The organism is Leptospira tipperaryensis, from assembly GCF_001729245.1.
Taxonomy (GTDB): Bacteria; Spirochaetota; Leptospiria; order Leptospirales; family Leptospiraceae; genus Leptospira; species Leptospira tipperaryensis.
In genome coordinates, this window is sequence record NZ_CP015217.1 from 2,842,501 (window position 1) to 3,303,873 (window position 461,373).

Annotated in this window: 377 protein-coding genes, 3 tRNA genes, 11 pseudogenes and 1 riboswitch (2 of these 392 cut by a window edge); of the genes and pseudogenes, 179 read left to right on the plus strand and 212 right to left on the minus strand. The window is 42.7% G+C overall.

The features are described 5' to 3' along the window. The 3 genes from A0128_RS13330 to A0128_RS13340 form a co-directional block, all read left to right on the plus strand. On the plus strand, positions 1-1,156 hold the 3' portion of the coding sequence (locus A0128_RS13330; protein ID WP_245667250.1) for an APC family permease. It extends 251 nt beyond the left edge of the window; the window shows 1,156 of its 1,407 coding nt (coding positions 252-1,407); the start codon falls outside the window, past its left edge; its stop codon occupies positions 1,154-1,156. Positions 1,157-1,162: 6 nt separating this feature from the next. Next, positions 1,163-1,552, plus strand: coding sequence for a hypothetical protein (locus A0128_RS13335; RefSeq protein ID WP_069607970.1), 390 nt, complete (start codon positions 1,163-1,165; stop codon positions 1,550-1,552). A gap of 546 nt (positions 1,553-2,098) precedes the next feature. After that, positions 2,099-3,268, plus strand: coding sequence for an acyl-CoA dehydrogenase family protein (locus tag A0128_RS13340; RefSeq protein WP_069607971.1), 1,170 nt, complete (start codon positions 2,099-2,101; stop codon positions 3,266-3,268). Positions 3,269-3,519: 251 nt separating this feature from the next. On the opposite strand, the gene A0128_RS13345 is transcribed toward A0128_RS13340, so the two are convergent. After that, entirely contained in the window at positions 3,520-4,818 is a 1,299-nt protein-coding gene (locus tag A0128_RS13345) for a glycosyl hydrolase family 18 protein (protein ID WP_069607972.1), read from the minus strand. Positions 4,819-5,083: 265 nt separating this feature from the next. Here A0128_RS13345 and A0128_RS13350 point away from each other — a divergent pair, with 265 nt between their 5' ends. Next, positions 5,084-7,423: a sensor histidine kinase gene (locus A0128_RS13350; RefSeq protein WP_069607973.1), complete on the plus strand. Its 2,340-nt coding sequence runs from the start codon at positions 5,084-5,086 to the stop codon at positions 7,421-7,423. A gap of 61 nt (positions 7,424-7,484) precedes the next feature. Here the strand turns inward: A0128_RS13350 and A0128_RS13355 are convergent, their stop codons facing one another. The 4 genes from A0128_RS13355 to A0128_RS13370 all read right to left on the minus strand — a co-directional run bounded on the left by A0128_RS13355 (position 7,485) and on the right by A0128_RS13370 (position 10,036). After that, positions 7,485-8,123, minus strand: a complete 639-nt coding sequence (locus A0128_RS13355) for a hypothetical protein (RefSeq protein WP_069607974.1) — start codon at positions 8,121-8,123, stop codon at positions 7,485-7,487. Between the two features lie 183 nt (positions 8,124-8,306). Then, on the minus strand, positions 8,307-8,960 hold the full coding sequence (locus A0128_RS13360; protein WP_069607975.1) for a response regulator: 654 nt from the start codon (positions 8,958-8,960) through the stop codon (positions 8,307-8,309). Between the two features lie 133 nt (positions 8,961-9,093). Further along, entirely contained in the window at positions 9,094-9,216 is a 123-nt protein-coding gene (locus A0128_RS22455; RefSeq protein WP_282433203.1) for a hypothetical protein, read from the minus strand. Between the two features lie 154 nt (positions 9,217-9,370). Further along, entirely contained in the window at positions 9,371-10,036 is a 666-nt protein-coding gene (locus A0128_RS13370) for a cysteine hydrolase family protein (RefSeq protein ID WP_083244122.1), read from the minus strand. A gap of 158 nt (positions 10,037-10,194) precedes the next feature. Here A0128_RS13370 and A0128_RS13375 point away from each other — a divergent pair, with 158 nt between their 5' ends. Beyond that, entirely contained in the window at positions 10,195-11,055 is an 861-nt protein-coding gene (locus tag A0128_RS13375; RefSeq protein WP_069607977.1) for a LysR family transcriptional regulator, read from the plus strand. A gap of 16 nt (positions 11,056-11,071) precedes the next feature. On the opposite strand, the gene A0128_RS13380 is transcribed toward A0128_RS13375, so the two are convergent. Next, on the minus strand, positions 11,072-11,470 hold the full coding sequence (locus A0128_RS13380) for a hypothetical protein (protein ID WP_069607978.1): 399 nt from the start codon (positions 11,468-11,470) through the stop codon (positions 11,072-11,074). Between the two features lie 1,186 nt (positions 11,471-12,656). On the opposite strand from A0128_RS13380, the gene bcp reads away from it, so the two are divergent. Both bcp and A0128_RS13390 read left to right on the plus strand, forming a co-directional pair. Next, the gene (gene bcp, locus A0128_RS13385; protein ID WP_069607979.1) at positions 12,657-13,136 is read left to right on the plus strand and encodes a thioredoxin-dependent thiol peroxidase; all 480 of its coding nucleotides are present in this window, start codon (positions 12,657-12,659) and stop codon (positions 13,134-13,136) included. After that, positions 13,133-14,620, plus strand: a complete 1,488-nt coding sequence (locus A0128_RS13390) for a leucyl aminopeptidase family protein (RefSeq protein WP_069607980.1) — start codon at positions 13,133-13,135, stop codon at positions 14,618-14,620. The genes bcp and A0128_RS13390 overlap by 4 nt, the downstream gene beginning before the upstream one ends. 40 nt (positions 14,621-14,660) lie before the next feature. Here A0128_RS13390 and A0128_RS13395 read toward each other — a convergent pair whose 3' ends face one another. The 3 genes from A0128_RS13395 to A0128_RS13405 all read right to left on the minus strand — a co-directional run bounded on the left by A0128_RS13395 (position 14,661) and on the right by A0128_RS13405 (position 18,109). Continuing rightward, complete coding sequence (locus A0128_RS13395; protein WP_162274109.1) at positions 14,661-15,941, minus strand: response regulator; 1,281 nt, start codon at positions 15,939-15,941, stop codon at positions 14,661-14,663. A 438-nt stretch (positions 15,942-16,379) separates the two neighbouring features. Continuing rightward, positions 16,380-17,231 (minus strand): metal-dependent hydrolase, encoded by an 852-nt coding sequence (locus tag A0128_RS13400; RefSeq protein WP_069607981.1) that lies wholly within the window; start codon positions 17,229-17,231, stop codon positions 16,380-16,382. A gap of 227 nt (positions 17,232-17,458) precedes the next feature. After that, positions 17,459-18,109 carry a TetR/AcrR family transcriptional regulator gene (locus A0128_RS13405; protein ID WP_162274110.1) on the minus strand — a complete coding sequence of 217 codons (651 nt, stop codon included), beginning with the start codon at positions 18,107-18,109 and terminating at the stop codon, positions 17,459-17,461. Between the two features lie 199 nt (positions 18,110-18,308). On the opposite strand from A0128_RS13405, the gene A0128_RS13410 reads away from it, so the two are divergent. The 3 genes from A0128_RS13410 to A0128_RS13425 all read left to right on the plus strand — a co-directional run bounded on the left by A0128_RS13410 (position 18,309) and on the right by A0128_RS13425 (position 21,412). Beyond that, the gene (locus A0128_RS13410) at positions 18,309-19,142 is read left to right on the plus strand and encodes an SDR family oxidoreductase (protein ID WP_069607983.1); all 834 of its coding nucleotides are present in this window, start codon (positions 18,309-18,311) and stop codon (positions 19,140-19,142) included. A 20-nt stretch (positions 19,143-19,162) separates the two neighbouring features. Further along, positions 19,163-20,290 carry an MBL fold metallo-hydrolase gene (locus A0128_RS13415; RefSeq protein WP_069607984.1) on the plus strand — a complete coding sequence of 376 codons (1,128 nt, stop codon included), beginning with the start codon at positions 19,163-19,165 and terminating at the stop codon, positions 20,288-20,290. Between the two features lie 468 nt (positions 20,291-20,758). Beyond that, entirely contained in the window at positions 20,759-21,412 is a 654-nt protein-coding gene (locus A0128_RS13425; protein ID WP_069607986.1) for a lytic transglycosylase domain-containing protein, read from the plus strand. Between the two features lie 35 nt (positions 21,413-21,447). Here A0128_RS13425 and A0128_RS13430 read toward each other — a convergent pair. Both A0128_RS13430 and A0128_RS13435 read right to left on the minus strand, forming a co-directional pair. Next, positions 21,448-22,305, minus strand: a pseudogene (locus A0128_RS13430) (substrate-binding periplasmic protein); the annotation flags it as partial. A gap of 49 nt (positions 22,306-22,354) precedes the next feature. Further along, complete coding sequence (locus A0128_RS13435) at positions 22,355-24,337, minus strand: acetoacetate--CoA ligase (RefSeq protein WP_069607988.1); 1,983 nt, start codon at positions 24,335-24,337, stop codon at positions 22,355-22,357. Between the two features lie 130 nt (positions 24,338-24,467). Between A0128_RS13435 and A0128_RS13440 the strand changes: the two genes are divergently transcribed. Then, positions 24,468-24,872 carry a hypothetical protein gene (locus tag A0128_RS13440; RefSeq protein WP_069609293.1) on the plus strand — a complete coding sequence of 135 codons (405 nt, stop codon included), beginning with the start codon at positions 24,468-24,470 and terminating at the stop codon, positions 24,870-24,872. Positions 24,873-25,317: 445 nt separating this feature from the next. Here A0128_RS13440 and A0128_RS13445 read toward each other — a convergent pair whose 3' ends face one another. After that, the gene (locus tag A0128_RS13445) at positions 25,318-25,728 is read right to left on the minus strand and encodes a 6-pyruvoyl trahydropterin synthase family protein (RefSeq protein ID WP_069607989.1); all 411 of its coding nucleotides are present in this window, start codon (positions 25,726-25,728) and stop codon (positions 25,318-25,320) included. Positions 25,729-25,895: 167 nt separating this feature from the next. Between A0128_RS13445 and A0128_RS13450 the strand changes: the two genes are divergently transcribed. Together A0128_RS13450 and A0128_RS13455 are read left to right on the plus strand one after the other, a co-directional pair. After that, positions 25,896-26,123, plus strand: coding sequence for a DUF1858 domain-containing protein (locus A0128_RS13450; protein ID WP_069607990.1), 228 nt, complete (start codon positions 25,896-25,898; stop codon positions 26,121-26,123). Between the two features lie 282 nt (positions 26,124-26,405). Further along, complete coding sequence (locus A0128_RS13455) at positions 26,406-27,170, plus strand: hypothetical protein (protein ID WP_069607991.1); 765 nt, start codon at positions 26,406-26,408, stop codon at positions 27,168-27,170. Positions 27,171-27,177: 7 nt separating this feature from the next. Here the strand turns inward: A0128_RS13455 and A0128_RS13460 are convergent, their stop codons facing one another. From A0128_RS13460 to A0128_RS13495, 8 genes and pseudogenes are all read right to left on the minus strand, one after another. Continuing rightward, positions 27,178-27,978: a hypothetical protein gene (locus A0128_RS13460; protein WP_069607992.1), complete on the minus strand. Its 801-nt coding sequence runs from the start codon at positions 27,976-27,978 to the stop codon at positions 27,178-27,180. A 43-nt stretch (positions 27,979-28,021) separates the two neighbouring features. Beyond that, positions 28,022-28,242 (minus strand): annotated as a pseudogene (locus tag A0128_RS13465) (type II toxin-antitoxin system HicA family toxin). Continuing rightward, positions 28,232-28,438: a type II toxin-antitoxin system HicB family antitoxin gene (locus A0128_RS13470; protein WP_069609294.1), complete on the minus strand. Its 207-nt coding sequence runs from the start codon at positions 28,436-28,438 to the stop codon at positions 28,232-28,234. Before A0128_RS13470 ends, A0128_RS13465 begins: the two are co-directional and overlap by 11 nt. A gap of 107 nt (positions 28,439-28,545) precedes the next feature. Next, positions 28,546-30,051, minus strand: coding sequence for a rod shape-determining protein RodA (rodA, locus tag A0128_RS13475; RefSeq protein WP_069607993.1), 1,506 nt, complete (start codon positions 30,049-30,051; stop codon positions 28,546-28,548). Beyond that, on the minus strand, positions 30,038-31,987 hold the full coding sequence (gene mrdA, locus A0128_RS13480) for a penicillin-binding protein 2 (RefSeq protein WP_069607994.1): 1,950 nt from the start codon (positions 31,985-31,987) through the stop codon (positions 30,038-30,040). The genes rodA and mrdA overlap by 14 nt, the downstream gene beginning before the upstream one ends. 1 nt (position 31,988) lies before the next feature. Next, positions 31,989-32,501: a rod shape-determining protein MreD gene (gene mreD / locus A0128_RS13485; RefSeq protein ID WP_069607995.1), complete on the minus strand. Its 513-nt coding sequence runs from the start codon at positions 32,499-32,501 to the stop codon at positions 31,989-31,991. Then, on the minus strand, positions 32,498-33,607 hold the full coding sequence (gene mreC, locus A0128_RS13490; RefSeq protein ID WP_069607996.1) for a rod shape-determining protein MreC: 1,110 nt from the start codon (positions 33,605-33,607) through the stop codon (positions 32,498-32,500). The genes mreD and mreC overlap by 4 nt, the downstream gene beginning before the upstream one ends. Before the next feature lie 82 nt (positions 33,608-33,689). Beyond that, positions 33,690-34,712, minus strand: coding sequence for a rod shape-determining protein (locus A0128_RS13495; protein ID WP_010574148.1), 1,023 nt, complete (start codon positions 34,710-34,712; stop codon positions 33,690-33,692). Between the two features lie 190 nt (positions 34,713-34,902). On the opposite strand from A0128_RS13495, the gene A0128_RS13500 reads away from it, so the two are divergent. From A0128_RS13500 to A0128_RS13515, 4 genes are all read left to right on the plus strand, one after another. Beyond that, positions 34,903-36,465: a Ppx/GppA phosphatase family protein gene (locus A0128_RS13500; protein WP_069607997.1), complete on the plus strand. Its 1,563-nt coding sequence runs from the start codon at positions 34,903-34,905 to the stop codon at positions 36,463-36,465. Between the two features lie 93 nt (positions 36,466-36,558). Further along, entirely contained in the window at positions 36,559-37,059 is a 501-nt protein-coding gene (locus A0128_RS13505; RefSeq protein ID WP_069607998.1) for a hypothetical protein, read from the plus strand. Between the two features lie 287 nt (positions 37,060-37,346). Then, positions 37,347-37,880, plus strand: a complete 534-nt coding sequence (locus A0128_RS13510; protein WP_083244125.1) for a hypothetical protein — start codon at positions 37,347-37,349, stop codon at positions 37,878-37,880. Positions 37,881-38,118: 238 nt separating this feature from the next. After that, a complete protein-coding gene (locus tag A0128_RS13515) occupies positions 38,119-38,808 on the plus strand; it encodes a DNA alkylation repair protein (RefSeq protein WP_173662794.1) in 690 nt (229 codons plus the stop codon). Between the two features lie 64 nt (positions 38,809-38,872). On the opposite strand, the gene A0128_RS13520 is transcribed toward A0128_RS13515, so the two are convergent. From A0128_RS13520 to lepB, 18 genes and pseudogenes are all read right to left on the minus strand, one after another. Then, complete coding sequence (locus A0128_RS13520) at positions 38,873-40,018, minus strand: hypothetical protein (protein WP_069608000.1); 1,146 nt, start codon at positions 40,016-40,018, stop codon at positions 38,873-38,875. Between the two features lie 18 nt (positions 40,019-40,036). Continuing rightward, positions 40,037-41,458, minus strand: coding sequence for an MBOAT family O-acyltransferase (locus A0128_RS13525; protein WP_069608001.1), 1,422 nt, complete (start codon positions 41,456-41,458; stop codon positions 40,037-40,039). Between the two features lie 9 nt (positions 41,459-41,467). Next, positions 41,468-43,090: pseudogene (locus A0128_RS13530) on the minus strand (GAF domain-containing protein); the annotation flags it as partial. Positions 43,091-43,542: 452 nt separating this feature from the next. Further along, positions 43,543-43,705: pseudogene (locus A0128_RS22555) on the minus strand (GAF domain-containing protein); the annotation flags it as partial. A gap of 3 nt (positions 43,706-43,708) precedes the next feature. Further along, entirely contained in the window at positions 43,709-46,828 is a 3,120-nt protein-coding gene (locus A0128_RS13535; RefSeq protein WP_156781841.1) for a midas domain-containing protein, read from the minus strand. A gap of 9 nt (positions 46,829-46,837) precedes the next feature. Further along, on the minus strand, positions 46,838-47,119 hold the full coding sequence (locus A0128_RS13540; RefSeq protein ID WP_069608003.1) for an SLBB domain-containing protein: 282 nt from the start codon (positions 47,117-47,119) through the stop codon (positions 46,838-46,840). 83 nt (positions 47,120-47,202) lie between these two features. After that, on the minus strand, positions 47,203-47,586 hold the full coding sequence (atpC, locus tag A0128_RS13545) for an ATP synthase F1 subunit epsilon (protein WP_069608004.1): 384 nt from the start codon (positions 47,584-47,586) through the stop codon (positions 47,203-47,205). A 6-nt stretch (positions 47,587-47,592) separates the two neighbouring features. Continuing rightward, a complete protein-coding gene (gene atpD, locus A0128_RS13550) occupies positions 47,593-48,996 on the minus strand; it encodes a F0F1 ATP synthase subunit beta (protein ID WP_069608005.1) in 1,404 nt (467 codons plus the stop codon). Positions 48,997-49,020: 24 nt separating this feature from the next. Next, positions 49,021-49,881, minus strand: a complete 861-nt coding sequence (atpG, locus tag A0128_RS13555; RefSeq protein WP_069608006.1) for an ATP synthase F1 subunit gamma — start codon at positions 49,879-49,881, stop codon at positions 49,021-49,023. A 14-nt stretch (positions 49,882-49,895) separates the two neighbouring features. Continuing rightward, entirely contained in the window at positions 49,896-51,407 is a 1,512-nt protein-coding gene (gene atpA / locus A0128_RS13560) for a F0F1 ATP synthase subunit alpha (RefSeq protein ID WP_069608007.1), read from the minus strand. Next, positions 51,397-51,957 (minus strand): ATP synthase F1 subunit delta, encoded by a 561-nt coding sequence (gene atpH / locus A0128_RS13565; RefSeq protein WP_069608008.1) that lies wholly within the window; start codon positions 51,955-51,957, stop codon positions 51,397-51,399. The genes atpA and atpH overlap by 11 nt, the downstream gene beginning before the upstream one ends. Positions 51,958-51,960: 3 nt before the next feature. Beyond that, positions 51,961-52,482, minus strand: coding sequence for a F0F1 ATP synthase subunit B (locus tag A0128_RS13570; protein WP_069608009.1), 522 nt, complete (start codon positions 52,480-52,482; stop codon positions 51,961-51,963). A gap of 3 nt (positions 52,483-52,485) precedes the next feature. Further along, positions 52,486-52,785 (minus strand): ATP synthase F0 subunit C, encoded by a 300-nt coding sequence (locus A0128_RS13575; protein ID WP_069608010.1) that lies wholly within the window; start codon positions 52,783-52,785, stop codon positions 52,486-52,488. A gap of 40 nt (positions 52,786-52,825) precedes the next feature. Continuing rightward, positions 52,826-53,884: a F0F1 ATP synthase subunit A gene (gene atpB, locus A0128_RS13580; RefSeq protein ID WP_069608011.1), complete on the minus strand. Its 1,059-nt coding sequence runs from the start codon at positions 53,882-53,884 to the stop codon at positions 52,826-52,828. Positions 53,885-53,979: 95 nt separating this feature from the next. Further along, complete coding sequence (locus A0128_RS13585) at positions 53,980-54,309, minus strand: hypothetical protein (protein WP_069608012.1); 330 nt, start codon at positions 54,307-54,309, stop codon at positions 53,980-53,982. 210 nt (positions 54,310-54,519) lie between these two features. Then, positions 54,520-55,233, minus strand: coding sequence for a TPR end-of-group domain-containing protein (locus A0128_RS22135; RefSeq protein WP_245667158.1), 714 nt, complete (start codon positions 55,231-55,233; stop codon positions 54,520-54,522). Between the two features lie 197 nt (positions 55,234-55,430). Then, positions 55,431-55,688: an AtpZ/AtpI family protein gene (locus A0128_RS13595; protein ID WP_069608013.1), complete on the minus strand. Its 258-nt coding sequence runs from the start codon at positions 55,686-55,688 to the stop codon at positions 55,431-55,433. Between the two features lie 4 nt (positions 55,689-55,692). Further along, positions 55,693-56,694 (minus strand): signal peptidase I, encoded by a 1,002-nt coding sequence (gene lepB, locus A0128_RS13600; RefSeq protein WP_069608014.1) that lies wholly within the window; start codon positions 56,692-56,694, stop codon positions 55,693-55,695. Between the two features lie 86 nt (positions 56,695-56,780). Between lepB and A0128_RS13605 the strand changes: the two genes are divergently transcribed. The 3 genes from A0128_RS13605 to corA all read left to right on the plus strand — a co-directional run bounded on the left by A0128_RS13605 (position 56,781) and on the right by corA (position 59,666). Continuing rightward, positions 56,781-57,584, plus strand: coding sequence for an aldolase (locus tag A0128_RS13605; RefSeq protein ID WP_069608015.1), 804 nt, complete (start codon positions 56,781-56,783; stop codon positions 57,582-57,584). A gap of 2 nt (positions 57,585-57,586) precedes the next feature. Beyond that, entirely contained in the window at positions 57,587-58,138 is a 552-nt protein-coding gene (locus A0128_RS13610; RefSeq protein ID WP_069608016.1) for a TetR/AcrR family transcriptional regulator, read from the plus strand. A 508-nt stretch (positions 58,139-58,646) separates the two neighbouring features. Continuing rightward, a complete protein-coding gene (gene corA / locus A0128_RS13620) occupies positions 58,647-59,666 on the plus strand; it encodes a magnesium/cobalt transporter CorA (protein ID WP_069608018.1) in 1,020 nt (339 codons plus the stop codon). 345 nt (positions 59,667-60,011) lie between these two features. On the opposite strand, the gene A0128_RS13625 is transcribed toward corA, so the two are convergent. Together A0128_RS13625 and A0128_RS13630 are read right to left on the minus strand one after the other, a co-directional pair. Further along, positions 60,012-60,746, minus strand: coding sequence for a LytR/AlgR family response regulator transcription factor (locus A0128_RS13625; RefSeq protein ID WP_069608019.1), 735 nt, complete (start codon positions 60,744-60,746; stop codon positions 60,012-60,014). Next, positions 60,743-61,801, minus strand: coding sequence for a sensor histidine kinase (locus A0128_RS13630; protein ID WP_173662773.1), 1,059 nt, complete (start codon positions 61,799-61,801; stop codon positions 60,743-60,745). Before A0128_RS13630 ends, A0128_RS13625 begins: the two co-directional genes overlap by 4 nt. Before the next feature lie 223 nt (positions 61,802-62,024). On the opposite strand from A0128_RS13630, the gene A0128_RS13635 reads away from it, so the two are divergent. Both A0128_RS13635 and A0128_RS13640 read left to right on the plus strand, forming a co-directional pair. After that, complete coding sequence (locus A0128_RS13635; RefSeq protein ID WP_069608021.1) at positions 62,025-63,512, plus strand: hypothetical protein; 1,488 nt, start codon at positions 62,025-62,027, stop codon at positions 63,510-63,512. Between the two features lie 13 nt (positions 63,513-63,525). Further along, positions 63,526-64,257, plus strand: a complete 732-nt coding sequence (locus A0128_RS13640) for a FecR family protein (protein ID WP_069608022.1) — start codon at positions 63,526-63,528, stop codon at positions 64,255-64,257. A 192-nt stretch (positions 64,258-64,449) separates the two neighbouring features. Here the strand turns inward: A0128_RS13640 and A0128_RS13645 are convergent, their stop codons facing one another. The 6 genes from A0128_RS13645 to A0128_RS13670 form a co-directional block, all read right to left on the minus strand. Beyond that, positions 64,450-64,644: a hypothetical protein gene (locus A0128_RS13645; RefSeq protein WP_069608023.1), complete on the minus strand. Its 195-nt coding sequence runs from the start codon at positions 64,642-64,644 to the stop codon at positions 64,450-64,452. Between the two features lie 17 nt (positions 64,645-64,661). Then, positions 64,662-66,119, minus strand: coding sequence for an NAD(P)/FAD-dependent oxidoreductase (locus A0128_RS13650; protein WP_069608024.1), 1,458 nt, complete (start codon positions 66,117-66,119; stop codon positions 64,662-64,664). 385 nt (positions 66,120-66,504) lie between these two features. Continuing rightward, on the minus strand, positions 66,505-69,483 hold the full coding sequence (locus A0128_RS13655) for an Ig-like domain-containing domain (RefSeq protein ID WP_069608025.1): 2,979 nt from the start codon (positions 69,481-69,483) through the stop codon (positions 66,505-66,507). Positions 69,484-69,511: 28 nt separating this feature from the next. Continuing rightward, positions 69,512-73,057: a hypothetical protein gene (locus A0128_RS13660; protein ID WP_069608026.1), complete on the minus strand. Its 3,546-nt coding sequence runs from the start codon at positions 73,055-73,057 to the stop codon at positions 69,512-69,514. 281 nt (positions 73,058-73,338) lie between these two features. Further along, entirely contained in the window at positions 73,339-74,445 is a 1,107-nt protein-coding gene (locus A0128_RS13665; protein WP_069608027.1) for a TMEM43 family protein, read from the minus strand. Positions 74,446-74,787: 342 nt separating this feature from the next. After that, the gene (locus A0128_RS13670) at positions 74,788-75,447 is read right to left on the minus strand and encodes a TetR/AcrR family transcriptional regulator (protein ID WP_069608028.1); all 660 of its coding nucleotides are present in this window, start codon (positions 75,445-75,447) and stop codon (positions 74,788-74,790) included. Between the two features lie 126 nt (positions 75,448-75,573). Between A0128_RS13670 and A0128_RS13675 the strand changes: the two genes are divergently transcribed. The 3 genes from A0128_RS13675 (at position 75,574) to A0128_RS13685 (ending at position 81,068) form a co-directional block, all read left to right on the plus strand. After that, positions 75,574-77,598, plus strand: a complete 2,025-nt coding sequence (locus A0128_RS13675) for an oxidoreductase (RefSeq protein ID WP_069608029.1) — start codon at positions 75,574-75,576, stop codon at positions 77,596-77,598. A gap of 18 nt (positions 77,599-77,616) precedes the next feature. Next, on the plus strand, positions 77,617-79,365 hold the full coding sequence (locus A0128_RS13680) for an acyl-CoA dehydrogenase family protein (RefSeq protein ID WP_069608030.1): 1,749 nt from the start codon (positions 77,617-77,619) through the stop codon (positions 79,363-79,365). 101 nt (positions 79,366-79,466) lie between these two features. Further along, positions 79,467-81,068 (plus strand): DUF2079 domain-containing protein, encoded by a 1,602-nt coding sequence (locus A0128_RS13685; RefSeq protein WP_069608031.1) that lies wholly within the window; start codon positions 79,467-79,469, stop codon positions 81,066-81,068. Between the two features lie 93 nt (positions 81,069-81,161). On the opposite strand, the gene A0128_RS13690 is transcribed toward A0128_RS13685, so the two are convergent. The 7 genes from A0128_RS13690 to A0128_RS13725 form a co-directional block, all read right to left on the minus strand. Next, positions 81,162-82,052, minus strand: coding sequence for a tetratricopeptide repeat protein (locus A0128_RS13690; protein WP_069608032.1), 891 nt, complete (start codon positions 82,050-82,052; stop codon positions 81,162-81,164). Between the two features lie 141 nt (positions 82,053-82,193). Further along, on the minus strand, positions 82,194-83,942 hold the full coding sequence (locus A0128_RS13695) for a CocE/NonD family hydrolase (RefSeq protein WP_156781842.1): 1,749 nt from the start codon (positions 83,940-83,942) through the stop codon (positions 82,194-82,196). Positions 83,943-84,239: 297 nt separating this feature from the next. After that, a complete protein-coding gene (locus A0128_RS13700) occupies positions 84,240-85,331 on the minus strand; it encodes a helix-turn-helix domain-containing protein (RefSeq protein WP_245667159.1) in 1,092 nt (363 codons plus the stop codon). Positions 85,332-85,462: 131 nt separating this feature from the next. Beyond that, on the minus strand, positions 85,463-89,434 hold the full coding sequence (locus A0128_RS13705) for a PAS domain-containing sensor histidine kinase (RefSeq protein WP_069608033.1): 3,972 nt from the start codon (positions 89,432-89,434) through the stop codon (positions 85,463-85,465). A 140-nt stretch (positions 89,435-89,574) separates the two neighbouring features. Further along, complete coding sequence (locus A0128_RS13710) at positions 89,575-90,660, minus strand: Lcl C-terminal domain-containing protein (RefSeq protein WP_069608034.1); 1,086 nt, start codon at positions 90,658-90,660, stop codon at positions 89,575-89,577. 537 nt (positions 90,661-91,197) lie between these two features. Next, entirely contained in the window at positions 91,198-92,613 is a 1,416-nt protein-coding gene (gene sufB / locus A0128_RS13720; protein ID WP_069608036.1) for a Fe-S cluster assembly protein SufB, read from the minus strand. 636 nt (positions 92,614-93,249) lie between these two features. After that, a complete protein-coding gene (locus A0128_RS13725) occupies positions 93,250-93,831 on the minus strand; it encodes a peroxiredoxin (RefSeq protein WP_069609299.1) in 582 nt (193 codons plus the stop codon). Positions 93,832-94,424: 593 nt separating this feature from the next. Here A0128_RS13725 and A0128_RS22140 point away from each other — a divergent pair. Continuing rightward, the gene (locus A0128_RS22140) at positions 94,425-94,850 is read left to right on the plus strand and encodes a DUF1499 domain-containing protein (protein ID WP_069609300.1); all 426 of its coding nucleotides are present in this window, start codon (positions 94,425-94,427) and stop codon (positions 94,848-94,850) included. A 278-nt stretch (positions 94,851-95,128) separates the two neighbouring features. On the opposite strand, the gene A0128_RS13735 is transcribed toward A0128_RS22140, so the two are convergent. From A0128_RS13735 to A0128_RS13745, 3 genes are all read right to left on the minus strand, one after another. After that, positions 95,129-96,019 carry a heparin lyase I family protein gene (locus A0128_RS13735; RefSeq protein ID WP_156781843.1) on the minus strand — a complete coding sequence of 297 codons (891 nt, stop codon included), beginning with the start codon at positions 96,017-96,019 and terminating at the stop codon, positions 95,129-95,131. Positions 96,020-96,147: 128 nt separating this feature from the next. Continuing rightward, positions 96,148-97,872, minus strand: coding sequence for a methyl-accepting chemotaxis protein (locus A0128_RS13740; RefSeq protein ID WP_083244128.1), 1,725 nt, complete (start codon positions 97,870-97,872; stop codon positions 96,148-96,150). Between the two features lie 316 nt (positions 97,873-98,188). After that, positions 98,189-98,857 carry a transglutaminase-like domain-containing protein gene (locus A0128_RS13745; protein ID WP_069608039.1) on the minus strand — a complete coding sequence of 223 codons (669 nt, stop codon included), beginning with the start codon at positions 98,855-98,857 and terminating at the stop codon, positions 98,189-98,191. 358 nt (positions 98,858-99,215) lie between these two features. On the opposite strand from A0128_RS13745, the gene A0128_RS13750 reads away from it, so the two are divergent. The 3 genes from A0128_RS13750 to A0128_RS13760 are packed head-to-tail and all read left to right on the plus strand — an operon-like array spanning position 99,216 to position 101,274. After that, a complete protein-coding gene (locus tag A0128_RS13750; protein ID WP_069608040.1) occupies positions 99,216-99,644 on the plus strand; it encodes an LIC11213 family lipoprotein in 429 nt (142 codons plus the stop codon). Positions 99,645-99,664: 20 nt separating this feature from the next. After that, the gene (locus A0128_RS13755) at positions 99,665-100,207 is read left to right on the plus strand and encodes a YceI family protein (RefSeq protein ID WP_245667252.1); all 543 of its coding nucleotides are present in this window, start codon (positions 99,665-99,667) and stop codon (positions 100,205-100,207) included. Beyond that, positions 100,189-101,274 (plus strand): DUF5777 family beta-barrel protein, encoded by a 1,086-nt coding sequence (locus A0128_RS13760; protein WP_069608041.1) that lies wholly within the window; start codon positions 100,189-100,191, stop codon positions 101,272-101,274. Before A0128_RS13755 ends, A0128_RS13760 begins: the two co-directional genes overlap by 19 nt. Positions 101,275-101,285: 11 nt before the next feature. Here the strand turns inward: A0128_RS13760 and A0128_RS13765 are convergent, their stop codons facing one another. After that, positions 101,286-103,430 (minus strand): hypothetical protein, encoded by a 2,145-nt coding sequence (locus A0128_RS13765; protein ID WP_069609302.1) that lies wholly within the window; start codon positions 103,428-103,430, stop codon positions 101,286-101,288. A gap of 129 nt (positions 103,431-103,559) precedes the next feature. On the opposite strand from A0128_RS13765, the gene A0128_RS13770 reads away from it, so the two are divergent. Both A0128_RS13770 and A0128_RS13775 read left to right on the plus strand, forming a co-directional pair. After that, a complete protein-coding gene (locus A0128_RS13770) occupies positions 103,560-103,964 on the plus strand; it encodes a PaaI family thioesterase (RefSeq protein WP_000648186.1) in 405 nt (134 codons plus the stop codon). Positions 103,965-103,984: 20 nt separating this feature from the next. Beyond that, positions 103,985-104,068, plus strand: a tRNA-Leu gene (locus tag A0128_RS13775). Positions 104,069-104,749: 681 nt separating this feature from the next. Here A0128_RS13775 and A0128_RS13780 read toward each other — a convergent pair. The 7 genes from A0128_RS13780 to A0128_RS13810 all read right to left on the minus strand — a co-directional run bounded on the left by A0128_RS13780 (position 104,750) and on the right by A0128_RS13810 (position 114,329). Continuing rightward, on the minus strand, positions 104,750-105,139 hold the full coding sequence (locus tag A0128_RS13780; RefSeq protein ID WP_069608042.1) for a MauE/DoxX family redox-associated membrane protein: 390 nt from the start codon (positions 105,137-105,139) through the stop codon (positions 104,750-104,752). Between the two features lie 92 nt (positions 105,140-105,231). Next, a complete protein-coding gene (locus A0128_RS13785; RefSeq protein ID WP_069608043.1) occupies positions 105,232-106,008 on the minus strand; it encodes a hypothetical protein in 777 nt (258 codons plus the stop codon). Between the two features lie 49 nt (positions 106,009-106,057). Beyond that, positions 106,058-107,272 carry an EAL domain-containing response regulator gene (locus tag A0128_RS13790; protein ID WP_069608044.1) on the minus strand — a complete coding sequence of 405 codons (1,215 nt, stop codon included), beginning with the start codon at positions 107,270-107,272 and terminating at the stop codon, positions 106,058-106,060. 11 nt (positions 107,273-107,283) lie between these two features. Further along, positions 107,284-108,822: a hybrid sensor histidine kinase/response regulator gene (locus A0128_RS13795; RefSeq protein WP_069608045.1), complete on the minus strand. Its 1,539-nt coding sequence runs from the start codon at positions 108,820-108,822 to the stop codon at positions 107,284-107,286. Further along, a complete protein-coding gene (locus tag A0128_RS13800) occupies positions 108,815-109,273 on the minus strand; it encodes a response regulator (RefSeq protein ID WP_069608046.1) in 459 nt (152 codons plus the stop codon). The genes A0128_RS13795 and A0128_RS13800 overlap by 8 nt, the downstream gene beginning before the upstream one ends. 5 nt (positions 109,274-109,278) lie before the next feature. After that, entirely contained in the window at positions 109,279-111,957 is a 2,679-nt protein-coding gene (locus A0128_RS13805; protein WP_069608047.1) for a PAS domain S-box protein, read from the minus strand. A 65-nt stretch (positions 111,958-112,022) separates the two neighbouring features. Further along, complete coding sequence (locus A0128_RS13810) at positions 112,023-114,329, minus strand: patatin-like phospholipase family protein (protein WP_069608048.1); 2,307 nt, start codon at positions 114,327-114,329, stop codon at positions 112,023-112,025. 313 nt (positions 114,330-114,642) lie between these two features. On the opposite strand from A0128_RS13810, the gene A0128_RS13815 reads away from it, so the two are divergent. From A0128_RS13815 to A0128_RS13840, 5 genes are all read left to right on the plus strand, one after another. After that, positions 114,643-115,833, plus strand: a complete 1,191-nt coding sequence (locus A0128_RS13815) for a helix-turn-helix domain-containing protein (RefSeq protein ID WP_083244130.1) — start codon at positions 114,643-114,645, stop codon at positions 115,831-115,833. Positions 115,834-116,087: 254 nt separating this feature from the next. Next, complete coding sequence (locus A0128_RS13820; protein WP_156781845.1) at positions 116,088-117,191, plus strand: helix-turn-helix domain-containing protein; 1,104 nt, start codon at positions 116,088-116,090, stop codon at positions 117,189-117,191. A 175-nt stretch (positions 117,192-117,366) separates the two neighbouring features. Further along, positions 117,367-119,550: an Lcl domain-containing protein gene (locus A0128_RS13825; protein ID WP_069608051.1), complete on the plus strand. Its 2,184-nt coding sequence runs from the start codon at positions 117,367-117,369 to the stop codon at positions 119,548-119,550. A 13-nt stretch (positions 119,551-119,563) separates the two neighbouring features. Continuing rightward, a complete protein-coding gene (locus A0128_RS13830) occupies positions 119,564-120,160 on the plus strand; it encodes an Lcl C-terminal domain-containing protein (protein ID WP_069608052.1) in 597 nt (198 codons plus the stop codon). A 383-nt stretch (positions 120,161-120,543) separates the two neighbouring features. Beyond that, complete coding sequence (locus A0128_RS13840) at positions 120,544-122,187, plus strand: EAL domain-containing protein (protein WP_069608054.1); 1,644 nt, start codon at positions 120,544-120,546, stop codon at positions 122,185-122,187. Between the two features lie 8 nt (positions 122,188-122,195). On the opposite strand, the gene A0128_RS13845 is transcribed toward A0128_RS13840, so the two are convergent. The 7 genes and pseudogenes from A0128_RS13845 to A0128_RS13875 form a co-directional block, all read right to left on the minus strand. Next, positions 122,196-124,271: an adenylate/guanylate cyclase domain-containing protein gene (locus tag A0128_RS13845; RefSeq protein ID WP_069608055.1), complete on the minus strand. Its 2,076-nt coding sequence runs from the start codon at positions 124,269-124,271 to the stop codon at positions 122,196-122,198. A 111-nt stretch (positions 124,272-124,382) separates the two neighbouring features. Then, entirely contained in the window at positions 124,383-125,585 is a 1,203-nt protein-coding gene (locus A0128_RS13850; RefSeq protein WP_069608056.1) for an MFS transporter, read from the minus strand. A gap of 124 nt (positions 125,586-125,709) precedes the next feature. Beyond that, positions 125,710-126,234, minus strand: coding sequence for a hypothetical protein (locus A0128_RS13855; protein WP_069608057.1), 525 nt, complete (start codon positions 126,232-126,234; stop codon positions 125,710-125,712). A gap of 114 nt (positions 126,235-126,348) precedes the next feature. Next, positions 126,349-127,401, minus strand: a complete 1,053-nt coding sequence (locus A0128_RS13860) for a methyltransferase domain-containing protein (RefSeq protein WP_069608058.1) — start codon at positions 127,399-127,401, stop codon at positions 126,349-126,351. A 138-nt stretch (positions 127,402-127,539) separates the two neighbouring features. Beyond that, positions 127,540-128,682 (minus strand): alkane 1-monooxygenase, encoded by a 1,143-nt coding sequence (locus tag A0128_RS13865; RefSeq protein ID WP_218918949.1) that lies wholly within the window; start codon positions 128,680-128,682, stop codon positions 127,540-127,542. Positions 128,683-129,450: 768 nt separating this feature from the next. Continuing rightward, on the minus strand, positions 129,451-131,628 hold the full coding sequence (locus tag A0128_RS13870) for a copper-transporting P-type ATPase (protein WP_069608060.1): 2,178 nt from the start codon (positions 131,626-131,628) through the stop codon (positions 129,451-129,453). A gap of 57 nt (positions 131,629-131,685) precedes the next feature. Then, positions 131,686-131,984: pseudogene (locus A0128_RS13875) on the minus strand (polymorphic toxin-type HINT domain-containing protein); the annotation flags it as partial. 543 nt (positions 131,985-132,527) lie between these two features. Here A0128_RS13875 and A0128_RS13880 point away from each other — a divergent pair. Then, a pseudogene (locus tag A0128_RS13880) lies at positions 132,528-133,465 on the plus strand (integrase core domain-containing protein). A gap of 484 nt (positions 133,466-133,949) precedes the next feature. Here the strand turns inward: A0128_RS13880 and A0128_RS13890 are convergent. Further along, complete coding sequence (locus A0128_RS13890; protein ID WP_083244132.1) at positions 133,950-140,783, minus strand: RHS repeat-associated core domain-containing protein; 6,834 nt, start codon at positions 140,781-140,783, stop codon at positions 133,950-133,952. A gap of 298 nt (positions 140,784-141,081) precedes the next feature. Between A0128_RS13890 and A0128_RS13895 the strand changes: the two genes are divergently transcribed. The 6 genes and pseudogenes from A0128_RS13895 (at position 141,082) to A0128_RS13920 (ending at position 148,083) form a co-directional block, all read left to right on the plus strand. Next, positions 141,082-141,993: an LA_3334 family protein gene (locus tag A0128_RS13895; protein WP_083244133.1), complete on the plus strand. Its 912-nt coding sequence runs from the start codon at positions 141,082-141,084 to the stop codon at positions 141,991-141,993. Between the two features lie 38 nt (positions 141,994-142,031). Further along, on the plus strand, positions 142,032-143,435 hold the full coding sequence (locus tag A0128_RS13900; RefSeq protein WP_069609304.1) for an SBBP repeat-containing protein: 1,404 nt from the start codon (positions 142,032-142,034) through the stop codon (positions 143,433-143,435). A 38-nt stretch (positions 143,436-143,473) separates the two neighbouring features. Beyond that, positions 143,474-144,835, plus strand: coding sequence for a Kelch repeat-containing protein (locus tag A0128_RS13905; RefSeq protein ID WP_069608063.1), 1,362 nt, complete (start codon positions 143,474-143,476; stop codon positions 144,833-144,835). A gap of 2 nt (positions 144,836-144,837) precedes the next feature. Further along, positions 144,838-145,425, plus strand: a complete 588-nt coding sequence (locus A0128_RS13910) for a tetratricopeptide repeat protein (protein ID WP_069608064.1) — start codon at positions 144,838-144,840, stop codon at positions 145,423-145,425. A gap of 565 nt (positions 145,426-145,990) precedes the next feature. Next, positions 145,991-146,785 (plus strand): annotated as a pseudogene (locus A0128_RS21850) (tyrosine-type recombinase/integrase). A gap of 386 nt (positions 146,786-147,171) precedes the next feature. Then, the gene (locus A0128_RS13920) at positions 147,172-148,083 is read left to right on the plus strand and encodes a helicase associated domain-containing protein (protein WP_069608066.1); all 912 of its coding nucleotides are present in this window, start codon (positions 147,172-147,174) and stop codon (positions 148,081-148,083) included. A gap of 1,067 nt (positions 148,084-149,150) precedes the next feature. Here A0128_RS13920 and A0128_RS13925 read toward each other — a convergent pair. The 7 genes from A0128_RS13925 to A0128_RS13955 form a co-directional block, all read right to left on the minus strand. Further along, the gene (locus tag A0128_RS13925) at positions 149,151-149,918 is read right to left on the minus strand and encodes a hypothetical protein (RefSeq protein WP_245667160.1); all 768 of its coding nucleotides are present in this window, start codon (positions 149,916-149,918) and stop codon (positions 149,151-149,153) included. A gap of 414 nt (positions 149,919-150,332) precedes the next feature. After that, the gene (locus tag A0128_RS13930; protein WP_069608067.1) at positions 150,333-151,736 is read right to left on the minus strand and encodes an N-acetylmuramoyl-L-alanine amidase; all 1,404 of its coding nucleotides are present in this window, start codon (positions 151,734-151,736) and stop codon (positions 150,333-150,335) included. Then, complete coding sequence (locus A0128_RS13935; protein ID WP_069608068.1) at positions 151,736-152,503, minus strand: hypothetical protein; 768 nt, start codon at positions 152,501-152,503, stop codon at positions 151,736-151,738. The genes A0128_RS13930 and A0128_RS13935 overlap by 1 nt, the downstream gene beginning before the upstream one ends. Before the next feature lie 72 nt (positions 152,504-152,575). After that, positions 152,576-153,268 carry an O-methyltransferase gene (locus A0128_RS13940; RefSeq protein ID WP_069608069.1) on the minus strand — a complete coding sequence of 231 codons (693 nt, stop codon included), beginning with the start codon at positions 153,266-153,268 and terminating at the stop codon, positions 152,576-152,578. Beyond that, the gene (locus tag A0128_RS13945; protein WP_069608070.1) at positions 153,265-154,092 is read right to left on the minus strand and encodes an MBL fold metallo-hydrolase; all 828 of its coding nucleotides are present in this window, start codon (positions 154,090-154,092) and stop codon (positions 153,265-153,267) included. The genes A0128_RS13940 and A0128_RS13945 overlap by 4 nt, the downstream gene beginning before the upstream one ends. Continuing rightward, positions 154,092-155,534 (minus strand): M16 family metallopeptidase, encoded by a 1,443-nt coding sequence (locus A0128_RS13950; RefSeq protein WP_083244135.1) that lies wholly within the window; start codon positions 155,532-155,534, stop codon positions 154,092-154,094. The genes A0128_RS13945 and A0128_RS13950 overlap by 1 nt, the downstream gene beginning before the upstream one ends. A 20-nt stretch (positions 155,535-155,554) precedes the next feature. Beyond that, positions 155,555-157,138 (minus strand): M16 family metallopeptidase, encoded by a 1,584-nt coding sequence (locus A0128_RS13955; protein WP_069608072.1) that lies wholly within the window; start codon positions 157,136-157,138, stop codon positions 155,555-155,557. Between the two features lie 93 nt (positions 157,139-157,231). Here A0128_RS13955 and A0128_RS13960 point away from each other — a divergent pair, with 93 nt between their 5' ends. Together A0128_RS13960 and A0128_RS13965 are read left to right on the plus strand one after the other, a co-directional pair. Next, positions 157,232-157,930, plus strand: coding sequence for a hypothetical protein (locus A0128_RS13960; protein WP_069608073.1), 699 nt, complete (start codon positions 157,232-157,234; stop codon positions 157,928-157,930). Continuing rightward, positions 157,927-158,352: a lipoprotein gene (locus tag A0128_RS13965; protein WP_069608074.1), complete on the plus strand. Its 426-nt coding sequence runs from the start codon at positions 157,927-157,929 to the stop codon at positions 158,350-158,352. Before A0128_RS13960 ends, A0128_RS13965 begins: the two co-directional genes overlap by 4 nt. A 123-nt stretch (positions 158,353-158,475) precedes the next feature. Here the strand turns inward: A0128_RS13965 and mpl17 are convergent, their stop codons facing one another. The 7 genes from mpl17 to A0128_RS14005 form a co-directional block, all read right to left on the minus strand. Next, a complete protein-coding gene (gene mpl17 / locus A0128_RS13970; RefSeq protein WP_069608075.1) occupies positions 158,476-158,874 on the minus strand; it encodes a cell surface protein MPL17 in 399 nt (132 codons plus the stop codon). Positions 158,875-159,003: 129 nt separating this feature from the next. Further along, the gene (locus A0128_RS13975) at positions 159,004-159,573 is read right to left on the minus strand and encodes a Uma2 family endonuclease (protein ID WP_069608076.1); all 570 of its coding nucleotides are present in this window, start codon (positions 159,571-159,573) and stop codon (positions 159,004-159,006) included. 230 nt (positions 159,574-159,803) lie between these two features. After that, positions 159,804-160,295, minus strand: a complete 492-nt coding sequence (locus tag A0128_RS13985; RefSeq protein WP_069608078.1) for a YajQ family cyclic di-GMP-binding protein — start codon at positions 160,293-160,295, stop codon at positions 159,804-159,806. Further along, the gene (gene alaS, locus A0128_RS13990) at positions 160,292-163,057 is read right to left on the minus strand and encodes an alanine--tRNA ligase (protein WP_069608079.1); all 2,766 of its coding nucleotides are present in this window, start codon (positions 163,055-163,057) and stop codon (positions 160,292-160,294) included. Before alaS ends, A0128_RS13985 begins: the two co-directional genes overlap by 4 nt. Before the next feature lie 87 nt (positions 163,058-163,144). Then, on the minus strand, positions 163,145-163,543 hold the full coding sequence (gene rpsI / locus A0128_RS13995) for a 30S ribosomal protein S9 (protein ID WP_069608080.1): 399 nt from the start codon (positions 163,541-163,543) through the stop codon (positions 163,145-163,147). Positions 163,544-163,559: 16 nt separating this feature from the next. Next, a complete protein-coding gene (gene rplM, locus A0128_RS14000; RefSeq protein ID WP_069608081.1) occupies positions 163,560-164,009 on the minus strand; it encodes a 50S ribosomal protein L13 in 450 nt (149 codons plus the stop codon). Positions 164,010-164,749: 740 nt separating this feature from the next. Next, positions 164,750-165,379 carry a YceI family protein gene (locus A0128_RS14005; RefSeq protein WP_069608082.1) on the minus strand — a complete coding sequence of 210 codons (630 nt, stop codon included), beginning with the start codon at positions 165,377-165,379 and terminating at the stop codon, positions 164,750-164,752. 41 nt (positions 165,380-165,420) lie between these two features. Between A0128_RS14005 and thiL the strand changes: the two genes are divergently transcribed. Next, positions 165,421-166,344 (plus strand): thiamine-phosphate kinase, encoded by a 924-nt coding sequence (gene thiL / locus A0128_RS14010; RefSeq protein ID WP_069608083.1) that lies wholly within the window; start codon positions 165,421-165,423, stop codon positions 166,342-166,344. Between the two features lie 318 nt (positions 166,345-166,662). On the opposite strand, the gene A0128_RS14015 is transcribed toward thiL, so the two are convergent. After that, complete coding sequence (locus A0128_RS14015) at positions 166,663-169,611, minus strand: DUF1554 domain-containing protein (RefSeq protein ID WP_069608084.1); 2,949 nt, start codon at positions 169,609-169,611, stop codon at positions 166,663-166,665. A gap of 222 nt (positions 169,612-169,833) precedes the next feature. On the opposite strand from A0128_RS14015, the gene A0128_RS14020 reads away from it, so the two are divergent. After that, positions 169,834-170,643: an OmpA family protein gene (locus tag A0128_RS14020; RefSeq protein ID WP_245667161.1), complete on the plus strand. Its 810-nt coding sequence runs from the start codon at positions 169,834-169,836 to the stop codon at positions 170,641-170,643. Positions 170,644-170,679: 36 nt separating this feature from the next. Next, positions 170,680-171,855: a hypothetical protein gene (locus A0128_RS14025; RefSeq protein WP_069608085.1), complete on the plus strand. Its 1,176-nt coding sequence runs from the start codon at positions 170,680-170,682 to the stop codon at positions 171,853-171,855. A 63-nt stretch (positions 171,856-171,918) separates the two neighbouring features. On the opposite strand, the gene A0128_RS14030 is transcribed toward A0128_RS14025, so the two are convergent. From A0128_RS14030 to A0128_RS22150, 3 genes are all read right to left on the minus strand, one after another. Further along, positions 171,919-172,722, minus strand: coding sequence for a hypothetical protein (locus A0128_RS14030; protein ID WP_069608086.1), 804 nt, complete (start codon positions 172,720-172,722; stop codon positions 171,919-171,921). A gap of 219 nt (positions 172,723-172,941) precedes the next feature. Further along, entirely contained in the window at positions 172,942-173,502 is a 561-nt protein-coding gene (locus A0128_RS14035) for a DUF2878 family protein (RefSeq protein WP_069608087.1), read from the minus strand. 248 nt (positions 173,503-173,750) lie between these two features. Further along, positions 173,751-174,155 carry a hypothetical protein gene (locus A0128_RS22150; protein WP_156781847.1) on the minus strand — a complete coding sequence of 135 codons (405 nt, stop codon included), beginning with the start codon at positions 174,153-174,155 and terminating at the stop codon, positions 173,751-173,753. A gap of 1,277 nt (positions 174,156-175,432) precedes the next feature. On the opposite strand from A0128_RS22150, the gene A0128_RS14045 reads away from it, so the two are divergent. Next, positions 175,433-176,425, plus strand: a complete 993-nt coding sequence (locus tag A0128_RS14045) for an alpha/beta hydrolase (RefSeq protein ID WP_069608089.1) — start codon at positions 175,433-175,435, stop codon at positions 176,423-176,425. 83 nt (positions 176,426-176,508) lie between these two features. On the opposite strand, the gene A0128_RS14050 is transcribed toward A0128_RS14045, so the two are convergent. The 4 genes from A0128_RS14050 to A0128_RS14065 form a co-directional block, all read right to left on the minus strand. Further along, positions 176,509-177,042: a DUF773 domain-containing protein gene (locus A0128_RS14050; RefSeq protein WP_069608090.1), complete on the minus strand. Its 534-nt coding sequence runs from the start codon at positions 177,040-177,042 to the stop codon at positions 176,509-176,511. A gap of 51 nt (positions 177,043-177,093) precedes the next feature. Further along, positions 177,094-178,230 carry a nitrilase-related carbon-nitrogen hydrolase gene (locus A0128_RS14055; protein ID WP_069609306.1) on the minus strand — a complete coding sequence of 379 codons (1,137 nt, stop codon included), beginning with the start codon at positions 178,228-178,230 and terminating at the stop codon, positions 177,094-177,096. A gap of 187 nt (positions 178,231-178,417) precedes the next feature. Beyond that, a complete protein-coding gene (srp, locus tag A0128_RS14060) occupies positions 178,418-179,134 on the minus strand; it encodes a sigma factor SigX-regulated lipoprotein (protein WP_069608091.1) in 717 nt (238 codons plus the stop codon). 65 nt (positions 179,135-179,199) lie between these two features. Next, positions 179,200-179,988 carry an LA_0442/LA_0875 N-terminal domain-containing protein gene (locus tag A0128_RS14065; RefSeq protein ID WP_069608092.1) on the minus strand — a complete coding sequence of 263 codons (789 nt, stop codon included), beginning with the start codon at positions 179,986-179,988 and terminating at the stop codon, positions 179,200-179,202. Between the two features lie 236 nt (positions 179,989-180,224). On the opposite strand from A0128_RS14065, the gene A0128_RS14070 reads away from it, so the two are divergent. Both A0128_RS14070 and rsx read left to right on the plus strand, forming a co-directional pair. Beyond that, positions 180,225-180,764, plus strand: coding sequence for an RNA polymerase sigma factor (locus A0128_RS14070; protein WP_069608093.1), 540 nt, complete (start codon positions 180,225-180,227; stop codon positions 180,762-180,764). Positions 180,765-180,774: 10 nt separating this feature from the next. Continuing rightward, positions 180,775-181,842 (plus strand): LIMLP_03685 family anti-sigma factor, encoded by a 1,068-nt coding sequence (gene rsx / locus A0128_RS14075; RefSeq protein WP_069608094.1) that lies wholly within the window; start codon positions 180,775-180,777, stop codon positions 181,840-181,842. A 50-nt stretch (positions 181,843-181,892) separates the two neighbouring features. Here the strand turns inward: rsx and A0128_RS14080 are convergent, their stop codons facing one another. From A0128_RS14080 to A0128_RS14155, 16 genes are all read right to left on the minus strand, one after another. Beyond that, positions 181,893-182,288: a TIGR04452 family lipoprotein gene (locus tag A0128_RS14080; protein ID WP_069608095.1), complete on the minus strand. Its 396-nt coding sequence runs from the start codon at positions 182,286-182,288 to the stop codon at positions 181,893-181,895. Positions 182,289-182,394: 106 nt separating this feature from the next. Further along, entirely contained in the window at positions 182,395-182,868 is a 474-nt protein-coding gene (locus A0128_RS14085; protein WP_069609307.1) for a hypothetical protein, read from the minus strand. Positions 182,869-183,171: 303 nt separating this feature from the next. Continuing rightward, the gene (locus A0128_RS14090) at positions 183,172-184,089 is read right to left on the minus strand and encodes a hypothetical protein (protein WP_069608096.1); all 918 of its coding nucleotides are present in this window, start codon (positions 184,087-184,089) and stop codon (positions 183,172-183,174) included. 64 nt (positions 184,090-184,153) lie between these two features. Then, positions 184,154-185,104: a tetratricopeptide repeat protein gene (locus A0128_RS14095; protein ID WP_069608097.1), complete on the minus strand. Its 951-nt coding sequence runs from the start codon at positions 185,102-185,104 to the stop codon at positions 184,154-184,156. Positions 185,105-185,214: 110 nt separating this feature from the next. Next, positions 185,215-186,690 carry an NADH-quinone oxidoreductase subunit N gene (locus A0128_RS14100; RefSeq protein ID WP_069608098.1) on the minus strand — a complete coding sequence of 492 codons (1,476 nt, stop codon included), beginning with the start codon at positions 186,688-186,690 and terminating at the stop codon, positions 185,215-185,217. Next, positions 186,687-188,369, minus strand: a complete 1,683-nt coding sequence (locus tag A0128_RS14105; protein WP_069608099.1) for an NADH-quinone oxidoreductase subunit M — start codon at positions 188,367-188,369, stop codon at positions 186,687-186,689. Before A0128_RS14105 ends, A0128_RS14100 begins: the two co-directional genes overlap by 4 nt. Before the next feature lies 1 nt (position 188,370). Then, complete coding sequence (nuoL, locus tag A0128_RS14110) at positions 188,371-190,311, minus strand: NADH-quinone oxidoreductase subunit L (protein WP_069609308.1); 1,941 nt, start codon at positions 190,309-190,311, stop codon at positions 188,371-188,373. Between the two features lie 5 nt (positions 190,312-190,316). Then, a complete protein-coding gene (nuoK, locus tag A0128_RS14115; RefSeq protein ID WP_069608100.1) occupies positions 190,317-190,637 on the minus strand; it encodes an NADH-quinone oxidoreductase subunit NuoK in 321 nt (106 codons plus the stop codon). Then, on the minus strand, positions 190,634-191,260 hold the full coding sequence (locus tag A0128_RS14120) for an NADH-quinone oxidoreductase subunit J family protein (RefSeq protein WP_069608101.1): 627 nt from the start codon (positions 191,258-191,260) through the stop codon (positions 190,634-190,636). Before A0128_RS14120 ends, nuoK begins: the two co-directional genes overlap by 4 nt. Positions 191,261-191,273: 13 nt before the next feature. Continuing rightward, positions 191,274-192,314, minus strand: coding sequence for an NADH-quinone oxidoreductase subunit NuoH (gene nuoH / locus A0128_RS14125; RefSeq protein WP_069608102.1), 1,041 nt, complete (start codon positions 192,312-192,314; stop codon positions 191,274-191,276). Then, positions 192,311-193,618: an NADH-quinone oxidoreductase subunit NuoF gene (gene nuoF / locus A0128_RS14130; RefSeq protein WP_069608103.1), complete on the minus strand. Its 1,308-nt coding sequence runs from the start codon at positions 193,616-193,618 to the stop codon at positions 192,311-192,313. Before nuoF ends, nuoH begins: the two co-directional genes overlap by 4 nt. Before the next feature lie 14 nt (positions 193,619-193,632). Continuing rightward, on the minus strand, positions 193,633-194,112 hold the full coding sequence (nuoE, locus tag A0128_RS14135; RefSeq protein WP_069608104.1) for an NADH-quinone oxidoreductase subunit NuoE: 480 nt from the start codon (positions 194,110-194,112) through the stop codon (positions 193,633-193,635). Next, a complete protein-coding gene (gene nuoD, locus A0128_RS14140) occupies positions 194,112-195,329 on the minus strand; it encodes an NADH dehydrogenase (quinone) subunit D (protein WP_069608105.1) in 1,218 nt (405 codons plus the stop codon). Before nuoD ends, nuoE begins: the two co-directional genes overlap by 1 nt. A gap of 1 nt (position 195,330) precedes the next feature. Then, entirely contained in the window at positions 195,331-195,864 is a 534-nt protein-coding gene (locus A0128_RS14145; protein ID WP_069608106.1) for an NADH-quinone oxidoreductase subunit C, read from the minus strand. Then, positions 195,861-196,421, minus strand: coding sequence for an NADH-quinone oxidoreductase subunit B (locus tag A0128_RS14150; RefSeq protein ID WP_069608107.1), 561 nt, complete (start codon positions 196,419-196,421; stop codon positions 195,861-195,863). Before A0128_RS14150 ends, A0128_RS14145 begins: the two co-directional genes overlap by 4 nt. Then, the gene (locus A0128_RS14155; RefSeq protein WP_069609309.1) at positions 196,412-196,789 is read right to left on the minus strand and encodes an NADH-quinone oxidoreductase subunit A; all 378 of its coding nucleotides are present in this window, start codon (positions 196,787-196,789) and stop codon (positions 196,412-196,414) included. Before A0128_RS14155 ends, A0128_RS14150 begins: the two co-directional genes overlap by 10 nt. Positions 196,790-197,341: 552 nt before the next feature. On the opposite strand from A0128_RS14155, the gene A0128_RS14160 reads away from it, so the two are divergent. The 5 genes from A0128_RS14160 to A0128_RS14180 all read left to right on the plus strand — a co-directional run bounded on the left by A0128_RS14160 (position 197,342) and on the right by A0128_RS14180 (position 201,420). After that, on the plus strand, positions 197,342-197,980 hold the full coding sequence (locus A0128_RS14160) for a hypothetical protein (RefSeq protein WP_245667162.1): 639 nt from the start codon (positions 197,342-197,344) through the stop codon (positions 197,978-197,980). Positions 197,981-197,990: 10 nt separating this feature from the next. Continuing rightward, a complete protein-coding gene (locus tag A0128_RS14165) occupies positions 197,991-198,455 on the plus strand; it encodes a MaoC family dehydratase (protein WP_069608109.1) in 465 nt (154 codons plus the stop codon). A gap of 30 nt (positions 198,456-198,485) precedes the next feature. Next, positions 198,486-198,944: a MarR family winged helix-turn-helix transcriptional regulator gene (locus A0128_RS14170; RefSeq protein ID WP_069608110.1), complete on the plus strand. Its 459-nt coding sequence runs from the start codon at positions 198,486-198,488 to the stop codon at positions 198,942-198,944. Positions 198,945-198,961: 17 nt separating this feature from the next. Continuing rightward, the gene (locus A0128_RS14175; protein ID WP_069608111.1) at positions 198,962-199,387 is read left to right on the plus strand and encodes a DUF3995 domain-containing protein; all 426 of its coding nucleotides are present in this window, start codon (positions 198,962-198,964) and stop codon (positions 199,385-199,387) included. 77 nt (positions 199,388-199,464) lie between these two features. Continuing rightward, positions 199,465-201,420, plus strand: a complete 1,956-nt coding sequence (locus A0128_RS14180; protein WP_069608112.1) for a CASTOR/POLLUX-related putative ion channel — start codon at positions 199,465-199,467, stop codon at positions 201,418-201,420. Positions 201,421-201,562: 142 nt separating this feature from the next. On the opposite strand, the gene A0128_RS14185 is transcribed toward A0128_RS14180, so the two are convergent. The 3 genes from A0128_RS14185 to A0128_RS14195 all read right to left on the minus strand — a co-directional run bounded on the left by A0128_RS14185 (position 201,563) and on the right by A0128_RS14195 (position 205,671). Next, positions 201,563-202,219, minus strand: coding sequence for a DUF2461 domain-containing protein (locus A0128_RS14185; protein ID WP_069608113.1), 657 nt, complete (start codon positions 202,217-202,219; stop codon positions 201,563-201,565). Positions 202,220-202,297: 78 nt separating this feature from the next. Then, positions 202,298-203,938, minus strand: coding sequence for an HsdM family class I SAM-dependent methyltransferase (locus tag A0128_RS14190; RefSeq protein WP_069608114.1), 1,641 nt, complete (start codon positions 203,936-203,938; stop codon positions 202,298-202,300). A gap of 758 nt (positions 203,939-204,696) precedes the next feature. Next, positions 204,697-205,671 (minus strand): ankyrin repeat domain-containing protein, encoded by a 975-nt coding sequence (locus tag A0128_RS14195; protein WP_069608115.1) that lies wholly within the window; start codon positions 205,669-205,671, stop codon positions 204,697-204,699. Between the two features lie 156 nt (positions 205,672-205,827). Between A0128_RS14195 and A0128_RS14200 the strand changes: the two genes are divergently transcribed. From A0128_RS14200 to A0128_RS14235, 7 genes are all read left to right on the plus strand, one after another. Further along, positions 205,828-207,312 (plus strand): amidase, encoded by a 1,485-nt coding sequence (locus A0128_RS14200; RefSeq protein WP_069608116.1) that lies wholly within the window; start codon positions 205,828-205,830, stop codon positions 207,310-207,312. 490 nt (positions 207,313-207,802) lie between these two features. Further along, entirely contained in the window at positions 207,803-208,390 is a 588-nt protein-coding gene (locus tag A0128_RS14205) for a WG repeat-containing protein (RefSeq protein ID WP_069609310.1), read from the plus strand. A 229-nt stretch (positions 208,391-208,619) separates the two neighbouring features. After that, positions 208,620-209,876: a Gfo/Idh/MocA family protein gene (locus tag A0128_RS14215; protein ID WP_069608118.1), complete on the plus strand. Its 1,257-nt coding sequence runs from the start codon at positions 208,620-208,622 to the stop codon at positions 209,874-209,876. 11 nt (positions 209,877-209,887) lie between these two features. Then, entirely contained in the window at positions 209,888-211,609 is a 1,722-nt protein-coding gene (locus tag A0128_RS14220) for an ABC1 kinase family protein (protein ID WP_069608119.1), read from the plus strand. Next, a complete protein-coding gene (locus tag A0128_RS14225; RefSeq protein WP_069608120.1) occupies positions 211,606-212,154 on the plus strand; it encodes a lipoprotein signal peptidase in 549 nt (182 codons plus the stop codon). Before A0128_RS14220 ends, A0128_RS14225 begins: the two co-directional genes overlap by 4 nt. 4 nt (positions 212,155-212,158) lie before the next feature. Next, positions 212,159-212,686: a cyclic nucleotide-binding domain-containing protein gene (locus A0128_RS14230; RefSeq protein WP_069608121.1), complete on the plus strand. Its 528-nt coding sequence runs from the start codon at positions 212,159-212,161 to the stop codon at positions 212,684-212,686. After that, on the plus strand, positions 212,679-213,746 hold the full coding sequence (locus tag A0128_RS14235) for an AI-2E family transporter (RefSeq protein ID WP_069608122.1): 1,068 nt from the start codon (positions 212,679-212,681) through the stop codon (positions 213,744-213,746). Before A0128_RS14230 ends, A0128_RS14235 begins: the two co-directional genes overlap by 8 nt. Before the next feature lie 468 nt (positions 213,747-214,214). Here the strand turns inward: A0128_RS14235 and A0128_RS14240 are convergent, their stop codons facing one another. From A0128_RS14240 to A0128_RS14250, 3 genes are all read right to left on the minus strand, one after another. Then, on the minus strand, positions 214,215-214,733 hold the full coding sequence (locus tag A0128_RS14240; protein WP_069608123.1) for a YcxB family protein: 519 nt from the start codon (positions 214,731-214,733) through the stop codon (positions 214,215-214,217). An 848-nt stretch (positions 214,734-215,581) separates the two neighbouring features. Beyond that, a complete protein-coding gene (locus A0128_RS14245) occupies positions 215,582-216,301 on the minus strand; it encodes a carbon-nitrogen hydrolase family protein (RefSeq protein WP_069608124.1) in 720 nt (239 codons plus the stop codon). Positions 216,302-216,320: 19 nt separating this feature from the next. Then, entirely contained in the window at positions 216,321-218,192 is a 1,872-nt protein-coding gene (locus tag A0128_RS14250) for a hypothetical protein (RefSeq protein WP_069608125.1), read from the minus strand. Between the two features lie 121 nt (positions 218,193-218,313). Here A0128_RS14250 and A0128_RS14255 point away from each other — a divergent pair, with 121 nt between their 5' ends. Both A0128_RS14255 and A0128_RS14260 read left to right on the plus strand, forming a co-directional pair. Beyond that, positions 218,314-218,682, plus strand: a complete 369-nt coding sequence (locus A0128_RS14255; RefSeq protein ID WP_083244136.1) for an STAS domain-containing protein — start codon at positions 218,314-218,316, stop codon at positions 218,680-218,682. Continuing rightward, complete coding sequence (locus A0128_RS14260) at positions 218,679-219,422, plus strand: LA_1326/LA_4305 family lipoprotein (protein ID WP_069608126.1); 744 nt, start codon at positions 218,679-218,681, stop codon at positions 219,420-219,422. Before A0128_RS14255 ends, A0128_RS14260 begins: the two co-directional genes overlap by 4 nt. Before the next feature lie 894 nt (positions 219,423-220,316). On the opposite strand, the gene ileS is transcribed toward A0128_RS14260, so the two are convergent. From ileS to A0128_RS14310, 6 genes are all read right to left on the minus strand, one after another. Further along, entirely contained in the window at positions 220,317-223,061 is a 2,745-nt protein-coding gene (gene ileS, locus A0128_RS14280; RefSeq protein ID WP_069608130.1) for an isoleucine--tRNA ligase, read from the minus strand. Between the two features lie 7 nt (positions 223,062-223,068). Continuing rightward, positions 223,069-223,722 carry a leucine-rich repeat domain-containing protein gene (locus A0128_RS14285; protein ID WP_069608131.1) on the minus strand — a complete coding sequence of 218 codons (654 nt, stop codon included), beginning with the start codon at positions 223,720-223,722 and terminating at the stop codon, positions 223,069-223,071. A gap of 17 nt (positions 223,723-223,739) precedes the next feature. Further along, positions 223,740-225,977, minus strand: a complete 2,238-nt coding sequence (purL, locus tag A0128_RS14290; RefSeq protein ID WP_069608132.1) for a phosphoribosylformylglycinamidine synthase subunit PurL — start codon at positions 225,975-225,977, stop codon at positions 223,740-223,742. A gap of 243 nt (positions 225,978-226,220) precedes the next feature. Further along, entirely contained in the window at positions 226,221-226,703 is a 483-nt protein-coding gene (locus tag A0128_RS14295) for a hypothetical protein (RefSeq protein ID WP_156781849.1), read from the minus strand. Positions 226,704-227,007: 304 nt separating this feature from the next. Further along, complete coding sequence (locus A0128_RS14300; protein WP_069608134.1) at positions 227,008-227,487, minus strand: flavin reductase family protein; 480 nt, start codon at positions 227,485-227,487, stop codon at positions 227,008-227,010. A 167-nt stretch (positions 227,488-227,654) separates the two neighbouring features. Next, the gene (locus tag A0128_RS14310; RefSeq protein WP_069608136.1) at positions 227,655-228,029 is read right to left on the minus strand and encodes a DUF1304 domain-containing protein; all 375 of its coding nucleotides are present in this window, start codon (positions 228,027-228,029) and stop codon (positions 227,655-227,657) included. A 217-nt stretch (positions 228,030-228,246) separates the two neighbouring features. On the opposite strand from A0128_RS14310, the gene A0128_RS14315 reads away from it, so the two are divergent. Both A0128_RS14315 and yqeK read left to right on the plus strand, forming a co-directional pair. Continuing rightward, a complete protein-coding gene (locus A0128_RS14315; protein WP_069609312.1) occupies positions 228,247-229,278 on the plus strand; it encodes a DUF3089 domain-containing protein in 1,032 nt (343 codons plus the stop codon). Between the two features lie 65 nt (positions 229,279-229,343). Continuing rightward, positions 229,344-229,943: a bis(5'-nucleosyl)-tetraphosphatase (symmetrical) YqeK gene (gene yqeK, locus A0128_RS14320; protein WP_069608137.1), complete on the plus strand. Its 600-nt coding sequence runs from the start codon at positions 229,344-229,346 to the stop codon at positions 229,941-229,943. A 52-nt stretch (positions 229,944-229,995) separates the two neighbouring features. Here yqeK and A0128_RS14325 read toward each other — a convergent pair whose 3' ends face one another. The 3 genes from A0128_RS14325 to A0128_RS14335 form a co-directional block, all read right to left on the minus strand. After that, positions 229,996-230,385 (minus strand): hypothetical protein, encoded by a 390-nt coding sequence (locus A0128_RS14325; protein WP_069608138.1) that lies wholly within the window; start codon positions 230,383-230,385, stop codon positions 229,996-229,998. 202 nt (positions 230,386-230,587) lie between these two features. After that, a complete protein-coding gene (locus tag A0128_RS14330; protein WP_069608139.1) occupies positions 230,588-230,770 on the minus strand; it encodes a hypothetical protein in 183 nt (60 codons plus the stop codon). Continuing rightward, entirely contained in the window at positions 230,767-231,648 is an 882-nt protein-coding gene (locus A0128_RS14335; RefSeq protein ID WP_069608140.1) for an SDR family oxidoreductase, read from the minus strand. The genes A0128_RS14330 and A0128_RS14335 overlap by 4 nt, the downstream gene beginning before the upstream one ends. 146 nt (positions 231,649-231,794) lie before the next feature. Between A0128_RS14335 and A0128_RS14340 the strand changes: the two genes are divergently transcribed. After that, positions 231,795-232,745, plus strand: a complete 951-nt coding sequence (locus A0128_RS14340; protein WP_069608141.1) for a helix-turn-helix transcriptional regulator — start codon at positions 231,795-231,797, stop codon at positions 232,743-232,745. Here A0128_RS14340 and A0128_RS14345 read toward each other — a convergent pair. Beyond that, positions 232,730-234,646 (minus strand): adenylate/guanylate cyclase domain-containing protein, encoded by a 1,917-nt coding sequence (locus A0128_RS14345; RefSeq protein WP_069608142.1) that lies wholly within the window; start codon positions 234,644-234,646, stop codon positions 232,730-232,732. The two genes, A0128_RS14340 and A0128_RS14345, sit on opposite strands and share 16 nt — an antisense overlap. Positions 234,647-234,961: 315 nt before the next feature. On the opposite strand from A0128_RS14345, the gene A0128_RS14350 reads away from it, so the two are divergent. Then, on the plus strand, positions 234,962-235,756 hold the full coding sequence (locus A0128_RS14350; protein ID WP_069608143.1) for a dienelactone hydrolase family protein: 795 nt from the start codon (positions 234,962-234,964) through the stop codon (positions 235,754-235,756). Between the two features lie 91 nt (positions 235,757-235,847). On the opposite strand, the gene A0128_RS14355 is transcribed toward A0128_RS14350, so the two are convergent. Beyond that, positions 235,848-237,575: an alpha-glucosidase gene (locus tag A0128_RS14355; protein WP_069608144.1), complete on the minus strand. Its 1,728-nt coding sequence runs from the start codon at positions 237,573-237,575 to the stop codon at positions 235,848-235,850. A gap of 355 nt (positions 237,576-237,930) precedes the next feature. Here A0128_RS14355 and A0128_RS14360 point away from each other — a divergent pair, with 355 nt between their 5' ends. Together A0128_RS14360 and A0128_RS14365 are read left to right on the plus strand one after the other, a co-directional pair. Continuing rightward, positions 237,931-238,359 carry a MarR family winged helix-turn-helix transcriptional regulator gene (locus tag A0128_RS14360; RefSeq protein ID WP_069608145.1) on the plus strand — a complete coding sequence of 143 codons (429 nt, stop codon included), beginning with the start codon at positions 237,931-237,933 and terminating at the stop codon, positions 238,357-238,359. Between the two features lie 60 nt (positions 238,360-238,419). After that, complete coding sequence (locus A0128_RS14365; protein WP_069608146.1) at positions 238,420-239,169, plus strand: SDR family NAD(P)-dependent oxidoreductase; 750 nt, start codon at positions 238,420-238,422, stop codon at positions 239,167-239,169. A gap of 14 nt (positions 239,170-239,183) precedes the next feature. Here the strand turns inward: A0128_RS14365 and A0128_RS14370 are convergent, their stop codons facing one another. Together A0128_RS14370 and A0128_RS14375 are read right to left on the minus strand one after the other, a co-directional pair. Continuing rightward, positions 239,184-240,167, minus strand: a complete 984-nt coding sequence (locus tag A0128_RS14370; protein WP_069608147.1) for a UDP-3-O-acyl-N-acetylglucosamine deacetylase — start codon at positions 240,165-240,167, stop codon at positions 239,184-239,186. Positions 240,168-240,262: 95 nt separating this feature from the next. Next, positions 240,263-240,691, minus strand: coding sequence for a hypothetical protein (locus tag A0128_RS14375; protein WP_069608148.1), 429 nt, complete (start codon positions 240,689-240,691; stop codon positions 240,263-240,265). A 1,024-nt stretch (positions 240,692-241,715) separates the two neighbouring features. On the opposite strand from A0128_RS14375, the gene rplU reads away from it, so the two are divergent. From rplU to A0128_RS14445, 12 genes are all read left to right on the plus strand, one after another. Next, positions 241,716-242,030 carry a 50S ribosomal protein L21 gene (gene rplU / locus A0128_RS14380; RefSeq protein ID WP_069608149.1) on the plus strand — a complete coding sequence of 105 codons (315 nt, stop codon included), beginning with the start codon at positions 241,716-241,718 and terminating at the stop codon, positions 242,028-242,030. Further along, the gene (locus tag A0128_RS14385; protein WP_069608150.1) at positions 242,027-242,356 is read left to right on the plus strand and encodes a ribosomal-processing cysteine protease Prp; all 330 of its coding nucleotides are present in this window, start codon (positions 242,027-242,029) and stop codon (positions 242,354-242,356) included. Before rplU ends, A0128_RS14385 begins: the two co-directional genes overlap by 4 nt. After that, the gene (rpmA, locus tag A0128_RS14390) at positions 242,346-242,600 is read left to right on the plus strand and encodes a 50S ribosomal protein L27 (RefSeq protein WP_002629808.1); all 255 of its coding nucleotides are present in this window, start codon (positions 242,346-242,348) and stop codon (positions 242,598-242,600) included. The genes A0128_RS14385 and rpmA overlap by 11 nt, the downstream gene beginning before the upstream one ends. Positions 242,601-242,717: 117 nt before the next feature. Beyond that, a complete protein-coding gene (gene obgE, locus A0128_RS14395; protein ID WP_069608151.1) occupies positions 242,718-243,812 on the plus strand; it encodes a GTPase ObgE in 1,095 nt (364 codons plus the stop codon). 11 nt (positions 243,813-243,823) lie between these two features. Beyond that, positions 243,824-244,696 carry a glutamate 5-kinase gene (gene proB / locus A0128_RS14400; RefSeq protein ID WP_069608152.1) on the plus strand — a complete coding sequence of 291 codons (873 nt, stop codon included), beginning with the start codon at positions 243,824-243,826 and terminating at the stop codon, positions 244,694-244,696. Next, positions 244,693-245,943 carry a glutamate-5-semialdehyde dehydrogenase gene (locus tag A0128_RS14405; protein WP_069608153.1) on the plus strand — a complete coding sequence of 417 codons (1,251 nt, stop codon included), beginning with the start codon at positions 244,693-244,695 and terminating at the stop codon, positions 245,941-245,943. Before proB ends, A0128_RS14405 begins: the two co-directional genes overlap by 4 nt. Before the next feature lie 2 nt (positions 245,944-245,945). Beyond that, positions 245,946-246,554 carry a nicotinate (nicotinamide) nucleotide adenylyltransferase gene (gene nadD / locus A0128_RS14410; protein ID WP_069608154.1) on the plus strand — a complete coding sequence of 203 codons (609 nt, stop codon included), beginning with the start codon at positions 245,946-245,948 and terminating at the stop codon, positions 246,552-246,554. A gap of 580 nt (positions 246,555-247,134) precedes the next feature. Next, on the plus strand, positions 247,135-247,737 hold the full coding sequence (locus A0128_RS14420; RefSeq protein ID WP_069608156.1) for a hypothetical protein: 603 nt from the start codon (positions 247,135-247,137) through the stop codon (positions 247,735-247,737). A 733-nt stretch (positions 247,738-248,470) separates the two neighbouring features. After that, positions 248,471-249,871 carry a UDP-N-acetylmuramoyl-tripeptide--D-alanyl-D-alanine ligase gene (locus tag A0128_RS14430; protein WP_069608158.1) on the plus strand — a complete coding sequence of 467 codons (1,401 nt, stop codon included), beginning with the start codon at positions 248,471-248,473 and terminating at the stop codon, positions 249,869-249,871. Positions 249,872-249,922: 51 nt separating this feature from the next. Further along, positions 249,923-250,411, plus strand: a complete 489-nt coding sequence (gene purE, locus A0128_RS14435; protein WP_069609313.1) for a 5-(carboxyamino)imidazole ribonucleotide mutase — start codon at positions 249,923-249,925, stop codon at positions 250,409-250,411. Beyond that, positions 250,408-251,538: a 5-(carboxyamino)imidazole ribonucleotide synthase gene (locus tag A0128_RS14440; protein ID WP_173662774.1), complete on the plus strand. Its 1,131-nt coding sequence runs from the start codon at positions 250,408-250,410 to the stop codon at positions 251,536-251,538. The genes purE and A0128_RS14440 overlap by 4 nt, the downstream gene beginning before the upstream one ends. Positions 251,539-251,738: 200 nt before the next feature. Next, positions 251,739-253,664: an FG-GAP-like repeat-containing protein gene (locus tag A0128_RS14445; protein WP_069608159.1), complete on the plus strand. Its 1,926-nt coding sequence runs from the start codon at positions 251,739-251,741 to the stop codon at positions 253,662-253,664. Between the two features lie 763 nt (positions 253,665-254,427). Here the strand turns inward: A0128_RS14445 and A0128_RS14455 are convergent. Genes A0128_RS14455 through A0128_RS14475 form a run of 5 tightly spaced genes read right to left on the minus strand, consistent with a single transcriptional unit; the run spans position 254,428 to position 258,657 of the window. Continuing rightward, positions 254,428-255,738, minus strand: coding sequence for a UDP-glucose dehydrogenase family protein (locus A0128_RS14455; RefSeq protein WP_069608161.1), 1,311 nt, complete (start codon positions 255,736-255,738; stop codon positions 254,428-254,430). Between the two features lie 54 nt (positions 255,739-255,792). Beyond that, the gene (locus A0128_RS14460; protein ID WP_069608162.1) at positions 255,793-256,992 is read right to left on the minus strand and encodes an ABC transporter ATP-binding protein; all 1,200 of its coding nucleotides are present in this window, start codon (positions 256,990-256,992) and stop codon (positions 255,793-255,795) included. Continuing rightward, a complete protein-coding gene (locus tag A0128_RS14465; RefSeq protein WP_069608163.1) occupies positions 256,989-257,744 on the minus strand; it encodes an ABC transporter permease in 756 nt (251 codons plus the stop codon). The genes A0128_RS14460 and A0128_RS14465 overlap by 4 nt, the downstream gene beginning before the upstream one ends. After that, complete coding sequence (locus A0128_RS14470) at positions 257,738-258,436, minus strand: JAB domain-containing protein (protein WP_069608164.1); 699 nt, start codon at positions 258,434-258,436, stop codon at positions 257,738-257,740. The genes A0128_RS14465 and A0128_RS14470 overlap by 7 nt, the downstream gene beginning before the upstream one ends. Then, entirely contained in the window at positions 258,433-258,657 is a 225-nt protein-coding gene (locus A0128_RS14475; protein ID WP_069608165.1) for an LIC12298 family protein, read from the minus strand. Before A0128_RS14475 ends, A0128_RS14470 begins: the two co-directional genes overlap by 4 nt. 314 nt (positions 258,658-258,971) lie before the next feature. Between A0128_RS14475 and A0128_RS14480 the strand changes: the two genes are divergently transcribed. Together A0128_RS14480 and A0128_RS14485 are read left to right on the plus strand one after the other, a co-directional pair. Next, positions 258,972-259,952: a hypothetical protein gene (locus A0128_RS14480; protein ID WP_156781850.1), complete on the plus strand. Its 981-nt coding sequence runs from the start codon at positions 258,972-258,974 to the stop codon at positions 259,950-259,952. Positions 259,953-260,110: 158 nt separating this feature from the next. After that, complete coding sequence (locus A0128_RS14485) at positions 260,111-261,547, plus strand: hypothetical protein (protein ID WP_427854351.1); 1,437 nt, start codon at positions 260,111-260,113, stop codon at positions 261,545-261,547. Between the two features lie 473 nt (positions 261,548-262,020). Here A0128_RS14485 and pssA read toward each other — a convergent pair whose 3' ends face one another. The 9 genes from pssA to A0128_RS14540 all read right to left on the minus strand — a co-directional run bounded on the left by pssA (position 262,021) and on the right by A0128_RS14540 (position 272,052). Further along, positions 262,021-262,785, minus strand: coding sequence for a CDP-diacylglycerol--serine O-phosphatidyltransferase (pssA, locus tag A0128_RS14490; RefSeq protein ID WP_069608166.1), 765 nt, complete (start codon positions 262,783-262,785; stop codon positions 262,021-262,023). Then, positions 262,782-263,798: a tRNA (adenosine(37)-N6)-threonylcarbamoyltransferase complex transferase subunit TsaD gene (tsaD, locus tag A0128_RS14495; RefSeq protein ID WP_069608167.1), complete on the minus strand. Its 1,017-nt coding sequence runs from the start codon at positions 263,796-263,798 to the stop codon at positions 262,782-262,784. The genes pssA and tsaD overlap by 4 nt, the downstream gene beginning before the upstream one ends. Positions 263,799-264,254: 456 nt before the next feature. Further along, positions 264,255-265,652, minus strand: a complete 1,398-nt coding sequence (locus A0128_RS14505; RefSeq protein ID WP_069608169.1) for a S41 family peptidase — start codon at positions 265,650-265,652, stop codon at positions 264,255-264,257. After that, positions 265,642-265,932, minus strand: a complete 291-nt coding sequence (locus A0128_RS14510; RefSeq protein ID WP_069608170.1) for an LA_1448 family UV-C exposure upregulated protein — start codon at positions 265,930-265,932, stop codon at positions 265,642-265,644. Before A0128_RS14510 ends, A0128_RS14505 begins: the two co-directional genes overlap by 11 nt. 38 nt (positions 265,933-265,970) lie before the next feature. Further along, positions 265,971-266,582, minus strand: coding sequence for a transcriptional repressor LexA (gene lexA, locus A0128_RS14515; RefSeq protein ID WP_069608171.1), 612 nt, complete (start codon positions 266,580-266,582; stop codon positions 265,971-265,973). 92 nt (positions 266,583-266,674) lie between these two features. Then, positions 266,675-267,856 carry an efflux RND transporter periplasmic adaptor subunit gene (locus A0128_RS14520; RefSeq protein ID WP_069608172.1) on the minus strand — a complete coding sequence of 394 codons (1,182 nt, stop codon included), beginning with the start codon at positions 267,854-267,856 and terminating at the stop codon, positions 266,675-266,677. Between the two features lie 21 nt (positions 267,857-267,877). Beyond that, entirely contained in the window at positions 267,878-269,272 is a 1,395-nt protein-coding gene (locus tag A0128_RS14525; protein WP_156781930.1) for a TolC family protein, read from the minus strand. Between the two features lie 140 nt (positions 269,273-269,412). Beyond that, positions 269,413-270,012: a hypothetical protein gene (locus A0128_RS14530; protein ID WP_069608174.1), complete on the minus strand. Its 600-nt coding sequence runs from the start codon at positions 270,010-270,012 to the stop codon at positions 269,413-269,415. A gap of 468 nt (positions 270,013-270,480) precedes the next feature. Next, on the minus strand, positions 270,481-272,052 hold the full coding sequence (locus A0128_RS14540; protein WP_069608176.1) for a tetratricopeptide repeat protein: 1,572 nt from the start codon (positions 272,050-272,052) through the stop codon (positions 270,481-270,483). A 114-nt stretch (positions 272,053-272,166) separates the two neighbouring features. Here A0128_RS14540 and A0128_RS14545 point away from each other — a divergent pair, with 114 nt between their 5' ends. Genes A0128_RS14545 through A0128_RS14565 form a run of 5 tightly spaced genes read left to right on the plus strand, consistent with a single transcriptional unit; the run spans position 272,167 to position 275,618 of the window. After that, positions 272,167-272,691 carry an ABC transporter permease gene (locus tag A0128_RS14545; protein ID WP_069608177.1) on the plus strand — a complete coding sequence of 175 codons (525 nt, stop codon included), beginning with the start codon at positions 272,167-272,169 and terminating at the stop codon, positions 272,689-272,691. Continuing rightward, positions 272,688-273,353: an ABC transporter ATP-binding protein gene (locus A0128_RS14550; RefSeq protein ID WP_069608178.1), complete on the plus strand. Its 666-nt coding sequence runs from the start codon at positions 272,688-272,690 to the stop codon at positions 273,351-273,353. Before A0128_RS14545 ends, A0128_RS14550 begins: the two co-directional genes overlap by 4 nt. Then, positions 273,350-274,246 carry an ROK family protein gene (locus A0128_RS14555; protein ID WP_069608179.1) on the plus strand — a complete coding sequence of 299 codons (897 nt, stop codon included), beginning with the start codon at positions 273,350-273,352 and terminating at the stop codon, positions 274,244-274,246. The genes A0128_RS14550 and A0128_RS14555 overlap by 4 nt, the downstream gene beginning before the upstream one ends. Then, a complete protein-coding gene (locus A0128_RS14560) occupies positions 274,243-274,593 on the plus strand; it encodes a histidine triad nucleotide-binding protein (RefSeq protein ID WP_069608180.1) in 351 nt (116 codons plus the stop codon). Before A0128_RS14555 ends, A0128_RS14560 begins: the two co-directional genes overlap by 4 nt. 20 nt (positions 274,594-274,613) lie before the next feature. Further along, positions 274,614-275,618, plus strand: a complete 1,005-nt coding sequence (locus A0128_RS14565) for a lysylphosphatidylglycerol synthase transmembrane domain-containing protein (protein ID WP_069608181.1) — start codon at positions 274,614-274,616, stop codon at positions 275,616-275,618. A gap of 90 nt (positions 275,619-275,708) precedes the next feature. Here the strand turns inward: A0128_RS14565 and A0128_RS14570 are convergent, their stop codons facing one another. The 4 genes from A0128_RS14570 to A0128_RS14585 all read right to left on the minus strand — a co-directional run bounded on the left by A0128_RS14570 (position 275,709) and on the right by A0128_RS14585 (position 280,483). Further along, positions 275,709-276,644, minus strand: coding sequence for an alpha/beta fold hydrolase (locus tag A0128_RS14570; protein WP_156781852.1), 936 nt, complete (start codon positions 276,642-276,644; stop codon positions 275,709-275,711). Between the two features lie 375 nt (positions 276,645-277,019). Further along, complete coding sequence (locus A0128_RS14575) at positions 277,020-278,249, minus strand: WG repeat-containing protein (RefSeq protein ID WP_069608183.1); 1,230 nt, start codon at positions 278,247-278,249, stop codon at positions 277,020-277,022. Positions 278,250-278,477: 228 nt separating this feature from the next. Next, entirely contained in the window at positions 278,478-278,909 is a 432-nt protein-coding gene (locus A0128_RS14580) for an LA_2478/LA_2722/LA_4182 family protein (RefSeq protein ID WP_069608184.1), read from the minus strand. Between the two features lie 101 nt (positions 278,910-279,010). Next, positions 279,011-280,483, minus strand: a complete 1,473-nt coding sequence (locus tag A0128_RS14585; RefSeq protein WP_069608185.1) for an adenylate/guanylate cyclase domain-containing protein — start codon at positions 280,481-280,483, stop codon at positions 279,011-279,013. A 539-nt stretch (positions 280,484-281,022) separates the two neighbouring features. Here A0128_RS14585 and A0128_RS14590 point away from each other — a divergent pair. After that, a complete protein-coding gene (locus tag A0128_RS14590; protein ID WP_069608186.1) occupies positions 281,023-282,309 on the plus strand; it encodes a beta-ketoacyl-[acyl-carrier-protein] synthase family protein in 1,287 nt (428 codons plus the stop codon). A gap of 9 nt (positions 282,310-282,318) precedes the next feature. Then, positions 282,319-282,846: a SiaB family protein kinase gene (locus A0128_RS14595; protein ID WP_069608187.1), complete on the plus strand. Its 528-nt coding sequence runs from the start codon at positions 282,319-282,321 to the stop codon at positions 282,844-282,846. Here the strand turns inward: A0128_RS14595 and A0128_RS14600 are convergent. From A0128_RS14600 to A0128_RS14610, 3 genes are all read right to left on the minus strand, one after another. Then, complete coding sequence (locus A0128_RS14600) at positions 282,821-283,639, minus strand: PP2C family protein-serine/threonine phosphatase (RefSeq protein WP_069608188.1); 819 nt, start codon at positions 283,637-283,639, stop codon at positions 282,821-282,823. The two genes, A0128_RS14595 and A0128_RS14600, sit on opposite strands and share 26 nt — an antisense overlap. A 169-nt stretch (positions 283,640-283,808) precedes the next feature. After that, on the minus strand, positions 283,809-284,567 hold the full coding sequence (locus tag A0128_RS14605; RefSeq protein WP_069608189.1) for an SDR family NAD(P)-dependent oxidoreductase: 759 nt from the start codon (positions 284,565-284,567) through the stop codon (positions 283,809-283,811). Between the two features lie 30 nt (positions 284,568-284,597). Beyond that, complete coding sequence (locus A0128_RS14610; protein WP_069608190.1) at positions 284,598-285,470, minus strand: acyl-CoA thioesterase; 873 nt, start codon at positions 285,468-285,470, stop codon at positions 284,598-284,600. A gap of 606 nt (positions 285,471-286,076) precedes the next feature. On the opposite strand from A0128_RS14610, the gene A0128_RS14615 reads away from it, so the two are divergent. The 8 genes from A0128_RS14615 (at position 286,077) to A0128_RS14650 (ending at position 298,223) form a co-directional block, all read left to right on the plus strand. Beyond that, positions 286,077-287,864, plus strand: coding sequence for a CoA-transferase (locus A0128_RS14615; protein ID WP_069608191.1), 1,788 nt, complete (start codon positions 286,077-286,079; stop codon positions 287,862-287,864). Positions 287,865-287,897: 33 nt separating this feature from the next. Further along, positions 287,898-288,872: a ketoacyl-ACP synthase III gene (locus A0128_RS14620; RefSeq protein WP_069608192.1), complete on the plus strand. Its 975-nt coding sequence runs from the start codon at positions 287,898-287,900 to the stop codon at positions 288,870-288,872. 34 nt (positions 288,873-288,906) lie between these two features. Beyond that, a complete protein-coding gene (locus tag A0128_RS14625; RefSeq protein ID WP_069608193.1) occupies positions 288,907-294,261 on the plus strand; it encodes an AAA family ATPase in 5,355 nt (1,784 codons plus the stop codon). Positions 294,262-294,298: 37 nt separating this feature from the next. After that, entirely contained in the window at positions 294,299-294,853 is a 555-nt protein-coding gene (locus A0128_RS14630) for a SiaB family protein kinase (RefSeq protein ID WP_069608194.1), read from the plus strand. A gap of 2 nt (positions 294,854-294,855) precedes the next feature. Next, positions 294,856-295,230 (plus strand): DUF1987 domain-containing protein, encoded by a 375-nt coding sequence (locus A0128_RS14635; protein WP_069608195.1) that lies wholly within the window; start codon positions 294,856-294,858, stop codon positions 295,228-295,230. 27 nt (positions 295,231-295,257) lie between these two features. Further along, entirely contained in the window at positions 295,258-296,733 is a 1,476-nt protein-coding gene (locus A0128_RS14640) for an adenylate/guanylate cyclase domain-containing protein (protein ID WP_069608196.1), read from the plus strand. 74 nt (positions 296,734-296,807) lie between these two features. Beyond that, entirely contained in the window at positions 296,808-297,113 is a 306-nt protein-coding gene (locus A0128_RS14645; protein ID WP_069608197.1) for an ArsR/SmtB family transcription factor, read from the plus strand. Between the two features lie 147 nt (positions 297,114-297,260). Next, a complete protein-coding gene (locus A0128_RS14650; protein WP_069608198.1) occupies positions 297,261-298,223 on the plus strand; it encodes an LLM class oxidoreductase in 963 nt (320 codons plus the stop codon). 97 nt (positions 298,224-298,320) lie between these two features. On the opposite strand, the gene A0128_RS14655 is transcribed toward A0128_RS14650, so the two are convergent. Beyond that, entirely contained in the window at positions 298,321-298,779 is a 459-nt protein-coding gene (locus tag A0128_RS14655) for a VOC family protein (protein WP_069608199.1), read from the minus strand. A gap of 437 nt (positions 298,780-299,216) precedes the next feature. After that, a complete protein-coding gene (locus A0128_RS14670; RefSeq protein WP_069608202.1) occupies positions 299,217-300,296 on the minus strand; it encodes an endonuclease/exonuclease/phosphatase family protein in 1,080 nt (359 codons plus the stop codon). A gap of 134 nt (positions 300,297-300,430) precedes the next feature. Here A0128_RS14670 and A0128_RS14675 point away from each other — a divergent pair, with 134 nt between their 5' ends. Further along, on the plus strand, positions 300,431-301,441 hold the full coding sequence (locus A0128_RS14675; protein ID WP_069608203.1) for a hypothetical protein: 1,011 nt from the start codon (positions 300,431-300,433) through the stop codon (positions 301,439-301,441). Positions 301,442-301,456: 15 nt separating this feature from the next. Here the strand turns inward: A0128_RS14675 and A0128_RS14680 are convergent, their stop codons facing one another. Further along, entirely contained in the window at positions 301,457-302,398 is a 942-nt protein-coding gene (locus A0128_RS14680) for an alpha/beta hydrolase (RefSeq protein ID WP_069609317.1), read from the minus strand. Between the two features lie 257 nt (positions 302,399-302,655). Between A0128_RS14680 and A0128_RS14685 the strand changes: the two genes are divergently transcribed. The 3 genes from A0128_RS14685 to A0128_RS14695 are packed head-to-tail and all read left to right on the plus strand — an operon-like array spanning position 302,656 to position 306,078. Beyond that, the gene (locus tag A0128_RS14685) at positions 302,656-304,044 is read left to right on the plus strand and encodes an MFS transporter (protein ID WP_069608204.1); all 1,389 of its coding nucleotides are present in this window, start codon (positions 302,656-302,658) and stop codon (positions 304,042-304,044) included. After that, positions 304,045-304,758 (plus strand): acireductone synthase, encoded by a 714-nt coding sequence (gene mtnC, locus A0128_RS14690; RefSeq protein WP_069608205.1) that lies wholly within the window; start codon positions 304,045-304,047, stop codon positions 304,756-304,758. Between the two features lie 51 nt (positions 304,759-304,809). Then, entirely contained in the window at positions 304,810-306,078 is a 1,269-nt protein-coding gene (locus tag A0128_RS14695; RefSeq protein ID WP_156781853.1) for a tetratricopeptide repeat protein, read from the plus strand. On the opposite strand, the gene A0128_RS14700 is transcribed toward A0128_RS14695, so the two are convergent. Beyond that, positions 306,070-307,350: a PilZ domain-containing protein gene (locus A0128_RS14700; RefSeq protein ID WP_069608206.1), complete on the minus strand. Its 1,281-nt coding sequence runs from the start codon at positions 307,348-307,350 to the stop codon at positions 306,070-306,072. The two genes, A0128_RS14695 and A0128_RS14700, sit on opposite strands and share 9 nt — an antisense overlap. A 159-nt stretch (positions 307,351-307,509) precedes the next feature. Here A0128_RS14700 and A0128_RS14705 point away from each other — a divergent pair, with 159 nt between their 5' ends. Both A0128_RS14705 and A0128_RS14710 read left to right on the plus strand, forming a co-directional pair. Beyond that, complete coding sequence (locus A0128_RS14705; RefSeq protein WP_069608207.1) at positions 307,510-308,037, plus strand: hypothetical protein; 528 nt, start codon at positions 307,510-307,512, stop codon at positions 308,035-308,037. After that, positions 308,037-308,837: an enoyl-CoA hydratase/isomerase family protein gene (locus A0128_RS14710; protein ID WP_069608208.1), complete on the plus strand. Its 801-nt coding sequence runs from the start codon at positions 308,037-308,039 to the stop codon at positions 308,835-308,837. Before A0128_RS14705 ends, A0128_RS14710 begins: the two co-directional genes overlap by 1 nt. Here the strand turns inward: A0128_RS14710 and A0128_RS14715 are convergent. After that, positions 308,834-310,009: a putative glycoside hydrolase gene (locus A0128_RS14715; RefSeq protein WP_069608209.1), complete on the minus strand. Its 1,176-nt coding sequence runs from the start codon at positions 310,007-310,009 to the stop codon at positions 308,834-308,836. The genes A0128_RS14710 and A0128_RS14715 overlap by 4 nt on opposite strands. Positions 310,010-310,168: 159 nt before the next feature. Between A0128_RS14715 and A0128_RS14720 the strand changes: the two genes are divergently transcribed. The 5 genes from A0128_RS14720 to A0128_RS14740 all read left to right on the plus strand — a co-directional run bounded on the left by A0128_RS14720 (position 310,169) and on the right by A0128_RS14740 (position 316,213). Then, the gene (locus A0128_RS14720; RefSeq protein ID WP_069608210.1) at positions 310,169-311,110 is read left to right on the plus strand and encodes a histone deacetylase family protein; all 942 of its coding nucleotides are present in this window, start codon (positions 310,169-310,171) and stop codon (positions 311,108-311,110) included. Between the two features lie 67 nt (positions 311,111-311,177). Next, positions 311,178-311,690 carry a DUF1564 family protein gene (locus A0128_RS14725; protein ID WP_069608211.1) on the plus strand — a complete coding sequence of 171 codons (513 nt, stop codon included), beginning with the start codon at positions 311,178-311,180 and terminating at the stop codon, positions 311,688-311,690. A 133-nt stretch (positions 311,691-311,823) separates the two neighbouring features. Beyond that, positions 311,824-312,087 carry a hypothetical protein gene (locus A0128_RS14730; RefSeq protein WP_069608212.1) on the plus strand — a complete coding sequence of 88 codons (264 nt, stop codon included), beginning with the start codon at positions 311,824-311,826 and terminating at the stop codon, positions 312,085-312,087. An 89-nt stretch (positions 312,088-312,176) separates the two neighbouring features. Next, positions 312,177-314,207, plus strand: a complete 2,031-nt coding sequence (locus A0128_RS14735; RefSeq protein WP_069608213.1) for an NHL repeat-containing protein — start codon at positions 312,177-312,179, stop codon at positions 314,205-314,207. Then, positions 314,204-316,213, plus strand: a complete 2,010-nt coding sequence (locus A0128_RS14740; RefSeq protein ID WP_069608214.1) for a tetratricopeptide repeat protein — start codon at positions 314,204-314,206, stop codon at positions 316,211-316,213. The genes A0128_RS14735 and A0128_RS14740 overlap by 4 nt, the downstream gene beginning before the upstream one ends. On the opposite strand, the gene A0128_RS14745 is transcribed toward A0128_RS14740, so the two are convergent. Then, entirely contained in the window at positions 316,210-316,812 is a 603-nt protein-coding gene (locus A0128_RS14745; RefSeq protein WP_069608215.1) for a hypothetical protein, read from the minus strand. The genes A0128_RS14740 and A0128_RS14745 overlap by 4 nt on opposite strands. Between A0128_RS14745 and A0128_RS14750 the strand changes: the two genes are divergently transcribed. Next, complete coding sequence (locus A0128_RS14750) at positions 316,802-317,350, plus strand: SRPBCC family protein (RefSeq protein WP_156781855.1); 549 nt, start codon at positions 316,802-316,804, stop codon at positions 317,348-317,350. The two genes, A0128_RS14745 and A0128_RS14750, sit on opposite strands and share 11 nt — an antisense overlap. On the opposite strand, the gene A0128_RS14755 is transcribed toward A0128_RS14750, so the two are convergent. Beyond that, entirely contained in the window at positions 317,334-317,783 is a 450-nt protein-coding gene (locus A0128_RS14755; RefSeq protein ID WP_069608217.1) for a methylglyoxal synthase, read from the minus strand. The genes A0128_RS14750 and A0128_RS14755 overlap by 17 nt on opposite strands. Positions 317,784-317,931: 148 nt before the next feature. Between A0128_RS14755 and A0128_RS14760 the strand changes: the two genes are divergently transcribed. Then, entirely contained in the window at positions 317,932-318,735 is an 804-nt protein-coding gene (locus A0128_RS14760; RefSeq protein ID WP_069608218.1) for an FcpA-related putative periplasmic flagellar protein, read from the plus strand. A gap of 6 nt (positions 318,736-318,741) precedes the next feature. Here the strand turns inward: A0128_RS14760 and A0128_RS14765 are convergent, their stop codons facing one another. The 3 genes from A0128_RS14765 to miaB are packed head-to-tail and all read right to left on the minus strand — an operon-like array spanning position 318,742 to position 322,783. Continuing rightward, positions 318,742-319,572 carry a hypothetical protein gene (locus tag A0128_RS14765; protein WP_069609319.1) on the minus strand — a complete coding sequence of 277 codons (831 nt, stop codon included), beginning with the start codon at positions 319,570-319,572 and terminating at the stop codon, positions 318,742-318,744. A gap of 38 nt (positions 319,573-319,610) precedes the next feature. Further along, positions 319,611-321,437 (minus strand): LptF/LptG family permease, encoded by a 1,827-nt coding sequence (locus A0128_RS14770; RefSeq protein ID WP_069608219.1) that lies wholly within the window; start codon positions 321,435-321,437, stop codon positions 319,611-319,613. Next, positions 321,434-322,783: a tRNA (N6-isopentenyl adenosine(37)-C2)-methylthiotransferase MiaB gene (miaB, locus tag A0128_RS14775; protein ID WP_069608220.1), complete on the minus strand. Its 1,350-nt coding sequence runs from the start codon at positions 322,781-322,783 to the stop codon at positions 321,434-321,436. The genes A0128_RS14770 and miaB overlap by 4 nt, the downstream gene beginning before the upstream one ends. 107 nt (positions 322,784-322,890) lie before the next feature. Here miaB and A0128_RS14780 point away from each other — a divergent pair, with 107 nt between their 5' ends. The 11 genes and pseudogenes from A0128_RS14780 (at position 322,891) to A0128_RS14840 (ending at position 344,015) form a co-directional block, all read left to right on the plus strand. Beyond that, complete coding sequence (locus A0128_RS14780) at positions 322,891-323,520, plus strand: J domain-containing protein (protein ID WP_069608221.1); 630 nt, start codon at positions 322,891-322,893, stop codon at positions 323,518-323,520. Then, complete coding sequence (locus A0128_RS14785; protein WP_069608222.1) at positions 323,489-324,133, plus strand: hypothetical protein; 645 nt, start codon at positions 323,489-323,491, stop codon at positions 324,131-324,133. Before A0128_RS14780 ends, A0128_RS14785 begins: the two co-directional genes overlap by 32 nt. A gap of 289 nt (positions 324,134-324,422) precedes the next feature. Next, positions 324,423-325,607, plus strand: coding sequence for an Lcl C-terminal domain-containing protein (locus A0128_RS14790; RefSeq protein ID WP_069609320.1), 1,185 nt, complete (start codon positions 324,423-324,425; stop codon positions 325,605-325,607). A gap of 579 nt (positions 325,608-326,186) precedes the next feature. Then, entirely contained in the window at positions 326,187-327,293 is a 1,107-nt protein-coding gene (locus A0128_RS14800; RefSeq protein ID WP_069608224.1) for a slipin family protein, read from the plus strand. 994 nt (positions 327,294-328,287) lie between these two features. Then, entirely contained in the window at positions 328,288-332,700 is a 4,413-nt protein-coding gene (locus A0128_RS14810; RefSeq protein ID WP_069608226.1) for an LIC12048 family lipoprotein, read from the plus strand. Positions 332,701-332,751: 51 nt separating this feature from the next. After that, on the plus strand, positions 332,752-340,254 hold the full coding sequence (locus tag A0128_RS14815) for a SpvB/TcaC N-terminal domain-containing protein (RefSeq protein WP_427854352.1): 7,503 nt from the start codon (positions 332,752-332,754) through the stop codon (positions 340,252-340,254). Between the two features lie 4 nt (positions 340,255-340,258). Beyond that, positions 340,259-340,621, plus strand: a complete 363-nt coding sequence (locus tag A0128_RS14820) for a hypothetical protein (protein WP_069608228.1) — start codon at positions 340,259-340,261, stop codon at positions 340,619-340,621. 212 nt (positions 340,622-340,833) lie between these two features. Further along, positions 340,834-341,301, plus strand: a pseudogene (locus A0128_RS14825) (RHS repeat-associated core domain-containing protein); the annotation flags it as partial. A 664-nt stretch (positions 341,302-341,965) separates the two neighbouring features. Further along, the gene (locus A0128_RS14830; protein WP_069608229.1) at positions 341,966-342,355 is read left to right on the plus strand and encodes a hypothetical protein; all 390 of its coding nucleotides are present in this window, start codon (positions 341,966-341,968) and stop codon (positions 342,353-342,355) included. 374 nt (positions 342,356-342,729) lie between these two features. Continuing rightward, positions 342,730-343,749, plus strand: a complete 1,020-nt coding sequence (locus tag A0128_RS14835; RefSeq protein WP_156781856.1) for a hypothetical protein — start codon at positions 342,730-342,732, stop codon at positions 343,747-343,749. A 62-nt stretch (positions 343,750-343,811) separates the two neighbouring features. After that, positions 343,812-344,015: a 2-hydroxymuconate tautomerase family protein gene (locus A0128_RS14840; RefSeq protein WP_069608231.1), complete on the plus strand. Its 204-nt coding sequence runs from the start codon at positions 343,812-343,814 to the stop codon at positions 344,013-344,015. A 300-nt stretch (positions 344,016-344,315) separates the two neighbouring features. Here the strand turns inward: A0128_RS14840 and A0128_RS14845 are convergent, their stop codons facing one another. Together A0128_RS14845 and A0128_RS14850 are read right to left on the minus strand one after the other, a co-directional pair. Next, positions 344,316-344,936: an MORN repeat-containing protein gene (locus A0128_RS14845; protein WP_069608232.1), complete on the minus strand. Its 621-nt coding sequence runs from the start codon at positions 344,934-344,936 to the stop codon at positions 344,316-344,318. A gap of 323 nt (positions 344,937-345,259) precedes the next feature. Beyond that, positions 345,260-346,468 (minus strand): metallophosphoesterase, encoded by a 1,209-nt coding sequence (locus tag A0128_RS14850; protein ID WP_069609321.1) that lies wholly within the window; start codon positions 346,466-346,468, stop codon positions 345,260-345,262. A gap of 242 nt (positions 346,469-346,710) precedes the next feature. Between A0128_RS14850 and A0128_RS14855 the strand changes: the two genes are divergently transcribed. From A0128_RS14855 to A0128_RS14870, 3 genes are all read left to right on the plus strand, one after another. After that, complete coding sequence (locus A0128_RS14855) at positions 346,711-348,474, plus strand: GAF domain-containing SpoIIE family protein phosphatase (protein WP_069608233.1); 1,764 nt, start codon at positions 346,711-346,713, stop codon at positions 348,472-348,474. A gap of 286 nt (positions 348,475-348,760) precedes the next feature. Continuing rightward, a complete protein-coding gene (locus tag A0128_RS14860) occupies positions 348,761-349,045 on the plus strand; it encodes an LIC10816 family protein (protein ID WP_000991776.1) in 285 nt (94 codons plus the stop codon). 424 nt (positions 349,046-349,469) lie between these two features. Further along, a complete protein-coding gene (locus tag A0128_RS14870) occupies positions 349,470-350,120 on the plus strand; it encodes a DsbA family protein (RefSeq protein WP_069608235.1) in 651 nt (216 codons plus the stop codon). Here A0128_RS14870 and A0128_RS14875 read toward each other — a convergent pair. From A0128_RS14875 to A0128_RS14890, 4 genes are all read right to left on the minus strand, one after another. After that, complete coding sequence (locus A0128_RS14875) at positions 350,117-350,503, minus strand: phage holin family protein (RefSeq protein ID WP_069609322.1); 387 nt, start codon at positions 350,501-350,503, stop codon at positions 350,117-350,119. The two genes, A0128_RS14870 and A0128_RS14875, sit on opposite strands and share 4 nt — an antisense overlap. A 13-nt stretch (positions 350,504-350,516) precedes the next feature. Then, entirely contained in the window at positions 350,517-350,705 is a 189-nt protein-coding gene (locus A0128_RS14880; RefSeq protein ID WP_069608236.1) for a hypothetical protein, read from the minus strand. 135 nt (positions 350,706-350,840) lie between these two features. Then, positions 350,841-351,533, minus strand: coding sequence for a class I SAM-dependent methyltransferase (locus A0128_RS14885; RefSeq protein ID WP_069609323.1), 693 nt, complete (start codon positions 351,531-351,533; stop codon positions 350,841-350,843). 12 nt (positions 351,534-351,545) lie between these two features. Further along, positions 351,546-352,520, minus strand: coding sequence for a hypothetical protein (locus tag A0128_RS14890; RefSeq protein WP_069608237.1), 975 nt, complete (start codon positions 352,518-352,520; stop codon positions 351,546-351,548). A gap of 220 nt (positions 352,521-352,740) precedes the next feature. Here A0128_RS14890 and A0128_RS14895 point away from each other — a divergent pair, with 220 nt between their 5' ends. Then, positions 352,741-353,352 (plus strand): tetratricopeptide repeat protein, encoded by a 612-nt coding sequence (locus tag A0128_RS14895; RefSeq protein ID WP_069608238.1) that lies wholly within the window; start codon positions 352,741-352,743, stop codon positions 353,350-353,352. A gap of 288 nt (positions 353,353-353,640) precedes the next feature. Then, a complete protein-coding gene (gene leuA2, locus A0128_RS14900) occupies positions 353,641-354,942 on the plus strand; it encodes a 2-isopropylmalate synthase LeuA2 (RefSeq protein ID WP_069608239.1) in 1,302 nt (433 codons plus the stop codon). A gap of 12 nt (positions 354,943-354,954) precedes the next feature. On the opposite strand, the gene A0128_RS14905 is transcribed toward leuA2, so the two are convergent. The 4 genes from A0128_RS14905 to A0128_RS14925 all read right to left on the minus strand — a co-directional run bounded on the left by A0128_RS14905 (position 354,955) and on the right by A0128_RS14925 (position 360,925). After that, positions 354,955-355,569: a TetR/AcrR family transcriptional regulator gene (locus A0128_RS14905; protein ID WP_069608240.1), complete on the minus strand. Its 615-nt coding sequence runs from the start codon at positions 355,567-355,569 to the stop codon at positions 354,955-354,957. 125 nt (positions 355,570-355,694) lie between these two features. Next, positions 355,695-358,964: an efflux RND transporter permease subunit gene (locus A0128_RS14910; protein ID WP_069608241.1), complete on the minus strand. Its 3,270-nt coding sequence runs from the start codon at positions 358,962-358,964 to the stop codon at positions 355,695-355,697. A 525-nt stretch (positions 358,965-359,489) separates the two neighbouring features. After that, a complete protein-coding gene (locus A0128_RS14920; RefSeq protein ID WP_069608243.1) occupies positions 359,490-360,176 on the minus strand; it encodes an Lcl C-terminal domain-containing protein in 687 nt (228 codons plus the stop codon). Positions 360,177-360,190: 14 nt separating this feature from the next. After that, on the minus strand, positions 360,191-360,925 hold the full coding sequence (locus tag A0128_RS14925) for an LIC_13076 family protein (protein ID WP_069608244.1): 735 nt from the start codon (positions 360,923-360,925) through the stop codon (positions 360,191-360,193). Positions 360,926-361,123: 198 nt separating this feature from the next. Here A0128_RS14925 and A0128_RS14930 point away from each other — a divergent pair, with 198 nt between their 5' ends. The 4 genes from A0128_RS14930 to A0128_RS14945 all read left to right on the plus strand — a co-directional run bounded on the left by A0128_RS14930 (position 361,124) and on the right by A0128_RS14945 (position 365,630). Next, a complete protein-coding gene (locus A0128_RS14930; RefSeq protein ID WP_069608245.1) occupies positions 361,124-362,107 on the plus strand; it encodes a YheT family hydrolase in 984 nt (327 codons plus the stop codon). 151 nt (positions 362,108-362,258) lie between these two features. Further along, positions 362,259-362,750, plus strand: a complete 492-nt coding sequence (locus A0128_RS22560; RefSeq protein ID WP_162274111.1) for a DUF1564 family protein — start codon at positions 362,259-362,261, stop codon at positions 362,748-362,750. A 528-nt stretch (positions 362,751-363,278) separates the two neighbouring features. Next, the gene (locus A0128_RS14940) at positions 363,279-364,490 is read left to right on the plus strand and encodes an acetyl-CoA C-acetyltransferase (protein ID WP_069608247.1); all 1,212 of its coding nucleotides are present in this window, start codon (positions 363,279-363,281) and stop codon (positions 364,488-364,490) included. Positions 364,491-364,709: 219 nt separating this feature from the next. Then, positions 364,710-365,630, plus strand: coding sequence for a hypothetical protein (locus A0128_RS14945; protein WP_069608248.1), 921 nt, complete (start codon positions 364,710-364,712; stop codon positions 365,628-365,630). 157 nt (positions 365,631-365,787) lie between these two features. Here the strand turns inward: A0128_RS14945 and A0128_RS14950 are convergent, their stop codons facing one another. Then, positions 365,788-366,990 (minus strand): acyltransferase family protein, encoded by a 1,203-nt coding sequence (locus A0128_RS14950; protein WP_156781857.1) that lies wholly within the window; start codon positions 366,988-366,990, stop codon positions 365,788-365,790. A gap of 341 nt (positions 366,991-367,331) precedes the next feature. Beyond that, positions 367,332-368,351 carry a DUF2804 domain-containing protein gene (locus A0128_RS14960; protein WP_069609325.1) on the minus strand — a complete coding sequence of 340 codons (1,020 nt, stop codon included), beginning with the start codon at positions 368,349-368,351 and terminating at the stop codon, positions 367,332-367,334. Positions 368,352-368,477: 126 nt separating this feature from the next. On the opposite strand from A0128_RS14960, the gene A0128_RS14965 reads away from it, so the two are divergent. Next, a complete protein-coding gene (locus A0128_RS14965; protein WP_069608250.1) occupies positions 368,478-369,362 on the plus strand; it encodes an LIC_13029 family protein in 885 nt (294 codons plus the stop codon). Between the two features lie 46 nt (positions 369,363-369,408). Here the strand turns inward: A0128_RS14965 and A0128_RS14970 are convergent, their stop codons facing one another. Continuing rightward, entirely contained in the window at positions 369,409-369,999 is a 591-nt protein-coding gene (locus tag A0128_RS14970) for a DUF6962 family protein (protein WP_069609326.1), read from the minus strand. 133 nt (positions 370,000-370,132) lie between these two features. Here A0128_RS14970 and A0128_RS14975 point away from each other — a divergent pair, with 133 nt between their 5' ends. Next, positions 370,133-370,963, plus strand: coding sequence for an aldo/keto reductase (locus tag A0128_RS14975; RefSeq protein ID WP_069608251.1), 831 nt, complete (start codon positions 370,133-370,135; stop codon positions 370,961-370,963). A 115-nt stretch (positions 370,964-371,078) separates the two neighbouring features. On the opposite strand, the gene truD is transcribed toward A0128_RS14975, so the two are convergent. Beyond that, complete coding sequence (gene truD / locus A0128_RS14980; protein WP_156781858.1) at positions 371,079-372,311, minus strand: tRNA pseudouridine(13) synthase TruD; 1,233 nt, start codon at positions 372,309-372,311, stop codon at positions 371,079-371,081. Between the two features lie 93 nt (positions 372,312-372,404). On the opposite strand from truD, the gene A0128_RS14985 reads away from it, so the two are divergent. Both A0128_RS14985 and A0128_RS14990 read left to right on the plus strand, forming a co-directional pair. Further along, a complete protein-coding gene (locus tag A0128_RS14985) occupies positions 372,405-372,854 on the plus strand; it encodes a MarR family winged helix-turn-helix transcriptional regulator (protein WP_069609327.1) in 450 nt (149 codons plus the stop codon). Between the two features lie 199 nt (positions 372,855-373,053). After that, positions 373,054-373,497, plus strand: coding sequence for a DoxX family protein (locus A0128_RS14990; RefSeq protein ID WP_069608253.1), 444 nt, complete (start codon positions 373,054-373,056; stop codon positions 373,495-373,497). Between the two features lie 77 nt (positions 373,498-373,574). Here A0128_RS14990 and A0128_RS14995 read toward each other — a convergent pair whose 3' ends face one another. After that, entirely contained in the window at positions 373,575-375,278 is a 1,704-nt protein-coding gene (locus A0128_RS14995) for a GMC family oxidoreductase (protein WP_069608254.1), read from the minus strand. 105 nt (positions 375,279-375,383) lie between these two features. Between A0128_RS14995 and A0128_RS15000 the strand changes: the two genes are divergently transcribed. Both A0128_RS15000 and A0128_RS15005 read left to right on the plus strand, forming a co-directional pair. Beyond that, on the plus strand, positions 375,384-375,662 hold the full coding sequence (locus tag A0128_RS15000; protein WP_069608255.1) for a GNAT family N-acetyltransferase: 279 nt from the start codon (positions 375,384-375,386) through the stop codon (positions 375,660-375,662). Beyond that, positions 375,659-375,994, plus strand: coding sequence for a VOC family protein (locus tag A0128_RS15005; RefSeq protein ID WP_069608256.1), 336 nt, complete (start codon positions 375,659-375,661; stop codon positions 375,992-375,994). The genes A0128_RS15000 and A0128_RS15005 overlap by 4 nt, the downstream gene beginning before the upstream one ends. Here A0128_RS15005 and A0128_RS15010 read toward each other — a convergent pair. The 4 genes from A0128_RS15010 to A0128_RS15025 form a co-directional block, all read right to left on the minus strand. Then, the gene (locus tag A0128_RS15010) at positions 375,991-377,229 is read right to left on the minus strand and encodes a BaiN/RdsA family NAD(P)/FAD-dependent oxidoreductase (protein WP_069608257.1); all 1,239 of its coding nucleotides are present in this window, start codon (positions 377,227-377,229) and stop codon (positions 375,991-375,993) included. The two genes, A0128_RS15005 and A0128_RS15010, sit on opposite strands and share 4 nt — an antisense overlap. A 202-nt stretch (positions 377,230-377,431) precedes the next feature. Further along, positions 377,432-377,860: a DoxX family protein gene (locus A0128_RS15015; RefSeq protein ID WP_069608258.1), complete on the minus strand. Its 429-nt coding sequence runs from the start codon at positions 377,858-377,860 to the stop codon at positions 377,432-377,434. Between the two features lie 93 nt (positions 377,861-377,953). Beyond that, the gene (locus A0128_RS15020) at positions 377,954-378,451 is read right to left on the minus strand and encodes an OmpA family protein (protein WP_069608259.1); all 498 of its coding nucleotides are present in this window, start codon (positions 378,449-378,451) and stop codon (positions 377,954-377,956) included. Between the two features lie 78 nt (positions 378,452-378,529). Next, entirely contained in the window at positions 378,530-379,414 is an 885-nt protein-coding gene (locus A0128_RS15025) for a pirin family protein (protein ID WP_069608260.1), read from the minus strand. A gap of 71 nt (positions 379,415-379,485) precedes the next feature. On the opposite strand from A0128_RS15025, the gene A0128_RS22160 reads away from it, so the two are divergent. Both A0128_RS22160 and A0128_RS15035 read left to right on the plus strand, forming a co-directional pair. Then, positions 379,486-379,956, plus strand: coding sequence for an LIC13081 family protein (locus A0128_RS22160; protein WP_069609328.1), 471 nt, complete (start codon positions 379,486-379,488; stop codon positions 379,954-379,956). A 66-nt stretch (positions 379,957-380,022) separates the two neighbouring features. Beyond that, positions 380,023-381,717 (plus strand): GAF domain-containing hybrid sensor histidine kinase/response regulator, encoded by a 1,695-nt coding sequence (locus A0128_RS15035; RefSeq protein WP_069608261.1) that lies wholly within the window; start codon positions 380,023-380,025, stop codon positions 381,715-381,717. Between the two features lie 40 nt (positions 381,718-381,757). On the opposite strand, the gene A0128_RS15040 is transcribed toward A0128_RS15035, so the two are convergent. From A0128_RS15040 to ilvB, 4 genes are read right to left on the minus strand one after another with little or no spacing between them, the layout of a single operon-like run. Continuing rightward, the gene (locus A0128_RS15040) at positions 381,758-382,357 is read right to left on the minus strand and encodes an anthranilate synthase component II (protein WP_069608262.1); all 600 of its coding nucleotides are present in this window, start codon (positions 382,355-382,357) and stop codon (positions 381,758-381,760) included. Next, a complete protein-coding gene (locus A0128_RS15045) occupies positions 382,354-383,736 on the minus strand; it encodes an anthranilate synthase component I family protein (protein ID WP_069608263.1) in 1,383 nt (460 codons plus the stop codon). The genes A0128_RS15040 and A0128_RS15045 overlap by 4 nt, the downstream gene beginning before the upstream one ends. Next, a complete protein-coding gene (locus tag A0128_RS22215; RefSeq protein ID WP_083244142.1) occupies positions 383,654-383,980 on the minus strand; it encodes a hypothetical protein in 327 nt (108 codons plus the stop codon). Before A0128_RS22215 ends, A0128_RS15045 begins: the two co-directional genes overlap by 83 nt. A gap of 27 nt (positions 383,981-384,007) precedes the next feature. Continuing rightward, positions 384,008-385,690 carry a biosynthetic-type acetolactate synthase large subunit gene (gene ilvB, locus A0128_RS15050; protein ID WP_069608264.1) on the minus strand — a complete coding sequence of 561 codons (1,683 nt, stop codon included), beginning with the start codon at positions 385,688-385,690 and terminating at the stop codon, positions 384,008-384,010. A gap of 492 nt (positions 385,691-386,182) precedes the next feature. Here ilvB and tpx point away from each other — a divergent pair, with 492 nt between their 5' ends. Further along, complete coding sequence (tpx, locus tag A0128_RS15055) at positions 386,183-386,698, plus strand: thiol peroxidase (protein ID WP_069609329.1); 516 nt, start codon at positions 386,183-386,185, stop codon at positions 386,696-386,698. Between the two features lie 53 nt (positions 386,699-386,751). Here the strand turns inward: tpx and A0128_RS15060 are convergent, their stop codons facing one another. From A0128_RS15060 to A0128_RS15070, 3 genes are all read right to left on the minus strand, one after another. Further along, positions 386,752-387,651, minus strand: coding sequence for an alpha/beta hydrolase (locus tag A0128_RS15060; protein WP_069608265.1), 900 nt, complete (start codon positions 387,649-387,651; stop codon positions 386,752-386,754). A 149-nt stretch (positions 387,652-387,800) separates the two neighbouring features. Then, positions 387,801-388,895: a zinc-dependent alcohol dehydrogenase gene (locus A0128_RS15065; RefSeq protein WP_069608266.1), complete on the minus strand. Its 1,095-nt coding sequence runs from the start codon at positions 388,893-388,895 to the stop codon at positions 387,801-387,803. Positions 388,896-389,285: 390 nt separating this feature from the next. Next, positions 389,286-390,767: an aldehyde dehydrogenase family protein gene (locus A0128_RS15070; protein ID WP_069608267.1), complete on the minus strand. Its 1,482-nt coding sequence runs from the start codon at positions 390,765-390,767 to the stop codon at positions 389,286-389,288. Positions 390,768-391,368: 601 nt separating this feature from the next. Between A0128_RS15070 and A0128_RS15075 the strand changes: the two genes are divergently transcribed. The 7 genes from A0128_RS15075 (at position 391,369) to xrtN (ending at position 400,933) form a co-directional block, all read left to right on the plus strand. Then, positions 391,369-392,895, plus strand: coding sequence for an HDOD domain-containing protein (locus A0128_RS15075; RefSeq protein WP_069608268.1), 1,527 nt, complete (start codon positions 391,369-391,371; stop codon positions 392,893-392,895). A 223-nt stretch (positions 392,896-393,118) separates the two neighbouring features. Continuing rightward, positions 393,119-394,402, plus strand: a complete 1,284-nt coding sequence (locus tag A0128_RS15080; protein ID WP_069608269.1) for an LruC domain-containing protein — start codon at positions 393,119-393,121, stop codon at positions 394,400-394,402. 88 nt (positions 394,403-394,490) lie between these two features. Continuing rightward, entirely contained in the window at positions 394,491-395,549 is a 1,059-nt protein-coding gene (locus A0128_RS15085) for a sensor histidine kinase (RefSeq protein ID WP_069608270.1), read from the plus strand. Then, the gene (locus A0128_RS15090; RefSeq protein ID WP_069608271.1) at positions 395,546-396,214 is read left to right on the plus strand and encodes a response regulator; all 669 of its coding nucleotides are present in this window, start codon (positions 395,546-395,548) and stop codon (positions 396,212-396,214) included. Before A0128_RS15085 ends, A0128_RS15090 begins: the two co-directional genes overlap by 4 nt. A 145-nt stretch (positions 396,215-396,359) precedes the next feature. Beyond that, the gene (locus A0128_RS15095; protein ID WP_069608272.1) at positions 396,360-396,698 is read left to right on the plus strand and encodes a hypothetical protein; all 339 of its coding nucleotides are present in this window, start codon (positions 396,360-396,362) and stop codon (positions 396,696-396,698) included. Between the two features lie 257 nt (positions 396,699-396,955). Further along, entirely contained in the window at positions 396,956-399,589 is a 2,634-nt protein-coding gene (locus A0128_RS15100; RefSeq protein WP_069609330.1) for an XrtN system VIT domain-containing protein, read from the plus strand. Between the two features lie 21 nt (positions 399,590-399,610). Continuing rightward, positions 399,611-400,933, plus strand: a complete 1,323-nt coding sequence (gene xrtN, locus A0128_RS21880; protein ID WP_083244144.1) for an exosortase N — start codon at positions 399,611-399,613, stop codon at positions 400,931-400,933. A gap of 515 nt (positions 400,934-401,448) precedes the next feature. Here xrtN and A0128_RS15110 read toward each other — a convergent pair. The 5 genes from A0128_RS15110 to A0128_RS15130 all read right to left on the minus strand — a co-directional run bounded on the left by A0128_RS15110 (position 401,449) and on the right by A0128_RS15130 (position 407,446). Continuing rightward, positions 401,449-402,204 (minus strand): DUF1554 domain-containing protein, encoded by a 756-nt coding sequence (locus A0128_RS15110; RefSeq protein ID WP_069608273.1) that lies wholly within the window; start codon positions 402,202-402,204, stop codon positions 401,449-401,451. Beyond that, entirely contained in the window at positions 402,201-403,019 is an 819-nt protein-coding gene (locus A0128_RS15115) for a fibronectin type III domain-containing protein (protein WP_069608274.1), read from the minus strand. Before A0128_RS15115 ends, A0128_RS15110 begins: the two co-directional genes overlap by 4 nt. A gap of 4 nt (positions 403,020-403,023) precedes the next feature. Continuing rightward, positions 403,024-404,625, minus strand: a complete 1,602-nt coding sequence (locus A0128_RS15120; protein ID WP_069608275.1) for a hypothetical protein — start codon at positions 404,623-404,625, stop codon at positions 403,024-403,026. Continuing rightward, entirely contained in the window at positions 404,622-406,856 is a 2,235-nt protein-coding gene (locus A0128_RS15125; protein WP_069608276.1) for an adenylate/guanylate cyclase domain-containing protein, read from the minus strand. The genes A0128_RS15120 and A0128_RS15125 overlap by 4 nt, the downstream gene beginning before the upstream one ends. 152 nt (positions 406,857-407,008) lie before the next feature. Beyond that, a complete protein-coding gene (locus A0128_RS15130; protein ID WP_245667163.1) occupies positions 407,009-407,446 on the minus strand; it encodes a YHS domain-containing (seleno)protein in 438 nt (145 codons plus the stop codon). A gap of 105 nt (positions 407,447-407,551) precedes the next feature. Here A0128_RS15130 and A0128_RS15135 point away from each other — a divergent pair, with 105 nt between their 5' ends. Both A0128_RS15135 and A0128_RS15140 read left to right on the plus strand, forming a co-directional pair. Further along, entirely contained in the window at positions 407,552-408,598 is a 1,047-nt protein-coding gene (locus tag A0128_RS15135) for a mechanosensitive ion channel family protein (protein ID WP_069608277.1), read from the plus strand. A 183-nt stretch (positions 408,599-408,781) separates the two neighbouring features. Continuing rightward, positions 408,782-409,624: an LA_0991 family prenyltransferase-like protein gene (locus A0128_RS15140; protein ID WP_173662796.1), complete on the plus strand. Its 843-nt coding sequence runs from the start codon at positions 408,782-408,784 to the stop codon at positions 409,622-409,624. Here the strand turns inward: A0128_RS15140 and A0128_RS15145 are convergent. Next, positions 409,593-410,321 carry a fatty acid desaturase CarF family protein gene (locus A0128_RS15145; RefSeq protein WP_069608279.1) on the minus strand — a complete coding sequence of 243 codons (729 nt, stop codon included), beginning with the start codon at positions 410,319-410,321 and terminating at the stop codon, positions 409,593-409,595. The two genes, A0128_RS15140 and A0128_RS15145, sit on opposite strands and share 32 nt — an antisense overlap. A 63-nt stretch (positions 410,322-410,384) precedes the next feature. Between A0128_RS15145 and A0128_RS15150 the strand changes: the two are divergent. From A0128_RS15150 to A0128_RS15165, 4 genes and pseudogenes are all read left to right on the plus strand, one after another. After that, positions 410,385-410,851, plus strand: a pseudogene (locus A0128_RS15150) (DUF2721 domain-containing protein). Between the two features lie 145 nt (positions 410,852-410,996). Then, positions 410,997-411,803 carry an SDR family oxidoreductase gene (locus A0128_RS15155; RefSeq protein ID WP_069608281.1) on the plus strand — a complete coding sequence of 269 codons (807 nt, stop codon included), beginning with the start codon at positions 410,997-410,999 and terminating at the stop codon, positions 411,801-411,803. A gap of 21 nt (positions 411,804-411,824) precedes the next feature. Next, the gene (locus A0128_RS15160) at positions 411,825-412,733 is read left to right on the plus strand and encodes an alpha/beta hydrolase (RefSeq protein ID WP_069608282.1); all 909 of its coding nucleotides are present in this window, start codon (positions 411,825-411,827) and stop codon (positions 412,731-412,733) included. A 91-nt stretch (positions 412,734-412,824) separates the two neighbouring features. Then, positions 412,825-413,775 (plus strand): fumarylacetoacetate hydrolase family protein, encoded by a 951-nt coding sequence (locus A0128_RS15165; RefSeq protein ID WP_069608283.1) that lies wholly within the window; start codon positions 412,825-412,827, stop codon positions 413,773-413,775. A gap of 521 nt (positions 413,776-414,296) precedes the next feature. Here the strand turns inward: A0128_RS15165 and thiC are convergent. After that, the gene (gene thiC / locus A0128_RS15170) at positions 414,297-415,865 is read right to left on the minus strand and encodes a phosphomethylpyrimidine synthase ThiC (protein WP_069608284.1); all 1,569 of its coding nucleotides are present in this window, start codon (positions 415,863-415,865) and stop codon (positions 414,297-414,299) included. A 127-nt stretch (positions 415,866-415,992) separates the two neighbouring features. Continuing rightward, a riboswitch (TPP riboswitch) is annotated at positions 415,993-416,089 on the minus strand. Between the two features lie 560 nt (positions 416,090-416,649). Between thiC and A0128_RS15185 the strand changes: the two genes are divergently transcribed. Together A0128_RS15185 and A0128_RS15190 are read left to right on the plus strand one after the other, a co-directional pair. Next, a complete protein-coding gene (locus A0128_RS15185; RefSeq protein WP_069608287.1) occupies positions 416,650-417,606 on the plus strand; it encodes a porin OmpL1 in 957 nt (318 codons plus the stop codon). Positions 417,607-417,759: 153 nt separating this feature from the next. Continuing rightward, on the plus strand, positions 417,760-418,731 hold the full coding sequence (locus tag A0128_RS15190) for a porin OmpL1 (protein ID WP_083244145.1): 972 nt from the start codon (positions 417,760-417,762) through the stop codon (positions 418,729-418,731). 572 nt (positions 418,732-419,303) lie between these two features. Here the strand turns inward: A0128_RS15190 and A0128_RS15200 are convergent. Beyond that, positions 419,304-421,004: an acyl-CoA dehydrogenase family protein gene (locus A0128_RS15200; protein WP_069608289.1), complete on the minus strand. Its 1,701-nt coding sequence runs from the start codon at positions 421,002-421,004 to the stop codon at positions 419,304-419,306. 449 nt (positions 421,005-421,453) lie between these two features. Beyond that, positions 421,454-422,119 carry a protein-L-isoaspartate O-methyltransferase family protein gene (locus A0128_RS15210; protein ID WP_069608291.1) on the minus strand — a complete coding sequence of 222 codons (666 nt, stop codon included), beginning with the start codon at positions 422,117-422,119 and terminating at the stop codon, positions 421,454-421,456. 94 nt (positions 422,120-422,213) lie between these two features. On the opposite strand from A0128_RS15210, the gene A0128_RS15215 reads away from it, so the two are divergent. Further along, positions 422,214-422,286: transfer RNA gene (locus A0128_RS15215), tRNA-Phe, on the plus strand. 15 nt (positions 422,287-422,301) lie between these two features. Here the strand turns inward: A0128_RS15215 and A0128_RS15220 are convergent. Next, entirely contained in the window at positions 422,302-422,544 is a 243-nt protein-coding gene (locus tag A0128_RS15220) for a hypothetical protein (RefSeq protein WP_069609334.1), read from the minus strand. 294 nt (positions 422,545-422,838) lie between these two features. Between A0128_RS15220 and A0128_RS15225 the strand changes: the two genes are divergently transcribed. Both A0128_RS15225 and A0128_RS15235 read left to right on the plus strand, forming a co-directional pair. Then, the gene (locus A0128_RS15225) at positions 422,839-423,270 is read left to right on the plus strand and encodes an AAA family ATPase (RefSeq protein ID WP_069609335.1); all 432 of its coding nucleotides are present in this window, start codon (positions 422,839-422,841) and stop codon (positions 423,268-423,270) included. Between the two features lie 626 nt (positions 423,271-423,896). Next, positions 423,897-425,069, plus strand: a complete 1,173-nt coding sequence (locus A0128_RS15235) for a DUF1577 domain-containing protein (RefSeq protein WP_069609336.1) — start codon at positions 423,897-423,899, stop codon at positions 425,067-425,069. Positions 425,070-425,156: 87 nt separating this feature from the next. Here the strand turns inward: A0128_RS15235 and A0128_RS15240 are convergent, their stop codons facing one another. The 5 genes from A0128_RS15240 to A0128_RS15260 form a co-directional block, all read right to left on the minus strand. After that, positions 425,157-426,443, minus strand: coding sequence for an NHL repeat-containing protein (locus tag A0128_RS15240; RefSeq protein ID WP_069608293.1), 1,287 nt, complete (start codon positions 426,441-426,443; stop codon positions 425,157-425,159). A gap of 12 nt (positions 426,444-426,455) precedes the next feature. Further along, on the minus strand, positions 426,456-427,547 hold the full coding sequence (locus tag A0128_RS15245) for a helix-turn-helix domain-containing protein (RefSeq protein WP_069608294.1): 1,092 nt from the start codon (positions 427,545-427,547) through the stop codon (positions 426,456-426,458). A 420-nt stretch (positions 427,548-427,967) separates the two neighbouring features. Beyond that, on the minus strand, positions 427,968-428,405 hold the full coding sequence (locus A0128_RS15250) for a hypothetical protein (protein ID WP_069608295.1): 438 nt from the start codon (positions 428,403-428,405) through the stop codon (positions 427,968-427,970). 58 nt (positions 428,406-428,463) lie between these two features. Beyond that, positions 428,464-430,095 carry a methyl-accepting chemotaxis protein gene (locus tag A0128_RS15255; RefSeq protein WP_069608296.1) on the minus strand — a complete coding sequence of 544 codons (1,632 nt, stop codon included), beginning with the start codon at positions 430,093-430,095 and terminating at the stop codon, positions 428,464-428,466. A 68-nt stretch (positions 430,096-430,163) separates the two neighbouring features. Further along, a complete protein-coding gene (locus A0128_RS15260) occupies positions 430,164-430,577 on the minus strand; it encodes a globin family protein (RefSeq protein ID WP_069608297.1) in 414 nt (137 codons plus the stop codon). Positions 430,578-430,904: 327 nt separating this feature from the next. On the opposite strand from A0128_RS15260, the gene A0128_RS15265 reads away from it, so the two are divergent. The 7 genes from A0128_RS15265 to A0128_RS15295 all read left to right on the plus strand — a co-directional run bounded on the left by A0128_RS15265 (position 430,905) and on the right by A0128_RS15295 (position 439,065). Further along, on the plus strand, positions 430,905-431,309 hold the full coding sequence (locus A0128_RS15265) for an STAS domain-containing protein (protein ID WP_069608298.1): 405 nt from the start codon (positions 430,905-430,907) through the stop codon (positions 431,307-431,309). Positions 431,310-431,525: 216 nt separating this feature from the next. Further along, entirely contained in the window at positions 431,526-433,208 is a 1,683-nt protein-coding gene (locus A0128_RS15270; RefSeq protein WP_069608299.1) for a GGDEF domain-containing phosphodiesterase, read from the plus strand. 2 nt (positions 433,209-433,210) lie between these two features. Then, positions 433,211-433,663 carry a hemerythrin domain-containing protein gene (locus A0128_RS15275; protein WP_069608300.1) on the plus strand — a complete coding sequence of 151 codons (453 nt, stop codon included), beginning with the start codon at positions 433,211-433,213 and terminating at the stop codon, positions 433,661-433,663. Positions 433,664-434,255: 592 nt separating this feature from the next. After that, entirely contained in the window at positions 434,256-436,787 is a 2,532-nt protein-coding gene (locus A0128_RS15280) for a hypothetical protein (RefSeq protein ID WP_069608301.1), read from the plus strand. A 213-nt stretch (positions 436,788-437,000) separates the two neighbouring features. Further along, positions 437,001-437,624, plus strand: coding sequence for a dephospho-CoA kinase (gene coaE, locus A0128_RS15285; RefSeq protein ID WP_069609337.1), 624 nt, complete (start codon positions 437,001-437,003; stop codon positions 437,622-437,624). Next, positions 437,621-438,364, plus strand: a complete 744-nt coding sequence (locus A0128_RS15290) for an SPOR domain-containing protein (protein WP_069608302.1) — start codon at positions 437,621-437,623, stop codon at positions 438,362-438,364. Before coaE ends, A0128_RS15290 begins: the two co-directional genes overlap by 4 nt. A gap of 53 nt (positions 438,365-438,417) precedes the next feature. Continuing rightward, entirely contained in the window at positions 438,418-439,065 is a 648-nt protein-coding gene (locus A0128_RS15295) for an FFLEELY motif protein (RefSeq protein WP_069608303.1), read from the plus strand. A gap of 472 nt (positions 439,066-439,537) precedes the next feature. On the opposite strand, the gene A0128_RS15300 is transcribed toward A0128_RS15295, so the two are convergent. From A0128_RS15300 to A0128_RS15325, 6 genes are all read right to left on the minus strand, one after another. Continuing rightward, the gene (locus tag A0128_RS15300) at positions 439,538-440,503 is read right to left on the minus strand and encodes a hypothetical protein (protein ID WP_069608304.1); all 966 of its coding nucleotides are present in this window, start codon (positions 440,501-440,503) and stop codon (positions 439,538-439,540) included. Continuing rightward, on the minus strand, positions 440,472-441,884 hold the full coding sequence (locus tag A0128_RS15305) for an MBOAT family O-acyltransferase (protein ID WP_069608305.1): 1,413 nt from the start codon (positions 441,882-441,884) through the stop codon (positions 440,472-440,474). Before A0128_RS15305 ends, A0128_RS15300 begins: the two co-directional genes overlap by 32 nt. 285 nt (positions 441,885-442,169) lie before the next feature. Further along, positions 442,170-442,484: an OsmC family protein gene (locus tag A0128_RS15310; protein ID WP_069608306.1), complete on the minus strand. Its 315-nt coding sequence runs from the start codon at positions 442,482-442,484 to the stop codon at positions 442,170-442,172. A gap of 624 nt (positions 442,485-443,108) precedes the next feature. Next, positions 443,109-443,190: transfer RNA gene (locus tag A0128_RS15315), tRNA-Leu, on the minus strand. Between the two features lie 126 nt (positions 443,191-443,316). Beyond that, positions 443,317-443,712, minus strand: coding sequence for a Cu(I)-responsive transcriptional regulator (gene cueR / locus A0128_RS15320; protein WP_069608307.1), 396 nt, complete (start codon positions 443,710-443,712; stop codon positions 443,317-443,319). A gap of 24 nt (positions 443,713-443,736) precedes the next feature. Further along, entirely contained in the window at positions 443,737-444,021 is a 285-nt protein-coding gene (locus A0128_RS15325; RefSeq protein WP_069608308.1) for a 2Fe-2S iron-sulfur cluster-binding protein, read from the minus strand. 181 nt (positions 444,022-444,202) lie between these two features. Between A0128_RS15325 and A0128_RS15330 the strand changes: the two genes are divergently transcribed. Both A0128_RS15330 and A0128_RS15335 read left to right on the plus strand, forming a co-directional pair. Then, positions 444,203-444,412 carry a heavy-metal-associated domain-containing protein gene (locus A0128_RS15330; RefSeq protein ID WP_069608309.1) on the plus strand — a complete coding sequence of 70 codons (210 nt, stop codon included), beginning with the start codon at positions 444,203-444,205 and terminating at the stop codon, positions 444,410-444,412. 12 nt (positions 444,413-444,424) lie between these two features. Then, complete coding sequence (locus A0128_RS15335; RefSeq protein ID WP_069608310.1) at positions 444,425-444,832, plus strand: hypothetical protein; 408 nt, start codon at positions 444,425-444,427, stop codon at positions 444,830-444,832. A gap of 248 nt (positions 444,833-445,080) precedes the next feature. On the opposite strand, the gene A0128_RS15345 is transcribed toward A0128_RS15335, so the two are convergent. Together A0128_RS15345 and A0128_RS15350 are read right to left on the minus strand one after the other, a co-directional pair. After that, positions 445,081-445,791, minus strand: a complete 711-nt coding sequence (locus tag A0128_RS15345) for an IspD/TarI family cytidylyltransferase (protein ID WP_069608312.1) — start codon at positions 445,789-445,791, stop codon at positions 445,081-445,083. After that, positions 445,769-447,037, minus strand: a complete 1,269-nt coding sequence (locus A0128_RS15350) for a diaminopimelate decarboxylase (protein ID WP_069608313.1) — start codon at positions 447,035-447,037, stop codon at positions 445,769-445,771. The genes A0128_RS15345 and A0128_RS15350 overlap by 23 nt, the downstream gene beginning before the upstream one ends. Positions 447,038-447,112: 75 nt before the next feature. Here A0128_RS15350 and A0128_RS15355 point away from each other — a divergent pair, with 75 nt between their 5' ends. The 6 genes from A0128_RS15355 (at position 447,113) to A0128_RS15385 (ending at position 455,773) form a co-directional block, all read left to right on the plus strand. Then, positions 447,113-448,189 carry a zinc dependent phospholipase C family protein gene (locus tag A0128_RS15355; RefSeq protein ID WP_069608314.1) on the plus strand — a complete coding sequence of 359 codons (1,077 nt, stop codon included), beginning with the start codon at positions 447,113-447,115 and terminating at the stop codon, positions 448,187-448,189. 6 nt (positions 448,190-448,195) lie between these two features. Then, entirely contained in the window at positions 448,196-450,685 is a 2,490-nt protein-coding gene (locus A0128_RS15360; RefSeq protein ID WP_069608315.1) for a penicillin-binding protein 1A, read from the plus strand. Between the two features lie 70 nt (positions 450,686-450,755). After that, the gene (locus A0128_RS15365; RefSeq protein WP_069608316.1) at positions 450,756-451,166 is read left to right on the plus strand and encodes a bactofilin family protein; all 411 of its coding nucleotides are present in this window, start codon (positions 450,756-450,758) and stop codon (positions 451,164-451,166) included. Positions 451,167-451,219: 53 nt separating this feature from the next. Further along, complete coding sequence (locus A0128_RS15370; protein ID WP_069608317.1) at positions 451,220-452,338, plus strand: M23 family metallopeptidase; 1,119 nt, start codon at positions 451,220-451,222, stop codon at positions 452,336-452,338. Positions 452,339-452,790: 452 nt separating this feature from the next. After that, positions 452,791-453,858 (plus strand): alpha/beta hydrolase, encoded by a 1,068-nt coding sequence (locus tag A0128_RS15380; protein WP_069608319.1) that lies wholly within the window; start codon positions 452,791-452,793, stop codon positions 453,856-453,858. Positions 453,859-454,393: 535 nt separating this feature from the next. Continuing rightward, positions 454,394-455,773 (plus strand): histidine kinase dimerization/phosphoacceptor domain -containing protein, encoded by a 1,380-nt coding sequence (locus A0128_RS15385; RefSeq protein WP_069608320.1) that lies wholly within the window; start codon positions 454,394-454,396, stop codon positions 455,771-455,773. Between the two features lie 222 nt (positions 455,774-455,995). On the opposite strand, the pseudogene A0128_RS22565 reads toward A0128_RS15385, so the two are convergent. Next, positions 455,996-456,121 (minus strand): annotated as a pseudogene (locus A0128_RS22565) (LIC12628 family protein); the annotation flags it as partial. A 113-nt stretch (positions 456,122-456,234) separates the two neighbouring features. Between A0128_RS22565 and A0128_RS15395 the strand changes: the two are divergent. Beyond that, positions 456,235-457,062, plus strand: coding sequence for a crotonase/enoyl-CoA hydratase family protein (locus A0128_RS15395; RefSeq protein ID WP_069608321.1), 828 nt, complete (start codon positions 456,235-456,237; stop codon positions 457,060-457,062). On the opposite strand, the gene A0128_RS15400 is transcribed toward A0128_RS15395, so the two are convergent. Beyond that, positions 457,063-457,242: a hypothetical protein gene (locus tag A0128_RS15400; RefSeq protein WP_069608322.1), complete on the minus strand. Its 180-nt coding sequence runs from the start codon at positions 457,240-457,242 to the stop codon at positions 457,063-457,065. It lies immediately after the preceding gene. 114 nt (positions 457,243-457,356) lie between these two features. On the opposite strand from A0128_RS15400, the gene A0128_RS15405 reads away from it, so the two are divergent. The 3 genes from A0128_RS15405 to A0128_RS15415 all read left to right on the plus strand — a co-directional run bounded on the left by A0128_RS15405 (position 457,357) and on the right by A0128_RS15415 (position 460,620). After that, entirely contained in the window at positions 457,357-458,205 is an 849-nt protein-coding gene (locus tag A0128_RS15405) for a tetratricopeptide repeat protein (protein ID WP_069608323.1), read from the plus strand. Between the two features lie 303 nt (positions 458,206-458,508). Continuing rightward, complete coding sequence (locus tag A0128_RS15410) at positions 458,509-459,672, plus strand: hypothetical protein (RefSeq protein ID WP_069608324.1); 1,164 nt, start codon at positions 458,509-458,511, stop codon at positions 459,670-459,672. Between the two features lie 60 nt (positions 459,673-459,732). Then, positions 459,733-460,620, plus strand: a complete 888-nt coding sequence (locus tag A0128_RS15415; protein WP_069608325.1) for a DUF2167 domain-containing protein — start codon at positions 459,733-459,735, stop codon at positions 460,618-460,620. 425 nt (positions 460,621-461,045) lie between these two features. On the opposite strand, the pseudogene A0128_RS15420 reads toward A0128_RS15415, so the two are convergent. Next, positions 461,046-461,373, minus strand: a pseudogene (locus tag A0128_RS15420) (hypothetical protein) (its annotated part continues 917 nt past the right edge of the window); the annotation flags it as partial.

Sequence of the window (461,373 nt, forward strand, 5' to 3'; positions counted from 1 at the left end):
CGCATCCATCTCACTTTCTGCATTAGCATTTTCTAAATCGTTTTTTTCACTTATCAATCCGTCCTGGGACATCTACTTTTTCGAATTCCCTTTCTTCGGATTAACGATCTCAATCGGAACGGCTCAGATGCTCGCGATGGGAGCGATTCTTCTTTTTACCATTATTAATTTTTTTGGAATTTCTACGGCTTCGAGAATTCAAAATCTTTTCACCGGAGTAAAAATATTAGGACTGATCGCCTTTGTCATCTTAGGATTCACGATCGGAAACTATGAAACTTCCCGATTTCAGTCTTTTGATTTTTTTCCATCCAGCCTAAGCGGAATGGAACTCCTTCTCGCAGGAGTGATTCCCGTGACTTATTCTTATCTTGGATGGAATATGATCACTTATGTTGCGGAGGAAGTAAAAGACCCGGATCGGAACATCTACAAAGCGGTTCTCTATTCCTGTGCGTTAGTCACCGTTCTCTACATTCTTATGAATTTTCTTTTCTTGAGTTCGGGATCCATCAACGAACTTTCGGGAGATAAGATCGGGATCACGGCCTCTTCCGCGCTTTTCGGACCCAAAGCCACGATCTTTATTACGGCGTTTATCTGTTGGGCATTCTTAGGATCCATCTCCGCTTACATCATCGGAGGCTCCAGAATTTATTTTGCGATGGCGAGAGACGGATTTTTCTTTCCGAGTATGGCCAAACTCCATCCAAAACACAAGAGCCCTTATACTTCCCTCGCATTTCAGTGCGTTTATGCTTGTTTGTTTTGTTTTGTAAAGGAGATCGAAAGTCTTCTCTATCTCATCACTTGTTCGACTCTTCTCCTCGCAACGATCACGGCCTATACGCCGATTCTTTTTGAAAAAAGACATTACAAATTGAAGTTTAGAATACCGGGATATCCTTATACAACGTATCTCTATATCTTTTCGAATGTAGTCATCATAGCAACCTTGGTATGGAACAAACCGACGGAAGCCTTCTGGGGAATCAGTTTCACCCTTCTCTCCGTTCCTATGTATTACTATTTTAAAATTACAAAGAGTTCTTCACGTCCGATTACGATTCCTCTCGATGCAGATTCTCCAGAGATAATGGCGACGAGCTTGCTTCCAGAAAACGAACCCGTTCCGGTCGCGAGCGGGGAACCGTAGAGAAAATTGTTTCGCCTCAAAGCAAAACAAAGACTTAAACTTCATTCCTATTTGGGAATCTCTTCGATTCTCCTTTTGACTTTAAGAATCTTTCTTCCCCTCTTCTCTTCATTCTTCCTTCTCTCGGAAGAAATTTCCTTGCTTTCCGGGAGAATCGGAATCTTCCTCGGGCTCTTTGCCTTTCTTACGGGATCCGGTCTTGGAAATTATACCTTCGTTCAGAATTCAAAATACGCCGAGCTTCACGTCATTCTCTTGCTTGCGGGTTTAGCGCTACAGGTTCCCGGAATCAGCGCCAGCCATTCGGAAATTTTAGCGATCGCCGCGGCGTGGACTGGATTTCCCTTACTCGTTGCAGGCTGGCTTTACGGAAGAAAGATTCGAAACCGAAGATAGTCATTGCCGAATTTACTGCTCTCACTGTTCCCATTTCATTCCACAACGATCCATCCAGTCGCTTTTGTTTGAGAAGAATTACCGGAGATCTTTCCGTGATTTGATTTCAAACGATCCAACCGATCCTTTTTTTAAGCGTTCGTATCTCAACAAGATTCAACTCCTGTGTCTTTCAAGAGCAAAAGAGAATCCAGTAATAAAAATAAACTTCTTGTTTATAAAATAATTAAGAATAATATAATTCTATAATATATTTATTAACACGGGAATCAAGAGAGCAGAACCCGAACTCCTTGCAATTCCAAGAAGATTGAAAACAAAATAAGAATGCATGAACAAAATATCATAAAAGAAACGACTAAAAAACAAACCGATTCCTCAAAAGAAAAAAGAAATTCATCTCTTCGTTTTCCTCCGCGAAGAATCAGAATTCTTCATCGGAATGTTTTGGTAACAGAAGGTTCGATTTTCTTTTCTAAAACGATTTAAAATCCATTGCAAAAAAAGGAATGAGGAGAATATTCGCATCAGCTTTGCGGAGGCTTCATGGACTTCAAGTTATCAGAAGATGAACTAATGTTCATTAATTTATTTTCCGATTTCTGTAAAAAAGAAATCGAACCCTATGCGGAAGAAGCGGATAAGAAAAAAGAAATTCCAAAATCTCATTTTCATAAACTTGCTCAGATCGGCTACATAGGACTACCTCACGAAGAAGAATACGGCGGTCAAAATGCGGGAACCTTTCGCTCTTTGCTTTCCATGCAAACCTTAGGAAAGGCTTGCGGTTCGACTTTTTTTTCCGTAGGAGCTTCCGGAGGACTTTTCGGACTGCCTATTCATCATTTTGGAAAGGAAGAACAGAAAAGAAAATACTTACCCGAGATCAATCAAGGAACCAAAATCGGTTCTCTCGGAATTACGGAACCGGATTCCGGCTCCGACGTCTCAGCGATTAAGACGGTCGCGAAAGAAATTTCCAAAGGTGTCTATCATCTTTCGGGTCAGAAAACTTATATCACAAACTCTCCAATCGCGGATTATTGCCTCGTTCTTTCTCGAGTTCAAGATCTCAATGGAAAAGAAAAAGGTCTGACTCATTTTTTCGTGGACCTGAATTCGAAAGGAGTTCAGAGATCGGCTCCGATGGAAAAACTCGGACTCAAAGGGTCTCAAACGGGAGCTCTCTTTTTTGAAGACGTAGAAGTTTCTTCCGAAGACATCCTCGGAACTCTCGGAAAAGGTTTTCGTCAAACGATGCAGACATTCAACATGGAACGTCTTTCTCTGGCCGCTTGGTCGATAGGACTTATGGAAGCGTGTTTGGAAGAATCTAAAACATTTGCTTCCACTAGAAGAAGTTTTGGGAAACCGATCGCACAACACCAGTCAGTCGGAAATCTTTTAGCGGAAATTTATACAAAATTAGAAGCTTCTCGTTGGTTTACATACAATGTCGCTTGGGAAATGGGAGAAGCCGATAAATTAGGAAAAGGGAATATGCATCTTTCCGGGAAATGTGCTTCCTGTAAACTATTTGCAACCACTTCCGCAAGAGAAGTTACCAATCTCGCCGTTCAAATTCATGGAGGCGCCGGTTTTATGGAAGAATACAAAGTGGCCAGACTCTATCGAGACGTCCGCCTGGGAGAAATCGGCGGAGGAACGAGCGAAATTCAAAAGCTGATCATCGCGGGAAGCATTATGAAAAAATAATATACCGTTAAATTTTTCGAAGGTCTGTGTTTAACCGTTTTTGCTTTTTTATAGGAGTTCCTACAAAAAAAACATCTTAGAATCTGCTTGAAAAACGGAATTTTTCGTGATAGAGAGAAAATCACAAAAAGTCCCACGAGGCCCGCCTCCTCCACCCAATGAGGGTGGGGGCTTTTTTAAATTTCACTGAAAAATTGTCGTAATTCAGACAACGGGGCCGAACTCGGAAAGAAAAAAGAAGATCTTAACTTCTAATTCTTCTCCGGGGCTTCGATCATTTCTTTCAGATAGGAATGGATTTCCGGATCATTGTCTTGAATGAGTTGCCAGAACGAAAACCCGCGAATCTTAAACTTTTTAAGAAGATTCATCTTTGTCTCAAAAGATCTTCGGTTCATATAAAAGGCAACTCGATCACAACCGCCTAACGTATACCAAAGAGAAGGATCGTCATAGACGTGTCCCTCGTGTCGATAGAGATACGGCCTTAGATAAATCCAATCTCCGGACTTTCTTGCTTCTTTATAAATTTTTAAAACATCGGTGGGCTCCTCTTCTCGGGGCTTCCAATTCTTTTTGATATACTGAGCTCTCGAATAAAAAACAGCTTTCGAAGGAATATCACAATTTAAAGGCCAGTCGTATCCGTATGTGGGAATGGCCATATAAAGTTTCTCTTTAGGAATTCGTTTTGTAGAATATTCTAATATTCTTTCGATCCACCAAGAAGGGGCCTGTGGACCCGGTCCCGGAAACGCATTCTTTCTAGGATGAAGTTCATACGCCATAATTTTTACCTTATCGGCAATCTTTCCCAGAAATTCGTAGTCATGAGTAAGTTGTCCCCGGTAGGCTTCGTAAAAATCGACCGAGATCGGATCCTTCAACCCCTTACATACATACTCCGACTTTTCCTCCGCCAATGTTTTTGGATGAATCGCAACGGACAAAAGTTTATTCTTCTTTTTTAATTCTCCGGAGAGCAAGGTTAAGAATGTTTCAAAACTTTCCTTTTTCTCACAGGTCATCCCTTCATAGTCAATATCGATTCCATCAAAATCGTATTTTTCGATTTCTTTTAGAATTTGTTCTATGTGATAGTCTCGAATCTTTGTATTTCCGTTGAGGCCGATCGCATCGGAGATTTTTTCAAAGTCATTCTCCCATCGAAAGATCGTAGGAATGATTTTTGTTCTTGGAGAAATTTTCTTTAGCGCCCAGATATAAAATTCCTGAGCCTGTGGATTCCATACGGATTGAATGTTTCCCGTATTACTTCTTCCTCCCTCCAGAGTATAGAGAAAAGGATGGATCTCGTCATACAAACGTATGTTTTCAGTCATCGCAACGATATCGGACGACCAAGTAGAAGCCAAAAATTCTTTTTCGGCTCCGGTTTCTCGTTCCCCTTCTTCGACCTGAAAAAGTTGCAAGCCGGGATGATTAGAAATATCTTTCCAGTTTTTCCATATTACAAATATAGCAATCAGAAAGATCGAAAATAGAATGAGAAGAATCAGTTTTATTTTGGTAAGTTTAAAGAATTTCATGGGAAGTTTTTTTCTGTCATCAAATACAATGTCTTTTGAATAGGAAAGTGAAAAGAATTCTCTCCTATTACTTTCTTAAAAATCATATCATCTTATATAGTCGTTTTTATTTCTCAAAATGATTTTATAGATCGATATTATTTCCGAGTCTCCGGCCGACTTTCGTCCTATCTTTTCCTTTGACAATTTTGATTCTTTTCAAGATAAATCCTATCTTTTCCTATTGACCGTCGCTCCGATTTCGGCTTTCTTTGTGGAGAAATCTATGTTCCGTTTTGTTCGCATTAATTTTTTGATTCTCTTTCTTTTATTTTTCTCAGGCTGCACTTATTTGAGCCTTTACAGTGAAGAGGCTCCCAGAGCCAAAGACGGGGTTTTAAATCTAACACAAGTAGATTGGAATACTCATAAGAGTATAAATCTCTCCGGAAAATGGAAATTTTATTGGAGTCAACTTGTTTCTCCGACTCAAAATCGGTCGGCGTTGCCTGAAAAGAATCGATTTGTTCTTAATGAAGCTCCTTCCGTTTGGAATGGAATCGACTTTTTTGGAGAGACCGTACAGAGTTACGGCTTCGCTACATACGAGCTCAAGGTTCTAATTCCGCAGGGAATCACAAACCTCGCTCTTTCAATTCCCGATGAAGGAACAGCTTACAACCTTTATGCGAACGGCCAACTCATCGCGAGCGCCGGAACGTTCGGTCTGACAAAAGAAACTTCCTCCGCAAAATACAATCCTCAAATCGCCTCTCTTCCGGACTCTAACGAATTGAATTTAACGCTTCATATTTCCAATTTTCAAAATCGCTGGGGAGGCTATTGGTATCCGATCAAAATCGGAAGACTGGAAGACGTGCTGAAAGAAAATCAAATCAAGAACAACATCAGCTTCGCGGTTTGTATCTCCGCGGCCATCATGGCGGTCTATAATCTTTTGTTTTTTCTCTTTCGAAGAAAAGACCCCACTCCTCTCTTTTTTGCGATTCATTGTACTTTGATATTTATTCGCGCATTGACCACCGGAGAAAGATTCGGTCATCAACTGTTTCCGAATCTTTCTTGGGAATTATTAAACCGACTAGAATACATTTCGGTTTATTTATCGGCGCCGGTTTTATACGCATTCTTATATCGTTTTTCCCCGACCAAATTTTGGGAAAGATACGGAGCCTATCTCAACTTTCCGATTTACGCCGCCTCCGTCGCGGTTTTACTCCTTCCAAATCAAATCTATACGCTCACATTATTTCCAACACAGATATATTGTTTTTTGACAGTAATTCCTTGCTGGGCGATTCTTCTCATCTATGGAATCACAAAAAGATACGAAGGAGTTTGGATTCTTTTTATAGGTTACGTCGGAGTTATGTTTTGCACGATAAACGACATCGTCTTAACGACCAGTGTCACCAATTCAGGGTATCTAATTCCTTACGGTCAAATTTTTCTGATCGCTTCGCATTCTATTTTGATTTCGAGACGTTTTTCCACTTCGCTTAACAAATCTGAAAATCTTTCGCACCAGATGAAAACTCTCGTTTCTTCCACGAGAGAGATCATGTCCTCTTCTTCATTTGCGTCCGCAACCCAGGTCGCTCTTGAAATTCTTTCAAAAAATATCCGGAAAAATCAGGAACTCTTTATCTATCTTCCGGAACAGAATTCTTCCAATTGGAAACAATATTCGATCGATACCGAAAACGGTCTTCGCGTAAGAGAAGTTTCAGGGCTTCTGTCGCACAATACCGTAGAAGTCAATTTATCTTCCTTGTCCACTCCGTCTTTGTTAAACGACCGACTTCTTCTACCGGTTCAGAGCGCTCAGACAAACTTTGTAATCTTAGATCTTCCGATACAAGGATTTCTAAATCTCGATTCGGAGATGGATTGGGTGCAGGGAATCGCCTATGCATTGGCTCTTTCGATCCAAAACTTACTGAGACAAGACAGGGATAAATTGGCGGTTATCGGCGAACTTTCAGCGGAAATCGCTCACGACATCGGACATCACGTTATTCTCATTCAAAAAATTCTAAAGAATATGAATCAAAACGGAAAGAACGATTCTCATATCGGCATCGCGCAGGCTAAAAAGGAAACGGAAGCCCTCGCAAACCTCTCCCTGGATATATTAGAATTTTCTAAAAAACGCATCATCCTGGATTTAAAATCTGTCAACATCGGAGAATACTTCAACGGCGTCAGAGAAGATCTGGAACTTTTTTTCGAAGGAACGGGAATTCTTCTTACTTTCGAAATTCTCGCCGATGGAGAAGTAAAATTGGATCCGCTTCGTATCCGAAGATTGGTTTTAAACATCGCAAAGAACGCAGCCGATGCCGTCGGTGAAAACGGAAGTTTTTCCGTTCGGATTGAAAAAGAATCTCAAACCTTATACATCATATTCAAGGACAACGGCCCTGGACTGAGTGAAGATCTCAAGAAAGCATTTTACGGTTCCGTAATAGAAACAAAAAAACCGCAAGGAACCGGGCTTGGTCTTTCGATCGTGAGAAAAATTGCGCTCGCTCACGGAGGAGAAGTTTTATTGGATTCTTCTCCCGGTAAAGGCAGCAGATTTACGATTCTACTGCCTTGCTAATTGAAAAAGACTCTTGTCGCTTATCAAAAAAGAGATTATAGAATCATTACAAATTTATAAACTATTCGCAAATAGATACGGATCCTATGTTTTCGGCAGTCGTCGGATTTCCAAAACCGAAATCCACCTTAGTTCCCCAACCTTTGGAATCATAAGTATATGTAAATGCACCGTCCGCCGAAGTTGTAGGAATCGTTGCCCCCGCCGCATACGTATAGACTAAATTTTGTGCAGATGAATTCGTTTTAGGAAATCCATTGGCGTCATAATTAGAATAGGTAACGACCGCAGGCGAAGCGACCGCCGTTAGTTGTTTCGAGCTGTTATAGGTAAATGTATTCGTGGTCCCGCCTTCAACTCGGCTCGTGAGACCTCTTTGCGCGTGCAAATTGGAATATGGAGGTGGATCCACAACTCCTAATTTACCGGCAGTAGAGGAAGAATAAGTTCTTACAACCGTGTTTCCACCGCCGACAGGAACACAGCTATAAACCTTGCCTACGACTGCACAATTGTATGTAGAAGTTTGCGCGGAGTTCCCATCCTTTATGATCACTTGTTGCGGAAGGTTAAAACAATTTCCGCTCGCGAGCGCGACCAGTCCTGCCAAGAGAGTGGTATCATCTGACTTATCCTTCTTACAAGCGTTAATAAAAAAAAGAAATAGCGCCAAATTCATACTGATTAAAATTTTTTTCATCTTTGTGACTCCGAGTGTATTTAAGAATCGAATGAAGATTCCAAAGTAACAGTATCACCGAAGAGTAATTTGCGAAACTTCGGGAACTACTTAGAAAAAAAGAAACTATCAGTAGTTCTTATTAGAACTTTATTAAAAAATGAATTTTACTGAATAAAAGCAGGTTGGAATAGAAAACAGAAATTAGATCATACCGGATGATTTTAGTTGAATGAGGATTTTCCCAAGTTCTATGATATTTTCCGTTTCCAGTTTTTTAAAGATCGAAGCCCGATGTGTCTCAACCGTACGAACGCTTAACTCCAATTCGTCGGCGATTTCACGATTCATCTTTCCTTCGGCTAAGAGATTCAGGATTTCTCTTTCGCGTTTTGTAAGTCGTTTAACAATATTTCCGAGTTCTTCCTTAACTTCCGCTTCGGGTCTGAAATTTTTGACTTCCTCGGGAAATACCTTTCCTCCGGCTAAAACGGTCTTTAACGCACTGATGATGGATTGGGTGGATTCGCTCTTTAGAAGATATCCGTCCGCTCCTAAGGCGAAAGCTTTTTGAAGATAAGTCCAATCCCGATGCATCGTCAAAAAGACGATTTTGAGTTCCGGAAATTTAGATTTGATGGTTTCAATTTCTTGGATTCCGTTCTCATCCTGCAGAGAAACGTCGCTTATCAAAAGATCGGTCCTGGAAAAACCCATCTTTCGAATCCCATCCTTGACAGAACTCGCAGAACCCGCGAATATAAAATCGGGATCGGATTCTATCTCAGACTGCAATCCTGAACGCACAACGGGATGATCGTCAACGAGAAAGATCGTATATTTTTTCGCCTGGGCCATTCTACCAAAGGTTATCCGGACTGGATTCTCTGTAAAATAATTTACAACAAAATCTTTGTTAGGTTATTAGCCCGGAGTTCAATCTTTAAATTCGAGAAAAGAAAGAAATGGGATTGCGTGGATGGAAAAAGAATCATCGTTTACCGTTGGGAACCGGAAATGCCTTTTTTAGATTTGGATCCCTATCACAAGGAAGAATCAACTTGCCGAGTGAAAACGGAATTTGAAAGTAAGAATGGGATTTTGCCGATCCCATTCAAAAATGAATTCCTTTGATTTACCCGCGTTCGCACTAAAACTGAAACAATACTTTAGTATTTTATAAAAATATAAATTTCTATTTCATCCCCGCTCCTATATTCGTAAATAGAACGAACCGAAAAAGGTAGTTTTTCAAGAATCAGAATGGTCTAAGAATTCTTACCCAATTCTTCTTTTATAAATTCTGAAGCGGTCAATATTTTTGCAAAGATATATCCAAGCGCCGATAAGAAGGAGCCGTGGACTTGTTCGGCCGGTATAGAATCCGATTCAAATTTCAGGGAACGAGTAGCCGAAGCGTCGGAAATGACTACGATATCTTTAAATCCAAGATCAAACGCCGAACGTACCGTAGAATCCACCACCATGTGAGTCATCATTCCAAAAATTACAAGACGCTTTACATTTTTTGAATTCAATTCATTTAGGAGATTCGTATTTAAAAACGGATTTACAGTATGTTTTACGATGATCGTTTCTCCGGGAACGGGTGTATGACTGGAATGAAATTCAACTCCGGGAGTTCCGGGAAAAAAGAAAGTGGCCCCTTTCCTGGTAGATACGTGTTGAATATGAAAGACCGGGAGTTTTTTCTCCCGAAAGTATTTCAGCACGCTCTCCCCTTTAATTGCCGCCTTGTTTGCTCCTTCCAGTTCAAATTTTCCGCCCGGAAAAAAATCCATCTGAACATCCAAGATCAGAAGAGCGGTAGTTCCCGTTGAAGACGGCGTAGAAACTCTCACGTTCAAAGGGCCGGAGCAGCTCCAAACGATCAGAAGAAAGATTATTAAAAGTGTTTTCCGATATTTTTTCATAGATTCCTCTCAAAAATTCTTAGACAAAGTTTTCGATCGGATTTAATTCTACACTTATAATATCATTTTGAATAATGATATTATAAGATATATAAAATCACTATTTATGATGAATCTTATTTTTTGCTTTCTGATAGATTTTCCAAGAAGAGACGGACATGGATATTCCTTCGTTAATAATTTTTAGAGAAGTAGTAAGAGAAGGAAGTTTTACGCGCGCCGCGGAAAAATTACATTTCGTACAATCCAATGTGACCGCGAGAATTCAAGTTTTAGAAAGGGAACTCAAGGCAAATCTATTTCAGAGATCAAAGAACGGAGCCTCTCTGACCGCAAAGGGAAAGATTTTATACGATTACTGCGAGAGAATATTGACCCTTACTGAAGAAGCGGAAAGAGCCCTTTCCGAATCTGGAACGCCGGAAGGACCGCTGGAGATCGGCTCGGGACAAACGACTGCATCGGTAAGACTTCCGTCGATTCTCTCTAAGTATCATAATAAATTTCCTAAAGTTCAACTTTCCTTGAGACAAGGAAATACGGATGAGTTGGTTCGAGCCGTCTTGGAAAAAAGATTGGATGGCGCCTTTGTCTACGAAGGATTTTCGCATTCTCCATTTTTGGAGACGCCGGCTTTTACGGAAAATCTTGTAATCGTGGCGCCGAGTTCGATGAAAAGAAACGAGATTATATCTTCTTGGAAACAATTATCGATTCTTACGTTTAAAGCTGGTTGTACGTTTCGAAACAGACTCGATCAGTGGATCCAAGAACAGTCGCTTCCGCCCGGAAAAAGAATCGAATTTGAATCCTTGGACGCGATTCTTTCTTGCGTAATTTCAGGAATGGGGATTTCGCTTTTGCCGGAATCGTATCTGAATGAAAAGAAACAAAAGAAATTTTTAACCATTCTTCCTTTACCTTCTAAGCTAAGGAGAATTCGGACCGTCTTTATTAGGAATCGAGAATTACAACCGAGGAGTTCGTTAAACGAATTCGTGAAGATGTTTGAAAAATAAAAAAAGGGACGACTTGTTAAACCGAAATCCCCTTTTTCTTTAGGATATCAAGCGCCGTCTGACGTAAGAGAGGATGGATTTGAAATTCGGATGCGTCCGGAAAACTCGAAGATGATTCTCCAGCTTGGAGTGGGTCCGCCGGTGTCGCTTTAAATTTGTCTGCGCCGATCCACTGACTGAGCGCCCACATCATTCTTTGGAAAATTTCATCGATTCGTTTTTGATATCCTGCTTTTTTATAATATCCATAAGCAAGAAGAGGCATCTTTTTCTCATACATAAAGTGATCTCCAAGACGTATGAGACCGTCCTTGTAATCGGCTTTGATAAAAAGATCTCTGGCTTTTCGAATGTCGCCGTCGTTAAAGGCTCTGTTCCCTTCTCGAATCGTCTCTGCCCTTTCTCTGGAGTCCATACTCAAAGGATCGGGTATTTTTTTATTTTTCGCAAGTGAAAAACGCGAAATTTACGACCTCTCGAAGACCGATTCGATCTCCTCCCCCAAAGGGTTTCGTTAATCAGTAGGTCGGCGTTTAGGCGAACTTCGCGTAATTTCGATTACGGAGCGGGGAATCCGTTTATACGAACTCCGTGTAAGTATGATTTGCGAAGAAGAATCAAGAGGGATTTCTCTGCGTTTAGACGAAGTTCGTATAAGCGCGATTTACAATGAAGAATCAAGAAAGTTTTCGGTGTTTATACGAACTTCGCGTAAGTGCGTTTTACAATGAAGAATCAAGAGAGTTTTCGATGTTTATGCGAACTTCGCGTAAGCGCCACTTAAAGAGAAGAATCAGGAGAGTTTTCGGTGTTTATGCGAACTTCGCCTAAGCGCGATTTGCAAAGAAGAATCGAGGGAGTTCTTCTGCATTTAGACGAACATCGGGTAAACGCGATTTACGAAGAAGAACCAGAGAATTCTCCGCGTTTATGCGAACTTCGTGTAAATGCATTTTGAAAAGAAAAATCCTGAGTGTTTCCGCGTTTAGGCGAACTTCGTGTAAGTGCGTTTTGAAAAGAAAAATCCTGAGTGGTCTCCGCGTTTATGCGAACTTCGCGTAAGTGCGTTTCGAAAAGAAGAATCGAGGGAGTTCTCCGCGTTTAGGCGAACTTCGTGTAAGTGCGTTTTGAAAAGAAAAATCCTGAGTGGTCTCCGCGTTTAGGCGAACTTCGTGTAAACACGACTTGAAAAGAAAAACCAAGCGAATTTCCGTGTTTAGGCGAACTTCGCCTAACGCGACTTGGCCTCTAAAAAATCCCTTCTTTCACTTCGTATCGTTGCACTTCCGCGAAATCCTCTTCTTCTCCAATCTTAGCCAAATTCTCCTTTTTCACTCTGGAAATCCTCGATTCTCTTTTAGAAGACCTTTCCGAATTCTCCGCCATCGTCCTCAAACTTCAAAAGGCCTCGTTTTTTCAAGGGGCGTTCTTTGATTCTACTTTCCATCGAGAAATAGATCAAAAAGTAGAAAGTTTTGAATGTTCAAGGTCGAAGTTCCGTCCACTTTTGTTTCAGAAATTCATTCTTTTTTTAGAACTCCTGGAAAAGACTGACATCTAAAAGAAAAAGAATTCTTAAATCTTATCCAAAGAGGCATTCCATGACTGAACTCAAAGTTGGTTCCAAGGCCCCCAGTTTTACGGGGCTCAACGAAAAAGGCGAAAAAGTAAAACTCTCCGATTTAGCGGGCGCAAAGGGAACGGTCCTCTATTTTTATCCTAAGGACCAAACCCCGGGTTGTACCACGGAGGCCTGCGACTTCCGAGACAACTTTTCGAGAATCAAAAAGACGGGATTCAACGTGGTCGGAGTTTCGAAAGATACCGTAAAATCACATCAGAAATTCGTTGAAAAGCAGGAGCTAAACTTCACGCTGATCTCGGACGAGGATGGAAAGATCTGCGAAGCCTTTGACGTCTGGCATCTCAAGAAATTTATGGGAAGAGAATCGATGGGAATCGTTCGCACTACCTTCCTCATCGGGGCCGACGGAAAGATTCTAAAGGTTTACCCGAAGGTCAGCGTAAAAGGACACGTGGATGAAATCCTCTCCGATATCAAAGCTCTGGAGAAAAAATGAAACTGGATAAGAATAAGATCCAAATCTCGATCGGCAAAAATACTTCTAAGTCTTTCTACAAATTACAGGTTCTCTTCAAAGATCATTTTCCGGAGAATCTAAAAACAAAGTTCTCTCTTCAGACTTCTTCCGGAATCTTTACCGGAGATTATGGACAAACGTTTTCCGATGAAGCCGAAAAGATTCTCTATCTCGGATTGGGTGATTCTTCCAAAATTAAAATCAGAAGTGTGGCTCAGCTTTTCTTTCCCTTCGGAGAAAAACTAAAAAAATGGGACGGGGTGGGACTTGAAATTCATCTTCCAAAAATTCTTACCACTTCGCTTCCAGCCGACTTACTCATCTATCAAATCGTAAATTCTCTGGAACAAGGCGCGTTTGCGATCAACGTCTTATCTAAAGAATTTCGTGAGAATTCAAAAAAGACAGGAAGTGTTTCCTTTATCCTTCAAGACGCCGCAAAAGCAAAGGAAGCCGAAAAAGGTCTGAAACGTGGAAAGGTCGTCAGTCGTTATATCAACGGGGCCCGTTATATCGCTCACCTTCCTGCGAATCATTTTACTCCGGAAGAATTTGTTTCCCGCTCTAAAGAAATAGCGAAGGACAACGGACTGAAGATCACCGTCTTTGACGAAGCCCAGCTCAAAAAAGAAAAGATGGGTGGGATTCTCGCGGTCTGCGAAGGCTCCGATAAAAAAGCAAAGATGATCATTTTGGAATATACTCCGGCGAAACCTAGCACAAAGAAAAAACTCGCGATCATAGGCAAAGGACTCACTTTCGATTCCGGTGGAATCAGCATCAAACCCGCTCAGGACATGCACGAAATGAAATACGATATGTGCGGAGCCGCGGCGGCAATTCACGCAATCGGAGCAATCGCCGAACTTGGATTAGGTGTTCCGGTTATCGCAGCCATCGGGGTCGCGGAAAATATGCCGGACGCAGCCGCTCTCAAACCGGGCGACGTTTATACGGCTCACAATGGAATTACAGTAGAAGTTCAAAATACGGACGCGGAAGGTCGTTTGGTTTTAGGAGACGTTCTCTCTTACGTAGGAAAAAAATTCAAACCGGACTATATGCTGGATCTTGCAACTCTTACGGGAGCGATCATCATATCTCTGGGACACGAAGCCGCCGGTGTGATGAGTAACTCCGAACCTCTCACGACACTTTTGAAAGAAGCTTCCCAAACTTCGGATGAAAGAATCTGGGAGATGCCTCTCTGGGATGAATACGCGGACGAACTCAAAAGTGATATCGCCGACATTCGTAACATCGCAAGCAGAGCCGGTGGTTCTCTTTCGGCCGCAAAATTTTTAGAAAAATTTGTCGATTCGGGAATCGCTTGGGCTCATATCGATATCGCCGGCGCGGCTTGGAGAAAAAAAGGTTCCGGAACTCAGATTGGAAACGGGCCTACGGGTTACGGGGTTCGATTGCTCGTAGACCTCGCCGAAAAAATAGGAAAGAAAAAATAGACAAAACCGTTCGGGAAGTCAAAAGATTTCCCGAATGGTTTCAACAAACCGGTAATGTGATCGCGGCGAGAACCACCGTTTCCGGTTTGTTGGAGATCGTATGATCGGATACATTTTTGATTCCGAAACTTCCGCCGTGTTTTCTCGCGATGATATCCACAAGCGTAAGTCCCAATCCCGAAAACACGCCTTCCGTCTTTACGCTTTCATCTAAGAATTTCGCCAAACGATAAAAAGGTTGTTTTACTAGCGCTTCTTGTTCGGCGGTAATCCCGGATAAATAATTAGAATCGAAATTATTTTTTACATAGAGATTGAATAAACCCGACTTCGAAGAAAAGTAGATATCGATTTCCCCGCCCTTATCTGAATATTTCAGTGCGTTTATCAAAACCTCGTGAAAGATTATCAAAAACGAATCTAAATCCACAAAAACGGAATCCTGATATTGATTCGGATTTGCCTTCGGCATTCTAAAATTAAGATCCTTCGCTTCCAGATATTCTTTTTCATTCATCGTAAACTTTAAAAAGTGTTCCGAAAGTTTTGCGATCAATTCCGAAACTGGAATTTTTTTAAGATGAGGTTCAATTTCCCTGTGAAGCAGATTCAGACTTTCTTCCAGACGATTTATATTTTTTTCGATATAATCCCCGTTTTCAAAGAGCATATCCAACAAATCTCCGGATATTACATATTTTGAATCTACCTTTTCCGCGGAACCTTTGATCATCTTTATAAGACTGATGAGAGTGCCGATCCCACCTCCGCTCAGAAGCGCGTATTTGATATTGTTCAGGGTTGTTCTTGAAAGTTCTATCATAGAATCCAAATCCGTAACCCGAGAACGTTTGTAAGAAGCCCAACCGAGTTGTTCTTTGAGGCGATTCGCCGATTCGTCTTCGAAAAGTTGAATTACCTTTCTTCTTTTTAACTCCACTGAAATTTCTTTTAGAAGACTTTCGTAGTTATGAGAATCGATAGGTTTTAAGATATAATCAAATACTCCCAAATTCATGGTCTCAATGATCGTTTGCGGTTCGGAATGAGCCGTCATTACCACGAAGATAGAATCCGGGCGGACTTCTTTCATTTTAGAAATAAATTTTTTGCCGTCCATAACCGGCATCTCTAAGTCCACAAAGTAAACGTCCGGCTTGAATTCGTCTACGAGAGCGAAAGCTTCGCTTCCGTTTTGGACTTCGCAGTATTCCAAACCGATCTTCTTAGACATATAAACCATGGTCTTTCTCAGGAGTTCTTCATCTTCTAAGATCATGACTCTCGGATAGGTTTTTTCTGCTACTGCTTCTTTACTCAAGTTGGAACTCCTGAAAAAACATGAATACATTCAGTTATTAGAATATATTATATTTGTTTCTTAACTCTGAATTAAAGGACGAAGGAAATCAAAAGGGAACTCTCGGAATGAGGATAAAATTAATAAATTTCCGTTTTTATTGCAATACTCGATTTCCGCTCGAAAAAATCGATCGATCAAATTCATCATTGCTTAGGAGATAAGGAGTCTAATCCCAGCTAAAAGGTCTTAAAACGGCCCATAAAGTCGGTTCGTCTTCCTTACTCAAAAAAAAGGTAAAATCCCGATCTAAAAAGAGTTGGAAGAGTCGAAAGGACGGGAATCTCTTATGATTTAAAAGCTCGAACATCTTTGGATCTCAAGATTCTTAGGAAAGCCGAAAAGACACATTCTCTGTGTTCGATAAAACACAGAGAACAAAGATAAATTCTAAAATTCTTATATAGTCCCAAGGGCGCTGTTGGCGAGATCGTATCCGCCTGTTTGGGCCGGATGAAAACCGGGCTTTAAGTAGAGAAAGAACGCCTTTGCCGTCTCCACAAAAAGAATTCTTCCGAAAGGTCTTGAGGCTTTTAGATCCCGAAAATATTTTTTGAAATCGACGTTCGGATCCGTGATGATAAACCAATGTTGAAAGAAAACGACGTATCCCCAAAAAATCCAAGACGCTAAGAAGAATCCGAAAATTCTCAAGAGATAACTTTTCGAAACGGTCTGAAGAACGTCATACGCAACCGCTTTGTGTTCTATCTCCTCGCACGCGTGCCAAAGAAGTAGATCTCTCATTTCTCCATAAGCGTGTTCGTGAAATCCGTGCCTGAGCGTAATTTCACCCATAGTCGCTGTGTAGTGTTCCATTCCTGCTGTTACGGAAAGTTTTAATTTTTTTCCGAAGAAGAATTCAAAAAAAGGAAGCATGACACGAAAAGCGCTCCATTCAAAAAAACGAACAAAACGTCCCACAGGTTTTCCCTGTTTTGCGAGCACTTCCAATACTTTCTCGTGTTCCTTTCCGTGTTGAACTTCTTGTCCGATAAAGGCTTTGATCGAGGTTTGTAGCTTCGGATCCTTTACTTGGTCCGCAAAGGCCTTCACGCTTTTTATAAAAAATCTTTCCCCTTCGGGAAAAAGAATGTGATACGAATTGATGATATGCGTGATAAAAGAATTCCCCGCGAAATAATGATCGGGGAGATCTCCCATTTTTTCAAAGTCCATCTTTCGGACCGTGGGTTGACTTGCGTCGATCGGTTTTAAATTCCTCTTTTTCGGTTTTGTTTCAACGGTCATTTTTCACTCCTTCCAGGACGCTTTTGTTTGTAACGATCACTATAGAATATTTTAAAACAAAGCTCGCGCCGATCTATGAAAAGCTCTGACCGATTTCGAAATCAGTAGAGAAAAACGGAGTTTCACAGTGATTCTTGGACGGAACTCCGGCCGCTTTACGGCTTTAGAGAAGGATTTTGATTTTTAGAAAGGGCGGATCTTTTTTTAAAAAGTAGGAACTCTTACTTTTAAGAATCTTTCTGAGAACCCAAGAGCAACGCGCGAATTCCCGATTCTAAAGTCTGGAAAAAATCGATCTGAAAAACCACAAAATCGGGAGAAGAATTGAGAACTTTCGAAACGATCGGAGCCGGTTCCGCGTGGTGCCAGAGACCGACGATGAGCGCGTGAAGATGTGTGAGAAAAATCAAAGCGTCTTCGGATCTTTTCCATTTCAGAACCCGACAAATCTCCGGAACAATTTCAAGAACGTGTTTTCGGACCGAAGTTTTCAGTTGAAGAGCGCTTTCAAAGGCGACGTTTTTTTCCAGAAGTGCGGAACCGATCGCCATCAAACGTACGACTCTCTGGTTTTCTCTCAGAGATTCCGTAATCCAAGTAGAAAGCTCTCTCGCACTCGTTCCCGGTTTTTTGGAGCGAAGAAACGTCTGGAAAGAATCAAACCAGATCTCATAATCCATTCTATGAATTTCTAAAAAAAGTTCTTCTTTCGTTTTAAAATAAAGATAGAGGGTTCCCTTGGCTACTCCCGCCTTTTTGGCGATCTGATCCATGGAAATCTTTTCAAAAGAGGATTTGTTAAATAAGGCGATAGCGGCCCGAATCAAAAGTTCCTTTTTGACTTTCTTGTCGTCGTCTTTTACGGCTCGGGTTTTCATTCTATTTTTTGACTCAAGGGAGAATTTTAATTCTTCCGATTCTTCTATTTCCATCTATCAAAACGCTCGCCACAAAAACAATCTCCTTTTCGATTTCAAAGTTTCACTTTTCGGGATTGACAATGACTTGAAGTCATTTACATATGACCCAAGGTCATTTTAAAGTGACTTTGGGTCATTAAAAAGGAGTAATCTAAGAATGAAACGAAAAACCGTATTGATCACAGGAAGTTCTTCCGGAATCGGAAAAGCCGCGGCGAAACACTTTCAAGCAAAAGGCTGGAACGTCATCGCAACGATGAGAAGTCCTGAAAAGGAAAAAGACCTCCAAAACCTTCCGAATCTAATCTGCCTTCAATTGGATGTAACAAAATCGGAAACGATTCAAAAAGCGATCCAGGAAGGAATCAAACACTTTGGAGAAATCGACGTTCTCGTAAACAACGCGGGCTACGGACTTGTAGGGCCGTTCGAAGGCGCCGACAAAGAACAGATTCAAAGACAGTTTGATACGAACGTTTTCGGAGCGATGGAAGTGATTCAAAAGATTCTTCCTCATTTCCGTAAGAATAAAAAAGGACACATCATCAACGTAGCTTCGATGGGAGGAAGAATCACCTTCCCTCTTTACAGTCTCTATCACGCCACCAAATGGGCCTTGGAAGGTTTTACGGAATCTCTTCAATACGAATTGCAACCCTTTGGAATCCGAGTCAAACTCATTGAACCCGGTGCAATCGCCACCGACTTTATCGGGCGTTCATCGGATTCCACTTCCGAAAAGTCTCCAGCGGAATACAAACCGTTTGCCGAAGCGGTCTTCGGAAATATGGAGAAGGCGATGATGACGAGTACTTCGGAAGCGGTCGCAAAGGTGATCTATAAAGCCGCGAACGATTCTTCCAAACGTCTTCGTTACGTGATAGGAATGGACGCGAAGTCTCTTTTAGGATTGCGTAAATTTCTTTCCGACGGAGTCTTATTCGGAATTATGAAGTTGGCATTATTGAGATCTACGAAGGCAGCTGCTTAAACAAATCTTAGGAGTCCTTTATGTTTGGAAATCGTATTCAAAAAGTTTCACTGGCGTCCTTGATCCTTCTTTTAGGATTCACTTCTTTAGTTCTTTTACAGACTGCTTGTCTGAGTTCCTTCGGAGGAAACCCCGAAGGGAAGAGAGTGGAAAGAATGCAGACTTCCAAAATGTATAAGGACGGTAAATTTGAAAACGAACCTTTCGTTCCTATGATCCTTCCCGGTTCTTATTCCAAGATGATCTGGAGACAACTCTTCGGAAGCGAACAAAGAGTTCCCCCTTCTCCCATCCCCGTTGTCTTTCCGAACGCAAAGAATTTTCCGGAAACTCCGGGACCAGGACTCAGAGCGATTTGGTTTGGACACGCTTCCGTTCTTGTTGAGATAGACGGGATCAGAATTTTTACGGATCCCGTTTTTTCGGATAAGGTTTCCCCTTTCACGAGCATCGGACCGGGACGATTTTTTCCTCCTCCGATTCCTCTCGAACAACTTCCGAAGATCGACGCCGTCGTGATTTCTCATGATCACTATGATCATCTCGATATGCTGACTGCGAAGTATCTCGCTTCCAAAGGGACAAAATATTTTGTTCCACTCGGAATTGGCGCGCACTTAGAACGTTGGGGCGTTCCCGAGAATCAAATCGTAGAATTGGACTGGTGGGAAAAAGGCAAGGTCGGCGAAGTTGAAATCGTCTGCACTCCCGCCGTTCATTATTCCGGACGCGGACTTACAAATGGAAAATCCACTCTCTGGTCTTCTTGGAGTGTGGTAGGTCCTACGAATCGTTTCTTTCATAGCGGCGACACGGGTTATTCTTCTCACTTTTTGGAAATTGGAAAACGTCTGGGCCCTTTCGATCTGAGTTCGATCAAGGTCGGAGCTTACGACGAAACCTGGGAAGGGATTCACATGAATCCGGAAAAGGCGGTCCAAGCACATATCGATCTTAAATCAAAACGTATGTTCCCGGTTCACTGGGGAACCTTCAATCTTGCGATTCACGACTGGGAAGAACCGATCCGAAGGACCTCGGAGGCGGCCAAACTTCTCAAGGTCGACCTTGTCACTCCGAAACCGGGGGAAACTGTGGACGGAAGAACGTCCTTTCCTTCCGAATCCTGGTGGGAAAAGGTGAAATAGCGTTTAAGGCAAAGTAGAATCGGGAGAATCTTTTGGAAAAAGGATCTTCCCTGTTCCACTCTTCGCTTCGTTGTTCCGTCCCGGAGAAAGTTTTTTCGACCTTCTTAAAAGTAGGAACTCCTTCTTTCAGATCCAAACCTCATTCTTCTCAAAAGAATCTCTTCGAAGACGCTCTTATTTCTGGTTTTTGATAGGTTCTGTCGAAAATCCTTTTCGTTTTTCGAATCCGGTTTCTTCCGAAAAGCAAAACGTGGACGGAACTCCGGACAAAAACTCCTCAGGGTGAAATGGATTCTCCTGAAAACAAAGAAAAGTAGGAACTCCTTCCTTTTCCCCTCCACAAAAAAGCCGAATTCTGTCCCCTAAGCCCATCTTCGAGACAGCGAGAATTCCTTGACCTATGGTGCGGCGCCAAAAAACTGGTCATAGATTGTGCGTTGCACAAATTTGAATCTACGGAGGCATCCAGTGAATTTTCGCAAGATGACCCGATTTCGTTTTCGCTATCTCCTTTGGTTGCTCTTACCTTTGAGCTTCCAACTTGTTCTCGCACCGCTTGCCGGAGCATTGGGTCAAAAGACGACCCTTCTCGACGAAGAAACCGTTGAAATCCAAGCCATTCAGGCTTATATCCTGGAGGTCCGACCTTCTCTTTCCAAGGAGCCTCTCCAAAAACTTTCCCAGGTCATTCTGCAAGAATCTCGAAGACTCGATCTGGAATCCTGCACCTTTCGTTGTTCCGACACGGACAAAGTAAGCCTTCTCATCGGACTCATTCATCTTGAATCCGAATTCAAGGCGACCGCCCGTTCCCCAAAGGGCGCACGCGGGTTTATGCAGATCATGCCGAGCACGGCAACTTGGCTTTCTAAAAAGGAAGGCTGGAGAACTTCTGCGGAAGACCTTCACAAACCGGAAGTGAACATTCACTTGGGGGTTTCCTACTTAAACGACCTCTTAGATCTCAGAAAAGGAGATACGGAAAAAGCGCTTCTCTCCTACAACGCGGGCCCCGGCGCCGTAGACCGTTGGGGAGGAGTTCCCGAATACAACGAGATCATTCTCTCCAACCAATCTCGTTATTTAGAATTGAGAGAAAAGGTCGCAAACTCTCTTCGATAAATTAAAAGTCCTTGGGAGTTTTCTTAAGAATGCTCTCAAGGAACCCAATCCGATTTATTAAAATACTTATCTTCCAACTCTCTCAACGCTCCGGAGCGGCTTAGCTCTGAAATGAAATAATCGAAATTCCGAACAAAGACGAGATCCGCGAGAGGAAAAGCGGCGCTGATATCCTCTCTCTGGACTTGTTCTAAGAGCGGACGAAAATTAGAAGCGATCGATTTTTCTTTCAGGAGAATTCCCTTGATATAAAAAGAATCGGCTACGAGACAATTCGCAGTTCCGTTCTTCACCGCTTCCCATGCCGAAGGAGTATCTCCGTAAGTAAAGATTCGGTTGTTCTTAAATTTTTTGAGAAGATATTCGTGACGATTGGAGAAAGAACGCACCGCAAAGGTCACTCCGCTTAAATCTTGTAAGTCGAGAATACTTCTAAAACTCTGAGTTGTAATGATACTTCCCTCCGGAGGCGGAGGAAGCGCGGTTTTTCGGATCAAAGCCGCAGGCGTAGAAATCAGATAAGCGGAACTAAAACGAACCTTCTTGGATCTTTCTAAATTACTCGAGATTCCGGATAACGCGATATCCGCGTCCTTCTTTTTGATCGCCTCCGCGTATTCGGCAAACTCGGGATAAGAAATGAATTTGAATTTGACCCCGAGAAAATCCGCGTAGGCCTTTCCCAATTCGTAATCAAAACCCGGATATCCTTCCTTCGCGTTGGGAACGTAAAATGGTTCATCGGCCTGATTTCCAGCGACTTTCAATTCTCCCTTTTCTAAAATTTCCTTCAATCGAGAAGAATTATAAAATTTGAATGTATCGTCTTCCGCATCGATGGAATTCAGATCGGTCTGATTCCAAAGAAAAAACGCGCCCAGAAGAATCAAAAATACGACACGTTTTTTTAGAATTCCCTCAACCATTTTTAAGACCTCGATTTTAATCTTCCCGCAACTCTTTTATAGTTTTATAATATTCTAAACATTCGGGGTTGCTCAGGGCTTCCTTGTTGGTCACGGCTTCTCCCTGCACCGTCCTCTTGACCGCAATCTCCACCTTTTTCATATTGATCGTATAAGGAATATCGGGAACCGCAACGATCTTAGAAGGAACGTGTCTCGGAGAAACCTTGTCTCGGATTTCTTTTTTTAGAATTTGGATCAGAGAATCTTCCAAAGTTTTTCCGTTCGCCATCTTAAGAAACAAAACGATTCTCACGTCTTCTTTCCAGTCCTGACCGATGATCACGGAGTCCGCAATTTCGGGAAACGTTTCGATCAAACTATAAAGGTCCGCCGTTCCGATTCTTACGCCGCCCGGATTGAGGGTCGCGTCCGAACGTCCATAGACGACGAGGCCTCCGTTTTTTTTAAGCTCCGCAAAATCCCCGTGGCACCAAACTCCGGAGAATGTTTCGAAATAAGCGGACTTGTATTTTTTACCTTCCGGATCTTTCCAAAAAGAAAGGGGCATCGATGGAAACGGTTGTTTGCAGACGAGCTCGCCCTTTTCTTCCATCAAGGATTTTCCCGATTCATCCCAAATCTCCACGTCCATTCCGAGACCTCTGCACTGGATTTCACCCGCGTGAACAGGAAGGATCGGATTCCCAAGAGCAAAACATCCGTTGAGATCGGTTCCTCCGGAGATGGAAGAAAGTTGAAGATCCGACTTCCAATTTTGATAGACGTATTGAAAACCCGAAGAAGTCAGAGGAGAGCCCGTGGAAAGCACCGCTCTCATAGAAGAAAGATCCAAACCCTTAGGTTGAAATCCCGACTTCTCCAGCGTAAGAATGTATTTCGCTCCGACTCCGAAGACGTTCACCTTTTCTTCGGCGACGATCTGAAAGAGAATCTCAGGACCCGGATGAAACGGATTTCCGTCGAACAAAACCACCGTAGCTCCGACCGACAAAGAACTCACGAGCCAGTTCCACATCATCCAACCGCAAGTCGTATAATAAAAAATCCTTTCTCCTTCCTTGAGATCGGTATGAAGAACGAGTTCCTTCCAGTGATTGAGAAGAACTCCCGCGCCTTGAACCATACACTTCGGAAGCCCTGTCGTTCCGGAAGAATACATGATATAAACCGGATGATCCATTCCTACTTGATAAAACTCAGGTTCCGCACCGAAATTCTCCTGAAGAATACTTTCTAAAAATTGAATATTCTTTTGTGGATAATTTTCGGGCAATACCGTCCGAGTCTGATTCTTAAAATGAAGAAATCCGTTTTTATAATCGGAAACGATGACCGCTTCCAGGGACGGAATCGAAGAAAGAATCTGGGTCAGATTCTCAGCAAGTGAAAGATCCTTTCCTTTAAAAGAATAACGATCCGTTGTGAAGAGGACTTTCGGTTCAATCTGTCCAAAACGATCCAAAACTCCCTTAGCGCCAAAATCGGGAGAACAGGAACTCCAGATCGCTCCGATCGAAGTCGCGGCGAGCATTGCGATGACGGTTTCCGGGACGTTCGGCATGAGTCCCACGACACGATCTCCGGGAACCACTCCTCTTTTTCTGAGATCCTTTGCAAGAGCTCCTACATAACTTCGCAGTTCCGCATAACTTACTTCTCTTCTCGATCCGTCTTCTCCTCTGTAAATCAGAGCCGGAAAGGAATCCTTTCTTCGCAAAAGATTCTCCGCAAAGTTGAGTTTGGCCCCGGGAAAAAAACGAGAATCCACAAAATTCTCGGCTTTCTCGTAAGCCTTCTCAAAGGTTTGAGAATGAACGAGACCGGAGAAATTCCAGATGCTTTCCCAGAAAGCTCCTACATCCTTTACGGACCAGGAACGAAGCTCTTCAAAGTTCGCAAAGGTAAGTCCTTTCCCTTCTTTTAAAAATTTTTGATAACGGTTTAAATTGGAAGATTCAATTTGTTGAGAGGAAGGCGCCCATAGCTCTTGATACATGAAAAATCTCTATTCTTTATTTTGTGGACTCTATTACATTTTTTTCGAAAGGTCGGGTCAACATGAATTTTGATTGAGGAACAAGGACGCCTCTGTAGGTTTAGGAAAAAATAAATCCGAGAATACTCCATTGAACTCATTTGAACATATCCACGCGGCCGAAATCATTCTCATCGTCTCCGGAATTCTCTATACACTTCACGGCCTGATTCATCAATTGATCGTCGGAGCCGCCGTCGGATTCTTTCAATTTCCCGATGAAAGACAATCCCGTTTAATTCTTATGATGTGGATCACGACCGGCGCCTTTATGAGTTTTTTGGGATTTCTCCCTTCGATTCTGATTTTATTTTACGGCCCGCAACCAGCGGTAGTCGCCACCTTGATCACGGAAACGGTTGCAATCGGCTTTCTTACCTTGCATATTTTTTTGTCAGGCTACAGGACCCACACACAACCGGTAAAAATCGGATTCTTCTTTAGCCTTGGATTTACGGTCATTCTCGCGGGCTATCTCCTCTCTCTCAGATTCTAAACTGGAGAATGGGGTAACACTTCGAGAAGGACGATGATTTCTCAACTCCGTTGGGAACCAACGGCAACGCTCCGCTTCTCTATTTTTGCCAATAGCTTAATGTAGGGAGAAACCTTCCTCTGCTCACTTGAATCTTAGGAAGAATCTGTCGGAAGTCCGACAACTCTTCTGTGAAAACGGCGCGCCCCCGCCCTGAATGGGTGGAGGTGGTGGGCTCGTGGGAAAAAATCGGAGGATTTTTCTCTATCAGAAAAACCTTATCTTTGCAAGTAAAAGAATTCCTGCCACTTTGTAGGAACTCCTGCAAATATTCCTATTCGGATCTTCTTGATTCTAAATGGCTTTCCAATTGGTAAGTGCGATTATACTTTACGGGGACGATGATTTCTCAACTCCGTTGGGAACCAACGGCAACGCTCCGCTGCCTTTTGGCAACATCCGTCCCTTACGGGGACGATGTTGGCTCGAAATAAGCGAGGTTTTCCGGGCCTTCGTGGATGACAATCCGATCCACCTGACCACCCGCAGAATGGACGCTTTCTTTGAGATAGTGGTAAAACCAACGGGCGATATTCTCCGAAGTCGGGTTGATTTTTTTAAATTCTTCCAGATCGTTGATGAGAATGTGATCGAGTTTTCCGACGAGTTCTTTCAGCTTTTGTTTAGAAGTGAGAAAATCAAAGCTGATCCCGTCTTCTCCGATGTTCTTTTTTCCGGAGAGAAAAAGTTCCACCTTCCAGGAATGTCCGTGGATCGGTTCGTCGGAACCATCCGGAAAATACCGGTAAAGGTAATGAGAGGATTCAAATCTTTCCTCGATACGAATGTAAAATCTTCCGGTTTCTTCAAAAAACATAGCTCTTGACTTTCTTTCCCAGGTCTATATATTGGAAGCTACTGCACTGGAGAGATGGTTTCGTGAAAGAAACGAGATTCCCAGCCGGTGATTGCGCCGTTTAGCAGGAGCAAAATACTTCGCGAAAATAGTTTCCCTGCGAGTATTTTAGTGATAGGAGATATTCAATGACAGAAGTGGTCAAGCCAAGATTTTATAAGGAAATGACAGTGGGTGAAGCCATGTCCGTTCACCCGGAAGCAGGGCTTGTGTTTTCAAGCTATCATTTGGGAGGATGCTCTCACTGCTCCATCAACGAACTCGAAACAATCGAGCAAGTTTGTATGGGATACGGTGTGGAAGTAGAAGTTCTTGTGGAAAGCTTGAACAACCTTCTCGAAGATTCGGAAGATTAAAATCTTTCTCCCGGAGAATTTTTGTTCTCCGGGATTTCGTTCTTCTCGCCGTTTTTCCCTACTCTACTTTTCCCCCTCGATTCAAAAGATTTTTCTAATTCCTTTTTTGTTCTGAACTCGCTTTTAACGACTCGGAATCGAAAGTAAACTTCAGTTAAACTCAGGATTTTACCCGCGGAGAATATCCCTTTTTTCTAATAGATCCGATTCTTTTGTATTTTGCATGATAGTCAGAAACATTCCGAGAGAACTTTCCCTCTCTTTGTTGTTGTCTTGGATAACATGAAAAAACGATTTTCAACTTGGAAAATGCAATTGAACTCTTCTTGGTTTTTTGGATTTTTTCTTTTCTTATCTTCGACCGTCTCCTCCATCGAAGCCTTTACTATAGAAGTTTTTGTTCCTCTTTGCAACGGGGCACAACTCGCGTGCGGCAAAGGAAAGGCGGGAGATCCCCGATCCTTGGATGGAAATTTATATTGGGGCGCCTCCTTCGGAGCGGAAACATTCTTAAAAAGGGCGAAGGGATTTCGAGTCGTGGAACGAAAGGACGGAACAACATCCTCTGCAATCTTAAGGGATCTGGTTTTAGAAAGGACTCCGAAAAAAGGAGAAGAGAAAGTCACTCTTCAAATCCATGCGTATGCGGGAGAAAGAATCGACGATGCGTTAGTCGACTTCTTAAACGCATCCGGAAGTTCCGATTCGGATCTACTGGTGTGGGTCGGCCATGATCGTCTTATGGATCGATTTCCACCCGAATTGGAAAAGCAAAAACGCAGATTCTCCAGACCCGTGGTCGTCCTTGCTTGTGAAAGTGAAAAGTATTTTGGGCCCGTCCTCAAGTCCTTGAAGGTAACTCAAGTGGCGATGACAAAAACTTTTATGGCTCCGGAAGCTTATCTTTTGGAAGCGTTAGCCGGCACAGTCGCAAAGTCAGGTCTCAAAGATAAAAAAGCGATTCGCTCCTCTCTCGTAGAAGCCTATGCAAAGTATCAAAGAATTTCCATCCGGGCCGCCGGGACCGTTTTTTCAAAGTTAGAATGAAGACTTTTTAAGAGGAAATGTAGTAGTAACGAACTCCGGCTTTTCGAAAATAATTTCGGATTCTACTTTCTTTGCCGAATACTTCCGTGTTTTCAAGTGGTTTTAGACCTTTTCGAAAGGTTCCTTCGTTGAGCTGAACTATTTCGCCTAACGCGTCGAAACGATAAAACTCCAGACCTCCTTCTCTTTTGAGAGCGAGAAGGCTCATGGTCAGAAAACTTTCGGTTCTGTATTCTTCTTCTGAAAGTCCGTAGACAAAGGGACTCGGGAAAATTCTGTGAACAAAACCTTTGTATTCCACCGTATTCTTTCTTCGATCCAGATCTTTGAGAATCGTGTAAGGAGAATGATCCGTAATGAAGTAAATCGTTCCACAACGAAAGGTGATATATTGTTTTCCCTTTTGATTTGTGGAAGAAGGAAGTACAACTCCCGAAGAAATCATATCTCCGGGAGAATAATGATTCCCTGCGATTTTTTCGAGACGGTTCTTGAGCGTCTCATCTAAGAATTCCACCGAATCGGTTCGTTTCATCTTTCCGAGTTGATGGAAGATTCGATCGAATTCATTTTTCTCGTAACCTTTGTTTTTTACAAAGGTATCCAATTGTTTTTTTAAGGATTTGAGTCGGATCTGAAAGTATGGAGAATCGTTTTTTCCGGCGAGACTGAACATCTCGTCCCAGAGAGTTTCCAATTCCCGGATCTCATCCTTTTGGTCGAAGGTCTTCTTTTCGACTTCTTCCAATATAGATTCGAATTTGTGTTTTAAGTCAAAAAAGAATCGAGAGTCTTTAACGGGATCCATAGGAGTATCTTTATTATCGGACGATTAACGGATTTTTCGAGACTTAGAAATTCTCAAAATCCTCGACTGAAATTCGAGCCTGTCTTAAAATACTTCGTAAGTTCCGATCGCGATTTCTTTATGAACCGGAACAATCGTAGTCAGGGTGCCAACTTCGGTAGTTTTAATGAATTTTATGTGACTTCCCTTTTGGGAGACCTCTCGAAATCCGGCAGCTTCTAATTTTTTTTTGACTTCTCGAAATGAGAGCGATCTAAGCGACACTCACTTCCGCCTGAAATTTTTTGATTTCCGGAAGAACCGTAGCGATCGGTGTTTCAAAATGTAATTCCATCGCTTCTTTCAAATTGACCAATGCTTCTTCCTCAGTTTCTCCTTGGCTTGCTATATCTACTTCGAGGCACTGAGCAACGAATAAACCCTCTTCTTGCCAAACGCTTGCTGTAAAAGATTGTTTCATATCACTAAAATAGAAACCGATTTGGCAAGATTGTCCAATCTTTTTCCCCTTCGACACGCGTCTTCCGATGTGACAACTCAAGCGAAAGCCTCCCTATCGAGAGGAGATCAGTTTGCGTGTTTCCGACTTTTGATCGAGAGAATAATTCCAACCGCGGTCATGGACATGATCAAGTGCGATCCACCGTAACTCATAAACGATAAAGGAATTCCGGTGACGGGCATAAGTCCGATCACGATTCCGATGTTGATCGCCATGTGATAGAAAAGAAGCGCGACGATTCCCGACGCGAGCAAGGATCCGAAACGGTCCTTACTTTCATAACTGATTTGAAGACCGCGTAACGGAATCGAAAATAAAAAGAATAATAAGAATACGGATCCTAAAAATCCGGTCTGTTCCGCCCAAGACGCAAAGATAAAGTCAGTGCTCGATTCCGGAACATGAGGAATTCTTCCTTCGGTCATTTCCGCGTTCATCAATCCTTTTCCAAAAAATCTTCCCGAACCGACCGCGGGTTTGGACGCGCGCAGTTGATAACCGGCGCCCTGTTTGAATTCTTCAGGATTTAAGAATGCGGTCAATCGTACGACCTGGTTTTCTCGGAAGGGAACTGTCTTCATCACGACAACGGCTGAAATCAAACTGATCCCCAAAATCCCAAGAGGAATATAATATTGTCTTAATGTTCTACTTCCTCTCGCGATTCGGATTCCCACCATCACGAGACTCGCGAGTAGAAAAATTCCCCCGAAGGTAAGGAGCAACTTCTGATTGGAAAATATCTTAAAGAAAAATCCGCCTTCCAGTTCCACGACCTGATCCACGACTTCCCGAAGCGCGTTTAACGTCTTCGGTGTGAGGTTCGCGGCTTTCAGATCCTTTCCGTCCAACGCGAGCCAGATCTTTCCTCCGAGCCGGTTGACCACCGATAAAAGATCGGTCTTTCCCGTTCTCTGTAAGAAGTCGGTGATATCGTTGATAAGAGTCAGCCTGGAATATTCCACGAACATAGGAATCATCAGAGTGATTCCTCCTAACGTCAAAAGAGATCCTATGTGAAGGATGTCCGCTCCTCCGAGAAAGAGCATCGTAAAAAGAATCGGCAAAAAGGAAACCGCGGTTCCAAAGTCAGGTTGCAGAAGAATGAAGATCATAGGAACGATCACGATCACGAAAGGAATCGAAAGAACTGCGATATTCTTCATATCCTTTTCTTTCAGAACCATAAACTGCCCGAGAAGAATCACCGTGGATAACTTCGCAAACTCGGAAGCCTGGATCCCGATCGGTCCAAGCTTCAACCAAGAACGCGCTCCCCTTCCGGATGGCAAGTGACCGATCCCGGGAATCAGAGTGATCATCAAAAGAAAAACCGTAAACACATAGATCACGAGAGCATAAGCACCTAACAACTGATAGTTGATCCGAGATACGAAATACATGATCACGAGACCGATGATAAAATAAGAAAGTTGTCTATACCATTTTCCCGGTCCGTCTTCGAAGTTGACTTCCTGGCTGTAAAGGGTCAACACGCTGCAAAGAACGACGATGACGACGGAGATTACTAAAAAGTAATCTATCTTTTCTATGGACTTATCTGGCTTCAAGAGGTCCCTCCTGTCCTGCCGTCGGCGAAGAAGGCGGAGCTACGTCCTGCGATTTTTTAAAAGTTCCCGGAGGAAACGCCGCGTGAAACATTTCTCTCGCGACGGGCGCCGCACCTGCGGCTCCACCGACTCCGTATTCAACGAAAACTACGATTAACACCTGTTCGCTGGCGGGCGCGTTTGCGGGCGCGTAACCCACAAACCAAGCGTGGTTGGATCCGGAAGCGCCTCGTCTTCTGGTCTGAGCCGTTCCCGTTTTTCCCGCGATATCGGGTAAGAATGGTTTGTTCAACACGTAAGCCGCCGTCCCGCTTTTTACGACGAGCTTCAATCCTTCTTTGATCGCTTCCGCAGAAGACTGATTGATCGGAATGTCCTTTAAGATTTGAGGGGTTGTTCTGTTGATGATGGAGTTATCCACCGGATCTCGAATCTCGCTCACTACATAGGGTTGATAGATCTGTCCTCGATTGAGAAGGCCCATGTAGAACATCGCCATTCCCATCGGCGTCGAGGAAATGAATCCTTGACCGATCGATAAATTGATCGTATCTCCGTCGAACCACTTCGTTCCGTATGTTCTTTTTTTCCACGCGGAAGAAGGAACAAAGCCCGTGATCTCTCCTGGAAGATCCACCTTGGACTTACTATCCAATCCAAAAAGTCGAGAGTAGTTTAGAATTGCGTCGGATCCCAGTTTGTATCCGAGATTGTAAAAATAAACCGAACAGGATTTTTGAAGAGCGTGTGCGAGGTCGTTGGTCCCGTGACCTCCCTTCTCCCAACACATAAAAACTTGATCCGGAACTCCGGCAAAGGTCGACTTTAAAACAAAACTTCCGTTGCAGGAGTAAGAAGTCTCCGGAGTATATCCGATCTTGTGTTGGCTTTCCAGAGCAGCAAGAGCGACTAACGTCTTATACGTGGACGCCGGGGGAAACTTGGATTGAATCGCAAGATTTAAAAATCCGCCGTTGTCCTTGACTCGTTTAAAATGACTGGTTCGATCCGCCTTATTCTTTCCCGAAAGAATGTTCGGATCGTAGCTCGGATTGGAAGCCATCGCGAGAATTTCTCCCGTCGCAACCTTGACCGCAATCGCGGTTCCCCTACTTCCTTTGAGAGCCTTGTGAGCGGCGATCTGGATATCTTTGTCGATGGTAAGGATTAAATTGTTTCCGGGAGAAGAATGTTCTACGACTCTTTCTTCTTCGATATTACCTTCGGAACTTCTTTTCTGGATTCTAAAACCGTCCAGACCTCTGAGTTCGGAATCGTATTCTAATTCCAATCCGTTCTTTCCGAGATACTGATACGATTTGATTTCTCCCGCGACTAAATCGTCCCGAGTCGGCTTTCCGATATAACCCGTCACGTGTGCGAGAGCGGGCCCCATCTTGTAGATTCTTCTCGGAGACGGAAGAAGAATGATGTATTTGGATATATTATCGAATACTGATATTCTTTCCTGTTGAGCGGTCGTGATCCCTTCCAAAAGAACGATCGGCTTTTTCGACTTTAGGTTTCTAGAAAATCTGGGTTCTATGAGTTCGTCTTCGTAATACGAAATCGGAATCGAAAGGGTTCTCGCAAATTCGTGGATAAACGCTTTTACCGTCGCCGGATCGTATTTAAAAAGAGAAGTATTTAAGATCGCGTCCAAGGAAGAATAATTCGAAACGAGCGCCATAGAAGTTTCCGGCGTGAGAAAGTTTCGGTCGAACATCTGTCCCCGAGCCGCCGGCATGATCTCGCTCTTTCTTACAAACTTCTCCGCTTTGAGTGCGTTGTCGGTTCCGTTGAAGATCTGAAGATTGAATAATTGAAAGATAAACGCGGCTAACGTAAAAACGACGAGCCCCGAAAAGATATACAATCGAAGACGGAAATTTCTCTCAAGACGGTATTCCGTCGCGGACTGAGCTCCGCCTAACAACTTACGCGTCCCCCATGTGATCCAGTTGATAGATCCAGGTCAAAGCGTAAAAAAATGCCGGAGCGATGAGCGCGTTGAAGATAGAAGTAAAAAATAAGGAATAACTCATATTCTCATGAAAGAAAATGGAGAATAGGTAATACGTCGCAACTCTTGTGATAAACGTGATGAGCAAAGAATAGATCGTGATGGAAAGATAATTCTCGTGATACGCGGAACGCGCAAACTTTCCAACCAAGTATCCGATCAGACAAAATGTCAAAGAATGAAGTCCTATCTTGTATGCCACCACGTTCCCCGAAGTGATTTCTCCTCCGAGTCCCGAGTCCGTCAAAAGTCCTCCGAAAAATCCGATCCAGAGTCCGTAGAGGGGGCCCCTTCTCAGAGCAAAGAACAATACGAGAAGAATCATAAAGTCGGGTTTGATCGCGGATCCGATCTCGAAAAGATTCGATCCGTTTAAAAAGTGTGCGATCAGAATTCCGACTGCGATAACGAGTTTTTCTAAGATCATTGCAAATCATCCTCGCTCGGAGGAAGGGACGGATTTTTAGGAACGTTCGTCTGCGGCTTATTCCCGTTAGGCGACAATGGGTTTTTGGAAGAATTCTCTTTGAGAACTTTTTCCTCTCCCGGATAATTGAGTTCCCCGAAGTAAGGATTTTCGATCGTGATATTTTGTCCTTCCGGCCAAGTTTCCAGCCATTTTTCGGGAAGTTTCAAAAGGATCGTCACACTTTCAAGCATTTCAAAACGAACAAAAGGTTTTAGATACGCGCTCTTAAAACTTCCGTTACGCGGTCCTTCTTCCGTGATCACTCCTACCGGAATTCCCGCGGGAAAAACACCGCCGCCGCCCGAGGTATAAACTGGTTTCCCGATCTTACTCAAGGATTCCGTATATTGAATCATCTCGTTCGGGCCCATCGGATATTCTCCAAAGACCCTCGGATCGATGATGATTCCGCTATCGATATAATTTAAAAGAGCTTCGGTTCCTCTTCCTGAGTTTCCGGAAAGATTGGCCCAGAGATTTGTATCGGGCATCGAAATTCCCATGTTGAAGTTGGAGTTGATCAGAGGTTGAACGACCGCGGATCCGCCGGTGACTGCGATTACCTTTCCGACTAACGCTTCTATGATCGCACCCTTTTGATCCACGGCCCTTGCGGTCACGGGCATATACGGTTTGATTCCCGCGTCGGATCCTTTGTCGATGATGATGGTTCTATAGATGGAGTTCAGACGAACCGATAAAACTTCGGCTTTGAGACTTGAGTATTTCTGACGACTCTGGAAACGAAGTTCTTTTCGAAGAGTATCGTTTTCACGATTTGCTTTTTCCAAATCCTGAGGAAGAAGTTTATAGTCTTCCATGACCGCAACGCAAGAATCCCTTTCCTTACGAACGGTTTCAAAAGATTCTAACTTATTGTATGCGCCTTTAAAAAATCCACCGAAGGAATCGATGGATCCGGAAACGATATCGCCCACTCTTTGGAAGCTTGCGATTCCTCGAACGATTACGTTACTTCTGAATGTTAGGGAAAGAATGGAGAATAAAACACAAAAGAGGAGTGAGACCGTCTCTTTGCTTCGGCTGAGTTGAAACCATAACATCGAATCTTCTTTTGCACTCCCGGCTTTTGTTCCGGAACAAAAAATCGTTCCGGATTTTTAGGCGCGTTCTTCTTGGAATTTCTTAGCGAATTCCCGGTTTGATGTATTTCAACTCGTCGAGATACTTTCCGGTTCCGAGAACCACACAGGTCAACGGGTTCTCCGCGCGGAAAACCGGAACTCCGGTTTCTTTGGAGAGATAGGTTTCCAGTCCTCGGAGGAGACAACCACCTCCGGTGAGAACGATTCCTCTTTCCACGATATCCGATGCGAGCTCGGGCGGAGTTCTTTCCAGAACTCGTTTGATTCCGTCTAAGATTTCGTCTGTCGGCTCTTTGAGGGCCTTTCTGATTTCGTTGGATTCCAATTCAAGAGTTCTTGGAAGTCCCGAAATCGCGTCCCGACCACGAACTTCCATCGTCTCCGCTTTCTTTTCAGGATATGCGTTTCCGATCGTAAGCTTGATATCTTCCGCGGTTCTTTCTCCGACGACCAGATTGTATTGGTTTCTAAGATATTTGATGATGGCTTCGTCAAACTCGTCTCCACCCGTGCGAATGGATTCTGCGATTACCATTCCCCCGAGAGAGATTACCGCGATTTCTGTGGTTCCACCGCCGATATCCACGATCATGTTTCCTGCAGGTTCGTTGATTGGGATGTTCGCTCCGATCGCCGCGGCCAACGCTTCTTCAATTAAGAATATTTCTCTCGCGCCCGCTTGTTCCGCAGATTCACGGACGGCGCGTCTTTCCACCTCGGTGATTCCGGACGGAACTCCGATCACGATTCTCGGTTTTACAAAAGTTGTGCGGTTATGCACTTTCGCGATAAAATAGCGGATCATCTTTTCCACGGTTTCAAAGTCGGCGATCACACCGTCTTTCATCGGACGGATGGCAACGATCTCACCCGGGGTTCTACCCAACATCCGTTTTGCTTCCTGCCCTACTGCGAGCACCTTTCCGGTCGCTGCGTGAACCGCAACAACCGATGGCTCGGAAAGAACAATCCCTTGTCCTTTCACGTGCACCAGTGTATTTGCCGTCCCCAGGTCAATTCCCATATCATTGGAAAACAGGGCATAGAGATTATCAAATATCATTTCGTGTACCTTTCAACCGCGGAGGTTATTTATCTTTATTATCTGTTAAAACCGGGAATTCCTGCAGAACTTTCCTATTTGAACGGTTTCAATAATTTCAACGGTTGGGTTCCCGGCAACTGCAAAACAAAAAAATGAGAAAACAAATTAAGCTGGATTCGATTTTAGCAGGAAAGCAATCTGTTCAACCATGGTTCAGGAAAAACCTCTCGCCGCTATCGATCTAGGCACCAATTCATTCCACATGATCATCGTTCGAGTTCGGGCTAACGGTACTTTTGAAGCCATAGCCCGAGAAAAAGAATCGGTGCGCTTGGGCAATCGTCTGCAAGAAGGAGGAGGTATAGACTCCGAATCCTTCAAACGAGGTATCGATTGTCTCAAACGTTTTAAGGTCCTCGCGGAAAACGCAGGAGCCGAGATCAGAGCGGTTGCCACGAGCGCACTCAGAGAAGCTTCCAATCAGGAAGAATTCTTAGAAGCGGCTTATCAACAAGCCGGCATATCGATCGACGTAGTGAGCGGTTATGAAGAAGCCCGTTTGATCTACTTCGGCATCCTCCAAGGCATCCCCGTTTTTGATCGTAAGATCATGATGATCGACATCGGCGGAGGTAGCACGGAATTGCTCGTCGGACACAGAGGAAACATACTCTTCTCCAAAAGTTTTAAGTTGGGCGCGATTCGTCTGACCGAAAAATTCTTTAAAGAAGAAACGTTGTCCAACTCGGACATCCGAAAGTGCAGACTTCATATCGAAGAAATGCTTCTTCCGTTTCGAAAGATTCTCAGAGACTTAAAACCGGACCTCGTAGTCGGTTCGTCCGGAACGATCCAAGCGATCGCGGGAATGATTCTCGCATCCCGTGGGGAAACCGAAGAGATCAGCTTGAACAACTTCGAATTCTCAACTCCTGAATTTAAAAAGATGAGAAACCTCATCTTAGAAGCGGACACTTCCAAAAAAAGGGCCAAGATCCCCGGTCTGGACGCGAAACGTTCGGACATCATCGTAGGCGGAACTCTGATCTTAGAAGAAATTTTTGATCTCGCGAACGTGCAGAGTCTTACGATTTCGGAATTTGCGCTCAGGGAAGGGATCGTCTATGACACGATCCGAAAATGGGAACACTTTGAAAACACAGAACACTCCAAACACTTGGATGATATCCGTCAGACTTCCGTTCACAACTTTATGCGCGCGTTTTCAAGGGACGAAGAATACTCAAGACACGTAGCCGATTTGAGCCTTCAGATTTTCGATCAGTTGAAAGGACTTCACAAATTAGGACAAGAACAGAGAGAACTTTTGGAAGCCGCTTCTCTGCTTCACGAAATCGGACAATCAATTTCGCATTCGGCGTATCACAAACACAGTTATTATATGATTCGAAATTCGGAAATGCTTTTGGGATTTACGTTTTTAGAAATTGAAATCATCGCACTCACGGCGCGTTACCACAGAAAAAATACTCCTCGAATCAAACACAGGGAATACAGCCGACTTTCGGAAAAAAATCAAACTCTCGTAAGACAACTTTCCGCCATCTTAAGGATCAGCTCCGCTCTGAATCGGAACCGAGGAGGGCTTGTTCCAAACGTGATCTGTAAGATCGAAAAAAATCAGATTCGATTCTTATTAAAAACGAGCAAAGGATACGATCCTTCTTTGGAAATTTGGGCCGCCGAAGAACAAAAATCCGCGTTTGAAGAAACTTACGGTTACACCGTACAATTCGTCGCGGCACCTTAAGTTTTCGAATTTGGAATTCTGGAAGAATCCTTTGTGAAAATAAAAACTTTCTTCAGAAAAATAAGAATCGAGGATTGTTAGAATGGCATAAAGATGATTTCAAATAAAATCGACGATCTTGAAATTCTAAAAACCGAATCCGGAATCGTTCTGATTCATAAGAAATTTCAAATCACTTCGATCTTTCTGATTGGAATGATAATTCTTTTTTTGTTCTTCTTGGAAGATGGATTGAAGATGAACTCTCTCTTCGATACGATTCTTTCTTTAACCATTTTTGGGATTCTCGGATTCGCCATTTACACGATTTTTCGTCATTCATTCAATTCTACGAAAGTAAAAATCGATTCCGAGTTTGTCGAAATTCTACAGAGTCCGTTTCCCACAAGACCGACGTTCAGAATTCCAAAACAAACCATAGCACAAGTAGAAATCAAAACGGATTACGAGTCGGAAAGTCCCGCCGAATTTTATTCCATTCTATTGAAGTTGACCGATTCTAAAAAAGTAATCGTCTTCGAAGATTTGAATTCCTGGGAAGAAACACAGAATCTTAAAAATCATATCGAAGAAACATTACGAAACATCGTATAAATTTTGAAATTAAAATCCGAGTCGTAAAAATCGAAAACTTTCGAGTTGCGAAAGATCGGATTCCTTGTGCTACGATCCAACTTTTTTTTAGAAATCGATACCAACTTCACCGCATTCGCGTCGGCGCGTTGGAATTTCGAAAAAATAATCCGTCTTAAACAAAAGTAGAGAATGAAGATCTATAAAAAGAGAATGAGCTACCGAAAAGAAACCTTGAATTCTAAGGAAGAATTCCGAAAACTTGTAGTTCGAAGATCTTTATAGGTCGTTGAAGAATATTCAAAATAATGAATTCAATCATTCCCGAAAAATTATCGATTCATAAAAAAAGAAATAAGACCGTCCTTTCTTACGATAAATACGATCATTCTTCCCTCGCCTTGTTACCGGTTCTTCTTTATGTAATGGGAACCATCTTTGTGGGAATGTTGGATTTCAAATCCATAGAAGAACTTTTGACCGCACTTCTCATTCTCGCGATCCCGGGATACGGTTTATACGTGATCGCGGATCATTCTTTCAACTCGACAAACATCGCGATGGATCCAAATCGTTTTGTGATCTATGACACTCCGATTCCGACTCGTTGCAGACAAGTCGTAAATAAAAACGAGATCAAAGCGGTTTCTACAAGAATCTATACGATCGTTTCCTCCGAGTTTCCCTCTTCGGATTATTACAGCGTCTCCTTGGTTCTTTCGGATTCGAAAGAAATTACGATCCTTGAAAAGATCGTAAACAAGGTTCACGCAAAGGCCATTCAAAAAATCTTAGAGGAAGAATTGAACACTTCGAGAGAATTTGTTCAAGAATCCGTTTAACAAAGATCGAAAAAAAATCTAAACCTTAGTTCCGTTTATTTTTCCGATCGACTCTTTTGTTCCTATTAACTTTCTTCCTGAAATTTGAGTTGAAATCGGACCTCAAGTCCGGTAAGAGTAAAATTACGGGTTTACATTTTTTAAAAGAAGAATCACGGGGAGAAATTTTTCTCAATCCTCTTTTGCAACACAATTCCAATAGAAAGAAAGGACAATCAAAGTGAACACAGCAGAGATCATGAAAGAGTTGGAATCGATGGGTTCCGAAGGAGTGAAAAAAATTTTTATCAATCACGGAGCGAAAGAACCGCTCTTCGGGGTAAAGGTGGGGGATCTTAAAAAGATTCAGAAAAAAATCAAAAAGAACAATTCGCTATCATTAGAACTTTATAAAACAGGAAACGCTGATGCGATGTATCTCGCCGGGTTGATCGCCGATGAAAAAGAAATTCAAAAAAAAGATCTTCAGTCTTGGGTCAAGACCGCGGCGTCTCCCATGATTAGCGAATGCACAGTAGCGTGGATCGCCGCCGAAAGCAAATACGGTTGGGAGCTCGCTAAAGAATGGATCGATTCCCCGAAGGAAAGTATCGCCTCCTCCGGTTGGAGCACATTCTCCAGTTTGCTTTCCATCACCACGGACGAACAAATCGATTCTCAAGAAATCCTCAAACTCTTAAAAAGAGTGGAATCTACGATCCACAAGTCTCAGAACCGCGTGAAGTATTGTATGAACGGCTTTGTAATCGCAGTCGGCGGATTTTATCCGAAGCTTACGGAAGAAGCTCTGAAAGTTTCCCAAAAAATCGGAACCGTAAACGTAATGACCGGTAAGACGGCGTGTAAGGTTCCGGACGCGGAAGAATACATTCTTAAAATGAAGAAGATGGGAAGACTAGGAAAGAAAAAGAAAGAGGCTCGTTGTTAAACGAAGTGCCGTTTTTTAAACAAGGCCTTCAACTTCTTAGTTCTGGGCCGACCTCCCCTTCGGATTAGAATGCGGAAGCTCGCAAATTTTTAGAAATTCCCTCCGCCAAGGGAGGAAGTAATTTTTTCATTCCGCAAGTATTGAAGTGAGTATAATCTCCGAAATCCTCTTTAGCAAAATAGGGGCCACCTAATTTCCAATAAGGAACTTCCTCTTCTATAAGAATCGATTCCCACTGCGACATCTGCGGTAAAGAATTCAAACGTGAATCAAAATCAGGACGAAAAGGAAGTGCAATCGCCAGAATAGCAACTCCTCGGGACTTCAAATAACGAAACAATACTTTCCAAGCCTCTAAGGAAGAAGATCTCGTTTTTTGCAAAGCGAGTTCGGCGTTCGGAGGCAAGGGTTGAAGTTGAGAATTGGGAACGCAGACTCCGTCGTAAGTTTCGTATCTTGCCCAATCCATGTATCCCTTGTTTTTTGAATATTCTAAATTTAGAAACTGATTTCGCTTCCGGTTCGCGGCCCATTTCCGAAACGGATTTCCGGAAATCAGACTCTCCATCTTCTTTTCCGAATAACTAAATTCATCCCCTTCTCCTATAATTTTGACCGAGGTCGACATGGACGCATTCAGACGAAGAAAAGGAAACACTCTTCCAAAAATATAAAAAAGACCGGAGGAAAGATTTTTTAGATAAAAGTTTCTCAGAGTCGAATTGAAAAAAAGCGCAAGATGAAAGGAATCATAGTTGAGCACAAGACTTCTATGAGCGCTCGCAACATCCATCTCCGATAAGGAAAAGACGGAACCGTTGACGACTACCAGAGCCGGTTTGATCCCGATTTTTTTTTCGTATTCCTTATATCGTAAGAGCATCCCCTCGGGTTGTTCCGAAGGCCTAGGAAGAAACCAGATCGGACGGGACAAGATAGATCCGAGTTCCTTTGGATGGACCCCGGAAAGAATCTGACTGTCTCCCAAAAAAACGATCGGCGCGTTCTTTTTAGAATGTTCCGCATCCGTATAAAGACTTTCATCCATATAAGAAAGACGTTCGTAGAGAAATGAATTTTTTTCCTGAAAGTCTACGAGAAACGGAAAAATAAGAATCTGAAAAAAAGAACTGAGTATAAAAAAGAGAGCAACGACTAACAGCGTCTTTACGGTCGATCTCGGTATTCTATCTTTCCATGAAATTTTCATTTTTATACCGGGCTTATTCTAAAATTGAAAATAAAAGAATTCTTTCTTTTCAAAAACTCCGAAAAGACAAAACAAAACAGCTACTCCGAAAGAAAGCGGAATCCATCGTGTCGGTCTGGTTACGATCTTTTCCAAAAAGGAGTCAGTACCTCCGGAAAAAACCATCCAAGGTTCGACGATCATAAGAGGAAGCAGAAGAAACAAAAGTTTCGCGGCAAAGACGGAGTTCCAATAAAATCCTCCGGACGCGTTTAAAACAAAATCCCAGAGTTCACTCGGAGAATGGACTTGGAATAAGAGCAGCCCGAGCGCAAACATCCAAAAAGTCAAAAGGACGCCGGATAGTTTTAAAACCCATTCTAAAATTTGAATATTCAAAGGAAGGAATCTAAGAACGTATTTCTGAAAAAGATTGTATCCGACCACTTGTAATCCGCAGTAACAACCCCAGACGAGATAACCGTAAGTGGCCCCGTGCCAGAGTCCCCCGAGAATCCAGACGATCATCAAATTTACGTTTTGTCTAAAAATGGAAACTCGATTTCCGCCCAGAGGAATGTAGAGATAATCCCGAAGCCAAGTCGATAGGGAAATATGCCAGCGCCTCCAAAACTCGGAAGGGCTGGAGGAAATAAACGGAAAATTAAAATTGAGCGTTAGACGAAATCCAAGCATCTTTGCGAGTCCCCGAGCGGCGTCCGTATAACCGCTAAAATCGGCGTAGACCTGAAACGCAAAACAAAACGCGATCCAAAAGATCATCCCCGGAGGAAGTTCCATCCCCGACTCCATCGCCTTTCCGGTAAAAAGCAGGAGATGATCGCCGATAAAAACTTTTTTAAAAATTCCCCAGAGGAATAAAATGATCCCGGATAAAAAACCGCTTTCGGTGACCTCACGATCGTTTTCGATCTGAGGAAGCAGAGAATCCGGTCTTTCGATCGGACCCGCGAGCAACAATGGAAAGAAAAGGTCGTAAACTCCGAAACGAATAAAATCAGCGCAAGGAAGAATTTTTCCGGATCGAATATCCGAAAGATAACTGATATTGTGAAACGTATAAAAAGAAATTCCTACTGGAAGTAGAATCTCAGGAAGAACAACTCCGCTCTTCGGATAAAAGACACCTAACGTGTCGTTCCAAATACTCAATAAAAATAGAATGTATTTAAAGAAGATTAGAATTCCAAGATTGAGAGAGATGAGGGAAACAAGGATTCTTTTTTGTTTATTCCCGCTTTCTTTTCCAAGATAAATCCCGCCCGCAAAGTTGAATGCGATGCAGAACAAAAGAAGAAGAACCATTTCCGGTTTCCAAAAACCGTAAAAGAAAAGACCTCCGAAAAATAAGAGACGGTTTTGTCCGAGTTTACCGAAACGAAAGTAACAAAGGAGAAAGACTACAAAGAAGACGAGAAAATTCAGAGAATTGAATAACATTCTCGAACATCAGGATTCTTCGAGCAATTCGAGAATTCTTTCCTTTTCCTTTGTATCCGCCGGATAACAGAGAGTGTGTTGGATAACGGACGTCTGGAAATCTTTGGTTCTTCGATCCGTATCGTTCAGTTTGTTTTTGATCTTTCGAATGAGAATCTGAGTTTCTTCCCGATCCTTTCCGTCGAGGATGATCGCATACTTTCCTTGACCGATTCTATACTGAAAATCGGATTCGGAAAGATTTTCCTGGATCGCCTTTCTGAGTTCTTCGCTGTAAGAGGAGAAAAACCCGGAACCTTTTAGTTTCACCATCCGGGATACATTCTGAACTTTGAATATAGTAAGACTAAACGAACTTCCCAGTCTTGCGGCCTTTAAGATCATATTCTCGATTTTTTCTTCCACGGGACTAAACGGATCCTTGAACACGGAATCTCTTTCTTGTATGAGAAGAAGACTGGAAAAAACGGGGGCCAAAACCTCCGAAATACCGACTGCGGTCTCACGATCGCTATCGGTCCAAGGAACGTCCGTCTCGTGTATGATCAACATTCCCACAAGCCAGTGAAGATTGATAAAAGGAATCACGATAAAATCGGACATGAGCCCTAATTCGTCGTTCGAAAGTTTTTGCATGAGTTCGGGATGTTTTCTAAAATTTTCGATTCTAAAAACACCGGGAATGTTTGAGACGATTCCCACGATGGAACTTTCCAGAGGAAGCGTAAAACTTCCCACGTGTTCGGGAGTCAGTAAATTAGATGCAAAAACTCTAAACTCATTTTTTGTATGCCCGTCCAAGATCATAAAGGTAGCTCTTCGGACTTTTAATTCTTCCTTAAACGAGGAGATCAATTTGTCATAGGCTTCGTCGATGGTGCGTATCGCGCCGAAATCCCGAGCGAGGGAAATGATCAGCTCGTTCGCGCGGATCACTTCCTTTAGATTTATATTTTCCTGATGAAGCTGTTCCGTGTCGTAGATTCTACGATAGACGGAACCCGCGATTTCACCGATGATCTTTAAGAACTCAAGATCCTCGATCGTATAGTCTTCTCCGCTGATCGTTTTACTGAGGACTATGATTCCGAAAAAATCATCCAAGTAACGAATCGCAACGAGAAGCTCGGCTTCGGATTGTTTTAAAATTTCCTGTTCCTTCGCGGGGAGCGCCGGTTTCAAAAGTTCTTTTGCATACAAGACCGAACCCGCGTTATGCACCGCGTGATAGATTTCATCTTCCGAAGAAATCGTCCACTCTTGATTAAAACCTTCTCCCTGATATTCTTCTAAGCGGAAGAATTCGTTGTCCCCGTTTTTGGAAGAAAAGATACCGATCGATTCGGTGCCGATCTGTCCCATTATGGAAAAAAGAAGATTTTCAAAGAAGTTCGCAAAATCAGTGGAAACTCCGATCTCTTTGCTGATTTCAAAAACCGAAATATAGTTCTCTAATTTTTTTCGAGATGCGATCTGTAAATCGATCGGAGACGTAGTAAAGTTAGAATCGTCGTCAAAAAGAAAATCGGCTTTTTCCGCGGAAGCCGCCTTTGAATCGGCTTTCGAAGGGGTACGATTCGCTTCCTTTTCGGCTTCTTTTACCCAATCTCCGAAAGGATCTTCCTCTAGGACCGCGGGAGACTCGCTCTTCTTTTCAGATTCTTCTTTTGCCTTCGGAACCGGAACTTCCGAATCTGTCGTAGGTTCCTCCGGAGATTCTTCTCCAAAGAGTTCATCTAAAGAAAAGTCGTCTTCGGGTTGATCCTCGGCCGGCACGGATAAGGAAGTAAAAGGATCTTCGTCTAACTCTTCTTTGACGGTTCCTTCGGGTTCGACGAGATCATCCGGAAGTTCGAGTAGATCGCCGCTATCAAAAGAATTCTCTTCTCCGGTTTCAAAAGTAGAATCCGGAAACTCAACTTGTAAGTCTTCCGCGTTAAAACTCGGAGCGTCTCCATCCAATTCGGGAAGAGAAAAGTCCTCGGATAAAGAAGAATCGGATTCGAAGTCAGGTAAGTGTTCTCCGACTTCCGGCATAGAATGATGATCGATAATGGGTTCGGAGGAAGCGTGAGTCTGCGGAGATTCGCTCCTCATACCCAAGGCTCTCTGGAAAAAACTTTTTTTACCTTTGAGGGCTTCCGATTTTTTGAGTAAGGATTTTTTTTCTTCCGTAGAAGTCGACAAAGAGGGCGTGCCTGGAGAATCGGATTTTACTAACTTGCTGACCCTCTCTAACAAACCCATGAATCATACACCAATTTGCTTCATTAGTTTTTTATAAAGTTCGAAATAATCAGATTGTGAGAATTCTCGAATGAGATCGTCCGGAAGATTTCCGAGGAGTTCGTCCAGATAAGTCATAATACGTTTCATTTCTTCTTTGGAAGGAGTGGTTTCTCCTGTCTCGCCCGCGGAAGGTTGAGACACGATTTGATCCGGAGTTTTCCGCACCTCTTCCATCGGAGAAAGTTCTTCTTCGTCCGCATACTCGTCTAAGACGATGATCATTCCGTCGTCTTCCACGGTCTCCGCAGTCGGAATGATAGTCTCGGCGGAAGAAGAATCCAGTTGTGCGAGCGGAACATCCTCGTCCAAAGAACCGAATGCATCGAGATCGGAGGATGCGGGAAGTTCGCCTAAGATATCGTTTAGGTCCTCACCCTCTTCTGCGGGAGCTTCGACATCGGAGAGTAAGTTGCCAAGTTCGTCTTCGGACAATGCAATCGGCCCCTCGTCTTCTTCTAAAGAAGTCGCGGTCGTGTCGTCGGTAAGAATGTGATCGAGTTCATCGGTGGAAAGAGCGATCGGTTCTTCGTCTTCCAACGGAACTTCGCCGGGTTCGGAAAGAGGAGCGTCCCAATCGATCTCGGAAGCCGCGCCCGGAAATTCTTCCTCCGCGCTCGTTTCTTCGTTATCGGTAAGAAGATGATCGAGTTCATCCGTGGAAAGAGCGATCGGTTCTTCGTCTTCCAACGGAACTTCGCCGGGTTCGGAAAGAGGAGCGTCCCAATCGATCTCGGAAGCCGCGCCCGGAAATTCTTCCTCCGCGCTCGTTTCCGCGTCGTCTGTTAGGAGATGATCCAGTTCATCCGTAGAAAGGGCAATCGGTTCGTCCGCGTCATCGGCGTCCAAGATGGATTCTTCTTTTGGCTCAAAGTCAAAAGAAGAATCTTCCGATTCCGGAGCTTCGGTAGATAAAAGATTTCCAAGCTCTTCATCGGAAAGTGCGATCGGACCATCCTCATCGGAATCCAAAATCGAAGTTTCGCTCGGTTCAAAGTTAAAAGAAGAATCTTCTGATTCCGGAGCTTCGGTAGATAAGAGATTTCCAAGCTCTTCATCGGAAAGAGCGATCGGACCGTCCTCGTCGGAATCCAAAATCGAAGTTTCGCTCGGTTCAAAGTTAAAAGAAGAATCTTCGGCTTCGCCTTCTTCGGTGGATAAAAGATTTCCAAGTTCGTCGTCCGAAAGTGCGATCGGACCATCCTCGTCTTCCAAGGAAGAAGAATTAGGAGATTCTAAAGCGTCGAGATCGTTCGTCGGCAATTCGAAGTCGTCGAGCGCAAATGCGTCGTCTTCAACCTTGGTGGTTTCCGAAACTTCGCCTAACTCATCCAACTCGTCTACGGGTAAAGAAATGAGATCGTCTTCTTCCGAAGCTGCCTCGTCGAATAAGGATTGGGTTGTTCGTTCTTCCCTATCGTTGGAAAGAAGATTTCCCAATTCTTCCTGTGAGAGTGCGATCGGCTCGCCGTCTTCGGCGTCGTCCGATTCCGTTACGGAATCGCTCGGCTCAAAAGCAAAGTCGGAATGGTCCGGAAGGGATTCTTCATCCAATCCGAATTCGTCCGGTTCGCCTAAGTCTTGTTCTACGGGAAGAGTAAAAGAATCGTCTCCGCCGAACATGGAACCGGAATCTTCCGGTAAAGTATTGTCGTGTAAAAGATCGGAAAATCCGTCCCCGCTTTCCAATGCTTCCGATCCCGAATCGTCGGAGAGAAGATTTCCGAGTTCTTCTTCGGAAAGAGCGATCGGTTCGTCGTCTTCCGATTCCAAAGCTGATTCTTCGACCGGAAGATCGAAATCCATGTCACCGAGAGAAGCCGACGAGCTTTCGTCTAACGTCGTTGCGTCGGATTGAATGTTATCGAGTTCGTCGAGAGAAAGAGAGATCGGCTCCTCGCCTTCCAAGTCGAGTGTAAAGTCCGGAACGGAGGATGTCGATTCTTCTGCTCCTATATTCAAATCGGGAAAAGAACCCAGAGGTTCGTTCGAATCCTCCCCCGAGTTGTCAGCGAGAAGATTTCCCAACTCGTCTTCGGAAAGCGCGATCGGTCCTTCGTCTTCCGTTTCTTCTTCGTCGTGATGTGTAATAAAATCGGGAAGTTCGTCTTCTTCGGAAGTCTCGCCCGTCGGTTCGTTGGGAGAGCTAAGAATGTCGTCCAGTTCGTTCCCGCTCAAAGAAATGGGGCCGTCTTCTTCAAGATCGTCTAACGTGTCGAGCGCCGGAGAACCCCAATCGGTCTTGTCGTCGGTGTCTAAAATTCCGTCGAGTTCAGAACTAGAAAGAGCAATCGATTCTTCTTCTCCCGCGTCGGGATGAGAAAAATCCGCAAGAGGGGCTTCCGTCGCTCCGATCGCTCCAAGCTCGTCTTCGGAAAGGGAAATCGGGCCTTCTTCTTCGTTTAAAAAATCGTCTTCGTCAAAAGAAAGATCTCCGTGATCAAGTTCTTCCTGCGGTTCGTCTTCCATGTGAAAGTCTTGTAAAGAGAAGTCGGGTTTGACTCCTTGCAGATCGTCTTCGTGAAGAGAGATCGGACCTTCGTCGTCTAAATCCGTTAAACCGAAATCATCCAAATCGTCCAATTCTTCTCCGAAGCTGATTGCGTCCGGTTCTTCCGTGAGATAACTATCGAGTTCGGAAAAATCCTGATCGGAAGTTTCATTCTCATCCGCCGGTACAAAAAAGGAATCGTCCGATTCCAATTGCGAAAGATTGGATTTGCTCGGTTTTGAGATTTCGCTGATGTCTAATAATTTATCTATTTCTGCGTCTATGAGTGGATCGGTTAATTCCAGATCCAGGGAATCGTCTCCAAGAGACTCGTTCGAAGAACTTTCTTCCGGATGAAAGGAGAAGTCGTTTTCAAAGCTGGTCGGATACTCTTCTCCGGAGCTCGCGATGAGGCTCGCTAAGGGATCGGCTTCAATCGACAGGTCGTCCAGTCCGCCGGAATGAGCAGAATCCGGTTCACCGGAAGCGAGCATAGAATCGATATCATCGAATTGTAATTCGTCCATACCGGAATTCTGGTCTCCTCCACCGGGAGCGTTATCGTCCTTTATCATGTCGTAGTCTTCCGCCATCTTCCTCTATCAGTCTTTCAGTTCAATGACCTGTCCGTCCAGGATTTCCCGGCTCAGGTCTTGTTTTGTCTGCGAAGGTTTTTTATATCCGCCCGCGATCTTCAACAAGTCTTCTAGGGTATCTCCCTGTTTGAGAAGATAAACTCCAGGTTTTTGAACGTTTCCGCGAATCGCCGCTGAAATACTCTCCGGTTCGAAGATACTTCGAACCCAGTCCTGGTTTCTTCTCAAAAGATAACCTACGCTTATAAATAACACCAATAAGCCGATGAGACGGATCGTTGTTTTCATAAAACTACCGATCCCTATTCTCCATTGTATTCGGAGAAAAGGGAATCTCTGCTACTATTTTCGGATCGGAGGACCCCTAAAAGTTAGCGCGATGCGACTAAAATTCGGGTTTTTGCTTTTTGGAGGAGAAGATTTTTAGAATCGGAAGGGGGAAGTTTTTCAACCTCTGCGAGATTTTTTTGCTCTGCCTGAAGATCGATGTCTTCCTTCAAAGCGCCGTGATCGGTAAGAATGCTGATAGAATTGTCTTTTACTTCGATAAACCCGCCTTCTACGGAGAGAATTTTCAGTTTCTCTCCTTTGCGAATTTCGAGGACTCCGATCCCAAGAACTGCGACCAGAGGCGCGTGATTGGGAAGGATTCCGAAGAATCCCTCGTTACCCGGAACAACCAATGAGTCGACCTCTCCCTTATAGAGAATCTTTTCGGGAGAGATTACGGATACGTTCAGTTTATTCGCGGACATTTCCGATTATCCTTTGTATCCTTTCGCTTTTTCGATCGCGTCGTCGATGGATCCAACCATGTAGAACGCTTGCTCAGGAAGGTGATCGTAGTTACCGGAAATCACTTCTTTGAAAGAGCGAACGGTATCGGCGAGTTTTACGTATTTTCCGGGAGCTCCGGTAAATACTTCCGCAACGTGGAAAGGTTGAGATAAGAATTTTTCGATCTTTCTCGCTCTCGCAACGAGAACCTTGTCGTCTTCGGAAAGTTCGTCCATACCTAAGATCGCGATGATGTCTTGCAAATCCTTGTATCTTTGAAGAATTCTTTGAACTTCGCGGGCAACCGCGTAGTGCTCTTCTCCAAGCACTTGTGCGTTCATCACGCGAGAAGTGGAATCCAAAGGATCCACCGCAGGATAAATCCCTTTGTCGGAGATCGCACGAGAAAGAACCGTAGTCGCGTCCAAGTGGGCAAACGCATTTGCAGGAGCCGGGTCGGTCAAGTCGTCCGCAGGAACGTAAATTGCCTGAACGGAAGTGATCGAACCTTTTTTAGTGGAAGTAATCCTTTCTTGAAGCGCACCCATTTCCGTGGAAAGAGTCGGCTGATAACCAACGGCGGACGGCATTCTTCCGAGAAGTGCGGATACTTCGGATCCCGCTTGAGAGAAACGGAAGATATTATCCACGAAAAGAAGAACGTCGGTTCCGATAGAATCGCGGAAGTGTTCCGCCATGGTAAGAGCGGATAACGCAACACGAAGACGAGCGCCCGGAGGCTCGTTCATCTGACCGTAACAGAGAACGGTCTTGTCGATAACTCCGGATTCTTTCATTTCTCTCCAGAGGTCGTTTCCTTCACGGGTTCTTTCCCCGACTCCGGCGAACACGGAGAAACCACCGTGTTGTTTTGCGATGTTATTGATGAGCTCTTGGATGAGGACCGTTTTACCAACCCCGGCTCCGCCGAAGAGTCCGGTCTTTCCACCCTTGATATAAGGAGCGAGAAGATCGATGACTTTGATTCCGGTTTCGAAAACTTCCGTTTTAGAAGTGAGTTCGTCGAAAGCAGGAGCCGGTCTGTGAATCGGTCGAGTTTCTTTTACGGTGATCGCCGGACCCTCGTCGATGGTTTTCCCGAGAACGTTAAAAATTCTTCCTAAAGTAACTTCTCCAACGGGAACGCTGATCGGTTTTCCCGTATCGGTTACCGCTTGTCCGCGGATCAAACCGTCCGTGGAAGAAAGTGCGATCGCGCGAACCGTATTTCCGCCGATATGAGTTTGCACTTCCGCGATGATGGTTTCTTTTTTTCCGGAAACGGGCGCCTCAATTTCAAGCGCGTTATAAATTTCGGGAAGTTTTCCGCCTTCGAACTCGATGTCCAAAACGGATCCGATGATCTGTTTGATTTTACCTTTATTCATCCAAGTCGCTCCAATACGATGTGATTAGTTCAGTGAGTCCGCTCCGGCAACAATCTCAGAAATTTCCTGAGTAATTTTTGCCTGTCTTACGCGGTTGTATCCACGAGTGAGCAGTTTTATCATTTCAGAAGCCGCGTCTGTCGCAGACTTCATCGCAATTCTTCTCGCAATCTGCTCGGAGCAATTGGCTTCGAGGATCGCTTTTAAGAATGCGGTCTTAACTACAAGAGGAAGCAAAGATTCAAGCACAAGCGCTGGGCTCGGCTCGTATGCTATCATGTCGTTTACATTTCCGTCTTTTGACACTTCAAAAGGAAGTATTCTAGTTACTTCCGGTTTTTGCGAAGCGGAAGAATAATAAACGGTGGATGCGATTTCTACCGCGTCCACTTCTTCCTTAGCGAATAATTCCAGAAAGAGGTTAGCGAATTCTTCGGCATCCTTGTATCCGGCCTTGTCGTCGATATGAGTGAAAGTTTTTTCAGCCTTCTCACCCGCAAATCGGAAAAAGGAAATCCCCTTCTTCCCGACGACAAAGAGTCTAACGTTGACCCCGAGTTTTTTCCATTCCGCAACCCTTGCTTTAGCAAGTCTGTTTACGTTGGAATTATATCCTCCGCAAAGACCTCTGTTCGCAGTGATCACGAGAAGCGCTACGGTTTTGATCTTGTCCGGTCTTCTTAAGTAAGGGCTGTGAACAACCCCGCTCAGAGACGCGAGAGAAGACACAAGTTCCTTGATCTTATTGGAAAAAGGATGAGAAGCGTTCACCCGGTCGCTGATCTTCTTGGACTTGGCCGTAGAGACCATTTCCATCGTCCGGGTGATCTTTCTCGTGTTCTTGACCGAGGTGATTCTTTTCTTTATTTCCCTTGGAGTTGCCAAAGCGAACCTCTATCTCAGTGCTTTCTTAAAAATTCGTCAGCGATTGCGCTCAGAACTTCCCCGAGTTTTTCTTCGTCGGAGATTTTCTTTTCTTTGCGGATCGCGTCCAAAACTTCTGTATATTTTTCTTTGATCGTGGTTAAGAGATACTTTCCGTATTCCTGAACTTTCGCCACAGGAATCTTATCCATAAAACCGCGAGTCACAGCGAAGATTTCCACAACTTGTTCTTCCACCGGGAACGGAGAAGACACCGGTTGTTTGAGCATTTGTACGATTCGATTCCCGCGATCGAGCTGAGCCTGCGTAGCAGGATCGAGTTCGGTTCCGAGCTGAGCGAATGCTTCCAAGTCGCGGAACTGCGCGAGTTCGAGTTTCATCTTTCCCGCTACTTGTTTCATCGCTTTGATCTGCGCCGCAGAACCCACCCGAGAAACCGAAATTCCCACGTCTACCGCAGGACGGTTACCGGATGCGAACAAGTTGGACTGAAGATAAATCTGTCCGTCCGTGATCGAAATCACGTTTGTAGGAATGTAAGCTGAAACTTCACCTTCCTGAGTCTCGATGATTGGAAGTGCAGTCAAAGAACCCGCGCCGTATTTGTCGTCGAGTTTCGCCGCTCTTTCGAGAAGTCTGGAGTGAAGATAGAATACGTCTCCAGGATACGCTTCCCGACCCGGAGGACGACGAAGAAGAAGAGACATCTGGCGATAAGCAACCGCTTGTTTTGAAAGGTCATCGTAAACAACGAGGGTCGCTTTTTTTTCGTTATACATAAAGTATTCCGCCATACTACATCCTGAATAAGGAGCGATGTATTGAAGCGGTGCAGGTTCCGCGGCAGTTGCGGAAACTACGATCGTATATTCGAGAGCGCCTTTGTTGCGGAGCATTTCCACGGTAGAAGCCACAGTGGAAGCTTTCTGACCGATCGCTACGTAAACGCAGACAACTCCGGTTCCTTTTTGATTGATGATTGTATCGAGCGCGATGGAAGTTTTACCCGTTCCACGGTCACCGATGATCAACTCTCTCTGACCGCGACCCACTGGAATCATCGCGTCGATCGCTTTGATACCGGTTTGCATCGGTTCAGCAACGGGTTGTCTCATCGCGATCCCGGGAGCTGGAGATTCTACCGGTCTTGTGAGTTTTGCGCTGATCGGACCTTTTCCGTCGAGAGGTTCCCCCAGAGGGTTCACAACTCTTCCGAGAAGTTCAGGACCCACGGGAACTTCGAGAATTCGGTTGGTTCTTTTTACGGTGAATCCCTCTTGGATTTCGAGGTAGTTTCCGTAAACAACCACACCCACTGAATTTTCTTCCAGGTTGAACGCCTGTCCGAAGATTCCGTTTTGAAATTCGACCATCTCACCGGACATCACATTCTTGAGTCCGTACACTCTGGCGATTCCGTCTCCGATTTCTAAAACCGTACCGACTTCTTCGACACTGAGATCTTTCTTATAATTTAAAATTTCCTGTTTGAGAACGGACGTGATTTCGTCTGTTTTAATTTTCATAGATGGCTCCAACCGGTAATTTCTTTTCCAGCATGGCTTTCTTGATTTCCCCCAGCTGGGAAGCGATTGACTTTTCGATTTTTAAGTCATTGAATTGTACGACAAATCCACCCAGAAGAGATTTATCTTCTGAAGCTTCCAGAATGAATTCTGATTTGAATTTTTCCGTAAGAATGGATCCGAGTTTGGTAATTTGAGAAGGTTCTAAAGAAGGATAACTTCTTACTTGCGCGCGAACTCTTCCTCTTTTTTTATCCAGCTCTTCCGTGAATTGTTTTTGAATCTCAGGAAGACTGATGAATCTTCCTTTTTTTAAAAGCACTCCGAGAAAATTCAGAATGATTTCCGTTACTTTCCCCCGGAGATTTTTTACAAGAATCGTTTCTTTTTCGTCGATCGAAACCGTAGGAGAAAGAAAGAAATTCCTGATTTTATCCTCTTGAAAAAGGAGCTGAACTAAATCCGCGAGTTCCTGTTCCACTTCTTCCGGAGCGGTTGTTGCTCCCAAAAGGGCAGACGCGTATATTTTCGAGACACCGGAGTCGTTCATTGTTTATGCGCTCAATTTTTTGAGTTGGTCTAGTTCGTTTTCAATAAAAGCTTTGTAGTCTTCCGCTTTTAATTGTTTTTCAAGAACCTTGCTTGCAACGGAGATACTCATCTCGACTATCTGTGATTGCAATTGTTCCAAAGCCTTTCCTTTAGCGAGTTCGATCTCTTTCACTGCCTGATCTTTCTGGGCTTTCACTTCCGAATTTGTCTCTTCGAGAAGTTTGGCCTTCAGTTTCAGAGCATCCGACTTGGCTTCCGCAACAATCGCGTTCGCCTCGTCTTTGGCAGAGTTCAACCTAGCTTCGTAATCCTTTAGGAGAGCTTCCGCTTCCGAACGGAGTTCTGAGGCCTTTTTGATATCATTCTGAACGGTTTCCGCTCTTTCATCGAGCGCTTTCAGAATCACATCCCAGGCAAACTTTTTCAGAACTAAGACTACGACTAGAAAGGTAACCAGAGTCCAGACTACCAGACCCGGGTTTACATCTAGGAGGCTTAATCCCTTAGCAGCTAAGAGTACCAAGTTTTACTTTCCTTTTTCTTCAGTAGCAGGTGCGGAAGCTTTTGTTTGGAATTCAACAGTAGCTTTCAAACCTTCGTTTAGAGTTCCCGCAGCTTGGAAAGCGATTACGAGAGCAAACAGAGCAGCGCCTTCAATCAAGGCTGCAGCGATAATCATTGCAGTTTGAATCTTTCCACCAGCTTCTGGTTGTCTTGAAATTCCTTCAGTAGCAGAACCACCGATTCTTCCGATTCCGAGTGCCGCTCCGAGAATTGCGACTCCTGCAGCGATTCCTACACCAATATATCCTAATCCAAATTCCATATTGCCCATTGCCTCCTGTGTTTATTGCAATATTCTACAATCAATGCCTATGCATGCTTAATCCAACGAATAAGGAAGTAAGCAATACGAAAATGTATGCCTGGAGAAAAGCCACAAAGATCTCCAGAACATAAATCAATCCGGAACCGATCACCGAAACGGGAACGATTCCCCAAGATTGAAACTGAAAGATAAAACCCATCAGAGCGAGAATGATAACGTGTCCCGCTGTCATGTTTGCCAAAAGACGCACGGTAAGTGCGAATGTTTTTGCCATTGGAGAAACGATAAACTCCAGAGGCCACATGATCAAATAAAGCGGAAGAGGAACTCCGTTTGGAACGGAATGCCAGATAAACTTTGGTCCTTGGTAAATAAAGCCGGCGCTGTAGATCAAAAGCATCGTAAGAAGAGCAAGAGTCATCGTTACCGAGATATCACCGGTAACCGTAATTCCACTCCAGAGTTTTGCTACGAGAGGCATGTTGTGGTGATCTACGTGGATGATTCCCGCAGATTCTCCCACGACAGCGAGAAGTTCTCCGACCGGAGGAACAAGTCCCATCAAATTACAAAAGAGAATAAAGAAGAATAACGTGAAGATGTAGTGATAATAGCCGTGACCGTGTCCGTGCATACTTTCATCCACGATGTCTTTTTTGAGAAAGTTTACAAAAACTTCCACAGTGTTCGCAAAACGAGACTGAACTTTCAGAGGATTCCTCGCGATGATTCGAGCCGCGGGAATAAAGATAAGAAAAAGAAGAAGAGCTACGATCCACATCATAGTTACGCGTTTTGTGATGTGCATATCAAAACCGCCGACGTAGTGAAAACGTTTTCCGTTTTCGTGATCGGTAAAGATCGAAGCGTTCTTTGGATCAAAGCCCGATTCTCCTTCGAACACCTGGACGCCGCCTAAGTTAAAAGGAAACTCAGGGTTATCCATCAAGTGATGGACGATGACTTCATTGAGATCGAAGGCCTTTTCTTTATGAGAAGATTCCTCGGACGCAAAGATAGGGAATTGAAGTAGTATAACTAAGAACGCAAAGAAGATTAACTTTTTTGTCATAAAAGAAGTCTGGTTTAGATTCATTTTTCGAGTCAATAGTGGATCGTTGTAACGAAAACCACCGGCACAGAATTGGCGACATTCCGGTTTTCTTTTTATTGCAACGGGATCCGGAAGATTCAGCTCGCGAATACAACTATTAGAAAGTGGCTGAAATGGGCAATAAAAAAACCAATTATAAAATCAGAACCATCGTTCTGTGAAACTCCTATCCAAAGACCGATTCCATTGCAAAAGAAAGAGACCGTCATTATGCCCATTTGAATATTTACTCCGTTTTTGGGATATTTGAGGATCGCAAAGATCTTAAGGAGATAAAAAGGAAAGAGTAAGAATAACGCGAGAATACTTCCGGAAAGAAATTTCCGTTCCGGAAAATAAACTCCGAAGACGACGACCAAAACTAGAGTAAGGACTCCAAGTCCGATGAGATATTTCTTCCAATTCATCACTGTTGTTTCCTTTTTGAAACGAGTTTATTCAAGAAAGGACAAGCGCTTTTGAGAAAGATATTAGAATTTTATTTCGAAGTTTAGAATGGTGTGAGTTCCTACTTTTTCGAGAATCGAAAGAACTTGCCTTTGGTCCGACAAAGGATTGCAACGAAATCGGAGGGAAAGGAAAGGAGTTCCTACTTTTCCAAACTCGGACGGACTCGCCTATTTCGATCTTTCCTCCGGAGGAATCAAAGACGGATCGAGAGCGGGGCCTTCCCAGAGCATTCTTATAAAATCGGGATCGGAACGAAAGGCATTGAAGTCGGAATCCTTTTCAAATTCTACGGATTCCTTTCCGAGAAAAAGCGCGATCTTCATATACTGAAGCATTTCTTGTTTGTTACCGTTGAGCGCGTGAAGACAGGAAAGATTGAAAGCGAGTCTTGGATCGCTGATCGGGTTGGGAATCATCTGAGTAATCAGAGAAAAAAATCGAAAATCCTTTGTTTGTCCCGAATAGGCGATGAGATCCGCGGCAAAGTATTCTCTCGCGGAATAGACGTTCTTCGATTTGATTCCTTCCACCGCGGCTTCTCCGATCCCGAGAACGGGAACCGTTTCGCTAAAAATTCTCGCGATCCAAGAAGCGCGTTCGAATTCTTTTTTGGAAAGAGAATCGTTGAATCTTCTCGCACTTTCAGAAAGAATAAAATTCCTAAGTTTCTCTCGGAGCTCCGCAGAATCCTCAACTAAAGATTCCAAAAAAAGACGGGATTTTTTTTCCCATTGATTGGCGATTTCCGGATTTGCGGATTCGATTCCGTTCATCACTTCCGTCCAGCGCTCCTCCCGGTCCTTCTTTGCAAAAGAAAGACAATTCCATTCCAAGAGAATGCAAAGAAGAAGGATAGAAGTTCGAAATGGGTTTATATACATAGGTCAGCCGTATTCCTATGACAAACCTTCCCAAAAATTTTCCTCTTTTTTTAAGCGGAGGATTTGAATTTGTCGAATGGAAGAAGTAAAAGTCTTCCTAAAAAAATTGGCCGGAGTTCCGTCCATGATAGGATTATAAGATAGAACTTTAGAAAAGAAGAATTTTCTGATATAGAAACGATTTCCCGTTCTACATTCTACTTTTTGAGAGTTGTTCGATAGATAATATAATAGATTCCGTAAGAGAATCCGAGTAGACAGGCCGCTAAAAGTCCGAAAGGAGAAGAATGAAACTTCCCATCCAGGAAATTTCCGAGATAAACGGAACCTACCACGATCAAACCGAATTCCATTCCCAAACCGGCAAATTCCCAAGGAGAAACTTCTTTCTCCGGAGGTTTGGATTCTTTCTGAAATCCGGACGAATCCTTAGGTTCTAAATTCTTCTCAGACATGAGTTTATCGTAGAATCGTTCCGATTCGATTCCAGCGAATTTCCATTCTCCAGAGTCGATAACGTACGGTTCTCTCGATCCAGCCCGCTTTGCTCTCTTCTCTCACGAGTCCGATCTCGGAAGGATGGCAATTTTTTACGAGGTCTTCGCCTTGATAACGTTCGGCGAATTCGGGCCCTTTTTCCGCGAGTTCTTTTCCGCTCTTGTATTCGCAGACGTTGTCTTTCCAATTGATGGAAAAATAAATCACGAGCGCTTTCCCGAGAATGTCTTCTCTTTTTACGAAACCCCAGGCGCGAGAATCGTGAGAATCGTCACGGTTGTCTCCGACGACCATGTATTGATTTTCCGGGATTTCACAACCGATCGAAAAATTACATTCGTATCCGTCGAGGCGCTTTCTATCTTCTTCGTAACCTTCTAAGACGAAGTGTTCAAAGCCCGGTTTTTTTTCTAAGAATAAGGATCGTGTAGGAGCGTAGAGATTGTCGAGATCTCCCAGCAATTCCCCCTCTTCCACTTCGACAGGGTCGTAACCTTGAAACGTATCCGAACCTTTTTCCTTGTATTCGATGACGGAATAGTTCACGTTTCCTTTTTTTGTGGAAAGAAATTTGGAACTGATTCGAATCGTGTCTCCCGGAAGTCCGATGACCCGTTTCACATAACGTTTCGCGAAAAATCCGTCGCGGGTATCTCCCAAATTGAGAGCTCTCTGCGGTGGCGCAAACGTGACGATATCTCCGCGTTTCGGGTTATCGATTCGAAAGAGTTCGGCTTCGGTAAAAGGCATTCGAATCGAATATCTCATCTTGTTTACGAAGAGAAAATCCCCGATTTTAAGGGTAGGAATCATCGATCCGGAGGGGATATTATTCGCGTCTAAAACCGAGGATTTGAAGGCAAATACCAGGATCACGATGAGAATAAAGGATAGAGTAGAGCTAATCGGAGATTCTTCCCCAATGGAGGAATCTTTTGATTTTACCTCGGGTTCCAGGTTCATAGGGAAAGCAAAAAGAATCTCACTTCAGTTGTCAATCCTGCCTTAAAAATTCTATCGGTTTTTCAAAAATCACCGATACTTTCTATGTGAAAGAGCAGATAGACCGTAAACTCATCGAAATCAGAAGAACCCTCGTTTCTCTCACGGATCAATATCCGATCTGCGGGTTAAAAGGCGGGACCGAAACCGAGGATATGGACGCGGATGAAATCCGAATTCTCCACCTGGCGGCCAAGGATATCATTCCGGTTACCGTGAAGATCGGCGGGCCCGAGGCAAGGACGGATATCCGGATGCTCGTCAAAGAAGAGATCGAAGGAATCTGCGCCCCTATGATCGAATCTTCTTACGCACTCAAAAATTTTATACAAACTCTCAAAAGTATGCTCACTCCCGTGAACTACGGAAAAATATCGAAGTCGATCAACTTGGAAACCATAACGGGTTATAAAAATTTGATCGAAATCGCGGACTCCCGCGCATTTCAAGACCTGGACCAAGTCACAGCGGCTCGCTCGGATCTTTCCGCGTCCATGGATCTGATCCCGGACGACGAAGAAGTGATGAGAGTCACAAAAAATATCGTCTATCTTTCGAGAGAACGGGGAAAGAGAACTTCCGTCGGCGGGACGATCACAAAATCGAACTTTAGAAAGATCTCCGAAATCATAGGACCGGACCTCATCAATTCCAGACACGTTGTCGTAAACGTCGCGGAAGCGATGAAAAAGAATCCGGAAGAAGTCGCAGAAGCGATGTTGTTCTTTGAGATCGAACTCTACGACCTCTTCTCCGTATTTAAACCCGAAAAGGCTTTTTCTTATAAGAATCGAATGGAAACCAATCGGGAAAGAATCGGTGCGAGAAAGGTCCTCTACTCGATTCGATAAGAATGGCGAAGGATACTCGAGACCTCATTCTAAAAACTTCCCTGAAACTTTTCTCCGAACAGGGATATCACGGAACCACGATGAGACAGGTCGCGTCGAAGGCTGGAATGTCTCTCGGTCTCGCGTATCGATACTTCGATTCCAAAGAAGCGATCTTGGAAGGAATCATCGAATCACATGATAAAATTCTAAAACGTTATATTCCGGACGAACTCGTCGCAAACGCTTCGAGAGAGGACGTGATCTCCCTCGTTTCGGAAAGTCTCATCACTCTCGTAAAAGAAAACGAGGATTATCTCCGTCTCTATTGGAATCTGATGTTACAACCAAAGATTCATAGACTAAAACGAAGAAACATCCACCTCGTTAATATGATCTTTTTTGAAACTTCCAAAAAAACAATCCGAGTAATCAAACCGAACTACAGCGAATTTGAAATCAAAAATCTCGCGTCGACTACGATCGGTTATATGATCAACTACCTCACAAACAAAAAAGAATTCACCCTTGACGACTTTAAGAACTACCTCGTCTATACTCTGAAGAATACCTAACGGAAGATTTGTCGTAGTTCCGACATTCACCGTGAAAAAGTTCGCGCCCCTCCCTGCGTAGCGACCCATCGGGAGCTACGCACTGAGTTTTGGGTGGAGGTTGGCAGGTTCGTGGGAAAAAGTGCGAGACTTGTCTTTAGCGCAAAAAAGCAAATTCTACGAGCGACATTTTTTCCTCTACAAAATTGTAGGAACTCTGACAAACCTTGCGGGACAAGTCCGCCCATTCTTTCTCAAGTCCGAGTTCTTCTTAAAAAAAATTGAATCCATCGAAGCTTTTGTCCTTCCGCCGATCTGACTCCAAACGGACTTAAAGTCCGATTTCAAGAAGATTTTACGGCGGATGGTTTGTCGGAACAATTAGTTCCAGTCATAAAAAAGAATTGCACATTCCAAATCTTTTCCCTCCCAGCGACCGACTTGTCCTGAGTAACATCGAAGACGCGTATCGGAGGATAATTTCCTTGCCAGAGAAACTTTCCAAGTTAGCCTCAGTCCGGGAAATCAATTGAAACGGATCTTATTTACAGAATTTTTTCCGGAAGGAAATTTAGAAAAATCCGTCTCGGGTCCTTGCGAGGCCTTACTCGAAGCCGGAGAAAAACCTCCCGGACTTCCGGAATTGGAATGGCTTTGTTCCAAAGGCCTTGTCTGGATCGACCTGGATTCCGCAGAAGGAAGCGATCTCGATTTTCTAGCGAGAGAATGCAATTTTCATCCGTTAGCGATCGAAGATTGTATCAATAAAAATCAAAGACCCAAGCTCGACGAATACGGATCGTATATTTTTATCGTTCTCCATCGTTTCCAATACGACGCGGAGAAAAAGATCCTTAGAAGCAACGAGATTCATATCTTTTTCAATGAGAAGTTCGTAGTTACCGTACATCAAAAAGAAGAACCTCTCATTGAACAACTCAGAGCACGTTGTATGTCACAGGGAAATCCCCTTTCCCGAGGAACGGATCAGATTCTCTATCTACTCTTTGATCAGACCGTGGACTCGAACTTTCCGATCTTGGATAAGATGAGTGAAGAAATCGTAAAAACCGAAACTCAGATCTTGGTCAACCAAGACAGCCAACAGACCATCGCCGGAATTCTCTATCTCAAAAGAAACCTCACCCGAATTCGAAGAGTCCTTTCCCCGCAAAGAGAGATCGTAAACAGTTTAATCCGAAGAGACAGCCATTTTTTAAGTCCGAAAATTCAAATCTACTTTCGAGACGTCTACGATCACCTCAGCCGTTTGTATGAAACAATCGATATGGATCGTGATCTTTTGGGGAACACGATGGATGCATACTTTTCAGTGATCTCTCAAAGAACAAACGACGTAGTAAAAAGACTCACTCTGATCAGCTTGATCTTTATGCCCCTTACCTTTCTCACCGGTTTTTTTGGAATGAACTTTACTGCGATTCCGTATGACAGCACTTTTTTTCTTTTCTGCACGGTCTTAGGAGCCAGCCTCATCCCACCCGGAATGATCTACTGGTTTCGAAAAAAACATTGGTTCAAGGGATAAGGTTTTTAAAAATCCAATCCGATTCCTAAAAACGAAATCAATTTGTGAGATAAGAATTTTTGTATTCCATTCTTAAAAATCTAAATTGTTAGGATTCTTTTTTAAAAATGACTCGAAGCGCCTCCGAAAAGAAAGCGCCCTAAAACAAAAGCGGGAATAGAAAATGCTCCCATTTTTATCTTAATATTTATACTTCTTTAACAAAAACGATACCAAAGAAGAACTTCGGATCGTATCCGAGCGACTTCTTTTTCAATTGGAATCGCTTGTTCCGACAAACCGATTCTTACAAAAAGAGGTTTGTATTTAAAGTTTGGACGTGAAGTTCCGCTAAAGTCTCGATGATCAAACTCCGTTTTCTCGAAATCTTTCTCTGAGGTTGGAAACGTATTCTCGACCGACGGGAAGAACCGTTTCGTCTTCGTCGTTCAAAAAAACCTCATAGCCGCCGCCCGCGTTCGACTTCATACCGGAAATATATTCTAAATTTAGAATATATTTTTTATGAATTCTTAAAAAACGATCGGAAGGAAGTTCGGCTTCCATATCTCCCAAAAGTTTGGAAGTTTCGTGATCTTTCTCCAAACTGTGAAGGACACACTTCTTACCGTTTGCGGTGAGATAAAGGAGTTTGGAAAGAGAAAGCCTATGTAAAACACCCGACTCTCGAAAAAACAAAAAGGATTCTACTTTGTTTCCTTTCTTTCGAACGGATAAAAATTCTTCAGCTCTTGTCATCGTTTCTCGAAATCGTTCTCTGGAATAAGGTTTGAGAAGATAGTCCAGAGCCCCTGCCTCAAAAGCTTGTAACGCGTGATCCCGATACGCGGTAGTAAACACAAGCGCCGGAGCCACCTTTCCCCTCTCTTCCAAAACTTGAATCCCTGATTTTTCGGGAAGATTCACGTCCAAGAAGATCAGATCAAAAGCCTTTCGATCTAAAATTTCAAGCGCCTGACGCCCGTTCCCTACGACGGCTTCAATCTTAAAGGAAGGCCATTCTTCCAGATACTTTCTCAAGAGTTCCCTCGCGGGAACTTCGTCTTCCACGATCAACACGCTAAAATTTGATTCGTTCATATTGAATACTCAAGGAGAACCGTAGTTCCTCCGGATTTCCCTTCTTCTAATTTCAATATAGCGTCTCTAAAATTATAGTCAAGCCTTGCTTGTATGTTTCTTAGTGTACTTCTTATCGCGCTCATTCCAAATCCACCTCCAGTGGGACTCGTATATTCTCTTTTGGATGTAGAGATGGTTCCGTTATCTTCGACGGAAATTCGGATTCTTCCGTCTCTGGTTATCGCTTTCACATAAATTTTTCTCTGAATGTTCGCGGAGCTTTCAGAATGTTTAAAACTGTTCTCCACAAGAGGTTGAATCGAAAGAGGAGGAATCGAAATTCCTGAAAAATCTCCGTCACTTTCCATCTTGAGTTCCATAAAATCCGCAAATCGAATCTTCTGAAGTTCGAGATAATTTTTTGTAAAATCCCATTCTTCCTTAAAGGAAACCAATCTTGCGGAATGCCTTTCCGTTAAAAATCGATACGAATCCGATAACAATAAAATCGCTCGGTCCGCTCTTACCGGATCGATTTCCAATAACGCGTGAATCGTATTCAAAGTATTGAATAGATAGTGCGGATCCATCCGAGATTGTAAGGCCGCATAGTGAAGATCTTTGAGAGCGCTTTCGGATTCTTTTTTCTTTTCGATGAGGATCTGCATCGACTTCTCCAAAACTGAAATAAAAAGCGCAAGGATCAAAGAGCTCAGAAGAATGTTATAAGAACCTCCGTGTTCTCTTCCGGGACTTTCATCGGAAAGAGCGATCGCGTGAAGAATTCCTCCTGCTGCAACTCCGATGATAGCCGCGAAACAAGAAGCGAGAAGCAAAGTGAATCCCGATTTTAAAAATCCGTGTTTATGACCGGAAGAATTCAGAGATTCCACGGTCATCTCAACGATCCCGCATACGAAATGAGTCGTAATCTGAGTCGCAAGAAAAACTTTCCAAAATGGAGAATTGGAATTGTGGGCGATCAGGAGAGAATTCATCGTCCCGATCACTGTGTTGATGGAGAACCAAAAGAATAGTTTAAACCAACGTATGCGACGGCCGGAGTTTATCATTTTCACCTGCTTAGCAGAGCATTTAAGCTCATAATTTATTTCTCGTCATTCCCGATTTGATCCCTTAATTCCCTAAAAAATGGAGTTCATTTCCAACACAGACATATTTTCAGGAAAAGAATTGCCTTTCTTCGTTTTTTTTAAGAAGAAAGATGAGGGATGAAAACACAGAAAAAATTGACGGAAAAAAGTTTTTTTTTCTTAGTAACGGTTCAGGGGAATCATGAAAAGAATTCAAATCTACCTCATTCTGTTTTTATCCATCTTTCTGGTCCAGACAATGAACGCTGAACAAGTGGTTACAACGAAAAAAGACGAACCGGACGCTTATTACGGCTTAGACGTAAGAGCCGTGATCTCGCCTTCTTACGGTTCTAAAATACAAAACGAACCAAACGCTATGGCTACAACGGGACTAAATGCGCCCGCAAATCCTTATATGAGCCAGAACGATAAATCCGGCTTTTCTACTCCTTGGACCTTGCTCATGATCTCGAAAACGTTTCAAGAAACCGGAATACAAACCGAGCTCTGGGGAGAATTGATCCGCAATTCTCAGCTAACATCGGATACACGAACGGACGGTGGAACAAAACAAAATCCTTATATTCTGAGCGTTCGTCGTGCGAGTGTTAAAAAAACCTGGGAAACATCCTTAGGAAGTTATACTCTTAATTTCGGAATGCAGGAACTTCCTCATACATATACGCAGTGGAGCAATTATTGGAAATGGAGATATATCGACCGCGCGCCTTTAGAATCCCTAGGATTTGCTCCGCAACCCGCCGATATCGGACTGAGCGCCACGGGAAAATGGTCGATCGTTAGCTCCCAGTTGATGGTGAGCAACGGAGAAGGTTATAGAGAGGCTCAAAACATCGGTTCTGCGGGAATGGACGTCTCGGCGAGATTGTCCGTTGAACCGCAGTTAGACGATAAAACAAAAGCCGGCTTTCATCTTTTTTACAGAAGAGAGAATGCATTCGGTTCCGCCGGTTATGAATGTTATGAAGGAAAGACCGGTTGTCTTCCGAACGACCTAAATCTAAACACGGTTCTCGTAAAAAATAAACGGACCTTACAATCGGATACAGCGGGTTCGGAAGTCAATTTTGTTTGGACCGGTTCTCTCAAATGGAATTTAGGATTAGGGGCTTTTTTCAAAAGACAAAACGGAGGAGAGATCAGAGATCGTATGCAACTCTATTCCACTCCTCTCGTTTACGGAAAGGATAGTTATGGAAGAAGCGCTTACGCGTGGCTTTCCCTCGGACTCGGAGACTTTTCGCTCTTAGGAAGATATGAAAGAGGAACAGGCAGCAACGGAACACTCGGAACTACGGAAACAACTCAGAAAGAATTGCTTCCCGGACTTGGAGTTCCAACTTCAAACGCACCGTTATCACCGCAGATTCAAAATGTTTTAACCGAAACGAATTCAAACGGGTATTCAAGCAAGAGTTCGTTTAGAAGAGTGAGTGTCTTTTTGGAATGGTTGGTCTCGCCTCAGTTTAAATTAGCATTGGGTTATGTTGAAAATAAAAACTTCGATTCAAACGGAGTCGGACAAAACGTATACATGGACCAAGCGGGAAACGCGAGGACTCAAAAAGATTATTTGGCGCAATTTAGCGGAGTTGGAAATTTCGGAGTAGTCGCCTACTCCGCATTAGACAGGTGGATTCTTTTAAGAGCTACCATAGAGTTTTAAATTAGGAGATTGTATGAATCACAAGGTAAAGATCGCGTCGATATTGATATCACTCACCATGACCGGGGGTTCGATTGTGCTCCTCAGTCAGGAAACAAAAACAGGCGATGCGAAAGTAGGCTTTTTATTAGGAAAAGCTCATGTTCAAAAATCGGGCAAGAGCGCCTGGGAACCTCTCAAATCCAATGACTTTGTGGACGAAGGAGATTTGATTTCTACCGGGAACGGATCCAGACTTACCGTCGTATACAAGGGTTCCGAATTTAAAATCCAGCAGAACAGCAAGATCAAACTCGCGAGCCTTCACGGAGAATCCAAAGACGGAAGAATCGAAGTGAACCAGGGGTTTGCTTGGTTTAAGGTGGTCGGACTAAAGGGAAGAAAGTTCAACGTTGCGACTGCGACTTCCACAGCCGGAGTAAGAGGAACGTCTTTCTCCGTGTTGTTCGATCCAAAGACAAAAGATTCTTCTTTTTGCACCTGTGAAGGAACGGTAGCCGTTTCCGATTCGGAAGGAAAGGAAATTCTTCAAGAGAAAGGAAAAGGAACGATGGTCGCCGCAAAAGATTCGGAGATGAAGAAAGTTGAATATGAAGGAATTATAAAGAAGTTAAAAGCCCTTTCCGGCTTTGAAGCGAGATTAAAAAAGAACGCTTCTCTTAAAAACTGTCTATCATGCCACACTCCGGAAGGATGGACTCCTCCCGACGACGTTCAAAAGGACGAGACTTACGGCAAACAGTAGTTTCTTAGAAGACCAGAACCACAACATTTGTTTCGGCCCGGTTTCCCCCCGGGCCTTTTTTGTGTTTTAAACGCCGACCGCATTTTCAAAAAAGAATCCCTTGGAAAATAAGATTTAATACGAAATCCTTTCACTTTCCCCTTATTCCTCTACGCTAAATACCGTTCTTAAAAAAGTATCTGGAATCTTATCTCAGTGATGCGACTTCAAAATCATCAGAGTCATTCTAAAGTTAATCCATATAAATCTCCAGAGTTGCCAGAGTAAGGCAGTTCTAAAATATCGAGTGATGCCGTTTGGAACCGATGTAAAATCGCCTTGGGTATAGGCGTCTCTTAATTTCTCGTTGCTATCGAGAACGAGTTCTGTCTCTTCTTGTGTCTCCATTCTTCCTTCTCCAATTCTTATTCAGGAATGATCCACCAACCGAATTTTCCTTTTGCTTTGTATAGAAACATATAGTGAAGAATCGTTTTGATCCAGTGACCGGCTAGACCAATCTCACCGGTCGTATACCGCAAAGACCTTCCGATTTTCGGGTATTTTTTGTAGTCTGGGACAATCGGATAAACCGTCATTGAAGCGGCGCCTCCGTCGAAGAATCCTTTGCCAGCTGAAGCAACACAAGCGGCGCCCATCTCCGCCATCGATGCCGTGTGCGTAGGAGTTTTTTTTCCTGAACGAATCATATCCGCAATACTCTTTGCCACCGCCTTCCCCATCGTTGCGGAAGGCATACCGGTTCGAGGGGGTGTAGGAGAAATCTGAGTTCCATCCTTCGTCTTCATGATTTTCGAAATTGGATGAGGCGGCGCAAAGGCAATCCCTATAGCAAATACGTTTGAATACAATGGACTCTGATAATTTTTCGGCCAATCGTTCGGATCCCATTTTTCAAAATTTTTCACGCCGTAGTCTGCATCTACCTTCATCATTCCGTTCGGAGCGAACATTCTTTCGGTGATATCCTCGCTCGATTTTGAAAACGCCTTTAACCCAACTCCCGCAAACGGAGGAATCAACATCGTAAAATCCGATTTTACGAAACCTTTTTCCCCATCCAATGTTACGAAATGAATTTTATCCTTTTCCACTCTGGTAACGTGAGCCTTTGTCTTCCATTGAACCTCTCTTTCCGCAAAGAGCGATTCAGTGAAAATTTTGCTACTTGTTATATATCCGCCTCGATCTAAATGCATTCCTCCCATACCAAAATCGCCTAACTCATATTCGTTGGACAACCAGAGAAGTTTTGCTTTATCCCTGACCCTTTCCTTTCTCAATTCATAATCGATATTAAATAAATATTCGAAAGCCGCGCCTTGACAGGTGCAGGTTCCATGTCCGGTTCCGATTACGAAATTCAATTCCTCTCCGGCTTTCATCCTCTGAATCGCGGCTTTTAGCGAAACCGCGGCATTCTCCGCGTGAGAATAAGTACAAACGGAATGAGAAAATCCGTTCTCTGGTCCAAGTCCCGGTGTCGCATTAAAATTCAATTTTGGGCCGGTTGCATTGACGCAAAAATCGTATGTAAGAGTACCGCTCGTACCCTCTTCATTTCCGGCGGTATGTTCGTATGTTACAAAGGGTCGACTTTCGTTCTTATCTCCCTCGGGATGAATGCTGAGCGCTTTTCCTTGGATAAATTGTATCTTCAACTTTTCGTAAACGGGTCTCAGAGGAAAGGTCACCTCTTCCTTCTTCATCGCTCCCACTCCGACCCATATATTTGAAGGAATCCAATTCCATTGTGAGTTCGGAGATATTACCGTGACTTCGTGCTTTTTACCCAAATACCGCTTGATAAGTGTCGCGGCGGTGTGACCGGAAACTCCGGCGCCTAAAACGATGATTCTCATGGGATACCCTCGGACGATTATCCTGGCTAGTTCTATTTCAAATCGGATCCATTCAGGAAATTGAATTCAACTTACCATTTTTAGAAAGAAAAGGAAGACATTTCCCTTTATCAAATCCATGGAATCGATTGATATTTCTCAATCATTAGTCGGGATACCTTTGAACAAACCGTTCGCTTTGCAGATCATCCTTTCCTCTGTCTTTTTTTCCTTTCTTTCGATTGAAACTTGAGATTTTTAGAATATACTCTTCCATTTCGAATAACTATTAAACGAAGTTGGCGGACTATAAAGGATCGGAAGATTACTTTTCTTTTGCGAATAGTCTTACAAAAAAGGCCGCTTTAAAAGCGGCCTTTAAAAATATTCTTATCGATTTTGAATATTAAGGACAGGTAATCAAAACTCCCGGATCGCTGATCGCTGGTCCGCCCGGATTGAGTTTGAGTCCTCCAAACACATACGGATACGGTTCCGTATCTACAATCGGCAGAGTCTGAAGAATCGAATGAGTCGTCTTCGCGATGATTCCGCAAGCGGTTCCGTTTGTCGGGTGCGTCAATGCAGGAAGAGAAATAGAAGGAGGAAGAGGAATCTCCTTCAATACGTTGTTAACAAGCGGAACGATCAAAGAAGGAACGAGCGGATCCACCACCGCTAAAATTCCCTTAGGATCCAAACCGAACGGATTCGGAGCCCCCGCTCCGGAAGAACCTTCCAAGATGTCTAACGTGTAGGAAAGACTCGAACCGTTCGAGATTACGATCTTCAACGCATTTAGATTTGCGTAAGCCGGATTGTTCGTCGGATTGGAAAAAGTTACGAAGTCGAAATCGGCAAGACCTTTCAAACTAGCCCTAGCAGTACTGATCAGATACGTGGAATTATCCGGTCTCTTTCCACGGATCGAAAGTTGAATGTCAGTAAAGTTGACTTCCAACTTCGGCTTTGCCGTTCCCACAACCGGTTTTAATACTCCGTTCGGCGCATGGATCGGACTCACCGAGATTACGATATCGTCGGTTCCGTTGATCGCAGGAACAAGAACGCCCGTCGTCGGATCGATTCCTATTAAGTTGTCTCTTCCCGGCGCTAGGATATTTACGATCGGAGCCACTTTGATCAAAGACTCGGTCAACTGAAACAAAGGATCCGTTCCGGCGTATTGTTTGATCGTATCAATAAAAAGTTTATCGATGGTCAAATCCAAGGCTCTGTTTTTCCAGAGATGATACGCGGCCTGAGTGATCGAATCCACGGTGAGAGAAAGCAACAAACCGGGGTTAGCCGCACTCTGAGAAAACTGATAGAGATTACTCATCGCTCCGTTCGGTTTTGTCACAACAAATCCGCTCATAACCTGGTGAGTTCTCGGTGATCCGATCGGATTCTTCGCCGAAATTCCAAGATCGATCGAACCTACGATTCCTCGATTGGAGCCAGTCACTCTCACTTGAGAATCCATACCCAACTTAATCTTGATGTTCAATGGGAAATTTGCAAGCGGGGCCGGCAAGTAAGAAGGAAGCGCGATGTCCACTCCGGGCGACTTCAAGGATCCGATGATAGAATTCAAAACGGAAGGAGCCACGTCTTCGATAAAGTTACGCAACATCGATCTCGTAATCAAAGGAGTCAAGGAAGGAACCATTCCGTTCGCGGCGCCTTCCGTTGTTCCCGCGAGCCAACCCGCAAGCCCGCTCGTGGTAGCTTCGAGTTTCACTTGATTCACTCTTCCGTCTCTGTCCTTTACCGTAAGATTGTTGGACCAATCGGTAGTATCAAAATTCGAAAGAGTCGTGATCGGAGTAAAGATGTTTAACGCAGTATCTCCGTTGGAATCGATCGTCAGACTCGCCTTACCGGTTGTGACCCTATCCGCAGGAGGAGAGTCGTTGTAATTCAAATACGCGGTCGTGGAAAATACGAATCTATTTCCGGCGCCTATGACGAGAAACAAAGAGCCTCGGCTCCTCGCGATCATCACCATATCGACTGCGAGAGTTTTTCCTTTAAATTGAAAACCCAATTCTCCCGTATTGTTTGCGACCATGCTGACGCCTATGTTTTTCAAAGCTGGAAAACCAGTCACACCGGTATAGATCGTAATTCCGGTGATATAAACGTCGATATCAAAGTCGGTACAACTCGTAAAGATCAGAGTCGCACAACCTTCCTGTGTAAAACCTCCCGGATTCTCACCCGAAGGTCCGCAGTAACCGTCTCCATAACCCGTGGCGGAATCTCCATAGTTTCGAATATACTGAGGCATCGCGAAACTTCCGATCCCATCATAGTCGATACAATAAGTAGACCTTCTCGCGTTCGTTTTTGGAGAATCCGCAAACTGATTGAATGTGTTTCCGTTTACCTTAAAATTTCCGGCTGTAAATCTTTCCAAGACTTTTGATAAGAACGGCATCGCCTGGGCCTGATCGAGAATGATCGAACCTCCGTTGACGATCATGTTATCCGGAGCCGTATTTACATTCCCATAATTGAATGTAGCAAAACGTTTGAAAATTTTTCCGGATGCTACTGTGATTTCGTAGTAGTAGACGTTCCCGCCTACGAACGGAGGAATCGCAGACGTCGTCAAGTTAGTGGTTAACGTGGTGTTCATCGGACAAGGAGGAGCCGCGCATATATCGATTCCGCTCGCGTTCGTATCGCCCATGTGTTTGAGTTTGATGGACTGAATCGAATTCGTTCCGGTCAGAGGATTTGTAAACGTAGAAGTCAGAGTCAAGGTCGGTGTGGTGGCCTTATTGAACGTAATGTCGTTAGTTCCGCCTAACGTGTTCGTTGTGTTGATCTTACTCGTCATCAAATAATCCGGTTCGGTCGTAAAGGACTGGGAATAACTCGTAAGATCCTGTCCATCGATCGTCTTGGAATTGTTAGTAAGGGAAAGAGTGTATTGTTCGTTGGTTTTAAATTCTCTATAAGGATCGAAGATCAAACGAGAACTGGAAGCCCAATAAAAGGTTCCTCCCTTTCCCGGACCGGCCAAAACTCCGGCGCTTGGAGACAAAATCAAATCCGCTTGTACGGTGGTTTTATTCATCGGGTGAGAGAATCTGATCTCGATACTCTTATATCGATCCACGTCCGTAGTGGATGCAATGAAAAGTGTTGCCTCGGGCGCCACCGCTCCGAAATTTGCGGGAAGACTCGTGGGAGTATCCGTCTCCGTATACGGAGCAACCACGTTAGCCGAAACCGTAGTATCCGTCGAAAGTCCAAAAAGAGAAAGAACGCTGTTGAGGGGAGAACCGGCTTTTTTATCCGAATTACAACCGGCTCCCAGAAAAATCATAACCGTTAAAATTACCGCCGAGATTGAATTTTTATTTTTGTTCATCTTTTTTTTACCCCAATCCTCTTTCTTTCTACTGCACCGAAAACATAAAGTTCATATCATCCCAAAGCGTCGACGTGGGCTGATCGTCGTTCCAATTGTCATACATATAAAAACCGACGGGGCTAAACTTTCTTCCCGCTTGATAGATGTCCGCCATCTGTTGAATCAGAGTTCCAGTCGCAAATAGGAAGGAACGATTCGTATCTTCTTTGTTTTGAATGACATTCGATCTTAAAAAATTCTTCAGATCGGAAAACAAATCCTTCGTTGTAAAAGCGGGATTCATAAACATTCTATTTTCTAAATAGGAAAAAAAGCCGCCGCTTGTCGCCAGATAGTAACCCGTTCCATAGAGCGGTCTTCCGTAAGGAGCCATCGCGTCCAAAACGGGAGGAAGGCTTTGTGTAAGAATGTTCGTAATCGTGTATGATCTCGTGTTATCCGGATTGTAAAAAAGAGAAGAAGCCAAGTTCAAAAGTTGAGTGATATCCGCGTTGCTCGGAGAAATATCCAAAAGAAGATCCAATAAAAAATCCAAACTCGCGACGATGGACCAGCCGGAACTTCTGGAAAGATAATCTTTGAAAAGATTGACGACGTCGTCGACACCGACCCAAAGCGGATCGAAGATATTGGTTCCGTTGACGGTCGGGTAGTTCGCTACTTTGTCTCTCCATTCCGTAAACTTGGTCTCGATGTTGAACTGAGTGACGGTCGGAGTTTCAGCGTTGAGTTTGATCTCTCCCATCACAAGTTTGAGTCCGTTAAAAACTTTTATCTTTACGTTTACGTTCGCCGGTTGACCCAATTGACCTAAGAATTTAACGAGCCCCGTAAGGAGTTGAGTTTTGCCGATTAGATTCAGAGCCCCGTCTTGAAAACGTCTCGTGTTTTCGGAAAGAATACTGATGATCGTTCTGTATTCTTGAGCTCCTGAATTTGTAAGAGGAAAGTATTCCATCGTGGAAGCGATCGGGTTTCTAAAACCGTCGGCCATTCCCACCGTACGAATCTGAGTAAAACTAGGAGGAGTGGGATTGGTCGGTAAGGTTGCCGTCGTATCCGGTCCAAAGAACACAAGAGGTCTGGAAAGAATCTCAGCGAGATCGGTAAGAATCGTATAAGGATTCTTAAAACCTGCGGTTTGTTGACCCGAGACTTGATCATCTAACGCCTTCGTCAAGGCGACGACCAGAGGAGTTAAAGTGTTTCTCTGAGCCCAGTTTGCGTTTACCTGATTCGGAATCACCTTTCCTACGGTTGTAAAGCCAAGTCTTTCCAAAACAGGAACGTTAAGCGAAATCACTGGGGGCAACATACCATAGATCAAATCGGGACTTGGAACGATCAAAGACCAAAGAGCCGGATAAACGAACGTAACCTGAAAGGCTTGTTGTCCGTCGGCGCCAAACCCCCAACCTTCCAAGAGCATTACGGAATCACCCGGAGTATTGGAAAGATAAGTAAGATCCGAACCCGCCGCGCTATAAGTTTTTACATAATTTCCATTGTCGATCGTCCATCTACCGTTATCCGTCGCGCAGGCGCTCGGCAAACAATTCGGTTTGAGGTTGAGCATTCCCACGAGACCGTTTCCGATACCGGTAATAAAAAGGGCTTCTTCAAATTGAACGGTTGCGGCTAACTTTGCGCGTACGGGAAGAATCGCCACAAACCGTTTTTCATATAACAACCACTGAAGATTTTTGTAAAAGGCTTCCTCGTCGCTATCGACTGAACGCTCCCCGTCGGTCTTTGGAATCTCGGTGATCGTATAATACGTATTCGGAACGTTCGCTCCATTTTGAAAGTTGCCTCTGAGGCCCACGTATTTGGTGTTGTTAGGCGCCGGGAGATTGAGTTGAACCTCGTATTTATGAGTATTCCAAGTGGGCTGAAATAGAGTTTCGGAAAGATTTGCATTGCGGGTAATCGTTCCGTCCGGAGAAAGAAAATTTCCCGATCCGTCTCTGCGGTTCTTATTGTAATAAGGGCCGTAACCACCGTAGGTAACACGTTTGATCCAGTTTAGAGCCCAAGGAAGCGTCTTGTTGTAAACTCGGTCAAAGTTAGCAGCGGCGGGATTTGTGACGGGAGCGGTAATACCACGAGCGTTGTCTTCCAAAAGGGAAAGAACCCGGCTATTGATGTCGAACTGATGAACTACCCCGTCTCGGTAGACTTTTCCGCTGTAGCCGCTTAAATTTGTAATATTCTTAAAATTGAATGAACTCGTGGAACCCATCACCGATTTCAAAGAATGAATCGCGTCACCGACGGTAAGTTCTCCTCCGGTTGTCCCGGAGATCCAATCGTTTTCACAATCCGTATTCGCGGGAGGCGCATCATAGTGACAGTAATTCGGAGTGGATCCCATCTTCCAGGTAAACCCGTAGTTATTTGCGATGGTAAGAACCACAAAAAGAGTTTCGAGAGCCGACATGGAACGGCTTGTTCCGTCATAGGCGCGGTCTTTACCGTCCACGTCGATACGAATGAGTTCCTTGAGAGAACCGTCTACGTTCGAAGGATGTGCCGCAAAATCCAAAAGACTTAAATTCTCCGCTGTCTTTTGTAAAAGATTTACGGGAGTAGCGGTAATCGTACCGGTATCGAGAAGAGTTCGAACGTTTTGAAAACTCTCCATCATAAAAGCTTTAAGTTCCGCGGGATGTAAAGGATCGCTATAATCGGGGTTATACTGTGCTCCACCTGCGGTAAAATACTTATCGAGATTGAATACGAGTTCCTTCATCGCGGTATTCGGAGTTTTAAAATCCGAAAAACCAGCTCTCTTAAACATCATCTCGCCTAAGTCGTAGATGATGGAAATAAAACCGTCTTTGAGGGATCGATCCGCAACCAAAACCGGATCAAAAAAACCGTTGAGAAGACTTTCCACACCGGCTCTTGCGTTTGTATTCGCGATCAAACCCTTGTAGGCGACGTCTTCGATTTCCACAAGAAGATCGTGAGTGCTCTGACTTTTCAGATCGTTGGAAAAATTATGAATCGATTGAGTGACTTGATCCTTGTTCTTAGAAAGATATTCCTGACGAATCGCGTTAGCCGAAATCGGAACCAAATTCCGAACCACCGGTTTCGGATAATAACGAATTTTTTCAAAGAGAGGTTGCACCGCGTCGTATGCGCCCGGGTTTGTGGTTTCCAACTTTTCGATCAAAGAAGCGGAATCGGTACTCAGAGCTTGAATGCTCGGCCGACTGACAAGGAGAGCCGATTGTGTGGCGCGAAGTGTTCCTAAATTGTCGTCTCTGGTAGCCTTTGCAAGGTTATCGCCCAAAGCCTTGTTGAAATCGACCGGTTCCAAACTCACAAAGAAACTTTTAAGAACCGGAAATCCGTTCAAAATCGTAAAAAGAGTGATTCCATCATAGGAATCAATATTATCAAAAAAAATCTTAGAATCGTATTTTGTGGATTGAGGCTTGCATCCCAGGGAAAAGAGAAAGAAGAGTGCAAAAGCCATTAGAATTCTATAAAATAGAATTCTACTTTTAGAAAGTGGCACAGCAAAGCTCGATTTTCGTTTTGTTTCGTTTTTCAAATTCATCCCTAAATCCTCTTCGTCGGTTTCCCTGGAGGTACTCCCCTGTAGCGATCGTTACGGGGTTTTATATATATACTAGATTCTAATTATTTTATAAATATATGCAAATGTTTTTTTATATCAATCGTTCAAATTTTATATCAATCGCTACACTATATGATAAGTTACTCGCATTTTAGATAACGATCGTTATTTTAAGAAGAATTGGAAGGCGGACATAAAAAAGGACCGGCCCTCATTACGAGGCACCAGTCCAATTCTAAAATCAAAATTGGATTCTAAAATTAAGGTCCGGAAGTCGCCGGCGCGTATTTTTTTTTGTAAATCGCGTAACCGATCGCTCCCAAGAGAAGGACCAGCCAGATATACCAGAATTTTACGAGAAGAATCGTGATCGCAGTGAGAACAAAAGCGATCACTCCAAGAACGACCTTGATCAATCCTCCTCCCAGATCTCCTACAAAAGGAATAAAACTTAAGAGAGAAGTAAGCGGTCCCGCCATTAGAGTAAAACTGCTGAACATCGCGAAAAATCCTATAAAACGTCCCACCCATTTCATGGTGTTATCGTCTGATTGAATGTCTTTCATCGTTTCGGAAAAGCCGCCGACGCTCGCGTTCAAGAATTTATTTCCTTCTTCCGATACGAACTTCCCAACTTTGGTTCCTTTGATATCGCCGATAAAAGTCATCTCACCTTCCGGGATCGGAGTTACGGAAACCTTTACCCTTTCGCAACCTTCTTTCTCCTCGTCCGCGCAGGCCTTGGAACTGAAAAGATAACCTTCTCCCAAAACAAATCCGTTCTTATTGATTTCGTCTTCGTTTGCGTCTCTGGAAGAAACCTGAGAAGTGAAATCGACGTCGGAAAGATTTACGGAATACGATTTTCCGTCGACGAGAACCGATCCACCGGAAGCGGAGTCGGATTCATCCTTAACTGACTTTCTATGGAACGCCTTGGAACGACATCCGGAGAGTTTGAAACTGGACGGATTTTCCGGAGAAGAAGTCCATTCGAGAACACAGTTCCGAACTTCTTTTTTATTACTTCCGGATCCTTCCGTTTTCACTTCTTCGTCCCAAGCATAGACTTCGGAGCTTACCGAATAAGAAATATAAGATCCGCTCTTAACAAAGTTTCCGCTAAGAGGACTTGCCTTTAAGGTTCCCGTAATGTAAGAAGGTTGTCCTTCTTTTGCGGATCCTGCGGGCGCCGCGTTCTTGAGAGCCGCGCTTGCTTGTTCACAGGTTTCTACGTTGTAGATGATGATAAACGAAACCGGTAACAACACGACTCCTGTGAGAATACTCTTAAAAGAATTTCCCATCTGTGATAGGAAACCTACACCTTCTGTTGAGGACATTCCGTCCGGGCTTTCAAACGCCATTGAACTTTCTCCTTTCTGAATTACAGCTTGCTCCAATCTGATCCTTATCTAATTCTCAATGACTAGTCGAACGATTTCGACAGATAGAAAGATAGGGATTCTAAGAGGCCTGGAGACTCTCCGGGAAATCAGAAGTTTGTAAATAATTTTTTATCTAATTTCAACTAAGAACTGAGGACATTTTAACCGGAGAAGCGGGAAAAGAAGAAAAGTTTCGTTGTTTTATAAAGATTCTAAACGTTCTGTCGTTGAGGTCGAAAAATCGGGAGTTCATTCCTCTTGTTGTTTTGATAAAAGAAGAGATAGATCTTTCGCCTAAAAGGAATTTGTTCGAATAAACATCTAACGCGGATTAGGCGGAGACGACACTGTCATTCCTATGTAGGTGTATTCGGTAACGGATTGAATAAATTCTTTCATCTCTTTGTCGGTCTTTTTTGGTTTGATTCTTCCTTCGAGAAAAAGCATCGCGATACCGTGAATCATAGACCAAGCCGCCAACGTTTTTTCCCGAGCGTGGCCCTGTCTGATCGCCCCTAAACCTTGTCCCATTCGAATGATCTCGTGCAACTGTCTGTAAGTCCTTCTGGAAACCGCAGAGAGAGCCGGATGTAGATCCACTCCTCCGAACATGATTCTCGCGAATTGTTGATTATTGAGAATAAATTGAATGTATGTCCAACCGAGCGCGCGCATTCTTCCTATAAAATCGTTGTTCGTTTTTTTGAGTTCTTTTTGGTAAGAAGAAAAATATTTCTGAAAACCTTTCTCGGCAACGGCGGCGAGCAGAGCATTCTTATTTTCAAAATGATGATACGAAGCGACATGACTTACTCCGGCATAAGCGGCCACCTTTCGAAGTGATATCTCCTCCAGCGGAGTGGTTTTTAAAAGTTCGGCGCCCGCCGATATCAAGTCCTCTCGAACCGTAATCCCGTCTTTTTTAAAAGGCCTGCCGACTCCGAGGTGTTGGCTGCGCGAACCCTTTTTCTTTGCTGGCATATCCACTATATATTACGGGAATTATTTTTCTGCAAGACTATAATTACCAGTGGTAATTTATTCCTTGCCTTGAATTCCAATTATATTACCACTGGTAATTAATAATAGGATCTACGGAGATCGATCATGGAAAAAGCGTTTCAGTCTGTTAAAATAGGTAATTCTACAATCCCCAATCGATTCATAATGGGGTCCATGCACCTCGGACTCGAAGGTAAGATCGGAACCGCAGAAAGAATGGCCGCGTTTTACGGAAAACGATTCGATGGAGGGGTTGGACTCATCGTCACGGGTGGAATCGGCGTAAACGAAGAAGCCAGAGGTTCCAAACATTTTTTCAATATTCAAAACGAAGAACACGCATCCGAGCTGCAAAAGATGAACTCACTTCTGAAAGGACAAGGGATCATGTGCGCTCAACTTTTTCACGCGGGTCGATACGCGTTTGATAGAAACTGCGTAGCGCCTTCCGCGATCCGCGCCCCCATCAACAGATACATTCCGCGCGCGCTCACGGAAGAAGAATGTTGGAAAACCGTGGAGGACTTCGGACTCGCCGCAAAACTCGCGAAAGAAACAGGCTTCGGAGCGGTGGAAATTATGGGAAGCGAAGGTTATCTCATCAATCAATTCTTCTCTGCCGTTACGAATCAAAGAGACGATCATTTTGGAGGCGACTCCAAAAGACGAATGAACATGGCCGTAGAAGTTCTTCGTTCCGTAATCAAAAATCTTCCGGATGGTTTTCCGGTTATTTTTAGAATGTCGGGAATCGATCTCATTCCCGGAAATCCTACTTTCGAAGAAGTATGTCTTCTCGCACAAACATTACAAAAAGAGAATGTTTCCGCTCTAAATATCGGGATCGGATGGCACGAATCCAGAATTCCCACGATCAGTCAATTGGTTCCGCGAGGAGCGTGGGCGAACATCGCGGGAAAAATCAAAGAACAAACTCCAGGCCTTCCCATCATCGCATCGAACAGAGTCAACGATCCGATCACGGCGCAAAGAATTTTTGAAAACAAGCAAGCCGATATCATTTCGATGGCGAGACCCTTTCTCGCAGACGCCAAGATCGTAAAAAAAATTCAGACTGGAATGTCGAATCGTATCAACACTTGTATCGCGTGTAATCAATCCTGCTTGGATCACGCGTTTATCGACAAATCGGTTTCTTGTCTCGTAAATCCACAAGCGGTCAACGAACTGGAATACGAAATCCATTCTCCGATAAAACCGCAAAAGGTCGTTGTGATCGGGTCGGGCCCCGGTGGACTGGAAGCGGCGAGAGCCAGCGCGTCTCTGGGACATAAGGTAATTCTAATAGAGAAATCGGATCAACTGGGAGGACAGTTCAATCTTGCTTCCAATATTCCCGGTAAATCGGAATTCAAAGAGACGATCCGTTATTTTCAAAACGAACTTCCCGCGCTCGGAGTCGAGATGCGCTTGAACACGGATTGTAATCTCGAATTGTTAAACGAAATCGATCCGGATGCTATCATCTTTGCAACCGGAGTCAAACCAAGAGAATTCGATCTTCCCGGAATCGGCATTCTTCCAACCGGAAACTATACGGATTATCTCACCGGAAAATTTAAACCCGGAAAAAAAGTTGCAGTGATCGGAGGCGGAGGAATCGGCGTGGACGTCGCACACAAACTAACGGAAGATCACGATCCTACGCTTGAGTCCTATTCTAAAAAATACAATATCGATTCTTATACGAACGCTGTCATCCAACCTCATAAATCAAAAAGGGAAGTCGCGATCTTTCGAAGAAACGGAAAACACGGAGCCGGCCTCGGACCTACTACGTTCTGGGCTCTCAAACAGGAACTGGAAGCTTCCGGTGTTGAATTCTTTCAAGGTTTAAACTACAAAGAGATCACGAACGAAGGACTCAAAGTGATTCTAAAAAACGGAGAGGAAGTTTTATATCCCTGCGATTCTTTAATCCTTTGTGTCGGACAAGAAAAAGAAAGCTCCCTTTACGAAACGTATAGGACCTTGTATCCTCAAAAACAAATCTTTCTCATCGGCGGTGCCAAGGACGCAAAAGGAATCGACGCCGAAAGGGCCTTTCTCGACGGATTGAACGCGGCGTTTAGCATCGGAAGAGAAAACAAAGTTTCTCAAACGGCATAAGGATCCTAATAAAAGAATATGATAGCTAACAATTATTTTACGGATGACGAAGATCTAAAATTATTTTTTGAACATCTGATCGATTGGCCTTCGATCGTAAAATCAACCGAAGGCGAAGAATTCTTTGATTATAAACACTATCAAAAGACGGCGGATCCGAGATTTGAAATGGCTCCGTCAAACGTACAAGAAGCGATCGATCTCTACAGATCCAGTTTGGAATCCTTAGGGGAATTTTTTGGAAAAGAAGTTTCTCAAGTTTCTCAGACCATGGATAAAAAACACCTTCGTTACGAAAACGGAAAAGTAATCTTTCCGGACGAAACGATATCCATATACGAAAAGTTTCGAGAAACGGGACTGATGTCCTATTCGATTTCGAGAGAAGCCGGAGGACTCGCGTTACCCGCAACCGTGGGCGCGTTTTTTGTAATGATCATGGCAAGAGGAGACGTTTCTTTTTGTATGACGATCACACTCCTAAATCTCGCTCAGATTGTAGCAAGATTCGGAACCAAAAAACAAATAGAAGAATTCGCCGCCAAAGCCGCATTAGGTGAAACCCTCTTTGCGATGGCTCTTACGGAGCCCGATTTCGGATCCGATCTGAATAACGTAAGAACTACCGCGACAAAAACTGAAAACGGAAGTTATCGGATCAACGGAACAAAACGTTTTATTTCTCAAGGCTGCGGACTCGGTCCTTATCCATCCAGTCTTTTGACTCTTGCAAGAACCGGAAAACAAAACGGAGGCGCTCGAGGGTTGTCCGTATTTCTTGTAAAAAGTTCCGAAGTAAACGTGGCCGGAATCGAAACCAAGATGGGAATTCACGCCTCCCCCACTTGTGAGATCGTCTACGAAAATAGTTCCGCAGAACTCCTCGGAGAAGAAGGACTCGGTCTCACTCGTTACACGGCCGGGATGACAAACTTCATGAGACTCGGAAGCGCAGCGGGTGGTCCCGGCGGAGGCGCGGGAGGATTTTACGAATGCAAAAAGTATGCGGAAGAACGAATCCAATTTGGAAAACCGATCTCGGAAATTCCTGCAGTTTCCGAAATGCTTCACAAGATCCAAAGAGAAGTCAATGCGATGAGACTTCTTACATTTGAAATTGCAAGAGTCGTAGATCTATATCAACACCATCAGGTCCGTTTGGAAAAATCCGACAAAGAAGATCGAGAGATTCGAAAAGATGAAAGAGTCAAGACCTGGGGGAATCTCGCGTCCATTCTTACACCCATTGCAAAATACTATTGTTCTGAAGAAGCTCATAAGTGCGCGAACCTCGCGATCCAAATTCACGGAGGCGCGGGTTATACGGAAGACTATGACGTATCGAGAATGTTTCGTGATTCCAGAATCAATACGATCTACGAAGGGACAAGTCAGATTCACGTAAGAATTGCAACAGGAGCCATCATCGCGGGAATGACAGCCGACGGAAATTTTAGAAAGTATCTGGAGTCGATTCGAAAAGAAGTGATAGAGCCGTCCAAATTTCTAACCGAACAATACAATCTACTTGAAATTGCGATCGCTCACTTTCGTTTGATCGGCAAGGACGACACCAAAGAGAGAGTTGCAGAAAATCTAATGATCATGACCGCTCGTTATCTCTGCAGTTTATTGTATGAAAGGGCTCTCACCAAACTCAGACAAACCGATTCGTTCGATCGTTGGACAAAGGACTGCAGGGCCTATCTGATCGATAGCACCGCGATTTCAAAAGCCTGCGTCTATCGGATCGAAAACGCGGAATAGACAAGAGCACGTTTCCATTCTAAGAACGATAGAAAACCGATATTACTTTCTTTTTTCGAGAGAATTTAGAATCGAAGAATTCATCTTGGACAGAAATCGATATGTCTTCTTTTCCCTTTCTTTATCCTTTTTTTTTCCTATATCTTCCCATTCAATACTGGATGGGAAGCAAGGGTTTCTCCGGTTATTTTCTATTCGGATCCTTATTGTTGGGAACGGTTTTATTCTGGTTTTTTAATAAACGGAAACAAAAATCTTTTAAGACGATTCCTCCCTTCGTCTGGCTTGTGTATTGGTCCTTGATCGTTTTTATAGAAGGAATCTTTTATACAAAGAACGCCCTCGATTCCTTTTTACTCGGGGACTTTGATTATACGGCGCAAGCGAGGATGATGTTCACCTTAGTCAAAGGAAACTTTTTCGAAACACAGTATTACGGTTTGCAGGAGAATGCAAATTTTCTTTCGCATCACATGGCGCCCGCCATTCTACTCTTGTCTCCGTTTCCGATTTTATTCGGATCCGAGCTTGGATTTGGGATCGGAGTTTTTTTCTTAAGCGCTCTCACGCTTCCCCTTCTCTATTTTTATCTAAGAGAATCCTTTATATCGGAAGAACTTTCTCTCAGCGCCGTTTTACTCTGGGCGGGCTCTTCCAGCTTTTATAGATTGGGACATTCTCTACACTTCGAAGTATTGATTCCTTTTCTATTTCTCTTGCTCTTAATCGGAATACAAAAACAAAAACCCTGGCTTTGGATCTTATCCCTCGTTTTGTTTTTAGGAATCAAAGAAGATCTTTCGATATACGCAGCGGGACTTTCGTCCATGCTAATTTTTACGGATACAAAGAGAAAAAAGGAATGGATCGGAGTCTTCCTGCTCTCCCTTATCTATTTTGGAATTTTACATCCGTTTCTAAATTCTTTTGTGGGCGACTCCGCCGGAAGAAATTGGAAAGAGTATTGGGGAAATGCGGAAACAAATCCGTATCAAACGATTCTCAACTACATTCAAAATCCGGAAAGTATTCGCCAATACGCAAAGGGCCTAAGAGATTTAAGTTTAGAATGGGGATTCTGGAATCTGATCGGCGGCTGGCTCCTTCTACCATTCTTAGGACTTTATTCCGTCTTTCGGCTATCGGTTCATCCTTGGGTAAGAGAAATGTACAGCTACTACATCTATCCGTTGATTCCCTTCTTGATTCTATTTTTAAAAAATGGGGCCGAAAGAATCCAGGGTTGGATCGAAAAAAAAGAGAAAATTCCTTTTTTCCCTTTTTCTAGAGAGGAAAAACTTAAGATTTTTCTAATATTCACTTTTTTACTTTCCGTTTATAGAAACGGAAAAGACGGACAATATCCGATCCAGCTCGCTCCTCAAAAAGAAAAAGCCTCGGAATTACGAACGATTCTAAAAGAGATTCCGGAAGGGAGTTTTGTTTCGGCGGGTTTTCATATCTCACCGTTTGTTTCCTTTCGGAATTCAGTCTATCCGATTCGGGACAATCGCGTTTTCAAGGAATGGATCGTCTTTGATCACGGATACAATTCTCCCTATGTATCCTCGGAAAAAATTCGAGAAAGAATTCAAGAGGAAAACAAAATCGGGAGAATCGAGCTCATTTCTAAAACAAAACACTTTAGCATTTATAAGAATCACTCGCAATCTTCGAATTACGAGCCTTTGAAACAGAAGTAGCCTTCCAATTCCTTCTTAACCTTTCCAAACAAAAAAACTAAGAATCAAATCTTGGTCTGCGTTTAAAAAGATCCGTGCAACGGATGAAAATTCTCATTCACAATATTCTTTTAATCTTTCTTTAGAATCCTCGTAACCCATATCGAACGACTTTTGAAAGTCCTTACAGGCCAAAGAAGTCTTTTTTAAAAAAACGTAGGCAAGCCCCCGATTATGAAAGGCCACATCGTCCTTCGGATTCATCTGAATAACTTTTGAATACGTTGCCACTGAGTCCGCATATTTTTTCAAACCGTATTGAGCATAAGCCACTTCAAAAAAACCGTAGGAATCTTTTTTATCCAGAGCGACCGCCTTTAGAGCGTCCTTTAATCCTTGGTTATAATCCTCTTCTCTGTTTTCGCAACGCGCTTTGAATTTATAGAGTTCGCCGTCTTTATTGTATCCCAAGTCGATCGCCTTCTGAAAATCTTCTATCGACTGCATACAATCATCCAACCTTTCGTGACTGTACCCCTTATACAAAAAGGCCGAGGCTTTTTTAGGATCCAATTCGGCCGCCTTTTCAAAATCATTCACAGCGTCCGAATAATTTTCCAAACGGTAGAACGCAAGACCGCGATTGTAATAACCGGAAGCGTCGCCAGGAACTCTTTTTAAATATTTGGAATAATCATCCGCGGCTTTCTGATATTCTCTCTTTCCATACTCGTCGTAAGCGCGATTAAAAATATCGTTCGGTTCTTCTTGGGGTTCGTTCGAAGGAGTTGAAGATTGATTTGTATCGGAACTCGATTTCACACTTTGCAGAAAGGATTCGATTCCTTCGGAGAACTCTTGAAAAAAAGTAGGCCCGTTCGTAGCCGCAGAAGCAGGATCCACCGCGTCGTCGGTCTTTGGAAAAAACAAACTTCCGATTAGAATCGCAATTCCAATGATAAAAGCCAAACCGAAAAAAAACGAATCCAGAGCCTTATTTTCCATCAGGCAATAGAAACGAATTTTTCTAAGAATTCAACTTTTTATTGATAAAAAATTTTGTTAAAACTCTGTCATTTTTTAGATTTTACAAAGAAAGAGAACGAGCCGAAACAAAGTTCGACTCGTTTTATGATTATCCGATTCTCATTCGGATTGAATGGAGAGTGTGGATTGTTTACTCGGATTGTGTTTCACGTCCAAACCGTAGACCAAAGCGGTTGGAGGCGCGTATTGAGGATCGAAAGTATCCAGAGCGATGGCGATACGATTTCCGGCGGGAACGTCATAAGCGACCGCATTGAGATCAACCGTAAGATCCGTCGTCTCAAACGCGGAGACGTAGATGGAAGCGGTTCCGTGAGTGATCAGTTTTCCGACTCCGTTACTTCCCACATCGTAAAAGTAAACATTTACATTCGCTTTTCCTAATGAAGAAGAAACCTGGCCCTTCCAGAAAATTTTACCTCTGATTTTCAGAACCGAAGAAAGAGAATTCGATTCGTAGACGATTCCGTTAATCCTGCTCAGCCAATCCAAAGAAGCAGTTACAGGAACTTCCAGATGAGAAGCCAAAATATCGGAAATCAAAGGGATCCCCGTGGTCGCGATCGTATCCGCGCCGGAAAGGATTCCTGTGTTCAGATTGTTTGTATTCTGAGTGGAAGAAATTTTTCCGTCCGTAAAAAGGGTTCTCGGTTTTAGGTAATAAGTTTTTTCCGAAACGGTAGAAGAAGGCCAGGAAGGAAGAGTCACTCTCGGTCCGTTGAATCTTTTCTGAAAGGTGACCGTCGGCTTCATCATAATTCCGTTGTTGATTCCTTTCAACCAGAAGTCGAACCAATCATAGGCGTTGTCCCAGATCGGATTGGAAAGTCCAAGTACACCGCCGATTTCCGCGGTTGCGTGGATTCCTTCGTTCATATCCAATTTTTTAGGAACGGTCAAAGAAGCAAAGTAGTCGAGCATCTGATTTGGATTGAATAAAAAATCTTCAAAGTTGCTCGAGATATAAACTGGTTTTCCGGATGCGTTCAGTTCGGAAACAAGACTCGCAGGAGAACGTTCCGCGGCCCAGGCGGTGACACCCGCGATATCGTTATGGGAAAGAAGTTTTGTAAAATTATCTGCGATGACTGGATCCATTCTTCCCGTAAAGTAACCGGCGCCGATCAAAATCAAACCCCAGACCAAACGAGGAGTATCGTTTCCATAGAGAGAACGTTTTAGATCCCCCCATCCGCTCATCGCAACTGCGGTTTTAATCCTAGGTTCAAAACTCACTCCTATAAGAGAGATCCCTGCTCCATAAGAAATTCCTGATATACCTATATTAGAAGAATCTACTTGAGTATTTGCCCGAAGCCAATCCAATACCGCAGACAAATCCTGACGATCCTTGATTCCGGCGGTATTGATCAGACCACCCGAGATCCCAAACCCCCGAGTGCTGTAGCTCAAAACGATGTAACCTTTTTTTGCAAGCTTTGCCGCGGGAACGATATATTCGTATTCGTTCAGAGCCCAGCTGTTTACAAAAATCACGGTCGGATATTTTTGACCCGATACGAGATTCTTAGGCTGAAAGAGATTCGCCGCAATCGAAGTTCCGTCGCCGGAACGAATCACGATCGAATCGTTAAAAGTAAAACTTCCGTCGTTCTCCGCTTGAAACGCGGAATCGATCTGCGAAGCTGTAATTCCCTGTTGGAAGGGACTCGCGGAAGCGTTCCCGTTTAAAAACGCTGCGGAATTACCGGGAATCAATGCCGCCAAGGCAGCGAGGTTTTTCTGCGAGGAATTTTCGTTTTCACTCCCGCAGCTCATTAAAAATAAAAACAGAAAGAAGGAAGCTCCTGTTTTTAACACACTTGTTGTTCGAAATCCAATTCTCATTTTTTCTCCTGAAATTTTCAGCGTAGTACGCATATTTCACTTATGGAGATGGAGTTTAACCTTGGTTTTGTTAGAATTCGCTTAAGATTCGGATTTGAGTCGAATAAAAGGTCTTAAATTTAAAATTAGGATGTTGTTTTCAACTTTTTGAAAAAGTAAGAGTTCCTACTTTTTTAAAAACTCAGTAAAAGATCCCCTTTTTCAAGGTCGGATCTCCGAAGGAAAAACCTTTTTCCAAGGAAAATTCAATCCTTTCTCCAACCGAGTCTGCACCGAAAATAATTTGCAAGTTATCGTCTAACTGGACCGACTCAATCTGGACTTCCTCAAATACTCTCTTGGAGAAGTTCCAAAAACGGATTTGAACGCAAGATTGAAAGTTGCCTTTGAGTTGAAACCGGATCGATAAGCCACGGAAAGTATGTTCGCTCCTTCCTCCGATTTGAGAATATCTGCGGCCTCTTGCACCCGATACGAATTGATAAACTTAGAAAAGTTCATTCCTTTTCTTGAATTTAAGAATTCCGTCAACTGATACGGTTTTAAATCGAGTCTTTCAGCGAGAGTGGAAAGATCCAAATCTTCTTGAAGAAATAATTTTTCCTGACTCATAAGAAGTGTTAGGCGGGAATCGACTACGGAAAGATCCACACTTTCCAGCCGCGAATTCTGATACGCTTCCTTCACCGCCGGTCCGATCTCGCCCAAGAGTTTCGGAGTTCTCTGGTGAGAAAGATAAGCGATCACACTGTAAAACGTAGTCGCAACTACGGAAGTATAGAGCAGATCCAATTCTCTTAACAAATACGCGGAAAGCAAAAGAAGAGTAACGCTCGCCCCGCCGCTTAGGATCAGCAAAAGAAGACGCCCTCCCGGCTCCGTCCTCAATTGAGAGATTCTAAAAAGAGAACGTGTGTCCCAAAAAATAAACGCGTAGTATCCTAAATTTACAAAGAAGCCCGAAAGAAATAAAATATCCCAGATGCTCGTAGTCTTCTTATAAAAAAAATCTTCCGGTCGATTTCCAAACCAATCGGGTTGGATCCAAGAACAGATCGGAATCAAAATCGTAAGAAACAAACCCGGAACGTACATCCATCGATCTTTTTTCCAGCTATAAGAATCTCGAACGGTCGCGGAAAAGAGGCTATACATTCCCGAGCCCAAAAACCAAGGCCAAGGAACATACATATAGTTTAAAAATCGAGTTTCAAAGTGAATGTCTTTCAAAAGAAAATAAACATAAAAGAATAATATAGATCCGCACGCGTTCAGGAGAAACACGAGCCGATTTTGGATTCCTGCGTTAGGTCGAAGAAGCGCTCCCAATCCGATCAATAAACCGAATACGGCTCCGAAAAAAACAGTCTCTGTCAGGATGGAGGACACGAGAAGAGATAGAACCGGAAGTTGGATTCTCAGTCCAGAATTTTTTGTGCTCTTCTTTCCACAAATTTAAACCGACGTTCATTTCCAAAAATAGAATATTACAAAATCAAGAACCGACGGAACAATGAGACTTATTCTTTCGGAAGAATGACGTGAAAGACTGTTTTTCCCGGTTCCGAGTTGAGTTCGATTCTTCCCTCGTGTTTTTTTATGATTCTTCGGGAGATATCCAAACCTAATCCGCTTCCTTCTCCGGGGCCTTTGGTGGTAAAGAAAGGATCGAAAATTTTCTCCTGCATCTCCAAAGGAATTCCGGGTCCATTGTCTTCGATAGAAACTCTTACTTCCTTTTCCGATTCCAAGGTGGAAATCCTTATCTTTCCCTTAAACTTCATCGCCTGAAGCGCGTTATAGATAAGATTGGTCCAGACCTGCACTAAATCATCCGGATAGGCTTTGATGATCGGACGCGTAGAAAACTCCAGTTCGAGTTCCACTCCGCTTTTGATCTTGTTGTGATAGATCGTGAGAACGGTTTCAATGTTTTCGGCGAGATCGGTTACGACCTTCCCTCTACTTTCTTCCGTATCGATATGAGCGTAGTTTTTAAGCGCATAAACGATCTTAGAAGTTCTATCCACCGCCAATCGTATCGAAAGAATGTTTTTATATGTTTGTATTTCATCTAACGCGAACTTTAGAAGAGGATAATGTACGGAATTGTCAAAAAGGGTCGGAAATTCATCCAATGCTTGGGGGATTCCGTTGTCTAAAAGCCGATCCGCAATATCGTGCGAGTTTTCAAATCCAAGAGTTTTCAAACGAGTTCGAAGTTCATTCAAAACGGTTCTTCGATTTTCTCGAGGAAGAATACTTTCCTTACTCTCGATTCCCTTTCGGATCAACTCGGAAAGATTGTGCACATAATCCCCGTTGACAGTGGAAAGTTCCGGGCCGAGCCTTTCCATTCGATCCGCAGAGGAATTTAGATACGCCCTCAATTCTCCGCTCAACGCCGAGATGGCGCCTAACGGATTGTTGATCTCGTGTGCGATTCCGGCTACGAGTTGTCCTAGGGCAGCCATTTTTTCGGAAAGAATCAGTTGTTCCTGGGTCTTTTGTAAATTCTCCAGAGCCTGTGCTAATTCGGAGGTTCTTACAAGAACTGCTTTTTCCAATTCTTCTTTTGCTTCTTTTCTTTCAGCGTTTAACAAAAGTTGTGTGACTTGTTCGGCGATCGTCAATACGAATTGTTTTTCGTAACCCTTCCACTTTCTCAACTCGCCTCTGTGTCCCAAACAGACGATACCTTTGATTCTTCCTCTTACGAAAAAAGGAACGTCGAGTAGGGAAACGATTCCCAAGGGAATGCTATAATCATTAGACAATTCGAAAGTGCGTGGATCGTTGATCACGTCGGTCGCATCCACAAATCGATCCCTGAGAATCGATTCGGAATAACGAGGATATAGTTTTAGATTCATCCGTATTTTTTCGATAAATCTTTGATCTCTTCGATCCCAGCCGGCGACTACGGACCAACTGCTCAAGTCATCATTGTCAAAAATCCAAATCGTTGCCCGATCACAATTCAAAACCTCCGCGGCCATAATCGCAATCTTTCTCGCTCCCGATTCTAAATTTCCGGAAGCGAATTCGGAATCTGTCGTCATCTCCATCAAAGCCTGCGCGTGTAATGCGATCTGTTTTGCCTGCTCCTCCTTTTCTAAGGTTGCGTTTTTGATCTGAGTAATATCCCGAGTGATGGCGATGGAAGTAGGAGTGTTTCCTAAATTGACAAGACGCGCCGAAAAAAGCGTATCGACCAGTTTGCCGTCCTTTCTTCGAAACTGAACTTCGTAGTCCCTTACGATTCCGTCTTTTTGCAATTTCTCTACGACGATTTCCCTTTCTTGCAGATCCTTCCAGATTCCGAGCTCCATCGCGCCCTTTTCCTTTGTCTCATCTTTGGAATACTGAAGCATTTCCGAAAAGTGTTCGTTTACCTTAATATACTTTCCTGTATGAAGATCGCTGAGTGTGATCGTGTCCGGATTCATTTCGAAAACCATTTCGAAAAGGTCCTTACTTTCCTGCATCTTCGCGAAGTATTCGTCTCTTTCGGCTTCCATTCTTTTTTTATCAGTTACGTCGATCAAAAGCGCGAGTAACATCGGTTTTCCGTTCCACTGGAATACGCGATTTCCGGATAACACGTGTTTAACGGTCCCGTCCGAACTTTGTATGCTCGCTTCGATCGGTCCGGTTCCGCCCTTCTCTTGCAATTGTTTTATGAGCGTCGCTCGGTCAATGGAAGTTCTCCAAATCCCCAGGTCGATGGATGATTTACCGATGATTTGTTCTCTCGAATAACCGATAAGATCGCAGTACGATTGATTGATCTGACGATAGATTCCCGTTTCGAGATCGGAAAGTGATACGGCGGCCGGATTGAGTTGGAATAGTTTTTCGAAAAGATCCTTGCTCAATCTAAGTTCTTCGTCCAAAGCCTTTCTTTCCTCTTCTGCGGCTTTCTTTTCCGAAATATCGGTCGCAAGAGAGATAACGTGTTTTCTTCCTTCGAGCTCGGTGATCCTTGCGGAATAGAGGATCGGAATTTCGGTTCCGTCCGAAGCAGTAAAAGTAGATTCTAAATTTTTAACTTCATCGTGTTTGGAAAGAGCATCGTAGACTTCTTTTCTAAAGTTTGCCGCGTTTTCCCAGACTTTGATTTCAGGAGTGGTCTTACCGAGAACTTCCTCTCTTTTGAGTTTTACCATTTCCAAAAATCTTTCGTTGACGTCGATGATCTTGCGGTTTTCCCAATCCGTAAGAACGAGTGAAGAAGGAATGAGCTGAAATAATTTTTGAAACAATCTCTTGCTTCGTTCCAATTCCATTGCGAGAGATTCTAATTCTTGAGCATAGGCTTTGATCTCTGAAATATCGTGTCCGATCGCGAGAATTTTTTTCTCTCCTAAAAAATCCAACATTCTCGCGGAAAAAAGAATGGTCCTTATCTTTCCGTCCGGAGTCCGTATTTTGACTTCCAGATTTCGAACAACTCCGTCTTTTTCGAGGCCTTTGATGATTTTTTCACGATCTCCGGTATCGTAGTAAGCTCCGAGTTCAACCGCGGTCTTACCCAGGACTTCCTCTCGCGTTTTTCCGAGATATTCCAAAAAGAGATCGTTTACGAAAAGATAAGCTCCATTCGATTTTGATAATGTAATTGCGGATGGATTGAGACGGAATATCTGATTGAGAATTTCTTCCTTTTCCCGAACTTCGTCTAAGAGTTTTTCTTTTTCCTTCTCTTCTTTGATACGATCGGTCATAGGAACCGTAATACTCAGAAGAACTTTTTCTCCCTTGTATTCGATCGCTTTCGCTGAAAACAAACCCCAGAATTCTTTTCCGGTCGTGGTTCGAAATGGCATTTCGATTCCGTCCACAAAACCGTCGCGTTTCATTTCGGAAAGAATCGTTTCTCTGACTTCCTCGGAAAACCAGAGGTTTAACTCCAAAGTTGTTTTTCCTATAATCTTCTCGATCGTAGATTCTACTTGCTCCGCGAACTTTTGATTCACTTCCAAGATTTTTCCGGTTTTGATTTCGGTAAGGGCCATCGGAAGCGGATTGAGTAAGAATATACTTTTGAGTGCGTCCCAGCCTTCCTTTGCTTCGTGATAAAGTTTTTGTTGAATACTTTCGTTTTTTTTCTGTTCGGAGATATCTCTTACGATTCCCCAGATCGCGATCGGTTTTTTAGAATCGTCCTGAATCACATAAGCCTTTACGCATATGGGAACGATCCTTCCGTCCTTACGAATGTATTCCTTTTCGATTTCCTGAGAATACCCAGTTGGAAGCAGATATTCTTCAAATATTCTTTTTTCGTTAGCGATCCAATGATCCGGTGTGAGAGACCAAAGTGTGATCTCGCGAAGTTCTTCGATAGAATAACCGGTAAGAGAAAGAAAGGCCGGGTTGGCTTCTAAGAAGGTTCCGTCCAGATTTGCGATTGCAATCCCATCTCTACTGGTTTCAAAAATTTGCCGAAAGAATTCGGAATTCAAGAGATGAGAATCTAGGGTTTCCATGTCGCACTCATAGTAAAAGACGGCAATTTCCTAACAAGATCCGAGAAAGGAAATATCATTTTACACTGAAACTAGGAAAATTTCGTACCTCGATAAAACGTCCTATCTACAATGTCGATCTTGGAATGCGAAATCTCGGCTTAAGGACCGGAAACACAACGATAATACCAGGCCGCGGCTTTTCCATTTCCGCCCATCAGACCGTTGTTAAAAAACACCGACCAACCGTATGTTAGATTGAAACGATCGGTGCCCGAAGCCCAATAATACTGAGAAGCGGTTCCGGGAAAGAACGTCCCGTTGATGGAAGGATTCGAAATCGAGTAATCGACGATGCTTTGCAGTTCGTTCAGGTTTGGAAGTCTCCAACTTAACCCCGCAAGATTCAATGCAGAACAAGTGCTCAAGGCTTGTTGCCAAGTGCCTGTGCTCGCTCCGGAACTCTGCCAAATAAGACCGGTTCGATTGTCCGTAATGGTCGTGTTCCCGTTATCCGTAAGAGAAGGAGATTGAAGCGAAGTTCCCGAAACACAACGGACGGCATAAGGCCCCGTACCGAAGTTCATCTGATCGTAAAACCCGTTGTTCATAAAAACATACCAACCCGTTGTTGCAGGACTGAGCAAATAGGGCGTGGAAGAATAAAAAGTCGTGGCCGGATTACCCGGAAAGTTTGCGGAATCCACACCGGTGGGATTTTCCGTATTTGCAAAACGTGAAAGTTCATAGATCGAAGGGAGTCTCCAGGTTTTGATTCCTGCGTAACCGCCTCCGGAGTTGAGGGAATTCAAAGCGGAACAAGCTCCGGGAGCCGTGGAGAATGTATAAGTATTCGCGCCTCCGATAGTACAAAGATTTCCGCTCAATCCTTCGGGACAGGTTTTCCAAATCAAACCGCGAATATTGTCCAATGTCGTATAATCATTCGTATAAACCGAATGAGAAGTGGGCCCCGTATAACTGCGCGCCGACGGAAGATTTACGAAATCCGCATCCTGACGCGGATAAGTTGCGTCCGAACAAGGAATGTTCGTAGTCGTATCGTAACAGAGTGTTTGTCCGGTGTCAGAGATCTTTTCCGGAAAGTAAACTCCTGTCGAATTGGGTAGAAACCCGGCGCATTCCGGTGTTTGCAAAAGAAGACATTTCAAAATCTCAGTATCTTTCCACGCTTGAGAATAAGGAACCGCGGGATTGTAAGGTTCCTTTCCGGGAGTGCAGAACATAAAAAAGGATAATGCAATTATAAATAGGAATACCCGGAACATACTCTATTGTAACAAACTCAAATTCAGTTTAGTCAAGAAATTTTCAAAACAAGGAAATTTTATAAAAAAACATTCTCGAAAAGCTTCCATTCTTTTGACCTTGGATCGACTTGCTTCACAAAATTTTTTGAAAGGGAACCCGTTTTTCGATGTCTGTTTAATACAAAGCAATGGATATAAAGCGAAAGCCGTTTCATTCTTTTCCAAAATCAAAAATAAGAATTTAGGGAATTTTGAATTCGTTTTGTAAAAAAGGAAGGGGCCTTGGATTCTTTTAGCAAAGGAACCCGGAAACAAGTTTAGGATTTGATTCGATAGGAAACTTTGAAAAAGAGAAAAATCGATTCTATAGAATGGAAAAGACCGGATTTCAGAAAAGATTCGATAGGCGGGCTTTCGAAAAAACGAAACGTAAGAATATCATATAAAATGAATATTCTTACGCAAAAAAAATATCGACGGAAAAACAAAATTCTCCGTCGTATCGTTTAGGTTTTAGGTTACTACGGATTCGTTGTTTTCCTGGATTACGTGCCCGTCTTCCAAGATCATACGAATGAGTCTCGTCATCTCCACTGAATATTCTACGTTCAGATGTTTGGTAACACCTTCACAGAATCCGTTGATGATGAGAAGTTTTGCGTCGTCTTCGGATAAGCCGCGAGACTGAAGATAAAAAAGTTGATCCTCGTCGATACGGGAAACTGTCGCCTCGTAGTTTAAGGTTCCGTGTTGTCCGGAAACGTCGTTATAAGGATACGCATGGGATTGAGAGCGATTGTCCATCATGAGACCGTCGCATTTTACGTGAGAATAGGAATTTTCCGAACCGGTAGTGAACTTTACGAGTCCTCTGTAAGAGTTAATTCCTCCGTCCAGAGAAACACCTTTTGCTAATATATTGCTTCGTGTGTTCTTCCCTACGTGAATGATTCTCGCGCCCGTGTCTTGGATCTGTCCCCCGCCCGCAAACGCGAGAGAAAGAATATCGCCCGTAGAATGATCCCCTTGAAGGACGATTCCCGGATATTTCACGGTGTTCGCGCCGATGTTCACGTCGGTCCAGGTGATATGCCCTCTTTCATGGCATAACCCGCGTTTGACGGTCCAGTTATACATATTCTTCTTCCAGTTCTGAATCGTTGTATAAAAGATCTTTGCGTTTTTGTGAGCGACGAGTTCGACAACGGCCGTGTGAAAGTTGGTTCCCTTGTCTTGAACCGAGGAACATCCTTCCGAATATTCTATCTCAGCGCCTTCATCAGCAATCAATAATGTTCTTTCATACTGCCCGGAGGAAGCTGCGGTAACTTTGAAATATGCCTGAAGAGGCATCGGAGTTTTTACTCCTTTCGGAACGTAAGCAAAAGATCCTCCGGAAAAAACACAACTGTTGAGAGCTGAGAATTTGTTGTCTCCCACGCTTACGACCGTTCCCAAATACTTTCTTACGATATCGGGATATTCTCTAATAGCTGTATCGATGTCGCAGAAAAGAATTCCGAGATCGGTCAATTCTTTCTTCACGTTTGCATAAACGGTTTCGGAATCGTTCATCGCTTCGATTCCAGCGAGATACTTTCGTTCGTGTTCCGGAATTCCGAGACGTTCGAATGATTTCAAAACTTCGGGATCGACTTCGTCCCAGGATTTTTTCTTCTTTTGGTTGGATCCGATATAATGAGTATAAGAATCGATGTCTACGTTGAAGTTAGGAAAGAATCCCCAGGTCGGCATCGGCTTTTGTTCGTAAATTTCGAATGCTTTGAGGCGAAATTCGGTAAGCCAGGAAGGCTCATTCTTAATATGAGAAATGGATTCTACAACCTTTCGGGTCAGACCTTTGGGGAAGTTATCGGCGCGATAAAACCGATCATCTTGATTGGCTTCTTTTTCCAGGACTTGTTCCATCTTCTTTGCCTCCGAAAGTTAGACTTGGATTGCGACACATAGGGAAACGATCCGCTGAGTTATTGCGACCTAATTTGCGACCCATAAGGGAGCAAATTACTGAGTTCTATTGCGAACTGAGACACGAATCGTGTTACGCTCAAGTTCTCGATATCCGTTGACCCAGAAGCTTTTCCTTACCCGCGCAAACTACGTGGAATCTCAACAAGAATTGTCGGAACTACGACGCTCACTCGTGAAAGTTCGCTGACCCCACCCTGAATTTGGGTGGCGGGGCGGGCGGTGGGAGTTTCCGGAGAATTTTCCTTATCACAAAATCATAATTTTGCAATGAGAAAGTTTCCCTAATTTTGTGGGAACTCCTACAAAATTCCGCATCGGCGATTTTCGTTTCCGTTCTCATTGAATGTTAGGAAGAACGGTTATGCCTAAGAGAGTTTTTTTCAAGTTTCTTCCGTGATCTAAAAAAGATCCATAAAGACCCCGACTCACTATAATTCTGGATCCGAAACTTCTCGGGACATTCTACCAAACGAAACGTAAGAGGAAGGACAATCCGGGTTCTTATCGCAAATCCGTGCTCTCAATCACTTAAGAACCATCATCCGCAGGCAAAGGCCTGCGGACAGGAAAAAATCAGTTTACTGCAGAGAAATAGTCTTTGGATTTTTGAGGATCCGCAACCATCGTTTTTTTACCTTCGTCCCAGTTCGCAGGACATACTTCGCCGTGTTTTTCAACGAATTGGAATGCCTTGAGCAAACGAATTGCTTCTTCGATATTACGTCCCACTGGAAGGTCGTTGATCGTAGCTTGACGAATCACTCCGGCTGGATCGATGATAAAGGTTCCTCTGAGAGCAACTCCTCCGTCCGTAAGAACGTTGTAGTCTCTGGAGATGGACTTCGTTAAATCAGCGATCAAAGGATACTTGATATCGCCGATTCCACCTTCTTTTTTCGGAGTGTTTTTCCAAGCTAAGTGAGTAAACGCGGAATCCACGGAAACACCGAGCACTTCCGCTCCGAGTTTTTTGAATTCTGCAAGTTGGTTATCGTATTCTATGATCTCAGTCGGGCAGACAAAAGTGAAGTCGAGAGGATAGAAGAATAGAACTACCCATTTTCCTTTGTAATCGGAAAGTTTGATTTCCTTGATTTCTTTTCCAAGAACAGCTTCTGCTTTAAAGTCCGGCGCTAGGGATGTAACCTGAGGCATTTTTGTTTCTCCTTTGTGAATTTGTTTTGAAACTTTAGACCCTCCCATAGTATCCTCCAACCCCTCCGAAGCAAATATTTTTTAGAATGATTCTAATTTTTTTTTAATTCTAAAAAATTTTGGACGGAACTCCGGCTGAAAGTCATGAGAAAGACAAATGTGTGAGTTCCTACTTTTCCAAAAAACAGGAGAACCCGCAAGAAAGAATCCTCGAAATCGGGGTTTGTATCCGGTAAGTTCCGTCTTTTCTGGAAAAGTTGTGGGAACTCCCCGACGTTCTTCTTCAAAAGTGGACATTCCCTAACCTTCCAAGGCAGAAAGAAACTGGCGAGAAGGGAAATCTTCGAGAAAAGGTGGAGTTCCTACTTTTACCACTCAAAGACCTTCTAGAGGAAAGCGAATTCTTCTTACACGATCCGCAAGAAAAGCGCAGTGGATTTTTTTTTCAAAACGTCTCCACTGCATTCATCAATCTCAAAACTTCTTACTCAAGGAACAAAAAAGTAGGAACTCACACATTCAAAAGAAACTTTAAAAAAATCGAAACTAAAATTACCTCGCAAAAGAGAATCCAATCTGAGTCGAATGAGTATATGGAAACAGCGCTTTTGATTCTCCTTTGTTGCACCACTCTCATCGGCCCTCGAACGGGAGTCTTTGAAGACGAACTCAATTATTGTTCCCCCCGACCGAACTGCGTTTCGAGTCAGAGTTCCAGCTACAACCCGATCCATCATATCGACCCGTTTCATTACAACGAAGAGAAGGAAGTTGCTTATCAAAAACTAAAAGAAAAGTTGGAGAAAGCGGATCGAGTAAGCGTTTTGGAAGAAAACGGAAATTATATCAAAACCCGATTTTATACGAGGGTCTTTCACTTTCCGGACACCGTGGAATTCTTATTTGAAGAAAAAACAAAAACGGTTCAAATCCGTTCCGAATCCATTCTCGGCCTTTTTGACTTTCTTGCCAATCGAAGAAGACTCAACAATCTCCGAGAAGAACTCGGCTGGGAATAAACTTTTTAGAATATTCATTTTTTAGAATATTCTGGGCGAGTCCTGCTATGACGTCTTTCAAAAAGAGGCGTAAGAAAAAGAGCAGGACCGGGCTCTTCGCTCCAATCTGCGATGGGAAATTCGATTTCCAAAAGCATCGCAGGATTTCCGCTTCGATCCCTCTCGCGGGTGCATTCTTACGACAAACCATTAGCGGTAAAAAATCCTTGCAAACGGACTTCAAGTCAGTTCTTAAATAAAATTGCGAAGATTCTTATCTTTTCCAAAAAGGGAAAGGCTCAAAGACTCCCGTCGATTTCTTCGATCTTCAGATCATCATTAAAAACCGAACCGGAAGAGATGGTCGGAGGTGCATAGAGACCAAAATGAAGTTGAGCGATCGTTTTTTTTCTGCAATAGACTTTCGCCTGAGAAACAAGAGTTCCGTTTTGCCAGACCTTCACAACACCTTCCGGATTTTGAAAATCCAAAAAGATCTTGAGTTGAACCCACTGAGAGTTTGGAAACGTAAGAGAATTATTTTGAAAGGAAGTAATCTTTTGGCCCATAGAAGGAACGTGCATCAGATGAACAAAACCGTCGTAACTCAAATTCACAAGGACGGGACTATTCCAAGCATCGGATGAATCGTTTGCAATCGTCGCGAAACTAAACCACTCATTCTCCGGAGACATCTTTCGCAGATTCATATCCAACCAAACGTTAAACGTAATCAAAACCGGAGTTACAAAACTTCCCCCTGAAGTTTTGTGAAGCTGAATCGTAGGATATCCTCGGTGATTGTTGTTGATCCAAGGATTGGTCGGGTTATAAGCCGAATAGATCCAACCCTTATGCGATTTTGTTCCGCTCAAAACCTGCTCAGTCGAAAGATCGTGAGACGCGCTCCCTTGATAGTTCTGAGGAACTATATAAAAATTGGAAAAATCATTCACGGATTCAAAGGAAGTAAAGAAGGTTCGATTGGCCTGTGTTCTCGCAAGATTTACTTCCGGAGCACACTGAGCTTGATCGTAGGCTCCCAAAAGAAACAAGGCCTGGGTTTGAATGTCTTCTTCCTTCTGACTACAGAAATTCAAAAGACCGATACAAACAAAAAGGAAAATTTTGATTCTCCATTTTGAATTCAATGAGCTTTGTCTGTAAGTTTGCATTGGGTTTCTTTTCAAGAATATTTCCGCGAGAGAAAATCAAATAACAAAACGATTTTTAACGCGCGTCTCATACTTAGGAACATACAATTGAAATCGAATTCTCTTCTTTTGGAAATTTATTTCCAAAAGAAGAGAAAAAAATCTCAGCCCTTCAGGAAACTCATCGTATCTTGTAAATTTTTTGCAATCTGCAAAAGACTCACGGCGCTTCCCGCGATCTCTTCCGAATTGGCGGCGCTATTTTGAACGGTGATGGAAATATTGGATACCGCGTTTGCTGTTTCGGCGATCGCTACCTTTTGTTCCTTAACTGAGTTTCTGATTTCTTCGGACTTCGCGTCGACTTGATCCACTCCGAAACGAATCTTTTCTTTTTTCTCTTGTTGAAGTTCCATCGTGGCAACGATTTGATTCGAGGATTCTTTTAAGTGTTCGAGTCCGCTCAAAATTTCCGCGTAGACGATTACGGAATTCTCAACGATTCTTCTTCCGGTTTCGATTTCTGCGTTACTCGTCTTGATCAGTTCTTCGATCGTCATCGCGCTCGAATCGGTCTGCTCCGCAAGTCTTGTGATTTCGCTGGCGACTACGGCAAAACCCCTTCCGTGTTCGCCAGCCCTCGCCGCTTCGATCGCTGCGTTTAGAGCGAGTAGATTCACCTTTTCCGATATTTCTTTGATGATAGCCGTGATCGATTGCATTTCCACAGAACTGTTTTCGATTTTCCCCATACTGTCCGTAAGATCTCCCATCGTCTTCTTACCGGAGTCGGTCTTGAGATACATCTCCGAAATTTTGTTCAAAGAATTCTTAACCGCTTCTCCGACTCGATTGATCATCCCTTCGAGTTCCCGCATTTCTCCGTTAAACGAAGAAATCAGAGCATACTGAGATTCCGCGTTTTGATTTACGTATTCCATTCCGGAACTGATCTCTTCGACGGAGGCGGAGATTTGCTCTACGGAAGCAGACTCGGATTGTGCGTTGGAAGAAAGATGATCCGCCGATTGAGAAAGTTGTTCGGAAGCCGCAACGATACTTTCCGAAAAGTTAAGAATCGTATCCAACATTCCCTTTACCTTGATTTGAAAAAGACGAAAGGCGATGAGCAAAAAGTAGAGTTCGTCTTTTTTCTTAGAATCCTCTTCCACATCCACCGGATGAGAAAAATCTGCGTTGTTGATCGCTCGACTCACAGAGTTCAACCCTTTGACGAGCTGAATCGAATAAACAATCGCGATCAAAAGAATATAACTCAAAGTCACACCCGAAAGAAAGGTAAAGACGATCCAGCTAAACTCGAATTCTTTTTCTGCTTTGATATAAATCTTATCCGTGATTCTCAACTGAACTTGAATCAGCTCTTCTATCTTCTCGGTCACGGGATCGATCTTCGGATACAATCTGTTTTCCGCAAAAAATCCTAAACCAGCAAAGTCTTTTGCCAGCATCAAAGCGCGAGCTTCTTCTACAGCGGAGTTGGAAGCGGCAAAAAGAGGATTCAATTCTTCAATGATAGTTTGTTCTTCCGGAACAAGATGTGTTGAACTGTAAGCGGCCCATTCTTTCTGTATTCCTGTGCTCGCCTTGTCTAAGTTGATCACTCCTTCTTCGGGAGTAAAAGCGCCGCTTCTTACTTTGTGAACGCAGTCCACGATATTGATCGCATAGAGATCGGAGATTTTTTTGAGTTGTTTTAGAGGAATGACTCGATCTTCGTAGATCGTCTCTATGTCCTCGATTCGATCTTTCGTGTTGATCAAAGCGAGCGCCACTAAGATTGCAATTGGAATCAAAACCGATCCAAAGAGGAGCATCAATTTTTTTCGAATGCCCAATCTTTGAATGAATCTATATATTGTTTTCATAAGTTTAAGGGCGCCAATCTTAATATAACTTAAGGGGTCAGTCAAGTGTTTTCATTTCGGTTTTTCTCTTAGGCTGTTCGAGATTATAAACTGAAATTAGAGTGAATTCTTAGAATGAAAAAGTAAAACCAAAGGAATTCGTTAAACCGAAATAGCAGGAAACATAAGAAGGATTCGATTCTATTGTATAAGTTAGGAAGGCGGCTTACGTAAGCTCGTTCAAAAACGACGGAAAACTCACGTTTTGAAAAAGAAACTAAAAGGAATTCTATATGAATTTCTTGGATTATCGAAAGCGTCCCGAGCGGAAATCGGATTAAGAAGCTGGTTTTTCGTTTCTCAGATCGCCTTTCAGACTTTTTCCAAAAACGTCCGGATAAAAATCTTTCAAACCTTGAATCACGAATTCAAATGGAAAGTCATCAAAAACCCCTCTTTGATTTACATATTCCATAAATTTCTTCCCTTTTCCGTCAAAGGAATGAAAGACGTTGTCCCGGGTTCCGTCAAAATCAAGAGGTTCCACTCCGAACTTTCTACAAAGATCCTGATCAAAAACGGGAGTGGCTTTGATCCAATTTCCGTCTATTAGAATTTCTGCATATCCATGATAAGCGAATGTTGTAGTTCCCAAAACTTTGATCAGACGTTCACTCGCAAGATGATTGACTACGTCCGCAAATCCGATCTTAGAAGGAAATCCTAACGTACGAGCTCCCGCCGCAAAGAGAAGAGATTTTGGAATGCAATAGTTTTGTTTACTCTCGGCGATCTTACTCGCTCGATACGATTCTTTTGAATCGGCGACCACGTAAGGATTGTATCGAATCTTATCTCTCACACCCAGATAAAATTCTTTCAGTTTTTCGAGAGGAGAATTGTCAGGACTTGTGCATTCTTCTATAAACTTGAGAACGGAAGCAGAATCGTGATCGAAATAATACGTAGAAAGTAAGTAAGAATCCAAGGATTGCATGATTTTCATCCCTAACCTTTTAAAGAAAGATTTCCTTCCCATCTTTTGTTATACAAACTTTCCGTCCACCGGGAATCGCATTCAAAAATGAAAATGGGTTTTCGAATCAATAAAAAAGAATCGCCAAAATTTTCAAGATCGCTCTATTGATTTAAAATCGATCAGCTTAAATAAACAACAAAGAATTGTCGAAAAGAACCAAATCGTTTTTATACAAAATCGATTACCTTCCAGATTATCGGGAGTTGGTTCCAATAAAAATAATTTCTTCAATTTTGATTTTTTGTAAAGGCCCTGCTACACAAATTTGGAAATGAAAATCAAAACTCTTTGCGAAACCTTCGCAAAGTAATCAAAGGAGAATTTTATGAATAAAATTCACAATCACGTTCGAATCGGAATCGTATTACTCTTTGTTTCTTCCATCTTTTGGAATTGTGAAAATCAAAAGAGTTCGGATAAAGAAGATTCTTTAAAAAATCTTGGTTTCCTTTTGGGTTCGACAACTCCCTTGAAGGAAGTTACGGACGCAGACTGTACGGATCCCGCTCCCGCATTCGCTACACTGGGAGTTGCCGGAACCACCGCCACATGTTCCACCTGTCACAGCGCGGGAAATGCAAACGCAGGCCTTGACATCACTTCTTACAGCAGCGTAAGAAACAGAGTCACCGTGGGAAATCCGAAAGGAAGTTTGCTTTTTATTAAAATCAATTCCGGATCCATGAGACTCTATAACAACAATTCGATCAACAAGGCCGTCTACTGCTGGACTCTCAAAGGAGCCAATCCTTGATTCCCTCTCAAACGAAAAGAATTTCGCTTCTTCTTGGGATCGTATTTACGATTTCTGCGACCGGCCTTCTTTCCGAAAAGAAATCGAAAGAACTGGTCGTAAAAGAAGCGAACATTCAATTTTTGAGCGAAGCGCCTCAGGAAACAATTCGTGGAACCGTTTCGAAAGCGGAAGGTTCCGCGAACTTGGATACGAAGAGAGTCGTCATTCGAGTCGATCTCAACGCGTTGAACGTTCCCAATCGATTGATGAACAATCACATGCACGAGAACTATCTCGAAACGGAACAACATCCGATCGCTTCCTTCGCAGGATTGATTACAAAATGGGATCTCAAAACCAAAACGGTAGAGATCGAAGGCGATTTCAGCTTACACGGAATTACAAAAAAGAATTTTAAAATTCAAGGAACGATCGAGGAAAAGGAAAAAGACTTTTTGATCCGTTCGAATTTTGAAGTGATTCTAACAGACTTTAAAATCGAAATTCCTAAATTAGTAATCTTGAAACTCAATGAAAAAATAAGAATCGAAACCAGCATCCTATGGCAGAGCAAAGAATGAATTACCGCGCTTTTCTTTTTATCGTCCCGTTTGTTTTTCTTACGTTTATTTCTCCGGTCTTTTCTCAAGAACAGAGAAAATCCGCATTCTTAGGAACCAGCTTGATCCACATGCCGAGCACGGAAGACGTTGGCAAAAACGGTCTCGACTTCCGATTCAATCACAGGTTTGGGGACGCAAAGTCCACTTCCTATGATTTTCTCGGTTTGGATAACGGAGCCAATACACAACTTTCCTTGGACTACGGAGTTACGGATCGAATCACCGTCGGAATCGCGAGGACTTCGTTTCAGAAGACCTATGAGGCAAGATCGAAGATTCGTCTTTTAACTCAAGATTCGAGTTTTCCCGTTACGATGAGTTTTTTTGGAGTGTTCGGTCAAGAGACTTCGAAACAAGAACAATTCTTCGGTCCTTACCTTCGTCCTACGACCGGAATTCCGACCGTCGATTCGAATTTAGAAAAACAGTTAAACACGTATGAACTCAGTTATCAGGATCGCCAGAGCACTCTCGCTTCTTTCCTAATTTCCAGAAGATTCAACGACGTCCTTTCGATTCAACTCTCTCCGATGTTCGTTCACAGAAACTACGTCAAAGACCATCTTTCCAACGATCGAACGGGTTTGGATGTTTCGTTCCGTCTCCATCTTTTTAAAAGAGTGGACTTTACGTTTGGTACGATTCTCACTCCGAAAAGAGATTACGTTGGAGATTCTTACAATACGGAAGATAGAAAGACAAAGATCGGCGGTGTGGAATATTCAGCTTCCGAAATAAACGATCTCATCGCGAGAGGGAAAACGATCGACGCCGCGGTGAACAACATTCTTCTTTCCAAACCAGTGGAATACACTTCGGTTCCTATGAGTTTCGGCGTGGACTTTGAAACGGGCGGTCACGTGTTTCAGTTTTTTGTCACCAACAGCCGTGCAATCGCGCATACACAACTGCTTCGCGGAGCCGACTTCAATTATGATAAGAAAGAATGGACGATCGGTTTTAACATCCATCGTCATTTTTCTCTGGAGAGTTCGGAAAAGCCGGCTTCCGAAAAAACAAATTAAAGAAGAAGGGTTTAACCGCCCTTCGCCATAAGATATTTTTCCATAAACTCGGTGATGTCCTTGATGTTTCGGTTGATCATCTTTCTGAGTTCCGGGGGGATATTTTGGGATTTGATGACACGATAGTAATTGAGAGCGTTCTTTAACATCTTTCTTCTCGCAAACTCCTGGGCTTTTACGAGCATCGGCTTGTATTTATAGTATGAGTATTCCATAATACTGTAATTTTTAGATAGTTTAAACGCGTGAGGAATTTTTCCAAAATCGTAAGTAAGAGTCAAAAACGGAGCGTCGTCCACTTCCGGAGGTTTGAGTTCCAGAATCCCGTGGATCATTCGAGGTTCTTCGTCTTTAGAACCTCCGGATTCCTCTCCTCCCTCTTCATTTCCCTGTTCGTCAAAAGGTTCGAGTCCACCTTCTAAAACTTCGATCTCGGGAGCTTGTTCTTCTCCTTGCGAAGACGCCGGCGCGAGATGAGGAATCTCGGGAGTCGATTCCGTGGTCTTTTGATATTCCGGATCGGGAAGACCTATATCAGGAAGTTCTAATGGTTTGACTTCCTTTTCCAGACCCTCGGAAGGAGCCGGAAGAGAATCGAATTTTAATTCTCCCAGTGGAGAAGGCGACGGCGCTTTCGGAGGTTCTTCTTCCGGACGAACGGTTTTATCGGTCGGATCGGGAAGTAGGATCGGAACGAGTTCGATCTTAGGAACTACAGGAGCTAAGAAGGGAGGAAGGTCGTCTCTCTGCGGAGCATCCGGCCAGTCATAGTCCGATAGTTCCGGAGCGCTCTCTTCTGGAGGCGCTTCTTCCCTCTCTTTTTTTTTCTGCTCTTCTTTTTGTTTGAGATATTCGTCTCGAAGTTTGAAGAGATCTTCTCTTCTTCGGTCGTCTCCGTCTCGGCGGTCTTTACGATTCGGATCCTGTCCTCTTCGATCTCCTCCGGACCTCCGACTTTCTCCCGTTCTTCGATCTACAAGGGGAAGATCTTTGAACTTTTCCCATTCTTCCGAAAAGAAAGTATCTTCGGGAAGATCCATCGCGTTCGGATCCAGATGTTCTCCGGAATCTCTTGCACCTGGACTTCCTCCACCACTGGAAGGAGAACCAGCGCTCCCACCGCCGGAACCTCCTGGAAAGCCGCCTCCACCTCCAGGGGAACCCGATCCTCCTGCAGAAGCTCCACCGCCTGAACCCCCGCCTCCGGAAGATCCTGGACTTCCGACACCCGCTTCACCGGGAATCCCAGCTCCTCCACCTCCGGAGGCACCGCCCCCACCACCTGAAGATCCGCCTCCTCCCGGGAAAGAAGGAATAAAACTAGTCGGAGCTCCGCCTGGAGAACCAGGACTTGGAGGTGGGATACTTCCCGGAGGAAGCGCAGGACCAGGACTGAAAATATGATAAGAGACCGGACCAGGTGTCAGATTTCCTGGAAGAGTCGGAGGACCGGGAATCGCTCCCGGATCCATGGGAGAAAGAGGTAGGGAAATCGGATTTCCAAATCCTTTTGAAATCGTATCGCCTAATGACTCACTGATGTCCTTGATCGCACGGACCAAATCACCAAGAGGAATCGGGGGGCCGTCGTAATTTTCGGGACGATAGACTTCCTCTTCGTCGCTCTCCAGGTGATTTTCGATCTGATCGATATTCTCCTGAATCTTTCCCTGGATCTCTTCGTCCGGAACTCGGCCCTTGGTTCTTTTATAAATTTCTAATGCACCGTTGTAACTTTCCTTATCTACGAGAGCTTCCGCGTTGATAAGTGGACGGCGATGATTCGCAAATTTGGAATTATTGCGGATGATATCGTCGACTTTATTCTTTAGATCTAATTTAGGTTTTTTGCGGAGACCTGGGAATTGCTCTTTGTGTTTTCTTGCATCCTCGGACCCAAGACCGGCTCCGGAAGAAGGAGCTGGGGTGCCTCCTCCCGAACCTTGGGGAGAACCAGCGGAGGAAGGAGAAGTCGGAGCTCCTCCGGACTGAGAAACAGGAATCTCCTTTCCTCTATCGCCTCTAGCGTTAGTCCCACCGCCTGGGCCTGCGCTTCCGGGAGAAGATTTTCCGGAACCGGAATCACCTTCTTTGGAAGGAGGTTTATCTCGAAAGAGAGTGTACGCGCCTGCCCCCGCGGATAAAAGGCCTAACATGAATAAGAGGAGTGTTGTCATTGGGAGAAGCTACTGTTCTTAAAATCGACAGAAGTGGGTGTCGATCTTGAACCCATTCGGCCTTCTTTTTGTAATTGACGCCATGGATGTATAGTATATTTCTGACTTATGAAAGCTTCGGTTCGGGCAAACTTAAGTTTTGGATCCAGTCCAGACAATCCGGACGGACTTCAATTGAAAATCACCTTTGATGAAGATACGCAGTCTGCTTATGGTGACTTCACTTGTCCGGAAAAGTTTCAAGGTCAGCCTGATGTAATCCACCCAGGAATTATATCTACGATCTTAGACGAAATCATGGTGAAAATTAACGAGGCCATGAATTTCAAAACAACCACTGGCGAACTCACGATTCGTTTTTTACAACCCGCTTTTGTCAATCAACCGCTCCATCTTCGCGGATGGTTTGTGAAGAAGAACAAAAAAGTAATTGAAAACAGAGCGGAAATCGAAAACGAGATCGGAAAGATCGTAGCCCGTGGAAAAGGCAAATACATCGAAGTAGACGACTGATCCTTCTTTGCAATCAAACCGCCGATGTGGTGAAACTGGTAGACGCAGTGGATTCAAAATCCACCGGGGGCAACTCTGTGTCGGTTCGAGTCCGACCATCGGCAAATTTTAGATTCTTACTTTTCTTTCCTTTCAAAATCCACCGGGGGCAACTCTGTGTCGGTTCGAGTCGCCCCATCGCCAAATTTAAGATCTAACTTTCCTTTCAAAATCCACGTGAGCAACTCTGTGTCAGTTCGAGTCGCCCCATCAGGCTAATTTTAAATTCTAACTTTTCTTTCTTTTTCAAAATCCGCGTGAACAACTTTGTGTCGGTTCGAGTCACCCCATCGCCAAATTTAAGATCTAACTTTCCTTTCAAAATCCACGTGAGCAAATCTGTGTCGGTTCGAGTCGCCCCATCGCCAAATTTAAGATTCTATCAGGCAGGATTCCTTCAAACCATTGGGGGCGGTTCCTGGAGTTTCATTGTAGAAAAGGCGATTCGCAGAGCTTGCAGGACCGGGCTCTCAGCTACGGTCAAGTGAAATCACTTGACCCCGCTTCGATCCCTACCGCGTTGAAAGGAAAAATTCTTTCGTTACAAAAAAGAAAAGTAGGAACTCACACTTTTTAAAAGAGATATCCATCTTAACCTTTTTCGATTCTTGTTTCACCGACAAAACTTTGTGGGAACTCCCTCAAAAGAAATTTCAGAAGAAATCTTTCGCGATAAGAATGAAAAATGAAAACCGCGTCTTCCACTTTGAAAAGTAGGAACTCATACTTTTCAAATTTTAAAAAACTCAATCCTGACCGGCAAAAATTTTCGTAAAGATCGGATTACGTTCTTTGCTCGCGTAGAGTTCGATGAGGCTGCAAGTGAGAACGACAAGAGCTAAAATAAAGGAAACGCCCGCGCCGCCTTGAAAACCTAACACGGAAATATGGGAACCGATGGCGCCGATCATAATGACACTTCCCAACATCGCACCCAACCAACTCGTCTGTGGAATCAGGAGAAGCAACACAACGGCCAATTCTGCAAAGCCGACGACGTAACGTCCGAAAGGCTCCGCATCCAACGCGGAAAAAGTCGCGATCGAACGATCGGCTCCGGAAAGTTTAAAATAAAAAGCGGGAATCAAAATGACCACCGCGACGATTCGTACTGTCCAATCTAATATTTTTTTCATAGACCTTACCTCGTAATAAGGCCCATATTCTAACAATTTCGAAAGCTACCCGCAAGGCATTTTCGTAAAATTATAAAAATGACAAAGGAATGTTAAACCGTTTTCGACGCTTCGAGCTTACCGTTTCTCCGAAGAGCGTCTTCAAAAAAATCGGTTTCAATCCTCTCGATCGCGGTTAAGATCATTTTCATCTCTTCGTCGGAAAGACTTAAGAAAAGTTCTTCTCCTTTTTGCAGGATCGATAGACCGAGGCGGATCCCTTCGACTTCTTCTTTTGTATATGTTTTTGTTTTGTGCTCCATCCTGGAAACGATCGCCTTCATCATCGTTACGATCTTTTGTAAAAGTTCTCTGTTGGAAAGAGTTCCGAACAATTTTACGATATCGTCTCGAAATTGGTCCGCTTCCTTTTTGGGGACCTGCGCGATGATTCTATCAAAGACGATCGGGTCCTCGGGGTTGTTTCCTTTTTTTAATTCTTCTTTTGTGAACTCGAACATCAGAGCTTCAAAATGTCTAGCGGTTAGATAAGAATTCAATGCGGCAAACCCTGTCTTAAACGCGGCTCCGAGATGTCTTCCAAAACTAAATGCCGCCGCACCGAGCGAACCGATCAGACCAAAAACCTTCGATGGGCTGTGAACAAAACCCGAGAGAGAATGGAACGCACCGTCAAGCAGAACCCTTCCTTCATACTCGGGATAGAGTAATTGCAGAAAGTATTGGAGTAGAGTATCGATGACAGGTCTTGGAATTTTTACGAGGTCGGAATAACGTTCTAAGTTGGATGGAGAATATCTTTGAATGAGAGAAGCACGATACGCACGGATCAAAATCGGAAAGTCCGGATCCTGAAGAATATTTTTCATACTTCCGGAAGAATCCGATTCTACTTTCTAGAGTAAACTAGAAAACGTATTAGGATTTGAAAGCCGCGAGATACTGAAGAGCCGCATCGGGAGGCATAGGCTTGCTGTAAAAATAACCCTGCCCTTTATCACAACCTTCCTTCTTCATCAACTCTCCGACTTCGGCGGTTTCGATTCCTTCCGCGACCACGGTCATTCCGAGTTTGTGTCCGAGATCAATCGCAGCCTGACAGATAAAGAGAGCTTCCTTATCGTAGGGAGCAACGCTTACAAAAGAACGATCGATCTTGAGTTCCGTAAAAGGATAACGATGAATTTGTTTCAAGGAAGAATAGCCGATCCCAAAGTCGTCCACCGAAAGGCCGATCCCCCGAATTCTAATTCTTGTAAGAATATCGAGCGTGGACGTTATGTTTTCCAAGAGTTGAGTTTCCGTAACTTCCACGATGAGCTGATTGTTTTTCAAACCGAAACTTTCGATCATTTTGGAGATTGTTTCCGGCAGGATCAATTTGTTCAAACTTACAGGAGAGATATTCACGGCGACCGCGATTCCCGGGAAGTCACGATTCCAAATCGAACACTGACCCAATGCTTGGAGAATCAACTTCTCAGTCATCGCATCCATCAGGCTTGGATAGGATTCTAAAGTGGGAATAAAAGAATCCGGAAAGATCAAACCTCGAACCGGATGATACCAACGAACCAAGGATTCAAAACCGGCGATCGCGCCCGTTTTAAAGTTAATCTTCGGTTGATAAAAAAGAATAAACTGTTCTTCCCGAATCCCCTCTTCGATTTCTTCGGGAGAAATGGCGGAGGAAGGTTCGGTCGCGGCTCTTTTACCCGTAAACGAAAGAGTCGCAGTTTCATTCTTCTTATCCGAGATCAATCCCGTTAGAACTCTTTGATATTCTTGAATACGAATCGGCTTTTCTAAAACACCCGAAATTTTTAGACCGTATTGAATCGCAAGGGCTTCCGCGCTTTGTAAAACCCTTCTATCCGCGCCGCTAATAAGAATCACGGAGACCGCCAATTTTTTTCCGGAGAGCATCCGCAAAACGTCGACCCCGTCGACTCCCGGAATCATCAGATCTAAAATGATATACTGAGTATCTTCATTTAACTTTTCAAAAAAATGACCGGCCTCGTGTGTGATCGTGACTTCGAAGCCGCATTGTTTCGCTAAATCGCCGAGGATTCCTGCGATTTCTTCTTCATCGTCGAGAATCAGGAGATGGGGTTGTGCGAGCTGATTCATGAATGCCTAATTTACAATTTGGCGAAATGATTCTCAAGAGATTTTCGAGAGATCGGCCAGTGGAATGCAAAAGATTTTTGAAAGACCTCCGAAATTTCGGAGGTTGAAAAATAATAAATTTCTATCATAGAATTGCTCCTCGCGGCTCTTATGGCAAACTCCTTCCATTCCAGGAAACGATTCTGCCAGGTTTCAGAAATCAAACAAGATTCTTTTTCTAAGATACGAGGATCCAAACCTAAGTCTTTAAGATCGGAAACCTTATGGACCGCATAACCCAGACTTCTTAGATAATACGAAATCCAATCGGCAAACGGACCTTCCGTATAGAAATAAAAAATTTCTCGAGTTGGTTTTTTGGAATTTTCAGACAACGGGGGTTCCGGCTTTAATTCAACGATGGGAAAGTAGAGATAGAATTCGGTTCCCATTCCCGGATTGGATTGAAAAAAAATGTGTCCCTTACTTCGTTTTACAAAACCGTAAACCATAGAAAGCCCCAATCCGGAATTCTTTCCTTTCGGCTTGGTCGAGTAAAAAGGTTCAAAGATCTTTTCTTGATCTTCGGGTTGGATCCCGACTCCCGTATCGGTAATCTTCAATAGAAAATAATTTCCATCTTCGAGTCCCGGAATCCCTTTTTGAAAATTGGAAACAATCCTCACCGTTTCCACTAAAATTTCTCCACCCGTAGTTTCTAATGCTTCCATCGCATTTTGCAAAAGTTGTCCAAGACAATTCGTAAATTCCAGACGATCGAGTAAACAACGGTCCCCGAAACCTTCGGGATCAAACGTGACTCGAACGTTCTCCGGAAAAATTTCCTGGGAATTTTTTAAAGAATCCAGAATCAGCACATTAGGATCGGTAGGTTCTTGGTGAAGAGATTGTTTTCTTGAAAAGTTTAGAAGTTTCTTATTTACTTCTGCGGCCCTCATCACCGCGTTTTGTGCGGACCGAATTCGGTTGATGATCTCCGGTTGTTCCTTACATTGCATTTCCAAAAGATCCAAATTGGCGATGATGATATTAAGAATATTATTAAAATCGTGCGCGATTCCGCCGCCGAACTGTGCGATCGTCTCCATTCTCAAAGCGCGAGCGGCTTCTTCCGAAAATCTTTTGATCGGAGATGATGTTTGTGTTTGATTTAGAATCTGAACGTTTAAAAACTCTTTGGAAAGAGCGCGTGCCGAAAAATTTCTTTTTTCTAGGAAACCTGCAAACCCGGATTCCATTGCGAGGGTTTCGATTTCGTCTCTGGAAAGTCCGGAAACCAAAATCGCCGGGACCGGACCGACCAGGGAACGAATGTCGCTTAACAAATCGATTCCATTCTGAGATCCCAAAAACTGATCGAGCACATAGATTTGATTTTTAGAAGGAACACCGGACCGAAGAGCCGTAAGCGCGCTCTCACCGTCCTTGTAATGAGTGACTACGTATTTTGGAAACGGAATATCGTTTAGATATTCTTTAAATAGAATCGCGTCTTCCTCGTCGTCATCGACCAGAAAGATCGCAACCTCGTCCGGAATCCGATCAGGCATTGGGAAGCTCCACGATCTCCAACCAGTATTCTCCGAGGGTCCGAATCGTTTCCATAAATGCTCCGAAGTCCACAGGCTTTCGTATAAACGAATTCGCTCCGAGATCGTATGTCTCCAACATATCTTCTTCCTCTCTGGAAGTAGTAAGAACGATCACTGGAATTTTTTTAAATTTGGGATTCGATTTGATCGTTTTTAGAACTTCCCTTCCGTCCATTTTCGGCATATTGAGATCGAGAAGAATAAACCCGGGACGGGGATACTTTCGAATATCAGAATATTCTCCTTCGTTCTTTAAAAAATCGAAAAGCTCTTCTCCGTCTTTTACGAAGTGAAGCGGGTTGATCAGATTGTTTTCGCGAAATCCATCGGTCATAAGAAGCCGATCATCGGGATCGTCTTCCGCGACAAGGATGTGAATGGAACTATGTTTTTTTGTTTCCGATTTCATACGATCTATTCCGTATTCAGAACGCCGGGAAGATCCACATAAAAAGTGGAACCTTCTCCGAGTTTACTCTGAGCGTGAATCCTTCCCCCGTGAAGTTCTATAATCTTCTTACAAACCGCGAGTCCGATCCCATTACCTTCAAAATCTTCGCGACCGTGAAGCCTCTGAAAGAGCGTAAAGATCTTCTCTTCGTGTTTTTTGTCAAAACCGATTCCGTTATCAAAAAAAGTAATTTGAATCCAATTCCGCTCCATGGGATGGGGAACACACTGAATGATCACTTCCGGGATTTTGCTCTTATTGAACTTCAAGCCGTTTTTGATCAAGTTTTGAAACACCATTCCGATCTGAGCGGGATCGCACCACGCAAAGCCTACGTTTGACTCGATCACCTTCGCATTTTTTTCTTTGATATAAATTTCCAAATCTCCTACGGAATCCTTGAGGATCTTTGTCAAATCCGTATATTGAAAAGGTTTGGCCTTGCTCTTGATTCTGGAATAAGAAAGAAGACCTTCAATCAGATTGGAAAGTCTGTGCGCGGAAGAAGCCATTCTCTGAAGATAATCCACGGACTCAGGATCTAAGTTTGAATTCTTCTTCAACAAACGATCCCCGAAAGCCATGATTTTACGAAGCGGTTCCTGGAGATCGTGAGAGGCGATAAACGCAAAGTCTTCCAGATCCGCGTTGGAACGTTTCAACTCCTTTGTAAGAGTTTCGAGTTGAACCTGAGTCCTCTGTATTTCCGTAATGTCTTTTCCCGTTGTGTATATAAGTCCGTGTTCCTTTGAGAAGGTGACCTTCCAAAGAATACTCTTTACCTGACCCTCTTTTGTAACGTATCGAACCGATTCGGAAATGTTCTGTTTATTTTTACGAAATTCTTCTCGGATCTTCAGCATCTTTTCCCGGTCGTCAGGAAATACGAGTTCTGACAAATCCGTAGAAGTAAATTCTTCCGGAGTATAACCGAGAACGTCCGTCCAGGCTTGGTTTCGTTCGATCACTTTTCCCTCGAGTGTGGAAATCTGAAACATATCGCCGGAAAGTTTGAAAAATTGATCCTTCTCTTCTTCGGCTTCCTTATTTCGAAACAAAACTTCGACCTGATCGGAAATCAATTCAAACATTTGAATATAAGAATCTCCTGAATCGATTTCAATATGAGTACAGAATTCCAAAACGTAACTTTCGTGACCGGTCTTAAGCGGCACCGCGATCCAAGATCGGATTCCCGATTGAACCGCCTGTTTTGTCCTTTTAAAGTCGGATTCTTTTTGAATGTCTTCCGAAAAAAAGATCTTATCGGTCGAATACACCTTTCCGATCAAGGCTTCTCCCGGTTTAAACCTCGTATCAAAGGAAAGAATTCTATATCGTAAGAATGTGGCATCGGAAGAATGCCAAGAAGCGTTTTCTTCTAAGATCAGTTCTCCTCCTTGGTATTTCCAAGTCTGTGCGAATTTCCAAGGTGTTTCTCTGCATATTACTTCGAAAAGAATTTCAAAGGATTCTTTTACCGTAGATGCCTTCGGAATTCTCAAGGAAATTTCTTTAAGAACATTCTGCTCAGTTTCTCTTCTTCGTTTTTCGGTGATGTCTTGAAAAAAAACGGAAAGACCTTCCTCGAAAGGATATACCCTAAATTCTACGACGTTGCCCGTGAGTTCGTCTTTGAATTCGAAAAAGACCGGCTTTCGAGAATAGACCGCGAGCTCGTATTTCTCTCGAAAAAACTGAGCGGAAACGTCCGGATATAAATCCCAAATATACTTTCCGATCAATTCTTCCCTTGTTTTTCCTAACGTGACAAACGAGTGTTTGTTCGCGGAGATAAATCTCCAATCTCTGGAAAGAGAGAAATAACGATCGGACATACTTTCTATGATCGATTGTTTTTCGGCCCGGTTTTGTTTGAGGGCATAGTTGGTTTCCACCGCGTCGGAAACGTTGGAAAGAATCGCGAGCACCGCATCGGAATCTCCGTAGGAAATTCGATTCGCGGAGATTTTCATATAAAGAATTTTTTTATCCTTTCTCCAGTGCCTCCAGATTCCGCGGGATTGAATCCCGTTTTCCTGTGCAAAATTTTTGCTTACCGATTCGATATCGGTTCGATCCTCTTCCGGACGGATATCGAGAAGATTCAGGGATTCGAATTCTTTTCTAGAATAACCGTAGAGATAAATCGCGGCGTCGTTTACGGAAAAAAATTTTAGAGTGGAAGGATCGAATAAAAAAGCGGGCTGAGGAAGTTTATAAAAGATGCTCTCAACCCCCTTGTCTTGTTCGGTCTTTTCGATCTCGCCTTCCTTCGCCAAAGTTTCGAACGTATAGAGTCTATAACGATAGTCCCCTTCCCTAAACAAATCCTTCCAAAAAAGCCGAAGAATCCATTCTCCAGATATTAATGTTTCAAAATATTCTGATTCTTGAATATTTTTAGTGAGAACGTTATCCGTAAACTCGGCGTAATTACGAATCGTTCCGTGCAGATGAAATAAAAAGGAAGCGAAGTTATCGGGAATCGCATCGTATCGGTTAAATTCCCAGAATCTAAGACATTCTCGAGAAAACAAAACCCTTCCGCTCGAACGATCCTCGATAATACAGTTTTGTTCGTGGAAGGAAGGAATCTCGTTTGAAAATTCTTCCAGGGTTTTGATAGGAGAAGGTTGCATGTCGGCTTCTAAAGAAGGACAATTCTAACTTCTTTACTGTGGACATTTCAATTAAAAAACGCTAATTAAGAATTTAGTTTTTTCTTAATTTCGCTTTTCCAGAGATGAACCTTCTTTTTTCCCGTCTCGTAGCCGATATCGTATAACTTTTGAAATTGGTCCCAATCAAAAGTGGAGTAACCTCCCACGGGAAGTTCAATGTAGAGATCCGAATTGTCTCTCGTTCGATTGAGAGTATTTTTACTCGAAAGCATCAGAGAACGCATCATAATCTCGCCGAGCCCGGGATACTTGCTCTTCAAACTTCGCCTCGTAAGATGGTGAAAGAAAATTTTTAGAAAAGAAGGAGCTTCTCCCAAATACTGCGGACTTAAGAGATCCCGATAGACCAGGTCCTTATCGATCTGCCCTCCTCCGCCGAGGTCGACCGAAATCAAAATACCCGCGCCTTTCTCCTTCAAGATGGAACCTGGAAGATTGTCGAGCAAACCTCCGTCTACAAACAGTTCTCCGTTTTCAGAAAAGGGAGGAAAGATTCCGGGAATAGAAGTGCTCGATCGAACGGCCTTCCAGAGCGATCCTCTGTCAAAAACTTTTCGTTCCGCTCTCGTTAGATTACAAGCGATCGCGTAGAACGGAATCGGAAGTGTCTCGATATTTCGATCTTTAAAAAATTCATGGATCGCATGCGAATAACGTTTTCCTCTGACGAGAGAAACGAATGGAAACGTAAAGTCTCCTAGAATATTTCTATCCAACCAAAAATCTCGGATGAGAGGAAGAATATCCGAGGAACTAAGACCCATCGCAAAGAGTCCGCCCATAATCGATCCCGCACTCGTACCGGAAATCATATCCACCGGAATGTCGTTCTCTTCAAAACATTTGAGAAGGCCAAGATGAGCAAAACCTTTAGCGCCTCCTCCGGCAAGAGCGACCCCGATACTATTCCCAGTGAGTTTTCGAGAAAGCCTTCCGAAATCGGCGGGCACGTCTCTTCGAATGATACAATGTGAAATTCCAGAAAATTCCTGTAAGATCGATTCGATTCTTTTCCAATTTTCAAACTTAGAATCGATTAAGAATACGATCTCTTTCTGAATTTCTCCGGGTAATAGACTCTGAGCGGTTGAAAAGTCCAAACTCGGACTTCGATCCGGATCGATCAGGATAAGAATCCGATCCGATTGGCGAAAACAGGTTTCTCTCCAACCCGGATGATGCAATTCCGTTTTAAATATTAGTTTTTCATAATGCTTTTCCAGTTCGTAAAACCAGTGGACCAAATCGGAAATTCGATACGTCTGCGAATCCTTTGCAACCTTTGAGGAAGACTTACTTCTATATTTGTGAAAGGTTTGTGTATCCACAAGAAGAGTGTTTCCAAAAGATTTGAGTCCGTTCTGAAGAGATCTATAAAAATTTTCAGTGGATTCCTTATCGGCGCCGAGAGGAAACACGGAAACGGTTCGAACCGAATTTGCTTTTTGAAACGCTTTGTGTCGTTCCTCTCCTAGACGGTGTGCGATCGTTCCCGTAATTTGAAAAAGGGCATCCGGAGAATTTGCAAAACTTTTACGAAAGTCTTCTCTCGAAATTCTTACCACTTGACTCGTCCTCGAGGATGTCACCGTCGCGGATCTTTTGTCCCCGCTCAAAAGAGACATCTCTCCGAGGATATCTCCTTTACCGAGTTCTCCTTCCGCGAGAACCTCTCGATTTTTAGAATGGACGGTCCACGAAAGTCTACCCGAAACAAGAATGTACATGGAATCGCCCACGTCTCCTTGTTTGAGTAGAATCTCCCCTCCGGGTATTACGAGCCATTCCATCCTGGATTCCAAATTCGATAATGTCGCTTTATCAAGATGAAACAATAATTCGACTGAAGATAAAAAATCCAAAAGTTCTTTTCGGGAAGGTCTGAGTTTGGATAAATGAAAAAGATGGTTTTCCCTCTTGAGATCGGCGATCCACTTTTTCCAGTGCGCGAGTTTGGCTTCGATTCTTAAAAGATCGTCCGGTTCTATATAAAGAATTTCTGATATACCCGAGTAGAGAACCTTATCCGGTTGAAATAGAAAGTAATCTCCGGGAAATAAATCTCGAAGAATCAAACTGCGTTCTTCCGTGTTTAAAAGCGTTTCCTCCAACTTCCCGTTTAGAACCAGACAGAGCGAACCTTCTGGGACAATTCCAAGCGAGGCAGTTTCGTCGTTCCATTGGATCGATCGAAGACGTTTTCCGATCGATTCTTCCTCTTGAGCGCCCTTCGAAACGGGAAAATTAGAAGAGGTTTTCGCGCGAAATCCCCTGAATACTTTGAGAAGTTTTTTTTTGGATTCGGGAGAGTTACTACTAGATCGAGCCACCGACTACCTTCATTTTAAAATTTGAATTCCATGGATAAAAAATCATCACCAATCCCTCAAGGAGTCATAGGAAGACTCGAATCCATCAGCCTTTGCAAAAACAAAATCAACGTTATGCGCGAATAGAAACGGAGCGAAAATTTGATATCTTTAAACATGTCAAAAACAGGACCGTTGCCGATGGATTTTGATAACGTGAGTCTATCGAGCTTGTTTGAACTCTCCGAGAAATCCACTTATTTTTAACTCTATTTCTATAAAATAGTTTTCGAGTTTATAAACTCAATGGTTTGAACCCTCAAAGTGAACTAAAATGAAAGGATCTAAAAACAACACTTCCAGTAGGTTGCTCATGTCTTACGATCTTTATTTCGCGTGTTCGATTCAGTATATCGCATTCGGTTCGGTTTATTTTATCAAAAGGAGGAGACCCTTTCATAAAAAGCAGGCTTTGATTCTTATCTTGATCGGCTTGAACCTGCTCATATTCTCCACTCAGAATTATTTCTCGGATAAGATTCTACGTTTTGTAGGCGATTTTTTGTATTCATTCTTTACAATCGCCGGAACGATCATCATCTACACGGTTTGTAAAGAATCCTTTGAGCCGGGAGAAAAAGACAGAACTGCAAATCGGAACCAAAGTTCCTTTGTTAAGGAGCTCTTTACCATCGGATCGATCGCGCTTCTTTCGAGCATCCTGATCGTCTCATTGTGGAACCAACCGAAAAGTCATTCTCTTCCCAATCTTTTTGTTTCAGTCAGTGAAATTTCGATCCTGATTCTTGTCTTCTATTGTCTCTACGTTCAATTCTTTATCAAAAGTTTCTACGTAAAAAAAGGTCTTCGGTTGATCTATTTTCTTATCGTATTGATGCTCATCGAAAAGATAAATTTGTTTTTCCCGGGACACTACCAAGAACCCGTAATGAAGATCGGAGGGATTTTTTATATCGTCTCTCCCATCTTTCTGTTCAGCAATTTTATCCAATTCCCTTTTAAAAAAGAAGAATCCGGAAATCGGACCGTAACACAGATCGTTTCAAAACCGGTCTCGATTGAACCCGCAAGCAATTACTATATTACGAATATGGATACCGATAAAATGAAAGAGAAACTCTACGATCTCCTGGAAACCGAAAAGATTTTTTTAGACGAGGATCTCAGACTTCCCTCGGTTGCGGAAGAGATGGGGTTATCCACTCATCAGTTGTCTGCCTTTATCAATTGTCATCTCCAAACAAACTTCAACACGCTTGTGAATATATATCGAGTCAAAGAGGCTATGAAATTACTCAAAGAAGAACCGTCCAGATCCGTGATTTCCATAGGAATGGCGGTCGGATTCAATTCGGTTTCCACGTTTCAAAGAGCGTTTTTGAATATCGTAAAGATGAGTCCGAGCAAATACCGGGCGAACTCACAAGTCGAGATGGAAATAGAGACGGATCTGTCGATACATCCGACGGACTCCGTATCCGAGAATTCGACCATAGTTTGCTAATGTCTTATTAAAAAGATGGGTTTCGATTTGTTCTACTTTCGAACGGAGACCTTTTGGAACTCCGTCCCAATTTCGAAAATGACTCCGAAACGTTTTTTCGGGAGAATTTCGTAAATATCTTTTATTTCAAAGCTTGAAATCGATCCGGATCATTCCGTTCTTTTAGAAACAAGAACCCGAAGTTTTTGTATAAAAGATTTATTTTTTCGAGTCGAAAAAAGAATAAAACGAATCCCCGACTTTCTAAATTCAAAATGAACGAGATTTTAGGTTATATATTCAATCAGTATGTCGGCTTTGGCGGAGTTCTCTCGCTCGTATTCGCGTTGATTCAGATATTAAAAGGAAACAGTCTAAAAAACTTCATTCTATTTTTGATCTTTGTCTCGATGGGATTTTTTTTGATCAAAGGTTTGGTTTTATTAAACGGGTTGGGACTTTCCTTTTCTCATTTTTTCTCCTTCGAAATCTTTTTTATCTTTTTGATCGGGCCTTCCCTATTTATCTATTTTAATCTTTTGCTTTTAAATGAAAAAGTAAACCTGCGTCTTTTACTTCCGCATTATATCCCCGCGGTTTTATTTTTGATCGGTTATACGATCGATACGGTCTGTCTCATTTCGACAAACCGTCCTTTGAATGATTTGAATGAGAAATTCGAAAGCAGATACGATCTCATCTACGGAGTCTCGACCTTAATCACCCTCGCTTATATGTTGGTGATTCTTGTGAAGTTTGTTCAATTGTTCAAAGGTAGTATCTCCGAATATCCTTGGTCGAAACATATCATCTCGATCTTGAGCGTCGGGCTCGCCGGAGTTGTCACCAATCTTCTTATAGACTTTCGATTCTTATTCTTCCTAAATTCAATCTTTGCCCAGCTCTATTTTTTAGGTCTGAGCGTTCTCACTCTTACCGTTCTCTATGCGTTTGTGATCAGCCAGGTCTATCCGATTACGTTCAATATCGTTTCGGAAACCTTCCAAAAGATGAGCTATCGAAAAAGTACACTTCAAAACATCGATCCGAACGACTTAACGGTTCGTCTCGAAAAACTGATGTACCAAGATAAGGCATATCTCGAAGTCGGCATCACTTTAAACCAGCTCGCAAAAAAGTTGAATATCAAATCGCATCAACTCTCTGAATTTTTAAACAACAATCTCAATAAGAGTTTTTTTACATACATCAATCAATTTAGAATCGAAGAGGCAAAAAATCGTCTTCTCACCGAGAAAGGAAGTTCGGTGATTAAGATTGCTTTCGACTGCGGATTCAATTCTCTCTCCGTCTTTAACACCGCATTTAAAAAAGAAGTCGGCATGACTCCTTCCCATTTTAAAAAGAAAAATTCTTAAAGTAAAAATTCTCTTCGATTCTTATCGCTCCGAATAAAAACAAAACCCGTAGAATCATTCTCTGTTTTTTTGCATGGAATAATTTATAACGAGAGGCGTTTTATAGAATTGAGAGATCTTTTATTCGATCGCTGTTATCTTCAGAATATCCTTATATTTGTTGTTGGTGGGAGTTATGAAGGAACAAAATCTGCCGTTTCATTTTTTCATTCTATTTTTTTGGAAGATCGGATTTCTTCCATTGATTCTTCTCTTCGGTTTTTCAAACTGTCTGACGGAGAAGGGAAAACAAAATCAGTCCATTTTCTTTTTTCCATCGGGGATCACCTTAGCTCCTCCGTTGAAGGGAAGTCTTACGTATTCCTCTTCCAATCCGATCTACGTTAGCGGTCAGACCGGAGCCATCGAATATGTTGACGTTCAGTGGAGCAGTTCTATGAGAGGTTCGTATCAGATTCGATACGGTTCCACCAACTGTTCGGATGGAAACTTGGATAGCTCCGGTTCCGTTTCAGCTTCGACTTCCACAACTTCGCGGATCCACGCGACGGCAGGGGTGGTCGCTCTGAATCCGGGAAACAACTCGGTTCGGATTTGTCTTTTCGACGCAGTCGGCTCGACGCTCTGGGATTCTTATTCTCTAACGGCTACGAGAGACGACTCAGCTCCTACGGTAACCTTTACTCCGTCGGCGGGAACTTACGGTTCCTCCGCGCCGAGTGTATCCATTTCTTGTACGGATACGGGAAACTCCGGATGTTATAAGACTGCATATCGAACCGACGGAACCAGCGCTTCGATTTCCAATACCGGAACCGCTGGCTCGGGAAGCTCGCTCTTTTCCTCCGCGATCACTCTCTCAAACAACACTACCACGAACTTCAGCGCTCTCGCCGTAGATAGAGCGGGTAACGTAGGTTCGACTAACAGCGCTTCCTACGTCGTCGCTTTTGGAAATCCTACGATCACGATCGTTTCTCTGAGTAAAAGTATCATCAAGAATTCGGACAACTCCACTCTACGTTGGAAATCGGACATCGCCGGAAATTATTCGATTCGAGTCGGAGGAAGCGATTGTTCCACCGGAACTTCTCTGAGCACCGGATCCGCGACGGCAAATACGAACGTCGATTACGTCGTCTCAGGCACGGACCTCGTCGCGGGAGCCAATACTCTTAGGGTTTGTTTGACAACGGCGGGTTCTAACTTGGGAACGAGTTCGACTGCGATCACAAGGGACGACGTGGCCCCTCAGGTCATCGCGGTATCTCCGGTTCTAACGCCGAACTCGACGGCCTACGCGTTAAGCGTCACACAAAGAATCTTTAGCCTTACCTTCAACGAAGATATGGATACGTCTTCGACCCCCAATCCTCAGCACAGAGATCAGACCACGGGTGGAGATCCGGAAATCAAATGGCCCGGTGCTATAGGATCCTGGAGCGCGGATAAGAGAACCTATACTTTAGATATTCGGAGTAACCTACCGGAATGGCATAAGTTCTATCTCCTCTACAACAGTCTTTCTTTTAAAGACATCGCGGGGAATGTCGTAGTTTCCAGTCCCACCGTTTCCGTAGTTTCCGGAAATATCTCCCTCAATTATGGAACGATCAACGATACTCGAAATCTTTTGACCTCGGATACGAGACAAACCCTTTGCACCGATGTAAACGGAATCACCATCGCTTGCGCCGGAACCGGCCAGGATGGAGAATCAAACGTGCTAACTTCCGGCTTGCTCGCTCCGGGATTCTTAACCGGCTTTCCAAACGACTTCGTTACCGTTGATACAAAAAATCTTAGGTATTGGAAAACCTGCCTCTATGATTACGAATGGAATGGTACAACCTGTGTAAAGACCTGCGCGGTCGATCAAATCTGGGACGGCACAACCTGCGTAACGGATCTTGGAAATCCATATAAAACGTTCAATCGTTCCATAGAGGACTGTTCCAAATTGAATATGAGAAACTCGGGCAACGGTTATGCAGGCAAGAAAAGTTGGAGGGTTCCCACCTTAGCAGAATATTACACAATTCTTGAATACGAAGGAAGTATAGGCAACGAGGTCATTCCTGAAACATACTTTCCCGGAGTTCTCCGGAACAATTACCAAAGATATTGGACGAGCACAAACGCGATCACGATCAGCGCTTCCAATCGTGCTTCGCTTTCACCTGCAATCGATCCTTTATCCAACGGCCCGATCAACTATGCGGCGATTTCTTCCTTACAATCCTGGGGCGCATGGTCGGTCTCAGTGTTTGGGGGAGTCACTCAACCCAACAATAAATTAAAGGACACTTCCTGGAATTGGCCTTCTTACAATTTTACTTCTCTCTGTATTGCGGATTAATTAGGAGTTAGAGATGCAATTAAAACACAAACGTATTTTCCTTCCTGCTTTTACCGGCATTTGTATTTTATTCGGATTTTTATTTCCCATGTATCCGTATGGAGGTCCGTTTTCGGATAACCTAGACGGAACGATCTCGGCGGGTGACGGACTCGTCTGGCAGAAATGTTCTATGGGACAAGGAATCACCGTTTGCAGTTCGCCTGCGGCGACAACCTCGGATTGGAATACGGCTTTAAACTATTGCAATTCGCTTAACTTAACCGGACGGACCTGGCGTCTCCCGAACGTTAAGGAACTTTCAAGTATTTTGGATTACGGAAAGACTTCCTTTCCGATCATCAATACCACTCTATTTCCGAATACTTCCGGAAACTATTACTGGACTTCGACCTCAGGGGTTTCGAGCGGAACCAGCCCCAATACCGCCACCGATAACGATCCTGTAGCCTATATCGCCACTTCGAACAACGATAACGCCTATCGAATCGCAAAGAATACAAAGTATAGGGCGATGGCATACGTCGTTGATTTCAGAATGGGCGGCATAATCGAGTTCCCGAAAACGAACTCCACGAGCGCGTACGTCCGTTGTATAAGCGGGCCTTGAGTTCTCAGGGGTTTAGCCATCCTTAAATACCTCTTCGAAGCCCGTGACATTGTCCCCCTCTTTCACGGGCTTCTTTTTTTTACGTAACCGTTACAATGAAATGGTTCGCACATCTTACTTCCAAATTGCTAATACGACATGAAAGCCCAAAACAAACTTTCTATAAAAACGGAATGATTGTAAAAAAGAAGGGCAAAAAAATTTCAAACTCATGCAAAGAAACAAATTTTCAAAAAGAGAAAGTTTCCGAACCTTCCAACGAAAAAGTTTTAAATTATCATAAGCCAATTCGCAAAAATAGCAAAGATAGTTTAATGGATGTAAATTATATAACAAGGAGAATTCTGCGTTTAAGTGTGCTATAAAACACTTGGGCCAAGAGAATGAATTTTTTAAAAAGTGAAAGAGAATCTTCGACTAACATCTCCGGAAAAATACGATGCGGCTTTAACGGAAAATGTATCGAATTAGATCCCATCATCCAAGAAGAATTAATAGCCTTTCCCGATCTAAAAGCTAAACTCTGTAATATCGTTGAATCGATATCTCAATTTTCAAATCAAAACCAGAACAACGCAAAGACCTTCGAACTCTTTATGGAAATCGTAAGTGAAAGCGAACAAACCTATCATTTGTACGCGCTCGTCTATCAGAAAAAAGAAGAAATCACATTCGAGCTTACAAAGATACCCGCAGTACCCAACTCTAAAGTAAAGTTAATCACAATCAAACAAAGGATCAGCACTCACAAAGCTGAATTCAAAACGTTCCTAGGTAAATCCCGTTCCGCATTCTTCTTAATCGAAGTTCAATTCGTTTCCGCAAAAGGAGTTCCCGAACCGGAGAACGAATCTTTCGAACAAGTGTTTATGGACCTATCTACTGAGATTTTTACGCTCACAAACGGAAATACAAAGATCATACGATATTCTCAAAATAAAATTTTGGTAATAATACCGGTTGAAAATCAAAAATTCAATCTTTCTGTTCTTTCAAAACAGATCATATCGATTATGGATTATCCGCTTTCTCATAATGAAACGGAATTGTTTTTTAAGATTTCGATAGGCGCCTATCTCATGAAGGATCAAAAAGAATCCTTTAAAAAAATAAGATCCAAGCTCACGGAATCTCTTAAAAAAGCGGCCAAATATCCTTTCAGTCATTATATCCTCGGAGAGCAGGAAGAAGAGATCGAAAGACAAAAGGCGATTCAACTCTATTCCTCTCTAAAAAATTCCATCTATAACGAAGAATTGATACTCAAGTATCAACCGATATTGAATTCGGAAACCAAGAAGATAGAATTTGTGGAAACTCTTACGAGATGGGTTCACTCGGTTAACGGAAATATAAGTCCCGATATATTTATACCGATCGCGGAAACCTCTGGACTCATCCTTACGATAGGAGAATGGGTGATGAAAAATGCGATCAGCGAGATTTCCATTCTTAAAAAAATCTCAGGAATCGATCCTGACTGTAAGTTAACGATCAACGTTTCTCCGGTTCAATTGAATCAAAAAGAAATCACCGAAAAACTTTTGGAATTCGTAAGACGATACGAAATCACTCCGAATCAGATTCTCGTAGAAATCACCGAGACTTCGATTGACGGAGAGGACAACTACGCCCTCGACAGATTGCGAGAACAAGCGGAGATTCTTCATCTGGAAGGTTTTCAAATCGCAATCGATGATTTTGGAAAAGGTCATTCCAACTTTTCAAGACTCGAACAAATACCATCGGACATCGTTAAAATCGATAAGAACTTAGTCTTCGGCGCGTTACGCGATCCATCCAAAATAAAAATCCTAACTTCCATCGTCGGGATTATACATACGATGAATAAAAAAGTAATCTTGGAAGGAATTGAAAACCAGGAATATGAGAAAATCGCGATGGATACCGGCGCCGATTATTTACAAGGTTATCACTACTACTATCCGATGAACATTCAGGGTTTGTCTCAGGTCTTCGAAAACAAACTGAACATAAACCCACGATTACAAAGTTCGAAACGTTAAGCGAAGAGTTACTTTTTTATTTTATCCATCACAAAATACATATCGATCTCACCCTTATTTTTTGCGGGGACCTTACCTCGATACTCGCAGAGAAATTTATCACGAACGAGTTCGTAAGTAAATTGAGAGATGTTGATCTTCCCGGGTTCTCCTTTGGATTCGAGTCTGGAAGCAAGATTGACCGTATCTCCCCAAACGTCATACGCGAATTTTTTCCTTCCTACGATTCCTGCCATCAAGGGGCCGGAATTGATACCGATCCTAAGTTCCCAGGCGGCGTCTCCTTTCGATCGTTTTAACCGATTCATAAAGTCTTGAATTTCCCAAGCGACGTTTACCAAGTCGATGGCGTGGGACGGGGACCGCTTGGGCAAACCGCTCGCGCACATATATGCGTCTCCGATCGTTTTTAATTTTTCAACACCGTGTTTTTCTATGATCTTGTCGAATTCGGAAAAGTAAAAATCCAATTCACGAACCAAATCCGAAGGTTTCATCTTATCCGCGATAAGAGTAAAATTCTTAAAATCGGTGAATAAAACCGAAGCGGATTCGTAATACACTGGTTCAACAACTCCCCTTTCTTTTAACTCTTCCGCAACTTCGTACGGTAGAATATTCAAAAGTAGATCGTCGGATTTTTTCTTTTCAACACTCAGCTGTTGATAGAGTTTTTCTAATTCTTCGTTCTTTCTTTGGATTACGATTCTCGCGGCTTCGACTTCCTGGTTGATCGTCTTTAGGATCGAACCGTGAAAATCTTTTACGTTTTCCAGATTTTTCCTGTATTCCAGTTCTCGATCGAACTTCATTCTTAAAAAACGATTTTCTTTTTTGATCTCTTCGTTTAATTCCTTATCGGAAAGAAGACTGACCGCAATCCCGCTTTCTTTGACGGAAGGAAGACTACGAGTCGTTTCCGCTTCCGTCGAAGTTCCGATCAAAAGAGTGACCATAGTACAGTTATGAAGTAAGCTTCTATCCTCGTTCTCCAAAGGAGCGATTTCGCCGAACGTATAAAAACCGAAAATCGGGATATTCTCCGGTAGATTTCTTTCAAGGATTTGAATTTCCTCCTTTACGCGAGTTCCAAGGAGATGTTTTCGCATGATGCAGGAAAAAGCGAATGCAAGTGTTGGTTGAAATTTTTTCTTCGACTTACTCGAATTTAAGGAAGTATCCTTGAGATCGTCTACGATATAATTACGAAGTGCTTCCGTTAATTGGACTTCGGCACCCTCGGGAATTTCTCCCGCAAAAAGAACACTCCCCTCTTCCTCGTTAAAACCTCCCGGAACCCGTAGATAAAAATGTTCTGAATTTTTTTCGTACACTGCCAAAGGAAATTCGGGAGCCGGAAAAGAATAGTCGCCAAGATAATAGTGGTAATAGTCGATCGCTCGCATATCATCGATTTTTAATACGTTCTTTCCTTTTACGCTTGTCGCGGTCGCTCGTCGACCGATAGGTTTCCACGTGTTGGAAAGACTGTAACTGTATTCGACCGGCCCTGCAAAAAGAAGAATCACGGAAGAATCGGTCAGAACCGTGTCACGATAAAATTGTTTGATCGGAAGATCCGTTCCGAACGGACGAGCGGAAACTCCTCCGAAAACTTTACAACCCTGAGCCAAATTTTTATTCAACGTTTCTACGATGGAATTTGCGGAAAGTGTAAAACTGTCCGTAAAAAGAATGCAGAGTTTTTCCTCTTTCCCCAATCCGTTTTTTGCTTCGCCTAACGCCAATTTGGCGCTATTTTCGGAATTTCCTTCCGGATCGGATCCCTGGCCGATCGAAAACTGAATTTCATCCGAGTAAAATAAAAGAAGAATGACGGAATCGTCGCTGAAACCCAAATCGCTCGTGAGTTCACCTGCGGTAGTGCACCCTACGAGAAGAATTCCGGGAAATTCTCCATTGATGGTTTGAAGCATTAACTCGTGATCGAATCCTTGCCCCGCAAAAACCATCCCGGCGCTCGGGAAATAATCTCCCAGACTCAACTTGCTCTTTACGATCGCCGCGCGAGTGGCGGATAACGTATCGATATCTTCTCCCTGACCGATTCCTACTAAAAGCATTAAAACGATTTCCTATTGGTTATAAATTCCGTAAAATTTTGGTTCGTTCGAGACGAGATAAAGACAGATTCTTACTTGCGAAACAAAGTTGCAAATGTTTTGCGATCGCGCCTATGACTTCTGATCATTTGAAATAATTTTTTTATCGGATTCTTCTTCTTTTAATTTCCAAAGAAAGAACAAACCGAGGATCGGACCGATTGAAAGCAACGTATAGAGATAACGAGGAATCATTGAAACGGATAACACATTTATAATCTGAATGCTTAGAATCGTAATTCCAAAACCGATACAATTAACGATCGTAAGCGATGAGCCTCTCGACTCTTCCGGAGAATTCTGTGCGACCAAGGTGGAAAACAGAGGAGAATCCGCTATCACCACGAAACCCCAAAAAAATAAAAAGCAAAGTAGAAATAGAATCGAATTTGAATATAACAAAAACGGCGAAAATAAACAACAAGTACAGGATAAAAACAAGGCTGAAAATGCGGTCCACTTTAAACCGAAATGCTCTGAAAGAAAGCCGCTCAAAACACAGGCGAGAGCGCCCGATCCGATGATAAGAAAAGAGAGGATGGAAACATTGATCGTGTTATCCGGAAAACGTTGATTGTAGTCGGTAAGCATCAGAGGGACAAACGCCCAAAACGTATAAAGCTCCCACATATGTCCGAAATATCCGAAGGATGCGGATCTAAAATTCGGTTTCTTAAATCCGCGAAGAAACGAGACAAGATTTAATTTCTGCCCGATCTTTCGATACGGACCGTTCGGAACAAATAAAAGGACGGAGAATCCTCCTAAAAAAGACAAGACTGAGGTTGTATATACGACGTACTTCCATGGATAACTCGAAATCATATCTCGTATCAAATGAGGAAGCGCCGTTCCCAAAACCAAGGCCCCGACCAAAAAACCCAACGATTTTCCCAAACCGGAACGAGTATGATCCGAGGCTAATTTCATTCCGACCGGATAGATTCCCGCTAAAAAAAATCCAGTAAGAAATCGAAAAGAAAGAAACGGACCGGGAGATACAAATCCGAATGCAATCCCAAGGTTGAAAAGTCCGGCCAGAATAGAACTTACGAAAAAAACATAGGAAGGTGAAAAACGATCTGAAATCGTAAATACGGAAAAGATCAACGTCCCGGTAATAAATCCGAGCTGAATCGCACTCGTTAGATGTACAAAAAAAGAAGGTTCTAGATCCAGATCTTTCCCAATTTCGGAAACGATCGAATTTCCGACGAACCATAGAGACGTACAAAAAAATTGAGCGATTACGATCGTCGGCAAAAACTTATTCATTCCACGTTAGACTCTTTCCAAACAGTTTGTAAGCAATTTAAAATATTCTGAACCTCGAAATCGATTTTCGAATGTCATCACGATTTTTAATAAAATTAAATGTCCTATCTCGATTCGGGATTTCTTAGACTTTCGAACACAGAGCACGAAAGGATACCGTGTTCGTCGGCGGGGCAGGACTCGTTACCGGATTCTTTTTCAGAGCACACCCTTTCACTTGGATATCGTACGCGGTCGCCGAATTTTCGATTATATTCACGGGACACGGCGCGCTCGGGCTATATACACTTTGACCGTCAAGATCGATGTTCAAAACAAAACTTCCATTTTCACGCAATAAAACTCCGGAATTCAGAGATAGATCAGCATTCATAATATAGAGAGTCGGTAAATCAAAAGGATTGCCTAAATTTACCGATCCATTCGGACAAGGATCGATGTTCCGCAAAACGTTATTTCCGCCTAACCGCATATTTGCGGTATTGATATTCGGTCGAATAAAATCCGGATCCTCGACATTGATAGAAACCGGTGTAGGAGTTCCAAGAAGGAAAAGCAAAGGAAGAAGGTCTTCTTCCTTCTTAGGATCGGAGCATTGGATTAGAATAAAGTTTAGGAATATGAAAAGAAGGATACTTTTTAGTTTCATACTTCAGAACAATGTAAACGATCCAAAGTGGTCAACCAAGATCACCTAACCAAGAACTTTACGGAATGAAATGCACCTTTTCAGCGAAAATCAAAGAGCTTCTTCTTTTGAAAATTAACAGCAGGAACCCGATGAACCGTTTATCTCTATTCGATTGTTTGCAGGTCCGCAATCGAATAGACCGAAGTGTTGATTTCTATTTCCGATAATTTTAAAATATTGCGAGTAACGAGTATCTTCTAACATCATCGCAGTGTTCCCACAAACAAGCGAAGGCCTATCTTTTTCAAATAAATGGTGATCGTCTAAGACAAACGAATTTTCGGAATTCTCGATCCCTCCCAGATAGAAAGCGACCTGTCCGTAATCTTCGCACTTGTCTTCCAATGGAAGTTTAAAAACCTTGATCGTCATCGAGTAAAATTCGATTCCACCCGCCTTTTGGATGAGATCGTTCTCGATCAAATCAACCTTTGAACTCGCAGTGATTCTAAAATCTAAATTTCCTAAACGATTCAGGAGTCTTCTAAAATCTTCGATATACATCGCTCCACCCAAACATTCTCCGTAAAAAATCGGATCTTGTGCGATTTCGATCGGTATTCGTCTGCTCGAAAAGATATCCGAAAAGAAAAGTTCACCGCCGGGTTTTAAGACTCTAAAAATTTCGGAAAATACCTTTTCTTTTTGAGGAGAAAGATTGATCACACAATTCGAAACAACTACGTCGACTGAAGAATCTGCGATGCCGAGACTCTTTAGATCTTCGATATATCCGTTAAAAAATTCCACGTTCGATTTTTTGTAACCGAATCGATCCTTATGATAATCTAAATATTTTCGAGCTATGGATATTTGTTCCTCCGTCATATCCACTCCGATCACTTTCCCGTTCGGTCCGACGAGTTTTGAAAGTAAAAAACAATCGCGTCCGGAGCCGCTTCCTAAATCTAAAACCGTCTTTCCTTCCAGAGCGTATGGAATGGGCGATCCACAACCGTAGAATTTATCTTTGACTTCTTCATGAACCTCGCTCAAAATCTGGCGCAAATAAAAAGGCATTCGATCCGTTGTACAGCAAGCGCTCGTTTTTAAATCCTGGTTCGTCTTTAAGATCGTCCCATAGTATTCTTTTACGCTTTCCATGACGTTTGCTATCTGATTCATACCCGCTCCTCGTTTATAACACTTTCAAAATCCGATTTACGATTCGTCTATGGAAGGCTATTGTTATTAGAAATTCTTCAACTTCTAAGGACTCAATACAAATTCTTAAATCAAAGTTATAAACTTCGATTCTTGGATTTATTTTTTCCCGTATTTTTTATAAATTTCAGTTTTGTGAGAATCGTCTATTTGAATTTTACTCAAATCACCTCCCGCCCAAGAAACGACCCGAGGATCCATTAAGCTCCGAAACAAAGGTGTAAACAATGCCAGACCAAACATTCCGCCGTAGCCGTTCGGCATCTGAGGAGAATCTTCAAAATGTCTTAAGGACTGATAATGTCTCGTTGGATGAGCATGATGATCCGAATGTCTTTGAAGATGAAAGAGAAGGAGATTTGAAATCAGGTGATTGCTATTCCAGGAATGTCTAGGCTGACACTGTTCATAACGGCCGTCCTCCGTTTTTTGACGAAGGAGACCGTAGTGTTCAATATAATTAGCGGTAGTTAGCTGCCACCATCCGAAGGCGGCTTGGATCGGAAGAAAAACTAGCATGATAGGACCAAAAGCGAAGACTAACGCACCATAAACGAGAAGCGTGATCGCTAAGGGTTGGAGAATTTCATTCCCCCAATTCCAAACGCTCTTTCCGCTTCTTTCCAATCGAATCCGTTCCAAATTCCAAGAACGAAAAAAGGCTCCTGGAATTTCGCGAAGAGCAAACATATATATATTCTCGCCCATTTTCGACGTTGCCGGGTCTTCCGGAGTAGCGACAAAACGATGATGTCCTTTGTTATGTTCGATAAAAAAATGTCCGTAACCGACCGAAGCTAACACGAGTTTGGCTAACCATCGATCCAAGGATCCTTTCTTATGACCCAACTCGTGTCCCGTATTGATCGCAAGACCGTTTACGAATCCGAGAGAAAGTGTGAGCAAAGAGAATTCCCACCAGCTTAAAGAATGAGTTGCGACCCACCACGCACAGACTATAAGAGAAGCGTAATGAACGGGAATCGTAAGGCGAGGGAGAATTCTATAATAAGGATCCTTTTCCAGCGAAGGAACGATGGATTCAGGAGGATTGTTCGGATCTTCCGGAAAAATCATATCTAAGATCGGAAGAATCAAATAGAAGATGATGAGGACAGTCGCGTAGAAAATTCCCCAACCCGTTGTATGAGCCGCCCAGATCCCTAAGATTGGAGCGGAAGGAAAAATAAGCGAAAGCAACCATACATACCTTTTTTTATCCACATAGGATGACTGTGACATTTCCATTTTTATCTCCTTAGAATTCTTTGTTTCGGTTACAAGTTTTATCAAAAATCCATACCCGCAACTCATTGGCTGATTTCAATCAGCTGTAAGTAAATCGTTGATTGATTGGTCTGAATGAACGACAGAAAACAAGGCATTTTGATGTTGGAAAGGAAAGCACAAATCTACATTTATAGGAAAAATTCAGAAAATAGGCGTTTTTCTTTCCTATAATAAGGTGAAAGTTAGAGTGATAGGTTTTGTATGGAGGGCGCGAGATGGATTGAATAAAAATCTAAATTCAATCCATCACCATTAAGTAATACACTAGATCGGTTTATTTGAAACCGACTTAGGTTTATAAATACAAAGAAGACGGTTTCAAGATGTGAAACGGAAATACCGAAGTAAGTCTACTTATTTGTATTTGTTTTTTCCGGCGAAACTAAAATTTCAAGAGCGCTCACCTGATTGATCGGGACTATATTGGTATAATTCTTTATATCCTCTTACAGTTCTTTGGCATGTGGCAAAAACGTATTCAAAAAAACTTCAGGTTTTGTTATTAAAATATTAGACTGATTCTCGGGAAACCGGCCGGCCGAATTACAAAAAATCGCATTAAATCCTTTTTAAGGATCGTGAGCGGCATACCGCGCATAGAAAAGGATTCTTAAAGGTGTCCATCCTAAAGCATCAGATAGTTTTCTACATTTACGTATAATTCGTAAGTGAAGTATAACCTTTCGCTTCCTCATTCTGAAATGATTCAACACTTCATATTTAAACTTTTTCTTTATAAAGTCGCAAAGCGTTAACCACAACAGAAACAGAACTCAAACTCATGGCAGCGCCAGCAATCATTGGGGATAACAAAATATGAAAGAATGGGTACAAAAGACCGGCCGCAATCGGGATGCCCAAAAAATTATATATAAACGCGAAGAATAGGTTTTGCTTTATATTACGCATAGTGGCTCGGCTTAAATAAATTGCTTTAGAAATTCCTAATAGATCTCCTTTTACTAAAGTGACACCGGCGCTTTGAATCGCAATTTCCGTTCCGGAACCCATAGCAATCCCAACGTCAGCCTCCGTAAGTGCCGGAGCATCGTTAATTCCATCTCCGGCAACGAGCAAAACTTCATTCGAAGATTTAAATTTACTGACAATTTCTTTTTTATCTTGGGGGCTAAGACCTGCATAAATTTCCGAAATACCAATCTGATCTCCGATCTTCTTTCCGGTAGACATTGAGTCCCCTGTTAACATTAAAATTCGAATCCCAAAAGATAACAATCGAGAGACAGCGTCATTTGTAGTCGATTTAATGGGATCGGTAATGGCAATAATTCCTATCCACCGTTTTTGATCCGCGACCCAAATAACGGTCTTTCCATTTGAAAGAAATTCTTCTTCTTTCGATTGTAATTCTTTAGGAATGGAATCGTCTTTTATTTCCCAACCCGTTTTCTTACCTACAAATACCAAGAGATCATCTATTTTTGCATTCACACCTCTACCGGTTAAAGAAGAAAAATTTTGACTCGGAAGAGATTTTATATTTAATTCTTCCGCTTTATGAACAATTGCCCTTGCAATTGGGTGTTCGCTCATCTGCTCCAATGAATAAGCCAATTGCAGTAGGTATTCTTCGCTGACTTCAGATACCGGAATCAAATCAGTGACTCTAGGTTTACCCTCGGTAAGAGTACCGGTTTTATCGGTAAAGAGCATCGTAGCTTTCCCCATCTTTTCTAAAGCTTCCGCGTTTCTTATAAGAATTCCATTTCGAGCACCAATACCTACTCCCACCATAATGGAAATAGGAGTAGCAAGTCCCAACGCACATGGACATGCAATTATTAAAACAGAAAGAGAATTCAAAATGCTGTTCGCAATGATCGGCTCTGGTCCTAAAAAATACCAAAGGCAGAAGGTAACTGCGGAAATGAAAATAACTACAGGAACGAAAAAACCGGCAACCCTATCCGCTAACGCTTGAATCGGTGCCTTGGATCTTTGAGCCTCCTCCACCATACGGATAATTTGTGAAAGAACAGTCTCTGCACCTACACGCTCGGCTTGAATGATAAAGCTACCTGTCTGATTTGTACTAGCGCCAAATACTTTGTCTCTTACTCGTTTTTCAACTGGAATCGGTTCACCAGTCAGCATCGACTCATCGACAAAGCTAACACCTTCCAATATAACTCCGTCGATAGGAATTTTTTCTCCAGGCTTGATTCTCAATCGATCTCCGATCTTAATTTCATCGACCGCGATTTCAATTTCCTTTTCGGCATCTAATTTATGCGCGCTTTTCGGCGCTAAACCTAACAAAGCTTGGATAGCATCTCCGGTTCTACGTTGAGCACGTGCTTGTAGATACTCGCCTAATATCACTAACGTTAGAATTACCGACGAAGCTTCAAAATACAGACCAATCTTTCCGTGCATCTTAGCAGTCTCCGGAAAAAGATTCGGGAATAAAACCGCAAACAAAGAATAGCCGTAAGCCGCTCCAACACCCAAGGTTATCAGAGTATACATATTCAGATTTAAAGTCTTAAAAGATTTAAAACCCTTCTTAATTAGGAAAAAGCTAGGACCAAAGAATACAATCGTTCCTAAAATGAATTGAATCCAACCACTATAACTCGTAAGCATTTCAGACGTTAAGAACATTTCTCCCATGGCCAATAAGAACACCGGAGTCGAGAATATTAAGGAAAAATAAAATTTCCGTCCTAAGGAGCGAACTACAGCCTCATCCTCTTCATTGGAATCCCCTTTTTGCAAAACTAAGGTCATCCCGCAGATCGGACAGTCACCCGGTTCGCTCCGTTTAATCTCTGGATGCATAGTGCAAGTATATACTTTCCCATTTACTCTCGAAAATTCGGATGAAGTCTTTTCAAGCGGTTTTACTGAATGGTGATGCTGATGTTCTTGTTCCATTTTAAATCCTTATTAGCAAATAATGAAGAACCTTTCCTATGTCCAATCAAGTCATTAATTCAGAATTATTTCACCCATACCCTTGAGTGCTTCTCTAATCCCTTCTCCGACCGTTCCCAGTTGGTCGTACAACCGACCATCCCGCCTTTCTTCCGGTTTCGGGCCGCGTCCATCTGAGCTTTTCTCTTGTCCATCTCCTTCTTCACTTTCAAGATCGAGAAGAATTGACCAAACTGAGCAACCCCAAACGCTCCGTCAGATACATCTCCCACAAGTGTTCCCGATGTTACCGCAGCCTTCGCACATTCCTCCGGAGATTTCCCAAGACAAGATACTGTCTCCCCGCTCTGAACTCCTTGGATAAAGCTGTCCATCGCATCAGCAGCTTCCTTGGCCGCGTCCCGCGTTGCGATCCGTGGAGAGCAAACGCGTTGAGTTTCGCGGGTCGCGCTCTCAGCTCCGGTCAAGTTATTGTGTTCTACTTTTAGAATATTCATTTTCTCTAAAGCCAATAACTTGACCCCGCATCGATCGCTCGCGGGGTTGGGAGAAAAATGTTTTGTCTAGAAAGGTGCTTCGCACAGCCTGTGCAGTTGAGGGAATTTTTCTAAATTTTTGGAAAAAAATCAGAGCGATTTTTTCGAGTTGAACCAACTCTTTGATGAATCAAAGAGTTGCCGTTAGGCGGGGTTTTGATGAATAAAGATAGAAATTCTTAGATTTTTTTTTCTCAAGTCAATTAGCGGTTACTTTGATTTTCCTTGGTATGCTTCAATCTTCCATATAACACCAAAGTATCATATGAAATTTCAATACTATTACGTTATAACCTGAAAGCAAGAGCCATCTACATTTTCTGGATCTAACAACGATTCTTAGAACCGTGGTAAAGAGATAGTATGGATTCTAAGTTTTTTCAGTCCGATCTTTCTTTTTGGATTCTTCTTTTCGAAAATATTCTTCTTTATCTTCTCTGGAAAGTTTCACCGGAAAGAGTTTCTTTCATTCTGAAAATAATCAGAAACAAATACAGAAACTTCTTTAAAATCAAAAGGAAAGGAAGGCCATCTGAGTTTTGGGAAATCTACCATCAAGTGAAAGATATGTTCCTCAATAACATCGGCTGGGGTGCCTCTAGGATTCATTCTGAACTCTTGAAACTCGGATTTGAGATATCCTTAACTTCCGTAAAGAGAATTCTAAGAAGGATTCAAAAAGGACTTGGACCTTTCAAAAATTGGAAGGCCTGGTTGAATTTAATCAACCAAATCAAAGATTACACCGTTGCAATGGATCTTTGCAGGATTCAAACAATTTACGGATCTACAATGTTTGCTCTCACTTTCATTCATCTCGGCTCCAGAGAGATTCTTCATTTTTATGCGACTTTCAATCCTACGAGAGATTGGGCATTAAGGCAAATCGAAGAAGCGAAACTGCTTTGTCCTGAGTTTGAAATTCTTCCGAGAGACAACGATGTTCTTTTCTCTGGAAGAAAGATTTTAAATGGGCTGGAGGATTTAGGTATCGATTCTCTTTGCACTCCATTGGCATCCCCTTGGTGCAACGGAATTATGGATGGTGGTTTGGGTCTTTAAGGAGGGAATGTCTCAATCACATTCCAATCTTCTCTTTGAACCATCTGCACCACGTGGCACAAGAATACATTAATTACTACAACTTCTGGAGGCCGCATCTCGCTCTAAACAAGGATTCTCCTTGTGGAAGAGTCGTTACTCTTCCTTCCAATTCCTCCAAGATTATCAAACGAAAAGTTCTTGGAGGGTTGCATCATGTTTACTCACATTCGAAGGTCGACTTTGAAAAAAACGCTTAACACATGTTAGTCGCGAAATTCAAGCATACTTAACAAATGGCGGTTTTTGGCCTATGAATTTATTAATAAAATTATTACCTCATGCACCACATACCTTGGCCAAAATGGTTTTTATCGAATAAGCATGCTTTATCAGGACGACAAAACATCAAAGTATTCAAAGTATGATTTAAAAGGAATTCTTGAATATTTGATCCACACGGAGTAGAAATCAAAGATTTCAAACAAAAATCTATATCTTTTTGTGTATAATAAGAACTCGGCCCTAAAAAAGATAATGGATTAGTTGAACTATTCTTTGTTAGTAAAATACTGTAATTACTTAAACTCGAATCCAATATATTACAAGTCAGTAATTTACTTTTAAGAGTAGTCTCAAATCGTTCTTTGAAGTCTTCATTCCCACCTATCTGATCCCCCCCAATACCAGCACAATAAAGTATTAGCAGCAGAGGAGACAGATAAAAGTAAGTGAAGATTTGTTTCATAAAAAACATATCGCACTATTACTTTTGTTTTTTTCCAAACACGTCAACGTATTTACATTCTTATTCAACTCTTGAAATTTAGCAAAATCTCGATACATATTGTAGTAATGAATTGCGAGCGTTGTTACTCTATATGTTAAAACGAGTCCTCCAACCCAGGCGCTACCCGTTAAAATGCCTGCTGCCGAAGAAGACGTTACAATCTCGTTCAAATGCGATCCGACTTGATTCGTTAAAAAATTAGCCGCGATAGGCAAAATTACCCAGTTCATAATAATGCCATTTTGAATTGATGGCAAAAGAATTTCGTTAAATATTGTTTGCCCCATCTTATAATTTCCGGTTGCAACCGTCCATATTGCTAAGTTCTGAATCTCCCTTGCAGTTTGGCGTATAAAAGTCTTTTGGCTATCCTTGACCATTTTATCTCTAATGATAGGCCTAAGCCAGCTTTTTACAGATACTCGTGCAGCTATCCAATTCGAAGCTTTAGCCATTGAATTATAAATTCCATTAGAAAAATTATTACCTATTTTATTGAGACCGCTCTTTCCAAAACTCTTACCAAGCATATGGCCGACAATACGATTAAACATATGAATCCACGCATTATTCCCAGTCGGATCATTGTATTGCATTGGATTGCCATTGACATACATAAATAAATTGCTTCCAACTATGCTTTCAGAATCTAAATGTGAATCTGCTTGTAGAAATCTTCCTAAGTTAGGGTCATAATACCTAGATTTGTAAAAAAGTAAGCCTGTTTCTTTATCTTCTTCTTGCCCTGAATATTTGTATCGAAAGGCATCTGGTCCATAAGAATCAGTTCTTAAAATTTCTCCATAAGGCTTATAGGAAACATAGCTGGTTCCGATGGCCGAGCCACCTGAAATAGGTTTTCCTACCCCATTAGTCGCCATAGTGATAGAGCCCAAATGATTTGGATGAAAGAAAATCATTCCAGGAACCGGGCTTCCACCTAAGTTAGATCCACCACTTGTACTAGGATTGGACACAGAAGGAGTGTCAACGGGAATCGTCGAAGGTAACGCTATCCAAGGTGGGTCCCCATTTTTACTTCCCGTTCCCGGCAGAATCCCACAAGAAAAGAAATTAAAACTCATGAATACGCTGAGAATTAAAATAGGGGTCACACCCGCATCAATCGGCTTCAAATTCCTAAACTTAGGGGTTCCATATAAAACCCAACCAACGAAGCAGATAACGAAGATCCCAAACATAGACATGATTCCTAATCGGAATTTATTTCCAATTTTACCATCTCTAATATCAAATACCCAGCGTAAGGCTATCGGATAATTCGCTTCACTTACAAAGCGATTTTTAAAATATTGCAAACAATCAATCGATATCCCTTTACAAATCGAATCTTTAGGACTTAAAGCCAATGTAGCAAACTCTGTTTCCTTTGGTAGGAAATTAGCATCTGACAATAGACTTACATTTTGAAGACCGATTTGTGCAACTACTTCATCTTCAAGACCCTTAATATAAATTGTATGGAGAGGCGTAAAGCCTGGTCGAAAGCTGATTTCATATAAACCATCAATGCTAATTACACTTGATGAATCAGATTGTTTACTCTTTCTTAAGCGAGAACCTTTATAATCATAATCAAAGGTCATCACCTCACTATCTTTTGTCAAAATTCTCTGAAGTCTTCCCATCGGATCATAATCTAGAGTATCTCCATCTCTATTCGTCATTAATCCGGAGTTATCATATGAATAAAGTTGATTTCCTTGCGGAGAATTAATCTGCGTGACAGCGTGCGAATTAGCTCCGCTGTAAGAATAAATATTTGCGCCCTTTTTAATTAAATTTCCGCCGTCGGAATATTGATATTCTTCGGCTCCATATTTTCCATTCGAATTAACTATACGATTAAATTGATCATATTGAAAAGTTTGAGTTCTACCAGGATTTCTTAGATCTTCAATTTTTGTAATATTACCTGCCAAATCATATTCATATTTCAAACTTTCATAAATATCCGAATCTAAACCGCTAATTACTTCAGTTGGTCTTCTAAAAATAGGATCAAAATAAATATTTGTTTGTACCCCATTCCCAATATTTCGTAAGACTTTAAATTTTCCGCCTTCCATTAACGGCCCCGCGTAATTCACAACGGAGTGCCCAATACTGCTTCCGTCTGCAGTATCCATTGTAACTGAAGTTAGATAACCACTAACAGTGTATTGATTGTGAATAACGGAACCATCCGGATAAGTAACTGACGTGACTCGATTCCCAAGATCATAATCTTTCAAGAAGATAAGTGTTAGATCTTCTTGGTTTAAAGTTTTCTTTATTCTAGTTTGATTACCTCTTGAATCATATCGAAATTCAGTTTTTCCGATAGAATCAATTACAGAAGTAAGTTTACCTTTCCCATTAACTGAGGATGCTTCATCATAAGTAAATTGTACACTTTGCGTCGTTCCGTTAGAATGATGCCCTGTTATGTTAATTAAACGATCTGCAGGGTCATATTGATAAGTGTTGAATAATCCATTAGCATTTCTTTGTTCTAACACGGTACCCGTTGGAGAGTTAATGAACGTTGTAGTACCAGTATCGGGATTTGTTTGATTTAATTTATTCCCAAGTAGATCATAAGAAATAATGGTATTTAACCCTTGTGGATCGGTAATCTTTGCAATCAATCCTTGTGGATTGTAGCTATATTTTATTGTTTTCCCGTTCCTCGCCTTAGACAAAACTTGATTCAGTTGATTTTTAGTTTCAGTAAAAGAATCTATTTGGGTTCCATTTACACTCACGATCGTTGTTGTATCGTATCCTGAATAACTAATATCAGTTATTTTGCCTGAAGTATCGGAACTTTTAATTATATTATTTTCTGTATCGTAAGTATAGACGGTTGTTAAAAAGGGCGTAGTTCCAAGGTAAGGCTCATTCTTACTCCTAACAGAACCATTTGAATTATAGACAGTATCTTGGGAGAAGACAATTGCATCTGCGATTAATTTTTCTGTTTTAATTGTTCTACCAAAAGCATCATGAGATTCCTGTGTCCAAGAATCTCCAGTTTTTAAATCATGAATTGTTCGTTTAACTTTTTCTCCGGCAGGGCTTCCAGTTTGAATGTATTCAACAACTTCAGACCAGTCCGATTCACCGGAATATTTGACTCCAATCAATCTTCCAAAATAATCATAAAGATTTTCTGATCGATTGCCATTCGCATCCACAGCTGAGAGTTCTTTTCCAAAAATATAGTCATAAATTCTAGTCGTTTGCAAGCCGACAGAATCTGTAGTTTTTGTAATATAATTGTGGGTAATTGCATCATATTCCAACAAAGAAATATTACCATTCGGATCTCGAATCGAAGTTGGATTTCCAAAACTATCATAGGAAAGAAAAGATTGTACAGCATATTCCGTTGTCGAAGGCTTAATCAAAGTTTTTCGATCGGTGATTAAATGGTTGGAATATACGAACTCGGTTTGCGAACTCAAATTTCCCCCTTGCGATTTCTGAAACTGGGCAACCTCTCCTAAAACCCAATCTGACAGAGATACAAAATAGGTAAAATCTTCCCTCAAAGTTAACGAAGAATCGCCATCGATTTGTATAACCTTAGAAAGAAGGTTATCGTAAGCATCATATGTATAATCCGCTTGCAGAGTAGATAGTGCTGCTCCGTTCTGATATTTGGTCGAAATATCTTGATTTTTACGAATATTTATAGTCCCGAATGGACTGCTAACTTGTCCGTAAACGAAAGTCGCTGCAGAAATTAATTGATTATTAAGATACTCATCGCGTTTAGTTTCAATACCGACGAAATTAGGGTTAGTGCCTTGATACTGGCTAATATTTTTTCTTCCAGTCAAGGTTTCGGATATTGTAATTTTTTCAAATCCCATCATTGAACGATTGTCTTGATCTTGAATATAAGTTCTTCCGTTTTCAAAAACGTAGGACTCCGATTCCCCGAGACCATCGGCGACCTGAGTATATATGTTCGTCGCTACAGAATATGAAGTTAAATTTGGCTTCAAGAATGCACCTATCGAACTCGTATTAATTGCATTCACCACACTTGAATTCGATGAATCATATGTATTCGCGTAGCTAATTTGAATTCCTTTTTCTTGTACGCTTAAAATGTCAGTTAGAAGTCCCTGAGAAATTTTCTTGGAATAGGAAGGTTCATTATAATCAACATTCATAGCATTGCTATGAGCTGTTTGGTTTCTTTCAAAGGAATGAAGATTATTGACCAGAGTATCGTTGACCAAATTTCGCATAGATGCTCTAAATCCAATAAAATCTGAACGTCCATCCTGATTCGTATCCATTGCGACCGAAAAAGAAGCCGCTGGGAAACTAACGTCTCCCCCATTCGAATAAAAGAGACTATTATTTTTACTACGAGAATAAGATACGTAAATAGTTCCATTTTGAAAACGGATGAAGTCTGCCTTACCGTCTCCATCAACATCTGCAAACGTTTTAGTATTAACAAAGTTGCTATAAACTTTCGCACTATCAGAGGCCATCAACGCCGAATTTGGCGGGACAGGAACAGTTTCGTTATAATCGAAGACAACGTCGGTATTACTATCATCTGCACCATTCTTTACGTGAAAACCAGTTCCATTAAAAAAGAATGTATAGAAAGAAACTGAATCTAACGTACCATCCCAGTTTACATCGAACTGCTTAACCTGAGTTCCATCATTGGATACTTCGAAAGTTGTATCAAAAGACGAAGTAGATGGGTTATATAAGTCAATTTGGAACCCGTTATTGACCAAGGATATACGATCTGCCGCCCCGTCCCAATTCATATCTCGCATGGAATAGCGTTTACTATTTGAAATACTGCTGGAGACTTCGTAATAAGGAATCGTGTAACTAACTGGAAAAGGTAACGGTGATCTAACAACATGTCCATCGGATAGATAGACATAGAGATTATTATCAGCAGAAAATGTAATCAGATCTAGATAACCATCTCCATTTGAATCAGCAAGAAAACGGTCCCCTTCCGTACCCGGTACGCCGATATAACTGGATGTAGTTGTTCTAATGGAAAAGTTTCCACCGCTATATCGCAAGAAAGAAATACTTAAATTTTTACTTCCATCTGGATTATCTGTCATTCTAACGTAATCAGCTATCCCGTCGCTGTCCATATCGACAAATTGCCGAAAGGAAGTCCCGATTCCCGGAATATTAAGTGTTATGGGATTTGTATTTAAATTTCCGCCCGTTGCCAAATAGATTAGGAAATTATTAGAAGTATCAGTTTGAATAAAATCGCTTTTCCCATCCGCATTTAAATCCACCAACCCTTGATAGGAATTTGGATTGGACTTTAGAATTGCCGGAATACTAATAGGATTAAAGTTTGCACCAGTTAAACTTAAACTTACATTTAATTCTACATTATCATTCTCTAAAGAAACAAAGTCTGAGATAAGATCCCCATCAATGTCCCCCTGAAAAACTTTCGACTTTTCATTGAAAGTAAACGTCTTTCCACCGATCGGCAATGTCGCACCGGGATTAGAGCTATCATATCGAACAAGTTGGTTACTCTGTTTATTGCCTGAAATCCATACAGGCTCTGGGGCTTTCTTTGGATTAAAAGTCGCGAGGAAGGTTTGAGAACCTACGATTCCATTGACGCACATATCACCAATGGAATCCATATAACCCCAGCAAGCCAAGCCAGCAAATCCACCAGAAATTGCCATACAAGTTGCATCCGCAGAACAAGCACATACTAAGGCCGCGAAATCACAATCTGACTTGATAGATGAATTTTCGAAACGATAACTCATGTCGATCGCGGAAGGAGAAGACTTAGAAGTGGATCCTACCGTCGGAGAGTCATTGTTATACTTGAAAGAAATGGGGCCGTAGTTTTTACGATCTAACCCAGCAAGCCGATTCTTTTTATCAAATAAATTATTGTCATAGGTAAGCGTATATTTCTCCGCTTCAACAACGGCTCCGTTGTCTTGTTTTTGCGTAACTGAGATAGATCGAATTCTCTTTGTTAAATTAGCTTGAATATTTAAGAAATTTGATTCTACCGCATCCGTACGATCTTCATTATCAAATTGGATGATTGTATTGCCTTGGTTGTATTCAATCCTATCTGGTATTGGCGTTCCGTTAGAAGAACTATAAGGTTGATACTTTATATTGTAACCATTTCCATGCAAATCTCTCACACGATTAAGTGCCCATATTCTGGAATTCCCGCTTAGATTTCGAATTGTTGCATTTGAATTAGGGTTTTCGGTAGAAACATCCTCCCCAAAATAATAACTTGTACCATTTCGATCCTGTGCTACCCAGGAATCGGATAATTTCTTAAATTGGAAAAACGATTCAATCTTAGTATGATAAACGTTTGTCGAGGTTTGAATTAATTTGCCAGCAAAGCTAACGTAAGCATCATTTCCATCATTGTGGATCCCTTTCGACGGATCGATTGAAATCGTTAAGAAACCTGATAGATCCCAACCGCCGCCTACTAATCCGTCGTTTTGTAATGAGTTATATTGCAATTCAATAGCCGGAGTTATGTCTTTGGTTCCTTTTGGAACCTGAATCGGAATGGAAGCATTCAATGCTCCAAAAGAATCAACGACAATCTCTGGGAGGGGTTGAGGGATTCCTGTTTCTGAGCTGGGACCGGAAAGAGAGAACATCTGTAAAAATGGAAAAGCGGCTATACTTGAAAAAACAATTAAGAGAGCGAGAACAACTTTAAGAATACTTGCGCGGGTTAAAATTGATGAGTCAAATTTCATTTTGTAGCTGGTTTCCTAAAAAGAGTCTGAATGTATCATATTGAGTCTTTTTTAAGCAACCCGAGTCAATGCTTTTTCGACATACTTTTATCAAATATATTCTCATTTTTTCCCTATTGAATTACTTTATTCATAATTCAGTTGCCTGTAGTTTAGATTCACTTGACTATAAGCCATTAGGTGAATTTTTGACTTATAGAAATCCTTTTCGCATTAATGATAATATATTATTCCTTAAAAATGCGAAATGCTGAAATTTATAAGTTAAATTGTCTCATATAATAAAGTTCCTTAAATTATGTTCAACTACCAGTTTTCCTCTCGTAAATACACGTTATTTGCTCTGCTTCTATTTTCCTCGTGGTTTGGCACCTCAACTATTGATTCCGCCGAAATTGTCCTGAAAGATGGATCAGCGTTCATTGGTAAACTCCAGGAAGAATCCGATATTCGAGTAAAATTCCTTTGGAAGGAAAAGAGTTACGAAATTCCGAGGAAGGATCTTTCTTCAATTGATCCGACAAAAACTGGATCAGATACATCTTATCACTACACCTCTTTCCAATTAAAAGACGGAAGCACAATCAAAGGAATTGTTGCAGAGGATACAGATAAGGAATTGATGATCAAAACTGATTTGGGCTTTATTCATATAGATAAGAACAAGATTCGATCTTCAGATGCACCCGAGGCTTTAAATCCTGTTTTAAATCCTAAGTATTTAAACACAGGTGATAAAAACTGGAATCACAAAATCGGATTTTCCATTCAAGCATTAGCGAATGGTTCTCCGCTAGGAGCTTCCAATCCAGCTACATTCGGTGGAGCGTTTTATTTGGAACCTGCTTTCTTTGAACTATTTAAGTTCAGACCAGGCATTCGATTGGAATACCAAGTATCTAATTCAAACGCATCAAATTACTCTTTTCTAAATCAATTCTTTTACTTCAACCGCTCTTATCGCATTGGTGAAAGTTTAATCTGGGATTTTTATTCTAATATTGGAATCGGATCATCGACCGTACAATATTCCGGTAACAGCCAGAAACTTTCGGGAACGAATCCGGCAGTTTATTTTGAAATCGGATGGCAAGGTCTTCAAATCAGGTCGGTTGTGTTTCGAACCGGAATTCGTTCAACTTGCATTTTTGAATCCAATGGTCAAGTCTGCAATGCTGGTATAGAATTCGGAGCTTTATTGATCTTATGATTCTACCTTACTTTAAATTCATGTTTAAGGAAATTGATATGAACAAAATCAAATCGATAATCAGTAAGCTATTATTAATTCTGATTACGATTGGTACATTTTCCAATTGTAAAAATGAAAAAAAGGGACCGAGTGATCTTGAGCTACTTTCTATATTACAATTATTATCTGGTTTCAGTCTTCCAGGACCAAAGCCGGAATGGACTCGAATATTAGGAGCCACTTCAGGAGGGGTTCAAGTTAAATCGATTACTTCCGATCCGAATAGCAATGTCTATGTAACGGGGCAAGCAGGTGGGAATGTGGATGGCCAAATTATCACAGGCTTTTATGATCTTTTTGTTACGAAATACAACTCTTCAGGTTCGAAGCAATGGACTAAATTAATGGGCGTTGCTGGAGACCAAACAATAGCTTACGGAATCACATCTGATGCTTTGGGAAATGTATATACAGTCGGAGAAACAAATGGAGCTTTAGATGGAGAAGCGTTCTTTGGAACTCCTGATTTCGCAGATCGTAATTTTTTCGTTGTTAAGTTTGATTCCAATGGGAATAAACAATGGACCCGATTGTTAGGCGTCACTGGCTATACTAGCGCTTCCTCAGTAACGACTGATACTCTTGGAAATGTCTACGTAACGGGTACATCAATAAGCGGCCTGGATGGACAAACTTTTTCAGGTGGCGGAGCTGGATATTTCATCGTAAAGTATAATTCTTCTGGAACAAAGCAATGGACAAAGTTATTTGCTGGTCCTAAGCCTACTGGAATAGCTTGTGATTCAAACGAAAGAATCTATTTAACTGGTTTAACTCTGACCACTATGGATGGAGTTGTTGTTAATGGAACAAATGATGCCTTTTTAATTCAATTTGATTCAAATGGGAATAAAGTTTGGACGAAACTAACAGGAGTAGCTGGAAAGGATACGCGCTCTAATGGAATTACAACGGATTCTTCTGGAAATATTTATCTTGCTGGATCCACAAACGGAAGTATTGACGATCAAATAAAATCCGGTGGTGTATTGGATTTGCTCATTATAAAATTTGATAGTAGTGGAAATCGAGTTTGGACTCGCCAAGTAGGCTTTACTGGTAATGCCTTTGCGGTTTCGAACAAGACCTCTACAGGTATGGGAGTCAAAGTTGGAAAAGATCAAGAACTGTATGTTACTGGTTTTACAAATGGCAATTTAGATAACCAAGCCCATTCTGATCCAACAAGTGATAAAAGAAATGTATTCCTCACTAAATACGATTTTCGTGGGAACAAAATTTGGACCTCGATTACCGGGCAAAAAGGATATATTTCCGAAGCTTATTCAATCGCAACCGATCCTCAAGGACATCCTTACTTAACGGGTTACACCAATGGACCTTTAAATGGGGAATCTCTTGCAGGTAGTGGATCAAATCTGTTCGTAATAAAATACTAATGCATTCTTATACCCTCAGCCTTCGGAACAACTCTCGAATGAAATATATACTTATTCTTTTACTATCCTTGTCCTTAATGAAGTGCGGACAATCTCCCCTTATTGACGGTTCAAATCTTGATACCCATAAGCTCGACGGTTTCCCTGTTGTGATTCCAGGCGCCACAAACGCTACGTTTATCTTTAAATGTAAAGCAGAGTCAACTGCTGCAATTGCATATGGGAAAGCAAGTATCGAAGGAGTAATGCCGAGCATTACAAATTCGAAAGATCATATTGTCGTAATCAATAACCTTGAAACTCAAACCAATTACTTTTACTCAGCCTTTTGTGGTGACTTACAATCCCCTCCCAATCCTTTGATGCTAACCTTCCAAACTCTTGTAAGTGATCAACCACAGAAAACACGAGGTATTTGGATCTTAGGAGGTCTCGGAGCTGGAATTTCTCCGATCGCACAAGTAGATTTGTATGACCCTGTAACGAACCAATGGTTAGCAGCAATTACGAACATCCCAACTCCAAGAGCCTACTCCAATATTGTTTCTCATCAGAATAAGATCTATGTTATGGGGGGCTTGGTAAAATCAGGAGTAACCTTCACGGCGGTTAATACCGTAAACGAATACGATCCATTCAATAACGTATGGAAAACAATGGTTTCGATGCCCGACACTCATCAAGGAGGAATCGCATTCTCATCTGGAAACGATATTTATATTATCTCCGGAACAACTTCAGCAGACATGACGACCGGAACCCTTGCAAACACGGTTTACAAGTTCACCCCTTCTTTAGGAACAAATGGAACGTGGCTGAAATATGTTTCTAACAGCGCAATTTTTCAAAGAGTGGATATGCCAGGTTGCGCGATTCAGGATACCTTATTTTATTCGGGCGGAAGGCGAAACACTGACGGTCTTCCATTTAACACATCAGATGCTTATATTCCGAGTGGGAATACAACCACATCCCTTGTTGAAGCAACTATTAGCCAGGCAAAGTATGGAGCCGCAATGGCTTGTTATCGTCCGAATCCAAAAGATACCTACCCTGCTGACCCAGCCGCCATCTTAATCGCTGGAGGATCAACGACCGCCGACGTGTTCCAACCCCCTACTTCGGTTACATCTTCCAATACATTTGATTACAGTTTAGCGACTACTTCCAACTATACAGCAGGAGGAATTTTACCAACTGCTCTTTATTATCCAGCAATGGAAGTCTCCTACGAACTCAGGAGAGCGTTTCTGTTCGGTGGGGCCAATCTCACAAATGTTCCGCAGGATAAAGTCTACTCCATGGACTTAGGAAACCCTACAACCACTCCCTGGAGAACAGAGACGATCACGCTACCCGTAGCTCGATACGGCCACAAAGCTGTAATTTTGAGTAGATAAAGATGAAGAATATTTTAAGTTTAATCTTACTTTCACTCATATTCTTCTCTGCTTCTATCTTTCCACAAAGTATAGGCGAAAATTCTTCTTATCAACAAATCAAAGACTTAATTGATTCGAATCGAGCTACGGAAGCGCAATCTTTGCTGGATGAATGGATCCGACTCGATCCAAATGACGCTACAATTCAACTCTATCAAACTGAAGTCTGGATTCGAATAGCAGATCAAAAATACAAAGACCGAAAGTTTAAGACAGCCTTTGTTTATTATGAAAAAGCTTTTGCCAACTGGCCGAACAACCCTTCGGTCCGTGCCAGATATATTGAATTGAAAGATAAGAGACTCGTTGATCATACAAACTCTACACCAATTCTAAAAACTCGATTTACAGCGTTTGGTTCTCAGGTCGGTGAGAATGGAGAAGTGATAGTTCCTTTCAAAGAAATGAACGAGTCTTTAAAACAAATTCGTGATGAGATTCATATTCTACAAGAGAAATCAAATTCATTTTATCTGACGCTATCTCTGATATCGGTTTCGATCTTACTTCAGTGTTTTATTTTATTGAGGTTAGGATTTCGTCGTTAGAAGGACCTTATATAATTTAGATCTTGAGTCAAATCGCACCATCAATTCATTCTCTGGACAATTCGGAAATCATTCGAGGATACTATCTTGGTATTTCGTGCATTTTTTAGTATTTCGCTTTACGTCATTGCGCTATCTTGCAACTCAATTTCCAATCAATCGCAAACTTATGCAGTGAGAAATACCGAGGCTCCTTCTCACCCTATGCCTCGCGAAGAGCTTGAAACAATCAAGGCATGTAATCTAAAACTCGATAGTTGCTTAAAATCATGTGATATAGAATATCCAGACATGAATCCTCGGGACCAAAGAAGAGGAAACTGCCGAGATTCATGTGTCAACAATCTCAAAGGATCGGACGGATGCTTAATCCATTACGAGACAGTGCGACCTAATAGATACAGAAGTAATATTGCTCCGTATCGTTAACTATCTGCTCACTTCACTTTTCTTTAAAGTCTCTCCATTAGTTTTACAGATAAACTACCGAATAAATTTCTAAAATTTAAGTTGTACCATTTCGAATTCCAAATCCTTTAACCGTATGAGAAAACTACGAGAAAAAATGATTTCGGACATGTACGCGTGCGGTTACTCCAAGAAGACAATCAAATCATACATCGAGTCGTTGCGAGGCCTACCGAATTCCATCGGAAATCCCCTTTAACGTTAAAGCCAATTGATATCTATAATTTTTTCTTACACCTCCGAAAACAGGAATTAAGCGATTCGACAGCTCTTGTCAACTACAGCGCGTTATCATTGTTTTATACACTTGCCAAGAAAAAATCTACTATGCGATTAATTCCGACTCCAAAGAAAAAACAATCTTCACACAGTTATATTCATCAGGTATTAGGATTGGAGAATTAGAACAATTAAAGGTAAGTTACATAGATTTTGAACAAAAGTCTATTTTCATCGTTGAAGGAAAAGGAAGTAAGCAACGATACGCAATACTCTCCACCAAGCCGCATATTTGCTAAATCAATATATTTAAAGTTACCACCCTACATCTTATCTCTTTTTCTCGTTTACTAAGGGTAAAAATTTCCATATTAACGTTAGATGAATTCAAATAAAATTTAAAGAAATCAGCAAGGTCTCCGGAATTCTCAAGAAAGCCAGCGTCCATAGCTTAAGGCATTCGTTCGCAACTCACCTATTAGAAGATGGCTATAGTATATTTTACATTCAGAAATCATTAGGTCACACCGCGTTAAATAGCACACTAATTTATCTTCATGCAAGCCCACAGTATTTACTACAAATACCAAGTCCGATGGAAAAGATTAATTCCGCAAAAATGAGCGTTTTTGAAACGGATACGCAGCATGGACTATCGTTACAAATACCTTAGACCTTTTTCGCGTTAAATCCAATTCTATTATTTCCGAATTTAAAGCAATTGCACATAGATTACAAGTCGGTCTCCTTTTAATTTCATCCAGATAAAATTAACAACTCTTCCATATCTTCGAATTCTACCGAGACCTGTAGATTTTCGTCCGAATGCTCTATTTTTTTTGCAAAGAGACTTTCCGTCAAAGCTCACCGAAGAAAATATGAGCTGAAAATTTTGATTTTTATACGTTCTTAGAGAATACATCTGCAAATTTCTTTTTAAATAATTTAAAATCGAACATCTACAAAATGCCCTTCCCAAAGAATTTCAACATTTTAATAATCGACGCTTAACGCTATAAATGCGATCTTTTGAAGAAAGGATATAATCAAATATCAAAAATGAAAAAACAAAGAATTTCGGAAATAAATCTTACCAATGAAAAGCGTTTTATCTCATCTGCAAGGGCACAAAATTGGGACATTACGTTCGATTCACTAATTAAATATCTTTCAAAACACACCAATAAGTATCCAAGTCAACGGAATAAGGATTTAACAGCCCATCACTTAGCCGTTTGGCTTTTAAAAGTTCGTTCAGATTATAGAAATAAACGGTTAACTGAATATAGATTGGCAAAACTAAAAGGAATAAATTTTCCTTTTGAACCATTCGAATACCATTGGAAAAACTCTTATCTAAAGATCAAAAACTGGATTAAAAAGAAGAATACTTTTCCAACTCGAAAGAGTAATCTCAACTCATTCATATGGTTAAAGACTCAGTCGAATAAGTTTATTAATAATTCTTTGGATTCTTCCAAGCGCGAATTACTAAAAATAATAAATATTCAACAATTTATTGTTGATTTGGAAATAAATAAATTTCTGAATCAACCCTGGGAGAGTATTTACTCTTTGATCAAAAAATATTATGAAACAAATAACTCGCTACCATTACAAAGCGATAGCGATCCGAAAATAGCAATACTCGGACTTTGGCTATTAAATCAAAGTAAGAAAAAAGGGAATCTAACCGTAGCCCAAAAAACAAAATTAAATGAACTATATAATAAATCAAAGTTCTTGATCAAGAAAACTTGGTACGAATCATTTCAAGAGATATTTAATTTTCATAAACTTCAGAAACGTTGGCCTGCAAGAAGTGATGGCGAGTTAGGAAGGTGGTGTAGCAATCAAAGATATTTTTATAAAGCCTCGACTAAAGAAGTTCACACTAAATATCCCGAAGATCGCAAGGAAAAGTTAGATTCCATTGGTTTCATCTGGAATATGAAAAAATTCGAAAGCTAAGTAACTACGTATAAGATTAAGCGAATTTGGAATTGAATTAAAAATTTTAGTAGATAATTTCCAAAACGAGGAAGTAGTTACTTCACTTAAAACCGTAAACAATAGGAGTAATGTTACGAATAGTATTAGTATCAATGACACGGTCCACGTAATCACCTAAGTTCAGCGAAGAAGAAAAAGCGCAATTAAAAATGAACCGAGTATCTGGGACCCAACTTAAGATCTGAGTGAAGTCGCTAAGGAGCGAGCTAAATGTACATGAATCGGTTCGAAATAATTATCGAAAGGGGTGATTAATAATTTCAATCTATATTTATTTACCTAACGGGAGATATGTAAACAAACCTAATAGAAATGCCGAGCTTAATCAATCGCAAATTTGAATTAAAGCAGAATCCTCTTAATAAATTGAACTTCTAATGAGCAAATACAGAAAAGAGAACTCGACAAAGAGAGCAGGGCCGCACAATGTTCATAAAATTTTATCCTAATGCGAAGTCGGTTCTCAAATCAGCCCTTGCTCGACTCAGGCACGTAGCCTCCATTAAATCGGGAACTAAATAAACGTTGACCTGGAGAAGGTAGAAGAGTTAAAAACTTTAAAGTCCTTGGCTTGATCAGATAAGGAAAGCTTCTCTCAAATTCCGTTTCGTGCGTAACTTTAAGGAAACTATAAATTTTTTACTTGCCGTAAAAATTAAAGCACTATTTTTTCTAATATATTCTTTATTTATGTTCAAAAGTATTATAATAACAAATTTATAGATGATTGAAGTAACTTTAAATTTTTACATTGGAAACCAATCTGATTACGAAACAGACATAGTAAATCGGCAAAATTGGTTCGTAATTCATGCCTGCAAAGAACCTTTTCACAGAAATCTGCTTGGGTATTCCAGCAAAGGAGCACCGAAAGGTCATCCCGAATATCTATTAGCGAGAAGAGAAAAACGGCTTTTCCTAAATTTAGTCGATGCAGCAGATCCATCCTACATCTCGAAAGAAATCATCGATACTGCTCTGAAATTCATAGAAGAAGCTCTTTCTCAAAACATACCAGTCCTACTTCACTGTAATTTGGGTGAGTCAAGATCTCCTTCTATAGGATTGTTATCTCTATCTACAAAAGGTGTAATTCTAAATTCCAGCCTGTAAGAAGCTAAGAAAGAATACTTAATACTCCTCTGTGTTCCTTCAGCACACTGTGAATGAATCCCATCCTTCGACCAACGATTCCTTCCCCAGATATTTCTCTTTGTATCAACAGCGCGAAGAGAATGATTCACTTGTCGAAAGTTAACGTTGTATCTTTCCATCCAAGGAAAACCTTCATCAGCAAACAAAGGTACATCCTCTGGAAGAAAATCAAACAGTGGTTGAAGTGTTCTCTGCTTTTGATCCGGAACAGAGGAGAGGATTACTGGTCCACCTTTAATAGCGAGTGTGTGAACTAAAGTCCCAATCTGATACTTTCCACGTTCTTCCGCTACTGCATCGGTTAAATAGATAGAAGCGGTTTGACCTTTGTGTTTAAATCTCTTTCGATATCCGTTCGCTCTTTGAGAAGCAGAGAACAATGCTAACGTATCAGTCTGAACAACTGGCTTACCCTTAATAAAAGGCTTCAAATCGCCTGATTCTGGCAGATTCTTACCCTTCCAAGCCTTCTTTAGATCCTTTACCATCTCTCTTTTAATAGAAGGAATCAAATCACTTAAGAAAATCTGTAAGCGCCTTTTTAATAACGTTCCAGTGTTCTTGGATACAGATAACTTTCTACAAATCGCAGAAGCAGATAGACCTAAGGGAAATAGCTCAATCGATTCAATGAGCAAGTAAGAGAACACCCACAGAGGCAATTTTAGATGTTCTAAGGGAGTATCTTTAGTTAATGAAACTTGACCATTGCACTGAGAACAACGAAGAACATTCTCTCTAGTCGAGATTCCTTTCGTTAAAGGAATTTTACAGATTGGGCATGTCTTAGGATAACAGTGAGTGATTAGGTTTTTAGTTAAGTTAGCGTAATAGTCAAGATTGAGATGAGGGAAGCGAGAGTTAAAACGATCTTTAGCAGTGAGTTTAGGTTGTTGGTGCGAAGGATCATTAGGCTTGCATGTGTTCGGATTGTGGGTGAGTAGGAATCCTTTTTTACAGGGAACAGTGGGCAAGAAGGTGGGACCCAAGACATTCCGGAGGAAGGGATGGGTTCCGCTTTTTGCAGGGTGTGGAATGGTTGAAAAGGATTCCTACTCACCTACAATTTGAAAGTAGTTTCCTTCCTTCCATTTTTCATAACGAGACCAGTTTATTTTTTTACCGATGGGAATATAGGGATAATCCTGATGTTTGATCTTGATCCCATGAACTAAGGAGTAGATCCCGGCGGCGAGAGAAATCGCGACGTCCTTTCTTCTCTTGGTCATCAAGGTCATATCCTTTTCCTTATCTATATAACCGATTTCTAAATAAGCCGAGATTGCATTGATAAAGGTAGGCAAGGCATAAGTGGAAAGATAAGGTTTGTTGATCGGCCCCGGTTCGGGAGAATCCTCGTCTGAATTTCTCTTTCGAAGTCCGTATTGAACAAAGCGCATCAGCTCGGCGGAAGCGTAGTGATTGTCTCCGCCAAAACCTTCTCTTCCGTCTTCCCTTCTCCAGAGTTCGGGTTCTGCTTTTTCTCTTTCCCAAAACTTTCCCTCTGCGGAAAAACTCTTATGAGTTTTAGAATACGGTCCCTTACCTCCGACCTTCGCCAATTCTTCCCAACCGGGAAGATCCTTGTATCTCCAACTAACCATGTTTTGGCGATAACCTTCGAACGCAGAAAGATCCGTTTTTTTACCGGTTCGATTGGGCCAGTAGCCATGGAAATAAATCCAAGCGTCTGCGACCGCATTCTCTAAATGAGACCAGCCTTCCTTAAAAATCATCCAGTGATTCCAAGGAGAATCGGTAAACTTTTCTTCAGCATATCTTCCTTCCGAAATTCCTTTTAAGACATAGAAGGTTCTATAAGAAGGGGAAAGGACCGCGGCCATTCCACCGGGATGTTCCTTATAACTCGGATTGAGATGAAGAGAAACAACCAAGTTCGGTTTTTCCTGATTGATAAACGAAATTCTTCCTTGTTTGATCTTCTTCGTTTTTTTATCGGGATAATCAAAAAGACGATAGGGAGCGTTCGGATCCTCGTTTGCGGAGTATTCTTTCTCTTCCGCGTTTCCGTTTCTTGTCATCACCGAATCGATCTTGATCCAGGGAAGATCTTCGTTCGTAAACGACTTCATATACGATTTGAAAGTTTCAAATCCGTCTTCCGTTCTCGTAAGATCCAGGATCTCTTTGAGTTCTTTAGCAAGTTCTAATACAACCGCCCTTTCCTTTCTTCCTTTGGAAGAAGCGCCGGCCTTATAAAGTTCAAGATATTTATCCGAGATAGGATCGTATTTGTCCCCGTGGTCTTCTTTCGGTTTGAGATCGACTCCCCCGTGTCCGGGATCGATCACAACCTTGAAAGTTTTAACGGGTGTTTGGATGGTAGAATCGGGTTCTTCCTTTTTTCCGGGCCCGGCCTCTGCGGCCGCGCCTGGAAGAAGAATCGATAAAAGAATAAGATTAAAAAAGAAGGAAAAGTTTTTCAGTCGCCTCACTATTTTTTCTGCGGATCCTTATTGTCTGAGCTATCTGAGAACACCATATTTCTGTTATCGCTCAGGTCTATTTTATATTTCTCTCGGACATTCTTACTCTCTTCTTCGGCTTTGAGTTTACTCAAAATGGAAATTCCGTATTCTTTTGCTAAACGGAAATGGATGAGAGAATCCTTATATCGGGAATCTTTCCGCATTCTATCAGCTTGGATCATCTGATAATAAGCGATCTGGAGTTTGTGGTGGTTAGTCGAAATCTCACGGCTTCTCGCGGAAGCGGAAGGAGTCATTCCATTTTGAGTTTGTTCGACGCTTACGATCGTATCCGCGCACTCACCGAGAAGTTGATCCGTTCTTTTGTTGTACTGATCCGAAAACTTATTGTAGAGTTTGTCCACACTCTCGCTCGTCTCGCGCATCTTTCTTCCGGCGACTACGTATTGTCTTCTGTAATAATAATGCAGAGCGTCGTTGTATTGTTTCCAGATGGAGTTTAATTCTTCATTGGAACCCTGTACGCTGGATCCGAAATTTTTTGTCACCGTGGAAAGGGCGTGGATATCGTTTTTGACTCTTTCTTTTACGGAATCCAAAGTTCTCGCGTAATGAAATTCTTCCAGATAATCGCCTTGGTATTTCGGATCATTGGCAGCGCTTGCGAGCTCGCTTCCTTTTTCGTCTTCCTTGGTCGATCCGGACTGAGCCGAAAGGGAAACCGTAACAAATAAGAATAGGACGATTGAAAGATGGAAACTTTTTAATGACATGCGAATCTCCTACGCGGAAGTATAGCACAGCGTTTTAAAACGCAACTAGTATTTTTAGAGCTTGTTTTCCAATTACAATCCATCCTTCTCTCGAAAACGAATTTGGAGCAGTCCGTCGCCGACAGGAAAAAGAGTATAGGAAAGTTCTGAATTTTTCACTTCTTCCCAAAACTCTCGGACCGCTTTGTCCGAAGGAGCTTGTCTATCAGGATCGAAGATTCTTCCGTGCCAGAGCACGTTATCGAACACAGCGACGTCGGGTTTGAGTTCTTTTAAGATTCGAAAGATCTCAGGGTAAAGAACCTTATCACAATCTATGAATACGAATTTGCCCTTCCACTCTTTCTCGTTTTGTTCGTTTGCTTCTTTTAGATATTGAAGACAATGTGTTTTGAGAAGATGAATCTCCAAATCTCCGAAAGGATGTTTTTCCAAATAAGAACGGACCTTTGCGATGTAATAGATTTCTCTTTCTAAAGAAACAACTTTTGCGATTCTTCTCAAACCGCTCGCCATCCAAAAAAGAGAAATACCGTAACCGGTTCCTAACTCCAAGATCTCTCTCGGTTGTTCTGCTTCTACGAGAAATTTGAGAACCGAACCCGAGGCCGGGGTCAGAACGGGAACTCCTTCGGCCGCAGCGTCTTCTTCCATTTGATGGAGAATTGCGACGGGACGAGGAATCAATTCGGAATCGATTTTTTCTTCCAGACCTTCCAAAAACACGGAGGTCCCGTATTTTCCCGGAGGACTTCCTTTGCTCATGGAATAAAGAGATGAAACCTTTGTTGTTGATCTTCCGGAATTTTATCCGCCAAAACTTCTCTAATATACGGAAGCGGATAACGTTTAGAGAAATGAATGAGGACGATCTTCTCGTTCTTAAAAGAGGAAAGGTTCTCGAGAATTTCATCCAAATGGATATGACCCCATTCTCTCGCTCGCGCGACGTCTCTTTCCTGATCGATGTAAGTACATTCAATAAATAGAATACTTGAATTGGCGACGTCTTCGTTTTCCAAAACGTATTCTATTTTAGTATCCCCGGAAAAACTGATCACCGGAATCGAACTGAGCTCGGAAACCTCTCCGTTTTCTTTGAGAATCTTATTTAACTCGTGCTGAGGAAGAGACTGAAATTCTTTTTTGAGTTTTTTTCTTTTTTCGTAGATCGTATAACCCTGAGAAGGAACACGATGAAAGGATTTGTGAGGGGAAAAAAAATGGGTCGGATCCAGATCCACTTTTTCTCCGGGCGCGACGGCGCGCATATCGTATTCGTACGGGAAGTCTTCGATCTGAGAATAAAGATCCAAGATCTTTCTCATCGGTTCTTCCAAAGGAGGTGGAACAAAAATTTTCGGAGGTTTGAGTTTCCGAAGAGATCTCTGAGAAATATAATACGGAAGTCCCGAAGAATGATCCAAATGAGCGTGAGTCAAAAGCAACGTTTCCAGATGAATCTTATTCGGATTCTGAGCGCCGATATCAAACATCAGACTCAAAGAAGGAAGATAAATCGAAGTGCGGATTCCGCCTTCCGAAATTCCTTCAAACTGATACTGTTTGTGCTGAAACTTACAATACACTAAGGAATCCTTTCTTCCGGACCGATCGACTTGATCGTTTCTTTTATTCCCTTTGTAATATCCTTTGGTCCGGTGAAAATCGTCTTTACTCCGGAACTAACAAAGTATTTTTTTCCAACCCTTTTCAGATCGGAAAGAGTAACCGCTTGGATCTTATCGCGATAATTTTTTAGATAATCGGAACTCATATTGTGTTCGCGAAAACGAAGAGTGTTATGAAGAATCCCCATCTTATCCGCAAACTGAAAAATGAATCGATTGACGATCGATTGTTTTGCGGTTTCGAGTTCCTGTTCCGTGATTTTAGAAATCGTCTCTTCGCTTAATATTTCCCGCATAAGATCATAGACTTCCTTGGTCGTGGAAGTTTTTGTCTGAGTCGTAAAGTAAACGATTCCGTAATCCTTTTCAAAATATGTAGCGCTGCTGGAAGAATAGGCAAGGCCGCGATCGGACCGGATTCTTTGCATAAAGTAAGAACTAAAACCTCCGCCTCCGATAATATAGTTCGCCAGTTGGATCGCGTAAAAATCGGGATCTCGATGCGGAGGAAGAATTCCCGCCATAAGAACGATGCTCTGAGTCGCTTCCTTATCCACGCTTAGAATCTGATACGAAAGAGAATCCAGATCCTTCTTTAAACTCTGAGTGCTGATGATTGGAATCGGTTTTGCACCCTCGCGAACGACGGCCCGATCGGGAAGAAGTGTCGCGATTAGAGGTTCGGCTTCTTTTTTTTCCAAATCCCCCGTGAGTAAAACGACTCTCCAAGAAGTGGATACGATCGTATCAAAGTATTCTTTAAGATCGGAGGATTGAATCTTAGAAAGAGAATCCAGGTCCGCGCTCTTACCGAGAACCGTTCCCTTATAGACGAGTTCAGCCGTTTTACGATAGGCGATGTCCGAAATCTTATCGTTTCTACGTTTGATCGCTTCTTCGAGTTTGAGTTTTGCGACCGCAAACCCTTCTTCGTTTAACAAAGGATTGGAAATAAATTCTTTCAAAAGAGGAATGATCTCTTTTTCAAACCGGGAAAGATAGGAAACGGTCAATACGATCTTATCCGAGTTCGCGTCCGTGTCGAGTTTGGCTCCGTATCCTTCGAGGGTTTCTAAAAACTTGCTCCCGGGTGCGGAAGCGGTTCCACTGTGTTTCCAGGCCTCTACAAAAAGTTCCGGAATTTCAGGACGTAACTCCGGATTGGAAAGAATTCCGGAATAGATATGAATCTCCAAGTTTCTGAGGGGAAATTCCTCGCCCGGCAAAAACAAAACCTCGGTTCCTTTTCCGGAAGAAAAAGTCTGCACTTCCGGAAACTCGAAACTCAAAGGTGGAACTTTTACGTTTTTTACAAAATCGCCGGGAGCGGACGTGAGAGGGGAAATAAAGGCGATCGATACGATCAGAAAATAGTATAATTTTTGAATATAAGGTTTCATGAATTTATTTTGTTCGAGTCCTATTTTCCCGAAATTTTTGTTTCTTTGACAGGCGGATTGAGATCGGCGATCGTTCTGTTTTCGAGAACGAAATACTTACGCGCGACTCTTTGCACGTCCTCGGGAGTGACCGCGTCCAATTCTTCGTAACCTCTTAAGAGTTCCTTCCAATCTCCGTAGAGAAGTTGAAAGAGAGAAAGAACGTCCGCGAGTTTTCCGTTGTCGTCCAACCCTCTCAGATAACTTCCGAGGATTTGATTTTTGATTCTAAAGAGTTCCTCTTCGGTAATCGGCTCGGTTTTTAAACGATCCAATTCTTCTTGGACTACGTTCTCCACTTTTCTCTGATCCGCGTTTTGGTTATTTGTAATATAGATCGAAAAGAGATTGGAAAGCCTGTCGCCCGGATCTCCGTTCCAACAGGAAACTCCCTGAGCGATCTGTTCTTCCAAAACCAATCTTTTGTAAAGACGTCCCGATTCTCCTTCCGCGAGAAGAGAGTCGATGATACCGAAGACCGCGTCGTCAGGATGGGGGAATGTCGGTTTATTAAATCCTATAATTTTAGACGGATTGCTCGGGTGTGTTACGGAAACAAATTTCGGTCCCGCAAATCCGACGTCGGGAACTTTTTTCAAAGGAACCGGTTTTCCCTTTTTCAAATCTCCGAAGTAATTACGGAGAATCGTTTCCGTCTTTTCAAAGTCCAATGATCCTACAACGGCGATGACCATTCTCTGAGGATCGTAGTAGTTCTTAAAAAAGTTTTGAGTCTTTTCGAGGTCTAAGAATCCGAGATTTTTTTCGTAACCGATGACCGGCATCCGATACGGATGACCTTCCGGAAAGGCCGCGTCCATATATTTCTCGCGAAGAATTCCCATACCTCTGTTTTCGACGCGCATCCTTCTTTCTTCGAGGACAACTTCTCTTTCTGTATAATATTCTCTTAATATAGGATTTTTAAGTCGATCGGATTCGAGCTTCGCCCAGATCTCCAATCGATTTGCGGGAAGAAGAATCTGATAGTTCGTAACGTCGTTGGACGTGTAAGCGTTAAAGCCGACTCCTCCGTTTCGAGAATAGATAAAGTTGTCTTCGTTGGAGACTACGAACTTACGATGTAGTTCCAAAAGAACTCCGAAACGTTTGCGAAGGGTTTCGATTTGATTCTTAAATTCCGCCGAAGGTTCTTCGCCTTTTGCTTTCATCTCGACTTCTTGAATACGAAGAGAGTCCAGACGTTTTCCCCAAACCGCGATTTGTTCCAAGTAAGGTTTTTCTTTTTCGTAGTTCGTGGTGCCTATATTTTTTGTTCCCTTAAAGAGCATATGCTCCAAGAGATGGGCGGTTCCTGCGATCTCGGGGGTTTCATCCGCGGAACCTACTAAAAATTTGGAATAGACCGCGATGGTGGGAGAATCTTCCCGCTTCATCATGAGAACCCTCAGTCCGTTTTCCATCTGGAAAGTTCTTGTTTTTTCTTCTAAGGATTTTTTGAGACCGGAAAAGATCGATCCGTCTGCGGACAAAGACGCGAAGGAAAGAAAGAGACAGATTCCAAAAATCAAACGAGGTTTAAGAATCGGTTTTTTGAAACACATAGCTTACAGTCTTTCCTCTTTAGGACCTGGTGTCCAGAAGTTCACTAAAAAAATCCTGCTTCCTTTTACTCCTGATTTGGAAATGCTTGTCTCATGCGGTCTTACCATTTGTTTTTAGGAATCGCGATTCTATTCTTCTTTTCGTGCGTTCCTGCGGATCCCGAATACAGACAGAAGGTTTTGGAAAACGTAAAGGATACCGGCTTTATTTCCCGAGAATTTTTTCAGATTCTCGTCAAGGTTCCTCTTCCTTCCAAGGACGCCGGAATTTTAGAACTTCGAAATCAATGCAGAAAGATCGCGGAAACCAAAAGAGACGAGATGGCGGTTTCGATTTTGATCACGGAAATAAGAGAGAGTGATCGATTGTTTGGTCCCCTCCAGCAGGACCTCGCGACAAATACAAATCCGGCTCTGCCTTCCCAGATTACAAATACAACTTCCGTGAGTTCCACACCGGGAGGAGTCGCCGTCTCGGGTACTTCGTCTAACACCGCGACAACGCAGTCCAATCCTTACGGGCCGCCGAATACTTCTTCTACCTCCGCCATTCCCGATCCAAAAGCCGCGGAAAGAGAAAAGGAAAAAGCAAAACTTTTGAATCAAGACGTTTTGCTTTACAGAGGTGCCTTTGCTTGGTTTTTAAATTCCATGTTTCTTTTTCGAGAAGACTACAGCGACCCCGCGAATTGTACTTTCATTTATAGAAATATTCAGAAAGATTTGTATGCGAACGTTATACGAAAGGGAATTCAACCGATCTCTAAACGAGAAACGCCGGAGGCTCCATGAGACTTGTTATTTTTTGTATTCTTTCGATCTTATTCTTCAGTAATTGTTCTTCCGGAGCAAAGAAGCCCGTTGCAAACGGAAAGGAAGAATCGATCCCAACCGTTCAAGAAGAATCCAACGCAAACTCTGCGGATGAGTTTATCAAGGCGACAGAAGGTTTTATCAGCGGAGATACCTTTCAGGTTGTGATCTCTTCCTTAGAAGGAAGTCATGAGAGCGCGCAGGATCTCGCTCGCAAAAGAGCGATCAATCTTTTGATCGCTGAAAAAGGAGAAACGTTTCGTTCTTCCGATAAGGTCATCCTCAAAGAGTTGGTGGAAACAAAAGGAAAGATCGTCAAGTCTTCGGGATCGATTCAAGGAAAGACCTACTTCCTCTTTCAAGTCAATTCTCCCGGTTTAAAATCTTCTCTGAAAAGATAATACTCTCTACATTGCCGCCAAGGTCCGTGGGCAGTTGCAAACTCGTTCCACATGGACCTATAAAAAAAGAGGACCACAAATACGGTCCTCTTTTTTTATCCTCGGGTTACGACCGAAAGAAAGTTACTGAATGATTTCTACTTGTTGAATCTTTCCGGGGATGCAGATGTTTTTGTCGAAGTTGCAGTAGTAGATCTTTCCGTGAATTTCAAGATCTCCTTTTCCCGTAACCGTAAGTTGGATCGGATCGACGGAAGCAAAGTATTCCTTTTTCTTTTCGGAAGCCTTACCCTTTACCGTTAGATCCGCCTTCTCCACCTTTACACCCTTTCCCGCGTTGAGAAGAATTTTATGAGGAGCGTCTTTTTGAATTCCGAAATTAGAAGGATGAACGATTTTTAAAAGATAGGAATTTCCAAAAGTCTTTTCCAGTTTGAATTTCACCGGACTTTCTTCTTCGGCAAAAACTCCGAAAGAGATACAACTTACGAGAACACTGATGATGAGGATTTTATTTTTCATACTAGTTTGACCAATCTGCCTAAGGATTTGTTTCGGAAAAGAATTCTTCCGCTTTTCAAAGATTAGACCTTCGACCCGAAGAATTCTTGCTCCATTTCTTAAGGAATCCTAAAATTTTGCCGTGCTGGATTAGATTTGAAATTGGCTGATCGATTCCGGTTTTCCAAAGATCCTTTCCAATTCCACGGAAAAGTCTTTGAGAAGAACGGAAGAGATGGATCCGGAAGTCGCCGAAGCAAAGAGTTTAAAACCGGATTCTCCATTGGAAAAAACTTCAATCGATCTTTCCATAGGATCTAAAATCCAGTATTCCTTGACTCCGTGTTTTTCGTAGAGTTTCTTCTTTGTTTTAAGATCGTGATACGCGTTCCCTTCTGAGAGAATCTCGGCAATCCAATCGGGAGCGCCTTCCACCCTCGTCCTCTGAATGATCGAACTTCTTTCTTTGGAAATAAAAAGTAGGTCGGGTTGAACGACGTTGTAATCGTCTAACAGGACGTCGACGGGGGAAGCAAGGGCAATCCCGTTTTGATTATCTCTTACAAACTGCATTAGATAAAAATGAAGCTCGCCAGAAATTCTTTGATGCTCGGGAATCGGGGCTGGAACCATAAATATTTCACCATCCAAAAGCTCCGCCAAGGTTCCTTCCGGAAGTTTGGCCAGATCTTTATCCGTTTTGATTTCGGTCATTGGCATAGTGAGAACTCATTCAGAGATGGGTTTGAAACCGGAACAGTTCAACCTCTTTTTGAGATCAGATTTTGTATCATCCGCAATCCAATGTCAACCAAATCTTCAGGAAATGAGAAAGGTCCGTTTATCAAAGAATCGGATTGGAGACGTTGATTTTTTTTCCGGAAAAAAACTGGATTCTTGCGAGAAGAGAAACTCACGGTCTTCGGAAACGAAGACCGCTGGAAAGAATTTTATTTGTAATTTGTAAATTGAACGTCGAAGGGAAGATCGGAAGTTTTTAAAAGATGAATCACTTCTTGAAGATCGTCTTTTTTCTTTCCGACGACACGAACCGATTCTCCCATGATGGTCACGTTGACTTTGAGTTTAGAATCCTTGATGAGCCTCGTGACTTCTTTGGTCTGTTCCTTTTCCATTCCTTTTCGAATCTTTACTTTCATACGAACCGTTCCGCCGGTCGCAGGTTCGATCTTGGATTTGAAATCGAAATTTTTAAGACCGATTCCGCGTTTTGCCATCTTGGAAACCAAAACGTCCACGACACTTTCGAGTTTTCCTTCGTTATCGGATGTAAGAATCAATTGTTCTTCTTCGAGTTGGATGTCGGATTTAGATCCCTTAAAATCAAAACGAGTTTTGATTTCTCCCAAGGCCTGGGTTACGGCGTTGATCAATTCCGGTCTGCTGATTTCAGAAACTACGTCAAAGGATGGATCGCTCATACTCTTTCTCCGCTTAAGATTTGTTTTGCTTCGTTAACGGCAGAGATAATCGCAGAATCAAGATTCTGTATTTCCTTTCCACCGCCTTGAGCCATGTCCGGTTTACCGCCGCCCTTTCCACCTAACGTTGTGCAGGCGGCCTTTACGAGATTCCCACAATGAATTCCCTTGGAAGTCAACTCGGGAGAACAGGTAATTACTACGCTCGCGCTTTCGGAACTTTTGCTCCCGAGAATCACGAGAAGATTTTTCTCCCTCACCTTGAGGTTGTCCGAAAGTCCTTTGAGAGAACTCGGATCCTTGTCTTCGAACGTAGCCGAAAGAATTTTTCCGGCGCTAGTTTGGATCGCAGAAGCGAAGACGGATTCGATGACGGAAGAGTTGTTTTCAAAGTCTCTGGACTCGAAAGACTTCTTGGCTTTTAAAAAGAGAGATGTATTCTCTTCTATCTTCAATGCAATCGTTTCCGAAAGATCTCGGAAGAATGTAACGGCGGAAGCTCCTTCTTTTTCGAGCTTTTCTCTGATCTCCGTAGGACCGGGGATCTCGCTCGTGATCCAAAGATTTTTTCCTTCGTCGCCTAACTCCGATTTGATTTTGAGATTTAGATTTTGAACGGCTTCGGTGAGTTCGGCAAATCGATTTTGAAACGTCTCGATCACAGCAGGACCGCAGACCCCTTCGATACGACGGTTTCCCGCCCCCGGAGAGGATTCTTTTTTGATAAAGAAATAACCGATCTCTCCCGTGTGAGTAACGTGAGTTCCTCCGCAAAATTCCACGGAAGCGTCTCCCATCTGAACGACTCGGACCTTGTCTCCGTATTTTTCTCCGAAGGTTGCGACGGCCCCGGTTTTCTTGGCCTCGTCGATCGCGAGTTCCTTGGTTTCAACAGCGAAGTCTTTACGAATCGATTCGTTGACCCAGGATTCTATTTTGCGAATTTCTTCGTGAGTCAATGCCGAAGGATGTGAAAAATCAAAACGAAGATACTCCGGAGAAACTACGGATCCTTTTTGTAAGACGTGATCTCCGAGTAAGTTACGAAGCGCTCCGTTGAGAAGGTGAGTTCCCGAATGATGAAAACGAAGTCTTTCTCTTCGAAGTGGTTCCACTTCCGCCTCGAGTTCCTGACCCGTAGAAAATTCTCCGTTCAAGACTTCTCCAAAATGGATGATGACGTCGTTCTCTTTTTGAGTGTCCAAAACCTTGAAGACATTCTTACCAAAACGTAAAAAGCCTGTGTCACCAACCTGTCCCCCGCCTTCCGGATAGAATGGGGTTTTGTTTAAGGCGACGGCGCCCTTCTGACCTTCCTTGAGAACTGAAGTCGGTTTATTATCATAGAATAAATGTGTAATATTCCCTTTTTCGAATATGGAAGAATAGCCGAGAAACTCCGTCTTTTCCACGTCGAGTCCGGTCATCAAGGAAACCTTATGGACCTTCCAGGATTCTCTGGAGAATTGTCTGTCATTCTCCAATTCTTCTTGAAAACCCTTTTTGTCAAAGGAGAGGTCGTGTTCCGCTACGATTTCTTCGGTCATCTCCGCCGGAAAACCGTAAGTTCCATAGAGTAAGAATGCGTCGGCGCCGGAGAAAATATTTTTTCCGGAAGCCTTCGTTTTCTGAACGAGAACTTCGATTTTTTCGAGTCCGAGTTCCAGCGTTTTGAGAAAGAGTTCCTCTTCGGCGAGAATCGTTTTTTTGAGAGAGGCCGAATTCTTTGCGAGTTCCGGATAACGGACCTGATAGATTCCTATGACCTTATCTACGAGTTTATAAAGAAAAGGTTCTCTGAAGTTTAACTTTCTTCCAAAAAGAGACGCACGACGAATCAAACGGCGAATCACGTATCCTCTTCCCGTTCTATCCGGATAGATTCCGTCTCCGATCGAAAAAAGAACCGAACGGATATGATCGGTAACTACCCGAAACGCAACATTGTTTTCGGAAGAATATTGGATTCCCGATAATTCTTCAAAGAAGGAAATGATTTTGCGAAGTTCGTCGGTATCGTAAACGGAATCGACTCCTTGTAAAAGAAGCCCGACTCGTTCGAGTCCGGAACCGGTATCGATTCCGGTTTGTTTGAGAGGATGGAGATTTCCTTCCGTGTCCTGGTTGAATTGGTTAAAAACTATATTCCAAAATTCTAAAAAACGATCGCAGTCGCATCCAGGTTTACAGGTTCCGCTGGTCGCACAATCCGGTCCGCCCTTCTCGACTCCACGGTCCAGATAGAGTTCGGAACAAGGTCCGCACGCCCCGCTGTCCCCCGCCGGTCCCCAAAAATTGTCCTTTTTTCCGAGACGCGTTATGCGCTCTTTAGGAATTCCTTTGTCCAGCCAGATCTTTTCGGCTTCGTCGTCGTCTGTATAAACGGTTACCCAGATTTTTTCCTTATCAAAGCCGAGGTGATTTACGGAACAATCCAGCGCGTATTCAATCGCTTCTTCTTTGAAATAGTCTCCAAAGCTAAAATTTCCGAGCATCTCAAAGAAGGTACAATGCCTTTCGCTTCTTCCTACGATTTCGAGATCGTTTGTACGAAGGCATTTCTGACAAGAAGTGGCTCTTGTATAAGGAAGTTCGACGGCTCCGGTGAAAAACGGTTTAAACTGAACCATTCCTGCGGTCGTAAAGAGAAGAGTCGGATCTCCGGCGGGAAGAAGGGAAGAAGACGGAACAAAGGAGTGAGATTTGTCTTTGAAATAGTTTAAAAAGATTTCTCTGATTTCCGATATGGATTTTGGTTTCATGATACCTCTAAAATCAAAAAATGCCTGAAACTCTCGGACGAAAGAGATTCAGGCATTTCAAAAAACGAAATGAAATGAAAAAGAAACTTAACGTTTGGAGAACTGTGTTCCTCTTCTCGCTTTGTGAAGACCGTATTTCTTTCTTTCCACCATTCTTGGATCCCGAGTAAGAAATCCTTCTTTTTTAACAGCTGGACGGAACTCCGGTTTGATTCTGCAGATCGCTCTTGCGAGTGCGTGACGAATCGCGCCGACTTGTCCAGTGATTCCCCCGCCGGAAACGTTTAAGTTGAGATCATACTTATCGGTTACGTTCAGGAGAGTCAGAGGGCGAATAGCCTCATCAATGATAGATTTGCGGTTTTGAAGATATTCTTTGATATCTTTGTGGTTTACGGTAATTTTACCGGAACCTTCTTTGATTTTTACGCGGGCAACGGAGGTTTTTCTTCTTCCTACTGCCCAGATTTCTTTTGCGGGTGCCATTCTTAAATCGGTCTCCTTAGAATTCCAGTTTCACAGGCTTTTGTGCCTGGAGGTTATGTTCAGCACCCGGAAATATTTTGCAATGGGTGAGCATTTTGTCTCCGAGTTTGCTCTTAGGGAGCATTCCTTTGACTGCCTCATAGATGATCTTTTCAGGTTGTTTTGCGATGAGATCTTTGAAAGAAGTTTCAGTCATCCCACCCGGATAGCGAGAGTGATGATAATACTTCTTTTGAGTTTCTTTGTTACCAGTTACTTTCACTTTAGAAGCATTGATAACAATGATGTTGTCTCCACAATCTTGGTTAGGAGTAAAAGTTGCTTTGTGTTTTCCGCGAAGTCTTGCGGCAATCCCGGAGACAAGTCTTCCGAGGGTCTTTCCTTCCGCATCCACTACGAACCAGCCTTTTACGGCGTTTTCTTTCGTAAGAGAAGGAGTTTTATGTGCTTTTGATAATACTGACATGAAAATCGTCCTGTAGGAGCCAGATTTTCGCTCTGACCCCCAAAGTCAAGAAAAAAGAACCAAAGTACCGGAAAGGAAGCGTTTTAGGCGTTGAAGAGTTTTATCTTTTCCTTCCGATTTGTGAGAGTTCCTACTTTTTTCCTTTTGGAAAAACGGGGAATCCTCTTTTCTCATTTTGGGCGATTCGCTCGCAGAATTCTTTTTTAAAAAAGGCTCGCGACTGCGCTTTTTGCTCCAATTCCTTCGGAATTTCCGCGTCAATCGCGATCGCGGAAACTTTTTGAAAGAGAAACGTTCTTCCGAGAAAAACTCGGAAAAAATGTGAGAGTTCCTACGTTTCGAAAAGGAGGAATTTCTGAACTCAAAAACCGAGGAGTTCTCATATTAGGCTGGTGTTTAAACGATTTAGAGAGATCTGGCAAAAGTTTCTAAAAAGTCGGAACTCATACTTTTTCATGGATCGCGAAAAGGTTTCCTGAATTCGGGTCGGATGAGAAAAAGTCGGAACTACATTCAGTGGAATGAAGGTTTCGGAAGCGGCCGCTCACTTACGTTCGCTGAACTAAAGTGCCACTGCTTCCTGAACTCAAGATCTCGTTCCCTATGGGTCACTCGATCGGGCACAGCGGCAGGGATCGAGCGGGGTCCGAAGGACCGGAGCGGAGAGCCCCGGTCCCGCGGGTTCATTCGAAAAATCTAAATTTACCGTAGAACAAACGCGGGAGCCGCCCAAACTTTTTTTACTTACATTCGCTCTTGAGTTTTGTCGAGATCGTAAGCTCTACGTCGGGCCAGAGTTTGGAAATTCCGTCCTTTCCTTTGTGAAGATCGTTGCAGACTTTGTTCAGGGCTTCGACGGAAGAAAGGGCCTTGTAATCTCCCAGTTCGATCTTTGCGCTCGCTTCGATTTGAGATTCTTCCTGAATCGTAAAGTTAACATCGATCTTTTTTGTCACCCCGTTGAAGCTCAGTTGAACCACACCCTTTCCCGCCTTCTTCTCGGAATTCAATTCCGCAGATAAAACCTTTCCTTCGATCTTTCCATTCTTCCTTAGAGGAAAAAAGAATGCAGACTTGATCTTTGCGTCTCTCTCGTTGTTCCCGGAATTCACCGTATTCGGATCGATCGTAAACTTCAGTCCCTTCAGAGCTTTTTCCGGAGACTTCCCGGACGAAGTTCCGTCCACTTCAATCTTATCGAAAGAACCTCCGACCCCGGTCTTCTCCGTAAATTTGAAGGCCTTCCATCCAAACTTTGTGGATGTATGATCGTAAGTGTAAGAACAGTTTTTGTTTTTGGCCGGTTCTTCTGAAAATCCGGCGACAAATGGAAGGAGGATCAAACAATAGAATAGAATGATTCGTTTCATAGTCTCTCAGACTGATCCGAAATCTAAGAAAGTCAAGATTTTTGAAGGAAAATTCGAATTTGAAAGAATCGGAAATCATCCGCGTCCTTTATCCTCCCGGATCTTTACAGACTGACGACTGTTATCTGGACGAAGAAGGTCGGATCTACACCACGGACACGATCTGCGAAGGGACACATTTTCGTACGGAATGGAGCGGCCCCAGAGAAATCGCTAAAAAACTCGTGGAAGTAAACGTCTCCGATATCGCCGCCGGTGGTGGAGTTCCCACAAAAGCTTTCTTAAACCTCGGACTCAGCGCAAAATTTTCAAACGAAGAATGGATTCTCCCCTTCTCACAAACGCTCGAAGAAACCCTTTCCTCCTATGGAATCAAACTCTGCGGAGGGGACACCTATCGTTCTCCTTCCCTCAATCTTACCCTCACCTTGGTCGGAACTACGACTCTTCCTTGGAAACGCTCCGGCGGGAAAAAGGGAGATTTTCTCTATCTCTCCGGTTCCGTCGGCCTTTCACAGTTAGGTTACAAACTTTTGAATGAACACCTCAACGTCCCGGAACCTCTCCGAAACCTGGCCCTGGAAAAACATCTCACCCCAAAAGCAAGACTCAATGTTGCCAGAGAACTCTCTCGAAGTTTTTTAGTTTCTTCTTGTATGGACGTTACGGATGGACTTCTCCAAGATCTTCCTAAACTCGCGACCTCTTCCGAATTGGGTTTTGAAATTTTTCTGGAAAAGATTCCCCTCATCGAAGGCATTTCTTCTCTTTTGAATTTAGGAGAGATCTTAAGTTCCGGAGAAGAATTGGAGCTTCTTTTTTTAAGTCCCCAGGAACTCCCGAGCACGTTAGGCGAAATTCCAATGACAAAAATAGGAACTACGACCTCGGATTGGAAAGGAGTTCGTTATTTCGAGAATGGTTCGGAAAGGAAGTTTGCATATTCAGGTTTTGAACATTTCTGATCTTTTCTTTCAAAGATTCAAGATTTTACTTCGAAATCTTTTTTTTCTACGCATCTTTTCTCTAAGTGGAAGGGACGATCTCGTTCTTTTTTCGGGTTAAGATCAAATTCTTTCAAACCGTTTTCGTCGTGTCTTAGGCTTTAAAACCGAATTCAATTCAAACTTAAGAATCCTAGAATATTCAAATTTACTACTTTAGAATTCGTTAGAACAGAATGTCCCCGTAAATTCTATCTCACGGGGACTTTAAGTCCGATTTCAAGTTTTTTTCGTTCCGACTTTCTTTGTCCGTAAAAATGAAATCAAAATTTTCCGGGTTCATTGTTCGACGCAGTAGATCTTTTTCGTGTTGTTACAACTGTCTCCCGCGTTGTCGTCCAAACCGGTGATGCTCGTTGAGTTCGCGATTCCTGTAGAACCAGTTCCCGCCGTACTCGTAAATCCATTACAAGTATTCGCGTCTTCCGACCAAGTCCAAGGTCCGGTACCAGTTATGTCGATTCCAGTCCAGATTCCGTCCGCGGCGCTCCCGGTTCCGGCAACAAGAGGGAATGGAAACTTTTTATTTACGTCCGTAGTTCCGACCCAAGTTCGATTGTCCCCCGACTGAAAATAGGCGACTTTCGATTTCAAAGGCCAATCCGTCGTGCTTGGATTTCGAAGAGTTCCCACCCACAAAAGCGCTTTGTAGGTTCCGGTTGATGGTTTGTTTCCATCCGCGTTACAAAGGGCGTCGGCCGTTGTTACGACCGCGTTCGCATCGGCTCCAAAGTTACCGTTATGCGTGCTTGCTGAAACGAAAATTCTTCTGCCAACCGGAGTTACGGGCGCCGTCGTATCCGACGATGCGATCGGATACGCGGGACAATTTGCAACACTTCCCACGGTCGTATTCGTATTTCCGGCGGTGGTCGTGTCCTTCCAGGTATATTTATATTCTAAGCCGAGGATTCGGTTTCCGCTCGCACTGGTCGGAAGATCGGTAAACCCGGGATACTTTGTAAAAACAAGATTTCCGTTGATCATCGTATAACTAAAACCGGTTGCGTTAGTCGCAGTTTGAGTTCCGGTCGGAACAACGTTCGCTGCGATAAAATCCGTTCCGTCGATGTTTCTTGTATTGGGAATCGCATACAATTTCACGCTTCCCGGACTGATATTTCCGGTAACGGGAGCGCTTCCTGTCGGAAACAAAGCAGTATTCGGATTTCCGGAAGTAAAGGTCCGGTTCCAAGTAGCATCATATTTTCCTAATGGATATCCGCCTTGGAGCGCGACCATATTGTCAACGATCGAATTTAAGTAATTGCTAATACTAACCGAGGTTCCGCAAAGAGAAGTCACGCCTCCTCCGCTCGTAGTCGCGATATCTTTTAAAGAATAGACCATATCGTCTCGACCCAAGTTGTTCGGAGTATTTAAGAGTTGATTGGTAAGAGTCGTATTTCCGATGTTTGCAAGGGTTCTATAGTGCGCGACCTGCCCGCTCGTCGCCCATTGTGTGGAACTCGTAATTTCTCCCTTACAAAAGACTTCAGTCTTTGTATGAAAGTTGGTAAGAGTAATAGTAGAATAAGCCGATGGATCGATACTTTTTGCGGTGTCGATCGTTGTATAATCGTTGCTCTGCGAGTTGAGCGCTATGATTCCATATACCTTCGTGTTCGCGCGGTCTGCGAAAAGGTTTAAGATCGTATTGATCGAAGCACTTCCCGTAGCTCCCGTCGAAGTGTTTCTCAAAGAATCCAAGTAGTCCGTGTAGGTTCTTCCACTTCCGAGAACGGGAGTTCCCGCACTTCCCGCATTGTAATACAAGGGGCTCGTTGGAAACGTAACCGATCTCGTAGCAGGAAAGGAAGAAGGAGAATCCAAAGGCCCCCAAGGAGTCGTGGTGGCTCCGAAGTTCGCATTGAAACTATCCCAGTGATTGTACATATCTCCTTCGTCGGTGATGATGATCACCGCGGTCGGAACCGAAGTTCTTCCCAAAGCGACTTTTTTACTCCAAGCGTTCTGGTTTGTTCCGTTACAAGGATCTTCCGAAGCGACGGAGGTGATCGAACACTTGTCTCCATTCGTTGTTCTTCCGCTTGAAGAACAATACGGCTGCGCTCCCGAGCAACGAGTGCCTCCGGAAGAACTGTCCATCAAGGCGCGGGTCGCCATAAAAATACCGGACTCGAATTGACCACCGTTGTTACCAATGGCGTTTAACGTATCTGTAAACGTAGTTCGATCCGTAGAAGAACTCACGTCCAACCAGACCCCGTTGTCCCCGGAAGGAGACTGAAGCTTCCAACTGTCAGTAGTAATCACGGCGATTCTTGCGTTGAGTCCGACGGTCGAAACCCGATCGAAGAAAGCGAGCATCTTACTCTTGATCGCGGTTTGAATCGGAGTCATCGTATCCGAGTTGTCGATTACAAATAAAAAGTCAGCTTTCGGGGGAGCCTTTGTTGGAAGTGTTTCTCTCCAAGTGCAGGAAACGTTTCTTAAATCCGGAGGCGAAGACCCGCCTCCTCCCAGATTCCCATCCACGAGAGAAGAATAAAGATCCCAAGCCCCCGCTCTCACAACGGTCACTTCGTATTTTGAATCGACCGTCGCCGTACAACTAGAACCCGTAGCGGTTACTCGGATCGTAACGATAAAAGAAGTATCCGTCGAAGCGCCGCTCGTAGAACCGATGTTTTGCGAACTATCGTTAAAGATCTTTTTTTGAATTTCATTCCGAACCCATTCCGTAGTCCTTTGCTGATCGGTCTGGAGAATGAATCTCGCAGATTGAGCTCCACTCGTAACGGAACCAAGATTGATCAAACTGTAAGAAGCAAACGTTGGAGAAGGAGGAGGCGATTCCGCGGAAGTAGAATCGTTTGCCAAAGAGGAAAGCAAAGAATTAAGAGCGATCGTAGGACTGTAGATCTCGGGAGCCGAACAGGAAGAACCTCCGGACTTTGTAACGATAAAACCCGAAATCGACTTATCCTTACCGTCGTCGAAACAGTTTCCGATCGTAAGAATCGAACTGGAAGTTCCGGAAGGACAACCCGCCACCAAACCCGCAGGAAGAGAAATCGGAAGACCGGTGGGGGTGTTCAAGATATTGGTCAGTTGTTCGCTGATTCCAAAGAGCGCATAACTTGCCGCATCACTCACCTTTTTACAAGAAAACGTCTGTGAAATGAGAAGCAAAAAACAAAGTTGAAAAAGAAGAACTTTAGAAAGAACGGAAGAAAGGAATGGAATGCGAGTCTCTTTAATCATGAAGCTTAAAATCCAAAATTGGAATGTATGCTTAGTCCGACGAAAGAAGCCCGAAGAATCAACCGTTGTGACTATTTTTTTTCGTCGAAAACGTTAGTTTTCTTTAAATATTACGTCGAAAAGACTAAATAAATTAGTATGAAATTCTCATAAAAGGAAAACCTCCAAATTCCCGCCCGAGAATCTGCATTAAATATATTGAATATACACTTCGGAATCAGAATGAAACGAACTCTTAAACTCTCGGGTGACAGCGCTCAAGATCAAACAAAACACATGATTCTTTCCTTATGGAAGAATTCTCCGATGAAAATAAAAAAGCCCTTCGAAAGAGGATTCTTTTTTCTCTGGATTCTTCTTTTTGCGGTTTCCTGTTCCGGATTCTCATCGAACGTCAAAGATTTTACCAATTCTTCCGCCTTTCGAAAGTTTTGCGGTTGTCCGCCCGCCAGTTCCGTACCAGTAGAAAGCGGATCGCGAGAAGAAGCGTTAGGAAGATTACCCGAAGGTGCGTTAGATGATTTAGGAACTCCTAATTATTTAGAAAAAGTTTTTACCGGTATCAAAGCCGACTTCGAATACAGCGGGACCAAGTTTGATACCGTCGCAGACGGATTGGAAACAAAGGGAATCGCCTTAAAGAGAGTCACAGACGAGAATAAAAAACTTCGAGAGATTCTTTTGTTAATCGACGGAGACGTTTCCTTCCCTTCCGGCAAAGCAACCTTGACCCCTGCCGCAAAACTTCTGATCGAAAAAATCGCAGACGCGATGAACGCCTACCCCGAAACAAAAGTTCGAGTCGGCGGACATACGGACAGCGTCGGTTATTTTTACGCCAACCTAACACTCAGTAAGGCGAGAGCCAATTCGGTAAAATCGGAACTATCAAGAAAACATAATCTTCCTGAAAACAGATTCGGAGAAGTCGACGGCTACGCCGATAAATTCAAGATCGTAGACACGATGCTCGCAGAACCCAGAAACAGAAGAACCGAAATCTACGTCGGCACAGTCCGTCTCGTTCTCTAAAAAAGAAACGATACAAATCTCTTAAGGAACGATTCATTGAAAACGACTCGAAACAAAATTATCATTATTCTAATATTCTTATTTTCTAATTTGATTCTATACGCGCAGACCGAAACGAAGCCAAACCCGACTCTCGAAGGAGATTCCGGACAGAATTCGAAAGCAGCTTCCTCGATTTCCGGAAAGTCGATGCAGCGCTATTTGGAATCTTTTGATCATAGACTTCGTTTTAGACTCGGAGCCGGAATGGGAGATCTGAGCCCTGCGATCCTGGATGAAACCGGACCCTCTTGGTTGAAAAATTCCTTATTTAGGCAGATCAACGATCCCGGAGCTCCCCTCGCGATCCCTTATACGGAAGCTAAGAATTTGGATATCTTCTCTCAACACGCAGACATCTCTTACGGATGGAAGAATAAAATCGATCTCATCTTGAGTCAGGATAGCATTTCCGGTAAATATGGAAGGGAGAATCCGGCTTCCGTGAATTTTCTTTCTCCGAGAACCGATCGATACTACGCATCCGCGTTTGAAGGAAAAAGATTGATCAACTTCCGAGGAGTTTCGAAAACATTAAGACTTTCTTATACACATCCGATCTTGAGTTGGCTTATGATCGGACCTTCCATCGGAATCCATCGTTATTCGGAAAGAAACGAGGTGAGCTTCGGCTCCTATTCCGTAACAAGAGAGACTAACGTAAATCCGAATCAGGTCACATGGAGCATCGGTGGAAGCGTGAACGCGGAATATACAATGTCCGGAATTCTTCCAGGAATTTTTATGAAGGCAAAAGTTTTTCCTTGGTTGGAAATTCGATCTCGCTTCGAACTTTTAAATCGAAAAGGAAATTTCTCTCTCTTTGGTTCCCAAGTCTTGGAACAACAAAATGCGAGCGGACAAGGAACTTATCTCGGTGCAATTCCCATCTACGCGGGAAATGCAAAAGATACGGGGACGATCTTTATGTTGGAAGCTTCTTTGAGATATTGTAGATTTTCCTTAGACATAGGGATTGTCCGTCAAGATATCAAAAGAAAATACAATTCCTACTTCGGTGATACTGTGGGTTCTATTGCAAGAGCAGATTATACGGCGGGAAGTCAAGGAATCGGTTTTTCAGAACTTTCCTCAAGTTATAAACAGACTATAAACGAAATCTATATTATGCCCGGGGTTTCCTTCCATCTGGAAGACGGACAGATTTACTGAGAGATTCCCTTTGGAAAAACATACGATCATTCCAAAAGAAATCTATTTTGAAAAAAACTCGGATTAGAGATACAATCCGAATCCAAAGATACCGATCTGGTTTTGAATCGGATCGGAAGAAATCTTTCCGATACGAACTTCTGATTGCGATTGTTCGGCTTCCAAGAAGAGATAACCTCCTCCGAAGTTTACTCGCAAACCTAATTTAGCAAACCCTCTGTAAGAATAACAATTCCCGGAACAACTTCCTGCTCCAATTCCCAACGCAAAGTAAGGATCAAATGTTTTACGGGGACGAGCGTGAAAGGTCGGTCCAACATCAAAGTAAGTTATGGTATCTTGTATTTTAGTATCCGTTCCTCCAGTCAAAAGCGGAAGAAGATAAAGAATGGAAGTTGATGCCGCCGTGGAAGAAGAGGACGACGTTGGTGAAAAAAGAGCCTGGATTGTCAACAAAGGAGCAAGTTGATCCATTGCGCTTTGTTTTAATTTCAGATCGAAAACGGTGCTAGACATTCCAAACAATAATCCGACATGGCCGGGCAGATATTCTGCAAAAAATCTTCCATGATACGTGGAGCCAGAATAAGAATCCTTCGAAGAACCGGAAGATAACAATAACGGAAGAAGTAGATTATTTGAGGAAGTGGACGAAGAAGTTAGAAGCAAAGGCAACAAAGCGCTGCTGGAATCCTGAGACGGGACCGTATATTTGGCACTACCAGCTCCAAAACCGTATTGAATCGACCAATTGCTATTTTCATAACTTCCACTCGGCCTATCTGAAGTTTGGGATTTTTCCTGCGCTACGATTTCGAAGGCCAATAAGCCAAACACAATCAATAAAACTAATTTTAGAGTTTTCATTTTTCCTACTTACTTTTTTTAAAACAAGTAAGAAAATTAGAAACATAAGACAACAATAATATGTTTTTAATGTAAAAATAGGAACGTAAACACAACCTTGTTATATCAAAAAAGATTCTTGATTATTTTAGAATTAAATTTTGTACTCATGGACCTGTCTGATCCCCAAGAAAAATCGGATATAACAATTTCATTCAATAAGGCATCCCATTCTTTAGCTTACTTTCGGATCCAAGAAACAAGACTCCAGATGAGAGGAGCTCCGTGAAGATACAACCCGGGAAGCCAAATCGGAACCAGAAGAAAATCAGGTTGTGTGTAAATAAATAGACCGGCTCTGGAAATCATTCCTTCCATCAATGTTCCCGCAATCGCAAGAAAAATAGAGAACAAAGCCAATTGTTTTCTTTCTTTCGCAATGGAAATTCTAAAAATCCAAAAAAACAGATAAGAAGCGGCGAGCCAATATGGATACGTTGCAAAAAGCCCGCTCGCAAAGTAAGCGGCTCCAAACAAAAGGACGCCAATGAGAAATTCTTTGGTTTGAAATTCATCCATCTCTTTTCGAAAAAAGAGAACTCCTAAATACATAAAAAAAGTTGCAAGTAAGAATTGAGGAGCGACCCACCAAGCCTGACCCCAGAAGCCGACATGAAAGTATTTTAGAACTCCGTATTGTACATGAATCTGATCGCAAACTGCAAGGCCAATTCCGCCTAATATTAAAACGACGATCAACCGTTTATAATTTTCCTGGATTCTTAGATTCAGAGATAACATCCGATTCTCCTATAAATGGAACTTTTAGCATCTTTCGATTTTCGCGACCGAATTTAACGGAATCCGTCTTCAGCGCAATCAATTCCTAAGAATCGAACTTCGCTTTCTACGTTTCCAATTTTATGATAAGGTCATAAACCGAAATTTTAAGAATGTCGGTTTATTAAATTCACAAGAGAGTCTTGTTAGAGGAGTGAAGTTGCGCATTTGGAATGCACAACATTTTAAACTGCTGAGTCAAATCCAAACTACTTGTTACAAGCGCCGGGTGGAGGAAATTGAGGATTTTGTGTGTAACAATCCGAGCCGGACTGAGACTCTAAGGATAATAATTTTAATACACCGACTGGATATTGAGCGTTCTGATTGTATGAATTTTCCCAATCAATTCGATAGTTTCCTTCTATTGAAGACTTTACAAGCGTTCCTTTGAGTGTGCTGTATGCTCCTCCGTTTTCGGAACAAGAACGCACGTTAACTCCCGAAATTTCTAACCATGACTTTGGCGTAGGGCCTCCATCAATACAACTGCCTACCAAAACCCAATTTCCATCCAACTGTCGTCTCGATTCCTTCAATTCATTACTTGAGTCCTTACATTGGATTGCAAAAATCAATATAAGTATAGACATAAGTCTTATGAGATTTTTCATATTCTGCTCCTTGTTCCTTCTTTCCTTAAAATGGAAAACGGGCACAGTATGGATATTTATATTCATTTGTGTCAATTATTTATTTAATATATTCTAATTAAATAAATTAGAATGTTCTAGATCATCATTCTCCGGATTCAGGCCAGTAGCATCATGCCGACTTTAACCTAAAAGCCGAAAAACTAGGATAGAGATTTTTTATCGCCATTGGAACAGAAGAAGAATTAAAGGCGGAGAATTCAGTCTTTGCGAATCATGGGAGTTCCGTTCTTTTTTTGTAATACATCGATTCGGAAGAGGACGTCTCAACGTAGAATTTGGCGAAGTTCAGGTGATTTTTATAAAGTTTTGTATTTTAAGAGATGCTATCGTTTGCGCGTTTAGGCGAACTTCGCATAATTTCGGGAAGCGACTCCAGAGGAGACTACAAAGTTTGATTTTGGGAGGCTATACGAAGTTCGTATAATTCTTTATAAGGTTTCACATTTTTAATGAAACGTTATTTTTTGTGCGTTTAGGCGAACTTCGCATAATTTCAGAAAATGACTTCAGAGGAGACGACAAAGTTTGTTTTTAAGAGTTATACGAAGTTCGTATAATTCTTTATAAGGTTTCACATTTTTAAAGATGTTATCGTTTGCGCGTTTATACGAACTTCGAGTAATTCCGAAAATCCTGCGACTCAAGCTTCGCGATTCTTATGTAAAAACGTCGTTAAAGATCTGTAACTCCGATTTACACTTTCTGAAAAGGACATCCTTCGCGTGTTTATACGAACTTCGTATAATTTCGCTCCAGTGTGGACGGCAAAGTTCGATTGAGGTTTATGCGAAGTTCAAATGATTCCAAATATAGTTTCGCATCGCTAAGTATGCGATCCTTCGCGGGTTTATGCGAACTTCACCTAATCCCGAAAACAGCTCCAGTATGAGCCACAAAGTTCGATTTCCGCGCTTATACGAACTTCGCCTAACTCGACAATTTCCTTCTTTCTCAGAAAGCGTTAGTTTAGCTCGAACGTTTATACGAACTTCGTCTATCACCCTTTCTCTGCAAGATGGCTTTGCTACTCGGACGATGCCCGTGCTATGTAAAACCTTTATACAGGCTGCAAACAACGTAAGACCTGAAAGAACTCTTCTTTTCTCGCGATCGTTGGTGCAACGCAGATTCCCGTTTATAGACGGCTTAGCCTCCCAACGAGCGACATATTTTAATTGCAGAGAAGAATCCAATCGGTTGAATTGTTCCATTCGAACAGAGAGGGAAAAACAGAGATGAAGATACTTAAGTGGGCACTTGGAATATTGGGAGCGTTTGCCCTTTTCCTCGTAGTAACCTTTTACGCGGAAATTCCTAAATACGAATACAAACCGACCACCTTGCATTCCGACTTTGATAGTTATTATAAAGAAAAACTTCAGATCAGCCTTTCAAAAAAAGCAAGGCCCGGAAACGAAGAAAAATTGGTTCGTTATTCTCCCGGAAAAACGGAAATCGCAATTCTTTATATTCACGGCTTTGGAGCCTCGCGCGCGGAAGGTGAAGAAGTAACTGATAAACTCGCGAAGGATCTCAAAGCAAACCTCTACTATCTTCGTCTCCCCGGACACGGAACCAACTTAGAAGATCATAGAGACACTGGCTTCGATCAGATTCTGCAAGATGCCGAGACCGCTTTTTTAGAATCCGAAAAACTCGGAAAAAAAACGGTTCTTATCGGAACGAGTATGGGCGGTTTGATCTCCACGTATTTGGCCGCGAAATATCCTGACAGAGTTCACGTCTTAATTTTGGCTTCCCCCTTCTACGATTTTACAAATCCATTCGGAGGACTCTATCAATTCTCTTGGGGAAAAGAATTCGGACATCTCCTTCTTGGCAAAATTAGAAAGTCGACGGAAGAACAGAAGAGAGATCCTGCCAGTGCATTCTGGTATCGAGACCAATATCTCGCGGCGGTTCAAAATGTTTCCGACTTGAGAGAGTTTGTTCTCAATTCGGATCCTTTTTCAAAGATAACCTCTCCCGTTTTGATGTTCTATTATTTCAAAAACGATCAGGAACAAGACAAGTCCGCTTCCGTAAAATCGATGTTAAACGCATTTGATAAGATTCAGAAGAATGGAAAGGCGAGTTCTTTTAACAAAGCGGTTCGTTTAGAAAAAGGAGATCACGTCCTTTTTTCCAAATATATGGTAAGTGATAAGGAAACAATCCTCAAAGAAACAGAGGAATTTATCAGGAAAGTTTTGCCGGAAACGAAATAACAGAATTTTAATTCGGATTAAAATTTACGAATGTATGTTTGTAAACCTCTTGGATTCCGCGAGGTTTACAAACATCAAGAAGCCTACTTCTTCCGTTTTTTAGCGGCTGCCTTTTTCTTCGGCGCTTTTTTCTTCACGACCTTTTTCTTGGTCTTAGGTTTCACCTTAGTTTTCGGTTTAGCCTTTTTAGCAGCAGACTTTTTAGCCTTTGCCGCTTTCTTCTTAGGAGCGCTCTTTTTCTTAGCGGAAGCTTTCTTTTTCACTGCCTTCTTCACGGTCGCTTTTTTAGGAGCAGCGCCCAGATTAGAAAGTGCAAAGAGAACGGCGCTATCCGATAAAGAATCCCAATCCTCTTGAAATTCATTCGGAATCTGAAGCCAATCTTTCATCGCTCTTCCCTTACCGGAAGGATCGAAAAGTTTCGCGCCTGGATAACGTTCGATGATCTCGGAGATTTTCTCCGCGCCGAGTTTTAGAACGAGCTCGCCTTGGAAGAAAGCTCCGAAGGGCTTTCCGTCTAAGTTAAGGGATTCGAGACCGAACCACTTTCCTAAGGAAGCTTGTTTGTGTTTGTTTACAAAGTTTTCTGAGAAGACTTCAAAGTTAGAATGAGACATGCGACTAAGAGAATTCTTTCTTGAGAGTTTTCAAGAAATAAATTTTTCTGATCAATGCAACCAAAGATTTACGATGCTCGCACCGTGTATTCGAGGCTGAGTCTTCGCGTGAGAATCGCTTAAAAAGATCGTTTCTCCATCCGAACCCAAGTCCCAGAGCTCCCCCCTTAAGAATACGTTCATCCCAAAAGAGGCTCCGGACTTCGAGATTCTCCCGGCTAAAGCGTATTTCAACCAAGCTTCACCTTCTCGAATCGTTCCAATATCGCCTTTTTGAATATCGGAAGGGTTCTCCGAACCGTTATAACCCTTCCAGACTTCATCCATAGCCCCATTTGAAGAAACAAAAGACGGAACGACGATTATATTCACATTCTGTTTTCTGAATGTTTCGTAGACCGCCGGATACCAGGAATCCGCGCAAACCAAAATCCCGATCTTGCCCGCGGGTGTGGATATTGTTTTGAGATCTTGAAGAGAAGAAGCTCGGACAAAGGGCTTTTCGTCGTCCACGGGATAAATTTTTAAGGAAGAATTCTCAGCGACCTTGCCATCCGGAAGAAAAACAAAGGATCCGTTTTGTAAAGGCCCTCTCCCGATTCTTATGATACCTCCTTCTACAGAAGGTTCGGGAAGAAGAATGGAACCGGCTACGATCGTAAGAGAATATTTTTTGGAAAGTGTCGAAAAGGCATTTTGATAAGCGAAGAGCATATCTTTTGACTTCATCCGAAAGATCGCATCGGAAACTCGGTCCTCCCCTTTCGCTTGGACCCAGTTCCAGATAAAAGAAAAAAAATTACTCAGGACCAGATTCTCCATTGCCGTCTGAATCCGATCCGCGCCGTAGACGGATTCCTTTTCCCCCGAGACCACAAGCCAAGTCCCCAAATATTCAGGAAGGACGACGATCGTCTTTGGATTTAGAAAACCTCTCTTCTGAGCGAGGACGAGATAAGATTCTATCTTTTCCCGAAACCGATCGGCGCTCGAATAGTCTTCTTGTAACATCCAAGGTTGAATTCCTAAAAGGTTTCCCTTAGCAAAGTCCTCTCCGTCGTCTAACGTTCTTTCCAGACGAGTTTGGACGGAGTTTTCGGAAGGAGATCTTCCTGTATTGGACCAGATCGTATAAAAACTAAAAAGAAAAATCAAAGAACCAATGAGAAATCGTTTTGTAAGAATCATCGCAAGACAAGTTGCTTCTCTTTTTGATTTCACTCAACTCTATTTTTTAAATCAAAACCGGGAAATGCGCGAGACTTATCGCTGAAACTCTCCTTCTCACTCATGATGGTTTTAACGCGGAGGCCGACAAGATGCGAAGAGGATGAGAAACCCGTCGAGGAAAAGAACTTCCTCGACGCTGCTTGAATCACTTAAATCTATATCTCGACTTATATGAGTAGTCTTTACTTATCGTTTCGGTTCCGATGGTTCCCGAAACATGGACGGTCTCGTCGACGGAAATGTAAGCATTGTCAAGGTCGCTCATGTTTTCCAAGGTCAGCTTCGAATTGTTTCGAGTGAACGTAACGTCAAATGTTGGAAAAAGATATCCGTTCACTTTGTAATTGCTAGAACGAAGTCTTTGAGTTCCGCTAGCAGTCACTTTGTAAAGCGAGGCCGTGGAAGAAGGATCTACGGTTTGAGACAATGAGAAATCTTGTAAAAGTTCTCCGTCCAACAGAACGACGGTGGATGAGTTTTCAGACGATTCGATTAAAGGAGCGATAAAAGAACAAGACGTATAAACCGCCTTGACGCCGTTCAGCTGAATCGTAGTGGTCGCACCGACTGTGTTAAACGTAATGTCTCCGGAAACTGTAGCACTTCCGCCTCTTGGACAATTCTGAGTTTGGCTCACGACCACAAAAGGCGAAACACTTCCGTTCGAATAATTTCCCGCTCCGCCGCCACCGCCGTTATTGAGATTTAGGGAAGCGTACAAACCGGAAACGCCGGGATTTTTAGGCGCAATCGCCGCAAGCAGAAGCAGGTTTTGATCATCCGAAGATGAATTCCCCTTACTGTTGCATTGAGCAAAAAAGAGCGCAAGAACAAGCGCTACTGAAATTTTTTTTAAAAGCATAATCGAATCCTCCTAATGGACTGACCAGCTTACGAAAGAAGGAACGGACTTGTGCCAGAAAAAAATTAAAATCGAATCGCAACTCCGGCAGAAATTTCTTTCGTCTGAACGGAGACATTCATTTTCGGAACGAACGTCCAGTCTTCGAATTTATAACCGAAAAAAGCATCCATAAGCAAAACAAAAACAAAGGCGGAAAGATAGGCTTCCTTCTCTTGTTCATAACGTCCCTTCTGTAGGATTTGACCGTTCGTCAAACGAATCTTATGCGACTCGGAATAGGAATTATTTACAAGGGCAGTTAGCAAAAGGTTCGTGCTTCCCGAGGCCAAGGCAAGGAAGACGTAAGGAGGAGGCATAATCGGATGACGACTTTTATCCAGGGACTCCACGGAATTCAAATAGAGATAATTTTTATGAACGAGAAAGAGTTCGGCGAGAATGAAAAAAAATCCCAAACCTTTGACGGAATAAGAATCGGACCGAGCCATCCGAGACCAACCCGGTATCAATCCTTCGGAGAAAACGGCAACACCGGATTTTTTCGGCTTTGTTTCCGATAGATTGTTAGAGGAGGAAGCTTCTTTGTTAATTATTTCTGTTTTTGAATTCGGTTCAAGAATTCGAGCCGACTTGGGAACGTCATCGGAAACAAATATTTTTAGAACCTTCGAAAGAGGAATGCTTTCAATTTTGCCGTTCGGATGAGAGATTTCGAAACCGTTCGCTACTGGTTTAATCTTTACGTTTTCTATTCTTCTGCCATTCTTTAAGAGCACCGACTTGGCGCTCAGATCGAGACAAAACAATAAACTAAAAATCAGAAGCGGGCAAAAGCGAGTAAAGGTTCGCATTCTCGAAACAGAAAAACCCAATGCTTTACATAAGTCAACTCGGTTATCAAGGCGGCCCCTACTTCTCTCAATTAAGATCTCTAACGTTCGAAATTTAAAAAAGATGTCAAGAGTCGTACAAATCTCCCCAATTAGGAATAGGAAATAATTATTTTCCTTCACAAAAGTTTTAAAAAGAATTTTTTTTTGATTTTAGCTGGCACTTTTCTTTCAGTCATCTCGTTATTTGTTTTAGAATGAGTGAAAACTCCGAAGTTAGAACATTCGATTTTGACGGTTTGTATTCGAGAAATTACGAGAAGATCTTTCGATTCCTGATGAGCAAAGGCGCTTCTCGGGAAGAGGCGGAAGAGATCTGTCAAGAAACGTTTATCAAAGTGCTCCATCATTGGGAGAATTTTGATTCTTCCAAAGGAAGTGAGAGTTCTTGGATGATAACGATTGCAAAAAATCAATTCTATGATCTGGTGCGAAAGAAAAATTCGACTCAGAACAAGGAAATCGGAAATTCCCAAAAATTTATCGAGTCGATCGCTCAAGACGGAAGAGAAAATGAGGATGAAACTTTTCAACTGGATCTATTAAAAGAAAGCTTGGAAAATCTTCCTGCGTTGGAAAAGAATATCATCCAGCTTCGTTATATTAAAAAACATACGATCAAGGAAACGGCGGAATTACTTGGAATTTCGGTGAGAACGGTAAATAGGAAAACATACGCTTCATTGACCGTATTGCGTTTGAGATTGCAGAGATCTGATTTCGGTTTGGAAATTTAGGAGGTAAAAAATGGATAACGAAAAATATTCCGGCCGAAGAACGCGCATGCAAAAAGCCTTAGCCAACGAAATGACAAGATCCGAACTTTCCGAATTCTTATCGAACGAAAAATCCAAAAAAGAATTTTTCTCTCTGATGAAACTCAAACACAAGATCGAATCGATCGAAGACGTTTCTAAAAAACAAAATGTCTCGGAATTCTTTCCTAAAAAAAGAAGTTTCGATTTTAAAATCGGCCTCTTAGTCGCTGCTTCCTTCTTTTTGATTTCTTCCTTTGCCGTTTACTTTCGCTTTTTTAGCGAGATCAAACAAGAATTTGAAATCGTAAGATCGGTCGTCACAGGGGTTTGCAAAGTCGAAAATGAAAAACAAACCCTCAAAATCAATTCCGGAAATGATTCTTTTTGCGATTTCAAGATCGAAGGAGAGTTGGGTCTGATTTTGAGAGTATTTCCGAACACCGAGTTTGAGGTCTCTAAAAATGACGAAACATTCTCTCTCCAACTAAATTCTGGAATCGTAATATTCTCGACTCACAAAAAAAATCCTTCCACGAAGGTTCGTGCGACGGTTCACAAAATTCAGTCGGAGCTATTGGGCACGACACTTACCCTGATTTCAGAAAAGAGTTCGGGACGTTACCAAATTCTTGTCTTAGAAGGCGGAGTGCGAGTAAAAACAGGACTTTCCGAAAATCGTAAAAGTTACGATGCGTTAGTCGGTTATTCCGTCTTGGAGGCGGAAAATCCTCAAGAGCTAACAATGGATTCGGAGTTAAAGATAATAAAAACGGAAGCAAGTGATCAGGCAAAATACTCGGGGCTTTCCGAAAATTCGAAACGTTTGTTAAACGATAAAGATTCGAAACACGATCCGGAAACCATTTCTTATCTGAAAAAGGAGATCCAGATGGATTCGGGTTCCGCAAATCCGGTTTATAGAATCACTCTAAAAAATAAAAAAACCTATCTGGGGACCGTCGAAGAAAACGAGAATTCTTATATCTTAACCGATTCCGAAGGAAACCGCAAAGAGATCGATAAAAAAGAAATTTTAGAATTGGAATTGGTACAATAAAAACCTAAAGAAAAGGATAAAAATTATTTAGATCATTAGGATATTCTAAATTACAATTTTTTACTGATCACCGGGATGCTAATGGGAGGGTTGCTCGCGTCGCAGACAAATGTGGAAAGCGCGGTAGAAACGATCGAAACTAAAAAGATCCGGTCCGCACATTCGTCAACGGCGTCTTTCTGATACATTTTCTTTTCATCAATTCCCATAGAATCCGGAATTACGATCGTAAGTGTAAGGCCCGCCAAAGAAGCCGATCGAGTCGGTTCGCTTTCCGCAAGACCCATGATATAGACCAACTGACTGACAAGAAGTCGATCGGAAATGATATCCTTTGCTTCCTTTCCCGTGACAAGACTAGGATTTATATTAAGATAAGCGCAATGATTGTAAAAGAGGATCCAGAAAAGAAAAAGAAGATTCCAGGCTTTAGTTTTTCCGAACATGATCACTTCATCAGACGACCCGATTCTTTATTTTTTCCAAATTCCATTCAAATTACGAAAAAAATAATACGGATCGACTGAATCTAAGTAGTTCGGTTTATTACTTTTAGTATTTCGGCCAGACGATTGAGTCGTCTTTGAAAAGAGGACTGAATCCAAAAAAGATCAATTCGTTTTCTTCAAATTGAAAGATCGCATTCAACTGATCCGAAAATGCAGTCACACCTTCTTCCCCGTCTTCATCATCATGCTCGTGATCGTGTTCTTCGTCGTCTTCTTCCAAATCACTGATTCCGTTTTTTTCGAGAAGCGCTCGAATGGTCTCGATGGATTCTCCGATGATCGGTTTTCCATAGAGAAGGATCGAAGGATTAGAAATTGTAATCGAGTAGAGTTTGTTGTCTTCGTCCGCGTCGAATTCGTATTCAGCTTCTTGAGAGAAATATTCAAACCCCGTAGACTGTGAACCTTCGTAGTCGTAATTGTAAACCTCGTCCGGTTCTCCCAACTTGGCCTTTACTTCATCCACAGACATCCCAAAATAAAGTCCGTTCAATCCCTTTCCGATTTCAATGTTCACATTCCCTCCCGTGGTTCCCAAAGTTCGAAAGCAACTTTCAGGTCCGACTAAATCACAGAGTCCTCGGGACTATCGAGGCTGACAACCCCTTAAAATCCGTTTGGAATCGATTCATACAAAAAATGGTCTATCCGATCAAAATCGGCGATTTGTAAAGTCTCTTTAATAAACGGAAGCCTAACTCAAGAAGTCGAAACGAAGGATCGAAATCTATTTCAGATTTTTAGAATATATGGAATCGCGTGTTTTTCGATCCTTCCACGCCGTTTAGAAAAGAATTTTCTCCAACTTGTGAAGACCTTTTTAGAAAAGCGAATCGTCCGAAAGTTTGAGTTCTTTTCGTAAATTTCGAAATTTGTTATGATTCTGATTCCAATAATCGCTGAGAATACTCGATTCCAAGGTTGCAAAGGTCGTCATAAGATGTCCGTTAAAATCTCGAAACGTTTCTTCCCAGGCTAAAATCTTATATGGAAAACGGGATTCAATTCTGATCTTTAACGTTCTCTCCTCTTCGAGATATCGAATCGTAAAGACAGTAACGTCCTCTTGTTTTTGTTTTGAGATCGCCGCACGTAATGGTTTTAATTCTTTGTGATTGAGCCTTACATGGAAGAGTCCGGGGATCAATGTCAATTCTCCCAGAGGAATCTGATCGGGATCGAGTCTCATACGATTCCAGAGTTCGTCTTCGAGCCATTCTTTTTTTAAAAAGAATTTTCGATCGCCCTCTTGTTCAAAATAAGAATACGACTCCGCTCGAAAACGATCCTTGTCGAGATTCAACTGAGTAAAAACGTTGCCGCACCATTCTTGAGAAGACATCGCTTCTTTGAAACTATTAGGATACGTTTCCACGTCTATGGGAGTAAATACGGAAAGGGTCATGGAATACGCGTAGATCCCTGTCACAAAATTCTTAACAAAATTGAGTTTTAATACCTTGGCTCCGTCTTCTTTGTTATCCTGTGGTTGATCTAGTTTTACCTGTTTTGTTTTGGAAAAATCTTCCGTGACAAAAATCAAAATGGCTTTGCCTTTATGATTTTCTCCGTAACGAACCTGATTGAGTTCGTAACTGTCGATCTCCGCTTTTCCGGATTCCCAATAGTTATGAAATTTTTCCTTCGGGTCTGTTTGCGAGGAATCTAAAGCAGGTTTCGGTTGTTTACAAAAAGAAACATTAACGATTAAGATAAGAATTAAAATTGATCGGATCATAGCGGCTTTGATCTTACTACAATCTAAACCTCCTTCAAGAACTTTCGAGATTGAAAAAAGTTTTCTATGCTTTTGCTTTCAGGGCTTGTAAAACTTTTATTTGATACGAGAAGATGTGAGATTCATTTTTTAGAACGCCTTGATCTCCATAATAAGGATATTTTTCTCGGAAGATCTGTATTTCCTCCAATTGATACCGATGTTTTCGATAATCCGTAGAAGAATCTAAAGAATCGGCTTCCATAAAACATTCTTCCGCTTTTTTAAAATTTCCGATGGAAATAAAATAATAACCTAAATTGTTTCGGATCGATTCCTGATCGTACTCGGACAAACGAATTCTTTCGGCCTTCTTCCAATATTTTTTGGCCGATGCCAGATGCCGGTCTTTTTGGAGCAAGGCTTTGCATCCTATCTCCAAAAATCGGGTCGTCTTTTTGTCATTGGAAACACATCTCAATTCGGAGATAAAGAATACGTCCTGAATCGGAAGAATTTCCGACTTCCAATTCCGTAACAATTTTTGAATATTAGGAATTTCTCTATCTACGATCCGATTTCCGGATTCAAAATGAATCTGTTCTTTGGTTCCCAGATTCTTCCAATCCATTTTAAAAGAAAGAATCTCGTTTCCATCCTTTGTTTTCGAGCGATTCAAAACAAAGGTCATCAGAAGATTCTTGTGCAAGTTTTTCTTGGAGCCTCTTTGATCTTTTAGAGAAGGCGTTTTTATTTTTTTTAGATCGGAGAGGTCGTTTAGGATAAAGTAAGAGTTGTCCCGGAGAGTTTCGACAACGGCCCGTCGAGCGTAAGAATATTCAGATTTACCGATTCCGTTTAGAATCAGCCTGAGACCGACCCGTCTTTCAGTCCCCGCGAATTTTCGCAATTTCATAGCATCGGGATTATTTTTGTAGCCGGCCACCGGCACATAATCGCTGTCAGGTGTGGCGTATATATTCTCTTGCAAAAAAAGAACGAAGATCAAAACTACAATGTTTAGAAACTTCATCATTTTTTTAGTTTAGAATAGACGTTTCTTCTTTAAGAAAATTATAAATTTCTAAATCATAATTTCCGTTCCTTTGTTTACACTTTGGAAACGGAAATCATCGAAACAAAAAATCAATAACTGCTGAGATACTGAAGCGCGCCGATTGCGAGAAGTTTTCCCGGAACGAGTAAAAACCATCCCAGAGCGACCATAAAGAAACAGACGACAACGACCGCGGTTACTCCGATGCTAAAGGGCGCCGAATGATTTCTTGTTACTTCGCCTTCGTCGCTACTCATAAAGGTTGCGATTCCGATTCGGAGATAGTAATAAAGCGCGAGCGCGGAGTTCGTTACACCCCCGATGAGTAAAATCCGATTCATCAACGTGTCCGATTCCGCAAGTTTCTGAAAGAGAAATAGTTTCGCCCAAAATCCTCCGAACGGAGGAACACCCGCTAAGGACATAAAGAAAACGTTGATCGCGATCGCGGTAAGCGGCTTTGCTCCGGAAAGAGATTGAACCGAAAAGAAAGTAACCTGTCTCGTTCCCTCTTCCAAGTATGCGAGAACCGCGAAAGCTCCCAAACTCACGAAAGAATAAACGATCAAATAAAACAACGCCTCTTCGTGGACTCCCGCGGAAATCCCTGCGACGACGTAACCCGCGTGCGCGATGGAAGAATACGCGAGCATTCTTTTTAAATTTTCCTGTTTTAAAGCGAGTAGGTTTCCGTAGACCATGGAGCATAACGCGAGAATGCCCGGTAACCAAGCCCAGGTCGTTTCCGCCAAAGGCATCGGCAATTTGGTATAAAGAATCAATAGAAGTCCGATCGAAGCGGACTTAGACGCGGTCGCCATATATCCGGTCACGGGCGTTAGCGCGCCTTCATAGGCATCGGGCGTCCACGCGTGATACGGAAAAAGTGCGATCTTAAACGCGACTCCCGTGAGAAACAAAACAAGCCCTATCTTCGCAAAGTTTCCTTGATATCCGGCGATGATCAACGGTTTCAGAGCCAGAGTTATGTTCGTGGATCCGCTTCCTCCAAATAGAAACGCGATTCCCATCAGCATAAATCCGGAAGAAAAACTTCCTAAGAGAAAATATTTAAGCGTAGCTTCGAGAGAAAAAAGGTCGCTTCTCGCCATTCCGATCAGGATATAAAGACAAATGCTCATCAGTTCCAAAGCGACAAAAACAAGTATGAAGTCCTGTCCGGAAGTCATCAGCATCATTCCACAGGTTGCGAAGAGAAGCAACGGATAGAATTCAGGAAATTCTACTTTATGATTTTTTAATATTCTTGGAATGATCGCCGCCGTTCCGATCGCCATCGATAAATAGATCAAATTCAGCCAAAACGTAATGATCGTATTCTCTATCTGTCCGCCGAAGTAGGTTCCGTTTCCGGGAAATCGAAACGAAGTGTAAAACACGCTCGCAAGAGCGATGAGAAGAATCAATCCGGATGCGTATCTTACGATCAGAAATTCCTTTGTCTTAAACAAAACGCTAAGACAGATAAGAAAAACTCCACCCGCAGCCAGGATCAATGCAGGAAGAATGGAGAATAGGTCGAGGATGTTTGGTATTAGATTCACTGAACCGCCTCCTCGTCTCCTTCCGGAGTCGTTTCCTTGCCCTTCCGAATCGATTCCGGAAGCGCATACTTACTTTGATATCCTTTCAGACGTTCCTCGTAACTTGAGGGATCGGCTCCCAGAGATTTATAGGATGTATATTTTCTTTCAAAGGGTTTATCGTTCAGGTCTTTTTCCTTCAAGGAACGATCCTGTATCACTTTCGCCGAAGCGGAGTTTAACGCAACTCTGACGGAAGGTTCCAATACTCTCAAAAAAGGTTTCGGATAGATTCCGATCCAGAAAATCATAACGACGGTCGGAATGAGAATCGCCCATTCCTTCAGATTGAGATCGTGGTGTTCGGTAAGATTTTTTGTAGGTTCTCCAAAGATCATTCTTTTGGCAAAAAGAAGAAGATAACCCGCTGCAAAAACGACTCCGGTTGCGGCTAACGCGCCATAGACGACGTTAGCCTTGATACTTCCGAGGATGATCAAAAATTCCCCGATAAAGCTGTTTGTTCCGGGAACTCCGAGGGAAGAAAAAATTCCGATCGCAAAGAATACGGAAAAGACCGGAAGTAGTTTGGACAAGCCCCCCGCTTTCGCGATATCGTTGTTCCCGATTCTTTCATGCAACATTCCTAACATAAAGAAGAGCATCCCTGCGGTGAATCCGTGGTTGATCATCTGCAGCATTCCACCTGCCATTCCCTCTTCCGTAAAACTCAAGATTCCCAACATACAAAAACTCATGTGAGAAAGAGAAGAAAACGCGACGACTCGTTTGGAATTCTCCTGCGCCATCGCAATGATCGCTCCATAGAGAATTCCCGCGATCGCGAGTCCTCCTAAAAGTTCCCGGTATTCCAACATCTCTTCCGGAAATAACGGAATTGCTAAGCGAATAAATCCGTAGAGCCCGATCTTTAATAAAATTCCGGAAAGGTCCACCGATCCCACAGTGGGAGCCTGCGAGTGAACGTCGGGCATCCAAGTATGAACCGGAAACAAAGGGACTTTGATCGCGAACGCGAGCACAAACGTAAAGAACATAAACAAACGAATGTTCTTCGGGATTTCGGGAAGAAGTCCCGTGGAAAGATCTTCGATTACGATCGTTCCCGTTTTAAAATATAAGATTAGAATTCCTGCAAGCATCAGGACCGATCCGGTAAAGGAAAAGATCAGATACTTGATTGCGGCTTTTACCCTTTGATCTTCTCCCCAAATTCCCACCATCAATACCATCGGAGAAACCATCGCTTCCCAGAAGATATAGAACTGAACGAGATTTCCGGATAGAAAAACTCCGTGTACACTCATCTCCACGATCATTAGATAAATGTAAAATTCTCGAATCCTGGAAGTGATGCTCGACCAAGTTGCAAGCGTGGAAAGAAAGAATAATAAAGACGACATTCCGCAGAGCAGAAGGCTAAAGCCGTCCATTCCGACGTGATAGTCGATCCTTAAATTTCCGGAGACTACGACGTCTCGGATTCGATCCACGAACTGAAGAGAGGCGTTTTCGGGGTCGTATTTGAAATACAAACCTACGAGTATTAAGAAGGGAACTAACGTAAATGTTCCCGAAATAAATCTCAGCCAATAAACCTTATTGGAAAGAAATAAGAACGGAACCCCGATGAGAGGTAAGAATAAAAAGATACTCAGTATAAATGGCGGGAAATCCAAGTTACAGCCCCCTCAGTAGAAAAAAGGAAAGAATGGCGACCGTTCCAAAAACGATCAGGATCGCGTAGTCTACCACGATTCCGGTTTGAACCCTTCGCAGAACCAAAGAGATCGCAACCGCGACTCTCCCCGTGCCTCGCAACATCAGATCCAAGAAATTTCTTTCCACGTAGTTTGCGAAAAATTTTCCAAGAAGAAGAATCGGATCCACGATGAAATCGCGGTAGAATTCATCCACGAAGTATTTTTTAGAAAGAACTCGTTTTAAACCGGAAAGAGATTCTTCTTCCACGGGAACGTTTTTACCGGTGAGAAAAATCGTCCTCGCGATAAAAATTCCGGAAACCGCCACCGCGACGGAAACGGCTACAAGAATCAACTCGATCGACGCATTCGCCTCGTGACCGTCTAAGCTTTGTTTGACGATCATCTGAGAAATTTCGGTTCCTCTTAGGAAAATCGGAGCGAAATATCTAGTTAGTACGTCGACTCCTCCGAAAAGAAAATGTGGCACCTCTAAAAATCCGGTTATCGCCGCGCCTATCGACAAGATCACGAGAGGAATCGTCATCACGAGAGGAGATTCATGGAGATGAGAAGCCTTGTGTGAGGAGACACGAGATTCTCCATAAAAAGCCAAATAGGTCATTCGGAACATGTAGAACGCGGTCAAGAGCGCCGTGATGATTCCGAGTCCGTAAAAGAGGGTTCCATAAGCATAACTTTTTTCTAATATTAGATCTTTGGAAAAGAATCCGCTAAAGGGCGGGATTCCGGAAATAGCCAAAGATCCTACAAGGAAAGTAATCCAAGTGATCTTCATCTGTTTTTTTAGTCCGCCCATATTGCGGAGATCTTGTTCGTGATGAAGCGCGTGGATCACAGAACCGGAACCCAAAAACAAAAGCGCCTTAAAAAACGCGTGAGTCATCAAATGAAAAAGCCCGGCGACGTAGGCGCCCGCCCCCATTGCTACGAACATATAACCTAACTGAGATACGGTGGAATACGCCAAAACTTTCTTGATATCGTTTTGAAAAAGTCCCACAGTCGCGGCTAAAAACGCGGTTACCGATCCTATGATCACGATCCAGTGACCGACTTGCGGAGCTGAAAGAAAAATCGGATTGAGCCTTGCGATCAAAAAGATTCCAGCCGTCACCATAGTAGCCGCGTGAATCAGAGCGGACACAGGAGTTGGTCCCGCCATCGCATCCGGCAACCAAACGTGTAACGGAATCTGAGCCGACTTTCCGATGGCTCCGATAAAAAAACATGCAGCGGCAATCGGAAGAATATAACGGAATGAAGGAACTTCCGGAATCGCTTCCGCAATCTCCGTAAAAGAAAGAGAACCCGTGTACCAGAAAACGAGTGCGATCCCGAGGAGCATTCCCAAGTCGCCGATTCTGTTTGTGATAAAGGCTTTCATCCCCGCGTTTGCGGCGGAATCCTTGTGATAGTCAAAACCGATCAGCAGATAAGAACAAAGCCCCACTCCTTCCCATCCGAGAAAAAGAAGAATTAGATTTTCTGCAAGTACCAGATTCAACATCGCGAATATAAAAAGATTCAAATACGCGAAGTAACGCGTAAAACCCGGATCTTCTTTCATATAACCGATGCTATAGAGATGGATCAAGGATCCGATTCCGGTAATGATCAAAATCATATATAAGGAAAGTTGATCGACCTGATATGCGAGAGAAACCTTTAGGCCGCCCGCTTCAAACCAAGGAAACAAGGTTACGATCTCGGGAACTGAACGTTCCATAGGATGAAATTGAAAAAAAGAAACGAGCGCCAGAGCAAAGGATAAAAAGACCACACCCGTGGATAAAACTCCGGTAAAACCTTTCAGCCATTTGCCAAAAAGTCCCGAAATCAAAAAGCCGATCAACGGAAGCGCGACTAACGCAGGGACGAGGTTAGAAATTTCCATTCTTACTACCATTTCATCAGATTCATTTCGTCTACGTAGCTCGTCTTTTTGAGCCTATGGATCGCGATCACGATCGCGAGTCCGATCGCTGCTTCTGCGGCTGCGATCGCCATCACAAAAAATACCACAACTTCTCCGTCCACTTGGTGGAGCGCTTTTGAGAAGGTTACAAAAACAAGGTTCACTGAATTTAAGATCAATTCAACCGACATAAAAATAAGGACCGCACTTCTTCTTACCATCACGCCGGCGACTCCGATCGTAAAGATGATCATCGCGAGAGTTAAAAAATATTCTACGGGGATTCCGGAAATCCAAAGGTTCATGGTTTTTCTCCTTCCAATCCCTTGTTGGCGAGATTCTTTTTTCCGAGTACAACTGCGCCTAAAACGGCCGCGAGAAGAAGAATGGAAATCAATTCGAAAGGAAGCAGATAACGTAGAAACATCGCTGTTCCGACCACTGCGGTATTTCCGGACGAAGTAGAACCGACTCCGTTAGCGGTGTTCCCGCCCTTGGGAATATCGAAAGAATATTCAACATTGCTGTTGGAGAGATAGCCGATTCTTTGTGAAGTTCGCGAAGGAATTCCGTCGTGTACGGCGGTGATCAAAAGAACTCCCAAAAAGGCAACGAGGGTCAGATACAAAAGTTTTTTCACCGGTTTTTCAAAGATAAAAAACTGAGGTTTATCGTCCCTGAGAGAAAGAAGCATCAAAACGAAAACCACCAAAACCATGATCGCTCCGGCGTAGACAAGAAGCTGCATCGTTGCGATAAAGATCGCGTTCATCACGGCGTAGATCGCCGCCAAAGAAAAAAAACTCAAAACGAGCAGAACGGCGGCTGTGATCGCGTTCGGATGAAAGATCACCCCCAGAGAACTGAGAATCATCACCGTTGAGAACAGGAAGAATAGAAGCAGTTGAGGTTGATCTGTTAGTGGCATTTTTCTTATATTCTTAAAATTGTATATAGATGCTTGCGATAATGATATTCAAGATCGCCCAGGGAATGAGTTTTTTCCAACCGAGCGACATGAGTTGATCGTAACGAAAACGGGGAAGCGTCCATCTCACCCAGAGAAACAAAAACGTAAAAAAGAGAACCTTACCCAAAAAGAAAAAAAGACCGAAAAGAGGTTGTAAAACGTGTCCGTCTAAAATTCCGAACGGAACCTGATAACCTCCGAAAAAAAGCAAGGTTACCACACAACTCATCGTGATCATGTTCATGTATTCCGCAATGAAGAATAACGCGAACTTAAACGCGCCGTATTCCGTGTGGAAACCGACTACGAGTTCCGATTCTGCTTCCGCCAAATCGAAAGGAAGACGGTTGGTTTCAGCAAACATTGCGACCACAAAAAGAAAGAAGGCGATAAAACCGGGAAGTTTGAAGATATTCCAGAGACCAACCTGAGCCGCGCTGATATCCGTAAGTTTCAAGGAACCCGTAATGATTACGATCGAAGCGACACTCAGAGAAAGGGGAAGTTCGTAACTGATCATCTGAGCCGTCGCACGAATCCCGCCTAACAAGGAATATTTGTTATTACTCGCCCAGCCCGCGATGATGATTCCATAAACCGCAAGAGAAGAGATCGCAAACAAAAATAAAATTCCAGTATCCGGGTTGGCGATTTGAAGATCCAAAAACTGCAACCCGGTCGCGTCCTGCAAAAATGCGGGAAGAGGAATCTGACCGCCCAAAGGTACTACAGACCAAGCCATGATCGCACAGGTCATCGAAATCGCGGGGGCAACAAGATACATCACACGATTGACTTGCAGAGGAAAAACTTCTTCCTTTGTGAGAAACTTGATTCCGTCCGCGAGTGGTTGAAGGAGACCGAAAATTCCCGCGCGGTTCGGCCCCTTACGATCCTGGATAAAACCCGCGACCCTTCTTTCCGCAAGAGTGTAATAGGCGCAGGCTGTGATCAGGATAAAAAAGAAAAGACCGCTCTTTAAAAGCCAAAATAGAATTTCATTCCAATTCATAGAAGAGCCTTGTCCTCCTTCCTTCTTCGAAGTTCCGTCACCGGTTCCGGTTTGTCTTTGAGCCTTGCGTCAAACTCGGAACGAAATTTCTGAAGAGCCGGACGAACCGCCCCGACACAAGCGTCCGAAAGAGGACAAATCGTAGTTCCGCCTTCCATGTTACGAGATAAAGAAAGAATCAGATCGATATCCTGAGTCGTACCTTCTCCGTCTCGGATTTTGGAAAGAATGTCTCGAACCCAGTGTGTTCCTTCGCGACAGGGAGTACACTGACCACAGGATTCGTGGGCGTAGAATCTCGCGAATCGAAACGTGGTTTCTACGATGTCCGTTCCTTCCGCGAGAACGATCACCGCGCCCGAACCGAGCATCGTCTTGTGAGCGGCCATGGATTCGAAGTCCATGTTCGCGGTTTTACATTCTTCCGCCGTTAAAATCGGAACGGAGGATCCGCCGGGGATGATCGCTTTCAAGGCCTTGTCGTCGACGATTCCACCGCAGAGATCATTCACAAGTTCTAATAAAGGAGTTCCTAATTCGATTTCATAAACTCCCGGTCTTTTTACGTGACCCGAAACGCTGAAGAGTCTAGTCCCCGGAGATTTTTCGGTTCCGATCTTAGAATACCAATCGGCTCCCTTGTCTATGATATGAGGAATCGCAGAAAACGTTTCCACGTTATTCACCACCGTCGGAGAACGATACAATCCGGAAACCGCAGGAAACGGAGGTTTTAATCTTGGATGCCCCCTCCTGCCTTCTAAAGAATTGATGAGTGCGGTTTCTTCTCCGCAGATATAAGCTCCGGCGCCTTCATAAAGAACGAGATCAAAGTCAAAGCCCGAACCTAGGATATTCTTACCGAGATAACCTTTTGAATAAGCCTCGTCGATCGCCTTCTGCATGGTTTTGGCGCCCGTCTGAAATTCTCCTCGAATGTAAAAGAATCCCTTGTTGGAATTGATCGCTCTTGCGCCGATGATCATCCCTTCGATGATCTGATGAGGAAGATTTTCAATCAGTTTACGATCTTTGAATGTACCGGGCTCGCCTTCGTCGGCGTTGCAGATGATATATTTCGGTTTTGGAATGTCTTTAGGGATAAAGGACCACTTGAGTCCGGTTGGAAACCCCGCGCCTCCCCTTCCTCTGAGTCCCGATTTTTTCACCTCGGCGATGATATCGTCGGGTTTCATCTGAAGGGCTTTTTTTAAACCGTCGTAACCGTGAACGGATTCGTAAAACTCAAGTTCTGTGGACTTGGGATTATCGATGTATTTCGTAAGAATTTTCATTTCTGCCATAAGGATTTCCTTTGTCAGTTCAGACTTTTTAGAATCTGATCCACCTTTTCAGGCGTCAGTTGTTCGTAAAAATCGTCGTTGATTTGCACCATCGGAGCGTAACCGCAGGCGCCGAGACATTCCACTTCTTCCAATGTAAACTTTCCGTCAGGAGTCGTTTGTCCGAGATGAATTCCCAAACGATCGCAGAGATGTTTTTCGATTTCGTCATTCCCCTGCAGATAGCAACTCGAGGTTCCGCAGATCTGAATATGATACTTTCCAACGGGCTTCTTATTATAGAGAGTATAAAACGTAGCAACTCCGTAAACCTGAGCGAGAGAAATCGGATCTCCGAGACGATCCGCGATGTAGTTCATCCCGTCCTGATCCACAAAACCGTTTTCCCTCTGGAGAATGTACAAACAAGGGAGAATGAGAGAACGTTTTTCCGGAAACACTTCCAGCATCTTCTGAAATCTTTTTTCGGATTCTTCACTGAACTTGTAACTCATCAGCAGTCCAACTCCCCGGCGATAACGTTCAAAGAACTCATGGTCGCGACCGAATCCGCGAGCAAGCCGCCGCGCACGAGATCCGCAAAAGATTGATAATACCAAAAGCAAGGACGTCTAACGTGAACTCTCCAAGGAGATTTTTCGCCGTCGGAGACGATATAATAACCGAGTTCTCCGTTTGCGGCTTCGGTCGCCATGTAGTATTCTCCCGGAGGGACCTTAACTCCGTGCATGATGATCTTGAAGTGATAGATCAATTCTTCCATATTGTTGTAGACTTTGTTTTTTTCGGGAAGATAGGCGTGAGGAAGATCTGCGTGCCAGGTTCCTTCCGGAATTCCGTCTATCAGCTGTTCGATGATCCGAATCGACTGACGCATCTCTTCCATACGAACCAAGGTTCTATGAAGAACGGAGCCGTCTTCTCCGACCGGAATATCGAAATCCACTTTATCGTAGAGCATGTAAGGTTCGTCTTTACGAACGTCCCAGTCAACGCCGGTGGCTCTGAGATTCGGACCTGAATAACCGTAGGCGATCGCGTCTTCTTTGGAAATGCCGCCGATCCCATCGGTTCGTCCCAGAAAGATTTTATTTTTTAGAAGAAGGCTGTTGAATTCTTCGATCGCGGGCTTGAGTCCCTTGCAGACCATCTTTACTTCTTTTACGAAGTCGGGATAGATATCTCTTTCCAGTCCGCCGATTCTACAAAACGTAGTAGTCAATCTCGCACCGGTAAGTTTTTCGATGACTTGATAGATATTCTCACGATGATGAAAGAGATGCAAAAGCCCCGAGAAAGCCCCCAAGTCCACTCCCAAAATTCCGGAGCAGATGATATGATCCATGATTCTCGAAAGCTCCGAGATGATCATTCTCACATACGTCGCACGGTCCGGGACCTCGATCTGCATCATCTTTTCTACGGCGAGAATCCAACCGATGTTGTTTAACGGAGTGGAAACGTAGTTCATCCGATCCGTGCAGACCAGGAACTGATTGTAAGTATAACGTTCTCCTAATTTTTCAAAACAACGATGTACGTAACCGATGACCGATTCCGCTTCTACGATTCTTTCTCCGTCGAGTTGGATCACGTTTTGAAGAATCCCGTGTGTCGCCGGATGGGATGGTCCTAAGTTTACGAGAAGATGACCTTCGGGAAGATTGGCAAACTTCTGTCCGAAATGTTGGGCCGTTTTTTCGTACATCATTTTACTTTCCTCCTTCCTTTGTAATGTCTTCGGAGATATGCATCTGTAAAAGATCTTCTATGAGATAGTCCTGACCGAATCCTTCCAAAGGAAAATCCTTACGAAGAGGATGTCCAAGAAAGTTATCAGGCATTAAAATTCGATCCAGGTTTGGATGATTGGCAAAGGGAATTCCAAAAAGATCATACACTTCTCTTTCCGGCCAGTTGGCGCCTTTAAAAACGGAGACGATACTCGGAACCGATTCGCCTTCGTCCACTCGGACCTTGATCTGGATTCTACTCGCGACCTTATTCGCCGAACGCAGAAGATAACAAACCTCGAAACGAGGTTCTTTTTTTCCGAGCCAGTCCACAGCGGTAAGATCGTTTAGATAATTATAATAGAGTGTTGGATCATTTTTGAGAGCCGTAAAAACCGGAACCAAACCTTCCGCTTTCAAAAAGAAAACGGGAACGTTGGAAACGACCGGCTCTTGTTTGTCCAAAAAGTGAGGGAATTTTTCTTTGAGGAAACTTTCTACTGCTTCTTTCATCGTACGACCAGGGGTTTATTTCTTTCGTTCAATTCCTGGATTTTGTGCATCACTTCCTGACGTCTTTCTTCCAGCCCCTGAGTTTTCAATTTTTCCTGCAACTGAACGAGTGCGTCCAAGATTGCTTCCGGACGAGGAGGACAACCGGGCACATAAACGTCTACGGGAAGAATTCGATCCACACCTTGCAGAACTCCGTATGTATTGAACATCCCACCGGAAGAAGCGCAGGCTCCTACGCTGATGACAAACTTTGGTTCCGCCATCTGATCGTAGATCTGACGAAGTACGGGAGCCATCTTGTAGGTGATCGTTCCGAGAACGAGGATCATGTCCGCCTGACGCGGAGAAAACGAAGGACGTTCCGCTCCGAAACGGGCGATATCGTAGTCCGAACAAGAAGCGCTCATATATTCGATTCCGCAACAAGCCGTCGCGAAAGGATACGGCCAAAGGGAATAACTTCTTCCCCATTGAATCACGGATTCAACGTTTCCGAGTTGAATCATGTCGCCCAGGGCTTGGCCCGGAGCTTTGCTAAGATCACTCAATCCCATTCCAGTGCTCCTTTCTTCCAGATATAGTATAAGCCCACGACTAAAGTGAGAACAAACACAAACATCTCGAAGATGAGAAAAAACCCGATTCCCGCATTCTTAAATCCAATCAGATTGACTGCGTAAGGAAAAAGAAAGACGGCCTCAATATCGAACAAAATAAAAAGAACTGCGACGAGATAAAACTTAATGTTGAAAAGTCCTCTCGCATCCCCGTAGTATTGTACGCCGCACTCGAAAGTGTCTTGCGGCTTGGACTTTTTTTTGGGGCCGATGAGTATGGCAAGGGTAAGAATCAGAGTGGAGAAACCAACTCCGAGTAAGAATTGAATTAATAAAGGGCCAAGGTGCTCGGGAGCGCTATCCATAGCTCCTATTAGACTCCGGTTTGCATATGGCCTGTCAATCAATTTCGTGATTATCTCGCGATCCATAGAGAGCGAGATAGCCGGTGGACAGCAGAGCATTATCGAACGATTCGTACAGAGTGAGGTTGAGTTTTGCGAGCAACCTCCGACGAAGCCGGGAAAGGACGCGGGGCAAACCCAAAACCACAAAATGGAATCTTCGCTTGTTCCCCAAATGCCTTTCAAATCCAAAGCTTCTAATTGAAACAGAGAATCAAAAGAAAAACGACCGGAAAGAAAAAACGAGAAAAGAAGACTAAAAAAGTAACTTTGTAATATTTCATGAGATTCTAATCTTAAATTTAGAACAAGAATCTGCATTCTTAAAAAGGCCCGCGCAAAAATGAGAATTTATAATCTGAAAAGACGCGTGCGACTGCAAGTTCAGCGATGGAAACTTTCTCTCTATGAATCTTCTTTCGCGAAGAAGGGCCGAATTAGTTTGACAAAAAACAGATAGACAAATCAAAGCACTGGCTTCTCCTAGGAGAGGTCCCGACAAAGGAAAACGAATTGTCCGTCGCAAGCAACGCAGATCACTTTTCCTGGAAAGAGAACCTTCTTCTTTTTTCACTTCGTTTTTCTCTCGCCCTTATCCTATTCTTTCTTCTTTTTACCGATTGTTCTACTTCTAAAAATTCCATTTTCGGAACGGTGTTTGTTCGACGGGGTTTTACACCCGAAAGAAAAACGAAACACATCGTATTTCCGATCCAGATTCGTTCGGGTTGGCTCTTAAAAGATCAAAATGCAGATCAGAGAAAATTCGTCGAATCTCGGAGTTTTGAAAAGTTAGAACTGACGATTTTGAATTACGGTGGAAAGGTTCAAGAAAGATACAACACGGAAAGACAGTTTCGTTCTACGATAGAAAACGAATCCGGCTTTAGCGAGGAAAAGGGAATCAAGATCGCCAAACTTCTCAAAGGCGACGTTGCAGTTTTTACGGACTTTACGGATTACGGAACCGTTTCCGGAAACGCGATCTTAGAAGTCACTGTCAAAGCGATGGACGTCGAAAACGGAGAGATCGTCTGGAAGGCGATGTATTCGGGAAAGGCCTTGGGTCTTCAGGATAGCTTTGACCTTTCCAATTTAGAATCGGAAATTTTCACACAACTGACAAATAGATTAAAACAAAAAATGGAGTAAGGAGAACAACATGGCTAAGGTAGTATTATCCAGTTTTGCAGAATTAGAAGCCTACACCGGAAAAGAAATCGGAACTTCCGATTATCACACGATCACCCAGGAACAAGTCAATCGGTTTGCAGATGCGACTCTGGATCATCAGTGGATACATACGGATCCCGAAAGAGCGGCGAAGGAATCCCCGTTCGGCACGACGATTGCACACGGATATCTTACTCTTTCCATGGCACCCTACCTCTTGTCTCAAATATTAGAATTAAAGAATATTAAGATGGGGATCAATTACGGAATGGAAAAACTTCGGTTTTTAGAACCCGTAAAAGTAGGAAGCAAATTGAGAATCAGAGCGGAGTTGATCGAGCTAAAAGACCTAAGAGGTACGGCGAGAATGACTCTGAAGATGACTTTTGAAACCGAAGGATCAACGAAAGCGGCCGCGGTCGGAGAGGTAATCTATCTATATCAATTTGCCTGATGGAAAAAAATTTCTAAAATTAGGTAAAATATGAGTCCTAGACTGATCATCTATATGGTCTCGAGAATTCGAGACGAATTTCACAGACACCTGAACCTGGAACTAAAAGAAAAGGGCTTAGGCGCACTCACGACGACCCACGCGGATATCTTATTCGCTCTCGTAAAGAAAAAACGAGCGCAGATGCAAGAGATAGCCAAGATGATCAATCGGGATAAATCCACGTTAACCGCCCTTGTAGACAAACTGGAAACTTTGGGCTTTGTTGAAAGAACGAGGGACCCGGACGATCAGAGGATCGTTCACTTGGAACTGACGCCGAAAGCATATACGGTTCGTCCCGTTTTACTCGGCATTTCAAGATCCCTGGTAAACAATCTCTACAAGGGTTTTACGGAAGACGAAAAAAGAGAATTGGCTCGACTTCTCGTAAAACTCTATCAGAATCAAAACCCGGATTCCGTAGGCTCCAGCTATTTCCTACAATAAATAAGGAAAACAAAAATATGACTTCTTTCCAACCAATTCTATCCTGGATCGTGGGCTTGATTCTATTCTTCCTTTCCGGAATTCATTTTTATTGGTTGGTCGGAGGTCAAACGGGCGGAAGCAAGGTAATTCCGGAATTAAACGGAAAGCCGACCTTTCGACCCGGAAAACTTTCAACCGCTTTGGTAGGAATTCTACTCTTCTGCGCGGCCTTATTGCCGATCGGTCTTACTCTCGAAATCCCGTTTGGAATCCCAAAAACCTTATTCCATTACGGAACGTTCTTTCTTTCCGTCGTATTTCTTCTCCGTGCTGTGGGAGACTTTCGAATGGTAGGTTTTTTCAAAAGTATAAGGGACACGACGTTTGCGAAGTACGATACAAAATATTATTGCCCTCTTTGTCTTTTGATTTCCACCCTTCTCTTTTTTTCTGCGATCTAAGAAAGAATCTCAGATTTTTCAGAAAAGAAATTATTTTCCATTTGATAAAATCGAGGCTTGGATTTCTATTCACCCGCATGAAATCAAACCATAAATTCTCCGATAAACTCCGTTATCATTTCGACAATTTTATGTCCAAAGGCGGGGGCGCGGTTTTCGCGGCTCTGATCACCTTATTTTTAATCGCATTCTTAACCCTATCGATCTTACGCGTGTTAGGCGGATGGATCTTTCCTGACGAATCGATCCAAGGAAAGGGAGAATTTCTGTGGAGAGTATTCTTACAGATCTCCGACGCGGGTGCTGTCGCGGAAGATGGAGAATCAAACTGGTTCAATAAAATCTCCGGAATTCTTACCGTATTTCTCGGACTCGTTCTCTTTTCGAGTTTGGTGGCTTTTATTACAAACCAATTTGATCAGAAGATCCAAGATCTAAGAAAGGGCAAAAGCGACGTATTGGAATCCAACCATACGATCATTCTCGGCTTCGGAGTCAGGGTCGTCGAGATCATCAAAGAACTCATTGAAGCCAATTCATCCGAGTCAAGAGCCGTCGTCGTGATCCTCTCGGAAGAAGACAAGGAGGTGATGGACGATTTTCTCGCAGACAACTTAACCGAACGTAAAACTACAAAAGTGATCACACGCTCCGGAACTCCATCGAGTTTACATTCTCTCAGAAAAGTAAACGCAAAAGAAGCAAAGTCAGTTCTTGTTCTCAACGCATCCGGCGACGAAGAATCGAAAGAAGGAAGATCCATCGGAGACGCGAAAGTTTTAAAATCTTTGATGGCATTGGTCGCGCTCGGACAAGGCAAGGAACTTCCCCCCATCGTCGCGGAACTCTACGGAGAAGAAAATCGACAGATCGCACAAGAACTCTCCTCTTCCATCCAAGTGATGGACGAAAGGAATATACTCGCCAAACTTTTGGTACAAACCTCCAGAACCTCGGGACTCGCGATCGTCTATTCGAACTTAGTCGGTTTTGAAGGAGACGAGATCTATTTTTACAAACCGAAAAACGGCTGGAACGGGCTTCCCTTTCAGGAAATTTCATTTCGGTTTAACGAATCAGTTCCTCTGGGATTTCGAAAAGAAGACGGGGACATCCTCCTCAATCCTCCGGCCAACTACGTCCCGGGAGACGAAGAAGACGCAGTACTCTTAGCGGAAGACGATTCTAAGATTCGTTATGCGGACAATGCAGTCGCGAGTCCCAGAGATTTTCAGACTCCTAAAAAGAAACGTTCGAATCCGATCGACAAACAGTTGATCGTCGGATGGAATTCTAAAAGTCCTCTCATCGTGGAAGAATACGCTAAGTTTGTCGCGCCCGGTTCCACGATCGACCTTTTGGTAAAACAGATCGACGACGACTTTAAAAGTTCCGTCGTTCGGTTGAAAAAGAAATATCCGAAAATCACATTACGCTCCTTTCAAGCGGATCTTTCCCAAGAATCGGTTATGAAAAGACTCGCTCCCGAATCTTACGATTCCGTAATCTTCTTAGCCGAAGAAAAAGAAAACATAGAGGAAGTCGACGCACAAACGATCTCACTTCTTCTACGCTTCCGTCAATATTTCAAACGTTATGCGTTTAAGACCGGAAACCAACCGACGACTCAGTTGATCACAGAGATTATGAACTCCGAGAATACGGAAATCGTTTTAGAAACCGGAGTCAAAGACTTCCTGATTTCCAACCAATTCGTTTCCAAGATGATGGCTCAGGTTTCGCAAGAGCCGGACGTTATGCGCGTTTATGAGAATCTTTTCAGTCCGGAAGGAAGCGAGATCTACCTCAAACCCGTGTCCTTGTATTTCGAAAATTCTTCTCAGGTTTTGTCCTTCGCTGATTGTGCCAACGCCGCACTCAAACGAGGAGAAACGTGTTTTGGAATTCGAATCGCATCGGAAGAAAAGGACGAAGAAAAAGGATACGGCGTTCACTTAATTCCGCCAAAGGATACTCAATTTTCGATCAGACCGGAAGATACATTGATCGTACTCGCGGAAGATCAAACTTAAAAAAGCCCATTCACTCTTCTAAGGAAAAACCCATTCTTATTTTTTTAAGAATGGGAAATCACAAAGTATCGATAGGAAAAAATTCGGTCTTATTCTCTTTTAAAATCCTTTTTTATCTGAGAGCGTAGACAAGACATCGATCTTAGACCATCTTGTCAAAGTAGTTCAAAAACGGTTGAAGGATCTTATAAGATTCGATCGTATTCTTAATAAAATTTTTCGAGAGGACTTCTGCGTCGCTTGCATTTTTTTCCACAACGTAACTCGTATATTGAATCCACTCAAAATCGGGATGATCTTTGGAAAATCCTCTCGGAGCGGTTTTGAGTTTCATATCGGAAAGAGTTCCGAACTCTTTTTCTAACTTTTTGTCCTGAACGATCTTCTTAAAAACATTCGAATTTTCTAAAATACCTTCGCGAACTTTTCTCAAAATTTTAGGTTCGGGCATATACAATCCGCCCGCGATAAAAGATTGGTTTCCCGGTTGAATGTGAATGTAGAAAAGAGGTCGTCCCAGATCCTTCCCCGCGGAACCGATGCTCGCTCCAAAATTGGTTTTATATGGTTCCTTGTTTTTTGAAAATCGAACGTCTCTATAGATCCGAAAGATGCATTTTTTCGGATCCACTCCCGCGAGCGCAGGATTGACCTTTGCAAGTCCGATGACGAGTTCTCCGATCAAATTTTCAAAGTCGTCCTTGGCCGCGGTAAAGAGTGATTTATTTTTTTCCAGCCAGGGTTTGTTATTATTCTTCGCTATATTTTTTAAGAAGTCGAGAGTGGATTGTTGAAGCATGAAAAAACCTTTCGATTCAAAATGTTCTCTTCTTTGAAACGATCAAGTAAAAATGGTTTTTTTAGAATCGAAAAAAAATCAGGAAATCGTTTCGTTACGAAAGATAGAATCGATTTTTTCGATGATGACGGCGTCTTTTTCAACCGAGAAGCGTGCGTCCTTCAAATCGGAAACTAACGTTTTAAGTTCCTTTTGTATGTTAGGCGGAAGTTTTCTAAAATCCGGAACCAAAAGAGAATTGAGATCCCCCGGTTCGGCCTTCCAAAGTCCTCTCGCATATTCCCTTCTTCTCGTTTCCAAATCCTTTTTCGAATCCGAAGAAATCAGATAGGCGTAAACCGCGTCCACCCATTCTTCCATCCCTGGTGCAGGAGTGAATCCGTGAAAACAGGTCAAATGAACCACGTTGCTAAAATTTCTTACGATTCGAATTTCAGTTCTATGAAAACTGGAAGCGAGTATCGGACAAGAAGACTTTGCTTCCTGGCTAAACCAATTCCTTCTCCTGGAGGGAAGAAATCTGCGATTGACCCCCTTTGTAAGGCCGCTCTGTAGATACTTCTGAAGAGTTTCAGACTTGTTCGAATCAAGTTCGTTTTTTACGTCCAAAAGCCAGACCTTGGCTCCTTTACGGCTCAATTCTTCCCAATCGGAATATAAGAATATTCTATTTCTCGCATATTGTGATTTTGGAATACAGGTTCTAAAATATTCTTCCGGGATTCCCGATTCTTCCACCATCGTCTTCGTAAAGAGAAAAAAATCATTGTCTCCGGTCGCGATTCCTCTTGTAAACTTCCCGAATTCCAAAAGTGGAACCAACAGATCGGAAGAATCTTTTTCAGAATCGTTCTTTTTCTCCAACGGATAATTCTTCTTCTCCATACGATGAAAGATCGGGCTCCATTTGGCTTCCGGATCCGGAAACGGGATCCATTCCGTCTCGATCGATTCCACGGCGCCCAGCGCAAGTTTGGATTTGTCCGTAAAAAAACCGGGTTTAAGCCTCGCCCAATAAAATCCCGATTTTTTTTCCTTTTCGGAGTTTTCCAAAAGAAGAATACAGGAACTCGTGACCGCTTCGTCAAAAAGACTATCTTGCGGAGATAAAAGAAAAAGAGAATGAAGAAGACCAGATTTTTTAAGCACCGTTTTGATAAAAACCCCGTAGCCGGAGTTGAAAAAATCTTGAGGTACGAGGAAGGCGGCCCTTCCACCCACGCTAATCATATTCAAACATTTTAATAGAAAGAAAACATAGAGGTTTGCGGTTCCGGGTAATCTTTTTTCCAAGTCTCCGCCGAAACGTTTATTTAATTCTTTTGAATAAGCCCTGTCGCTTATCTTTTTATAAGGAGGATTGCAAAGGATAACATCGAACTTTTGTTCCTTAGTTTCGAGAAGGAAATCTTGATCAAAGAAATGAAGGGAACCGTTGCGAGAAATTTTATCTTCTAAGGAATGTCTGCTAGATACTAAACAGTGAAGATCGAGGTCAAAACCAACCCATTCGGCTTTGAGTTCAGGTTGTTTGTCGAGAAGGCTTGAAAAAAACACACCGTTCCCGATTGCAGGATCCAGTATACGTTTTGAATTTTCTGGCGAGGAGATGCGGTCCGCGCCGAGAACCCAGTCTACCAGGAAATCTGCTACTTTTTCGGGAGTAAAAAACTGTCCTAGAAATTTATTTTTTATTTTTCGATTTGCCTCTTGGGACATTTATACCGTGCAATTCCAAATCTTTCGCCGAACAAGCGAATGCAATTTTCTTCATACAAACACAGTCCTAAGAACTAACGTCTGTTAAAGACAAAAATTTCAGAAGCAGAGAAGCTAACAACCAGTAAATTATCTATGTAGCATTAACGCCAATTAGGTGAATGAGTATACTATAGGTCAAACTATAAAACACACTTTGTTTAAGTATCGTTTAGAGTCCAGTCAGGTGTATACAAAAAGATTAAGCGAAATGGAATTTAACCGGATATCAACTTGGATTTGAGAACTTAAAAAGGCTTTATCATAATAAAATTATGTATTTTTACACGGTCGAATCATGAAAAGCGATGAATGAAGTTATTTCTGACTCAAATGTTTTTACTTCATTCCGTCTAAATCCGTTTTATATGCTCCGCCCGTTTTTATTTAGAGCTATCAACTTATAGAATTTGATATTTTCTCTCAGATTCGGAAAGTTCTTTCCAGAGGAGTTTCAAAACTTAATCGATTTCGATTTTTTTAGCAGGATAGAATCAGATATTGTGAAATGCGGTTATTTCAAAGAACAATGTGAGATAACGTAAACACGAAATCAAAAACGAAATATAAGTCGAACGGAATGGCGGGACCAAAAGAACAAAAGATACTTTAGTGTTAGAAAGTTATAATTAAGTAGTAATAAAAGTCCGACTGAATTCTTAGATTCAATGGACTTTTATTAAAAAGAATCTTAGACTTTCGTAAAGGGAATTACGAGATTACTGAGTGATCCGATCCGGATTCTCTTTGATTCCGAGTCGTTTTAGAATCAGAGTTTCGAGTGAATCGAATTTTTGTCTGCGCGCTTCCTCTAAGGAAGTTCTTCCGTGCACATCCGCGAGACTTGGATCGGCTCCAAGCTCTAAAAGTTTTTGCGCTAAGCCAACTCTCTTTCTGAGAATCGCCTGTAAAAGAGGAGAAATTCCTTCCGCGTTTCTATGGTTTACGTTTGTTCCGGACTTTATAAGAAGATCGACGATTCTGGAATCAAACTCGGATTCTTCCGAGATAAAATGAAGTGCGTTGTCCGCTCCCAACTGAGTCGTCTTGCCTTCCACATTTGTTTCGTGAAGACGACTTGTGTAATCCGGCTTCGCGTTGTTTTTCAAAAGCACTTCCACGATGGAAAAATTCTGCTGAGAAGACCCGGCTCCGCACGCGAGGAAGAGAGGAAATTCTTCCGGGTTGCCTTTGTCAAAATTTACATCGGCGTGATTTTCGATTAAGAATTGTACGAGGACGAGATTCCCGTGTCGAATCGCAAGATTCAAAATAGAAACGGGAACCGTTCTTCCGGAAGAATCAACCTTGGATGAATATTCTATCTTAGCTCCGGATTCGATCAGACGTTTTGGAACCGCCAAGTCGTCTATGTCTAAGACCTTCACATCCAAAAGTCCGGAAAAACTTTCCGAAAGGACGGAACTCCCGTCCCGATCTTGGGCGTTCACGTTGGCTCCCGCACGAATCAAAACTTCCGCTACTTCCGGTCTGTGATCCGCAATCATCAAAGCGGTCTTTCCGCGAGAATCCGTCGCGTCCACGGTCGCTCCGGCTTGGAGTAGAATCTGGGTCTTTTTGGGATCTCCTTCCTGAACGGATCTCAAGAACTCGTTGTCCAGGACCGGATCCGCAACGAGTAAGAATGGGAATATCACTATGAGAGAAGGGATTTTGCGAATTGTAGAAATCATTGTATATCAAAAGACCGTTTGTAGTTATTAGATCGGATTTCCGGTGGTTGTATATCCACATTTTTAGAACCCCTTTTTTCTCGGAATCCTAAAAACATCCTTTTTATCTTGACCCGCGATTCTTTCCGGAGTTCCTCTTGTTTTCGGAGTTGGATCATGTCAAAATCATTTAAAGAATATACCTACTATGATGCTACCGGTCTCGCCGACTTAGTTCGAAAAAAAAAGGTTCATCCTTCGGAACTCGTAGAATCGGCAATCGAAAGAATCGAATCCATAAACCCAGGACTCAACGCCGTCATAAACCGTTTCTATGAAGAAGCTCGTAAGACCGCAAAGACCAAACTTCCGGAAGGTCCGTTTCGAGGAGTTCCGATTCTTGTCAAAGACATCGTTCATTCCATAGGAGGCGCGCGTCTCACTTCCGGTTCGAAAGCGTTTCGAAACTATATCTCCCCCGTCGATTCCGAATTTATCAAGAGACTGCGGAGTGCGGGAACTCTTTTCTTAGGACAGACAAACGTTCCGGAATTTGCACTCATGGGAATCACCGAACCTAAGTTACACGGTCCTACGCGAAATCCTTGGAACCTGGAAAGAACTCCAGGAGGTTCTTCCGGAGGTTCCGCAGCGGCAGTCGCCTCTGGAATGGTTCCGGTTGCGACCGCTTCCGACGGAGGAGGATCGATTCGAATTCCCGCCGCCTATTGCGGGTTATTCGGACTCAAACCCACTCGAGGAAGAACTCCGGTTGGTCCTTATTTTGGAAGATTCTGGCAGGGAGCCTCGGTGGATCACGTTTTGTCGAGAACCGTTCGAGACAGCGCGGCGTTTCTCGACGCGTTATGCGGAATCGAAAGCTCAGGCGCATTTTCTTTTGAAGAATCCAAGACGAGTTATCTTTCCGAGATCAAAAAATCTCCGGGCAAACTGAGAATCGCATTCTCCACTCAATCTCCGATCGGAACTCCGGTGCATCCGGATTGTGTGGAGTCGGTCGTTCACACCGCAAAACTTTTGCATTCTCTCGGACACAAGGTCGAAGAAAAAGACGCGCCCGTGGACGGGAAGGCAATCGGAAGAGCATTTATCACGATGTATTTCGGTGAAATGGCCGCTCAATTAAAAAACTTAGAACCCATTCTCGGAAGAAAGGCAACGATGAGCGACGTGGAATCCGTGACTTGGATTCTCGGACTTTTGGGAAGAACCGTTTCCGCCGGAGAATTTGTAAGAACCCTGCAAGAATGGGATAAGGCGGCTCTTGCTATGGAAACCTTTCACGAGACTTACGATATTTATTTGACCCCGACAACCGCGATGCCGCCTGCAAAGATCGGAGAACTGGAACCCAAGTTAGGTGAAAAGATCGCGATGCAAGTCGTGGGTCGTCTGGGTTTGGGAAGAATGTTACTCGCTTCCGGTCTCGTTGATGAACTCGTCGAAAAAAGTCTTTCGAGAACTCCGTTCACACAACTCGCAAACTTAACGGGACAACCTTCAGTTTCGATTCCGATCGGACAAACGAGCGATCAGCTTCCTTTGGGATTACAGTTCACTGCGGCGAAAAGAAGAGAAGACGTTCTCTTTCGTCTGAGCGCGCAATTGGAAAAAGCCGTGCCTTGGTCGAAACATAAGTAAGTTTTTGTAGGAGTTACGACGTTTTGTAGTGCAACTTGCGGGCCCCACCCTGGTTGGGCGGAGGGGCGGGTGGTGGAAAAAATCCGGAAACTTTCGTATATCAGAGAATTCTAATTCTTGCAAGTAAAATTCCATTTTGTAGGAACTCTAACAAAATCCCTTCCTTGTGGGACGATTCTCGTTGCAGTTCTTCTCAACTTGTGGCTAAGGTTTGCTGATTGGGTGGAGGTGGCGGGTTCGTGGGAAAAATCGGGAAACATTCCTTTATCATAAAAATATTATATTGTCGAAATTTGTTTGGCTTCAATTCGTAGGAACTCCTACAAAAAGTCAAGAGCCTACAAAAATATGGAAATTTTAAAATTCATTCTAAGTGAGAAATCTTAGAATCTTTGTTTTTCAATTCATAAAAAAGAATGCAAAACAGCGTAGAGAAAATCTGATTGTTTCTTTTTTATCTAATGCAGAGACGGTTTTCAATGGAGTATATATGAATCGATTCTTTTGGCTTCAGTTAATGTTCGTAGTTCTCATTCTTTTTTCCTTGGGTTGCAAAAAACAATCTCTCTCTTCCTTCGAAGAAGATGGGAAATACGGCTTCAGAGATCAGAACGGAAAAGTTGTAATCGCGCCGCAATATTCTTTTAGTTATGATTTTGATGAGAATGGGGTCGCTTTCGTTTTTGGAGAAAGCGGATGGTCCTGCATCGACGAAACAAATCGAGTTTTGTTAAATCCTTTTTTGTTTGATAACGGTCCCGATCCTTTTTTTGGTGGTTTGGCTCGTTTTAAAGAAAACAATAAAATCGGTTTTTTTGATAGTCACTGTAATAAGATCATTGCAGCTCAATTTGATTTCGCCTTTCCTTTTGAGGAAGATTTCACAGTTGTTTGTCTTGGTTGCAAATCGGTAAAGATGGATGAACATTCTACAATTGAGGGCGGGAATTACGGCCTCATCGATAAAAATGGGAAAATTATAATTCCGATAGAATATGATTCCATCTCAACCGATCGGGACAAAAAAATTGCGCGGGCAACCAAGGGCAAGGTAGCAAAAGACATTCCGATTTTTTAATGCGATTTTAGGGGATGGGAGAATGAAAGTCGAAAAACGATGGAGTTCCTACTTTTCTTTCATCGAAGGAATCAGTTTGAAATGAAAAGGGAGACAATGGATCTTTCTTTTTTCTGTGGCCCGAAACAGAAGCCCTTCCCGAAAAAAGTAGGAACTCCCTCTTCTATCCACTTTTAAAAACAAAATATCTCTTGATTCCAGGTCACAACCCCGAAAAGCTTTCCACTCCATGATCCCCGTCTTACTCATCGGCCTTGGAAGAATCGCCTCTCTTCTCGAAAAAGATTCTCTGAGAAATCATCCCTGCACGCACGCGGGATCGATCTTTTCTCCTTGGGGAAAAAAGAAATTCATTCTTCTGGGAGCGATCGATCCTTCGGAAGATCGACGCCGACAATTTTGCAAAGATTGGAATATTCAAGAAAACAAATGTTTCTCCGACTTTCGGGAATGGTCCAGGGAGTTTTCATCTTGGAAAAACCGGGGACCGGATTCTACTCCGTTCAAAAATTTTGAAAAAGAGGGAGTTCCTACTTCGACCGCTTCCAACCGAAAGACTTCTTCCCAAACAACCCGTAAGGTCGGAACCTCGTCCAAAACGAAAACGCCCTTCGTCTCCTTGCACCCAGATTCCGAAGCAAAAAGTAGGAACTCACACCTTCCGGAAAAAGACATCGATCTCGGAAATTGTCTCGTCGTGATCGCGACCCCTTCGGACACACACTTTGAACTCGCAAGAACCGCGATCCATTTTGGATTCCGACATTTGCTCGTAGAAAAACCGGTCTGCCATTCTCTTCCTCTCGCAAAAAAACTAGCAAAACTCTGCAAAGAAACGGGGACGGATCTCCGGGTAAATCACGAACGACGTTATCATCCCCTCTACAGACGAGTTCGCAAATGGATTCAAGAAGAAACCTTCGGTCCGGTCCGAACGATCCGAGCTTCCGTCCTGACATCCGCGAGAAATCCGGGAAGAGCGATCCTCGATCAGACCGGACCTCTCTTTCATGACGGAACTCACGCAGTCGATCTTCTCACGTGGTATCTGGGAGTTCCGGATCGGATTCATTCCGTCCTCAGGTCCTATCCCCATTCTCCCGTAGAAGAACAAGCGGTGGCGCTCCTCACTTATCCGAAAGGAGAAACCGTATTCTTAGAAGCGGGGGGAATGCGGAAATACTTTCAGTTCGAGTTGGACATCCAAACGGAATCGGCGCGTTTTCTCGTGGGGAACGACGAGGTCCGATTCTGGAAATCCAAACCTTCTCGCAAATACAAAGGATTTAATAGTTTGACTCCGGTTTCAATTTCCGAAAAATCTTCCGCAGGCTCCAATCCGTTTCTCAATCTCTATGAATCGCTTTTCCGACATCTTCGCGGAAAACCTTCTCAGATCACGGGAGACATGGAGGAGAATCTTCAGATTCTTTCCATCTTGGATACGATACGGAAGAAAGCCGAAAAAAGAATCCTAGAGGTTTAGAATTTTTGTCTATGCTCGTTTCTTCCACAACCGGAACAGCCGAACCTCAGGAAACTCAATCCTATAGAAGGCATAGCAGCGCCTGGAGATTCTGGAACGCGAGCACCTTTGTCTGGAAAAAGATCTGGTCTATATTCTGGTTTTTTAAATTTGGAAGAATCCTCTTTCCTTCCTATCGCAACGAAGCCGTCCAAGAAAAATACTTTCGCAGTCTCGGAGAAGACAGTCGGAATTTCTTCTTATCCATGGGCGGGGTTTATATCAAACTCGGGCAGTATCTCGGAAACCTCTCTCATATCTTTCCGGATTCTTTTACGGAATCTCTTCAAGACTTACAAGACAGAGTCCCTCCTCATCCCTTCTCCGAAATCGAAGAACGTTTTCGTTTGGAATTCGGAAAAGAAATCACAAAAGTATTTCCGAACATCCAGAGCGTTCCCGAGGCGAGCGCTTCGACCGCACAGGTTCACGTAGCTTCGATCGGAGGACAAAAGGTCGCCGTCAAAGTTCTCTATCCTGGAATCGAATCTCTCATCGCAAACGATCTCAAAAACATCCGCTCCTTTCTCAAGCGGATCAATCGTTATCTCTTTCGTTTCGAATACAAAAAGGTCCACGACGAGATCAACCATCTTGTAACCAGAGAAACCGATCTCAAACTCGAAGCCGATTCTTACGATCGTATGCGGACCTTTTTTGCGGAAGAACCGGACTACGTCTTTCCGAAAGTCATCCGTCAATTTTCAGGAAAGAGTGTTCTCGTTACCGAGTTCATTGATGGCGTCAAAATCACCCGCGCGACCCCGGTTCTCAAAGGACAAGCGAAGTCGAGACCCGTAGAACTCCTCGTCAAAGCATACGTCCTCATGATCTTTCAGTATCGTTTTTATCACGCGGATCCTCATCCCGGAAATCTCATCTACACTCCCGATGAAAAACTCTGTTTTATCGATTTCGGAGCGGTAGGAGAAATGGGAGCGAACGGAGTCTTTGCTCTCAAAAAAATATTTCTCTCCGCGATCAGCAAGGATTACTACGGAGTTGTCTCCGGTTTGGAAGACATAGGCGCTCTTTCCGAAACCGCGGATCGGGACAAACTCGAAGAAGTCGTCCGTTATTCCTTGGAGAAACTCGGAAGATTTATCGCCGATACGGATTACTTTAAGAATCTTTCCTTGGATCAGATTCATACAAGAGAAGATCGACTCTTTTTGAAAGAGATCAATTCCAGCCTAAAAGAAATTTTTAGAATGATTCAGATCCCTGAAAATTTCATTTTCCTGGAAAGGGTCTTAGGTTTACTGGTAGGGATCACTTCGATCCTGGATCCTTATAGAACCGTTTTAGATTACGGAGAAAAACCGTTCCGGACAGTCGCCACCGGAAAAGAAGGCGGACTGGAGTCCCTTTTGTTAAACGAAGATAAAAATCTTTTAGGAAACACCCTCTCCATTCCCGGAGAATTTTATAAAGTACTCCAGAATATCAATCGGGGAAAACAGGGAATCCAACTTCGGGAAGTGGAACGGCATACTCGAAAGATGTATGTTTTGGGACATCAGATTCTCTATTCCGGATTCTTGATTGCAGGAATTCATTTCGGAAATTATTATCTCGAAAAAGGATTGGAAATGCAGAGCTGGGGATTTTTCGGAACCTCCGCGTTTTTCGGACTTGTACTCATCTATTCATTCTGGAAGAATAAACTTAAAAAGAAAGGAAACCCCTTGTGAAATATTTTGAAAAACGATTTTTAGATGTCTATCGTCCTCTCTATCTGGGGGTCATCTTTATCGGCGTCGTATTGGATCTCCTGACAAAGTTCCTCGTAATTCTCTACTATCAACCGCATCGTTACGTGGAAGTTCTCGGAAACTTTTTTAGAATGACTCTTACGTTTAACACCGGTTTTGTTTTTGGAGCCTTCCAAGACAACGCGATTCCTTCCTTGGTAGCGACCGGAGTCGCGATCATCTTTTTGATCGGTTACAGATGGAAGAATTTCGACCTCGGAAATCCTTGGGGTTGGAATCTCGTAATGGCCGGAGCCTTCGGAAACTTCTTGGATAAATTCTTTGTAAAGATTCCGGGAACCGGTTTTAGAATCGGGTTTCATCCCAATCCGGGAGAATACATCGGAGTCGTGGACTTTTTAGATTTCGACTGGCCCGACTTTTTGCTCTTCTCAAGATGGCCAGCGTTTAACGTAGCGGACTCTTGTGTCACGGTCGGACTTACGATCTTGATTCTTACGATGAAATTGGAAGAGGAGAAATAATTCTTTGAAAGCCTTGGACCTGCCCATCTGGAGAAAGATATTCAGCCGAAAGGAAGCGAACAATAAGGAGATCATTCAATTTCTTCGGGAGACGAGCGTCTTTGGAAGAATGAAAAAAAGAACCCTCATTGAAATCGCAAGAATGGTGCACGTTCGAGAATACCAAGAAGGAGAAACCGTCTTTAGACAAGGAGAAGTCGGAGCCGGCTTTTATCTCGTCTACGAAGGTTCCGTCGTGATCCGTTCCGTTCGAGACGGAATCGAACTCGATCTAGCACATCTCGACCAACACGCGTTCTTTGGAGAACTTTCTCTCTTTACCGAGGAAAGAAGAACCGCGAGCGCAATCGCAATGGAACATACAACACTACTCGGCTTTTTTCAACCGGACTTAAAAGAAATCATAGAAACAAAACCGAGGATCGGAATCGAAATTCTCATGAGCCTTTCGACCGTCATCGTGGAAAGACTTCACAGAACCAACGGGCTTTTGGAAAAAGCATACTTCCGAGGAAAACAAAAGAATGCATAATACCGAAAGAAGGGAACTCTCCGAATATTTTATTCGAATCAGTTTTTTTCTGATCGTGGCGTTTACGATCGTCGTTTCCCTCTGGGGCCTTCAACTTTTAGCCGTTCCCATCGTAATGGCTCTTCTGATCTTTTACGCTTTCAATGGAACGATCAACAATCTGGAAAGCATCGGGATTCCTAGAATTCTTTCGATCGCGATTCTGATGATTATGATCAGTATACCGATCTATATCTTTATCAACTCGGTCGCTCCGCCGATCGTTTCTACGCTCAATCCGATTCTTAAAAATTGGAAACAAGACCTGGACGACGCGAAGTTCAAGTATCTGACCGTAACCGTCAATCTTCAGTTTAACGAATTTCCCTCCAGCTGGAACGAAACTTTAAGACCGGACGAATTGATCAAAAAGATCGCGGAACTGATGCACGAGCAGGTGAAAAGTCTCGTATCTTATTTTCCGACTCTGATCGGTTATATGATCATCACTCCCCTCTTCGCATTTTTATTTTTGCTAAACGGAAATGGGATGTATAAGAATCTGATTTCTCTGATCCCGAATCGTTATTTCGAAATGGCGTTGATGGTCACCTATAAGATCAACGAACAGATGACAAACTATCTCAAGAGCCTTATGATCCAGAGCGCGATCATCTGTGTCGTTTCGACTACGGGCTTTTATATCATTGGCCTGCCTTACTTTTATATTTTCGGATTGTTTTTAGGAGTCGCAAACTCCGTGCCTTATTTGGGCCCGATCATGGGGGCGATTCCGCCGCTCTTTTTCTCGCTCGTAATCGGAGGAAGTTCTTCCACGGAAATGATGACCTCGATTCTAATTGTGGTTTTGATCGCACAGATCATAGACAACTTTATCATTCAACCGGTTGTGATTTCAGGCTCCGTTTCTTTACATCCGATCGTAGTCGTCGGCGCTGTGACCGTCGGAGGAGCCGCTCTGGGTCTCGTGGGAATGTTGATTGCGGTTCCTATGGCGGCGATCTTAAAAGTCACGATCCAGACATTTTACAGCTCGATGAAAGATCACAATCTGCTGTGATCACCCGGTCGTGGAAGATTAGCTTTCCGATTTCGTCTAACAGACTTGAATTCGAAACAAAAGTTTCGATTCTCTAAAAAATCCGACTCCGTTTCCTTAACTCCGGAAAGATTGAATTTTAGTTTGTCTTCCAATCGCAACTCTGTTGAGAGAGAAGTTTATTGAGATCTTATCGGAAAAGAGCCTTTTCAAAGGACGTGCATTCCTACCCAAAAGTTGTCTGGACAGAGGAAGATCTGTCGGATCTACGACGGTCCTCCGTGAAAGTCGCGCGCCCCACCCAAATTTTGGGTGGTGGGGTGGGTGGCGGGAAAAACCTCGGGTGACTTTCCTATATCACAAAATTCTAATTTTGCAAGAAAAAAGTTCCGCGTAGGAACTCCGACAAACCCTTCTTCTCAAGACGATTCTCATTGCAGTTCCTCCCAGCTTCCGGCTAAGGACATTAGGCAAAAGAGGAAGATGAATCTAAATCACAAAACTCTGAAGTTTTTCCAGAAATTCCTTCTTCTCTGAAGCCTGAAAGGCACCTTGCGGAACAATCAAGGCGCTCAAAGAGGATACGTATAAAAAAAGATAATCCTTTGTTTCGACCACCTCGCTGATGGACCCCGGCTTGAACTGAGCGGAAGTATACAATGTCTCAAAGACAAGCAAATCACCGTCTAACGTGATTTTTTGTTTTCCGATCATTCCTTTGTTTTCTTTTTCGCGAAGCATTTTATCCACATTGTTTCTGAGTCGCCAAAAATAGAGACGATCAAAAAAAAAGAACCACGCGATTGCAAATAAGAAGATTGGAATATTGAATAGGAGAGGCGTTTCGTCTAAGTTTCGATAATTCAAAATCAAGAAAACGAACAAGGTCCAAATAGGAATGATGAGTTTCGCGATCATTCTTTTTCTTTTCGAAATTTTAGAATGACGAAAATGGTATTCATTGAAGTTTACGATATCTTCCAAAGTCAATTCGTAGTTGATTTGCATAGAGTGTATTACCGAATAAGTTTTATAGAATAATTTTTTATATCTTAGAATCGGGAACGATTTCGATCAACGATCGCGAGTCCGTGCCGAAAGAGGCAAAGAATCTTCCGAAATTCTATTGCGGATAAAATGGAAGCCCGATTTCAAGTTCTTTTTCGAAAAAATATCAGCCGAATCCAAGCCCAGTCGGTTCTTTTTAACAACAAGCGATCTTTTTCGATGTGAGCGCATTCTTATAAAATGATGAAAAATCTGTTCCAAATTTTTATTCGTTCCGGCGCTTAGAGCATTCCGTCAGTCGGTAATAAACGCTCGAAATGTTTCGGATTCTTTTTTACGATTCCGGAACTTTCGAACCATTGGCTTGTGGTTTCATTTTGATTTGAACTCCGTCCTTCCCGGGAACTCAACGCCTCGCTTTCTTCGCCCCCAACAGTTTTTGGAAAGACTTATCCAAAATCTGTCTGCATTCTTTAGAACAGTCTGTCGGAATTACGACAACTCTTCCGTAAAAGTCGCGCCCCGCCCGAATTTCGGGTGGAGGGGAGTGGAGGCGGGAAAAACCTCGGGTGACTTTCCTATATCACAAAATTCTAATTTTGCAAGAAAAAATCCCCGTGTCGGAACTACGACAAACCCTTCTTCTCGAGAAGATTCTCGCTGCAGTTCCTCCCAACTTCCGGGTAAGGTTATGCGCTTTGGAACAAACTCTAAATCAGAAATGCAGGAACCGTTATGAGCGGAAGACCGGGATCATGATCAGAGTAATAAAACGGAAAATCATTGGATCGAGAAGAAGTCGAAAATTCCGAACTAAAAAACGTTTGAATCTTGAGAGACCAAATCTCTCAAAACAAACCGTTCACACCGTTGATCGTGACGGTTTTGATAACTTCCTTATCTTTCTCCGATTCGGCGACCTTCCAGTTGACTCCCGAAGAAGTGGAAAGAAGGCTCCTTCCGATTCCGGAGCGACCGAGAGCGGAACCGACTCCGGTGACTCTTGCGATAAAAATTCCGTATTTGGAGGAAAGTTTCGCATAACGTTCCAAGTCTTCAGCGTGTGTGGAATCCGTTTCCAAGACCGAATCAATATGAAAAAGAAGATTTACGTTCTGAGATTTTAATTCCTCCAGACGTTTTGGATTTTCGATTTCTTTTCCCGTCACGATTCCGAATCGAAACCCGCTCATGATAAAAATCGTTTCGGCCTCTCCCCCCACCGCCGGCTTTTCCGAAGCCAACAACTCGTGTTTTTCATACCAATCCACGACGACCACGCTTTGTATGATCGGCACCGAAAGTTTTAATTTCCCGGAATCGTCCTTTCTAAAAATAGAACCTCCGATAATTACGCCTTTATAATATTCTGAAATCTGCAACAACTCGTCCGTCAGGTGTTTTGCTTTTTCGGAAGAACCTTCGGGAGTAGAGGAAGAATTGTAAAACGGAAAGTATTCCGGAAGAAGGAGAAAGTCCGACTTCTCCTTTGCCAGTTTCGATTTTTGTTCGTTTGTGATGGGTTGATTGAGATGTTTTTGAAAAAGAGTTACTTTTGCGGATGCCAATAATCGATACCTTCCTGATTTAATCCCCTAAGATGGAAGGATCAACACCCAGCGAATCCGCATCCAGATTCTCGGAAGAACCGATTTCTCCTTGAGCGGCTCCGCCACCGGAAATTCCAAGATCCGATTCTCCGGTGGGTTGTTGCTCCGTCTTAATTCCGAATTCTTTCTCCATCTCTTCCGATGAAAGTTCGGTGACTCCCCCGAAAAGATCTCCGTTCTCGAGTCTTCCCGCAAGGGCGATCGAATAACAATAGGATTCCATAATACATTGTTTGATCGGTTTTTTGTTGAGTCTTCTTTTGGATTCCATGAGATCGAAGGCCATGAGTTCTTCCATGTTCGTAACGATCTCTTTTTTCGACTTCATATCCGCGATCAGCTTCTCTAAAATTTCTCCGGTCTTTTCCACGAATTCTTTTACGGTCACTCGAACGTTTCTGGATTGTTGACTTCTTTTCGTTTCGAGAGCTGTCGTTTTTTTCGAAGCCTCGATATAGTTCGCGCCCGGATTTTTAAGATGGTTCTTTAGTTCTTTATAATATTGATCGTAGATTCTAAACTGTTCGATCGACGCTCGAGTAGTTTCGTAGTGGTCGATCATCTTCTCGCGATAATCCACCTTCGCGCCGTTTATGATCGTTGGTTTGATTTCTATCTTCTTCGTGGTCATCACAAAAGAGTATTCCGCGTCGAATTCCTTAAAAAACAACCAGGTTAGAAAGGCTTTGTCAGCCGAAGGAATGAGGTCGTGTTCTCCCTTGGGATCGTGTTTTTTGCGAAGTTGATCGAGAGAAAGCATACGCATCAATTTCAGACCGTATTTCAATTCCTTGCTGAGAGATTCTTCCGGATTGATTTCTTCCTTCTTCTCTTCTTCTGCGACTTCTTCTTCCGGGGCCGCGCCTCCGGAGATTTCATCCAATTCTTCTCCCTGTTGTCTTTGTCCCGGCTTTTCTTCCGGAAAAATTCCAATCACGGATTCCATCGTGTTGCTTAGGAGCGGAATGTTTTTATTCTCGTTTCTCAATACTACGAGGTAGAGTTTTTCAAAAAGAGTTCCGTAGAGATAATCGAATTCTTGGAGCGCCCTCTTCTTCTTCGTATTATAAATACTCGAAGGTTTTCCTTCCAGTTTTTCAAGCGCTGCGTAACCTAAGGTCACGGCCTTTACATAACTTCCTTGAAACGGATAAACATAGTATAATTTTCTAAAGATAGAATAGATAGGATCTCTGACTCTGGAAATTCCCACCGGAAGATCAGGAGCCGCGTTATGCGGTTCTATGACCTGATTGACTTCCGCGTTATCATAGAGTTTGTGCATTCTCCCTATGAGTTCTATGTAGATAGGATTTTGTGCGTCGAGTTCCTTTGCGATCTTTCCCGCATAGGCAGGATTTCCAAGAATATCATTCCCCACAAAGTTCATTTCTAAGATGGCTTTTTTTCCGGAAAGATTGAATTCCGATAAGAAAGAAGGTAGGAGTTCCGACGAAGAAAAACCGGTGACCCTTCCTAACCAACATTTGACTCGAACTGAAAAACGATTGATGAAGTTTCCCATCTCGTCTTCAAGAGCTTTACGGTCTCTCGGAGCCGGTCCTCGAGATTGAGGAACTCCTTTTCCTCCGGAAACATTAGAAGATCCGGAACGACCTCCCGATCCTCCGCCGGGACGCGAAGAAGAATCTCTTCCTCCGGCCTGACTTCTCTGGCCTTGACGAACGTTGGGCTGGCTGGTTTTACGGGCTGCTTCTTCTTTCTTTTTATCCTTATCGTTGACGACCTTGCCGCCAGCAGACTGGAATTTATCGAACATTTCTTTTCTGGCCTTATCATCCAGATTGTTCACTCCAATGGAGCGTTTTGTTTTATCAAACTCAGCCATAATGCAACCCTTGCAATCCCGCGTCTCAGTTCAAATTTGCAGTTCTGAGAAATAAATCAAGAAAGATACTGATTCATTTTACTTCTTGACAGACCTTTCTTCCGGGTGTTTTTTCGATCTGATGATCATCCGCAGCGAGATTCGAGAGAACCATATCGTTCTTAGCGTTCTTGAAGATATTCTGATGGATAATTCAAGGGATTTCTACTACGAATTTGAAGAATCGATAAAAACCGGTAGTCCTGAAATCATCAGTTTTTTCCTAGGAAAAGTCAAATTCATAGATTCTTCCGGAATCGGCATTATTATCAAAGTACGTAATCAAATCCGCGAAAAAAACGGCACTGTAAACATATTCGGCCTCAATAAATCCTTAAACTCGGTGTTTCGACTATCGGGTTTGGATAAAATTGTGAACCTTTATACGAACGAAGAGTTTCTAAACAAGTATCCGATTTTTCAGGAGTTTGTGGATCAAAATTCTAAATGAAACTAATATTCCAATCTTTCTCTGTTCTTGTCATTCTTCTCCTTGTTCAATGCTCCTGGGTCCACGAAAGAGGGATCTTCTTCTGGGGCAAAAGTCAGAACTTAATTTATAACTCTGAAGAAGTCGCGTATTTCAAAATTTCCCCTTCCAAAGTCGATCAGTTTGATGAATTTGTTCCTCCGGGTCCCTTTTCTCATCCCGTCGATCTCAAACCGGAACAATGGAAGGATCTTTTAGGAAATCTCAAGTATGTAAAAAAATCCTCTCTCGGCTTTTTTACGGATCACGTCTTTTCAGATGGAGAATTGGAGATCATCGCAAGAGATCTTCCTCACGTTTTAAAATCTCTTCCTGAAAATAAGATCCTCGTTTTGATCACGAAATACGATGACATTCAATCCGTAATTTCCACGGAAGAATTGACCACGGCTCTTGTCTGGGGTGATAAAACAAAGGTGAACATCGTCTTTGGTAAGATCAAAAGAGAAATCATCGATAAAAACATCGGTTTTGATTTTAGTCTCTGGACGGATATCAGACAGATCTATCTCACAAACGTTTCAGACGGAACCGAGATTTCGGATAACGGAGCGGTTCAATTCCAAACGGTAAAGAACGTTCCCAATCGTAAGTGGGTGGTTTTTAATCTGGATCAGATGGATCAGTATAAATTCAAACCTCGAAAGAGAAACGAAATTCGTAAACTTACGGACGAAAACGATCGACCCGGCGGCGGTTGATCGACTTCCTTCGTTTTCCCCTTCTTCTCCGATCGATTTAGAGAGATTCTTGAAAAAGAATTTCTCTAAAAAAGACAAAATCCCTTCCTCAAATTCCTCTCCTCTTGAATCAAAAACAATAAGATTTAAAGCAATAATCCGCTCTTAACTCCTAACCTTTTTTTTCTTTGAAAGACCGGATCTTTGTTTAGAATTTTTGAATGTGTATTCTTCCGAAATTGGATTCGAAACGGACTTTAAAGTCCGAAAGCAAGTGTTTTTTTGCAAGGATGATTTGTCGGAAGAAGTTTACAGCTTTGCAGAAGAGTTAAAAAGTGTGAGTTCCTACTTTTCAAGCCTCAGAGAAAGATTCGTTCTATCTTTGTCTGAAATTCTCTTTTGTTAAAATAGAATTTTGTGACATCGATTTAAATGTGAGAGTTCCTACTTTTGAAAGATTCGTCGCCGTCTACGGAGAACGTTTAGAAAACCGAGGAGTTCCTACTTTAAGAAATGGAAAACGCCGATGCAATCGAGCCTTTTTAAAAGTGAGAGTTCCCACTTCCCTTGGAACTACGAAATTTCTCCCTTGTTCTATTTTGTGTGAGTTCCACCTTTTCATAGGGAAATCTGAAAATCAGTCCTTTGAAAAACGAGGGAGTTCCCACACTTCTGAGTTCCTACTTTTTTAAAGGATTTTCCGCAAGGCTTCAAAGTCCGGTTTCCCTGGAGGATTCAAGTTTGTATCTCCAGCCAAGGCCATTGTAAAAAACTGTGGGAACTCCCGCATGTCCCTCTCCATTTTGAAAAGTGAGATCGGGTCCGGGCTAAAATCAGAATTCATTTCCCGGAGAGGGGGTAGCGGAAAACGCGAATGCGTTTGTAGCGAGGGGGAAACCTCCCCCTTTTTATCCATTATCCTACGACAGACTTACAACGACCGCAGAGGTCCCCTTCTTTTTCGATGTCTTCGGTATGTCTCCAACAACGAGGACATTCTCCTTGCGCAGGTTTCAAAACCTTTACGGAGAATTTTTCATTCTCATGAGAAGATAGGACTTCCAACTTAGGATTGGTTTCGTGCACTTGCGATACGACAAAGAGCAGTTCCAAGGTTTCTTTCGGGAGAAACTTTGTGAGTTGTGATCCATCCTTTGGAGTGATCTCAAGACCCGCTTCGAGTGACTTCCCAAGTTTGCCTTCTTGTCTGGCGAGTTCAAGCGCCTTCTGAACGGCTTCCCTTGCCTGCAGAGCGGATTCGAACTTCTCTTCGAGCCCAGGATTCTTCCAAGATTTGAAATCCGGAAACGTTTGTAAGAATACGGATTCTTTTTTTCCGTTTTCAGCCCAGACCTCTTCGGCGGTAAAACTCAAGATCGGCGCCGTAAGAATACTTAACGTTTCCAGAATATGCTGTAACGCGGTCGCAGAAGATCTTCTCGTTTTGGAATTTCTTGCGTCGCAATACATTCGATCTCGAATCATATCAAAATAATCCTGAGACAAGGTCACCGTACAAAATAGAATGAGTTTTTGATAGATCTGATGAAACTGATACGTTTCATAACTCGCACCCGCGTCTTCCACAAACTGAGCGAGTTTGGAAAGATAGAATCGATCCAACTCTTCCAATTCTTCAAAGGGAAGATTTTGTTCCGCGCTATGACCTTCTAAATTTCCGAGAAGATAGCGGAATGTATTTCTGATCTTTCGATATTGTTCGGATACGATCTTGATAGATTCTTTTCCCACCTTGATATCGTCTCTGAAGTCCAGAGAACTTACCCAAAGTCTAAGAATATCGGCTCCGAACACGTTGATGATATCGGTGGTAGGATCGATTCCGTTTCCAAGAGATTTGGACATCGGGTGCCCTTTCTCATCCAGAACGTATCCGTGAGTCAATACCGTTTTGTAGGGAGGAATTCCTCTGAGAGCCATCGACGGCCAGAGCGAAGACTGAAACCAACCCCTGTGTTGATCGGAACCTTCCAAGTATAGATCCGCGGACGGTTCATTCTTTCTTTCGTCTAACACGGCAAAGCTGGAAACCCCGGAGTCAAACCAAACGTCTAAAATATCGTTTCCTTTTTTGAAAGAATCCTTTCCGCACTTCTCGCACTTTGCATCGGAAGGAAGAAGCTCGCTCGCTTTCTCGGAATACCAGATCTCGATTCCTTTTTCCCGAACCTTCTGAGTAAAAAATTGAATCGAAGCCGCGTTGATATGAGTTTCTCCGCAGGATTCGCAGGTAAACGCGGGAATCGGAACTCCCCAGTTTCTCTGACGAGACAAACACCAATCCGGTCTTGTCTCCACCATCGAACGAATTCTTGTGATTCCCCAATTCGGAATCCACTGAACCCCGTCGATCGCCGCGAGAGATTTTTCTCTGAGTTCGTTAAAATCCATCTTAAAAAACCACTGCGGCGTTGCGCGAAAGATCAGAGGTTTTTTACTTCTCCAGCTATGAGGATAAGAATGTTCGAACTCACTGTGATGAAAGAGTAAGCCCTTGTCTTTTAAAAGTTCTATGATGAGAGGGTTTGCATCAAAGACCTTGGTTCCCTGCATGAGCGGAAATTCATCGGTATATTTTCCATAATCATCCACGGGTGAGAATGGTTCGAGTCCGGCCGCGAGTCCCACCTTGTAGTCGTCTTGTCCGTGTCCGGGCGCCGTGTGAACACAACCGGTTCCCGCTTCCAGAGTCACGTGATCTCCAAAGAGAGGAATGGAAACTCGATCTATAAAAGGATGTTGGAATTGGAGAGCCGCGAGTTCGTCCGTAGTGATCGGTTTTACTTTTGTCAACGCGACTCCGGTCGCGGTCGTCACGTTTTCGGCGAGTCCGTCTGCGAGAATCAATTCCTCTCCGGACTCCGTTTTAAAAATAGAATATTCAATTTTTCTGTTAAAGCAAATCGCAAGATTGGCAGGAAGAGTCCAAGGGGTCGTCGTCCAAATTAAACAGTAACGATTGTTTTCTCCGATCACGGGAAACTTTACATAGATCGAAGGGGAAACGTGAGGATAGTATTCGATCTCGGCTTCCGCGTGCGCCGTCGCCAAATCGATCGACCAATAGACCGGCTTTTTGCCGCGATAGACGTAACCTTTCTGAAAAAGATCTCCGAATACTTCCACGATTCTCGCTTCGAAATCGGGAGACATCGTTTTGTAGATTCTTCCTTCTTCCCAGAAACAAAGAAAACGACTCAAGTCTTCGCTTTGTTTTCCCACAAACTCTTCGGCGTAGTTTCTACAAAGTTGTCTTAGTTCCTCGGGACCGGTTTCACGGGCCTTCTTTCCTAAATTCTTCAAAACCTGAACTTCGATCGGAAGTCCGTGACAATCCCATCCGGGAATCATGTCCGTATAATAACCGGCGAGGGCCTTCGATTTTACGATCGTATCTTTTAAGATCTTATTGAGAGCGTGACCCAAATGAAAATTTCCGTTCGCATAAGGAGGGCCGTCGTGAAGAATGAATTCTTTTTTTCCTTTTCTTTGTTCCCTCATCTTACGAAAGATCTGCCCAGACTTCCAAGCCTGGACCTGAGCGGGTTCTCTTTTTGCAAGATCGGCCTTCATAGGAAAGTCGGTTTTGGGTAGAAGTACGGTAGATGAATACGGATTTTCTTTTTGTGTTTCGCTCATATAGATATCAATAGTCGATTTTTGTTTTAGGGAGAATCGCTTGGAGTTTCTCTGCGTCTTCTCCTTTGAGTGATGTTTTTTTAATATTCAATCTTTTTAAACGAGTTAGATTCTTCAGCTTTGTGTAATTTGCCGGAAGAACTTTGATCCCCGAGTTTAGATTCAGATCCAATTCTTCCAAGTTGGAAAGACTCGCAAGAATGTCCACGTCCGTCTCGGTCAGAGTCAGCTTGTTCTGATCCATGTAGATCGTTTTGATTTCCGGTAAAAAAAGAAGTTCGGACGGAAGATTGGTAAGATCGTTGTTCCCCGCGAGAAGAACTTTCAGATTCTTTAATTTAGAAAGCTCGGAAGGAAAGGTTGTGAGGTCGTTTCCGAAAACGTTGAGTTGTTCCACACTCTTACATTCTCCGAGGGAATCCGGAAGAGCGGCCAAACTGTTGAGACGAAGGTCCAGACGTTTTAAATTGGGAAATCCGCAAGCTCCCTCGGGAATTGCAGTCAACTTTTGCATTCCTAAATCGAGAATCGTTACCGAAGCGGGATTCGCCTTCGCTTCGTTTAATATTTCTTCCGCATTCTTCTTGCAGGCAGTTGCAAAAACAACGGACAGAGAGAGAAAAAGAATCAGGGTTTGCTTTTGTAAATAGAGAGACTTCATTCTTTCCTTTTCCTTTTTTAGAGTGCGAATATGGCTTCTAAACCGTTTTCATAGGGCTCGTTCAACTGATCAAAAGAAAGACGGATTCCTTCTTTTTGAAATTCTAATACTCCACTTTCGTTCGTCTTTCCGACTGAATAGAATTTGAGTCCGGAAGCTTGTGTTTGTTTTTGAATCTCTTCCTTCTCGGAGGATACAAAGCCGACGAGAACCGCCGTGGAAGTTTCTCCAAAAAGAGTCAGATCGAGACGATCTTGTTTGAGAGAACTCAAGTCCGCGGAAATTCCAAGACGAGAAAAAAGAACCGTCTTTGAAAGTGCGATCGCGATTCCTCCGAGAGAAAGATCTCGGGCCGATTTCAAAATTCCTTTTTCATTCAAGGAAAGAATCAAATTGCAGAGGGCCAATTCTTCTTTGATATCGAGTTCCGGAATCGCTCCGTTGACTTGTCCGTAAACCTTTTTTAAGTATTCGCTTCCACCGAGAGAAGGGCGGAAGTTTCCGAGGATCGCAAGTTCTATGCCGGCTTCTTTCGGAAAGTTGGAAAGAAGTTTTGTTTTGTCTTGAAGAATTCCCACCATTCCGATCGTAGGAGTCGGGAAGATCGGGCCTTCCGGAGACTCGTTGTAAAAGGAAACGTTTCCTCCGGTTACGGGGAGTTCGAGAAAACGGCAGGCGTCCCCCATCCCTCGAATACATTCCGAAAACATATAGTAGTTTTCCGGAATATAAGGATTTGCGAAATTGAGATTATTTGTGACTCCGAGAGGACGCGCGCCAGTTACATAGACGTTACGAGCCGATTCACAAACCGCAAACTCGGCGCCCTTGTAAGGATCCAGATACGTGTATCTGGAATTACAATCGGTTGCGGTCGCGAGCGCCTTGTTTGTGTCGGGGATTGAGGAAAGTCCTCCGTCGAGTCCGGGCCCTATGAGTTTTACGAGTCCAACTTCGCTGTCGTATTGTTCCGTGATCGGCCTTCTGGAACAGACGTTCCAAGAAGAAAGAATTTGAATCAGGACTTCGGTCGCATTCTTACCCGAAGTTACGTCGGGAAGAGAATCCGGTTTCCATGATTTTACCTCGTCCAGATAAGAAGGACGTTTGGTTTCGCGTTCGTAACGGGGAGCTCCTCCGCCTAACACGAGACATTCGGCGGGGATATGGGCCTTGCGGATTCCACCCATAAGAATTTCGATAAATCCGTCGTTTGTGATTTCTCCGATTTGAACCGCATTCAAATTCCATTTTTCGAATATAGATACGAGCTCGGCTTCTTTTCCTTTTTTAGGAACCACAAGCATTCTTTCTTGAGATTCGGAAAGCATCGCTTCGTAGGCGTTCATTCCGGTTTCGCGGAAAGGAACGAGATCCAAGTTGATCTTCATCCCTGTCTTTCCCTTTGCGCTCATCTCCGAAGTAGCACAGGAAATTCCCGCGGCGCCCATATCCTGAATTCCGATCAAGAGACCTTTCTGAATCGCTTCGAGGCTCGCTTCCATAAGAAGTTTTTCCATAAACGGATCTCCGACTTGAACTGCGGAACGTTTGGATTCGGATTCTTTTGAAAGGTCTTTGGAAGCAAAGGAGGCTCCGTGGATTCCGTCTCTTCCCGTCGTAGCTCCGACGATATAAACCGCGTTTCCGATTTGTCCACCGGTGGTCGCACTCGCCATCTGATCGTGACGAACAATTCCGACCGTCATCGCGTTTACGAGAGGATTTTTAGAAAAACATTCATCGATAAAAAGTTCTCCACCTGAAACCGCGATCCCGAGAGAATTTCCGTAGTCGCCGATTCCTTTGACCGCGCGAGAAAGAAGATATTTGTTTCGGGGTTCGTCGGGATTTCCAAAACGAAGAGAATTGAGAGAAACGATCGGGCGAGCGCCCATCGTAAAGATATCTCTCATGATTCCGCCGACACCGGTCGCCGCGCCTTGATACGGTTCCACTGCAGTCGGGTGATTGTGACTTTCGATCTTAAAGACCACGGCGAGTCCGTCGCCGATATCCATCGCGCCCGCGTTCTCTTCTCCGGCTTTTGCGAGGAGCTTATCCGAAGAGGTTGGGAGCGTCTTTAATTTTAGAATCGAGTTTTTATAAGAACAGTGTTCCGACCACATTGCGGAAAAAATTCCGAGTTCTGTGGAGTTCGGGATTCTTCCCAGGATGTCCTGGATTTTTTGAAATTCTTCTGCGGTAAGCCCGTGTTCCAGGGCGTCTTGTAAGGAGACGGCGTCTTTTTCCATCGATTGTCAGTATTTTTTCTGAGTCGCCCTCTGAAAATCAAATATTCCGATAAATTCATCGAAGGAGTTCCCACATTCTCCGGGAAGAATGCCGATCTGGAGAGTGAAAGTTGCTCCTTAGAAAAATCGTGTTTCGTGAGAGTTCCCACAATGGCTCGAGAATAGCGATTGGTTATAGAATTTCGAAGTCCATTGAAATGTAGGAACTCCTTCTTAGATCCGAAAATTTTCAGTTCACAAAAGTTAGCCCGCGATCTTCCGACGAGAAAACTCATCCAACTCACGCGCAAATTCTTTCGAATCCCCCTCGATAGAATCCAGATCGAGGAGAAAGTATTGAACCGCGTGGATTCTTACTTTCAAAAATAAATAGTGCTTTTTAGAAATGATCTTCAACAATTCTTCCGGAAGAATCTTGAGTTCTCCCTTTTCATCGGAGATCTTCAATTCATTCTCCGAGATCGAAATTTTTCCGTTGGTATCTTGAAACCGAATTCTTCTCAAAAAAATAAATGGCCTTAGGATATAATACACGCCGAGAAATCCAAAAAACAAAGGAATCACGTAACGATCCGTTCCATAGTAGAAATAAAATTCCAGAGCGGAGATGATCAATAGAAGAAAGGGTAGAAATCTTCTCTGAAACCAAAGAATCGGTCGATTGTAATAACCGAACAAATAATTCTTCTTTTGTTGTTTTACGTTTAAGATATACGAGTATTCCACATTCGCTCCAAAATTTCGAGTTTCTTTCGTCCTGATAGAATCAACAATCCTCATCTCCTTTTTTGAAACGGAAACGAAAAAGATCGAAGAGTATTCTTTTTGTTTATAACAATGAGTAAGAAGAGATTTCATCTCGGCGACAGCAACGCCGAAACATTTCCGCGCCTCAAAACTAAATTCAATTTTTTGAATCAAGTCAGAATTGATAAATTCTCATCTCAAACCGCAGAAGCACTTCGCATAACAATTCCATACCCAATTCTATTCTAAAATTGAATTTGAGCGAAGCCGTTCCGAAAATAAATCAGATCGAATAGTAGTTTCTTCGATAATACAACAAGGGACGTTGTGTATCGTCGGCCCCGGCCGAGACAACTCTTCCGATTACGATCGAATGATCCCCTCCGTCCACAAACTGATCCACTTCGCATTCGATATAAGAAAGAGTATTCGGAAGAATGGGGAGATCCAATTCTCCTTTTTTACAATTGAGTTCTTCGATAAGCGCGTGTTTGTCGGTTTTTCCCGAGGCGAATTGATTGGAAAGAGAATCCTGTCCTTGTGCTAAAATATTGATCACGAATTTTCCTTCGCTTCGAATCGGATCGTGACTTGCGATATTCTTCTGCAAACAAAAAAGAACCAGAGGAGGATTGAGAGAAAGAGAACTAAAACTGCTTACGGTTAGACCGCTGTTTTTCCCAAGATGAGAATATGTAATGACGGTGACACCCGACGGAAAATGCGAGAGTGCATTCTTAAAAACTTCGTCCGTGATTTTCATGAGGTCGATCTTAAAAACGGAAAGTTCTCTGTCAACTTCTCGCCGGGACAAACCGAACTTGGATAAAAATTTAGATCAAAGAATTCTTAGATTTTACTTTGTAAAAATCGACCTTACTCCTTCGGATGTTTTTTTACGAAACAAATTCGAAGGAGTAAGTATCCGGTTTATTTTTCTCGAGTCAACAATGTAAAAACGAGAGCCAAGACGGCGGGGAACCCTTGCGTAAAAAGAATGGAGAACTTAGCGGTCGCCGCGCCAAAAATACCCGCAACGATGATACAACCTAAGAAAAAAAGAATCGTCTTCTCGCTTTGTTTTTTATCGGACACAAAGAAGGTTCCCCAGAATAAACCCGCGGAAAGAAAGCCGTTGTAAAGTCCTTGGTTCATCGCAAGTTTTACGGAAACGCTCGCGACTTCGGGTGTCATGTTAAAGAGTTTGAGAACAAACGGGGTTTCCCAGAGAAACATTTCCAGAACTAAAAAGAGAATGTGTTCTACTGCGACAAAGATTACTAAGATCGTTTTGGTGAGTTTCATTGGATTTCCTTTCGGTATTCGTGCATTTGGAAAACGGGTCCGCGAAACTGTTACAGTTTTTCAAAAAAAATCATCTCCAATTTAAACTCTTTTCAAAACTTTTTCAGGCTTACAAAGCGGATAAACCGAATTGACAGGGTCGATTCCAACAAAAAGAATCAGAAGAATCCCGAACGGATATCTTCTTTTTCTAAAATTTCGAAGCTGGAGAATTGTTATGCGAAATCGTTTTTATTTAATTCTGACTCTCTTTGTTTCCGTATCATTTTCTTTTTCCTGTCTCTGGATCATTCGACCTTCCGGAAATTATTCGGAACACATAAGTCCCAAAGAACCGGATTATACACTTTTAAAGTTTTGGTCGGCGCTCCCTCAAACAAAAGACGAAGCGGACAAGGTTCCTTCGGAATCTTTTCTCCAAGACAACCAGAGCCAAGCGTTAGTGGACGTCTTCTTTGTTCATCCGACGACGTTTTATGGAAGAGAATGGAACGCTTCCCTGGAAGATACGCGAGTAAACGAAAGAACCGACGAATCAACGATTCGTCAACAAGCTAGTGTTTTTAACTGTTGCGCCAAAATCTACGCGCCTCGTTATAGACAGGCCACTCTCTATTCTTTTTTAGACGCGGAAAACGGAAAACTTGCCTTAGAATTAGCATATCAAGATGTACTCAAGTCTTTTGAAACCTATCTCAAAGAATGGAACCAAGGAAGACCCTTTATCATCGCGTCTCACAGCCAAGGAACCCACCTCGCGACTCGACTCTTACGGGAAAAAATAGACAATTCTCCCCTTACCGATCAACTCGTCGCTGCGTATTTACTCGGTGGCGCGGTGCCGATCGGTTCTTATAAAAAAATTCCTGTCTGTTCAAACAACACTCAGACGGGTTGTGTGATCAGCTGGAGAACTTTTGGAGAAAAGGCAGAAGTCGGCAAACTTCCTCACGATCTAAAAGGCCCTTATATGTGCGTCAATCCGATCAGTTGGAACGCGGACGAAATTCTCGCGAGCGCGGATTTACATTCCGGCGGAGTAAACGGAAAATTCAAAACAATAAAACCCAAACTCTGTAGCGCGCGTTGCAGCGACGGCGTTCTTCGAATTTCTAAACCGAATGCGGATGGTTTTTCCCGTTGGTTCAGTGATAACTATCACGTATTGGATTACGGAATTTTTTATCAAAACATTCGAAACAACCTTCCGGAAAGAATCGACACCTTTCTAAAATCGAAGAAGAATTAGATTTTCAATTTGCACTGGACTTCGTCGCGACGTCATACACGATTGAATTTTAAAAGGAGAATTCGATGACTTCCTCCGAATTGGAAGCTAAGACGCAAGAATTTAAAAAGATCGTTCCCGTCGAAATAACGATCACACGCTGGGAACATTCTCTCAAGGTAGCGGAGATTGCAAAAGAGTTGGCGATCCTTCATTCTCAGGAAGAAGCCGGTCTTGCTTATCTCGCCGGAATCGTTCACGACATTACAAAACAAAAAACCCCGGAATTTCACCTAACGTTATTCAAGGAATCCGGTCAGGAAGAATTGGAACAACTTCCTTCCGCCGCCTGGCACGCCTACTCTGCGGCCATCTATCTCAAGTCGCAATACAATCTAAAAAACGAATCCGTTCTTTCTGCGGTTCGCAATCACACGTTAGGTGCGGAAACCCCAGGCCCTTTGGATCTAATACTTTATGCAGCCGATTTTTTAGGATCCGAATACGCAGAGAAAAATCCGCTCTATCCGGAATGGAGAGAACAAGCTCGTAAGAATCTATTTATGGGAGTTCTTTACAAGGCGAAGAATACGATGCAAGATTTGATTTTAGGAAATAAAAAAATTCATCCGAGAACGGTAGCGACTTACAACCTCGCCGTTTCAAAATGTGAAACGAAGTTATAAAATCAAGGTTCGAAACGAGTAAGAGAACCCACTCGTTTCGAACACTTTTGAATTACGAATTCGATCTTTTATCCACAGCCCAACCGATCGAAAACGCAACGATCATAATCGGGAGATAACGCAATCCGATCTGGATAAAATAATCGGAGACACTCATCTTCGACATCGGGATCAAAATCAAAAAGTCCAAACCCCAATTGATAACCAGCCAGACAAAACCTGCAAACAGGAGAGTAGATAAAACCTTTCCTGCGACTTTTACCGCGAGTGATGCAAGTAAAAGACTTCCCGTAAGACTGCCGACGAGAAGCATAACGGTCTTAAACAAAAAAAGATCCGTCAGCAATATTCCATCCCTCGAATAAAACGGAATCGCGACCGCGAAGGGAATCAACCAAACCAAAAATCCATAGCTCAAAATTCTAACCAAATACTGTTTCATTTTTCTTTCCTAATAGTTTTCATAAGTTTAAAATCGCTTTCGAGAATTTTAGGAATTTATCCTAAGCCCTCACGGATTCAATCCTTATTCCGCATGAGATAAAGATTCGTTACGGGCGGAAGTTTAGGTTCTGAGTCCGGCTTCTAACGTTCTTGCCCGCTTCTCTACTTTAGAATCGAACCGTTCTCTGATTATAATAGTTTCAATCCGTATTCTCTTCCAAAGGAATTTTCTCTTCGGATACGATCTCAGAATGATGATTCCGATACGCGGTCAAAAGCGAACCCGGAAAAAGAAGTCTCGAAACCATACTCAGGGTTCCGGTCGAAACCTGCAATTCTTCGGGCGCCAACTTCATTCTTTCTTGAGAATATTCAATTTTCATAATTCTTCTCCAAATTTTTCCTTAAAATAATTTCCCCAGTGCGGACGACTTCCGTCCAAATCCGTAAAACCGTATTCTTCGGATAACTTCCAGGTGCTCGTAGAAGTTCCAGTCTTTTCGAAGACGTTCTTATCCTCTGCAAGGGAAACGACCGCTCGACCGATATACGCGGGAGTTTCAGAGACGATAAAGTGCGGGTCTTTTAGGACCGCGTCCTTCCAGTTTTTTTCTTGAACTCCGAAATGATCGAGCATGGCCTCCGATCTCAAAAAACCGGGAGTCAACGAAAGAGCCGTAATTCCGAAAGGTTTTAGTTCCTCAGAAATACAACGGGAAAGATTGATGATAGAAGACTTTATTAAAGTATAATATAGATTTCCGCGGTAGCGATAATCGATTCCGTCGGTGATTTCCAAAATCAAACCGGAACGATTCCGAATCATCAGAGGTGCGGCGAAGTAGTTTGTGATGAGATGAGATTCCAAACAAGTTCTCTGGACTTTGATTCCATTTTCGAGAGAATGTTCCCAAAATCTTTCGTCCCAGCGGATATAAGGATCCCCTCCCCAAACATCGTTAACGAGAATGTCCAACTTCCCCTGCTCGCTATCGATCTTTCGAACGAGTTCGCTGACCTCGTTTGAGTTTGTATGATCCGTTTTGACTGCGATTCCTTTTCCTCCGCTTTCATTGACGAGCTCGGCGGTTTCCTCGATGGTTTCTTTTCGATTCATCTCGGAACGGGATTCCTTCGTGCTTCTTCCCGTAACATAAACGGTAGCGCCGGCTTCGCCTAACGCAATCGCTATGCCTCGCCCCGCTCCTCGAGTTCCTCCGGCGACCAAGGCCGTCTTACCCTCTAAAATTCTTTCTTTCATACCTTCATCTTAACCCGGAGAAGATGACAATTACTGTCATATATCTGAAATTCGGTTTGTTAAAATGCGTTATTTTTTGATTTCTGGAGAATTTAGAAAGAAATACATGACAGGTTTTGTCATAATTAATGTATTAGAATAGAATCATGCGCGCCGATCGACTCCTCTCCATTCTACTCCAACTCCAGGCAAAGGGAAGAATCTCTTCTCGCGATCTCGCGCGTAAACTCGAAGTATCGGAAAGAACCATTCATAGAGACATGGAGGCTTTGAGTGCCTCGGGGGTTCCCGTGTTCGCAGAACGAGGATCAAAAGGTGGTTGGGAATTATCCGAAGGTTATCGGACCAATCTTACCGGAATGAAAAAGGAAGAAGTTTTTTCGATGATTCTTACGAGCTCCACTCGTATCGCCTCCGATCTCGGACGAAAGAAAGAATTCGATTCCGCCTTTATGAAGTTTATGGCTTCTCTTCCCGCCGCGTATCAAGAAGAAGCTGAGATGATCAGAAAGAGAATTCATATCGACGGAGCCGGTTGGGGAAATTGGAAGGAAGAATTTCCGTTTCTTCCTTTGTTGCAGGAAGCGGTCTGGCAGGATCGAAAAGTGATTCTTCGTTACAAATCGGACGAGATCTCCAAAAAAAGAATCGTACTTCCGTTAGGCCTCGTCGCAAAAGGAAAGGTCTGGTATCTGATCGCAAAGTATGGAAAAGAATTTAGGACCTTTCGGATCTCAAGAATTCTCGAAGCACAACTCGGAGAATCCTTTGAAAGACCTAAGAAGTTCGATCTTGAAAAGTATTGGCAGGAAAGCACACAGGCATTCTTTTCAAAACTTCCGACCTATACCGTGTCTCTTAAAATCAAAACGGAAGAACTTAATCGGTTCAAATCGTTTACATACAATTGTATATTAGAATATTCTACAATGGACGATTACTGGATCAAAGCGAAAGTAAACTTTGAAACGATGGAATGGGCCCTGCACCACATACTCGGACTTGGAAATTCAGTCGTCGTCTTAGAACCGAAAGAACTTCGGGAAGCTGTCACCGCTTCCGCAGAAGGGATTCTCAAATCCTATTTGACTTCGTAGACTCCGACGGAATTTTGTTTTCCTTTTACGGAGACTTTTCCCAATTCTTGAAAGATATATTTTTTTCGATTTCGAATCTTCTGATAACTTTCATCGGAAAGAAGAATGTCCACTCCGTATTCTTTCGTAAGTCCCTCGATTCGAGAAGCAAGATTGACTGCGTCGGAGATGACCGTTCCGTCCATCCTCGCCTCTTCGCCGATGGTTCCTAACATCAAAACTCCCGTATGAATTCCGATCCCAATCCGAATCGGATCATAATTTCTTTCCAAACGGCTCTGGTTGTGTTCTTCCAAAGCTGATTTCATTTCTTTCGCGGCTTCCACCGCGTCGTCAGGAGAATCGGGAAACAAGGCCATGATCCCGTCGCCTAAATACTTATCCACGAACCCGCCGTGTTTTCGAATGATAGGCCCCATTCTTCCCATATAAGAATTTAAAAAATCGAAGTTATCTTTAGGAGTCATCCTTTCGGACAACTGAGTAAAGGATCGGATATCCGAAAAAAGGATCGTCATCTCCCTTTGGGTCTGATCTCCTAATTCAATTTCCGTAATATTCTTTTTCCCGAGAAACTTTAAAAACTCCAAAGGCACAAAACGACTGTAGGATTGATTTGTTCTCGTAAGATCCGCCGATAAGTTTTCGATCGAGACAAACGCCGAGGAGAACTTCAAAGATAACATATAAGACTGAGCGAAAATAAACGAAAAGAGTCCGATCGGAAGATAATATCCGTTACTCACGAGAGTTTGACTTTGTAAAATATCGTTGATCGCAGCCGCGATCAAAGCCAAAACTCCGATTCCCGCGATGATCGCCCCGTCTCGTTTTCGATAGATGAATCTTCCCAACCAAAAGAAAAAGAAAGGTAAGTAGAGAAGAAGCATTCCTTGGTAAGGAATTAGGGTCAGCGCGAAAATTTTAGTTGGGAAAAACAAAATGATAAGCGAAAAGAAACCTACGATCGCACTACAGATCTTTAATACAAACGTAGGCATGTCCCCGGGAAAAATACTGTCCATGTATTTCTGAAAAATCGGCCAAGCCAGATAAAAGGAAAGATATTCTACTTTGCTTCCGAGTTCCCAAGGTATGTCCGGAAATTTTTGTAGAATAAATCTTTCTCCGGTCATGAGCAAACGAACGACGATGACAAAACAAAATAAACCGAAGAACAAACTCGAGTTGTCTTTTCTTCGCAAAGAGAAAAGACCGAAATGGTAGAGAGCCATAATCGAAATACTTCCAAAAAGAAACATCTCGGTCGCAGAACGATTCTCCCTATCGTCTTGAATGTTCTTTTTGCTTCCGAGGCGAACCGTTTCCCAGATCCCACCTTTGAAATGATGAAAGTTGGAAACTTCCACTTGGATGAGAACTTCGTTTCCTGAAGTCTGAAAATCGACGTAACGAGGGAGATATTGCGGCCTAGAAGTGTTCTCGTCGGTTCCAACGACTCCACTTCGGATTAATTTTTTTCCATCCACCCAGATCGCTCCGGCCGTACCGACGTCTTGAAAACGAAGTCCGAGTGTGGTTTGGTTGTCGTTTAACAAAATCTTTAGCGTAAAAGTTCCGTATCCGTATGCCGCGGCCGAATCGACTCCTTCGATCTCTTTATAAGAATTCCAGATATCCGGTACGGGAACAAAATACGATTTAGCGTCGGGAAGAATCGTATTCGGTTTAGAAAGAAGGAGTTGTTTCCAGACAAAGGACCATTCCCCGTCCAGTTTAACGATCCCGTCGGAATTAAAATCCCATTCTCTCAGATCCAAAATTCCTTTCTCCGCGCGAGGCGGAATCTTAGAATTTCCGGAAGGTCCGCAGGAAGTAAACGTAAGAATACATAGAACAAAAAAAGTATTTAGAAAGAATGAGTCTCTTCGGTTTAACATCTCGACCTCGTATAACGCGCTACTTTTAGGATTTTCTAAATGGTATGTAACGAAAAGATTTGGAATTCATTTTCGTTCAACTCTTTCCAAAGAATAGGAAAGATTTTTATCAACTTTCTCGCCTCCGCCCGCTTTCAACATCTTCCATTCTTTGGAAAGAATTGTAAAAAAGCATTCGCTTGAATCCGGACGTTCGAGCGCCGCACCGGAACACCGCAAAGGCGATATAAGAATTGGATAAGATTATCAAATTCTTATAAAATGCATTGCTTTTCTTTTTTGAATCTGTCAAAAGAAAAACGAGGTAATCGATTCATGAAAAAATTCTTAACTCTCTTTGCGTTTTTACATTTATTCTCCGTTTCCATAGCGGCCAAAACGATTTCAAAAAATATCGTCTATCAAGAAGGGGAAACCACTTTGGAAGGTTATATCGCCTATCCGGAACTCGGCTCTAAAAAGACGGCTCCGGCGGTTCTCGTTGTACACGACTGGCTTGGTTTAGGAGAAAATTCTAAGATGCGCGCCGATAAGTTGGCTGAATTGGGTTACGTTGCGTTTGCGGCGGACATCTATGGAAAGGGAGTTCGTCCCAAAGGTATGGAAGAAGCTTCTAAGTTGGCCGGTCAGTTCAAACAAGATCGGAAACTGATGCGCGCAAGAATCACCGCGGCCTTGGAAACGTTAAAAGCACAACCGGAAGTCGACGCGCAGAACATTGCGGCCATCGGTTATTGTTTCGGCGGAACGGTCGCACTGGAACTCGCTCGAAGCGGGGCTCCCATCAAAGGAACCGTAAGTTTTCACGGAGGATTACAAACTCCTAATATAGAAGACGCGAAAAACATTACCGGTAAAGTCCTCGCCTTACACGGAGCAGACGATCCATTTGTAAAAAAAGAAGAAGTGGAAGTGTTTCAGGACGAGATGAGAAAGGCAGGAGTGGACTGGCAGTTTATTTCTTACGGAGGGGCAGTTCATTCGTTTACGATCAAAGACGCCGGAAACGATAACTCCAAAGGTGCGGCCTACAACGCGAAGGCGGATCGACGTTCTTGGATAGAACTCCTTTCCTTCTTTAAGGAAATTTTTCCAAAACCAAAAGTTTAATAAGAATGGAGCGGCTTTCTTTCTCTTGATCGTTATGTTTCGAAAGAAAGAAAGCTTTTTTCGTTAAAGATTAAAGGCTCGGGCGAGTAGATTATTTTTTATTCTTACCTTTCGGTCCTTTAGAACTTTTGAGAGAATGTTCATTTTCCAAAATCAGACCCGAACAAGGTGGAACCTTGAAGAGATCAAACTCATTGTGATCGTAGGTGTTGGTTGAAAAACAATACTTTCTGCAATCCGTTGAGTTAGAGAAAAGACGTTCTTTTTTTCCGAAATTAAAAATCACCATCTTCCGCTCTTTGTCAAACTCTCGAATATAAACGAGCATATCCTTCGGAACACCTTCTTCTATCAGAGTCAAACTTCCTTCTCTTAGAGCCTTACTTTCGTTTCGCAGATGAATGACCTTACGATAGACGCTCAGAAGAGAATCCTTGTCTTCGGATTCGGTGCTTACGTTTCTTACTTTATAATTTCCGTGAACTCGAATCCAAGGTTTTCCTTTTTTTGTGGTAAAACCCGCATTTGGAGAATCGTCCCATTGCATCGGAGATCTTGCTCTGTCGCGAATGATGATATCCGCCAAACCTAGGAATTCGGAAAGAGTATCGCCTAACCAGCGATAGATTCTTGCGAGCGGGTCTTGAGCCTCGGTGAGTTTGATCGTTTCATTTGTCATTCCGATCTCCTCACCATAGTATGTGACCGGAACACCTCTTGCCGTAAACTGAAACAGCGCTACCAACTTTCCCTTTTCCAAGTTGTTGTTGATCTTACGCATATAGCGTCTTTGATCGTGATTTCCAAAAACATAAGTCGGCGTATAAGGAGCCGGATAGACTTCCTCCATCTTTTTGATGATGCCCTTGAAAAAACTCGTCTTGAATTTTAACATAAGGGTTTCAAAAAGAAAGATCAGATTGAGTCCGTCCCTCTTTTCACCTAAGTAACGTTTGATGATCTGATCGTCACCCGCGACCTCGCCCACAGAAAAACGATCTCCTTCGAATTCGTCCAAGACCGTTCTGAGTTCTTTCGCAAATTCGAAGTTATTCGGATGATTAACCGTATAGAGCCTTCTCTGAAAATAACCGTCGTGATCGTTTTCGGTGACTAAGTACTTAAAACGAAACGGATTGTCTCTAAAATGTCTGTCCTTATAGATCGCGTGAAAGATATCCAAACGAAAACCATCGACACCCTTTTTGAGCCAAAAGCGCAGAACGTCAAACATCGCCTTTTTGACTTCGGGATTATAGTAGTTTAGATCCGGTTGAAAATCGAGAAAACTCGCGCAGTACCACTGATCGGTTTTTTTATCGTATTGCCAGGCATTCGGAGTCACAAACGAACTCCAGTTGTTAGGCGGTTTATTCTTCCCTTTACCGTCTTTCCAGATATACCAATCGCGTTTCGGATTGTCTTTACTGGAACGGGATTCCTTAAACCATTCGTGTTCATCGGAAGTATGGTTCATCACCATATCGAACACGATCTTCATTCCTCTTTTATGAACTTCTTTGATTAATTTTTCGGCGTCTTTAAGAGTTCCATACTCGGGGGAGATCGAGTAATAGTCGCTAACGTCGTATCCGTGGTCTCTCTGAGGACTTTTGTAAAGAGGAGAAATCCAAAGGGTTTCAAAACCCATATCTTTTAGATAATCTAATTTAGAAATGATACCGGCAATATCGCCGATTCCATCTTCATTGGTATCCGCAAAGGAACGAGGATAGATCTGATAAATCGTGGTCTTTTGCCACCATTTGTTCGTCGGAATGGGAATCGGGGATTTCTTTTTAGATTTTATAGAACTCATATCTCTTCAGGCTTTAATGGAATCAAAAATCTTAGAATGGAAGCTGTCAAGACGGTATTCTAAGAATGGACTTCAGAGAACGTCGATTAGGGTAAAACTTCTATTTGTAATGATTCTTTCTAAGAGTCTCAATAACGCCGAGTTCTGTCTCCTAAAAAGAATGAATCCGAATCAAAATTGCAAAAAGATACATCAAAGAATTAGAAAAATAAAATCGCTCGAACTTCCAAATCGGAAGGTTTTCCTTTAAATTTAAAGAATATCGGGAACCTTTTTGAAATCCGATAACAACCGGAAAAGATCCTGTTCGATTTTTAGGTTGACAAAAATCCTATTTATTTCGACATCGAAATAAATGAAACAGGAATTTGCAATTCATCTGTTATCCAGGTCGAGAGATCGAATCCAGAAATTCTTAACCAAAGAATTCGAAAAGGAAGGGATCAAGGATCTCGTCCCAGCGCACGGAGGCGTTTTGTACGCTCTCGGAGTATCGGGAGAAATGACGATGGGAGAACTCGCCAAAGTATTGGATCGAACCAACTCGACGATCACTGCACTTTTGGATAAGATGGAAGAATTGAAATATATCAAAAGAATTCAATCCAGCGACGACGAACGCGTGTTTACCGCGGTTTTGACCGCAAAAGGAAAAACTACGAGAGAAGCCGTGATCCGCGCTTCGCAGACGACGACTCAGAAATTATACAAAGGGTTTCTTCCCGAAGAAAAAGAAACTCTGGTCCGTCTTCTGGAAAGGGTTCATTCTAATTTTGAAAAGTAAGAGAGTTTTATTTTTTAAAATCATTTATTTCGATATCGAAATAAATAAAAGGAGAAACTTATGTTCTTGGGAAAAACAATCGTGATCACAGGTTCCGCAAGAGGAATCGGAAAAGTAACCGCAAAGAATTTTCTGACAAAAAATGGAACCGTCGTAGTATCCGACGTCGATCCGATTCTTCTGGAAAAAACGATCGAAGAATTAAAGTCCCTAAAAGTCGGAAAGGTTTTTGGTCAACTCTGCGACGTAAAAGAAAAAGGCCAGATCAAGGAACTCGCCGATTTTGCATTCAAAGAAACCGGAAGTCTCGATATTTGGATCAACAACGCGGGGATCATCAAAGACGATCTTCTTTTGAGAATGAGCGAAGAAAAATGGGATCAGGTCTTTGACGTAAATTTAAAAGGTGCGTTCTTAGGAACACAAGCAGCCGCGAAGTATATGATCAAAAAAGAATGGGGTCGCATCATCAACATCGGTTCGGTTTCCGGCTTTTATGGAAACGGCGGTCAATCGAATTATTCCTCCGCGAAAGCCGGACTCATGGCTCTGACAAAATCCTCAGCGAGAGAACTCGCTTCGAGAAACGTAACGGTCAACTGTGTTGCTTCCGGTTTTATCGCCAACGACTTCGCACCGAATCTTCCCGAAGAAGTGAAAGAAGGAATCTTGAAAACAATTCCTCTCAAGATCGGGAGAAATCCGGAAGAATCGATTTCTTCCGCGATACATTTTTTCGCCTCTAACGAAGCGGATTGGATTACGGGGGCAACTCTTCGAGTCGACGGTGGAATGATGATCGGATTCTAAAATTAGAATGTATTTTAAAGAGTTCTGATTCCGATTTCGGAAAATTCTTTCCGATTGCAGACGAACTGAGCGATATCGATTTGTTTATGATGATCAAAGAGAAAGGTAGTCATCTTTCCGAAGAACCTTCCTTTATATTCTTCTTCCACAAATCGAATCCACGCAAGGATGTCGATCAGTTCGTGTGCAAGAAATTCGTAATTCTTTCCTTCGTGCGCGAACTTTTCTCTCGGGTTGAAAATTCTCTCTTCGTTTAACAAAATTACGTTTTCCAACGTAAAAGGATAATCCTTCAAACCTCCCGCCAAACCGATCTGATAAAATTTATCGGCTTCTTCGCCTGGTCGAAACGCGGTCGTTCTCGCGGAAGCGATATAAGAAAAAATTTCCGGTGTCAGTTCGGTTGTAATTCTGGAATTTCCGACCGTGGAGCCCGGATAACTCACCTGATGATCCAAGATGAGTTTGAGATTTCCTTCATCCGGTTCTAAAATACAATATCCCTTTTCCCAACTCATCACAAAAGGTTTTGCTACCGTGATCGGAGGAACTTCTCCGATCACCCGCAAGTTGTTTGCGATTCCGTCCAAATACACCTGATCGCAAAAATCGAAAGTCGGAAAACTCGACTTCTCAAGATCAAAATCAAGATAAAGACCGAAGGCGGACATGAGTGCGATCGGATGTTCGATGATCTTCACATCGCCCAATTGTATATTATGATTTCCTTTGATACAAAATTCCGGTTTGAGTTCGAGAGTTTTTTGAGAATGAGAGAATTTGGAAAAAGCTCCGGAGAACGGTTTTACCCGAATCGTAGAAGGTTGATTCTCCAGCGTGGAAACACCTTTTACTGAGAATTCTTTTTGAATGGTATAAGAATTTTTGACTTCGATAGGAAATCGATCTTCGACAAAGTGTTTTGGAAATCGATCAATCTCCGGGAATCGGTTTTTTTTGAGTTCGGAGATCGTTTGGAGTGTTGTGTGGATTTGCATTCTAAAACGACTATGGGCGTCATTTTTTCAAAAGAATGCAATCTTAAATCGAGAAGGAATGTTCCGGGTGAAACGTATCACCCGGAAAAATGGAATTAAACTCCGTAGAAAAGGAAAGACGCTACAATGGTCCAGATTCCTACTGCAATTCCAAAAATTCCCAACTTACCTTGGATGGGAGCCAATTTCGCAAGAAGTTCTGCTCCTTTCTTTTTGGCTTCTTCGTTCTTAGAGAGAACGTAAGTAGAGATGGTTCCGAACCCGAGGATGAATCCGAGAACTGCCTGTACGATGTTTCCTGCAAGAGCGGTTACCCAATAGATTGGCCAAGTTGGAAGCCATCCGAGTCCGAGAAGTCCTTGGAAAACGATTCCGTAAATTCCCCAGAAGCAGAAAACCAGACCGATCCATCCTTGATAAGGTGAAATCTTAGCGAGCAATTCCTTTGCATCCGGCTTTTTTGCTAAAAGCAAAGAAGGCACGGCAAGGATGCTGAGCACGATGAGTGTAATTCCTGATACCATTAGTATCTCCTGTTTGTTTAAATTCGATAGAACCTTATTTCCTTTCTTTATAAAAGTGAAAAAGAGGTTAGATCTCTCAGATCCATTAACTGTCCTGAGGTTTTTTTTTGCACCCTTTTTGGTTTTTGCGTCTTCTTTTATAAGAAAATCCGAATAACATTTGTTTGTTGATCGTTGTAAAAATTTTTCCTTCTTTTCTTTTTATCCTTTAGGCTTTTCAGAATCTAACCCTTTCCGGTCAAAACAAGAAACTTGGAAGATAATTGATTTATAATTTAATAAATATTATATAATTCGAAATATCTAATACTGTCACTTGACTTTACAATTGTCACAACATCTTTGAAGTGACAATTATTGGATCCGCTTAAAAGTGTTGTAATCGGACTTGTGATTCCTCATTTTTTTCTTTAAACTTTTTTAATTCAATTCTATAGAATGAAATGAATTTTCCCTTAGATTCTCCATAAGTCCGCTTTTACGGATTTGGATTTTTGAAAAGAAGGAGTTCCTACTTTTCGAGTTCATTGCGGCGGATTTGTAGAATCACAAAGAGTAGCCTTGTCTCTTCGGAGAAGCATTTCCTGTAATCACCAGAAAAGTATGAGTTCCTACTTTCCACTCGAAACTCAAATCTCGAACCTACCAATTTACAACCCAGAAACGTAGTTTCCATTCCTCGCCAAATGCCAAGTTAGTTTGGATTTTTCCGTTCTCAGATGACAAACTCGGCTTCGACAAAAACGCCTTTTATTCTTCCTCGGCCATTCAAAAAAATCCGAGAATTCCCTACAAATCCCTTGAAAAGTATGAGTTCCTACTTTTGAAAGGATCCACGGCGGATCGTGATTCTAAAGTCCTCATTCTCCCAAAAATCTTTCTCCCGATCCCTTCGAATTTCGCGGATTTTTGACCGAAGTAGGAACTCACACTTTCCAGTACAAGCGTTTTTCAGTTTTCCCCTTGACCGGAGGGGAACGTCGACCAGATTGGTTGAAAACGACTTAAAACAGGCCGGATCGATATGTACGCTATTATTTCAGTTGGAAACAGACAATTCAAAGTAACCCAAGATCAGGAATTCCTGACCGAAAAAACCGGTAAAAATGCGGGCGAATCCTTTGACGCGAAGGTTCTTCTCTTCGCAGAATCCAGCAATAAAGTTCATATCGGACAACCCGAGCTCAAAACCGCTCGTGTATCCCTGAAAGTTTTGGAAGACGTAAAAGGTGAGAAGATTCACGCTTACGTTTACAAAAGACGTAAGAACTATCAAAAAGCTTGGGGTCATAGACAACAGCTTCAGAAAGTTAAGGTAGTATCTCTCTCTGCGGTTTGATCGCCATTCGGATCACTCGCAAAGAAGAGTTATATTCTTCCTTAGAAAGTGAGGGACATTCCCCGACTTCCTTAGGAAAAAAGGGTGAGAATCTTCTCTGCTCTGCCGTCTCGGTTCTGGTTCAGACACTTTATCTGCACCTCCTCCAAACCGGTAACGCAAAACCCGCTGAGATCCGCGATGGATATCTCCGGTTCGAAGTTCTCCCCAAAGACAATGTTTTAATTCATAATAGTTTTGAATTGGTTCTCTCCGGACTTAAAAATCTGAAGAATCAATACCCGAAAGAAATGGAACTGATAGGAGTACCAGAAGATGGCACATAAGAAAGGTGGTGGATCCTCAAAGAACGGCCGGGATTCGAATTCCCAGAGACTCGGAGTAAAACGTTTTGGCGGAGAATCCGTTCTCGCCGGAAACATTCTAGTTCGCCAAAGAGGAACGAAGTTCCGCCCTGGCAATAACGTAGGACTTGGTAAAGATCATACTCTCTTTGCTCTCGTTCACGGAAAAGTAAAGTTCGAGATGGTTTCCAAGTTGAAAATGCAGGTTTCCGTTTACCCGGAATAACCCCTCATATTCAAACTCAAACCGGATGAACCGCAGTCTCCTGCCCGTTTCTGGGTCCGGACTCTGCGGTTTTTTGTTTTTTAGACTCATTTAAGAATTTTAGAATATTCAAATAACATGGAATCCTTTGTAGACGAAGTCGCAATAGAAGTTTACGCCGGACACGGCGGGCCAGGCTCTGTACATTTTCGAAGAGAAAAGTATGCGGAGTTCGGAGGTCCGGACGGTGGAGACGGCGGCATCGGCGGAAACATAATCATTCGCCCGAATCTTTCCATGTACACCCTCGACAAATATCTTTCGAAAAGAAAGTTCAAAGCCGAAGCAGGATTCCCCGGAGTCGGAGACAATTGTTCCGGTAAAAAAGGCGAAGACCTGATTCTTTTTGTTCCTCTCGGAACACAAATCTACGACGAAGAAACCGGAGACCTTCTTTTCGACTTCGTCACCGATACGCAAGAATACGTCGTGGTTCGCGGCGGACGCGGCGGTAAAGGGAATACTCATTTTAAATCTTCCACCAATCAAACTCCACGTTTTGCTCAGCCGGGAGAAGACGGAGAATATAAATTCCTAAAACTTTCACTCAAACTTTTGGCGGACGTGGGAATCGTAGGTCTTCCAAACGCGGGTAAATCGACTCTGATCTCAAAGATCACCGACGCGCATCCAAAAATCGCGGGTTATGCGTTCACCACTCTTTCTCCAAACCTTGGAGTTGTTAAACGAAGAGGAGACATCTTTCGTTTTACGATCGCGGATATTCCCGGAATCATAGAAGGCGCGAGTATGGGAATCGGACTCGGTCTTTCTTTTCTTCGTCACATCGAACGTGTAAAAGGAATTCTTTATCTCTTTGATTCTTCTTCCTTGGATATCGAAGAAGATTTGAAGATGCTTCGAAACGAACTTTCGACTTACAATCCGGAACTTCTCAAACGTCCTTATCTTATCGTCCTCAACAAAATCGATATCTGGGATGATTCCGAATTTACAAAGGATCTGATCTCCAAGGTCTCTCATTTAGGAAAGGTCGTTGCGATCTCAGCGGACCAAGAAACTAATTTAGAAGGACTTCTTGAAACGATGGATGAAACTTTTTTCAAGGATGAGATCGAGAAGGTCTTAAAACCGAAAGAATCAAAAACGAATTCTTCTCTTGAACAGGACACTTCGCTTCCTAAGGAAAGCGTCTTGGATGAAACGGAATAGGATCTTCGAACATGGAACGTTCTTCTCTCTCTGAAAAAATCCGATCTTCGGAAATGATCGTAATCAAAGTCGGCTCGGCGAGGCTTTCAGGGCCGGAGTCGGAAGTAAACGACTTCCTATTTCAGTTGGTGAGCGACATCCGTCATCTCAGAGACCTTGGCAAAAAGGTGATTCTGGTTTCCTCAGGAGCGATCGCTCGCGGCAAACTTTTGTTAAGCGAACTCCCCTCTTCCATTGCGTCCGGAGATTCTCTCTCGGAAAAACAAGCCTTGGCGGCAATGGGTCAAAATCGGCTCGTCAATCTCTACGACAGTTTTTTTTCCAAGGTAAACCTAAGTATCGCGCAGATTCTTTTTGGAGTCTTGGATCTGGAGTCTAAAGAAGGATACAAGAATCTTAAGAACACATTCACCCAACTTTTAGAATGGGGAATTCTTCCCGTCGTAAACGAAAACGATTCCGTCGCGACCGAAGAAGTGAGATTCGGAGACAACGACATGCTTTCGGCGCTCGTAAGTTTGATCGTAGGCGCGGATCTTCTCGTCATTCTTACGGGTGTGGACGGTTTTTTAAAAGAAGAACGAGTTGTTCCATTCTTAGAAAAAATTCGAAAAGAAGATTTGGATCTCGCGGGAGGACCGAGCGGTCCCGGAACCGGAGGAATGTTTACAAAACTCAAATCCGCCGGTTTACTTTCGGAAGCCGGAGTTCCGACCGCAATTTTGAACGGTAAAAGAATGCACATAATCCGGGAATTTTTGGAACAAAACACGATCGGAACGTTAGTCGCTCCTTCCGGAAATCGTGTTTTTTCCGAGGAAGACGTAAAGGAAATCATTCGAAAAAATCGGAACGGAAATGGAAACGGAGGAACTAATCTATGAAAGAAATAGAATATGTGGAAGATCTCTGCGCTCGCGCTAAAAAAGCGTCTCGAACTCTAAAAGCGCTCCCGTCTTCTCTCAAAAACAAAATCCTCCTTGATCTGGCTGATATATTAGAAAAACGGAAAGCGGAGATTCTATCCGCAAACGAGTTGGACCTAAAAGACGGAAAAGAAAAAAATCTTTCTTCAGCGCTTATGGACCGCCTTCTTCTAAATGATAAACGAATTACGGGAATGGCATCGGCTCTTCGAGAAATCGTTGCCCTTCCCGATCCGGTTGGCGAAGTCACGAGAGGTTTGACTCTCCCCAACGGACTCGAACTCGTCACGAGAAGAGTTCCTCTCGGTGTCGTGATGGTTATTTACGAATCCCGTCCGAACGTTACGATCGATGTCGGCGCACTTTCTTTTAAATCCGGAAACGCTTGTATCCTTCGCGGAGGAAGCGAAGCGTTTCACTCTAACGCGGCTTTGGTGAAACTTTTTCACGAAGTTTTGCAAAAAGAAGGAATCGACGTCGGTGCCGTTACTTTTGTAGACAAGACCGATCGCGCTTTTATGCTTCCTTTCTTTCAACAAACTTCGACGATCGATATCGTCGTCCCAAGGGGCGGAGAAGGACTGATCAAGTTTGTTTCAGAACATTCTAAAATTCCGGTCGTAAAACACGACAAAGGTGTTTGTAATCTTTTTATCGATCAAGACGCGGATCCGGAGAAAGTGATTCCCATCGTTATCAACTCAAAGGTGCAAAGACCCGGAGTTTGCAACGCGACCGAAAATTTAATTCTTCATACGGGATATCCGTTTCGCAAAGAACTTTTAGAGGCTCTCGCAAAACAAGGAGTCGATCTTTTACTCGATCCTTCTTCTCTTTCTCTCTATCCAAAAGGGAAAGCAGTAAAGGAAGAAGACTATTTAGAAGAATTTTTAGATCTGAGACTTTCGGTAAAAACGGTTTCCTCTTTGGAGGAAGCGTTAGCTTTCATTGAAAAAACTTCTTCCGGTCACACGGAAGCGATCGTAACCGAAGACTTAAGCACCGCGAAAATTTTCACCAGCTCTTTGGATTCCGCGGCCTTGTTTATCAATTGTTCTACTCGTTTTCACGACGGCGGAGAATTCGGCCTGGGAGCGGAAGTCGGGATTTCTACCGGAAAACTGCACGTTAGAGGCCCTATGGGTTTGGTTCACCTTACGACTACGACGACTTACGTGACCGGGAACGGACAAATCCGAGGATAGATATGCCTGAGGGAGATAAAATCCTCACCGGTATTTTCGGAGGGAGTTTCGATCCTCCACATGAAGGACATTCAGGAATTATTAAGTCTTTCTTTGCTGAAATTCCGGATTGTAAGGAAATTTTTTTAATCCCAAATCGGCAAAATCCACTCAAAGAAAAAAAAGCCACTACTTCCGAAGATATATTAGGAATGCTGCATCTATTTGTTCAGGAATTTTCGAATCCGATCCGAATACTCGACACCGAACTTAAGAAAGACGGCCCCAGCTACACGGTGGAAACTCTTCGAGAACTAAAGAAAACTTATTCTAATCGCGATTTTATACTTTTGATCGGTGAGGACAATTATGACAGCTTTCATAAATGGAAAGATTGGAGAATCATTCTAGAGAATGTTAAATTCGTCTGCGTCTTTCGGAGAGTCTCGGAAAGGGTTCCAGTAAATCCAAATCTGCAAGAAGTCTCGGATAAATTCACTTTCTTAAACAATCCCCTCCTTCCGGTCAGTTCTACGGAATTGCGGCGAGAATTTCAGTCCTCGATGGAAGCTTCGAGAGTTCTCGACAATCTTCGTGATTACATCAAAAAAAAAGATTTGTATCGAAAGTAGGATTACCGTCGGTTAACGAGCAGTAATCTCTCTTTTCTAAATCGCTTTTCTATTCGTTCGTCCGATTTGGTTCTTTCCATTTTTCTTATATAATTTTTTTCCAACGGTTTGGACATATGAAGGTCGCTTGCAACGGATCCGCTTTTTTCGAAGACCCGGTTGATTCTTCTATCTAAACGCCGTGGGTTTACAATCAAATAAGAATGACTCCCTTCTTCCATTGGCAAATCGAGATAAAAACCGACACCTTTTAAAAAAGCACCTTTACCGCTCGAAATCGAAAATCGGCGGAAATAGGAATTCGAAGCCAACCTCCCGTATAAAACCGTTCTCCAACTGAAAGAATAAGATCTCCTGGAATCGAAATGAATTCTTGATTAATCGGAATTCTTTATAGAAACCGTTCCATTCTCAGTTCCAAATCTGATTTTGATAAGTGATCTACTTTTTCAGCCCACAAGGCAGTCTTTCCTTTCTGGAGATATACAAAAAGGTTCGCTGATTCCAAGGCAGTCCTTATCAAAGGTGGAGAGAAAGGAATATCGTTTGACCTTCGCTAAAAAAGGAAGAAGGTTTTTAAATGAACAAGAAAGTAAAAAAGATACTGGATCAAATTTCGGTGCTCGAAGAGGAACTTCGAAACGAATTGAAAGAGCACGAATTACAAGCGATCTATGAATTAAACGAAGGAAAAGCATTTTTTGAAAAGAAGATAAAAGAAGCTCACAGACGATTGAGAATGGGCATTTTTTCTTGGATCCGAACAAGCCGTCCGCAAAACGTTCTTTCTACTCCCTTTATTTATATCATCATCGTTCCATTAGTTTTTCTTGATATATCAATGACAATCTATCAGGCAATTTGTTTTCGACTATATGGAATTCCCGCCGTAAAAAGATCCGATTACATCTCGCTTGATCGACATCGTTTAAGCTATCTCAATCTTCTCGAAAAAATCAACTGTGATTATTGCGGTTATGCAAACGGATTATTCGCCTATTTCACCGAAATCGGTGCACGAACCGAACAGTATTGGTGTCCCATCAAGCACGCCCGCAAAAACCTAATCGTCCACAAACGTTATCCATATTTTATTGACTACGGCGATGCAAATAAATTGCACGCACGTTTCGACAAACTTAGAATCTTACTCAACCAATCCATCGAAAAGGAGAAGCGATAGAATCCAATTCAGAATGTGTCAAGAGATCCGTTTGAAAAAACGATTTGGGACGATGTACCAGTTGCGTTTAGACGAACTTCTCATAAATCCAAGAAAGCCTTTAACAATAAGATTTTGTCGGAACTACGACAACAGTTATCCAATTCGTTAAAAGCCCAGCCTGTAAAACAGAAGAATTCCATTCTCCCTAAATTCCGCGTTTAGGCGAACTTCGCATAAACGTTACGGAGACTTTACTAGCTCAATCCCGTCGGAACTGCAACAACCAACGACAACGATTATTCGGTCCGCAAAGCACTACACGTAAAACAGAAGAATTCCATTCTCCCTAAATTCGCGTTTATACGAACTTCGCCTAAACGTTACGGAGACTTTACTAGCTCAATCCCGTCGGAACTGCAACAACCAACGACAACGATTATTCGGTCCGCAAAGCACTACACGTAAAACAGAAGAATTCCATTCTCCCTAAATTCGCGTTTATACGAACTTCGCCTAAACGTCGACTTTCCTCACATCACAAAAAACTCAGGTCCGCCCTCGCCATTCCAAACCGAAACGCAAAACCGTCGAAACGAGACCTCGTATTCTCTTTGCAAGTCCGACGTCGAGAAGCAGCGCACCTTAAATATAAAACACATTCTTCCTTGAGAGAAAACGGGAAATCGGACTGGAGCCTTTCTTCGGAAAAAAATAGAATTTTCAAATCATTCTCCCCCTACAGTCTGGACTCATGAAGGCAGACTTCTTTTATGATCCGGAAACGATCCGTAGAGTTTTAGGATCACCCATCGATACTTGGTTCAAAAAGGAATCTCAGATCACCAGCATCACGACCGCTTCGAATGAAGCGGAAGCAGGTTCGCTCTTCGTCCCACTTCGAGGAAATCGAGACGGACACGAATTCATCCGGGACGCACTCTCTCGAGGCACCTCTTATTTTTTAATCGAAGAAAACCATCCTTTACGCGCAAGCCTCTCTCCGGAAGAAGAACAAAAAGCGATCTTTGTAAGCGATACGTTACTCGCGCTTGGAGGTCTCGCGGCCTTTCATCGCGCACGTTTCCGCCCGATCATTATTGCGGTTACCGGATCGAGCGGCAAAACGACTACAAAGGAACTCCTAGGAAATTGTCTTCGCAACTTGGAAGAATCCGCATTGGTCGTCACTGAAAAAAACTATAACAATGAAATCGGTCTTCCTTTTACGCTCTTTCGAATCACCGATCAGACTCGGATTGTGGTTTGTGAAATGGGGATGAATCATAAAGGTGAAATCTCTCGACTTTCGGCCATCGCAAAACCGGACTTCGCGATCATTACGACAATCGGCACTGCACATATCGAATTTTTAGGAAGCCAGAAAAATATCGCGAAAGCAAAGGCTGAAATCGTAGAAGGATTCTCCAACGGAGGAAAACTTTTTTTTCCAAGTAATGGAGAATATTCTAAAATTCTAAAGAAGAAACTTCGTAAATTCGGAGGGAAACTGATTCTTACCGAGCCGGAAAGGACGTTTAGAATCTTAGATAAAAAACCTCTCGGTTTCTCTCTCGAATACAAAGGCAAAATAATCGATTGGAATCTTCCCGGAGAAAAACTCCTGGGAAATCTTGCGCTTTCAGTGGCTTGTCTCGAAACGATCGGAGCTCCGGAAGACTGGATCTTGGATGGGATCTCGAGCTTTCGATCCGGAAACAAACGACTCGATTTACAAAACGGAAAGTATTCGGTTATAAACGACACATACAATGCAAATTATGAATCTATGATATCCTCTCTCGAAGTCGCGGATCAACTCGCGAACGGAAAGGATTTTTACGCGGTCTTAGGCGACATGAAGGAGCTGGGAAAACATTCCTTCACATTTCATAAGAAATTAGGAAAACGTTGCGCGGAATTTAAGAATTTAAAAGGACTCTTTACGTTCGGACAGGACGCGAAGTGGATCCAAGAAGAATTTTTAAAACGTTCGGATTCATCAAAATTCTCATATCACTTTCCGGGAACGACGGAAGGCCTCAAAGAACTCTTGGATATCTTTCTCGAAAAAGTTCCCGAATCTTCAGTCGTTTTAGCAAAAGCTTCGAGAGGAATTCAACTGGAACGCTTCGTAGAAGCTCTTCCAGTTTAGTACTTGCAAACCACTTATCGAAAAGAATTATCTTACGCAGGAGAAACGAACTTGAGCGCAAAAGTTGCAATCATCATGGGAAGTCATTCCGATTGGGAAACGATGAAAGAAGCCGAACTCATCCTCAAGGATTTCGGAGTTTCCGTTCACAAAGAAATTGTTTCCGCTCACAGATCTCCCGAACTTATGTTAGAATTTTCTAAATCTGCAAAGGACGCCGGCTATTCGGTTATCATCGCAGGCGCCGGAGGCGCCGCTCATCTTCCGGGGATGGTTGCTTCGATGACTACACTTCCCGTCTTAGGCGTTCCGATTCAGAGCAAGGCTTTGAACGGTTTAGACAGTCTTCTTTCCATCGTCCAGATGCCGGGCGGAGTTCCCGTAGGAACTTTGGCTATCGGAGCCGCGGGGGCTAAGAATGCGGGGTTACTCGCGATTAGAATTCTCTCTCTTCAGGATTCTAAACTCGCAGAGAAACTTTCCAAATATCGGGATCAAATCCGCGAAGACGCGCTCTCTAAGAATAAGGATCTTCTGTGACACAAAAGAAAGTTCTTCTTCCCGGCGCCAAGCTCGGAGTCATGGGCTCCGGTCAACTCGCGAGAATGTTTGCGTTGGAAGCGATTCCGAACGGTTACGAAGTTTTTGTCTATTCTCCGGATTCACATTCTCCGGCGGGAGGCGTGGGTGCGAAGGAATTTGTCTCCGAATACGACGACAAAGAGGCGCTCTTATCATTTTTAAAATCGATCGATGCTCTTACTTTCGAATTTGAGAATATTCCAGAAACTGCACTTTCTATCATCGAGGAATTTGAAAAAGAATCCAACCTCATCGTACGTCCTTCTCCGAATTGTATTCGAATCGCACAAAATCGCTGGAAAGAAAAATCTTCCTTTCGCGAGGCAAAAATCCCAACTGTAAATTTTTATCCCATTTTCACCGATCAGGATAAAAACGAAACTCCGTCCAAGGTTTCTTACCCTTGTATTCTAAAAACGAATACGATGGGTTATGACGGGAAAGGACAAGTGAAGTGTAAGTCAAAGGAAGAATTGATTTCAACGCTTTCAACTCTCCAGGAGTTCAATCATATCGTGGAGGAATTCTTTCCTTTTACTTCCGAGGCCTCCGTAATCATTGCGAGATTTCAAGACGGAACGATCTCGCATTTTCGTCCCTCCTTAAACATTCATAAGAATCATATCTTAGATCTCACCTTTCATCCCGGAAATTTTTCTCCGAACATCGAAAAGAACCTCGTCGACTTCGCAAAAAAATTGGCCGAGGAGATCGACTACGTTGGAGTTTTTGGAATCGAATTTTTTATCAAAGGAGATGAAATTCTCTGTAACGAATTTGCACCGAGACCGCATAACTCGGGTCATTTTACGCAAGACGGAGGTTCTCTCTCGCAGTTTTCTCTTCAGTTGAGAACACTCTGCAACCTTCCTTCTCCGAAAGAAATCCCCGTGAGAGCCGTTACAATGAAGAATATTCTGGGAGAAGATTACAAACCAGGATCCAAACTCTGGAATCAAACATTAGAAAATCCTCATTATCATCTCCATCTCTATGGAAAAACGGAAGCAAGAAAGGGAAGAAAGATGGGGCACTGGAATTACTCGGGTCCGAATCCGGAATCCGCTTTCAAGGACTGGGAATAGGATTCGAGATTCTAAAACTTCCTTTTTGTAATCCGCTTCGATTTGTCTAAAAATTAAACACATTCCAAAATTCTTAAAAACAAACGTGCGTTCAATACCCTCTTGTTTTCTTTGGAAGTTATTATTTTTTAATAGAATCCATTTTTTTTCTTTCCTCTTCCTTTAAAATGAAGGGCAGTTGTACCTGAGGAGGAATCGAAATGAGATTCTATTATTTATTAAGATCATCGTTTCGAACCGTGCTTCCTCCTCTATTTCTATCTATTGTTTTGAATGTGTTTACGGCCAATTGCTGGTCTAACGCTTTTTTCAAACCTCCGGTAGAATGTGTGGGTAACATAAACAACGGGCTTTGTCCGAAAGAGAATTCTTTCGGTTTGATCTTAACGGGAATATATGCCGGATTCTTATATGCTGAAAACGCAGTTACAGTTTCTAATTTAGCAAATTATTCTATTCTTCAATCCGGTTTTTTAGTCGGTAAGGCGCAGACTCCTTCCGTGTATGTTTCTTTGGACGATGCGCCGGGAACCTTCGTATCGGTGGACGCTTCTTCCCAATGGAGATATCAACTCCCCGCACCCGCAGTTACGGGAACCTTCTGGAAATTGGGGACAAAACATAAGATTTCGGTCTTTGCGGTCGACGCGTTAGGCAGCATCTTCGGCGGGAAAACCGTAAATGTAATCAAAGGAATGAACCGAGATACAAACGGGGACGGTTTTGCGGATGTCATTCTTTCGGTTTCACCGGGTAATGCGGTTGTCGGGTACGGTCTTGTATTCTTAAGTCATGGAGATACGGGAATCCCGTCTACCGCACCGGACTCAATTCTTACGGATGGTCAAGCCGGAGGAACCTATTTCGGAGATCGGATCGGTTCCGGAGATTTTAACGGAGATGGTTATGCTGATATGCTCATCGGCGCTCAAGCTTCACCCGCATTCGGTACGATCGGAGCCGCGTTTATCTTTCACAGCTCCGGTCAAAATGGAATTCTTAGTCAAAATTTACTTTCCGGCGGTTCGTATAACACTTTGATCCAAGGACAGAACGGCGGGGAAAGACTCGGCTCAATGGTGTTAGGCGGAGACGTAAACAATGACGGTTATGACGACGCAATTCTAACTTCTCCTTGGGTGAACGGTCTAGGATATATTTTTTATAGCCAAGGACCGTCCGGAGTTCCGTCCAAAAATTTAGGAGCGGGCGGATTGGCCGACATAAAGTATTTGGGGGCGGCCGATAATTTCGGTTCGAGTTCCAGCGTTGGGGATATCAACGCGGACGGATACATGGATCTTGTCATAGGCGCTCCCACATTCAACACAAACCAGGGAAGAATTTATATCTTTATATCAAATGCGGGAACACTTCCTCTAACACCGCAGTATTTAATTTCGCCTAACGCGCAATGTCCTCCGGGGGGAGGATGTGGTTACGCCTCGTCCATGATTCAACTTGCGGATTTCAACGGAGATTCTTGCGCCGATCTCGCGGTAACCGCACAAGGATATGGAACGAACAGAGGGCTCGTATTCGCTTATCATTCTAACTGCAGTTCCACAAATCCGTTTTCGAACACGCCGAGTACAACTTTACTCGGGCCTTCTCTTTCCACATGCAATGCCGGAAACAACTGTAGCTTTGGCTCTTCTATGTCCGCCGGAGATACAAACGGAGACGGTTTTGCCGACCTCCTCGTCGGGGCCTATCAAAGTTCAAACAATTTTGGAAACGTCTATTTATTTCAGAGTGCGGGCGCAAACGGAATTGTAAACGTAGATTTAAGTTCCGGAGGTACCGCCAATGCAACGTTAGGTGGAGAATCCGCCGGCTTGAACTTCGGAATTTTTTCGGTTCTCCAGGACATAAACGGAGATGGATTATCCGATATCCTTGTTTCCGCACCGGATCCAATCGCAACAGGAGCTTCGCAGGTCGGAAAAGGTAAGGTTCATTTTTTTAAGAACGTTCCTTCCGTCGGTCCGGGCAATCAAAACCTGAGCACGGGAGGAAAGGCAACGGCCACTCTGACTTATGTAAACGGGCTTTCTTTTGGAAATTCGGTCGCCTTTGATCAAATCGATTTATTAGAATCGAAGATTTCCTTTCTTTTCCGTTAATCGTTCCACAAAAAAAGGTCGGAGGAACGTTCAGCTTTTTTAGAAGATCAAGCCTATCCTTTTGAAAGGACTCCGGAGAACGGCTTGGAATCACAAACCGATTTTTCGATTTTAGGGGAAAAACGCTAAGAACGGATTCCAAAATCAAAAAGGAAATTTGCAGGAACCAGGGAAAAGTATTTCACCCTCTTTTCGTTTTTGCGAGATGGGCTCTACGATTCAAAACGGAGGAGTTCCCGCATTTTTTAGATCTTGAGGCAAACTTATAAACCCGGGATCGGTCACTCACAGATCACTCGTCATTCTCGGCTTTCCCATCTTCTTGTTTCGACAAACCGTCGCCAAAGGAAAAGAAACCTGCAACTGGATCAAGGTTCGAATCCGATCGTTTGGGGAAAATCAATACATTAGAATATTCTAATTTTCCATTTCATTTTCTCCACGAAAATGAAAACCGCCTCGAAGGAGAAAATTCCAAAATCTTCCCCTTCGAAAGCTTAATCTTACCCACAAGTTGTATGGATCTTCAGAAAATCTGTCGGAACTACGACAATTCTTCCGTAAAAGTCGCGCGCCCCGCCCAAATTTTGGGTGGAGGGGCGGGTGGCGGGAAAATTCCGGTCAAATCCCTCATATCAGAAAAACATACTTTTTGCAAGTACAAACTTCCGTGTAGGAACTCCTAAAATAGCCCTTTCTTGAAGTAAGATTCTCTTCACAGGTTCCTCACACATGCAGGTAAGGTCATACTGAAATCGGAAAATCAAACGTTCGGCTTACCGATCGAAAAATATTGAAAACCCTCTTTTTTCATCAGCTCGGGAGAATATTGATTTCTACCGTCGAAGATCACATTCGATTTTAATAATGTTTTGATCTTACCGAAATCCGGTTCCCTAAATTCTCTCCATTCTGTGAGAAGAAGAAGCGCGTCCGCTTCCTTGAGAGCCGAATACGCGTCCGAGGAATATTCCACTTTTCCTTGAAAGTAGACGGCCGAGGTTTCCTTGGAAACGGGATCGTAGACTTGTAACTTAACGTTTTTATCATGGAGTTGTAAAAGAAGGGGAATGGAGGGGGCCTCTCTCATGTCGTCGGTTCCGGGTTTGAAGGAAAGACCCCAGACCGCCAAGGTTTTGCCGGAAAGATTCGATTCTCCATAGAACTTTACGATTTTCTCATAGAGTCTGAGTTTTTGGGCTTCGTTGACTTCTTCCACTTTACGAATGATTTGCAGAGGAGCGCCTTCGTCTTCGGAAGTTTTGATCAGAGCTCGAACGTCCTTTGGAAAACAAGAACCTCCGTAACCGATTCCCGCATAAAGAAATTGTCTTCCGATTCTAGAGTCGGTTCCCATTCCTTTGCGAACGTCTTCGTAGTTTGCTCCTACGACTTCGCAGAGATTGGCGATCTCGTTCGAAAAAGAGATCTTTGTCGCGAGAAATGCGTTACACGCGTATTTTGTAAGTTCCGCTGAGACGACGCCCATTCTTAAAATCGGATTTCCGTTTAATACGAAAGGAGCGTAGAGTTGTGCGACCAAGTCCCCCGCTCTCTGCGTGTCGGAACCGATCACGACTCTTTCCGGGCGCATAAAGTCGTCGATCGCAGCTCCTTCTTTTAAGAATTCGGGATTGGAAACGACGTCGAATTCTTCTTTCGTTTCGTTCGCTATGATTGCTTTGACCTGAGCCGCAGTTCCAACCGGAACCGTGGATTTGTCCACGATGACCTTGTAACCGTTGATCGATTTCCCGATTTCCCTCGCGACCGCAAAGACCGCGGAAAGATCGGAAGAACCGTCCGGAAGAGTGGGAGTTCCCACGGCGATAAATATGAGGTCGGTTTTTTCCACGCCCTCTTTGAGAGAAGTGGTAAACTCGAGTCTTTTTTCCTTAGCGTTGTTTAATACCAACTCGGAAAGACCGGGTTCATAAATAGGAATGATTCCTTTTTTGAGATTTGAGATCTTCGTTTCGTCTTTATCGACGCAAATCACTTGATTTCCGTATTCCGCAAAACAAGCGCCCGCAACGAGGCCGACATAACCGCTTCCAATCACACAAACTTTCATATTGAGAACCAGGATTCCGGACTTTCCGGACTTAGAAAGAAAAATAAATCGAGATCAAACGTCTTTTTTGAGGCTGCTCTTCACCGGCAACCAAGCAGCGCCTTCGAATTTCGGAAGATCCAGACGCTCCAATTCAAAAGAAAGAATTCCGTCTTTCCAGAGATAACTGTTTCCTACGTGATTGTCGCCTTCGTGTAAAGCGAGACCGAGGGAATATTTCCCGGCCGAAAAGTTGAGAGGAAGTTGAAACTTCGCCGTAACGGATTCTCCAGCGAGAATGTTTTTCAAAGAATTGCCGAGGTGAAACGTATTTGTTCCGAACGCACGGATTCCTCTCGCGTCGTCGATATGAAAACCCACGGTCAAATCCGGAATATCTTTTTGAAACCTCGCTCCGACCTCGATCTCGATCTCCGCGCCTACGGGAAGAATTTTCGGATTGATCTGACCCTTATACTTCAAACTCAGAGAAAGGCTTTCCAAGGGAGAATCTTTTTGCAAGGGAAGAATCGATTCTTCTCCCGAGCCGGATTCCGCGATGATCTGCATATATTCCCGAAAACCTTCCACCGGATCTCCGTCGAACACAAGTTTGCCTTTTTCTAAAATCAAAACTCTCGAACAAACGGATTTGAGAAGTTCCAGGTCGTGACTTACGATCAAGGTCATCGTTCCCTGTTCTTGAAACGAACGAAAACGATGAAGACATTTTTGCTGAAAGCTCGCGTCTCCGACGGCAAGGGCCTCGTCTACGATGAGGATATCCGGTCTCGAAAAAGTAGCCAATGCAAAACCGAGACGCATCACCATTCCGGAAGAATATTGCTTAATTGGAATATTCTTAAATTCTTTTAAACCTGAGAATTCAAAAATTTCGTCCATTGAAGAAGTAATCTCTTTCGGACTGAGTCCCCAGACAAGACCGTTGTAATAGAGGTTTTCTTCCCCGGAAAGTTCGGGATTGAATCCCACTCCCAATTCTAAAATGGATCTGAGAGAACCCGATTTTGTGATTCTTCCGGAAGCATAGGAAGAAACTCCCGTGAGAACTTTTAGGAGCGTGGATTTTCCGGCTCCGTTTCTTCCGATCAAACCCACGATTTCTCCGGGTTCGACTTGAAAGCTGATGTCCTTGAGAGCGCTATAACGCACGTCGTTTCCAAAAAAACCGAGCGTGAGAACGTTGAGAATTCTTTTGGAAGGTCCGCTAAAACCGTTATAAACCTTGTGGAGACTTTCTACTTTTAGGCTCAAAGATGGTCCAGGATCACGGAATGAAATTTAGAACGGCAGAGAATTCCGATCGAAGGGATTAGAATCAAATACGGAAGAAATTCTTTCCAATGAAAAACCGGAACGAAGTCGTTTAACAAAACAAAACGAAAGATTTCCAGAGGGAAGTTGAGAGGATTCCAGACGTTGATCGAATGTAAAAAACCGGAGGAAAGATAGAGAATCGGCAAAGACCAAAAGAAGAATTGGGAGATCAGTCGGATCAGAGGGGTGATATCCCTAAGAATCACGTTGGCCCTCGCCAAATATCCCTGAATAAAGGACAAAAGCCCACCGACTGCAAACATCACCAAAATCGCGAGCGGAAACAGAACTACATTCAGTTTATTGAATACAATGAGAACGATCAAAACCGGAACCGCTGTCACCAAAAAATGAATGAGCATCTGAACAAAGGGAATCCAGAGAAAAATTTCGGGTCCTAAGGGGGATCTTTTGATCAGCTGACGATTTTCCGTAAGAATGGAGGTTCCTCGGATCATATATTCCTGAAGAGGAACCCAAAAAAGAAGACCGCTAAACGCGTAGCCTATAAAATCGACCGCCGATTCCGGGTTTCCTTTGAGATGTAAAAATAAGAATACGATTGTGTAGATGAGGATGATGCTAAGATTTTGGACGAGCATCCAGGAAATTCCGAGAGCGCTTCCGGCAAATTGTAAGGCATAATCTCGCCTCACTAAAATCCAAAGAATCGGTAAATTTTTCAACACTTCGTTTGAGCCTGAAGAACCTTACCTTCCTTACAGGAATAGATCCCGTCAATTCCAAAAATCCACTGGTCTATCAGTTCCAATCCGAGTGCTTCTAAGAGTTTTTTGAAATTTTTATAGATCCAGAGATCGTCCTTACTTGGTTTCGAACTCGATTCCGGATGATTGTGCGCGATGATCACGGAAGAAGCCGCGTCGTTTAAGATGATCTTCAGAAGATCCCGGCTCTGCACTCCCACTTCTTCTAAACTTCCAACCGCCACGATCTCGGCTCGTAAAACCGCACCTTCCGGAGATAAGGTGATGAGAACAAAACATTCCCTATTTTTAGGAATCAAACTGGTTGAAAGAAAATTGATGAGTTGCTCGGAAGAATAACGTTTCCCCTTGAGAGCTTCCCATTTGAGACGTCTTGCGAATTCAATGGCCGCGAGCAGAGTCGTAGCCTTCGCGTGACCAATACCCGGTATTTGAATCAGGTCCGAAACTTTCTTTTGGAGGAGCCCGCCCAAACCTCTGCTGTGATGCAGAATGTTCCGACTCAGTTCCTCGATCGGTTGAGCCCGATTTCCCCTTCCCAGAAGTACCGCCAAAAGTTCCCAATCTTGTAGGGACTCGGCTTCATACGCTATGCGCGCTCTGGGATCCGGGAAAGGGCTCAACCTTTCCGAGAGTTTTCCGCCAGACTTCAAATCCGCTTCAGGTTGTTCTTACTGAGTTCAGACAGAGAATCTGCAAACCAGGTCCCCTGTTGAACTACTTCCCCTTCGAAAGCCTCTTCCAGATAATCCGCGAAGGATTTCAGATTGGACTCTCCCGCACGACTTCTTTCCCTCCAATTAGGGCCAGCGCCTGCGAGACCACCGCGTTTTCTCTGGTAATTAGCTGATTCTTGCAGAGATCGAATGATCATAGTCTTCTCTCCATTCTTATTAAATTAGACGACATAAACCGATAAAACCACAAATAATTCCACTTAACGGATATATATATACTACTCAAAACATTAGTAAATGTCAACTAAAAACGCTCAAAATTTTAAAATCCTTCGATTTTGGAATCCAGAGCGATGATGAGTAATAAAACCTGTGGTTTTCCTCCGTTTCTGTTCTTTATCTTAACTTTCCCCCCGGACAAAACGTTTCCCTTTGGATTTTTTTTTCGTACTTCTCGCGTTTTTTTTAGAATTCCCGCCCTCTGAAAGTGGATCGAAGAACCGTTTTCGATGTGGGGAAAACGCAAAGCACGTCACTTGGAAAGGGCAAATGGCACCTTAAGTTCCTAATTTCTTTTGTTTTTCTGCTTTTGTCATTCGCGACCAACGCGGAAACGAGTTCGATTTCGGATTCTCCAAAGGATTTGAGTCCGTTCTTCTTTCTTACGAAATCCGATTCTTCCTTGGTTCTGGGAATTTTTACCGAGGCAAAAAAAGAAAGGCTTCCTTCGTACGGGGCCAAACTCGCTCTTCCGATCTTTCAGAAGAATCCAAGACATCTCTGGAAAGGATCGTTTCTCTATGAGAATCAAAGATTTCCGGAAAACGAAAATCGCGCGTTTCATCGGTTTTTTTCCGGTCTGGAATATTCTTACCTTTCTCCCGGAAATCAAATTCGTCTTTCTTGGCTCGCGGGTTGGGAAAGAGGAGAAATCGATCTTTTTGTTTTTGGAATGCGCCTGGAAATTTCCGAAAAACAGGGAATTCAAGTTCTCGGAAAAAGCGGAGGGGATTTCAGAAACGTTTCGATTTTACTCCATTCTCCTTTGGAAAAAGAACTCAAACTCTTTTTGGGCGCGTCTCGCGCCTGGAACGAAACGATCACCGAAGATCGGTTCTTTTTAGGAATCGGATTTTCATGGGAAAATATCCAAACCTCAAGCTTTGGGAATGAAAACCAAGAACATTCCATTTCTAGCATATTTGAATTTCAGAATGTTCTAAACCCGGAAGAATTTCCAAAGAAGGAATTGGTTCCTAAAAAACTTCCACCCAAAAAAAGAATTCCATCTTTTTCGAAATTCTCTCTTGGGGTCCAGGAACTTTTATCTGCGGGATTCTCCCTAAATTCTTCTTTGCGGATTTCCGGAGAAAGTTCTCGTTCCAGGGAAGAATTTTTCGAATTCTTAGATTCTCTTTCCGAGAAGGAAAAAAATCGGATCTTTGTTCTTTTGAAAAAAAAGAATTCGAACCAGAAGAAGGAGAAACGTTGATGTTTTTTCTTTTTTGTTCTCGGGTCGTTCCATTCAATTTTTATTTTCGGATTTTCCTTCGTAGTTTCGGTTCCATCCATTTCTTTTATTCGGCTCGTTTTTTGATTTCGATCTCGGATCGTTGCCGGCTTCCGCCTTCAAAATTTGTTTCGAAATCGATTTTATCTTTCCAAACTGAAATCCATCATTTCCTTCCAAACAGAAGTTTATCGACGAATAGAATTCGTTTTTTTGAATATTCTACGATTCTACTTTATGCAAGGATTTTTTTAGGGACGATTCTTTTTGTTTTTCCGTTTTTCTTTCCTCTTTTCTCGGAAGAATCCAGGATCGGAGCTACATTGGAAACCTACAATTCTCGTTATCTTCGAAATGAAAAGGAAAACTGGTTTTTGAAAACTTCCAATTGTCCGATCAAACTCAAAAGTCCGAGCGATGAATTCCCTTCCTGTTGGACGGCCTTTTTGGAAACCAGAAACGGAAAACCCTTTGTTTCCGGAAAATGGGAAAACCGGTTTGCGAGAGCGGGCTTTGGTCATCGGTTTCGACCTCTGGAGAATTTTTATTTTTTGAGGGACAACGATTTTTATACCGCGCTCCCGGAGATAGAACAACCGATTCATCGTTCGGCGTTTGTAAATTTCAAATTTGCGGACTGGGCCTTCGGTTCTTTTTATTCCGAAACGGAAGCACGCAAACGAGGCGGTTATTTTCTCGTTTCTCCCAAAAGAATATTCGAATTTGCTTATGCTCCTGAATTGGAAACTCACTACACGTCCTTCGATTTTAAATCAAAGAACTTTCGTCTTCCCGGTCCGAAGATCGTTTCTCGGATCCAAACCTTTGGTAGAAAACGGCAATGGGACGGAACCTTTTATACTTCGATTTTTTCGGATCGCCTCGATACGGAATTTAGAATCACGGGTTATCGCGGAAAAACTCAGGATCTTTTTGCGATCGACCCCGATCGTAGAGAACTGGATGGAAAAGCGAGGCTTGCACGTTTTGGAATCGTTTCCCATTCTTACTTTTCCTTGGAATGGATCCGCGCCTGGAATCAATCCCTTGTTTCGGAAACGGATTCGCGGTCTTTTTCCGAAGTTTCTTCCATGGAAACGATGGAGAATCCAAACTCTCAACAATGGCAGATCCTCGGCGCCAAGGCTCCTCTTTACTTCGGAGACTTCGGTGGAATTCTTTTTTCGCTTCGGAATTATTCTCGGGACGCGTCCCAAGAAACTTTGGGAAGAGGTCTTTACTACGCGCTTCAGAAAAAGAATTTTTCAATCGAAGCGGGGCAAGAATGGAGAACCAACGGGGATCAAATCGCGGAAGGAAAATGGTCCTTTCGTGTGGACGAATCTTGGAACTTGGAAGGCGCTTTTTTATTTCAAAAAGAAGGCAATCGGATGGATTCTCTTTTTGAGGCGAGGACTGCGAGGGACGAAACGAGCCTGATTTTTACGGATCGGAATTCTTCGTTTCGTTTGAGGCTTCTTTCGCCTTACGTCGCTTTTACGGTCAGTCATTCCCGCAAAAAAGAAAACAAAAACGACGGGATCTGGATCAACCTACAAGTTCAGTTTCCTTTTTAGGGTTTTTAAAAAAAGCCGTCGAGCTCCGACAGAAGCGAGACTCTGAGTTTCACAAAAAAGTAGGAACTCCTATTGGAATCGTATAAAATATCTTCTCGTCAAAAGTTCATCCACCGCGAGAAAAACCGAATTTGTGGGAACTCCCCGTTTTCGGGGTTCGAGATTCAAAAGACGAAATTTTTCTTCTTCCTTTTGTAGCATGGATCCATTTTTTTAAGACCTAAAACACTTTAGAAGATTGGAATGTATTTCGAGGACAATGTTTCAGAGAGGCGAATTCTTTTTGAAAAACCGTTTTAAACGGATCGGTCTCAAATCCTCGTTCTCTGCGGACGTTTCACCCGATCTAAGATTCGTTTTTTCGAAATTTTTCTGGGAAGAACTTAGAGCTTTCCCCATTGGGAAGGAAAGCTTTTTGTAGTTTACGGAATTCTAAGATCGAAAATCGAGAAGAAAGCGGAAGTCGGAGATCTTCAGTCGAGTTTTACTCTGAATTCTTGAATCAAGTGGATGAGGAAAGTCATGATCCCGGAAAAAATATAAAAGAATATCAATCCGTAAATGAGCCAAGGCCAACGGTTGAGTCCGATCGAAACAAGTAGAAGCGTAACCCCACCGATGAGCAAAAATACTCTCGTAGGATTGAGTTTGGAACGAATCGCGGCTTGCGGTTTCGAATAACGTATATTGGATACCATGAGGATCGCGATCAAAACAAAACCGATGATAGTCAGCCAATGAGGTGCGGAGTTTGCGTTTAAAAAAATCGGAAAAAATCCGACCGTAACTCCGGCGACGGGAGAAGGAAGTCCCGTAAAGGATTTGGGATCGTGAGCCACGTTGAATCTCGCGAGTCGATAAGCGGCGCAGATCGGGAAGATCGCAGCGATGAGCATTCCGATCGGAAAAAGATCCTCTTTTCCGAAGACGTCGATTTTGTATTCGGAAAGAACCATCTGATACATCAAGTATCCCGGAGCGATTCCGAAAGCTGTGAGATCGGCGAGGCTGTCCAAATCCGCTCCCAATTCCGAGGTGGCGTTCAATGCGCGTGCAACCATTCCGTCCAATCCGTCAAAAAGCGCGGCGAGCAATATAAAGAATCCTGCAAGTGTATAAGCCTGTAACTCGCTTCCACCTCTGGATCCCGCTTCCGACGCTATAAGCATCGCGCTGAATCCCATCGTGAGATTTCCAAGAGTGATTGTATTGGGTACCCAGCTGAGTTTGAGTTTCATGAAAAGATCTCCTGTCTAGAGGGACTGACGGTAAAATCGATATCTCTTTTGTAACCTTTCTGGAACAAATAGTATCCCAGTGTAGCCACCATTGCCCCGTTGTCCGTACAATAAATTTTTTTCTTCGGGCTAAAAAGTTCCACAGAATTCTTTTCCGCCCAAGACTGCAATCGTTTCTGAAGAGTGGAGTTTGCGAGCACCCCTCCTCCGGCAAAAACCCTTCGAATCCCCGTTTTTGATACCGCTCTTTTGAGGTTTCTTTCCACGAGATCGAAAGCTGAATTCTGAAAGTTCCAACAGATCTGTTCTTTGGAAAGATTCTTTTGTTTTTCCAGAAGGACCATTACGGCCGTCTTTAACCCGCTAAAAGAGAAAGACACCTGATCCTGGGGAAGATTTCGTAAGAGCGGAGGAAGCACTGGTTTTTCGTCGGGGGCGGGTTTGTATTCCAGGGCCTTGGCTTCGATATAAGGGCCGCCGGGATAGGGAAGATCCAAGAGTCCTGCGACCTTGTCAAAGGCTTCTCCCAGAGCGTCGTCCATCGTATCTCCGACAAGTTCCATTCTTCCAAATTCTTTCAGATTGTAAATTGCGGAGTTGCCTCCGGACAAGAGGAGTCCGAGGACCGGGAATTCTGTGGGAACTCCCTCTAAATGGAGAACTGCGAAATGAGACTGAAGGTGACAGACCGGTAAGATCGGAGTTCCATAGACCATGTGAATACATCGGGCCATCTGAGCTCCGACCATCAAAGATCCTGTCAACCCGGGAGAAGAAGTCACAGCGACATAGGAAAGTTCTTCGAAGGAAACCTTGGCTTCCTCCATCGCTTCTTCCAAGAGAAAATTGATTTTTTCGAGATGGGCACGCGACGCAATCTCGGGCACAATTCCTCCGTAGGGTTTGTGCATATCGATCTGACTAAAAATCCGGAGGCTGAGCAATTCTTTCCCGTCGCGAACGATTCCGATCGAGGTCTCGTCGCAACTGGTTTCGATTCCCATTCCGATCATAGGAGAACCCGATTCACAAAAGAATTGAATCTTGCGAAAGAATGTCGTAACAACGACAGACCTCCGTGAAAGTCGCGCGCCCCCACCCTCATCGGGTGGTGGAGGTGGGCCCGTGGGAAAAACTCGGAGGACTTTTCTCTATCAGAAAAATCATATCTTTGCAAGTAGAAAGTTTCCTCTCCCTTCTGTCGGAACTCCGACAAGAATTCAGATTGGAATCTTGTTGATTCCCGATAGTTTCCTAATTTACGGGAAAGGATTGTGGGCTTCAAGAACTCGGCGTTACGCCCTTTCTGATTCAGGTCGCAGGGAAAACTCGGGAGATTTTGCTCTATCATAAAATCATTGTTTTGCAGGCGCAGAGTCTATCTTTGTCGGAACTCCCACAAAAATTCTTTTTGCTCTTGGAATGTTTCTCACCCATCCTCTTCTAACTTCCGGGTAAGGGTGTCCCGATCAAGAGATTGGCGTTTTCTTTTCTCCCTCTTTGGGAGCGTTAAGAATCTCGATCGCCTTTCTCATCTGAGGATCCAATTCTAAATCCAGAATTCCATTCTGTCCGTCTTGGGTGCTTCTCGTTTTGTATAAAAATTTGGCGACGTCTGTGGAAAGTTTGATTCCCTTTTCTGCGAGATACTTTTCAAAAAGAAGAAAGTTGGCTTCGGAATAATTCGGATTCTTTGCAAGAAAGGCTTCGAGCATTTTTTTCTCAGCCATTTTGCGAATGTAGAATCGATCGTCTTCCGTAGGTTCCACCGATTTTACGATTACGTCCGGTTGAATTCCCTTTCCGTGAATCGACTTCCCACTCGGAGTATAATACTTTTGAATCGTGAGCGCAATACCCGTGTTATGCGAAAGTGGATAGATGTTTTGAACCGAACCTTTTCCAAAAGATACTGTCCCGAGAATTTTTCCTCTTCCATGATCTTGCATCGCTCCTGCAAAAATTTCGGAAGCGCTCGCCGATCCCTCGTTGATAAGAACTACCAATGGGATACTCGTAAACTTATCGTTTGCGGTCGTGGAACGAAAAACTCGAACGAGTTCTCCGCCTCTTCCTTTTACCGAAACGATATCCATATCCGGTTTTAAGAAAAGATCGGAAAGTGAAATCGCGAGATCCAGAAGTCCGCCCGGATTCATTCTTAAATCCACGATCAGTCCTTCGGCTCCCTTTTCTTTGAGAGAATTCAATTCTTTTTTAAATTCGGAAAGTGTGCTGTCCTTTCCCATGAACTGATTGAGTTTGATATATCCGAGTTTTTCTTTTTCTAAATAAGAAGATCTTACGTAACGAATCTTGATCATCTCTCTCACTAAAGTAAGATTGATCGGTTCCTTTTGATTCTTTCTTTCTAATTTTATATTTACGGAAGTTCCTACCTTGCCTCGCATCAGTTTGATGGAATCGGAAAGAGAAAGGTCGTTTGTTTTTTTACCGTCGATCTCTACGATACGATCTTGCGGAAGAACTCCCGCCTTCATCGCCGGAGTGTCTTCAATCGGAGATATGACCACGATCGCCCCGTCCGCAAAGGAAACTTCCATTCCGAGTCCGCCAAAACTCCCTCTCGTTTCCTCTTGGAGTTGGGAAAAATCGTCCTTATCCATGAAGCGGGAATGCGGATCTCCCAAAGATGAGATCAGTCCTCGGATGGCTCCTAAGTAGAGTTTTTCTTCGTCTACGGATTCTACATAATCGAGTTGTATGGTGGATAAAACTTCGTGGAAGATCTGGAGATAGGATTCTCCATTTTTGGAAATTCCTTTTACGGATCCTGTCGGGAGAATGAGTGCGAAGCTGAGAAAGGAAACGATTCCGATCCAGATCATTCTTTCTTTATTTTTCATATTCTTTGTTCAAGGCCTCATGAAGCGCGGGGCTTTTTTCTTTTAAGCGCTCCAGTACTTTATCGGGATCGAGTCGATAGACTGAACAGGCTTCGAGAAAAAATGTCAGATCGTTCGGAGCCGATTTGCCCGCAGTCGCCTTGAGGTTCGCATTGATTCTTGCGATGCTGACTCTTTCCAAAACCCGTTTTACATCACCATCGGTGATCGTTGTCTTCTGGGAACTGCATTGGAGGGTGAGGAAAAGGAGGACGGAGAGGAAGAAATTTCTTTGAAACACTCTGTCCGAAGTTTCAATCGAGTTTCTTCCTCTGTCAATCAGTAAATTCTATAGAGTCCTACGAGCTTCCCCATCACCACGGCCTTCTTGGTGCGGATCGGTTTGTATTTTGGATTTCTTGCTTCGAGACGAATCTGATCCTGTTCTTTGTAATATACTTTTAGAGTGGCTTCGTCTTCGATGAGAGCGACGACGATTTCCCCGTTTCGGGCAATGTCCCTTTTTTCGATGATCGCGATGTCTCCGTCATTGATCCCCACGTCGACCATGGAATCCCCCTGAACCCGAAGCGCGTAGGTCGGAACATTGGAACCGACCATTTCGTCCGGAATGGGAATGTAGGACTCGATATTTTCTTCGGCAAAGATCGGAAGACCGGCCGCGACTCGACCAATCACAGGAATGCTCGTAGCCTGAACGGGAAGAGATTCCAGAGGGCTCTGACGAATGAGTTCAATCGCTCTGGATTGATTCTTCGCAGTTTTGAGATATCCTTTCTTTTCGATCGCCTTGAGGTGATCGTAAGCGCCTTTTGCGGTAATTCCGAACTCATCTCCGATTTCTCGTATCGTAGGCGGAAAACCGCGTTCCTTGATGATGGCAGTAATGAATGTGAGAACAGCCTGTTGCTTATCTGTCAGGTCTTTCATACTAAACAACTTAGTAGTGAATAAATGCTAAGTCAACACAAAAATAGTAAAAACGGAGGGGTAGAATAGGACGTCCGAAAACGTCCTAAAATCTATAGTTTTAAATATTCACTTTTTAGAATAAAGGATCCTCTGGAAACGACCTGAGCCCCTTCTTTGAGTCCGGCCTTGATGATCACTTCGTCGCCTACGGTTTCTCCCGTGAGAACTTCGGCCGCCTCAAAACTTCCGTCGTCGTTCTGAATAAAAACAATGGACTTTCCTTCGATCTCGTGTACGGCTTCGAGAGGTAAAGTTTTTCTCATTTCGGAACCCGTGTTTGCTACGATTCCTTTTACTTTTGCCGTAACCGACTGGCCGGGTTTTAGTTTTCCGTTTCGATTGGAGACCATGATCCGAAGTTTTGCGGTTCGTTTGATATTGTCCAAAACCGTTCCTACATACGCGACTTCACCTTTGATTCCGGGAGATTTTTCGTCGCCTAACGGATAGATCATCGCGTCGGCTCCTTCGGAAATAGAACCGATATCCTTTTCGTAAACTTCCAATAAGACCATCAAGTTGGTAAGATTCGCGATCGTAAAAAGATCCTCGTTCCGTGTTACCTGTTGTCCTTGGATCGCTTTTCTTTCGGTCACTTCTCCGTTGATCGGACTCCGAAGAACGAGATTGGAAGAAACATAAACCCCTCTTTCGATTCCCGCGATTTCTCCGGGTGTGAGTCCGTAGTTTTCGAGTTTGATCCGAGTCGTTTCCACTTCGGTCTTCGCGGTTTTGTATTGCATGTTCGCGAACTCATAGTCTTTTGCGGAAGTCACTTTCATATCGAAGAGTTCTTTCGCACGATCCGCCTGCAATTTAAGAGCTTCTAAACTCGCCCTCGCCTTGACGTAAGAAGCTTCCACTTCTCCTAGCATCACGGAAGAAAGAATCGCAAGAGGAGAACCTTGACTCACGCGATCCCCTTCTCTCACGAGAACCTTTTTGATTCTCGCTTCGACCGTGGATCCGGCTCTCGCCATACTTTCCGGGTCGTAGGAAATTCTTCCGGGGAGCGCGACCTCGTCCACCGAAGCGACTTCTCTCAGAGAAACCAAACTCAACGGATGTCGTTTTAGAATTTCCTCGGAAACCGTGAATCTACTCTTACTCACGGCAACCGGCTTTTTCTCATCGGCTCTCTTCGAGACAAACTTTTTGTAACCGAAATAAGCCGCTCCTAAAACTGCGAGCAGAACGATCGTAGTTTTATAGCGGTTCAAGAAATTGATCATACAAATCTCCGGGATGGATTCTTAATCCCTCTCTGTTTTTTTACCGACCGCAGCCTTATAGAGTTCTACCGCGTTGTAATAGAGATACAACACTTCGTAGTAATCCCTCAGGACCGTAAGATAATTCTTTTCGGCCTGAAGAAAGGTCACTTGGTCGGAGGCACCACGGACATAGGCTATCCTGGATTTTTGTTCTAACTGCTTGTTTTTTTGTAATAGATTGATTCTTTCGTATTTTGCAAGAAGATCTTCTCTCGCGAGGAGTTCCTTTTTAGAAGCTTCGATCTCTTCGTTCACTTCTCTTTTTTTGGCTTCTAAGGCGAGTTCGAACTTCTTGTGTTCTTCCCTCGCGGAAAGAACCTTTCCCTGACCGCGGTCGTTGATGGGAAGAGGAATCGTCGCAAACACGCCGGCGTAGTGTTCGTTTCCTTTGATTCTCCATTCTCCCCCGACTTGAAGATAACCGAGACTTTCCCTTCTCTGAAGATCGATATTGAGTTTTTTCTCTTTGACCCTTTCTTCGAGGGCCGCGATGTCCGGACGATGGATGGCCGCGACCGTAGAATCCTTCAGACGCAATCCAAGATCTTCCAAGGATTTGAATTTCATCTCCGACTTAAAGGCGAAGACTCCTTCCGATTCTCGGATTCCGGAAAGAATTCGGAGTTCCTTCTCCACGATCTGTCTTCGAACAAGAGCGTCCCTATAAAACTTCTCCACCTGAATTCTTTCGAGTTCGAGTCTTTCAAATTCGAGAGGAGAGATGTCCCCTTTTTCCACCCGAAACTTTGTGAGTTCGAGAAGGTCGCTGTAGTTTTCGTAAAATTCTTTATTATAATCTACTAAATTAGTTAGGAAGAGATAAGCCCAGTAGTTCTGTCTGAGACGAAGACGAAAGAGTCTGTCAAAGTTTTCGAATTCTCCCAAGACGGCTTCGAAGGATTTTTTTGCTACCTTGGAACGTAAAGAGATCACTCCGTAGACGTCCAGGTCCTGATACATCGCGGGTGCGATCTCCGTGCTTCCGCCCTGAGATCCGTTTTGTCCGAGAATGTTCGGACTGGAAGATCCGCCGGGCATTCCGATGAATTGTTGTTGGAACTGGATGATCGGGTTTCTGGAAAGAGAAGCGGTGATCACCTTTCCTCTTTCGATTCCCATGTTTTGTCTTTCGGCTAAGTAGAGCGGATTGTTTGAAACCGCGTATTCAGTCAGCTTCTCCATATCCCAGTCGATGATCTTTCCCGAAAACGTAACGGGGATCGAAGAAGTGGGAGCTGATTGTTTTTCAGTCGCCGCATCCAGAGGAGAAGAAAGGGACTTATCGTTGTCTGCATTCCCGGACTTCTTTTTATCCTCTTCCGTTGTGGAAGTGGATTCCAAAGGAATGACCTCCGCCTGAATCGGAGCGATCATCACCGAGACGATGCTCAAAAATCCCAAGACCAAAAAGGTTTTGAGAAATTGAAAAAAACGAAGACTCAAAGAAGAATTCTCTCTTTCCGTTTCATAGAAAGAAGTCTTGTTTATGACAAAGAATTCTTTGCCGCCGTTGGTTAAAACATTCTGTGAAGATACCATTTTCCCTGCACTTTCTTAAAGTATGGATTGAGAAGTTCCTTCTCCAGTTCTATGTTATCTTTAAATCTAAGTTTCAATTCGCATTCCGTCAAACTTTCGTAATAAAACTCGGCTTCGATTCCACCCGAAAGTAAAAACAAATCGCGGACGGTTCGAACGTTCTCCGAGTTTTTTTGTTTTTTGAGAAGTTCTCTATCGAAAAAATAAGTTTGGAAATAATTTTCTTTTTTTAGAAGTTCCTTTGCGATCTGTTCCCGGGTCCAGACTCCTTTTAGATCCAAGAGCAATCCGTCTTTGGGAGCCACTCGTTCCGGCAACTTGGAAAAATTCTTACTTACCGTATCGTCTATTAAAGATTTCATTAAAAGAAGAATTTCAGGAGTATCCTTGCTGTGATCTCCCGTGTGACCCGCGAGAAAAATTTTCCCCGCGAGAATTTCAGGAGCTTTGTTATCTCCCCGAGAAAGAAACAATTCCTGTTCGGAAGTCGTATGGCAAGAAAATGACAAGACTAACCCTATCCAGAGAAATCCTCCGGAGATTCTTCGAATCGAATGTAGAAACAAGGGCGTCATAACGGGTTTAAACTCAAACAAAGTAGGGAACGAGTCCAGTCTCTGAAATTCATCCTGAAAGTCGAACGAAAGTTTTCTTTTTTATCGACTGAAAGGACTCTTCGATAAGTTGAGATCCTCTCCAAAAAAAAGCTTTTGTTTTCTAAGAATGTGAAAATAAGAAATAGAAAAACAAAAAAAGGAAACCGGTCTCGAACAATCCGGGTCTCCAAGACGCGCTCCTTACTCGTTTATGAGAATCCGTTCTCGTGAACGATCAATCCTTCGTTCGTCAATTCCAGCCATTCGTTCGTGGAGAATTCCTTCAACATCGCAGGTAAGAATTGTTCGAAGAGGAAAAACAAAAAAATAATTTCACGAGCGTGAAAGGAAGCTGCGCATCGATCAAGAACTTCATGCAGAAGCTTTATAGATGGATTTAACCTTAACGAGATGAGATGCGTATTCCAAGGAAGCCAAGATATCTTCTTACGCTCCCTTGGCTTCGAGACGAAGGGCCTTCTTTAAAAGTTCTTCCAGATCTTTTCCGTAGATGACGGTGAGGGAACTAGGATTGTCGGTAAGAAAACGTTTGGCTCCTTCCGTAAACTCCGCGTCTCCTAAGACGAAGGCTTTGTCCACGCCCAACTCTTTTAGCTGACCGATCGTATCTCGTAAGAAGATATCCGAAATTTTTGCGTCCTTCCATTTTCTAAATTTAAAAAGCGCTCTTGTTTCTTTATCGGTTTTGTTTAAGCCCGTAAGATTGAGACCGTCTCCTTCTTTGTTGGGAACTTCTCGACTCACCGTATAATTCAGGGCCATCACGATTCGAACACAGAGATTCTTAAATTCAACTCCCTTGAGTTGTCGATAGTGATCCAGAACTCCGACTCCGATCTTTGAAACGTCCGCGAGAAGTTTGTTTCCCTGTTCGTCGATGATTCCCTTGATATGAAAGGACTTGGAAGACTTGAGTCCCGAAAGTTCGTAGAACCTTTCCATCGGAAAGAGTTCGCTGAAAATTCTTCCGATCTCATCGTCTATGGAGAATCCGCTCGGCGCGGCTTTGTTTGCATCCGCACGTTTTGTTTCTAACTGAAATTTATAATTGGCGAGATCGATGATTCGTTTGTCGTCGATTCTTTCGGACTCGGCTTCGATGAGATACTCGCTCGCTTCTTCCAACTTGCCGAGTTTTACAGCGAGAAGAGAAAAGTGAACGTCGGAGTCGATCATCTCCTGTTTCCATCCGCTGTTCCTCGCCATCTCCATACAAAGTCTCGCGTGTTTGAGACCTTCTGAAAGATTCTTCTGAAGAATAAAATTGCACATTAAGAATTGAAAGATCGTATAACGCACGTAATCGTCTTCGATCAGATCCGCGACCGAATTTGCGACCTTGGTCGCTTCGTCGTATTTTCCATCCCGGCTCAGACTGAGGGCGTAGAGAAAACCGCCGACGGGAGAAGCCGGATCGAGTTCGTAAGCTTTTGCAAAAAATTCAGAGGGATTTCCTTTGCGAATCGCCGCGGAGACGACACCCTTTCCGATAAAGATCGAAGCCACCTTGATTTTTTCATTGGGAATCTTACTCAGGAATCGATCCGCGATCCCGAATTCTTTTTGACCCAAGGCCATAAACGCGATTCGAACGTTGGCTTCCGCGTTTTCCTGATCGATCTGAATCGTATCCAAATAATGAAAGAGGGCTTCCTCAAAAAGATCTTGTTGGTAGTAGATATCCGCGATTCGGTTGGAAACCGCGACCTCGTTGATTCCCTTCTCGTAGTTACCGATCTTCTTGATCTTTTCGAGATGACGCACCTCGTTTGTCGTATCCCCTTCCATAGCGTAAATTTTTGCGATTACATAGTGGGCCCGGACATTGGAGGGAGAATTGTCTAAGATATCCCGAATTATAACGCGGGCATCGACATAATTGCCCATAGCGGCCAGTGCGAGGGCTTTTTCAAAAGCGTCTTTCTTGGTCTGGATCAGAAAAGATCCAAACGCGACAATCAGAATGATTCCAATGGCTACAAGAATGACGAAGATCATTTTTTTTGTTTTTCTTTCAGGTTCCGGTTAGTAAATGGATAAAATCCCGGGAGCCGAACTGGGTATTGCCCAATCTTGGGATAAAATCAAATCATTTGTAGAAACTAAAACCAGATGGGAAAACTTACCTACCTCAGATTTGCGTATTCTATCGTGAAACGCGATATTACAATCAGTATTCTTCATATAGGATTTTCAGTACTCTTTTGTTTTTTCCTGACTTTCGGGATCTTTCTACTGAGAATGGACAAAGTCCCCTCTAACCCTTCTAGTATCGAACTCTTCCGGAATTATCCACAGTTGGTTTTATTACTCAGCAGCGCCGGATTGGTTTTTATGGCCCTTTCCAGGACGATCCTAAGAACGGCAGACGCCGGAATTATGATGGCGGTCGGCGGCAATCGGATCGGAACGATTCGCCTTTTGGTCGCGGAACTCTGGATTCTTCATGGAACCGGATTCTTCCTGAGCGTTTTGGCCACGATCTTCTTTCCTCCTTGGGTCGCGGAAAGTTCCAGCCTTTTGGATTACGGAAAGTCGTTTCTGGTTTGTATTTCGTTGATATCGGGAACCGGAGGAATCGTCTCTGTGATTCTTACATTCTTAGACCCATATCGGTCGATCCGGAGGGGCAAATGATTCTTCGCATCAACGATCTCTCAAGAGAATACGGAAAGTCCAAAGCCGTGAACGGCGTATCTTTCGACATGAACCAATCCGATTACGTCGCGATCGTAGGACCTTCCGGTTCGGGAAAGACCACTCTTCTATCGATGATCACCGGAATGCTTTCGAGCACCTCCGGAGAAGTTTACTTCGACACGACCAAGGTAAGCGACATGGGTCACGGAACCTTGGCGAACTTCCGCGCGAGAAACATCGGACTTATCTTTCAGTTTTCGGAACTCCTTCCTCATCTCGACGTGGAGGAAAATATTCTTCTTCCCGCTCTTCTCGTAGGAAAGTTTAGTCAGAAAGAATATTTGGAAAAATGCGAATACCTCATTCAGAGCCTTCATCTCGAATCCATTCGTAAGAGTTATCCGAGTAAACTTTCGGGCGGACAGATTCAGATGACCGCGATCGCGAGATCCTTGATCAACGAACCCGAACTCCTTCTCGCGGACGAGCCTTCCGGAGATTTGGATCCGGAAAACAGCGAACTCGTAAGAAATCTTTTATACGATTTTAACACAAGAGGACTTACGATTCTATTAGTAACTCATGATATGAATCTGGCCTTCGACGCAAAGACAATCTACGAAATGAGAGAGGGAGCGTTTACCCGGGTGGTAAAATGAAATCCTATCTCGGGATCGATATCGGAGCCGGGAGCATCAAAGCGAGTCTGGTCGATAAAAGCGGGAACATTCTCAAACAAACTTCCAGAACCACCGGAGCGGAAACCAATGAGAAAGAATTTTTGGATTCTATCGTAGATATCGTTTCGGAACTCGAAGATCCGTCTCTCGTCGCGGTCGGGATAGGAAGTCCGGGGCCGATCGATACGGAGAATGGGATCCTCATCCAATCCGCAAATCTTCCCCTCTTAGCCAACGTCGCGTTAGTCGCTCATCTAAAGAAGAATTTTAAATTTCCAGTATATTACAATAACGACGCAAACCTCGCTGCCCTCGGAGAATATCGTTTCGGTCTCGGAAAAGGATCTTCCAATCTGATGATTCTTACCTTGGGAACCGGACTCGGCGGGGGTTGGGTGTATCAGGGAAAACTTTTCAACGGTTACAGAGGAAGCGGGATGGAAGCGGGACACGTAACCTATCTTCCCGGAGGTTCTCTCTGCGGATGCGGACAAAGAGGATGTACGGAAGCGTATTTTAGCGCGAGCGGGTTTCTTCATCGTTATCACGAAACGACCGGAAATCATCTTTCTTCGGCGGAAGAATTTTTCGAAAACGTAAGAAAAGGAGAAAAGGTCGCAGTGACTCTGTTAAACGAAGGAATCGACGCGCTTTCCCAGCTCTGTAGAACTTTGATTCACACGGTCAATCCGGAGAAAATCGTTTTCACGGGAGGTCTCGTCAAATCCTGGGATCTCTACGGAAACATCTTGAAAGAAAAAATTCACGGACTTATCTTTCCTATTTTTAGAACTTATACCCAAATTTTACCCGGCGGAAACGTAGCCGGCGCCTTGGGTGCGGCCGCACTTTGTATGGAGAATCACGAATGAAAGATCCGAATTGTATCTTCTGCAAGATCATCGCAAAAGAAATTCCTTCCAAGATCGCCTTTGAAAACGAAGAAATATTAGCATTTCATGATATTTCTCCGCAGGCTCCGGTTCATATCGTATTTATCCCCAAAAAACACATCGTTTCGCTCTCGGATGTAAAAAACGAAGACTCCGCGCTCCTCGGAAACATACTCGTTCAAATCCGCGACGTCGCAAAGAATTTAGGAATTGCAGAAAACGGATATCGGGTCGTAAACAATACCGGAAAGAACGGCGGACAGACCGTATTTCACATCCACTTTCATTTATTGGCCGAACGCCAACTCCACTGGCCTCCGGGTTAAAATTTAAGGAATAAAAAACATTGAAACGAATTCTATTTGGAACCGTAATTAGCGTAGTCGCGCTCGGATTCTTATTTTCAAAACTGGATCTTAGTGAATTTTCAAGAATCCAAGAACGTTGGGAACCCATCTATCTGATTCCGTTTTGTATTTCCTCCGCGTGGGGACTTCTTTTGTTTTCTTGGAGATGGCATCTTCTGATGGGAAAACAAATCTCCTTCCGTTATGCGCTCTTTTCCTCTTTTATCGGAGTCGGAGCCAATATGTTTCTCCCGGCAAGAGGAGGAGACATCTTTCGTTTGTATTTTTGTAAAAAGGAATCCGATCTTCAATACCCGACCTTGGTTACGGCCCTCTTTATCGAAAAAGTATTAGATTTTTCTTTTATATTCTCCGCAGGAATCTGCGCCCTGATGTTCTTAGGAATCAAAGACGAGAGCAGCGATTCTTTCTTTATCATTTCGTCCCTTGTGATCGTCGGAATTTTTCTCGGACTGATCGCGGTTCGATTCTTAAACGAAACGATCATTTCCCTTCTTGCCTGGGCCGCCGGACTGATCGGGAAAAAAGAATGGTTCTTACAAAAACTCGCTCACTACGTGCGAGACCTTGGAAAGTTTTTGGTGCTCAAAAGATTTCTTCTTCCGGCGATATTGACTATGTTTACTTGGTTGATCGGATACGCGTTGAGCTACGGCATCCTACTCAAGTTAGTCGGAATTGAAATGAGTTACGCGGGGATCGTTTTAATCATGTTTGCCGGAGCGGTCGGGGTAATGGTTCCCTCGGCGCCTTCGGGTGCTGGAGTTTTTCACGCCTCGGTTACGTCTTCCTTCGTTTTGATGGGAAGAAAAGCCTCCGAAGGATTGTTCTACGCGACCACGGTTCACCTGGCGCAGTTCATCTTACAGAGTATATTCGCTATTATTTTCTATCTCTATTGGATCGTGGATCGAAGAAGACGCGGACTCGGAAAGGCAGACTTTTCCCTCAAAGAATCCGAGGTCATCGAAAAAAATTCCTAATCGATTTCCTCGCTCGAATTGTTAAGCGAAGTAGAGCAAAACGAGCTCCTTTGGTATCACCGACGGGGCTCGTCCTTTTTCGATCTAAAACTATTTGGAAAGAAACTCGAGAATTGAGTTCGCCGTTTTTTCCGGAAATTCTTCCTGAGGAATATGTCCGCAGTTTTCAAAAACGGTAAACTTAGAATTGGAAATGTCTCTGTGAAACTGTTCTCCGATGGCGAGAGGGATCCATCCGTCTTCTTTTCCCCAGAGGATCAAAGTCGGTTGTTTGATGGTCGGGACAAGTTCCGCAAATCCCTTTGCAAATCCTTCATCCAGGGTTCTTGAAAAAGAAACCTGAGATTCGATTCCGCCTAACGTTCTGAGACGATCGAAGTAAGCTCCGATTCTTTCTTCCGTGATCACCTTCGGATCAAAAACTACTTCTTTGAGATTCCAGTTAAAAAGCCATTTCCCGTAAAAGGTTTTCATCGTCTCTGCGGCAAGGGGAAGATTGGACATCTGAATGATAAAAGGTTTTTTCATAGGATAAGGTCCAGCTGCGTCCACCAAAACCAACTTCCCGACGAGCTCCGGATTTTTTGCCGAAGTCAAAGCGGCAATCGCTCCACCCAACGAATTTCCCACAAAAACAACATTCCGTAATTTTAATGCTTTTAGAAAAGCGGCGACTTCGGACTGCAATTGATCCACGCTGTAATCGGAATCCAAAGGTTTATCGGACCAGCCGAAACCTTTCATATCAAGAACCACGATTCTATAACCGGATTTTCTTAAATAAGGAATTGTCTCTTTCCACGTATAAGTGGAAGAACCAAAGCCGTGTAAAAGAAAAATATCACCTTTTGTTCCGGGAAAATCCTGATAGTGAAAATTGACCTCGTCCAACTTTAGGAAATGATCATATTCTCCCTCGTCCAAAATTTTCCCGGGCGGAATCGTCTCCACAAACAATCCACAGTGAAGGATAAAAATGGAAAAAAGAATCAGACAGAATTTTTTATAACTTCCGATTTGAAACATAGACGTTGACCTCTTGAACAGTTTTGCTAAGACGAACTCAATTCTTTTCTTAAAAACTTCTCGGATAGTTAAGAAAATACCTTCCAACAAAGAAAGTATTCTTTTATCCTTCCATGGAATTTTTTTCAAATTCTTTCGTCCTTCCAAGATCAAAGGAAAGACGTTTTGTTATAAGATTTCGTGACAAGATGGAATCGATTCTCGGCGTAAACGAAAAGAAAAATACATTGTATTTTCGTAAAATGAATCCGATGAACGCGAAATGTAGATCGCCTTGAAAGCGCAAGAGCTCGCGGCGGAATAAATCCGAGAATTCTTAGATTACACTCAACCCGAAGGAAAAAGAGGGATAGGCATTGCTCGGCTAAAACCGTCCTAAAACGTTTTCTTTTTGTTCGTGTTTAAACAATCCCGAAAATCGATAAAACCTAATTTATCCCGAAAGAAAACCCCGGCCATTCCATCGGAGACGGGAAATCCGAGTTGAAATATCGGTTCGATTACGATCCTACCTTTGAGGTCGAGATAGCCGACCATTCCATTCTTCGTAAACGTGGAAAGTCCTTCCGAAAAATTTCCTAAGTCTTCGTAAGAATCGTCGATGACGATTCTTCCATTTCGATTGATATAGCTCCATCGATCTTGAATCTTCACAGCAGCCAATCCTTCTGAAAAACTCATCACATCGTCGAAACGAAAATCAATCACGGTCCTGCCGGTTGTATCGATAAAACCCCATTTACGATCTTCATTCTTTACCGCTGCAAGGCCCTCCGAAAAACCCAGAGTTTTTAGATACCGATAATCAATGACCACATTTCCGTGTTTGTCGACAAATCCCCAATTCCAAGAATCTTTTCCAACCGGAGCCATTCCATCCTGAAACACTTGCATTGAGTTAAACTTGTAATCGATCACCAACTTTCCGAACTTATCGATTGCACCAAAGAATCCATTTTTCGAAACTACGGAAATTCCTTCGGAAAACGTAGACGCAGAATCAAATTGATAATCGATTTTGATACTCCCATACCGATCGATGAATCCCCATTTAGAATTCTTATTTTCAACGGCTGCAAGTCCTTCCTCGAAACCAGACACACTTTCAAATCTTGGGGGAATGACGGTCGCGCCAGTTGTATCGATGAACCGAAATTTATCCTCGTTTTGAACGGTAGCAATTCGCTCTTTAAAAAGAAAGGCTCGATCATATCGATTACCATCCAGCAACTTTCCGGAAGAATCTATATATCCCCATTTACCAACAAACGGTTCTTTGTCCTTTCTTTTAGGAACCGGTGCGAGTCCATCATGAAAATATCCGATCGCAAAGGTCTCTATATTTGGAACCGTATCAAATTCAAAGGGGATCGTCCTCAACTTTGGATTGGAAGGAACGAGTTTGAAGATATTCTTTCCGTTTTTTTGAATCGTCTCTTCCTTCAATTCGGAAGCGCACTCATTTTTTTGATAAACACAGCCGAAAGAAATATTTATAAAAAGGAAAATAAGAATTCTGTGTATTTTTCCGATAGAGCAGAGTTGAATCCAAAAAGAAAAAAACTTAGTCGAGATCACTACGTAGGCAACAATTTTATTTTTCATTCTTGCTTCTTTTTTTTAAATATTAGAATAATATAAATTATTAATTTAGTCTAAGAGGTCGATCCTCGTTTAGCATTTTTTATTAGGATCCTAAAAGGAAAAATTTGCTGGTTTTTTTTGATTCGGCTTCTATTTCCGATTCAGAGAAACTTTGAGGCGGGTTGTATCGAGAAATGCCGCCGGAAAAAAATGAAATTCAATTCCGACGGACGTTCAAAAGAAGAGATTTTATTTCTTAGATAAAAACTGACACGCTTCCGATTTTTGGATCGGATTGTTTGGAGACATCATTTCAGAACAGCTTGTCTTTTCAATCAAAGCCATACATTCTTTAGCTGCCTGAACTTTTTCAGGAGTTGCGTCCTTCCATTCATCAGCTTCCGTCTTACCGGTTTTTGCTCTTTGAGCCGCCGCATTCTGTTCAATGGATTCTAAACAAGCTTCTTTGGATTGAAGCATCGGAGGAAGAAATTTTCTCTGAGCTTCCGGCAATTTGCTGAATTGTTCCTTAGCACATTCTACGGTCTTGGAACAAGTGATATCCTTGGACTTCTTAGCAAGCTCCTGCATTTCTGCGGCAGGATTTCCCGCACCTTTACAATTGAAGATAAAAAGCGCCAAAGAGACGAAAACTAACAAACTCGTTTTTTTGTAATTCATAACCCTTTCCTATTAAAAAGCAAAAGGATTCCTCTTCGTGTCTTTTTGAAAATAAATTTTTTCTAATTCTTCTCCGGAATTCTCCGGAGAAGAATCGTAGTTTAGACCGCGCCTACCAACGCGTTCTGTTCTTCGAATTTAAAGAGTTTATGAACCGTCGCTTTTTGACCGACTCCCTTAAGAGAGGCTTCGTGTTTTTCGGAATCGTATCCTCTCAGACTCAATTCTTCTTGAATTCCGGGACTGGAGAGAATCGGTTCCGTTACCCAGATTTCTCCTGCGGATGCAAGAGACTGTACCCGAGCCGCGATGTTTACGCTCTGTCCGAAATAATCGAGTCTTTCGTCATTGATTACGGCTAACGCAGGACCTTCGTTGAGACCGACCTTCAAACCGATCTCGTGTCCGTGTTCTTTGAACTCCTCGTTCATCTGATCGATCCGAGTCATCATCTCGAGAGCCGCAAACATTCCGTCCAACGGACTCGAAAAGGTCGCCATAATCGCGTCGCCCATCGTTTTTACGATCGCTCCGTGAAACTTTTTTACGGTCTCCGTAAGAAGACGAAAGTGTTCCTGAACGAGTCGATACGCAAGAATATCCCCCGCCTTATCATACATTTCGGTGGAACCTCTCAGATCCGTAAAAAGAATCGTAAGACTTTTTACGTTCAGATTCAACTTACTACTCAACTGTTGGATTCTAAAAAGTTCTCGGAAAGTCTGATTGTTTAAGAGCATCTTTGCCGTAAGAAAAGGTTCGATCACGGTCGGATGTTCTTTCACAATTTCTAATATTCTCGGGAGATTGGGTTTGATTATCAGAAATCCCGCTTTCGCGATCGTACGATTGGATACTTTGAGTTCGTATTTTCCGGGAGCGAGATGAAGTTCATTCGGCGTAAAGCCGCTCGTAAGAAGACTCAAATCGATGACTCGATCATCCGCGGTTTCCTTTCCGTCGAAATACAAATATACGGCGGAATTATTTTCCACAGAACTGAGTTGATACGCGGGAACATCGGTCGCATCCAAAACGATCGTTTGCGTGATTCCCGGTTCTAAGACGATCAGATTTTTTGTATTGTTTCCGATAAAATTCAAGAGTTCTTGAGACTTATGAAAGTTCGCGGAGATATGATACTTGAGATAGGTTTCGGCGTCGACTAAAGGATCCAAATTCTGTTTTTTAAGAGAAGGGTTCACAGAAAAACTTACTTCTACTTGATCGTCCAAGGTAGTCGGGACGTCGAGATTACAGATATAACAGTGAAAACTTTTTTCTTCTATTTGATCCAGGGAAGTATGAGAAGAAGCAACTCCTCCGCAAGCAGGGCAGATCATATTATAAGCGAAATCGATTAAGCCGATCTTTCCCGAATGTAAGAATAGATCGATCGCCTCCCCCTTCTCAAAATCATTCTCCCTCGCAAATCGAATGGGATTGATTCTATGTAATTTCCATTCATCTTGAGATTGCAAACTCCCGATAAAACGAGAGATCGATTCCTTTGATAAAACGGCAAATCCTTCCAAGGCTTTTTTCTTTTGCGCCAAAAGAGTTTCGTTCCACATAACATCCCTCCTAGGATTCTTTACCAAAACAAATCGATCTTCTTCGGAGTCGATTCTTTGGCAAGCATTTTGTAACAATTTTTGTTACATTTATTTCACTTTTCCGATAGAGTTTCTACCTTTCACGGCCCCAAAGGAGAAATCCATTTTGCCAAAAGGAAAGAATCAGACAAAGTTCGCCAAACGCAAACCCTACGATCCTCTTAGAAAAAGATCAAATACGCGGATTTCTCCTAGGATCGCTTGAGGTGGACTTTAAGTCCGTTTCAAGCAATTTTTTTGGTGAAAAGTTTGTCGTAACAAGGGTTACTCTGATCAAGGTCGGAACTACGCAACGAAAGAGAATTTGTGAGAGTTCCCACACAACTCCATATTTTAGTTTTTTTGAATTGATTTTTGACGTCGAATGTCATACTTAAAATCCTTTTCTTGAAAATTCAAAAAGAAGAGCTTTTTTCAGAGGAAAATTATTTCCAATAAGACCAAGAGGACGCGCGTTATCTGCGTTTGTAAGACAAACGACAAAAGATCGAATCAATATGGATAAAACGAAACTAAGTAAGAACTCGAGAGTGGTAATCACGGGGATCGGAGTCATTCTTCCAAACACATTCTCGGTCGACGAATTCTGGAAAAATCTTTCTGAAGGGAATTCTCAGATCGATACGATTACGAGATTTAATACGGACGATATGCCCGTCAAAGTCGCCGCAGAGATGAAAGACTTTGACTGGAAAAAATTTCTCCCCGACTTAAACGAGAAACACGCAAAAAATTACAATCGGGAAACCTTCGCTCTTATGTCAGCGATGGAAGAAGCAAGAAAAGACGCGAAACTGGAAAAGGATTCCGTTGATCCGTCAAAGGTGGGCTTTATCGATTCTTCCTCGCGAGCGTCTTTGGCTTGGTGGGAACACGCCTGGAAACTCTATCACGAAGAAAAAAATCAGAGCGTCTTCGATCGTTATTCTGTTCTCACTTCGATGGCTTCCAATCCTACCAATCTCACCGCAATCTATGCAAACATCCAAGGATTTGTAACCACCATCACCGCGGCCTGCGTCGGCGGACATCACGCAATCAGCCTTTGTTATCAAGCGATTCGAAAAGGAAGAGCCGAAGTGATGTATGCGGGAGGACACGAATTTCCTCTGATCAAACCTCTGATGATGATGTATTCGGATCCGGCGAGTTCGGTGATGTCTTCCGAGGAAAAACATCCTAAGTCAGCAATCAAACCCTATGATAGAAACAGAGACGGATTTATCTTAGGAGAAGGCGCCGCGGTTCTTTGTATGGAAAGAATGGATCACGCAATCGCCCGAGGAGCTAGAATCTACGCCGAGGTTTTAGGAACCTTTAGTTACAACGAAGCGGACCACGCGATGAGAATGGATCTAACCGGGAAAAAAGCTGCGAGCGGTCTGAGTCGTCTTTTAAAGATCAGCGGAATACACCTCGGAGATATCGACTACTTCTGCGGACACGGGACGGCAACGATTAACAACGATATGGCGGAAAGCAGAGCGATCAAAGTTTTATACAACGGTCTCGCAAAAAACAAATGGGCGCCTCTCGGTTCCATCAAACCGATCTTCGGACATACGTTCGGAGCCGCGGGAATCATCAACGTCGCCGCGACGGCCTTGATGTTGGAAAAACAAATCATCTGTCCCACGATCAATCTCAAGGACGTGGATCCGGAATGCGATCACGATCACGTAGCCGAAGGAGCCAGAAAGGTCCGTCTGAGAAACGCGATCTCGATGGCCTTTGCGATCGGAAGCCAATCTTCTTTTGTGAGCCTTACGGCTCCGGACCTTTAGGATCACAAAATGAAATCCGGCGGACTTCACAAACAATACGATCATTCCAAAAAGATGAAATCGGTTCTTTACTACCAAGGCGCGGTGACCCACGATATTTTAGGAAGTCTCACTGAAATTCTCAAGGATAGAATCGCGAACGAAAAAAGGAAGAATAAGATTCTGAATGTGTTCGTCGAGATGGCTCAGAACGTCAGTCACTATTCTTCCGAACGGGAAAAGGAATACGGAATCGGTCTTATCTTAGTAAAAGAAAAAGGTCATATTCTCAAACTCTCCACCGCAAACTTTTTGACCGCCGAAACCGCAGCTCCTCTTCAAGAAAGATTGGAACATTTTCTTTCTCTTACGGGAGAAGAAGTAAAAGAACTCTATCAGGAAAGGATCAAGGGAGAAAGACCGGAAGACAGCAAGGGAGCCGGTTTAGGATTTTTAGAAATATTAAAAAAATCTGATTTTCCGTTTCGTTCTTCTTTCGAAGCGACTCCGAACGGAGAAGTGTTTTTTACTCTTACCGTTTTCTTTCGCTTGGGGTGAGTTTCCAAGGTTCCGCGTGCGAGAGGGCCATTTCCTTTACCTCGATTACGATTACGGAAGTATTGTCCTTAGTCATTCTTAGATTGGCTTCTTCCGCGAGGTGAGAACAGGCCTCTTTTACGTTAGACGTGTTTCTAAGAATCTCTTCTAAATCGTCGATTTTGATCACGTCCGTAAGCCCGTCCGTACAAAGAAGAATACGATCTCCTTCACTTAAAGAATTTGTAATATCAAAAAGATCCATCTGAAGATCGGTCGTTCCCCCGCCGATACAACTCGTGATATAACTTCTTGAATTTTGATTCCCTCGAACCGAATCGGAAAAGGAATGATCCACGGTGATCTTATGAACGCCCTGAGAGGAAAAGTGATAGGCCCTGCTGTCGCCCATATTAAAAACAAGAACCTTTCTTCTTCCAAAAAGCGCACCCACGAGAGTGGTTCCCATTCCCAGCTTACCCGTCTGTAACGCGTGTTCGTTGATTTCGTTGTTGATCTTCCGAAATAGATTCTGCCAACCCGCCCTCGGCAATTCTTCCAGAGGTTGAATGGCTCTCTCCATCCACGCGAGTTTTTCCAACGTTAGACGGCTTGCAACTTCTCCGGAAGTATGTCCGCCCATTCCATCGGCGAGCGCAAGAATCAAAGGAGAATGGGAAGAATCACGGATGCCCGTGGAAGCAAAGGAACCCGAAACCGTCCCGGCGACGATCTCTCCGGAAACATACATCGAATCCTCGTTATGCGAACGAAAATTCCCTTTTTCCGTAATTCCGAAATATTGAATAATCATGAAGAAGAAATTACGGAATTTCGAAGGAATTTCCGTTAAACTATTATAAAAATGTGTCAGCGAAGGTATTCAAGAACAAATCTTTGCGAGGTCAGTTTTTTCAAAATATTGAGACGGAGAATTTCGGATATCGCAATCGTTTCCTTTTGTTTCGTTTAGAAAAGAAAACTTATTTCGCAGAATAGCCACCGTCCACGGGAATCGCGGTTCCAGTGATAAACGACGCGTCATTGCTGCAAAGCCAGACCGCCACTTTGGCGACCTCCTCGGGAGTTGCGATACGATGAAGCGGGTGGAGTTTCACGAGTTGTTTTTCGGCTTCGACTGGATCCGGTGCGAGATGAAAGAGCTCTTCCAAAATTTCTGTCTTCACGGCGCCCGGACAAATCGCGTTGACACGAATATTCTTCTTTGCGTATTCCAAGGCGGCGCTTTTGGTCAGTCCGATGATTCCGTGTTTCGCGGCGGAATACGGATTGATTCCGACGACTCCGTTGATCCCCGAGATCGAAGAAACGTTCACAACCGCTCCGCCTCCGGCCTTTAGTATTTCCGGAATCTGATATTTCATGGAAAGCCAGGCTCCTTTGAGATTTACGTTTACAACTTTGTCCCAAACGTCTTCCGGATATTCGTGCAAAAGATGATTCTCGCCCATGATTCCCGCGTTGTTAATTCCAAAATCCAGCCGACCGAATTTTTTCACCCCGGCGTCCACGGCTTTTTTTACTTGTTCTCCGGAAGTAACGTCGCAGGCGACAAAGAGAACGTCTCCTCCTTTCGATCCGATATCCGATTCTACTTTTTTTCCTTCTTCGGGTCGTCTTCCGCAAAAAACTACTTTGACTCCTCTGGCTACGAATTCTTGAACTATCGCCTTTCCGATTCCTGTGCTTCCGCCGGTCACCATAGCGACTTTGTCTTTCATAGAATTCTCCAAAAATAGAATATTAAGAAATTAAGATATCTTTCTCGTTTTCCCGTTTCTCACTCGAACGAGATATTTTTTTAGATGTCCGTTGATCACTTCCAAATCGGTTAACTCTCGTTCAACGGAAGTAACCTTTAAATCCTCTATCAAAATAAAAAGATATCTAAGTTCTTCCAGATGGACTTTTGCCTTGAGAATATTTTTTATCTTTTGCGAAAGAATTCGGCTTCCCCATGCTCCCGCAATCGAAACGGGTAAAAGAGTCGCGACCGAACGAAGGTGTTCCAAAAGTTGAGCGTGGTCTTTTGCGCGAGATCCTTCCAATTGATTTCCGAGTTTATATACTTTTAAAATGAGATTGTGGGCGAGTCTCCAAACTTCCAACTTATCCAAGGTTCTGACTTGAGTTGTCGATCCCGCGGAAACGATACCTTCCGCAGCGCCGACCGGTGGAGAAGGATAAGAAGGAACTTTACCTTCCGTAAATTTTTTTCTAAACCCTTCCGGAATCGGAACCACCTTTCGGATCGAATAGTCGAAAAATAAAACCCGAATTTTGACAAGAGAAACCTTTTCGCGTCTTTGATCCTTAGAAAGACGAAAGTAAAGATCGAAGGATTTTTCTCCCATGTTTTCTAAAACGACGTCGATCTTTACCTGATCGTTATAGAGCAATTCACCCTGATACAAAATTCCCGCGTTCGCAAAGATGATACTCTTTCCGTAGATATTGGTCACGGAGAAACCGAGATATTGAAAAAACTGAAGATGCGCTTCCATCACCAGATCCAAGATCGAAGCAAAGGAAACGTGTATGTCCAACGCAAGATCGGTTTTACGAATCGCCAACTCCGTTGAGAAGTGATAGGTTTCCGGAAATTCAATCTGTATATCGGTCATAAGAATATTCTATTCATCTGAAGTTCAATCGGGACATAATGGCAAGTATAACAATAAGATTCTTATTCTTTTTAATGTAAAGAATGGATATCCCTCGAGCCACATAAAAATCCTTGTGCGGCTCTCGAGAAAAAAAAGATCTTCCTATTCACAGTTTCGGTTTTTGAGCGCCCCGTCTTGAATCGAAACTCAACTTTGATCCTTAGAAAGACGTCGCCCTTTTTCAAATTCGAGAAGAGAAATGATCGGTTCGATTTTTGATAGGCTCCTAAAATCATTTTTCTTGTCTGAAATCAATTTCAAGTCGCGAATTCTAAATCGAGGGGATTTTTATAATCAAGCGTCGTTTTTGAATTCTCAATCAAAAAGTTCTTGCTAGAGAGCCTTCTCCAAAGAAGATCTTTCCACCATTGAGACATGCCAAAATCTACTCGGTGTTTGTTAAAAATGAATCGAACGAAAAAATTTAGGATTTAGAAAAACGCGAATTTTTCTGTAATGAACCCTCTCTTTTTCTCGTATCGCTTTGAGAAGTAGAGAGACGTTTTCCAAACTCGGAAAACGACAAAGTCCAAAGCTATTACTTGTCCGGGAAACAGAGAATCATTGGAAACAAATAAGAAGATCTATTCAAGTCCAGATGAAATGATCCGAGAGCTTGTTAAGCCGGGGATGTCTCTTCATCTTTCAGCGACGATGTCCAGACCCAATGCACTTATCTATGCTCTTGCACGTTCCTTCCAGTATACAAATCCGGAATTTACAATCAGCATGGCGGGAATTCATTCGAGCGCTCACGCACTTACAATTTCTAAGATCGTAAAAAAAATGATCACCGGTTTTGCCGGAGACAATTATCCGAAACCTTCTCCAAATTCTCTCTACTCGAATCTTTTGGACGGAACTCCGTTCGAACTCGAACTCTGGTCTCTTTTGAGTCTCGTGCAAAGACTGATGGCGGGTGCGATGCGTCTTCCCGGATTTATTACGAACTCGCTCTTGGGAAGCGATATGATTTTGGACAAGTTAGGCAAAACCGCGTTCCTCTTTCCCGATCCTCAAAACGTTTCTAAAAATCAAAGTGGGCCTAACCCTCCAGATTACAGAGGTAAAAAAGGCGTGGACTTAGCCTACATTCTTCCCTTAAATCCGGACTATACTCTCTTGCACGCGGTGATCGGAGACGAGGAAGGAAATCTTGTTCTTTGTCCTCCGAGCGGCGAAGGTTATTGGGGAGCGCTCTCCGCAAAACAAGGAGTCATCGCAACGGTCGAAAGAATCGTTCCAAAAGGATCGATTCCTCCCGAACTCGTTACCATTCCCGGTAACAGAGTTGTCGCCTTATCGGTCGCGGAATACGGAGCGCATCCTCAGTCTCTTCGTGTATTCAATCTTCCGGGAATTTCGGTCTTCGAAGGTCTTTCGACTTATCTCGACGATTACGAATTTCAAATCGAAGCCAACGAAGCGGCTAACGTTCCATCGAAAGCCGAAAAATGGTACGCGGATTTTGTAAATCTTCCCGGGGGACACGCGGAATATTTGGATCGTTTAGGAAATACTCGTCTTAGAAGATTGAAACAGATTCCTGAAGAAAACAAAGCTCTGAAACTGGAAGACCCTACTACGGTCAACGACTCGGAGCAGATGATCATCCTCGCCGCGAGGGCGATTCAAGAATACGTAAAGACAAAAGGATACAAAACGATTCTTGCGGGAATCGGAGCCGCGCATATCTCCGCTTGGACAGCGGCTCACTTTTTGGAAAAGGAAGGAATTCAAGTTCAGGTCATTACGGAACTCGGATTCTATTCTATGAAACCTCATACGGGAGACGTTTTTTTATTCAGTCAATTGCACACGAAAGACTGCACGATGCTCTCGGATATCACGAGTATTTTAGGAACGGTAGTTCCGGATCACTGTCTCGGAGTTTTGGGCGCGGCGGAAGTGGATTGGTTCGGGAACATCAATTCTACAAGAACATCCAAGGGAAAGTTTCTCGTAGGCTCCGGAGGAGCCAACGATATCGCGGCGAGTACGGATTGTATCGTGGTTGCAAAAGCGAATCGGGGAAGATTCGTAAAAAAAGTAAACTACATTACTTCAGTGGGAGATCGTGTGATGGAAGCCATCTGTCAATTCGGTAGATTCCAGAGGGAACCGAACTCCAATCACATTTTCGAATTCACACATTGGATCGCACCTCCTTCGGACGAGGAAATGGAAGCGGAAGAAGCGGTTCTCCGTTATACTTCGTGGCTTCCCCCTGACGAAGGAATTCCGCTAAAGGAAGAAAAACCGGTGACAGCGGAAGAGCTTACCGTTTTAAGAGAATTGGACCCGGAAAAGATTTACATAGAACAATTTATGGTATATACAAGACTTCCATAATAAAATAAAATTCGAATTTACTTGGGGAAAAAAATGGGCGGAAAAAATTTAACAAGCAATGGAGTGAGAATCACGGGTTTCGGTCATTATTTTCCAGAAACCATCGTGACCAACGAAGAAATCCGTTCTCGTTTGAAATTTCCGGAAATGCACCCCGCAGAAAAAGCAGTTATCGGAAATATCGGAGTCAACGAAAGAAGAAGAGCCAACGAAAAAGAGACCGCGATGTATATGGCCGCAAAAGTAGCGGAGATGGCTCTCAAGGACGCTGGCAAAAAACCGGAGGACGTGGATCTTTATATTCTCGCAAACTGGACCGATCGTTATTATCTTCCCGATCTCGCACCGCAAGCGTCGAAACTATCGGGCACAAAAAATGCGTTCGCCTTTGACGTAAGCACGGCCTGCACGGGATTTGTTCACGGAGTTCAAACCGCTTCCGCATTCTTAAGCTCAGGCAAATTTAAGAATGCGTTAGTCATCGGAAGCGAACGATTTTCAGTTCGAACACGCATGGGAGGTTACGGAGAATTCACCGCGGGAGACGCGGCGGCCGGAGTCTTCTTGGAATTTACGGGAGATAAGAATTTTGGAATCATAGATTCTTTCTTACAAGACGACGGAGATCTTTCCGGAATCATCGTAACCGGACCACCTCCTCAGAGTTATGTGAAAAGTTATCCGGAACTTGTCACCAACGCGGCGGATCTCACTCTCAAGTCCATGGATCAACTCCTGGAAAAAAACGGACTTACGATAGACGACATCGACTGGGTGGTCCCTCATCCGGGAACCGACGTAGTAGTACAGGACGTTCTCAAAAGAACCAAATTTCCGAGAGAAAAAATTCTTATGAATTTTGAAAAGGTGGGAAATACTTCCGCCGCTTCGATCCCGATAGTTCTATCAGAATTTTATTATAAAGGAAAATTCAAAAAAGGAGATGTGTTCCTCACTCCGGCCGTAGGCGGAGGATTTTATTGGGGAGGACTCCTATTTCGTCTCTAAAGAAAGAGAGAAAAAAACAGGAAATAAAACAGATATGAAAATTGAAGGTTACGAATTAAAAGAAAGAATGAATTCGGATTCGTCGACGGAGGTCTACAAAGCCGTTCGAACCAAGGATGGATCGCAGGTAGTCATCAAATATATTCCGATCCTGGACGAATTACATCCTGCGGTCGTCAATTTGAGAAACGAATTCGAAATTCTAAATTATCTCGCGTCCGAGAAGATGATCCACGCCTTCGCCATGGAAAAAATTCCGGAAGGATTTATCCTCGTTCTCGAATTTGTTCCGGGAGGAACCCTCAAACATTTCTCCGGAAAAAAACCGGTCAACCTCAAGGACTTTTTCAAAATAGCGATCGATCTCACCGAAAGACTCGGCGAAATACATAATAAAAAAGTAATACATAAAGATTTAAAACCGGATAACATCATATTCAATCCGGAAGGAAGCGTTTTAAGAATCGTCGACTTTGGAATTTCAACCCGTCTTTCCAAAGAGGAAACTTCTTGGTCCAATCCAAACCGATTGGAAGGAAGTATTCACTACGTATCCCCCGAACAAACCGGAAGAATGAATCGATCCGTCGACTACCGAAGCGATTTTTATTCCTTAGGAATCACGTTTTACGAACTCATCGCGGGGAAACTTCCGTTTGAAAGCGAGGACCTTTTGGAACTCGTTCACTTTCATCTCGCAAAAGATCCCGTGGATCCTCGCAAGCTGAGAAACGAAATTCCGGAAGCACTGTCTCAAATCGTCCTAAAATTATTATCTAAAACTGCAGAGGATCGTTATCAGACTTCGGAAGGACTAAAAGCCGACTTAGAAACCGTTCAAAAAAAATGGCTCGAGATCGGAGACGTTCCCGCGTTTGTCTTAGGTTCCAAGGATTATTCTCAAGAATTTAAAATTCCTCAAAAGTTGTATGGAAGAGAGGAATACATAGAATCACTGTTAGGTGAATTCAAAAGAGTCACAGACACGGGAAGAACGAGCGTAGTTCTGATCGCGGGTTATTCGGGAGTCGGGAAATCCTCTCTCGTAAAAGAAATCAACAAACCTCTCACGGAATCGAAAGGATATTTTGTTTCCGGAAAGTTTGATCAATACAATCGAAACGTTCCCTTTAGCGCGGTCATTCAAGTTTTCTCCAATCTGATAGAACAAATTCTTACGGAGTCGCCCGAACGAATCGAAGACTGGAAGAACAAAATCAAAGATACTCTGGGAAGCAACGGAAAGGTGATCACCGACGTTTTGCCCGAACTCGAATTTATCATCGGCCCTCAAACGGCAGTAACAGAGCTCGGCGCACAGGAGAACGCAAACCGTTTCTATTTAGTCTTTCAAAACTTTATTAAAATTTTCGCGCATCAAGAACATCCTCTCGCCATTTTTCTCGACGACTTGCAGTGGGCGGACACCCCTTCTCTCGAATTGGTAAAAAACTTAATCGAAGACGTTTCCGTAAATTACCTTTTCTTAATGTTAGCATATAGGGACAACGAAGTGGATTCGACACATCCGTTTTCGACCTTGGTTTCAGGTTTGGAAAAAGAGGGTTTTCGTTTAGACAAAATTCTTCTTAAACCTCTCAGTTTACAAAACGTAAACGAACTTTTAGCGGACAGCCTACGAAGTTCTTCGGAAGAAACTCTGAGCTTCGCGGAAATCGTATATTCTAAAACCAGAGGGAATCCTTTCTTTATCAATGAACTCTTAAAACAATTATCAAAAGAAGAAATCATCTCCTATAAAAAAGGAGATTCTACGTTTACCGGAAAATGGATTTGGAATCTAGAAAAAATAAAGAAAACCGATATTTCGGATAACGTGGTGGAACTTCTCGTCCGAAGAATCAAAAAACTTTCCCCTCGCACGCAGGAAACCTTAAAACTGGCGTCTTGTATCGGAAGTAACTTTGATCTTGGAGTTCAATCTAAAATTTTGGGGACAACCCTAAAAGAAACCGCTTCCGCAATTATGGAAACGATGGAAGAAGAATTGATTGTTCCTTACGGAGACAACTACCGTTTGGTCGATTCCATGGAAGAAGTGGAAGAAAATAAGGAAAAAAACTTTCAGATTGCCAAGACGATTCTATTTCGTTTTCAACACGACAGGGTTCAACAAGCAAGTTACGAATTATTAAGCGAAGATCAAAAACAATCCACTCGATTAAAAATCGGAAGAATCCTTTTAGAAAACCTAAACGAAAAGGCTTTAGAAGATTCCATTTTCGACGTCGTAAACCACCTAAACACCGGTTCTTCCTTAATTACGGAAAACGAGGAAAAAAGAAGATTACTTCAATTGAATGTTCAAGCCGCGCAGAAAGCAAAACTTTCCGCCGCCTACAAACCCGCGAAATTATATTCCGAAAAAGCAAGAGAACTTTTATTTTCGCTGCCGGAAGCGGAGAAAGGAGATAAGGAGCTTTGGTCGAAAGAATACGAACTCGCGTATTCGGTCCATAAGGAGCTGGCCGAAGTCTTATATCTCAACGGAAATTTTGAAGAATCGCAGGAGATGATCCAGACCATCTTAAAACAGGCGAAAACTCCAGTGGAACAAGCGGATGCCTATAACCTGTTGATGATAGAATATTCGGCGCAAGGAAAATTCGATCTCGCGATGCCGACCGTTATCAAAGCGTTAAAACCTTTGGGAATTGAAATCCCGACTTCAAACTTCGATAAGGTCGTGGACAAGGAAATCGAAGAAGTAAGAAAAAATTTAAAAAACAGAAGCGTAACATCGTTGTTAGACGAACCGCTTATGACGGATCCGAACCATATCTGGGCGGTCAATCTTTTGATCAGTGCGATTCCGATGGCCTACAACAAAGAGCCCGCCCTCTTCCCGGTAATCTGTCTAAAAATGGCGAACTTACTTTTGAAACACGGAAACCTTTCCGATTCTTACGGTTATTCCTGCTACGGGATGGTCCTCGTCGGAAAATTATCCGATTATAAAGCCGCGTATGACTTCTGCGAATTGGCAGTAAAACTCAGCGAAAAATATATGAACTCGGGCGGTTACACAAAAGCCGCAAACATATTAGCAAACTATTCTTCTTCGTTCGTAAAACACCTCAAGTTCTCCGAAGAAGTCAACATCAAATGTGTACAAGCCGCTTTGGATTCCGGAGAATTTCTACACGGAAGTTATGCGGCCATGAACGATGCGTCTAACGTTCTTTTTCAAGGAAAGAATTTAGAAATTCTTAAACCGAAAATCAACCAGCTCCTCAAATTTGTAAGAAAAGTTAAAAATAATCTCGCTATCGATACGATTTTAGGAACGACTCTAATTCTTTCCAACTTGAGAGGGGAAACGGGCGGCCATCTTGACTTTTCTTCAAACGAATACCAGGAAAAGGAATACATCGATCTCTGTAATGATCATCAGAGTTTAGCCCCGATCTGTACATTCAAAGTGATGAAGATAAGATCCTTACTGATGTATGGAGAATATCAACTGGCTCTTCAAGAAGCGGAAGAAGCGAATGGTATGATTCTTTATCTCGGAGGCCAATATGGACCATGGGAGCATAATTTTTTGTATTCCCTCGCGCTCGCGGCGAATTATAAAAAGATTACACCTGATAAGAAAAAAGAATATTTAAAGAAAATTCGAGAAAATCAAAAACAACTCTTAGTTCTATCGGAGAGTTGTCCTGAGAACTTCTATCACAAACATCTGTTAGTCGAAGCGGAACTCGCAAGACTCGAATACAAAAACTGGAAAGCTGCGAGAACCTACGAAGCTGCGATCCGAGAAGCGAGAAAGAACGAATTCCCGAACGACGAAGCCCTTGCTTGCGAAATGGCCGCGACATTCTGGCTCTCGAAAGGAAGTATTAAAATCGCCGGAGAATTTATCAACGAAGCCTTTCATCGTTACGGACTCTGGGGAGCCAATCTCAAACAGAGTATGCTCAAGTCCAAGTATCCGGAGTTTATCCGCGAAAGAGGAACCGGTACGATTCGCACTCACAGAACGATCTCGACGACGACAGCCGCGGCGACTGAAGTTTATTCCGGTCAGACGTTAGATCTTCAATCTGTATTAAAAAGTTCTACTGCGATTTCCGGAGAGATCAAACTGGAAAATCTCTTAGACAAGTTGATGAAGATAGTAATCGAAAACGCAGGGGCGCAGAGAGGAGTTCTCATTCTTAAAAAAGAAGGAAGGCTTTATGTCGAAGCGGAAGGTTCGATCACAAAAGACGACGTCGACGTACTCACTGGAATTCCTCTCGGGAGCAGCAAAAATCTTCCGATCTCTTTGATCTACTACGTGGAACGCACAAAAGAGAACTTAGTTCTCAGAAACGCGAACCAAGACGAGAAGTTTAACAAGGACGAGTATATTAAGAATTCTAAAACTAAATCCGTCCTCTGCACCCCCGTTATCAAACAAGGAGAAATTTCCGGGATTCTCTATCTCGAAAACAATCTCTCTGAGGGAGCTTTCACGTCGGATCGTCTTCAGATCATGAACATACTCTCCTCTCAAGCGGCGATCTCCATCGATAACGCGTTACTCTACTCGAACATGGAAGGGAAAGTAAGAGAGAGAACGAGAGAGTTGGCTCAGGCAAACGCGGATCTCGGATTAAAGAATCAACACATCACAGACAGTATCACATATTCATTGAATATTCAACAGGCAATTCTTCCTTCCGAAACTCTTCTTGCAAAAAATCTAAAAGAACAATTCGTTCTCTTCAGACCAAAAGACATCGTCTCAGGCGACTTCTATTGGTTCAGTAAAAAAGAAGGATCTATTTTTCTGGCCGCAGTCGATTGTACTGGACACGGGGTCCCCGGTGCTTTAATGTCAATGATCGGAAATACTTTGCTCAACCAGATCGTAAACGAGGCAGGGATCAAAGACCCCGGAAAAGTTTTGGAACATCTGAATAAGAATGTAAGACAAGCCTTGAAACAAGATTCCATAGATACGAACTCGGTCGATGGAATGGATATCTGCTTCTGCCGAATTGAATCGGAGAAACTTTATTTCGCCGGAGCAAAGAGACCTCTCTACTTTTCCAGAGGCGGGAAGATAGAAGAAATCAAAGGCGACAGACATTCCATCGGCGGAAGACAGAAAGAAGATTCCAGAACCTATACGACCCACGAAGTAAAACTGGAAAAGGGAAAGCCCACTATGTTTTACCTGACCACGGACGGATACATGGATCAGCCGAATCCTCAAAGACAAAGAATCGCCAGCAAAGGACTCATCGCCCAACTTCACGGCGTGTCTTCCCTTCCGGCGGACGAACAACAAGAAAGACTCGCGGCCTTTTTAGACGGACATCAAGCGGGAGAATCCCAGAGAGATGACATAACTTTGATCGGATTTCGGATCTAAGCTCTAAACGAAAATATAGGGAGTATGTTAAAAAGAAATGATGGAAAACAAGTCCGTAGACCTGTTTAAGCACTACAAAGAGGCCTGCGATTATCAATTAATTGTTTCCTTTAAGGGCCGACTTTCGCAGGAAGTCCTTACGGAATTCGGTTCCATGATCCGAACTTCTCTGAGTACGGAATCGAAAATCAAAAAAATCTTCGCCGTTTTTATTGAATTGGCACAGAATATGTTACACTATTCGGCGGAAAGAAGAGCTCTCGAAGACGGAAGGGAAGGCGGAGTCGGCATCATTATGGTCGATGAAAAATCGATTGGCTATAATGTTTCGTCCGGGAACCTTGTACTAAATGAGAAAATCGAATCGCTAAAAACAAAATGCGAGAAGATCAATTCTATGTCAAGGGACGAGCTGAAGACTTATTACCAGCAGCAGTTGCGCTCGGACAGGCCGGATGACAGCAAAGGCGCGGGAGTCGGCCTGATTGATATAGCAAGAAAGTCGGACGGACCGCTTACCTATGGCATTTCACCGGTAGACGATAAGCATTCGTTTTTTACACTTTCTGCATACTTCACAAAGGAAAATTGAGAATGGAATCTTTACATATCCAACAGACCAAAACTTCTCCAGAGGTTATTTTGGACGCTGAGAAAGGAGCAGTGGAAATCATCGGAGAATCTTATCCGGAAAACGCGATCGCTTTCTACAAGCCGGTATTCGATTGGCTCAACTCCACGATGGGAAACAAAAGCGCCATCCAAGTAAAATTTCAGTTAGATTATTTTAATACAAGTTCTTCGAAAGTGATCATGGACATTTTGGATTCTCTCCAAAAATATCACGATCAAAGCGGTAAAGTCAAAGTCCTCTGGTTATATAAAGAAGACGACGACGATATGCAAGAAACAGGAGAGGAATTCTCATCCGATCTTTCTCTGCCGTTCGAACTTAAATCCTACAAATAAGACCGTTCTTCGGCCGAGGACCAATCGATGGAACCAGCGTCTCCAGCGCAGAAGGACTTTAATTCTTTTTTTGAAAACGAGTTTCAATTATTAAACGAAGTCAACGAAACCCTAGATAAAAAAGATTCTCTTCAAAAAGACGATCTGATCCAAGAACTCAAAAAAGTCGGAGACGCTTACGAATCTCTTTTAAAACAATCTTCTAAACTGATGAAGATCGGAGATTCTACTCAGAATCGTCTGATTAAAACTCAAACGGAACTTCAGGATTCCAATCACAGATTGGTTTCTTCTTATCAAAACCTAAAGCAGTTGAGTGAGATCGGTCAGATGATCACTGCGAGTTTGGAACCTAAGATCATTCTCACTTCGGTTTATGAAAATACGAAGTCCATGGTATCGATGGATATTCTCGCCTTCGGGATTTTAGAAGAAGGTAAGAACGAGATTAAATACAAATTCAGTCTCATCGAAGGTCGTTATACACCCGCTCCTTCCGTGGATTCTTTGTCCGAAGAGAATCCTTCTTCCTTTTGTTATAATCAAAATCAAGAATTGATCACGAACGATCTCGAAAAAGATTTTCCTCAGTATGTTTCTCCGATTCAAAAACACTTCGGAGAAAAGACGAGTTCGGTCGTTTATCTTCCTCTCAAGGTGGAAGAAAGATTTATAGGAATTCTTACCATTCAGAGTTACGAGAAGAATGCATTTAACGAAAATCAGCTCAGCATTTTAAGAACGCTCGCAAACTACGTAGCGATCGGAGTGGATAACGCGGACGCTTACAAAACTCTTTCCAAAAGAAATCGAGAACTCAAGGATTCTATAGAAAAGATCAACGTGTTAAACGAAGGTCTGGAAAAAGAAAGACAGAAATCAGAAAGCCTACTTCTCAACATTCTTCCCAAAGCAATCGCCGAAAGACTAAAAGGTGGGGAAGGAGTTATCGCCGACTATATTCCGAACTCTACGGTTCTTTTTGCGGACATCGTGGGATTTTCCAAACTTTCAACGCAGATCCCTACTCCCAATCAATTGGTGGAAATCTTAAATCAGATCTTTACCTGTTTTGACGACATCGCGAGCAAGTATCAACTCGAGAAGATCAAGACGATCGGAGATTGTTATATGATGGCGGGAGGAATTCCGAACCCGACCACCGATCACGCGGAAAAAATCGCGTTAGCCGGAATCGAAATGATCTCGGGTCTAAAAAATCTTCAGAAATCTTGGAAATACGAATTCAATATTCGAATCGGAATTCATACCGGAGACGTAGTCGCCGGAGTCATCGGAAAAAATAAATTCGTCTACGATCTCTGGGGCGACTCGGTAAATACCGCTTCGAGAATGGAATCCCACGGACAACCGGGGAAGATCAATTGTTCGGAAGCGACGTATGACGCACTCAAGGATCTTTTTGAATTTGAAGACAGAGGGATCATCGAGATCAAGGGAAAAGGTCCAATGAGAACCTTTTTTCTGATCGGAAAAAAATAATCTTCCGGCTTCGGTATTTCGATTTTAATCGATTTCCATATTGACAAATCTCGATATATCGATTAATTAGAGCTATGGATATCCTCAAGGTCACGAAGGCCATCGGAAACGAGACCCGTTTGAATATTTTAGAATGGCTGAAGAATCCGGAATCCAATTTTGGAAAACAGGAAATCGGTGATTTTAAAAAGGACGGAGTTTGTGTCACCCTGATACAAGAAAAAACCGAATTAGGACAATCCACGATTTCCCATTATCTTTCGCTTCTTTTGGGAGCCAATCTATTGAAATCGAAAAGGATCGGTCAATGGACGTTTTACAGCAGAAACGAGGAAACCATCCGAGAATATTTGAATTTTTTAAAGCGTAAAATCCAGTGAAGACCAGGGGTTAAGTCGTTTCTTTGAGGTTAGTTCGTATCTTTCAAAAGAATTCCTAAAGTCGATTCTAAATTCGTTTCTTGTCTTCTCATATTTTAGAATATCTATTAATTTAGATATTTATATATATCATTTTTAGAGACTACTATGCTTACACTAAACTCCGATACAAAGAGTAAAAACAAAGGTTATTCTTCCATGTTTAGGAAGAATCAATTGAGCGTCGGTTTATTCTTCCCCATTGAAGCTTTTGAAGGGACAAAACCTACGATGCAAAATCAAATCGAACTCGCAAAACGCGCGGAGGAAGGAGGTTTTTCCGCTCTTTGGTTTCGGGACGTTCCACTTTTGGATCCCGCTTTCGGAGACGTCGGGCAGATTTTTGATCCCTGGGTTTATCTCGGATATATTGCCGCACAAACCGAATCCATCGCCTTAGCGACGGGTTCCGTCATTCTTCCGATTCGACATCCGATTCATACGGCAAAGGCGGCGGCTTCGGTAGACCAATTGAGCGACGGTCGTTTGGTTTTGGGTTTTGCTTCCGGAGATCGACCCGTGGAATATCCGATTTTAGGAATCGATTTTGAAAAAAGAGGAGAAATATTCAGAGACTACTTTCGGGATTTCAAACTTTATCTGGAATCCGAATTTCCGGAATTTCAAACTCCTTTCGGCAAAATCTCCGGAGTGGACCTCGTCCCAAAACCGGTTTCCTTTGGAATTCCGACATTGGTAACCGGTTGTAGCCAACAATCCGTAAAATGGATCGCTGAAAACGCGGACGGCTGGATCTCCTACCCGAGACCTCCCGACCAACAGATGCTCGTCGTTTCTCATTGGCGAGACGTTGTCGAAGAAGTTTGGGGGGATCGATTTCTTCCGTTTGCACAGTCGCTTTATATCGACTTACAAAAAAATCCGAACGCACTCCCCAAAAACATTCATCTCGGTTTTAGCTCCGGTCGGAACTTCGTCACGGAGATCTTACTCATCCTTAGAAAAATCGGAGTCAATCACGTCGTTCTCAATTTAAAATACGGGAAACGACCGGCATGGGAGGTTTTAGAGGAATTGATTGAATTCGTTCTTCCCGCCCTCAAAATCTAAAAGGGGTTCCGACTTGAATTCTTTTTTTTGGAAGGAATACGGACTAGCAGGTTTCCGAATCCGTTCTGGGATCTGGAAACCTGCTAGTTCGTAGAATTTACTGAAGAGCTTGAATCACGTCCGCAGGAGCTTGGACCAATTCCACAAGAACTCCTTCCGAAGAATAAGGAAATTCTTCGTTACCTTTCGGATGAATAAAACAGACGTCGTAACCCGCCGCGCCTTTTCTGATTCCACCGGGAGTAAAACGAACTCCCTTTGCAGTCAGCCATTCCACTGCTTTATGAATATCATCCACCCAAAGTCCGATATGATTCAGCTTTGGTTCGTGCACCTTGGGGCTTTTGTTTACGTCGATCGGTTGCATGATGTCGACTTCGACTGCGAAAGGGCCCTTCCCCATTCTTAGAATGTCCTCGTCTACGTTTTCCTTTTCGCTTTTAAAGGTTCCCGTTTTTTCCAAGCCCATGATATCCACCCAGAACGTTTCGAGTTTCTTTTTATCTTCTCCGCCGACTGCAATCTGTTGAATTCCTAAAATTTTAAATGGTCTCATAATGTTATTTCCAAAAACGATTTTCTTGATTCCAACCTTCTACTCTGCGCTTTCTTTTTTTAAAAAAAGAATTCAGATTCGTTCTTCTTCGAAGGTCGGATCTTGAATCCAGAAAATTCCCTCGCTTTCTCTTTGGCAACTTCATTCCCTCGAGAAGGTTTTCGCTTATTTTGAGTTTGCGATTCGGCCGTATTCTTCCATCCAAGTCGGAACTACACGAACCAGTTGTAGACAAGTTTCTCCGAGCGTAGACCAAACGGACTTCAAGTCCGATTGCAATTTTTTTTAGGCGACCCGTTTGTCGGAAGAATCGAATCTACGAAGAATTCTTTTTGTGTGAGTTCCTACTTTCCTTTCAAAGAAAAAGTAGGAACTCACACTTTCTTTCGATTCACGAATAATCGCCTTCGGAATCTACAAAGCAAACGGTTCGAAGGTCACTTCAAAACATAAGTTCCGATCTGGGGAAAGTGATCGCTGATATCCCAGACCTTCTCGCTTTGATCGACTCTGTAAGCGCTCTGTCTCAAATTGGAAGAATAAAAAATATAATCGATCGTCCGGTCCGGTTTTCCAATCGCGGGATCGTTGGAAAAATGAGTATAGTATTTCGCCTTCTCCGGTCCATTCAAGATATCTAATGGAACCGCGGAACTCCAATGATCGAACAAAGGTTTGATTTCCTTTTCATCCGAATAAAAGAACGCGCCGTTCGCATGCATCGCCTTACGATCAAAATCGGGAGGAAGAAGATTAAAATCTCCGCCTAACACCCAGGAATGGCCCGCGAGATCCAACTCCTTGAGGAGTCCGGCGATCGTATCGACTTGTTTATGCATCGTATCCGTTCCTTGAGAGAACGCGTCCAAATGAGTATTCAAAACCGTAAACCTCTCTCCGCCTTCGATCGGAAAATCGTTTTGAAGAATCGCACGTTTCAAATTGAACTGAGTCGAGATCGGATCGGCGGGCATCAAAGGAAGAGAATGTCGGATTCCATCGGAGATCTTAAACTTGCTGATCGTCGCGAGTTTCATTCCCACACTTCCGAGAATTTTTGGATGAGGAACAAACGCCGACTTCCAGTAAAAAGCCTCGCTGCTGCAGACGTAAGAAGGATCCAGTCCGGCAAGAATTCTTTCCAACTGATTTTCTTTGAAAGTATTCTTAGCTCCGTCATGCACTTCTTGCAAAAGAATCACGTCCGGATTTTCCGAACGAATATAATCGGTTATCTTTTTGAGAGTGCTTTCGATTTCTTCCCTTGAAGGACCGATATCGGGACCGTCTCCGTTTGGAACGTCATACCAAAACACTCTCTTCTTACCCGCAAGATATTGCACGTTCCAGACAAGAACTTTAATCTTAGAATCCGCTTTCAAAATCGGAGCGTCCTCCGCGCACTTGACTTCCGCCGGTTGCGCCTGATCGGGATGAAAGGTGATGGAATAAATCAGAATCAAAAGAGAACCAAAAAGAATTCCCAATACCGCCAATATTTTTCGAAACCAAGCCATCACGACACTCCTTAAAAACCGTCTAAACGAACGATACCATCGTTCAAAGAGAATACAAGCTACGGGAACAAAAGCGAGTGTAAAGGATTTTCTTTTTAAGAGGGTGGAATAAAACTGACTCTAAAGAGCCCGAGATGAAAACAATTCTTACGATCTTATCCATCCTCTTCTTCGCACAAGTCTCCATTCATTCGGAAGAAATCGAACTCAAGATCCGTATCAAAAACGGAACCACCGGTAAAGAAGGAAACATCGAATCCCTTCGTATCATCGCCCTCCAACAAGGGATGATTCCGATCAAAGACCTCGGTCCTGCGAAGGGCGACTTTGTAGTATCCAAACTCACGGTTCCGGATCAATCCCCGATTCTTCTCCAAGCAAAATACGCGGGAGTCAACTACAACAAGATGGTGCCCCCGGTTCCCGTGATGCGATCCGCAGTACAAGAGATCGTGGTCTACGAAAAAACAAGGGACAAATCTCTCGTAAGAACGAGATCGGCGATGCAGATCACGAGGGGAAAAGATTTCCTTCGAGTATTTAAAATTTTTCTCATCTCCAACAATACGATTCCTCCTAAGAGTTATCAAGACGAACAAAATCCGTTCGAGGTTTATGTGCCTTCCGAAGCGACCGAAGTAGTCGGACAACTCACACAAGGAGAAGCGAGGATGGCGATTCCTCTTCAACTTCAAGACGGACCAAACGGAAAGTATCTGGATCGCGCCATTCTTCCCGGAAGTTCAGAATTACAAATTTCTTATACGATTCCGGCGAGCAATCTTTCTAAGGTCACGTTTAAAGATAGAATGCTGGCGGAAAAGAGCGAGGGGTTTCGCGCGGTTTTTTCCAAACCGGGAGACATGGAAGTTTCTTTTATCGGAGCTTCCAAACAGGAAAGGATCGAAGAAGACGTTCCTTCCGATATGAAAGCGTTTAAGATCGGTTATCCGGCTCCTCAATACGAGGTTTCGATTTCGGTCTCCGGAGGAGCGCCCGTGATGGATGTGGAAACGGAACGAGTCAATCGTAAGATCGAAAACGGAACCTGGTTCCCGACGACGGAACGTTCGATTCTCGGATTGGTAGCGATCTTGGGATTTCTATTTACTCTTTCTTTCGTATTTATCTACAAAAAGAACTAAGATGATTTCAGAATTTTAGACGGCGCTTTTTTTCTTTCCGGCGCTCTGCGTCTTTTTCTTTAGCTTCAAAGAAGAATCTTTTGTATCCGGAAGAATCCTTTCTCGAAAAAGAGTTTCCAAAAATGCCTGAATGTCCTGGAACACGACTTCTCTGTGTTCCGGATATTCGTTCATGAGTTCGTGATAAAGACCCGGATAGATCTTGATTCTTTTGTTTCGATAGATTAGATTTTTATAAAGTTCCGCGGAGCCGTTTACGTCCACGATTCCGTCTTCCTGGCCGTGAAGAATCAGGACCGGACAACGAAGAACCCCCGCCTTTTTGATCAGCTTAGGCCCGATCTCTAAAAGTTCGGACCCCATTCTTAAAGAAACCTTACCGTGAACAAGAGGATCCTGACGATACGCTTCGATCACGTCCGGATCGTGGGAAAGAAACTGAAGATCCAACTCCGCGTCCACGATCGTAGAGGGAGAAATTTTACTCAAAAAACCTGCGGCTATTTTTTTAAGCTGTTTCTTAAAATCCATTCTTACCATAAGAGCTGGCGCGGAAAGAATCAAACCCAAGATATTGTCCTGATTGATGCCTTCCTGGGAATAACGAAGAGCAACGGCTCCCCCCAAAGAATGACCTAACAGAAAAAAACGATCCTTTTGTTCTCTTTTCAAAACTTCGGAAGCGAAATCGGAAAGATCCCGAACATACTGATCGAAAGAATCAGCGTGACCTCTTCTTCCTTCCGATCTTCCGTGGCCTCTCATGTCGAAAGAATAGAAATTGATATCACTCTTCCCAAAAAAACGGAGCAAGTTCGCATAACGGCCACTATGTTCTCCGAAACCGTGATGAACGATCATCAAACGATTTGCGTTCGGCTTTGTCCAAGACTGACAGTATAACTTTGATTTATCGGAGCTTGATAGAATATAGAATTCTTTGTGGTGAAAGGTCATAGCGAAAACCGAGTTATCTGGAAGAAAGGAATCATCAAAACAATAGGGGTCAACTAAATATTCTTCCTTGAACAAAGAAAGATCCATTTTTCATTTCGATGATTGAGAAAGACAACGATTCGGCTATCTATGTCTCGTTATATTCGCTCAAACGGGGGATCTCAAAATCTAAAACTTCAAGTAAAGTTCCTTGAGTTTTCCTCCACTCTCTTCATTGTTTGGAATTCGTTAATAAACAAAGAGACTCTGGAGAGAACATGGAAAAAAAACCCTCGGAACAAAGCCTACTTCGCTTTTTCGGGTTGGGAGAATTGGCAAACCACGGTTGGAATGCGATCCTCGCGTTTTGGATGATCATGGGGATGGCCTTCTTTCTGTTCGCGGATCAAAACCTAATCGCGCCTAACTTAAGAAACATAGGCGCCTCTTTCGGATTGAATAGTCAGGAAGACGTTGACTGGTATATCGGAGGAGTCATTCCGATTCTCTTTTTTATTTTGGGTGGCGCTGTTTCCGTGAGTATGGGATATCTTTCCCAAAAATATTCTCGAAAAACTCTCATCATCTTCTCCGTTTTCTTAGGGGAAATCCCTTGTTTTCTTTCCGGCTTTGCAACGAGCTATCCTGAATTTGTAATTTATAGAACTCTCACCGGTTTCGGACTGGGAGGAATTTTTCCGCTTCTCTTTACAGTCCTCGGAGATTATTTTTCGGATAAATCCAGATCCACCGCGGCGGCTTACGTATCACTTTCTATGGGAATCGGACTCGGCGTAGGACAGTTGTTAGGTGGAATCCTAGGAAACGCGGATCCGATCAACGGCTGGAGAATGAGCTTTATCTATCTTTCTGTTCCTTCCTTTTTCTTCGCGCTGATCTATTGGGTCTTTTGTAAGGAACCTCTTCGAGGCGGAGGAGAAACCGAGTGGCAAGGAATCGCCGATAAATTTTCGGAAGAAAGTTTTCATCTTCGTTGGAGCGACATTCGGCTTTTGTTTCAAAACAAGACAAACATAGGAATCTTTTTGCAAGGAATACCCGGTTGTGTTCCTTGGGGGGTTTTCTTTGTGTTCTTAGTGGACTACTATGAAACCTCGTATCACCTCGATAAGGCGACCGCGACGATGCTTCTCACATACGCGGCGATCGGAGTTTTTGCCGGAACTTTTTTCGGGGGAATCATAGGACAAAAAATCTACAACTACAGAAAAAGATTACTTCCTATCTTTTGTATGACGAGCATCTTGCTCGGAATTCTTCCTTGTCTCTATCTATTAAAGGCGGAGACTATCGCGACCTCCGGGACATTCATCGTGATCAATCTAATCGCTGGTTTTCTCATCTCCCTCACCGGACCAAACGTGAGAGCCACATTAATTAACGTGAATATTCCAAAAAATAGAAGTAGCATGTTTGCTCTCTATAATCTCACAGACGATCTCGGAAAAGGATTGGGACCCGCTATGAGCGCAGTTATCCTAGGCTTAACTCCCGGAGATCGTTCTCTCGGACTTTCGATTTCAGTTCTATTTTGGATTCCATGCGCCCTCTTCTGGCTTATGGTCTTGAATAATTTTGAAAAAGACGAAAAAGACGTGCATGATTATTTGGTCCAAGAAGCAGAAAAGATAAGGGGAACCGCTTAATTGGACATCGGATCTTTTAAATTATTTTTATTTGATATAGAAGGTACGACAACGCCGATCGAGTTCGTACATAAAATTCTTTTTCCGTATTCGGTTCAGAAGATGGATTCTTTTTTTCAAACTTCCTCCTTGGAAAACGAATGGAAACAGAAACTCTTGGAAGAAGCAAAAAACGATCCGACTTACAAAGGAAGGATCGGAGATTCTCCGGAGGCTCTGAGCGAATATTGTAAGTATCTCGTTTCCGTGGATCGAAAGAGCGGTCCATTGAAAGAGATTCAAGGAAGAATTTGGAAGATCGGATACGAAAGCGGAGAACTCAAAAGTCTGATGTTCTCCGATGTTCCGGAATTCTTAAAAAGGATTCAAAGCTCTCGAAAGAAGGCGGCAGTATATTCTTCCGGAAGTGTACAAGCGCAAAAGCTAATATTCCAGTATTCGGAATCGGGCGATCTTACAAAATATTTTTCAGGCTACTTCGATACCGCAGTCGGAGGTAAAAGAGAATCCGCAAGCTATTCTAAGATCGCGAAAGAACTTGGAGTGGAACCGAGAAAGATTTTATTCTTCACAGATATCAAAGAAGAGGCGGACGCTGCGATCGGAGCGGATCTTCGAGCCGCCGTCTTAGAACGTCCCGGAAATTCAAAACAACCGGAACATCCTTATCTAAAGCTTACTTCGTTTGAAACGTTAAACCCGTCTCATTCTTAAAACGACTTCTCTTATCAAAATGCTCGGAAGAATCAAATCCCTCGTAATTCTATGATTCGGAGCCGCGAAAACGGTTCTTTTTTTCCGAGCAGGATCGGACAAACGGCCGATCTTTGGAAGGTGAGAACGTTTTTGATTTCCATTTTTATTCTTCCGATTTCCATTTCCACTGGAATCCTGGAAGCTCGAGAACTCGTATATGCTTTTCGAGAACCGGGAAAACCCGAAAAAGAAAAGATGATCCTCGTGGGAGAAACGGTTCTTTACGATAAGGTCAAACCGATCGAGGAAGAAGGAAAAAATAAGAATCTGGATATCGGCGTGGATACAAGAGCCGATCTGGTAACGATCAAAATCAATTACGATCCGGGTCTAAGGGTCGGGCAAATTTTATATCTTATAGAAAAAGATTTTGATCATAAGAATTACAAAAACGGAAACATCGTCGCTCAGATCGAAATCAAATCCATCTTCCAAACATCCTTTATCGGAAAAAGAGCGAGAGGAATCGGAAACCTCGGTTTAGTAAAAGATAGAAATCTTATGGTGGCTGCGCCCCTCGTCTCCGAAAAAATCGAATCCGCAATCGTAGAAAGAAAGAAGGGAGACTATCATCTCTCTCGAAACGAAATCGCAGAATCCATACGTTCTTATAAACATACGATCAGCCTCGATCCTTCTTCACCCATGGGTCATTTCCGTTTAGGATTGCTCTACAAAAAAACGGGAGAGGCTTATATCTCAGCGGGTTCCGAATTTTCGATGGCTTGGAAAAATCGGAAACGTTTTGGAAACTCGCAAGAAGAATTAGAATTCTATGTTGAATACATAGACTACTTAAATCATAAATACGAAACTGAAGGATTTAAGAATCCAGGGATCCTTTCAAAGTCTATGGATGTGATTCGTGAAGCCTTTAAATTGACGAAAGCGGATTCCGAACTCTTAATCAATTCGGCGACAACATACTATTATCTTTATAGAGAAGATTCCAAACCTGGAAAATCTCCCGCAGAAGCTTCCGCAAAGAGAAAAAAATCCGATACTTACTTTGAGATTTCGGAAAAGCTTACGAGGAACGCGGATTTTCTCAATCCTTCCGATTATCGCGTTCATCTCCTCGCGTGTAAACTATACATAGACAAGATCACGGAACTCACATCGGAATCCGGACAAAGTAGTCTGGGAGAATTGGAACAGGTTGCGAACTTCAAAAGAATGTTAAGCGAATCTTTTGAAAAATACAAAACGTTTAAACCGGCGTCTCAATCGGGAGATCCCTATTTGCTAAGAGCGGCGAATCTTATAGGATCACTCTGAAAGAATTTTACGCGTTCTTGTGAAGATATATTTTTGAAGGACGAGCATATCGTCCGGATTGGAATCGAAAAAGTTAACGCCTAAGTTGAATTTCCCATCTCCGGCCACGATATATCGAACAACTTCTCCCCGAAGGATGAGGGTTCTTTCCGTAAGAGGAATAAAGATCTTAATGATATTATGCTTCTTTAAATAGTGAAAGATTCTTTCTTCGTCAATCTCGAACAAGAGACCGTTGATACTGATGTCCACAACCCGAGTAGCTGCTTTTGTCTGGCGATAATTATCAGCGCGAATAAATATCTTCGTCATGGAGTAACTGAAAATTTCGGAGAGTTCGATCAAATATCCCGCTTGAGAAGGTGTAATCGAATATCGATCCATCGCGGATGCGTAGACTCGTATGTATCCGACGACGTCGTTAAAAAGTCTGATCGGAAGAATCATGTAGGAGACGAGAAAATCTCGAATTTCATTCTTCTGAAGTTCTCTAAAAAAATTATCAGCGTAGTCTTGGCCGTTTTCCAAAACCATACGAATGTATTCGTCCCGATAGTTATCCACTTCGGAAGGGTCTGTTTCTCGGATATAATTGATAATTAAGGAAGTATCAGATATAAAAACGGGCTTATCGTATCTTCGGATAAAGGTTTCTAAAAAACTTTCTTCTTTCTTTTCTCCCGAGAAAAAAACGATATCGTATTCTTTGGAAACCGTGGAAATATATTCTGAAATCATAATATTTATGAGACGAAGATCCGGGTTATCTTTTTTGATCTCCCGCATCAAGTTGTTAAATCTTTGTTCAACTTGAATATTTCTTCCAATCTCACGCCCTCCCCCTGAAAGGGAACGAAAGAGGATCACGTAATTCATAAAGAGATCGTCCACCGCTACGCGGATGTTTTTTCTAAAAGAGGCCGCCTGGAGTTCGGATGGAATTCTTATCTTCATTCCTTCTTCTAAAAATTCCAAAATCACGACTTCAAACTGATAGAGGATGTTCATAATCTCAAAGCTGATCTTTGCGCGAAGAGTAAGTCCCTGTGTCGCTCCCGGAATTCTTAGGTTTACGCTTGTCTCTTCTATCTCTTCCACGACCGCGAAATATTTTTGTCCGTCGTAATCGAAAGGAAATTCCACGTCGTCCGCTTTGAGATAATAGAAGAGATGTTTTACGAGATTGATGTCGGTCCCTATAATTGTTTCTCCAAACATCGTTTCGAGAATGGTTATGAGTTCCTGTAAACTATCTGATCTACCGACTGCCATGGGTTTTCTTTTGATGAAAGAGAGATTCTCTCTAAGTATCGGCTTTTAGGAAGTCGGAATTCAGTCGGGTTGCTCAGAGGGGACATAAGCGTTTAGAAAAGAGAACTGAAGAGAAAAAAAATCCCTGGGAAGGTTTCGGAAAAGCCCGAAAAAGAAGGTATGGATACAAGAAAGTCGGAACTCAACCCGGAATTATTCGATATGATGAAACAGGGAAAGCTATCAGCTGCGAAAATCCTAGATTTGATCGCTCTCAAGGAACTCGTAGATCGATTTGCCGTAACTCCTTTTATCGAAGAAGAAAAGATCTCACAGATTAAAGAGAGAACCGGAGTGGAGCCGGATATTTTGACTTGGGGAGATTATTTTCAAACTGAAATCGCATCGAGATACTTTGAAAAGTCGGAACTCCAGTTTAAAAAGATCATGGAAACGATTCGCTTTGATCTCGTTTCAGCTCATTTGATCTTTTCTGGAAAACCGGAATACTTTCAGGACTCGGTGAGAGGTCAGGCGCTCATTTCAAAATCGATCGATTCTACCTTTTGGACCTTAGAAGACGAAGAAGCCATCCATTTAGATACCCTCCTCGAATATTTCACGCAGATGGGAATCGGAGAAAAACCGTTGACTGTATCCGATAGAATCTGGTATGAAAGCTTTGAATTGGAGAAAAAAGCAGTTTAATGGGATTAATAGACCAAGACACCATCGACCTGGGTTCAGGAAACAAAATTCTTACGCTAAGCTTAAATAACCCTGAATCCAGAAATTCAATGACCCGCGAGATGGGCCTTGAGTTTAAGAAAACCATCGAGAGCCTGTTAGACGCTCCTGAAAAATCGAAACCAAGAGCCGTTATCTTGACTGGGAAAAATGGAATTTTTTCCGCGGGCGGGAATTTCGAACTTCTAAAATCTTTCTCCACGAAAGATTTCGAGACGAACAAGAAAACAATGTTCGAATTTTATAATCTCTTTTTGACGGTAAGAAGATTGGATATTCCTGTTATCTGTGCCGCAAACGGTCACGCAATCGGCGCCGGACTTTCCCTTGCCTTTGCCTGCGATATCCGTATTTTTGCAAATGAAGGAAAGTATCAGTTCAACTTCGTGAAATTAGGAATTCATCCTGGAATGGGTTCAAGTTATATTGTGAAAGAACTTTTCGGAACACATATGGCTAATCGGCTTCTCTTTCTCGCCGAAACGTTGACTGGGGATGAGGCGTTACGCGCCGGCCTCTGTAACGATTCCGTTCCTCAGAAAGAAGTTTTGGGGAGAGCAACAGAAATTGCAATTGCGCTTTCTGAGAGCGCTCCTCTTGCTCTAAGTGAATTAAAGAAGAATACTTACGACCGTGAAAAGTTAGAAGCCGCCCTAAAAAAGGAAGCTGAATCTCAAGCGAGAAACTTTATCTCGGCCGACTTCAAAGAGACGATCAAGGCGATCGAACAAAAAAGAAAACCTGAGTTTAAAGGAATCTAATTACTTCCCTCCTTAATTTCTCTATCATAATCTTTTAATGCCTGGAAGGTAGAATCATACTCATTCCAGGCATTCCATACTACAAATCCATGAGCTCCACTGTCATAGGCGGCCTTTACCTGCGCCTTGATATAATCTGAAAGAGAAAGTCCGGATTTCGCTACTGACATATTGAATCCTTGGATGTAAGGAATCACTCTTGTCGTTTTCAGGGATCTTTTTAAGGTGAGATGAGTTCCGTCATAGACAGTCTGATAAGGATCTTTGATTCGATCGGGCATCCCATAAAAGTGAGAAGGATATAACATTGGGTAGAGAACATCGACTACTTGTGCAAAAACTTCCACTTTCTGACCAATGGAATCATTTTGATTAAAGGGGATCCGACCAAAGATATCCGCTCCGATGTAAGGTAGATTTTCGCACTTCAAAGTTTCGTTTCGGATATTTTTAATAATCCCAGAAATATTCTTATAACGAGTTTCGAAGGATAGTTTGAGTTGAAAATTATCAGCGTAACGAATATAATCCAATTGAATTTCAGGAAATCCAGATTGGCACGCAGCACGAATTGATTTGTGAATCGATGCAATTTTTTGTTCAGACGGTTTTTCAGTCGGAAGTCCGCCGTCAAAGTTTACAACGCGAGCAACTGGATAAAATCCTTCCGAAACTAAAGAATTCAAAGTTTCCTTCGAAGGCGAGGTCGGCTGGACATCTATGACTAGGAAATTTATGCCGTGAGATTTGCCCTTTTTACGGATTTCTTCAAACGCTTTGACTTTCTTTAAGGTCCTCTGCGAAATATAAATTCCTCTGGAAAAATTCGGAGTCTTTGGATCAACATTTGGTAACGTATTTTCTAACGGTTTCGGGGGATTTTCTCGATTTTGAGCAGTTACGACCTTTGATTTCCCTTCAAGAGCGGGTTCAAATTTTGTAGGCAACTTCTTCGACTGCTCGGAGGAAACCTCTGGCTTCAAACGCGGTGATTCAATTTCTTTCTTATTTACGGATTCAGTAGTTCCGACTTCCGGTAAAGGAGCCGGTTTCAACTGAAGATCTATTGTTTTTTTCCTTGGATTCATCTTAGGAAAAGGGAGATCGAAATCGGAAAATATCGAAGATACACAGAGAAAAAATATTGAGAATGATAAGATTATTTTATTCACGGCTTTAGAAAAATATCGAAATTAATTTAGTTCTCTTTTATATGTCGGAATTCAGCCAGTGAAACTAAAAGAAACAGTGAGAAATACCTAATAAGAATCAACTGCTTATTCTGCTAATAGGGAGAAGCCCAAATTAAAAAATTTCAATGGAGATAAAAGATGGCGACCGGACTTATTTTTTCAGAAATGTTTCTCTATCATAATTCAAATCCTACAATCCCCCATTACGAGAATTCGGATAGGCTGTTAGCTTGTATGGAACGTCTTCAAAAATCAACCTATTATACTTCACTTTATAAGCCGGAGATTAAGGATCTGCCCATCGATATTCTTACCCAAATTCATTCAAAAAATCATATTCAAAAAATAGAAAGTTCGAAAGATAAAAGGGGTTACTTCGATTCGGACACTCCCTTTACAGAAAATTCATGGGTATCCGCCTTCAAGGCCGCAAGCTCAGGAACTACAATGGTAGATGCTTTATTGGAGGGAAAAATCAAAAATGGATTCTCACTTCTCCGACCACCAGGACATCATGCGAAACGCAATCGTATTATGGGTTTCTGCATGTTAAACAACGTTGCAGTTGCGACGAAATACTTACAGTTAAACGGATTTAAGAAGATCTTTATTTTAGATTGGGATGTTCATCATGGAAATGGAACCCAAGAAATTTTTTATAAAGATGAAGACGTTTTCTATCTATCCGTTCATCAATTTCCGTTTTATCCGATGACTGGACTTCCGACCGAAATCGGTGAAGGAACTGGGAGAGGAACAACGAAAAATATACCTCTCCAAGCAAATTTGGAAGACTACAACTATATTAAAGTATTTAAGGATTCCATTGTTCCCACAATCGAAAAATTTAACCCAGATATAATCTTGATTTCCGCAGGTTTTGATGCTCATAAGGAGGATCCGCTCGGTGGAATGCAGATCACGACCAAAGGTTTCGAAGAACTGACAAGAATCATTCTTGAATGCGCGAAACATGTATGTCAGGGAAGGGTCCTGTCTTTTTTAGAAGGGGGTTACGACTTAAATTCTTTGTCAGAATCTGTAGAAACCGATATCGCGGTTTTTGAATCTTTTTCCTAAAAAAATAAGCATATTTACATTCTTTTATTAACTTCCGGGAACCGTATTCATTGGAGGAAAAAGAAAAATGAATCAAATTCAAGAGTTTACGGAGTTTCGAGGACAATCTAAAAGGAACGCCGGTCCGTCCGACCTGCTCTTACCAAAACATCTGGAAGAGTTTTTAAGAATAAAACTTAGAAAGCATGGTAACCTGAAGAATTATTTTCATTATCTCATTGTCAAATTTCAGAAGAAAAATCTTTTTTCAAAATTTCCAGACACGGCTTTTCGAAAGACTCTCTATCAATCCAAAAGACAAAACTTGATTCGAATTTCTTTTAGACCCGATCATCAAGATTGGTACGAGGCGAAACTTGCAGGTTTTTATTTTGGCGTATCGATTTGTAAACTTTTCTCCAGATTAGTGGATACCGATAGAGACGAAGGTTTCCCTATTCCAAACTGGAAGACAGCAATTCTAAAATTAGAAAGAGAGAAAGTAAGACCGATCCATTTTTATTTTACAATTCTTTCAAATAAAAAGATGATTCTAAAACGCCTTTCCAAAGGGCAAAATTTCGAGCTGAATACTGCATAAATTTTTCTCTTTTTCTAAATACATTCCGATATTCAATGAAGAATGGAAGTTTCGTTGGAAGAACTCAATCAAATAGAAAGAAGATTTAGAAATTATATCTTCATCCTCGATTTTCTTCTAAGGGAAACTCGGAATGAGCTCCTTGAGAATCGGGCTCGACGAGAAGTTTGGTTGGAGCGCCATGAAACGTGGAAAAAGACTTGGCATTCATCAAGTTCAAGGGATTCTTCTCAGCTCGCAAATGTATTCAAGAAAAGCGACTCCGATCGGGAATTCCGACCTCTTCAACCCTTACTGCATTCTAAAAACAACGGTATTTCGTTTAAAACGCAATCATCCCTGGAATTCCGACATCTTAGTCGATAAGACTTCCTCTAAGAAAGAAGCCTCGCATTGAGTTTATTCCTATCGGTAATGTAAAAAATTCTTGAAATTATGTCTCTTTTCAATGTTTATAGAGATAGGGGCAAATGTAAGAATTCAATTATGCGTTTTAATAGATTTCTTATTCTCCTTCTTTCCCTCTTAACGTCTTTATCGTTAAATTCCGACGGACTTCCTAATTTTTCCATACAAGAAAAGGAAGCACGCACGCACTTTACGCGGGGTTTTTCTTACTTTAATAATTCTCAATATTCTTCTTCCAGAGAAAGTTTTCTCAAGGCACTCTCAATCAAAGGCGACTTTACATTAGCGCGCCTTCTGCTCTCCAATTCATATTATCTCTCCGGCGATTGGCCAGAAAGCATGTCGGAGTTAGAACAAATCGAGGGAAATATAGGACTGAATCAGATTCAAAAAGCCAGATTAGACGCTCTACGAATCAATCTTGCCGGCGGGAGTCAAGACTCAGCGGTAAAGTATTATTCAGCCCTTTTAGGAGACGAACTCCGACGTTTCCGATTCCGAAATCCTACCGACGTCGCAATTGATGACGACGGATTCCTCTATGTTCTCTCTTTTGATACAGCCAATATTGTAAAATTTGACCCGAATGGAAATCCCGTTGATAACTTCAAAGGTTCTTTAGGTCGGAATTTATCAGGCCCCCTCTTCTTTTCCCTCCGAGGAACTTCGATCTTTGTCTCCGATTTCAAATCTGATAAGATCTACGAGTTCAATACAAGAGGAGAATACCGAAATCGCTTTGGGAAAACGGGAAAAGCAAACGGAGAATTTCACGGGCCAACGGGAATTTTCCTCACAAAGGATGGTAACCTCTTCGTTTCAGACTCCGGAAACAATCGGGTTCAAAAACTCAAAAGCGACGGCACCTTCCTCCAAGAAATCGGAGTCGGAACTCTTCGCAATCCCTCCGGAATCAAAGTCAACGCCAAAGGGGAAATTTTCGTCGCGGATCGTGGGAACTCCCGAATTGCAGTCTTCGACACGGAAGGAAATTTTCTAAGGGAGATCAGCAATCCAAATATACTTTCTTCCCCCCGCAATCTCACAATCCGCAAAAACGAACTTCATATCGCCGATGAAAAAGCAGGCCTGATCGTTTATAACACTTTAGATAATACCTGGAGAGCCTTGGATTCTTTTAGGGATTCTAAAAATGTTGTCCGTAAATTGAATCAACCCTTCTCCTCGGCCTTCGATTATACGGGAACTCAATACATCGCCGATTTCAATCGTCATAGAGTCGAAATTTTTAGCCCGGCAAATCAACTTTCATCTAACCTCGACGTGGTCGTTGAAAAAGTATTAAACAGAGAATACCCTGACATCTCCGTTTTTCTAAGAGTTCGAGACAGATCCGGACGGGACATCAAAGCCATTCCAAGAAACTCCTTTAGAGTTTATGAATATGGAAATCTCTCTCCCCTCATCGGGCTCGCCGATATGCAACAATATAATAATAGAATCTCTCTGTCACTTATCTACGAAAATACTCCGGAAGTAAAAACCGGTTATTCAGTCTTCGAAAAATCTCTTCGTCCTCTTCTTACTTCTCTAAGACAATACGACGGAGTAGAAGTCCTCCGTTCCGGAGCAGAACTTATCAAAGCTTCCGATTTCAATTATTCGATGCATGAGATTTTTAGAATATTACGAACTTCTCCTAATGACTCCTCTTCCAAAACGGGAAAAGCAATTTATAGAGGAATCTCCGATCTCCTGGATCGTTTAGGGCCGAGAGCCGTCCTCGTTTTAGTTTCAGGGAATTCGAACCCGGATTCTTTTACTCAAATCTCTCCGGAAAAGATTATTCGTTATTCAAAAGCACATTCGATTCCGGTCTATTTCTTATCTCTCTCCGATACCGGACCCGCGGTGGAAATTTACAAAACCATCGCCAACTCAACGGGAGGGAAATTCATTCTCATTCCCGGAGAAGGTCAAGAAAAAACTCTCTACGAATCCTTTCTCTCTCACAAAGACAGACGTTATATCGTATCTTTCAAAAGTAGAGTGGACGCGGATAAAAAAGATTTCTACATTCCCCTCATCTTAGAAGCGAACTTCCGAAACGCCGCAGGAAAAGTCGAAGCAGGATTTTTCACGAAATGATTCTCTATCTTCTTCGACAAAGACGTTTCCTGATTCTATCCTTACTTCTGATTTTAGGGTCGACGCTCAATTCTCAAGATACGGTTCGCAAAATTCAAGAAGGGGAAACCTTTCTCAAAGAAAGAAATTACTCGGCTGCGTATCAGTCTTTTACCGATGCGGCCAAAGCAAATCCGATGTCTATCCGTTCGCTTTTAGGTCTCGCAGAATCCGCAAAACATCTTCATAAGTATAACGAATCTTTTGAAGCCTTTAACAAAGCGTTGGCCTTGGAACCGGACAACAAAAGCGCTCTGAAAGGTGCAGCCTTGGCTTTCGTAAGAAAGAGAGAATATCAAAACGCACTCAATCTTCTAAGGTCGTCTTTGGATACGGACCCCTTTGATCCTATCCTCGCTCCGGTTCAAATTCAAATCCTTTTAGAAATGGGAAGTTTCGAATCCGCTCTAAAAAAGCTCGAAGCTTCTCGATCTAAATTACAAAACTCTAAAGAAGTTCAAATCTTAGAAGCGAAGGTCAACGGAAAAACCGGAAACTTTTCTAAAGCCTATCATCTCTGGAACGGAGTTCTTTCGAATTCTTCGGACGACCCGGATCTTTTTTTTCATCTCGCGTCTCTCTTAATCGATTGGGCTGAAAAAAGTCCAGTCGGTGAACGAAAACAAAAACTCGAAGCCGCCGCGGAGAAATTGGAAAGGGCCATTTCACTCTATCCGGATTTTGAAGAAGCGATCGACGCACTGACAAGAATCCGTATCTGGCAAAACGATTATGCATCGGCAGTAATCCTTTCCCGCAAACTCGTTTCTCTGTATCCGCAAAATCCTCTTTTTCTTTATCTCAAAGCGTTCGCGGAAGAAAAAGAAGCAAACAAAGATTCTTCAGCAGCGAGTAAGGATTCTCTCAGAAACGACTTAGCTGAAATATTAAGATTAGATGATTTAGATTCCATCTCAAGACAAAAGGCCGAATCCGTCGCTCTCGTTCATTTTTCGGAAAATCATTCTTTTCGAAGAAAATTGGGCGACTATAGAATGCAACGCTTTCGTTCTTCCAAAAATTCGCTTCTCTACGATATGTCCTCGCATCACCTAGCTTCGGCGAGAGAATTGATTCCGGGTCAACCCGAAGTTCAGTTTCAAACTCTTTCCGAATACAAAAGGACTGGTTTTTTTCCGCGTTATCTAAACCTTCTTTTATTCTTAAGAAAGAAATATCCGGAGAATGAAAAGTATCAGTATGAGATAGAAAATCTTCTCAACTCCATGAAACAATCGATCGGTTATAAGGAAGGAATGATCGAAATCACGGGAGACAATCTTCTTGAAAATTACGGCAGAACTCCGCCGGTTCTTCTCGTTTTCGATCTCACCGACAAATCCTTCTTAGGCGATTATCCGGATCTTTCTCTTTTGGTCTCCTCTTCGGTTCGTAAAATTCTTTCTCTAAATCCTACGATTTCGCTTTCGGGAGTTCTGGAATCCGCAAGAAGTAATCCCTCCTCTTTCAATCTCACGCCCGATAGTTACATGGGAATTCTTCCCTATTCGGAATCTTCTTTTCTTAAAATCAAAGATTCTACGAAGAATGGAGTAAAACCGAGATTTGTAGTTTACGGTTCTCTAAAATACGAAAATCATTCTTTGAACATAGACTGGACGATCAAAGATACAAAACACGAGAAGATCCTAACTACGTTTCGCATTTTCGCAAAAGGGCGGGACTTTCTTCCCGAAGCCGCGACACGATCCGCGTCTAAAATTCTGGCTTTGATTCCTCCTTCGGCTTCCGTCGTCAAGGTCAAGGATGAGGATATCATCATCAACGCCGGCACTTTGGACGGTTTGAAAAAAGGGTTTAAGGTTCAGATTTACAATACATCCGGAAAATCTGGGGAAGCTACCGTTGAGGAAACCGATTATTTTCTTTCAAGAGCGGTTCCGGATAACGGCATCAACGGATTAAAAACGATTTCCGAGGGCGATCGGATTCTTTGGAAACGTTAGTCTCTTCTTTTCGGAAATCCGCTGAAATAATCTAAGATCCAATCTGCGATTTTCTTTTCGATTTCCAAAATCTGTTTCGGATCGGGTCTTGTTTCCAAAACTACGTTCCAGATTCTTCCCTGAATTTCTATTTTAGAAATTCCGAATGTATTCCATTCTTCGGAAAACCAATCCGGAAAATTCCCTTCGTTATAAATTTCCTTTCTATTTTCGTCTTGAAAAACAAAACGATTTACCAGGATCTGAAAACGCTTTCGAACCATTCCGTATTCGATTTCTAAATCCACATCCGGATAGATCCTAAAATCGGAACTCTCCTCATCCCAATCCAATCTGGAACCTTCTAAACAAATCTCGTCTTCTTTGGAAATCTCCAATAGGACCGGATAAGAATATAAAGTTTTCAAATTTTTCTTTTGATCGTAACCGACTTGAACGTCGACTCGATGTTTTTTTCTCTCGATCCGAACCTGAAACGCCGACTGCGGCCTTTTCTCCAAATGTTTACGAATCGCTGAGATTGCAATTTCCGAAAATTGAAGCGGGGGCAAGGCAATCTTCGAAGTCGTGAATCGGTTCTTAAAAAAATTGAAACTCATAGAATTTTACTTTGGATCCGTTCGAAATTCTATCATCTCGCAGGTCAAAGTCTTTGTGGAATCAGAATTTATTTGTAAATCCGTTTTTGATTGCGGTGTGGAAAGACTCTTTGCATTTCACGAATCCCCTAAAGGGTTCGAAAGCCTCGTCTCAGCCGATCCCAATGTGAGAGTGATTCAAAAACCGAAAAACATACAACCGGGTGCTGTCGCAATTTTGAAAGTAAGCCCCTTCCCATTTTTTTCTTGGACTTGGATCGCGGAACATCTCGAATATTCTCAAAACGAAAGATTTGTGGACATTCAAAAAGAAGGTCCGTTTTCATTCTTTCTTCACGAACATCTTTTTAACTCCGTCGAACAGGGCCGTTCTCAACTGGAAGATAGAATTTTCTTTGAAGCTCCGATTCACTTTTTGTCGTCTTCGATCGTTCTTTCCCTTTTGAAAAAACAATTTCTAAAACGACATGAGATCACCGCAAAACAACTTTCGGTTTCTTGGGAGAATCTCTCCTGCGGTCCTATGAATTCTTTTTGATCCTTGTGTCGTAATCGATTAAGATCTTTTTGTAAGAGTTGATAAACTGAGGAGAACTGATCATATAATCCGCGGTGGAACGATTGCAAGCCATTGGTATATTATAAAGTACTGCAATTCTGAGCAATGCCTTAACGTCGGGATCGTGAGGCTGTGCGGTCAAAGGATCCCAGAAAAAGATCACGATGTCCAGATCCCCTTCCGCAATTTTCGCCCCGATCTGCTGATCCCCTCCCAACGGTCCGGATAAAAATCTGTAAACGGGAAGTTCAGCTTCTTCGTTTATCAATTTCCCCGTAGTCCCGGTCCCGAATAGATGATGTCTGGATAGTATTTCTCTATGAGTTTTGGCCCATTCTACCAGATCATTTTTTCTGTTGTCGTGAGCTACGAGGGCGATTCTTTTTGTGGCGGGGACGTGAACTTCTTTCATTCTTCGTTACTCTTTTAATGTTTGTTTTCAATCTAATTTTTTGATGACGCCCGTTCGCGACCAATCCTAAATTGACCTGGGATATTTTTTTTCCATTTCAATTCCATTTTGAACCTTTGTTCTATACTTCCAAAAGAATACGACTTCTATGAAACCATCTTCATTCTACCGCGCCCTCTTCCTTCTCGTCTGGATTTTTTTAACTCTTCCCTCTTCTGTCTTTTCGGATAAAACTCCTTCCGAAAAGAAAATAGAAATTCTCATCCCCGATGGAAGTAACCCCGATTCCACTTGGGGAAAAGACGCTCTTCTCTTCGAGGACATCGATCTTTTAGGAGATGCGAGCGAAGAAAATTCCAAAAACCATTTTGAAAAATCCAAAGAAGATTTCCGCAACGCCCTGGATCGATTTAGAAAAGCGAACGATCTCGCAGAATCCAAACGAAAAGACTTCGAGCAACTGACGTTTGAAGCGGATCGATACGAATGGCAAAGAAAAAATCGGAAGGAAAATTTTGAAAGAGCGATCGTGAGAGATCTGAACAAAGCGAGATCGGACGCGATTCATCTTTTGGTTTCTTCCATGAACTCTTTGGAAAGAATTCAAAATCAAAAGGTCAGAGACACCGACGGCTTTCGAGAATTACAGGCCGGAATTTATAGAGAATACATCAAACATCAACTCGTCTTAAAAAACTTTTTTCAGGCGATGGATTTACTCGAACGTTACATTCAAATCGGAACCAAGTATTACGAAGATTCCGAGGCTCAGGGTTTTCTCGCAAACTGTTACGAAAGGGCTTATCGACTTTCAAAGAAAAACAGAGACGATCAGGCTCGCGAAAAATACGATATCCTTCGCAAAAAACACGGGCTTCTTTACGCCGAATATAAGTTTGGGAAAGATTCTCCCGATTTTAAAGAATTCTCCCGAGAACTTTTTCGGGATTGATAGAATTTACTGAATTCCGAGTTTCTTTTTCAAACTGCGGTTCTCTTCGATGAGATCCTTGATCTCTTTTTCAGTATAAGCAAAGAGTCGGTCCTGCGCTTCCAGAATCTTATCGAGTTGAATCTCTTCAATATGAGAATAATCTAATGCTTGTTCGGTCGCCTTTTTGAAATCAAGCGCGTCTTTCAATTCTTGAGTTTTTAAAGAATCCAAAATTTCGGAAACTTTCAGACGTTCGTGAAGAGCGAGCAGTTCCTTGTTTTTGAGTTCGTTGACTCTTTCGAGGGCCTTGTTGATCTCTTCGTTGTTTTTCTTTACTTTGGATTCGAATTCTAAGATGGCTTGAAGGGCTTCGTTTGCTTTGGCCGCGTCCTTGTATTCTTTCTGAGCGAGTTCGAAAACTCCTTCAAAAAATCCTATGTTTGTAAGACAGCTATTCCCGATTTCGTTTGCGGCTAATTTATAGAATTCGGATTGGATGGTGCGATCCAAAATCAATCTTAGATTTCTCTGATGAACCGGATATTCCAGGACTTCGATTTTTCCGGTTTCGGGAACGACCGAGTGAATTTTTTCCGATTCTTCCGAATAGACCATGATCAAACTTACATAGGGATGAAGTTCGAACTTACGGATAAATTCTCGAATGTGATTCCACTCTGCAAAGTTTACAGAAAGAAAAAAGATATGAATGTCGGCTTTCATCAAGTCGATTGCGCCGAGTCCATCAAGAGAGACCTTGCTCAATTCAATGTTCACACGAGGATGCTTCCAGATTTGAATCGGGAATTCCTTACCTGAAGTAAGATGCCATATAATCGCGTTTTTTTGACTCATTGTATTAATTAAAACACTAACCAACGGATTTTCCGGGGTCAGGATCCTCTTTTCGTGATCTTTTTTAACTTTCCCCATATACTTAATCTTTCTAATCTCTCTGTCAATTTTGATTTTTGATCAGAAATTTTATCAAGAACCTTTTGAATCGGCTTTGGAAGATCCATGTCCGTTCTTTTGATCATGATATTGATGCTCAATATCGCGATTAAAATGTTCGCGCTCCAGGGCCCAATCCAATCCGGAACCTTGTCATTGTAGGAAATCGTACTCCCCAAGGTGAAAAATGTAAAGTAGATCATTAGGAAAACAACTGCAAGCGTAAAACTCATTCCTTTTCCGGATCGTTTGACTACGAGTCCGAGAGGGAAAGAAATGAAGAAAAAGATCAAACAAGAGATCGGCATCGCAATTCTTCTGTGAATTTCTACGTTAAAATCGGTAAGAACCTTTTTCCCCTGTTGCATCAGAGCCATCAGCTGGGTTAAAACCGAGTAGCTTTGAGTCATCTCGTCCGGTGAGAGGGTTCCGTTCGCCGCGCCCATCGCGAGATCAATCTTCATCTTCTCCACCATTTGCTTTAGTCCGATTAAACCTTTTATCTCGATTCCCATCTCCTTTAGAGCTTCCAGTCCTGGAATTTTTTCCAATCCCTCGGATTGCATGTTATTCCGGATTTCGAAAAGAACCGGCATAGAAAAGGTTTCGGGTTTTACGTTCAATTCGAGAGTTTTCTTTTCCTTACCCTTTGGAATGTTGTAGTCCATCTCTCCGTTTCGAAAATCGGTGATGGAAAAACTTTTACGGTCGTCGCTCCATTCTAAGATCCAACCGTCTTTGAGACGAATGGATTTCTCGTATTCCCCATCGGATCCGAGTTTTTCTACGAGATTTCCTCTTCCCGCGTTGATGATCTGGATGATTCTCGAGCCGCCCATAGGAATCATCTTTCCACCGATGTGAAAATACTCGTTTCCTTCGAGAAAAATTTCCCATTCTCGGATCTGAACTCCCTTGAGTTCGCCCGTGTCGGAATTCATCCCTTCGGTGTACATCGTTCTCGCGCGTTTTTCAAAAAGATCCTGAGTTTTATCCCCGCTGAACTGACCCGGCGTAATCGCGAGCAGTGGATTGTAGGCGAGAACCCATTTGTTAAACTCATTCATCTTTCTCGTATTCTCCGGAGAAAGATAGAAGTTGAGATAACCTACGATCAGGGCCATCGCAAAACCGAATGCAAGAAAGTTAATATAGATTCTCGGAAAGCTCACACCTGCGGAACGGATCGCAGTGATTTCGGAATCTCCGGAAAGTCTTCCCGCGGCCATGATCCCGCTCATAAGACACGCCATCGGAATCGTCATCGGCAAAGTATTTGCAAGAAGATAACCGAAGTAATCGAGAAGACGAAGAGGATCCACCCCCTTCCCCACGAAAAGACCGATCATCTTTTGAAGAGCGAGGACCATATAGACCATCGTAAAAAATGCGAGAGCGACCAGAAACGGAGAAAGAATCTCCTTAAGAATGTACCGATCCAAAATCGGAATCACCATGTAGAATTTTCTTTTGTCAGTATGAACTTTGAAATCGGCGGGAAGATCTTCTACACTACCCAGACGAACGGTTCTAAGATCGGCTCCGCCGCTCGCCGCGTTTTTTTTCGGGGAAGAATCGTTGGAAGATCCGAGGATCGAGTCCTTTTGTTTTGCGATTTTTTTGGAAAGAGAAGAATCCGAATTCTTCTTGGAAGGAACTACCTTCTTTGTTTTAAGATCGGGTTCGGAAGATTTTGTTTTATTTGCCGACGAGCGCGCAACCGACTTTTTGCCGGAGGCTTTTTTCCGATTGTCCGGGTCCTTCAAGCAAGGATCCTTCCTTTCAGAGTCGCGCTCGTAGCACTTTCAATTTGAACGTTTACGGAAGTTCCGATCATTTCAGAAGCGTTCTTTCCTTCCGGAAGAGGAAACACGGTCATTCTTCCACAAGGAGTTCTTCCGCAGAGTTGGCTTTCCGATTTACGGGAAGTGTTCTCAATCAAAACGGAATATACGTTTCCGATCCGAGAACGATTTTGTTCGTGAGAGATAGAAGTCTGAAGATCCACGAGTTTGGTGAGTCTCGCCGACTTCACTTCTTCGGGAACGTTGTCCGGAAGTTTTCTCTGGGCCATCGTTCCTTCTCTTTCGGAATACTTGAACATAAAGGCCATATCAAACTTCACTTCACGAACCACCGCAAGAGTGTCCTCGAATTCTTCTTCGGTCTCGTTGGGAAAACCCACGATGATGTCGGTGGTAAGTCCCACGTCGGGAACGATACTTCGGATCTGCTCGACAACTTCTAAGAATTCTTCTTTGGAATAAGAACGTTTCATCTCTTCCAAAACTCTCGTGTTACCGGCTTGAAGAGGAAGATGAATGTTCGGACAAAAACGTGGATTCTCCGCCATCAGTTCCAAAAGATGAACAGGAAAGTCTTTCGGGTGCGGGGAAGTAAAACGGATTCTTTCAATCGTAGTTTCATCCAAGAGCATACGAATCAGACCGGCAAAGTCCTGTCCTTCTTCTTTGTAAGAATTTACGTTTTGACCGAGAAGAGTCACCTGACGAATTCCCTGATCGGCGAGATCCTGAACTTCGCGGACGATGCTCTTCGGATCACGGCTTCTTTCTCTTCCTCTTGTATAAGGAACCACACAGAAAGTACAGAAATTATTGCACCCTCTCATGATCGTAACGAAGGCTTGGATTCCGTTTACTACCCGAGGTTCGATTTCGTCGTAGGTTTCGATCTTAGAAAGACGTGTGAGCGCGAGAGAATTTTCTCCCGAGCGAATTCTTTGGATGAGTTCGGGAAGGCTTCTGTAATTGTCCGGTCCTACGACCAGATCCAGAGGAAGTTCCTGGTGAAAAAGATCGTCTCCCAGATTTTGAGCCATACAACCGAGAACGCCGATGACGAGTTTTGGATTTCTCTTTTTGAGATACCCAAGGGACTGAAGGCGGTTGTAAATCTTTGCGTGGGCGTTTTCCCGGATCGCGCAGGTATTTAAAAAGATAATGTCGGAGTCTTCCGGATCCAAGGAGGAAGAATATTCTGCGTCCTTCATGAGACTGGCCACGATCCCGGAATCGTATTCATTCATCTGACAGCCGTAGGTCTCGATATAGACCTTTCCTGCCATTTTTTCTACTTCCAGAACGCTCATAGGACTGAATTTCTGCTTGCCGGACCGGCTGTAAAGGGGTTTTCCATAGATAGGGAAGCGCGTTTTGTATCGTCTAAAAAACCGGTTCTTCCAAGCAGAAATCGATCATGGCTGTGAATACAAAACTCGACTACTACCAGATTTTAAATCTTTCCCGGAGTTCCGACCTCGGAAGAATCGAATCTGCTTATAGAGAATTTTTAGAAACCTTGGAAGCCGATCCCTGGAACCCATCTTTGGAATTGGATCGGGAAGAAGGAACCCGCGCCTACATTGTCCTCAGTTCTCCCAAGACAAGAGAAGAATACGATAAGACCTTGGATTATGAGTTCCTACTTTTAGATACGAACAAGGTTCCGGAAGAATTCGAGTCCTTTTATAAAGTGCAAAAGCTTTCCGAAGGAGAGGAAACCAGAGAATTCTACTCTCGCTTTTTAGAATTCAAGAAGGATCTGGAAAACACACTTCGAAACTTAAGAATCACAGTCTTATTCTTTTTGAGCGCTTTTTCTCTTCTTACGATTTTCGCACTTTCCATGGCTCTCGCGCAGAAAAATGGTTTTCTCTCACCCGGCGCCGAGTTGTTCTACAGAAAGTGGGGCATTCTTTGTTCCGCCGTATTTCTTTTTTCGGGATATGCGATCTTTCGAAAGGTCGTAACTCCGAAAAAAAACGGATCTGAGAAAAAACGGGGAAGCCAATCACTTGAAGACAACAGCAAAGAAAAACGATCCTAAACATCTCGCAGAAGACGAAATCTCCTACTACTATTCCCTCCTCCAAGAAGAACTTACGACCTTTGATTGTGGAGAATTGTGTAAACCCGATAACGACGGGATTCCTTTCTGTTGTATCGCAGATAACGCAGTTCCGACCTTATATCGCTCCGAATTCTCCATGTTAAAAAAAAGAACCGATCTCTGGAAGGTCTGGAAACCGGAGACCGCCGAAGACAAGAAGATGCTCGCGGAATACGATTCCAAAGAAACTCTCTTTTGTGAATGCAAAGGAATTCAGTTTTGCGAAAGAGACAATCGTTCGATCAGTTGTAGGACCTTTCCACTCGAACCCTATTTGGATACGAGAGGAGTTATGGTTGGCCTCGTTTTTATGAAAGAATTTACCGGGAAATGTCCGCTCACCCTCAGAGCAAAAGATATCCGACAAGAATTCGTAGATAGTCATTTTATCTTCTGGGAAAAACTCCTCTTCCGTTTGGATAGCGAATACGAAACCTTTTGGAATTCCTCAAAATCCTATCGAAGATCCAGGGCCAAGACCGGAAAAGAATTTCCGATTTTTTTCCCGAGCCACCTCAGAGGAAAAGATTATCTGCAAGAATACGTCTGATCCGAAACATTTTCCGCCCGCTCATAGAACTTTCAAAAATTGGCAATTGAATTGATTCAATTACAAATCGATCAATTTTTTATTTCGCAGAGGGAGTTTCCGGAGAATGGATTTATAACCCGATCAAACTTTCCGCAAAATAGCACTTAACAAAAAAACCGTTCCGCGTTAGGAACGCTTATCTTCAAAGACCGTTTTTCACTTCGTTTTAAAAAGCAGAGAACGGTTCAAACGATACATTTTATAAGAATTCTTTTTGGTCTTAAAAAGTTTTCTTTTGGAGCTTTCTATGTCTCGGATTTCGATTCTAATTTTTTTATTCTTATTTTCCTTTTGTATCGCACATCCGCCGAAAAAACCGGATCAGCCGCTCCCGCTATTTAAATCCTTGTTGGACTTCCAGAAAATTGGGGAAGAGACTACTCCTCCGCCTACAACTCCGACGGCCCCGCCGGTTATCATTCCCAATATCAGTTCCATTGCGGACACGGGACAAACTCAGTGTTGGGATACGACGGGAATTCTTATCGGATGCGGAGGCACGGGACAAGACGGAGATTATACAAACATCCCAAGACCCAGGTCGTTCACAGGGCCTACCCAACATCCGATCTTTAACAATGATTATACGACAATCGATAACGTTCACGGTTTGATTTGGCAGTCTTGTAATCAAGGAAGAAGCGGCGCAAACTGTCTCGGAGGCGTTTCGAATTCCATAGACTGGAACACGGCAAATGCTGGAGGAGCGGGAAGTTGTATCGATCTCAATTTTCAAAACGCAGGACTAGGATACGCAGGGATCACGAACTGGAGAATTCCGACGGCAAAAGAACTCTTGTCTCTTCTTTACTACGCAAACTCACCGATCCCCGTTTATATGGAAACGATTCCATTTCCGAATCCGGATACGACCAATTTGTATATGAGCAATACCGATTTTAATACGAACAATCTTATGATCTGGGTTATCGATTTTTTAAGTCCCGGTTTTCCGAGACAACCTTTTGTAAGAACGGCAAATGCTCTCCTTCGTTGTGTGTCCGGTAATATAACTCCCGCCTTTTCGTTTGTAGACAACGGAGACGGGACGATCAGCGATCAAAACACAAATCTTCTTTGGAGCAAATGTGTTGCGGGACGTTCGGGCGCAAATTGTCTGACCGGGATCGCATCTAACGTGAACTGGCAGACGGCGCTTAACACGTGCAATACGTTAAATCTAGGAGGAAGAACCGGTTGGAGACTTCCCAATATGAACGAACTCTTAAGTATCGTAGACGAGACCGGGGGCGGGACTCCGGTTGCTTCTGCGGTCTTCTTTCCAAACAACCCTCTCAGCACGTTATGGACATCTACGACAGAATCGCAGAATACGAACCTCGCATTGTTTATCAGTTTTTCTAACGGGCAGATGCTCAGCATGGATAAGACAAATCCTGGAAACTTCCGTTGTGTCACAACGGGACCATAAGAATTCTTTAGTTAAAATCAAAATAGAAAAATCGTTTTCTTTTTCTCATCTCTAAAAGAATCTGCATTCGGCTTTGATTCAATCAATCTTTCAGGGTTTCCAAAGGCCCGCCGGTTCCTCTGTGCCCTGTGCAGTCGGTTTAACGTACGGGAGATTGGAATCAGAGCCACCATCACCTGGTCGAAGGTTCGACTCCTTCCTTACTTCGGTAAGTAGCTCAGATGGATAGAGCAGGCGCCTGTCACGCGAGAAGTTGGTCTCTTCGCAAAAAGACCGAAACAAAAAAAGAATAAAAGGCGTCCGGCTTTCGGATTGATTCGGAAGCAATCGGATGTTTGCCTTGTAGGACGATGGATACCGAATCGCAAATTGCTTTGAAACGGTCTCGGAAATTTTTTGAAAGAAAAAGAAAAGAGGCTGCGTTCGATTTGATAAAGCGATTCTCAAATTGTTTTCCGCAGACATCGGATGGATTCCTTTTATTCTTTTTGTGAATCTTCTCAAAGCTCATCTTTGTTAGAAGCGGTTGAGAATAAAAGAACGTTAGTCGTAATCAGTCTATTTTGAATCGAGGTTTGTATGAAAATTAAAAAGGATCAAAGAGGTCTTTTATTAAAAGACGGAGAATACGTAAAACTCCTGATTCCCGGGGATTACTTTTTCATTTTAGGAAAAGACGTAGAAATTCATTCGGTCCTAAATCCGCTTTTTTCAAGAATCGATTTTACTTTCTTACGGAATGATCCAATTCTTATGAAAGAATTAGAAGTCATCGACCTCAAAGACAACGAAATCGCGTTTCATTTTGAAGAAGAAAAATTTCAATCGGTTTTAAGAACGGGGATCCACTCATTTTGGAAAGGAATCAAAACCAGATCCTTTATCAAGATCAATCTGGACAATCCTTATATCGAAGATGAAATCGATCGATCCATCTTGATGAAACCCGAAGTAAAGGATCTCACCTGTTCTTACGCTGTAGAATCTTTTCAAAAGGGCCTTTTGTTTATTGAAAATTCTTTTGTAAAAACCTTAGAACCCGGAAATTATTTTTTCTGGAAAGGAACAAAATCGATTTCGGTTCTCAAAGCGGATCTAAGACAATTACAAACGGAGATCACCGGACAAGAGATCCTTTCGAAAGACAAAATCCCTCTTAGACTTAATTTTGTTTGTCAGTATAAGATCAAGGACCCGATCCAATGCCTCGTAGAAATAAAAGACTATGAATCCCAACTCTACATTCATCTTCAACTGGTTTTGAGAGAATACATCGGCTCATTGACGTTAGACGAAATTCTTTCTAAAAAAGAAGAAATTGGCTCCTACGTTACGGAAAAGATCAAAACATCCATGCCTTCCATGGGTTTGGAAATTCTTTTTGGAGGAGTCAAGGACGTAATACTCCCCGGAGAGATCAAGGACATTCTCAATCAGGTCTTGATCGCAGAAAAGAAGGCCCAGGCAAACGTTATCATGCGAAGAGAAGAAACCGCATCCACAAGAAGTTTGCTAAACACCGCAAAGTTGATGGAAGAAAATGCAACCTTATACAAGCTCAAAGAGTTGGAATATGTGGAAAGAATCAGCGAGAAGATCAGTCAGATTACTTTGACCGGTGGAATTCAGCTCATCGATCAACTCAAAGGCCTTCTTCTTCCTGCGAAAGAAGATACTAAAAGATAAGTTCCGTGAAAAGATTCTGAGATTTGGAAGAATTTGTTTAATTTCAAAAAATCTCAGAATTAAAATCTATGTTTTTTGGAGATAAATTTCCCTACTTCTTTTTTGATTCGCCGTCCGCACATTCAACGGAAAGAATTTTAAGAATCATTATATAAGCTCCAGGGCCCGTCTCAATAATAATGAGACATAACTTCCGAGAGAAAAACGTCGAAAGAATCGCTCTCAGTCGCAAGATAAAATGTCTATTTTTACTAACATTTGTAAAATGCTAAGACCTTCTCAAAACCTATAACATTCAAAATATAGAATATTCCTTTAGTAAACCTTCCCTGATTTTATAATCAGAATTCAACAAGGAACCGTCTTCTAAAATAGATCCAAGAAAACATAATAATTCTATAATATATCCAAAACTCTTCTGATATCTTTGATTCTTACGCTTCCTTAAGCGCTTTGCATACCAAACATTTACAAGCAGAGCAATTCCTTCAAGAAATTCCTACTGATGTATAAATCATTCAATCGCAAATCATTACTCAATTTCGATAAACCAATAATTTATAATTCACCAAGTACAACTCCATTGAATCTTGCCCGAAATCACAACAAAGATGCAATTTTCAACTTTAAGAATCAACCCATTACTAAATTTATAACGATTCTAAAACGTTACTCAACTCAAAAGACCATAACTCAAGGATGCCGCATTTCATTTCATTTATCGTTAATTGCACAATGATTAATACGACTTCGTTTAATAAAACAGAATCATGCTTAATAAAATTTATTTTAAAGTTAGATTTGCAGTTGGCACAAAAGCTTTCATTTTTTTCATAGTCAAACTGAAACTTTAATATTTTAAAACCTTTGTGTCTATTTTTAGTTATTACTAAGATAGAAAGAGTAACTTTGTGCACAAAACGAATAACGCACATAGATTTCCAAACAAAGAAAAAAAATTCAAAGTTAAAACACGGAGCGAGGAGAGAAACTCATGTTGAAAGGTGACTCTATTTTTATCAGGATCAGACTTTATCTAATCCCGTCTTTATTTATCCCATTCTTAATTACTTGCGGTTGGTTTGGAAAAGATCGAGGCACCATGGAAAATGTGGATCTTGCAGCGGCAACTTGGTTGGTCGCTGAATCCGTAAAGACCCAAGTCAACAATGAAGGGGTTCCGATAAAACCGGGACAACCAACAACTCCGATCACACCGGTGAACGGTCTCTTCAATCTTCCTCCGGGTAAACCCGTCGCCGCAGCTGCCTTGATGGGAACAATCGATCCTACCGGAACAACGATCGTAAACGACTTCGACGGCGACGGAATCTTAAATCAAAACGAAACGTTAAGCAACGTTTGGGTGGCTGACTATCCGCAGATCGAAACCGTAATCGCTCCTCCTGTTACTTTAAAAATTCAGATTCTAAAAAATTCAAGCAACCAAAGCGATGAAATTGTAAGTGAGATCAACTCTAATGATTTCGAAGCTTCTAAAAATGAAGGCTCTGACAAAATTCACCAATCGGAATTGAATGAAAGAACAGTTCAATTTCAAGATTCCTTTAGCTCAGATACAGGACTAAGCTCGAGCCATGAAGCCGCAATCGGCGGATCGGTAAATACAAAGGTGCTATTTGGAGCGTCAGAAGTAGGTATGAGCTATAACAAAAGCACAAAGGATAGTTGGGAAGCCAAGAATGCTGTTTCTGCTACTACGACTAAATGGGCAGATCGCCCTTTTAAAAATAACTTGGATCGTGATGCCTGGAATCTAAAATCCGATTCCTCAACCAATAAAGCTAGAAAATATCGTTCTGATAAATCTCAAAAAGTTAATGAAACATCCACTGTTGAACCAAATGCAGGAGTAGTTAGAGCGGCGCTTTATATTAAGAACCTATCCGTAAATATGCCTGTTAAGATTTCAAATATCTTGTGCTCATTGATGTTCGAAACTCCAGCTGGTGAACTGGTGCCAATGTCTTCCTTTCGACTTCGAAATGACGACTATAGTTTATTTGAAGTTGAAGTCTATGGAGGAACTGATTTTGGACCTTACGTTGTTGAATTACCAAATTTGAATACAAGCGAAGTCGAGAAAGCAATCGCGGCTGGATACACTCCAAAAATAATGATTGTTGACTACGCAATGACACATGTCCCTGATTCCAATTATAAATCGAATCTTCTTAATTTCTCCGGAAACAATCTAAAAATTATTGAGGAAAATTCTAAAGGTAGAACTGCATTAGTAAAAGTGTATGGACCTGGGATCAGGGAAATGTATAGGGTTACCGCTTTTGATACCCCTAATGTTACGAATCCTTGCACTACTACAACAACGGATATTTTTTCACCAGGGATTACTCTCAAAAAAGCTTTGGAAAGGATCTCTTGTTCCGGAAGTGAAATCACATTCAAAGATTATGTGATCGATATGACCGAAGTGGCCCCAACTTTAGCAGAATCTAGAGTTTATATAAAAGGCATTCAGTCCTTCGGAGGTATTAGTACGAGAATTCCTTGTACAGATGAAACCAATACTGGAAGTGATGGCGTTACGAGGACAGCTTGTGTTCAGAAACCTTATAGTCAATGGACTGATGTCGAAAAAAACACTTCGGGAGTTTGGGCTGTTTTCTCACGGGGAAAATTTTATTCTCCAACCGAGTATTGGACTGACGCAGGTTCGGTAAGAAAATTTGATCCTTGGCGTGGTAGCATAGCCGCCCCGATTGTAAAAGGTGCGGACTCTATCATATGGGCAGGAGACAACTATGATCTAGTTTACATTTCCTTTAAGGATTTTATTAAGGCAGAGCAAAAATTCGGTACAAACCCTCTTGAAACTGGATCTGGGTACCCGTTCAATACGAAATGGGATCTGAAGTCTTTAGGTGATCATCCCTATTACCCAGATACGAATTCACTCTTTTTAGGCGAGGTGGGCTTTGGTGAAAAAATCGAACTGAAAATACAGTTGGATAAGACTAAATTCTTAGCGCCTAATTTCGGTTCTCCCACTGATGCGGGAACCTACCAATATTATACGAACTTTAACTACAATCTGCAAACAACTTCGGATCGCTATAATATAAACCAGGCCGCCGATTTTGAAATCAGTATGGGATTTGGGGGGGCACGTACCGATTGGTTTCATATCATTAAAGACCTCAGCACAAGCGATCCATATAAGCTGAAAAATTGCGGAACCACTCTCGATTTTATCAATCAGATCTACAATCTTTGTGTCCAGCTACCTACGTTAAGCACAACAGTAGACCCGGCAATCAGTTTAGTAAAACTTTATATTCGACCATCTCTGAACAATGCATATCGTCGAACAGTTTGGCCTCTTCATTATTCGCAAGTTCGGAAAATGAGAGGGGAAGCGGGTTTGCCTATTACCTCTGGATCAACCACAATCCGTGTCGCAAATTCTTACGGGTCTGCAAACGTCGGTGATAGAATCTATATCCAAGGAGACACGTCTTCTTATAGAATTCTGCAAGTTTTACCTCCTCAAACCGACGGTTCTTACGACATTCAGTTGGAGACTCCCGTCGTAGCAAATGCGGAGAAGACGACCCAAGTTTATATCCCAGGAAGCTTAACTTCTCCGGATGTAAGACTTGTTATAGATAATGGCTTTTCTACGGATTGGAACAATTTCGTCGCGTCTGTTTTCAATTCTACCGCCTTTGACCAAGTCCAGTATCGTCCATTCTTGCAAAGCGCCTCTGTAAGTTGTTCAACCAATCCATTTCATCCGGCATCTTGCCTAGGATTTGCACCCGATATGAATGCAATTAACTGGATAGGGATTTACAATGAAGGTGTGGCTCTCTGGAACTCCTGGTCAGACGGCGGAGACTTTAAGAATTTCTTATATAGTGGGTTGGTTCGCTTAAACGCCGCGACGGGTAAATCTTATCGTTTAGAAAGTTCGAATACGGACTTTACGGTCAGCGCCGATGTGAATGCTCCGAGCTTAGGCTACGTCAAAACCGTCAGCTACGGGGATGTCGCTCTTTCGATCTGGAGACAAGGACAGACTCTTTTAGGTCGTTACAATTCAGTGAGTACAGGTCAAGCCATCGGAAATCCGTTTACAATCAATCCTACTTATTCAGTAACTGAGACCAGCAACTATACTATAAAACAAAAAAATGGAAAAGTCGTGATTGCATGGGCCTATTCAGAGAATATTGCGATTTCGATTCGAGATTTGACAAATTTTTCTACGATTGTTTCCGAATCGTTAATTGCGACGCGATATCTTCCTTACCCAAAAAGTTATTTCGACGGATACATCGACATTGCAGTCGGTAATAACCGTGCAATCATAATTTGGGCAGACCTCGAAACATCAACGGCTTTAAATTCTAATTATGCTTGTAACATGACAATTTGCGCTTGGAACGATATTCGTAACTACCGTGTTGAAGGCAAAGTCATTCGATTGGATAACGGAACTACAGTCGGTTCTAGTTTTAATATTGTGAACCATTCAACAACGGATATCGTTTGGGATTATCCTACGCATCAACACGATCAACTCGCTTACTTTACGTTAACGCCCGCCGTAGCCGTAAACGATAACAACCAGGCTATTATCGGTTGGAAATATCAAAATCGAGCTTCAGGAGCGCATTCGGTCTGGAGCGCCGTCTACGATTTGAACAGCGCGAGTATCATCGGGTCCAATAAACAAATTTTAAACGAGGCAACTCGTTCTGGCGACAGCTTAGACGTCGGAATCACAAACGGCAAAGGTATGGTCGTCTGGCGTAGAAATGACGGCGCGGCCTTCGGGAGAGGAATTGATACTACTAATTCCAATCTAATTGGAAGCGATAACATTGTGTTGGAGCCAAGCGGGATCGAATATATGAGATTTTCCTATTCTGCCGATACCGGGTTCTTAACCTATCGTGCAGATTCGAAAAATATCCGCTTAAAAGTAATTAACTTACAGACAAGTCAGCTGTCGTATCCTGGGTCTCTCAATCTTGGAATCGCAGATGCGGATCTTAGATCGCCCGGCCAGAGTATTCTTTCCGGAAACAAAGTTCTTACAACCTGGGAACAAACAAACGGAACCCAAAGAACCATCTGGGGTAGAATCAGCGACGTTAGCTCCTTTACGTTAGATGGTCAAAAAGAATTCCAATTAAGCACAACCAATGAAGGAATTCAATTTAACCCTACTGCAACTATCAATTCTGGATCGAACCTAGGCCTCGTCACCTGGGTTTCTCAAGATAAAACGCAGCAAAGAATCCGAGGTGCGAAGATCGATTTAGCAAATCCAGGCGCTCTACAATACGGACTCAATAATTTCTTCGTAGCTCCTTTGATCGAAAGAGATTATACCGTTCGCGCCAAAATCAAATATTGATCTCGATATAAAAATAGAGATTCATAGATGAAAGGTCGAACAATCGCGGTCATGCTTATGACCGCATTCTTTCTTACAACCTCCTGTATGTTTTTAGGAGGCAAAAGCAAAAGTAACAACTGGTTCTGGGCAATATTAGGAATTCCGAATGGAGCCGGCTTTCCGTCTTCTGGCTCCGGACCGGGACCGGGTTCGGCCCCAGCTCCCGAAGGAAGCGATCTTTTTTCTATTTCTACGAACTACAGCAGTGCCATCGACGATCCGGACACCAAAGCCGATCCGCTTGCTGGCGCTGCGTTCATTGCTCCTCCCGAACCAAATCACTATGGTGGTGTTTCTCTCTCCTACCCGATTCACACTCCTTCGGGAAGAGCAGGAGTGGAGCCAAAGTTAACTCTTTCTTATTCTTCCACCGGCGGAGATGGATGGGTGGGTGTGGGTTGGAATCTCGGGTTGGGGTCGATCACTCGAACTCCCGAGTATGGAGCCTTGTATTACGATTCTCGAGATTCCTTTACTTGGAATGGAACTAGGCTTGTAAAAGTCGCAGGTGGAACAACCAACGAGAACGGAACGTATCGACCCGAGATTACCGGAGAGGACTTAGTCGTATTACGTTTGAGTAATATTGAAAGCGGAGGAATTTGGGAAGTTCTGGATTCTTCCGGAACAAAAACGATTTTCGGGGAAGCCGCTTCGAGTAGAATCTACAATCCTTCCACTCCAAATCAGACGTACAGTTGGTATCTTTCCAAAACCGAGGACAGAAACGGAAACTATCTCCAAGTCGCTTACGATACATCCGAATATTATGATAAACGAAACCTCTATCTCAAAGAAATTCGTTATACGGGTAACTCTAAGAGCGGAGCTGCGGCGCGTCAGTATGTAAAATTTATTACCAGACAAAGGGACGACTTCTACGTTTCCAACGCTCCCGGATTCTTAATGGAGATGGATAAGGTTTTAGAAAGAATCGAAGTGGGTTGGGACGGAGGCGGGAAACTCTGGGATTATACCCCCGTCTACGAAACCTCTGATGATTCCGGAAGACCGAGACTCAAGACGATTCAATCCAGTCGTCATACGACTCAACCCGAATTTCAATATCAATCTTCCAGTCGCCTTCTTACCTGGCAGAATGTTGTGAATCAAGCTTCTTCGGAAGCTGAAGATTCTCCCGAATCCACTCAATACTTCGAGGGAGATTTTAACGGGGACGGAATCTCCGACATGCTCTTTTTTAATCCGAAGTCCGGTAATTGGAAAGCCGCAGAAGGAAGAAAGGAAGGCGGTTATAATTTTAAGATCTACGCGAATCGTTATCAAGGTTATAATAGCGATGAAAAGATTCGGTTCTTTAAAGGGAACGTTAGCGGCGATTACAACGGAGACGGACGTTCCGATATCGCATTCTATCTTCCTGAAACCAGAGACTTTATCGTAGCGGAACACGACGGACGTGTCTTTCAATTCAAGTCTTACGGACGTTTGATGGCCGGCGTTCCGGACATCTTTCGTATGGAATGGTTTCCCGGCGACTACGATGGAAACGGTCTTTCCGATTCCGTTCTCTTTGACGAGCCTACGGGTCAATGGACTTTGATGCTCAACAAAGGTGGCAGTTTTGAATTCCTTCGTTTCGCTAAAAAATTTCAGAACGTTTTTCGAGGTGATTATTCTCCGGATGGAAACTTAGACAGCGCTTCCACAAACGATTCTTCTAAGCCAGGAAAGGATCGCGACAAAATTAACTTTCTTGTCGGCGATTACAACGGAGACGGAAGAACCGATATCTCTCTCTACGATTCGAGATCAGGAAGATGGCTCGTAGGCGAGAACTATCGCAACGACAACAAAACCGATCCCATCTATTTTAAGATGCAATGGAAGTTGTATAAGGTTTTTACGACTCCGGAACAAGCAATCTTCACTCACGATCGATTCTCCGGAGATTTTAACGGCGACGGCTTTTCGGATTTTTTACTTTTCGATCGTAGCTCCGGACAATGGACGTTAGGCGAAACCGGAAACGGAACGATCAATTTTAGAATCTGGTCGTCGACTCCTCAGTTTAAACCGATCACCCGTTGGCTCCAAGGAGATTTTAACGGCGACGGTAGAACCGATATCGGATTTTTCTCCGCAAACGACGGAAAGTTTTGGATCGGAGAATCCACATTAAACGGATTTCGTTATAAAATCTACAGCGACATGAGCTACGGTCCGGATCAGGACCGAATTATGAAAACGCCTCTTCCTAAGGACGAGGTCAAACTGGAACAAGCGACCGCGAATTTTACGGCGGCTTCCGCTTCGAAAGCAATCTTACTCAAATATAAATATGATGGAAATCTAAACTCTTCGAGAGGAGAACTCGTGTTCCCGGGTTGTTTTACCGTGGACGATTGTTCTTCTTCTCCCGAACTTCTGATCTATGATCGTAAGGCGAATGTCTTTGATCTGAAACAAGGAAATTCTTTTACCGAAAGAGTAAATACTTCTCTAAATCCTGAAACTTCGGGTGTTACGATTCTTTTTGGCGGAAAACCGGATCGTTATACGAATACTACTAAGGATGAAGTTCTTTTCCATAAAAAACAGGGAAACGCAAATCACCTTTTTGTTTTAAAGAATACGAGCGGAACCGCATTCGATGTTTCTAATTTAGCTTCTTTCTCCGATACGGACGTCACGAAATTCGACCCGTTAAACAGCGGTTATGTGGTCGATCATTTCGAGACGAACTCCTCTCAATCCGCTCTGATTTTGGATGATCAGACTTCTTCCGGAAGTGCAAGGTTTGTTCTCACCGGACTTGGTGGAACGAAAATTCTTACTCCAAGCGGCGATCTTTCTTCGACCGATCTCAACGATCTTTTCCAGGCTGGGACGAGCGAAAATCGTCAACGTAGAAAAGAATTTAGTTTATTCTCAGGAAAATTTACTACGACTCAGGCGCAACTCGCGCTTGTGGACAGAAGAACCACGGTTCACAAATGGTATCTTGGAACGATCAGCGGAACTCAGATTCAGTTCAAACGTTTGAGCGGTGACATCCCTCTTCCCATTACAACTTCCGATTACAATTCCGCGAGCACGGCGGGGATTCAATACGCGCTGACTTCGGACTCATCGATTGTATTCGGAAAGACCCTCGATAACGGCACTTCGTTTTACAAAATAAAAATTAATGCGACTACGGTTTCGCGTTCCCTTTACAACGCGGGAACAATCGGATTTAGCGATCGATTCGATAACAACGGAAACCCGATCATCATCGGAAGCGGTGACGATAAGATTTACGATCTTGCGCAGAGTAAAATTTCCTCTCTTCCGTCTAACGTGCTCGTCAAAACCTTGGAAAGACCGGACCTCATCGCGCAAGTCTATGTCTTTCAGTGGATCCAAGGCGATTACAACGGAGACGGACTGACCGATATCGGGATCTTTCATCTCAAGGAACCGACTTGGTATTTCGCGCTCTCCACGGGTGTTGTTCCCGACGTGATCGAAAAGGTAAAGAATGGAATCGGAGGCTTTTACGAATTCACATACGAACATTCCACAAAGTTCGACAATACCGGAGACGACGATATCCCGGATCTTCCCACGAGTTATAGAGTTTGCACATCGATTACGTTAGACGATGGATTCTCCAATCGTGTAACCAAAGATTACGAATACAAAAACGGTTTTGCTTTCTCTTCGTTTATCAACGGAAAAAAAGAAACCGACTTTTTCGGTTTCTCCGAATTCACCGTTAAAGAAGCTTACGGCGCGAGAACGATTCATACGTATTATACAAATCCCTACTCCGATTTTATGCAGAACCGCGCGCTTGGCGGAGCTGAAAAAGAAACAAAGATCATCGGAAATGATAATAGAGAATACGGAAACATTCTAAACACATACGAGATCAAGCAGATCAGCACGACTCCAGGCGCGATCAGCTACATGGCCCAAACTACAAAGATCGAAAAGTTTATGAATGGCTCTCGCACGAGCACACAGAGTTTTGATACGATCTTGGACGGTTATAAGATCGGCAGAAAGACCGACAGCACAACCGATCATTTCAGCGACGGAGCCCATTCTTCCGTTACGATTTCGAATATTACGGATTTTGAAACCGATGACACGAGCAACCAAAGAAGAGCGACTCGTCAGGTTTCTTTCTCGGGAAGTGTTCACGAAACGATTTCCATTCTTTCCTATGATATCCGCGGGAATCTAAACAAGAACGTTGCGACTTATACCGGAGGAGGTCTTCCTGCGGTCAGCGCCAAAACATTAGAATATGATTATGATACCTACGGGAATCCGACTCTTGAAAAAGATTCGAGCGGAAGTCCGAGCAGAGGAACTTCTTATTCTTATGACAACGAACTCAATCAATTTATAACGCAGAAAGTTTCGTTCGGTGGTTCTCTTCAGTTCGCAACTCAACACAAGATCGATTACGGGTCAGCATTCGGTTCCGACTCGGAAGAAACCGATGCAAACGGAAACAAAAGTTATTTTGAATATGATTCTTATGGAAGATTGGTACGTTCAAGCGCGGATACGGACGACGGAACAAGAACGATCACAAATCATTCTTATGATGTTTCCTTTCCTCTGAGCGCAAAGACGGTTCTTCCATCGGGAACAAGCGACCCTGACTTCGCTTCAAGAACCTACGCTGACGGAATGGGAAGAGCGATCTACTCAGTCAAAACAGCGTCTAACGGAAATTATACGATCACGGGTAGACTTGTCTACGACGGAAACGGAAAATTAATCCGAAAAGGTCAGTCCAACTGGGCCTCTTCCGGCGAAATCGACAAGTTTGTCCTTCATCTGGAAGAACGCAATCCTACGAGTTTTGAATATGATCCGATCGGAAGAATCAAAAAGACCACGATGCCGACCGCGGAAGGGGAAACGTCTCCGACGACGATCGTTACCAATTACAACGATCCGTTTGAGAGCACGGAAAATCACAGCAGCGGTCAGAGCAAAAGAATCGTTAAGGACGGAAGAGGACAGATTCTTTATGTCGAAGACTTTGCCTCCGATGGAACGCAGGCAAAAATCGGTTTCTGTTACGATCTCGCGGGTCACAGAACAAAGAAGTCCGATTTAAACGACGGTTCTCCTCTTTCTTGTTCGAACATCGCGAGCGGAGTTTCCGTAAAAGACACTTCGGGTAAGAATCAAGCCTTCTGGTTGTATGACGCTTTTGGAAGACTGCGTCAAGACAGCGATCCCGATCTTGGTGTGGGAAGCTTTTCGTATAACAATTTCGGGGATCTCACTTCAAGCACGAACGCGAGAGGAATCACCACAACTCTTCAGTATGACGCGATCGGAAGAATCAATGTGAAACAGATTCCGGAAGGAGACATTCATTATACATACGATTCTTATGCGGGAAGCGAGAACTCACAAGGAAAGATCGTTCGGATCGAGGACGGGGTTCAGAACAAAACCTTTAGCTATGACAAGTTAGGAAGGGTTAAAAAAGAAACTCGGATGATTTTGAGTTTTCCGATTCCCGAAACACAAGGTCCGTATATTACGGAAACGAAATATGACCTTTTGGGTCGAGTTTCCAAAATCGATTATCCGGAACATCCGATCTCTCACGGAAGAATGCGCGCTTGTTACGAATACGGAACTGCCGGTTATATCGCCGGGATTTCCATCCAAGTCAATACGAACGGAATTCTTCCCGGATTTTGCAACAAGGATCTCGTAGAGAATATCACTTACAACGAATTCGGTCAGACAGCGGGATTTACTCTCGGGAACGGAATTACAACCGCATACAGCTACGATATCAAAGGGAGAATGGTGCGTCTTCATTCTTCCGGAGACGTGGACGGAAGCGCAAAAGTTTTGCAGGATGCGGTTTATGCGTTTAACAGCAAAAACAATATTACGAATATCACAAATACTTCCACGGACTACAACGTTCAGTATAATTATGACTACGACGGACTTGGTCGCTTAACAAACGCGATCGGAAGTTACGTCGAGACTTCGGATAATCTTACCAAACAATTCAGACAGAGCTATTCTTACGCGAAAAACGGAAACCTAACCGCAAAACGTATTCATGATCCGAGCAACGGAAGCATAACGGACGAGTGGAGTTATCAATACGAGAACCACCAGGCTCTTAAAATCGATTCGAGCAAAACCGGAAACGATACTTTAACGATGCAATACGACGCGAGTGGAAACCTCACTCGTCAGAGAGACAACGCAAAAGACTTAACGAAAAAGATCAATATCGATTCTCAAGACAGAATCACTCAGATCCAAGACGCAAACAATGCGGTCCAAGGAAAATACTGGTATGACGAAGGCGGATTTCGTGTTCGTAAAAGTTCCCTCCAACAAAAGAACAATCAATTTACAAACGTAGAGATTCTTTATCCAAGCAAGTTCTACGGACTCGAATACATCGAGAGCGAGAATATCGTAACTTCCGTTAACAACGTATATCTCAACGGAATCAGAATCGCCGCCATCACAGAAAACGGAGCCCTCGCCTACTACTTGACCGATCAAGTGGATTCCGTCTCACACGTATTAGACGATGATGCGAACACTCTCTCCAAGATGCAATACCAACCCTATGGAGAAACCTTTGTCCACAAGGGCGATACGGACTTTGCACCCAAATACAACTCGCAGGAGTTAGACAGAGAATCCGGGTTTTACTTTTACAACGCTCGTTATTACGATCCGGGGATCGCTCGATTTACAAGCGCGGACACGGTCATTGATGGGGAGTGGGACACACAAGGTTGGAATCGATTTTCGTATGTGAAGGGAAATCCGATTGGGGCGAAGGATCCGACGGGGCATTGTACAAGCCCCATGTCAACTGTGCCTTGCAAAAGACCGCTGGAAACTGGGCCGCCCGGCGGAGCGGTTGGGGCAGGAAGATCCTCTTCAAATTCAAATGGTGGATATTCTGGCGGACTTGGAGCTGCGGCTACGGGGCTTTTAGCTAATTTATTAGGTTCAAGTAAAGATAAGCCAAGTCTTCCTGACAAACCGCGAAGCACGTCTGTAACTCCTAATGACGCTAAGGAGATGGGGAAAGCTGGTCTTGATCCGCTTAATAAAAATGATATTAAGAATTTTCTTGGTCAAGGTAGCAAAAGTGGAGCGACACATGGAGGGAATTCCGGGACAAAAAATCATGAAAACACGTCTCCCTTTGAAGCAAAAAATGCTTCGACAACATCTGGCTATCGCTATGTGACGGAAGGGGAAATCCAGGCAATTAAAGATACAGGTTTTCTACGAGGGGGAAATCCCGGGAAGACATATTTTACAAAGGACTTATACAGGTCTGGAGCAAAAGCACAGGAAAGACTTTCATTAGAAAAAAAACCTACCCATAGAGTCGAATTTGAAATTCTCAATGATCCGAAATATAGAAAATATAGCACAAAAGTAGATCCCGACTATGGACAACCGGGTAAAGGATCAGAATTTATGTCAACGGATCCCGTAAAAGTTAAATTTATCAACTCTCAACCGTTAAAGTAAAATCATGAAGGAAAAAAAGTATTACATCTCAGTCGCAGAACCGTGGGATTTTGTGGGGCCTGACGGAAAAAATATAATTAAAGGAGATATATTAAAGATTATTGATAATAACTGTGTACTTTTTCAAACTAATCATATCTTAAATTTTGAAGATGTAGGCGGAGATATTTTAGTTTTATCATCGCGATACAGAAAAAACGATCATTTTATTAATGGTACAAAAGGCTTAGATTGGACGATAAATGTAGGACTACTTCTTACTAAAGAATACGAAGATATGAATGAATCAGCATTAAAAAGTCATTCTAAATTTATTATAATTGGCAGTCTTATTGAAGATCCTGAGCCCAAATCTCACCAAAACTAAATTCGCAAACCACGCTCATTAAAAACAATTTTCTTCAACTAAGAGAAATCCGAAAGAAGAGAAGAAACATTTGGATCCTCGATACGCGGTAGGGATCGATGCGGGGTTAAGAAATTGCTGATCCAATAAAGATTCCTTCTTCAAAAAAAACCTCAATTTCTTAACCGAAGCGGAGAGCCCGGTCCGAGCGTAAGCGAGGAACCGCCCAACCCAACCAATTTACAAACGTAGAGATTCTTTATCCAAGCAAGTTCTACGGACTCGAATACATCGAGAGCGAAAATATCGTAACGTCCGTTAACAACGTATATCTCAACGGAATCAGAATCGCCGCCGTCGCTGAAAACGGAGCCCTCGCCTACTACTTAACCGATCAAGTGGATTCCGTCTCACACGTGTTAGACGATGATGCAAACACCCTCTCCAAGATGCAATACCAACCCTATGGAGAAACCTTTGTCCACAAGGGTGATACGGACTTTGCACCCAAATACAACTCGCAGGAGTTAGACAGAGAATCCGGGTTTTACTTTTACAACGCTCGTTATTACGATCCGGGGATCGCAAGGTTTACCAGTGCGGACACGGTCATCGATGGGGAGTGGGACACACAAGGTTGGAATCGGTTCTCGTATGTGAAGGGAAATCCGATTGGGGCGAAGGATCCGACGGGGCACGATGTCGCTCCTAAGAATACGGGTCAAAAATCGGCTAATTCACCACTTACTACAAATAGTAACGGTGTAGAATCTTGCAGTATTCCTGCCGCTTATTTATCAAAAAATGGCGTTAACCATAAAAATTATTCATTGAAAACTCCAAATAAAATTGCTGAGTTCCAGAATGCACCGAAAAAAGGCGATAACACTAGAACGAAGCTTCGAATTGCATCGGTCAGCGCTGAAGGAACATTCGGACCAGGAGCAGTCTTGGAGGCTGGGATTTGGACAGAAAATACATTGAATGACGATGGTTCCTTGAAACGAAAGCGAGGCGGTTTATTCTACTCAATTTCACCTACTAAAGGAACCGCTGCAGGAGTTAGCAGAAATATGTATCAAGTCAATGATTCAAAAGAAAACTTTTTAGATGGTAACAAGCCTTACAGAACTTACGTCAGATCCGCAGGCCCTGGCTCTTTAATAACCGTCGAAGATATGAGCGATCCGAAAAATCCAAAAGTAAATGGTGGAGGAGTTGGAATTGGATTAAACGTTCCGCTAACTCTTAAACATGATTTCGGAACACCTTACGGCTTAGGGGTATCATATTCGGTTAATAACTCAAAGGCCATGGCAAAGAATGGACCGAGCTGGTCCAACATTGGAAAAGTAATAAAAACCTATGACGAAAGACAATAAAAAGAAAAGTCGCTTGATTTTGGTATTTGTATATTTCTTCCTAATCGTCTTTACTTGTAAATTTGATAGGTGGGTGGCAAATGATAAAACCATTCTTTTTCTGCCAGGTCTTTACTGTTTTTATAACTTTGACAAGTTCACGATTAAAGAAAGTTCAACTTCCGCATTATGCCCTGACATTAAAGATTTTGCCTACGAGCCAGAATATCATATGTTTTATTTTGAGCCCGCTGAAAGTGCTTGGATATTTTTTCCAAAAATTCACGCTTTAGACAAAAAAAAAATAATCGCATATGGCTTATCCCCTGTATTCGCAGTTATTTTTTTTCTCTTAGCTTATTTCAGTTGGGCTAAGTTTATTGACAGGAAATAATTTTAAAAAACAAGAGGTTCTGGAAATCCACTTTGCTTTAACTAAAAAAAGGACTTAATTACAACAGAATGATTTGGAATTCACGAAACAGTAAACTTTTATTCGCAAAGTTCATAACCATTTTTTGAAAATGCTTTTTACTAAAAACGACGTAAGGATAAAAAAATTGCTGTTCAAGCAAAACTTCACTCTTCAATAAATCTTCAATTTCTTAACCCCAACGTTTTGACCCATAGGTAAAAACGTTGAGTTCGCGACAAACCCGGTCGAGGGTCCTCCACTCCTACCTTTCTCAACATCCCCTCCCCCAATTCCTTGACACCCCGACGAATCTCTTCTACACATTCCCTATCGTGAAAAAAATCGTCCCTTGTTTGCTCCTTGTATTCGTCTTCTACTTTGTTTTGAGAGAAGGCGCGTCTTATTTGTATCAGTCCAAGGAAGAAGCGAGGGTTTACAACACGGGGTTTTACTGGCTTTCGAAATCCGATCTTTCGTCGAAGTATCAATCCGATTCGTTTTTGTTTCCGTATCTCTTATACAAACTCAATGTCGATTTGACGCCGGCACAGTTTGCCAGACTTTGCAACGATATACAGATCGGGGCGACACTTCTGTTGGTTTTTTATTTTGCTTTTGAATTCGGTTGGCTCGCGGGGGTGTTTATCGGGCTTTTCGTTTTGTTTTCACCGCTCATTTTGATTCAGAAGGTTTGGATCGGATTTCCGGATCACCTTACTTATTTCTTTTCGGCGGCGACTTTGATTTTTCTGGATCGGGTTTCTAAAAATCGGTTTTGGTTCGGAGCCTTGTTCGTTGTTCTTTTGTTAGGCGCTTGGAATCATTTCTATCAGTTCAGTATCATCGTCTGTATGTTGGTCTTGGTCCAGGGGATCTTCGAAAAAAAGATCGAAGTCCGGACGATCGGGTTGATCTTTAGCACGCTCATTATCGCACGTATCCTTTCTCTGCTCTTCTTTTACTTCAAGGGAATTCCATTTGAAGATTCTCGGTTTTCTACAATCCAGAACGAATCTTTTTCCAAATGGATTGAGATCAACACGACGGTTCCTCACTTGGCCCTATTCTCTTTTTTCTTTGGGAATTTTGTCTTTTTTGCGGAGAGGTTATATCGAAAGAATTTTTTAATTTTGATTCCTTTCGGAATCTCTTTAGTCGTTACGTTTTTTACATACGATACTACGAGGGTCTTCGTCCACCTCTTCTATCCTTCTTGGATTTTTCTCTGGCTTTTGGTCTTTCGAAAGGAAGGAGAATTTTTTCAGAAGAATCTAAAGTATTACTTTGTTCTGATATTGATTTCGCTTATCCTTTTAGTTTTGGTTCCTCGCTTTTTTATCGAGGCCGGTGGCGTGAATTATCTTCTTCCTTAAAAAGAGAACCACAGTCTAAGAATTGATTCCCATTTCCAAAATCAATCACCGGAGAACCGCTTATGCCCTACGTCAATATTCGAATCACAAAAGAAGGAGCGACCAAGGAACAAAAGGCACAGTTGATCGCAGGGACCACACAACTTCTCAAAGACGTTCTTGGTAAAAATCCCCAAACTACTTTTGTAATCATCGACGAGGTGGATACGGATAATTGGGGAATCGGTTTTGATCAGGTTACGGAGCTTCGAAAGAAGGGGAATTGATTTCTCTTTTTGAATTCAAATGCGATTTCGCATTTCGGAATATTTTTTTTTAAAACGAAAGGATTTTTTCCATCTAAGACTAATTTGCGTTAGACGACACAGAATAGGATCCTTCGGTTATCTCGGGTAAAACATAGAAGAGTGCGGTTTGTCTTGCGTTATGGGATCGATGCGGAGTCAAAAAATTGCTTTTCGTCCTTGGTTTTCTCTTAGAATGAATTTTCTCAATTTTTTGACTGGAGCGGAGAGCCCGGTCCGAGCGCGTGAATCAAAGTGAAGTCTCGCGAGGAAACGCCCAAATTATTTTCTGCAGTTCATCTGATTTCGAATGATGGAACATTCTTTTTTCTTTTTTCCAACGCTTAAAAAACCTTCGGCGCTTTCTCCGTCTTCGTAAAATCTTCCGCTAAAGACCGCGCCGCTCGCAAATCGATAGGTTCCGATTCCTGCTTTTTTATCGTTTTGAAAATTTCCTGAAAATCGATCTCCGTCTTTGTAGAGAATATTTCCGCTTCCATGTCGCTTATCATTTTTGAATGTTCCGGAATAAACTTCGCCGGATCCGTATACGTAGATTCCGTTTCCGTTTTTGCAATCTCCGTTTTTACATCCTTGTGAGGATCCGAGATAAGACGAGGGCGATTTGTTTTCTTTTTTCTTTGGTTCGTATCTTTCCGAAACTTCCGAACTTTCTTCCGGTTCCGAATATTTCTTAGGTTGTCCAAGCGCGTCTTCTTGGAAGAATTTTCTTTCCTTCAATTCGGGTTCCAACTCTAAGTCGTTTTTTTTGGATGCGCTCGTCTTTGGATTTTCTTTCTTGGGGGTCCCTTTATTTTTCTTTCCGCAATCCATTGCCGCAAAAGAAATCAAGAATATCATCCCTATCGTGATCGTAATTCGATTGGTTCCGAAAAGGACCATCGTTCGCCCTCCATTCTAAGTCCTTTCTTAGAATATCGGATTTGAGAATGCTCCGGAAAAGGTTTCTCTTTGAGAATCCTTCTTGGCCCTTTCTTTTTTTTGAGGGAGTTCCTACTTTTCGATTCTTCCAGACGCGACCATTTTGTGGGAACTCCTTCGCTTTCCAGTTGAGAATCATTTGTTCCGACAAACTGATCCTTCCAAAAACTTCTTGAAGACGGACTTCAAGTCCGCCTCAAGGTATCATCGGAAGGAGTTCCTACTTTTTCAGTCTTTCTCTGATTTGAGAATGATCCGATCTTCTTCGAAGCAGAACGTAAATTTTAAGATTCTTTCTTCAGCTGAATCACGCTGATTTCGGACGGAGCTCCGAGACGGAGAGGAGGCCCCCAATAACCGGTGCCCCGACTTACATAGATCCAGGTCGATTCGTGTCTGTGAAGTCCCGCGACAAATTTCTGTGCGAGATAGATCAAAAGATTCCCGGGAAAATACTGACCTCCGTGTGTATGACCGGAAAGCTGAAGATCAAAGCCGGCCTTCGCGCTTTCAAAAACGCTATTGGGTTGATGCGCGAGAAGAATTTTGTAATCCCCATTCTCCCCTCCTCTCATCGCCTTATGAGGATCGGTCGTATGTTCCACGATGATCGTTCCCGCTTTGAGATCGGTCACACCCGCAAGCGTAATATTCGCGGTCCCGTGTTTCAAGATCTTGTTTTCGTTTAACAAAACCTGAATCCCATGACCTTTCAATTCACGGATCCAAGAAAGAGCCCCGGAATAGTATTCATGATTTCCGGTCACAAAGAAAGTTCCGTGTTTGGATTTGAGATCGGCTAACGGAGTGATATGATGTCCAAGTTTACTTACCGGTCCGTCCACGAGATCTCCTGTAATCGCGATGAGATCCGGTTCCAAGTCGTTGACCGCTTTTACAACGGATTCTAAAAATTCTTTTTTAATCGTGGGTCCGATGTGAATGTCGGAAATCTGGACGATCTTAAAACCTTCCAAGGAAGAATGAAGATTCTTCTCCAAAATGTCCACGGAGATTACTTTCAATTTCTTATGAGCCTGATAGAATCCGATCCCCGTCAGTCCTCCCGCAAGTCCCAAAACCGAAAAGCTAAGAATCTGATTTAAAAAGTCTCTCCTCTGGATCAGATCCGAGCCGTCTCCGTTCTCGGCTCCGGAAACGTTTGGAAAGAAGCTGGTAAACCCGTGAAAGGAAGCGGTGGTTATGTCTTTCAAAATCACGAGACTAAAAAGAATCGTAAAGAACCCAAGTCCCGTAAAAGCGAGATAAGAAAAAGCGGTCTGAATTCTTTCCTGATTGGATGTAAGACTGATATAATAACTTACGGGAATACTCAAAGTGAAGAGGAAAATCAATCCCCAGGCAAACCATGAAACCCAACCCTGAGCTCCGAGCCCCGGAATCAAACGAAAACCCGTATATGTATAACCCAACCCTATGATCAGGGTAAAGACGGAAAGAAAAACGAGGAAACGAGATATCTGATTTTCCATTACCTTAATAAGACCGATTCGTTTCTCCGAAGTTTCTTCCATTCTTAAAATACTTTCCTCCAAATTCTCCCTTTTGGAGTTTCTAAAACGAAATCCTCCCTTTGAAAACGAAGTGAAATGGTCAAACTTCGGCTTCCCGAATCCGAAACGAATGCGTAAGCGAATTATAGATTTTCAGTCCACCGGGGATTTCCAAACCCTTGACGAACCTTCTATTTCCTGTAGCATTGACAGAAATCTCTATGACTCACGCTGATTTAGAATTTCAAAAACTGAAGAGTATTCTCAATACGAGTACGATCTTAAATGCGAATTTGGATCTTTATCAGCTCTTACCTTTGATCATGCTCTATTCCAAGGATCTCTTGGAAGCCGAAGCGAGTTCTCTTTTTCTTTTGGATGAAACCGGAGAATTTTTGTATTGCGAAGTCGCTCTCGGAGAGAAAGGCGAAATCATTCAAAAATACGGACGTTTGGACGTAGGTCAGGGAATCGCGGGCTGGGTCGCAAAAGAGAAAAAAGCAATCATCCTCGACGACGCGTATTCGGATCCTAGGTTCAATCAAGACTGGGATAAGAAGACCGGTTATAGAACTCGTTCCTTAGTCTGCGTTCCTCTTTTCGTGGACGATAAGATCATAGGAACTCTCGAAATTCTAAACAAGACAAAGGAACGCGCCTTTGATTCTTCCGATCTCAATTATCTTTCCTCCTTATCCGAAGTGGCTGCGATTGCCATCCAGAACGCAAAGATTCACGACAATCTCAAAAAGAGAATCTTAGAACTCTCGCTTCTTTATGAATTTGAAAAACTCATCGTTTCGGAAAAGAGCATTCATGAACTCGGAAACTGGGTCTTGGATAAAATCTTAGAATTTTTAGAAGCAAGAACCGGAACGATCTATCTCGCGGATCACAAAAGTAAAACTCTGAGAATTCTAGCGGCCAAGGGGATTCCGAAAGAAGCGGTTCATTCTATCGTGGTTCCTTTCGGTGAAGGAATCGCCGGCTGGGTCGCACAAGAAAGAAAAAATCTTCTGATCCAAAATCTGGAAGAAGACAAACGTTATAATCAGGACGCAAAGTATAAGTTTGAAGCAAATTCTTTGATCTCTTCTCCTCTGATCTATAGGGACGAACTCTTAGGAGTGATCAGCGTAAACAGTAAGAATTCCGGTTTTGCTTTTCACGGCAACGATCTCGAAATGCTCGGCGCGATCGCGAACCGACTTTCGGTCACGATCAAAAATGCGGATCTCTTTCATAGAGTCGTCGACTCCGATCGGGAATTACAAAGAGCAAGAGAAGTCATGTCGAAAGTGATCCCGACAACGATTCCTTATATCAAAGGATTGGAAGTCGGAGCTCAACATATCCCCTACTCCAATGTCGGAGGGGATTTTTATAGCATCTTTAAATTGGATACGGAGAGAACCGGATTTCTCATCGCCGACGTTTCGGGTCACGGGCTTTCTGCTTCGGTGATCGCCGCGGTGATGAACACGATCATTTCCACTTACGATAAAGAAACTCTCTCCAGTCCTTCTCGCTTTTTTACGGGTCTCAATCACGCTCTCAACAATAAGATGGCAGGAAACTTTGTGACCGCGTTTTACTGCGTGATCGATACGGAAAAAAATTCGATTCTTTTTTCCAACGCGGGACACAATCATCCTTTGCTCTTACAAAATGCGACGGACACGATGATTCCTCTCGAGACAAAAGGAAAACTCATCGGAGTGATTCCGGATCTTTTCTTTGAGGAGAATTCGACTGCGTTCCGCGTCGGAGATCGTCTCGTTCTTTACACCGACGGACTTTCGGAACATTCTTCCGAAGATCGATCCAAAAGATACACGGAAGAATTGGTTTCTCTCTCAATCCGAAAATCGATCTCTAAAAATGGGAAGGATGCTTCGGAGCAGATCGTGGAAGACAGCATCGACTATTGCAATCGTCCGAAGTTCGACGACGACGTTACCCTTCTCGTAATCGACCGCAAATAACGAAACAATAGTTCAAAATAATAATATTCTATTTTTAGAATATTATTATCAACAAGAAGCCGATCAAAAATTCCTAACCTCCTGAGCTTGTTCGCAAGAATTCCTAAACCTAACTTTGTTCATCGAACGTCATACGCCTTTGTATGAATATTTTTAATCCGAAGTCGTTAGAAGTTATGTAGAACAAGCATTATATAATATATCGAATAAAATAAAAATTTTAAACGTTTCTGTAAAAGTTGGAAACCTCTTCGAGTCTAACTAGATGAAATAAGGAGGGTTTACCATGAATGCAATCACGATCTTTGCGCTTGCGTTGTTGGCAGTTCCTGTTTTTGCCCGTTTTGCTCGGGTGACAAAAGAAGCGATGGGAAGATATCACCTGATCGGCTTGGGAGGTTTGTTCTTGATCTTGGGGGAAGCAACCCGGATGACAGCAGATAAAATCTCGCCGATTGCGACACTTCTTCCGGTCATTGACATTGTCACTGTGGTCTTAGCTTACGCGGGGGTTCTCTTCGGGACACTGTGGTTATCAGTGTATTACATAAAACACCCGAATGAAATTTGAAAATTCTTAAACAAGAATGACATTAAAAAAGGCGGGCTTATCCCGCCTTTTTTAATGTACGGATAAGAAATGAAAAATCAGGAAAGTTTGTTTCTCTGAAAGATTAGGATTCTCCCGAAATCGTATCTCCAACGGACTTTAAGTCCGATTTCAAGTTTTTTTAGTAGAACTTACTTTGTCGGAAGAATCGAATCCTACTCCGACCTCGGGCCTTTTCATTGAAAGTAGGCTTCCCGCTTAAAAGTAGGAACTCCTATACAAACAGATCCTCTTTCGAGCGAGGCTTTTCCGCGAAAAATGCGGGAACTCTTCGTTGAAAAGAGATTCTTCGGTGATACAATGAAAGTAGGAACTCCCAAAAAAGGGATGGTCTTCGATAGGATCCAAATCATTTTTTGGAAATCAAAGCATTGAGGGAACTCCATTGAACCAGAACGATTCTCTCCAACATTCCATTCTCTACGCGGCCGACCCGCTCTGTCCCTGGTCTTACGGTTTTGGCCCGGTCTTAGAAAGAATCCAAAAAGAATACAACGACAAGATTCGATTTTCTCTCGTCCTTGGGGGCCTTCGATTTGGAGAAACCGCCGAACCGCTGACTCCGGAATTTGCCCGCGCCTTAAAACACGAATGGAAAGACGCGGAAGCTCTCACCAAACAACCGTTTCAACTCGGGATTCTCGAACAAAAAGATATCAGATACGATTCTTTTCCGGCCTGCAAGGCGGTCATAAGCGCGCAAAAAATCAAACCCGAAATCGCATTCCAATATTTGCATGCATTTTCCAAAGCATTCTATCATGAGAATCAAGATCCAACTTCGGTTGAAACCTTTGCGACGATCGCGGAGCGATTCGAAATTCCTAAAAAAGAATTTCAGTCGGTCTTTGAAGACAAAGATACGGAGATGGAAACACTCAACGATTTCTATTTCGGATTTTCTTTGGGAGTGAGCGCCTTTCCGAGTTTGGTTTTTTCGGACGGAGCTGAAAGCGGCATCCTCGCGAGAGGATACCATTCTTACGAACAATTGGATTCTATCTTAAAAGATTATTTTCGAGCGGTTCGATTCTAAGATTTTTTCTTTTCTTTTTTTCTCTCTTTGGATTCCGTCTTTCCCACGTAGTTCGCAAGAACAAGAAGAATTCCTCCCAAGAACGCGGACCAAAAACCTGGGACCGAAAGAGTTCCCGGAAACCAATCTCCTATGATCAAGATCACCCAAGCGTTGATGATCAAACCGATCAAACCCAAACTCAGATAATAAAAAACGATTCCGATTCCAAGAGTCATGATGATCAAAATCAATCTCATGAACGCGTTGATCAAAACAAACGCAAAGACGACGATGATAGAATTGATCCAACCTCCTACGACGTGAAAATCAGGATTGATTAAGGGAAAGACGAATTCCACAACGAGGGACATCAGAATTAGGGAGAATAAAAGATGGGTCATAACACTTCCGCTTTTAAGCATAAACGTCGACATTCTTTCCAATCGAAGGAGGAGGAGAACCAGGAGGAACCACTTCGGAATCAGGGCTCTTTGTCTGATTGTCCTGAGTCGCCACGATCTCTCTCGAAGAAGAACCGGTAGAAACCGGAGCAATAGAATCTGAAAACAAAATCTGTCTGGACCCAACCGCCATATAAGACATACTCTTCCTCCCCTCTTTTTAATTAGAATGAATTCTAACGGTTATTGTTTGAAAAAGCATCTTCTCTTAAAAGGAAAAATGAAAAAACTTTGTAAAAAACTTTCAAAAGAAGAATCTTCGATCTCGCTTGATCACCTATTTTCTTCCGTAAGCTCCCGTAACGATACCGCCATACCAGCTGAAAAGATGGACGTGAGAAAAAAATGAACGAAAATTTGATTCATCCTTTACGATGCTTTCATAAGAATCGATAGACTGAGACAAATATTTTTTTCCAACGAATGGAAGCAGAAAGAATCTTCCTAAAAGCGGAAGCAAATGCCGGAAATAAAGATTCCAAATAAAATACGATATTCCGTATTTCGGTCTGGATAATTCGGTAAAGACAAAAGTTCCTGACGGTTTTAGAATCCGATAGACTTCTGAAAATAGGATTCTTCTCTGTTCAATCGACAACGTTTTTAAACCGAATGTACAACTGACCGCGTCGCAAGAATCGGAGGAGATGGAAGAAGAAAGCGCATTCTCCGCAAAATACGTAACGTTGTTTTCGCCAAAACGTTTTCGAGCGCGTTGAATCATACGTTTGGAAATATCAACTCCAAGAATCGGATTCTTTCCAAATTTCTTTTTTATAATTCCGATATTACTTCCGTCCCCGCACATCAAATCACAAATCGTTTCTCCTTCCGAAATCCTTAAAGTGGAAAGAGAACGTTTTCTGGTTAAGGTCGCCAACCCGAACGAAAGAAAATTCAGAAAATGATAACTCGAAGAAAAACGATCAAAGAATCTTCTCTGAAAACGAATCTGATCAAAACATTTCATATCCATTTGCCTTCATCTGACTGATTCCATTTTTTCAGCGTTGAGTTTGATCTTTTGTAAAACGTGCAGATGCATTTCGTCGATCAGATAATCGGACCATAACTTCCAATAAAATTTCGGCCCCAGGCCGTTTACGTATCTCGTGGTCGCGACAATTTTCACTTCTTCTTCCGAAATAGGAATCAATTGAAATTCTCCAAAGGAGGCCCAGATCTTGCCTCGGATATGTTTCGGTTCCACTTTTCCATAAAAGGAAGTTTCTTTCATCGTCACCTGAGGCGAAGGAAACTTAAACTTCATGGTCTTGTTTGGGACGAGTTCTTCTATGAGCGCCGATGTAGTTCCGTTTGTATATTCGCAGTTCAAAAAAGAAACTCCGTCTTTTTGTATCACCTCCATCGAAACCGGATAAGAAACTCCGTGGCGGAAGAAAAAATTCTCAGCCTCGCCGAATGTAAAAGGAGAAGTGATCTGTATCCATATCTTAGGAGCGGAAGAACGAACTACGATCGAAGTTTTGATTTCATTTGTCTGCGACGAAGAATCCTTTAGATCAAAAACGTGAGCCGAGATATTACAAAACAAAACGATCAACACTACAAGATATTTGGACCAGACCCGATTTTGAATTTGATAACCGATCCACGCTCCGATGAGAAGAGGAAGATATGCGAGAGGAAGCGCCATCAAAACACAAATAAAACCTTCTTGTCCGATAAAAAGAAAACCTAAAAGAAGAATCGCACCCGGCAAGGCAGTAAGCGAAAAGATTTGTCCAAGTGTCGCTTTGCTATGAAAGGCGCGGGCAAAGGCGATGAGAATTCCGATCGAAAAAGGAATCGCGATAAACAAGGCTGCGCCGTAAGCCCCGCTCAAAGCAAAAAAAGGCGCCGATATCAAAAAGAATAAAAGTAAAACGATAACAATTCCCAAAGTCCAGAAACCCAACGTGCGACGGGCGTAGAACGAACTCTTCGATGATTCCATAAATTCTCCCCTTGGAAAAAACTAAATCGAACCTAAAGTGAATATTCTTCTCTGTCAATTTAATTTTTGAACATGTTCAAAAATATTCTCTACGATCAGAAATGCCCATACTTCGGGTTTTCGTTCGCGGGAAAGATTCGAAAAACCGTATCTCAAAAAGGTTTACCTTAAAATTCTGTAAGTAAGAATGGATTAGTTCTTATAAACACACTTTTAAACAATGAAACTGCAACAAGCTTTAGAATTCGTAAAAAAGGGAAATCTCCCGGGAGCCAAAGAAGCTCTCCTTCAATATCTCAAAGAAAATCCGGAAGATCCGATCGGGAACTATCATCTCGCCATGTGCCATTCTCACTTGAACGAATTGGAACCTGCGGAAGAACGTTTTATCAAAGCGATCTCTTTGGATGAGTCCTTTGTTTCGGCGAGGGTCGGTCTCGGCGTTTTGTATGCAAAGAAAAAAGACAAACCGAAGGCTGAAATTCAATTCACCAAAGTTCTCGAAATCGACGAGAACAATCTAAACGCAAAAAAGAATCTCGCTTCTCTTTATACCGGAACCGGAAATTATAACAAGGCTCTGGAATTATATCTTTCAACTCCGGAATCGGAAAGAAAGGACGTCGTCTCCTTGTATGCGATTTCATTTTGTTATCTGAAGTTGGACCAACTTCCGCAAGCGAGAACGTTCTTTCAAGAACTCGAAAAACTTCCCGTCCCAGAGCCGATGAAAAAAGATATTTCCGAACTCAAAAGTCTCATCGAGGAAAAAAATATCGAATCCGAAGGAATCTGGACTCTTCTCAAAAAACCGGATTCTTTCGAAGAATAAACTCGGAAGGAAAGATAGAGATTCTTTACTCAAATCGAAAAGTGCGATTTCGCTTTAAAAAATTCTTGTATTTATTTTGAATCCTTTGGAGTCTGAGTTTATATATGTTTCGTAATCTTCTACCGGGTCTCAATAGCCTTGAGCTTCTTCTCCTCCTTAGTTAGGGGGAGCCGGTAGAGTTGTAAAAAAATACACGAGCCTGCTCCTCCTGGAGTGGGCTTTTTTGTTATCGGATAATTCTCTTTCGAAAAACCCACTCCTGGATCCGGCCGGCAAAAGGAGAAAACAATGAATCAAGACTCGAAATCTGGAACCGTTGAATCAGTTCGAGAAGTAACCTCTTTCGGAAACAAAAAGGAGATCCAATCCTTTTCCGAAATTTTACAAAACCCTCTTCCGAAACATCCGCCCTTCTTTATGGACGTGACCTTGAGAGACGGCAACCAAGCGCTTCGTAAACCTTGGAATCTTGATCAAAAGGAAACGATCTTTCGTCAACTTTTGAAACTCGGAGTACAAGGAATCGAAGTTGGGTTTGCGTCCTCCAATGATCAAGAATTCGAAGCTTGCAGTTATCTTTCTTCTATCGCGCCTGAAAACGTAGTCATCTCTTCTCTTTCGAGAGCCGTTGAAAAGGAGATCGAAATTTCTTGGAAGGCGATTCAGAAAGCTCCGAAACCAAGAATTCATATCGTATATCCGATCTCGGCGTTTACGATTGAAAACGTTTTGAAAACAACTCCCGAAAAAGTTTTGGAAAGAATTTCAGAATCCGTCGCTTATGCAAAGAGTCTCGTCGGTTCTCGCGGAGAGGTTCAGTTTTCAGGAGAACACTTCGGCGATTCTCTGGAGAATTTGGATTTTGCGGTAGAGGCTTTTCGCACCGCTTTGAACTTCGGAGCCGACGTAGTCAATCTTCCGAATACCGTGGAACGTTATCGTCCTTGGCTTTTTGTTTCGATGGTCAAGGCCGTGACAAACTCTCTTCCCGAAGATACGAGAATTTCGATTCACACTCACAACGACTTGGGAATGGCGACTGCGACCACCGTCGAATCCTACTTTTCAGGAGCGGTTCAACTGGAGACCGCCTTAAACGGGTTAGGTGAAAGAGCGGGAAACACAAACACATACGAAGTCGCGATCGCACTTCACAACTGCGGAGTCAACGTTCCTCTGAATTTTTCGGCGATCTATGAAACGTCTCGTTTGGTTTCTTATCTTTCGGACGTTCCCATCTATGAGAAGGCTCCTTTGATCGGAGAAGACGTGATCTCTCACAGATCCGGGATTCACCAGGATGGAGTCGCGAAGACCCGACATCTTCAAAAAGGCGCCTATCGCGCGTTTGACGCCGGTTTAATAGGAAGGCCCGAAGGTGATAGAATCGAATTTACGAGTCAGTCGGGAAGAAGCGCGGTCTTTTGTATTCTAAGAGACGCCGGAGAAGAAATCACTCTCGAAGACGCGGGCAAATTGCAGCCGATCTTAAAAAAGATTTCGGAAGAATCCGGAAGAGGCGAACTGAGTCTGGAAGAAATTCAAGTGGAATGGAAAAAGATGAAATCGCTTCCGCAAAAAACTTCTTGAGATGGAAGATCCTTACTTGGCGATCTTAGCGGGTTCGGAAGCGGGATTCATAATTCCATAAAAAAGAATATGATGAATTTCCTGCTGTAACTGAACCATCGAGTAAGGAGAATTAAGAAGTAGTTCCGGAGTCGCGGTCATCTCGATCGCGGAGTTGATCAAGGCGGCAAAGATCGTAGTATTTACGTCGCTTCTGATTTCCCCTCTTTCAATTCCTTGTCGAATGAGAGTTTGGATGGATTTGGAAATGGATTCCGTTCTCACTTCCTTAATATAAGCGTAGTGATCCGGCGCCTGATCTCTGATTTCTAAAATGAATTCATTGGCGCCTGCGGGAAACTGGCTCACCTTGAATTCGTTGATCGCTTTTACCTTTTCATGAACCGAAAGAGATTCGTCTTCGCTGATCTCCATCATCTTCTTGCTCATTCTTTTATGTTTGGCGCTGAGAATTTCGAAGAGGAGGTGATTTTTATTTTCGAAGTGTTTGTAGAGAGTTTTTCTGGAAATTTTGAGAGTTCTCGCGATCTCCTCCATCCTCGTCTTCGCATAACCGTATTTTAGAAAAAGCTCAAGCGCCTTTTCCATAATTCGGAGTTTTACTTCATCCTGCTCCATCACACTCATTGTTCCTAACTTCCACAATTCTGAAACTCTTTTTTATATTCTAAATTTTCAAAAGTTCAACCGAGAATTCAAGAGCTAAAGCGTTTTTGCAAACGACACTTCCTGAATTCTCGGGGCTTTGATTCTTATACGTCCGGGTTTGGAGAATTTCTTCTCACGAATTGATTCAGCTTCTCAATGTAGGAGAAGGCCGCCGGAACCACTACCAGAGTTAGAATCGTAGAAGATATCAATCCTCCGATGATCGCAACTCCCATACTCGTTCTCTGACGAGAAGCTTCGTTGAGTCCGATCGCAATCGGAAGCATCCCGGCCACTAAGGCAAAGGAAGTCATAAGAATCGGACGTAGTCTTTCTCTTCCGGCTTCGACGATCGCTTCCTTCATATCCATTCCCTTCTGCAAGAGTTGATTTGTAAAGTCCACGAGAAGAATCGAATTCTTCGTCGCGACCCCGATCAACATGATGAGCCCGATCATGGAAAAGATATCCAATGATTTTTGAGTTAGGAAGAGCGCGATAAACGCTCCGCAAAGGGCGAGAGGTAATACGAGCATAATCGCGATCGGTGTGATAAAACTTTCATAGAGAGAAGCAAGAACCATATAGATAAATAGAACTCCGAGTCCCATCGCGATCGCCATGGAAGTTCCCATCTCTTTGAAACTCTCTGCTTGTCCCGTATAACCGATCTTAACACCAGCCGGAAGAGGAAGTTCGGTTTGTGTGATCTTAGCGACCTCTTCCATCGCTCCTCCCATTCCGGGGCCTTGCGGATTTACGTCGGCGTAGATTTCAACGGACTTGTTTCGATTGAGACGGTTGATCGTCGCGAGGCCAGTGGTTTCTTCAGCCTTTGCTACGTTTTGAATCGGGATGAGTCGATTGTTAAAGTTGGGAACAAAGGAACTGTAGAAATTATCTTTGAGATCTCTCTGACCTTCTTTCAAACGAACGCGAATATCGTATTCGACCCCGTTCTCTCTGTAAACCGCGGGAGTGGTTCCTTCCACAAGAGTTCTGAGTTCGGTTCCTATGACGGTTCCCGGAACACCAAGAAGCACTTCCATCTGACGATTCGGAATCACCCTAAACTCGGGAGCTCCCGCACGATAACTCGTATCTACGTCGAGAAGCGCCGGAGATTTTTGAAGACGTGCAAAGAGTTTTTTTGCATAGTCTTCCACAACTTCTCCCTTTTGTCCGCTTACGATCAGGGTAAAAGGTCGTTGTCCCCCGCCGACGTTGTCGATGTCTTTGACGATCGGATTCGCATAAGCGAAGATACTCAATTCTTTCCGGAGGAATTCTTTAAACTGCGTTGTGTTCATCTTACGTTTTTTGGAAGGAACCATCTCAACGAACATATTCGTGTTTCGATTGGTATTAAACATCGCTACAAGTTTGATCTCTTTGTAAGAACGGATCTTTTGATCCACTTCCTGTGCGACTAACGCCATCTTTGCGACCGAAGTACCGGGAGGCATGTCCAGAGTTACGGAAAACTTACCCTCGTCCTGAGCCGGAAGAAAGGTCTTCGGAATAAATTTGGTAAGACCCAAACTAACGATAAAAATCAAAACCGCACCCGAAAGAATCAAGATCGGTCGTTTTAGAGTAAATCTTAGAACGGACGCGTATCGGTCTTCCAGCCAAGACTGAAATACATTAAAAATGCTTAAAATAGAATCGAGTCCCGTTTCAAGCCTACCAAGAAAGCCGAGGATCGGAGAAAAAATTCTAACAATCCATCCCTTGCTGATCTTATTCTGAGAGCGAATTTTAGAATACGCGATTTCTTCCAGAGTAGTGGTCGCAACGCTCGTCTTTCCTTTTTTCTTACCCTTTTCGATCTGAGTCATAATCTCGGGAACTGATTCCGAAGCGGAAGAAGAATGTCCGTGATTTCCGATCTTTCCTCCGAAATAAGCGGACAACATTGGAGCAATGGTTAACGCATCGTAAAGAGAAATGAGAAGCGCGAAACAAACTGTGAGACCGAATTCTCTCAAGAACTGACCGACGACCCCGCTGATGAACGCGATCGGCATAAAGACCGCGATGACGGTCATCGTGGTAGCGACCACGGCGAGAGTTACTTCCTTGGTTCCTTCGATCGAAGCTTCTCTTGCGGTTTTACCCATTTCTCTATGTCTAAAAATATTCTCCCGGACTACGATCGCGTCGTCGATGAGAAGACCGACGGCAAGACTCAATGCAAGAAGAGTCATGATGTTCACCGTAAAACCCGCGATCGCCATAAGAATAAAGGCGCCGAGGAGAGAGTTCGGTAACGCAAGACCGGTAATCAAAGTGGAGCGGACGCTTCCTAAGAATAATAATACGACAATGATCGTAAGAATGATTCCGATGATAATCGTTTCTTTCACGTCATAGATATTGTTATCGATCGTGATGGAAGAATCGTTTGCGGTCGTGAGCTCAGGAGCCCCGTTTCGTTTGGCGAGATCGACGTTGATTTCGGAAACTCTCTTCTTTACAGCCTGAGCTACTGCGACCGTGTTGGAGCCGGATTGTTTATAGACGAGGAGAAAGACCGCCTTCTTTCCGTTAAAGTATGCTCGGGAAGTTTCGTCTTCGACCGTATCTTTTACTTCACCGAGTTGACCGATTCTTATAGGAACTTCGTTTCCAAAAAGTGATATCGGAGTGTCTCTGATTTCTTGAGGAGAATGAAATTCATTGATCGTTCTATAGACAAGTTCTTTGTCAGTCTTGCTTACCTTCCCAGCCGGAATGTTCATTCCACCCGAAGCGAGACGATTGGAAACAACGGATGCGGGAATCATGTGTTCTTTCAGCTTCTGACGATCCAACTCCACGTGAATCTCTCGCTTTCTTCCTCCGTAGATATTTACGTTTCCTACGTCTTTGGTCGTTAAAAGAATTTGTTTGATTTCTTCGTTTGCGATATCATAGAGTTCGGCTTCCGGAAGTTCGGCTTTGAGGGCAATGATAAGAATCGGTTGATCTGCGGGATCGATTCTTCGAATGACGGGTTCTTTGGCGTCATCGGGAAGTTTCGGTTTCACGCTGGAAACTTTATCTCGAACTTGTTGTTCCGCATATTTTACATCGGTTTCAAGAGTAAACTCGACAACGACCGTTCCCACTCCTTCGTTACAGATCGATTTAACTCTCTTTACTCCGGAGATTGTAGATAATTCATCTTCAACGGGTTTTGCAATGAGAGTTTCGATTTCGTTGGGCGCCGCTCCCGGATAAGGAACCGTCACGGTCACAACCGGAATCGTGATGTTCGGAAATAAATCTACGCCCAACTTGTTCAGAGAAAGATATCCCGCTACAAGAATGAGCAAAACAGTACAGGTTATAAATATGGGTCTCTTGATAGAGAGCGCTGCAAAATTCATATAAGAATCTCCTAATGTAATTTATAATTTCGTAAAAAGATCGTTTCTAACAGGATCGAGCATCGGAGTAAGGAAGAGTTGAAAAAAGATAAGTCTTCGACGCGTTTCTTTGTTTAAACGTTTTGTACATTTTCATTTCAGCTCTCAAAGCGAGAGCGTGCTGCTTCATTCGAAGCAACTTTTGTATTTTAGAATATTTTATTTTTCGAATGTATTGAGAAGAAAAGAATTCTCTTTGATTTGAAGGGTGATCTTTAAACGCAAAATCGGAGAATGAATTCGGATGGATCTGAAGAACGAGGAAAAGGCCGAGGAGAAAAGGAACGAAAGTGCGGGAACTCTTCGTTTTTTCGGGGGAGAACCTCGTGGCTCCGGAAACAGGTAAAGTATATTTTGTTTCCATTTTGGAAACATTTTTTGATTATAATGTTTCTTGTCAAATAAAAATACACTTAAGGACCGAAGATTTTACTTAAAAGTGAAGAGTTCCCGCAAAAACCCGCTTTCAAAGAAGACTTTCACCCATCAAAGGGCTTTCGAGACGCAACGAAGATAACCGGAAGAATTCTTACCGGCAGTCAGATTCGTCGCTCCGGAGCTAAAATTCACCTTCCAGGCAAAAGTCGCATTCGAGGGATCGCTCGTGCTGGACCAAAACTCAACCGGAGCACTCGTAGGAATTCCTGGGAACCAATCTTTTCGAATAGTAGGAACATCGAAACTGGCTCCACAGGTTTGGGTATCCGTAGAATTCTTCAAATCCGTCCCATTGGAACAAGAAACGAGCGACTTCAACTCCAAATGCGTGGGAACTCTCCAAACAGCCGTAATATTAGAAGAACTAAACCCCGCACAGGCATCAAAAGCTGGTCCCGAAGAAAGAACCCCACCCAACAAATTGCCGTTACACTGGTTATCCAAAGTCGAACAATAGATCGGAGCCACCGAAATCGTCGTGCAGGTATTTGTAGAAGAATCGAAAGTCTGTCCAAGGGTACAACGCATCCAGGAAAGACCGGTCTGAGGAAAAGAAATCACATCTCCTCGGATAATAGGAGCTCCTACAAAAAGCAAGAGAAGAGCCAAAGGGGAATCTTTCTCGTCTTCCGGGGAAACGGCATCTCGAAAATAAGGATTCAAATAACAAGAAGAATGAAAAAAAAGAAAAAGAGATAAAAGAATTCTAATGAATAGATTACGAAAATTGAACATAGAATGGAAGATCCTCAATCTTGAAAACGGACTTTCAAAACATCCGCCCGTTTAAATGTTCTTTCCTGACCTCTGGAGAACAATTTCACACCGTCTCCATCGATACGAGTCACCTTCCCTTTAACGATTTCACCGGATTTCAAAAAAAGAATGGAAAGATTTTTAGAATTTCTCATCTCTTTTTTCCAAGCGGATTCCACCTCTTCTTCTTTTTCCGAAATAAAACGTTCTTGAAATTCATCCTTCCATAACTTTTCATTTTGTTTTACGAACTCGTCCTTCCACTTTGCGTTTTCGACTTTGGGTTCCGTTCTTTCCGTCTGAACCGGAAGATTCTTATTCTGAACCGCTTCTCTCCCATCACAACTTTCCACTTCGATCGTCTTTCTCGTGATCGAGGCCGCGATTCCCAGAAGGACGCTCAATGCGCCATCCAACCAAGAAGTTTTAAGGGTTACTTTATAGTTCTGATTTGGATCGGGAAGAATCTCCGAAGACTCAAGACGATTGATTGGAAAAGAACCAAAAAGAAAATACCATTGGGTTTGTTTTAGGATCGGTTTACAAGATGGAGAATTTTGAACTTCCGAATTTTTTTTCGTTCCGTTCGGTGAACTCGCGAGATCGTCGCCTCGAACTCCGTTCAGAACTAAACTTTTACAGGAAAGAAAAAGGAAAAAAACTAAAATCAATAATCCAATTTTAGAATAGATCTGAGGAGAATGAAAACGTTCGAGTAGATTCTTCACTTTGTGATGAGCTCCGACTTTTAGGAATTAGACGCACTTCGTATCTTTTTTTAAGAGAGTTCTCAAGGCGACTTTTTTTCCTCGGAAATCCCCGATTTCGAATTCAAGTTATAATTCTAAAGAATCTTTAGAATGAATAATAGAATTTTATGATTTAAAAAGACTTTTCTGAATAATTCCTGAATAACAAATGTTCGTATGCTACAAAATCTCCAGACACGAAGATTCAATCCAAAAGGAATCTTAAAATATCCATTTATACAAACTGCGCTCGCATCTTTGGCATGGAACCTTCCCAAAGAAATGCCTTTTTTAGAAAATTCTCAGAAGCTAATTTTAGATGCGGGAAAAGGTGTTAAATTAGAAGGTTCTCTGAGTAAACAAAAGAATAGAAAAGCAAAAGGGCTTTTGATTCTTCTGCATGGTTGGGAAGGAAGTATCAATTCAACTTATATTCTGAGAACTTCCAATCATTTCTTTAATCAGGGTTACGATATTTTTCGACTCAACTATAGAGATCATGGAGATACGCATCATCTAAATCCCGCACCTTTCAATGGAAGTCTAATTGAGGAGACATATGAAGCGGTAAGAAAAGCCACGTTCTTTGCTGAGAAGAATGTCCCGGTTTTCATTACGGGATTTTCCTTAGGTGGAAATTTTACTCTTAGAATTGCCAGGGTTCATTCTCAATCGGCGAAAAAACTAAATCAACTGAAGCACTGCATCGCAATTTCTCCCGCGATTCATCCTAAAGATGCAACCGTTTTGATGGATAAGAGATTAATCATTGGTCGTTACTTTCTTAAGAAATGGAAACAATCGATCGAAAAAAAACAGATTCATTACCCGACTCTCGTTCCTTACGAGAAAATTCTTAAGGAAAAATCCGTGATGAAGATGACTGAGAAATTGATCGAATCTTCAGAGGATTTTCAGGATTTAGATCAATATTTTGGAACGTATACCTTAGGGGAGCGGGAACTCTCCGAGATTTTGACTCCGACGACGATCGTTACTTCTAAGGACGACCCAATTATTCGTGGTGAGACATTTCTCTCACTACATCCCAATCGAAATGTGCGTATTTCTATCCAAGATTTTGGTGGTCACAACGGTTTTCTCGAAGATTGGAAAGGTTCTTGTTGGTATTTTAAAGTTTTAGAGGAAGTTTTTTCGTAAGACGAGGAGTTTGTGGGAACTCCTTATCTTACTCTTTTGAGAACCAAACTTTAACGAATGAGAAAACAAAATGATCAAAAAAATATTTACTTTTTCTAAAAAAAAGATAAAAACCCGCTCTACTTGAAACGAAAAGATAACCGTAAGTGATGTGAGGGAAATTGAAAGTGTAGATAAAAACGCAACCATATCTTTATTAAGAGGCCCTAAGATTACCTGCAGCCTATTAATCCCCCAAGAATTGATGCAAAGACTATCACATTCCGAAAGAAAAAACATTGGAAAGAATATTCATTTTTTATTAAGAAGGTATGGAAAAACTCTAAAAAGAAGCCAGAGAATTAATCGGCGGGCACTGACAATCAAATATCAGAAGACTTGCAATTCTCTGATTAAAGTAAATTCAAGAATCTTACCGGAAGAATGGGCGACATTAAGTATATTAGCTTCCGCTCATGGAGTTTCAAGGTGTTTTCTCTATTGCATTCTCATACAAATATTCTTATCCGACCGCTCCAAGAGTTATCCCAAAATAAATCCGTATTTCAAACCTCTCGCACTTGGATCTTTTATTTGGTCTATTGATCTAAAGACAAAAACTATTCGTAGAATCCTATATCAAAAAAATCTAACCCTTTCCTGAAAACCTTTCTTAAAACTTAGAATTTTCTCTCCTCTGTAATTTTATATTCTGATTTGAAACGTTCTTTGATCTTTGGATTAGAAAAATTTTTCTCTGCTCTAATTTTCCAACTAAGAAAACATTTCACGTCGAAAGAATTCCTTTCCTATGAATATATAAACCTCTTTTGATTCCTATTTTGAAATAGAATTTGCTTCTAAGAACTTTTCTTAGAAGAGTTCCCGCAAAATCCATCTTTCACGACCAAACCCGCCGCAGGGATGCGAAGGGCTTGGTCCCTTCGGACCGAGCGGGACTCCGCGAGCCCGTAGCAAGCCCGACCCTCCTGCGGAAAACTCCGAATAGCGTTCATTACCGTAAAATTCGCAGGAGGGTGCGGCCCAAACCTCCCCTTTTAGTGCGAGAGTTCCCGCGCAAAAAGAATTGCAAACTCCTCCCCATCCCCAAAATAGAAACTGGAACACTCAAATTCACTAAACAGTTGTTCAATTCAACCGAAAAGGTGTGAATTCACAACGAGGTAAAAAAATGTCAAACGCCTATGTAATCGATGCAGTTCGAACACCCAGAGGAAAAGGGAAAAAAAGAGGAACTCTTGCTTCCATTCACCCTCAAGAACTTTCCGCCGCGACCTTAATTGCTATTCAAGAAAGAAACGGAATCAAACCGGAAATCGTAGAAGAAGTCGTAATGGGATGTGTATCCCAAGTTGATGATCAAGCTGCGTGTATCGCGCGTTATGCGGTCATGGCTGCGCTCTGGCCTAATTCGGTCCCTGGTTATACTGTGAACCGTTTCTGTGGCTCCGGTCTCCAAGCCGTAAACAACGCTGCCAATCACGTTCAATCCGGTTCCATGCAAGTGGCGTTAGGCGGCGGAGTTGAATCCATGTCCCGAGTGAAGATGGGAGCGGATATGGGCGGAAGAGATTTCAATGTAGGAAATCCTAATATTCAAAAACACTATAACTTAGTGCCTCAAGGAATTTCTGCGGACCTCATCGCAACGAAGTTTGGAATCTCTCGCGAAGAAGCCGACCGCTTCGCAGAATCTTCTCAAATCAAAGCGGAAAATGCGATCAAATCCGGCTATTTCAAAAAATCAATCATTCCGGTAAAAACCGAAGACGGCACGATCGTAGATAGCGACGAGAACCCTCGTATCGAATCCACTTTCGAGTGGCTCTCCGAACTCGGTCCAGTTTTTAAAACGATCGGTGAGAAAGAGTTAGACGCAATCGCTCTGAAATCTTATCCAGAAATTTCTAAAATCAATCATATCCACACTCTCGGAAACTCTTCCGGAATCGTAGACGGAGCCGCTTCGGTTCTTCTTGCTTCCGATGAAGGAATCAAAAAATACGGACTGAAACCTCGTGCTCGTATCGTATCTATGGCTTCTACAGGCGAAGATCCGACGATCATGCTCACCGGGCCTGTTTCGGCTTCCAAAAAGGCTCTCGCAATGGCGGGGCTCAAACCGGAAGATATCGACATCTGGGAAATCAACGAGGCCTTCGCTTCCGTCGTTCTCTACACTCAAAAAACTCTCGGAATTCCTTCCGAAAAGATCAACGTCAACGGCGGCGCGATCGCACTCGGCCACCCTCTTGGTGCAACCGGCGCGATTCTTCTCGGAACTGCGTTAGACGAACTTGAAAGAAGACAACAACGTTATGCGCTCATGACTCTCTGTATCGGCGGCGGTATGGGTATCGCAACGATCATAGAAAGAATCTAACAACGATTAAACCCCGGGTGGATTTTTTCCACTTCGGGGTTCTTATCTCCCTCCTCTGCAGTTCGTTCCCATTTCTTAGTATTTCATTCAAAATTTTTTTGACAAATTCCTTCTTTTTTTTCCAAAAAAGAGGCAAGAATTTCCTACTACCAGGTTATAAATTCAGAAAGAAAAAGCTTCCATCGGATTCAAAATTTTTGGAAGCGTGGAACGAAAACGATGGAAGATATCACATTAGCGCAAATCATCCTGGATAAAATTAAGAAAGAAAACGAGAATCATCAGTTACCGACTAACACGGATTTGTTCTACCATTTCCGTTCGACTCTCAATCTTTCCGAAAAGAAAATATCAAAGATTCTCAACTTTCTCAAAGACTCGAATTGTATCTTTGTTCTCAACCTCAAAAAACAAAATCCGAACTTTTCAGTTCCCGGCCTCGACGCTTACGTAGTCTCGGATTCATTTCTCATCGACGTGCTCTTTTCGAAATACCAGAAAAATCTGGAACTTCAATACAACGCGATGTATCACAAATCTCTCGGTTATCAACAGATTCTTGCTAAGGTTTTGGATGAAATAGCTACGATTCAAAATCAAACCGTTCTGGAACTTTTCTCCTTTTGTATCGTCTTAGAAGACATCAAAAAATTGATGAAAGCGGATCCGGAACGTTATGTGGAATCCAATCGTCTTTCCACTCTCAAGGATATGATTCGAGACGCGGAAATCCCTCTTTCTTTTAATCCGGAAAGAAATCATTCTACGGTGGAACCGGTTTCTATATCTACGATCTTCGAACCGGAAATGAACGCCGAGGAAACGTCTGCCCTCGATTCTAAACCTAAGGCAAAATCGAAATGGGAGCTCATGGCTGAACTCTATTCTGTTCCGTTTCTCTTGAGAATTCACTTTAGAAAAAAAGAATATGCGATTATTCAGCAACTTCTTCTTTCTTCCAAAATCAAAACTCCTGACGATCTGAAGATGGTGGCCGTAAACTGTTCCAACCTTCTTTCTAAAAGTTCTCTGGAATCAAAGTTGAGATTGGAATTGAACAACCTTCGCAATCTCGCGATGAAAAAGTTACTGGAAGAAGTTAAATCCCCTATCTTTGACGATCTGGAATTGGTCATCTAAGAATTCTTTCTCAAAAAGGTTGGAATTTATCTTTCCAACCTTTCTTCCCTTCTCTCATTAGAATCTAACGATTCTCAGTTCAAAAGTTTTCTCTTCCTTTGTCTTAAAATCATTCAAAATGAAATTTAGAATTTAGATCTTTGTGATAGATAAAAATTCAGACCTTGAGATAGATCTTTTTCTTATCAAGAAGGCTCAGAATTCCCCACCAGAGAAAAAGTTGTATCAGCGCATAGCTCAGAGAGGCGTTATAAGAATTGAAGACCAGATGCAACTGCGAATAAAAGAACGTCTTCATAGAGATTGTCTTTCCATTGTCCCCGGAAATCATCCAGAGATTAAAGGTCCGAGCAACCAACCCGGAAGCCGCGAAAACAAGAATCGCATTCTTCCCAAAAACAAGAAAGGGTTGGAAGATCGTTTCTAAAGAAATCTTCTGAAACCCCTCTTTCTGAATCCACGATTCCAACGTTTCAAAAACTCCAACGCATAGAAAAGCCAAACCTCCGGTATAAACCGCGTAACTTCCAGTCCAGAGGCTCTTATTCATCGGAAGAGATTGATCCCAGAAGATCCCACCTAACGTAAGTAAGGCCCCTGTCCCAAAAAGGATCAAAATTCTTCTTAACCGATTTACTTCGCTTAACAAAAGTCTTCCGCAGATCATTCCGATCAATGCACTCGCTACGGCGGCGACACTGCTAAAAAAACCTTCAGGATCCCAGGTTTTCGAAAATTTCCAGAGATGTTTTTCTCCAAGAAGAATCCGATCCAACCAAGCTCCAATATCCTTCCCTTCTTCCAGAGAAATCGAAAGTGCTTCGGGCACTTTTATCGTTGTTAGAATCCAAGTATGAAAAAATAAAATAAACATCAAAAAAAGAAAAATACTTCCATCCGGAATTTTTTTCCGCCAAGAAGAATCGTTTTTATTTCCATCGACATTCGTCTTAGGAATTAAAAATAAATAGAACGAGGACGCGATAAAATATACGAACGCGATTCTTTGCAGAACTCCCGGAACTCTTAAATTCTCCAGAGACCATTCTCCAAAAAAATTGAGAAAGAGTCCGATCCCAAAGAGGATCCAACTTCGTTTTAGAATTTGAATCCAAATTCTTCCTTTAGAAATTTCTTTTTTAGAATCGAATGCGATCGAAATCGAGGCCCCCACTGCAAAAAGAAAAAAAGGAAATACCAAATCGGTCGGCGTACATCCGTTCCATTTTGCGTGTTTTAAAGGCGCGTATATAAAGGACCAAGAACCGGGATTGTTTACTAAAATCATTCCCGCAACGGTCATTCCCCGAAAAAGATCCAAGGACAATATTCTTTTCTTTTTAACTTCTGATTTTTCCAAAACGACGCGACCTTTTTGATTCTTAGAAAGAATTTCGGATTTATCTATATTATATTTTTCTACTATAATATTCGAATCGGATTTTAAGAAAGGATTTTGAATATATAATCGAGCCGGATCTTCTCACCGCTTTCGAGTACGGCAAATTCTTCCCGATTCATGGAAACCAGATCGAGAATTCTCACGTTTTCCATTTTTCGGGGCGAAGATTCCGGGTTTTCGGAAACTTCAAAAGAAATCTTACGTTTTCTTATGACAAGTTCCTCCAACCTATCGTAAAAATCACAGGAAACCGGAACATATACATTCATAAATTATAATATTCTCTTTCTAAAAGAATTCTACCAGAGAGATCGATGAAATTCCGTAAATCCGTAAACGTCTCGAAACGAAACTTCCTTCCCTTTTGCCGGTTTAAACCTTCCCGAAAATTTTCCCACAAATTGTCTAAAATACAATTTGGAAAAAATTAGATTCATCTTATCCTTTCTTTCCCCCTCGGGAACAAAATCCAATTCGACCAATCCTTCTTCGTCGTAGATCTTCCAAGGTTTATAAGGATCCTTTTGAGAAAAATCGAAGATCAACCGCGGAACTCTCTGTCTTTCGTGATTGATCCAATATGCGTTTTCGGAAAAAAAAGATTCGTTTACCAATGCCGCAAAGTTGGCTCCGATCGTCGTCTTATCGGGAAGAATCGAACTAAAAGCCGCCCAATACCAATTGGTTTCCCTTCTTAGATATCCTCCGGACCAATCGTAGAGAACTGTGACTTTTTTCGGATCAAAGACGAGAGGTCGATCTTGAAAAGAAAGCTCGAGCGAACTCGGAGTCAAAGGAGAACATTTCTCAGTAAACGTCCAATGCGTCGGTTCGGAAGGATTCAAAACTCTCAATGGAGAATGAGTTTTTAAACCGTAGTCGGCGGAAAATTTAAAGCGAAGTTTCTTACCGAGAAAAGCGTCGACGAGAAGTTTCCCTTTCGCGTGCGACTTCTCGATGGAAAGAAAAGAAGATCCCTTCTTAAACTGAATTTTATATTCGTCGGGGTTTGCCGGAAATTCCAAAGAAGTCCCGAGATCCAATCCTTTCGTATCGAACTCATAGAGAATCCCGTCTTTATAGTGATACAAATAAGCGAATACGTTATACACGTAACCCAAGCTTACTGTGGCAAAGCCGATTAAGAATTCTTCCGTTATAATTCCAATGTAATTGAATCTTTTAAAAGCAAAACGCTTCTTAAAACCGCTGATCTCTTTTCCAAAAAAATCCAGCAGTTGAAATTCCTTATAATTGAATTCAACGGGGCCATCGAAAACGCCATAATTGACTTTATTTTCGGAACCGATTATTTTCATCTCGATCGGGTAAGTTATGGAAGAAGCATTAAAAAGCAATGTAAATATAAGTCCTTCGGCAATTTCGCTTTACTTTTCCTTTTTTATGATCAGCATTGGCATACCAATTGTTCCAAAAAGAAGCCCATGGCAGAAGCGCAAAGCCAGAATCCTCCAAAGTCTACGAATCTTGACGAATCCGATCTTAAGATTCTAAAATCGAAAAAAACATCTCGTGAACTTTCGGTTCTCCTCTATCGAGTCCTTTATAGAACGGACGAGGTTAGACAAGGCGCCGTCAAAGTTCTCAAAGAAACGTTTTTAAGAACCCATACAAATCATCCGGAACTCTTTCCTATTTTGGATCGAACGAAGTTTACAAAAGATATGATGAATCTTTATAAAACTTCTACCACTCTGTCTCCTGATAAGTTGGAAGCATTCTTTAGCGGAATTCACGCTTCTTTTCAAAACGAGATCCGTTATTTCGTCGGGAAGTCCACGCAGTTTTCTTTTGATATCATCTTTCTCGTAATCGAAACGATTTTGAACGAAATGAATCTTCCCGAAAACGAAAGAAGCGTCAACATGAAGGATCGGGAAAATATTCTTAAAAATTTTAAGGCTTATAACGATCTTTCCAAAATCTTTAATAAGATCGGAAACACAAAAGTAGTCATCGATAAAAAGGACGAGATCATCACCGAAATCTCGATTCTTCACAAGGACATCACCATCACTTCGATAGAAAGTATGTTCCGGCATATCCTGGCCCAACTCCTCCTTTCCAAAAAATACAACTGCGGAAATTTAATAGAGAAATGGGCTCAAGAATACGGAATGGAAGAGAACGCTTCTTCTATGAAACGTGTGATCGTGGAGGCGACTCCGCTTACGGAGTTCAGAGTTCAATTTACGAACGCGGTAAAAATTTTAAAAGACGACAACGAACTGGATCTAATGTTTCTGAGAACCCTCGCAAACTACTACGCGTCCTGGGTGACTCAGGTTTCGGAACAAATTCCTTCGTAATCTTAGAATATTCTAAATTCAGAATATTCTAAGATTTTAAGAATGTTCAGCTCAGTCTTTTTATAGAAACTCCGAGAGAATAAACCGCTACTGAAAGAACGATGTGAAAAATATCCACGTTCAAAATCGGTCCTCTCGATCCGGTCGTTCCGATTACAATTCCCGCGAGAATAAAAAGGATCGCCCCTAAAATTCCGTAAAGCGCGGGAACTTTTGTCGCTCCCGAATTTTTTCGGATACAAGCAAAGATCGCAATCGCCATCGCAAGACCGCCCAACGCGGTGGAAAGAAGAGGAATCACCAAAACGTACGTGAAGACGATATAAACCAGAAGAAGAACTCCCGCGATCGGATATAAAAGATTCTTTTCTAATTTCTGAACTCCAAGATGATAAAACCCGGTTCCAATCAAAGGAACCCCTACAAATCCCGCGAGTCCCACCATAAAACGATAGACCGGATCCAAGAAAGTGATTCCGAGAAAATGAATGGTTCCCAAGCCTGCGGGAATTCCTATCAAAAGAAAACCGAGAAAGCCTGCGGACTTAGAGTAAGAGGTTGATTTTTTCAGCTGAAGAGCCGTAAAAATGGAAACGATACAGAGAATAAAATCTGAAAATACTGTACTCAGTTGCATGGTGGATGATAGTTTGTAACGAAATGAAATTTGCAATTCTTTCCTCGATATAAATTAAAAAAAGATTCCCTTTCTATTCGGATTCCAACTCTATAAAAGAATCACCAACGTCAAAGTATCATAGGAATTTTATATGGCACAAAAAGCTCTCACTCAATCCGCAACTCTCAACAATGGAATTACAATGCCTATCTTTGGACTCGGAGTCTGGAAAACAAACTCCGGAAAAGAATGCACCGAAGCCGTTCTTGCTGCCTTGGAAGCGGGTTATAGACATATCGATACCGCTAAGATCTATTCAAACGAAGAAGACGTCGGAAAGGCGATCCGTGAAAGTGGAATTCCAAGAAATGAAATTTTTATTACTACTAAGTTATGGAACGCGGATCAGGGAACTGAAAAAACGAGAAAGGCTTTGGAACAGAGTTTGGAAAAACTCGGTATCGACCAAGTAGATCTCTACCTCATTCACTTCCCGGTTACTTCTCGAAGATTGGATTCTTGGAAAGAATTGGAAAAAGCCTATCACGATAAACTCTGCCGCGCGATCGGAGTCAGTAATTATATGATTCCTCACTTAACTGAATTGTTAAACGAATCGAATATAACTCCTTCGGTAAACCAGGTCGAGTTTCATCCTTTCTTAAATCAGATCGAACTTTTTGAATATTGTAAGAAACATAAAATTCAACTCGAAGCCTATAGCCCGCTCGCTCACGGACAAAAAATCGACGATCCGAAAATTGGAGCCATCGCCGAAAAATACGGAAAAACACCCGCTCAGATTTTAATCCGCTGGTCGATCGAGCAAAACATTGTGGTCATTCCTAAATCCACAAAAAAAGAAAGGATCATAGAAAACGCAAACGTGTTTGATTTTAAAATTTCAGAAGAAGATATGAATACGTTAAACGTATTGGATGAGAATTTCAGGACGTGTTGGGATCCTTCGGAAGTCGCCTGATTCAAACTAAAAAGACGATTGATTATACATTCGAGAATAGATCGGGGTTTGCGGGTTTTCGATTATACAAAGTCGATTACGTCGAGAGACATCGACTTTCGTTTTTAAAAGTATATCACACGTCGGCTCTTAGCATCAATCGTTTGACAAGCATTGTCGCATAACATCCGGAAGGAAGTCGAAAGGAAATTTTCACCTTTTTTCTTTCCGAATTCAGATCGTCCGATTCAAATTCTTCCCAGACAAAATTCTCAGGAACGACTCTTAGATTTCTTTCAAAAGAATTCATCTTCATTTTCGGGAAAGGAGATTTTTTGAAAACGGATTCTTCCAAGGAAAGACGGGAAAGAGCGGATCTCAGAAAGCCTATTTCTTTTTTAGAATATTCTAATGTTATAATTCCAGGGGCGCCTGGAACTTGAAGATTGTAATCCGAAGGTATTGTTTGAATCAGAGAATCCTCCGGAAAAAACAAGGGACCGGACTTTGTCTTGATCCAAACTCCTGAAGAAGAATCGGACCCAAGAAGTTCGGAAACGAATTCATTCCAAACAAGAGATTGTAGGGAAGAAAGAAGCATCAGCAATTCTTCTTCCGGAAAAAGAGAAATCAATTCGATGTAAGTTCTTGACGTAACGTTTTTTTCTTTTTTTAAGAGAGAGAAGATCCGACTTTCTAACTTCGTTCCCGAAAGCTTCTCACATGCGCTCCAATTTCCCCAAAGCGTCTGGAGTTCTTTCTTTCGATCCCGAGCTTGTTTTTTTTCACCTGGAAAAGGATCCGTCAGAAGAAGTTTTAAACAGGTTTCCGGATATCCTTGTAGAAAAGGAAATATGGGAAGTCGGAACTCCGGATGAAAACGACTAAAACGTTGAGAATCGTAGTAGTTGATAAATCCGGATCCGGAAATCTTCTCAAAATTTTTCCGAATCGCATCCTCTTCTTTCTCGATAAGATTTCTGAGCGTCAAAACAAAACGATTTCCGGCGTTCGCTTCCGGACTCAGGGGCCTTTCGCTGTGACCGATTTTTTCGAGATGTAAAGCCTGGCTCAAATCCTTCGGCACTCGAAGAACTTGCTCGGCGCTGATATGTTGTGTCGTCGTCGCGTGTCGGTCCTTCTTCCCCGCATAACCGATTTCGGAAAGAGAAACGCGGGATTCTTTTGCAATCCTTTGGAGCGCGTCGAGGGTATTCCAACCCGATTTTTTGAGTCGGAAGATCGTCCATTTCCCGGATTCTTTCAACCATTCGGGTTTAAGAATCTCTTCTACTTGGAAGTCTTCGGGGTTTTGTTTGAGTTCATAGACCAAAAACCCGCTAAAAGGATGCGTTGACACGATTTCCAGAATGTGGGAACTCCCCCACCGAACAATCTCGAAAAGAAAAAACTCATTGCCGATTTTTCCTGTCTAACAAATAATAGTTCAAGTTTAAAGTATATGGGAACCCATTTCAAAGGAAACAAACGAGAGAAAGCGGTATTGGATGCTTTTATTAAGCTAAGCCGTTGTTCCGACTCGATCCGTCAATTGGAAGACAAGGTTTTTACGAGATACGGTCTTACGACCGGACAGTTTGGGTGTTTGGAAACCCTGCACCACCTAGGCCCCATGTGCCAGAAGGAAATCGGACAAAAGATCTTTTCCTGCGAAGGAAATATTACGCAGATCATTGATAACCTGGAAAAGAGAAAACTCGTCCAAAGGGTGAGAAGCGAAGAGGATCGTCGTTATATCATCATCCATCTAACCCCGGAAGGAAGTGAGATTGTCCAAAAAGCATTTCCCGATCTTCTTCAAAATCTACTTCAAAAATTTGATCCACTCACTGAGGACCGACTTCTCGATTTAGGCGACACTCTGAAAGAAGTAGGATTGAAAACCGTATGATCTCTTTTTTTAACCCATACACTTTAAACATAGATTATTTACTATCAAAATACCTAACCCCCTCTTTGGGAGTTCCCACATTCATTTAAGAATCCGATGATACCTTTAACCATGCAATACTCATATACTTTATGTTCAAATCATTTAGCATCAAAGATTAGCTAACTATAAACTTGGAATCATTTTAGGAGGAAATACAATGCTTCAAAAATTTTTTAAAACAGATTCGGATTTAGGATCTCTCATTCTCAGAGTGGTTGCCGGCGTGGTCTTGTTCCCGCACGGAGCGCAAAAGATTTTAGGTTGGTTCGGGGGTTACGGCTTCACAGGGACCATGGGATATTTAGTCGGAATTGGAATTCCTACACCGATTGCATTTCTCGTAATCATCGGAGAATTTTTCGGCGCCCTCGGTTTGATCTTCGGTTTCCTTACAAGGCTTTCAGCTCTTGGAATCGGAATCGTCATGCTTGGAGCGGTTTATGTCCACATACCGAATGGATTCTTTGTAAACTGGGCTGGAAATCAACAAGGAGAAGGATACGAGTTTCATCTTCTTGTCATCGGAATCTCCTTAGTTCTTTTTATCAAAGGCGCAGGAAAAGCTTCCATAGATTCTTTGATCGGAAAAAAACTCGATTAAAACTGGATTTTCTTTCGGATACCGTGGACGTTCATCCACGGTTTTCCGGAGAGAAATATATTAGAATCTTCTAATGATTATTTTTTCTTGGATTTTAGAACCGACTTTTTCTTAGCTGGAAGAATTTTTGTTTTTCCGAGAAGGCCGACGATTCCCCATTTCTTTTCAAATTTAAAACTGAGAATTTCTTTTTCTTTTAAAGGAACAAAAGACATCGCCCTTTCGGAAAGCGCAGTGATCGTCAAACTTGGGTTTACTCCTAAATTCGCTGGAATCATAGAGCCGTCACAGATCATCAAATTTTGATAACCGAATACTCGATTCTTAAGATCCACTACTCCTTCTTCGGGAGTTTCTGCGATACTACATCCGCCCAATATATGCGCGGTCGCAGGGATATCGAGTAACGCTTCGTTGATACTGCTTCTTGCAACTCCGTTTGTAATTTTTGCGAGCCTCCTAGCGAACTCATTCGCGATAGGAATGTAAGTCGGAATTTTTTCTCCCGTCTCTTGAGTGGAAGAAAGCGATTTTTGAAACGGCCATATCCATCTTCTCTTCCGAATAATTTCAATGCTGTTGTCCACGGTCTGCATCACCAAAAGAATGATCGTCCTTCTCGCAAAACCGATTGGATTCAACAAGCTGATACTGTTTACGGGATGTTTAAGAACCTCGATCAAAAATCGAAGTTGTCTCGGAATACTTCCTCCTCCATCCACGATCACTCCGGCTGCAAGACCATTCATCGCATCGGACCCGTCCGAATATCTCACCGGCTCGATGTGCGTGTGTTCGTCCGGAAAAACGCTCGATGTGATCGCGACTCCGTGAGAAAGATCCGCCTTCTTATCCTTTAGAGTCACTCCGATCAAGGACTCGCTATTGGTTCGAACGATATGTCCCAGACGTTTGGAAAGTTTAGGAAGAATTCCTTCTTCTTTCATTTTTAATAAAAGTCCCAAGGTCCCCAGAACTCCGGCGGAAAGAACAACACCTTTGGTTTTATAAGTCCGTCTCGGAGATCCAAAAAGAGAAGTAGTTCTTTCTGTATGAAGCTCGTAACCTTCGGATCCATCTGCGCTCAACGGAATCAACCGGTTTACTTTTGTTTCCGGTAAGATGACGGTTCCCGCTTTCTCTGCAAAGTAAAGATAATTTTTATCCAGAGTATTCTTAGCGTTGTATCTGCAACCGACCATACAACCGCCGCAGTCGTTGCAAGAATTTCTTTCCGGTCCTTCTCCGCCAAAAAAAGGATCAACCCCGCTTTTACCGAAGTGAACACCGACCGGAGTTTTGATAAACGAACTCTCGATGCCGAAAGTCTTTGCAGTTTCCTGCATATAATTGTCCGAGGCCCAGGTTCTTGGATTTTCGACAACGCCTAACATCTTCTTTGCGAGTTCATAAAAAGGAAGAATGGTTTTTTTTCCTCCCATTTTATGAACCACATCCTTCTTCCAGAAAGGTTCAGGCGGAACATACAATGTGTTTGCGTAGACGAGACTTCCTCCGCCTACTCCGGCTCCGCTGAGAACCATCACGTCGTTTAAGAAGTTGATTCTTTGAATTCCGAAGCAGAAGAGTTTCGGGAACCAGAGAAACTTTCGCAGATTCCAGTTCGTTTTAGGAAATTCAGAACTATTCCAGCGTTTTCCGGATTCTATAACGGCGACTTTATATCCTTTTTGCGAAAGTCGAAGCGCGGAAACACTCCCTCCAAATCCGGAGCCTATGACGATATAATCAAAATCATAAAATATTTCTTTCATTTGCATTCCTGCGAGAGTTTTCAGTGGCTTAGAATTTTTGGAATCTCACAAATGGAAAGTCAAAATTCGTTTTCTCTTGATTAATTCCTTTCTCCTTCTTAGAGTTGAAGAATGAGTTCTGAAATCATTCACTCCGAAGAAGAGTTAAAGTTTTATACGATTTTTGACGGGATTGAATCCCATCTTTTTTACAGAGATCAAGGCGATGTCTGGGATTTGATTTCGACATACGTCCCTTCCGAACTCAGAGGCAAAGGAATCGCCGCCGATCTCGTTAAAACGACATTGGATAAAGCGCGTTCTCTAAACAAAAAGATCATTCCGAGTTGTTCTTACGTAGTCACGTTTTTGGAAAGACATCCGAACTATCAGGATCTCGTCGCAAGATGATCCATCACATTGCGATCGGTACTCTGAACGTAAAAACTCTTTCCGATTTTTACGAGACTCTTCCCGGACTCAAAAGAATTCAGGAGCACTGGAACGAGGACAAAACCCTTCGTTCGGTTTGGTTCCAAGCGGGGGAAATTCTTTTGATGTTGGAATCGGATTCGATCGTAAAAGCTCCCAAAGCTCTGATTTTTTCCGCGGCAAGTTTAGAACCTTCTACGATCAACGGTCTTCCGAAATGGATTCAAGAAACGGAATATACAAAATACTTCCGTGATTTGGACGGGAATTTAATCGGATATTCTTCGTATCCGAATCCTTGGCCTTTTTAAAACGATGAAAGAATTCCTTGAGCGGCGATATAAGAAGTCGTCCAGGCGTTTTGAAAATTAAACCCTCCGGTGACTCCGTCCACATCCAAAACTTCGCCTGCGAAGTAGATTCCCGGTACGACCTTACTTTCCATCGTTTTGAAGTTCACTTCCTTTCTACTGACTCCGCCGCAAGTGACAAACTCGTCTTTAAATTCGCCCTTCCCCAAAATCTGAAATCTTCCGTCGGTCAGCTCTTCGGTTAACAAATGCAAATCTTTCGAAGACAGTCCCGACCAAGTTTTCGAAGCGCCAATAGCATGAATTTCTAATATTCTTTCCCAATATCTTCTTGGAATTCCCAAAACGGGAGTATTGACTATAAGTTTTGCGGGATGAAGTTCTTTTTCTTTTTCGATTTTTTTCCGGACCTCTTCCTTCTTCATCCCCGGAAGCAGATTGACTCTTAGAGTCGTATTGTATTCTTTTTCGAACAATTCTCTCGCGCCCTTGGCTGAAAGCTTTAAGATCGCGGGACCGCTCAATCCCCAGTGAGTGATTAACAAAGGACCGATCTGGGAATAACCGAAGTCCATGAGAGAACATTCAGTTTTTTCAAAGGCAAGTCCGGAAAGATCGGTAATTTTTGGATCGGAAATTTTAAACGTGAACAAGGAAGGAACAGGATCCAAGATCGTATGTCCCATCGTCTGCAACCAATTCCACGCCTTTCTCCCCGATCCCGTAGCAAAAAGAATTTTATCAAATTCTAATATTTCTCCGGACTTCAATTTGATTTCAAATTTAGAATTCTCGTTCGGAGTTACGGAGTGAATTTCCATTTCGGTCTTGAGATTGACTCCGACCTTTTTTGCTTCTTGAAAGAGGGCCTGCAAAATCGTCTCGGAAGAATCCGTAATCGGAAACATTCTTCCATCGGGTTCCGTTTTTAAAAGTACACCCCTTTCCTCGTACCAACGAATCGTATCCTTCGGCCCGAAGGTTTCAAAGGCCCAGCGAAGTTCCCTTTCTCCCCTCGGATAGTTCTTACTCATGAGTTCCGGATCAAGACAATGGTGAGTAACGTTACATCTTCCGCCGCCAGAGATTCTCACCTTGGAAAGAAATTGTTTTCCTTTTTCGAGAAGCGTAACTGAACAATTTTTTTCGGTCGCGATTTGAATCGCTCCAAAAAAACCGGCGGCGCCTCCGCCAATCACGGCGACTTTCACAGGTTGTGTGGATTTGGAATTCATAATTGGAATGATCTTTTCGAATTTATGGAAATAGGTTCCGGTTTTCCATACAAAAGAGCGCTACCGTTTTTGCACTCGGTATTTCATTCCGCGAGTTAGATTGGAAATCCTTATCGGCTAAAAGAATCAGCGTGTAGAGTTCCGAAAGATTAAGCGACAAGATAGAATGGAGACTTCCGCCCCCAATCTATCGTTCGAGTGTTTATACGCTTTTGTGGGTTTCGATATAATAATCGGCCGAAATTCTCCCCGAGCCGTAGAGTGAAAAGTGAAAGAGCAAAAGAAGAATCATCGCGGCGTAAGGTAAATTCGAACCGGGCGCCATAAATCCTTCCTTCCCGTGAATAAACAAAACGGCTCCTATCAAAACCGGAACTTGAAGTATAGCCGCAAAACGAGTCAACAATCCGGACAGAAGAAGAATCCCGCCGCAGATATGAGCGATTACAATGTAATGAGCGAGTAACGCAGACGCCATTGGCGCGTTATTCATCTCCATCAAACGAATCAACCCATCCGTATTCGATAGGAACTCAAGACCTTTGTATATCAAGACTCCCCCCAGATAGATCCGCAAGAAGTCCACCAACCAATCCCGATGTTCTTGAAGCCATTGGTTCCAGCGATCCATAGCTCACCTCCAGATTTTTAGGTTTAAAATTTATCATACCCCTTTCCAAAACTTTTGCAAGGTAAGAATCGTTTAAAAACGTTAAAACGGAGTTTATAGGATCAACTTCCAATCGGCTCTTCTGGCTCTTTCAGCCCCGATCGAACGAGGTTCGACTCCCATTCCTTGGATTTGAATCGACGCGGCGGGAAGCTCCCATTTTCTACATAAGTAACTTTGAATCTTTTTGGCCCTTTCAAAAGAGAGCCTTCGATTGGTCGCCGGGTTTCCAAAACGATCCGTCCAACCGCTGATCTGCAGATTCCAATTCGTTCTTTCTTTTAAGCTCTTTCCTAAAAAATCCAAGGACGCAAAGAACTCGGATTCGATTTCGGAAGAGCCGGCACCAAAGTAGACGGAACCGTGTTGAACGGGAATCGACGTTTCTTGTATGATAACTTTTGCAGGAAGGGATCGATTCTCATTCTTCCCGGTTCGAATAGAAATCTTACCGGAAGGAGTTCGAAAAAAAATGAATCCGTAGATTGCGGCGGCCAAAATCAAACTCGGAATCAACCAAAACCAAAAAGAATTCGGAAAAAGAAAGTCCATACCTAAAAATCTCCGCGACCGGAATGAAACGTTTCTTTTTCCATGCTGCTTCTAAATTCTATATTAGAATAGAATTTTTTACGAATGAATCGCTCCCATCTTTCCGGCCTGAAAGTCGTTAAAGGCTTGGTAGATTTCGTCCTGAGTATTCATCACAAATGGACCATATCTTGCTACGGGTTCTTCCACCGGCTCCCCACCGATCAAAAGAAACTCCCAACCGTTCGGAGCATTTTCAGGAAGAGAAAATCGTACGTCACCTTTGCCTCTTTCAAACCAAACCATGTCCCCTTCTTTTACGGGCTTTTCACCTTCTTCGGTATGCAGAACTCCGTCTCCTGAAAAAGGATAAGCGAACACGTTGTAATTCTCCGGAACCGGAATCGTGATATCGGCGCCGGGTAGAAGATGAAGATGATAATATAGAATCGGAATTTTAGTTTCTATGACTGCTTTGGTTCCGAGAACTTCGCCTGCGATCACTCGGATTTTCGTTTTATGATCGGGAGATTCTACTTCCGGAATTTTTTCAGAAGGTGTGTCTTGATAACGCGGATTGCTCATCTTCTGAGAAGAAGGAAGATTTACCCAGAGTTGAAAACCGTGCATCCAACCTCCATTCTTCTGAAACTCGTCTGACGGCAGTTCCGAATGAACCAAACCGGAACCCGCGGTCATCCACTGAACGTCGCCCGCCTTCAATTTTCCATAATTTCCCCAAGAATCTCGGTGTTCCATTTCTCCAGTCAATAAATAAGTGACCGTTTCAAACCCTCTGTGCGGATGTTCGGGCGCGCCAATTGCTTTTCCCGGTTGGTATTCTACGGGTCCCATCTCGTCTAATAACAGAAACGGATCCAGCTGAATTAAATCTTGAACTGGGAAAGGTCTTCTTACGGGAAATCCTCCTCCTTCCATAGTCTTCAGCGAAGGCCGAACTGTTTTAACTTTTCTTAGATTCATAAATCGAACTCTCCTTTGTATCTCTGGTCACGGTGCAATTTCTTACTCTTACGGATGTATTGGATTCTACCATGATAACAACTACTGTAACTTTTTTAGTTTCATATTCTTTAGACGATTCTTTCCGCTTTGTGGCTGATTTTAGAAACCTAACACGCTGGGGTGATCGAATTTCGGAAGTACATCCGATTTCATTCCAGAACGGAAATCTGCCTATCTACGAATTACTCTATTCTTTCGGGCCTATCAAACTCAAGGCAAATTATGCGGCAAAAGAATGGATTCCGAATTCAAGAATGATCATGGAGACGAGCAATGCTTTTGTAGATCTTCGCGATATCTATACGTTTCAAAATTCCAATCAGGGAACAAAAATAACGTTTACAAATCATTTAAAACTCAAATTCCCTTACAGCGTTGGAGAATCGTTTTTAGATTCGGGCATTCGTGGTAGAATCTGTCGAGAAATGAGGCAACTTCAGAACTGTTTGTATCAAAGTGGTTCCGAATCTCCAAAACACTTTCAAGTGATTCGAATTTAAGAATCAGTTCGAAATTAATCTTGCTTTAATTTATTTTTTATAAAGAATATGATCGGTCTTAATTGAGTGAATTTTCCAGGAAAACAACTAACGCCCGTTCCAGAAGACGAAGAGGCTCGCATCAAAGCCTTACAATCCTATCAAATATTAGATACCGTCCCCGAAGAAAAATTCGACTCCCTGGCTCGGCTCGCCGCTTACATATGCAATTCTTCGATCGCGCTTATATCTCTTATCGACACCAATCGACAATGGTTCAAAGCAAAAGTCGGATTGGAAGACGGTCAAACACCCAGAAATATTTCTTTTTGTCAGTATGCAATTCTTCATGACGAACTTTTCGAAGTAGAAGACGCGTTAGACGATGATCGATTTAGAAACAACCCTTTGGTTCTCGGCCCACCCTTCATTCGTTTTTATGCGGGAGCCCCTCTCAAATCTCCCGAAGGTTTTAATATCGGAACTCTTTGTGTCATCGATTCAAAATCGAAAAAGCTCGACGCAAAACAAAAGAACATTCTAAAGGTTTTGTCCAACCAGGTTGTCGCCAATCTGGAATTGATTAAGAAGAATAGGGAACTCAATCTCCTACGTTCGAAAGAGGAAGAACTACAAAGTTCCAAGAGTCAGTTTTTTGCGAACATGAGTCACGAGATCCGAACTCCGGTTCACGGAATTTTAGGAGTTACCGATCTTTTGGCTGAAACCGAATTATTAACCGAACAAAAAGACTACGTGAAAACAATCCGCAAAAGTGGGAGCCTCCTTCTTAACCTTTTGAACGATATTTTAGATTTTTCTAAATTAGAATCCGGTCATATGAAGATCGAAAACATCGCATTCGATCTCATCGAATTGTTAAGAGAAGTCTTCTCCTTGTTTGAAATGGACGCAAGAACCAAAAATATAGAATTCAAACTAGAGAGCGGCGGAGTCAACTCTCTCATAGTTAGAACCGACCCCAATCGTCTCAAACAAATCCTAGTCAATCTGATCTCAAACGCGTTCAAGTTTACCGAAAAGGGAAGTGTCATCCTAGAAATTACAACTCGACCCGCATCCGACCAGCGCGCAGAGATCGAAATCAGAGTCAAAGATACCGGAATCGGAATTCCGGAATTAAAGCTGCGGGAACTTTTTCAAGCTTATACGCAGGCTGACACTTCCGTTTCCAGAAAATACGGAGGAACCGGACTTGGACTCGCCATCAGTAAGAATCTCGGCGATATGATGAATTTAAAACTCACTGCGAAGAGCGTCATGAATCGCGGAAGCGTCTTTGAAATTTCCGGTCAACTCGCTTTGGCGGAGCGATCGGAGATACACATCGAACCACAACGACCGATATTTCACTTGAGCGACAACTTGTCTCCAAATCTGAAAATCTTAGTCGCAGAAGACAATGAGATCAATCAGATGCTCATCAAAAGAGTTTTGGAAAAATTGGGTTATACGCCGACGATCGTTTCCAACGGCATCGAAGCTCTGCACCATATCGAAATGTTGGGGGCTGACGTTTTGTTTTTGGACATACAGATGCCGGAGCTAAGCGGAATCGACACCGCAAAAATTTTGACTCAACATACCAATCAATCCATAAGGCCTTATATCATCGCAATTACGGCTAACGCGAATCAGTCGGATCGAGAAGCGTGTTTGGCGGCGGGAATGGATCATTATATAAGCAAACCGTTTCAAAAAGAGGAGATCGCAATTCTTCTCAACGAATACATTCTTTCAAAAAGCAAAAATCATTCTTAAAATTTAGTGTAGAAAACCGGGATTGCTCCCGGCCTTTTCGTCACTTCAGAAAATTTCCTACGATCTTCCTTCCTTCTTCCGTCGCAAAGGATTCTGGATGAAACTGAACCCCTTCGATTGGAAGAATCTTGTGTCTCACTCCCATCAAAACTGAAACTTCTCCTTCGACCTTTGCCGTAATTTCAAGACATCCCGGTAAGGATTCATACACTCCTTCCAAAGAGTGATAGCGCATAACGCGGATATTTTTGGAGATCCCCGAAAAAATTCCCATTTGATCGTGGGTAATTGAAGACGTCTTACCGTGATACGGAATTTTTGATCTGCGAAGACTTCCGCCGAAGGAAGTGATGATCCCCTGCATTCCGAGACAAACCCCAAAAATTTTGATATAAGGATTTCGAAGTCTCAAAATCGATTCCGAAACCCCGAAGTATTCGGGATCTTCGGGATGCCCGGGACCGGGCGAGAGAAGAATATGAGTCGGATTGACCGCGAGAACGTCGTTCAAATCGACTTCGTCTTGTCTAAAGATCGAAAGCTTAAAGTCTCGAGAATCCGAACTCAAACTTTCTTCCAAAAGATGGACGAGATTGTATGTAAAAGAATCGTAATGATCGATAACCACGCAGTTTTTCATATAAAAAATTCCTCCATGGATCTTTTTACAGCCTTTAACTTATTTAGAATTTCTTGATATTCTAAATCTTCAATCGAGTCCAAGACGATTCCGGACGCCGCCCTCGAATAAGCAAACGAACCGTTTCTAAAAAGACTTCGAATCAAAATGCAGAATTGAGAACTTCCGTCCAAGGAAAAATATCCGAGAACTCCTCCATACGCTCCTCTTTCGTCCCCTTCCGTTTTGCGGATCCACTTGATCGATTCCACCTTCGGAGCTCCCGTCAGAGTTCCCGCGGGAAAAACGGAAACAAGACCGGAAAATGAATTCTCTTTCTCCTTTAAAATTCCAGCGACTTCACTCGTGATATGTTGAACGTGTGTGAATTTAAGAATTTCAAATTCCTTTTTCATTCTTACAGTTCCGATTTCGCAAACTCTGCTTAGATCGTTTCTGTGAAGGTCGATCAGCATCGCATGTTCCGCGAGTTCCTTTTCGTCGTTTAACAATTTCCGTGTAAGAGCTTTGTCCTCCGCCGGTGTTTTCCCCCTCGGATACGTTCCCGCAAGCGGATAGGTTTCGACGACCCGATCACGATGGGAAAACAACAATTCAGGACTGGAGCCGACCGTTTCCAATTCTTCATCCTTATAAAAGAAAAGATAGGGAGAAGGATTGTTTCTTTTAAGAGATTGATAGATCGGAACTAAACTTCCTTCGATCTCGAATTTTTCTTCAAACCCGATCTGACACTGAAACGTATTCCCGGCTAATATCTCTTCCCGAGTCTTTTTGAACATATTAGAATATTCTTCTTTTGTTTTAGAATATCCCAAAGAACCGATCTTTGTCTTTTCCGTCGTTTCGTCCTTCGTATCGAGCAAACTTTTCAACTCTGAAAAACGGTTTTCGGAGTAATAAAAATATTCGGCTTCTCCCGTGAGATGATCCAGAACTACTCCGTCCAGATATAAACCGAATGAACATAGGGGATATCCGTCCCTAAGTTTTAAGTTTGTGACGGGTTCGAAAAGAGAAGTCGCGTCGTAGCTCAAAAAACCGACCAAACCGCCGAGATACTTCTTCGCGTTTTTTTTAATCGGAAAAAAATCTTTGAGAGTTTCGTAAGGATTTTTTGTAGGATGGATTTGTCCGTTTAGGACGAGTTTGCCCGGATATCCGCGAAATTGAAAGGAAGGAGAAAAGCCGAAAATCGAATAACGGTAATTATCCGGATATCCCGGATGACTTTCCAAAAGAAAACACCCGGAATACTTTTTTGTTAAACGAAGTAGGAAATCGTCGATTCCTTCTTCATGCAGTGGAAACGGTAAGCTCGCCGGTTTGTCGGGAAGCGCGTTTAGATATTGTTTCAGATTCTGGATCTGATTCGACATAGTGGACTCCTGTTAATTCCGGAATTGTCCGGAACAAGTTCAGAATTTTCTCCGGTTGCCCGGTATGGATTGTGATGATAATATCCTGAGTGTTGTTTTCAATGTTGCGCCAAAGGCGCCAGTCCTTCCAGTTGATGGATTTGCGGGACAAAATTCCGATCAGGCGAAGAATCGAAGCCGGACCTTCTTCCGAAGCGATATAAAACGAAAAATTTTTGTTCTCTTGTGGGTCGAATGAAATCATTTTTGTGTTCTCCTATATTCTAAAATCTCAATGTATCATTTCTCGATTTGCTTTTCCCGGCGGAACCATCGGAAGTACGTGTAACTCCGGGGAAACCTGCAAAACTATAAACGAAGGCCCTTTTTGCTTTAGGACTTCGCTTAACAATTCCGAAGCGGACGATTCTTCTTTGAGCTCGTAGGAAGGAATCCCAAAAGAAGATGCAATTTTCGTAAAATTCGTAGGCATCACGAACTTCGAAGCCGAAAATCTTGAAGAAAAAAACAATTCCTGTTGTTGTCTTACTAGACCGAGATGTCCGTTATTCATCAAAAGAATCGTAACGTCTAAATTCAATTCTCTGAGAGTATCCAATTCTTGAATGTTCATAAGAATCGATCCGTCACCCGAAACACAAACGATCCTTTTTCCGGGAGAAACCAACGCGGCCCCGATCGCCGCCGGAAGACCGAATCCCATCGTGCCCAAACCACCCGAGGTCAAAAGACTTCCTTGTGTCTGAAAAGAATAATACTGAGCGACCCACATCTGATGCTGACCTACGTCCGTGGTAACGATGGCCTTATCCCCCAATATTTCTGAAACTTTACGTAGTACCGAAAACGGGTGAAGCGTATCTTTTTCACCGGGAAGAGGAAGACCGTATAAAACTTTTAGAGTCGCAATCCGGTCCTTCCATTCTTCCAAAGCCGAGATTTGATAAGGGATATCGATTTCCAAGACCTGTCTCAGAAAATCTTCCACTTCATGTTTCAAAGAAAGATTCGGATTTTTTAATTTACCGATTTCGGTCGCATCGATATCGATATGAATGATCTTTGCGTTCGGACAAAACTCGCTTACCTTTCCGGTAGCCCGATCGTCAAAACGAACTCCGAGCGCAATCAAAAGATCGGCTTCTTCTAACGCCATGTTCGTAGCTCTCGATCCGTGCATTCCGAGCATTCCTAAAAACAACGGGTTGCGATCGTCGCAAATCCCCAAACCCATCAGAGTGGAAACTACCGGAAAATTAAGACGTTCCTGAAGAATCCGAAATAAGTCGGAAGACAACGGACGATTCAAACCTCCGCCGATATAAAAGATCGGCTTTGTGGAAGCGGCTATCATCTCCCTAAGGCGTTCGATCCAAGTCGGCTCCACTTTGATAGTAATTTCATTTTTTTGAATATTCCAAAATTTAGATTCTTTATCTTCGTTCCACTCGATTTTTCGGGAGGCTACGTCTTTCGGAACATCGATCCAAACCGGTCCGGGTCGTCCTTCCGTCGAAGTAATCCAAGCCTGAGGGAGAATTTTGATAAGATCTTCCGTCCGTTTCACGAGATAACTTCGTTTGGTAATGGGGATGGAAAGACTGAGAGTGTCGATTTCCTGAAAAGCGTCGGTGCCGATCAAAGAAACGGAAACCTGACCGGTAATCGCAATCAGAGGAACCGAATCCATCTTTGCATCGGCAATTGCAGTGATTAGATTTGTCACTCCGGGCCCGGAAGAAGCCATACAAACCGCCGGTTTTCCGCTCGCTCTCGCCATCCCTCCCGCGATAAAGCCGGCGCCTTGTTCGTGTTTGGCGAGAATATGGCGGACCTTACTTCCGTGTAACGCGTCATAGATGGGAAGACTTGCTCCTCCGGGAATTCCGGTCACGATTTCAACGCCGGCGTATTCTAAAAATCGAACGATCAATTCTGCTCCGCTTAATTCCATCTTTTGATCCTTATAAAAAATATTTTCAACGAACCATTCATCGACTCAGGAACTACCTTAAAATAAAAAAGCCTCCCCCGGCTTTACACCGGAGGAGGCTTTTCTTAGGATTGCGCCTGAAAGAAATCTCTACAGCGTAAAGCGAGGTCCCGGTGGCCAGACGACCACCACAAGCACGAGCCACACCATGACGGTGTTGAGATTTACTTGTCTGTTTACGCGAATGAGATTCATAAAATGAGTTCTGTAACCAGCTTGCTTCTGTCTTCGATCGATAGGCAAGCGATTTTTTGGAAGGACTTATAAAATACGATCAAAACGGAACCAACTGCAATCTTTAGCTTGGATATAACTTCTTGCACAAAGGAGAAACATAAATCTTTCACACGAAAGAATTCAAACGTCTAAATGGAAAGTTTGCTTTCAAGTCCGGATTCTTTGCTTAGAATTGGATCTCGCGCATACAAAAAAATTATTCTTAGGAAAACGAAAATGGCACAAGTCACGCTCAAAGGAAATCCGGTCCCTCTCGAGGGAAAAATACCCGCGCCGGGAGAAAAGGCTCCCGAATTTAAGGCGATAAAACAAGATCTTTCCGAGTTCAGTCTCAAAGACTACGCCGGCAAAGTAAAAATTCTCGTGGCGGTTCCAAGTCTCGATACTTCCGTCTGCGCACTTGAAACCAAAGTTTTTAACGAAAAGGCCGCAGGCTTAAACGGAATTTCCACTTTGATCATTTCCGGAGATCTTCCCTTTGCAATGAAACGTTTTTGTTCCACAGAAGGAATCGATTCTCCAAACTTAGTGACCGGTTCTCAATACAGAGATTTTTCTTTTTCCAAGGCTTACGGCACTCATATCGCAGACGGTCCGTTAAAGGGACTTTCCGCAAGAGCGGTTTTTGTCGTGGATAAAGACGACGTCGTGCGTTATGTGGAGCTTGTTCCTGAAATCGGTTCCGAACCGAACTACGTAGCGGCTCTCGCTGCGGCAAACGCGGCCCTTTAGACCTCTCTCTTTCTTTCCGGCCCCGAAGGGCCGGATATCAGAAAAGCAGTATATTATAATTCTTGAATTAGCTTAATAATTTTAGAAGAGACCAATCTTTCGTCTTTTTGCCAGAGTTTTGTGTGTTCTCCTCCGGGAATTCCTACAAATTCCTTCGGGGCTTTTGCCGCCTCTCCCAATCTGACCCCGTGTTCGTAAGGAACTCCGTTATCAGCGTCTCCGTGAAAGATCAAAACCGGTCTCGGAGAAATCTTTCCGATAACTTTTTCCGGAGACAACTCGTCGGTTTCTAAGTTTCCTCGAAGTTCGTAAAAGAATACTACCAAGGGCAAAAGCGGATACTTGGGGAGTCCAAAATCTTTTTTTGCGTTGTATGCGATCACGTCCGTAAAGTCGGCAAATCCGGAATCAAAAATTCCTATCTTAACTTCCGGATTCTCAGCCATAAAAAGAACGGAAGTGGAGGAACCCATAGAAAAACCGAGAATGCCGAAAGACTTCATTCCTCTTTGTTTTGCATATTCGAGAGTCGCGAGAAGATCCTTTCTTTCGTGAAAGCCCATGGAACTAAAAGACTTTTGACTTTCTCCACAATCTCTCAAGTCGGGAAGAATTACGTTGATTCCCTGATCGTGAAACAATTTCGCATAACGTAATCCTTCTCTTCTCGTTGCGCCGCGCCCGTGAATCGATAGAATCACCTTATCCGATTTTTTCGCCGACGGAATCCACCAAGCTGAGATCTTCATTCCATCCGATGTCGTATATTCCAGATTCTCAAAGTCCAAACCCAAATCCGTCTTTGGATCTCCGCAAAAGATATAATGATCTTTAGTGCAACGGTGCGGCTTGGGATGAAGAAGAACCCCCGAAAAATACCAGGCGCCGCCAATGACAAGAAGAATGGAGAGCGTTATCATTCCGAGAAGTGTTCTTACAATTCTTTGTTTCATGATTTTTCCAACCGACGAAGAAACGTGTCGCCTCGTTCGAACAAACAAAATTCTTATAAATCCAATTTACTTGGATAAAGAATCCGTTCACAAAGCGCTCGAGAAGAATCTCAGGGCTCGCAAAGAAAGGCAAGAACTAATCCTTGGTATTATCTTTCGATCACTACCTTTGGTCCCGCGTCCAACAACGCGTCCGGAGCGTCCTTCCAAGAAGCAGTCAAAGTTGTAACCTTACACGGACAAAAATGGGGATGTTCTGCCAAGTGCAAAAGATCGTGCAAAGTCGGTTGTACGTTCACTCTTCCCGTCTGAAACGTAACCCCTCTTCCATACATCTCCAATAGAGGAATGGAAGTTTTTCTTTTGTAATAGATTCCCACACTCGTACAATGTCCGCCGGGAAGAAGAGAACGAAGCGCAAACGTTAGTCCTTCTTCGTTTGCACTCGCGTCCACAGTGATCGGATATTGAATGGAAGGATCCGGATATCTTTTCGCGAGAATTGTAGCGCCAAAACTTTCGGCGATCCGATTTCTTTGCGGATCGTCATCCACATAGGTTACGGGAGAACCCATAGCACGAGCGATCATCGTCGAATACAATCCCACACTCTTCGCTCCGCCTCCGACGACTAAAACGGGACTACCCGGATTTTGTTTTAAGAATGGCCCGACCGTTCTGTAACCGTCGGGAATATTATCGCTCATACTTGCCGCGTCCACTGGAGAAAGAGACGCGGGTAAAGGAATGAGCATATAATCGGCAAAAGGAACTCGAACCAAATCGGAAAATGCGCCTCCCCATTTTTTTCCACCCAGATCTCCGAACCCATACATAGAACGAGGCGGAACGGAAGTACAACTGTTAGTCAGACCCGCCCTACAACGATCGCATTTACCGCAGGCGATCTGAAATGCTACGATGACTTGATCTCCGGGTTTTACATTTTTCACCCGGTCGCCCACGTTCTTAACTTTTGCCACAAACTCATGGCCGAACGGATAAGGCCCTCTAAACGGAGCCTTTCCTAATGCCGTATTAGAAATCAAACTATATGCATGATTCCTAATAAAGTGTAATAACTTCCCTTTGAAAGGAGCCTCCCCTTTCAAAATTTCCAGATCCAAATCGCATCTCGCGACCGCGATCGGTTCCACCAAGGCGTCCTCGTCCGATTCCAAACGAGGTTCCGGAACGTCCCACCATTCCAGCTTCCCCGGGCGAAGGAACATAAGCTGTTGCATACAATTCTCCATAGACCAAATGGTCTATTCATAAAGAATGCATACAGACAAGTCTGTCTATTATAATTTTAAAGAAAATTCTCCCTTTGAAATAAATTTTTGCGGGTTTTAAACCGAGCCTAAGAAAGAATTTTTTACAAAACTCACACGAAAAACGCCGAAATCTACGAATTTTAGAAAGGTCGGGAATCTCATTATGGAAAACGTGGGAACTCCTCACTTTCTCATTGAGGTCCTCCGCCACGATCAGCCTTTGAAAAGATTTTTGGCTTGAACCGGCTTTTTCTTAACCGCAATCGCCATTCTAAAATAAAAAATCCCCTGGAGGTTCGGACCAAAGACCCGATTCCAGAGGATTGACTTCAAACTAAAAGATTCTAATTCTTAAACTTAGATCAAAAAGTTTTTAGTAAAGGCAACGAGTCTTCTCACAAAATTGGTGTAAGGTGGATACATCAACTCGATCGAACTCAAAGCAGACTGACGCAGAACGGAACGTTCGTGTGAAAACGCTTTAAATCCGAAGAAACCGTGATAACTTCCGTGTCCGGAATGATTCACCCCGCCGAAAGGAAGATTCGGATTCACGAGGTGAAGGATCACGTCGTTAACCGCAACTCCCCCGGAAGAAGTTTCTTTCAGAATCTTTTTGATCGAACGATTTTTCTTTCCGAAGATATAGAGCGCGAGAGGTTTCGGTTTGGAATTGATCTTCGCGATCGCGTCGTCCAGAGTCGTATAAGGAATCAAAGGAAGCACAGGTCCAAAGATTTCATCTTCCATAATATTCGAATTTTCTGGTATATTGCTCAAAATCGTCGGTTCGATATAATTCTGAGAAGCGTCTGTATCGCCGCCCATTTCAATCTTAGCGCCCTTTTCAACGGCTTCGTGAATATAACCAGAAACTCGGCTGAAGTTTCGATCGTTTATGATTCTACAAAAGTCGAGATTGTCTTTCAGAGCTTTTCCGTCTTTTGTATAAAATTCTTTTACGACCGCCTTTGCTTCTTCCACAAACGGTTTTACGAGATCGTCCGGAATGAGGAGATAATCCGGAGCCACGCAGGTTTGTCCCGCGTTCAACACCTTTCCCCATACCAATTTTTTAGCGGCCTTTTTAATGTCCGCGCTTCTATCGATAATCGCAGGAGATTTACCGCCTAACTCGAGTGTAACGGAAGTCAGATGTTTCGCCGCTGCGGTCATCACGATCTTTCCTACGTGAGTGCTTCCCGTAAAAAAGATATGATCCAGTGGAAGTTCCATAAGGGCGCTGGAAACTTGATAGTCCCCTTCGAACACGGCCACTTCTTCTTTTGGAAATACTTCCGAAACAATCTTCTGAACCAGGTTTGATGTAACCGGAGTAAACTCGGAAGGTTTGATAAGAACCGTATTCCCCGCTGCGATCGCCGCCGCAAGAGGAGCAAAGGTGAGATAGAACGGGTAGTTCCAAGGTCCGATGATCAAAACCACTCCTCTCGGTTCGTAGAGGATTTGGCTCTTCGCGCCGAAAAGTGTCATCGGAGTTCTTACGCTCAGAGGTTTCATCCATCTTCGAACGTGATGAATCGCGTCGTTGATTTCGGAAATGGAAGGCATGATTTCGGTGATATCAACTTCTTGTTCGTTCTTACGAAAATCCGCGTTCACCGCTTTTTCGATTTCCGGAGTGTATTTGATAATCGCGGCTTTGAGTTTTTTCAAACGCTGAATCCGCTCGTTCGCGTTGGTCAGTTTCATGACCTTATGAAAATGTTGTTTCTGCAGTTTGAACACACGTTCAATTTCAGGCTTGTCCACTGCAGGGAGGGATGGAGTCGGGTTAGAATTCGGTTTTTTTACCGGAGATTCCTGTAAAGTTGGCATCGGAAGTAGCTCCTTAATCTATCTAGTTACAAAAGTATTCTTTCGGGAATAAGCCCGATCTGGGCGGCCTCATTCTATCATCGGGGAAAGGGAAAGCAATTCTTTTTATCGGCTTTTTCCTCGTTTCCCCCTAATAGACCGAATGCGAAGTGAGAATCGTTCCAAATCCGACAAAGGTTACTTTTTGGGAAAACCCTGTTTTGAGGGAATAGAATCGCACGAAACAATCAAAACAACCGTGGAAACAAAACCTCAAATCGAAGCCGAGAGAAAAGAAAACAGATCTGTTTAAAAAAAGAGCGTTCTTCCTTTGCGTTAGGCGTTCATTCCCTGCCTCATCAAACTTAGAATCCAAAGACAATTTTGTATTTTAGGGGATTTTTTTGCGTCCAATTTCACCGAAGCGAAAAGGATCGAATTATAAGAATTTTGCTTATCGAAAATTTTGAATGCGACGGAATAAAACGCAAAATATTATGCGAAGAAGATCTATAATTGAAATAAAAGCGAAATAGAATTAGGAAATATTTTTCCAAGAATTCGAACGAAGAATTCTCGATGACTTGACAAGAAAAGAACGCGTCCGGAAGAATTAAACAATATGAGCCAGACTAAAGCATTAGAATTACATCACCACCAAGATCTCGGCTTTTACAGCAATCTCAAGGATCTCAATCACCCGGTTCAAGAGAATGCTCCGATTCACTATAAATTTCACAATCTTACGGAAAACGTCGATTCCATTATCAGCAGAACCTTGGATCGTTATCTCCTACAACTCGACATCATCTATATTCGGGATTCGGTTTTCTCAGCTTTGAGAGAAACGATCGCAAATTCCATCAAAGCAAATATCAAAAGAATTTATTTCCGAGAACTCGAAGCCGATATCCAAAATCCGGAAATCTACAAACAAAAGATTTTGGGTTTTAAGAAAAAATACTTGGACAACAAGGAAAAATACGAGGAACTCCTTCTTCGAAACAACTTTGTAGTGCTCGTATCTTTTATTCATAACAAGGATATGATTCGAATTCGAGTGATGAACAACGTAAAACTCAGTCCTACCGAAGTGGAGCGTATCAACCTAAGAATCGAAAAGGCAAAACAATACAACGATCTCGCAGAGGCCTTTCTCGAAGCCGGAGACGAAACCGAAGGCGCTGGTCTCGGGCTTATCATGTCCTTGATGATGCTCAAAAACGACGGACTCGCAGCTTCCTCTTATAAAATAGAAAGCCAAGGAAACAACACGAGCGTTATCATCGACATTCCTCTCAACATCAGCAAAGAAAATCTTCAACTCCAGAAAACCGAAGATATCCTAAAGAATATCGACGGACTTCCTACCTTTCCGAAATCGATCCAAGATATCCAAGCGATGATCGAAAGACCGAATTCTTCGATCAGTCAGATCGCTGAAGTTATCAAAAAAGACGTGGCTCTTTCCGCAAATATTCTTAAACTTGCGAACTCCGCGGCGTTTATCCGCGCGAACAAGGTGGAATCTTTGGACAGAGCGATTCAGCTCATCGGTCTCAAAGAACTCAATCAACTCCTCTATTCTCTCGGAACAAAACAAATTCTGGAAGATAAGTTTCCCGCGTTTCTTTCGATCTGGGATAAATCCAATCAATGCGCGTTCTATTGTAAGCTCATCGCAAATCGTATGGTTCTACCAAAAGATACGATCAGCAATCTCATGTCCGCCGCGTTGTTACACGACATCGGAGAAATCATTCTTCTTTCACTGGAAGAAAGAACGATGAAAAGTATCGGAAAAATCTCCGCCTCCAAAGAGATCGCGTCCGCGGTTTCCATGGAAGAAGCTGCATTAGGAATCACTCATACAAAAGTCGGAGCTCTCATCGCGGAAAAATGGAATTTCCCCGATGTCTACGCAAAGGCTATGGAATATCACCACAGAGTTCTTCTCGTAGACGAAGAATTCGCGCCTTATGTTTATCCGATCTATCTGGCCGACATGATGATCAAGATCAACAACGAAGAAGCGAAATACAGCGAGATTCCGGAAAAGATTCTCCAGTATTGTAAATTCAATACATCGGGAGATTTTCATTCTTTTAGAACCAAATCCCTGGAGAGTTTTTTAGCAAGCACTCGCTGAACTTCAATCGCCGGAAAAAGACCGACGATCTATAACAAATTTAGAATACAGTTTGAAAAAAATTATTTTCGAAATTAAAAGTCAAATTTAAGGCATTTAGCCAGAAAGAACGCGGATTTCGTTTTATACCTGTTCGCTTAACAAAATACACCCTTCGGTCTATTGTTGTTCCTCCGTCCCTATGCGAGAATAAGACTCGTTGAGGCGAAAGCCGGAGGGATGTATGAGATTTCCAAAAATAGTGAGTCTGGTTCTGACAGGAGTTCTCCTTTTGGGAGGGACCGCCTGTACGAATTCTCAAGATCCCAATCTCCTTTGGTTGTTGAGCGCAACCTCGCCGAATCCCTCTCCCGCTCCGGACGGAGAACAACCGTTTAGCATCGTAATCAACGACGAAACCGCTCCCGTGGATTTCGTTTTCGATACCACAAAGACCGTGAACGTAAATATTCAGGTTTTAAGTCCGGAATCTCCGATCTCCGGAAGTTTAGTACAAATCTTTAATATAGACGACACGGCCCAAAAATCCGTTTTTAGAGCCGTAACCGCGGAGAATGGAGAAGTCAAAGGAAGTTTCACGATCGACGAGGCGACTCGCAAGGTAACTCTCAAAGTGGAAGCCTTCGGTCAACTCTACGAAGCTGAAATCGAAATCATCAATTCGTTTAGCATTTCTCGGAAAATCACCGTCATCATCAAAGGAAACAACGTGCTTCTTCCCGATTCGGACGGGGACGGAATCGTGGACCGAGACGATACTTATCCGAACGATCCGACTCGTGCGAGTACGTTCCGTTATCCTGCCGAAGGATACTATACGATTTCCTACGAAGACTTATTTCCCAACCAAGGGGACGCGGACTTTAACGATTACAACGTAAGAGTCGTCTTTGAAGAAGACTGGAACGCAAAAGGTCAGGTCTCAAGGATTCGGGCAAAATATACCCACGTGGCAAAAGGTGCGGGATACAATCACACACTTCACTTAACAATTCCCGGAGTTACCGCTTCTTCCTATTCTTTAACTCGTTATGCTTACGATGGAACGACGGTGGAAAATAATTTTTCAGGAAACGATACTGCGATTCAAACCCTGGAAATTCTTCCGAAATCCAATACTACAATTCCTTCCTCCAATACTTCCCGATCCAATACAACTTTCAAAATCGGAAAGTCAGCGGCTTTGGAAGTCGTGTTACAAAATGCGATCAATCGTGTGACCCTGGGAGCGGCTCCTTACGACACATTCATCAAGGTCATCAACACAAATCAGGAGATTCACTTTCCAAGAAGATACTTTGATTCCAACGGAAAGGATCTCTATCTGGATTCTACCGGATTTCCTTGGGCGCTTTTGGTTACGGGAAACTTTCTCTGGCCTTATGAAAGCACGGACATTCGGAAATCGTATCCTTCTTTCCAAAGCTGGTACGAATCGATGGGAAATCTCAACGCGGATTGGTATCTGACACCGGTTACCTCCGAAGTTTTTCCCGCTACAAACTAAACCGGAACTCATTTCCCCGGGATTTTCTTCCCGGGGTCTCTTTTTTTCTTTTCTTTCTTTCCATCGCGTGAAATCCTTCCAAGCTCGTATGGCCGATTTGAAAATTAAGAATAGAAAACTTCCTTCTCCCGTTCCTTTGGAATCGGGACTCTCCCCCAAATTCTTTCTCAACCTCTTAAGAGAAATCGCTCCGATCGTCGCAATCGACGACAAACGAACGATCCTTTTTGCGAACGAATCCTTTCGTAAAGAATTTGTGGGCAGTTCCCGAAGTGTCATTGGTAAGAATTTATTTCGTGTTTTCGGACTCAACCCAGTGGATCAAGAAGAGATGGATTCCAATATTCAGCTTTCGAGACGGGGAAAGGTGCAGAATCAGGAGTTTAGAAAACAAAAAACGTATTACGGTTATTCGGTGTTTCGTTTTGGAGAAAGTGTCGGTATCATTCTTAAAAACATCACCGAAAATAAACGTCTGGAAAAGAAGATCGCAAATCTTCACACAAAACTTCTTCAATCTCAAGAAGAAGAAAGAATCCGCCTTTCTCGCGAATTGCACGACGGAGTCGGTCAAACCATTCTCGCGGCCAAACTCAACTTTCAGGCTTTCAATCGAAATCCTAAAATTTACGAGGCTCAGTTTGATACGGGACTTCTTTTGATCGATAAGGCGAGTCAGGAACTCAGAGATATCTACACCAATCTGCATCCTTCCACGCTTCGCGAAATCGGTTTGGAAGCCGCGATCCGATCTTTGAGTTCGGATTTGTTTCAGCCGATGGACGTCGAAGCCGAACTCGATCTAAACTTAAAACCCGATCTACAACCGACGGTCGCCAATCAAGTTTTTAGAATCGTTCAGGAAATTTTTCAGAACGTAATCAAACATTCTCAGGCAAAGAAAATTTCCCTCAAGATTCAAATCAAAGGAAGACAATTGTATTTGGATGCAAAGGACAATGGAATCGGATTTCAAGAAAGAAAGGTACGAGTCCGGTCTTCCGGTTTTGGGCTTGAAAATATAAGAAGAAGAGTGGAAGATTTAAACGGTAAATTTAAGATTGATTCTTCCGCAGGGAAAGGGACTAAGTTTATCATTCGAATTCCCTTGGAAAAAAGCAAAAATACAACGACCAAAAAAATATGAAACCTCTAACAAAAATATTCTTAGTCGATGATCACGCCATTCTTAGAGAAGGGCTCAAGATGATTCTTTCCGGACAACCCGGTTTGGAAATTTGCGGAGAATCCGGAGACGCCGAAAAGGCTCTGGATCAAATCGGAAAACTGAGTCCAGATCTCGTCATCACCGATATCTCGATGCCGGGTTTAAGCGGAATCGACTTAGTGAAAAATCTGAGAAAACACTATCCGAATATTCGAACCATCATTCTCTCTCGTCATGATAATAAGGAATACGTTCAAAAATTACTCGAACTCGGAATCAACGGTTACGTTCTCAAAGACGACGCCGGAAACGATCTCTTACGTGCGATCGAAGCGGTTCACAAAGGGGAAACGTATTTAAGTCCCGGGATCACCGCTCATTTTCTTTCCGGCTTTGTAGGCTCGGGAAAACCGGGAGAAGACAACCAAGACGCGAAGAAGGCTTTCTCTGTTCTTTCGGATCGGGAAAGAGAAATTTTAAAATTGGTAGCGGAAGGAAATTCCAACGAGTCAATCGGAAAAATTTTAAGAATTTCTCCCGCAACCGTAAAGGTCCACCGCGCGAACATCATGAAAAAATTAGATCTTCATAAAGTTGCGGACTTGGTAATGTATGCGATCCGCGCGGGTTTGATCGAGTCATAGAATGGAAACCGAAGGACGATAAACTCCGCTTCTCCGATGGAACTCAAGTCCATGGGAATCCCCGTTGGTCGGCAATACGTTCTCTAAAATTGTTAAGCGAAGAATGGACAGGGGTCATTTTTAAAATAACTGCGGAAAGACGGAAATGAGTTCGGATCCGATTTTAGAACATTATCCTTTTCTTATCTATCTACCGGAAGAAATCCTAAAAGAATTGGATCTAAATGTGCTGATGCTTCCGTCCTTTAGACAAAGAGAAAAAATCAGGGAGTTGGAAGAAAAAACCCAGTCCTTTGTCGCTCTATACAAGAAGGGTTACGTAGCGAAGGGAAAACATCTTTGTAAAACGATTCGATCTGCACAACTCGACCCCGACGCGTTAGAGCTGATTTTTCAATGGGAAAAAAAAATCCAGAAGGAAAACGAAACCGTCTTGGTCGCGTATCACAAACCGATTCTGTATTTCGATGCCTACGTATTTTAAACCGGGGTCCAGCTCCGTAATTTTCGCTTCATTCTTCGTTTCTCACTCTCCTCTTCCATCCTGATCTTTGATAAGTAAGTAAAAAAACGAAAGAATTACTGGCTTCCTTTGTTAGAGAAAAGTGTATCTTTTACGGGTTGCTTTCGCTTTATTCAGTCAAGCACCTGAGTGCTTCAAATCGAACACACAAGAGGATGATTCCCGTTCCGATCTTCGATATATTCTTTACTATAGAAAAAGGAAGAACCAACAAAACTATGTATACGAAACTTACAGATTATCTTTTAAGAAAGGTTAAACTTTTCAAATGGGAAGCTCCCGCCTTGGTCTGGTTTTTCAGCTTGGCAGCGGCCATCGTTCTGATTGCAGCTTTCTCTTTCGGAATGTTGAAATTGGTTTTTCCTTATTCAGCTCCTTCCGAATTTTTGATCATTACTTTTTTTGGAGCCATTGCGCTCCTACTCTTCGGTCTTTGTTCCCTGCTTCTCTATGTGATTTTCCCGAGCCACAAACAATTTTTCATTTTTACTTTGATTCTTTCCGGAATTTGTTTTGCGACGAACTCGTATGTCCTCAATCACGAAGTGTTTCCTCCTTTTACGGAAAGAACCGTATGGGCCCTGTGGATTTCCTTTACGTTACTCGCGGCTTCTCTTTTTTCCGATCGAATTCCAAAGTCGATTCTTCCTTTCTTTCAACCCTTCCTCATACTCGGCGCTTTTATATCCGTTGCGTTTGTCCTCGTCTTGGCTCCTTTGATGGCCTTTAGTTGGGCTCTTGTTTGGATGGCGGGACTTGGATTTCTTCCCTACGGTCCTTTGTTTTCGATGTTCGCATTCGGATATTCCATTTTTCTAATTCATTCTAAACTTGAAGAATGGAAAAAGAAAATGTCTTTCGCTCTTATAATGTCGTCCGTATTTTTTCTGCTGAGTTATTCTACTTATTACTTTATTCAATGGAATCACGCTGACGGGATTCTCACCAAACCGGAAATTTTAGAAGGCCACAATCGTATCGACACCGACTTGCCGGAATGGATTCAAAAAGCCGGAAGACTGCGCGCCAACCACGTAACGGAGATGGTATTACAACCCGATCGAACATCCCAGATGGGTTTGTTCGCTTCTCAGAGTCAGTTCGATCCTCTTGCCTACTTTGCTTCGCAGGGATTTCTTTCCTTGTTTCGTACGGAACGAGAAACTCGTATTACTCCGGAGGATGCTGGAAGAATTCTGCATCTTCTTTTCGGAAGGTCGCACGCGTATCTCGAACGTTTGTGGAGAGGAAATTCCCTGATCACGACGGATATAGATTCTCACGTTCAAGTTTATCCCGAACTCAGAGTTTCTTACACCGAAACTACGATTTCCATCTATAACGAAAATTCTTCTTCCGATCGTTCCTTTCTTCGTTTTGGATCGATGTTCGCCACATCGGAGGAAGCGATCTATACGATCACTGTTCCGGAAGGAAGTATCTGTACAAAACTTTCTCTTTGGGTAAACGGAGAAGAACGTCCTGCGAGGCTTACGTTTAAGTCAACGGCGCGTAACGCGTATGCTACGATCGTAGGCACCGAAAGAAGAGACCCTTCCTATGTGGAATGGTTGGACGGAAACCGACTTCGTCTTCGTGTTTTTCCGGTGAACCCCGAAGACTATCGTATGGTAAGAATCGGAATCGTATCTCCTCTAAAATCAAACGGAAACACTCTTACTTACGAACGGATTCGATTGGAAGGCCCAGTCTCCGACTTCGCGGATCAAAAGGTAAACGTGGATCTGTTCAGTTCTGCGTCGATCGATCTCGACACTTCGGGAATTTCACTCAAAGAAAAAATCGTGCCCGATTCTCAAGTGCGTCAGTGGGCGGGCAAAAGCGGTTTCTTGGGCTGGTCTTTTTCTTTTCCCGCGACCCCCACAAAAGGAAACGTTTCCGCAGGAGGGATGACATACAACGTGCTTCCGGAACAAAACGAGTCGTTCGCATTTCAACCGGACGGAATGATCGTAGTTCTGAACGAAGCCCTCTCTCGTTCCGAATGGAAAAAGTTGATCAAGAATCTGTATGAGTTTAAAATTCCGATTACAATTCTTACAAACCAATGGTTTCAGACAAAAGATTCCGAAAAAGCGATGCGTTATTTGGACGAATGTGAAATCCCCGCTTTTAATCTTTTCCCTCTTCATCTAAAGGAAATCGTAACCGGCCAAAACATCGGAAAAAATCCTCTTTGGATCGTCGCGGGGGAGAATCAATCCATCCCTTTTGGAGAACTTCGCGGCTCCGAACGATTTACAAATATGCAACGAGCCGCCAACGCACGAAGAGAAACTCCGAAGATCGCAATCATCAACGGTAAAAAATCCGAATACGTCGCGAGCCTCGTCGATCTGGAACAGATCGTTCCCGTTGCGGAAAGTGAAAAGGAACTGATCGAGGTTTTGAAAAACCGGCAAATCACTCTGCCGATTCAAAAAGAAGAAACGATTTCTCTTCCCTACGCCGGAATAACTCTCGAAAAATCAAACCAAACAGATGTTAAACGACCCGGCGGGGATCTTTTAATTCGAATGCTGATCCAGAGAAAAATAATGCGACAACTGGGAAAACGATTCTTTGATAAGGATTTGGAGAATGGAGATCTGGTCGAATTGGCTCGAGACGCAATGGTGGTTTCTCCCGTTTCCACTCTGATTGTATTGGAAAGCGAAAACGACTACAATCGTTTCGGAATCAAAGCCGGCGCTTCGGCTCTTGGTCAGAGTAAACTGGAAGCTCCAGGCGCGGTGCCGGAACCCGGAGAATGGCTATTGCTCCTTTGTATTTCGCTCGGATTGTTTCTTTATTTCAGATTTCAAAAAAGACATTCTTTTTTTGGAATGTGATTTAGGAATTCTTTTATACCGATGTCCGTTTACAATCGAACGATCCTTTCCGTCTGTCTTCTGATTGCGATTTGTATAATCCCGATGGCAGTCGTCGGGAAGGATTTACTCAGCGTTCGTTCCGCATTTGAGTTATACCCTCTTTTATTTTTACCGCTCTTTCTGCGCGCTGGCGAAGGAAAAAGAAATCCCTGGTTGTTTTTACCGGGGCTCTCCTTTGTGATCGCGGGAATTTTTTATCAAAGACTCAGCCTCGTTTGGATCGGATCCTTTTGGAATCTTCTTGCCTTACTTCAAGTCAGTGGAATCCGGTTTGCTTGGCCGGTTCCGTTTTTCGTCTTCGCAATTCCTCCGATCACCGGATTTGGTTCCCTATTTTTAGGATTTCAACTTCGTCTGATCGTAACCGAATGGAGCGTTTGGCTCTTACGTTTTTTGGATCCGTCAAGCTCCGCACTCGGAAATCAAATCTTTTACAATGGAGAATTTTTTACAGTCGATCGAGCTTGCGAAGGAATGAAAATGGGACTTGCTTCCATCCTTATTTCGACGGCCTTTGTTCTTCGCTCTCGGCGGACGGGTGCCGTTTTGATTTCGATCTCAACTCTCCCGCTTTGGTTTTTTTCCAATCTGATTCGAGTTTGTGTATTAGTTTTATTTAATATTTCGGCTTCCTCCTGGAGGCACGAATTTATGGGTGTGACCTTTTTTATCGCCGGAGTTGTCATTCCTCTGAGCGCGATCGCATTGTTCTTCCCAAACCCGAGTCAAAAGGGATTGATTCAATTCTCTGAACTGCGCTTAAAACTGCCTTCCAAAATCGCCTGGTTGATTCTTCCTTTATTGACGATCGCGTTTCTCACTCAAAATATCTTTCTATCTCCAAAATCACATCTTTGGCCTTCCAAAATTCTTACCTTTACATTGGATCCCGATTCCACGCGAAGCGATTCTCGCATAGCAGTCTATCGATCCGAAAAAAACTATCTGATTCTCAAACGCGATTTATTCGCGATCGGAACCGGACATGATCCGAGAATCTGTTTTGAAGCGGTCGGCTTTTCTTTTATGGAGCAAGGGGGAGAGAATGGAATCCAAAAGGCTCGGCTCAAAAGCCCTTCGGGTGAGGAACCGATTCTTTTGTGGTGGTATTCGGTTTCAGAACGACCCTATGCCGAAGAGTTCAAGGGTGATAGGACTACGGCGCCGCATCGTGCTTCTTCCAATGGAGATTGGCGCTGGAAACGTTTTCGAGGTTCGGACGTGATTCAGTGGAATTTATACGGCCCCGATGAGAAAGAACTTCGCACAATCTTAGAATCGCTTTCCAATCCTCCGCGTTGATCGTTTGCGTTTTAAAATTCGCTTAACAATTTTGTAATGCGACCTATCGACTCCAGTCTATGCAGAACGTTCCCGTAGCCGGATGATCCTTTCCGCCCATACACGCAATCTTAGGTTCACAGGATTGGATCAAAGTATGATGACGAGCTCCGGCCCGGCGATCCCGCTGCATTGACAAAGTAGGAATAGAATCGAGAGTTTCAAGAGAAAACAACGTTTCATATAGAAATTAACCTAAAAAGAGAAAACTTTTCGCTTAGTTTTTTTTCATAGAATCTTTTTTTAATCGGCTCGAGCAAATTTTTATACCAAGAAAGAATATTAGAATTACAGAATTTTCTAATTTTTAGAATACATTCGATTCAAACAAGAAGAGGATTCTATAAAGAAATTCTTTGAAAAACGGAATCGTAAAGATATAATTTATGCGTGAGGAAAACAAGTTTAAAGATTAGAATCTAAAGGATTTTCGAAATCGGAATTTTCAAAGACGGACCAAAACGAAACGGTTTCCATCACTGACGCACACAGACAAGTTTCTTTGTCGCATTGCACGGATCCGAAAAACCTCCCGAGTTGATCGCGGTCGCGTTCGTTACGGCTCCGGCTCCGAATTCTCCGGTAGAACCGCCGGTTCCGTCCATCCAGTTATTGCACGTATCTCCCACGCTGATCGTCCAGTCATTGGCTAACCCAGTCCACCAGAGGTTTGCTCCGCTTGCATCCAAAAAGGATACGATCGGAAACAAAGCGATCCCCGCCGAATTAGTCGTGAACACTTTTATGGGACTTGCCACCGTGCCGCGATAGTAATCCCGATTTGGCAAAAGAATCCAATTCGAATTTTCAGCGATATTAGTACAGTTTGCGGTTGCATTACAAGCTCTTCGAATCGGAGCCAAGTTAGACACGATCAAAGCTTTATAATCGGCTCCGGTTCCAGGCAAAGAAGCGAAGTTCGCGTTCTTCTCGGCGCTACAGATGGAATCCGCGCCCGTTACGGTTCCCGCCCCCAAAAGACCGTTGGAAGGATTGATCGTCACAAAAAGATATTTAAAGGCAAGATTTGGATCGCTCGGGGAAGTTGTAGAATTTTGAGTGAACGCGCTGGAATTGAGCAGAGCCAAAAACAAAGTTCCCGAGTTCAGGTCCGGAAACGGTGCAGAACAACGAAATAACGATATAAACAATAAAAGAATATATGCATTTATTGGAATATACTTCAAAATCCGTTTCGATAAGAAGAAAAATTTCCCGAGGATAGAATTCATTCGAGTTCTTTTCGAAAACTTACTTCGATTCTTCCCAGAGAAAGAAGCGGGTTTGTCAATGAATCGGGGTATGTCCATCTTGAATAACTTTCCGATTTCGATTCTATCAAAACGGTAGTAGAATGGAAAGAACGTTTTTCCAACCAGACATTCAAACCATAACTCAAAAGGGCTAATACCCCTATGCTGACTTGATTATTTTGATGTCGATTGTATTCTTTTTTATCTTCTTCTCTCTGATGAATAAAATAAAGGCTTACCGGCAGAGGAGAATAAAGAGTGACTAACGTTAAAAAAGCGGAGTCGTTCGTAGCTGATTGCGAAAGCGAATTTCCGGCATTTCTTTCTGCGTTACCCGCAACCGCCAAGGCTCCGAACCAAAAAATGATAAGCGAAGCTCTTCCGTATTCTTTTTTTTCCAACGGAAGCAAACCCGGCACCCAAACCTTCCAGGGAGAAGCCGCGGCCAGAGCCAATTTTTTTTCGGCCTCTACCACACTTTTGGGTCGATCCTGTTCCACGAGAAAAGCCGACCACTGACTCCAAGAGGAAGGTTTTCCGAATCGATTGAGAGCTGAAATTCTAAACTCGTATTCGCCCGCTGGAATCTTAAATTCCAAACTATTGGTGGATACCTTTTCCTCTTTTGCGATCGTATCCTCTAATCCCTTTTTTCTGATTTCAATCTTATAACCGTTGTTCCCTTTGACTTCGTTCCATTCTATATAGTAGGTATAGTTTTTATCTTCTGAATATACTGAATTGCTAATAAATATACAAAACAGAATCGAAAGACAACGCGCAGATATTTTCAATCGTTTATTCCTCTTTTTTCCCGCTGGCCTTCGCTTCCGGAGCCGCCAGCTCTTCTCTCAATACGATCTTAAAGTCCGATCGAGTTTGATTGGATTCGTCTCCTTCCTGAGTCAAGGACCAGGAGAATTTCCCGACGTCTAACACGCTTAAGTCGGTCAATTGAAAGGATTCTCCGGTTACGGAACGTTTCAGGATCGATTCTCCATTGGCCCCGTATAAGTTTAGGTTCCATTTTTCCGTCCGCGAATTGGAACTGTGTTTCCATCGAAACACCATCGAATTTTTTCCAGTCATATCGACGACTCTGCCTTTGATCGGAAAAACCAAAGCAGGAAGAGTTGAAACTTCCTTTGGCTGCGTTTGACTTTCCTTTATATTAGATTCTTCCTTTTGCGAAGTTTCAATTTTTATTTCGGAAGAAGTTCCAGCCGGAATCGGATCCTTTTGTGCGAGTGTCACGTTTTCTACTTGAAAGGATCTTGTTTCCGAAATTGCTTCCGTACCGGGCAAGTTTGAGAATGACTTCACCCTCCAATGATACTTTCCTCCCGAAAGAGGAATCGAAATCGAAGTTTTGAAAACGGTCAATTGTCTGAGTCCGTTTTTAAAATCGGGAGATTCTGAAATTTCAAGAATATAACCCGTAGCCAGACGAGAAGGCCTCCAACGAAACGACTGAAGGGAACTTCCTTCTAGCAAAGTATTTTTTAATGGGAAAAGAAGAGTGACGGGAGGATTCGGGAGAACGCGAAACTTTCGAGTTGCTGAATTTTTTTTCTTATCGAAAGACAAAATTCTCCAGAAATAAATTCCTTCGGGAAGATTGGCCTCCGTTGTTTCTCCTTTGATTTCTTTTTTAAGAATCAGAGGGGAAAAATTTCGATTCAGAGATATTTCTAAAAAGCCGGACGACAACGCTCCGTTCGAATTCCAACGAAAACTAATCTTGGCCTCTCCCGTTTCCGGAAAAATTCTATGATTGTCTTGGGGTTCTAAGAGTTCCAATTCCTCCTGGATCGGCAAAATGGAATCGTTTGCTACTTTTGCTTTTTCCCCTTCTTTGAGGATTCCTTTTTCCTGATTTCCATTAAACCATTTCAGATTCCCCTTCGAGGACTCTATAAAATTTTCGTCCCCGTTTTCGTTGCGCGTTATGCGAAACAGACTTGATTCGTTTCCGGTCTTTAGGGTTGTTTTTCCGGATGACAAAACCACCGGTCTGGAAGAATGAACGCGGATGGAACCTTCCTCCAATTCTAAAAGTTCCTCTTCCTCTTTTAGATTGATCACGATCATAGATCTCGGATCCAATTCGAATTTTGTTCCGGAAGTCAGAGTTACCACCGCTTCGGAAAGTTCATCCGTCCTTACGGAGTCATGGTTGAAGATCGGAAAATTTTGTTCCACGTCCTGCCAGACCATACGATCCGAAAATTTTCTCTGCGCAGTTCTATACTTAAACGTAATATTCCCTACGGTTTCCTTTCTGCCTTCCCCGAAATCCGCGGTCCCTTCTTTCCAAAAAAGAAAAAGCGAACCCGTAAAAACGAACAAAGAAAAGACTCCTACTTGAATTTCCTTTCTAAATTTGGAATAAAGATTCATGCCAAAGACCGAGAAGGAGATTCGGGGTCCGGAATTCCGCATAACGTGCGCAATTCTTCCAGAGACTTCGGACAATCCTGATCGTCTTTCCAACCTAACACGGCGTAGATGTTTTGAGGTTTTTCTTTTCCGCGAATCCAGACCGGAGGAAGTTCCACAAATTGAAAATGGTCTTTTGCTTGAAGATAGGTGCTTTCCGAAATCAGGATGTCGGTTCCGAATTCCTTATTTAGATATTCGATTCTGGAAGCGAGATTGACCGTATCTCCGATCACGGTGAACTCGAGTTTTTTCTCGGAGCCGATCTGACCTACGATCACAGGACCTGAATTGATTCCACAACCGAATCTCGTAAAAGGACGTCCGATCTCGTGCCCTTGTCGATTGAACTCGATCAGAGCTCTTCGCATTAGCAAAGCTGCGTTGACCGCATTCTTGGGTTCGTGTCCGTCATACACAAGAGCGCCCCAATGGGCCATAACGGCGTCGCCTATAAACTTATCAACGATTCCTTGAGTGAGATAAATACATTCCACCATCTCGGTGAAGTATTGATTTAAGAATTCTACAACTTCTTCCGGTTTCATCTTTTCGGACATTCCGGTAAAATTTCTAAGATCCGAAAAGAAGACCGTCACTTCCCGATTTTCCCCGCCTAACTTTAGATCGGAAGACAATGCCCTTTCCGCAATTTCCTTGTTTACGAACTTACCGAAAGTGTCTTTTATCTTTTCCCTTTCTTCAAGACCTCTCGCCATCCGTAAGAACGAGTTGGTAAGAACTCCAACTTCGTCGTGTGTCGTGGGGCGAATGTCGACCGCGTAATTTCCCTGTTCCACCTTACGAGTGGCCTGAAGGAGTTGAATGATCGGGATCGTAAGAGATCTCGAAAAAATAAAAACCACAAAAAAGGCTACTGACAAAACCGAAATCATGATCAAAAGATTTTGTCTTCGGATTTTGTAAACAGCTTCGAAAGCAAGATCAGCATCTAACGTGGAAATAATCCCCAGGCCTCCGACCTCTACTTGTTGATACGAACCTAGAACCTCTCTTCCTTCAAAGTCGAATCGTTGAGAACCGTTGTCCGAAGAACTTCGGAGCATATTTTCCACAAGAGGATGTTTTTTGTAATCCTTACCAGAGATGGCTTCTTTATCGCTCGAGTGGGCGATCAAGTTCCCGGAAGAATCGACGACGAGCATCTGAAAAAAATCAGTCTGACGAACCGCTAGAAAGGAATCCAAAAATTCGGTCGCGGAAAAAACCAAACCGGAAACTTCGCTTCCGTTCGAAACGGGAAGCAAAACCGCGACGGCTGGAAAACCGAATTCGGAAGAAACATTCAATACTTCTAATAAACCCGAAAGCCTCGAAGAAGCCTTCTCCAAAGCCGTTTTTAGCGCCTCAGGGTCTGGAACTCCGGAAACCGAATTGTTTTTTAAGAATTTAAGATTCCAAAAAAGAGAACTGATCTCTCGAACGGATTCTCCAGGCTTCAATTTAAACCGAACATAAGCGATGGCATTTGCGTTTGTACGAAAGAATTTCTCGGCTTCACCCGGACGAAAGTCCTGAATCTTGAGCGTCGTTTCCTTAAGTTTTCCGCTCAGCTGAAGTCCGGTCAACCTCGCAAGAGAAAGATTGTATTCCTGGATGAGAATTTCGCTGTATTTTCGAAAGAAGTAGGTCGCCATCGTAATCATCAAACTCATACTGATCATGATGATCGCAGAAACGATCGAGAGAAGTTTTACACGAATCGTAAATCGGGAGGGTCGAAAGGGTTCCGCCTCTCGATTATAGGAATGAACCGCATGAGGATGTTTTAGAAAATCATGATATTTTAATTCGAGTTTATTCGCGAGCCCGTGCCCCGTCCAAACCAAACAGGCCGAAGGTTGAGGGCGATTTTTTAAAAAATTAAAAAACTTCTCGGACGATTCTCCGATTCCGGAAAGAATTCGATCACTGTCGCCGGAGGAGATCGAAAAACCTCCGTGTTTTAGATCCCTGACAAGTCTTAGAAAGTCGTGGGACTTTTTGAGATTTTCCGCTTCCTTGGACGGAAGACAAAAAACGATCTCCCGAATACCGAGCGCGAGCTTTTCGGAAATCAAACTTCGGATTAATAAATCAGGGTCTTCAGAATCCGCGTGAAGATTCGGAAGTTCTTCCCAGAGAATTTTTTTATTGGACCTTTTTGTTAATCGATCAAGCAGCCTGGACATCCCTTCCCTGTTCTCCTTAATTCTGGAGTAGATTGGAGATGTTTTTTATCCTGTCATCCTAAAATCTCAATTTTATCGAGAAGACATAGTTAGTAGTTCTTTTTTTGACCGAGAATCGACACATCTAAGCCAAAGTTCGAAGAGAATTCGATTTATTTTTTCTGGACCGATTCCCATTCCTTTTTAGCTTTTTCTATCCAACCGGGAATATCCTTCTCCCATAAAACCTGAACGTCGTGATCGTAGTTGAGATAAAGTTTTCCATCGACGATCTTCCATTGTTTCGGATCGATCGCCACCTTTTCACCAAATGCAATTCCGTAAGCGCAATAACCTCCGAATTGAGGCGCGTATCGATCCGGATGTTCCCGGAATAATTTTAGATTCTCAGCGGAAGAAAATCTCCAGTCGGCGTCCATCCAGCGAAACTGAAATTCTTTTTTACCTTCAATCGGTTTTCCTAATGTAAAATAAGCGACCGGATCATAACCGTTGATTGCAAGATCTTTCCAAAACGTTTTGTTGATCGGAGACGCTCCCAAAGAAAGGACTAAAAGGAAAATCAGCGTTGATAGAATTTTGTTCATCATTACCTCGCTTTTGAAATTCGGAGTTCGTTTTAAAATGTTACACCGAACCGCCGCGATAAAAGGATTTGGCCTTGCATACAAAAGATTTCTTTGAAAGATGTTCTAATGGATTGGAATATCATACACGCGTGGTTTTCTAAGGAATTGTTTTTAGAATTAGGAACATCCGCCGGAGTTTTTATCTTCGTCTTATTTTTCGGCTACGTGCTCGGAGATAGAATCGTTCCCAAACTCTCGGGAATTTTATTTCAAAACAGAATTCAAAACTCTCATCCTCTCTACAAGGCCGGGAGAAGAATTATCAGGCTTCTTTTTTTCTTACTCGCGTCTTATCTTTTTCTTCGATTTCTAAAATTAACTCCGAGCACGGAAGAATTCGTATTCTTAACATTTAAAATCACGGCCATCATTCTTCTTACTTTCTCGTTGGTACGTTTGTTCTCCGCCGTTTTCGAAACCTATTCGGAAAAAACGGAAGGACTTCTCTCCTCGGCTTCCATCATAAGCAACGTGATCCGAATTACGTTATTCGCCATTGGTGTTCTTTTGATTCTTCAGTCCCTTGGAATCTCGGTCGCGCCGATCTTAGGAGCTCTCGGAGTGGGAGGTCTTGCGGTCGCACTCGGTCTCCAACCGACGTTATCGAATTTATTTTCCGGTTTGAGCATCCTTATGGGAAAACAACTCAAAAAAGGAGACTACGTTCGTTTGCAGGGGGACGGCTTGGAAGGAATTGTCCAAGATATCACTTGGAGAACGACGACGATTCGAAAATTCAACAATAGCACGATCATCGTTCCCAATTCGGTGATGTCTTCTTCGGTTTTTACTAACTTCGACCTGCCTTCCAAAGAACTATCGATTGCGATTGAAGCGGGTGTCGCGTATCAGAGCGATTTAGAAAAGGTAGAATCGATCGCGATCGAAATCGCCAAAGAGGTGTTAAACGGATTTTACAAAACCGACGAACAAAAGGAAGTTTCTTTCAGCTATCAAAGATTCGGCGAAAGCTCGGTTGATTTTAAGATCACGCTTCCTTCTTTAGAATTCGCAGATCAGTTCGCGATAAAACACGAATACATCAAACGAATCCACGCGCGATTTCAAAAAGAAAGAATCGAACTTAGATTTCAGATTAAAAAAGGAACCTGATAAAAATCGGCGCATGGATCCGAACGCCTTCTCGTCAATCCAAACTCTTGCAAAGAATCATTTGGTCCGACAAACGGTTCCACAGTAAATTCTTCTTGAAACGGACTTTAAGTCCGCAACAGAGTAAAATCACGGTGAAATCCATATTCTCCAATAAACAAGCGGACGAAAATGTCAGGTTCGATTCTTAAAAAAGCGTTTTTCTACTGGAATGTCCTGAGCATCGATATCGTCTTAGGCGCGCTCGCTTCGGCGCTTTTTGTATCCACGCTCTTAGAAACTACGATGCGGACCGCGTTTTGGTTTCTCCTCCCGACCGCGGTTTGGATCATCTACACGGCGGATCATCTTTTTGACGGATGGAAACTCGGAGAAACGAGCGTCAATCTCAGACATAAATTTCATTACGATAATTTAATATTCTTAAGTATTTTAACTGGAATCTTAGCGGTATTGTGTTTTATTTTTTCGATTTTATTTTTAAGGGAATGGATCGTAACAGCCGGACTTATCCTCGGAATTTTCGTATTTTTTCACGTTCTTCTTTCTTATCTTCAACTTAATTTTTTTTGGAAAGAATGTTCCGTATCGATCCTTTATACGGCCGGAGTTTGGTTTGGTCCGTTTTTGCTGACTACAAAAACTAAAACCGAAATTCTGATCCCTTGTTTATTGTTTTTGCTCGCTGCGCTTTGCAATTCGTTTATGAATTCTTATATGGAAAGGGAACTGGATCAAAAGGAAAACGTAGAATCGATTTTGAAACAGATCTCTCCGCGCGCCCTCAAACGATGTGTCTTCGCTCTGGCGTCGCTGGGTCTTGGCACAAATTTATACTGGCTCGTAGGAAATCCGAAACTGATTCCGGAATTCTTATACTTTTGTTTTGGATCTTTGATTCCGGCTTGGATCGTTTATCGGGAAAGTTACTTTCAAAAAAATCAATTCTATAGAATTTTTGGAGAGGGTTATTTCATCCTCTCCTTTCTTCCGGTTATCGTTCGGAAATGGATTCTTCCATTCTGACCGCGTCCGCGGGAGGAATTCTTAAAATCCATCTTAGAATCTCGTAAAACTTGAGATATCTTAGAATCGGATTCAGCCAACCCGTCGTAATACAAAAATAAGTGTCATAGGGAATCGTATGATGAACCTTGTGATGCTCCGGACCCAAGATCATTTTATATTTTTGTAATGTCTTTATAATCATCCCAGGAGAATCCTGATGGGCCCATTTGTGAATCTGATTGGTAGCAAAAATTCCCCAGAGGAGAAAAAACCAAAACAAAGCGATCAGCGAACTCGAGATTCCGGAAGATTCCCAAAAGAAAACATAATAGATCAAGATCGGAAGAGATACGAGACAATTGTTTCCATTGGTCTCGATAAAATCGTGTCTTGTGATTCCTTTCGGATCCACGTGGTGATCGCGAAAAGGAAAGATAAAACCGGGACCTAAGATCGGAGTTTTTTCCGATCCAATGCTATCTCCTAAAAAATGAACGAGACCGGAAATAAAATCGGCGCCGATCCAAGACGTCAAGATCACAAGAGGAAGAGTCCAAAAAAGCCAAGTGTGTTCCTCTATGTCCAAAGAAAACAAACGGATGAGTTGATAACCGAGGAAGATCGAAAGAACAATGAAGGACAACAATCCGAGAATTTCAAAAATTCTATGAACGCTAAGATCTGGCTTTGAAACGGGGTTTGATTCTGTATTCATATTATGCCTAAAAGTATTCTTATCATACTTACAAATTCAGGCGAGATTTTTTCCGTTATGAAAATGCAAGAATGGAAAAAAAATGAAACTTTACAGAACGAGAGAACGTTTGATTCTACTTCAAAAGAATTATGAGTCCTCTATCGTTCAACACTCCCGGCCTTCTCTTTCCAGCGATTTCGCTTCTTATGCTCGCCTATACAAATCGATTTTTAGGACTTGCAAATCTTGCAAGACAATTGATCGCAAAGTTCCAAGAAAAAAAAGATCCGGATATCCTTTCTCAAATTCAAAACCTTCGCTTTCGACTTTCTTTGATTCGACATACGCAGAGTATGGGAATTCTCAGTCTTCTTTCCTGCACTTCTTGTCTCACGGTCTTGGCCTTCGATCTTCAACAAACCGCCTGGTTTCTTTTCGGACTCGCCTTGCTCTTTCTCGTGGCTTCGCTTTGCATCTGTTTGGCGGAAATTCATCTTTCGGTCCGTGCCTTGGACATCGAAATCCACACGCTCGACAAAACGGATTAAAGAATTCGACTTCGCTTTAATAATCTGCGATTCTTTTTTAAACCGGATTCCCGTCTTTTCATTCTAAAATTCGATTTCGTATGAGAAGAATTCTTGAATCGATATCCTTTCTTTGGAAATATCGCCTTTTATAAAGAGGAATCCAATGAGCGCGACATTTTATAAAGACAAAGTAGTGTGGATTACGGGAGCTTCTTCCGGAATCGGAGAAGAACTCGTCAAGGAAGCCGCCAAACGCGGAGCAACGATCGTACTCTCCGCGAGACGAATCAAAGAGTTGGAACGGGTCAAAAAAGAATGCGGACTCTCCAAAACAAACAGTTTGATTCTTCCTTTAGATTTAGAAGATTATAAAAAACTAAAGAATGTTCCCAAGAAGGTGATCGATCAATTTGGAAGAATCGATATCCTGATCAACAACGGCGGAATCAGCCAGCGTTCTTATACGTACGAAACTTCGATCGATACATACGAAAAACTGATGGATGTAAATTATTTTGGTAACATCGCGCTTTCTCTTGCGGTTCTTCCGATTATGAGAAAACAAAAATCGGGAGTGCTTTCTTCCATCTCGAGTGTGGCAGGTCTTTTCGGTGTTCCTCTTCGAAGCGGATATAGCGCGAGTAAGGCGGCCCTCACCGGTTTTTATGAAGCTCTTCGTGCGGAAAACGTAAAAGAAGGAGTAAAGGTCACGCTGGTTTATCCCGGATTTATCAAAACTCAAATTTCAAATAACGCGCTGAAAGGCGATGGCACCAAACAAGGAAAAATGGATTCCATCATTGAGCAGGGAATCGCGGCCGACGAATGCGCTAAGAAAATTTTAGACGCGATCGCGGAAGGGAAAAATGAGATCATCATCGCCGGCTTTAGAGAAAACTTCGCGGCGTTCTTACACAAATTTTTACCGGGAATTTTTGCGAAGTCCATCGCAAAAGCCAAAGTTACCTAAGACAATCCGTAACGAGGAAACATGAAACGTATTCTAAGCCTATCCGTTTTGATTCTTCTTTTTGGCATCGCTTATCTGATCTGGAATCCGATGCCGGTTTTAAAGTTAGTTCTCAAACATACGAACGTGATGAATCTGATTCGAAAAGATTCTCCGCTTCCAACGAAGGAAGTAAGAGAACGTCACTCCGTAGATACGATCAGCGTAGACGGAGCCAACGGAATTTGGTTGGATAAAAAGAATGCGTCTAACGGAGTTTTGATTTATCTCCACGGAGGAGCTTATATCAAAGGACCCTTTGCCGCGCAGTGGAAATACGTTTCCAACATAATACAAAAAACTTCGATGGCCGCCTTCGTAGTCGATTACGGGATGCCACCCAAGTTTCCATTTCCAAAAGGATTGGACGGAACGGTTCGTCTCATCGAAATTCTTCAGAATCAAAATTTGCTTTCCGGTCGTTGGTTTTTGTTAGGCGATAGCGCCGGCGGAGGTTTGGCGGTCGCTGTCGCTTATCAATTGAGGGATTTGCACAAAACTCTTCCAAACGGATTGATCCTCATGTCCCCTTGGTTGGATCTGAGTATGGAGAATCCGGATTCTCTTTTGACCGCGAAAGACGATCCGATGCTGACAAAAGAATTTTTAACCCAATCCGCGAAAGAATACGCGCCTAACAAGGACCTCAAACAACCTCTTCTTTCTCCAATTTACGGAAACACGAAAGGCCTTCCTCCGATTCTGCTTCAAATCGGAACCGCTGAAATATTTTTAGCGGACAATCGCAAGTTTTATGAAAGCTGCAAACAAAACGGAGTTCAAATTCAGTATGAAGAATATCCGGAAGCATTTCACGTTTTTATGATGCTCAATGTTTTGAAGGAAGCGAGAAAAGCGATTCGATCCCAAATCGACTTTCTTCAAAAATGAAAGAATGATTTTCGACGGAAATCCCGACACGATTTCGAGAGAATTCGATTTTTTGAATTCAAATTTTATAATGTTCTAATAGGAAAGATCCATGGCAAAAAATTATGTTCGGTTTAGCAAAAAGAATCAAGTCCAGTGGGGACTCGTTGCAAACGATAAAATTCAATCTTTGGAATGCGGGGACCTTTCCACGGCGGAACTTTTAGAATTCGTTCGAAAGAAGAAAAAAGTTTCCGCTAAAAAATGGATCGGCGTCTCGGAAGTTTCGATCCTTTCTCCGATCACGGCGCCGTGCCAGATCATCTGTCAAGGAGCGAACTACCGACAACACTTGATCGAATCGGGTCTCGATCCCGATGATAAGAATTACAATCTTTTCTTTACGAAGTCGGACGCTTCTCTTTTTTCCCCCATCGGAGAAGTCGCTCGTCCATCTCACGTTAAACTTTTAGATTACGAGATCGAACTTGGGCTCGTCTTCGGAAAAGGATTTGATTCTCCATTGAATCCAAATTCTAAAAATTTAGAAGAATACGTGGCAGCTTTTTTTATGGCCAACGACGTATCGGCGAGGGACGTTCAACTTCCGCAGTTGCAGTGGTATAAGGGAAAATCTTATAGAACGTTTTGTCCCGTAGGCCCTTATCTTGCGGTCTTAGAAAAAGGGGACTTTGCGTTTTACGAATCCTTAGAATTGAATCTGACCGTAAACGGAGAAGTCCGACAAAAAGACAGAGCTTCCAATCTCGTTTTTAAACCCTTGGAAACCATCGTAGAACTATCAAGATTTTGTAATATTGCTCCCGGAGACGTTCTTCTGACCGGAACTCCGTCGGGTTGCGCGCTGCGTGCTCCCGGGAAACTCATACAAGCTCTCGGAGGATTTCTTTCGGAAAAGAAAAAGTGGGAACTCTTCGTCAAAGCTCAGAGCAAACGCAGACAATATCTCAAAGATCAAGACGTCGTTCGTTCCACGATCCGAACGCCGGACGGAAAGATCGATTTGGGAGAACAGATTTTAAGAATTACGGATGAGAATTAGCGGAAATTAAAATTTGATAATCGTTCTTATGAGAATGGAACGATTATCAATTGTGGTTTTAAGGTAATGATCCGTTTGAACAATCGCTTGAAACGAACTTACAGTCCGGTTTCAAGCAAAATTTCAATGCGATCGTTTGTCGGAGCAAGTTGTTTTCCGAGGATCTTTTGAAAACGCGGGAGTTCCCACAGACTTTTGGATTCTCAACTCAGTCCTCAGTGCGCCAGACAAGAAAGTAAGAGTTCCCACATTTCTCAGTTCAAACAAAAGAATCGCCGTATTTCACATCCGTAATAAGTGACACAAACAAGAGCTCAGTGCTCCATTTCCTACGGGGCGCCACCGGGTCCGTCAAGATCGAGCGGAACTCCGTGGGCCGAAAGTAGCGCGCGGTCCGCTGGGCACTTCCGCATAATCTAAGTTCGCCGACCGATCCACGCGGACGCGGCTAAAAACGTTTCGAGAGAATTCGGCGATCCGACCTATTAGGATGGCTCGGTCGGATTGTTAAGCGAAGTAGCTCAGGGAGCGCTGTAGATCTCCGCGCCTTTTTCCAAAAACTCTTTGGACTTTTCGACCATTCCCACCTGAAGGGCTTCGTTCTCGTCGACGCCTTTTTCTTCCGCAAACTTTCTGAGTTCCTGAGTGAGATTCATGGAACAGAAATGAGGACCACACATGGAACAAAAGTGAGCCGTCTTCATACGATCCTGCGGAAGCGTTTCATCATGAAACGATTGAGCGGTTTCGGGATCTAGAGAAAGAGCGAACTGATCTTCCCAACGAAATTCAAAACGTGCCTTGCTCAGAAGGTTGTCTCTTTCGATGGCGCCCGGATGTCCCTTCGCTAAGTCCGCTGCGTGAGCCGCGATCTTATAAGCGATCACTCCCTGCTTTACGTCTTCTTTGTCAGGTAGACCGAGGTGTTCCTTGGGAGTCACATAACAGAGCATAGCCGTTCCAAACCAACCGATCATCGCGGCTCCGATCGCAGAAGTGATATGATCGTAACCGGGAGCGATATCTGTGACAAGAGGGCCTAACGTGTAAAACGGGGCTTCTTGACAGAGTTTCATCTGAAGATCCACATTCTCCTTGATGAGATGCATCGGAACGTGACCCGGACCTTCGATCATCACTTGGATGTCTTCCTTCCAAGCGCGTTTTGTCAATTCACCGAGGGTTTCCAATTCTCCAAACTGAGCCTTATCGTTTGCGTCCGCGATGGAACCGGGACGAAGTCCGTCTCCGAGTGAAAAAGAAACTCCGTATTTTTTCATCACTCCTAGGATATCGTCAAAATGAGTGTAGAGAAAATTCTCCTTATGATGTGCGAGACACCATTTCGCGAGAATCGACCCTCCTCTCGAAACGATTCCTGTCACGCGGTTCGCGGTCCAAGGAATATAACGCAAAAGAACTCCCGCGTGAATCGTAAAGTAGTCCACTCCCTGTTCCGCCTGTTCTTCGAGGGTTTCTAAGAAAACTTGAATATTCAAATTCTCTGCTTTACCCTTAACTTTTTCAAGGGCTTGGTAGATCGGAACCGTTCCGATCGGAACCGGAGAATTTCGGATGATCCATTCTCTCGTTTCGTGAATGTTCTTTCCCGTCGAAAGATCCATCACCGTGTCCGCGCCCCATTTCACAGACCAATGGAGTTTTTCCACTTCTTCTTCGATGGAAGAACCGAGGGCCGAGTTTCCGATGTTCGCGTTGATTTTGACCAAAAAATTCTTACCGATGATCATCGGCTCGAGTTCCGGATGATTTCGATTGGAAGGAAGAATGGCGCGACCGGAAGCGATCTCGGAGCGAACAAATTCTTCGGACATTTTTTCTCGAATGGCCACATAACGCATCTCTTCGGTGATGATTCCATTCTTCGCATAATACATCTGAGAATGATTTTTGTCCCCCCGGTCCAAACGTTTTTGAACCCATTCCTTTCGAAGTTTGGGAATTCCATTCTTATAATCCGAAGGAAGTTTTCCGGAAAGAGCGCCTTCCGTGTGATAACATTGATACTGCGTCCCGTCGGTAAGCTGAATCGATTTCAGAGGGACTTGAAATTCTTGAGTGGGTTCCATACATTCTCCTGACCGTCGGTTTGGAGAGGAACTAAAAAGGAGGCGTCAAAAAACAAGAAACTATCAAAAGAATCCAACTTTGGTTTCGCAAAACACGCGTTAGGGCACGTTCTTACGAGAGAAGAATCTTTTGTATGATCCGTTTTCCTACGCAGGCTTTATCCTGATCAGGTTCCGGGGACTCTCTCAGAGGCAAACATTTTGCCCCACCCCCAACGGTTTCAAGAATAGGATCGCCAAGGAGAATCCGATGACAAGAATAAAAAAGAAAGTTCCATCGAAGGTTCCGAAGATTTTTTTAGAAAGAAACAAGAGTTTCTATTCAAATTCTTTGAATGCGCGATGTAAGTCCCGCTCCCATCTCTTATTTTAGAAAGAATCTCTCGAGTTCCAAGATTTTGTACAAATCGAAAATAGATCTTCCTTGAGAAACATTTGTTCATTGGAATGTTCGTTCTAGTCGGAAGTATTTCATTTTTTTATATCGTGATTTTCTAAAATTTTCCGTCGAATGCCCTCGATTCTTCCAAGATCGAAACGACAAGATGCTTTTATTTGTGTAATCTTACCTCGCAAAAGATCGATCATAACATTTGTTATAAAATAATGAAAAGTTTTTTTCTCGTTTCGAGAATTTTGGGAACTTTTCAATCTTTTGTCGAAATCCTGTTTGACACTAATCTGCGAACTTCTAAAGTTTCACCCTGTATCCGGGGATTCAGGAAATATATATAACCTCCGGAAACACATCAAATCAAATTGAATCGTGAGTAAGGAGTTATCAATGGTTCGTAACATGAGTAAAGTGTTGCTTGTCCTCGCCCTATTTTCTTCGGCAGCAGGCCTAAGTGCAAAATCATACGGTATTGTAGGATTTGGATTACAGTTAGACCTGGGGCAATTAGGTGGAACAATTACTAAGGATGGTCTGGATGCTGCGACTTATTACGGTCCTGTAAGATCCTCCAATACCTGTACTGTTGGAACTGACGCAGGTTGCGTTCAAGATCCTTCAAAGGCGGCAGGAACCGGTAATTATATTGGTGTTGCACCAAGACGTGCGATCCCTGCTGAAAACAGATTGATCACACTGGAAAGAACTTCCGGCGGTCTTATCAACGCGGCAACTACGAAAGGAGCCATGGTCGGTGGTAACTTGATGGTTGGATACGAGTCTGACTTTGCAAAGTATTTCTTCTGGAGAGTAGCAGCAGAATACACTCAAAAGATTTCTGGTGGTATTACCAAAGCGGATATCGCTGGTTATAGCATTGTCGACATCACTTGGGGATTTAGCTCGATCGTAATTCCTGCAACCGTTGGTATCAAAATCAATGTTACTGAAGACGCAGCAGTGTATATGGGAGCAGGTTTGAACTACTTCAACGGCGGATGGTCTTTGAACGGAACCAACAATATCAAAGGTGGTTACGACCTTCTTACAGCAGCCGGTCTTACTTCAATCGCGAACTTATTAAGCGATGGAACGGATCCAGTAACAACTCGTGAGCATACACGCTTTAGAGCTTCCGGTATCGCACCGAACTTTTTGATCGGAACTCAAGCAAGAGTATCTGACAAAGGTCACGTATTTATCGAACTCGAAACGATTATGTCTGCGGCTTACTCTGTAGGTAAAACTCAGTCTGTGGGTGGAGCTTCTAACCTTTCTCCATATCCTGCTTATCCAATCGTCGTGGGTGGTCAGGTTTACAGATTCGGTTACAAACACGAACTCTAAGATCGAATCAAAAGATCTTTTTGAAAAAGGCTCTCCTCGTGAGGGCCTTTTTTTATACCTTTCGATTTAAAAAACTCTTGAAGAACCTTGACAGGAGTTCCTCTCAAATTAGCGTCCTAATTTTTACAAGCTTAACAGTTTTCACATTTGTAAATGATTCTACGCAGGCTCTTCATTCTTCCCGTCTCTTTCTTTCTAAAAGCGGCATTCCTTTTTGCTTTTATTTTTTTTCACTCAAACTTAAACGCTAAATCTTACTTCGTAACCGGCCTGGGTCTTCAATTCGATCTCGGAAATATGGGCGAGATCATCACAAAAGACGGAATCAATTCAGGTCAATATTTCCCGGTACAATCTTCAAACCCTTGCGATCCGAGTGCGGCCGGATGTAATCGAAACGGTATGACCGGAGGTGTCGCGCTTCGAAGACTCGTCGTTCCGGAGAATCGATTGATCACGATCGATAGAACCACGGGAGGAGTTTTTCAAGCGGATAGCGCGCAAGGTGCGATGGTCGGCGGAAATCTTATGGCGGGTTTTGAGAAAGATTTCGGAAAATATTTTTTCTGGAGAATCTCAGGAAATTATACTCAAAAGATCGCCGGTGGAATTACAAAAGCAAGTTTCCTGGGTTATCGTTTTATTGACGCGAACTGGAATTTTCAATCTATCATAATTCCCGCGACAATCGGAATCAAAATTCAAGTCTCGGAAGACACGGCGATCTACATGGGAGCCGGCCTCAACTACTACACCGGAGGTTGGGGACTGAGAGGAAGAAATGATTCGAAGAGCGTTTCCGACACCTTAGATATTCTTTCCGTAAGCGTTCCTCAATTGTCTTTAGTGCGGGACCTTTTAAAAGACGGGCCCGATCCGACTGCGGTTCGAGAGAACATTCAATTTCGAATCTCCGGATTCTCACCTCACTGGTTGTTCGGAACTCAGGCAAGAATCACCGACAAAGGCCATATTTTTTTAGAAGTCGAAACCGTCTTTGCATCCAAGTATGATTCTACGGCGAGCAAGTCTTTGGGAACGATTTTGAACCTTTCTCCAACTCCGGCTTTTCCGATTCAATTGGGTGGACAGGTTTTTCGAGCGGGTTACAAACACGAACTCTAAAACGTTCTCTGATTCTTAGGGAAAGAATTGGGTTCGAGCTCATCGACGATGTCCCTGGAAGATCTTCTTCAGCTTTGTAACAATCGGTTACTTCAACGAACACACGAAGAAAGTAACAAAGACTTTAAAAGTGTAACCCATGTCTCTGGTCTAAAGTGTTACCTATGTCCCAGGATGTACTTCGGGAGAAATTCTCATTCTGTTCGGACTCACCAATGAATGTAGAAAGTCCCTTGGCAGATCTTCCTTGGATCGCAAGTCCAAACTGTCGGAACAACGACAATCCTCTGTGAAAACTGCGGGCCCCACCCTGATCTTGGGTGGAGGGGTGGGTGGTGGAAAAATTCCGGAAACTTTCCTCTATCAGAAAATTTTACTTTTTGCAAGCAAAAAGTCCCGTGTAGGAACTCCTACAAACAAATATCGGGAACGATTCTCATTTCAATTCCTCTCAACTCGTCGGTGAGGAAACCATCATAACACGAAAGGTCCGTCATTCTTCCGACAAACGAACTCTTTCGTATTCCGTAATTTTTCTTAAACGCGGACTTAAAGTCCGCCGCAAAGTAAAATCAAGGAGCCATCTCGTAGGCGTCTTTGTAAGAATAAACTTTCGCACAAACTCTTAAAAACAGTTCTTCGTCTTCCACGGGTTTGTGAATCATTTCAAGACATTTCGCCATCTGTTCCACCGTGCTGCTTCTCTTGGAATAAAGCTGAAGAGCGTATTTCGAAAAATCTCGGATCAGAAAATCAAAAATCTGACTCAACAGGTCGTCCTCAACTTTTTCGATCTTCGCGTTTTCGATCAGAAGTTGTCCATAAGCGACTAACGTAAACAATTCTCCTACGATCAACATAAAGTCGAGATCCTTGGATTGTTTTCCATCGGGAGGAGTTTTTTCTAAGAATTCTTTAAGAGTCGCAATTTGTTTTCTAAAAATTTTCACGTTCGGAAGATCTACACTGGAATACACTACATTGTAATCGTGAAAGGAAATCTTCTCAAAACCCTTCGTAGTCGCGCCTTGGTTAAAAAGAAAATCGTCGTTTTTGAAATCGTTCACCTTCGGGATTACAGGAAGAGACGAATTCGGTTCAAAGAAATAGTTGTTCATAAACTTGATGATCAGAGCCATGTTGACGTGCGCGGTGCCTTCCAATTTTGGAAGCCCTCGAATGTCTTTCGCGGCCATTTCAAAATACATATTCTTCTCAAAACCTTTGGCGGCAATCACGTCCCAAAGAAGATTGATGACCTCTTCTCCCTGCATCGTGACTTTCATCTTCACCATAGGATTGAAGAGAAGATAACGTCTATCGGAACCGGAAGCCGATCTCATATAATCCTTTGCCCTGGAAGCAAAAAGTTTCATGGAGAACAATCTGCAATACGCGTCGACAAACATCTGTTTGATCTGAGGAAAGTCGGTCACATAACGATTGAATAATTTTCTCTTAGACGCGTGATTGATCGCTTCGTAAAAAGAATGAGTACAAATTCCGATCGAAGCCCAACCCAGATTGTATTTACAAATCGCGATCGTGCTGAGAGAAGCATCCCAAGCGTCTCTGTCTTTAGAAAGAATCTCGTTCTCCGAGATTGGATAGTCGTGAAGAGCGTATTCTCCCACGTAACTCTGAGAGTTAACGACGTTCTGGATGAGTTCGTAATTCTTATGTTGAGAATTGACCGCGAAAAAAACGTAATTACCGGTCTCTTTCATTCTTCCGAATGTGGAAACGATCGCGGCCTTATTCGAGTTACCGATGTAGTATTTGTCCCCGTTCGCGACGTAGGATCCGTCTCCGTTTTTCTCGAGAACCATATCGCTCGAAATCAAATCCGCTCCGTGTTCCTTTTCGGAAAGGCCGAACGCAAAGATCTCCCCTTCTTGTAAAAGTTTCGCGGTCTTGTGTTTGATTTCTTCGTTCTTACTGATCCAAATCGGACCAAGCCCCAACATCGTAACCTGCCAAGTATACCAATAACAGAGTCCGTAAAAACCGGTGATCTCGTTGAAGTCACAGATCCGAGTTGTATCCCAACGTGAATCGGATTCTCCATAACCGGCTGGAGTCATAAAAGTCGCAAAAGCCTTTACTTCTTTTTGAAATTCGAGAAAATCTCCGTACCAAGTTTGGTGACGATCGTCTTCCTTTAACTTGTTCTTTCCTTTTTTCTCAAAGAACTCGATGGTTCGTTTCATAATATTTCTAGATTTTTCATCCAGATGCGCGAATTCGGTTTTTTTAGGGTTCAGCAGTTCCATATCTAATCTCTTTTAAAGTTTTCTTCGGAGGAATTCAATACATTCGGAGATTTTCTGTCGCATTGAAAATTCTCCAAAAAAAGGGACAAACAAAAACAGTGTTCGATAACTCCGACCTTTGATGGAAGGGCCCTGTTTGTCTTCTCTTCGGTTTTAGAATCTTCAAAAAGATCGATTCCACAAACCCGATGTTTGAAAAACCAATCGTATAAAAAAGAAATCTGCTCACAAGTTTAATTTCCTGGAAGATTCGAGCGCTTCCGCTCATTTATCCGCCCTTCTTATGCCGAATTCCGTTTGTTAAAAAAGAAAGAATTCGAATTGAAATTCGTTTTAAAAAATGAGAAGGAAAAGAATTTTAGAATTCCATTCTTAAAAATAAAAATACATTCCAATAGTAGAATATTCTAAAATAAAAAGGAATAGACGGACGTAAAAAAATCTAAAATTTAGAGCAAGGGAACAAACTTGACCCCTCCCTTGATTTCCAAAGACCAATCGTTTACCGTTTTTCTCGCGATCATAAGGACCTGTTCTTCCTTTCCCGTCGGGAATACGAAAATTCCCCCCGGAACCAGAGAACGAAAATACGGACTTTCACGGTTTGGAAGTTCCGAAAGAGAAGCGCAGGAAATCATCTTTTCAAAAAAGAGATCGGGTTTTAAAATTTCCGGCCCGCTTCCCTGAACAAAACGATGTTTCTTCGTACATCCGAGATTCCAACGTTCCAAATTCCGCAGCGCCGTTTTGTGAAGAGGTTCGAAAAATTCTACGGAGTAAATCGTTGCGCCGAGAAAATCGAGAACCGCGCTTTGATATCCGGAACCGGTTCCGATTTCAAAAACACGATCTCCTTTTTGAATTTCGAGAAGCTCAGACATCCAAGCCACCATAAAAGGTTGTGAGATCGTTTGGTTGGATCCTATGGGGAGCGGTTTGTCTTCGTAGGCTTGAGAAGAATACAAGGAAGGAACAAAACATTCTCTGGGTATCGAGAGCATCGCCGAGATAACGTTTCGATCTCGGATTCCTCGCGAGACAATTTGCGAGTTCACCATTCTTTCCCGTTCGACGCTTCGAAGGAGCGGATCGCAGATTTTGGATGCGGAGGACATTTTATATTTCTCCGGAATACTCCGAAGAGAGGAAGCTGTTTCCGATCTTTTTCGTTGACAGTGAAGCCTGTTTTTCTATGCTGTCCATGAGTTCGGCCTTGTAGCTCAGTCGGTAGAGCAGAGGACTGAAAATCCTTGTGTCGGGAGTTCGATTCTCTCCGAGGCCAGAACTCACTTCTACTTTATTTCGCTGCCTTCCTTTCTTCTCCCAATTTCCAGAGTTCCGAAAATACGAGTTCGTCTATCACCTTACAAAGCTCGGGTTTGTATAATTTTTTGACAGGCGGTTTTGGGTAGATATGAATTTCGTCAGTGTTCGGAATGTAAGTCATCATCTTAAGAATCTGATCTTCTCCTTCCACTTCATACATTGTATAAGACATTCCTTTTGCGGGAATGATCTGCTCGGTTTCTAAATATTTCATTCTACTCTGGTCCTTTTGTTCCAAGGGCTCGATCTGAGCGTGAGGATTGTTTTCAATGGATCTTTCTTCTAGGCTAATCAGATTCAACGTATTTGTAAAGTAAAAGAAGAATCGAAAGCGTCACTTTGGGATCTTTTACCGAGAATCTCTTATTCGATTCAAATTTTAAACGGATTCAGGAGAATCTTCTTTCTCGTTTTGAGAGAAAGATAAGAATCGTTAGGAAAGAATCTTTTGACTCCGATTCAACCGAAAGATCCTTTGAAAAGTAGGAACTCCTTCTTTCAAAATACGATGAATTTAGAATTCTCTCTCATTCTCATCCGAGGCCTTCCCGGCGCAGGGAAAAGCGCCTTGGCGAAACTCTTATCCGAAAACGGAAAGTATCCCATTTTCTCCGTGGACGATTACTTTACAAATCCGGAAACAAGGGAATATCGATTTCAATACGCTGAAAATCATCTCGCATACAAAGCTTGCGAAGAAAGAACGAGGAAGGCGATGGAAGAACGATCTCCAAAGATCTTTTTGGACAATACGTTTACTCTTTCCTGGGAGATGGAACCGTACTTCCGACTGGCTTCCGAGTTCGACTATACGGTTTTTGTTTTGACGGTGGAGAACTATCACAAGGGCCAAAACGTCCATTCCATTGAGGACGAACAACTTCTCAAGATGGCTTCCAAATACAAGGTCCGTTTGTTGTCTTCCGACTTGATGGAATGAACGATTTCTTTTTTAAGGATCTTAGAACGATTTTCAAGTTTCTCCGACTGAAGAAGAACCTCGTTTTGTTCCGACAAAATGGACTTATCGAAAAATACTTGCAACCGGACTTCAAGTCCGTTCGAGATAGAATTTCGAAAAGAATTCCTCAGATTTCACAAACCGATTCGGAAGTCGGAATTCCACTTACAGACAAAAGAATCAAACCGCAAACTCAGGGAAAAATTTCCTCCAAAGAAAAGCGGATTTATGTTCCATTCTTCATCTTAAGAATCCCTAAAGAAATAATTAATTTCTAAATGCTTAAAAAAGCTTTCTAAGGAGAATTCAAAGATTCTAATTTTTTTTTTGAGTCCTTACGCTCTCTCAAATGTATCGTACATTCCCTAAAGCGGATTGAGCAACGATCACAAATTCCAACCTAAGAATTCATTGAGGACCAAAGTAATTCTTCCTTCGTTCTATATTTTTGTTCATCGATAAAATGATAATTTTCACAGTAGCAAAATATCAGATCTATAATTCAGAAATCCCTTCTGGAAATTTTATATTTACTAATCCTTCCCTACATTCTATTCTATGCTGCCTATATTTCGGATGAGAGTAAGAGTCACATGTTGGAATCAATGAACGGAATCAAATCGAAAAATAGAGAATTGGATGTGCTCCATTCTCCGGACCAGAGAAAGCATATCATCGAAAAGCATTTACTGAACCAGACCTTAATTATAAAAGGCGACGAAGAAGGTTCGACCATAACGATTAAGAAATTTATCCCCGAGGGAGAACGTCTGCTCGTCGAGTTGAACGGGGACATTGATCTCGCTTCGAAAAACGAAATGGTTCTCTACAGAATTCTCGCGAAGTATGTGCAGCTGGAATGCGCGTTTCAACAAAGCGTCGGCGAAAAAATGGCGGAACTTTCTGTGAACCAGATTTCCATCGCAAAATCGAATCGAGCTTTTCCAAGATATCCAGTCTCCGAAGACGCAGCGCATATCACCAATATCAATTCTTCTAAGACCGTGATCGACGCATCCCTCTTCAACATTCCGACCTTGGTCAAGGTGAGCTTTGAAGACTATAGAGCTAAATTAAAAACTTATGATTTTGGTATTGTAGAGATCGACGTTTTCAAATCGGATCTGGACGAGAAATTCGACGTGGTCAAGAGAACCAAAAAATACATTCATATCGAAAACACCTCGGATGAATCCTCTTACACTTCCAAAAATGAAAATCAAATCGACGTGGAAGATCAGATTCATCAAGAAATCTCTACTATGATTCGGAAATACAAGGACGAGAAAATTCTTTCCGAAATCATCTATCCGATCATTTACATCAATCATTCGAGACAATCGATTCCTCTCGGTTATATCTGGATTCGTAACAAGGAAAAAACTCTTTCCAAGGAGACGATCGATAAGTTATCGGAACTCGCAAAGGAAATGGTCGGCAGAATCAAAGAATCGAATACAGTAATGACCTCGGAGAAATTTCCGATTCTCGATATCTCCAACAACGGAGTTTGTGTCAAAATTACAAACGCACATTTGATTCAAACGCTTCCGAAACACACTGGATTTGTATTTGATATCTACATCCGTATGCAGGGATACTTTAAGGTTTTCGGCGCCGTACGTTGGGTTTCTTACGATTCCACCGGCAATCTGATTCTTGGTTTGGAATTGGTCGCGAAGTCTGCGCTTCCGGGAGAAAGGGAAAAGTTTCACAAAAACGTGGAGCTATTGGGTCAGGGGAAATTCTCGGGAATGAAAGCCGGTAGCGCCGTCTGATTCTTCTTTTATCAAAAGTTTTGAGATTAAATTCCCAAACACGATCCATTATATTCTAATTTTTGAATATTATTTAAAACAAATACATTAGTATTTATTGAAATAGGCGGATTGAAGAATCGGATCGCAGATTCTTCCGTTTGCCCGCGGATCGATTTCTAAAAACGTTCCCGCGTTGTATGGCATTCCGTAGATTTTTCCGTTGGGCGCCAACACGCCACCGGACCAAGCCCCACCTCCCGGCGCCGTTCCAAAATAAGTCACGGTCAAAGTCTGCGGATCGATTTCAACAAACTCAGTCGCGTCAAAGGGAATTCCGTAAATCTTTCCATTCGGAGCAAGCACTCCACCGGAATAAGCTTGTGAGACTCCCGGTGCGGCTCCAAAGGGTGTGAGCGTTTTTGCCACCGGATCAATTTCCACAAACATCGAGAACGCATCGGGAATTACATAAATCTTTCCATTCGGAGCGAGCACACCACCGGACCACTTACCAAAAAATCCGAAGAAGAAGGATCCGAAATTAGTGTTCGTCTTTGCTATCGGATCCACTTCCACGAATTGGTTGGCTTGACTTGGAATAGCGTAGATATTTCCGTTCGGTCCCAACACTCCTCCCGCATAAAAAGGATTCGCGGTTAGCGCCGTTCCGAATGTCGAATGGGTCCTTGTTACCGGATCCACTTCCGTAAAAAAAAGACTCGAGGCCGGTATTGGATAAAACTTCCCGTTCGGAGCAAAGACTCCTCCCATAAAATCATTGAATCCGGTAGTAGTTCCGTAAGCGACCGCTCCAAAACTCACCGGATCAAAAGACGCGTAAGCGGTCGTGCCGGAAGGAATCAGTTCGATGGACCCAGACGGTGAAAGAACTCCGCCGTTCCACTTACTAAATCCAAGAAAGCCGATCCCAAGTGTGTTGGTGATTAACCTTGTTACCGGGTCCAATTCCACCAACTTCATACCTTGATTTGTAACGGCGATGATCCTTCCTGCGGGAGTGAGAACCGCTCCTACATAAGCGGATGCATCCGTTTCTACTCCGAATGTATTCGCAACGGGAGCTCCCAAACTTCCCTTCGAAGCTTGGAGTTGCAATTCGTTCTGAACTCGAATCCAGTTACTCGGTTGAATTACTTCGAGAGTCGTTTCCGAACAAATGGATTTTGCAGGACTCACCGGATCAGGTTCTGTCACAGTCGACTGATTCTTTGTGCATCCGGGGTCCGCCCCCGAATTACAACGAAAAATCAATAAGTTGATAAAAGAAGAAGAGGATGGATCCGGCGGCGCTTTTATAAAACAGCCGCTCAAAAAGAAAAATCCGAAGCAGAGTAAGGATACAACGTTCAGATAATTACTTTTAAAATCCATTCGTAGAATCGTTCAGTTGAGTGTAAAAGAATGTTTGTTGAATAGCTGAGCTTCCCTGAATTTTTTTGGGGACATTCCCGTTTCTCTCAAAAATGCTCTGTGAAATACGGAATTCGAATTAAATCCTACCGCGTTTCCGACCGAGATGACCGAACGACTCGGGTCATTGATTAGAATCGCCTTCGCCTCTTCCACTCGGAACTGATTGATATAGTTGTTAAAATTAATTCCTTTGTGATCGTTTAAGTAAGAAGAAAGTTGATGAACCGAAACTCCAAGTTCTTCTGCGACGCTCGGAAGTCGGATATCTTCGTCCAAATAGATTCTTTCTTCTTGAATGAGATAGTTTAACTGTTTTTCCAAGGCTTCAATGTCGATATCTCCTAGAAGAGATTTTTTTGAAGTATTCTTCTGAAGGTCCGAGACTGCCGGTTCCCCCAAAAAATCCTGAAAGTAGATGCTTACGTAATAGAAATAAATGATTTCCAACGTAGTAACCACTCCCGAAAGGAGAACGAGAACTTTTTTGTCCAAGATGATTCCGACGATTTCCAAAACGGCACAGAAGGAGACAGTTACGACCAAACCTCCCAAAACTTTCGACTTGAGGGTGGTGAAGTCAAAAACACGATTTGTAATCATCCGGTAGACGGCGACCCCAACGTAGACCATCACAAACAAATCCGTCAAATACAGAAACATCCCAAATTCGTATCGACTTTGTTGATCGTATAAACTTGCAATCGGTATGGATAAAACGACCGGTGGAACCAGGTTCCAATAATACATAGAAGGGAGTTTCGAATACTTCGAGAAAACCATGATCGAGATCAGATAGACGAGAATGCCCGCAGTGGAAAGCGCGATCAAATCGATCTGAAATAAGAACCGTTTCATCCAATTGTAAGAAACAGCGTTTATCGTCGTTTCGTCGAAATACTGAAAAATAGCCGTAAGAACGAGAAGCGCCGATAAAAAATAATCGATCTGATTCTTTGCCCTCAACAAACGGCCGAGGCCGATGATCAAAGCAAAGAACGCCCCGAATCTCGATATATCAATCAGTAACTCTTCTCGTAATAGCCATTCTATTGTGTTTACCATAGTCTCAACTTCCAAAATCGAATTTCTTCTTTTTTATAATTCCGGTCTTTTTTTCTAAAAGTACACTCGCTCATCAAAATCGCTTTCATTTCTACGAATGAATCTTTTTCATTTAAGAAACCGTTCAATTGACCAACAAAATAACACCGCTCATTTTTCACTTAAAAGATTGCCACCATCTTCTCCATGGATTGAACAACGCTTTTTTAAGAACAAACGTCTATCCAAGATCCATGGGAGTTTAATAACTTATTTCCAAAAAATTCAATCCCCCTTCTACGTCCCATCCTTCTTTTCAAATCCCTATAATTTTCTTTCATAACTTGGTTCGCATTTAAAAGCTGAGCATTCATACGAACTGCTGATTTATAGAACGAAAGTAAGTTCATTTCTTGCAAGGCTCGGTCAAATTGTCAGAGACTATCCGATTTTTTCCGAAACAACGAACGAGTTATTTAAAATTGGAAACAAATGTTCGATTTCGCATTGTAGTCTTATGTAGAGCCAATCCATCTGCTCATTCGAATCGTTCACAAAGGATGAAGGTCTTTCTAAAATCAAAGAAGGCAAGGACCACATCGTAATATATTGGCGAAACCGATTTTTCAGTTCGTTTCGATTTAATTTTGTGCAAAATTCGAATTCTTCTCCCAATAGTTTTTCTTCCGGTAATAGCTCCAACAGAATCAAACTGGATTCCGTCATTAGATGTTCGTTCAACTTTGCGTTTACGGTCGCAAGAATATCCAGAACCTCGCTGACTCGATTCGTGACAGAGTCCGTTCTTAAAATTCGAATCAATTCAATTACCAATCTCTTCAAGACTTCGTTTTGTTTTTTATATACCTGAGTTTGCATGTTAGCTTCTTTCACCTCGATCTTTCTATATCTAAACCAGATTCTTTTTAGTTAGGGCTTATCCCTTTTTTATTTTTTCTATCTTTATCGATTTTTCATTGAGTTGATCGGAATAATCCATCAAGGACTTTGAAATGGTAAGACTTCCGTTAGTTATCTGCGAGATCTTTGAGATCTGAGTTTCCATTCCGGAATTCGCACTCTTATGTTGTTTGATCGAATTGTAAATCTCGTCCGATTTTTTGTCGATCTGATCGCTGCTGTATTTGATTCTCGCCCGTTTCTGGGTTTGGAGCGCTACGAGATCTACGATCTCCTCGCTCGAAGATTTTAGATTACTTAAGTCTTTTATAATATTTTCATATAATTCCTTGGATCGATCCACGAGAGAATGTCCAAGGTTGGCTTCCTGGATACTCCTCTGGATCAGAGATTCGATCGTCTTCATACTCTTATCGGTCTCCTGCGCCAAGGCGCCGATCTCACGGGCGACTACGGAAAAGCCCCTTCCGTATGCGCCCGCTCTCGCCGATTCTATTGCGGCGTTGAGGGCGAGTAAGTTTACGCGTTCCGAGATTTGTTTGATAAGAGAGGTGATCAATTTCATCTCCTTTGAATTGTCTTCTATCTTGGAAACGCTATTTGCGAGCAAGACGATCGTATTCGATCCGCTTTCTATGTTATTTTTCATAGCGGAAACTCCCTTTAATGAAGTTTCAACCGCGGAGCCTACGTGATCGATCATCTCGTCGAGTTGTTTGATTTCTACGTTCAGAGAAGAAACCAAGATATAATAAGAATCCGAATTTCGATCTATATTATTGATCTCCCCTTTGATCGAATTCGCGAGCGAATAGATTTCTTGGATTCTTTCGTTCTCCTCGCTGATATTAGAATTAAGAACGTGAGAAGTCTCGTTGATGAGATGAGTAAGAGCCGAAACTTCGGAAAACTTACTTTTGATCGCGTTTGTTTCCGTGATCAGATTATTTCCGTATTTATGAATCGTTTCCGCCAAAGAAAGAAGAGCCGGACTATCCATGAGCTGCTCCTCCGTCTGCGCAGTGATCTGAATCTCTCCGGATTGAATTCTTCGATTGAGAATCGAAATCGTAGAACTCACCTTTTTAGAATCTTTATATAAGAATATATTGAGAAAGAATAGAAAACCCAAGGTGCCCATTCCGAAAATACAAAACATACCGATGCTAAAACCTGACTGTTCCAGATATTCGATTCTCATACTTTCGATATTTTGGCGGCTCATCTGCCTTCCTATCGATTCAGAATTCTTAGCGTCGAAGATCACTGGGTTTGTAGATTGAAAATTTAACAAACGCATCCAAGAGCCTTTTACAAAGGCGCTCCAAATAAAACCAAGCCAATTCCGAGATTCTACTTTCGCGTCCGAAACCGTTGGGTATTCGACCTCGCGGAGATTTTCGGATTCTTGAAACTTCTCTTCGCCCTCTCCCAACTCACTCGTATTATGGAACGAATCCAATTGTCTTAGCTGCTCTAAACGTTTGTGATAAGCTTCCTCAACGAGTTGATCTCTATTTTTAAACTGAAACAGAGTGGAACAAAATAAAATTGTATAAAACAACGTTGCGATACTGAGCATTCCGTTCGGTCTTTTGAGAACTCGAAAGGTCCTTCGAAAGATATTTATCTCAGATTTGTTTTTCATACTTGCACCAAACTCTGTACAAAGAAAGAGGTCGGTTTCGCAACTTGAGTTTTTGAAACCGATTTCAATTACTGCTGACTACCTTCGATCGCAGTTTTTGCGACGATCTGATAGATATCAGTCCATAAGCCTCTTAATTTTGGAGTAAACTCGGCTCCTAAACCTTGTTGCAGAGTAGCAAGGAGAGCCGCGCCGACGACATCGTAGTCTTTCGACTGAACGCCGTATTTTACGTGACGTTTTCCCATGTCCTGAATGACGGGAACTAAATTAGCAAGATCCCCCAAACCGGAAACCAGGGTTCTTAGCATCAACATGAGCTTTCTTCCTTGTTCGTTCATGTCACCCTTGAACAGCGACTTATAACTTGGTTCCAACTCAAAAAGTTTACTATAAAACAAAGCAGCAACCTCATCCTTGTTTGTATAAACTTTCTCAAAGCTTGCTCTTACTAATTCAATTTCCTCATTTCCCAATGCCATCGATCGCTCCCGATATTTTTTTCGGATTCTATCAAAGGAAAAAAGGTATCACAAGTTTATTTTGCATTTATTGAGGAGAGTCAACTTTCATCTTAATTCAATTCGTACTGTAAAACAGAGGTAGTATTGATTTATAATTAAATACCATATTCGTTTTATTTTTCACAATTGAGAATCAATTTGCTTTTGATTGTCTTCGTTTGCTAATTTAAAGCCGATCCTCACGCCGGATTTAGAAAGTTGCTCAATTAAAAATTTCTTATCATTTTTTATTGAATTAAAATATCGAGATTTGAACCTTAGTAAAGATGCGTTCGGAGAAACAGAATGGATGCCAAAACAGACTCAATCAGCTACAAGACCAATGATATGAAATTAACGATTGAACATATTTCTTCCGCAGGCACTCTTCCCGGGCCGGCCGTTATCTTTCAAATTCAGGGAGATATCAACATCTTTTCCGCCAAAAAGCTAAAGGACGCATTCAACGAATCCATCGAAAACGAAGTTTACATTCTTCTAATAGACTTATCCGGCGTAAGAGTCATGGATTCTTCGGGGATCGCGACCTTTATCGCTACCCATTCGCGACTCAACAAAATGCCGAACGCGGGAGTGATTCTTTATTCGTTAACGCCTGAAATCGAAAAGATGCTGGAGCTAACCCGATTAAAATCCTTACTTCGCACTGCATCCAACTTTTCCGAAGCAATTCGATTGTTTAGCCCCTGATCTAAATCCGTTTCCCTTCTTTCTAATTCTTTCCAAGCGTAGCCTTTCTATGTCCTCTGCATTTTTACAAATTCTATCCCAACATAGAATTTGAATCCTTGCTACACGGAGATCATGATTACTAATTTTTTATAAAACTAAATTATAAAACTTATAAGTCCGTTTTCTATTTATAAACCAAATTGTTAAACTACTCGAGTATAGGCTGGTAGCAAAGTGACTAACAATACACAAGTTTCCCCTCTCATTTTAAGAAGAGCGATTAAATTCTGCTCAGATAATTCGAAAGAAGGTATCGTACTCTATTCGAAAAATTGGGAGCTATTATATACGAATGCTACGTTCGATGAACTCCTACAGTCACCGAATTTTCAAAGTATTCAAGATTCTCTCTTATCGTATCTAAAGACGACAAAAGGAATTCAATATGAGAAGGAAATGGGTCTTTCCAGCATTCTTCTGGAATCCGGCCTAATCGATGTCGCTTATTTTAACGATATGACTTTGATGTTGAACTTCATCATCCATGATCTGGAAGAAGTCAATGCCATACGTTTTCTTACCGTGAGACAAAATCTTTCTTCGGATTCTAAAGAATCTTTTTATCAGGATCGTTTTACAGGACTTCCGAATAAGAACTATTTTCTTTCCATCTACAGCAATAATCGAATCTACAGTAATAAGCCGAATCAGCCCTACTTTCTTTTTCTGATCTCCCTTTCCAATCCGGATTCTATCCTAAATAAGGAAGATAACTTTTATTACGAATCGATCGCTCTGAAGATTGCGGAGCGTCTTAAGAAATACATTTCCAAAGGGGATCAGATCTTTCGTCTCGGTTCGGAGCGTTTTTTGATCGCGAGTTCGAACATAGAATCCGAGCTCGAAGCCGAATGGTTCGCGGAATGTATCATACTTTTGTTTTCATTCCCGTTTACTTACCGCGAAAGAGAGTTTCACCTCAATGCAAACGTCGGTTACGCGCAATTTGATCAATTGGTCAATTCCGATCTAAATTCTTTGCGAATTCTGGAAGAAGCGGTGCAACAATCCGCTCTCATCGGTCCGAATTCCTTTTATCACTATGATAGAAGTACGATCGAACAGAATGCGACGAGGGCAAAAATCGAAATCGATTTAAGAAAAGTATTAAACCGAAATGAATTGGAACTCGCTTATCAGCCGATTATGGATCTTCGTCAGGATTCGATTCTTTCTATGGAAGTTTTATTACGCTGGAATCATCCCGAAAAAGGAAAATTGATGCCGGCGAGTTTTATTTCCATCGCAGAGAGTTCTAGTTTTATCAAGACGATAGGAGAATGGCTGATCTGGGATACTTTGAAATCCTACAGCACTTCCATCTTAAAGGAAAATCAGATCTGCATTTCGCTTAACATTTCCGCAAAACAGCTCAACGACAAACAGATTTTCAACGTCCTAAAGGAAGCCACCGATTTTTACGGAATCTCACCCGATTCTATCATTTTGGAAATTATCGAAGATTCTTTTGACAGTAATCTTGTAAAAGTCAACAAGGTGATCGCCCTTCTTAAAGACTTTGGTTATCGATTTGCGATAGACGACTTCGGCAAGGGTTATTCTTCCCTTGGAAGACTACAGACGCTTCCAGTCGACTACATTAAACTGGATAAGGTATTTCTTTTTAATTACTTTAAATCTTCCAGTAAGACAATCATTTCCTCTTTGATCAATCTGATCCAAGCCATGGATAAGGCTATCATTGTGGAAGGCGTTGAAAATCCGAATCAGCACGAGCTTTTGAAGGAGCTCAACTGCAACTATGCGCAAGGTTATTACTATTCTTATCCTTTGGAAGCCTCCAAGGTAGAGGAATACATCAAGACAAAACTGACTCAAAAAATTAGCAGGAATTAAACATGGAATTGATCGGAAAACTCAAAAAACAACACCAGATCGTAAATGAATACGCCCATCAGATCGAATCCGAGATCGACAAAGCGAATCCGAACATAGGACATCTGGTCGAACTGCTTTCTATCTTTTCAGCCTCCTTGCTCTTTCACCTAAACGTGGAAGACATGGAACTCTATCTAAAGATGGAACACTACACTCATAATTCTCCGACACTCGTTTCTCTTTTTGAACAATACCAAAAGACGATGTTCGGTTTAAAAGATACGTTGCTGGATTATGCGAGTAAATACTCGGATCCTCTTACCATTGAAATGAATTTTACCAACTTCAAAGAGGAGACGACCGAGATCTTAGGCCATCTCAGGAAAAGAATCGATCGGGAAGAATCCGAATTCTATCCTTTGATCGAAGAAATTTTAAGAAAACTTTCAACCGAACAACAGGTCGCGAAATAAGACCGTAAAGAATCCTTTGATAAGAATGAAACCAAATACTAAATCACAATTCGGATCTAACGAAAAACATGGATTACCTTTAGATTCGTTTGTGAACTTCATTAACACATTTAACATAAATTCAAACACCAGCTCTTCTTATTCCATTAAACGTTCACTCAGTTTATTCATTTTATCATCCTCGGAACATAGGAGAGTGATTATCAAAACTATTTCGAGAATTTTATTTCGCGCTTCCGGCGCGAAGTTTTTTATACAATCGCTTACTTTTTATAATATCTTATGACTCGATATAAATACGTACTATCATATTTTACGGAAGGCCGATGGTATATTACGCATTTATAATTCTTCTAAATCGGATTTAATAAAATACTTGAATAATTAATCCGACAATGCGAATATCTGGTCCGTAAATTAGTTCACATTCTTTTCGGTTGGTTTTTAAATTCTTATTCGTAAAAGAATATGGAAAAGACGATGAGCTACTATTTTATTAAAATCGAATGTTGGAGGAGCGTCTGATAAATAAATACTACGGAAGACTCGATATCTATATAAAACAATCCGTAATTCAGACCAAGAAATATCTATGAGAACCTTTTTAAAATTCTTTCACACGAGCGCAATCGCCGCAATTCTCATCACATTCAATTGTCTTGGAGATAGGGATGTTTCTAATCTTTCCCTAAAGGCGATACTCAATATCCCCGGGTTCATCACCACAAACGGAGTGGATTTAACTCCGGAAACGATCGGAGGAACCGTTGTCGGTTTAACGGGAACCGGATTGATTTTGATGAATAACGGATCGGATACGGTCAATATCTCCGCGGACGGAACCTTTGTTTTTAATGAAAAGGTTGCGGGTTCCGCTTCTTACAACGTTACCGTAAAACAAAATCCGTTAACCCCTGCACAGATTTGTTCCGTCAGCAACGGCTCCGGTATCGTATTCTCTCAACCGATTACGAATATTCAAGTTATCTGTTCCGTTGTTGGATTTAACGTAAAAGGAACTGTCAGCGGTTTAAACGGAACCGGCCTGACTCTACAAAATAACGGCGCAGACTCGACTGGAATCTCCGCAAACGGCTCCTTTTCATTTGTAACCAAGGTTGTTAACGGTGGCACATACAACGTTACCGTTTCACAAAACCCAAGTTCTCTTAGCCAAACCTGCTCCGTCACAAACGGTTCCGGTTTGATCGCTGGCGCCGACATTACAAACGTAAACATTACTTGTTCCACAAATTCTTTTACTGTAGGCGGTACGATTTCGGGTCTTTCCGGTACGGGATTGACTCTAAAGAATAATGGAACGGATGACATCGCGATTACTACAAACGGGACTTACACTTTTTCCACCGGAATTTCCAGCGGAGGAACATACAACGTCACAGTTTCACAAAATCCAAGTTCGCCGACTCAAACTTGTTCCGTTACAAACGGTTCGGGTCTGATCTCTGGTTCTAATAAAACCAACGTGGACATTACATGCTCTACGAATTCTTATACTATCGGCGGATCCGCTTCCAACGTCATTGGAAGCGGACTGGTTCTCAAAAACAACGGAGCAGATCCGATATCGATTACGGCCGACGGAAGTTTTTCATTCGGAACCTCCGTCGCAAGCGGGTCGGCATACAGTGTTACGATTCAGCAGAATCCGACTTCTCCAACTCAGTTGTGCACGTTAAGCAATAGCTCGGGAACGATCGGCTCTTCTGCGATCAGCAATGTCGGAGTTGCTTGTAGCGCTCCTCTCTACAACGTAGGAGGAACGATTTCCGGATTGAGCGGAAATATCACTTTGAAAAACAACGGCGCCGACTCTACCGTGATTTCGGCTAACGGAGCTTTTACGATGACGACTCCGATTGCGGATACGACTGGTTACGCAGTTTCGATTTCGAGTCAACCGACAGGACAAACCTGTTATATCGCACAGGCTTCCGGAACGATCTCCGCTGCGGATGTGAACACGATTCTTATCAATTGTGTTAACGGAGTTACGTTAGGCACTTTGGTGAACGGAAATATCTTGGTAAGCAATATTCCTTTAGGACCTTACGTTGAAAATCCCGCCACTGGAAGCGTTGATTGGTTTATGGGAGATCCTGGTGGGGACCCCGATACGATGTTGGACGGATACGGCTTTGCCTCCGGCCCAACTCCTGTGGGAAGACTCTCCAATATGTATCATATCACGACGGACGGAATCAATATCTACGCCGCGGATTTCAATTTGGCAACTCCGACTTTAGGAACCGTTCGAAAAATCAATATCGCAACCCGAATTCTTTCGACGCTACCGATCACGATCGACAGACCGAAAGGAATCACGACGGATGGAATCTATCTGTATATTACGAGTCAGAGTCACTTCATCGTAAAATACAATCTGATCACCAACACGTATTCTACGATCGCTGGTCTTGCGGGAACTTCCGGACCTACGGATGATGTCGGAACTGCGGCGAGATTCAGCGCTCCCAAAGGAATTGCAACGGACGGAACCTATCTCTACGTAGCGGATACGGCGAACAATAAGATTCGGAAGATTAAGATTTCCGACAATACCGTGACGACGATCGCTGGAAGTGGGACGGCGGGATCCTTGGACGGACTTGGAACTGCGGCGAAATTCAATCAACCGACCCATTTGATTTACGACTCCAATTCTCTTTACGTTGCGGATACAAACTCCAACAATATTAAGAAAATTGATCTTTCCGTAAGTCCGGTTACGGTAACTACGATCGCAGGAGATCCTGCGGGAACAGCAGGAAACGTCTTAAATGCGACCGGAACTTCTGCGTTGCTCACAAAACCGTTTTCGATTGCCTTGGATAATAATAACCTCTACGTTTCGGACGGAACTACTTTGATCAAAAAGATTTCAAGGACTGCCCCTTACGCCGTCTCGAATCTTTTAGGCTGTTCTCCGATTCCTCCAACGACTGGAACCACCGTTTCCGGCGGACCCGATGGAGGAACGATCGGAACCTGCCAAGCCGGGGAAGGAAGTTTTTACAATCCAAGAGGAATGGTTACGAACGGAAGAAGTCTCTACGTAGTTGAAATGCATCCTTACATGCGTTTGATTCGAAAGATTGATTGATCCGGATGTCTTCGAGAAAAACCCGGGGCTCTTGCAAAGGAGTTCCGGGTTTTGTTCCTACTTCCCAAAAGTAAAAAGACTCAAAACCCTCTTCCCGACAAAGAATACCATTCTAAAAAATCGCTCGTAACCAAGCTCAAAGTCCGCCCCGACGAGGACACGGAAATTTCTTTTTTGCTTGTACTTTTTGAGCCAAGAACCCAACATCAACGCATGCAGAGTTCGAGTTCTGGAAAAAAGGCCTTCTTGGTCGGAATCACCGGAATGATCGGAGGCGGAAAGAGTACCGCGACAAAAATTTTGGCGGAGTTGGGTGCCTTTACAATCCAAGCCGATCAACTCGCCAAACGTTATACGGCGCCGGACTCTCCCATACTCGAAGAACTGGTCGAACTCTTAGGGTCGGAGATCCTGGATGGCGAAGGAAAACCTGATCGGAAAAAAATCGCCGAACTCGTCTTCCATGATCCTAAAAAACTGGAAGGACTCAATCGATTGATTCATCCGAGGGTTCGTAAAGACTTCTTGAAGATTCTGGAAACGGACGCCTTGGGCAAACTCGTGATCTGGGAAGTCCCTCTTCTTTTTGAAACGGATGCATATACACTCTGCGACGCGACGGTCGCCGTAGATTCGGATCCTGAAGAATCGATTTCGAGAACCGTATCGAGAGACGGGGTAACAAAAGAGGACGTTTTGGCAAGAATTGCGAACCAACTCCCCCTTTTGGAAAAGCTAAAAAGAGCCGATTATACAATTAGAAACAGAGGGAATTTAGAAACACTCAGAGAAGAATGTAAGAATCTCTATGCGACTCTGTTAGGAAGAATGTTATGAAAGAAAAAATATTTTATGTGATCAATCTGGACAATAAGAGAATTCTAATTCTCTCTTTATTTTTACTCGGACTTTTATTTTCGTTTTTTTTCTTAGGAGTTTCAGTCGGAAAAAAACGCGGAGGAAATTCGGGAGAAGAATCCTTAACGTTAAACGACATCAAAAACCAAGAAATACAGAGTGGAATTCCATTCTCAGAGCCGGGTCAAATTCCTACGGAAGGAAACAACGCGGTTGCATCTGCGGAGATTCCACCGGCGACAACAAATTCTCCTTCAAATTCTAAAAAACAAGATTCCGTAACGTTTAAAAACATTCCTCCCGCAACCGAGGTGGTTGAGTTTAAAAAATCGGGAACTACCCCGTCCGCATCCGTAGACAAAGAAAACAAATCCGCACCGGAAACGTTGTCTGTAAAAGAGCCGGAAAGTTCCAAAGAATCTAAAAAAATCAGAAAGAACGTAGAAAAAAAATCAAAAAGAATTTCTAAATCATCTTCAGAAGAAGAATCAAACGGTTTTACTCTTCAAGTCGCGGCGTTTAAAGACAAAGAAAAAGCTGACGAATTAAAAAAATCAATTTCAGGAAAGGATAAAAACGGAAAAGCAACCGTCAAAAGATCAAGAAACGGATATTATACGGTACGTTTTGGCTCCGCATCGTCTAAAAAAGAAGCAGAAGGCCTTTCGAAAATGCTGCCTGCAAAATTGAGATCGGGGGCCATCATAGTCAAGGATTGATTTTTATATTGACCTTCTCCATATAGCCTACGAAATCAGTTTCTAAGTTTCGAATGGATCCAAAGGTGTTAGAGCTAACGCGTAAAGCAGTTGTAAGCGCGACAATAGAAAGGCTTCGCACAACGTATTCTGATCTTCTTATCATAAAAGGATACGATGGGATTCCGAATTTTTTTGAGTACAATTTGTATTCTCCTACCAATAAGGAAGAAAGAGACAACGCCTTAGAAAGCCTTTACGAAAAGTTGAAAACGGTCGCGGGTAAATCCATGACCGACAACATTCATCAGATTATTCTCCTAAATCGCCTAACGGACTCTCTCGACTACGACACCGCTAAAGTGGTGATCGACAATAATTTAATGGAAGACGGTGTAATTTCCAGAGACAATCTTTACGCCGCAATGGGCGAAGCAGATCGTTTTGAAGAAAGAAAACAACAGATTCAGATGGTCGGCAATACCCTTCGTTTTTTCTTTTCTCTTTCCAAACTTCCTATGATCAAACTCGTGATGGCTCCGATCAAGGTTGCCGCGTCTATGGTCGGAGCGACTTCCTTAGTGGAAACTATGGAAGCGGGTTATGATTTATCCAGTAAGATCAAGGATCTCAATCCATTTATCGAAGCATTCGTGGATAGGGAAACCAAACTCATCGGAAAGCTGGAGATCGGAAGTCCGGTCAGCGAACTTCGCGCGTAATTGAAATAAATTTTTTCCAAAAAGTTCTCTCGGATCTTAAACCCGAATCCTTTCTCAAACTCGACAAATCTACTTTCTAAAATTTCTTTCAACAAAAGTTCGGCCGTGATCGTAACCCAAACGGACTTTAAGTCCGTTTTCAAGCTTTTTTCAGAAGAATCCTTCAAGTCGGAACAACTACAGCGCCTCTTCGGTTGTATAACCTTACCCGCAGGTTAGATATGAGGAAGCTGAAACTCAAATCGTCCCGTTATGTTAGAGTTCCTACATGGGATTTTTTTCTTGCAAAATTAGAATTTTGTGATATAGGAAAGTCTCCCGGATTCTTTCCGCCACCCACCCCGCCACCCAAGATCAGGGCGGGGCGCGCGACTTTTACAAAAAAATCGTCGTAGTTCCGACAAGTTCAAATACCTTGAGGGAACGTTATGCTTCCCTTGTGACGGAAAAAATCGAATGATAAAAATCTAATTTAGAAGAGAGATCTTTTTTTGAGTTCTTTTTGAAAAGCGTCCGTGTAGGAAGCTTTTCCTAAAAGATTGAGATGAGAAGCGTCAAAAAAGAATTCCGACTTTGTCTCAAAGGAACTCGGATTCAGACGAAGATAAATGGAATTGGAATCTTCAGCGATCCTCGAAAGTTCTTTTCGGACTGCGTCGTACTTTTGATCTTCTTCCTCCGAGAAAAGGTAATTCGGAGTTTCCAGAAGAATCACCTTTACTCCATTCTCCCGAGAGAATTTTAGAATTTCATAAAGTTCTTTTACAAGATCGGCTTCGATTTTAGGTGAAAGATTTTCGTATTGTTTTTTCCAAACCTGAATTCTTTCGTCGTTTTCCTTTTCGTTTGCACTCAACTTCCAAACAAAAATCGAAGAAAGATATTTATCATAGAGTTTTGAAAAAATAAAATGAGAAAAAGAATTCAGAGAATACGCCTGAGAAATCCGAAACATCCAGTATTCAAATTTAGATTCTTCGGGAACCTTTTGATCCAAGAAGTTTACGAATAAACCTTTGTGATAATATCCCTTCACGGATTTATAAGCGGAATCCGGATAACGTTCCTTGTGAAAGACAAACTTATCGGTTTCCAAAACGAGAAGAGAAGGTTTTTGCTTTTGATTCTTCTTTAAATATTCACGAACGATTTCTTTTCGAAGCGTCAAATTGGCTCCGGGAATATTCAAAAGTGTAACGTGCTTTCCGGATTCTTGAGTCAAAACCGCAGGATCCAAATCCCAGAGAATATGACTCGAACCGACGATCAAAACGTTCGAAGGTTTGAAATTCTTATACATCGAAAACATCTTATCGTATTGAGGGAAAAATAAAGAATACGATATTCTATCAAATACAAAGACGGAGACAAAGAGTGTAAGAAACAAGCCCGCATAACGCAGAATTTTAGAACTGGAAGTAGATGAAGCTGGATCCATAGAACACTCCTCCCGTAAAGATCAACGCGACGAACAAACCCGCAACCGCCCAGTCCCCGTATTTTTTCCAACCCTCTTTGTTTTTTTCCCAGAAAGGAAAGATCCCTTCTAAAATTAAAAAGAGAAAGATCGCAAAAACTCCGGCCTTTTTTTGAAACTCCACGATGAGGTCCAAAGATTCTCCGGAGGAAAAATCCAAAATTCTCGCGAGAATCTGATGCGCGACCCCGACCGAGCTCGCACGAAAATAGACCCAGCTAAAAAGAATACAGTGAAACGTAAAGATGACTCCGAAAATTCGGAACCAATTGTGTTTCGCTTTTTCATTCGTAAAAACTTTTCGGAAGAGAACTTCCAAGGCGAGATAGATTCCGTTCAAAAGCCCCCAGATTACGAAGGTCCAATTGGCTCCGTGCCAGATTCCCGAGAGCGCGAAAACGATTAAGAGATTGCTAATATGCCGGGAAGTAGATACTCGATTCCCGCCTAACGGAATATAAACGTAATCCCGAAACCAAGAAGAAAGAGAAATATGCCAGCGTCCCCAAAACTCGGAGACGCTTGAAGAAAAATAAGGACGATCAAAATTCTTCATCAAATCGATCCCCAGAATCTTTGCGGTTCCGATTGCGATATTGGAATATCCGGCGAAGTCGCAATAAATCTGAAATGCGAAGAAGTAAGTGGCGACCAAAAGATCGGCTCCGGATTTTTCCGAAGGTTGATTGTACATCGCGTCTACGAAAACCGAAAGGCGATCCGCGATAAAGAGCTTCATAAAGAAACCGTAAACTATGTATTTTAATCCGTTTTCTACGTTTTGAAAGATCAGTTTGTGTTCCTGATGAAACTGAGTCATCAGATGATGCGCCCTTTCGATCGGACCGGCGACCAACTGAGGGAAGAACATTACATAAACCCAATAGTATCCGAGATGTCTTTCGGCTTTGATTTTTCCTTGATAGACTTCCACGATATAACCCATGGACTGAAACGTATGAAAAGACAAACCGATCGGAAGGATGATCTCAAGAGGAGATACGGGCATCTCCGAGGAAAAAAGAAATTTATAAAGAACTCCCGTATTGTTTAGCAAAAAGTTGAAGTATTTGAAAAAGATAAGAATCCCTATGTTTGACGAAAGACTCAAAATCAAAAAAGTTCTTCTTTTGGGTCCGGATGCGTTTTCAATCCAGATCGCGAGATAATAATCCAAGACAATCGTAAACGCGAGGATAAGAATGTAGGCCGGTATGAAGGCCATGTAAAAATAACAACTCGCGAGCAGGAGGAGAATCCAACGAAAACGGAATGGAAGGAGAAAATAAGAAACCGCTACGATGGGATAGAATACGAGAAAGTGAATTGAATTAAAGAGCATCTTGTCTTGAGAAATCGTTTTGAGACGAGGGATAAAATTCTTTCCAAAGTTGGAGAAGACTTCAAGTCCTCTTTCGTCTTTTCAATAAAGTAGAATCAGAATTTAGAGAGAAGCCGTAAAAGTAAAGCGGATTCGAGGGAGTTCCTACTTTTCAAAATAAAATCAAACTCAAAGAAACGGAAAGGAATTCTAAAATGGAAAAGTCCCAAAGGGTTTGTTTTGAAAATTCGAGAAGGAATGATTCTTTCAAACAAAACCATTTGAGACTTATTTTTGCGACTTTGTTCAGAGGGCGCTCGCTCCTTCCAGAGAAAGAACGGCAACTCCTCGGAGCGTATCTTTCACGGGGCAAATCTTTTGAATGTGTTCGAGAAAACGATCTTGATTCTCACGAGGAGAATCGCTTTCCACTTCGATCGAATAACGAATCTCTTGAAAGCCCGTCCAAAAACATACTCCACCGGATTGGCTGCTTCGTCTTTTCCCCAATGACTTTCGGGCTCGTCCACGGTCCAACGAAAGCCTCGGTCGGGATTCTAAAAGAATCTTCACTCCTTCCCCAGACCACTTCGCATCACTGTAAAACAGTTCTTTTGCCATTTTCAATTTCTCCTTCTCCTTGGGTTAGTAAACAATTTGGGGAGAATCAAGAGCTATGTTTTATATAGCAGAATATTGTCTTATATATTGGATGCGATCTTTCTCAAGAAGCGGAATCTGTTCGAAAAAGAAGGAGTTCCTACTTTTTAAGAATTCAAAGAAGAATCTTGTTCTTCCCTAGGAAGGGCTCTCATTGTGAGAGTTCCCGCAAAGGTTTGCTTGCAAGAGGGACTCGCCCTCTACGTAGTTTGCCATCCGAGGCAAACTCCACTCCGAGGCGTCTCATTCAGGCCTCAGCACATCCTGTGCTTCGGACGCATTTGTTACGCTCCCTAGGGTCGCTTCAAATGCTATCCTGAACTCGCGTTCGAGTCCGGGATTTCATGGATTCAGTTGTTTTAGATTTAAAAAAGAAGTGCTTGCGAGTAGAGGGACTCGCCCTCTACGTAGTTTGCCATCCAGGCAAACTCCACTCCGAGGCGTCTCATTCAGGCCTCAAGCACATCCTGTGCTTCGGACGCATTTGTTACGCTCCCTATGGGTCGCTTCAAATGCTATCCTGAACTCGCGTTCGAGTCCGGGATTTTATTGATTCGGTTGTTTTGGATTTAAAAAAGAAGTGCTTGCGAGTAGAGGGACTCGAACCCCCACACATTACTGCACCAGAACCTAAATCTGGCGTGTCTACCAATTCCACCATACTCGCGGTGAGATTTCCAATTTTTGTGAGTTTCGATCGGAGTCAAGCTGAAAGAAACAATTCTTCCGAACTCATTCTTTGGAATGGAGATCGGAACCGGAGTGGAAAAGAAATTTTAGAACTTCCAAGGGCTCAGATCTTCTCATTCGAAAGCGATTTTAGAATCGGGCAATGAGGCCTATGATCTCCGTGACAATGCGCCGCTAAATCCTTCAGAGTATCCGCCATTTCCTGCATCTCGGTAATCTTTGTTTCCAGAGTTTTTAAATGAGAAAGAGCCAAAACCTTAACATCCGAACTTGCTCTACTCTGATTTCTCCAAAGACCGACTAACTTCTTGATCTCTTTAAGAGCAAAACCCATACTTCGAGCCCTCTTTACAAACTGGAGGATGTGAACGTCATCGGAAGAATACATTCTATAACCGGATTCTCCTCTTCTTGCTTTCGGAATCAGACCGATTGTTTCATAGTGTCGAATTTGTTTGGCCGTAACTCCGGATTGTATGGAAACTTCCCCGATATTCATAGCTGACTTCTTATGATTTATTTCTTAGACCTTTTCTTTTATCCAAGGAAGAATAAGATCGCTCAAAGGAATGGATCGGCAAGCCAAAATAAAACCTTCCTCTTTCTCTTCTTCGGTTAGAGAAAATTTTCCGTGGGAAAGATGTTCCACATTACCGCTAAGCAAAAGAATTTTGCAAACCCCACATCGACCGAATCTGCAAGAATAAGAAAGGTCGATCCCCGCGTTTAAAGAAGAATCCAGAACGGTCTCTTTTTCTTTCGTTTCAATGCTGCGATTTAAGTCTGGGAAATGAATTTTAAAACTCATCGTATCTCCTCGCCTTGTTTGGAAAGAAATTCTAAAGTCTCCCATCGTAGGAAGGTCAAGGGACAACTCAAAAAAAAAGTGCCAATCGATAAAAAAAATGAATCCGCCTCTTGACCTTCCCACGATGGGAAGGTTTAGCCTGGTCTTTAGAGATTCAAAAAAGAATCTAAGGAGAACTCAAATGTTAGAATTTCAAGTGGAAGGAATGACCTGCGGTAGTTGCGCTTCCGTCATCTTAAAAGCGATTCATACGGTAGATCCTTATGGATCCGTGGCAGTACAGATTTCCACGCAAACGGTTCAAGTTGTGAGCAAACGTTCCGAACAGGAATTGATCCGCCTCATCGAAGAAAGCGGTTATCCCGTTCTCGCAACAAAAAAGATCGCATAAGGAAAAACAACCATGACCACAAATCGTAAAACAAGTTATCTCAAATTCATAGTAACGATTCTTATTTTGACTCTTACTTTCGGAAGTCTACTAGCCCACGGGGACGGTCGTCCGGGCCCGAACGGCGGTGCAATTCGGATGCCCGGATCTTTTCATACGGAGCTCGTCGTTTTAAAAGAAGGTTTTAAGATCTATCTCTTGGATGTAAGTTTTAAGAATCCGATCACAAAAGACAGTTCCCTTCAGGCAAAACTCGTAGAAAGAAACAAAGAACAAAAATTGGAATGTCAGGCTCATCCCGATCATTTCTTTTGTCCTTCTTCCAAAATTCCGACTTCGGGAAAGTTGATATTGCAAGCGTCTCGCGCAAAGCTGCAAGGCGCGGAAGCTGTCTATGAGCTTCCAATTCCAAAAAAATAAATCGTATGCGCTGGTTTCGTAGAGTCGTTTCCGTCTTTGAGAATTTATCAAAGACGGAAAATTCCACTCAAAAGAATTTTTTAGAAAAAGAAAATCGCGCAGAAGAAACACAAAACCTTCGCAGGCAAACAACCGACGTTTCGAACAAATCCAAACCTTTAACGACGAACGAACTTCTAAAACAATTGGATTCGAACGAAACAGCCTCTATAAAAAAGATTCTTCGAACGCAGAAAAAAGTTTTCAAACTAAGTAAGAAGTTTTTGAAATAAGGAAGAATAGAGTTCGGCGAGTTCCAAATCCTCTTTGCGGGTGATCTTGAGATTGAAAGGATGTGATTCTACGATGGAAGATTTTCGGCCGCGGCCTAAGGCCCAAGAACAAAGATCGGTGGGAACAAAGTCCAAGGAAGAAGTCAAAAGTTCCTTTAAGACCGATCCTCGAATTCCTTGCGGAGTTTTCATAAACCAGATATGTTCTCGATCCAGAAGAGACGCGGTAAGTCCATTCGATTCTTCTAATACGGTTTCGGAAGTTTTCGAGGCGAGAGTTGCAATTCCATTCTCGCGAATGCTCTCGCAGAGCCGGTCCAATTCTTCAGCCAAAACAAAAGGTCTCGCGGCGTCGTGTACCAAAATGATGTCGTCGCTCTGAATCTCCAAGACGGAAAGACCTTGCAGCATGGAAGAATGTCTTGTCTCTCCGCCTTCCACGATGAGATCCTCGTTTCTTAAAAAAGGACCGCAGATCTCTTCCGTTTTTGGAATCGATTCCTTATGCGAAACTAAGACGATCTTTTTTTGTTTTCCCCAATCCTGAAATCGTTTGAGAGAATGAAGTAAAACGGGTTCGTTCTGAAACTCCAAAAATTGTTTTGGAATCTCGGAACCCATTCTCGTGCCGGTTCCTCCGGCTAAGATCAATACGTAGATTTTTTCAGAGAGAAACAGAGACTTCATTTTGAAAGATCTGTTCTAAGTTCTGGCGTTTTCGGATGAGTTGAAACGATCCGTCAAGTCCCAACAAAACTTCAGCCGTCTCCGGAAACGAATTATAATTCTTAGTAGACATGGAGGAACAATAGGCCCCTGCCCCTTCCATTACAATATAATCCCCTAATATAGCCTCGCCTGTGGTTCTTGTGATCGGGCCGCCGCCTTCCGCTTGCGTAAAAAGATCCCCGCTCTCGCAACAGTGTCCCACAAACACGTAGGCTTCCGTTCTTCCGGAATGAGTTCCTTCTTTGGAAACGACGACTAACGGATGTCTTGCGGCATACAAAGAAGGTCTTGTGTTCACGTCCATCCCCGCGTCCACTTTGACGAACTTGTATCCGTTCTCTCCCGTGGAAACTACGTCGTCAACCGTCGTTACGATCGCTCCGTTGTTCACCATCATAAAGGAACCGGGCTCGATCTCCATATGAAGTTTCGTCCCATTCTTCTTTTCAAATTCTTGAAAAAGTTCGATGACCGGTTTTCCGATCGTCTGGAAGTCGGTGGTCTTTTCGTCTTCCATTCTTCCAACTTTAAAACCTCCGCCGAGGTTGAGAATTCTACATTCCGGAAATTGTGCGGCGAGATCCAAAGAAACCTGCGCTACGATTTTCCAAACCGCGGGATCGCTTCCGGATCCGATATGAGTGTGCACTTTGAAAATTTTGAGATCATATTTTTTGGCAATTTCTTTCACTTTGTTCAAGTCTTCGTGCCAGACTCCGAAGGAGGAAGTTTTTCCACCCACGTCCGTCTTCTTTGTTTGTCCGGAACCGAGTCCCGGATTAAATCGAACGCTGACTTCTTTTCCTGGAAATAACTTTCCAAAAGCTTCGAGTTGTCTTAACGAACAAGCGTTGAAGACAACTCCCTTCTCGACCAATTCTTTGAGGCCCTTTGCGAGTTCCTGCGAAGTCAACATGATCTCTTGCGGTTTGAATCCGTAAAGAAGTGCTCTTTGCACTTCGAATTCCGAACTCGCGTCGATCTGAATTCCTTTTCGTTTCATGATCTCGAGAATGGTTCGATTCGGATTCGCCTTCATCGCATATCGTACGGTCAGTCCGAATGCGTTTGGAAACGCAAGAGCCGTGTCGCAACTTTTTTCGATTCTCTCTCGGGAATAGACAAAAACGGGGGTTCCAAATTGTTGTGCGACAGTACGCACTTGGGATTCAGTCAAAAATTTTAATTTTTCTATTGATTGCATAGTGAAACGGGCATTTCTAAATGGTTTTAGAACAGGCTCCGTTGGAGTCCTGTTTTTTTAAAGGCATTTTCATCCATGGCTGGCAAAATCACTCATCTCGAAGTTCTCTCTCAGGTTTGCAAACATCTTGACCACGGCACTCCGGATCAAAGAAAAATCGCGACGCTCATGCGGGCCGAATCCAATCGTAAGTTTGCAAACATCGGCGCCATCGCCCCTGATATATTTTATTTTTATCATATTCTTTCTCCAGCTAAAACAAAGAAGGCGACGGTCTGGGGGGACATGAGTCATCATAGCTCCGTCGCGGAATTGGTTCTTAGTTTTTTGGATCTGATTCTTCAAACCGAAGAAGGAATTCACAGAGATCGTTACATCGCATTTACTTTGGGTTATATCTGTCACTGCGCCGTCGATATCGTCACACATCCCTATATCTTTTATATCTCCGGAGATTTTTATAACAAGGATAAGAAGATCAGCAGCCTCGCTCAGTATCATCACATGAGAGTGGAGAACGCTCTGGATTCCTGGCTCCTCGACTATAGATGGGGAATGACTCCGAAAGAATACGATTTTGTCCACCACGTCGACGCGATCTTTAAGTCCGACAAAAAAAACTGGAAAATGGATCCGATGCTCTGGCATTTTTGGCTTCGGGGCTTTAAGGCGACCTTCCCGGAAGCATTCAAAAAATATTATATTGGATCCGAAGATAAAATTATTCCGGGGGATTTGTTAAACGAATCCTTTCTGGGTTATCTGGAATTTCACAGAGTTCTGGATTCCAGAAGCAAGTGGATGCGAGGCGCTCTCAAACTCCTCGACAAAATCACGTTTCACAAAGTAAGATCTTCCGTTCTTATGCTTCCTCTCAAAGAACATATCGATAAAAGAATCATGAACGAAGAGCACAAGAAGTGGAACTATCCCGCGGATCCTACGATCGTAAGAGAGGATTCTTTCGTCGAACTCATCAATCGTTCCGCGCAGAATGGAAAAGACGCCTTGACTCACGCTTGGCATTATCTCGAAAATAAAATGTCCCGCGCGGCTTTTCTCAAAGAATACCAGGGATACAATTTGGATACGGGACTCCGATTTCAAGGAATCGACAGCATGAAAGAATTTTCACCGATAGAAGAAGTTTAATCGAATATGAAACACGAACCAGTCAGTTATCTTTCTCGTTTTTTTGTAATCCACTTCCGAGATAGAATTCTTCAAAAAGTTCTAAACTCACCCGATCCGGTAAAACAACTCGCAAAACTCTGCGCGGGTCTTTTGTTTCTCAACGGATTTTTATTTGTCTTTTCGATCAAGGACCTCTGGAGAGTTCCCGAATCCAATCAATACGAAAAACCTTCAGTTCTCTACGGACTCAACGACAAGAACGAATACGAACCGATCGCCGAGTTCTATCGTTTTTCACGAGTTGTCTTAAACATCAAAGAACTTCCACCCGAAGAAGACGGAAAACCGAACAAGCTCATTCGGAGTTTTGTTTCCACGGAAGATAACAATTTTTATTCTCACTGGGGACTCGATCTAAGAGGAATCTTTCGCGCCTTTATGGTAAACGTTCTCGCGGGAAGAATCAAGGAAGGAGCTTCCACGATCACACAACAGGTCGCGCGTCTGCGATTCTTAAATACGGAACGTTCTTTTTTGCGGAAAGCAAGAGAAGCCTGGCTCGCGCTTCTTCTCGAAGCCGTATTCGACAAAGACACTCTGATGGAAATCTATCTCAACGAAATTCCATTAGGACACGGAACGATCGGGGTCGGAGCTGCGGCGCGATTCTACTTTCGAAAGGACGTCAAAGATCTGAGTTGGGGAGAATCCGCTCTTCTTGCGAGCTTGACCACAAGACCTACCGAATTTTCACCTTTGGTAAATCCGAATTCTTCCAGCGCAAAAGTTAGGGTCGTGTTTAAGAAGTTTGTCGAGAACGGAATCTTGGACGTAAAAACCGCCGAGAAAGAATACGACGCATTTTCTGAATATTATATAACTCTAAACCGATCTCCGAACGACTCCGCCTTTGGAGATCGCCTCAATCGTTTCCCTTATTTTACGGAATACGTTCGTAAGAATCTAACTCGATACATTCCGAAAACGACGCTCTACAGCGGCGGTCTCAAGATCTATTCTACCTTAAACATTCAACACCAGACCCAAGCCGAAAAGGCCTTGTATGCGGGTCTTAAAAATCAAACGGCTCAATCCAATCAGAGAACGTTTACAAAGATCGACGCGTTTGACGACGCCTATGGAGAAATCTACGACGTACTCGCGATGCTCCATGACGTTCCCGAATTTAAGTTTAAAATTTCGAGATCGATCCGAACCTTCAACCGAGCTTGGCAAGAAGATCTAAGAGACGAACTCAGTACTCTCAATCTTTTGAGCGGAACCGAAACCTTAGGAGAAGCGATCGAGTGGAGTTATAGAAGTCAACAAACCGAAGACTTTCTTCTTCCAGTCGAAGGAGCTATGATCTCGATGCGACCCGACACGGGTTATATCACAGCGATGGTCGGAGGTTCCGGATTTCGATCGGACAACCAACAGATCCGCGCGTTCCAAGCCTACAGACAACCGGGCTCCGCGTTCAAACCTCTCGTCTACGCGGCCGCGATGGAATACTACAACCAACATCCGGATCCAAAGAAGAATGTGACGGCTGCTTCCCTCTTTTCCGATTCTCCGCTTCAATACGTATTAGAAGACGGTGATGAATGGAATCCTTCCAATTATACGGGAGAATATTCAGGATTCATAAAACTCCGAGAAGCTCTGGAACTTTCCAGGAACAGTGTCGCGGTTCGTGTCTTGGAACATACGGGTATCAGCAACCTGATGCCGTTCTTAGAAAAAATTCTTCAGATAGAAAACAGATCCATACCAAGAAACTATTCGATCTCTTTGGGAACGTTCGAGGTTTCTCCTTACGAGTTGGCAAAGGCTTACGCGGTCCTTGCTTCCGGAGGAAAACAAGTATTTCCGTTGAGTGTTCTTTACGTGGAAGACGGATCGGGAACGATCATTCGGGACTTTAGAGAAGAAGCGAGTAAGATAGAAAGAAAACAAATTCTTTCTCCGGAAGTCTGTTTTATTCTTACATCGATGATGGAAGACGTGATCAAAAAGGGAACGGGAACCGGAGCTTCTTCTTACGGACTTTCTCGTCCGGCTGCGGGAAAAACCGGAACGACGAATAACTTTCGAGACGCGTGGTTCGCGGGTTACACAGGCGAACTCGTGAGTGTAGTTTGGATCGGCTACGATACGGGAACTCTTTCGATGGGCAAAGGAATGTCCGGCGGGGTCGTCGCGGCTCCGATCTGGGGAAGGTTTATGTCCAACGCGCTTTCCAAGGAAAAATCCAAGGGTTTTCACTTTGGCGAAACGGGAGTAGTCCGAAGACAAATTTGTTCGATCTCGGGAAAACTCCCAGGTTCTCATTGCAATCAAACAGAAGAAGAATACTTTACGAAAGATACGGTTCCAAAAGAGGTCTGCGACGATCACAGAGGCGCGGGTTATACTCCGGAACCGGATCCGACGCCGCCTTCCAGTCAGACAAAAGTCAAAAAGAAGCAGAAAACCAATATTTTCCAGGGCGACGATGATATGATTCGGTAATTCCGAACAAAAATACTTGTCGTTTTGGGATTGGTTACACAAATAGAAATATCGTTATCAGGAGTTTTAGATGGCCATCGGCAAGGAAAATAATAACAGCGTAATCGGTCCCGGGTCCATTTTTGAAGGGAAATTTTATATTGCAGGTTCTCTCCGTATTGACGGAAAATTCGAAGGAGAGATCAAAACCGATGACACTCTCTACATCGGAGAAACCGGTAAAGTAAGAACTAACATCTCCGCACGGGAAGTAACCGTTTCGGGAACTATGATCGGAAATATCAAAGCAGAGAATGAAGTTCGTCTGGAAGAAACAGGAAGACTTTTAGGTGATATCACCGCTCCTGCTCTTCATCTGGCAAAAGGTGTGGTGGCAAAGGGAAACATTACGATCACCGGCGGACAAAAGAAAGACGTAAAGAAAATCGTGGAAGAATCTTTCGGTGGAACTCGCACCCTGGACAACGGAAAGGACGAATAAGTCCTTTTTCTTTACTATAGGAAAGGCCGGATCCCGGCCGATAATCTTCCTGTATGATCTTTAAAAAGCCCAGACAACTGACCGCAGGGAAAGAACTCCTTCGGACAGACAATTTCACCCTCATCTATCTGGGCGCTTTTCACTTTCACTATTCATTCTATTTTAGAGGAAATCTCTATCACGGGAATTTGGATTTTAGAAGAAAGAAATTCAGACTCATTCCTATCTTTGCCTCCATCGCACTCTTTATCGCCTTCTTAGGTTTTGGAATGAACCCAAGTAGCGCGATGATGGATTCTTCCGGTCATGAAATTACGGAGAATGATTCCGAGGATTTGAAAGCAAAATCCGGAGACGAAAAATTCTTAGAAGAATCCGAAAAGGCAAAACTCACGATTCTTATGGCTAAGGAACTAAAAAACCCTTCCGAAAAAAAGAAACAACTCAAGGTCACAACCTATCGAGTAAAAAGAAATGAAACGTTAGCCGAAATAGCGACTCGTTTTAAGGTTTCTATGGAATCCATTGCGGGTTCCTCAAACATAAGAATCGACGACACGTTATATCCGGGACAAATATTAAGCATTCCTAATAAACAAGGTCTACTCTATAAGATGAAGACCGGCGAGACAATGGCTAAGGTTGCAAGTCTTTATAAAGTAAACTTAGACGAGATCATGCTGGAAAACAAATTGGACGATCTCGACATTCTGAGACCGGGTCAAAAAGTATTCTTACCCGGAGCAGTCATTCCGGATCCGACGCCGAAATGGGTCATCCCGGTCGCTTCCAGAATCGTTACTTCTAATTTCGGATTTAGAACTTTCCCAAGAAGAAAGTTTCACGAAGGCCTCGACCTAAAAGCTTTTTATGAACCGATCGCAGCCGCAAGAAACGGAAAGGTAATCTACGCGGGATGGATGGGCGGTTATGGGAACGTAGTCGTGATCGAACACACGGACGATTTCAAAACTCTCTACGCTCACAATTCAAAACTCTTCGTTCAGAGAGGAGACTACGTTTTGGCCGGGAAAAAAATCGCGAGATCCGGTTCGACCGGTTATTCTTTCGGTCCTCACCTTCACTTCGAAGTGATCAAAAACGGACAACCGGTCAATCCTTCCAAATATCTAAAAGGCCTCACATTTAGAAAAGGCGGCCCGACTCACTGACGGGCCCCATGGAACTACTCTAAAAAGTGGTAGATCCTACTTTTGTCTTTTTAACAAACAATAAATCCTTCCCTCTTCGATTCTTAAAAAAAGAATTCTCCATAGAATAGCAGCTCCGGACCTAAAGTCCGTTTGCAAGCGGTTTCTTTAGAAGAATCCCTGTCGTAATTCCGACGTCTCGAGAAATACATCTCTTGCCCCGGAGAATGATTTCGCTTTGACTTAGAACAAAGGAGAATCGAACTTCCACCTGAAAACAGATATCTTCTCAGAAGTGGAAATTACTAAAAAAAATCGGGCCATTCTTGAAATCCGTTTGAACTTTCTCAACAAACGGTGCGCGGCCGAACGTAAGCCCGCGAAAAAATCTTTCCTTAGAAAAAACTAAATTCTTCCAAAGAAAACAAAGAATTTGATTTTCAATGAAAAAGAAAAATCGGATGGTTTCCAAAATGAAAACCATATTCACGTTATTTGTATTTCTAATTCTCACTTTCGAAAATTGTAAAACACCGACAATTGAAGAGCTTATCGATCAGAGGTTGATCAAATCCTACGATCAGACCGAAACATTAAACTTATACTACGCAACTCTAAGAACTCAAAATCCGAACGCACAGATCGGATGCAACGATTCTTATTTTCTCACGAACGGCGGAAGAGAACTCAAGACTGGATATTGTATCGTAAACGTTCCTGCAAATCACGAAGTCGGAGCTCTTCCGAGCGGACTCGGAAGTAGAGAAACCCTATTTCAATTTCTTGGTCACAAGGCGTTTGAAAAACAAGAAACCTTTTTAGAAGATCTGAAAAAAGATCCCTTCGACGAAGTGCTCGTCTTTGTCCACGGATTCAACGTACGTTTTGAAGAAGCGATTCTCAGAGGAGGACAAATTCGATACGACCTCAAGTTCCCCGGAAAAGTAGTGATCTTTACCTGGCCGGCCGGGAGCGAGGGAGGAATTCTCAATCAAGTTCTCGTCAAAGGGACGTATGAAAAAAATCTTTTATCAGCAAGAAGCTCAAGAGAAGAATTTAAGAATTTTCTAAAGTCTATGCAAGCCCTCGGTAAAAAAGTGCATCTGCTCGTACACTCGATGGGACACCAGGTGGTTTTACCTGCGTTAGCCGAAATCGGAAAAGAAGCGAAAGAACCGATTTTAAAAGAATTAATTCTCAACGCGCCGGATTTTGATTCCGGAGAATTTAGACTCATTGCGGATCAGCTCCCAAAAGCCGCAAAAAGAATCACACTCTACTGCTCTCCTGGCGACAGCGCACTTCAAGCATCGGCTACCGTAAACCAAGGAGGACGATTAGGATCTTGCAATCTTGTCCCCGGAATCGACGTAATCAACGTAAACCCGGTCGATTCTTCCCTAATCTCAATGGGACACGGTTACTATTCTTCCAAACCGATTCTTACGGACATCTATCAGATCCTCTTAGGGGTGAAGGCGGAAAAAAGACTCTTTATTCGGAAGTCTTCCGGAAACGAAAACTTCGTTCTACGAAATTAGAAAAAACGAATATTCTTTAACAAGATCGATTCGAAACAAAAGATCTTTTGATTCCGAATTGGAGACCGCATATCATTTTGAACGATACACGGTCTCCTACGTTCTTGCGAACGGAACGATCAAACGGATTTCTGTTCTCTGTTATATTTTAGTAATTTAACAATTGCATAAATTTCGGGAATCATAGGCAAAAAACCGCCGTATCGTTTTGGATTTGAATTTTCAAAAGATGACTCGGGTCCGCTCGCCCGTTTTGAAGTCTTTTTACGAAAATTACATCCGAATGAACTTCAAAACTTTTTCGGACCTTTGCATAAAAGCAAAGGATTTGGTCAGGATTCTATTCCCAAAAAGCGTCTAAAGTTAAAACGGAGCGTAATTTTTGCCGGTCCTTTTTTTGTTTTCCCGAAAACCGCCCCAGAAAGAGTGGGAAAGGTATGAGGAACTCCTCAAATGCGAAAACACAATTTTACCATAACTTTTTCCGTATTTTGACAAATTATCTTGTTGAATTCGGGGTTATTCTTAGTAACTAATGAATATGCTTCAGAAACCCAAAATTTTGGTCGTTGAGGACGAGATCATCGTTGCTGTCAACCTAGGCCAAAAGCTAAAAAAATTGGGCTACGAGCTCGTTGGAATTACTTCCTCCGGCGAAGAAGCCATCCAAAAGGCCGAAGAAAATCACCCTGACCTCGTTTTAATGGACATAAACATAGAAGGCAATCTCGACGGAATCGAAACCGCAGAAGTCCTAAGAAATCGTTTTCATACCCCGGTTATCTATCTCACCGCCTACGCCGACGAAAACACTTTGGATCGGGCTAAAAAGACCCAACCCCTCGGTTATATCGTAAAACCCTTTGAGTCGGATCAACTTCGATCTTCTATCGAAGTCGCGCTTTATAAAAATGAAATTGAACAGAGATCAAAGCAAACCGAAGAAAAACTCAAAGGCGCATTAGATCAGCTCGGAGCTGGAATCGTAACAACTGACGAAAACGGACTTCTTCTTTTTATGAATCCCGCGGCGGAAAAGCTCACCGGTTGTAAATACGACGAGCACCTCGGAAAGCCAGTTCAGGAAATTTTACATTTTAAAAACGGAAACGGGGAAATAACGGAGAATTTAGTGGGAGAAGTGATTCTTTCCCGCCTCCCGAGAGAAAATGGAAACCTCATCTTAATCTCCAAAGACGGAACTCTTCAGGAAGTTCTTCTTCAGAGTTCTCCGATTTTAGGAACCGAGGAAAAGCTGACCGGAACTTTTAACATTCTGAGAACCAAAGAGCAGAACAGCACGGCCGGGGAAAAAGACACTTATCTCAAAGAAATTCATCATAGAATCAAAAACAATCTTACCATCATATCTTCCATCTTTAGTCTGAGATCGGGTCAGGCCAATGGAGAATCCAACGAGGTTCTTCGGGAAAGCCAGAATCGTCTGAGAGCGGTAGCTCTTCTCCATGAGATTCTCTACGAGAGCAAAGACCTTTCTTCGATCAGCTTCGAACTCTACGTAAAAAAACTTACCGACGCTCTTTTTGAAATCTATCAAGTGAACCGAGAGCAAATCCGTCTCGAATTGAATATTCAAGAATCTAAGGTAAAAGCCGAAATCGGAATGAACCTCGCTTTGATTATCAACGAACTCATTACAAATTCTCTGAAACACGGACTCGCGGATTCCAAAGCAGGCGCGATTCGAATTCAATTTACGAGAGAGAATGATATGCTCACTCTGGAAGTTTCCGACAATGGAAACGGTCTTCCGGAAGAATCCTTAAGAAACCGAAACCCAAGTTCGCTGGGCCTTTCCTTGGTCGAATCCCTCGCGAAACAAATCGGTGGAAAGGTAGATCTTCTCAATCAGGAAGGCGCTTGTGTTAAGCTCCGCTTTCCCGCTTCTACTTGAAAGTAGGAACTCCTTCTTTCTGCCACCTCTGCCGATCTTAGATTACCCTCTTCGTTTTTCCAAAGTCCTACCTTGAAGTGAAGAAAATGGGAGATCCCCTTTCTTTCGTGTAGCAAACTGACTCTCCCTAGATCAATCCAACAGCGGCCTGTAATATCTGTAAAAGTAGGAACTCCCTCTTTCTTCCCGTTCTCCCGGAAAAACCTCCCTTCTCAGCAAAGTCCTTTCCAAAAAAATGCGGGAACTCCCGCGATTTCCCTCTTCCACAGAAGAATCCACCTTCCCCAGAAGTTCTCTCCATTCTTCCTTAGGATGCTGATGTCGAATTTTATCCCAGCTTATGATCATTCCCAATGCTCCCTTCGATATTGAGAATCATTCTCATATTAAGAAAAATGTCCAGTATTTCTTGGATCCAGGAATGACTTGTAAGAATTTTTTTCCCTCCCAGACTGGCCGAGATGAAAACCAAATTCGAATTTTTTGAAATCGTTGAAAGACCAGAAGACAAAACCGCAATTCTCTATTTAAACCGTCCCGAAAAAAGGAACGCAATGAACTGGCCTTTCTGGAGAGATCTCCCCGAGGCAATCGAAGAAATCGATTCCAATCCTCATGTTCACGCCTTCATCATCGCTGCGCGAGGAAAGTCATTTTCCACGGGATTGGATCTGGATTCATTCTTCCAACAATTCGGAAGCTCGATCCAAGCCCCGCTCGGAGACGACCGGAGAAAATTTTTTGATCTCATCTTAAGAATGCAAAAAGGAATCAACGCGGTTTATAATTCTTCCAAACCTTCAATCGCTGCGGTTCAAAGACATTGTATCGGCGGAGGTTTGGATCTAATCTCTGCGTGTGATATTCGTTATGCGACCGTGGATGCGTCGATTTCTCTCCGAGAAGCCAAGGTCGCGATCGTCGCGGACATGGGTTCGATCAATCGTCTCCCTGCGATCATCGGACAAGGACATACTCGAGAATTGGCCCTTACCGGAAAAGACATCGACGGACCGGAAGCGGAAAGAATCGGCCTCGTTACAAAAGTCTTCCAAACGGAAGAAGAGATGATGAATGTCGCTTTAGCAACTGCGAAAGAAATCGCGGAGAATCCGAAGCTCGTGGTTTCCGGTGTAAAAGACGTAATGCGTTATTCGGAAGGAAAAACTTTGGAAGCGGGTTTGAACTATGTGGCTCTTTGGAATTCGAGTTTCTTGGATTCCGCAGATTTTAGAGGAGCGTTGCAATCTTTCAAGGAGCGCAAGCGTCCCCTCTACAATCAAAACTGATTAAGCGTAAAGGTCCAGGATTCGTCTCTGTCCTTCTTCTTTTGAATTCTGGACTCCGGCCTCTACCGCGAGGTTGAGCATCTTTCGATTCAAATCGCTCTGTGCCTGAAAAATTTCTCTGGGTAGATTGGCTACCCTCTCCAAAAGTAAACTCTGGTTGGTGTTTCCGTTGATATTCATAAATTCCCTCTTTATGAGAATTTGGGGTTTTTCTCTCTTTTTCCCCCAATTCTATTCTCGGTTGATAAATAGAAAACTTGATTATTTTTTGAAAATTTTTACCCTGTCCAAACTGTGAGTTTCCCTACACTGATCAGATCTGCGATTCAGAGGGAGAATCAAAGAGAATTCACCAAGGCTTTCAACCTCTACAAAGAAGCCCTCTCTTTTACCAAAAGTCCAAAAACCATTCTCAAGATCCGAAATCGACAAGCTTGGTGCCAGTATCATATTGGAAATACAAGAGAAACCCTAAATCTCTTTCACGAAATCATCACTCAATATCCCGATGAACCGGGAAGTTATCTCTACTATTCGAATTATCTCATCAAAGTGAGTAACTTCAAACAAGCGAAGAAAATTTTGACAAAGGGAATCGATCTTTATCCGGATCAGTTGGAACTTTATCTTACTCTCGCCTCTCTTCTCAAAGATACGGACCGATCCAACGAAGCGATCGCCGTCTTAAAACAAGCTCTTGCACAGGAAAAACTTTCCAGAGGAAGAGGAATTCTCCGCAAAGACATATGGGCTGAACTCGGACATCTCTATTATCAAAGAGGCGATTATAACTCGGCTCTTGTTTCTCTCAAAACTTCCATGAGAATGGACAACGACGAGAATTTTCTTCACTACGACATGATCGCCCAGTGTTATCTAAAAGTCGCCGATCATAAGAATGCGTTGAAGTTTATCGATCTCTACATCCAATACTTCGGAGAATCGGATTCCGACATTTTGATCATCAAGGCGAGAGCTCACGCTCAACTCGGAGAAAGTCATCTGGCCTGCGCTTCCCTTCTCCAAGCCTACTCGATGGAAAACGGCTTAAAACTAAACGCGGAAGATATGGTCGATTTTGCTCCGCTCCTTCAAACTGGATTTTTTGATACATTAGAAAATGTTGAAATAGAAGAACCATAAAAATAGAAACCCTTTGTTTTCGATGAGTTTCACTTTCACGCGGACAAACTAAAATTGTAAGAATCCCTCTCGAAGAATCCTCATAATTTTCGAGAAAAACGGCTGAAATCGAAAGACATCGGAGTATAACAAGAAACGATATTGAAAAATCGAACCAGCCAAAATCGACAAAAATAAAACGTTCTATTTCGGAAGGCCTTTCGTTCGTAGGCGGAAAGAATTTCTTGACTGTTTTATTTTTTCCGATTTTTTAGAAACGCTCGTATCGAAAATTCTTTTTAAATTCCAAGCATAGGATCTGAAATGAGAATCTTTATCTTTTATCGTTTGGTTCAATCCTTGTTTGGAATGATCTTTCTAAAAAGACTTCTTAAAAAAGAAAAAATCGGAAGTCTATTTCGAATCGGCTCCACTAACTACGGAAGTCATTTTGCAAAAACGTACAACCTCATGGATCGGAACACCATCTTTGGAAATCTTTCAAAAAACAAGATCTCTTCTCGGTTTCTAATCCTTCTCCTTGTATTCTGCGCCTCTCCTCGTTTTGCGGAAACTCTATCCAAAGAACAATTAAAGCTCGTAAGCGTGGTTCACTCCATCATAGACGATCTAGACGACTTAGTGCTTAAAAAACAGATCAACGAAAAAGACGACGTACATCTTCTCGTAAAGGAATCGATTACAAAGCTTAGAAGCGGCGTCTTGAGAGTCGGGATTCGAGAAGATATGGATCGGGATATTTTCGGTTCGGCGGCTTTTTCTATCCGTTCCAAAGAAGATCCGGATCCGAGTATCTATCTCAGTCCTTATCTTTTAGAACTTTATCAGAGTCACCCCTCTATCGTTCTCTCCGCCTTTGTCCACGAATGTCAGCATTCTAAAAGTTACTTCGACGATCCCGAACGTTTTGTAGATTTGAGTTCTACGAGCGCGCTCGAAAAATATCTGTATGAACTGGATTCTTACAATCGAGAGTCTCAATTCATTCTAAAATACTTAAAGAAGAATCCAAAATATAAACTTACTCCATTTGAAATCCTTCTTTCTACGAGTTTCGAAAAGGACAACTTGAACTACTTCTCATACGCGGCGCTCGGTCACGACATGTCTCTCGCTGCCTATCTCTACAACGTGGCGGGTTTTAAACTTTCCTACGAAGAGAAGATAAAACTGATAGAAAAAACTTTGGATCAACTTCTCTCGACTCCCTTAGACAACAAATCGGATCCCTGGAATCAATACCAACAAGTGGTTCCGATCTATTCCTTTCTTCAATTTGCTCCTCAGGCGATTCGAAACATCGATACCCTCCATGATAAGATAGTGGATCAATCTAAGTATGACTTACAAAAACAACACGCGGATTTATACGAACGACTACTCGTGCTCGAAAAAGTATTCGGCGACAATATACAAAAATACAAATATTTGCAGAGCACTCTTGATAAACTCAAACAGTTAGAGTAGACTTTCGATTAAATTATATAAGAAAGAATTCCGACTAAACCAAACCCACAGGAGATCTGTATGAAATATAGAATCGTCGTAGCGTTTTTGATGCTCCTTTCTTTCGGTCTGTACCCGCAACAGAACGAAGAAGCGAATCAAATCGTTAAAAATCTAAAATACCAAACCGGAAAGATTGTGTTAGGCGACAATCTGGCAACGTTAACCGTCCCTCCGCACTTTCGATACATAGACGGAAAACAGAGTAAACTTGTTCTGGAAAAAGTCTGGGGAAATCCGCCGGGTCCGGAACCCCTTGGAATGTTATTCCTAAAAAATGAGTCTCCAATCAGTCAGAACTTTACCTTCGCGATCAGCATCGGCTTTTCGGAAGAAGGTTTTATCAAAGACGACGATGCGAAGGATATGGACTACGAAGATCTTCTGGATGAAATGAAAGACGATACGAAAGAATCCAACGAAGAGCGAAAAAAAGAAGGTTATCAATCCGTAGAACTCGTCGGCTGGGCATCGCCTCCTTTTTACGACGAAAAAACAAAAAAATTACACTGGGCAAAAACTCTAAAATTCGAAGGTAGCGAAGTCGATACACTCAATTATAATATTCGAATGTTGGGCAGAAAAGGGGTTTTGATTTTAAACGTGATTGCGGACATAGACAAACTTCCGCAGGTGAATCAAGAATTGGACGCGATCGTAAATTCTACGGAGTTCAACGAAGGAAGTCGCTATTCCGATTTTAATCCGGGATTGGATACCGTAGCCGCTTACGGGATCGGCGGTTTGATTGCCGGAAAAGTTTTGGCCAAAGCCGGTCTATTTGCTCTACTTCTAAAATTCTGGAAAGTGATCGCGTTAGCCGCTATCGGAGGCTTCAGCGTCCTGAAAAAATTCGTCTTCAGAGAAAAGACTTCCCCTCCTCCGACTGACGACACGACAAATACATAATAAAAATAGAATGTGTTTTATAAAAGATCGGAGTAAGAATTACAGAGTTCAGGCTCGATAAATCAAAACTCCGATCTTATTTCTTTTCTTTTCCCATTCTCATCCAAGAAATAGAATGCCGAATCCGTTTATTTCTTGGAATCGATCCTATCGAACACAAAAGAAACGATCGAAGCGTGCGGTTAACACAAACAAAGTCCACCTCATTTTACAAGAGAACGGACTTAAAGTCCGACTCAATCTTTTTTTAGATGGAATTCATTTGTCGGAACAATTGAGTCTGCGATAAAATCATTGACAACGTCTATGATAAGTAAAGACGAAGGTTCAATTTATGTTCCAGTGACTTAGAAAGAATTCGAATTTTTGTTTTAAACAATCTTAGAAGTGATCTTTTAAAACAAGAATCGATAAGAACATAAATTTCACTGAGGAATTTTCGGACCCAACTCTATAATCAACTGTTCTTCCGGAACTGTGAGATCGATCTTATCGACTTTTTCCGGGATTCTTCCCGCAAGAACGTCTTCGGTAAGATTTTTAATTTTTGCTAATATAGTTTCATCGGTGCAATTGGAAATCGAGACGATGTTCGGAAGATCTCTTCCCCAGGAAAAACGGATTCCCGGACTTTCCACAAAAAAGGATTCGGTAATTCCGTCTCCTTCCTTATCGATCATCGTAAAAACGGTGGAGTCTCCCGTGACTACGATTGCCTTCTTTCCTTTTTTGACCTTGTCGATTTTTACGCGA

Coding starts and splice junctions, on each gene's coding strand:
- A0128_RS13340 (WP_069607971.1), top strand. CDS start 2,099: ATGGACTTCAAGTTATCAGAAGATGAACTAATGTTCATTAATTTATTT.
- A0128_RS13345 (WP_069607972.1), bottom strand. CDS start 4,818: ATGAAATTCTTTAAACTTACCAAAATAAAACTGATTCTTCTCATTCTA.
- A0128_RS13350 (WP_069607973.1), top strand. CDS start 5,084: ATGTTCCGTTTTGTTCGCATTAATTTTTTGATTCTCTTTCTTTTATTT.
- A0128_RS13355 (WP_069607974.1), bottom strand. CDS start 8,123: ATGAAAAAAATTTTAATCAGTATGAATTTGGCGCTATTTCTTTTTTTT.
- A0128_RS13360 (WP_069607975.1), bottom strand. CDS start 8,960: ATGGCCCAGGCGAAAAAATATACGATCTTTCTCGTTGACGATCATCCC.
- A0128_RS22455 (WP_282433203.1), bottom strand. CDS start 9,216: ATGGGATCGGCAAAATCCCATTCTTACTTTCAAATTCCGTTTTCACTC.
- A0128_RS13370 (WP_083244122.1), bottom strand. CDS start 10,036: ATGAAAAAATATCGGAAAACACTTTTAATAATCTTTCTTCTGATCGTT.
- A0128_RS13375 (WP_069607977.1), top strand. CDS start 10,195: ATGGATATTCCTTCGTTAATAATTTTTAGAGAAGTAGTAAGAGAAGGA.
- A0128_RS13380 (WP_069607978.1), bottom strand. CDS start 11,470: ATGGACTCCAGAGAAAGGGCAGAGACGATTCGAGAAGGGAACAGAGCC.
- bcp (WP_069607979.1), top strand. CDS start 12,657: ATGACTGAACTCAAAGTTGGTTCCAAGGCCCCCAGTTTTACGGGGCTC.
- A0128_RS13390 (WP_069607980.1), top strand. CDS start 13,133: ATGAAACTGGATAAGAATAAGATCCAAATCTCGATCGGCAAAAATACT.
- A0128_RS13400 (WP_069607981.1), bottom strand. CDS start 17,231: ATGACCGTTGAAACAAAACCGAAAAAGAGGAATTTAAAACCGATCGAC.
- A0128_RS13405 (WP_162274110.1), bottom strand. CDS start 18,109: ATGAAAACCCGAGCCGTAAAAGACGACGACAAGAAAGTCAAAAAGGAA.
- A0128_RS13410 (WP_069607983.1), top strand. CDS start 18,309: ATGAAACGAAAAACCGTATTGATCACAGGAAGTTCTTCCGGAATCGGA.
- A0128_RS13415 (WP_069607984.1), top strand. CDS start 19,163: ATGTTTGGAAATCGTATTCAAAAAGTTTCACTGGCGTCCTTGATCCTT.
- A0128_RS13435 (WP_069607988.1), bottom strand. CDS start 24,337: ATGTATCAAGAGCTATGGGCGCCTTCCTCTCAACAAATTGAATCTTCC.
- A0128_RS13445 (WP_069607989.1), bottom strand. CDS start 25,728: ATGTTTTTTGAAGAAACCGGAAGATTTTACATTCGTATCGAGGAAAGA.
- A0128_RS13450 (WP_069607990.1), top strand. CDS start 25,896: ATGACAGAAGTGGTCAAGCCAAGATTTTATAAGGAAATGACAGTGGGT.
- A0128_RS13455 (WP_069607991.1), top strand. CDS start 26,406: ATGAAAAAACGATTTTCAACTTGGAAAATGCAATTGAACTCTTCTTGG.
- A0128_RS13460 (WP_069607992.1), bottom strand. CDS start 27,978: ATGGATCCCGTTAAAGACTCTCGATTCTTTTTTGACTTAAAACACAAA.
- A0128_RS13470 (WP_069609294.1), bottom strand. CDS start 28,438: ATGAAACAATCTTTTACAGCAAGCGTTTGGCAAGAAGAGGGTTTATTC.
- mreD (WP_069607995.1), bottom strand. CDS start 32,501: ATGATCTTAGAAAAACTCGTTATCGCAGTCGGAATTCTGATCGCACAC.
- mreC (WP_069607996.1), bottom strand. CDS start 33,607: ATGTTATGGTTTCAACTCAGCCGAAGCAAAGAGACGGTCTCACTCCTC.
- A0128_RS13495 (WP_010574148.1), bottom strand. CDS start 34,712: ATGATATTTGATAATCTCTATGCCCTGTTTTCCAATGATATGGGAATT.
- A0128_RS13500 (WP_069607997.1), top strand. CDS start 34,903: ATGGTTCAGGAAAAACCTCTCGCCGCTATCGATCTAGGCACCAATTCA.
- A0128_RS13505 (WP_069607998.1), top strand. CDS start 36,559: ATGATTTCAAATAAAATCGACGATCTTGAAATTCTAAAAACCGAATCC.
- A0128_RS13510 (WP_083244125.1), top strand. CDS start 37,347: ATGAATTCAATCATTCCCGAAAAATTATCGATTCATAAAAAAAGAAAT.
- A0128_RS13515 (WP_173662794.1), top strand. CDS start 38,119: ATGAAAGAGTTGGAATCGATGGGTTCCGAAGGAGTGAAAAAAATTTTT.
- A0128_RS13520 (WP_069608000.1), bottom strand. CDS start 40,018: ATGAAAATTTCATGGAAAGATAGAATACCGAGATCGACCGTAAAGACG.
- A0128_RS13525 (WP_069608001.1), bottom strand. CDS start 41,458: ATGTTATTCAATTCTCTGAATTTTCTCGTCTTCTTTGTAGTCTTTCTC.
- A0128_RS13535 (WP_156781841.1), bottom strand. CDS start 46,828: ATGGCGGAAGACTACGACATGATAAAGGACGATAACGCTCCCGGTGGA.
- A0128_RS13540 (WP_069608003.1), bottom strand. CDS start 47,119: ATGAAAACAACGATCCGTCTCATCGGCTTATTGGTGTTATTTATAAGC.
- atpC (WP_069608004.1), bottom strand. CDS start 47,586: ATGTCCGCGAATAAACTGAACGTATCCGTAATCTCTCCCGAAAAGATT.
- atpD (WP_069608005.1), bottom strand. CDS start 48,996: ATGAATAAAGGTAAAATCAAACAGATCATCGGATCCGTTTTGGACATC.
- atpA (WP_069608007.1), bottom strand. CDS start 51,407: ATGAAAATTAAAACAGACGAAATCACGTCCGTTCTCAAACAGGAAATT.
- atpH (WP_069608008.1), bottom strand. CDS start 51,957: ATGAACGACTCCGGTGTCTCGAAAATATACGCGTCTGCCCTTTTGGGA.
- A0128_RS13575 (WP_069608010.1), bottom strand. CDS start 52,785: ATGGAATTTGGATTAGGATATATTGGTGTAGGAATCGCTGCAGGAGTC.
- atpB (WP_069608011.1), bottom strand. CDS start 53,884: ATGAATCTAAACCAGACTTCTTTTATGACAAAAAAGTTAATCTTCTTT.
- A0128_RS13585 (WP_069608012.1), bottom strand. CDS start 54,309: ATGAATTGGAAGAAATATCTCATCGGACTTGGAGTCCTTACTCTAGTT.
- A0128_RS22135 (WP_245667158.1), bottom strand. CDS start 55,233: ATGTATATAAACCCATTTCGAACTTCTATCCTTCTTCTTTGCATTCTC.
- A0128_RS13595 (WP_069608013.1), bottom strand. CDS start 55,688: ATGTCTGAGAAGAATTTAGAACCTAAGGATTCGTCCGGATTTCAGAAA.
- lepB (WP_069608014.1), bottom strand. CDS start 56,694: ATGAACCTGGAACCCGAGGTAAAATCAAAAGATTCCTCCATTGGGGAA.
- A0128_RS13610 (WP_069608016.1), top strand. CDS start 57,587: ATGGCGAAGGATACTCGAGACCTCATTCTAAAAACTTCCCTGAAACTT.
- A0128_RS13625 (WP_069608019.1), bottom strand. CDS start 60,746: ATGAACGAATCAAATTTTAGCGTGTTGATCGTGGAAGACGAAGTTCCC.
- A0128_RS13630 (WP_173662773.1), bottom strand. CDS start 61,801: ATGATAAACTCCGGCCGTCGCATACGTTGGTTTAAACTATTCTTTTGG.
- A0128_RS13635 (WP_069608021.1), top strand. CDS start 62,025: ATGAAAAGAATTCAAATCTACCTCATTCTGTTTTTATCCATCTTTCTG.
- A0128_RS13640 (WP_069608022.1), top strand. CDS start 63,526: ATGAATCACAAGGTAAAGATCGCGTCGATATTGATATCACTCACCATG.
- A0128_RS13645 (WP_069608023.1), bottom strand. CDS start 64,644: ATGGAGACACAAGAAGAGACAGAACTCGTTCTCGATAGCAACGAGAAA.
- A0128_RS13650 (WP_069608024.1), bottom strand. CDS start 66,119: ATGAGAATCATCGTTTTAGGCGCCGGAGTTTCCGGTCACACCGCCGCG.
- A0128_RS13655 (WP_069608025.1), bottom strand. CDS start 69,483: ATGAACAAAAATAAAAATTCAATCTCGGCGGTAATTTTAACGGTTATG.
- A0128_RS13660 (WP_069608026.1), bottom strand. CDS start 73,057: ATGAATTTGAAAAACGAAACAAAACGAAAATCGAGCTTTGCTGTGCCA.
- A0128_RS13665 (WP_069608027.1), bottom strand. CDS start 74,445: ATGGCGTTTGAAAGCCCGGACGGAATGTCCTCAACAGAAGGTGTAGGT.
- A0128_RS13670 (WP_069608028.1), bottom strand. CDS start 75,447: ATGCCAGCAAAGAAAAAGGGTTCGCGCAGCCAACACCTCGGAGTCGGC.
- A0128_RS13675 (WP_069608029.1), top strand. CDS start 75,574: ATGGAAAAAGCGTTTCAGTCTGTTAAAATAGGTAATTCTACAATCCCC.
- A0128_RS13680 (WP_069608030.1), top strand. CDS start 77,617: ATGATAGCTAACAATTATTTTACGGATGACGAAGATCTAAAATTATTT.
- A0128_RS13685 (WP_069608031.1), top strand. CDS start 79,467: ATGTCTTCTTTTCCCTTTCTTTATCCTTTTTTTTTCCTATATCTTCCC.
- A0128_RS13690 (WP_069608032.1), bottom strand. CDS start 82,052: ATGGAAAATAAGGCTCTGGATTCGTTTTTTTTCGGTTTGGCTTTTATC.
- A0128_RS13695 (WP_156781842.1), bottom strand. CDS start 83,942: ATGAGAATTGGATTTCGAACAACAAGTGTGTTAAAAACAGGAGCTTCC.
- A0128_RS13705 (WP_069608033.1), bottom strand. CDS start 89,434: ATGGAAACCCTAGATTCTCATCTCTTGAATTCCGAATTCTTTCGGCAA.
- A0128_RS13710 (WP_069608034.1), bottom strand. CDS start 90,660: ATGTTCTGCACTCCCGGAAAGGAACCTTACAATCCCGCGGTTCCTTAT.
- sufB (WP_069608036.1), bottom strand. CDS start 92,613: ATGGAACAAGTCCTGGAAAAAGAAGCCAATCAAGATGATCGGTTTTAT.
- A0128_RS13725 (WP_069609299.1), bottom strand. CDS start 93,831: ATGCCTCAGGTTACATCCCTAGCGCCGGACTTTAAAGCAGAAGCTGTT.
- A0128_RS22140 (WP_069609300.1), top strand. CDS start 94,425: ATGGAAACAGCGCTTTTGATTCTCCTTTGTTGCACCACTCTCATCGGC.
- A0128_RS13740 (WP_083244128.1), bottom strand. CDS start 97,872: ATGAAAACAATATATAGATTCATTCAAAGATTGGGCATTCGAAAAAAA.
- A0128_RS13745 (WP_069608039.1), bottom strand. CDS start 98,857: ATGAAAATCATGCAATCCTTGGATTCTTACTTACTTTCTACGTATTAT.
- A0128_RS13750 (WP_069608040.1), top strand. CDS start 99,216: ATGAATAAAATTCACAATCACGTTCGAATCGGAATCGTATTACTCTTT.
- A0128_RS13760 (WP_069608041.1), top strand. CDS start 100,189: ATGGCAGAGCAAAGAATGAATTACCGCGCTTTTCTTTTTATCGTCCCG.
- A0128_RS13765 (WP_069609302.1), bottom strand. CDS start 103,430: ATGTTAGGCCTTTTATCCGCGGGGGCAGGCGCGTACACTCTCTTTCGA.
- A0128_RS13770 (WP_000648186.1), top strand. CDS start 103,560: ATGAAAGCTTCGGTTCGGGCAAACTTAAGTTTTGGATCCAGTCCAGAC.
- A0128_RS13780 (WP_069608042.1), bottom strand. CDS start 105,139: ATGAAAAAAATATTAGATTGGACAGTACGAATCGTCGCGGTGGTCATT.
- A0128_RS13785 (WP_069608043.1), bottom strand. CDS start 106,008: ATGAAAAATATTCTTCAGGATCCGGACTTTCCGATTTTGATCCGTGCG.
- A0128_RS13790 (WP_069608044.1), bottom strand. CDS start 107,272: ATGAATCAGCTCGCACAACCCCATCTCCTGATTCTCGACGATGAAGAA.
- A0128_RS13795 (WP_069608045.1), bottom strand. CDS start 108,822: ATGCCTGATCGGATTCCGGACGAGGTTGCGATCTTTCTGGTCGATGAC.
- A0128_RS13800 (WP_069608046.1), bottom strand. CDS start 109,273: ATGAAATCGGAAACAAAAAAACATAGTTCCATTCACATCCTTGTCGCG.
- A0128_RS13805 (WP_069608047.1), bottom strand. CDS start 111,957: ATGCAACCTTCTCCTATCAAAACCCTGGAAGAATTTTCAAACGAGATT.
- A0128_RS13815 (WP_083244130.1), top strand. CDS start 114,643: ATGAAAGGATCTAAAAACAACACTTCCAGTAGGTTGCTCATGTCTTAC.
- A0128_RS13820 (WP_156781845.1), top strand. CDS start 116,088: ATGAACGAGATTTTAGGTTATATATTCAATCAGTATGTCGGCTTTGGC.
- A0128_RS13825 (WP_069608051.1), top strand. CDS start 117,367: ATGAAGGAACAAAATCTGCCGTTTCATTTTTTCATTCTATTTTTTTGG.
- A0128_RS13830 (WP_069608052.1), top strand. CDS start 119,564: ATGCAATTAAAACACAAACGTATTTTCCTTCCTGCTTTTACCGGCATT.
- A0128_RS13840 (WP_069608054.1), top strand. CDS start 120,544: ATGAATTTTTTAAAAAGTGAAAGAGAATCTTCGACTAACATCTCCGGA.
- A0128_RS13845 (WP_069608055.1), bottom strand. CDS start 124,271: ATGCTTTTAGTAGGAATCGGTCAGGGAGAAGATATCGATACGTTATCC.
- A0128_RS13850 (WP_069608056.1), bottom strand. CDS start 125,585: ATGAATAAGTTTTTGCCGACGATCGTAATCGCTCAATTTTTTTGTACG.
- A0128_RS13855 (WP_069608057.1), bottom strand. CDS start 126,234: ATGAAACTAAAAAGTATCCTTCTTTTCATATTCCTAAACTTTATTCTA.
- A0128_RS13860 (WP_069608058.1), bottom strand. CDS start 127,401: ATGAATCAGATAGCAAACGTCATGGAAAGCGTAAAAGAATACTATGGG.
- A0128_RS13865 (WP_218918949.1), bottom strand. CDS start 128,682: ATGTCACAGTCATCCTATGTGGATAAAAAAAGGTATGTATGGTTGCTT.
- A0128_RS13870 (WP_069608060.1), bottom strand. CDS start 131,628: ATGGAACAAGAACATCAGCATCACCATTCAGTAAAACCGCTTGAAAAG.
- A0128_RS13890 (WP_083244132.1), bottom strand. CDS start 140,783: ATGAAATTTGACTCATCAATTTTAACCCGCGCAAGTATTCTTAAAGTT.
- A0128_RS13895 (WP_083244133.1), top strand. CDS start 141,082: ATGTTCAACTACCAGTTTTCCTCTCGTAAATACACGTTATTTGCTCTG.
- A0128_RS13900 (WP_069609304.1), top strand. CDS start 142,032: ATGAACAAAATCAAATCGATAATCAGTAAGCTATTATTAATTCTGATT.
- A0128_RS13905 (WP_069608063.1), top strand. CDS start 143,474: ATGAAATATATACTTATTCTTTTACTATCCTTGTCCTTAATGAAGTGC.
- A0128_RS13910 (WP_069608064.1), top strand. CDS start 144,838: ATGAAGAATATTTTAAGTTTAATCTTACTTTCACTCATATTCTTCTCT.
- A0128_RS13920 (WP_069608066.1), top strand. CDS start 147,172: ATGAAAAAACAAAGAATTTCGGAAATAAATCTTACCAATGAAAAGCGT.
- A0128_RS13935 (WP_069608068.1), bottom strand. CDS start 152,503: ATGTCATTAAAAAGTTTCCATCTTTCAATCGTCCTATTCTTATTTGTT.
- A0128_RS13940 (WP_069608069.1), bottom strand. CDS start 153,268: ATGAGCAAAGGAAGTCCTCCGGGAAAATACGGGACCTCCGTGTTTTTG.
- A0128_RS13950 (WP_083244135.1), bottom strand. CDS start 155,534: ATGAAACCTTATATTCAAAAATTATACTATTTTCTGATCGTATCGATC.
- A0128_RS13955 (WP_069608072.1), bottom strand. CDS start 157,138: ATGTGTTTCAAAAAACCGATTCTTAAACCTCGTTTGATTTTTGGAATC.
- A0128_RS13960 (WP_069608073.1), top strand. CDS start 157,232: ATGCGGTCTTACCATTTGTTTTTAGGAATCGCGATTCTATTCTTCTTT.
- A0128_RS13965 (WP_069608074.1), top strand. CDS start 157,927: ATGAGACTTGTTATTTTTTGTATTCTTTCGATCTTATTCTTCAGTAAT.
- mpl17 (WP_069608075.1), bottom strand. CDS start 158,874: ATGAAAAATAAAATCCTCATCATCAGTGTTCTCGTAAGTTGTATCTCT.
- A0128_RS13975 (WP_069608076.1), bottom strand. CDS start 159,573: ATGCCAATGACCGAAATCAAAACGGATAAAGATCTGGCCAAACTTCCG.
- A0128_RS13985 (WP_069608078.1), bottom strand. CDS start 160,295: ATGAGCGATCCATCCTTTGACGTAGTTTCTGAAATCAGCAGACCGGAA.
- alaS (WP_069608079.1), bottom strand. CDS start 163,057: ATGAAACCAAAATCCATATCGGAAATCAGAGAAATCTTTTTAAACTAT.
- rpsI (WP_069608080.1), bottom strand. CDS start 163,543: ATGGCACCCGCAAAAGAAATCTGGGCAGTAGGAAGAAGAAAAACCTCC.
- rplM (WP_069608081.1), bottom strand. CDS start 164,009: ATGTCAGTATTATCAAAAGCACATAAAACTCCTTCTCTTACGAAAGAA.
- A0128_RS14005 (WP_069608082.1), bottom strand. CDS start 165,379: ATGAAACGAATCATTCTATTCTATTGTTTGATCCTCCTTCCATTTGTC.
- A0128_RS14015 (WP_069608084.1), bottom strand. CDS start 169,611: ATGATTAAAGAGACTCGCATTCCATTCCTTTCTTCCGTTCTTTCTAAA.
- A0128_RS14020 (WP_245667161.1), top strand. CDS start 169,834: ATGAAACGAACTCTTAAACTCTCGGGTGACAGCGCTCAAGATCAAACA.
- A0128_RS14030 (WP_069608086.1), bottom strand. CDS start 172,722: ATGAAAACTCTAAAATTAGTTTTATTGATTGTGTTTGGCTTATTGGCC.
- A0128_RS14035 (WP_069608087.1), bottom strand. CDS start 173,502: ATGTTATCTCTGAATCTAAGAATCCAGGAAAATTATAAACGGTTGATC.
- A0128_RS22150 (WP_156781847.1), bottom strand. CDS start 174,155: ATGAAAAATCTCATAAGACTTATGTCTATACTTATATTGATTTTTGCA.
- A0128_RS14045 (WP_069608089.1), top strand. CDS start 175,433: ATGAAGATACTTAAGTGGGCACTTGGAATATTGGGAGCGTTTGCCCTT.
- A0128_RS14050 (WP_069608090.1), bottom strand. CDS start 177,042: ATGTCTCATTCTAACTTTGAAGTCTTCTCAGAAAACTTTGTAAACAAA.
- A0128_RS14055 (WP_069609306.1), bottom strand. CDS start 178,230: ATGATTCTTACAAAACGATTTCTCATTGGTTCTTTGATTTTTCTTTTT.
- srp (WP_069608091.1), bottom strand. CDS start 179,134: ATGCTTTTAAAAAAAATTTCAGTAGCGCTTGTTCTTGCGCTCTTTTTT.
- A0128_RS14065 (WP_069608092.1), bottom strand. CDS start 179,988: ATGCGAACCTTTACTCGCTTTTGCCCGCTTCTGATTTTTAGTTTATTG.
- A0128_RS14070 (WP_069608093.1), top strand. CDS start 180,225: ATGAGTGAAAACTCCGAAGTTAGAACATTCGATTTTGACGGTTTGTAT.
- rsx (WP_069608094.1), top strand. CDS start 180,775: ATGGATAACGAAAAATATTCCGGCCGAAGAACGCGCATGCAAAAAGCC.
- A0128_RS14080 (WP_069608095.1), bottom strand. CDS start 182,288: ATGTTCGGAAAAACTAAAGCCTGGAATCTTCTTTTTCTTTTCTGGATC.
- A0128_RS14090 (WP_069608096.1), bottom strand. CDS start 184,089: ATGATCCGATCAATTTTAATTCTTATCTTAATCGTTAATGTTTCTTTT.
- A0128_RS14095 (WP_069608097.1), bottom strand. CDS start 185,104: ATGATGAAGTTTCTAAACATTGTAGTTTTGATCTTCGTTCTTTTTTTG.
- nuoL (WP_069609308.1), bottom strand. CDS start 190,311: ATGGAAATTTCTAACCTCGTCCCTGCGTTAGTCGCGCTTCCGTTGATC.
- nuoK (WP_069608100.1), bottom strand. CDS start 190,637: ATGAACCTTTGGATTTCCGGAATCCCCGTAGAATATTTTTTAACTCTC.
- A0128_RS14120 (WP_069608101.1), bottom strand. CDS start 191,260: ATGCCACTAACAGATCAACCTCAACTGCTTCTATTCTTCCTGTTCTCA.
- nuoH (WP_069608102.1), bottom strand. CDS start 192,314: ATGAATTGGAATGAAATTCTATTTTGGCTTTTAAAGAGCGGTCTTTTC.
- nuoF (WP_069608103.1), bottom strand. CDS start 193,618: ATGGCAGAAATGAAAATTCTTACGAAATACATCGATAATCCCAAGTCC.
- nuoE (WP_069608104.1), bottom strand. CDS start 194,112: ATGAGTTACAAGTTCAGTGAAGAATCCGAAAAAAGATTTCAGAAGATG.
- nuoD (WP_069608105.1), bottom strand. CDS start 195,329: ATGATGTACGAAAAAACGGCCCAACATTTCGGACAGAAGTTTGCCAAT.
- A0128_RS14145 (WP_069608106.1), bottom strand. CDS start 195,864: ATGAAAGAAGCAGTAGAAAGTTTCCTCAAAGAAAAATTCCCTCACTTT.
- A0128_RS14150 (WP_069608107.1), bottom strand. CDS start 196,421: ATGGGATTGAGTGATCTTAGCAAAGCTCCGGGCCAAGCCCTGGGCGAC.
- A0128_RS14155 (WP_069609309.1), bottom strand. CDS start 196,789: ATGGATAGCGCTCCCGAGCACCTTGGCCCTTTATTAATTCAATTCTTA.
- A0128_RS14165 (WP_069608109.1), top strand. CDS start 197,991: ATGGCTAAGGTAGTATTATCCAGTTTTGCAGAATTAGAAGCCTACACC.
- A0128_RS14170 (WP_069608110.1), top strand. CDS start 198,486: ATGAGTCCTAGACTGATCATCTATATGGTCTCGAGAATTCGAGACGAA.
- A0128_RS14175 (WP_069608111.1), top strand. CDS start 198,962: ATGACTTCTTTCCAACCAATTCTATCCTGGATCGTGGGCTTGATTCTA.
- A0128_RS14180 (WP_069608112.1), top strand. CDS start 199,465: ATGAAATCAAACCATAAATTCTCCGATAAACTCCGTTATCATTTCGAC.
- A0128_RS14185 (WP_069608113.1), bottom strand. CDS start 202,219: ATGCTTCAACAATCCACTCTCGACTTCTTAAAAAATATAGCGAAGAAT.
- A0128_RS14190 (WP_069608114.1), bottom strand. CDS start 203,938: ATGTCCCAAGAGGCAAATCGAAAAATAAAAAATAAATTTCTAGGACAG.
- A0128_RS14195 (WP_069608115.1), bottom strand. CDS start 205,671: ATGATTTCTACAATTCGCAAAATCCCTTCTCTCATAGTGATATTCCCA.
- A0128_RS14200 (WP_069608116.1), top strand. CDS start 205,828: ATGTCAAAATCATTTAAAGAATATACCTACTATGATGCTACCGGTCTC.
- A0128_RS14205 (WP_069609310.1), top strand. CDS start 207,803: ATGAATCGATTCTTTTGGCTTCAGTTAATGTTCGTAGTTCTCATTCTT.
- A0128_RS14215 (WP_069608118.1), top strand. CDS start 208,620: ATGATCCCCGTCTTACTCATCGGCCTTGGAAGAATCGCCTCTCTTCTC.
- A0128_RS14220 (WP_069608119.1), top strand. CDS start 209,888: ATGCTCGTTTCTTCCACAACCGGAACAGCCGAACCTCAGGAAACTCAA.
- A0128_RS14235 (WP_069608122.1), top strand. CDS start 212,679: ATGCATAATACCGAAAGAAGGGAACTCTCCGAATATTTTATTCGAATC.
- A0128_RS14240 (WP_069608123.1), bottom strand. CDS start 214,733: ATGCAAATCAACTACGAATTGACTTTGGAAGATATCGTAAACTTCAAT.
- A0128_RS14250 (WP_069608125.1), bottom strand. CDS start 218,192: ATGGCTGAGTTTGATAAAACAAAACGCTCCATTGGAGTGAACAATCTG.
- A0128_RS14255 (WP_083244136.1), top strand. CDS start 218,314: ATGATCATCCGCAGCGAGATTCGAGAGAACCATATCGTTCTTAGCGTT.
- A0128_RS14260 (WP_069608126.1), top strand. CDS start 218,679: ATGAAACTAATATTCCAATCTTTCTCTGTTCTTGTCATTCTTCTCCTT.
- ileS (WP_069608130.1), bottom strand. CDS start 223,061: ATGAGCGAAACACAAAAAGAAAATCCGTATTCATCTACCGTACTTCTA.
- A0128_RS14285 (WP_069608131.1), bottom strand. CDS start 223,722: ATGAAGTCTCTCTATTTACAAAAGCAAACCCTGATTCTTTTTCTCTCT.
- purL (WP_069608132.1), bottom strand. CDS start 225,977: ATGGAAAAAGACGCCGTCTCCTTACAAGACGCCCTGGAACACGGGCTT.
- A0128_RS14300 (WP_069608134.1), bottom strand. CDS start 227,487: ATGAAAATCACGGACGAAGTTTTTAAGAATGCACTCTCGCATTTTCCG.
- A0128_RS14310 (WP_069608136.1), bottom strand. CDS start 228,029: ATGAAACTCACCAAAACGATCTTAGTAATCTTTGTCGCAGTAGAACAC.
- A0128_RS14315 (WP_069609312.1), top strand. CDS start 228,247: ATGCGAAATCGTTTTTATTTAATTCTGACTCTCTTTGTTTCCGTATCA.
- yqeK (WP_069608137.1), top strand. CDS start 229,344: ATGACTTCCTCCGAATTGGAAGCTAAGACGCAAGAATTTAAAAAGATC.
- A0128_RS14325 (WP_069608138.1), bottom strand. CDS start 230,385: ATGAAACAGTATTTGGTTAGAATTTTGAGCTATGGATTTTTGGTTTGG.
- A0128_RS14330 (WP_069608139.1), bottom strand. CDS start 230,770: ATGAAAATTGAATATTCTCAAGAAAGAATGAAGTTGGCGCCCGAAGAA.
- A0128_RS14335 (WP_069608140.1), bottom strand. CDS start 231,648: ATGAAAGAAAGAATTTTAGAGGGTAAGACGGCCTTGGTCGCCGGAGGA.
- A0128_RS14340 (WP_069608141.1), top strand. CDS start 231,795: ATGCGCGCCGATCGACTCCTCTCCATTCTACTCCAACTCCAGGCAAAG.
- A0128_RS14345 (WP_069608142.1), bottom strand. CDS start 234,646: ATGTTAAACCGAAGAGACTCATTCTTTCTAAATACTTTTTTTGTTCTA.
- A0128_RS14350 (WP_069608143.1), top strand. CDS start 234,962: ATGAAAAAATTCTTAACTCTCTTTGCGTTTTTACATTTATTCTCCGTT.
- A0128_RS14355 (WP_069608144.1), bottom strand. CDS start 237,575: ATGAGTTCTATAAAATCTAAAAAGAAATCCCCGATTCCCATTCCGACG.
- A0128_RS14360 (WP_069608145.1), top strand. CDS start 237,931: ATGAAACAGGAATTTGCAATTCATCTGTTATCCAGGTCGAGAGATCGA.
- A0128_RS14365 (WP_069608146.1), top strand. CDS start 238,420: ATGTTCTTGGGAAAAACAATCGTGATCACAGGTTCCGCAAGAGGAATC.
- A0128_RS14370 (WP_069608147.1), bottom strand. CDS start 240,167: ATGCAAATCCACACAACACTCCAAACGATCTCCGAACTCAAAAAAAAC.
- A0128_RS14375 (WP_069608148.1), bottom strand. CDS start 240,691: ATGGTATCAGGAATTACACTCATCGTGCTCAGCATCCTTGCCGTGCCT.
- rplU (WP_069608149.1), top strand. CDS start 241,716: ATGTACGCTATTATTTCAGTTGGAAACAGACAATTCAAAGTAACCCAA.
- rpmA (WP_002629808.1), top strand. CDS start 242,346: ATGGCACATAAGAAAGGTGGTGGATCCTCAAAGAACGGCCGGGATTCG.
- obgE (WP_069608151.1), top strand. CDS start 242,718: ATGGAATCCTTTGTAGACGAAGTCGCAATAGAAGTTTACGCCGGACAC.
- proB (WP_069608152.1), top strand. CDS start 243,824: ATGGAACGTTCTTCTCTCTCTGAAAAAATCCGATCTTCGGAAATGATC.
- A0128_RS14405 (WP_069608153.1), top strand. CDS start 244,693: ATGAAAGAAATAGAATATGTGGAAGATCTCTGCGCTCGCGCTAAAAAA.
- nadD (WP_069608154.1), top strand. CDS start 245,946: ATGCCTGAGGGAGATAAAATCCTCACCGGTATTTTCGGAGGGAGTTTC.
- A0128_RS14420 (WP_069608156.1), top strand. CDS start 247,135: ATGAACAAGAAAGTAAAAAAGATACTGGATCAAATTTCGGTGCTCGAA.
- A0128_RS14430 (WP_069608158.1), top strand. CDS start 248,471: ATGAAGGCAGACTTCTTTTATGATCCGGAAACGATCCGTAGAGTTTTA.
- A0128_RS14445 (WP_069608159.1), top strand. CDS start 251,739: ATGAGATTCTATTATTTATTAAGATCATCGTTTCGAACCGTGCTTCCT.
- A0128_RS14455 (WP_069608161.1), bottom strand. CDS start 255,738: ATGAAAGTTTGTGTGATTGGAAGCGGTTATGTCGGCCTCGTTGCGGGC.
- A0128_RS14475 (WP_069608165.1), bottom strand. CDS start 258,657: ATGATCATTCGATCTCTGCAAGAATCAGCTAATTACCAGAGAAAACGC.
- pssA (WP_069608166.1), bottom strand. CDS start 262,785: ATGAAACTCAAACTCAGCTGGGTACCCAATACAATCACTCTTGGAAAT.
- tsaD (WP_069608167.1), bottom strand. CDS start 263,798: ATGATCGGAATGGGAATCGAAACCAGTTGCGACGAGACCTCGATCGGA.
- A0128_RS14505 (WP_069608169.1), bottom strand. CDS start 265,652: ATGAAAAATAAAGAAAGAATGATCTGGATCGGAATCGTTTCCTTTCTC.
- lexA (WP_069608171.1), bottom strand. CDS start 266,582: ATGAAAGACCTGACAGATAAGCAACAGGCTGTTCTCACATTCATTACT.
- A0128_RS14520 (WP_069608172.1), bottom strand. CDS start 267,856: ATGATCAATTTCTTGAACCGCTATAAAACTACGATCGTTCTGCTCGCA.
- A0128_RS14525 (WP_156781930.1), bottom strand. CDS start 269,272: ATGATCGCTCCGATTCAGGCGGAGGTCATTCCTTTGGAATCCACTTCC.
- A0128_RS14530 (WP_069608174.1), bottom strand. CDS start 270,012: ATGACGCCCTTGTTTCTACATTCGATTCGAAGAATCTCCGGAGGATTT.
- A0128_RS14540 (WP_069608176.1), bottom strand. CDS start 272,052: ATGATCTTCGTCATTCTTGTAGCCATTGGAATCATTCTGATTGTCGCG.
- A0128_RS14545 (WP_069608177.1), top strand. CDS start 272,167: ATGGGAAAACTTACCTACCTCAGATTTGCGTATTCTATCGTGAAACGC.
- A0128_RS14550 (WP_069608178.1), top strand. CDS start 272,688: ATGATTCTTCGCATCAACGATCTCTCAAGAGAATACGGAAAGTCCAAA.
- A0128_RS14555 (WP_069608179.1), top strand. CDS start 273,350: ATGAAATCCTATCTCGGGATCGATATCGGAGCCGGGAGCATCAAAGCG.
- A0128_RS14560 (WP_069608180.1), top strand. CDS start 274,243: ATGAAAGATCCGAATTGTATCTTCTGCAAGATCATCGCAAAAGAAATT.
- A0128_RS14570 (WP_156781852.1), bottom strand. CDS start 276,644: ATGTTTCAAATCGGAAGTTATAAAAAATTCTGTCTGATTCTTTTTTCC.
- A0128_RS14575 (WP_069608183.1), bottom strand. CDS start 278,249: ATGAAAAATAAAATTGTTGCCTACGTAGTGATCTCGACTAAGTTTTTT.
- A0128_RS14580 (WP_069608184.1), bottom strand. CDS start 278,909: ATGAATTACAAAAAAACGAGTTTGTTAGTTTTCGTCTCTTTGGCGCTT.
- A0128_RS14585 (WP_069608185.1), bottom strand. CDS start 280,483: ATGTGGAACGAAACTCTTTTGGCGCAAAAGAAAAAAGCCTTGGAAGGA.
- A0128_RS14590 (WP_069608186.1), top strand. CDS start 281,023: ATGGATAAAACGAAACTAAGTAAGAACTCGAGAGTGGTAATCACGGGG.
- A0128_RS14595 (WP_069608187.1), top strand. CDS start 282,319: ATGAAATCCGGCGGACTTCACAAACAATACGATCATTCCAAAAAGATG.
- A0128_RS14600 (WP_069608188.1), bottom strand. CDS start 283,639: ATGATTATTCAATATTTCGGAATTACGGAAAAAGGGAATTTTCGTTCG.
- A0128_RS14605 (WP_069608189.1), bottom strand. CDS start 284,567: ATGAAAGACAAAGTCGCTATGGTGACCGGCGGAAGCACAGGAATCGGA.
- A0128_RS14610 (WP_069608190.1), bottom strand. CDS start 285,470: ATGACCGATATACAGATTGAATTTCCGGAAACCTATCACTTCTCAACG.
- A0128_RS14620 (WP_069608192.1), top strand. CDS start 287,898: ATGGGCGGAAAAAATTTAACAAGCAATGGAGTGAGAATCACGGGTTTC.
- A0128_RS14625 (WP_069608193.1), top strand. CDS start 288,907: ATGAAAATTGAAGGTTACGAATTAAAAGAAAGAATGAATTCGGATTCG.
- A0128_RS14630 (WP_069608194.1), top strand. CDS start 294,299: ATGATGGAAAACAAGTCCGTAGACCTGTTTAAGCACTACAAAGAGGCC.
- A0128_RS14635 (WP_069608195.1), top strand. CDS start 294,856: ATGGAATCTTTACATATCCAACAGACCAAAACTTCTCCAGAGGTTATT.
- A0128_RS14640 (WP_069608196.1), top strand. CDS start 295,258: ATGGAACCAGCGTCTCCAGCGCAGAAGGACTTTAATTCTTTTTTTGAA.
- A0128_RS14645 (WP_069608197.1), top strand. CDS start 296,808: ATGGATATCCTCAAGGTCACGAAGGCCATCGGAAACGAGACCCGTTTG.
- A0128_RS14650 (WP_069608198.1), top strand. CDS start 297,261: ATGCTTACACTAAACTCCGATACAAAGAGTAAAAACAAAGGTTATTCT.
- A0128_RS14655 (WP_069608199.1), bottom strand. CDS start 298,779: ATGAGACCATTTAAAATTTTAGGAATTCAACAGATTGCAGTCGGCGGA.
- A0128_RS14670 (WP_069608202.1), bottom strand. CDS start 300,296: ATGGCTTGGTTTCGAAAAATATTGGCGGTATTGGGAATTCTTTTTGGT.
- A0128_RS14675 (WP_069608203.1), top strand. CDS start 300,431: ATGAAAACAATTCTTACGATCTTATCCATCCTCTTCTTCGCACAAGTC.
- A0128_RS14680 (WP_069609317.1), bottom strand. CDS start 302,398: ATGACCTTTCACCACAAAGAATTCTATATTCTATCAAGCTCCGATAAA.
- A0128_RS14685 (WP_069608204.1), top strand. CDS start 302,656: ATGGAAAAAAAACCCTCGGAACAAAGCCTACTTCGCTTTTTCGGGTTG.
- A0128_RS14695 (WP_156781853.1), top strand. CDS start 304,810: ATGATTCGGAGCCGCGAAAACGGTTCTTTTTTTCCGAGCAGGATCGGA.
- A0128_RS14700 (WP_069608206.1), bottom strand. CDS start 307,350: ATGGCAGTCGGTAGATCAGATAGTTTACAGGAACTCATAACCATTCTC.
- A0128_RS14705 (WP_069608207.1), top strand. CDS start 307,510: ATGGATACAAGAAAGTCGGAACTCAACCCGGAATTATTCGATATGATG.
- A0128_RS14710 (WP_069608208.1), top strand. CDS start 308,037: ATGGGATTAATAGACCAAGACACCATCGACCTGGGTTCAGGAAACAAA.
- A0128_RS14720 (WP_069608210.1), top strand. CDS start 310,169: ATGGCGACCGGACTTATTTTTTCAGAAATGTTTCTCTATCATAATTCA.
- A0128_RS14725 (WP_069608211.1), top strand. CDS start 311,178: ATGAATCAAATTCAAGAGTTTACGGAGTTTCGAGGACAATCTAAAAGG.
- A0128_RS14730 (WP_069608212.1), top strand. CDS start 311,824: ATGAGCTCCTTGAGAATCGGGCTCGACGAGAAGTTTGGTTGGAGCGCC.
- A0128_RS14735 (WP_069608213.1), top strand. CDS start 312,177: ATGCGTTTTAATAGATTTCTTATTCTCCTTCTTTCCCTCTTAACGTCT.
- A0128_RS14740 (WP_069608214.1), top strand. CDS start 314,204: ATGATTCTCTATCTTCTTCGACAAAGACGTTTCCTGATTCTATCCTTA.
- A0128_RS14745 (WP_069608215.1), bottom strand. CDS start 316,812: ATGAGTTTCAATTTTTTTAAGAACCGATTCACGACTTCGAAGATTGCC.
- A0128_RS14755 (WP_069608217.1), bottom strand. CDS start 317,783: ATGAAAGAAGTTCACGTCCCCGCCACAAAAAGAATCGCCCTCGTAGCT.
- A0128_RS14760 (WP_069608218.1), top strand. CDS start 317,932: ATGAAACCATCTTCATTCTACCGCGCCCTCTTCCTTCTCGTCTGGATT.
- A0128_RS14765 (WP_069609319.1), bottom strand. CDS start 319,572: ATGAGTCAAAAAAACGCGATTATATGGCATCTTACTTCAGGTAAGGAA.
- miaB (WP_069608220.1), bottom strand. CDS start 322,783: ATGAGCGTTCTGGAAGTAGAAAAAATGGCAGGAAAGGTCTATATCGAG.
- A0128_RS14780 (WP_069608221.1), top strand. CDS start 322,891: ATGGCTGTGAATACAAAACTCGACTACTACCAGATTTTAAATCTTTCC.
- A0128_RS14790 (WP_069609320.1), top strand. CDS start 324,423: ATGTCTCGGATTTCGATTCTAATTTTTTTATTCTTATTTTCCTTTTGT.
- A0128_RS14800 (WP_069608224.1), top strand. CDS start 326,187: ATGAAAATTAAAAAGGATCAAAGAGGTCTTTTATTAAAAGACGGAGAA.
- A0128_RS14810 (WP_069608226.1), top strand. CDS start 328,288: ATGTTGAAAGGTGACTCTATTTTTATCAGGATCAGACTTTATCTAATC.
- A0128_RS14815 (WP_427854352.1), top strand. CDS start 332,752: ATGCTTATGACCGCATTCTTTCTTACAACCTCCTGTATGTTTTTAGGA.
- A0128_RS14820 (WP_069608228.1), top strand. CDS start 340,259: ATGAAGGAAAAAAAGTATTACATCTCAGTCGCAGAACCGTGGGATTTT.
- A0128_RS14830 (WP_069608229.1), top strand. CDS start 341,966: ATGACGAAAGACAATAAAAAGAAAAGTCGCTTGATTTTGGTATTTGTA.
- A0128_RS14840 (WP_069608231.1), top strand. CDS start 343,812: ATGCCCTACGTCAATATTCGAATCACAAAAGAAGGAGCGACCAAGGAA.
- A0128_RS14845 (WP_069608232.1), bottom strand. CDS start 344,936: ATGGTCCTTTTCGGAACCAATCGAATTACGATCACGATAGGGATGATA.
- A0128_RS14850 (WP_069609321.1), bottom strand. CDS start 346,468: ATGGAAAATCAGATATCTCGTTTCCTCGTTTTTCTTTCCGTCTTTACC.
- A0128_RS14855 (WP_069608233.1), top strand. CDS start 346,711: ATGACTCACGCTGATTTAGAATTTCAAAAACTGAAGAGTATTCTCAAT.
- A0128_RS14860 (WP_000991776.1), top strand. CDS start 348,761: ATGAATGCAATCACGATCTTTGCGCTTGCGTTGTTGGCAGTTCCTGTT.
- A0128_RS14875 (WP_069609322.1), bottom strand. CDS start 350,503: ATGACCCATCTTTTATTCTCCCTAATTCTGATGTCCCTCGTTGTGGAA.
- A0128_RS14880 (WP_069608236.1), bottom strand. CDS start 350,705: ATGTCTTATATGGCGGTTGGGTCCAGACAGATTTTGTTTTCAGATTCT.
- A0128_RS14885 (WP_069609323.1), bottom strand. CDS start 351,533: ATGAAATGTTTTGATCAGATTCGTTTTCAGAGAAGATTCTTTGATCGT.
- A0128_RS14890 (WP_069608237.1), bottom strand. CDS start 352,520: ATGGAATCATCGAAGAGTTCGTTCTACGCCCGTCGCACGTTGGGTTTC.
- A0128_RS14895 (WP_069608238.1), top strand. CDS start 352,741: ATGAAACTGCAACAAGCTTTAGAATTCGTAAAAAAGGGAAATCTCCCG.
- leuA2 (WP_069608239.1), top strand. CDS start 353,641: ATGAATCAAGACTCGAAATCTGGAACCGTTGAATCAGTTCGAGAAGTA.
- A0128_RS14905 (WP_069608240.1), bottom strand. CDS start 355,569: ATGAGTGTGATGGAGCAGGATGAAGTAAAACTCCGAATTATGGAAAAG.
- A0128_RS14910 (WP_069608241.1), bottom strand. CDS start 358,964: ATGAATTTTGCAGCGCTCTCTATCAAGAGACCCATATTTATAACCTGT.
- A0128_RS14920 (WP_069608243.1), bottom strand. CDS start 360,176: ATGTTCAATTTTCGTAATCTATTCATTAGAATTCTTTTATCTCTTTTT.
- A0128_RS14930 (WP_069608245.1), top strand. CDS start 361,124: ATGCTACAAAATCTCCAGACACGAAGATTCAATCCAAAAGGAATCTTA.
- A0128_RS14940 (WP_069608247.1), top strand. CDS start 363,279: ATGTCAAACGCCTATGTAATCGATGCAGTTCGAACACCCAGAGGAAAA.
- A0128_RS14945 (WP_069608248.1), top strand. CDS start 364,710: ATGGAAGATATCACATTAGCGCAAATCATCCTGGATAAAATTAAGAAA.
- A0128_RS14960 (WP_069609325.1), bottom strand. CDS start 368,351: ATGAAAATAATCGGTTCCGAAAATAAAGTCAATTATGGCGTTTTCGAT.
- A0128_RS14965 (WP_069608250.1), top strand. CDS start 368,478: ATGGCAGAAGCGCAAAGCCAGAATCCTCCAAAGTCTACGAATCTTGAC.
- A0128_RS14970 (WP_069609326.1), bottom strand. CDS start 369,999: ATGCAACTGAGTACAGTATTTTCAGATTTTATTCTCTGTATCGTTTCC.
- A0128_RS14975 (WP_069608251.1), top strand. CDS start 370,133: ATGGCACAAAAAGCTCTCACTCAATCCGCAACTCTCAACAATGGAATT.
- A0128_RS14985 (WP_069609327.1), top strand. CDS start 372,405: ATGGGAACCCATTTCAAAGGAAACAAACGAGAGAAAGCGGTATTGGAT.
- A0128_RS14990 (WP_069608253.1), top strand. CDS start 373,054: ATGCTTCAAAAATTTTTTAAAACAGATTCGGATTTAGGATCTCTCATT.
- A0128_RS14995 (WP_069608254.1), bottom strand. CDS start 375,278: ATGCAAATGAAAGAAATATTTTATGATTTTGATTATATCGTCATAGGC.
- A0128_RS15000 (WP_069608255.1), top strand. CDS start 375,384: ATGAGTTCTGAAATCATTCACTCCGAAGAAGAGTTAAAGTTTTATACG.
- A0128_RS15005 (WP_069608256.1), top strand. CDS start 375,659: ATGATCCATCACATTGCGATCGGTACTCTGAACGTAAAAACTCTTTCC.
- A0128_RS15010 (WP_069608257.1), bottom strand. CDS start 377,229: ATGAATTCCAAATCCACACAACCTGTGAAAGTCGCCGTGATTGGCGGA.
- A0128_RS15015 (WP_069608258.1), bottom strand. CDS start 377,860: ATGGATCGCTGGAACCAATGGCTTCAAGAACATCGGGATTGGTTGGTG.
- A0128_RS15020 (WP_069608259.1), bottom strand. CDS start 378,451: ATGGACTTTCTTTTTCCGAATTCTTTTTGGTTTTGGTTGATTCCGAGT.
- A0128_RS15025 (WP_069608260.1), bottom strand. CDS start 379,414: ATGAATCTAAGAAAAGTTAAAACAGTTCGGCCTTCGCTGAAGACTATG.
- A0128_RS22160 (WP_069609328.1), top strand. CDS start 379,486: ATGATAACAACTACTGTAACTTTTTTAGTTTCATATTCTTTAGACGAT.
- A0128_RS15040 (WP_069608262.1), bottom strand. CDS start 382,357: ATGAAAAACTGCGTGGTTATCGATCATTACGATTCTTTTACATACAAT.
- A0128_RS15045 (WP_069608263.1), bottom strand. CDS start 383,736: ATGTCGAATCAGATCCAGAATCTGAAACAATATCTAAACGCGCTTCCC.
- A0128_RS22215 (WP_083244142.1), bottom strand. CDS start 383,980: ATGATTTCATTCGACCCACAAGAGAACAAAAATTTTTCGTTTTATATC.
- ilvB (WP_069608264.1), bottom strand. CDS start 385,690: ATGGAATTAAGCGGAGCAGAATTGATCGTTCGATTTTTAGAATACGCC.
- tpx (WP_069609329.1), top strand. CDS start 386,183: ATGGCACAAGTCACGCTCAAAGGAAATCCGGTCCCTCTCGAGGGAAAA.
- A0128_RS15060 (WP_069608265.1), bottom strand. CDS start 387,651: ATGAAACAAAGAATTGTAAGAACACTTCTCGGAATGATAACGCTCTCC.
- A0128_RS15065 (WP_069608266.1), bottom strand. CDS start 388,895: ATGCAACAGCTTATGTTCCTTCGCCCGGGGAAGCTGGAATGGTGGGAC.
- A0128_RS15070 (WP_069608267.1), bottom strand. CDS start 390,767: ATGCCAACTTTACAGGAATCTCCGGTAAAAAAACCGAATTCTAACCCG.
- A0128_RS15075 (WP_069608268.1), top strand. CDS start 391,369: ATGAGCCAGACTAAAGCATTAGAATTACATCACCACCAAGATCTCGGC.
- A0128_RS15080 (WP_069608269.1), top strand. CDS start 393,119: ATGAGATTTCCAAAAATAGTGAGTCTGGTTCTGACAGGAGTTCTCCTT.
- A0128_RS15085 (WP_069608270.1), top strand. CDS start 394,491: ATGGCCGATTTGAAAATTAAGAATAGAAAACTTCCTTCTCCCGTTCCT.
- A0128_RS15090 (WP_069608271.1), top strand. CDS start 395,546: ATGAAACCTCTAACAAAAATATTCTTAGTCGATGATCACGCCATTCTT.
- A0128_RS15095 (WP_069608272.1), top strand. CDS start 396,360: ATGAGTTCGGATCCGATTTTAGAACATTATCCTTTTCTTATCTATCTA.
- A0128_RS15100 (WP_069609330.1), top strand. CDS start 396,956: ATGTATACGAAACTTACAGATTATCTTTTAAGAAAGGTTAAACTTTTC.
- xrtN (WP_083244144.1), top strand. CDS start 399,611: ATGTCCGTTTACAATCGAACGATCCTTTCCGTCTGTCTTCTGATTGCG.
- A0128_RS15110 (WP_069608273.1), bottom strand. CDS start 402,204: ATGAATTCTATCCTCGGGAAATTTTTCTTCTTATCGAAACGGATTTTG.
- A0128_RS15120 (WP_069608275.1), bottom strand. CDS start 404,625: ATGAATCTTTATTCCAAATTTAGAAAGGAAATTCAAGTAGGAGTCTTT.
- A0128_RS15125 (WP_069608276.1), bottom strand. CDS start 406,856: ATGTCCAGGCTGCTTGATCGATTAACAAAAAGGTCCAATAAAAAAATT.
- A0128_RS15130 (WP_245667163.1), bottom strand. CDS start 407,446: ATGATGAACAAAATTCTATCAACGCTGATTTTCCTTTTAGTCCTTTCT.
- A0128_RS15135 (WP_069608277.1), top strand. CDS start 407,552: ATGGATTGGAATATCATACACGCGTGGTTTTCTAAGGAATTGTTTTTA.
- A0128_RS15145 (WP_069608279.1), bottom strand. CDS start 410,321: ATGAATACAGAATCAAACCCCGTTTCAAAGCCAGATCTTAGCGTTCAT.
- A0128_RS15155 (WP_069608281.1), top strand. CDS start 410,997: ATGAGCGCGACATTTTATAAAGACAAAGTAGTGTGGATTACGGGAGCT.
- A0128_RS15160 (WP_069608282.1), top strand. CDS start 411,825: ATGAAACGTATTCTAAGCCTATCCGTTTTGATTCTTCTTTTTGGCATC.
- A0128_RS15165 (WP_069608283.1), top strand. CDS start 412,825: ATGGCAAAAAATTATGTTCGGTTTAGCAAAAAGAATCAAGTCCAGTGG.
- thiC (WP_069608284.1), bottom strand. CDS start 415,865: ATGGAACCCACTCAAGAATTTCAAGTCCCTCTGAAATCGATTCAGCTT.
- A0128_RS15185 (WP_069608287.1), top strand. CDS start 416,650: ATGGTTCGTAACATGAGTAAAGTGTTGCTTGTCCTCGCCCTATTTTCT.
- A0128_RS15190 (WP_083244145.1), top strand. CDS start 417,760: ATGATTCTACGCAGGCTCTTCATTCTTCCCGTCTCTTTCTTTCTAAAA.
- A0128_RS15200 (WP_069608289.1), bottom strand. CDS start 421,004: ATGGAACTGCTGAACCCTAAAAAAACCGAATTCGCGCATCTGGATGAA.
- A0128_RS15210 (WP_069608291.1), bottom strand. CDS start 422,119: ATGTCCTCCGCATCCAAAATCTGCGATCCGCTCCTTCGAAGCGTCGAA.
- A0128_RS15220 (WP_069609334.1), bottom strand. CDS start 422,544: ATGAAATATTTAGAAACCGAGCAGATCATTCCCGCAAAAGGAATGTCT.
- A0128_RS15225 (WP_069609335.1), top strand. CDS start 422,839: ATGAATTTAGAATTCTCTCTCATTCTCATCCGAGGCCTTCCCGGCGCA.
- A0128_RS15235 (WP_069609336.1), top strand. CDS start 423,897: ATGAACGGAATCAAATCGAAAAATAGAGAATTGGATGTGCTCCATTCT.
- A0128_RS15240 (WP_069608293.1), bottom strand. CDS start 426,443: ATGGATTTTAAAAGTAATTATCTGAACGTTGTATCCTTACTCTGCTTC.
- A0128_RS15245 (WP_069608294.1), bottom strand. CDS start 427,547: ATGGTAAACACAATAGAATGGCTATTACGAGAAGAGTTACTGATTGAT.
- A0128_RS15250 (WP_069608295.1), bottom strand. CDS start 428,405: ATGCAAACTCAGGTATATAAAAAACAAAACGAAGTCTTGAAGAGATTG.
- A0128_RS15255 (WP_069608296.1), bottom strand. CDS start 430,095: ATGAAAAACAAATCTGAGATAAATATCTTTCGAAGGACCTTTCGAGTT.
- A0128_RS15260 (WP_069608297.1), bottom strand. CDS start 430,577: ATGGCATTGGGAAATGAGGAAATTGAATTAGTAAGAGCAAGCTTTGAG.
- A0128_RS15265 (WP_069608298.1), top strand. CDS start 430,905: ATGGATGCCAAAACAGACTCAATCAGCTACAAGACCAATGATATGAAA.
- A0128_RS15275 (WP_069608300.1), top strand. CDS start 433,211: ATGGAATTGATCGGAAAACTCAAAAAACAACACCAGATCGTAAATGAA.
- A0128_RS15280 (WP_069608301.1), top strand. CDS start 434,256: ATGAGAACCTTTTTAAAATTCTTTCACACGAGCGCAATCGCCGCAATT.
- coaE (WP_069609337.1), top strand. CDS start 437,001: ATGCAGAGTTCGAGTTCTGGAAAAAAGGCCTTCTTGGTCGGAATCACC.
- A0128_RS15290 (WP_069608302.1), top strand. CDS start 437,621: ATGAAAGAAAAAATATTTTATGTGATCAATCTGGACAATAAGAGAATT.
- A0128_RS15295 (WP_069608303.1), top strand. CDS start 438,418: ATGGATCCAAAGGTGTTAGAGCTAACGCGTAAAGCAGTTGTAAGCGCG.
- A0128_RS15300 (WP_069608304.1), bottom strand. CDS start 440,503: ATGGATCCAGCTTCATCTACTTCCAGTTCTAAAATTCTGCGTTATGCG.
- A0128_RS15305 (WP_069608305.1), bottom strand. CDS start 441,884: ATGCTCTTTAATTCAATTCACTTTCTCGTATTCTATCCCATCGTAGCG.
- A0128_RS15310 (WP_069608306.1), bottom strand. CDS start 442,484: ATGGCAAAAGAACTGTTTTACAGTGATGCGAAGTGGTCTGGGGAAGGA.
- cueR (WP_069608307.1), bottom strand. CDS start 443,712: ATGAATATCGGGGAAGTTTCCATACAATCCGGAGTTACGGCCAAACAA.
- A0128_RS15325 (WP_069608308.1), bottom strand. CDS start 444,021: ATGAGTTTTAAAATTCATTTCCCAGACTTAAATCGCAGCATTGAAACG.
- A0128_RS15330 (WP_069608309.1), top strand. CDS start 444,203: ATGTTAGAATTTCAAGTGGAAGGAATGACCTGCGGTAGTTGCGCTTCC.
- A0128_RS15335 (WP_069608310.1), top strand. CDS start 444,425: ATGACCACAAATCGTAAAACAAGTTATCTCAAATTCATAGTAACGATT.
- A0128_RS15345 (WP_069608312.1), bottom strand. CDS start 445,791: ATGAAGTCTCTGTTTCTCTCTGAAAAAATCTACGTATTGATCTTAGCC.
- A0128_RS15350 (WP_069608313.1), bottom strand. CDS start 447,037: ATGCAATCAATAGAAAAATTAAAATTTTTGACTGAATCCCAAGTGCGT.
- A0128_RS15355 (WP_069608314.1), top strand. CDS start 447,113: ATGGCTGGCAAAATCACTCATCTCGAAGTTCTCTCTCAGGTTTGCAAA.
- A0128_RS15360 (WP_069608315.1), top strand. CDS start 448,196: ATGAAACACGAACCAGTCAGTTATCTTTCTCGTTTTTTTGTAATCCAC.
- A0128_RS15365 (WP_069608316.1), top strand. CDS start 450,756: ATGGCCATCGGCAAGGAAAATAATAACAGCGTAATCGGTCCCGGGTCC.
- A0128_RS15370 (WP_069608317.1), top strand. CDS start 451,220: ATGATCTTTAAAAAGCCCAGACAACTGACCGCAGGGAAAGAACTCCTT.
- A0128_RS15380 (WP_069608319.1), top strand. CDS start 452,791: ATGAAAACCATATTCACGTTATTTGTATTTCTAATTCTCACTTTCGAA.
- A0128_RS15385 (WP_069608320.1), top strand. CDS start 454,394: ATGAATATGCTTCAGAAACCCAAAATTTTGGTCGTTGAGGACGAGATC.
- A0128_RS15395 (WP_069608321.1), top strand. CDS start 456,235: ATGAAAACCAAATTCGAATTTTTTGAAATCGTTGAAAGACCAGAAGAC.
- A0128_RS15400 (WP_069608322.1), bottom strand. CDS start 457,242: ATGAATATCAACGGAAACACCAACCAGAGTTTACTTTTGGAGAGGGTA.
- A0128_RS15410 (WP_069608324.1), top strand. CDS start 458,509: ATGAGAATCTTTATCTTTTATCGTTTGGTTCAATCCTTGTTTGGAATG.
- A0128_RS15415 (WP_069608325.1), top strand. CDS start 459,733: ATGAAATATAGAATCGTCGTAGCGTTTTTGATGCTCCTTTCTTTCGGT.